The sequence below is a fragment of the Beijerinckia sp. 28-YEA-48 genome (genome assembly GCF_900104955.1).
Classification (GTDB): domain Bacteria; phylum Pseudomonadota; class Alphaproteobacteria; order Rhizobiales; family Beijerinckiaceae; genus Terripilifer.
In genome coordinates, this window is sequence record NZ_FNSI01000001.1 from 3,361,019 (window position 1) to 3,822,391 (window position 461,373).

392 protein-coding genes, 5 tRNA genes, 1 other RNA gene, 3 pseudogenes and 1 riboswitch (2 of these 402 only partly in view) are annotated in these 461,373 nt (G+C 61.1%); of the genes and pseudogenes, 187 read left to right on the plus strand and 214 right to left on the minus strand.

Features of this window, described 5'->3' with window-relative positions; all coding sequences use genetic code 11:
• From BLW50_RS15960 to BLW50_RS15990, 7 genes are all read left to right on the plus strand, one after another.
• A protein-coding gene (locus tag BLW50_RS15960; RefSeq protein WP_090704317.1) for an omega-aminotransferase AptA crosses the window boundary here: on the plus strand, window positions 1–626 show its end. Its footprint begins 697 nt before the window's first position; 626 of the gene's 1,323 nt are visible here — the last part of the coding sequence; its start codon lies beyond the left edge, outside the window; its stop codon occupies window positions 624–626.
• 209 nt (window positions 627–835) lie between these two features.
• On the plus strand, window positions 836–1,864 hold the full coding sequence (locus BLW50_RS15965; RefSeq protein WP_170850187.1) for an LLM class flavin-dependent oxidoreductase: 1,029 nt from the start codon (window positions 836–838) through the stop codon (window positions 1,862–1,864).
• A 340-nt stretch (window positions 1,865–2,204) separates the two neighbouring features.
• Window positions 2,205–3,497 (plus strand): ergothioneine biosynthesis protein EgtB, encoded by a 1,293-nt coding sequence (egtB, locus tag BLW50_RS15970; protein ID WP_090704321.1) that lies wholly within the window; start codon window positions 2,205–2,207, stop codon window positions 3,495–3,497.
• Entirely contained in the window at window positions 3,497–4,468 is a 972-nt protein-coding gene (gene egtD / locus BLW50_RS15975; protein WP_090704323.1) for an L-histidine N(alpha)-methyltransferase, read from the plus strand. The genes egtB and egtD overlap by 1 nt, the downstream gene beginning before the upstream one ends.
• A 44-nt stretch (window positions 4,469–4,512) precedes the next feature.
• Window positions 4,513–5,319 (plus strand): ATP-binding cassette domain-containing protein, encoded by an 807-nt coding sequence (locus tag BLW50_RS15980; RefSeq protein ID WP_090704325.1) that lies wholly within the window; start codon window positions 4,513–4,515, stop codon window positions 5,317–5,319.
• Window positions 5,316–6,869, plus strand: coding sequence for an ABC transporter permease/substrate-binding protein (locus BLW50_RS15985; RefSeq protein WP_090704327.1), 1,554 nt, complete (start codon window positions 5,316–5,318; stop codon window positions 6,867–6,869). Before BLW50_RS15980 ends, BLW50_RS15985 begins: the two co-directional genes overlap by 4 nt.
• 33 nt (window positions 6,870–6,902) lie before the next feature.
• The gene (locus BLW50_RS15990; RefSeq protein ID WP_244544269.1) at window positions 6,903–7,262 is read left to right on the plus strand and encodes a DUF427 domain-containing protein; all 360 of its coding nucleotides are present in this window, start codon (window positions 6,903–6,905) and stop codon (window positions 7,260–7,262) included.
• A gap of 5 nt (window positions 7,263–7,267) precedes the next feature.
• Here BLW50_RS15990 and BLW50_RS15995 read toward each other — a convergent pair whose 3' ends face one another.
• Genes BLW50_RS15995 through BLW50_RS16010 form a run of 4 tightly spaced genes read right to left on the minus strand, consistent with a single transcriptional unit; the run spans window position 7,268 to window position 10,756 of the window.
• On the minus strand, window positions 7,268–8,080 hold the full coding sequence (locus tag BLW50_RS15995; protein ID WP_090704331.1) for an ABC transporter permease: 813 nt from the start codon (window positions 8,078–8,080) through the stop codon (window positions 7,268–7,270).
• Complete coding sequence (locus BLW50_RS16000) at window positions 8,073–8,894, minus strand: ABC transporter ATP-binding protein (RefSeq protein ID WP_244544270.1); 822 nt, start codon at window positions 8,892–8,894, stop codon at window positions 8,073–8,075. Before BLW50_RS16000 ends, BLW50_RS15995 begins: the two co-directional genes overlap by 8 nt.
• A 22-nt stretch (window positions 8,895–8,916) precedes the next feature.
• Window positions 8,917–9,741, minus strand: a complete 825-nt coding sequence (locus BLW50_RS16005; RefSeq protein WP_090704333.1) for a TauD/TfdA dioxygenase family protein — start codon at window positions 9,739–9,741, stop codon at window positions 8,917–8,919.
• A 28-nt stretch (window positions 9,742–9,769) separates the two neighbouring features.
• The gene (locus BLW50_RS16010; protein ID WP_170850188.1) at window positions 9,770–10,756 is read right to left on the minus strand and encodes an ABC transporter substrate-binding protein; all 987 of its coding nucleotides are present in this window, start codon (window positions 10,754–10,756) and stop codon (window positions 9,770–9,772) included.
• A gap of 136 nt (window positions 10,757–10,892) precedes the next feature.
• Between BLW50_RS16010 and BLW50_RS30390 the strand changes: the two genes are divergently transcribed.
• A complete protein-coding gene (locus tag BLW50_RS30390; protein WP_139267638.1) occupies window positions 10,893–11,810 on the plus strand; it encodes a LysR family transcriptional regulator in 918 nt (305 codons plus the stop codon).
• 10 nt (window positions 11,811–11,820) lie between these two features.
• On the opposite strand, the gene BLW50_RS16025 is transcribed toward BLW50_RS30390, so the two are convergent.
• The 7 genes from BLW50_RS16025 to BLW50_RS16055 form a co-directional block, all read right to left on the minus strand.
• Complete coding sequence (locus BLW50_RS16025; protein WP_244544469.1) at window positions 11,821–12,438, minus strand: response regulator transcription factor; 618 nt, start codon at window positions 12,436–12,438, stop codon at window positions 11,821–11,823.
• A 7-nt stretch (window positions 12,439–12,445) separates the two neighbouring features.
• Window positions 12,446–13,504 carry a sensor histidine kinase gene (locus BLW50_RS16030; RefSeq protein ID WP_090704340.1) on the minus strand — a complete coding sequence of 353 codons (1,059 nt, stop codon included), beginning with the start codon at window positions 13,502–13,504 and terminating at the stop codon, window positions 12,446–12,448.
• Between the two features lie 77 nt (window positions 13,505–13,581).
• A complete protein-coding gene (locus tag BLW50_RS16035) occupies window positions 13,582–14,316 on the minus strand; it encodes an MgtC/SapB family protein (protein WP_090704342.1) in 735 nt (244 codons plus the stop codon).
• Entirely contained in the window at window positions 14,300–14,653 is a 354-nt protein-coding gene (locus BLW50_RS16040) for a hypothetical protein (RefSeq protein ID WP_090704344.1), read from the minus strand. The genes BLW50_RS16035 and BLW50_RS16040 overlap by 17 nt, the downstream gene beginning before the upstream one ends.
• A 45-nt stretch (window positions 14,654–14,698) precedes the next feature.
• The gene (locus BLW50_RS16045) at window positions 14,699–16,021 is read right to left on the minus strand and encodes an ABC transporter ATP-binding protein (RefSeq protein ID WP_090704346.1); all 1,323 of its coding nucleotides are present in this window, start codon (window positions 16,019–16,021) and stop codon (window positions 14,699–14,701) included.
• A 22-nt stretch (window positions 16,022–16,043) separates the two neighbouring features.
• Window positions 16,044–17,804, minus strand: coding sequence for an ABC transporter permease (locus BLW50_RS16050; RefSeq protein ID WP_090704348.1), 1,761 nt, complete (start codon window positions 17,802–17,804; stop codon window positions 16,044–16,046).
• Between the two features lie 106 nt (window positions 17,805–17,910).
• The gene (locus BLW50_RS16055; protein ID WP_090704351.1) at window positions 17,911–18,111 is read right to left on the minus strand and encodes a hypothetical protein; all 201 of its coding nucleotides are present in this window, start codon (window positions 18,109–18,111) and stop codon (window positions 17,911–17,913) included.
• A 321-nt stretch (window positions 18,112–18,432) separates the two neighbouring features.
• Here BLW50_RS16055 and BLW50_RS16060 point away from each other — a divergent pair, with 321 nt between their 5' ends.
• The 3 genes from BLW50_RS16060 to BLW50_RS16070 all read left to right on the plus strand — a co-directional run bounded on the left by BLW50_RS16060 (window position 18,433) and on the right by BLW50_RS16070 (window position 24,973).
• Entirely contained in the window at window positions 18,433–19,233 is an 801-nt protein-coding gene (locus tag BLW50_RS16060; protein WP_090704353.1) for an APH(3')-II family aminoglycoside O-phosphotransferase, read from the plus strand.
• Window positions 19,234–19,302: 69 nt separating this feature from the next.
• A riboswitch (cobalamin riboswitch) is annotated at window positions 19,303–19,510 on the plus strand.
• 99 nt (window positions 19,511–19,609) lie between these two features.
• A complete protein-coding gene (metE, locus tag BLW50_RS16065; RefSeq protein ID WP_090709208.1) occupies window positions 19,610–21,994 on the plus strand; it encodes a 5-methyltetrahydropteroyltriglutamate--homocysteine S-methyltransferase in 2,385 nt (794 codons plus the stop codon).
• 159 nt (window positions 21,995–22,153) lie between these two features.
• Window positions 22,154–24,973 carry an ATP-dependent Clp protease ATP-binding subunit gene (locus BLW50_RS16070; RefSeq protein ID WP_090704355.1) on the plus strand — a complete coding sequence of 940 codons (2,820 nt, stop codon included), beginning with the start codon at window positions 22,154–22,156 and terminating at the stop codon, window positions 24,971–24,973.
• Window positions 24,974–25,058: 85 nt separating this feature from the next.
• On the opposite strand, the gene BLW50_RS16075 is transcribed toward BLW50_RS16070, so the two are convergent.
• The 18 genes from BLW50_RS16075 to BLW50_RS16160 all read right to left on the minus strand — a co-directional run bounded on the left by BLW50_RS16075 (window position 25,059) and on the right by BLW50_RS16160 (window position 43,938).
• Window positions 25,059–25,535: a cupin domain-containing protein gene (locus tag BLW50_RS16075; protein WP_090704357.1), complete on the minus strand. Its 477-nt coding sequence runs from the start codon at window positions 25,533–25,535 to the stop codon at window positions 25,059–25,061.
• 127 nt (window positions 25,536–25,662) lie between these two features.
• Entirely contained in the window at window positions 25,663–26,442 is a 780-nt protein-coding gene (locus BLW50_RS16080) for an SDR family NAD(P)-dependent oxidoreductase (protein ID WP_090704359.1), read from the minus strand.
• Between the two features lie 2 nt (window positions 26,443–26,444).
• Window positions 26,445–27,929 (minus strand): aldehyde dehydrogenase family protein, encoded by a 1,485-nt coding sequence (locus BLW50_RS16085; RefSeq protein WP_170850189.1) that lies wholly within the window; start codon window positions 27,927–27,929, stop codon window positions 26,445–26,447.
• A gap of 10 nt (window positions 27,930–27,939) precedes the next feature.
• Window positions 27,940–29,388 carry an aldehyde dehydrogenase family protein gene (locus tag BLW50_RS16090; RefSeq protein WP_170850190.1) on the minus strand — a complete coding sequence of 483 codons (1,449 nt, stop codon included), beginning with the start codon at window positions 29,386–29,388 and terminating at the stop codon, window positions 27,940–27,942.
• A 70-nt stretch (window positions 29,389–29,458) separates the two neighbouring features.
• Window positions 29,459–30,424: an aldo/keto reductase gene (locus BLW50_RS16095; protein ID WP_090704364.1), complete on the minus strand. Its 966-nt coding sequence runs from the start codon at window positions 30,422–30,424 to the stop codon at window positions 29,459–29,461.
• A gap of 150 nt (window positions 30,425–30,574) precedes the next feature.
• Window positions 30,575–31,330 (minus strand): GntR family transcriptional regulator, encoded by a 756-nt coding sequence (locus BLW50_RS16100; protein ID WP_244544271.1) that lies wholly within the window; start codon window positions 31,328–31,330, stop codon window positions 30,575–30,577.
• A 123-nt stretch (window positions 31,331–31,453) separates the two neighbouring features.
• A complete protein-coding gene (locus BLW50_RS16105; protein WP_090704369.1) occupies window positions 31,454–32,065 on the minus strand; it encodes a carboxymuconolactone decarboxylase family protein in 612 nt (203 codons plus the stop codon).
• Complete coding sequence (locus BLW50_RS16110; RefSeq protein WP_090709210.1) at window positions 32,062–33,270, minus strand: CaiB/BaiF CoA transferase family protein; 1,209 nt, start codon at window positions 33,268–33,270, stop codon at window positions 32,062–32,064. Before BLW50_RS16110 ends, BLW50_RS16105 begins: the two co-directional genes overlap by 4 nt.
• A 2-nt stretch (window positions 33,271–33,272) precedes the next feature.
• On the minus strand, window positions 33,273–33,950 hold the full coding sequence (locus tag BLW50_RS16115) for a glutathione S-transferase family protein (RefSeq protein WP_090704371.1): 678 nt from the start codon (window positions 33,948–33,950) through the stop codon (window positions 33,273–33,275).
• 118 nt (window positions 33,951–34,068) lie between these two features.
• Window positions 34,069–34,842, minus strand: coding sequence for an alpha/beta fold hydrolase (locus BLW50_RS16120; RefSeq protein ID WP_090704374.1), 774 nt, complete (start codon window positions 34,840–34,842; stop codon window positions 34,069–34,071).
• Window positions 34,842–35,603 (minus strand): enoyl-CoA hydratase-related protein, encoded by a 762-nt coding sequence (locus BLW50_RS16125; protein WP_090704376.1) that lies wholly within the window; start codon window positions 35,601–35,603, stop codon window positions 34,842–34,844. The genes BLW50_RS16120 and BLW50_RS16125 overlap by 1 nt, the downstream gene beginning before the upstream one ends.
• A 51-nt stretch (window positions 35,604–35,654) precedes the next feature.
• A complete protein-coding gene (locus BLW50_RS16130) occupies window positions 35,655–37,691 on the minus strand; it encodes a 3-hydroxyacyl-CoA dehydrogenase NAD-binding domain-containing protein (protein ID WP_090709212.1) in 2,037 nt (678 codons plus the stop codon).
• A gap of 57 nt (window positions 37,692–37,748) precedes the next feature.
• Window positions 37,749–38,453 (minus strand): ABC transporter ATP-binding protein, encoded by a 705-nt coding sequence (locus tag BLW50_RS16135; protein ID WP_090704378.1) that lies wholly within the window; start codon window positions 38,451–38,453, stop codon window positions 37,749–37,751.
• A complete protein-coding gene (locus BLW50_RS16140; RefSeq protein WP_090704380.1) occupies window positions 38,453–39,205 on the minus strand; it encodes an ABC transporter ATP-binding protein in 753 nt (250 codons plus the stop codon). Before BLW50_RS16140 ends, BLW50_RS16135 begins: the two co-directional genes overlap by 1 nt.
• Complete coding sequence (locus BLW50_RS16145) at window positions 39,202–40,470, minus strand: branched-chain amino acid ABC transporter permease (protein ID WP_090704382.1); 1,269 nt, start codon at window positions 40,468–40,470, stop codon at window positions 39,202–39,204. The genes BLW50_RS16140 and BLW50_RS16145 overlap by 4 nt, the downstream gene beginning before the upstream one ends.
• Window positions 40,471–40,472: 2 nt before the next feature.
• Window positions 40,473–41,414, minus strand: a complete 942-nt coding sequence (locus tag BLW50_RS16150; RefSeq protein ID WP_090704384.1) for a branched-chain amino acid ABC transporter permease — start codon at window positions 41,412–41,414, stop codon at window positions 40,473–40,475.
• A 75-nt stretch (window positions 41,415–41,489) separates the two neighbouring features.
• Window positions 41,490–42,728, minus strand: coding sequence for an ABC transporter substrate-binding protein (locus BLW50_RS16155; RefSeq protein ID WP_170850191.1), 1,239 nt, complete (start codon window positions 42,726–42,728; stop codon window positions 41,490–41,492).
• Window positions 42,729–42,981: 253 nt separating this feature from the next.
• Window positions 42,982–43,938 carry a LysR family transcriptional regulator gene (locus BLW50_RS16160; RefSeq protein ID WP_090704389.1) on the minus strand — a complete coding sequence of 319 codons (957 nt, stop codon included), beginning with the start codon at window positions 43,936–43,938 and terminating at the stop codon, window positions 42,982–42,984.
• Window positions 43,939–44,060: 122 nt separating this feature from the next.
• Here BLW50_RS16160 and BLW50_RS16165 point away from each other — a divergent pair, with 122 nt between their 5' ends.
• Window positions 44,061–45,485, plus strand: a complete 1,425-nt coding sequence (locus BLW50_RS16165; RefSeq protein WP_090704391.1) for a M20 family metallopeptidase — start codon at window positions 44,061–44,063, stop codon at window positions 45,483–45,485.
• 73 nt (window positions 45,486–45,558) lie between these two features.
• Window positions 45,559–46,560: a Bug family tripartite tricarboxylate transporter substrate binding protein gene (locus tag BLW50_RS16170; RefSeq protein ID WP_090704393.1), complete on the plus strand. Its 1,002-nt coding sequence runs from the start codon at window positions 45,559–45,561 to the stop codon at window positions 46,558–46,560.
• A 57-nt stretch (window positions 46,561–46,617) separates the two neighbouring features.
• Here the strand turns inward: BLW50_RS16170 and wrbA are convergent, their stop codons facing one another.
• Together wrbA and BLW50_RS16180 are read right to left on the minus strand one after the other, a co-directional pair.
• Window positions 46,618–47,217, minus strand: coding sequence for an NAD(P)H:quinone oxidoreductase (gene wrbA, locus BLW50_RS16175; protein ID WP_090704395.1), 600 nt, complete (start codon window positions 47,215–47,217; stop codon window positions 46,618–46,620).
• 81 nt (window positions 47,218–47,298) lie between these two features.
• Window positions 47,299–47,994, minus strand: a complete 696-nt coding sequence (locus tag BLW50_RS16180; RefSeq protein ID WP_090704397.1) for a pirin family protein — start codon at window positions 47,992–47,994, stop codon at window positions 47,299–47,301.
• 112 nt (window positions 47,995–48,106) lie between these two features.
• Here BLW50_RS16180 and BLW50_RS16185 point away from each other — a divergent pair, with 112 nt between their 5' ends.
• Complete coding sequence (locus BLW50_RS16185) at window positions 48,107–49,054, plus strand: LysR family transcriptional regulator (RefSeq protein ID WP_090704399.1); 948 nt, start codon at window positions 48,107–48,109, stop codon at window positions 49,052–49,054.
• Between the two features lie 69 nt (window positions 49,055–49,123).
• Here BLW50_RS16185 and BLW50_RS16190 read toward each other — a convergent pair whose 3' ends face one another.
• The 11 genes from BLW50_RS16190 to BLW50_RS16240 form a co-directional block, all read right to left on the minus strand.
• Window positions 49,124–51,508: a beta strand repeat-containing protein gene (locus tag BLW50_RS16190; RefSeq protein ID WP_090704401.1), complete on the minus strand. Its 2,385-nt coding sequence runs from the start codon at window positions 51,506–51,508 to the stop codon at window positions 49,124–49,126.
• A 165-nt stretch (window positions 51,509–51,673) separates the two neighbouring features.
• Window positions 51,674–53,134, minus strand: a complete 1,461-nt coding sequence (locus BLW50_RS16195; RefSeq protein WP_170850192.1) for an HlyD family type I secretion periplasmic adaptor subunit — start codon at window positions 53,132–53,134, stop codon at window positions 51,674–51,676.
• 53 nt (window positions 53,135–53,187) lie between these two features.
• On the minus strand, window positions 53,188–55,380 hold the full coding sequence (locus tag BLW50_RS16200) for a type I secretion system permease/ATPase (protein WP_090704406.1): 2,193 nt from the start codon (window positions 55,378–55,380) through the stop codon (window positions 53,188–53,190).
• A gap of 68 nt (window positions 55,381–55,448) precedes the next feature.
• Window positions 55,449–56,303: a hypothetical protein gene (locus BLW50_RS16205; protein WP_139267639.1), complete on the minus strand. Its 855-nt coding sequence runs from the start codon at window positions 56,301–56,303 to the stop codon at window positions 55,449–55,451.
• A complete protein-coding gene (locus BLW50_RS16210) occupies window positions 56,300–57,106 on the minus strand; it encodes an ATP-binding protein (RefSeq protein WP_090704410.1) in 807 nt (268 codons plus the stop codon). Before BLW50_RS16210 ends, BLW50_RS16205 begins: the two co-directional genes overlap by 4 nt.
• A 17-nt stretch (window positions 57,107–57,123) precedes the next feature.
• Window positions 57,124–58,635, minus strand: a complete 1,512-nt coding sequence (locus tag BLW50_RS16215; RefSeq protein WP_139267640.1) for a nucleoside/nucleotide kinase family protein — start codon at window positions 58,633–58,635, stop codon at window positions 57,124–57,126.
• A gap of 3 nt (window positions 58,636–58,638) precedes the next feature.
• Window positions 58,639–60,324 carry a Wzz/FepE/Etk N-terminal domain-containing protein gene (locus tag BLW50_RS16220; protein ID WP_170850193.1) on the minus strand — a complete coding sequence of 562 codons (1,686 nt, stop codon included), beginning with the start codon at window positions 60,322–60,324 and terminating at the stop codon, window positions 58,639–58,641.
• Window positions 60,321–61,709, minus strand: a complete 1,389-nt coding sequence (locus BLW50_RS16225) for an O-antigen ligase family protein (protein ID WP_090704418.1) — start codon at window positions 61,707–61,709, stop codon at window positions 60,321–60,323. Before BLW50_RS16225 ends, BLW50_RS16220 begins: the two co-directional genes overlap by 4 nt.
• Window positions 61,694–62,896, minus strand: a complete 1,203-nt coding sequence (locus BLW50_RS16230) for a glycosyltransferase (RefSeq protein ID WP_090704420.1) — start codon at window positions 62,894–62,896, stop codon at window positions 61,694–61,696. Before BLW50_RS16230 ends, BLW50_RS16225 begins: the two co-directional genes overlap by 16 nt.
• Window positions 62,893–65,241 carry a sugar transferase gene (locus BLW50_RS16235; RefSeq protein WP_139267641.1) on the minus strand — a complete coding sequence of 783 codons (2,349 nt, stop codon included), beginning with the start codon at window positions 65,239–65,241 and terminating at the stop codon, window positions 62,893–62,895. The genes BLW50_RS16230 and BLW50_RS16235 overlap by 4 nt, the downstream gene beginning before the upstream one ends.
• Window positions 65,242–65,246: 5 nt before the next feature.
• On the minus strand, window positions 65,247–66,404 hold the full coding sequence (locus BLW50_RS16240; protein WP_090709214.1) for a DegT/DnrJ/EryC1/StrS family aminotransferase: 1,158 nt from the start codon (window positions 66,402–66,404) through the stop codon (window positions 65,247–65,249).
• A gap of 296 nt (window positions 66,405–66,700) precedes the next feature.
• On the opposite strand from BLW50_RS16240, the gene BLW50_RS16245 reads away from it, so the two are divergent.
• From BLW50_RS16245 to BLW50_RS16255, 3 genes are all read left to right on the plus strand, one after another.
• The gene (locus BLW50_RS16245) at window positions 66,701–67,909 is read left to right on the plus strand and encodes a polysaccharide biosynthesis protein (RefSeq protein WP_170850194.1); all 1,209 of its coding nucleotides are present in this window, start codon (window positions 66,701–66,703) and stop codon (window positions 67,907–67,909) included.
• Window positions 67,910–67,979: 70 nt separating this feature from the next.
• Complete coding sequence (locus BLW50_RS16250) at window positions 67,980–69,167, plus strand: polysaccharide biosynthesis/export family protein (protein ID WP_210186088.1); 1,188 nt, start codon at window positions 67,980–67,982, stop codon at window positions 69,165–69,167.
• 825 nt (window positions 69,168–69,992) lie between these two features.
• Entirely contained in the window at window positions 69,993–70,709 is a 717-nt protein-coding gene (locus tag BLW50_RS16255) for a LuxR C-terminal-related transcriptional regulator (protein ID WP_090704429.1), read from the plus strand.
• 320 nt (window positions 70,710–71,029) lie between these two features.
• On the opposite strand, the gene BLW50_RS16260 is transcribed toward BLW50_RS16255, so the two are convergent.
• Window positions 71,030–72,421 (minus strand): FAD-binding oxidoreductase, encoded by a 1,392-nt coding sequence (locus BLW50_RS16260; RefSeq protein ID WP_090704431.1) that lies wholly within the window; start codon window positions 72,419–72,421, stop codon window positions 71,030–71,032.
• A 112-nt stretch (window positions 72,422–72,533) separates the two neighbouring features.
• Here BLW50_RS16260 and BLW50_RS16265 point away from each other — a divergent pair, with 112 nt between their 5' ends.
• The 4 genes from BLW50_RS16265 (at window position 72,534) to BLW50_RS16280 (ending at window position 77,450) form a co-directional block, all read left to right on the plus strand.
• Window positions 72,534–73,439, plus strand: a complete 906-nt coding sequence (locus BLW50_RS16265; protein WP_090704434.1) for a LysR substrate-binding domain-containing protein — start codon at window positions 72,534–72,536, stop codon at window positions 73,437–73,439.
• A gap of 137 nt (window positions 73,440–73,576) precedes the next feature.
• Entirely contained in the window at window positions 73,577–74,902 is a 1,326-nt protein-coding gene (locus BLW50_RS16270) for a glycosyltransferase (protein WP_090704436.1), read from the plus strand.
• A gap of 26 nt (window positions 74,903–74,928) precedes the next feature.
• Window positions 74,929–76,089 carry an FkbM family methyltransferase gene (locus BLW50_RS16275; protein ID WP_090704438.1) on the plus strand — a complete coding sequence of 387 codons (1,161 nt, stop codon included), beginning with the start codon at window positions 74,929–74,931 and terminating at the stop codon, window positions 76,087–76,089.
• Between the two features lie 203 nt (window positions 76,090–76,292).
• Window positions 76,293–77,450: a class I SAM-dependent methyltransferase gene (locus BLW50_RS16280; protein ID WP_170850196.1), complete on the plus strand. Its 1,158-nt coding sequence runs from the start codon at window positions 76,293–76,295 to the stop codon at window positions 77,448–77,450.
• A gap of 602 nt (window positions 77,451–78,052) precedes the next feature.
• Here BLW50_RS16280 and BLW50_RS16285 read toward each other — a convergent pair.
• Window positions 78,053–78,129, minus strand: a tRNA-Arg gene (locus BLW50_RS16285).
• 563 nt (window positions 78,130–78,692) lie between these two features.
• On the opposite strand from BLW50_RS16285, the gene BLW50_RS16290 reads away from it, so the two are divergent.
• Window positions 78,693–79,580 (plus strand): crotonase/enoyl-CoA hydratase family protein, encoded by an 888-nt coding sequence (locus BLW50_RS16290; protein WP_244544470.1) that lies wholly within the window; start codon window positions 78,693–78,695, stop codon window positions 79,578–79,580.
• Window positions 79,581–79,651: 71 nt separating this feature from the next.
• Here BLW50_RS16290 and BLW50_RS16295 read toward each other — a convergent pair whose 3' ends face one another.
• From BLW50_RS16295 to BLW50_RS16310, 4 genes are all read right to left on the minus strand, one after another.
• A complete protein-coding gene (locus BLW50_RS16295; RefSeq protein ID WP_139267643.1) occupies window positions 79,652–82,168 on the minus strand; it encodes a response regulator in 2,517 nt (838 codons plus the stop codon).
• A 20-nt stretch (window positions 82,169–82,188) separates the two neighbouring features.
• The gene (locus BLW50_RS16300) at window positions 82,189–84,339 is read right to left on the minus strand and encodes an EAL domain-containing response regulator (RefSeq protein WP_090704446.1); all 2,151 of its coding nucleotides are present in this window, start codon (window positions 84,337–84,339) and stop codon (window positions 82,189–82,191) included.
• Window positions 84,340–84,733: 394 nt separating this feature from the next.
• Entirely contained in the window at window positions 84,734–86,113 is a 1,380-nt protein-coding gene (locus tag BLW50_RS16305) for a UDP-glucose dehydrogenase family protein (RefSeq protein ID WP_090704448.1), read from the minus strand.
• A gap of 317 nt (window positions 86,114–86,430) precedes the next feature.
• Window positions 86,431–87,264 (minus strand): FkbM family methyltransferase, encoded by an 834-nt coding sequence (locus tag BLW50_RS16310; RefSeq protein WP_090704450.1) that lies wholly within the window; start codon window positions 87,262–87,264, stop codon window positions 86,431–86,433.
• A gap of 920 nt (window positions 87,265–88,184) precedes the next feature.
• On the opposite strand from BLW50_RS16310, the gene BLW50_RS16315 reads away from it, so the two are divergent.
• A complete protein-coding gene (locus BLW50_RS16315; RefSeq protein ID WP_170850198.1) occupies window positions 88,185–89,450 on the plus strand; it encodes a glycosyltransferase family 4 protein in 1,266 nt (421 codons plus the stop codon).
• Window positions 89,451–90,000: 550 nt separating this feature from the next.
• Here the strand turns inward: BLW50_RS16315 and BLW50_RS16320 are convergent.
• Together BLW50_RS16320 and BLW50_RS16325 are read right to left on the minus strand one after the other, a co-directional pair.
• Complete coding sequence (locus tag BLW50_RS16320; protein ID WP_090704454.1) at window positions 90,001–93,528, minus strand: glycosyltransferase family 9 protein; 3,528 nt, start codon at window positions 93,526–93,528, stop codon at window positions 90,001–90,003.
• Window positions 93,491–93,625: pseudogene (locus tag BLW50_RS16325) on the minus strand (HAD hydrolase-like protein); the annotation flags it as partial. The gene BLW50_RS16320 and the pseudogene BLW50_RS16325, both read right to left, overlap by 38 nt.
• Window positions 93,626–94,346: 721 nt before the next feature.
• On the opposite strand from BLW50_RS16325, the gene BLW50_RS16330 reads away from it, so the two are divergent.
• The 5 genes and pseudogenes from BLW50_RS16330 to BLW50_RS31095 all read left to right on the plus strand — a co-directional run.
• A complete protein-coding gene (locus BLW50_RS16330; RefSeq protein ID WP_090704456.1) occupies window positions 94,347–95,804 on the plus strand; it encodes a polysaccharide pyruvyl transferase family protein in 1,458 nt (485 codons plus the stop codon).
• 1,280 nt (window positions 95,805–97,084) lie between these two features.
• A complete protein-coding gene (rfbC, locus tag BLW50_RS16335; protein WP_090704458.1) occupies window positions 97,085–97,663 on the plus strand; it encodes a dTDP-4-dehydrorhamnose 3,5-epimerase in 579 nt (192 codons plus the stop codon).
• On the plus strand, window positions 97,663–98,715 hold the full coding sequence (gene rfbB / locus BLW50_RS16340; protein ID WP_090704459.1) for a dTDP-glucose 4,6-dehydratase: 1,053 nt from the start codon (window positions 97,663–97,665) through the stop codon (window positions 98,713–98,715). Before rfbC ends, rfbB begins: the two co-directional genes overlap by 1 nt.
• Window positions 98,715–99,593, plus strand: coding sequence for a dTDP-4-dehydrorhamnose reductase (gene rfbD, locus BLW50_RS16345; RefSeq protein ID WP_090704461.1), 879 nt, complete (start codon window positions 98,715–98,717; stop codon window positions 99,591–99,593). Before rfbB ends, rfbD begins: the two co-directional genes overlap by 1 nt.
• Window positions 99,594–99,603: 10 nt before the next feature.
• A pseudogene (locus BLW50_RS31095) lies at window positions 99,604–99,729 on the plus strand (sugar phosphate nucleotidyltransferase); the annotation flags it as partial.
• Between the two features lie 74 nt (window positions 99,730–99,803).
• Here the strand turns inward: BLW50_RS31095 and wecB are convergent.
• Window positions 99,804–100,925 (minus strand): non-hydrolyzing UDP-N-acetylglucosamine 2-epimerase, encoded by a 1,122-nt coding sequence (wecB, locus tag BLW50_RS16355; protein ID WP_210186090.1) that lies wholly within the window; start codon window positions 100,923–100,925, stop codon window positions 99,804–99,806.
• A gap of 240 nt (window positions 100,926–101,165) precedes the next feature.
• Here wecB and BLW50_RS16360 point away from each other — a divergent pair, with 240 nt between their 5' ends.
• From BLW50_RS16360 to BLW50_RS16370, 3 genes are all read left to right on the plus strand, one after another.
• The gene (locus BLW50_RS16360; RefSeq protein WP_090704463.1) at window positions 101,166–101,999 is read left to right on the plus strand and encodes an ABC transporter ATP-binding protein; all 834 of its coding nucleotides are present in this window, start codon (window positions 101,166–101,168) and stop codon (window positions 101,997–101,999) included.
• Window positions 101,996–102,817 carry an ABC transporter permease gene (locus BLW50_RS16365; RefSeq protein ID WP_244544272.1) on the plus strand — a complete coding sequence of 274 codons (822 nt, stop codon included), beginning with the start codon at window positions 101,996–101,998 and terminating at the stop codon, window positions 102,815–102,817. Before BLW50_RS16360 ends, BLW50_RS16365 begins: the two co-directional genes overlap by 4 nt.
• A gap of 143 nt (window positions 102,818–102,960) precedes the next feature.
• Window positions 102,961–104,388, plus strand: a complete 1,428-nt coding sequence (locus BLW50_RS16370) for an amidohydrolase family protein (RefSeq protein WP_210186091.1) — start codon at window positions 102,961–102,963, stop codon at window positions 104,386–104,388.
• 211 nt (window positions 104,389–104,599) lie between these two features.
• Here the strand turns inward: BLW50_RS16370 and pip are convergent, their stop codons facing one another.
• From pip to BLW50_RS16385, 3 genes are all read right to left on the minus strand, one after another.
• The gene (gene pip / locus BLW50_RS16375; protein ID WP_090704467.1) at window positions 104,600–105,568 is read right to left on the minus strand and encodes a prolyl aminopeptidase; all 969 of its coding nucleotides are present in this window, start codon (window positions 105,566–105,568) and stop codon (window positions 104,600–104,602) included.
• A 64-nt stretch (window positions 105,569–105,632) separates the two neighbouring features.
• Window positions 105,633–107,195 carry an ethanolamine ammonia-lyase reactivating factor EutA gene (locus tag BLW50_RS16380; protein ID WP_090709223.1) on the minus strand — a complete coding sequence of 521 codons (1,563 nt, stop codon included), beginning with the start codon at window positions 107,193–107,195 and terminating at the stop codon, window positions 105,633–105,635.
• 128 nt (window positions 107,196–107,323) lie between these two features.
• Window positions 107,324–108,562, minus strand: a complete 1,239-nt coding sequence (locus BLW50_RS16385; RefSeq protein ID WP_090704469.1) for a cupin domain-containing protein — start codon at window positions 108,560–108,562, stop codon at window positions 107,324–107,326.
• Window positions 108,563–108,755: 193 nt separating this feature from the next.
• Between BLW50_RS16385 and BLW50_RS16390 the strand changes: the two genes are divergently transcribed.
• The 3 genes from BLW50_RS16390 (at window position 108,756) to BLW50_RS16400 (ending at window position 112,882) form a co-directional block, all read left to right on the plus strand.
• Window positions 108,756–110,534, plus strand: a complete 1,779-nt coding sequence (locus tag BLW50_RS16390; protein WP_090704471.1) for an ethanolamine ammonia-lyase reactivating factor EutA — start codon at window positions 108,756–108,758, stop codon at window positions 110,532–110,534.
• Between the two features lie 62 nt (window positions 110,535–110,596).
• The gene (locus tag BLW50_RS16395; RefSeq protein ID WP_090704473.1) at window positions 110,597–111,718 is read left to right on the plus strand and encodes an ABC transporter ATP-binding protein; all 1,122 of its coding nucleotides are present in this window, start codon (window positions 110,597–110,599) and stop codon (window positions 111,716–111,718) included.
• Window positions 111,719–111,763: 45 nt separating this feature from the next.
• Window positions 111,764–112,882: a cupin domain-containing protein gene (locus tag BLW50_RS16400; protein WP_090704475.1), complete on the plus strand. Its 1,119-nt coding sequence runs from the start codon at window positions 111,764–111,766 to the stop codon at window positions 112,880–112,882.
• 58 nt (window positions 112,883–112,940) lie between these two features.
• Here the strand turns inward: BLW50_RS16400 and BLW50_RS16405 are convergent, their stop codons facing one another.
• The 5 genes from BLW50_RS16405 to BLW50_RS16425 all read right to left on the minus strand — a co-directional run bounded on the left by BLW50_RS16405 (window position 112,941) and on the right by BLW50_RS16425 (window position 117,443).
• Window positions 112,941–113,927 (minus strand): ABC transporter substrate-binding protein, encoded by a 987-nt coding sequence (locus BLW50_RS16405; protein ID WP_090704478.1) that lies wholly within the window; start codon window positions 113,925–113,927, stop codon window positions 112,941–112,943.
• A 203-nt stretch (window positions 113,928–114,130) separates the two neighbouring features.
• The gene (locus BLW50_RS16410) at window positions 114,131–115,135 is read right to left on the minus strand and encodes an FAD-binding oxidoreductase (protein WP_090704480.1); all 1,005 of its coding nucleotides are present in this window, start codon (window positions 115,133–115,135) and stop codon (window positions 114,131–114,133) included.
• A gap of 34 nt (window positions 115,136–115,169) precedes the next feature.
• Window positions 115,170–116,015, minus strand: a complete 846-nt coding sequence (locus tag BLW50_RS16415; protein WP_090704482.1) for an IclR family transcriptional regulator — start codon at window positions 116,013–116,015, stop codon at window positions 115,170–115,172.
• Window positions 116,008–117,054: a CobW family GTP-binding protein gene (locus BLW50_RS16420; protein WP_090704484.1), complete on the minus strand. Its 1,047-nt coding sequence runs from the start codon at window positions 117,052–117,054 to the stop codon at window positions 116,008–116,010. The genes BLW50_RS16415 and BLW50_RS16420 overlap by 8 nt, the downstream gene beginning before the upstream one ends.
• 83 nt (window positions 117,055–117,137) lie before the next feature.
• Window positions 117,138–117,443: a Rieske (2Fe-2S) protein gene (locus BLW50_RS16425; RefSeq protein ID WP_090704486.1), complete on the minus strand. Its 306-nt coding sequence runs from the start codon at window positions 117,441–117,443 to the stop codon at window positions 117,138–117,140.
• A 202-nt stretch (window positions 117,444–117,645) separates the two neighbouring features.
• Between BLW50_RS16425 and BLW50_RS16430 the strand changes: the two genes are divergently transcribed.
• The 3 genes from BLW50_RS16430 (at window position 117,646) to BLW50_RS16440 (ending at window position 120,841) form a co-directional block, all read left to right on the plus strand.
• The gene (locus BLW50_RS16430; protein WP_090704488.1) at window positions 117,646–118,932 is read left to right on the plus strand and encodes an aromatic ring-hydroxylating dioxygenase subunit alpha; all 1,287 of its coding nucleotides are present in this window, start codon (window positions 117,646–117,648) and stop codon (window positions 118,930–118,932) included.
• A gap of 33 nt (window positions 118,933–118,965) precedes the next feature.
• On the plus strand, window positions 118,966–119,481 hold the full coding sequence (locus BLW50_RS16435) for a hypothetical protein (RefSeq protein ID WP_090704490.1): 516 nt from the start codon (window positions 118,966–118,968) through the stop codon (window positions 119,479–119,481).
• A gap of 358 nt (window positions 119,482–119,839) precedes the next feature.
• Window positions 119,840–120,841 carry a Bug family tripartite tricarboxylate transporter substrate binding protein gene (locus BLW50_RS16440; RefSeq protein ID WP_170850199.1) on the plus strand — a complete coding sequence of 334 codons (1,002 nt, stop codon included), beginning with the start codon at window positions 119,840–119,842 and terminating at the stop codon, window positions 120,839–120,841.
• 329 nt (window positions 120,842–121,170) lie between these two features.
• On the opposite strand, the gene BLW50_RS16445 is transcribed toward BLW50_RS16440, so the two are convergent.
• Both BLW50_RS16445 and hisS read right to left on the minus strand, forming a co-directional pair.
• The gene (locus BLW50_RS16445) at window positions 121,171–121,695 is read right to left on the minus strand and encodes a cupin domain-containing protein (RefSeq protein WP_170850200.1); all 525 of its coding nucleotides are present in this window, start codon (window positions 121,693–121,695) and stop codon (window positions 121,171–121,173) included.
• Window positions 121,696–121,895: 200 nt separating this feature from the next.
• Window positions 121,896–123,398 carry a histidine--tRNA ligase gene (gene hisS, locus BLW50_RS16450; RefSeq protein WP_090704496.1) on the minus strand — a complete coding sequence of 501 codons (1,503 nt, stop codon included), beginning with the start codon at window positions 123,396–123,398 and terminating at the stop codon, window positions 121,896–121,898.
• Window positions 123,399–123,628: 230 nt separating this feature from the next.
• On the opposite strand from hisS, the gene BLW50_RS16455 reads away from it, so the two are divergent.
• The 3 genes from BLW50_RS16455 to BLW50_RS16465 all read left to right on the plus strand — a co-directional run bounded on the left by BLW50_RS16455 (window position 123,629) and on the right by BLW50_RS16465 (window position 128,545).
• Window positions 123,629–125,425 (plus strand): tetratricopeptide repeat protein, encoded by a 1,797-nt coding sequence (locus BLW50_RS16455; protein WP_244544273.1) that lies wholly within the window; start codon window positions 123,629–123,631, stop codon window positions 125,423–125,425.
• Between the two features lie 30 nt (window positions 125,426–125,455).
• On the plus strand, window positions 125,456–126,325 hold the full coding sequence (locus BLW50_RS16460) for a 4-(cytidine 5'-diphospho)-2-C-methyl-D-erythritol kinase (RefSeq protein WP_090704498.1): 870 nt from the start codon (window positions 125,456–125,458) through the stop codon (window positions 126,323–126,325).
• 63 nt (window positions 126,326–126,388) lie between these two features.
• A complete protein-coding gene (locus BLW50_RS16465; RefSeq protein WP_090704500.1) occupies window positions 126,389–128,545 on the plus strand; it encodes a glycoside hydrolase family 3 N-terminal domain-containing protein in 2,157 nt (718 codons plus the stop codon).
• Between the two features lie 298 nt (window positions 128,546–128,843).
• Here the strand turns inward: BLW50_RS16465 and BLW50_RS16470 are convergent, their stop codons facing one another.
• A complete protein-coding gene (locus BLW50_RS16470) occupies window positions 128,844–129,854 on the minus strand; it encodes a polyprenyl synthetase family protein (protein WP_090704502.1) in 1,011 nt (336 codons plus the stop codon).
• Window positions 129,855–130,029: 175 nt separating this feature from the next.
• Here BLW50_RS16470 and BLW50_RS16475 point away from each other — a divergent pair, with 175 nt between their 5' ends.
• Complete coding sequence (locus tag BLW50_RS16475; protein ID WP_090704504.1) at window positions 130,030–130,254, plus strand: putative signal transducing protein; 225 nt, start codon at window positions 130,030–130,032, stop codon at window positions 130,252–130,254.
• Between the two features lie 19 nt (window positions 130,255–130,273).
• Window positions 130,274–131,026 (plus strand): tRNA1(Val) (adenine(37)-N6)-methyltransferase, encoded by a 753-nt coding sequence (locus tag BLW50_RS16480; protein WP_090704506.1) that lies wholly within the window; start codon window positions 130,274–130,276, stop codon window positions 131,024–131,026.
• Between the two features lie 20 nt (window positions 131,027–131,046).
• Here the strand turns inward: BLW50_RS16480 and BLW50_RS30400 are convergent, their stop codons facing one another.
• Window positions 131,047–131,409 (minus strand): sulfur globule protein precursor, encoded by a 363-nt coding sequence (locus BLW50_RS30400; protein ID WP_139267644.1) that lies wholly within the window; start codon window positions 131,407–131,409, stop codon window positions 131,047–131,049.
• A 302-nt stretch (window positions 131,410–131,711) separates the two neighbouring features.
• On the opposite strand from BLW50_RS30400, the gene BLW50_RS16490 reads away from it, so the two are divergent.
• From BLW50_RS16490 to glyS, 3 genes are all read left to right on the plus strand, one after another.
• Complete coding sequence (locus BLW50_RS16490) at window positions 131,712–132,626, plus strand: glycine--tRNA ligase subunit alpha (RefSeq protein ID WP_090704508.1); 915 nt, start codon at window positions 131,712–131,714, stop codon at window positions 132,624–132,626.
• Window positions 132,627–132,740: 114 nt separating this feature from the next.
• A complete protein-coding gene (locus BLW50_RS16495) occupies window positions 132,741–132,980 on the plus strand; it encodes a CDGSH iron-sulfur domain-containing protein (protein WP_090704510.1) in 240 nt (79 codons plus the stop codon).
• Window positions 132,981–133,727: 747 nt separating this feature from the next.
• Window positions 133,728–135,911, plus strand: coding sequence for a glycine--tRNA ligase subunit beta (gene glyS / locus BLW50_RS16505; RefSeq protein ID WP_090704514.1), 2,184 nt, complete (start codon window positions 133,728–133,730; stop codon window positions 135,909–135,911).
• A gap of 164 nt (window positions 135,912–136,075) precedes the next feature.
• On the opposite strand, the gene BLW50_RS16510 is transcribed toward glyS, so the two are convergent.
• Together BLW50_RS16510 and pcaF are read right to left on the minus strand one after the other, a co-directional pair.
• On the minus strand, window positions 136,076–136,897 hold the full coding sequence (locus BLW50_RS16510) for a carbon-nitrogen hydrolase family protein (protein ID WP_090704517.1): 822 nt from the start codon (window positions 136,895–136,897) through the stop codon (window positions 136,076–136,078).
• Window positions 136,898–136,921: 24 nt separating this feature from the next.
• On the minus strand, window positions 136,922–138,127 hold the full coding sequence (gene pcaF / locus BLW50_RS16515; protein ID WP_090704519.1) for a 3-oxoadipyl-CoA thiolase: 1,206 nt from the start codon (window positions 138,125–138,127) through the stop codon (window positions 136,922–136,924).
• 268 nt (window positions 138,128–138,395) lie between these two features.
• Between pcaF and mntR the strand changes: the two genes are divergently transcribed.
• Together mntR and BLW50_RS16525 are read left to right on the plus strand one after the other, a co-directional pair.
• Window positions 138,396–138,875, plus strand: coding sequence for a manganese-binding transcriptional regulator MntR (mntR, locus tag BLW50_RS16520; protein ID WP_280141498.1), 480 nt, complete (start codon window positions 138,396–138,398; stop codon window positions 138,873–138,875).
• A 112-nt stretch (window positions 138,876–138,987) separates the two neighbouring features.
• Window positions 138,988–139,818, plus strand: coding sequence for a universal stress protein (locus BLW50_RS16525; protein ID WP_090704521.1), 831 nt, complete (start codon window positions 138,988–138,990; stop codon window positions 139,816–139,818).
• A 61-nt stretch (window positions 139,819–139,879) separates the two neighbouring features.
• On the opposite strand, the gene BLW50_RS16530 is transcribed toward BLW50_RS16525, so the two are convergent.
• On the minus strand, window positions 139,880–140,425 hold the full coding sequence (locus tag BLW50_RS16530) for a dihydrofolate reductase family protein (RefSeq protein WP_090704523.1): 546 nt from the start codon (window positions 140,423–140,425) through the stop codon (window positions 139,880–139,882).
• A gap of 177 nt (window positions 140,426–140,602) precedes the next feature.
• A complete protein-coding gene (locus BLW50_RS16535; protein ID WP_139267645.1) occupies window positions 140,603–142,111 on the minus strand; it encodes an MFS transporter in 1,509 nt (502 codons plus the stop codon).
• 193 nt (window positions 142,112–142,304) lie between these two features.
• On the opposite strand from BLW50_RS16535, the gene modB reads away from it, so the two are divergent.
• Window positions 142,305–143,000, plus strand: a complete 696-nt coding sequence (modB, locus tag BLW50_RS16540; RefSeq protein ID WP_244544274.1) for a molybdate ABC transporter permease subunit — start codon at window positions 142,305–142,307, stop codon at window positions 142,998–143,000.
• Window positions 142,997–143,680, plus strand: a complete 684-nt coding sequence (locus BLW50_RS16545; RefSeq protein WP_090704529.1) for an ATP-binding cassette domain-containing protein — start codon at window positions 142,997–142,999, stop codon at window positions 143,678–143,680. Before modB ends, BLW50_RS16545 begins: the two co-directional genes overlap by 4 nt.
• On the opposite strand, the gene BLW50_RS16550 is transcribed toward BLW50_RS16545, so the two are convergent.
• Both BLW50_RS16550 and tsaA read right to left on the minus strand, forming a co-directional pair.
• Window positions 143,660–144,019: a winged helix-turn-helix domain-containing protein gene (locus BLW50_RS16550; RefSeq protein WP_244544275.1), complete on the minus strand. Its 360-nt coding sequence runs from the start codon at window positions 144,017–144,019 to the stop codon at window positions 143,660–143,662. The two genes, BLW50_RS16545 and BLW50_RS16550, sit on opposite strands and share 21 nt — an antisense overlap.
• Window positions 144,016–144,501 (minus strand): tRNA (N6-threonylcarbamoyladenosine(37)-N6)-methyltransferase TrmO, encoded by a 486-nt coding sequence (tsaA, locus tag BLW50_RS16555; RefSeq protein ID WP_090704531.1) that lies wholly within the window; start codon window positions 144,499–144,501, stop codon window positions 144,016–144,018. Before tsaA ends, BLW50_RS16550 begins: the two co-directional genes overlap by 4 nt.
• A gap of 163 nt (window positions 144,502–144,664) precedes the next feature.
• Between tsaA and BLW50_RS16560 the strand changes: the two genes are divergently transcribed.
• A tRNA-Arg gene (locus BLW50_RS16560) sits at window positions 144,665–144,741 on the plus strand.
• 304 nt (window positions 144,742–145,045) lie between these two features.
• Here the strand turns inward: BLW50_RS16560 and BLW50_RS16565 are convergent.
• Window positions 145,046–146,005: a PDR/VanB family oxidoreductase gene (locus BLW50_RS16565; protein ID WP_244544276.1), complete on the minus strand. Its 960-nt coding sequence runs from the start codon at window positions 146,003–146,005 to the stop codon at window positions 145,046–145,048.
• 305 nt (window positions 146,006–146,310) lie between these two features.
• Between BLW50_RS16565 and BLW50_RS16570 the strand changes: the two genes are divergently transcribed.
• On the plus strand, window positions 146,311–147,306 hold the full coding sequence (locus BLW50_RS16570) for an NAD(P)H-quinone oxidoreductase (RefSeq protein ID WP_244544277.1): 996 nt from the start codon (window positions 146,311–146,313) through the stop codon (window positions 147,304–147,306).
• Between the two features lie 252 nt (window positions 147,307–147,558).
• Here the strand turns inward: BLW50_RS16570 and BLW50_RS16575 are convergent, their stop codons facing one another.
• From BLW50_RS16575 to BLW50_RS16630, 12 genes are all read right to left on the minus strand, one after another.
• Complete coding sequence (locus BLW50_RS16575; RefSeq protein ID WP_090704535.1) at window positions 147,559–149,001, minus strand: NAD-dependent succinate-semialdehyde dehydrogenase; 1,443 nt, start codon at window positions 148,999–149,001, stop codon at window positions 147,559–147,561.
• A 158-nt stretch (window positions 149,002–149,159) separates the two neighbouring features.
• Complete coding sequence (locus BLW50_RS16580) at window positions 149,160–149,564, minus strand: GFA family protein (RefSeq protein WP_090704537.1); 405 nt, start codon at window positions 149,562–149,564, stop codon at window positions 149,160–149,162.
• A gap of 27 nt (window positions 149,565–149,591) precedes the next feature.
• Window positions 149,592–150,929, minus strand: coding sequence for an MFS transporter (locus BLW50_RS16585; RefSeq protein ID WP_090709233.1), 1,338 nt, complete (start codon window positions 150,927–150,929; stop codon window positions 149,592–149,594).
• A gap of 17 nt (window positions 150,930–150,946) precedes the next feature.
• Window positions 150,947–152,170: an NAD(P)/FAD-dependent oxidoreductase gene (locus tag BLW50_RS16590; protein ID WP_090704539.1), complete on the minus strand. Its 1,224-nt coding sequence runs from the start codon at window positions 152,168–152,170 to the stop codon at window positions 150,947–150,949.
• Window positions 152,167–152,490: a 2Fe-2S iron-sulfur cluster-binding protein gene (locus BLW50_RS16595; RefSeq protein ID WP_090704541.1), complete on the minus strand. Its 324-nt coding sequence runs from the start codon at window positions 152,488–152,490 to the stop codon at window positions 152,167–152,169. The genes BLW50_RS16590 and BLW50_RS16595 overlap by 4 nt, the downstream gene beginning before the upstream one ends.
• Before the next feature lie 15 nt (window positions 152,491–152,505).
• Window positions 152,506–152,730, minus strand: a complete 225-nt coding sequence (locus BLW50_RS16600) for a ferredoxin (protein WP_090704543.1) — start codon at window positions 152,728–152,730, stop codon at window positions 152,506–152,508.
• A gap of 24 nt (window positions 152,731–152,754) precedes the next feature.
• Window positions 152,755–153,996 carry a cytochrome P450 gene (locus BLW50_RS16605; protein WP_170850201.1) on the minus strand — a complete coding sequence of 414 codons (1,242 nt, stop codon included), beginning with the start codon at window positions 153,994–153,996 and terminating at the stop codon, window positions 152,755–152,757.
• A 530-nt stretch (window positions 153,997–154,526) separates the two neighbouring features.
• Window positions 154,527–156,161, minus strand: coding sequence for a GMC family oxidoreductase (locus BLW50_RS16610; RefSeq protein ID WP_090704548.1), 1,635 nt, complete (start codon window positions 156,159–156,161; stop codon window positions 154,527–154,529).
• Between the two features lie 144 nt (window positions 156,162–156,305).
• On the minus strand, window positions 156,306–157,289 hold the full coding sequence (locus BLW50_RS16615) for a Bug family tripartite tricarboxylate transporter substrate binding protein (protein WP_170850202.1): 984 nt from the start codon (window positions 157,287–157,289) through the stop codon (window positions 156,306–156,308).
• Window positions 157,290–157,619: 330 nt separating this feature from the next.
• Window positions 157,620–158,726: a YeiH family protein gene (locus BLW50_RS16620; protein WP_090704553.1), complete on the minus strand. Its 1,107-nt coding sequence runs from the start codon at window positions 158,724–158,726 to the stop codon at window positions 157,620–157,622.
• 227 nt (window positions 158,727–158,953) lie between these two features.
• A complete protein-coding gene (locus tag BLW50_RS16625) occupies window positions 158,954–159,829 on the minus strand; it encodes a fumarylacetoacetate hydrolase family protein (RefSeq protein WP_090704554.1) in 876 nt (291 codons plus the stop codon).
• Between the two features lie 23 nt (window positions 159,830–159,852).
• Complete coding sequence (locus BLW50_RS16630; protein WP_210186092.1) at window positions 159,853–161,028, minus strand: Rieske 2Fe-2S domain-containing protein; 1,176 nt, start codon at window positions 161,026–161,028, stop codon at window positions 159,853–159,855.
• Between the two features lie 102 nt (window positions 161,029–161,130).
• Between BLW50_RS16630 and BLW50_RS16635 the strand changes: the two genes are divergently transcribed.
• On the plus strand, window positions 161,131–162,081 hold the full coding sequence (locus BLW50_RS16635) for a LysR family transcriptional regulator (protein ID WP_090704558.1): 951 nt from the start codon (window positions 161,131–161,133) through the stop codon (window positions 162,079–162,081).
• A 135-nt stretch (window positions 162,082–162,216) separates the two neighbouring features.
• On the opposite strand, the gene BLW50_RS16640 is transcribed toward BLW50_RS16635, so the two are convergent.
• A complete protein-coding gene (locus BLW50_RS16640; RefSeq protein ID WP_170850203.1) occupies window positions 162,217–163,167 on the minus strand; it encodes a Bug family tripartite tricarboxylate transporter substrate binding protein in 951 nt (316 codons plus the stop codon).
• A 249-nt stretch (window positions 163,168–163,416) separates the two neighbouring features.
• Between BLW50_RS16640 and BLW50_RS16645 the strand changes: the two genes are divergently transcribed.
• Window positions 163,417–164,322: a LysR family transcriptional regulator gene (locus BLW50_RS16645; RefSeq protein ID WP_090704561.1), complete on the plus strand. Its 906-nt coding sequence runs from the start codon at window positions 163,417–163,419 to the stop codon at window positions 164,320–164,322.
• A gap of 138 nt (window positions 164,323–164,460) precedes the next feature.
• Here BLW50_RS16645 and BLW50_RS16650 read toward each other — a convergent pair whose 3' ends face one another.
• From BLW50_RS16650 to BLW50_RS16665, 4 genes are all read right to left on the minus strand, one after another.
• Window positions 164,461–169,134 (minus strand): beta strand repeat-containing protein, encoded by a 4,674-nt coding sequence (locus BLW50_RS16650; RefSeq protein WP_090704563.1) that lies wholly within the window; start codon window positions 169,132–169,134, stop codon window positions 164,461–164,463.
• Window positions 169,135–169,860: 726 nt separating this feature from the next.
• The gene (locus BLW50_RS16655) at window positions 169,861–170,430 is read right to left on the minus strand and encodes a GNAT family N-acetyltransferase (protein ID WP_090709235.1); all 570 of its coding nucleotides are present in this window, start codon (window positions 170,428–170,430) and stop codon (window positions 169,861–169,863) included.
• A 38-nt stretch (window positions 170,431–170,468) separates the two neighbouring features.
• Window positions 170,469–172,826: an Orn/Lys/Arg family decarboxylase gene (locus tag BLW50_RS16660; protein WP_090704565.1), complete on the minus strand. Its 2,358-nt coding sequence runs from the start codon at window positions 172,824–172,826 to the stop codon at window positions 170,469–170,471.
• 353 nt (window positions 172,827–173,179) lie between these two features.
• A complete protein-coding gene (locus BLW50_RS16665; RefSeq protein WP_348272881.1) occupies window positions 173,180–174,610 on the minus strand; it encodes an aminotransferase class V-fold PLP-dependent enzyme in 1,431 nt (476 codons plus the stop codon).
• Between the two features lie 184 nt (window positions 174,611–174,794).
• On the opposite strand from BLW50_RS16665, the gene BLW50_RS16670 reads away from it, so the two are divergent.
• Window positions 174,795–175,265, plus strand: a complete 471-nt coding sequence (locus BLW50_RS16670) for an Lrp/AsnC family transcriptional regulator (RefSeq protein ID WP_090704568.1) — start codon at window positions 174,795–174,797, stop codon at window positions 175,263–175,265.
• Window positions 175,266–175,283: 18 nt separating this feature from the next.
• Here BLW50_RS16670 and BLW50_RS16675 read toward each other — a convergent pair whose 3' ends face one another.
• The 6 genes from BLW50_RS16675 to BLW50_RS16695 form a co-directional block, all read right to left on the minus strand.
• A complete protein-coding gene (locus tag BLW50_RS16675) occupies window positions 175,284–175,970 on the minus strand; it encodes an energy transducer TonB (RefSeq protein ID WP_170850204.1) in 687 nt (228 codons plus the stop codon).
• 68 nt (window positions 175,971–176,038) lie between these two features.
• A complete protein-coding gene (exbD, locus tag BLW50_RS16680) occupies window positions 176,039–176,470 on the minus strand; it encodes a TonB system transport protein ExbD (protein ID WP_090704572.1) in 432 nt (143 codons plus the stop codon).
• A 1-nt stretch (window position 176,471) separates the two neighbouring features.
• On the minus strand, window positions 176,472–177,293 hold the full coding sequence (gene exbB, locus BLW50_RS16685) for a tonB-system energizer ExbB (RefSeq protein WP_090704574.1): 822 nt from the start codon (window positions 177,291–177,293) through the stop codon (window positions 176,472–176,474).
• 27 nt (window positions 177,294–177,320) lie between these two features.
• Window positions 177,321–179,858 (minus strand): TonB-dependent receptor domain-containing protein, encoded by a 2,538-nt coding sequence (locus BLW50_RS16690; RefSeq protein WP_244544473.1) that lies wholly within the window; start codon window positions 179,856–179,858, stop codon window positions 177,321–177,323.
• A gap of 50 nt (window positions 179,859–179,908) precedes the next feature.
• Window positions 179,909–180,379, minus strand: coding sequence for a DUF2946 domain-containing protein (locus tag BLW50_RS30405; protein WP_139267647.1), 471 nt, complete (start codon window positions 180,377–180,379; stop codon window positions 179,909–179,911).
• A gap of 133 nt (window positions 180,380–180,512) precedes the next feature.
• Complete coding sequence (locus BLW50_RS16695) at window positions 180,513–181,028, minus strand: MarR family winged helix-turn-helix transcriptional regulator (protein ID WP_090709237.1); 516 nt, start codon at window positions 181,026–181,028, stop codon at window positions 180,513–180,515.
• A gap of 174 nt (window positions 181,029–181,202) precedes the next feature.
• Here BLW50_RS16695 and BLW50_RS16700 point away from each other — a divergent pair, with 174 nt between their 5' ends.
• The 8 genes from BLW50_RS16700 to BLW50_RS16735 are packed head-to-tail and all read left to right on the plus strand — an operon-like array spanning window position 181,203 to window position 189,302.
• Window positions 181,203–182,150 (plus strand): hydroxymethylglutaryl-CoA lyase, encoded by a 948-nt coding sequence (locus BLW50_RS16700; RefSeq protein ID WP_090704577.1) that lies wholly within the window; start codon window positions 181,203–181,205, stop codon window positions 182,148–182,150.
• Window positions 182,140–182,874 (plus strand): enoyl-CoA hydratase/isomerase family protein, encoded by a 735-nt coding sequence (locus BLW50_RS16705; RefSeq protein ID WP_090704578.1) that lies wholly within the window; start codon window positions 182,140–182,142, stop codon window positions 182,872–182,874. The genes BLW50_RS16700 and BLW50_RS16705 overlap by 11 nt, the downstream gene beginning before the upstream one ends.
• Entirely contained in the window at window positions 182,871–184,058 is a 1,188-nt protein-coding gene (locus BLW50_RS16710; RefSeq protein ID WP_090704580.1) for a CaiB/BaiF CoA transferase family protein, read from the plus strand. The genes BLW50_RS16705 and BLW50_RS16710 overlap by 4 nt, the downstream gene beginning before the upstream one ends.
• On the plus strand, window positions 184,058–184,813 hold the full coding sequence (locus tag BLW50_RS16715; RefSeq protein WP_090704582.1) for an enoyl-CoA hydratase/isomerase family protein: 756 nt from the start codon (window positions 184,058–184,060) through the stop codon (window positions 184,811–184,813). The genes BLW50_RS16710 and BLW50_RS16715 overlap by 1 nt, the downstream gene beginning before the upstream one ends.
• A 1-nt stretch (window position 184,814) precedes the next feature.
• The gene (locus BLW50_RS16720; protein ID WP_244544278.1) at window positions 184,815–186,431 is read left to right on the plus strand and encodes an AMP-binding protein; all 1,617 of its coding nucleotides are present in this window, start codon (window positions 184,815–184,817) and stop codon (window positions 186,429–186,431) included.
• Window positions 186,428–187,390, plus strand: a complete 963-nt coding sequence (locus BLW50_RS16725; RefSeq protein ID WP_090704585.1) for an NAD(P)H-dependent flavin oxidoreductase — start codon at window positions 186,428–186,430, stop codon at window positions 187,388–187,390. Before BLW50_RS16720 ends, BLW50_RS16725 begins: the two co-directional genes overlap by 4 nt.
• A gap of 42 nt (window positions 187,391–187,432) precedes the next feature.
• Window positions 187,433–188,401, plus strand: coding sequence for a Bug family tripartite tricarboxylate transporter substrate binding protein (locus BLW50_RS16730; protein WP_170850205.1), 969 nt, complete (start codon window positions 187,433–187,435; stop codon window positions 188,399–188,401).
• A gap of 55 nt (window positions 188,402–188,456) precedes the next feature.
• Complete coding sequence (locus BLW50_RS16735; protein ID WP_090704589.1) at window positions 188,457–189,302, plus strand: alpha/beta fold hydrolase; 846 nt, start codon at window positions 188,457–188,459, stop codon at window positions 189,300–189,302.
• Between the two features lie 127 nt (window positions 189,303–189,429).
• Here the strand turns inward: BLW50_RS16735 and BLW50_RS16740 are convergent, their stop codons facing one another.
• Genes BLW50_RS16740 through BLW50_RS16755 form a run of 4 tightly spaced genes read right to left on the minus strand, consistent with a single transcriptional unit; the run spans window position 189,430 to window position 192,654 of the window.
• Complete coding sequence (locus tag BLW50_RS16740) at window positions 189,430–190,188, minus strand: GntR family transcriptional regulator (RefSeq protein WP_090704591.1); 759 nt, start codon at window positions 190,186–190,188, stop codon at window positions 189,430–189,432.
• Window positions 190,158–191,375 (minus strand): amidase, encoded by a 1,218-nt coding sequence (locus BLW50_RS16745; protein ID WP_090704593.1) that lies wholly within the window; start codon window positions 191,373–191,375, stop codon window positions 190,158–190,160. The genes BLW50_RS16740 and BLW50_RS16745 overlap by 31 nt, the downstream gene beginning before the upstream one ends.
• Window positions 191,372–192,337: a polysaccharide deacetylase family protein gene (locus BLW50_RS16750; protein ID WP_244544279.1), complete on the minus strand. Its 966-nt coding sequence runs from the start codon at window positions 192,335–192,337 to the stop codon at window positions 191,372–191,374. Before BLW50_RS16750 ends, BLW50_RS16745 begins: the two co-directional genes overlap by 4 nt.
• Window positions 192,304–192,654 (minus strand): nuclear transport factor 2 family protein, encoded by a 351-nt coding sequence (locus BLW50_RS16755; protein WP_244544474.1) that lies wholly within the window; start codon window positions 192,652–192,654, stop codon window positions 192,304–192,306. Before BLW50_RS16755 ends, BLW50_RS16750 begins: the two co-directional genes overlap by 34 nt.
• Window positions 192,655–192,922: 268 nt before the next feature.
• Between BLW50_RS16755 and BLW50_RS16760 the strand changes: the two genes are divergently transcribed.
• The 3 genes from BLW50_RS16760 to BLW50_RS16770 all read left to right on the plus strand — a co-directional run bounded on the left by BLW50_RS16760 (window position 192,923) and on the right by BLW50_RS16770 (window position 197,607).
• Entirely contained in the window at window positions 192,923–194,119 is a 1,197-nt protein-coding gene (locus BLW50_RS16760; protein WP_090704597.1) for an ABC transporter substrate-binding protein, read from the plus strand.
• Window positions 194,120–194,185: 66 nt separating this feature from the next.
• Window positions 194,186–195,064 carry a branched-chain amino acid ABC transporter permease gene (locus BLW50_RS16765; protein ID WP_090709241.1) on the plus strand — a complete coding sequence of 293 codons (879 nt, stop codon included), beginning with the start codon at window positions 194,186–194,188 and terminating at the stop codon, window positions 195,062–195,064.
• Window positions 195,061–197,607, plus strand: a complete 2,547-nt coding sequence (locus BLW50_RS16770) for a branched-chain amino acid ABC transporter ATP-binding protein/permease (protein ID WP_090704599.1) — start codon at window positions 195,061–195,063, stop codon at window positions 197,605–197,607. The genes BLW50_RS16765 and BLW50_RS16770 overlap by 4 nt, the downstream gene beginning before the upstream one ends.
• A 35-nt stretch (window positions 197,608–197,642) precedes the next feature.
• Here BLW50_RS16770 and BLW50_RS16775 read toward each other — a convergent pair whose 3' ends face one another.
• The 9 genes from BLW50_RS16775 to BLW50_RS16815 form a co-directional block, all read right to left on the minus strand.
• The gene (locus BLW50_RS16775; RefSeq protein ID WP_090704601.1) at window positions 197,643–198,896 is read right to left on the minus strand and encodes an NAD(P)/FAD-dependent oxidoreductase; all 1,254 of its coding nucleotides are present in this window, start codon (window positions 198,894–198,896) and stop codon (window positions 197,643–197,645) included.
• 28 nt (window positions 198,897–198,924) lie between these two features.
• Window positions 198,925–200,424 carry a tripartite tricarboxylate transporter permease gene (locus BLW50_RS16780; protein ID WP_090704603.1) on the minus strand — a complete coding sequence of 500 codons (1,500 nt, stop codon included), beginning with the start codon at window positions 200,422–200,424 and terminating at the stop codon, window positions 198,925–198,927.
• A 12-nt stretch (window positions 200,425–200,436) separates the two neighbouring features.
• A complete protein-coding gene (locus tag BLW50_RS16785) occupies window positions 200,437–200,898 on the minus strand; it encodes a tripartite tricarboxylate transporter TctB family protein (RefSeq protein WP_090704605.1) in 462 nt (153 codons plus the stop codon).
• Window positions 200,882–203,269: a molybdopterin-dependent oxidoreductase gene (locus tag BLW50_RS16790; protein ID WP_090704607.1), complete on the minus strand. Its 2,388-nt coding sequence runs from the start codon at window positions 203,267–203,269 to the stop codon at window positions 200,882–200,884. The genes BLW50_RS16785 and BLW50_RS16790 overlap by 17 nt, the downstream gene beginning before the upstream one ends.
• Before the next feature lie 2 nt (window positions 203,270–203,271).
• Window positions 203,272–204,255 (minus strand): Bug family tripartite tricarboxylate transporter substrate binding protein, encoded by a 984-nt coding sequence (locus tag BLW50_RS16795; protein ID WP_090704609.1) that lies wholly within the window; start codon window positions 204,253–204,255, stop codon window positions 203,272–203,274.
• Between the two features lie 104 nt (window positions 204,256–204,359).
• Window positions 204,360–205,139: an SDR family NAD(P)-dependent oxidoreductase gene (locus BLW50_RS16800; RefSeq protein WP_090704610.1), complete on the minus strand. Its 780-nt coding sequence runs from the start codon at window positions 205,137–205,139 to the stop codon at window positions 204,360–204,362.
• Window positions 205,140–205,151: 12 nt separating this feature from the next.
• Window positions 205,152–206,099 carry a 4-hydroxy-tetrahydrodipicolinate synthase family protein gene (locus BLW50_RS16805; protein WP_090704612.1) on the minus strand — a complete coding sequence of 316 codons (948 nt, stop codon included), beginning with the start codon at window positions 206,097–206,099 and terminating at the stop codon, window positions 205,152–205,154.
• Between the two features lie 190 nt (window positions 206,100–206,289).
• Window positions 206,290–207,009 (minus strand): TetR/AcrR family transcriptional regulator, encoded by a 720-nt coding sequence (locus tag BLW50_RS16810; RefSeq protein ID WP_090704613.1) that lies wholly within the window; start codon window positions 207,007–207,009, stop codon window positions 206,290–206,292.
• A 313-nt stretch (window positions 207,010–207,322) separates the two neighbouring features.
• Window positions 207,323–207,835: a hypothetical protein gene (locus BLW50_RS16815; RefSeq protein WP_090704614.1), complete on the minus strand. Its 513-nt coding sequence runs from the start codon at window positions 207,833–207,835 to the stop codon at window positions 207,323–207,325.
• Between the two features lie 390 nt (window positions 207,836–208,225).
• Between BLW50_RS16815 and BLW50_RS16820 the strand changes: the two genes are divergently transcribed.
• From BLW50_RS16820 to BLW50_RS16875, 12 genes and pseudogenes are all read left to right on the plus strand, one after another.
• The gene (locus tag BLW50_RS16820) at window positions 208,226–208,732 is read left to right on the plus strand and encodes an RNA polymerase sigma factor (RefSeq protein ID WP_090704616.1); all 507 of its coding nucleotides are present in this window, start codon (window positions 208,226–208,228) and stop codon (window positions 208,730–208,732) included.
• A gap of 30 nt (window positions 208,733–208,762) precedes the next feature.
• On the plus strand, window positions 208,763–209,692 hold the full coding sequence (locus BLW50_RS16825) for a FecR family protein (RefSeq protein ID WP_090704618.1): 930 nt from the start codon (window positions 208,763–208,765) through the stop codon (window positions 209,690–209,692).
• A 379-nt stretch (window positions 209,693–210,071) separates the two neighbouring features.
• Window positions 210,072–210,146: pseudogene (locus tag BLW50_RS31100) on the plus strand (hypothetical protein); the annotation flags it as partial.
• Between the two features lie 107 nt (window positions 210,147–210,253).
• Window positions 210,254–212,302 carry a TonB-dependent siderophore receptor gene (locus BLW50_RS16835; RefSeq protein WP_090704619.1) on the plus strand — a complete coding sequence of 683 codons (2,049 nt, stop codon included), beginning with the start codon at window positions 210,254–210,256 and terminating at the stop codon, window positions 212,300–212,302.
• Window positions 212,303–212,383: 81 nt separating this feature from the next.
• Window positions 212,384–213,691, plus strand: coding sequence for a PepSY-associated TM helix domain-containing protein (locus BLW50_RS16840; RefSeq protein ID WP_090709243.1), 1,308 nt, complete (start codon window positions 212,384–212,386; stop codon window positions 213,689–213,691).
• Window positions 213,692–214,083: 392 nt separating this feature from the next.
• Window positions 214,084–215,469 carry an MdtA/MuxA family multidrug efflux RND transporter periplasmic adaptor subunit gene (locus tag BLW50_RS16845; RefSeq protein ID WP_090709246.1) on the plus strand — a complete coding sequence of 462 codons (1,386 nt, stop codon included), beginning with the start codon at window positions 214,084–214,086 and terminating at the stop codon, window positions 215,467–215,469.
• Complete coding sequence (locus BLW50_RS16850; RefSeq protein WP_090704621.1) at window positions 215,466–218,570, plus strand: MdtB/MuxB family multidrug efflux RND transporter permease subunit; 3,105 nt, start codon at window positions 215,466–215,468, stop codon at window positions 218,568–218,570. The genes BLW50_RS16845 and BLW50_RS16850 overlap by 4 nt, the downstream gene beginning before the upstream one ends.
• Window positions 218,567–221,842, plus strand: a complete 3,276-nt coding sequence (locus BLW50_RS16855; RefSeq protein ID WP_090704622.1) for an efflux RND transporter permease subunit — start codon at window positions 218,567–218,569, stop codon at window positions 221,840–221,842. Before BLW50_RS16850 ends, BLW50_RS16855 begins: the two co-directional genes overlap by 4 nt.
• 94 nt (window positions 221,843–221,936) lie before the next feature.
• Window positions 221,937–223,355 (plus strand): efflux transporter outer membrane subunit, encoded by a 1,419-nt coding sequence (locus BLW50_RS16860; protein ID WP_090704623.1) that lies wholly within the window; start codon window positions 221,937–221,939, stop codon window positions 223,353–223,355.
• A 166-nt stretch (window positions 223,356–223,521) separates the two neighbouring features.
• Window positions 223,522–224,202, plus strand: coding sequence for a ubiquinol-cytochrome c reductase iron-sulfur subunit (petA, locus tag BLW50_RS16865; RefSeq protein WP_090704625.1), 681 nt, complete (start codon window positions 223,522–223,524; stop codon window positions 224,200–224,202).
• Between the two features lie 478 nt (window positions 224,203–224,680).
• Complete coding sequence (locus BLW50_RS16870) at window positions 224,681–226,120, plus strand: porin (protein WP_090704627.1); 1,440 nt, start codon at window positions 224,681–224,683, stop codon at window positions 226,118–226,120.
• Between the two features lie 516 nt (window positions 226,121–226,636).
• Window positions 226,637–228,076 (plus strand): porin, encoded by a 1,440-nt coding sequence (locus BLW50_RS16875; RefSeq protein WP_090704629.1) that lies wholly within the window; start codon window positions 226,637–226,639, stop codon window positions 228,074–228,076.
• Between the two features lie 264 nt (window positions 228,077–228,340).
• Here BLW50_RS16875 and BLW50_RS16880 read toward each other — a convergent pair whose 3' ends face one another.
• From BLW50_RS16880 to phnG, 14 genes are all read right to left on the minus strand, one after another.
• Window positions 228,341–228,724 carry a hypothetical protein gene (locus BLW50_RS16880; protein WP_090704630.1) on the minus strand — a complete coding sequence of 128 codons (384 nt, stop codon included), beginning with the start codon at window positions 228,722–228,724 and terminating at the stop codon, window positions 228,341–228,343.
• Window positions 228,725–228,810: 86 nt separating this feature from the next.
• Window positions 228,811–229,383 carry a phosphonate metabolism protein/1,5-bisphosphokinase (PRPP-forming) PhnN gene (phnN, locus tag BLW50_RS16885; protein ID WP_244544281.1) on the minus strand — a complete coding sequence of 191 codons (573 nt, stop codon included), beginning with the start codon at window positions 229,381–229,383 and terminating at the stop codon, window positions 228,811–228,813.
• Window positions 229,384–229,405: 22 nt separating this feature from the next.
• Window positions 229,406–230,545: an alpha-D-ribose 1-methylphosphonate 5-triphosphate diphosphatase gene (locus BLW50_RS16890; RefSeq protein ID WP_090704632.1), complete on the minus strand. Its 1,140-nt coding sequence runs from the start codon at window positions 230,543–230,545 to the stop codon at window positions 229,406–229,408.
• Between the two features lies 1 nt (window position 230,546).
• Window positions 230,547–231,251: a DUF1045 domain-containing protein gene (locus BLW50_RS16895; protein WP_090704635.1), complete on the minus strand. Its 705-nt coding sequence runs from the start codon at window positions 231,249–231,251 to the stop codon at window positions 230,547–230,549.
• Window positions 231,251–232,066, minus strand: coding sequence for a phosphonate ABC transporter, permease protein PhnE (gene phnE / locus BLW50_RS16900; RefSeq protein ID WP_090704637.1), 816 nt, complete (start codon window positions 232,064–232,066; stop codon window positions 231,251–231,253). The genes BLW50_RS16895 and phnE overlap by 1 nt, the downstream gene beginning before the upstream one ends.
• A gap of 91 nt (window positions 232,067–232,157) precedes the next feature.
• Window positions 232,158–233,153 carry a phosphonate ABC transporter substrate-binding protein gene (phnD, locus tag BLW50_RS16905; protein ID WP_090704639.1) on the minus strand — a complete coding sequence of 332 codons (996 nt, stop codon included), beginning with the start codon at window positions 233,151–233,153 and terminating at the stop codon, window positions 232,158–232,160.
• 30 nt (window positions 233,154–233,183) lie between these two features.
• The gene (gene phnC / locus BLW50_RS16910) at window positions 233,184–234,032 is read right to left on the minus strand and encodes a phosphonate ABC transporter ATP-binding protein (RefSeq protein WP_090704640.1); all 849 of its coding nucleotides are present in this window, start codon (window positions 234,030–234,032) and stop codon (window positions 233,184–233,186) included.
• 116 nt (window positions 234,033–234,148) lie between these two features.
• Entirely contained in the window at window positions 234,149–234,850 is a 702-nt protein-coding gene (locus BLW50_RS16915; RefSeq protein WP_090709252.1) for a DapH/DapD/GlmU-related protein, read from the minus strand.
• Complete coding sequence (gene phnL, locus BLW50_RS16920) at window positions 234,850–235,569, minus strand: phosphonate C-P lyase system protein PhnL (RefSeq protein WP_090709255.1); 720 nt, start codon at window positions 235,567–235,569, stop codon at window positions 234,850–234,852. Before phnL ends, BLW50_RS16915 begins: the two co-directional genes overlap by 1 nt.
• A gap of 10 nt (window positions 235,570–235,579) precedes the next feature.
• A complete protein-coding gene (gene phnK, locus BLW50_RS16925; RefSeq protein ID WP_090704642.1) occupies window positions 235,580–236,395 on the minus strand; it encodes a phosphonate C-P lyase system protein PhnK in 816 nt (271 codons plus the stop codon).
• The gene (locus tag BLW50_RS16930; RefSeq protein WP_090704643.1) at window positions 236,395–237,282 is read right to left on the minus strand and encodes an alpha-D-ribose 1-methylphosphonate 5-phosphate C-P-lyase PhnJ; all 888 of its coding nucleotides are present in this window, start codon (window positions 237,280–237,282) and stop codon (window positions 236,395–236,397) included. The genes phnK and BLW50_RS16930 overlap by 1 nt, the downstream gene beginning before the upstream one ends.
• Entirely contained in the window at window positions 237,279–238,385 is a 1,107-nt protein-coding gene (locus BLW50_RS16935) for a carbon-phosphorus lyase complex subunit (RefSeq protein ID WP_090704645.1), read from the minus strand. The genes BLW50_RS16930 and BLW50_RS16935 overlap by 4 nt, the downstream gene beginning before the upstream one ends.
• 3 nt (window positions 238,386–238,388) lie before the next feature.
• Window positions 238,389–239,015: a phosphonate C-P lyase system protein PhnH gene (gene phnH / locus BLW50_RS16940; protein ID WP_090704647.1), complete on the minus strand. Its 627-nt coding sequence runs from the start codon at window positions 239,013–239,015 to the stop codon at window positions 238,389–238,391.
• Window positions 239,012–239,470, minus strand: coding sequence for a phosphonate C-P lyase system protein PhnG (gene phnG, locus BLW50_RS16945; RefSeq protein WP_090704649.1), 459 nt, complete (start codon window positions 239,468–239,470; stop codon window positions 239,012–239,014). Before phnG ends, phnH begins: the two co-directional genes overlap by 4 nt.
• 106 nt (window positions 239,471–239,576) lie before the next feature.
• On the opposite strand from phnG, the gene phnF reads away from it, so the two are divergent.
• Window positions 239,577–240,326, plus strand: a complete 750-nt coding sequence (gene phnF, locus BLW50_RS16950; protein WP_090704650.1) for a phosphonate metabolism transcriptional regulator PhnF — start codon at window positions 239,577–239,579, stop codon at window positions 240,324–240,326.
• A 112-nt stretch (window positions 240,327–240,438) separates the two neighbouring features.
• On the opposite strand, the gene BLW50_RS16955 is transcribed toward phnF, so the two are convergent.
• The 5 genes from BLW50_RS16955 to ribA form a co-directional block, all read right to left on the minus strand.
• Window positions 240,439–243,612 (minus strand): multidrug efflux RND transporter permease subunit, encoded by a 3,174-nt coding sequence (locus BLW50_RS16955; RefSeq protein WP_090704652.1) that lies wholly within the window; start codon window positions 243,610–243,612, stop codon window positions 240,439–240,441.
• 12 nt (window positions 243,613–243,624) lie between these two features.
• A complete protein-coding gene (locus BLW50_RS16960; RefSeq protein WP_090704654.1) occupies window positions 243,625–244,836 on the minus strand; it encodes an efflux RND transporter periplasmic adaptor subunit in 1,212 nt (403 codons plus the stop codon).
• Between the two features lie 417 nt (window positions 244,837–245,253).
• Entirely contained in the window at window positions 245,254–246,405 is a 1,152-nt protein-coding gene (locus tag BLW50_RS16965) for a CaiB/BaiF CoA transferase family protein (protein ID WP_090704656.1), read from the minus strand.
• Between the two features lie 56 nt (window positions 246,406–246,461).
• Window positions 246,462–248,783, minus strand: a complete 2,322-nt coding sequence (locus BLW50_RS16970) for a hypothetical protein (RefSeq protein WP_090709257.1) — start codon at window positions 248,781–248,783, stop codon at window positions 246,462–246,464.
• Window positions 248,784–248,787: 4 nt separating this feature from the next.
• Window positions 248,788–249,918, minus strand: a complete 1,131-nt coding sequence (gene ribA / locus BLW50_RS16975; protein WP_244544282.1) for a GTP cyclohydrolase II RibA — start codon at window positions 249,916–249,918, stop codon at window positions 248,788–248,790.
• Window positions 249,919–250,114: 196 nt separating this feature from the next.
• Between ribA and BLW50_RS16980 the strand changes: the two genes are divergently transcribed.
• The 3 genes from BLW50_RS16980 to BLW50_RS16990 all read left to right on the plus strand — a co-directional run bounded on the left by BLW50_RS16980 (window position 250,115) and on the right by BLW50_RS16990 (window position 253,075).
• Window positions 250,115–250,810: a RibD family protein gene (locus BLW50_RS16980; protein ID WP_090704658.1), complete on the plus strand. Its 696-nt coding sequence runs from the start codon at window positions 250,115–250,117 to the stop codon at window positions 250,808–250,810.
• Between the two features lie 11 nt (window positions 250,811–250,821).
• Complete coding sequence (locus tag BLW50_RS16985; protein ID WP_090704660.1) at window positions 250,822–251,385, plus strand: cytochrome b; 564 nt, start codon at window positions 250,822–250,824, stop codon at window positions 251,383–251,385.
• A gap of 67 nt (window positions 251,386–251,452) precedes the next feature.
• Window positions 251,453–253,075 (plus strand): GMC family oxidoreductase, encoded by a 1,623-nt coding sequence (locus BLW50_RS16990; RefSeq protein WP_090704662.1) that lies wholly within the window; start codon window positions 251,453–251,455, stop codon window positions 253,073–253,075.
• A 45-nt stretch (window positions 253,076–253,120) separates the two neighbouring features.
• Here BLW50_RS16990 and BLW50_RS16995 read toward each other — a convergent pair whose 3' ends face one another.
• The gene (locus tag BLW50_RS16995) at window positions 253,121–254,059 is read right to left on the minus strand and encodes a D-2-hydroxyacid dehydrogenase (protein WP_170850208.1); all 939 of its coding nucleotides are present in this window, start codon (window positions 254,057–254,059) and stop codon (window positions 253,121–253,123) included.
• Window positions 254,060–254,267: 208 nt separating this feature from the next.
• Between BLW50_RS16995 and BLW50_RS17000 the strand changes: the two genes are divergently transcribed.
• Window positions 254,268–255,086: a universal stress protein gene (locus tag BLW50_RS17000; RefSeq protein ID WP_090704665.1), complete on the plus strand. Its 819-nt coding sequence runs from the start codon at window positions 254,268–254,270 to the stop codon at window positions 255,084–255,086.
• 44 nt (window positions 255,087–255,130) lie between these two features.
• Here BLW50_RS17000 and BLW50_RS17005 read toward each other — a convergent pair whose 3' ends face one another.
• Window positions 255,131–255,646 carry a DUF1993 domain-containing protein gene (locus BLW50_RS17005; protein ID WP_090704667.1) on the minus strand — a complete coding sequence of 172 codons (516 nt, stop codon included), beginning with the start codon at window positions 255,644–255,646 and terminating at the stop codon, window positions 255,131–255,133.
• 233 nt (window positions 255,647–255,879) lie between these two features.
• Between BLW50_RS17005 and BLW50_RS17010 the strand changes: the two genes are divergently transcribed.
• Window positions 255,880–257,211, plus strand: coding sequence for an amidase (locus tag BLW50_RS17010; RefSeq protein WP_090704668.1), 1,332 nt, complete (start codon window positions 255,880–255,882; stop codon window positions 257,209–257,211).
• A 6-nt stretch (window positions 257,212–257,217) separates the two neighbouring features.
• On the opposite strand, the gene BLW50_RS17015 is transcribed toward BLW50_RS17010, so the two are convergent.
• Window positions 257,218–258,837 carry a GMC family oxidoreductase gene (locus BLW50_RS17015; RefSeq protein WP_090704670.1) on the minus strand — a complete coding sequence of 540 codons (1,620 nt, stop codon included), beginning with the start codon at window positions 258,835–258,837 and terminating at the stop codon, window positions 257,218–257,220.
• Window positions 258,838–259,014: 177 nt separating this feature from the next.
• On the opposite strand from BLW50_RS17015, the gene BLW50_RS17020 reads away from it, so the two are divergent.
• The 3 genes from BLW50_RS17020 to BLW50_RS17030 are packed head-to-tail and all read left to right on the plus strand — an operon-like array spanning window position 259,015 to window position 261,903.
• Window positions 259,015–259,395: a DMT family transporter gene (locus BLW50_RS17020; protein WP_090704672.1), complete on the plus strand. Its 381-nt coding sequence runs from the start codon at window positions 259,015–259,017 to the stop codon at window positions 259,393–259,395.
• A gap of 47 nt (window positions 259,396–259,442) precedes the next feature.
• Entirely contained in the window at window positions 259,443–260,456 is a 1,014-nt protein-coding gene (locus BLW50_RS17025) for an NAD-dependent epimerase/dehydratase family protein (RefSeq protein WP_090704673.1), read from the plus strand.
• A 13-nt stretch (window positions 260,457–260,469) separates the two neighbouring features.
• Window positions 260,470–261,903, plus strand: coding sequence for an aspartate aminotransferase family protein (locus BLW50_RS17030; protein WP_090704675.1), 1,434 nt, complete (start codon window positions 260,470–260,472; stop codon window positions 261,901–261,903).
• 192 nt (window positions 261,904–262,095) lie between these two features.
• On the opposite strand, the gene BLW50_RS17035 is transcribed toward BLW50_RS17030, so the two are convergent.
• The gene (locus BLW50_RS17035; protein WP_090704677.1) at window positions 262,096–263,076 is read right to left on the minus strand and encodes an amidohydrolase family protein; all 981 of its coding nucleotides are present in this window, start codon (window positions 263,074–263,076) and stop codon (window positions 262,096–262,098) included.
• Window positions 263,077–263,246: 170 nt separating this feature from the next.
• On the opposite strand from BLW50_RS17035, the gene BLW50_RS17040 reads away from it, so the two are divergent.
• Both BLW50_RS17040 and BLW50_RS17045 read left to right on the plus strand, forming a co-directional pair.
• Complete coding sequence (locus tag BLW50_RS17040; RefSeq protein ID WP_090704679.1) at window positions 263,247–264,800, plus strand: ABC transporter substrate-binding protein; 1,554 nt, start codon at window positions 263,247–263,249, stop codon at window positions 264,798–264,800.
• A gap of 97 nt (window positions 264,801–264,897) precedes the next feature.
• Complete coding sequence (locus BLW50_RS17045) at window positions 264,898–265,404, plus strand: GlcG/HbpS family heme-binding protein (protein ID WP_090709260.1); 507 nt, start codon at window positions 264,898–264,900, stop codon at window positions 265,402–265,404.
• A gap of 40 nt (window positions 265,405–265,444) precedes the next feature.
• Here BLW50_RS17045 and BLW50_RS17050 read toward each other — a convergent pair whose 3' ends face one another.
• Window positions 265,445–266,671, minus strand: a complete 1,227-nt coding sequence (locus tag BLW50_RS17050) for a cell wall hydrolase (protein ID WP_090704680.1) — start codon at window positions 266,669–266,671, stop codon at window positions 265,445–265,447.
• Window positions 266,672–266,887: 216 nt separating this feature from the next.
• Here BLW50_RS17050 and BLW50_RS17055 point away from each other — a divergent pair, with 216 nt between their 5' ends.
• Window positions 266,888–267,280: an MAPEG family protein gene (locus BLW50_RS17055; RefSeq protein WP_090704682.1), complete on the plus strand. Its 393-nt coding sequence runs from the start codon at window positions 266,888–266,890 to the stop codon at window positions 267,278–267,280.
• A gap of 8 nt (window positions 267,281–267,288) precedes the next feature.
• Here BLW50_RS17055 and BLW50_RS17060 read toward each other — a convergent pair whose 3' ends face one another.
• A complete protein-coding gene (locus BLW50_RS17060) occupies window positions 267,289–267,546 on the minus strand; it encodes an HGGxSTG domain-containing protein (protein WP_090704684.1) in 258 nt (85 codons plus the stop codon).
• Window positions 267,536–268,144 carry a hypothetical protein gene (locus BLW50_RS17065; protein ID WP_139267649.1) on the minus strand — a complete coding sequence of 203 codons (609 nt, stop codon included), beginning with the start codon at window positions 268,142–268,144 and terminating at the stop codon, window positions 267,536–267,538. Before BLW50_RS17065 ends, BLW50_RS17060 begins: the two co-directional genes overlap by 11 nt.
• Before the next feature lie 203 nt (window positions 268,145–268,347).
• On the opposite strand from BLW50_RS17065, the gene BLW50_RS17070 reads away from it, so the two are divergent.
• Both BLW50_RS17070 and BLW50_RS17075 read left to right on the plus strand, forming a co-directional pair.
• A complete protein-coding gene (locus BLW50_RS17070; RefSeq protein WP_090709262.1) occupies window positions 268,348–268,638 on the plus strand; it encodes a ribbon-helix-helix domain-containing protein in 291 nt (96 codons plus the stop codon).
• Window positions 268,639–268,685: 47 nt separating this feature from the next.
• Window positions 268,686–269,153 (plus strand): toxin-antitoxin system HicB family antitoxin, encoded by a 468-nt coding sequence (locus BLW50_RS17075; protein WP_090704687.1) that lies wholly within the window; start codon window positions 268,686–268,688, stop codon window positions 269,151–269,153.
• Between the two features lie 577 nt (window positions 269,154–269,730).
• Here BLW50_RS17075 and BLW50_RS17080 read toward each other — a convergent pair.
• The 3 genes from BLW50_RS17080 to BLW50_RS17090 all read right to left on the minus strand — a co-directional run bounded on the left by BLW50_RS17080 (window position 269,731) and on the right by BLW50_RS17090 (window position 272,674).
• Window positions 269,731–270,378 (minus strand): hypothetical protein, encoded by a 648-nt coding sequence (locus BLW50_RS17080; protein ID WP_090704689.1) that lies wholly within the window; start codon window positions 270,376–270,378, stop codon window positions 269,731–269,733.
• On the minus strand, window positions 270,378–270,938 hold the full coding sequence (locus tag BLW50_RS17085) for a hypothetical protein (protein WP_139267650.1): 561 nt from the start codon (window positions 270,936–270,938) through the stop codon (window positions 270,378–270,380). Before BLW50_RS17085 ends, BLW50_RS17080 begins: the two co-directional genes overlap by 1 nt.
• A gap of 308 nt (window positions 270,939–271,246) precedes the next feature.
• The gene (locus BLW50_RS17090) at window positions 271,247–272,674 is read right to left on the minus strand and encodes an FAD-binding oxidoreductase (protein ID WP_090704693.1); all 1,428 of its coding nucleotides are present in this window, start codon (window positions 272,672–272,674) and stop codon (window positions 271,247–271,249) included.
• 136 nt (window positions 272,675–272,810) lie between these two features.
• Here BLW50_RS17090 and BLW50_RS17095 point away from each other — a divergent pair, with 136 nt between their 5' ends.
• From BLW50_RS17095 to mutL, 12 genes are all read left to right on the plus strand, one after another.
• Window positions 272,811–273,818: a bifunctional riboflavin kinase/FAD synthetase gene (locus BLW50_RS17095; RefSeq protein ID WP_348272853.1), complete on the plus strand. Its 1,008-nt coding sequence runs from the start codon at window positions 272,811–272,813 to the stop codon at window positions 273,816–273,818.
• 372 nt (window positions 273,819–274,190) lie between these two features.
• Entirely contained in the window at window positions 274,191–277,262 is a 3,072-nt protein-coding gene (gene ileS, locus BLW50_RS17100) for an isoleucine--tRNA ligase (RefSeq protein WP_090704695.1), read from the plus strand.
• The gene (lspA, locus tag BLW50_RS17105; RefSeq protein WP_090704697.1) at window positions 277,259–277,762 is read left to right on the plus strand and encodes a signal peptidase II; all 504 of its coding nucleotides are present in this window, start codon (window positions 277,259–277,261) and stop codon (window positions 277,760–277,762) included. Before ileS ends, lspA begins: the two co-directional genes overlap by 4 nt.
• 71 nt (window positions 277,763–277,833) lie before the next feature.
• Window positions 277,834–278,574 carry a hypothetical protein gene (locus BLW50_RS17110; RefSeq protein WP_139267651.1) on the plus strand — a complete coding sequence of 247 codons (741 nt, stop codon included), beginning with the start codon at window positions 277,834–277,836 and terminating at the stop codon, window positions 278,572–278,574.
• A gap of 281 nt (window positions 278,575–278,855) precedes the next feature.
• Window positions 278,856–280,229, plus strand: a complete 1,374-nt coding sequence (locus tag BLW50_RS17115) for a M16 family metallopeptidase (RefSeq protein WP_090704701.1) — start codon at window positions 278,856–278,858, stop codon at window positions 280,227–280,229.
• A gap of 81 nt (window positions 280,230–280,310) precedes the next feature.
• Window positions 280,311–281,591: a M16 family metallopeptidase gene (locus tag BLW50_RS17120; protein ID WP_090704702.1), complete on the plus strand. Its 1,281-nt coding sequence runs from the start codon at window positions 280,311–280,313 to the stop codon at window positions 281,589–281,591.
• 257 nt (window positions 281,592–281,848) lie between these two features.
• Window positions 281,849–283,039 carry an ABC transporter substrate-binding protein gene (locus BLW50_RS17125; protein WP_090704704.1) on the plus strand — a complete coding sequence of 397 codons (1,191 nt, stop codon included), beginning with the start codon at window positions 281,849–281,851 and terminating at the stop codon, window positions 283,037–283,039.
• Between the two features lie 23 nt (window positions 283,040–283,062).
• Window positions 283,063–283,926: a branched-chain amino acid ABC transporter permease gene (locus tag BLW50_RS17130; protein WP_090704706.1), complete on the plus strand. Its 864-nt coding sequence runs from the start codon at window positions 283,063–283,065 to the stop codon at window positions 283,924–283,926.
• On the plus strand, window positions 283,923–284,942 hold the full coding sequence (locus BLW50_RS17135) for a branched-chain amino acid ABC transporter permease (RefSeq protein WP_090704707.1): 1,020 nt from the start codon (window positions 283,923–283,925) through the stop codon (window positions 284,940–284,942). Before BLW50_RS17130 ends, BLW50_RS17135 begins: the two co-directional genes overlap by 4 nt.
• On the plus strand, window positions 284,935–285,696 hold the full coding sequence (locus BLW50_RS17140) for an ABC transporter ATP-binding protein (RefSeq protein ID WP_090704709.1): 762 nt from the start codon (window positions 284,935–284,937) through the stop codon (window positions 285,694–285,696). Before BLW50_RS17135 ends, BLW50_RS17140 begins: the two co-directional genes overlap by 8 nt.
• Complete coding sequence (locus tag BLW50_RS17145; RefSeq protein ID WP_244544283.1) at window positions 285,686–286,396, plus strand: ABC transporter ATP-binding protein; 711 nt, start codon at window positions 285,686–285,688, stop codon at window positions 286,394–286,396. Before BLW50_RS17140 ends, BLW50_RS17145 begins: the two co-directional genes overlap by 11 nt.
• Window positions 286,397–286,504: 108 nt before the next feature.
• Window positions 286,505–288,310, plus strand: coding sequence for a DNA mismatch repair endonuclease MutL (mutL, locus tag BLW50_RS17150; protein ID WP_090704712.1), 1,806 nt, complete (start codon window positions 286,505–286,507; stop codon window positions 288,308–288,310).
• 3 nt (window positions 288,311–288,313) lie between these two features.
• Here mutL and rsmD read toward each other — a convergent pair whose 3' ends face one another.
• Window positions 288,314–288,874, minus strand: a complete 561-nt coding sequence (rsmD, locus tag BLW50_RS17155; RefSeq protein WP_090704714.1) for a 16S rRNA (guanine(966)-N(2))-methyltransferase RsmD — start codon at window positions 288,872–288,874, stop codon at window positions 288,314–288,316.
• Between the two features lie 6 nt (window positions 288,875–288,880).
• Window positions 288,881–291,148 (minus strand): pseudouridine synthase, encoded by a 2,268-nt coding sequence (locus tag BLW50_RS17160; RefSeq protein WP_090704716.1) that lies wholly within the window; start codon window positions 291,146–291,148, stop codon window positions 288,881–288,883.
• 123 nt (window positions 291,149–291,271) lie between these two features.
• Between BLW50_RS17160 and BLW50_RS17165 the strand changes: the two genes are divergently transcribed.
• The 3 genes from BLW50_RS17165 (at window position 291,272) to BLW50_RS17175 (ending at window position 293,924) form a co-directional block, all read left to right on the plus strand.
• Window positions 291,272–291,727: a nucleoside deaminase gene (locus BLW50_RS17165; protein WP_090704718.1), complete on the plus strand. Its 456-nt coding sequence runs from the start codon at window positions 291,272–291,274 to the stop codon at window positions 291,725–291,727.
• 258 nt (window positions 291,728–291,985) lie between these two features.
• Window positions 291,986–292,798, plus strand: a complete 813-nt coding sequence (locus BLW50_RS17170) for an IclR family transcriptional regulator domain-containing protein (RefSeq protein ID WP_090704719.1) — start codon at window positions 291,986–291,988, stop codon at window positions 292,796–292,798.
• Between the two features lie 82 nt (window positions 292,799–292,880).
• On the plus strand, window positions 292,881–293,924 hold the full coding sequence (locus BLW50_RS17175) for a Bug family tripartite tricarboxylate transporter substrate binding protein (RefSeq protein ID WP_139267652.1): 1,044 nt from the start codon (window positions 292,881–292,883) through the stop codon (window positions 293,922–293,924).
• Between the two features lie 275 nt (window positions 293,925–294,199).
• Here BLW50_RS17175 and BLW50_RS17180 read toward each other — a convergent pair whose 3' ends face one another.
• The 8 genes from BLW50_RS17180 to nikR form a co-directional block, all read right to left on the minus strand.
• Entirely contained in the window at window positions 294,200–294,493 is a 294-nt protein-coding gene (locus BLW50_RS17180; RefSeq protein WP_090704723.1) for a GIY-YIG nuclease family protein, read from the minus strand.
• A 112-nt stretch (window positions 294,494–294,605) separates the two neighbouring features.
• Window positions 294,606–295,508: an alpha/beta fold hydrolase gene (locus tag BLW50_RS17185; protein ID WP_090704724.1), complete on the minus strand. Its 903-nt coding sequence runs from the start codon at window positions 295,506–295,508 to the stop codon at window positions 294,606–294,608.
• A gap of 6 nt (window positions 295,509–295,514) precedes the next feature.
• Window positions 295,515–296,615 (minus strand): 5-methyltetrahydropteroyltriglutamate--homocysteine S-methyltransferase, encoded by a 1,101-nt coding sequence (locus BLW50_RS17190; protein ID WP_090704726.1) that lies wholly within the window; start codon window positions 296,613–296,615, stop codon window positions 295,515–295,517.
• Between the two features lie 184 nt (window positions 296,616–296,799).
• On the minus strand, window positions 296,800–298,044 hold the full coding sequence (locus BLW50_RS17195) for an amidohydrolase family protein (RefSeq protein ID WP_090704727.1): 1,245 nt from the start codon (window positions 298,042–298,044) through the stop codon (window positions 296,800–296,802).
• A gap of 61 nt (window positions 298,045–298,105) precedes the next feature.
• On the minus strand, window positions 298,106–298,735 hold the full coding sequence (locus BLW50_RS17200) for a hypothetical protein (RefSeq protein WP_090704729.1): 630 nt from the start codon (window positions 298,733–298,735) through the stop codon (window positions 298,106–298,108).
• Window positions 298,722–299,087 (minus strand): Rieske (2Fe-2S) protein, encoded by a 366-nt coding sequence (locus tag BLW50_RS17205; protein WP_090704732.1) that lies wholly within the window; start codon window positions 299,085–299,087, stop codon window positions 298,722–298,724. The genes BLW50_RS17200 and BLW50_RS17205 overlap by 14 nt, the downstream gene beginning before the upstream one ends.
• A gap of 375 nt (window positions 299,088–299,462) precedes the next feature.
• A complete protein-coding gene (locus BLW50_RS17210) occupies window positions 299,463–300,386 on the minus strand; it encodes a LysR family transcriptional regulator (RefSeq protein WP_280141537.1) in 924 nt (307 codons plus the stop codon).
• Window positions 300,387–300,417: 31 nt separating this feature from the next.
• Entirely contained in the window at window positions 300,418–300,885 is a 468-nt protein-coding gene (gene nikR / locus BLW50_RS17215; RefSeq protein WP_090704736.1) for a nickel-responsive transcriptional regulator NikR, read from the minus strand.
• Window positions 300,886–301,096: 211 nt separating this feature from the next.
• Between nikR and BLW50_RS17220 the strand changes: the two genes are divergently transcribed.
• Window positions 301,097–301,170: transfer RNA gene (locus BLW50_RS17220), tRNA-Gly, on the plus strand.
• 100 nt (window positions 301,171–301,270) lie between these two features.
• Here the strand turns inward: BLW50_RS17220 and BLW50_RS17225 are convergent.
• The 3 genes from BLW50_RS17225 to BLW50_RS17235 all read right to left on the minus strand — a co-directional run bounded on the left by BLW50_RS17225 (window position 301,271) and on the right by BLW50_RS17235 (window position 303,954).
• Window positions 301,271–301,355: transfer RNA gene (locus BLW50_RS17225), tRNA-Arg, on the minus strand.
• Window positions 301,356–301,429: 74 nt separating this feature from the next.
• On the minus strand, window positions 301,430–302,686 hold the full coding sequence (locus tag BLW50_RS17230) for a hypothetical protein (protein WP_139267653.1): 1,257 nt from the start codon (window positions 302,684–302,686) through the stop codon (window positions 301,430–301,432).
• 281 nt (window positions 302,687–302,967) lie between these two features.
• A complete protein-coding gene (locus tag BLW50_RS17235; RefSeq protein ID WP_090704740.1) occupies window positions 302,968–303,954 on the minus strand; it encodes a LysR family transcriptional regulator in 987 nt (328 codons plus the stop codon).
• Between the two features lie 95 nt (window positions 303,955–304,049).
• Here BLW50_RS17235 and BLW50_RS17240 point away from each other — a divergent pair, with 95 nt between their 5' ends.
• Window positions 304,050–304,754: an alpha/beta fold hydrolase gene (locus BLW50_RS17240; RefSeq protein ID WP_090704742.1), complete on the plus strand. Its 705-nt coding sequence runs from the start codon at window positions 304,050–304,052 to the stop codon at window positions 304,752–304,754.
• Between the two features lie 111 nt (window positions 304,755–304,865).
• Here BLW50_RS17240 and BLW50_RS17245 read toward each other — a convergent pair whose 3' ends face one another.
• Window positions 304,866–306,344 (minus strand): lyase family protein, encoded by a 1,479-nt coding sequence (locus BLW50_RS17245; protein ID WP_090704743.1) that lies wholly within the window; start codon window positions 306,342–306,344, stop codon window positions 304,866–304,868.
• Window positions 306,341–307,330, minus strand: a complete 990-nt coding sequence (locus BLW50_RS17250; protein WP_170850210.1) for a Bug family tripartite tricarboxylate transporter substrate binding protein — start codon at window positions 307,328–307,330, stop codon at window positions 306,341–306,343. The genes BLW50_RS17245 and BLW50_RS17250 overlap by 4 nt, the downstream gene beginning before the upstream one ends.
• Window positions 307,331–307,430: 100 nt before the next feature.
• Between BLW50_RS17250 and BLW50_RS17255 the strand changes: the two genes are divergently transcribed.
• Entirely contained in the window at window positions 307,431–308,354 is a 924-nt protein-coding gene (locus BLW50_RS17255; RefSeq protein WP_170850211.1) for a LysR family transcriptional regulator, read from the plus strand.
• A gap of 125 nt (window positions 308,355–308,479) precedes the next feature.
• On the opposite strand, the gene BLW50_RS17260 is transcribed toward BLW50_RS17255, so the two are convergent.
• The 5 genes from BLW50_RS17260 to BLW50_RS17275 form a co-directional block, all read right to left on the minus strand.
• Window positions 308,480–309,835: a TolC family outer membrane protein gene (locus BLW50_RS17260; protein ID WP_244544284.1), complete on the minus strand. Its 1,356-nt coding sequence runs from the start codon at window positions 309,833–309,835 to the stop codon at window positions 308,480–308,482.
• A 390-nt stretch (window positions 309,836–310,225) separates the two neighbouring features.
• Entirely contained in the window at window positions 310,226–311,038 is an 813-nt protein-coding gene (locus BLW50_RS17265; protein WP_244544285.1) for a DJ-1/PfpI family protein, read from the minus strand.
• Between the two features lie 76 nt (window positions 311,039–311,114).
• Window positions 311,115–311,240: a hypothetical protein gene (locus tag BLW50_RS31260; RefSeq protein ID WP_280141499.1), complete on the minus strand. Its 126-nt coding sequence runs from the start codon at window positions 311,238–311,240 to the stop codon at window positions 311,115–311,117.
• A 6-nt stretch (window positions 311,241–311,246) separates the two neighbouring features.
• Window positions 311,247–313,460, minus strand: a complete 2,214-nt coding sequence (locus tag BLW50_RS17270; protein ID WP_090704748.1) for a TonB-dependent receptor family protein — start codon at window positions 313,458–313,460, stop codon at window positions 311,247–311,249.
• 48 nt (window positions 313,461–313,508) lie between these two features.
• A complete protein-coding gene (locus BLW50_RS17275) occupies window positions 313,509–313,880 on the minus strand; it encodes a hypothetical protein (RefSeq protein ID WP_090704750.1) in 372 nt (123 codons plus the stop codon).
• Between the two features lie 216 nt (window positions 313,881–314,096).
• Here BLW50_RS17275 and BLW50_RS17280 point away from each other — a divergent pair, with 216 nt between their 5' ends.
• Together BLW50_RS17280 and BLW50_RS17285 are read left to right on the plus strand one after the other, a co-directional pair.
• Entirely contained in the window at window positions 314,097–314,855 is a 759-nt protein-coding gene (locus BLW50_RS17280; protein ID WP_170850212.1) for an SIMPL domain-containing protein, read from the plus strand.
• Between the two features lie 263 nt (window positions 314,856–315,118).
• Window positions 315,119–315,910, plus strand: a complete 792-nt coding sequence (locus tag BLW50_RS17285; protein WP_139267655.1) for a hypothetical protein — start codon at window positions 315,119–315,121, stop codon at window positions 315,908–315,910.
• 18 nt (window positions 315,911–315,928) lie between these two features.
• Here the strand turns inward: BLW50_RS17285 and BLW50_RS17290 are convergent, their stop codons facing one another.
• The 3 genes from BLW50_RS17290 to BLW50_RS17300 are packed head-to-tail and all read right to left on the minus strand — an operon-like array spanning window position 315,929 to window position 318,524.
• On the minus strand, window positions 315,929–316,711 hold the full coding sequence (locus BLW50_RS17290) for an ABC transporter permease (protein ID WP_090704756.1): 783 nt from the start codon (window positions 316,709–316,711) through the stop codon (window positions 315,929–315,931).
• The gene (locus tag BLW50_RS17295) at window positions 316,708–317,508 is read right to left on the minus strand and encodes an ABC transporter ATP-binding protein (RefSeq protein ID WP_090704758.1); all 801 of its coding nucleotides are present in this window, start codon (window positions 317,506–317,508) and stop codon (window positions 316,708–316,710) included. Before BLW50_RS17295 ends, BLW50_RS17290 begins: the two co-directional genes overlap by 4 nt.
• 2 nt (window positions 317,509–317,510) lie before the next feature.
• Entirely contained in the window at window positions 317,511–318,524 is a 1,014-nt protein-coding gene (locus BLW50_RS17300; protein ID WP_090704759.1) for an ABC transporter substrate-binding protein, read from the minus strand.
• Window positions 318,525–318,894: 370 nt separating this feature from the next.
• Here BLW50_RS17300 and BLW50_RS17305 point away from each other — a divergent pair, with 370 nt between their 5' ends.
• From BLW50_RS17305 to BLW50_RS17325, 5 genes are all read left to right on the plus strand, one after another.
• The gene (locus BLW50_RS17305) at window positions 318,895–319,371 is read left to right on the plus strand and encodes a BA14K family protein (protein ID WP_090704761.1); all 477 of its coding nucleotides are present in this window, start codon (window positions 318,895–318,897) and stop codon (window positions 319,369–319,371) included.
• A 197-nt stretch (window positions 319,372–319,568) separates the two neighbouring features.
• Window positions 319,569–319,970, plus strand: coding sequence for a DoxX family protein (locus BLW50_RS17310; RefSeq protein ID WP_090704763.1), 402 nt, complete (start codon window positions 319,569–319,571; stop codon window positions 319,968–319,970).
• An 84-nt stretch (window positions 319,971–320,054) separates the two neighbouring features.
• A complete protein-coding gene (locus BLW50_RS17315) occupies window positions 320,055–320,381 on the plus strand; it encodes an ArsR/SmtB family transcription factor (protein ID WP_090704765.1) in 327 nt (108 codons plus the stop codon).
• A complete protein-coding gene (locus BLW50_RS17320) occupies window positions 320,374–320,835 on the plus strand; it encodes an SRPBCC family protein (protein WP_090704766.1) in 462 nt (153 codons plus the stop codon). Before BLW50_RS17315 ends, BLW50_RS17320 begins: the two co-directional genes overlap by 8 nt.
• 378 nt (window positions 320,836–321,213) lie before the next feature.
• A complete protein-coding gene (locus BLW50_RS17325) occupies window positions 321,214–322,233 on the plus strand; it encodes a Bug family tripartite tricarboxylate transporter substrate binding protein (RefSeq protein ID WP_090704768.1) in 1,020 nt (339 codons plus the stop codon).
• Window positions 322,234–322,251: 18 nt separating this feature from the next.
• On the opposite strand, the gene BLW50_RS17330 is transcribed toward BLW50_RS17325, so the two are convergent.
• The 3 genes from BLW50_RS17330 to BLW50_RS17340 are packed head-to-tail and all read right to left on the minus strand — an operon-like array spanning window position 322,252 to window position 325,997.
• Window positions 322,252–323,472: a cytochrome c gene (locus BLW50_RS17330; RefSeq protein WP_090704769.1), complete on the minus strand. Its 1,221-nt coding sequence runs from the start codon at window positions 323,470–323,472 to the stop codon at window positions 322,252–322,254.
• A gap of 2 nt (window positions 323,473–323,474) precedes the next feature.
• Window positions 323,475–325,235 (minus strand): GMC family oxidoreductase, encoded by a 1,761-nt coding sequence (locus BLW50_RS17335; protein WP_090704771.1) that lies wholly within the window; start codon window positions 325,233–325,235, stop codon window positions 323,475–323,477.
• 3 nt (window positions 325,236–325,238) lie between these two features.
• On the minus strand, window positions 325,239–325,997 hold the full coding sequence (locus BLW50_RS17340; RefSeq protein WP_244544286.1) for a gluconate 2-dehydrogenase subunit 3 family protein: 759 nt from the start codon (window positions 325,995–325,997) through the stop codon (window positions 325,239–325,241).
• A 369-nt stretch (window positions 325,998–326,366) separates the two neighbouring features.
• Between BLW50_RS17340 and BLW50_RS17345 the strand changes: the two genes are divergently transcribed.
• Together BLW50_RS17345 and BLW50_RS17350 are read left to right on the plus strand one after the other, a co-directional pair.
• A complete protein-coding gene (locus BLW50_RS17345; RefSeq protein ID WP_090704774.1) occupies window positions 326,367–326,774 on the plus strand; it encodes a thiol-disulfide oxidoreductase DCC family protein in 408 nt (135 codons plus the stop codon).
• Between the two features lie 5 nt (window positions 326,775–326,779).
• Window positions 326,780–328,408, plus strand: coding sequence for an SDR family oxidoreductase (locus tag BLW50_RS17350; protein WP_280141500.1), 1,629 nt, complete (start codon window positions 326,780–326,782; stop codon window positions 328,406–328,408).
• A gap of 90 nt (window positions 328,409–328,498) precedes the next feature.
• Here BLW50_RS17350 and BLW50_RS17355 read toward each other — a convergent pair whose 3' ends face one another.
• From BLW50_RS17355 to BLW50_RS17365, 3 genes are all read right to left on the minus strand, one after another.
• Window positions 328,499–330,181, minus strand: coding sequence for a SulP family inorganic anion transporter (locus BLW50_RS17355; protein WP_090704775.1), 1,683 nt, complete (start codon window positions 330,179–330,181; stop codon window positions 328,499–328,501).
• Window positions 330,182–330,279: 98 nt separating this feature from the next.
• Window positions 330,280–331,344 carry a quinone oxidoreductase family protein gene (locus BLW50_RS17360; protein ID WP_170850213.1) on the minus strand — a complete coding sequence of 355 codons (1,065 nt, stop codon included), beginning with the start codon at window positions 331,342–331,344 and terminating at the stop codon, window positions 330,280–330,282.
• Between the two features lie 231 nt (window positions 331,345–331,575).
• Window positions 331,576–332,034: a hypothetical protein gene (locus BLW50_RS17365; RefSeq protein WP_090704779.1), complete on the minus strand. Its 459-nt coding sequence runs from the start codon at window positions 332,032–332,034 to the stop codon at window positions 331,576–331,578.
• Between the two features lie 102 nt (window positions 332,035–332,136).
• Here BLW50_RS17365 and BLW50_RS17370 point away from each other — a divergent pair, with 102 nt between their 5' ends.
• From BLW50_RS17370 to BLW50_RS17410, 9 genes are all read left to right on the plus strand, one after another.
• On the plus strand, window positions 332,137–332,823 hold the full coding sequence (locus BLW50_RS17370; RefSeq protein ID WP_170850214.1) for an isochorismatase family protein: 687 nt from the start codon (window positions 332,137–332,139) through the stop codon (window positions 332,821–332,823).
• Between the two features lie 140 nt (window positions 332,824–332,963).
• Entirely contained in the window at window positions 332,964–333,860 is an 897-nt protein-coding gene (locus tag BLW50_RS17375; protein WP_170850215.1) for a DUF3829 domain-containing protein, read from the plus strand.
• A gap of 71 nt (window positions 333,861–333,931) precedes the next feature.
• Window positions 333,932–335,530 carry a gamma-glutamyltransferase family protein gene (locus BLW50_RS17380; RefSeq protein WP_244544288.1) on the plus strand — a complete coding sequence of 533 codons (1,599 nt, stop codon included), beginning with the start codon at window positions 333,932–333,934 and terminating at the stop codon, window positions 335,528–335,530.
• Between the two features lie 329 nt (window positions 335,531–335,859).
• Complete coding sequence (locus BLW50_RS17385) at window positions 335,860–336,597, plus strand: GntR family transcriptional regulator (RefSeq protein WP_170850216.1); 738 nt, start codon at window positions 335,860–335,862, stop codon at window positions 336,595–336,597.
• A 27-nt stretch (window positions 336,598–336,624) separates the two neighbouring features.
• A complete protein-coding gene (locus tag BLW50_RS17390) occupies window positions 336,625–337,479 on the plus strand; it encodes an alpha/beta fold hydrolase (RefSeq protein WP_090704786.1) in 855 nt (284 codons plus the stop codon).
• Window positions 337,480–337,557: 78 nt separating this feature from the next.
• A complete protein-coding gene (locus tag BLW50_RS17395; protein WP_090704788.1) occupies window positions 337,558–338,655 on the plus strand; it encodes an LLM class flavin-dependent oxidoreductase in 1,098 nt (365 codons plus the stop codon).
• A 78-nt stretch (window positions 338,656–338,733) separates the two neighbouring features.
• Window positions 338,734–339,990 carry an MFS transporter gene (locus BLW50_RS17400; RefSeq protein ID WP_090704789.1) on the plus strand — a complete coding sequence of 419 codons (1,257 nt, stop codon included), beginning with the start codon at window positions 338,734–338,736 and terminating at the stop codon, window positions 339,988–339,990.
• 11 nt (window positions 339,991–340,001) lie between these two features.
• Complete coding sequence (locus tag BLW50_RS17405) at window positions 340,002–340,859, plus strand: class I SAM-dependent methyltransferase (protein WP_090704791.1); 858 nt, start codon at window positions 340,002–340,004, stop codon at window positions 340,857–340,859.
• A gap of 15 nt (window positions 340,860–340,874) precedes the next feature.
• A complete protein-coding gene (locus BLW50_RS17410; protein ID WP_090704793.1) occupies window positions 340,875–341,690 on the plus strand; it encodes an SDR family NAD(P)-dependent oxidoreductase in 816 nt (271 codons plus the stop codon).
• Here the strand turns inward: BLW50_RS17410 and BLW50_RS17415 are convergent.
• The 3 genes from BLW50_RS17415 to BLW50_RS17425 all read right to left on the minus strand — a co-directional run bounded on the left by BLW50_RS17415 (window position 341,624) and on the right by BLW50_RS17425 (window position 344,199).
• Window positions 341,624–342,511 (minus strand): prephenate dehydrogenase/arogenate dehydrogenase family protein, encoded by an 888-nt coding sequence (locus BLW50_RS17415; protein ID WP_090709275.1) that lies wholly within the window; start codon window positions 342,509–342,511, stop codon window positions 341,624–341,626. The genes BLW50_RS17410 and BLW50_RS17415 overlap by 67 nt on opposite strands.
• 212 nt (window positions 342,512–342,723) lie before the next feature.
• Window positions 342,724–343,566, minus strand: a complete 843-nt coding sequence (locus BLW50_RS17420; RefSeq protein ID WP_090704795.1) for an amidohydrolase family protein — start codon at window positions 343,564–343,566, stop codon at window positions 342,724–342,726.
• A 15-nt stretch (window positions 343,567–343,581) separates the two neighbouring features.
• A complete protein-coding gene (locus BLW50_RS17425) occupies window positions 343,582–344,199 on the minus strand; it encodes a glutathione S-transferase family protein (protein ID WP_210186093.1) in 618 nt (205 codons plus the stop codon).
• 217 nt (window positions 344,200–344,416) lie between these two features.
• On the opposite strand from BLW50_RS17425, the gene BLW50_RS17430 reads away from it, so the two are divergent.
• Both BLW50_RS17430 and BLW50_RS17435 read left to right on the plus strand, forming a co-directional pair.
• Window positions 344,417–345,208: an alpha/beta fold hydrolase gene (locus BLW50_RS17430; RefSeq protein ID WP_090704797.1), complete on the plus strand. Its 792-nt coding sequence runs from the start codon at window positions 344,417–344,419 to the stop codon at window positions 345,206–345,208.
• 10 nt (window positions 345,209–345,218) lie between these two features.
• A complete protein-coding gene (locus BLW50_RS17435; RefSeq protein ID WP_090704798.1) occupies window positions 345,219–346,181 on the plus strand; it encodes a Bug family tripartite tricarboxylate transporter substrate binding protein in 963 nt (320 codons plus the stop codon).
• 189 nt (window positions 346,182–346,370) lie between these two features.
• Here the strand turns inward: BLW50_RS17435 and BLW50_RS17440 are convergent, their stop codons facing one another.
• The 7 genes from BLW50_RS17440 to ligA all read right to left on the minus strand — a co-directional run bounded on the left by BLW50_RS17440 (window position 346,371) and on the right by ligA (window position 352,596).
• The gene (locus BLW50_RS17440; RefSeq protein WP_090704800.1) at window positions 346,371–347,342 is read right to left on the minus strand and encodes a Bug family tripartite tricarboxylate transporter substrate binding protein; all 972 of its coding nucleotides are present in this window, start codon (window positions 347,340–347,342) and stop codon (window positions 346,371–346,373) included.
• Window positions 347,343–347,378: 36 nt separating this feature from the next.
• Complete coding sequence (locus BLW50_RS17445; protein WP_210186094.1) at window positions 347,379–348,230, minus strand: alpha/beta fold hydrolase; 852 nt, start codon at window positions 348,228–348,230, stop codon at window positions 347,379–347,381.
• A gap of 211 nt (window positions 348,231–348,441) precedes the next feature.
• Window positions 348,442–349,497, minus strand: coding sequence for an Lnb N-terminal periplasmic domain-containing protein (locus tag BLW50_RS17450; RefSeq protein ID WP_244544289.1), 1,056 nt, complete (start codon window positions 349,495–349,497; stop codon window positions 348,442–348,444).
• 66 nt (window positions 349,498–349,563) lie between these two features.
• Window positions 349,564–350,574, minus strand: a complete 1,011-nt coding sequence (locus tag BLW50_RS17455; RefSeq protein ID WP_170850217.1) for a Bug family tripartite tricarboxylate transporter substrate binding protein — start codon at window positions 350,572–350,574, stop codon at window positions 349,564–349,566.
• A gap of 74 nt (window positions 350,575–350,648) precedes the next feature.
• A complete protein-coding gene (locus BLW50_RS17460; protein ID WP_090704804.1) occupies window positions 350,649–351,311 on the minus strand; it encodes a carboxymuconolactone decarboxylase family protein in 663 nt (220 codons plus the stop codon).
• A 33-nt stretch (window positions 351,312–351,344) separates the two neighbouring features.
• Window positions 351,345–352,205, minus strand: coding sequence for a class III extradiol dioxygenase subunit beta (locus BLW50_RS17465; protein ID WP_090704806.1), 861 nt, complete (start codon window positions 352,203–352,205; stop codon window positions 351,345–351,347).
• The gene (gene ligA / locus BLW50_RS17470; protein ID WP_090704808.1) at window positions 352,198–352,596 is read right to left on the minus strand and encodes a protocatechuate 4,5-dioxygenase subunit alpha; all 399 of its coding nucleotides are present in this window, start codon (window positions 352,594–352,596) and stop codon (window positions 352,198–352,200) included. Before ligA ends, BLW50_RS17465 begins: the two co-directional genes overlap by 8 nt.
• Before the next feature lie 249 nt (window positions 352,597–352,845).
• Here ligA and BLW50_RS17475 point away from each other — a divergent pair, with 249 nt between their 5' ends.
• Entirely contained in the window at window positions 352,846–353,769 is a 924-nt protein-coding gene (locus BLW50_RS17475) for a LysR substrate-binding domain-containing protein (RefSeq protein ID WP_244544290.1), read from the plus strand.
• Between the two features lie 15 nt (window positions 353,770–353,784).
• Here the strand turns inward: BLW50_RS17475 and BLW50_RS17480 are convergent, their stop codons facing one another.
• The 3 genes from BLW50_RS17480 to BLW50_RS17490 are packed head-to-tail and all read right to left on the minus strand — an operon-like array spanning window position 353,785 to window position 356,294.
• A complete protein-coding gene (locus BLW50_RS17480) occupies window positions 353,785–354,768 on the minus strand; it encodes an NAD(P)H-quinone oxidoreductase (RefSeq protein WP_090704810.1) in 984 nt (327 codons plus the stop codon).
• Between the two features lie 36 nt (window positions 354,769–354,804).
• Window positions 354,805–355,428, minus strand: a complete 624-nt coding sequence (locus BLW50_RS17485) for a fumarate hydratase C-terminal domain-containing protein (protein ID WP_090704812.1) — start codon at window positions 355,426–355,428, stop codon at window positions 354,805–354,807.
• Window positions 355,425–356,294 (minus strand): fumarate hydratase, encoded by an 870-nt coding sequence (locus tag BLW50_RS17490; RefSeq protein ID WP_090704814.1) that lies wholly within the window; start codon window positions 356,292–356,294, stop codon window positions 355,425–355,427. Before BLW50_RS17490 ends, BLW50_RS17485 begins: the two co-directional genes overlap by 4 nt.
• A gap of 178 nt (window positions 356,295–356,472) precedes the next feature.
• On the opposite strand from BLW50_RS17490, the gene BLW50_RS17495 reads away from it, so the two are divergent.
• The 3 genes from BLW50_RS17495 to BLW50_RS17505 all read left to right on the plus strand — a co-directional run bounded on the left by BLW50_RS17495 (window position 356,473) and on the right by BLW50_RS17505 (window position 359,531).
• Window positions 356,473–357,546: an Ldh family oxidoreductase gene (locus BLW50_RS17495; protein ID WP_210186095.1), complete on the plus strand. Its 1,074-nt coding sequence runs from the start codon at window positions 356,473–356,475 to the stop codon at window positions 357,544–357,546.
• A 75-nt stretch (window positions 357,547–357,621) separates the two neighbouring features.
• A complete protein-coding gene (locus BLW50_RS17500; RefSeq protein ID WP_170850218.1) occupies window positions 357,622–358,425 on the plus strand; it encodes a DNA-binding transcriptional regulator in 804 nt (267 codons plus the stop codon).
• Between the two features lie 113 nt (window positions 358,426–358,538).
• Window positions 358,539–359,531 carry a Bug family tripartite tricarboxylate transporter substrate binding protein gene (locus tag BLW50_RS17505; RefSeq protein ID WP_090704819.1) on the plus strand — a complete coding sequence of 331 codons (993 nt, stop codon included), beginning with the start codon at window positions 358,539–358,541 and terminating at the stop codon, window positions 359,529–359,531.
• A 281-nt stretch (window positions 359,532–359,812) separates the two neighbouring features.
• Here BLW50_RS17505 and BLW50_RS17510 read toward each other — a convergent pair whose 3' ends face one another.
• The 5 genes from BLW50_RS17510 to BLW50_RS17530 form a co-directional block, all read right to left on the minus strand.
• A complete protein-coding gene (locus BLW50_RS17510; RefSeq protein ID WP_090704821.1) occupies window positions 359,813–360,748 on the minus strand; it encodes a DUF6282 family protein in 936 nt (311 codons plus the stop codon).
• Window positions 360,749–360,759: 11 nt separating this feature from the next.
• Window positions 360,760–361,677, minus strand: coding sequence for a cupin domain-containing protein (locus tag BLW50_RS17515; protein WP_210186096.1), 918 nt, complete (start codon window positions 361,675–361,677; stop codon window positions 360,760–360,762).
• A 10-nt stretch (window positions 361,678–361,687) separates the two neighbouring features.
• Entirely contained in the window at window positions 361,688–362,470 is a 783-nt protein-coding gene (locus BLW50_RS17520; protein ID WP_090709285.1) for an HpcH/HpaI aldolase family protein, read from the minus strand.
• 141 nt (window positions 362,471–362,611) lie between these two features.
• Window positions 362,612–364,777 (minus strand): amylo-alpha-1,6-glucosidase, encoded by a 2,166-nt coding sequence (locus BLW50_RS17525; protein WP_090704824.1) that lies wholly within the window; start codon window positions 364,775–364,777, stop codon window positions 362,612–362,614.
• Between the two features lie 15 nt (window positions 364,778–364,792).
• Complete coding sequence (locus tag BLW50_RS17530; RefSeq protein ID WP_090704826.1) at window positions 364,793–365,914, minus strand: glycosyltransferase family 4 protein; 1,122 nt, start codon at window positions 365,912–365,914, stop codon at window positions 364,793–364,795.
• 418 nt (window positions 365,915–366,332) lie between these two features.
• On the opposite strand from BLW50_RS17530, the gene BLW50_RS17535 reads away from it, so the two are divergent.
• Both BLW50_RS17535 and BLW50_RS17540 read left to right on the plus strand, forming a co-directional pair.
• Entirely contained in the window at window positions 366,333–367,259 is a 927-nt protein-coding gene (locus tag BLW50_RS17535; protein ID WP_090704828.1) for a slipin family protein, read from the plus strand.
• 250 nt (window positions 367,260–367,509) lie between these two features.
• The gene (locus BLW50_RS17540) at window positions 367,510–368,562 is read left to right on the plus strand and encodes a fatty acid desaturase (protein WP_090704829.1); all 1,053 of its coding nucleotides are present in this window, start codon (window positions 367,510–367,512) and stop codon (window positions 368,560–368,562) included.
• 220 nt (window positions 368,563–368,782) lie between these two features.
• On the opposite strand, the gene BLW50_RS17550 is transcribed toward BLW50_RS17540, so the two are convergent.
• The 3 genes from BLW50_RS17550 to BLW50_RS17560 form a co-directional block, all read right to left on the minus strand.
• Complete coding sequence (locus BLW50_RS17550; RefSeq protein WP_090704832.1) at window positions 368,783–369,013, minus strand: hypothetical protein; 231 nt, start codon at window positions 369,011–369,013, stop codon at window positions 368,783–368,785.
• Between the two features lie 105 nt (window positions 369,014–369,118).
• The gene (locus BLW50_RS17555) at window positions 369,119–369,298 is read right to left on the minus strand and encodes a hypothetical protein (RefSeq protein ID WP_090704834.1); all 180 of its coding nucleotides are present in this window, start codon (window positions 369,296–369,298) and stop codon (window positions 369,119–369,121) included.
• Between the two features lie 247 nt (window positions 369,299–369,545).
• Entirely contained in the window at window positions 369,546–369,800 is a 255-nt protein-coding gene (locus tag BLW50_RS17560) for a GlsB/YeaQ/YmgE family stress response membrane protein (protein WP_090704836.1), read from the minus strand.
• Between the two features lie 188 nt (window positions 369,801–369,988).
• On the opposite strand from BLW50_RS17560, the gene BLW50_RS31265 reads away from it, so the two are divergent.
• The 5 genes from BLW50_RS31265 (at window position 369,989) to BLW50_RS17580 (ending at window position 371,936) form a co-directional block, all read left to right on the plus strand.
• The gene (locus BLW50_RS31265; protein ID WP_280141502.1) at window positions 369,989–370,120 is read left to right on the plus strand and encodes a hypothetical protein; all 132 of its coding nucleotides are present in this window, start codon (window positions 369,989–369,991) and stop codon (window positions 370,118–370,120) included.
• 66 nt (window positions 370,121–370,186) lie between these two features.
• A complete protein-coding gene (locus BLW50_RS17565; RefSeq protein ID WP_090704838.1) occupies window positions 370,187–370,546 on the plus strand; it encodes a PRC-barrel domain-containing protein in 360 nt (119 codons plus the stop codon).
• Between the two features lie 144 nt (window positions 370,547–370,690).
• Complete coding sequence (locus BLW50_RS17570) at window positions 370,691–371,095, plus strand: PRC-barrel domain-containing protein (RefSeq protein WP_090704840.1); 405 nt, start codon at window positions 370,691–370,693, stop codon at window positions 371,093–371,095.
• A gap of 44 nt (window positions 371,096–371,139) precedes the next feature.
• Window positions 371,140–371,319, plus strand: a complete 180-nt coding sequence (locus BLW50_RS17575; protein WP_090704841.1) for a hypothetical protein — start codon at window positions 371,140–371,142, stop codon at window positions 371,317–371,319.
• A gap of 182 nt (window positions 371,320–371,501) precedes the next feature.
• The gene (locus BLW50_RS17580) at window positions 371,502–371,936 is read left to right on the plus strand and encodes a low affinity iron permease family protein (RefSeq protein ID WP_090704843.1); all 435 of its coding nucleotides are present in this window, start codon (window positions 371,502–371,504) and stop codon (window positions 371,934–371,936) included.
• A gap of 142 nt (window positions 371,937–372,078) precedes the next feature.
• On the opposite strand, the gene BLW50_RS17585 is transcribed toward BLW50_RS17580, so the two are convergent.
• A tRNA-Leu gene (locus BLW50_RS17585) sits at window positions 372,079–372,163 on the minus strand.
• A 232-nt stretch (window positions 372,164–372,395) separates the two neighbouring features.
• Between BLW50_RS17585 and BLW50_RS17590 the strand changes: the two genes are divergently transcribed.
• From BLW50_RS17590 to polA, 4 genes are all read left to right on the plus strand, one after another.
• The gene (locus BLW50_RS17590) at window positions 372,396–373,187 is read left to right on the plus strand and encodes an ABC transporter ATP-binding protein (RefSeq protein ID WP_090704844.1); all 792 of its coding nucleotides are present in this window, start codon (window positions 372,396–372,398) and stop codon (window positions 373,185–373,187) included.
• On the plus strand, window positions 373,184–374,686 hold the full coding sequence (locus BLW50_RS17595; RefSeq protein ID WP_139267657.1) for a hypothetical protein: 1,503 nt from the start codon (window positions 373,184–373,186) through the stop codon (window positions 374,684–374,686). The genes BLW50_RS17590 and BLW50_RS17595 overlap by 4 nt, the downstream gene beginning before the upstream one ends.
• A 163-nt stretch (window positions 374,687–374,849) precedes the next feature.
• Complete coding sequence (locus BLW50_RS17600) at window positions 374,850–376,007, plus strand: hypothetical protein (protein WP_090704847.1); 1,158 nt, start codon at window positions 374,850–374,852, stop codon at window positions 376,005–376,007.
• A gap of 118 nt (window positions 376,008–376,125) precedes the next feature.
• Complete coding sequence (gene polA / locus BLW50_RS17605) at window positions 376,126–379,179, plus strand: DNA polymerase I (protein WP_090704849.1); 3,054 nt, start codon at window positions 376,126–376,128, stop codon at window positions 379,177–379,179.
• A 181-nt stretch (window positions 379,180–379,360) separates the two neighbouring features.
• Here the strand turns inward: polA and BLW50_RS17610 are convergent, their stop codons facing one another.
• The 3 genes from BLW50_RS17610 to BLW50_RS17620 are packed head-to-tail and all read right to left on the minus strand — an operon-like array spanning window position 379,361 to window position 382,482.
• A complete protein-coding gene (locus BLW50_RS17610; protein ID WP_090704851.1) occupies window positions 379,361–379,738 on the minus strand; it encodes a hypothetical protein in 378 nt (125 codons plus the stop codon).
• An 18-nt stretch (window positions 379,739–379,756) separates the two neighbouring features.
• On the minus strand, window positions 379,757–382,015 hold the full coding sequence (locus tag BLW50_RS17615) for a xanthine dehydrogenase family protein molybdopterin-binding subunit (RefSeq protein WP_090704852.1): 2,259 nt from the start codon (window positions 382,013–382,015) through the stop codon (window positions 379,757–379,759).
• Between the two features lie 11 nt (window positions 382,016–382,026).
• Window positions 382,027–382,482 carry a (2Fe-2S)-binding protein gene (locus tag BLW50_RS17620; protein ID WP_090709287.1) on the minus strand — a complete coding sequence of 152 codons (456 nt, stop codon included), beginning with the start codon at window positions 382,480–382,482 and terminating at the stop codon, window positions 382,027–382,029.
• A gap of 263 nt (window positions 382,483–382,745) precedes the next feature.
• On the opposite strand from BLW50_RS17620, the gene BLW50_RS17625 reads away from it, so the two are divergent.
• The 3 genes from BLW50_RS17625 to BLW50_RS17635 are packed head-to-tail and all read left to right on the plus strand — an operon-like array spanning window position 382,746 to window position 387,110.
• Entirely contained in the window at window positions 382,746–384,068 is a 1,323-nt protein-coding gene (locus BLW50_RS17625; RefSeq protein ID WP_090704854.1) for a UbiA family prenyltransferase, read from the plus strand.
• A 1-nt stretch (window position 384,069) separates the two neighbouring features.
• Entirely contained in the window at window positions 384,070–385,389 is a 1,320-nt protein-coding gene (locus BLW50_RS17630; RefSeq protein ID WP_090704856.1) for an FAD-binding oxidoreductase, read from the plus strand.
• Between the two features lie 5 nt (window positions 385,390–385,394).
• The gene (locus BLW50_RS17635) at window positions 385,395–387,110 is read left to right on the plus strand and encodes a hypothetical protein (RefSeq protein WP_139267658.1); all 1,716 of its coding nucleotides are present in this window, start codon (window positions 385,395–385,397) and stop codon (window positions 387,108–387,110) included.
• Here BLW50_RS17635 and BLW50_RS17640 read toward each other — a convergent pair.
• Both BLW50_RS17640 and BLW50_RS17645 read right to left on the minus strand, forming a co-directional pair.
• Window positions 387,107–387,541 carry a DUF6636 domain-containing protein gene (locus BLW50_RS17640; protein ID WP_090704859.1) on the minus strand — a complete coding sequence of 145 codons (435 nt, stop codon included), beginning with the start codon at window positions 387,539–387,541 and terminating at the stop codon, window positions 387,107–387,109. The two genes, BLW50_RS17635 and BLW50_RS17640, sit on opposite strands and share 4 nt — an antisense overlap.
• An 8-nt stretch (window positions 387,542–387,549) precedes the next feature.
• Window positions 387,550–388,875: a dihydroorotase gene (locus tag BLW50_RS17645; RefSeq protein ID WP_090704861.1), complete on the minus strand. Its 1,326-nt coding sequence runs from the start codon at window positions 388,873–388,875 to the stop codon at window positions 387,550–387,552.
• Window positions 388,876–388,964: 89 nt separating this feature from the next.
• On the opposite strand from BLW50_RS17645, the gene BLW50_RS17650 reads away from it, so the two are divergent.
• The 8 genes from BLW50_RS17650 to BLW50_RS17685 all read left to right on the plus strand — a co-directional run bounded on the left by BLW50_RS17650 (window position 388,965) and on the right by BLW50_RS17685 (window position 396,495).
• Complete coding sequence (locus BLW50_RS17650) at window positions 388,965–389,813, plus strand: CAF17-like 4Fe-4S cluster assembly/insertion protein YgfZ (protein ID WP_090704863.1); 849 nt, start codon at window positions 388,965–388,967, stop codon at window positions 389,811–389,813.
• Window positions 389,800–390,543: a tRNA-uridine aminocarboxypropyltransferase gene (locus BLW50_RS17655; protein WP_090704865.1), complete on the plus strand. Its 744-nt coding sequence runs from the start codon at window positions 389,800–389,802 to the stop codon at window positions 390,541–390,543. The genes BLW50_RS17650 and BLW50_RS17655 overlap by 14 nt, the downstream gene beginning before the upstream one ends.
• A 228-nt stretch (window positions 390,544–390,771) precedes the next feature.
• Window positions 390,772–391,392, plus strand: a complete 621-nt coding sequence (locus tag BLW50_RS17660; RefSeq protein ID WP_244544477.1) for a DNA-3-methyladenine glycosylase I — start codon at window positions 390,772–390,774, stop codon at window positions 391,390–391,392.
• Window positions 391,389–392,018 (plus strand): HD domain-containing protein, encoded by a 630-nt coding sequence (locus tag BLW50_RS17665; RefSeq protein WP_090704869.1) that lies wholly within the window; start codon window positions 391,389–391,391, stop codon window positions 392,016–392,018. The genes BLW50_RS17660 and BLW50_RS17665 overlap by 4 nt, the downstream gene beginning before the upstream one ends.
• A gap of 24 nt (window positions 392,019–392,042) precedes the next feature.
• Window positions 392,043–392,555, plus strand: a complete 513-nt coding sequence (locus BLW50_RS17670) for a tyrosine phosphatase family protein (RefSeq protein WP_090704871.1) — start codon at window positions 392,043–392,045, stop codon at window positions 392,553–392,555.
• The gene (locus BLW50_RS17675; RefSeq protein WP_170850219.1) at window positions 392,552–393,556 is read left to right on the plus strand and encodes an NUDIX hydrolase; all 1,005 of its coding nucleotides are present in this window, start codon (window positions 392,552–392,554) and stop codon (window positions 393,554–393,556) included. Before BLW50_RS17670 ends, BLW50_RS17675 begins: the two co-directional genes overlap by 4 nt.
• Window positions 393,557–393,633: 77 nt before the next feature.
• Complete coding sequence (locus BLW50_RS17680) at window positions 393,634–394,809, plus strand: CaiB/BaiF CoA transferase family protein (protein ID WP_090704872.1); 1,176 nt, start codon at window positions 393,634–393,636, stop codon at window positions 394,807–394,809.
• Window positions 394,810–394,812: 3 nt separating this feature from the next.
• Window positions 394,813–396,495: a thiamine pyrophosphate-binding protein gene (locus BLW50_RS17685; protein ID WP_090704874.1), complete on the plus strand. Its 1,683-nt coding sequence runs from the start codon at window positions 394,813–394,815 to the stop codon at window positions 396,493–396,495.
• A gap of 196 nt (window positions 396,496–396,691) precedes the next feature.
• On the opposite strand, the gene BLW50_RS17690 is transcribed toward BLW50_RS17685, so the two are convergent.
• The 3 genes from BLW50_RS17690 to BLW50_RS17700 form a co-directional block, all read right to left on the minus strand.
• Window positions 396,692–398,539: a cation:proton antiporter domain-containing protein gene (locus BLW50_RS17690; RefSeq protein WP_090704875.1), complete on the minus strand. Its 1,848-nt coding sequence runs from the start codon at window positions 398,537–398,539 to the stop codon at window positions 396,692–396,694.
• 99 nt (window positions 398,540–398,638) lie between these two features.
• Window positions 398,639–399,238, minus strand: coding sequence for a hypothetical protein (locus tag BLW50_RS17695; RefSeq protein ID WP_090704877.1), 600 nt, complete (start codon window positions 399,236–399,238; stop codon window positions 398,639–398,641).
• A gap of 189 nt (window positions 399,239–399,427) precedes the next feature.
• Window positions 399,428–399,994 carry an NADPH-dependent FMN reductase gene (locus BLW50_RS17700; protein WP_090704879.1) on the minus strand — a complete coding sequence of 189 codons (567 nt, stop codon included), beginning with the start codon at window positions 399,992–399,994 and terminating at the stop codon, window positions 399,428–399,430.
• Window positions 399,995–400,508: 514 nt separating this feature from the next.
• Between BLW50_RS17700 and wecC the strand changes: the two genes are divergently transcribed.
• Window positions 400,509–401,816: a UDP-N-acetyl-D-mannosamine dehydrogenase gene (gene wecC, locus BLW50_RS17705; protein WP_090709291.1), complete on the plus strand. Its 1,308-nt coding sequence runs from the start codon at window positions 400,509–400,511 to the stop codon at window positions 401,814–401,816.
• A 44-nt stretch (window positions 401,817–401,860) separates the two neighbouring features.
• Here the strand turns inward: wecC and BLW50_RS17710 are convergent, their stop codons facing one another.
• On the minus strand, window positions 401,861–403,987 hold the full coding sequence (locus tag BLW50_RS17710; protein WP_090704881.1) for a heavy metal translocating P-type ATPase: 2,127 nt from the start codon (window positions 403,985–403,987) through the stop codon (window positions 401,861–401,863).
• A gap of 78 nt (window positions 403,988–404,065) precedes the next feature.
• Between BLW50_RS17710 and BLW50_RS17715 the strand changes: the two genes are divergently transcribed.
• Window positions 404,066–404,473, plus strand: coding sequence for a MerR family transcriptional regulator (locus BLW50_RS17715; protein ID WP_090709293.1), 408 nt, complete (start codon window positions 404,066–404,068; stop codon window positions 404,471–404,473).
• Here the strand turns inward: BLW50_RS17715 and hrpB are convergent.
• A complete protein-coding gene (gene hrpB / locus BLW50_RS17720; RefSeq protein WP_090704883.1) occupies window positions 404,470–406,938 on the minus strand; it encodes an ATP-dependent helicase HrpB in 2,469 nt (822 codons plus the stop codon). The two genes, BLW50_RS17715 and hrpB, sit on opposite strands and share 4 nt — an antisense overlap.
• Window positions 406,939–407,287: 349 nt before the next feature.
• Here hrpB and BLW50_RS17725 point away from each other — a divergent pair, with 349 nt between their 5' ends.
• On the plus strand, window positions 407,288–409,123 hold the full coding sequence (locus tag BLW50_RS17725; protein WP_244544291.1) for a potassium transporter Kup: 1,836 nt from the start codon (window positions 407,288–407,290) through the stop codon (window positions 409,121–409,123).
• Here BLW50_RS17725 and BLW50_RS17730 read toward each other — a convergent pair whose 3' ends face one another.
• Genes BLW50_RS17730 through BLW50_RS17740 form a run of 3 tightly spaced genes read right to left on the minus strand, consistent with a single transcriptional unit; the run spans window position 409,124 to window position 413,794 of the window.
• Complete coding sequence (locus BLW50_RS17730) at window positions 409,124–411,592, minus strand: glycoside hydrolase family 2 protein (RefSeq protein ID WP_090704887.1); 2,469 nt, start codon at window positions 411,590–411,592, stop codon at window positions 409,124–409,126.
• Entirely contained in the window at window positions 411,589–412,578 is a 990-nt protein-coding gene (locus BLW50_RS17735) for a DUF1839 family protein (protein WP_090704889.1), read from the minus strand. Before BLW50_RS17735 ends, BLW50_RS17730 begins: the two co-directional genes overlap by 4 nt.
• 10 nt (window positions 412,579–412,588) lie before the next feature.
• On the minus strand, window positions 412,589–413,794 hold the full coding sequence (locus BLW50_RS17740) for an acyl-CoA dehydrogenase family protein (protein WP_090704891.1): 1,206 nt from the start codon (window positions 413,792–413,794) through the stop codon (window positions 412,589–412,591).
• A 260-nt stretch (window positions 413,795–414,054) separates the two neighbouring features.
• Between BLW50_RS17740 and BLW50_RS17745 the strand changes: the two genes are divergently transcribed.
• The 9 genes from BLW50_RS17745 (at window position 414,055) to BLW50_RS17785 (ending at window position 424,739) form a co-directional block, all read left to right on the plus strand.
• Complete coding sequence (locus tag BLW50_RS17745; protein ID WP_139267659.1) at window positions 414,055–415,803, plus strand: hypothetical protein; 1,749 nt, start codon at window positions 414,055–414,057, stop codon at window positions 415,801–415,803.
• 117 nt (window positions 415,804–415,920) lie between these two features.
• Window positions 415,921–416,922 carry an amidohydrolase family protein gene (locus BLW50_RS17750; RefSeq protein WP_090704894.1) on the plus strand — a complete coding sequence of 334 codons (1,002 nt, stop codon included), beginning with the start codon at window positions 415,921–415,923 and terminating at the stop codon, window positions 416,920–416,922.
• A gap of 264 nt (window positions 416,923–417,186) precedes the next feature.
• Window positions 417,187–418,164 (plus strand): ketopantoate reductase family protein, encoded by a 978-nt coding sequence (locus BLW50_RS17755; protein ID WP_090704896.1) that lies wholly within the window; start codon window positions 417,187–417,189, stop codon window positions 418,162–418,164.
• Between the two features lie 81 nt (window positions 418,165–418,245).
• Window positions 418,246–419,460, plus strand: a complete 1,215-nt coding sequence (locus BLW50_RS17760) for an ABC transporter substrate-binding protein (protein ID WP_090704898.1) — start codon at window positions 418,246–418,248, stop codon at window positions 419,458–419,460.
• 63 nt (window positions 419,461–419,523) lie between these two features.
• Entirely contained in the window at window positions 419,524–420,288 is a 765-nt protein-coding gene (locus BLW50_RS17765; RefSeq protein ID WP_090704900.1) for an ABC transporter ATP-binding protein, read from the plus strand.
• Window positions 420,281–420,988, plus strand: coding sequence for an ABC transporter ATP-binding protein (locus BLW50_RS17770; protein WP_244544292.1), 708 nt, complete (start codon window positions 420,281–420,283; stop codon window positions 420,986–420,988). Before BLW50_RS17765 ends, BLW50_RS17770 begins: the two co-directional genes overlap by 8 nt.
• A gap of 18 nt (window positions 420,989–421,006) precedes the next feature.
• A complete protein-coding gene (locus tag BLW50_RS17775; RefSeq protein WP_090704904.1) occupies window positions 421,007–421,870 on the plus strand; it encodes a branched-chain amino acid ABC transporter permease in 864 nt (287 codons plus the stop codon).
• A 2-nt stretch (window positions 421,871–421,872) separates the two neighbouring features.
• The gene (locus tag BLW50_RS17780) at window positions 421,873–422,859 is read left to right on the plus strand and encodes a branched-chain amino acid ABC transporter permease (RefSeq protein WP_090704907.1); all 987 of its coding nucleotides are present in this window, start codon (window positions 421,873–421,875) and stop codon (window positions 422,857–422,859) included.
• An 11-nt stretch (window positions 422,860–422,870) separates the two neighbouring features.
• The gene (locus BLW50_RS17785) at window positions 422,871–424,739 is read left to right on the plus strand and encodes a feruloyl-CoA synthase (protein WP_090704910.1); all 1,869 of its coding nucleotides are present in this window, start codon (window positions 422,871–422,873) and stop codon (window positions 424,737–424,739) included.
• On the opposite strand, the gene BLW50_RS17790 is transcribed toward BLW50_RS17785, so the two are convergent.
• On the minus strand, window positions 424,736–425,092 hold the full coding sequence (locus BLW50_RS17790) for a hypothetical protein (protein ID WP_139267660.1): 357 nt from the start codon (window positions 425,090–425,092) through the stop codon (window positions 424,736–424,738). The genes BLW50_RS17785 and BLW50_RS17790 overlap by 4 nt on opposite strands.
• A gap of 113 nt (window positions 425,093–425,205) precedes the next feature.
• On the opposite strand from BLW50_RS17790, the gene BLW50_RS17795 reads away from it, so the two are divergent.
• Complete coding sequence (locus BLW50_RS17795; protein WP_244544293.1) at window positions 425,206–426,651, plus strand: metal-dependent hydrolase family protein; 1,446 nt, start codon at window positions 425,206–425,208, stop codon at window positions 426,649–426,651.
• Window positions 426,652–426,709: 58 nt separating this feature from the next.
• Here the strand turns inward: BLW50_RS17795 and recR are convergent, their stop codons facing one another.
• From recR to ffs, 4 genes are all read right to left on the minus strand, one after another.
• Window positions 426,710–427,315: a recombination mediator RecR gene (gene recR / locus BLW50_RS17800; protein WP_090704918.1), complete on the minus strand. Its 606-nt coding sequence runs from the start codon at window positions 427,313–427,315 to the stop codon at window positions 426,710–426,712.
• Between the two features lie 2 nt (window positions 427,316–427,317).
• Complete coding sequence (locus tag BLW50_RS17805; protein WP_090704921.1) at window positions 427,318–427,641, minus strand: YbaB/EbfC family nucleoid-associated protein; 324 nt, start codon at window positions 427,639–427,641, stop codon at window positions 427,318–427,320.
• Window positions 427,642–427,651: 10 nt separating this feature from the next.
• A complete protein-coding gene (locus BLW50_RS17810; protein WP_090704922.1) occupies window positions 427,652–429,550 on the minus strand; it encodes a DNA polymerase III subunit gamma/tau in 1,899 nt (632 codons plus the stop codon).
• Between the two features lie 194 nt (window positions 429,551–429,744).
• Window positions 429,745–429,841: signal recognition particle sRNA small type (ffs, locus tag BLW50_RS17815), an RNA gene on the minus strand.
• Window positions 429,842–430,029: 188 nt separating this feature from the next.
• Between ffs and nudC the strand changes: the two genes are divergently transcribed.
• Entirely contained in the window at window positions 430,030–431,031 is a 1,002-nt protein-coding gene (gene nudC, locus BLW50_RS17820; protein ID WP_090704924.1) for an NAD(+) diphosphatase, read from the plus strand.
• 102 nt (window positions 431,032–431,133) lie between these two features.
• Window positions 431,134–432,246, plus strand: a complete 1,113-nt coding sequence (locus BLW50_RS17825; RefSeq protein ID WP_244544294.1) for a glycosyltransferase family 4 protein — start codon at window positions 431,134–431,136, stop codon at window positions 432,244–432,246.
• Window positions 432,247–432,404: 158 nt separating this feature from the next.
• Here the strand turns inward: BLW50_RS17825 and BLW50_RS17830 are convergent, their stop codons facing one another.
• Complete coding sequence (locus BLW50_RS17830; protein WP_244544295.1) at window positions 432,405–433,202, minus strand: UDP-2,3-diacylglucosamine diphosphatase; 798 nt, start codon at window positions 433,200–433,202, stop codon at window positions 432,405–432,407.
• A 133-nt stretch (window positions 433,203–433,335) separates the two neighbouring features.
• Between BLW50_RS17830 and BLW50_RS17835 the strand changes: the two genes are divergently transcribed.
• The 3 genes from BLW50_RS17835 (at window position 433,336) to BLW50_RS17845 (ending at window position 437,134) form a co-directional block, all read left to right on the plus strand.
• The gene (locus BLW50_RS17835; RefSeq protein ID WP_170850221.1) at window positions 433,336–434,565 is read left to right on the plus strand and encodes a glycosyltransferase; all 1,230 of its coding nucleotides are present in this window, start codon (window positions 433,336–433,338) and stop codon (window positions 434,563–434,565) included.
• Window positions 434,566–434,678: 113 nt separating this feature from the next.
• Entirely contained in the window at window positions 434,679–436,175 is a 1,497-nt protein-coding gene (locus BLW50_RS17840) for a CoA-acylating methylmalonate-semialdehyde dehydrogenase (protein WP_090704931.1), read from the plus strand.
• A gap of 152 nt (window positions 436,176–436,327) precedes the next feature.
• Window positions 436,328–437,134, plus strand: coding sequence for an alpha/beta fold hydrolase (locus BLW50_RS17845; RefSeq protein WP_090704933.1), 807 nt, complete (start codon window positions 436,328–436,330; stop codon window positions 437,132–437,134).
• A 16-nt stretch (window positions 437,135–437,150) separates the two neighbouring features.
• Here BLW50_RS17845 and BLW50_RS17850 read toward each other — a convergent pair whose 3' ends face one another.
• The 3 genes from BLW50_RS17850 to BLW50_RS17860 are packed head-to-tail and all read right to left on the minus strand — an operon-like array spanning window position 437,151 to window position 442,110.
• Complete coding sequence (locus tag BLW50_RS17850; RefSeq protein ID WP_090704935.1) at window positions 437,151–438,164, minus strand: Bug family tripartite tricarboxylate transporter substrate binding protein; 1,014 nt, start codon at window positions 438,162–438,164, stop codon at window positions 437,151–437,153.
• The gene (locus BLW50_RS17855; protein WP_090704939.1) at window positions 438,161–440,023 is read right to left on the minus strand and encodes a hydantoinase B/oxoprolinase family protein; all 1,863 of its coding nucleotides are present in this window, start codon (window positions 440,021–440,023) and stop codon (window positions 438,161–438,163) included. The genes BLW50_RS17850 and BLW50_RS17855 overlap by 4 nt, the downstream gene beginning before the upstream one ends.
• Window positions 440,023–442,110 (minus strand): hydantoinase/oxoprolinase family protein, encoded by a 2,088-nt coding sequence (locus tag BLW50_RS17860; RefSeq protein ID WP_090704943.1) that lies wholly within the window; start codon window positions 442,108–442,110, stop codon window positions 440,023–440,025. Before BLW50_RS17860 ends, BLW50_RS17855 begins: the two co-directional genes overlap by 1 nt.
• A gap of 220 nt (window positions 442,111–442,330) precedes the next feature.
• On the opposite strand from BLW50_RS17860, the gene BLW50_RS17865 reads away from it, so the two are divergent.
• The 4 genes from BLW50_RS17865 to BLW50_RS17880 all read left to right on the plus strand — a co-directional run bounded on the left by BLW50_RS17865 (window position 442,331) and on the right by BLW50_RS17880 (window position 445,509).
• Window positions 442,331–442,714 (plus strand): hypothetical protein, encoded by a 384-nt coding sequence (locus BLW50_RS17865; RefSeq protein ID WP_139267661.1) that lies wholly within the window; start codon window positions 442,331–442,333, stop codon window positions 442,712–442,714.
• A gap of 136 nt (window positions 442,715–442,850) precedes the next feature.
• Entirely contained in the window at window positions 442,851–443,096 is a 246-nt protein-coding gene (locus tag BLW50_RS17870; protein WP_090704949.1) for an acyl carrier protein, read from the plus strand.
• A 31-nt stretch (window positions 443,097–443,127) separates the two neighbouring features.
• On the plus strand, window positions 443,128–444,081 hold the full coding sequence (locus BLW50_RS17875) for an amino acid--[acyl-carrier-protein] ligase (RefSeq protein ID WP_090704951.1): 954 nt from the start codon (window positions 443,128–443,130) through the stop codon (window positions 444,079–444,081).
• A gap of 432 nt (window positions 444,082–444,513) precedes the next feature.
• The gene (locus tag BLW50_RS17880) at window positions 444,514–445,509 is read left to right on the plus strand and encodes a DUF1254 domain-containing protein (RefSeq protein WP_244544478.1); all 996 of its coding nucleotides are present in this window, start codon (window positions 444,514–444,516) and stop codon (window positions 445,507–445,509) included.
• 125 nt (window positions 445,510–445,634) lie between these two features.
• On the opposite strand, the gene BLW50_RS17885 is transcribed toward BLW50_RS17880, so the two are convergent.
• Genes BLW50_RS17885 through BLW50_RS17895 form a run of 3 tightly spaced genes read right to left on the minus strand, consistent with a single transcriptional unit; the run spans window position 445,635 to window position 447,756 of the window.
• Window positions 445,635–446,099: an NUDIX hydrolase gene (locus BLW50_RS17885; protein WP_090704956.1), complete on the minus strand. Its 465-nt coding sequence runs from the start codon at window positions 446,097–446,099 to the stop codon at window positions 445,635–445,637.
• 1 nt (window position 446,100) lies between these two features.
• A complete protein-coding gene (locus tag BLW50_RS17890) occupies window positions 446,101–447,105 on the minus strand; it encodes an inorganic phosphate transporter (protein ID WP_090704959.1) in 1,005 nt (334 codons plus the stop codon).
• A gap of 6 nt (window positions 447,106–447,111) precedes the next feature.
• Entirely contained in the window at window positions 447,112–447,756 is a 645-nt protein-coding gene (locus BLW50_RS17895; protein ID WP_090704961.1) for a DUF47 domain-containing protein, read from the minus strand.
• 202 nt (window positions 447,757–447,958) lie between these two features.
• Between BLW50_RS17895 and BLW50_RS17900 the strand changes: the two genes are divergently transcribed.
• Complete coding sequence (locus BLW50_RS17900) at window positions 447,959–448,822, plus strand: alpha/beta fold hydrolase (RefSeq protein ID WP_090704964.1); 864 nt, start codon at window positions 447,959–447,961, stop codon at window positions 448,820–448,822.
• Window positions 448,823–448,828: 6 nt separating this feature from the next.
• Here the strand turns inward: BLW50_RS17900 and BLW50_RS17905 are convergent, their stop codons facing one another.
• Window positions 448,829–450,592: a sulfatase-like hydrolase/transferase gene (locus BLW50_RS17905; RefSeq protein WP_170850222.1), complete on the minus strand. Its 1,764-nt coding sequence runs from the start codon at window positions 450,590–450,592 to the stop codon at window positions 448,829–448,831.
• A gap of 375 nt (window positions 450,593–450,967) precedes the next feature.
• Between BLW50_RS17905 and BLW50_RS17910 the strand changes: the two genes are divergently transcribed.
• From BLW50_RS17910 to ptsN, 8 genes are all read left to right on the plus strand, one after another.
• Window positions 450,968–452,395 (plus strand): FMN-binding glutamate synthase family protein, encoded by a 1,428-nt coding sequence (locus tag BLW50_RS17910; RefSeq protein ID WP_090704967.1) that lies wholly within the window; start codon window positions 450,968–450,970, stop codon window positions 452,393–452,395.
• Window positions 452,396–452,559: 164 nt separating this feature from the next.
• Window positions 452,560–453,174 carry a ribonuclease D gene (locus BLW50_RS17915; protein ID WP_090704969.1) on the plus strand — a complete coding sequence of 205 codons (615 nt, stop codon included), beginning with the start codon at window positions 452,560–452,562 and terminating at the stop codon, window positions 453,172–453,174.
• Window positions 453,175–453,288: 114 nt separating this feature from the next.
• On the plus strand, window positions 453,289–453,999 hold the full coding sequence (lptC, locus tag BLW50_RS17920) for an LPS export ABC transporter periplasmic protein LptC (RefSeq protein ID WP_139267662.1): 711 nt from the start codon (window positions 453,289–453,291) through the stop codon (window positions 453,997–453,999).
• 29 nt (window positions 454,000–454,028) lie between these two features.
• Window positions 454,029–454,601 carry an LptA/OstA family protein gene (locus BLW50_RS17925; RefSeq protein WP_170850223.1) on the plus strand — a complete coding sequence of 191 codons (573 nt, stop codon included), beginning with the start codon at window positions 454,029–454,031 and terminating at the stop codon, window positions 454,599–454,601.
• An 81-nt stretch (window positions 454,602–454,682) separates the two neighbouring features.
• Entirely contained in the window at window positions 454,683–455,594 is a 912-nt protein-coding gene (lptB, locus tag BLW50_RS17930) for an LPS export ABC transporter ATP-binding protein (RefSeq protein WP_244544296.1), read from the plus strand.
• A 245-nt stretch (window positions 455,595–455,839) separates the two neighbouring features.
• A complete protein-coding gene (gene rpoN, locus BLW50_RS17935) occupies window positions 455,840–457,456 on the plus strand; it encodes an RNA polymerase factor sigma-54 (RefSeq protein WP_090704975.1) in 1,617 nt (538 codons plus the stop codon).
• Window positions 457,457–457,714: 258 nt separating this feature from the next.
• Window positions 457,715–458,305 (plus strand): ribosome hibernation-promoting factor, HPF/YfiA family, encoded by a 591-nt coding sequence (gene raiA, locus BLW50_RS17940; protein ID WP_090704977.1) that lies wholly within the window; start codon window positions 457,715–457,717, stop codon window positions 458,303–458,305.
• Window positions 458,306–458,349: 44 nt separating this feature from the next.
• Window positions 458,350–458,814 carry a PTS IIA-like nitrogen regulatory protein PtsN gene (gene ptsN / locus BLW50_RS17945; RefSeq protein ID WP_090704980.1) on the plus strand — a complete coding sequence of 155 codons (465 nt, stop codon included), beginning with the start codon at window positions 458,350–458,352 and terminating at the stop codon, window positions 458,812–458,814.
• A 93-nt stretch (window positions 458,815–458,907) separates the two neighbouring features.
• Here ptsN and BLW50_RS17950 read toward each other — a convergent pair whose 3' ends face one another.
• Complete coding sequence (locus BLW50_RS17950) at window positions 458,908–459,699, minus strand: TSUP family transporter (RefSeq protein ID WP_244544297.1); 792 nt, start codon at window positions 459,697–459,699, stop codon at window positions 458,908–458,910.
• A 128-nt stretch (window positions 459,700–459,827) separates the two neighbouring features.
• Window positions 459,828–460,772 (minus strand): glucokinase, encoded by a 945-nt coding sequence (locus BLW50_RS17955; RefSeq protein ID WP_244544298.1) that lies wholly within the window; start codon window positions 460,770–460,772, stop codon window positions 459,828–459,830.
• Between BLW50_RS17955 and BLW50_RS17960 the strand changes: the two genes are divergently transcribed.
• Window positions 460,758–461,373, plus strand: the 5' portion of a protein-coding gene (locus tag BLW50_RS17960; RefSeq protein ID WP_244544299.1) for a MarR family winged helix-turn-helix transcriptional regulator. It continues 35 nt past the right edge of the window; the window shows 616 of its 651 coding nt (coding positions 1–616); the start codon lies at window positions 460,758–460,760; its stop codon lies off the right edge, out of view. The two genes, BLW50_RS17955 and BLW50_RS17960, sit on opposite strands and share 15 nt — an antisense overlap.

The following is a 461,373-nucleotide window of genomic DNA, read 5'->3' on the forward strand; positions in this document are numbered from 1 at the left end:
TGGAGCGGCTGCGCGCCATCTGTTCCCAGCACGGCATTCTGCTGATCTTCGACGAGGTGATCACCGGCTTCGGACGGCTGGGCGGGCATGCCTTCGCGTCAAGCAAGTTCGGTATCAAACCCGATATGATCACCATGGCCAAGGGGCTGACCAACGGCACCATTCCCATGGGCGCGGTCGCCACCAGCGATGACATCTATCGCGCCTTCATGGACCAGAAGAACAATCCGGCGGCCATTGAACTGGCGCATGGCTATACCTATTCCGGCCATCCGGTCGCCTGCGCCGCGGCCATCGCCACCATCGACGCCTATCGCAACGACAAAATGTTCGAGCATGCGGAGGCGATGGCGCCGGCCTTCGAGAAGGCCGCCCATGCTCTACGCGATGCGCCGCATGTCATCGACATTCGCAATATGGGCCTCGTCACCGGGATCGAACTGGCGCCCCGGCCCGGCCAAGCCGGCGCCCGCGCTTACGAGACTTTCGTGCATTGTTTCGAGAACGGCACGCTGATCCGTGTCACCGGCGACATCATCGCGCTCTCGCCGCCCTTGATCATTTCCGAAAGCCAGATCGACGATCTGTTCGGCGCGGTGCGCACCGCGCTCAATACAGTCGCCTGAGTGAGCGGCAAACCACCATTGGTTAAGCGGCCATAACTAACGGCAAATAGGTGCGGTCGGCGGTCTCTTGTACCTTTGCCCCACCAGAGAGAAGGGTGAGGCTTCGGATGGAGTGGACGGCGCGATCTGCCACCGCAGGGCAAAGAAAACATCGGCGCCGTGATGGCACGCTGAGAATCGGCGCGTTCTGGCCCTATTCCAGGACGCTTTTGCCATCGCTGGAGATCGCGCGGCAAAATCCCGATGTTCTGGAGCTCGACAATCACATCTTGTTCGCCCAGGCGATCGAGAATGTCGGTCTCGACTTCGCCTTGATCGCCGATGGCTATGCGCCGGCCTCGGAAGCTGTGTCGCGCACAGGCTTCCAGGATCCCTCCACCAATGCCACGATCCTGTCGGTGCCGATGTTTCTCGCTACGCAGCATCTGGGCATTATTTCGACGATGCACACCACATTCCTGCATCCGGTCGTGATCGCCAGGCTCGGCGCGCATCTCGATTGGATCAGTGGGGGGCGCTGGGGCTGGAATATCGTCAACGGTTTTCGCGATCATGAAGCGCGCCTGTTCGGCATGGAGAAGAAGGTCGATGGCTATGCGCTCGCGCAGGAAGCGGTCGACATCGCCAGCGCGCTCTGGGTGAAGACACCGGAAACGGTCACCTTCGAGGGGCAGTATTTCAAGGTCGACGGCAAGATGCGCCGTCCAGTGCCGCAGATGCTTCCGCTCCTTGTCAGCGCCGCCGCGTCGGCCCAGGGCCTCGCCTTCGCCGCCACCAATTGCGACTACCTGTTCACCTCGGCCCTGACCAAAGCGGTGGTTCAGGACACGGCCGTCACACTGCGCAAGAATGCCGAGCAGTTGCGCAAAGACGATCCACCACGCATTCTGATCCTCGCCGATATTCTCATCCGCGACACGCCCGGCACCGCCCAGCAAGTGTTCGCCGATCTCCTCGGCTCGACGGATCCGGAGGCGCAGAAGACCTGGGCCTCGCATCTTTCCAAGATCGGCGATGCACGACCGAACGCGGCCGACATCATGTCTCTCGTCGGCACAGCTGATGACATCGCCGAACAGATCATCGAATTGCATCGCGATTGCGACCTGATGGGCGGCTTCGCCTTGCGCATGCTCTTGTGGGGGCCAGAAGAAGCGCGACGCCTCCCCCCGGTCCTTGCCCAATTGCAGAAGGCCGGCATTTGGGTGCCGCCCGCGACCCGCGATCATTGCTGGTAAGCCAAACGGCGCGCCCTATCATCTGCCGGAAACAGGCTGCATCGCCGACGTCGGTTCGGTGATCGATCGTGCTACGGCGCACCTGATCGGCAAATTTGGCATTTCGCCTCATTTTTTGCTAAGTCCGCTGGTGACACGCTCCTGACATTTGCTGTCAGGAGCCATGACGGACAAGCATTGTGCCGGCTCTGACCGGCCCCTATCTGATCGCGGATCGAACTGGCCCTGATATCAGGGTCCAGCGTTGTCATTTAGTGTATTTCGCAGGAAACCAATCGTCCGCGTCCTCGTTTAACGTGTTGGACCGACGATAGGGGCTGAATTCGGAGGACGAGAGCCTATGAATTTTCATCGCCCGCCCGATACCCAGAGTTCGCAATCCACCGGACTTACCACGGGACTTCAAGCCCAAATCTTCGAAACGCGGCAGCAGTCCGCCACACTCGCCGAACCGCTTTCGGCGGAGGATCAATGCGTCCAGGCGATGGATGACGCCAGCCCGACCAAGTGGCATCTGGCCCATACGACATGGTTTTTCGAAACCTTCATACTCAAGCCCCATGTCGACGGCTATCGCCTGTTCGACGAGCGCTTCCCCTATTGCTTCAACTCTTATTACGAGGCAGAGGGCGACCGTCATCCGCGCGCACGGCGCGGCATACTCACCCGGCCGACCCATGACGAGGTGATGGCGTATCGCGCGCATGTGGACCAGGGCCTCACGCAGCTGTTCGCCAGCGGCAAGGCACCGGAAGCACCGATCGCCAATCTTCTGGAGATTGGGCTCAATCATGAGCAGCAACACCAGGAATTGTTGCTGACAGATATTCTCGCCCTCTTCGCGCAAAATCCGCTGCGGCCGGCCTATCGCTCATTGCCTGAGAAGAAACACGGTGACGAGGATCCCGTCACGCAGTGGCTCGCCTTCGATGGTGGGATCGCCGACATCGGCCACGCCGACACGTCATTCGCTTTCGACAATGAATCGCCACGTCATCGCGCGCTCATTCATCCGTTCAAAATGGCGGACCGCCTGGTGACGAACGGCGAATGGCTGCAATTCATGAAAGCCGGCGGCTATCGCACAGCGGGTCTTTGGCTGTCCGACGGCTGGGCGATGGCGCAGCGCGAAGGCTGGCAGGCGCCGCTTTATTATGTCGAACAGGACGGTCAATGGCTGAAGATGGGATTGGGCGGCCTGCAGCCGATCGATCTTGAAGCCCCCGTCAGCCATGTCTCCTATTACGAAGCCGATGCCTATGCGCGTTTCGCCGGCAAGCGGCTGCCGACCGAATTCGAATGGGAAGTCGCTTCGCAAAAAGCGGCGCGCGATTGCAATGATCTCGGCAGCGATCTGTTGCGCCCCGTGCCGGCGCGCCGGCAACAGGGCCTGCGTCAGATGTTCGGCGATTGCTGGGAATGGACGCAGAGTGCTTACCTGCAATATCCCGGCTATGTGCCGCCAGCCGGCGCCATCGGCGAGTATAACGGCAAGTTCATGGTGAGCCAGATGGTGTTGCGCGGTGGCTCCTGCGCCACGCCGCGCGGCCATTCGCGCCCGACCTATCGCAATTTCTTTTATCCCTGGCAGCGCTGGCAATTCATGGGCCTGCGCCTCGTGGAAGATGCATAATGACCTATTCCCTTAAAGACCGCTCCATCACGGTAACGCCGGACAAGATGGAATTCGCCGCGGATGTCATTCATGGGCTCTCGCAGCCGAACAAAACCCTGTCCTGCCGCTGGTTCTATGACGCCAAGGGCAGCGACCTGTTCGAACAGATCACCGAACTGCCCGAGTATTATCCGACACGCACCGAGACGCGCATTCTGCAAGCCTGCGCGCCGGCGATCGCGCAGCGGACGCAACCGGGCTCGATCCTGGTGGAATATGGCTCCGGCTCCAGCCGCAAGACCGAGATTTTGCTCTCGGCCCTGCACGATCTGGCCGCCTATGTGCCAATCGACGTCTCCGAGGCGGCGCTCGATGAAGCCACCGAACGCCTGACGGCCCAGATGCCACATTTGGACATTTTCCCTGTGGTCGGCGACTTCCTGGCCGAGATCGATCTGCCGGCGCAGCTACGACAAAAGCCGCGCCTCGGCTTTTTCCCCGGCTCGACCATCGGCAATCTGACACGCGATGCTGCCCAAGGCTTACTCCACACCATGGGTGAGCGGCTCGGCCCTATGTCGCGGCTCATCGTCGGCGTCGATCTGATCAAGGATCCCGCCATTCTGGTGCCGGCTTATGATGATGCCGCCGGCGTCACCGCTGACTTCAATCTCAACGTCCTGGCCCGCATCAATCGGGAATTGTCCGGCACATTCGATCTCGATGCTTTCGCGCATCGCGCGATCTGGAACGAAAACCAAGAACGGATCGAAATGCATCTCGAGAGCCGCCGCCACCAGACGGTTCGGATTCTCGATCGGACCTTCGATTTCGCCGCTGGCGAGCACATTCACACGGAAAATTCGCACAAATATTCGCTCGATGGCTTTACCGAGCTGGCCCGCAAAGCCGGCTTTCAGACGCTCGAACGCTGGACCGACGAGAGCCACCTGTTCAGCGTGCATGACCTGCGCTTCAATCCGCAGTAATCTGTCGCGGTCAAGAGCCCGTTTCGGGCAAGAGCGAGGGGTCAATGCCGCAGACCGGAGGCACGAGCGAGCCTCTCATTGAGCTCGCCGATATTTGTGTCTCCTTTGACGGCGGCCGTTCGCTCGCGGTCGACCATGTGTCACTGTCCATTGAAGCAGGAACATTCGTTGCTCTCGTCGGCGCTTCGGGCTCCGGCAAGACCTCGCTGCTGCGCACGATCAATGGCCTGATCACGCCCGATCGCGGCTCCGTCCACATCGACAGTCACGTCCTTTCGAAGGAAAACGTCATCGGCCTGCGGCGTGGCATTGGCTATGTCATCCAGAATGTCGGCCTGTTCCCGCATATGAACGTGGCCGAGAACATCGGCGTGACGCCGCGCCTGCTGCACTGGCCGGAAGCCCGCATCTCGGCGCGCGTCGAGGAACTGATGCAGCTCGTCGATCTGCCGGAGGATTATCTCACCCGTTCGGTCCAAATGCTTTCGGGCGGTCAGAAGCAACGCGTTGGCGTGGCCAGAGCGCTGGCGGCAGCGCCTGACATCGTGCTGATGGACGAACCGTTCGGCGCGCTTGATCCGCTGACCCGCGATTCCCTGGCGCAGGGCTATCGCGCCCTGCATGACAAATTCGGCCTGACGACCGTCATGGTCACCCATGACATGCAGGAGGCCGCGCTGTTGAGCGACCGGATCGTCGTGATGCACGGTGGGCGCATCGTCTGCGATGGCACGCCAGGCGCGCTGTTGACCGACACGGCCAATCCGATGGTCTTCGATCTGCTGAATCTGCCACGACGGCAGGCGGAACGCATCCAGGCGATGATCAGCAGCACGGGCGCGGCCCGATGAACAATCGCATCGCCGAGGCCTTCGCCCTGCTGCCGCATTATCTGTCACAGCATATCCTGCTCAGCCTCGCCGCTCTGGTTCTCGGCGGGTTGATCAGCATCCCCCTTGCGGCCGCCGCCTTGCGCTTTCCCGGCCTGCGCGGAACGCTGCTCGCGGTAGCGAGTGTCATCCAGACCATTCCGGGCCTTGCCATGCTGGCCCTGTTCTATCCGCTGCTGCTGGCGATTTCGACGCTAACACAGGACACATTCGGGTTTGGTGTGCCGGCGCTCGGCTTTCTGCCATCCGTCGCGGCGCTGACGCTCTATGCCATCCTGCCGATCCTGCGCAACACCGTGACCGGCCTCACCGGCATTGATCCAACGATCGCCGAAGCGGCGCAAGGCGTCGGCATGACCCGGCGCCAACAATTGCTGCAAGTGGACCTTCCTCTGGCGGCACCGGTAATCATGGCCGGTGTGCGTCTGGCCGCCGTGTGGACCATCGGCGCGGCGACGCTTGCCACGCCCGTGGGGCAGACCAGTCTGGGCAATTATATCTTCACTGGCCTCCAGACCGAGAACTGGGTGTTCGTTCTTTTCGGCTGTGTCGCCGCGGCGGTCCTCGCCATTCTGGTTGATCTACTGCTGGCGCTTGTCGAGAAAGCCACGGCGCTGCGCGACAAGCGGCGGCTCTTCATTGGCGTTGCAGGTCTGGCGGCATTGATCTGCGCCTCGCTCGTGCCTTTGGCGCGCGCCTCAAACGGCGGCTATGTCATCGGCGCCAAGAATTTCAGCGAGCAATTCATTCTCGCCGAACTGATCGCCGGACGGCTGCGTCAGGCTGGAGCGACAGCGACGATCAAGGAAGGGCTCGGCTCGGCTGTCGCTTTCCGCGCGCTGGCCAATGATGAACTCGATGTCTATGTCGATTATACGGGCACGCTCTGGACCAATGTGATGGACCGGGGTGACGCATTGCCGCGCGATCAGATGCTCAGCGAGATGACGCGGTGGATGAAGGCTGAGCGCGGGGTCACGGTACTCGGCAGGCTCGGCTTCGAAAATGCCTATGTGCTCGTCATGCGCAAGCAACGTGCCAACGGGTTGGGGATCGCCCGTATCGACGATCTCGCCCGGCACGCTGGCAACCTAACGCTGGGCTCGGATATCGAATTCCTCGACCGGCCGGAATGGGCGGCGCTGCGGCAAAGTTATGGGCTACAGTTCCGCCAGCAATCTTCCTACAATCCAACCTTCATGTATCGCGCGCTGGCCGATGGCACAGTGGACGTGATCTCGGCCTTTTCCAGCGATGGCCGCGTCGCCGCCGACGATCTGACGGTTCTGGAAGACCCGCACCATGCGGTTCCAAATTATGATGCGGTGGTCCTGATCGCGCCGAAACGGGCCGATGACGGGCTGCTGCGCCAGGCCTTGCAACCGCTGATTGGCGCCATATCTGTCGAAGCGATGCGCGCCGCCAATTACAAGGTGGATCGGGAAAATGCTAAAATCAGCCCGTCCCAGGCGGCGGCAGAACTGGCGAAAAGCATAGGCCTTTCACGTTAAACGATCGCCCAACAGATGAACGGGAGTATCGCGATGAAGCTACCAGGACCTGATCATCCCATCACGATCACAGCCAATCCGAAGCGGGTTGTCGTGAAGCTCGGCGGCAAAGTCATCGCCGACAGCACCCATGCCCTGACCCTGGTGGAAGCCAGCATTCCGCCGGTCCAGTATATTCCGCGCGCCGACGTCGACATGGCCGCCCTCGCGCGCACCAGTCACACGACCTATTGCCCCTATAAGGGCGATTGTTCCTATTACAGCCTCGGTGCCAGCGGCGCTGCAGGCGCCAATGCGGTGTGGAGCTATGAAGCGCCCTATCCCGCTGTCGACAAGATCAAGGATCACCTCGCCTTCTATCCGAGCAAGGTCGATTCCATCGTCGAGAGCTGACGGGTTTAGTGCCGCTGCGAGGCATGCCAGGAGACCATCAGCCGTTCGATCAAGCCGACGGCTGAAAACAAGCAGCTCGCGACGATCGCCAGAATGATGACGACGGCGAACATGATCGTCGTGTCGAGCGTGCCGCTGGCTTGCACCAGAAGATAGCCCCAGCCGCTGTCAGAGGCGACGAACTCGCCAATGATCGCGCCGATGACCGCCAGGCTGGTGCCGACTTTGATGCCCGCAAAGATAGACGGCAACGCATGGGGCAATCGCATGCGCAGAAAGACCTGGGACGTATGGGCGCGCAGCACCCGCGCCAGGCGCAAGAGATCGGGCTCGATGCCGACCAGACCGCTGATGGTCGAGACCAGAATCGGAAAGAAGGCGATCGAACTGGTGATCAACACGCGCGGCATGAAGCCATAGCCGAACCAGACGACGAACAATGGCGCGAGCGCGACTTTCGGGATCGCGTTGAAGGCGACGATGATCGGATAGAACAGTTTCTCCGCCGTCGGTACCGCGACAATGGCAATGCCAAGCGGGATGGCGATGACGATGCTGATGAGAAGACCGGCGACGATCTCCGTCATTGTCACCAGGCCGTGGCTGGCAAGCAGCCCCCGGTCGGTCCAGATGCGGGCCAGGACATCCCACGGCGCTGGCAGAATGTAGGGCGCGGGCTTCGCCACCACGACGATGAGCGCCCACAGGCCCAAGGCCAGCACTGTTGACGCCAGCGGCCAGAACGCGCCCTTGAAATGATGTCCCATCCCCGAGAGGCGCTCGGGGCGGCGCGGAAGCGTGATGCCAACGTCAGCCACGGATGACCCCCAGACTGGCGAATATGCCGTGAATCTTGGTGATGTAGCGGGCGAAGGCCTCCGTTTCGCGCGTCTTCATGGTGCGCGGTCGCGGCAGCTCGATATCGATGATCTGATGGATGCGGCTCGGCCGCGCCGTCATCACCGCCACCCGATCGGCCATGAAAACGGCCTCGCTGATCTCATGGGTCACCAGAATGGTCGTGCGCGGTTTGTCGAGAGACAGGCGTTGCATGTCGAGCTGCATCTGTTCGCGCGTGAAGGCATCGAGCGCGGCGAAGGGCTCATCGAGCAGAAAGATATCGGGATCACCGATCAGAGCCCGGCAGATCGCCACCCGCTGGCGCATGCCGCCCGACAGCTCATATGGCCGCTTGTGCTCGAAGCCGGCCAGGCCGACGCGCTCCAGGAGCATGCGGGCGCGGCTCTCGTGTTGTTTGGGATTCTCGCCGATCAAAGCGAAGGGCAACAGCACATTGTCGAGGACCGTGCGCCAGTCGAGCAGCAGATCGCGCTGGAAGACGAAACCCAGTTCCGGAATGGGGCCGCTCAGCGGACGGCCGTTGACGACGATCTGGCCGCTGCTGGGCTCAAGCAAGCCGGCGACCATCATCAAAAGCGTGCTTTTGCCACAACCGCTCGGGCCAAGAAGCGCCAGGGTTTCACCGCGCGCTAGATCGAGGCTCGCAGCCTCCACCGCGACCACGGGGCCGCTGCGCGTCTCATAGGTCTTGCCTGTGTCCTGCAGCGAAATCAGCACGTCGGCATGGCTTGGCACCGGCGCATCGTCGGGAACAACCAGAGCTATCGGCACGTTTGATCTCCGCGAGTTCGCTCTAATAGACCGTCACCCGATGCATCAGGCGGGGATAGGGATGATAGTCATTCACAGCATAATGCTGGACGGCCCGATTGTCCCAGACCGCGACCGAGCCCGGCTGCCAGCGAAACCGCACCTGCCATTCCGGCACCGAGGACAGGCCGGCGAGGAAATGGGTCAATGTCGCGCTCTCGGCCCGCGTCACGCCGACGATCCGGGTGGTGTAGAGCGTGTTGACATAAACCAACCGACGCCCGGTCTCGGGATGGGTTTTCACCACCGGCTGTTCGATGGGCGGAAAGCGCTTGCGCATGTCCTCGTAACGCTGCTGCGCATCGGGCGAGGCGCGCACGCCAGCCATCAGTTCAGGCCCCTCCCAATCATGAACCGCTGTCATGTCGTCGATATAGGCGCGGAACTTTTCATCGAGCGCATCATAGGCCGCTGTCATGCTGGCCCACATGGTGTCGCCGCCGGCCGGGGGCACGTTGACAGCGTAGAGACAGGCGCCAATCGGCGGATCGCTCTGCCAGGTCAGATCGGCATGCCAGACATCGGTGCCTGTTTTCGTGCCCTTGCTCCGCAAAATTTCCAGATGCGGATTGTCGGGATGAGACGGAAAGGTCGAGGAGACCGGCTTGACCTGCCCGAAAACCCGCGAGAACGACACCTGCGCATCGGGATCGAGCTTCTGATTGCGAAAGAAGATGACCTGACGTTCGACGAAGACACGCCGCAATTCGTCGCGATAACGTTCGACTTGCGCCTGGTCGGAGAGATCAATGCCGTGAATGATCGAACCGATCGCCGGCGTCAGATGTTCGATGTCAAGATTTGCCATGGGAGCACCCAGTTCAATTATCTGCCAGCTATTTTTTCCGTGCTTCGATGAAGCGATTGGTGACGAATTTCGTCACGTCGGCGCCGGGCTCCATCAGGCCAGACGCGATGAGTACGTCCGCACCGGCTTTCGCGTCAGCCAACGAGACGGTGCCGGCTGGCTTGCCCTTGGTGTCTTCCGAGTGCAGCAATTGCAACAGCAGAAGCGTTTCTCCCGCCGCGCCCTGGCGGTCGTAGCTTGGATACATGCGACTGAAGGATTCAGCGGCGGCTTGCGGGTTTTCAGCCGTGGCTAGCAGCGACTTCTGCGCCGCGCCGACGAAGCGCTGCACCAGATCAGGCTTGCTGTTCAGCAGCGAGTTCGAGACGATCATATACATGCCCGGCGTCACCACGCCGAAGTCGGCATACATCAGCGAGTGTACTTTCAGGCCTTTGGATTCGAGCGTCGCCTTCAAGGCATAATTGGTCGCCATGCCATCGACCCGCCCGGTCAGCAGACTGACCAGTTTGGGACCAGGCTGCATGTTGATCTGCGTCACCTTGCTCGCATCAATACCGTTGCGCTTGAGCAGAACCGGCAGCAGCGCCGAGGGGCCATCGCCAGCGGTGATGGAGATGCGCGCACCGACCAGATCCGCCGGCGTCTTGAGCGGCTTGTCCGCCGCCGAGAAAACCACGAGCGGGCTTTTGCCGGCATTCGCCAGCACAGCCGTCGCCGGCAGGCCCTTGGCGGCCAGATTGAGGAATGTGCCGCCATCGACATCGACACCGAAATCATCGGTGCCGGCGGCCACGGTCTGTGCCGTAACGGCCGAGCCTTTGCCTTCACGCAATTCCAACTCAATGCCGTTGTCGCGGAAGAAGCCCTTTTCGATGCCGTAGGTCCAAGGTGCATCGATGCCGGTCGCGACAAAACCAAAGCGCAGCGAGACCTTGTCGGCAGCCTGAGCCGCGAAAGTAAGCGGCAACAGAGCGAGAAAGCCGAGGCCGACGATCGGAAGCGCGCGCTTCATGCCGGCACGATCGGCCCTGAATGGTGGCTTTCTGCGGTCTCGACCCATGGCGGCACCCTTCCCTCTGAAGATGGGCTGAGCGTCCGGCGCATGTGGCCTATTGTCAAACTGATATTTCAAATGTTTAATTATCTGAATGATGGATATTCTAAAGCGGCTCGACCTCAATCTGCTGATCGCTTTCGACATCCTACTTGATGAGCGCAGCGTGACGCGCGCCGCAGCGCGCCTGTCGCTGAGCCAACCGGCGACGAGCGCCGCGCTGGCGCGGCTACGCGCCAGCTTCAACGATCAATTGCTGATCCGCAGCCGTGGCGAGATGTTTTTGACCGAACGGGCCAGCGCGCTGCGTCAGCCGATCAAGGATGCCCTGCGCGCTGTCGCGCAGGCGCTGGAAGCGCAGGACATTTTCAAGCCGGAAGCTTTCGACGGGCGCTTTCGATTGGCTATGACCGACATCGCCAGCTTCACGCTAGGATCAGACATCGTTCAAAACCTGCGTGTGCAAGCGCCGTCCGCTTCGGCCGAATTCATCGCGCTCGATCGTTCGCGCCTTTACGACTGGTTCAGGAACGACATGATCGACGCGGCGGTCGTCGTCTATAGCGCCGACGAAGGCCTGTACGAATCCGAACATCTCTTCGACGACGAGCTGATCTTCGTTGCCTCCAATACCCATCCGCTCCGCCGTAAGCGCGCCCAGCCCTTCGCCCGCCTCACCGCTTATCCCCTGATCGAGGTGTCGATCGCCACCACCATCATGCGGCCGTTCTTCGAACAGCAGGAAGCGCTCGGGCATAAATGGTCGCCCATGGTCAGCGTGCCGCAGTTTCTGATTGTGCCGTCCATGCTTCAGGACAACGACTGCATCGGTGTGATGGGTCGTCTGGCGGCGCAGAAGTTTCAAGGCATGGGCGCGGCCGCCATCATCGAAATCGCCGAGCCGCCTCCGGTCGTTCACTATCGGTTGATCTGGCACAAGCGCCGCGCGCATGATCCAGCCCACCGCTGGATGCGCGAGATGATCGGCTCCATTGCCGCGAAAAAGCGGTGACGGGACGGACCTAAGCGCGGTTTGCCGATAAACCGAGCCGGTCGGACATTCTGATCAGGTCGGCGAGGGTCGCGGCCTGCATCTTGCGCATCACCTGGCCACGATGAACCTTGACGGTCACTTCGCTGAGCCCGAGGTCAGCCGCGATCTGTTTGTTGAGGCGGCCGCTGGCGACAAGCGTCATCACTTCCCGTTCGCGCGTCGTCAGGGTGGCGAAGCGTTCGTTCAATTCGGTATCGACGGCCTCACCCTGCCGGCGCGTGCGATCGCGCTCGATCGCCAAGTGGATCGCATCGAGCAGATCCTGTTCTCGGAATGGTTTGAGCAGAAATTCAACGGCACCGGCGCGCATGGCTCGCACCGACATCGGCACGTCGCCATGCCCGGTGATGAAAATAATGGGAATCGCGTCATGGCTATTGGCTAGCTCGACCTGGAAATCGAGCCCGCTGGCGCCAGGCATTCTGACATCCAGCACCAGACAGGCTGGCGTGTCGACGCGGCGATGCAGTTGGAATTCCCGTGGCGAGGCGAAACAATGGGTCTCGTAGCCGACCGATCGCAACAGACTGTCCAACCCCTCCCGGACGGAGGGATCGTCATCGACGATATAGACAGTCTCGTTCAGCACGCGCTCACCCTTCTGCCCTGGGCTTAAACGGCAAGGTAAAGCCGAAAACGGTCCCTTGCGGATAGTTCGGGGCAACATAAACGGCGCCGCCGTGGGCCTCAATGATCGATCGACTGATGGCGAGCCCCATGCCGATGCCTGTGGACTTTGTCGTATAGAAAGCCTCGAACACCCGATCGGCCACATCAGATGGCACGCCAATGCCGGTATCGCGCACACTCACGGTGATCTTCGTTCCGTCCGCCGCCGCGCTCACCAAAATTTCCTTGGTCTCGCTTCTCTGCGTCGCCTCCATGGCATTCACGATAAAATTCAGGATAACCTGCTGCAACTGCACCTTGTCGCCCATCACGACAGGAAAATCGTCGGCGAGATCGGTGCGCAGAACAATTGCATTGCGAAGCATTTCGCCGCGCGTCAGCGCCAATGTTTCCTCGATGACATCGATGATGTCGACCTGGGCCTTTGACGGGGGGACGCGCGCCACAAGCTGGCGCACGCGGCCGATCACCTCGCCGGCGCGGCCCGCATCCGTGACCACACGCTCGATGGCCCGGCTCGCTTCGTCTTGTCGTGGCGGCGTGGCCGCCAGCCAACGCATGGCCGCATTGGCATTGGCGACAATGGCGGTAAGAGGTTGGCTGACCTCGTGCGCGATCGATGTCGCCAGCTCGCCGATCGAGGTGATGCGGGCCATGCGGGCGAGATCAGCCCGCGTCTCGCGCGCCGCGACTTCCGCCGTTTCGGTCTTGTAGGCCAGGTAGCTCGTCGTCGCGATGGCGAGCAGGCTCAAGGCGCCGTTCATCAGGCCGGACTCCGGATTGCCGTGCCGCGTCAGGACATAGCTGAGGATCGTCAACAGTCCGGAGGCAACGCCGACGGCAAGGATCGCGCGTGGCCGGCCCGAGCGCGCCGAGAGCAGGATGACCGCGACATAGAGCACCGCGAAGGCGATCTCGAAATTGGTGATGGTGTCGGCGACAAAAATGAGGGCCAAGGACACGACAATGCCCAGCCACAGCAGGGGCATGTCGATTGCAAATTGGATCGGCCAGCGCTTCATGCCCTACTTTCACATGCCCTCAGGCATTTTGCACACGCCTTTAGGCTTTGATAAAATCGGAACGGGCACGCGTTCCATTAGGCGCTCACCATGGCTTCGGCGCTGGCCTGGTCGATATCGACCGCTTCAGCCCGCCAGCGGGCAGCGGTGACGCATGGTTCCAGGCTCAAGCGGCCGACGATATGTTCGAGAGCGACATCCTCCCGATGATCGGCGGTGATGATCGCCGTGACTTCGACCCGGTCGGAATCCTCGATATTGCTGCTGTGGAGCTGGTGCAGGTGCAGCCTGGCGGAGCTGAAGCCCTGCAGCATCAGGGCTCGGATATGGGCTTCGCCTTCACTGCGGCACACGGAGGTGATGGTGTAGCGGACGGGAAGCTCCGTCATTTCGGTCGAATGGCGGGAGATGAACCAGATCAACGGCCGCAGCGCCAGATTGACCAGGATGACGAAGCCCGTCGCCAGCAAGGCATGCAACGGATAGCCGGCGCCTGCGACCAGACCGACCGCCGCCGAACACCACAATGTCGCCGCTGTGTTGAGCCCGCGAACGTTTAGCCCTTCCTTGAAGATGACACCGGCACCCAGAAAGCCAATGCCGGAAACCACCTGTGCGGCAACCCGCGTCGGGCTTCCCTCACCGGGGATCAGAGTGGCGAACATGACGAAGGTCGCCGCCCCCAGTGACACCAATGTATTGGTCCGCAAACCCGCCAGCCGTTGGCGCCACTGACGCTCAAAGCCAATCAAGGCGCCCAGCGCGAAGGCCACGCCGAGATTGAGAACCGCTTGTTCAAGTCCCATTACCATCATCATCACGCCCGAAATGGGGATGGACATGCCGGCGACGTGGCGTGATCGCCAGGCCCGCTTCTGTGAAGCGGCCCGCGATGCGCATCAGCCGATATGCCTTCCGTCTCGATAAGACGCCGAGGAAAAACAACTTCGCCGTCACGCGAAGCAATCGATCACCGACCTGAATATATGCCCGCATAGCCAACCACGACGCACGCGTCGGCGCCGGACGCAGCTCGCTCAGCAGTCGCGTCGCATTGTGCTTCCGGCTCGGACGCAGTTTGTCGTTCTCACCACGCAAAAGCATCAACATGACAGGCTGACGACAAAAGATGTTCTTATCTTTCAACATGGCACACCTCGTTCGTGACATGTGGCGCTAGATCGAACGCCTAAATCAGCTCGGATTCTCGAGCGTGAACAGATCGCCGTTCTCGTCATAGGCGAAATATTCGGCATAGCGCGCCCAGGTGGTCACGGCTTTCAGGGTGACGTCGGCATAGTCTTCCGACATGTGGTCTTCGAGCTCGTCGCGGAACCGGCGGGCCCGCGCCTGATGGCTCGGTCGCTCGTCGAGCACCCGACGGATATGCGCGGCAAGCGGCACATAGGTGGCCAGATGCTGGGCGAACAGCCGCTTGCGTTCGTCCACATCGCCACCGGCAAAGCGCAAGCCCGGCGCCGTCAGCTTGATGTCGCCACCTTCGAGATCGGCGAAGCGGAGCAGTTGCAGCGTTTCCGCGACGGGAAAGAGGTCGTCAATCTCCAGATGCAGTTCAGCGGCGAGTGGCGGCAAATCGGCTTTACCCTGGTAGGGTTCGGCCGCCACGGTCTCGATCAAGCCCGCCAGCAGGTTGGTGGAAATATTCGGCAGCGACAAGCCAATCCCCGTGCCGGGGAAGAAGCCATCACGCGTCGGCGTGCCGGTTTTCGTGGTCATGCGCGCATAGATGTCATCGACCATGGCGCGGAAGGTCGGGTCGAGCCGGTTGCGCGGCTGCGGCATGTCAACACGAATTTCCGCGATGATGCGGCCGGGGTTGGAGCCGAAGATCAGAATGCGATCGCACATCAACACCGCCTCCTCGATGTTGTGCGTCACCATCAGAATGGACTCGATCGGCATGCGGCCTTCGCACCACAGATCGAGAAGATCGGTTCTCAGGGTTTCAGCCGTCAGCACATCGAGCGCCGAGAACGGCTCGTCCATCAGAAGCACGCGCGGATGAACGACAAGGGCGCGCGCCAGGCCGACACGCTGGCGCATGCCGCCCGACAGTTCCTTCGGATAAGCGCTTTCAAAACCATCAAGGCCGATCAGATCGATGGCGGCCAGCGCCAGCTTGCGGCGCTCGGCCGACAGAATGCCTTGGGCTTCGAGCCCCAGTTCGACATTCTGCAAGACCGTAAGCCATGGGAACAAAGCGAAACTCTGAAACACCACGGCGATGCCGGCGGTTGGACCGACAAGCGGCGTGCCGGCGAAGGCGATCGTGCCCTGGCTTGGACGCAGCAGGCCGGCGATGGCGCGCAACAGCGTCGACTTGCCCGAGCCGGACCGACCGAGCAGGCCGACGATCTCGCCGGGGCGCAGGTCGAGATTGACATTCTCCAGCACGGTCAACGCGCCGGCTGAACCTTTGTCATAGATCTGCGAAATCTTGGCGACGGAGACGAGCGGCGCGGCATCGTCTGGCTTACGGGTTACGACAGTGCTCATATTCGGTCCTCCAACAGGACAATCAATCAAGACGCAGGCGACGCTCGGCAAAGACATAGAGCGGCCGCCACAGGATGCGGTTGAATAGGGTGACGAAGAGCGACATCACGGCGATGCCGAGAACGACGCGGGGAAAGTCACCGGCTTCGGTCGCCCCGGCGATGTAAGAACCAAGACCGAAGGCCTTGAGATTGGTGTCGCCCCAGCTCGCCACCTCGGCGACGATGCTGGCGTTCCACGATCCGCCCGAAGCGGTGAGCGCGCCGGTGACGTAGTAGGGGAAAATGCCGGGCAGGATGGCGCGACGCCACCAGGTCCAAGAGCGCAGCCGATAGACAGCAGCGGCTTCACGCAGATCGGTGGGAAAGGCGCTGGCGCCAGCGATAACATTGAAGAGAATGTACCATTGCGTGCCCAGGATCATCAGCGGCGAGAGCCAGATGTTCGGGCTGGCGCCTGTCGCCACGATGGCGACGACGGCGAAGGGGAACAGCACATTGGCCGGAAAGGCGGCGAGGAATTGCGCCAGCGGCTGCACCCGTTCGGCCAATGCCGGCCGCAGGCCGATCCAGACGCCGAGCGGCACCCAGATCAGGCTCGCGATCGCGATCAGCACCACCACGCGAAGCAGAGTTGCCAGGCCGCCGGCAACGGCTTCCCCGACATCGCCCCAGGACAAGGTATGGCCGAGATAAACAACCACGCTCCACACGCCCCAGGCGCCGATGGCAATCACCAGACCGAGCCAGAGATAATCGATCGTCCTCGTGCTCATACGGGTCGAAAGCCGTTTGCTGGGCGCGAGCACCGGCCGACTCGACAGACGCACGAGCATCAAGCGGCCCCACAGGATGGCGACCGGTTTCAACAACCGCCGCAGCGCATGCGCCCGCGTCAGCAGAGAATAGACCCAGGACTGCGGCTTCTCCTGGCTCGCCGTCTGCTCGAAACGAAACTTATCCGCCCAGGCGACGACGGGCCGGAACAGCAGCTGGTCATAAAGGACAATGACGACGCCCATGGCCAGGACCGCCCAGGCGACGGCCGCGAAATCGCGCTTCTCGATGGCAAGCGACAGCCAGGACCCGAGCCCCGGCAAGCGCACGGTTGTATCGCCGACGGTGATCGCCTCGGAAGCGACGACGAAAAACCAGCCGCCAGACATGGACATCATCGTGTTCCAGATCAGCCCCGGCGTGGCGAAGGGGGCCTCCAGCCGCCAGAACCGTTGCCAGGCGGAAAGATTGAAGGAACGGCTCACCTCATCCAGATCGCGCGGCACGGTGCGCAGCGATTGATAGAAAGAGAACGCCATGTTCCAGGCCTGGCTGGTGAAGATGGCGAAGATCGCGGCGCATTCGGCGCCGAGCTGATTGCCCTGAAACAGGCCCATGAAAAACGTCACGGTGAACGTCAGAAAGCCCAGCACCGGCACCGATTGCAGGATGTCGAGCGCCGGAATGATGACCATTTCAGCGCGGCGGCTTTTAGCGGCGAGCGTGGCGACGATGAAGGTAAACAGCAGCGAGGCGATGATCGCCGCGAACATGCGCACGGTCGAACGCAAGGCATATTCCGGCAGCAGCCAGGGATCGAGGGAGACCGGCTGAACATCCAGAACGGCCAGCGGCGCGCGCATCGCCTGCATGCCATGGGCAGCCAGCACCGCCAGCGCCAGGATCAGCGAGAAGGCAATGAGATCGTAGCCGTTTGGGAGCAGGCGCGCACGCGCCAGCGCGATGATGGCGCTGGGGCGACGGCGATCATTGGACAACAAAACCATCGACCGACCTCAAGGTCCGAAAGCGGAAATACTGCAGGGGAGACGCAGGGAGGAATGTCCGACCGTTCAGATGGGGATGAACGATCGGACACTTGAGCGGATAAAGCTAGGCGGCGTGACGATGATGGCCGCCAGGCCGGACGCCTTCACCGTGAACGGGTGTCGGCTCGGCAATCCAATGGCATTCCAGCCGGCCGTTGGCGGGATTGCGATGCCAGACGGCGACAAGCACGGGCCGCGCCGCGACCTTGGACGCTGCGCCTGCCCTCGGGGCAGTTTTGTTGGGAAAGAAAATGATGTTGTTCATGGCTCGCCTCCTTGACCGCTTCTTGCGGGCCCGGATGTGAGCCGGACAGGCTAGGCCTGACCGAAGCTCAACCGGCGGGCGGCGCCAGAAGCAGTCCAGATTGAAGGAATGGATGTCCGACCATCGCTTGAAAGCGGGGCCGGGCGACTACTCGGATCGTCGTCCATGTGCCTTTCCAGTCGTTTGCTTCAATAAATCGCGGCGTTAACGCCACAATGACATAATCTTTGTGAACGCACCTACAAGGACCGTCAATCGCACCAAGGCGTAGCTGACCTATACGTTGGTATGGTCGGCTGGTTTCAAATAAGAGTGCAGGCCATGGTCCCGAACGCCCCCACGTCCGTCCCATCCGACATGCCACCGCATTGGCGAGACGATCTCGCCGGCTACGCCTGGACGACCCAGACCATCGGCCGCTCGTCAGCCACGGTCTTCCGGCTGCAGGCCGACAAGCGCCCGTCATTCTTCGTGAAGATCGAACCCGCCGATGCCTCTGGCGAACTGCTTGCCGAAGCGGCGCGGCTGCGCTGGCTGGCGGCCAGCGGCATCGCCTGTCCGCAGGTGGAGAACACCAGCAGCGATGGCCAGCGCAACTGGCTGCTGACGCGCGCGTTGCCCGGGCGGGATCTTGCCTCGTCGCCGCATCTGGCGGCAGAGCAGATCGTCACCATCGCCGCCGACGCTTTGCGCGATCTGCATCGCCTCGATCCGTCCCCCTGTCCGTTCGACCAGCGGCTCGACAGCCGCATCGCGGCGGCCGAAGCGCGGATGCGCGCCGGCCTCGTCGATGAGAGCGATTTCGACGACGAACGCTTGGGCCAGCCGGCGCACGCCGTCTTCGCGGATCTGTTGCGCCGCCGGCCCGCACAGGAAGACCTGGTTGTGACCCACGGCGACGCTTGCCTGCCCAATCTGATGGCGGACGGGGAGAGGTTCAGCGGCTTCGTCGATTGCGCCCGCCTTGGGGTGGCCGATCGGCATCAGGATCTGGCGCTGGCGAGCTGGAGCATTCGCTACAATCTCGGACAGGCGTGGATCGCGCCTTTCCTGCAGCGCTATGGCCTGAGGGCCGATCCCGAATTGCTGGATTTCTATCGGCTTCTGGACGATTTCTTTTAATCGCCGCGCGATCAATATGCAGACATAAATATTTCTTTATATCATTATTGACTTCCGATGGGAAACTGCCCATGCTTGCGGCGTCGTGGTTCTTTGGACCCATGTGGGCACCAAAGCTAAGAGGGAATCCGGTGAGCCTAGGCGAGGCCGGAGCTGTCCCCGCAACTGTGAGCGGCGAGCCGACGTCCATCACGGGTCACTGAGAGCAATCTCGGGAAGACCGGACGAAGGCAGCGACCCGCGAGCCAGGAGACCTGCCTCGACAACATATCGTCCCTGGGCGGGGTGTCCTGGTGGTGCGCTTGCATCGGGCGCACCCGCGCCCGTTTTTCGCATGCGTCCGCTCGGCCTTTGCCTCCTTATTGGAGAAAAGCCGATGTCTGTTTCCTCTCTTCCGATTGCAACTCTTCCTGTTGCAACGCTTCCTGTTGCAACTCTTGGCGTGCCGCGGATCGGTCCGCGCCGCGAACTCAAATCCGCGCTCGAAAGTTATTGGTCCGGGCGAACCGACGCCGCCGCCTTGCTGGAAACAGCCGCTGCCTTGCGCGCCGCCAATTGGGCGCGTCAGAAGGCGCATGGCATCACCTGTATCCCGTCGAACGATTTCTCCCTCTACGATCATGTGCTCGACACCAGCGTCATGGTCGGCGCGATCCCTGAATGTTACGGCTGGACGGGCGGTCCCGTGCCGCTCGATCTCTATTTCGCCATGGCGCGCGGCAGCCAAGGCAATGCCCCCCACGCCGACTGCGGCCACCAACATCACGGCGAGACCCACGGTGTGCCGGCGCAGGAAATGACCAAGTGGTTCGACACCAATTATCATTACATGGTGCCGGAATTTACACCCGGACAGCGCTTCACCCTGGCTTCGACCAAGCCCGTCGATGAATATCGCGAGGCGAAGGCGCTGGGCTATCAGACACGGCCCGTCCTGTTGGGCCCCGTCACCTTCCTGAAAATCGGCAAGAGCAAGGACCCGGCCTTCAATCCCTTGTCGTTGCTCGACAACCTGCTGCCAATCTATGTCGAAGTTCTGCGCCGCCTCGCAGCCAATGGCGCCGACTGGGTGCAGATCGACGAGCCCTGTCTGGTGCTCGATCTCGACGAGACAACGCGGCAAGCCTTGCGACAGGCTTATGGCGTCCTCGCCCATGCCCTGCCCCATCTCAAAATCATGCTGACGACCTATTTCGGCGAGCTCGGCGACAATCTGGACACCGCCCTGTCGCTGCCGGTGGCTGGCCTGCATCTCGATCTCGTTCGCGCGCCCGAACAACTCGATGCGGTTCTCTCCAAGGCACCGCGCGGGCTGGTGTTGTCGCTTGGCGTCATCAACGGTCGTAACGTCTGGCGCGCCAACCTGCGCACGATCCTGCAACGGCTTCAGTCGGCCGTCGCCAAACGTGGCGCGGACCATCTCGAAATCGCCCCGTCCTGCTCCTTGTTGCATGTGCCCATCGATCTCGAGATCGAGACCGAACTCGATCCGGACCTCAAGGAATGGCTGGCCTTTGCGATTCAGAAAATGGACGAACTCGCCGTGCTCGGCAAAGCGCTGATCGGCGGCGAACGGGCTGCGGCTACCCAGATTGCCGCATCCGTCGCCGCGGCCGAACGACGTGCCGCTTCGAAAAAGGTGCATGATGCCGTAGTCGCGGCGCGTCTGGCGCAGGTGACGCCTCAGATGACGCAGCGCCTAAGCCCCTACACCGACCGCGCGCATCTCCAGCACAAGGCGCTCGGGCTGCCGCCTTTCCCGACCACCACCATCGGCTCCTTCCCGCAAACGGAAAACGTGCGCAAGGCGCGCTCGGCCCATGCCAAGGGCACGCTGAGCAATGCGGATTACACGCATTTCCTGCGCGAAGAGACGGCGACCGCCATTCGCTGGCAGGAAGAGATCGGCCTCGACGTGCTCGTCCACGGTGAGTTCGAGCGCAACGACATGGTGCAATATTTCGGCGAGCAGCTTTGTGGCTTCGCCTTCACCAAACATGGCTGGGTGCAAAGCTATGGCTCGCGCTATGTCCGCCCGCCGATCCTGTTCGGCGACGTCTCGCGGCCCCAGGCGATGACCGTGGATTGGTGGCTCTACGCGCAGTCGCTGACAAAGAAGACCATGAAGGGCATGCTGACCGGCCCGGTCACCATTCTCAACTGGTCCTTCGTGCGCGACGACATTCCGCGCAGCCAGGCCTGCCGCCAGATCGCGCTGGCGATCCGCGACGAGGTGGTCGACCTGGAAAAGGCCGGCGCGACGATCATTCAGATCGATGAAGCGGCGCTGCGTGAAGGCCTGCCCCTGCGCAAAGCGGGCTGGGGGACCTATCTCGATTGGGCTGTCGAGAGCTTCCGGCTCTGTGCTTCCGGTGTCACGGACAAGACGCAGGTTCACACCCATATGTGCTATTCGGAGTTCAACGACATCATCGATGCCATCGGCGCCATGGATGCGGATGTTATCTCGATCGAGACCTCTCGTTCGAAGATGGAATTGCTCGACGCCTTTCGCACCTACAAATATCCAAACGAGATCGGTCCCGGGGTCTACGACATTCATTCGCCGCGCGTTCCCGACGCCGGCGAAATGGTTGCGCTGATGTCGCTCGCGCGTGAACGCCTGGCCGACGAGCAACTCTGGATCAATCCCGATTGTGGCTTGAAAACCCGGAAATGGGACGAAGTTCGTCCGGCCTTAGTTAATATGGTCGAAGCCGCGCTGGAATTGCGCGCGCAGGCTGCAAAAGCGGCGCAGTAGCGCATCGGCGTCGGGCGCTGCCAGCAGGCAGCGCCCGGCCCCTTTTTCGTCATACGGCTGTCTTACCTTGACAACCTAACTTCCCATCATGGAACATCGGGCTCGTTCTTTCGTTCTTCACGATGCCTAGCGGAAGTTGAAATCGAAAGGGAGGCAAGCATGGCGCAGCGTATGTGCGACATCTGCGGGGTTCGTCCCGCCGCCATTCGGGTCGCAGTTCTCCAAGACAATCAAGAGCGCGAACTCGACATCTGCGACTATCATTATGCGCAGCTGATGCGGCACCAGCGCATGGTGTCTCCCCTCGAGTCCTTGTTTCAGGGCGGCCTGCTCGACAATTTCATGCAAGGCGATCCGTCCGACGCGCCCAGGCTCGGCGGCCGGCGAGGACATCGAGACCAGAACGCCGACACCATCAATCTTCAGGACCATTTCAGCGAACAGGCCAAGGAGATTTTGCAACGCGCCGCCGAACGCGCCGTGCGATCCGGCCGACAGCTCGTCGATACCGAAGATCTGCTCTACGAATTGCCGGAAAGCGACGTGGTGCAGACCTTGTTGAAACAGTTCAAAATATCGGTCGACGAACTGCGTAACCAGATCGACACTCATGCGCCCAAGGGCACGGCATCGGCGCAGCCGCGCGAAGGTGGCATCGGTGTTTCGCCGCGCGTCAAAAGCGCGCTTGACCGCGCCTTCATCGCCTCCCGCGAACTCGGCCATTCCTATGTCGGGCCGGAACATATTCTGCTTGGCCTTGCCGAAGTCACGGACAGTTTTGCCGGCAATCTGCTGCTCCGTTATGGCCTGACACCGCAAGCGCTGCGACAACAGACGGTGAAGGTCGTCGGCAAGGGCGCGGAAAAAGGCCGTGTCGAAACGCCGACCAATACGCCGCAGCTCGACAAGTATAGCCGCGACCTCACCAAGATGGCGCGCGAAGGCAAGCTCGACCCGGTGATTGGTCGCTCGAAGGAGGTCGAGACCACCATCGAGATATTAGCCCGCCGCAAGAAGAACAATCCGGTGCTTATCGGCGAGCCCGGCGTCGGCAAGACGGCGATTGTTGAAGGCCTGGCGCAACGCATCATCAATGGCGACGTGCCCGAAGTGTTACGCGACAAGCGCCTTGTGGAATTGAACGTCAACTCCCTTGTCGCCGGCTCGAAATATCGCGGTGAATTCGAAGAGCGCGTCAAACAGGTGATGGACGAGATTTCCGATAAGCGCGACGAGCTTTTGCTGTTCATCGACGAAGTTCACATGATCGTTGGCGCTGGACAGGGGGGCGGCGAAGGCGGCCTCGACATCGCCAATGTGTTCAAGCCGGCAATGGCGCGCGGCGAGATCAATCTGATCGGCGCGACGACCTTGAGCGAATATCAGAAGCACATCGAGAAAGACGCCGCGTTGGAACGGCGCTTTCAACCGGTCCTGGTGTCCGAACCGACGGTGGAACAGACGATCGCCATTCTGCGCGGCCTGCGCGATCGATTGGAGGCGCACCACAAGGTCACGATCCAGGATGAGGCTTTCGTCGCGGCGGCGGAATTGTCGGATCGCTATATCACCGGGCGCTTCCTGCCGGACAAAGCGATCGATCTGATCGATCAAGCAGCAGCGCGCGTGCGCCTCTCCACCACCTCCCGCCCGGCCGAGATCCATGAACTCGAAGCCGAGATCGCCCAGCTGAAGCGCGAACATGACTCCGCCGTTTCCCGCAAACAGTTCGATCGGGTGAAGGACTTCGATAGCCAGCTCGCGACCAAGGAAAAAGCCCTCACTGAGGCCACCGACGTTTGGAAGAGAAAGGTCGGCTCCAGCACCGCCGGCGTCTCGACCGAACAGGTGGCGGAGATCGTTTCAAAACTGACCGGCATTCCCATCACCGAACTGACGGAAGAAGAGAAAGCCAAGCTGCTGCGCATGGAGGAGCGGCTGCATCAGCGTGTCATCGGCCAGGAGGAGGCGATCCGCGCCGTCAGCGACGCAGTCCGCCTGTCGCGCGCCGGCTTGCAACAAGGCCATCGACCGATCGCCACCTTCCTGTTTCTGGGGCCGACCGGCGTCGGCAAGACGGAGCTTGCCAAGGCTTTGGCCGAGATCGTCTTCGGCGACGAGGACGCGGTCGTGCGTATAGACATGAGCGAATATATGGAGCGTCATGCGGTGGCCCGGCTGATCGGTGCACCGCCCGGCTATGTCGGCTATGACGAGGGCGGCCAACTCACCGAGCGGGTGCGCCGCCGGCCCTATTGCGTCATCCTGCTCGACGAGATCGAGAAGGCCCATGCGGATGTCTACAATGTGTTGCTGCAGGTCTTCGATGATGGCCGATTGACGGATGGCAAAGGCCGCGTCGTCGATTTTTCCAACACACTGATCATCGCCACCAGCAATCTGGCGTCCGATGTCGTCATGGGCCGGCGCGGGCAACTCGGATTTCATCCGCCATCGTCATCGAGTTCTGTCCGCGACGATGTGATGAGCGTGCTGCGCTCGCATTTCCGGCCCGAATTCATCAACCGGATCGACGAGATCATCATCTTCCAATCGCTCGACCAGGTGCAGATCAAAGAGATCGTCCGATTGCAGCTGCAACGCGTGCAAAAGATCGCCCAGGGACAAGATATCGAACTGGTGTTCGACGAAACCCTGGTCGAACACTTTGCCAGCGAAGGCTACCAGCCCGAATATGGCGCGCGGGAATTGCGTCGCCAGATCCGTCAGCAGCTGGAGACCGAACTGGCCAAGTCGATGCTCAAGGGTGAGATCAAGGAAGGCAATCGCGTCGTCTGCGCCTACGATGCAAAGGCCGGCAAGGTGACATTTGCCGTTGAACAGGCTCAGCCGACCGCGACAAATGGAGATGCAAGCGCGAAACCCGCGCAGCCCGCCAAACCACAGAAGACGGCCGACGCGGCTAGAGGCGACGGCAAATCACATCAGAACGTCGTTCATCAGCGCTCTGCTGAGTAGCGGTGTATCATATGGCCCGAAACCTTCGTGTCATCCCGGACGCCGCAGCCGTCGGGGTGACACGGAGGAAACGCGGCCGCTGCCATCACCCGCCAGCGTTCAGAACCTTGCCATCGACGGTGACCGGGTTTGCCGCGATGAGGACGAAGGCAATCACGCAAGGCTCGGTGCTGCGATTGAACCAGTTGTGAATGGTGCCGCGCTGAATCAGGACATCGCCGGCGCGGAGCAGAACCTCTTCGCCATCGAGATCCATAACGATCTCACCCGAAATGACCACGGCGTAATCGAGGGAATCGGTGCGGTGATTGCGGGGATGGACGCCAGGCGCGAAGCTGATGACGCGAAATACGGTGCCGTTGGGATGCGCCGTGCTGGTCTGACGCTTGGATTCATCGGCATTGCCGTCATTGCTGATCGGGAAACCTTCCGAGGTCCAGACCACCGTCGGATTGGCGCCCGGCCGGCTCTCGGCCGTGCTCGTCACGACCTCGTCGATCATGACGGTCGCTTTGCCCTCCTTGGTGTGGCCAGTGACGACGCGGCGGACGGTGATCGACATGCGGGCTTCCTCTCTGAATGATCGATTGCCTCTTGGTATGACCGATCAAGCCAGCGCGCAATACCGCAGCCGAAAGCCGCCGCACACATGCGGCAGCCTTCAAGAGGCCCAGGAAACCCGTCTGAAATTATACCGAGCGGCCGCCGTCAACGTTGAGGATCGAGCCGGTCACCAAACGCGCCAAGTCGGACGCGAGGTAGAGCGCCGCACCTGCGATGTCATCGGGACGGATGATCTCGCCCATGGGAATCTGGCTGGCAAAGGCGCCGACCACGTCCTGCACCTGTTTGCCGCCGGTGAAGCCGCTCAGCATCGGCGTCTCGGTTGCGCCTGGATTGATGCCGTTGACGCGGATGCCGTCCTTCGCCAGTTCCAGCGCCAGGGATAGCGTGGTGGCGACCGCCGCGGCCTTGGAGGCGCCATAGGCGGCGAGACCAGGCTTCGGACGCACGGCGATGACGGAGCAGATGTTGACCACAGCGGCATTGCCGCTGCCGCGCAGAAGCGGCAGGAAATGCTTTGCCATCAGAAACAGCGAGCGCGTGTTGACGTTCATGATGCGATCCCACGCCTCCACCGTCATGGTTTCGATGGGCGTATAGGACTGCGGCACGCCGGCGCAGTTCACCAGAATGTCGAGTGCGCCCTGCCCCGCCGCAATGCGCGCCGCCAAACGCGCCACGCTCTCCTCGGAGGCGACGTCCGCATGCCAGAGCGGGCCGAACTCGCCCACGGCTGCCTGATCGCTATCCTTGGCGCCGATATCGGCGACGATCACCGTGGCGCCGCTGGCCTTGAACAGCGCCGCGATCGCACGGCCGATGCCCGATACACCGCCCGTCACCAGCGCGGTCTTGCCGCGCAACAGGCCTGGAGTTTCGCTGGTGGGAAATGCAGGAAGCGCCATCGTCACACCTTATGAAAGTTCATCGCGTGGATTTCGGTGAATTCGGCCAGGCCCAACTCTGAATTCTCGGTGCCGATGCCGCTCTGCTTGATGCCGCCAAACGGCATATGGCGACGGCCCAGGCGCGATTGCGCGTTCTTGTTGATATAGGTCATGCCAGCTTCGAGCCGGCGGGCGAAAGCGACGCCACGCTCGAAATTGCTCGTCCAGACGCTGGAGCCGAGGCCGTATTCGGTGCCATTGGCCAAAGCGACGACGTCGTCCTCGCTCTTATAGCTCATCACCGGCAGGACCGGGCCGAACTGTTCGCAGGTGACGATGTCGAAATCGGCGCCCGGCTTCTTCACCAACACCGGCAAGATATAATTGCCTTCATCCCAGCTCTCAGGCGCGACTTTGTTGCCGAGTTCGATCAGCTCGCCACCAGCCGCGCGGGTCTTCTCGATGAGGCTCTTGAGATAAGCAAGCTGCGGCGGATTGTTGATCGGGCCGAAAGTCGTGCGCGGATCCAGCGGATGACCGACACGAAACGTATCGATATGAGCCGCCAGCTTTTCGAAGAACGCTTCGTAGATGCTCTCCGACACATAGAGCCGCTTGATGGCGAAGCAGAACTGACCCGAGCGATGAAAGGCGCCGGCCACCAGGGTCGGAATCGCCTTGTCCATGTCGACATCGTCCAGGACGATGGCCGCATCATTGCCGCCGAGTTCGAACTGGACGTTCTTCAGCGTTTCGGCGGCGGTCTTCATGATCTGCTTGGCCGCAGCGCCACCTCCGGTGAAGGAGATGAGGCGGACCTTCGGATGGGCGGCCAAGGCAGCGCCGGTCTCGGCGCCGCCGTGCACGACGTTGATGACGCCGCGCGGAAATAGGCCAGCGAGCTTTTCCATCAGGATGGCGATGCCAGCGGGCGCGGTCGGCGGCGTCTTGATCACCATCGTGTCGCCGGCCACCAGCGCCGGGGCGAACTTGCGGATCAATAGCACGATCGGCGCGTTCCACGGCACGATGGCCGCCACCACGCCGATGGGCTTGTGCTCGATACGCACAATGCTCGCCTTGTCTTCGACGATCAACGGCTCAAGCGCGATCTTCGCGGCTTCGACATTGTCGCGTGCGGCGAAAGCTGCACCGCGCAGTTCCATGATGATCTCGACGGGCAGCATGCCGGTCTCGCGCACAACGACGCCAGCCAGACCTTCAATGCCCTTTTCCGCTTCTTCTTCGATCAGGTCGGCAGCGCGCAACACGGCGGCGGCGCGATCATCGACAGAGATCGCGCCCCAGGGTTTTAGTGCCCGGTGCGCCGCTTCAACGGCGAGATCGACCAAAGCCTGATCAGCCACCGCGACCCGCGCGACGACATCATTGCTCCGACCGGGATCGCGCACGTCAAAGCGCGTGTCGGCGCCTGCCCAGGCACCATCGATGAAATTGTCCACCGTCAGTGTGGCCGGCGTAACGAGATTTGCAGCAGCGGTCATCACGGATGCCTCACTTGTGAAAATTGATGGCGTGATATTCGACATATTCACGCAGGCCTATGGGTGAGCTTTCACGGCCAATGCCGCTTTGCTTCACGCCGCCGAAGGGAATGTTCTTCTGGCCAAGCCGCGACGTGCCGGAGTTGTTGATGAAGGTCATGCCGACCTCCAGCCGCTGCGCCAGCTTGAGCGCCTTGTCGAAATCGCGCGTCCAGATGCTGGAACCAAGGCCCAATTCAGACGCATTGATGCTGTCGACCACCTGATCGAGATCGTCGTAGCGCACCACCGGCAGCAACGGGCCGAACTGCTCGACCTGCACAAGTTCGGCTTCCAAATCGAGATCGGAGACCACGACCGGACGCATGTAATAGCCCTCATCCCAGGTCTCCGGCGCCACCACGCTGCCGAGTTCCTTGACTGTGTAGCCAGCCTGGCGGGTGCGCTCGAGCAGACCTTTGAGGAAGTCGAGCTGGCCCTTGTTGTTGATCGGGCCGAAGTTGACGCCGGCAGTCAGCGGATGACCGACGCGGAACTTATCGGTTTCGGCTTCGATGCGCTTGACGACCTCGGCGTAGATGGACGAGGGCACATAGACGCGCTTGACCGCGAAGCAGAACTGGCCAGAACGGCGGAAGGCACCACCGAGCAGCTTCGGCAGCGCGTCGTCGAGATTGGCATCTTCCAAAAGAATGGCCGGATCATTGCCGCCCAGTTCGAACTGCACGCCCTTAATGCCGTCGGCCGCATCCTTCATGATCATGCGCGCGACAGCGCCGCCGCCGGTGAAGGACACTTTGCCGACGAGTGGATGAACGGTCAGCGCATGGCCGACATCGCCACCGCCGTGAACGATGTTGATGACACCTGGCGGAAACAGCGCCGCCATTTTCTTCAGCAAGATCGACAGGCCGAGCGGCGCTGTTGGAGCCGGCTTGAGGACCACCGTATTGCCGCACACCAGGGCCGGCGACACTTTGCGCATGGCCAGAATGATCGGCGCATTCCACGGCACGATCGCTGCGATCACGCCGATCGGCCGCTTCTCGACGCTGACCCAGCTCTCGTCATCTTCGACCTGCTTGGGCGCAAGAAAAGCTTCACCGGCCTCGACATTGTCGCGAACGATATTGGCCGCCATGCCGATTTCGGCCTTGTTGGTGGGCACCAACATGCCGGACTCGCGCGCCATGAGTTCGACGACGGACGCGGCTTCCGCGTCGAGCAGATCGGCGGCCTTGAGCAGCAATGCCGCCCGTTCGGCAAAGGCGGTTTTCTTCCAGCTCTGGAAGGCGCGATGCGCCGATTGCACGGCCTTATCGACTTCTTCAGCGCCACCGCGCGCCACGCGGGCCACCACATCATCGAGGCGACCAGGATCGCGCAGATCATCGCGGGCGGGTGAGGCCACATCGCGGTTATCGATGAGGTGATCGAGGTCGATTGCTGTCATGGTCATTACTTTCACTGAAGCTTGCATTCAGGCGTGCGTCCGCAACGGCTGGCCGGCGGACAATGGATCCGGATGGTCAGTCGATGGTCCGTTCGATTTCGTAATCGGGTCTGGGGGCGAGCGCGGCGATGCGCTCGCGAAGTTCCGGGGTCATCTCGAAGGCAACGGCGTCGACGTAGTTGCCGATCTGCTCAACCGTTTCCGCGCCGATGATGGGCGTCGTGACCGCCGGATGCGAGGCGGCCCAGGCGACCGCGAGCATGGCCGGATCGACATCGATCTCCGCCGCGATCTTGCAGAAATCCGCGGCGATTTCGAAGTTCCGCTGATCCTCATAGCGCTTCAGATAGCGCGCTTCGGCCAGTCGACCCGTGCGCGGCCCATCCACGGCGGCATTGGCCTTGGTCAAAAGACCACTGGCCAAAGGCGAGAACACCATGACGGCCAGGCCCACGGCCTGCGCCAACGGGAAAAGTTCATCCTCCGCCTGGCGCTTCACCAGATTGTACATGGGCTGCAGCACATCGAAACGCGCCAAGCCCTCACGCTGCGAGATGCCAAGCGCTTGCGCGATCCGCCAGGCCGACCAGTTCGAAACGCCGGCGTAAATGATCTTGCCCTGGCGCCGCAGGTCGTCGAAGGCGCGCAAGGTCTCTTCAGGCTGGGTATAGGGGTCGTAATGATGGGCGAAGTAGACATCGATATAGTCGGTCTTCAACCGCCGCAGGCTGTTCTCGACCTCTTGCATGATGTGACGGCGCGACAGGCCCGAACCGTTGACGTCCTTCGACATCGGCCGACAGACTTTGGAGGTGATCACCACGTTCTGGCGATCCGCCGCCATGCAGTCGCCAAGAATGCTCTCCGCCGTACCGCCACCGGCATAGGAATTGGCGCAGTCGAAGAAATTGATGCCCTTCTCGCGACAGGCGTCATACATCGCGCGCGCTGTCTTGGGATCGCTGTAGGACCCAAACGACATGGTGCCGAAACAGATGTTGGAAACCCGGGTTCCGGTCCGGCCAAGTTGTACGAATTTCAAAACTCGACTCCTGAGAGGTCGCATCGACCAACACAGCAAGTGTCGTTTCGCCGAGCACTCGCGCCACCTACCTGTGAGGCGAGGTGATCGCACGCACCCTTATAAAAGTCAATAATATACCTTTTTGCTTAATTCTAAAATAGGCCGTTTTCAGCGCAGTTTTAGATCAACGCGGACCTTATCGCCCCGATAGATGCCATTGGCGACGATCACCAACTCACCCTCGCCATCCACCGCGCAGCGTTCGACCTTGGCGATCGGATGGCTCAGCGGAATGTTGAGAATAGTGGATGTCATCAGATCGGCCATGCCGATCGTCAGGGTCTGGGTGGCGTCGGTGATTTCGATGCCAGGAATATCGGCGACCAGCCGCATCGCCGTCTTGGTACTGTAGGCTTCTTCCGGAATCAGCGAACAGATCCGCTCGGACACATAGACGTCGGCCAAAAGAAAAGCCTCGTCATCGCGGGTGTGCCGGCGGCGCAGGTGACGATAGGAAGTGGCCAGGCGGCCGAGCTGGCGATGCCCCGGCGGCAATTGCACGTTGCGTTCGTCGAAGAGCACTTCAATGCGCGCATTGTCGCGCGCGATCAGCATGCCGCTCCAATCGGTCTGCACCTGACACCAGAGATCCTGCGCCGGCCGCTCGCGCACGAAGGTGCCCTTGGCGCGGTAGCGCTCGATCAGGCCGTCGCTTTCCAGAATGTCCAATGCCTGACGAATCGTCATGGTGGCGACGCCGCATTCTTGGGCGAGCTCTTCCACGGTCGGCATTTTCGCGCCAACGCTCCACTCGCCGGTCTCGATGCGGCGCCGAAACAGGGTGGCGAGCTGAATATAGCGGGCAACCGAGCTTTTCTTCAGCGCTTCAGCAGTCGAGCTGGGCCGGGTTGCGGTGCTGGACAAACGCTCTCTCCTGGGTGGCACGCGCACATCCGACGATCCAAACCGCGGCCATGCTAAACAGCAATTGTATAGCATATGCTCTTTTGCGTTCAAAAACACGGCCCGGCTGCTTTTTCCCAGCGCTTACTCCACCAACGGCGGCAGAGCGGTAAAGCCCTTCGGAAATTGACCCGGCGCGGGGAGCAATTCGGCGGCGACACCCTGCGGCAGGGGGATGCGATGAACATTCAGCGTCATCGCCACCATGCAGTAATAGCCAACTAGCGCGGTCAGCTCCATGACGCCACCGTCGCCCCAGCGCGCAACGACCGCCGCATAGGCCTTGTCTTCCACATAGGCCCGCGCCAGCAGCTCGCTCACGAAGCGATAGATTTCCCGATCGGCCGCATCTTGAAAGGGCGGCACGCGACCGTCGCGCAGCGCCTCGATGATCTCCGTCTCCAACCCATGGGTTTCGGCGGCGCGGCGATGCACGCCCCATTCCAAATCGCTATTCAACGCCCGCGCCGTCATCAACACGGCAAGCTCGCTCAGGCGCGGTGGAATCCGCGTTTGAAAGCGCAGGCTCTCGCCCAGCTTGCTCCAACGCTCCGCCAGTTCCGGATTGTGCAAGGCGGCGCGAAGCGGGCCAACCAATTCGCCCCTCTTGCCGTTCACAATGCCATCGAACACCCGGCGCTGCGCATCGTTCATGCCGTCGGTGTCAGGCAGAGATATTCTTGCTCCCGTTTTCATGCGCGGCCCACTTCATCCACTTTTGTCGCGAGACCAAGCTCGTTCAGAATTTCAACTGTGTGCTGCCCGAGCAGCGGCGGCGCCTTTTCAAAGGCGAGAGGTGCATTCGTAAAGCGCATCGGGCTGACGACCGAAGGCACTTTTCCGGCAAGAGGATGCGGCAGGTGGCGCAACATCTCGCGATGTTTCACCTGCGGCTCCTCGAACACCATCGGTATAGTGTTGATCGGCCCGCAGGGCACTTTCGCTGCGCCCAGGCGATCCAACCAATGCTGCAACGGCTGGGTGGCGAAACGTTCGCAGATCATCGGATGCAGGACATCGAGATGAGTGACGCGCGCCGCATTGGCGGAAAAGCGCGGATCATCGGCCCATTCCGGGCAGCCGAGGACATCGCTGAAGCGGCGGAACTGTTCATCATTGCCAACCGCCAGAACGATATGACCATCGGCGACCGGAAAGACATCCTGCGGCTGAATGTTGGGATGTTTGTTGCCGCGACGGATCGGTGTCTTGCCGGACACCTGATAGTTCATCGCCTGATTGGCGAGCATCGCCACCGAAACATCGAGCATGGCGATATCGACGAAATCGCCAACACCGGTTTGGCTGCGCCGCGCGAAGGCCGCGAGCACCGCGATGGTCGCATACATGCCGGTCATGATGTCGACGATCGGTACGCCGACCTTCTGCGGACCACCACCGGCAACACCATCGCGCTCGCCGGTAACGCTCATCAGGCCGCCCATGGCCTGGATCATGAAGTCATAAGCGACATCGGCCTGCTTCGGGCCTGTGGTGCCAAAGCCAGTGATCGAGCAATAGATGAGGCCCGGATTGACCGCCTTCAGATCGTCATAGCCAAGGCCATAGCGCGCCAGCGTGCCGGACTTGAAATTCTCAAGCAGAATGTCGGACGTCTTCGCCAGCGCGCGGATGACCTCCTGGCCTGCGGGTGTCGAAATGTCGACCTCGACCGAGCGCTTGCCGCGATTGACCGAGAGATAATAGCCGGACTCCTGCGTCGGGCTGCCATCGACGGCTTTGAGATAGGGCGGGCCCCAGCGACGGGTGTCGTCGCCCTCGCCGGTGCGCTCGACCTTGATGACATCGGCGCCCAGGTCAGCTAGAATCTGACCCGACCACGGCCCCGCCATGATGCGGCTCAGATCGAGCACTCTTACGTGTGACAGCGGTCCCGCCAAGATCAATTCTCCAGAAGATTTAGCTGTAAAAAATTCAACTGCATGTCGGGGCCTGCATCGGCCTCCTGATCGTTGACGATCGGCACGGCCTGCAGCGAAGGCCGCGCGGACGCCGTAGCTTCCCATTGCGCAAGAGCGGGATGCCCGGCGCGCCAGCCGCAATTCGTATAACGAAAATCAAGTTGGCCCAAAGCGCAGAGAATAGCGATCTGCCCGACACCGAAAGAGGCGGTGAGCTGCGGCGCCTCGGCTTCGAGCACTTTTAGCGCGGCTATCACCTTGGCCCGATAGGACAGCATGGTCTCGCCATCGCCGCCCGCCGCGCCTTGGCGCTCAATCCGCCACAGCAGGAGATTGTCGCAGAGGCCGTCGCCCAAAGCCTGCCAGCGCAATTGCGCAAACCGTGCCGGCCCGGCCGCCGGCAGCATGCGCGCGCCTTCGGGCACAAGCCCAGCGAGATATTCGGCGATGACTGCGGAATCAAACAGCGGCGGCAGACCCTCGACAAACAGCACCGGAATCTTGCCAAGCGGATTCTCGGCGAGGATGACCGGATTGGGCGTCCCACGCGGCGTCGCCACGGTTCGCACGAGCGCGACCTGGTCGACGATCCCCAGCTCATGGAGCAGGATCATGACCTTGCGCACGAAAGGCGATTTCGGAGACCAATAGAGTTTCAAAGCCGACGCATCCTTGTTGGCAAACCATATGGGCGACCCATTTGGCGAACCATGGGCACAGTAAGAACAGCACCGTCCATTAGTCAATAAGTTATGTTTATGATTTTTAAGTTAGATATCACCTAACCTCAAGAAATGACGTCAGAATTTCGTTAAACGCGGCAGGGCGCTCGTAATTGGGGAGATGGCCAGCATCGGCGATCTCCTGGATCTTCGCGCCGGGAATAGCGGCCGCCATAGCGTGCATGGTCGCCGGCATCGCGCCGTCCTCTCGACCAACGATGAGCAGGGTCGGCACCTTGATCTGAGCGAGCACCGCGACTTCATCATAATTTTGCAGGGCCGAGGCGCAGGCGGCGAAGCCTTCCAACGGCGTGGCGGCAATCATCGCGTGCAGGCGTTCACTGAGCGGCTGCTCCACGCGCTCCGGCCGGAGCCAACGGCGCACGGTCTGATCCGCCATGGCCATCATGCCATTGGCGCGCGCAAAGGTAATGCGCTCATCCCATGCGGCCTTGCTCGCCGCTGTGCTGTTCGCCTGCCCGTCGACCAGGATCAACCGCTCGAAGCGCGCGGGCGCTTTGCGATAGGCGGCCAGGCCGGTCGGAACACCCATGGAGAGACCGACATAGGTGCAGGTCGCGACCTTGCAGCGATCGAGAAGCGCGATCACGTCATCGGCCAGCACCGGGATCGTCTGCGCTTCGCCTGGCACAGGCGAGGCGCCATGGCCCCGCTGATCATAGCGCAGGATGTTGAAGCGACCACGGAGCACAGCAACCTGTTCGTCCCAAAGGCTCAGGTCCGTCATCAGCGAATTGCTGAAGATGATCCAGGGGGCTTGATCGCCGCCATGTTCGGGCGCGGCCCGTTCGATAAGATGATTCAACATTAGCGTCCCACCCAAACCGGCGCGCGCTTTTCAACCACAGCCCGCGTCGCCTCGCGCGCATCTTCCGTCGCCATCAGTTTGGTGGAGTAGCCCTGCTCCAGTTCATAGCCCTCTTCGGTCTGCATGAACTCGACCTTGTTCAAAGCCTCTTTCGCCATCCGCAGGCCTATCGGCGCCTTGGCGGCAACAATGGCGGCAAGCTCCTGCGCCGTGCGGGCAAGATCTTCGAAAGGAACGACATCCTGGACGAAGCCGATCCGCCATGCTTCGCGCGCATCGATCGGCCGGCCGGTGAAATACATTTTGCGCAGCAGGCCTTGCGGCAGATGGCGGCCCATATGGGCAGCGCCGCCGCAACGCCCGACATTGATTTCCGGCATGCCGAAGGTGGCGTTCTCAGAGGCGATGCGGACATCGCAGACGGAAGCCAGCACGCAGCCTGCGCCCAGCGCCGGCCCGTTGACGGCGGCGATCACCGGCACCGCCGCGTGACGCACAGCGCTGAAACAGCGGCGGATGATCTTCGCCCGCGCCGGATCCTCCTCGACCGTCGCGGCGAGAAATTCATTGAGATCGAGCCCAGCGCAGAAGGCTTTTTGGCCCACGGCGGTGAAGACGATGCAATTGATATCGTTCCAGCTGGCGGAGGCCTCGAAGGTTTCGGCGATCTCTTCATAGATCGCCAGAGTGATGGCATTCACCGGCGCCCGGTCGATCGTCACCGTGGCCACCTTGTCTTTTTTGTCGATGATCAGCGCCATCACGCAATCTCCTTAATTCTGTCTCGGCAATTCTGTTTCAGCTCGACCCGTTCAAGGCGTCAGCTGTTTGAGCGCGGAGGCGACATCGCCCGCACGGAATGTCGCACCTTCGGCTTTCGCCGTCTTCACCAAAGCATCAGCTAGCACGTCTTGCGGCAGATGCGCGGCCCACCACAGCGGGCCGCCCGTCCAACGCGGAAAGCCGTAGCCATGCACGAGGGTGACATCGATATCGGAAGCCCGTTGCGCCACGCCTTCGGCTAGCAGCAAGGCCGCTTCGTTGACAATGGCGCCCAGGCAGCGGGCGCGGATCTCGTCATCGTCAATGGCGCGCGGCGCGATGCCAACCTCGGCGCGTGATGCAGCGATAATCTCTGAAACCAGTGGATCGGAAGCCTGTTTGCCGTCAACATATTGGTAATAACCGGCGCCGCTCTTGCGACCAATACGCCCGGCTTCGCAGAGGCGATCGGCGATATCGACATAGCGCGCCTTCGGATCGCGCGAAGCCGCCGTGGCCTTGCGCATGCGATAGGCGATATCGAGGCCGGATAGATCGGTGACGGCGAAAGGCCCCATTGCCATGCCAAAGGCCGTCAGAGCGCGGTCGACCGCTTCCGGCGTTGCGCCATCCTGAATCAAAAATTCGGAGTGCCGGCGATAGGCGTTGTAGATGCGGTTGCCGATGAAGCCATGGGCATTGCCGGCGACGACAGCCTGTTTGCCAAGCCGCTTGGCCAATGCCAGGCCGATCGCCAAGGTTGCAGGGCTGGTGGCCTTGCCGCGCACCACTTCCAGCAATTTCATGATGTGCGCCGGGCTGAAAAAATGCAGTCCCAGGAAACGGTCCGGCCGTGGCAGGACCTCGGCCAACGCATCGACGTCGAGATAAGACGTGTTGGTCGCGATGATGGCGTCTGGCTCGACGATCGCACCGAGGCGCTCAAGCAATTGCTTCTTGACCGCCATATCCTCGAAAACCGCTTCGATCACCAGATCAGCCGATGCCACAGCCGCAATATCATCGGCAAAAGCGAGCTGGCCACGCAGTTGCTCCGCGCGCTCAGCCGTCAGACGCTTGCGCTCAAGATCAGCCGATAGCAACCCGTCGAGACGCGTTTTGCCAGCTGCCAGCGCGTCCTGCCCCTGTTCCACCACGGTCACCGCGAAACCCGCATTCAGCAAGGCATAGGCAATGCCGGCGCCCATGGTGCCGGCGCCGATAACGGCGAGACGTTCGAGAGCGAAGGTGGTCTCCGCCACAGTGTCGATCTTGCTCGCCTTGCGCTCGGCGAAGAACAGATGCCGGATCGCGAAGGCTTCCGGCGACACACGGATTTCCTGAAAGGCCGCCCGCGCGATCGCCAGCGCTTCACCGAAAGCTTTTTCCGACGACATCAGAACAAGATCGGCCGCCTGAACAGCCGCCGGACGGCCCTTAGCTTTGGCGATAGCCTTTCTGGCGACATCCTTCACTTGCGCGGTATCAAACGGCGGCACAGGCTCTTCGCCGAGGCGGCGCTTGCGACCGAGCTTGCGCAACGCGGCGATCGTATCCTGCAGCAGATCGCCGTCGCTGACCGCGTCGATCATGCCGAGCTTCAAGGCTTCGCCTGCCGGCACGCGGCGCGCCTCGCAAATCACTTCAATCGCCTTGGCGACACCTGTCAGGCGCGGCAGACGCTGGGTTCCGCCAGCGCCTGGAAACATGCCGAGACCAACTTCCGGCAGGCCGACCACGGCCTTGCGATCGGCGACGCGCAGATCGCATCCCAGCGTCAGCTCATAGCCACCGCCCAGCGCCGCGCCATGGATGGCCGCCGCGACCGGGATCGGCAAAGCCTCGATCGCAGCAATGACCGTCGGCAGCTGCGGTTCGCTCAAGGGCGCGCCGAATTCCTTGATGTCGGAGCCGGCGATAAAGGTTCTGCCAGCACCGATCAGGACCACGCCTTCTATATCCGCAGTGGCGGCGATGTCGGTGAAAGCCTGCAACAGACCTTGGCGCACGGCATGCGAGCCGGCATTGACCGGCGGATTGTCGATCGTGACGACGGCGATGCCTTCAGTCTGAACCCAGGTGATCACGGCTTGACCTTCAAACGAGTAATGAATCACGAACAGCTGAAAGAACCGGCGGCTTTTTCAGCTCACTTCCAACCACGTGCTGCGCACGACATCGTCGTCCTGGAATTCAGCAACGGAGCCGCTGAAGACAATCTCGCCGCGTCCCATGACAAAAACCTTATCGGTCAGCCGCATCACCATGGAGAGCTTCTGCTCCAGAAGCAGAATGGCGAGGCCGCGCCGCTTCATTTCCAAAATAGCTTCCGCCAGAGCATCGATCACTTTCGGCGCCAAGCCTTCCGTCGGCTCGTCGATGAGCATGACATCCGGGTTGCCGAGCAGCGAGCGGAACAGGGTGAGCATCTGCTGCTCGCCGCCAGAAAGGAAGCCGGCCTTGATGTTGCGCCGTTCGCGCAAACGCGGAAACACGTCGTAAAGTTCATCCCGCGTCCAGGCCGGGCGCGGTGACACGCCGGCTTTGGCACCGATGGTCATATTCTCATCGACCGTCAGGTTGCGAAAAATCTGCCGGTCTTCGGGCACATAGCCAACGCCGGCATGGGCGATCTGATGCGCCGGCATGCCAGCTAGATCGCGCCCTTTGAGTTTGACCGTGCCGCGAGAGGGCGGCAGAAGCCCCATCACCGCCTTGCAGGTCGACGAACGGCCGGAGCCGTTGCGTCCCAGGATGGTGGCGATCGATCCGGCCGGCACCTGGAAGGTGACGCCATTCAAGACTTTGATATGGCCATAGGCGGCGTGAAGATTTGCGATGTCGAGCATCAGTGCGCTCCCTCGCCCAGATAGGCTTCCTTGACGCGGGCGTCGGAGCGGATCTCGGCCGGTGTGCCGGTCATCAAAATGCGCCCATTCACCAGAACCGAAACGCGATCGGCGAGATTGAAGACGACGTCCATGTCATGTTCGACCATCACCAGAGTGCGGCCTTCGGTCATGCGACGGATGAAGGCGATGACATGTTCGGTTTCCTCCCGCGACATGCCGGCGGTGGGCTCATCGAGCAGAATCAGTTCCGCTCCCGTGCCGACTGTCATACAGATCTCCACGGCGCGCTGCTCCGAATAGGCCAGATCGCCGGCGCGCTTGTGCGCCCGCGCCGTGAGATAAGCGCCTTCGAGGATGGCGTCGGTCTCGCGGGCGATTTCACCCCAGACCGGGCCACGACGCAGCAAGCTCCAGCGCTTGCCGAAGCGCCCCATGACGCTCAGCATGATGTTCTCGCGCACCGTCAGCTTGTCGAACACATGGGTGATCTGAAAGGAGCGGCCAAGACCAGCCCGGTTGATCCGGTGCGGCACGAGGCCACCAATGGCCGCGCCATTCAGCTTGATCGTCCCGGACGTCGGCGCGAAGGCGCCGGAGATCAGGTTGAACAGCGTCGACTTGCCGGCGCCATTGGGACCGATCAGGGCGTGGCGCTCGCCGCGCGCGATGTCAAGATCGATCGCTTCCAGAACGCGGACGATGCCGAAGCTCTTGGCGACGGATGACAGGCTCAGGGTGATGTCGCTCATTTCGCCTCTCCCGTACCCACGACCTGAACCGCATCGGACCGCAGGAAGGCGGGCAGCTTTGCTCGCCCTTGCTTCAGCAACACCCACGCGCCGATGCCCAATGCGCCGACACCCGCAATCCATGTCAGCGGCGACAGGGGATTGAAAGCAATGCCCATGAGTTTCACCGCCGGCCACACGCCCTGCCCCGATGCGATCGAGGCACGATATTGCTCGGAACAGATCGTACCCGTCACTTCAACCAGAATGATCAGGCCGACGACAGCGAGCAGCAGAGCCGCCAGATGCACGATATCCGACAGGTTCAACGGGGCTCTATCGCCCGTCCGCACTTGGCGGACACGCTCGACAATGGCGCCGCCGATGCCTTCGGGCGCGAACAGAACGGTGACAACGAAGGCGACACCGAGATAGAACATCCAGAAATGCGAGAAGTTCGAACCGAAATAGCCAAAGCAGGTGGTGAGTACAGCACCGATCACCGGGCCGAAGAACACGTTCGCGCCGCCGATGACCGTGTTGAGAACGACGAAGGCCGAACCGGCGCCTTGAAACAGCACCATATTGGCTGATTCATCGGAGATCGCCAGCAGCGCGCCCGCCAGTCCCGACACCGCCGCCGACAAGGCGAAGACCAGCGTCTTGGCCTTGCGCGCGTCATAGCCCAGAAACTTCACGCGCAGTTCGCGCTCGCGAATGCCGCGCACGATGAGGCCGAAGGGGCTGCCCTGTATCCAATACAGAAACAGCATGACCAGGATCGCCCAGACCAGCGTCAGATAATAGACCGACGTGGTGCTCTGAAAGATGAAGGGGCCCCAGTCTGAGCGGATCGAGCGCAGCCCTGACTCGCCGCCAAACAGGCCTTCCCATTTCACAGCGATGGCGCTGACGAGTTCAGCCAGCGCCACGGTGATCATGGCGAAATAGACGCCGGTGCGGATGGTGGCGAACCAGCCGGCCACCAAGCCGAAGATGAATCCGGCGGCCGCACCGACAAGCGGCAGCAGCGGCGTCGGGAAGACGCCGCCCCGATCGATCGCCTGCATGGCATAGATCGTCGCGAAGGTGCCGATGCCGTAATAGGCGGCGTGGCCGAAGGACGGCAGGCCCGCCTGGCCCCACAGCAGATTAAAGCCGAGAGCGAAGATCGCCGCGATCATCACCTTGATCGCCAGATTCAAACTGCCGAGATCGCCGATGAAAGGCAGCGCGATCAGCAGGCCAGCCAAGAGGGCCACAACGATATACGAGATACTTTTCATGACTATGCTCTATCGTCGCCGGCAATGCCCTGCGGGCGGAACATCAGCACCAACAGCATGAGCAGGAATGGCAGAACGCCGGCCGAGCTGGACAGCGGCACAGCCAGAAGATCATTCGCGGTCTTTTGCGAAACGAGGCCCAGAGTCGCCAGGATCTGGCCGAAAGTCACATCCAGATAGACCACCGCATTGACCAGGATGCCGATCAAGAGCGAGGCGATCAGCGCGCCAGCGACAGAGCCCAGGCCGCCGACCACGACGACGACGAAAACGATGACGCCGAGTTCGGTCGCCATATTCGGGCTTGTCGTATAATAGGCGCCGCCCATGGCGCCGGCGAGCCCGGCGAGACCAGCGCCAACGGCGAACATGCCGGAGAAAATGGCGGAGACATTGTAGCCCAGCGCCCGCACCATATCGGGATTAAGGACAGCGGCGCGCACGACGAGGCCGATACGCGTGAAGCGCAGCAGGCAGAAGATGGCCGCGAACATCACCACGGCCGTCGCGCCAATCAGCACACGGAAGAAGGGATAGGAAGCGTCGCCGATTGAGAAAGCGGCGAAGCGCAGGCTTTCGGGCACCGAATAAGCGACGGCATAGGGCCCGAAGAACAGTTTCACCAGCTCTTCAAAAGCAAAGAACAGACCGAAGGTGAGCAGCAATTCCTGCACATGGCCAAACGAGCGCACATGCCGCAACAGATAGCGCTCGCAGATAAAGCCGATCAACGCCACCCCGAGCGTGCCGATCAGAATGCCGCCCCAAAAACCGGAAACCGAGACTGCCGTGAAAGCAATATAGGCACCCAGCATGTAGAACGACGCATGGGCGAAGTTCAGAATACCCATCATGCCGAAGATGAGCGTGAGCCCGGAACTGATCATGAAGAGCAAGAGCCCGTAGATCACTCCGTTCAGCAACGCGACAGCAACCGTTTCCATATTTTCAAGCTCCGGGAGCGTTCAGGCTGACGGGTATCGCAACGATACCCGTCAGCAGTTTCGCTCACGCTCCGTTTAGGGGCGTACCATTTTGCATTCGGCGCTGACGGGCGTCGATGTTTCCGCCGCGCTCAGCAGCTTCACCGGCCGGAAGCCCATGTCGGTGCCATCGAGCTTGTGCCGCGCATCCTTCGAGACGACCGAAACGACCAGCGGCAGCTGCAACTGATGATCTTCCGCGCGCATCGACAGCGTGCCCATCGGCCACTCGACCTTGTTGATTTCGAGCGCCGTGATCAGCTGCTTGACGTTGACCTTGCTGCCGGCCGGCAGCGACTTCACCGCATTGGCCAGCATGGTCATGGTGATGAGGCCATTGCTCATGAAGGCCACCGGATCGCGTCCGGTCGCCGCGTTGAACGCAGCGCGATAGGCCTCGCCCGCTTCACCACCAGCTTCCGCATTGAAAATCTGCGCGTCATGGCCACCAAGCGCAGCGGCGCCAGCACTCGCCAGATTACCTGGCTCATCCAGGAACATGCCGGCGAACTTCGTCTTCAAACCCGAAGCCGAGGCCGCCTGCAGGATCAGCAACAGATCGCTGCCGCTGCTGGCGGTGAAAACCGTGTCCGGCTTGGTGGCGCGCGCCTTTTCGATGAAGGGTGAGAAGTCACGGATCTTGAAAACGTCGTGGCGGCCCTTGCCGACCACTTCATAACCATAGGTCTTGGCGTTCTCGTCGGAGGCGGCCTCCATCTCGCGGCCCATCGTATAGTCGGGCTGCAAGGAATAGATGCGCTCGCCCAGCGTGCCCTTTTCCTTCATCACCTTCGCCAGCGCGTTCTGGCGGATGTAGGGCGTCGTGGTGAAGCGGAACGAATAGTAGTTGCAATCCTTGCCTGTGAAATTGAGGCCTTCGGCGCCAACGATCAGCAGAACGCCCGGGTCTTCGGGATTGCGCTGGTTCCAACGCTGGACGTCGGCCAGATTTTGCGCCGCCAGGGGCGAGGTGCCGGCACCGATGAAAATCCGGGCGCCATCGGCAATGGCCTGTTTGAACCGATCGGCCGCACCCTGGGTGGTGCCGGCGTCGTCATAGAGCGTCACTTGCAGCGGATTGCCGTTCCAGCCGCCGGCGGCGTTGAACGGCTTGGCGACGAAATCCACGGTCGGCTCATACATGGCGCCGATGAACGCCAGCGGGCCGGTCTTCGGGGTCAGATAGGCGACCTTCACCGGATCGGCCTTGGCCACGCCAGCCCCCAGAGCCAGGGCAGAAACGGCCGCCAATGCGAACAGGCGTATGGATTTCATCAACATCCTCCACTGGTTAGGCCGGGGGCGAGTCCAACCCCTCTTCGGACAGCTAGCCAGTGCTCCGGAATTTGAATTCCGGGCAGGCCTTGCTCGATACCCGGCAAAAGCGGCGGCAAACTAGGAAGGGAGAGCCTTTATGTCAATAATATACTTTTTACATTTTTCGGAAATCTAAACGGCCGCGGGTGGCCGCGCGCGTGCCCCAAAGCCAAGGCGATGCCGATCGCCAGATTGACATCAGCGGGCGAGCTTATCGCGCGTTCGAACGCGTAGGAGCCCGCGGACGCTCCGCCTCCAAATGTTCGAGCACATAGTTCTTCAAGATCTCGGCGGCCGGCAGCAAATTGGCCTTCGACCAGATCAGGCCGATCGGCGTGCCGACATGGAACGGCGGCAGTGGCAAGATGTGCATGGACAAACGTTCCGCCCAATGCTGAACGACGGACTGCGGTGCGATCGACACGAAGGATCCGGAACTGAGCAACTGCGATATGAGGGAAATAGACTTTGTATCGATCCTGTTGGCGGGCAGATCGAAGCCTTGACGCGACAGATAATCAGCCAACGCGTCACGTGCCGGCGTTCCCGCGAGAGGTAGAATCCAAGCGCTTTGCATCATATCCGCCCAGGTGAGCTTGCGCTTTCGGCTCAGCGGATGATTGGGGCTCGCCACCACACGCACCGGTTCATTGACAATGCCGACGCTGCCAAAGCTCCGATCCAGCGCCACTTGCCCGATACGTCCGAAGACGAGATCAACCGTGCCGTTGCGCAGATCATCGATAAGATCGGGCAGCACGCCCTCGACCACGCGAATGACGATGCCTGGATAATCGCGTTTGGCTTTTGCAAGAGTCTCGGCAATGAACAACTGGCCGGAGACGACGTGAAGGCCGATCACCACCGTCCCCTGCACGCCGCTGCGCAAATCCTGCATGACGCCGTCGAAGGCATCGAATTCCGCAGTGATGCGCCTGGCGAAGGCAATCAGCCGGACGCCTGGCTCGGTCGGCACCCAGCGGGTCCGCTCCCGCCGGAAGACCGGCACGCCCAGAATGGCGTTCACCTCAGCCAGCGATTTGGAAACGGCGGCCTCGCTGATGTGCAGCCGATCGGCGGCCAGATTCAACCGACCCAGTTCCGACACGGCCAGAACGTGCCGCAGCTGCCTGAGCTTCAGCCGGTCGCGAATGCTGACATGATCCAAAGGACTCTCCGGCCACTAACTTAACCAAATGGTTGATTTGGGCGTAGCATAATTCACTTGTCTGCAAGTTCAACAGCCCCCTCAATATCCGCCATCTGAAAAAGAATGGTGTGTCGCAGGCGATGACAAATATTCCCGAGATCTGGAACCTGGTGGACCACAAGCAGGAGCGCCTGACCGCTCTCTCCGACCAAGTTTGGGACACCCCCGAGATCTGCTTCGAGGAGGTCAAGTCGGCGGCGGCCCATGTGGCGGAGCTGGAAGCCCAGGGCTTTCGCGTCAGCCCAGGCTGCGCCGGCATACCGACAGCCCTCATGGGCGAAGCCGGCAGCGGCGGCCCTGTCATCGCTTTTCTGGGCGAGTTCGATGCTCTGCCCGATCTCAGCCAGAAGGCCGGTGTCGCCAGGCAAACCCCGCTCGCCACCGGAGAAAAAGGTCACGGCTGCGGCCACAATCTGCTTGGCGCCGGCGCCCTGCTGGCAGCAACCGCCGTGAAAGATTGGCTGGCGGCGAACGGCCTGCCCGGCACGGTACGCTACTATGGCTGCCCGGCTGAGGAAGGCGGCGCGGCGAAAGTCTTCATGGTGAAGGCCGGGCTCTTCGACGATGTCGATATCGCGCTTTCCTGGCATCCGGGCTGCTTCGCCGATGTCATGTCGCGTAGCTGGCTCGCCAATGCGCGCTTTGATTTCACCTTCACCGGCCGCGCCTCCCATGCTGGTGCGGCCCCGCATCTTGGCCGCAGCGCGCTTGATGCGGTCGAGCTGATGAATGTCGGCGTGAACTATATGCGCGAGCATATGCCGAGCGATGCGCGCATTCACTATGCGCTGATCGATGGCGGTGGTGTCGCGCCCAATGTAGTGCAGCGGCGCGCCAAGGTCCGCTATGCCATCCGCGCCAGCTCCCTCTCCGAGCTGTTGCCGTTGATCGAGCGCGTCAAAGCCGTGGCGCAAGGCGCGGCGCTGATGACGGAGACACAAGTGCAGATCGATCTCATCAGCGGCGTCGCCAATCTCATCCACACGCCCTCGCTCAACGATCTGATGCGCCGCAAGCTCGATGAACTCGGAGCCCCCGCATTCGACGCGGCGGATATGGCCTTTGCCCAGGAGATACAGGCGACCCTCGACGAGGCCGATATCGCCAATACATGCGCGCAATATGGCCTTGAACCCGACGAGAGCCGGCCGCTCGGCGATATTCTTATCCCGAAGGGCATCGCTCCTTCAACGCCAATGATGGTGTCTGGCGACATTTCGGATGTGAGCTGGGTTGTGCCCACGGCGCAGCTGTTTGGCGCGACATTTGCTGTGGGAACGCAATTCCACACCTGGCAGCTGGTCGCCCAAGGCAAGAGCCCTGCGGCGCATAAGGGCATGGTTCATGCCGCCAAAGTGATGGCGGCAACGGCAATCGAACTGTTTCGCGACAACGAGTTGGTGAAACAAGCGAAGGCCGAACATGGCAAACGGGCCGGCAAAGCGCGCTACCGCAGCCCGATGCCAGACGACATCAGGCCGCCGATCGACATGTCGGCGCAATAGAAAATATCTCAGGCGGGGACCCGAGAGACAATCACCAGCGCGGCTTCAAAGCCGCGCATAAAGGAGACATGCGATGAAGCGTATCTTGGGGGCCACGGCTTTCGTCTCAACTTTTGCTTTGGCGGCGCTGGCACAAGCTCTAAGCGCAAGCACGGCCTCCGCCAGCGAGACCTATCCTGACCGGCCGATCCGCTGGGTCGTGCCCTATCCTGCTGGCGCGCCGACCGACACGGTAGCGCGCAAACTCGCCGACGCCATATCGAAAAAGACTGGCTGGAAATTCTTCATCGAGAACAAGACCGGTGCGGCCGGAACGATTGGCGCCGCCGATGTCGCCAGGTCTCCCGGCGACGGCTATTCCTTTCTCGTCTCCACCGGCGATGCGCTGGTCGCCAATGCGGTCTCGATGAAATCGGTGACCTACAATCCGAGAAAAGATTTTGCTCTGGTCAGCCAGATCGCGTCCGCCGGCTATGTGATGCTCGTGGGACCGCAGCTCGGCGTGAACACGCTCAGCGAATTGATCGCAAAGGTCCGCTCCACACCGGCGGGCTGGAATGTCGGCGTCACCGGCCCGGCTTCACCACAAAACCTGATCACCCGAGCGTTGGCGAAGAAGACCGGCATTTTGTTGAACACCGTGCCCTATCAGGGATCAGCCCCGGCGGTGCAGGATGTTTTGAGCGGGAACGTCGAGATCACCTACACAGGCGCCATTCTCGCCGCGCCCTTTGTCGAGACCAAGAAGCTCGTCGCCATCGCCACGAACGGGCCCACTCGTTCGGCGCTGCTTCCCGATGTGCCGACCTTCGCCGAACTCGGCTTCTCCGATCCGGTTTTCATGGCGCCGACCTGGCTCGGCATAGCGGCGCCAGCGAAAACATCGCCAGATATCATCACGCGCATGGCGCGCATGGTCAAAGACGCGATGGCGGAGCCGGAACTCGATGCTTTCGTCAAAGGACAGGGATTTGACGTGATCGCCAACACGCCGGACGAATTTCGAGCGGCTTTTGAGCGCGAATTCGAAACCATTCCGGCCTTGATCAAGGACGCGCTCGGCGGCACCAACTGATCGCACGATATGAGAAGCCCGCCTCTCCTCAACGAGGAAGAGAGGCGGGCGAAACGTTTAGCCGAACAGTTTCTTCGCCACTTCGGCGACCTGACGGCCCTGATAGCGGGCGCCTTCAAGCTCGACTTCGGAGGGCTGACGAGAGCCGTCACCACCGGTGATGGTGGTTGCGCCATAGGGCGCGCCGCCGACGACTTCATCGAGTTTCATCTGGCCGGCATAGCCATAGTTGAGACCAACGATCACCAGACCGAAATGCAAGAGGTTGGTGATGATGGAGAACAGGGTCGTCTCCTGGCCGCCATGCTGGGTGGCCGTCGAGGTGAAGGCAGCGCCAACCTTGCCATGCAAAGCGCCCTTCGCCCAAAGGCCACCGGCCTGATCGAGGAAGTTCGCCATTTGCGATGCCATGCGGCCAAAGCGCGTGCCGGTACCGATGATGATCGCATCATAATTGGCGAGATCGTCGATGGTGGCGACCGGCGCCTTCTGATCAAGCTTGTAATAGGATTTCTTGGCGATTTCTTCCGGTACCAGTTCCGGGACGCGCTTGATGTCGACGGTCGCCCCCGTGGCGCGCGCGCCTTCCGCGACGGCTTCCGCCATCTTCTCGATATGACCGTAAGCCGAATAATAAAGCACCAGAACTTTCGCCATGAGAGGCTCCTTTTGGATTGTGAAGGGGGATTGCAAAAAGCGTCATGCGCGGTTCAAGACCGCGCATGACAAAGGCTTGTGTTAAGCGGCGTCGACGAGGACGAGCTCGCTGTCCTCGATGGCTGTGACGCGCACGAGGTTTTCGTTGGCGATCGCCGCACCATCACGAGTGCCGATACGCACGCCATTCACTTCGACCGCGCCGCTCGCCGGAACGAGATAGCCATAGCGGCCATTCAGGTCATATTCGGCGCTCTCGCCTTTCTTCAGCGTCGCGCCCAGGACACGGGCATCGGCCCTGATCGGCAGGGCTTCATCATCGCCCGCGATGCCGCTCGCCAGTGTGACGAAGCGGCCAGCATTGTCGCCCTTCGGGAAGCGCTTGGCGCCCCAGGAGGGTTCGCCGCCCTGGCGGGTCGGGACGATCCAGATCTGGAAGATCTTGGTCGTCACCGGCTCGAGATTATATTCGGCATGGCGGATGCCCGTGCCGGCGCTCATCACCTGGACGTCGCCAGCCTGGGTGCGGCCCTTGTTGCCCAGATTGTCCTGGTGCGTGATGGCGCCCTCGCGGACATAGGTGATGATTTCCATATTGGCGTGCGGATGCGGCGGGAAGCCCGAGTTGGGGGCGATCTCGTCGTCGTTCCAAACGCGCAAGGCGCCATGGTTGACGCGATCCGGATCATACTGATCGCCAAACGAAAAGTGATGCTTGGCCTTGAGCCAACCGTGGTCGGCGTTGAGCAGGTGGTCGAACGGGCGTGTCTCAATCATTGCTGTCGTTCCCTCGGGTCCCAAAGGGGTCCCTCGTTGCCCCAAGACTTAGGCCCAATCGCGTGGTATAAAAATAGAAACTAATGAAACTCATCGTTTCTGGATTTGACCCATGCGCCTACCCGACCTGGAAGCTTTGGCCATTTTCGCGCTCGTCGTCCGGGCGCGCTCGTTTGCCGGCGCCGCCGCCGAACTGAGGGCCTCGAAGGCGACGGTTTCGAAAGCGGTCAGCCGATTGGAGCAGAAGCTGGGCACCCGCCTGCTCAACCGTACATCGCGGCGTCTGGCGCTGACCGACGCCGGACGGCGGCTTGCCGAGCGCGCCGAGCATATCCTCGCCGCCGGCGAAGCGGCAGAAAGCGACGCGCAGGCGGAATCTTCCTCGCCGCGCGGGCTCGTGCGCCTGGCCGCGCCAATGTCCTTTGGCATGCGCGCCATCGCGCCGCTGTTGCCGACGTTCTTCGCCGCCTATCCGGAAGTGTCGGTGGATCTGCAGCTCAGCGATGCCATGATCGATCTGATCGGCGAGGGCTTTGATCTGGCGCTGCGCATCGCCGTGTTGCCGGATTCATCGCTGGTGGCGCGACGGATCGCCGACGTCCATCGCTACTTCGTCGCGGCCCCCGCCTATTTGGAGAAACATGGCCGGCCGACGCATCCGCTGCAACTGGCCGAACATCAATGCTTCGTCTACACCAACGTCGCCAATCCGCGTACGTGGCGGTTCGAAAATGCGCGTGGCGAAGAGGCGAGCGTGCGCATCAACGGCCCGCTCGTCAGCAACAGCGGCGAAGCCATGCTGGAGGCCGCGATCGCCGGCTGCGGCATCGCCGCGCTACCGGATTTTCTGTTGTACGAAGCAATCGATCAGGGGAAGCTTGAAGTCCTCCTCCCCGACTGGCCGACACCGCCGGCCGGCCTGCATCTGGTGATGCCACCAGGCGGCCCGCGCCCGGCGCGCGTCGAAGCCCTCATCACCTTTCTGGCGGATTCCGCGCCGCTCTTCCCGGTCTGCCCCAGGGAGAAACCGCGCCAGCCTCGCGCCTCGCGACCATCATGATAGGGCCCTCGCCGCAATCGCGGCTGGCTGCTATTTGAGGTCGATCGCAACGCGCAAACAGGGACTCGTTCATCGTGTCAGGAGGAGACCGGATTTGCCGTCCGACGCGATCTGGAACGAGCCGGCGCCGAGCGTCGAGTTCTGGAAGTCCAGTGACGCGGTTTGGCCGCCGCTGTTTGTGATCTGCAACAATCCCGTCGCTGAATCGTAAGCGCAGCTCGCGCCCGCGGCGGAGAAGTTACTAAGGTCAATTGAATCGCCAGCGCCGAAATCCTCCAGCTGCGGGCCTGCGTAGTTCGATGAACCGAGCAACGAACCGAAACTTTGCCAGTTATCGATCGTCAACTGATCGCCTGTCCCCAAGAAGGCGATGCTGGATTGCGATCCCAGACATGAGGCGACCTCCAGCGACGAATTGTTCATCAAGGCGAATTCGCCAGAGCTCGTTGGATCGACCGCATTGGTGATGGTCAGCGATCCCGAGATCGAGCACACGCCGTTATCGACGACATTCGCGATCGTGTTCGCGCCGGTCAGGGTCCAGGATGCGCCTTGATCGATCTGCAGGTTCGAAAAATTGCTGAAGAGGTAGGAGCCCAAACCGGAGATCGAGCCTTGGCCCGTCGCCGATAATTCGAGCGTTCCACCGCCACCATTGACCCCGCCATTGAACACGGCACCGGCATCGACGATCAATCTGTTGGCGCTGTTGGTGCTGGCGAAATCCACCGCATAGGCGCCGCCGGAGATCGTTCCTGACGATTCCACGGTCCCAGCGCCTCCGGCGATGTAAATGCCAAAAGACTGGCCGGATATCTGTCCGCCACTGTTGATGATGCTTCCTCCGCCTTCCAGGTCGATGCCGGAGGCGCCGCTGGAGGTGATCTGCCCAGAGTTGAGGATGCTGGCGCCGGCACTGGCATAGATGCCGTCGGAGCCGCCGGAGATCGTTGCATTCGCCGCATTGGTCACGTTCGTGGCGCCACCGATGCTGAAGAGGCCATATGTCGCGCCCGAGATCGTGCCGCCGGAATTATTCGTCACGATGCTCCCGGCCTCGAGGTCCAATGCCGCCGAACCGGAAGCCGTTGCACTGATGCCGCCGGCATTGACGATCGTCGCGACGGAGCCGCTTGAGAAGACGCCGGCGGTGAGGCCCGTCGCCGTGCCGCCGGCGGCGTTGTTGAACGAGCCACCCGCCAGCAGGCCGACGCCGATGGCGCCAGTGATCTGACCCGCATTCGCCACCGAAGCAGAGACCTGCGAAGCAAAGACGCCGAAGGCGACACCCGATATCTTACCGCCGGCATTATTCGTGATCGTACCGCCGGCCTGGGTGTTGACGCCCGCGCTCCCCGATCCGGTGGCTGAAACGGATCCGTAATTGGTCAGCGCAGCGGCGACCTTGGTGCCGAAATTGACGCCGTTTGTGACGCCGGTAATCGCGCCGCCGACATTGTTGGTGATCGTACCACCGGCCAGAAGCGCGACGCCCGAATAGGTCAAGCCGACAATGCTACCGGCATTGACGATCGTCCCGGATCCGCCGGTGACGAACGCGCCGTAACCCTGGCCCGAGAGCAAGCCGCCCGCATTGTTGGTGATCGAACCGCCCGCTTCGAGATCCGCGGCGGCGGTCCCGGCAGCCGTTGAGGTGATCGTCCCGGAATTGGTCAATGCGCCGCCATTGTTAAAGCTGGTGCCTGCTGTCTGGCCTGTGATCGTGCCCGTGGCGGTATTGGTTACAGTGCCATTTGCGGTAATCAGAGTTCCATATTTGTTTCCAGCGATCGCGCCGGCGTTGTTGATCGTGCCGAGGCCGCCCATGATGAACACACCAGCGGCGGCGGAGCCCTTAAGTCCGTTGATTGAAGCCCCGATGGTGTTGGTGACGCTGCCGCCGGTGGCCAAGCCGACGCCGTCATCGACGGTGGCGTTGATCTTGCCGGAATTCGTTACGGTCGTAACACCGCCAACTCCGAAGACGCCATCCTCGCCGCCGGTGATTGATCCCGTATTGATGATGGTTCCGCCATGACCAACGCCGACGCCATAGCCGTTGGCCGTGATCGTGCCGGCGTTCTTGATCGATCCAGCTGCGCCACTCACGTAAACGCCAGAAATCGTCGCTAGTGCACCGGACGAACCGGTGGCTTGTATCTTGCCCGTGGTCTCATTGATCACGGTACCGCCGTTGCTGAACGTCACCGCGCCGCTTCCGGCGATAGAACCTGAATTGTCGAGATAGCCCGGACCCGCGAGGCTGATGCCGTATCCGGGGGCGGAAACGCTTCCGGCATTGTAGATCGTCCAGTTCGTCCCCGCCTTGCCGCTGATGCCGGCGGTCCCAGGCAGAATGGCGAGAACCGTTCCAGTGGCTGTGATCGTTAAGGGCGTGTCTGTCGTGGTCAGCGTGAGCGTGCCGAGTTGAAGTAGGCTGATTGTCCGACTCATGGTGCTCTCCTGCGACCATCGCCCTGACGTAAACTTGGTTCGACATTAGAACAGCCCTTGGGCTGGGGGGATATTCCGCAGTTGAGGTAATCCCATTTCTCAAGATCCGAGGCTCCCCCGTTAGAGGTACCTCGAAGAGATAATCGTAAGGGCTCCGACATCGGCTTACCTTTCCTTCAGCGCCCCGGATCCGATCCGCGCGATTGGCGACAAGAGGTAATCAATCACGCGGCGACTGCCGGTCCTGATCTCCGCGGATACTGTCATGCCGGGTTTGAGCGCGACCGCCACGCCGTCGATATTGATCGTGGCCTTGTCGAGCGCGACCACGATCGGAAAGACGAAAGAGGCGGACTGTCCCGGTGAAGCCGCCGGTTGCCCATAGCCGCCATCGGCAAGGGCGGTGGCGTTCGATTGCTCGCGCTTGGCCGCCTGTTCGTCGAGTGCATCCGCCGCCACGCTTAGGATGCTGCCGCCGACGGCGCCATAATGCGCGAAGGGAAACGCATCGATCTTGATCTCGACATGCTGGCCGACTTTGATGAAGCCGATGTCCTCATTGTTGACGTAGGCCTGGATTTGAAGCCCTCCTTGATCCGGCACGATCGTCATCAGTTGCTGACCCGGTAGGACAACCTGGCCGATTGTCGTGACCGCGACCCGCTGTACGATGCCGTCCACCGGTGCGACGAGGGTCATATGCGAGAATTTCGTGCGCGCCTTGATGAATTGCTGGCCGAGATCCGCATTCTTCTGCGTGACGGACGAGAGCTTCGTCTCATTGTCGGCCACGAATGCCGATATCGCCTTGATCTTCTGGCTCGCGATTTCATCGATCGCCGCGTCCGTCTCGGTCAATGCTCCTCTGTCGGAGGCGAGTTGCGCTTGCGATCGCTGTAAAGACTCCTGAGCATCGAACAGAGCGATCTTCGTACCGATCGCCAGCTTGATCGCCTGCTCGCGCAATTCGAGCAGGTTCGTTGCCGTCGCGATGAGATCGGTCTCATGGCCGACCATCGCTTCAAGCCGCCGCCGGACCGCGATCTTCTGCACCGTCTGCCTATCGAGATTGCTCAGCGTGTCGCGCAATTGCGTCAGATCCGCCAGGAGCACCGCATTCTCGCGGTCCCGGATCGGAGCGGAAATATCCGGAGAGAATGGGATCGCGGGCATCTCATATGGGAGAACCGTACCATACGTGTTCCCGCCGAAAGCCGCCTGCCGGATCCAGATGGCGGTTGCGATGGCGACGCGCCGTCGCGCCGCTTCGGCGTTGTTGGCGGCGAGTGTCTCGAAGGTCGCCGCGAGATCGGCCCGGGCATCGGTGGAATCGAGTTCGACCAGTGTATCTCCTGTCTGGACCCGAGAACCGTTTCGCATGTGGAACTGCGCCACTTTCCCGCTCTCGAGCGGTTGAATGACCTTTTCGCGGCCGGCCGATTCGATCTTTCCCCAGGCGATCGCATGGATGTCGAGCCGTCCGATGAATGACCAGCCGAGGGCGACAGCGCAAAAGATGCAAAGTGTCAGCATGATCGCGACGGGAAGCGGAGATGGAGGCGTTTCCAGAATCTCCAGTGCCGCGGGCAAAAACTCACGGTCGCGGCCGATGATGGCTGGCGGCATTCCCTGTTTGAAGGGAACGGGGGGCGGTGGCCGAGATCCTGGTAAGGAGGCGTTCATCTGAGTGCGTAATCCGACTGTAGTGCCCACATGCCAGCGTAAATCCCCTGCTTCAGGGCCATTAGACTTTCATGTGTCCCTTCCTCAACGATTTCTCCATCGCGCAAGGCGATCACCCTGTCGCACCGCCGAACCGCCGCCAGACGATGCGCGACAACGATGACCGTGCGCCCGCATACGATTGCGCGCATGTTGTCTTGAATAATCCGCTCGCTCTCACAATCGAGCGCCGAGGTCGCTTCGTCGAGAATGAGGATGCGCGGGTTCGTCGCGAGAGCGCGAGCGATAGCAATGCGTTGTCTCTGGCCGCCTGAGAGATTAGCGCCGCGCTCTTCCAGGATCGTGTCGTAGCCCTGTGACATCTGCCCGATAAATTCATGCGCCCCGGCAAGACGCGCGACCTGCATCACCAGGGCGCGCGGCATCGCGGGATTGCCCAAGGCGATGTTTTCATGGATCGAGCGATTGAACAGCATATTCTCTTGGAGAACGACACCAGTCTGCCGGCGCAACCAACCAGGGTCGATCTGCGCGATGTCCATTCCGTCGAGAAAAATGGCCCCCGATTGCGGCATGTAAAGGCGCTGCACGAGCTTGGTCAGCGTCGATTTTCCGCATCCCGATGCGCCAACGAGGCCAATCACCTCACCGGGTCTGATCGACAGATTGACGTTGTGTAGAACGTCGGGAAGATCAGGCCGATACCGGAAGCTCACATTGCGGAATTCGATCCCTCCTCTTGGCGACGGCAGGGTGGCTAAATTCCGCGGCCTGGCCTCTGCCGGCGTATTGAGAATGTCGCCAAGCCGCTCCACGGAGACTTGAACTTGCTGAAAGTCCTGCCACAGCTGCGATAGCCGCAGGACCGGCTGCGCCGCCTGCGCCGCGATCATGTTGAAAGCGATCAGCTCTCCAACCGACAGTTGGCCGTCGATCACCGCCCGTGCTCCGAAAAATAGAATGAGCGCCGTGGTGGTCTTTGATACGAACTGGATCGCGTTCTGTCCGATCACGCTGAGAACCGTCGCATCAAAGCTTGTGCGAACATAAGCGGCGAGACGTTCCTCCCATTGGACCTGGATCATCGGCTCGACGGCGGCCGCCTTGATCGTTTGCGCGCCGATGATCGACTCCACGAGAAATTGCTGGGAGGCGGCGCCTCGGTTGAATTTCTCGTTGATCCTGTCGCGCAATAGCGGCCGCAGAACGATGGCGATGATGACGTAGAGGGGAATCGATACGACGACGACAAGCGCCAGTTTTGTCGAATAGAGGAAAAGAACGCCGATCAGGACGACGGTGAAAATGAGATCGAGTATCGAGGTCAAACCCTGTCCGGTGAGAAAGCTGCGAATTGTCTCAAGTTCGCGTATTCGAGCCACGGTCTGTCCTGCCGGCCGCGTCTCGAAATAAGCAAGAGGAAGACGGAACAGGTGATAGAACAGGCGGCGTCCGACTTCGACGTCTATTCTATTCGTGGTGTGATTGAGGACATAGCCGCGCAGGCATTGCAGCAGGGCATCGAATGCGCCGAGCAGGACGAGCGCAAGCACGATCACGATCAGCGTCGATAGGCCTTTGTGCATCAGCACCTTGTCAATCACCACCTGAAACAGCAGCGGCGTGATCAGCGAGAAAATCTGCAGCACGAATGAGGCGATCAGAACCTGGCTCAGTGGTTTCCGATATCGTTTGAGCGAGGGCATGAACCAGGAGAAACTGAATGTCTTCGGATCGTGGCCGGCGCCACCGATGCGACGGGCGAGCAACAAGATGCGCCCGGTCGAACGGGCGGCGATCTCCGCGACGGATTCATCTGAGGCGGTGCGCGCGACGATGTCGACCAATCGCGGGCAGCCTGGATCTGCGCCCGCCGCCAGAACCATGAAATGACCGGCTTCCATTTCGATGATCGCCGGCAACGGAAGTCGCGCCAGTCTGTCGTCGGTTGCCTGCGTGATGATCCGCGCTTTCAGGCCGATGAGATTGGCGCCGCGTATCAGGTCCTCGGCGTTCGCCAGGCGGCCGCTTATCGCAAGTTCGTGCTTCAATTGCCAAGGATCGGTGGCAATCTGATAGTAGCCGGCGACGGCTGTCAGCGCGACGAGGCCCGAGTCCACCGGCTCCGCCGCTGTGGTGGCATCGTCAGGCTCGTCCGGTTTGATCCTTTCGGAAAGGTCCGTGATCATTCATTCCTCCGCGAACTACTTTATCTCCGTCATCCTTTTATCGCCCGGTGCTTGGGCACTGATGCTCTTCAGCCTCCGTTCTTCTTCGCAACGTCGTGCCGATCCTTGAATATTTCGAGCAGATCCGGCGATTGCGAGAGCGAGGCCGCGCCAAGTTGAGTTCCCCAGCTATACGCCATGTCAAAAGCCGGATGCGGGATGAGCCGCTGCCATCGATCGAGCATCAGGCGCAACTCGTCCCCATTCGGCATTCTGTAGCGACCGCCCGTATCGGTGCGCCACGCACCGAACCCGAAAGTTTGATAGGTGGGAATGATGCGTTCGGCTGGCACGCCAGTTCGTAGCGCAACTGCGACATAGCGATCGATCATGTCGATATCGCAGGATCGCCATTCGATGCGACACGGATAGGGCGCGATCGAGAACAGATCGACATGGGAGCGATCCGGTGCGTAGACGGCGTCGAAAGCGGGAGACGTCGAAGTGCCCTGGTTCATCAGCGCGACGAATGTCACGACACCAGGCCGTTGGGCATGAACCCAGTCAGCCTCAGCGCGCAGATGCTCTGGCGCACACGGATGCGCGCCGCGACCGGTGGGATCCGGATCGTCCATCAAGTTGAAGCCGAAAAGCTTTGGATGATCGATAACCGCAGCGATCTTCGCCTTGAACAGGTCGTCAGCCCCCGCGCATGTCCCGATCCACACCAGGCCACGAACGCCGGCAGGCAAGGTATCAAGCTGGGCTCGGTTCGAAACGTCGGCGATATCGAACCCGAAGCGCGCCGGCGAGAATGTTCCTGCCAGATCGAAATTTCCGTTGGGCGCGTAATGCCATATCCGGCCGGGTGCCTGCGCGGGCGCGAAACCGACCGTGGACATGAGGCCTAAAGTGGCAAGAACCAGAACTGTCGAGATTCTCATCTTTCCTGTCCATCGTGATGCGCCAATTCGCGCCTGTGCCAGCTCGCCTTCCGTCCATCCCAGACCTCGCTGATGGCGGCGACGCATGCCTCCTGCGAAACCGCATCGTCCGATGAGGTCACGTGAATGGGTCGCCCCGCATCCGTCAGGAGACCACTTAGACGATCGATCGCCGCGACGTGGTCGGTTATGTTGGCGGCGTGGATTCCCATCGAAATTTCGAGCAACCGCCCGACCGGATCGAGACGGTTCATACGCTCTCTTAATCGCCCTTCGAGGACATCGATCGGCGCTTCGACGCGAACGAGCACATCCGCCTGCGGGAGAGACAGCAATGCGCGCACGAGATTCGTATCGGAGACCGAAGGATTCATCAGCAGCGCCGAGCAGCAGGCTTGCGTATAGCCTTGATCGAAGATCGCCACGGCATCTGGTCTCGCAGCCGTACGCCAGAGCCGGGCCAGCCTTCGGACATAGCGACGGAACCGCAACATCTGTAGCGTCGATCGCGTTTCCCCCAATCGCACAAGCAGCTCGACCTCCTCGTCTTCCTCCAGCCAGCTGTTCGAGCGGCCAGCCCGCGATGCGAACTCCACAACCGGACGCCACAAGCGATGAAACGTCGAAAATCCTGGTGCGTTGGCCTGATCGAAGATTGTCTCCTCGTACGCGCCGCCCACCTCATTGCCCCGTGAGCTTACATGTAAGGCAACGTCCAGCCCGCGTTGCCGCAAGCGCGCGGCGAGCCTCGACGCGAAGACCGTCTTTCCAGAACAGGGTGGTCCGAACAGATCAACGATCATCAATGCACCCAATCGCTTCACAGAAGCGCCCAGACGGCGTCCCTCACAGATTTGGTAACGTCGGCTAGAGGCGCCCGAGCATCAATCGATACGATCTTCGCTCCGGAAAAATTCAGGTCTTTGAGCCATGAGACGCGCGAGAGAATCAGGGCCTTGTCCATGTCCGGTTCGCGTCTGGCGACAATGTCCTGGTCGACGTGCAGCTTGATAACAAGGTCCGGGGGCGAGCGCTCCGCCATCTCGTAAATGCGCGCTTCGAACCGCTTCAGCCACTCCGGCGCGGACGGCGTACGGTGGAGAAGAGGCCCGTCATTGAATGCGACATTCTCGTTTTGCGGATACCGATCCGTCACCACGACGAGACCGCGTGCGACCGCGCGGCGGACGAGCGCCAACTTGCGGCGTTTGTCGAGCGCAACGGCCGCGGCCCAGATCGAGAAAAGCAGCGAATAGACAGGTCCCGGCGGTCGATCGGAAATTATGCCGTGCGAGGCGCCTTTCGGTTTTGTTTTGATCGCGCGTCCAATCAAGGGGGCGACCATCTTGAAGGGCGCAAGCAGAAGCGAAGGACGCCCGTCACCGGTTCCAAAATAGCAGGACATGACATCGATCTCGGCGCCGAGCCAGGTGTTGAGCTGCGCGCATTGCGTGCTCTTCCCACTGCCGTCCACGCCAACCAGTGCGATGACGACGCCGCCGCCGGGTGCGCGTCGCCGCGTCGCGCGCGGCAAGGCAAAGAATCGCCTGTTGAGATGGCCAAACAGGAAAGTTAAAGCGGCTGCGGTTGCGCGAACGCGAAGCTCCAGCAGGTTCGCGATACGGTAAGGGGCGAGCGCCCGCCGCATTCTCCAGCTTCGGCGCAGAGACGCGGTCAGCGAGACGCCGTCGGTGAAGAACCAATCGACGATGTCGGTGGCGAGGGCTTCGTCAAAAATCTCCGCCGCCCGCTGCCACAGGCTTTGGCGATCGACCACGCTCATGAGCGAATCTACCTCATGTCGACGCTTTTCCGTGTCGGCTTTCCAGCGCTTCAACGCGACGGGATCCGTCCACGACCGCTCCAGACATTCTCGCACCGAAAGCAGCAATGCCTCATCGACCAAGTCGAGCGTGCGCAGGCCTATATCCGACTGAAAGCAGCTGCGGCGCAAAAGAGCTTCCTCGATCGGAAGACGGTGGGTCTTGCAAAGCGGTGGTCCGAGCAGCAAGCGAAAGTGTGCGTGCACGTGGAAGATCGCCCCGGTCTCCCGATCGTAGGCGAGGTAGCTCTCGATCGCGGGGTTCTGTCGGAACGCTGCGTCGGGCCAGTGGCGAAAACCGCACTGCCGAAGCAGCGCAACAGCGCGAGCACGATCGGTGCGCGCGATCAGCAGGTCGAGATCGGAATGACCCGCCAGGGCTACCGGAGCCCGCAACGAACTGCGGAAGTAACAATAGGAGATGCGCTCCGCCTCGAAGCTCTCGACCAGCTGATGGAACGGATTGTCATATTCATCCACCGCTGGCATTTCAGCAATTGCAAGAGACATGCTCTACTCCTTTCCCCGGCTAGTCGCGGTCGATGTGTTCAGCCCTGCAATGGCCGAAGCTTCGGTTTGACTCGTCCCGGCAGAACAAAACACACGGTCGCGACGTGTGTGAACGGCCACATTTTCCTTGGTGGAAGACTGTCGGAGGAGAACGGGATTGGCGTCGAGCGAGGAAGCGATCCCACGGGCATGCGTTAGCGCCACAATAAAGCGCGGGAGTTCCGCATGCGGGACACCAAAATCAGCGTCGGGGGTCAACAGGTGCAACGCTTCGCGGATTTGCGCCTTCGACGTTGAGCCGGCGCGCGCCGCAAGGACGCCGAGAGACATCCAGTCCACCAGCAGCCGTACCGCAGGGGCTTGCAAAACTGGCGGGGCGCTCACGATGATCCATTCGTAGGGCAAAGATGTTTGTGCGATCAGGTCTCGAAGACGGAGATCCGGCGCGGGCATCGAATCGGTGCGGAAAGAAGCATGGCAGTTCATTCGATCAAATTGCGCGCCTGCTAAACGATAAACGATCCCTTGAGGCTCGACGGATGAAGACTCGAGGTCGACGACGAGAACGGAGGGGCGTAGACGGGCCGCGCTTCGCGCTATTTCCTCCACCAACTGGTCTTTGCCATCCCGGTCATGACTTGACGTCACGACGATCCGCTTCTGTCGGTCGCCGAAGGCCGACAAAAGAGCGATCATCAAGTTGGAGGTTGTTTTTTCCGCCGCGAAGCTCTCGCCTGCAATATCCAAACTCGGTGCGTTGAAGTACTCGACGACGTCGGAGGTTGTTTGCAGGCGCCGATCAAGGCGGGACAAAGTCAAGGCGAGCGCGATGCCGGCGATCAGAGAGACAAACGCTCCCGGCACGACAAGCAGCAGCGGATTGATGGAACTCGGCCGTTCCGGCGTCTCGGCATGCGCTGCGATACGAACGGCAGGAGAAGAAATTTCACTCCTGACTTGCTCGGCCGCCTGTCGCTGCGCCAGGTCGATGGCCACGGTGAGATCGCCGCGCGTGCTCTGCAGAGCGGCCAGCGTCGCTCTTTCCTTGAGCCGATTGGCTTCGCTCGTCGCGGGATCGGCCAAGCGAGAGACAGCCGCCTTGATTTTGGCGTCTATCGCCTCCAACTGCTGCTCGGCCGCTATGATGTTCGAGGTCCGGTTGGTTGAGGCTTCCGCCATCAATCCATCGACATAGGATGCGGCTATTGTGTTTGCGATGATCGCGGCATCGGTCGGAGACTTCGCGGTCTCATTGATCGAAATCAGCGAAGACTTGAGCTCCTGCATCACGTTCGTATGGCGCCGGAGATTGGCCAGGCTGATCGGCGTCGGTCCCAGGCGGTTCTCTTTCGCCAGTTCCGTCACCACGCGTGCAAGGAAGCCATCTGATTTCAGCATGGTAATATGCGTGTCGATAGCGGAAGCGTCATCCGCTCGGATGTCCTTGTTGGCCGGGGTCTGGACAGAGAGCAGTGCGGTTGCCGTGTAGTTCGGCATAAGTACGAAGCCAGCCCCCGCTGATAATGCCAAACCCAAGAGGAAGACGGCGATAACAACCCACAATCGCCGCAGAATGAGCTCGACGACACGACCTAAATTGATCGTCTCCTTTGTCGATGTCGCAGACGCCAGCGCAACACGGTCATTGATATGATTTCGCGAACTCTGCGAGGGGATGGGGATGTTCATGTTTGCAAACTCCATCCAGGATTTTCATCCGCATGCGGCGTGCGCGAGTTCAAGCCGTTGCGTCGAATGGTTTGACGAGGCTCCGATGGCGCTCGGTTCCGTGCGAGCATCTTTGGCGCCGACAAAGCCCCCACGATGAGGAACCAAACGATCGGATGACGGAAGATCACGTGGAAGCTTCCGAACGACACCAAGGCGATCAGCCCAATCGCCAAGCCATCCGCTTGGCTGCGCAAGGCCCGCCAGAACGCCATCAAACAAAGCGAGAGAAATGACGCCGTCGCCAAAGCCCCACCCTGCACGAACAGTTCGAGTGCCGTATTGTGCGCCTCGAAATTGGCTGCAAGACCAAGCTTCGGATGGACCAGATTGAGGGGATCCGAGGCCTCGCGCCTTTCGATGAGCAAGCTCGTGGGTATCGTCAAATGCGGCCCGGGTCCCCGGCCCAGATACCAGGACTCGACGCCCAATTGGATGGCCTGCGTCCAAAGAGCGATCCGAAGCGCTGCTTCCTGATCGGTATTTTCCTTGTCGCGCATAAAGAAAAGCGGCGATGCCCCATTGGCATTGCTGCGAAGCGCCGGCGTAAGCACGATTGCCGTCAGTAGAAGTGCCGCTGTCCCCGAGACGACCGCCCAAAAGATCGTGGACCGCAGCAACGCGGCGATGGGGGTCGCGCGGAGAATCTTGGCGAACACAAATCCCAGCACCATGATGATGGCTACGCCGTTATAAGCATTGCTTTGCGCCAGGAAACCAGCGGCGAAGGTGATACATGCGCTGACAATGGTCAGTATGCGAAACTGCCGGGATGGTTCGTTTTCGCTCGCCGCAATCGAAAGAGCCCCCAGGGCGAGGCAAAACAACGCAAACTGATTGGGATTCAAGCACCAGCCTCTAAATCGATCCCAGTACCAGAGATCCAGCGTGCCGATGATCGGCGCATACTGGCCCTGGAGAACTTGTACGAGGACAGCGGCACCGCCGACGAGCGACGTGTTGCGAAACAACCGTCGCAAACGCTGTGGCGATTCGGAGCCGATTGTCAGCGCTGCGCCGAGGACAGCCAGGAGAGAGTAAGAGATGATATCGTGAAGCGTGAGCGACCAATCGACGAATTGGGCTTGTACGATCGAGACCATGAACCCAAAGCAGAGCGAGGCCGCAAAGATTACCCAGAAGATCAGAAGGTCGAAAAACGCGCGCGGTGTTGCCGCGAGCCGATAGTTCCAGAGCACGACCAGTAGCCTGGGGATCAGCCAAAGTACGAGCAGCAGTTCGCCTGGTCCCACAGGCGCGTCCTCGGGACGAAGCTGTGTCATCAGCGAGAGGATGAGACCAAGGGGAAGCACGAGGTCCCAGAGAGCTATCAACCGCGTCGGCATTCAATAGCCTCCCCCACCTCGTCAATGTATGGGCTGTGACGCCGGGGACCGCGCGCCAATACGCGTTCATAGAGAGCCGCGTGCTGGGCAGCGATGTCAGGTAGTCCAAACCCCTGGCGGATCTTGGCAGGCCCACGAGCCCCCATGCGGCGCGCGGCTTCGCGATCGGCCAACATCGTCAATATCTTTGCAGCAAGTTCCTCCGGATTTCGTTGCGGGGCCAACAACCCGTTCCAACCGTCACGGATCACCTCCTGGCATCCGGGAAGGTCGGTTGTGACAATTGGCAATCCGGCGAGCGCGGCTTCCATGAGCGAGCGCGGGATGCCTTCGGCATATTCGCTCGGAAAGACGAACACATCCGCCATATTGAGTAGTGAGGGAACGTCATGCCGAGCACCGGTTGGAAGCACGTAACCGGCATGACGGGCGAAGTCTTCGTCGGTGATGTCAGATCCCTCACCTGCGCGCGGCCCGACGACGAGGAACCGCGCATTGGCATGCTTCCGGAAGACCAGGGCGGCCGCCTTCAAGAGGGTATGGATTCCCTTCTCACGTGTTATCCGCGTCGTCGTCACGAGCACGTCCCTGCCGATGAGGCCAAGCTCCCTGCGCAGATCGTCCGGCGCTGATCCCATTGCGCGGGCACGTTCGAAGCCTTCGATGTCGATGCCCGCGCCGGGAATGACGACCGAACGGCCGCTGCCGAGCAGACCGTTTCGCGTGAAGAAATTCATATCGCCGTGATGCTCAAACACAGTCGCTGCCGTCGAAGTGGCAGCGAAACGTTGGAGTGGACGGTAAATCGTTCGAATGGCGAGGGCGCCGGCAGAACGGCTGGAAAAAGTCCAGCCTCTCCCGTTGATGGTGCGGATGATCGCCGTCCGCTGGCCGCTCCGGGCCGCATAGGGAACGAGGAGGCTGGTCTTGGTATCGAAGGAGTGCGCGATGTCGGCGTCGACATCGTGAATGAGCCGCGACAAAGTTGTGATTGCTCGAATGTCGGCGACCGGATCGACAAAGCGGCTAAACGCGAACCTGCGATACGCGATATTCGCGTCATCGAAGGGCCTGGGATCGCCGCTCGCGGCGGCTGTCACGCGGAAGCCCAATCTCTCGATTGTCTTGAAGAACGGGATCCGCAGGAAATGATCTTCGCCGCCGATGAAGAGAACATGCGCGTTCATGGCAGATCCTTTCCTCGTTCCGTGACGGATAGATTGAGCGCCTTTGAAATCTTCAAACGCACCTGCTTCATCGATCTGTCGGCTAAAGAAGCATCACAGAAAACCGAAGACGACGGCGAACGATCACGCTTTGTACGTTCGCCAACCCATGTTGAAGACGTCTCCAACTGACGCGCTCTCGCACTGTCGTCATCGCTCTGAGCTGTGGAACTCCTGCTATTCGTTCCCACGTGGCATCCCAAATCGACAGCCATCGCGGTACGGTTACTGGCGCTCGCGGGCACCGCCCGCATATCATCGTCTGTTTCACGTCCGTCCGCAGGACGTCGTAGTACAGACGCCAGAATTACGACGACTCCGATGAGCGTTCCCACCGTGCCGCAAAGTGACATAGCCCATATGGTCGGCAGAGCCGTCCAGCCCAAGGTCGGCCCGAGCAGAAGAGAAGAAAAGACGAGGAATAAGGTCGTCAGCTCGACGATCAAACGTCGTGTCTGCTTTTTGTAAACGGACGTCAATTCGACCAATGGAATGAGCAGGGCCTGCGAGGCGGCGAAGATAGCCAGAGCGGACAATATATCCCCGGTGACGGACCAATCGGCGTCGAATAAAATCGGCGCGAGACGGGGTGCAAGTCCGGCAAGCAATAGAAGTGGCAGCGATACAAACACAAAACTGGCGGCAACCGTCAACGCAGTCAGCATCCGAATCCGTCGGAAGCTATGGTCGCGTACCGCTTCACTCGTCAAAATATGTCCGAGTGGCAGCGAGATGATCGCGAGCGGCGCCGCCGCGATCCGGTAAGCCACGCCCACATAGCCAGCGGCCGCCGAGCTGAACATGGCGCCGATCACCAATGGAGGAAGATTGGACACTGCGAGAGAGCTGACGTGCGCGGGCATGGTGAACAGAGCGAATTGGCGATTATCGAGAGCGCGGCGCAGGATGGCGCGCCATGGAAGTGGCCAGAGCTCCCGCAGCTCAGCGAGCGAGAGCGTTCGTGTCATGATGAAGCTTGTATAGAGCGCGTGACTGGCGATATGCGCCAAGATCAAGCCTTCGGCATGAAAGCCAGTCATGCCTGCCGCGATCTGCAATACGGTCATGCAGGCAGGCTGCAGGAAGCGGGCGACGGACAACGTGGGTATTGCATCGAAGCGTATCGCCCAGGCCGAGGTAAGCGACCAAAATCCCGCAAAAAATATCCCAAGAGGCACAAGGGAGAGGACAGCAGGCAGGGCTGGGAACTGGTATCCAATGAGCTTGATGATCCCCCAGGCCAGTGTCGTCATGCCGAGAATAGCGAGCGCGCAGAGGACAAAGATCTGGCGTGCGTCATCGCGCTTTTCTGCGGCGTAAAGCGCCGATTCGAACTTCAAAGCGACCAGCGGCCCGCAGATATTGACGACAGAGAGATAGATCGTGAACGTGCCAAGTTCAGACGGGCGGAACATGCGCGTGAGGAATGGCAGGGCGATCAGAAACGAAAGTTGCCCAAGCGCCGTCAAGCTCGACAAAATGAACGCATTGCGCGCGATCGGCCTTAAGATGTGTTTGAGGCCCCCATCAGATGAAGGCGCCGACAGGCCCTCCCCCAATGCGAGAACCTCAGCCTGGGTGTTCCCAGAGGTGCTGCTGGGGCGGACATGATCGCTTACAAGCGGCGATGAGAGTTCGCGGAGCCAGACGGGAGGCTTGCCAGCGAAGATGGCATAAACAGTCGCGAGCAGGATACGGATATCCAGCGAAAGGCTCATCTGTTTGCGATATTGCTCCGAGAGCGCAGCCTTCAGTGGAAGCAGACTTTCACGATAGGTTCTGGTCGGATCCGGCGAAGCCGCCAGAATGGCGCTCTCGTCGCGTAGTAAAATGGAGGCGAGATCCGTCACGCCTGGGCGCATCGATAGCAGGGACACGCGTTGTTCGGCGGGATAGAACTCCAGGAATTCCTCGACCTCGGGCCTGGGACCAACGAGCGACATGGATCCAAAAAGAACGTTGAAGAGCTGTGGCAACTCGTCGAGTTTCGTGCGCCGAATGAAGCTACCGACGCGGGTGACTCTAGGATCGCCCGCCACCGTCAGGCGCGGCAGCGCCGGGTCCTGACGACAATGCATCGATCGAAACTTGACGATGCGAAACGGACGGCCGCCGCGACCAACGCGGGTCTGTAGGAAGAACGCCGGTCCTGGGCTATCAAGTTTGATGGCAACGGCGACAAGCGCCAAGACGGGAAGCAGCATGACCAGGCCGATTCCCGCCGCCGCGATGTCAAGCAGGCGCTTGTCCGGATACCCGCCGGCGGCAGGGCCAGTTCGCATTGCCGAAGTTGCGGTCGCTTTCACGAAAATCACCGCAGCACAGCGCGCAGGACGGAACAGACGCGGTCCAGCTCATGATCCTTCATGCCCGGAAATAGCGGCAGCGTTACAGCACCGGCGAAATATCGATCTGCGACGGGAAATGGATAGATCGCCTTCTGCGCATTCTGGCGCCAGTATGTCATGAGGTGCAATGGGCAGTAATGAACCGACGAACCAATGCCGTTCTGTGTAAGTGTTGCAATCAACGCATCGCGGCCGATCGGCGCGTGCTCCCGAACGCGGATCGGAAAGATATGCCAGGCATGTTGACCGCCCTCCGGCGCAAGCGCCGGAAGATCGATGGGCAGATCCGCCAATGCCTCGGCATAGCGAAGCGCCAAATGTTCGCGTTGCCTTTGGAACTCATAGGCCCGATCGAGTTGAACGATACCGATACTCGCGGCGAGGTCCGTCAAATTGTACTTAAAGCCCGGCGCCACGATATCGTAAGCCCAATTGGCCGTGACGCTGCGGAATCTGTCGAAGGCATCTCGGTCGAGGCCATGCAGGCGCATAACGCGCGCACGCGCCGCGATGCCCTCGTCTCGCGTGACCAACATCCCGCCTTCGCCGGTCGTAATCGTCTTATTTGCATAAAAACTGAACACGCATGCATCGGAACCCGACGTACCGACTTTACGATTTTGCCGATGCGCCGGTAGCGCATGCGCGGCATCCTCGATCACGCGCAGGCCATGTTTTTGCGCAAAGGCCAGTATTTCATCCATGTCGCACGGCCATCCGCCGAAATGGACGGGGGCGATGGCCTTGCACCTTGCGGTTATCCGACGCGCCGCGTCTTCCAGATCTATTGTCAGGCTGTCCGGGTGGACATCGACAAGAATGATGTCTGCCCCGAGATGACGGAAAACCGCGGCCGTGGCCGAGAATGTCAAAGTCGGCACCAGAACGGCGTCTCCGGGGCCTATACCGCACGCCTCGGCCGCAAGATGAAGACCTGCCGTGGCCGAGTTGACGGCAATGGCTTGAATATTGGTGTCGCCGAGGAAGACGCTAAACGCCTCCTCGAAGAGCTTGCTCCGGCTGCCTGTCGTCAGCCATCCCGATCTAAGCACGGCCACGACAGCTTCGATTTCGGCTTCACCAATTGACGGTCGGAAGAACGGAATTGCTAGCGATGACATGACGCGCCTTTCCATGGTTCGGTACCAACATTGGACTCATTTCATGGAGCTGTTGAGGGCGCGTTGTGGTTAGGCGCTGTCACATTTGTAGAGGGAGTACCCATTTCGGCTAGGAGCAGATACCTCCATTGAAACGTTCAGGACATCCATTGTTGCGATAACGGCACGTGAACGCGCCCTATACAGTCTGGCGTCTTAGCCAATCACCGCCAGGCGAGAATTTCGCTCCGTCGGGAAAGGTGACGTCGTCAAGTGAGCATAGGAGTCGTTCGATGCATTCTCGTCGGAGTGTCGAATTGCGCGCCAAGAATGTAGACGCAGGGTATTGCTCTGCCGTGATCAGCGCGTCTCGGTTGCTGAGTGAGACGCACGAGCCATTTGCAATAACGCCGCGCGGGATTACCGGATCGCGCGTGCTCATCACAGGCGCAGGGGGGTCAATTGGCTCTGAGCTGGCCGTCCAGATTGCACAGATGAAGCCAGCACAGCTATGCCTCGTGGATACCTGCGAGTACAATCTCTACCGGATTTCCTGCGCGATGGAGCGCATTGGTGCCTTCAATTGGCAAGCCATCCTCGGAGACGTCCGCGATGAAGCCGCGATGCGTCATCTGTTTCTCGGCGTAAGGCCGGAAATCGTATTTCATGGCGCGGCCCTGAAACATGTGCCGCTGCTCGAGACCGATAACATCGTCGAAGCCGTGCGGACCAATGTCATCGGCTCCAAAGTCATCGTCGATCTTTGCCTCGCCCATGGGGCGGAATTCGTCATGATTTCGACCGACAAGGCGGTCAATCCATCATCTCAGATGGGGATGACTAAGCGTGCCGCGGAAATTTACGTACATGATCGCGCCCTGCGTTATCCCGAGATGCGCGTCAGTCTCGTGCGCTTTGGAAACGTAATCGGCTCGTCCGGCTCCGTTGTTCCGTTGTTCCGGGCGCAGATCGCAGCCGGAGGGCCGGTCACCGTGACCCACCCACACATGACCCGATACATGATGACGATTTCGGAAGCCGTCCGCCTTTCGATCGGCGCCTGCAGCTTGCCGCAGGACGGTTTCGCGCTCTACGTCCTGGACATGGGTAAGCCCATCAGCATCCTCGACCTGGCGATCGGGATGATCAAAGCGGAAGGCCTGCGTCCGTTCAAAGATATCGAGATAAAGTTCGTCGGTGTGCGCCCGGGCGAAAAATTGGTCGAGGAGCTGGGTTACGCGTGGGAAAAGCTGTGTCCGACTTCGGTCTCTGGGATCAGAGTGGCGCAGCCGGATTTCGACCCGCGAACGCGAATGGCCGCATTTGACGAACTTCTGGCCGCCGCGAATAGCCGAAACGGTGACTGGGTGAAGCGCAGCCTGCGGCAAATGATTCCTGAATATGTTTCCGCCGATGCTGGTGTCTCTCAATCAGATTGGGCAGCGCTGGCGACAAAGCGATGCGCGCGACGAGTATGGAGGCGCGGATATGCGGAAGAGATTTCATCGATCGCTGCGCTGTTTTGAACCGTCTCGATCAAGCTTGCTGGGCGCAGCCTGTGTAAGCGTCCTGTTAAGCGGCCCCTCTCTGGCGGACATGGCGCCAGACTTCCAGATTGGGCCAGGTGATACACTGGAGATCGCCGTCGCCGGCATCCCGGAGATGCGTCAGCGCGTCACCGTCCAGCCTGACGGGACGATCGCGATCCCGCTGGCGGATTCGCTTCGCGTGGCTGGACTGACTGCCAGCGAGCTCCGTGACCGTATCCGTGCACAGCTGAACGGCAAAATTTATCGGCAGCGAGGCGCGAGCGGTCAAGATGCGTTCGTGGTGATCAGACCTGAGGAAGTGACCGCTTCCGTCCTCGATTTTCGGCCAATCTACGTAACGGGCGCCGTGAGAAAACCCGGTGAGGTGACTTTCCGGGCGGGAATGTCGGCGCAGCAAGCGATAGCTCTCGCCGGAGGATACGGCGTGCCCGGCGGAGATACAGCGACCGCGCAATTCGATCTGCCGGTGTTGAAGGCCGAATTCACCGCAGTGTGGACTGACTATACCAAGGCACTGTTTCGGTTGGCGCGTGTCCAAAGCGAATTGAACGATTCAAGCACGCTGAGCGCGAACGACCCTTCCAATATACGACTGCCCTTGAAACAGGTAAAAGCCTTGGCCGAGCTTGAAACCAAGGTGCTCGCGGCGCGGCTGGTCGACTACCACAAGCAGAAACAATCGTACCAATCCGCGGGGCAGGTTCTGAGCGAGCAGTCGGCTATGCTGACCAAGCTGCAAAAGCAGGAAGAAGAAGGTGCGGGCGCGGACCGAGATGACCTGAAGAAGCTTATGGATCTCCTCGCGCGAGGACAGGTCACGAGCACCCGCGTGATCGACGCCCGGCGCGCCTTTCTCTTGTCGTCGACGCGCGCGCTGCAGGTCAGCGAGGAGTTGCTGAGCATCCGGAGACAATCGGAAGAGAACGCCCGTCAGTTCGACCACTACGAAAGCGATAGACAGGTTGCGCTGCTTCAGGAAAGTCAGCAGGCGACGCTGGACATGAACACGGCGCTGACCAAGCAACGGGGCATCGAAGACAAGATCCACGTTATCTACAGCGGCCGCTTTGATGCCTCAGACGGCGATCGCGAGCGTGTCGAGGTCAAGGTAACACGCAAGACTCACAACAACGTCCCCGAAACGCTCGCGGCCGATGCGAGTGTTCCTTTGCAGCCTGGCGATGTTGTAGAGGTTTCGCTTGGCCGACGTGACCCGGCGGCCATGAGCGAATAGAGCCTCGAGGCTGCGCGGGAGCGCGAGGCATGACATCGGCCGAGAAGCTAGGCCTTTGTCGGACGTCATCATGTTTCGAGCGCTGTTATTGTCGCCGGTCTCGCGCTGGAAGATAGTCCAATCACAATCTAGATATGTCGACCGTCGATCCGATTTGGATGATGGCGTGACTGCACATTCAAAAGGCACGATCGGATAAAATAAGCGGCGCTCTTGGTCCGATTGCGCCGTGCATGTTTTGACTGCACCATAGCAGTTTAGCGATCTTCGTCGTTCTCTCACAGCTTCACTGTGGCGTTCTTCTTATCTCGTTTTCCTTCGCCGTATCACTTGATCATGGCAGATGAGCGAGATGGCAAATTAGCAATGGCATGTAAGACTTGCGAGCGATGACGACGCGCGCTCGAGAACGCAGCATCCGACAAAGATCCTTTACCCGATGTTCGCTGCGCGACGTCTCTTTGCATCATGAAAGCTTGCCGGAATGCATGCGACGGCCGCATGTCCTGTCGCTGTTGCAGCGGGGCGATATATTCGTCGGGATAGCGCGCTTTGCATAAATAATAATCAGCCGATACGAGTAATCATACTACCTAAGAAGTACCTGTTTCCATGGGGTTAGACACATATTCGTCGCAAATTTGTCAAAAAATGTCTCTGCCGTTCGTTGGAACGGCGGCCTTTGCGGTGCAATTTGGAAGGGGCATCGTATTGGCTGAGTTGAAGTGACAATCTTGCGCGGGAGGCCGAGGCCGCAGCGTCAAATCCTTTATTAAGCGTGAGGTTCTCGTCGCTGATTATCTATTTTATCGGGGGGAACAAAGTATGAGTACTAGCTTTGCGACAGTCGTGACCGGTAGTCACGCCCTGGCTCGGGAAGGGCTCTGCCGAATGCTAATTTCGGCCCGCTTTGAAATAGCAGGCACAGTCACCAATGTGCTGGAGATCATTCCAAAAATTGAGCAGAAGCAGCGACCGGTGCTCGTTGTCGTCATCGGCGGCGACGAGTTTTCCACGACGCTTGAGCAGATAGAAACATGCCGACGTTTGTTTTCAAACGACCGCATCGTCGTCCTGGCCTGCGGTTGGCGGATTTCTGACGTAGGAGCGGCTTTCGCCGCGGGTGCGAATGCATGCCTTGATGAAGACACCAATGCGCGCGCGCTTATCAAATCACTCGAACTGGTTATGCTCGGCATGACTCTCTTTCCTCAGAACGTCGTAGCCGCTGTCTTCTCACGGGATGTTATCCCAGACGCACGAAGCGCTGTGCATGATGCGATGGGAAAGACGCATGCCAGTGGTGTCGATGTTCTGTCCGATCGAGAAACGCGAATCCTGGAAAGCCTTAAGACAGGCGATTCCAACAAAGTCCTCGCGCGAAAGTTGGGCATTTCCGAAGCGACCGTAAAAGTGCACGTCAAAGCCATCCTTCGAAAGATCCACGTACAAAACCGCACGCAAGCGGCTTTCTGGGCTTTAAGTAAAGGATTGGAGAGCCGGGCACCGCAGTCGATCGCACAAGCGGTTATCGCGGAGTGACCTGCGGATCTGCTGCGATGCCGCCCAGCGTATAGCCGAGGGTATGATAAAATCTTTTCTCCCGCACCATGCGCTGCATGTTGTACGGCGCGGTCGGCAATCTGCGAGAGCGGCTCAACCTCAAGACTTCGGTAAATGCCGAACGCGAGCGAGAGCGACATCCTGATGTCAGTTTCCAGCCGCGATGACGGGTCCTTTTAGAAGCGAGCCCAGAGCCCACGACTGCTTGATACGATCGTTAATCCACCGATCGCTCCTCGCACGGATGCATCTCACCAAACGCGTCTTTCCTTGAGCCACTTCAGCCGCGATGCCGTGAACTATGCCATCGGCTTGATATTCTGGTTGAGGCGGAAGAAATTGGTCGGATCGTATGTGTTCTTCAGCGCGACAAGGCGTGCGTAATTTTCGCCATAGGCGTCACGCACCCGGTCCTCGCCCTCATCACCGAGATTGTTCGCGTAGACGCCGCCGGTCGAATAGGGCCTGACGGCGCTCCACAGATCGCGCGCCCAACGCATGTTCGCGTCGTCATCGGCCGGATCGTCCCAGATCGCGATCGGAAAGCAGTCAAAGGCCGCATCGCGGTTTGCGTAGGGCGTGTCCAATACCGGAACCCGTGCAATTGCGCCGCCGACATGCTGGAAAACCAGCAAGGACGAGGTGTTTGGCGCTCTCGCATAGGCGTCGAGCAGCGCATCGATCGCATCGGTACTGATCTCGCGCAGGAACTGTGCCTTCCAGTAGTAGCGACGTCCCCGTGGAAACAGGGGATCGCCACCTGACTGAATTGCAAGATAGGGAACAGGCGCGAGGCGTGTCTCAACGGGCGAGCCGAATTTGAGGATCGGTGAAAGGGCGTGCTCACCGTCATCATGCGAACCGACATAGCTGCCGGAGATGCTGAAGAACCGGTCGCCCGACAGCAACGTTACGAAGGCTGCATCGACGTTGACCTCATCGGCAGCGGTTCGGGCGAATTCATCGTAAAACCGCATGGCGTCGCGCGCCTGATCGTAAGGATGAAGCGCCGACGCGACGAGCAGCGACGTGCCGATCGCATGCAATCGGTATTCGAACGCCGTCACGATGCCAAAATTGCCGCCGCCGCCTCTCAAGCCCCAGAACAGGTCCGCATGTTCGGTCGCACTGGCCCTTAAGGTCTTTCCCTCTGCCGTTACGACTTCGGCGGCAATCAGGTTATCGCAAGTCAGTCCGTATTTTCGCCCGAGCTTGCCGAAGCCGCCGCCAAGCGTGAGCCCGGCGATACCGGTGTCGCTGTTGACGCCCATGGTGGTCGCCAGACCGTGCGCCTGCGTGGCACGATCGAACTCGCCCAGATCGAGGCCAGCCTCCGCGCGCGCGGTCCGACGGACCGGATCGACCGCGATGCGTTTCATCCGCGACAGGTCGATGACCAGGCCACCGTCACAGACCGACAGGCCAGCGACATTGTGGCCTCCGCTGCGGACAGCCACCGAGAGCGCGCGGGATCTCGCGAACGTCACGGCCTCAACCACATCCTGGGCATCCGCGCAGTAGGCGATCATGGCCGGGCGCTTGTCGATGGCGCCATTCCAGACCTTGCGCGCCTCGTCATACCCGGCGCTCCCCTCGAGGACCACATCGCCCTTGAGCCGTAGCTGCGGGGCGGGACGAGGTTCGGCGTGCGATTTGCCCATCAGGCCATCGTATGGCTGCCGCTGCTCCATCCGATTTGCTCCTGGCTATGAATGCCCATGCCATCCTCTCATGGAGCGGCAAACCGTTTCAAAATCGAAGAACTCAGGTGCTAGATGAGAAAACCTCATCTACACTGATGGCATGAGGAAGCTTCCACCCCTTCGGGCGCTCCATGCCTTCGAGGCCGCTGCCCGCCATCACAGCTTCGCCGCTGCCGCGAAGGAACTTGGCGTAACGCCGACGGCAATCAGCCACCAGATACGACAGTTGGAAGAGACTTGCGGCATAGAGCTGTTCCGGCGCCGCCCGCGTCCTTTGCTGCTGACGAGCGCAGGCGCGCGCCTCTATCCAGCCTTGCGCAATGGCTTCGACGCGTTGGCCTCGGCTGTGGCGTTATTGACCGAAGCGGATGCGCAAACGTCGCTGCGCGTGACGAGCCCGAACGCGTTCGCCAGCAGATGGCTGGTTCCGCGACTGCCGAAATGGCGTGAAGCAAACCCCGCCGTTCCTTTGGAGATCATCGGCACGGATGCTGTCCTGGATCTGAGAGCGGATGCCGCAGACGTTGCGATCCGTTATGCACGAAAGCCGCCGCTGGACTTTGTCGCCCACGAGGTGTTTCGGGACGTGTACATGCCTGTTTGCAGCCCGCATCTGCTCGTGCGCCATGGCCCGATCACGCGAGCCGCAGATCTCCTGCGCCTGCCTTTGATCCACTATGACTGGATGAATCGCGATCCAGAAGCGCCGACCTGGCGGCAATGGCTGGCGGTCGCGCGGTCGATCGATCCTGATTTCACACCCCGCGAAAAAGCCTGGGACCTTCGTTTCCGCGAGGAGCTGCACGCGATTGACGCGGTTGTCGGCGGACAGGGGGTTGCGATCTGCAGCGACGTGGTCGTGAGCAATGAACTGAGGAGCGGACTGCTCGTGAAGGCGCATCCGCTCTCCCTGCCCGGCTATGGGTTTTATCTCGTCTCGATGGCTCATAGTCCGCGGGCGCGCGTTATCGAAGCCTTCTCGACGTGGATGAGAGCCCTCGGCTGAAGTCAGGCGAGCAACCTCAAATACCACTAAGCCATCTGAATAAAATCCTGATTTATAATAAAGAATCCTGATTTATAATAAAATGAAGATCTGATACCGAATCAGCTTGTGATTTTATTGGATAAGGTGGGATTTCGATGGGGCGTGATGCCTGTCGTTTGGTTGTCGACATAACTGACTGGAATGTTTTTCTTCCGCGTGGAGCCCCTATTTCCGGCATTCAAAGAGTTACGCTCAATCTGCTGCGGTCGCTGCGGCGGCTCGGCCTGCCCTATTTGATCATTCGCCATGATCTACTGAGCGGGTACCATCGCGAGGTTTCGCCGAGTTTTCTCGACTATGATTTTTCGACGCCGCGGCATCCCAGCGAGCGCGGCCATATGCACACGCACAACCGATACACCAATTCATACCTGCGCTCCGTCATCGCTTCGATGTGGTTTCGCGTGAAACATGGCTTGAAGCGATTCAAGGAGAACCCGCTCGATTGCTTCACCACGCGCTACGTTCCCCGCGACGGCGACATGATCTATCTCGCGGGGGCGGGCTGGGACGCTTCCCTCACGATGGAGGCCATTGCCGGATTCAAAAAACAGGCGAACATTCGCTTCGCTGCCGAGGTCTATGATTTCATACCTTTCATTTCGGAGGTCTATCATGAGCGGTTGGGCCGCCGGCAGTTCCGTCGCTGGATGAAACATACGCGCGGGATCGTCGACACTTACGTGTGCCTCTCGCAACATACCCAGAGGGACTTCGCGCGTTTTCGCCCGGTTCTCAATTTGCCGGATGATGTCCGGACCATCGTCGTGACCCCGCCGCAGGAGTTCGCGTCCGGCGAGGTGTTTGAATCCACAGAATTGCCGGAAGAGACCCACAGGCGCCGCTATGCCCTGTGCGTCGCGCAAGTGTTCAACCACAAGAACGGGCGCCGGGTCATCGAGGCCTGGCGCACGATCGGTCTGGTGGCGGATCAGCGGATGTCGCTGGTGATCGCCGGGGCGACGGCGCGCGAGGAGATCGTGCGTGCCTTCGGCACCGTGCCCAATCTTATCGTCATCGAGCGCCCCAACGACTCAACACTGGCCAATCTCTATCGCAACGCTGAATTCAGCATCTTCCCCAGTCTCTACGAAGGCTGGGGCATGCCGGTGGGCGAGAGCCTCTGGTTCGGCCGTCCGTGCCTTTCGGCCAATGGCAGTTCCATGCCCGAGGTGGGCGGCGATATGTGCGATTATTTCGATCCGCACGCGCCGGGAGAGCTGGAAAACCTGTTGGCGAAGGCGGTGTTCAATGCCGACTTCGTCGCGGCTCGGGCGACGCAGATCGATCAAAACAGGCTGAAGTCTCTCGATGATTATGCGCGTGAGATCCATGCCGCCTTGACGGACGAGGCGCCAACTCAGCCCATCCGGCAGCCGCAAACCAACGCCAACGAATCCACGCTGCAAGCGACCGCATAACGGGCCGCGCTCGGAGGACAGAACAGATGAGCCATTCTCTTTCACTCGACGCCTATTGGCGCGAAACCGCGGACTTTATAGCGGGGCTGAACGGCGCCGCGCGGTCCGTGATCGTGCCGACGGATATGCAATCCGTCTTGCCGAATTCGACCGACTACGAGAACAGCGCCGCCGCGCCGGCCGCCGACATGGTCGTACTGCACAAGGGCGAGATCGAAAGGCTCGGCGCCAACTGGATCGTCGAGGCGATCCGGGGCATGGCACCGGTATACGCCAATGCGGTCTTCGTCGTGTTTTCCAGACTGCCGATTGAACGTCTCTCGGAGGCGAACCCACATGTTAGTTCGTTCCGAACGATGCTCCAGCTCGAAAAGCAACGGGCCGGGGCGGCGTCAAAAGCACGACAGTCGATCTATCTCGGCAACAACCGGGCCATTACGACGACCATCTACGGGCATAAGTTTTTCGTCGATACCCGGGACATCAGCCTGACGCCCCATCTCTTGATCGACGGCAACTGGGAGCCGTGGGTCACGGACGCCTTTCGCCAGGTTGTGGAGCCCGGCATGAACGTCATCGACATCGGCGCCAACATGGGCCACTTCGCGCTCATCGCCGCGAGCCTGGTCGGTTCGGAAGGGCACGTCTATGCCTTCGAGGCCAATCGGGATCTGGCGGAAATCGTTCACTCGAATTTCAGCGTCAACGGCTTCAGCGGTCACGGGACGGTGGAGGCTAAAGCCGTCTTTTCATCGACGCGCACACTGCAGATCGGCTTCCAGAAGCGTTACATGGGAAGTTCCAGCATTCATGCCACCAGCAAGTCGGCGGCGCGTCAGCTGGACAGCGTCGAGATGCGCGACGTGCCGGCCGTCAGCCTCGACGACTATTTCCCAGCGGGCAAACGCATCGATCTGATCAAGATCGATGCGGAGGGTTCCGAGCCCAGCATTCTCGCCGGAGCCGAGCGACTGCTATCGGAGAACAAGGACATCCAGATCTTCATGGAATTCTCGCCCGTGCTCTTCCGGCATGCCTACAAGACGCCCGATGCCTTCGCGGCAATGATCCGCGAACGGGGCTTTTCCATCTACCGGATCCTGGCAGACAGCAGTCTGGAGCTTTGCACAGCATCCACGGTGTTCCCCGTCGAGCAGCACTGGGACGTGCTACTCAGGCGCTGGTAACGCATCGGTTGAGGCGGACGGTGAGCGGCAAGGCAGCGGAGGACCAGCGGTTGGACGAGAAAAATGAGGCGCGCCTGAACCGCCTCGCGAACACCCAGAAAATTGCCGACGCAGCGGACTTTTTCGTTCCGGAACTCGATATCGCGATCCAAAAACATTTGCGGCGCATGCCGAGGATTCATCCCCGGCAATGGGAGTTTGGCATGGCTCTCGTTGCCTTGGACCGCGCTGGCGTTTTCAACGGCACGACGACGGGCCTCTCCTTCGGGAGCGGCCAAGAGCCGATTATTTTCGCCATCGCCGAGCGGGTCGGACATCTCAGCGTGACCGACCTCTATTCCGGGGACACGATCTGGCAGGTCGCTCAAACCGACAACTGCGAGGACTTCGTGCTGTCGGTTGCGCATGAAGGTTTCGATGCGAGCAGGATCGACGTCAGGTCGATGGACATGCGCGCCATCGCCTTTCCCGACCAGAGCTTTGATTTCGCCTATTCCATTTCGACCTTCGAGCATATCGGCGCGGAAAATGATTTCGTCCAGCACCTGAAGGAGGTGAAGCGCGTCCTGCGGCCGGGCGGTGTCTATGTCCTGACCACGGAACTGCGGATCGGGGGCGAAACACACGAGATCGCTGGGAATTACAAATTCTCGCTTTCCAATCTTCTCTCGCTCTTTCGCCAGGCCGGGCTCAATCCCGAAAGCGTGTTCGATCACCGGCTCACGCCGATTGGTATGAACGAAGCCACCGAATTGGCCTCCGCGCGATCGCTGGACCAGTCGGGCATGGCCCTGGAACAGCTCATCGTCACGGACACGGGCGGGATCATGTCCCTGCCCGCTCTCTTCGTATTGAGAAGCGAACCTTACAGGGCGCCGGACGTCATCGGCATGGCGGAGACGACCGCGTGGCTCGACGACCGTCTCAGGCAGCGCACGCGCCTGCGCTTCCAGGACTGGACGTCCCTGAACCCTTATGGTGGCCTGACCGATGCCCGCTCGCCGAATGTCGATCTGTGGAAGGACGCCGGACTTGCGCCGACATCGATCGCCTTCGCCACTTCATATTGTCACTTTGGCGATGCGGAGATGGAGTTTCGGGTCAATCTCGCCAAATCCCTGGGGCTGGAAAGCCAGGGCGCGCTGGTGGTGAGCATCATGTCATGGTCGACAGAAAACCCCCAGGACATGCAGCCCCTGTCGTCGCAGACCATTCTGCTCGATGCGGCCACACCGGCCGCGAGCCAGCTTCGATTTTCGCTCAAGCCCGAGGCGCGTCGCACTTATTCGGTCTATGGCCTGATCGTCGATGGGACCGTTATGCTCGCCGACGTGAGCGTGGTTGCCCGCCATAAGCAGTGAGAGGGCTACGAGGAGGTAGAGGGCATGGAGACCGATCGCGGGCCGCCGATCACCCGCTATTGAGAACCTTCGACACCGGTTTGGCACACGACGGCGCTCCAGTGCCTGAGCTCTGCGACGCTGCTTTGCTTCCTGCAGCCCGAGCGCCTCCACGAAATGCTGAAGGACTATCGGAAGACGGCAACCGGGCGGAAGAACAGGCGAAAGAGCGCCTCAACCGTCTCCGCCACGCTAAGACCGAAGCTGGGAACAACCCATCTGCTGGAATTTGCCAAGAAGGGTATCCTAGAGCCCTTGAACGGCTCATCGATCTCCAACTTGAATGTGATGATCTGGCCTAACAAATTGCCGATCTCCAGAAGTGAATAGCTTCAGCTGAGCCTACGATTGGTAGAGACAAGATCGAACGTGTCGCTCACCTATTGCGGGACAGGCCGCACAATGGAGCCCTGACCTTCGGCAGGCTTATGCTCGCCTTCTCATGGACGAGGTTCGGGTCACAAAGAAGGAAATCCGGATCACCGGTTCAACAGCTGTCCTGGCCAGGGCCCCAGCGGAGGGGACGACCCCGCGCTAGCGGTTCTCTCTTTTGTTCAGAAAAATGGCGCGCCCGAAAGGATTCGAACCTCTGACCCCCAGATTCGTAGTCTGGTGCTCTATCCAGCTGAGCTACGGGCGCCTGCTTCGGCGCGCTCAAGCTTGAACTTGGAACGAAACGCCGTGTGCGAGGCTCGTGTAGCGAGTTCCGGGGGGTAATGCAACTTCCCAATCGCGCCTGGGCTGTGGATTTTCAACGCTTTGTTTCCCGGATTTCAGGACAGGCCGAAAAAAAGCTGTCGGGAGGGGCCCGCGGCGTCCAATGGCCCGCCATTTTAACGAATCGTTAGGATTTCGAGGCCGCGCCATCGTCTCGGCCCGCCCCTCGTACGAGACACCTGTGCGCGCCTTAAATGATTGGAAATCCGCGCCTTTCGCTTGCGCAGATCCGCCCAGAAGAGGTGGGACAAGCCCCACGGTTGGTCATTAACCAATTCTTAACAAACAAAAAACAGGCCTAAAATTTATGTTAATGTTTCATTAATCCGCTTGGTGGGCGGCAGGTGCGACAGCTGATTGTTACTGTCACAGAGGATGTGGCTCATGGCGCGGCAGGCCGGAGGCTTGGGTACAGATTTAGGAACATCACAGGGCAGCCTTCCCGACGGCGGCGGTTCGCCTGGGAGTGGCCCGGATTTGAGCAATGTGCAGTCGCTCAAGCGCCCCCTCCCCGTCAGCCTGCGATTCGCGGCCCAGACGTTCGAGGAAACGCAGGTCGAATATGATCCGCTGCTGCGCGCGCTCTGGTGCCGCATGCGGCTCAAGCGCTCGCCAAGCTTCACGCCACAATTGCTCCGGGATCTGCATGCGGTGCATGACCTGGTCAACGAGGCCAATGCGGCGGCCCCCGAGCCTTCCGCCCAGCCGATCCGCTTTTATGTCGGTGGCTCCGTCTATCCAGGAACGTTCAACGCCGGCGGCGACCTGTCGCTGTTTCTCGACGCGATCCGCCATCGTGACCGGACCATGCTGCGCGAATACGCCTATTCCTGCGTCGAAGCGATGTACAACAACGCCTGCGGCTTCAAAGCGCCCGTCATTTCGCTCGTTTGCCTGGAAGGCGACGCGCTGGGCGGCGGGCTGGAATGCGCCTTGAGCTTTGACGTCATCATCGCCGAGAAAGGCGTCAAGCTCGGACTGCCCGAGATCATGTTCGGCTCTTTCCCAGGCATGGGCGCCTTCAACTTCCTATCGCGACGCATCGGCCCGCGTCTCGCCGAGCGAATGATGTTGAGCGGCAAAATTTATCGGGCAGAAGAATGTTACGACATGGGCCTCGTCGACATTCTGGTCGACAAGGGCACGGCGATTGAAGCCGCTCGCACCTTCATGAAGGAAAATCAGCGCAAGCACGCGGCCCGCATTGCGATCTCGAGCATCAATAAAAAGATGTTTCCCCTGTCGCTGAGCGATCTAAAGGACATCACCGACCTTTGGATCCAGCACACGCTGTCGCTGGATTCGATCGATCTGCGACGCATGGAATATCTGGCCAACGCCCAGAATGCCCGGCGCCAATCCGAAGCGAGCTGAGTGACGTCGTTACAAAGCGTGCAATGACGGTCCGCTATGCGCGCGCCTGCGATGCCGGCGCGCCATCGCGCTTATGTGACTTTCATCGCCGCCAGCTCGATTACAACCCGGTCCAACTCGCTTTCAAGCTCGCGCACGTGGCGTTCGCCATCGATCGCCAGTTCTTGCGCATCGATCTCGCGCCAATCGAGACAGAGCTTGCGCATGCGCTGCGCCCCGACATTGGCCGCGCAACTGCGCAGGGCATGGGCCTGATCGCGGAAGGACGCTTCGTCTCCCTTGGCCACCGCATCGCTCAGACCGCGCAGGATCGACACCGAATCCGAGACGAACTGATCGACGATCTCGTTGACAAAATCCTGGCCGCCCAGGCTCCTGAGATCGGCAATGGCTTCCGGATCGATCGGCGATGAGAACGAGGCTGCGCTCTCTGGCTCCTCGGCCATCCGCTCATCCCTACGGGGCCGCGCCTCGGCCGGCCCCAGCTTCACCAACCGGCGAATGGTCGCCAGCATCTGCTCCACCGCGATGGGCTTGGGCAGGCAATCGTCCATTCCCGCCTCAAGGCATTCCTCACGGACTTCGTCGCGCACATCGGCCGTCAGAGCAACAATCGGGACATAGGGCTCCAGGCCGGCAAAGCGATAGAGCTTCGTCGCCTCGATGCCGTTCATCACCGGCATGTTGATATCCATGAAGGCCAGATCGAACGAGGCTTTCGAAAGCTTGTTGATCGCTTCCTCGCCATCATCGGCGAACTCGACGATCATGCCGGAACGCTCCAGCAGACGTCCCACCACCTTTTGGTTGGTGCGGTTGTCCTCGGCGACCAGAATTCTCAATCCGACGAATGCGTTGTCTTCGGCCTTCTCTTCCAAAACAAGCCGATGGCGTCCTGGTCCGGTCGAATGCGCAATCCTAGCGATCTGTTGCACATAGCCGTGTCGCAGCGGCTCGGTCAGAACGGTAATGCAAGCCTCGGCGATCAGCTCGCTTTCCATATAGCCGCGCGCGCGGCGAAGCAGAAACAGCGGGACCCGGCGCTCGGAAAAGTGCTTCGTCAACGCCGCCAGCGCGCCAGTCGTTTCGAGACCGATCATCATCGAATCGATGAGTACAGCGCCAGCCAGCGCGTCCTTCATTTCATGCGCGAGAATATTCTCTGCCGTCGTGATGCTGCCAGCTGGGTGAACCTTGAAGCCGGCGTCAATGCAGGTTCTCTTCAGATCGAGATCCGGCGACAGCAGCAACAGGTCGCATTGCGCCGCGTTGACCGGAGAAACAATCATCTCCGTTTCGAACTGGAAGCTAAACGTGCTGCCCTTTCCGGCCTCGCTTTCAACGGCTATCCGGCCCCCAAGCGCTTCGACGAGCTGTTTCGTGATCGCAAGTCCAAGCCCCGTGCCACCGAAGCGATCGATGATCGTCTCGTCCGCCTGCGTGAAGCTTTCAAAGATGCGCGCTTGCGCCTCCCTGGCAATGCCAATCCCGGTATCGGTCACGGCGAAACGGATCGTCGAACGGCTGTCGGAGCGCACGATTTCATCAACGGAAATCGTCACCGAACCAGCCGACGTGAATTTCACCGCATTGGCCATGAGATTGGTGAGGATATCGCCAATCGCGCGTTCGCTCGACACAATGAACTGAGGCACGGTGAGGCCGATCTTGAGCCGCACCGCGACGTCCTTGGTCGCCGCCTGGATCGACACCATATTGGCGACGCGCGCCATCAGCACGAACAGATCAAAGGCTTCGCGATTCATCGGCGTCTTGCCGGCTTCCAGACGCGAAAACTGCAAAATCGAATTGATCTGTTCGAGCAGGGTATTGCCCGACTCGCCGATCGAGACGGTCATGTCCATCTGCTCGGCATTGAGCTTGGTGCTGGCCAGGAGCTTGCTGAAGCCGATCACCGCGTTCAACGGCGTGCGCAATTCATGGCTGACGCTGGCCATGAACAGGCTCTTGGCCTTGTTGGCCTCTTCGGCTTGAATGCGGGCCGCCGACAGACGCCGGATCAGCACGGAAACATAGGCCGGCAAAGCGATCAGCCCCAAGAGCAGGCTGACGCCAAACGAGGTATATGCGATCCAGAACGAGGTCGTCAGAAGGACGGCGCCAAAGCCGACAACCGACGCCGCTGTCGCGGCGAACAGGTAAGACAGACCGAAGCGAAAGCCGTTGCCGAAGATGATCCAGAGATAGACCGGATAGACCAGAGCGGTCGATTGATCACCGACATGGGCCAGCAACGTCAGACTGCCGATATCGAACAGAATGGCGAAGCCACGCCGGACATGGGAAATGCCGGGGAACAACAGGATGTGCGCGAAGATCAGCGTCGTGATGATCGGATAAGCGATCAGCGCCGGACGCCAGGACACCAGAATCTCCCTGGCCTCCGGATAGCCGGCGCTGCTGCCCGCGAACAGGCTGGCAACGAGCACCAGATGAACCGCATAGCGGTTATAGCTCATCTCATGTTCGGAATCGGGCCGCTCGGCCAAACGCCTCACAATCCAGGCGCTGACCCGTTGGATCGCGCTCGGCCGTGCTTTCGAGACTGTCGACTTACGCGCACTCACACTCGACTCACATACTCGGCTTACGCACTGGAGGCTATGGTGGACTGGCCGACCAGATAGGCCAGGAATTCATGTTCCGGCATCGGCTTGGCAAAATAGAAGCCTTGAACATGATCGCAGCCTTCGGCGCGCAGACGCTGCAATTGCTCGGCGGTCTCGACGCCCTCGGCGAGAACCTGCATGTTGAGGCTCTTGCCCAGGGTCGTGATCGCCCGCACAATCGCCGCATCGTTTGGATCGGTGGCGACGGTGCGCACAAAGCTCTGATCGATTTTCAGGCGATCGAGCGGCAGCTGCTTCACATAGCCCAACGAGGAATATCCCGTGCCGAAATCGTCGATGGAGATATGCACGCCCATATCCATCAACTGACGCAGATCGTCGGCGACCGCGTCCATATTCTGCATGACGATGCTTTCCGTCAGCTCCAGCTCGAGACGGCGCGGGTCGAGCCCTGTTTCCCCCAGCGCGCGCGTGACCAGCAAGGGAATGGTGCGCTTGCGGAACTGGATCGGCGACAGGTTGATGGCGACGCGCAGATATTGATAGCCCTTCTCCTGCCAGCGCCGCGCCGCGCGGCAGGCTTCAAACAGCACCCACTCGTTGATCGGCAGGATCATGCCGTTTTCTTCGGCGCGCGGCAGGAAGACACCCGGCGAGACGATGCCCTGGCCTGGGCGATCCCAACGCAACAGAGCCTCGGCGCCGTCGACCTGGCCTGTCGCGAGGTTGATCTGCGGCTGATAGTAGAGTTGGAATTCGCCCCGTTCGAGCGCCTGCTGCAGATCATTATCGAGCTGGGCCGCCACCCGCGCCCGTGTCTGCATATCGGAAGCGAAATAGGCGAAGCTGTTGCTGCCATTGTCCGACTTGGCCCGATACATGGCCAGGCTGGCATTGATCAGCAGCTGATCCGCATCGGTCGCGTCAGAAGGATAAAGAGCCACGCCGATCGACGCCTTCATCGGCGCCAGATTGTGCCCCGGCATTTCGAAGCTGGAAATCAAATCGAGAATGCGGTTGGCGAAATCGTCCGCTTCCGTCGTCGAATGCATGTCCGACTGTAGCAGCGCGAATTCATCGCCACCGAGACGCGCCAGGACATCGCCCTCGCGAACCTGGCTGCTGAGATGATCGGCGAGCGCTTTCAGATAGCGATCACCGGCCGCATGTCCGAGAAGATCGTTGATCTTCTTGAAGCCATCGAGATCGACCACATAAAGCCCGAACATGTGATCGCCGCGCCGCGAGCGCGTGATCATCTTGCGCATGCTTTCGATGAGCGAGACGCGGTTTGGCAGATCCGTCAACGCGTCGTGATGGGCGACATGGCGCAGATAAGCTTCGGAGCGCTTACGCGCGGTGATATCGAGCGAACTGGTGAGAACGGCCGTGACTTGCCGTTCATCGTTGGTGATCGGCGACTTGGTGGTGACGAAATGCCGGACGACGCCGGCCAGATCGATCATCTCTTCTTCATAGGCGGGCACGGCTTTGCCCGTCTGCAGAACTAGACGATCGAGCGCCAAATTGCGCGCCACCTGTTCGGACCCGTAGATCGACGTCATCGGCTTGCCGACGAACTTCGCCAGATCCTTGCCCGAAAAAGCTGCCTGATAGGCATTGGCGAAGATCAATGTGCCATCCGAGCCCGTGGCATTGATCATGACCGGCAGGGTATCGATAACCTGCGCCAACCTCTCGGAGGAATCGCGCAGAGCCTGTTGGCGTGACCGCTCGCTGCGCTCCAGCTCGCGTTCGAGCGTGGTGGCGCGGTCAGCCAGCAGTTTTTGATGCTTGTGCAATTTAAGAAGATTGCGGGCACGGGTGACGAATTCGTGGTGATCGACCGGCGAATGCAAAAAGTCGGTCGCGCCGGCCTCGAGCGCCCGCAGCCGGAAGCTGCGCTCCTCGTAGATCGTCAGAACAATGATCGGGATCTCGGCCGCACCCGGAAACTGGCGATAGCGGCGGATGAATTCGGCGCCATCGATCGTCGGCATTTTGAAATCGGTGATGATCAGATCGGGCTGGCGATCGACAAGCCAATCCAAGGCCTGCAGCGGATCGCCGAAGGTCTCAACCTGCACATTGGGTTCGATTGACGCCGCCAGTTTCGCAAAAATATTGCGATTGGTGATCCGGTCGTCGACAATCACGATCAGCGACATTCAAAAATCCCGAGTCTGGATTCCTGATCAGCCGACCGCGCCCGCGTTTCCAACGTGTGCAGCCCGCCCATCAACGCGGGACTGTCCCTCATTTGGATTAAGCAATTGCTATAATGCGCCTGAAGCTTTGTTATCATCCCGGCAGATGCAGCCATCGGCCGTCTATTTGTCGGGCTCTTCCGAAGCATTCAATAGTAATAACCGAATAATTACTCAAATCTACTTTAAACTACCTATCTATACTATCAGTTACTTCCTGCTATTAAGATGACCGGTCAGTTAATTTGCGGACCCTGGTCTAGTCGGATATTTCAATCTCACGGCCACGGCTGTCCCACTGTCGGCCAAGCCACGTGTTGCATCAGCGCGCGATCAAGCGGAACGCAGATGAAACTCATGCTTCCGTGGCGCTCTTCACTTTGCTCTTGGCGCCGGGCTTGCCCTTGAGCGAAGCACCGCGGCCAACGGCGAAGTAAAGCAACCCGTGCCGGCTGACATCTGCCGGCTCGTAGAGGTTGCGGCCGTCGACGACAATCGGATAAGCGAGCGTGCGCTTCAGCCAAGCGAAATCGACAACACGAAACTGTTTCCACTCGGTGCAGATCGCGAGCGCATCCGCGCCTTCCACAGCCGACAGCGGATCGTCGAACAACTTCAAATCGTCCCTCTCGCCATAGATATGACGAACCTCGTGCATGGCCTCCGGATCGAAAGCCTGAACCCGTGCGCCTTGGACCCAGAGCGCCTCCATCAGCGGGCGCGACGGCGCTTCGCGCATGTCGTCGGTGTTGGGCTTGAAGGCGAGCCCCCACAGCGCGATGGTCCGGCCTGCCAGATTGCCATCGAACGCCGCGGAGAGCTTTTGGAAGAGCACGCGCTGCTGATTGGCATTGACGACTTCAACGGAAGCCAGCAGATGCGGCTCATGGTCGACGCTTCTGCCCATGTGAATGAGCGCGCGAACATCCTTGGGAAAGCACGACCCACCATACCCCGCGCCGGGATAAATGAAGTGATAGCCGATCCGTGGATCAGAACCGATGCCACGACGCACCTGCTCGATATCGACCTCCAAGCGTTCAGCGAGATTGGCCATCTCGTTCATGAAACTGATCTTGGTAGCGAGCATCGCATTGGCCGCATATTTGGTGAATTCGGCTTCGCGAATTCCCATGAACATGAGCTTATCGTGGTTGCGGTTGTAGGGGGCGTAACATTCGCGCATCGCATCGCGAACGCGCTCGGAATTCGTGCCGACGACAATACGGGCGGCACGGGTGAAGTCCTCGATCGCGCTGCCTTCCTTTAGAAACTCGGGATTGGAGCAGACATCGAAGTCGACCTGCACGTTGCGGGCAGCCAAACGGGAAGAGATCGTCTCGCGCACTTTGTCCGCTGTGCCAACCGGTACGGTCGACTTGTCGACGACGATTGCATAGTCCGCGATGTGATAGCCAATTGTAGCGGCAACCGCGAGCACATGCCGGAGATCGGCGGAACCGTCCTCGTCAGACGGCGTCCCCACAGCAATGAAGATGATATGGGCGCCGTCGATCGCATTGAGCGCATCAGTGGTGAAGCTGATACGGCCCTGCTCGCTATTCCTGACGATCATCTCGGAAAGGCCGGGCTCAAAAATCGGGATGACGCCCTTGCGCAGGGCTTCAACCTTCCGGTTATCAATGTCGACGCAAACAACCTTGTGCCCGACATCCGCCAGACAGGCTGCGGTCACCAAGCCAACATAGCCGGAACCGAATATTGCGATCTTCATTCCACTGCCTCTCAGCAAACTTGAAAGTATTCTGCCGCACGCCCCGCCAGGCTGCGCACGCGCCTATCTACCAGATTAATCGACGCCGCCGATGACGTAGCCCGCGTCTTCTTGATCCGGACGCGCCTGTCAGCCAACGCACTGATATCATTGTCGGGCTACTGCAACGTGGAGTTACCCCACCCATAAGCTTAGAGACAGCAGCTCGTTATAGGACCAAGCGATTGCTTATCTCAAAAAGAAGCGAGGGCGGTACCGTTTGCGCGAAGGGCTATCGCCTACGCATGCGACAAAGCTTTCAGGCCAAATAAATACAATCAATACTTTTCAAAATAAACAAGCTTATCCTGCCCATAATCCGTCTCTATAATGTCTTTTTCCGAAATTTTTATCAAATCCCCATGATAATCTATAGCTCTCGGAGATTTATACCCCTTAAATTTACTCAGAAATCCCTCAGGATCGCTATATCTGGCAGCGTTAAATTCAAGAACTATATTTGGCTTATAATATTCTATCGTTTTTTTCATTCCATCTACGATGGCAATCTCGGCGCCTTCTGCATCAATTTTGATGAAATCGACACCACCAAGCTCATCAGCGATGGCATCAACAGTGGTCGACGGCACACGAAAGACGGCGCCCTCATCGGATGGCCAGTTATCTGGAACAACGGCTGTGTTTTTCGGCTCATTTTTCGGCTGAAACATTGTGAGTATTTGCTCGTCGATGGCACCCACCGCCTTCTCGAACAGCTTAACCCAATGCAGACCATTCAAATTGATGGATCTAGCAAGTATTTCAGCAATCCTGGGATTGGGCTCGACTGCAGCTACTTTGCCCGTTGCCCCCACCGCCAGCCCCAGAAGGAGAGAATAATAGCCAAAATTAGCTCCGACATCGATGGCCTTCATCCCAGGGGTCACTTTCCTGGCCATGAACAAAGTCAGCCAAAGCTCCCAATGGCCATCGAGCATGACGTGATGAGCAAACCCATGATCAGATTTACTCAAGTACATTTTTGGGCAGCCAAGGACCCGCGTTAAAACGATATCGTCGCTGATAGAAACAGTCTGGACACGCGCCCGGATTTCGCGCTCGGCCTCCTCCCGATCCATCGCCGCGATCTCAGAAGGGAAGAGCAATTTCATCGCAATTTTCCTAATATTGATCGGATTCAGATTTGGCTGTGCAAAGATTACGAGGAGCGTCCCCTATTTCGTTATCGCGATAAGACCAAAACACGTAGAGCTGAATGCATCGATATTTATTTTCAGATGAACAATTGCCCCTCTTCATCATTTTCGGATTTCCGGGCCCAATTATAGCTGTAAATACGGATATCAACGAACAGACAGATCAGCTTACGTTGAAATCTGTCGATGATCTCCTTATTGTTGAATAGCTTAGCTCTGCCTTAAGGACAACAACGCCTCTAGATTTCTATATCTCCAGCGAAGATCATAGCCTGTAAGGCTTCGTTACGATCAAGACCAATTCACAAGGGCTGAATGCAACTTTGTCTAAAGAAAAGATATGTGTTGGGGCTATCGCTCTAGCCAAACGCCGGGCGACCGCTCCGGGGCAACGTCCGCCGCTGCCGCGATGTTTATTTTCACATAAGGCCAAGATCACGGTGCGTCCTGGGCTTCCTCGACGGATTAACTATTGGAGGCTTGCCAATCTCCTGCACGGACAAATCTCGAGCTAATTCCCTGATAAGCTCAAAGCTCAAAAACTTGATGCTGAAAAGCAGAGCCGGAGGCCTAACGCCCCCCCCCCCCACACAAGACAGACATACGACCTAGGACGAACGGAAATCCTGCTGACAAACGAAGTCTTGACGTTGAGAATTGCTGCATCAGTCAGATATGTGCTCGCCTCCAAGAACTACGTCGTAGACCCTTGATAGCCGGATGAATACGGTTTAGATTGAAATTCGTTCATCTTGTCATTACTGGCTCAATGAAAAAACAGTCGATATTTTAGGTAAATAATGCGAATATTGTATGAAGGTCGCAATTTACTTCTCAGCAATGGAACCGGTATAGCGACATATACACGCAACACGGTGAATGCTGTTCAGCAACTCGGCTATTCTACAGATATTATTACTGGCGTGGATTTTACGCCTTCCAGGACAGATTCGACCCGTAACCGCTTGATGTTCCACGACGAGTCAGAGCGGTTCGAATCTCGTTTGTCCGCGAAGAAAACCGTTCGCAGTTTCAATACCCTCTTGTCGAGCCCTTTCGGCTCTCATGCTGCCGACATGTCGACAGCGATCCCAGGAAATTTTGTTCTACCTGAGCAGCGCAATATTTCGGCTGCTCTCGATTCTTTCGACCGCCGATACGCCAGTTATAGGCTTTTCGATGCCGCCTACCATCACGCGATCACCTGGCGGCGACCTCTACAGGTTCGCCTGCCCAGAGATGCTCCGCGTCCCAACATTGTCCACCTCACCCACGCGACACCGCTTCGTATATCGGGCTCGCCGACCGTCGTAACGTTGCATGACATCATTCCTATTATTTTGCCGCATGCGACGCTGGAACATTTGCAGCATTACCGAATTGTGGTTCAGACAATAATCGATAAAGCCGATCATATTATCACCGTGTCTGAGCGATCTCGCGCTGATATTATTCGCCTCTTTAGAATGGATGAAAAGCGTATCTCCAATCTCTATCAATCAGTCACCCTGCCGGATACATTCATATCCAAACCTGAAGCAGAAATTGAGCATGAGCTCGATTTCTTGCAACTCAAGCCTAACGGCTATTTCCTCTATTTTGGTGCAATTGAGCCCAAGAAAAATATCAAGCGCCTCATCGAAGCCTACCGCTGGGCCAACCCGAAACGACCGTTGATTATTTGTGGCACGCTGGGTTGGGATTACGAGGCCGACTTAGAGGCGATCAACGATAAGCGGTACACGAAGTTTATCATCAACGATAACCGAATTGAGAAGTTAAATTCCGTTCGGCACATCCCTTATGTTCCTCTTGAGCAGTTAGTCGGGCTCATTCGCGGCGCCCGCGCTGTTCTCTTCCCATCGTTGTACGAAGGCTTTGGACTTCCCGCAGCGGAGGCGATGCTGCTGGGTAAGCCAGTCCTCGCATCAAACAGCTCATCTCTTCCTGAGATCGCGGGCGACGCTGCTATGTTAGTTGACCCGATGGATGTTGCACAGATTGCCCGCGCCATTCGCATTCTCGACAGTGATAGTGATATTTGCGCGGAGTTGTCCCGGCGGGGACCGCAACAAATGAGCAATTTTTCACCACAGATTTTTCAGCAAAAGCTCCGTGAAATTTATGCCAATTTTCAGTGATCATAAGCTTGTAGAAAAGAAAGATCGTTCCCGATGATCTATAGCTAGCTCACCTCCTCTTGCAAGTAGTAACGATTAGTCGGCAAACGTTTCATTTTTCGATCAGCATTGACATCGAACAAGTTGCGGTTCCGACAAGCCCATCGCAGCCAATAGGTGCGCGCGATGCTTTCGCAGCTCGCGGGGAGCGAGCCATCTGTAATCAACTTGCAAAGCGCAACTGCCCCTAGAACCGCTCGGCGAAGAACTTCTTCGGCTTAGCGTCCCTGTCCTTGAGCAACTTAAACCGCGTGGCCTCGGAAAGGTCCATACCGCCACACTTGGCCTTCCAGTTGAAGAGTGCCGCTTTCGATACTCCATGTTGCGCGCGTCACATCGGCGTTCTTTACAGAGCTTTCTGCCAATTCAGAACACCAACGATTTACCGTTCTGCAAGCAGTGCTCGCTTCATCGGTCGGCCCTCATGATGAGCAGAACTCTTACCCCGAGAGAATAATCAGTAGCAGATCACTGAGCCACGGCGGTGCCTGGACGGACTCCGATAGGCCCTTTACTGGTCTGCACCGACGCCCAGCTCGCTCTCAGATAACAGTCTGTTATTGCTAGCCCCCTGAGTCACTATATTCGACACTACAGCAAAAACCTCTTCTGGCTTAATGTCGATCAAGCATGGCATGGCTCGCCCACATTGCTCGGCCAGCTCCACGCCGCAGCCCACGCAAGGTACCCGCCTAGCCACCACGTATCCCGTAGAATCTTGCCCCCATTCATTCCAGTTCACGCGACCGGCATGTACGCTAACGACGGGCGTACCACGCAAGGCTGCAAGGTGCTTAGGCCCCGAATCGTTGCCCACAAAAACTGAACACAAAGATAAAAGGGTGTCGAATGTTTTGAACGTCATCTTCCCGACGTTGCGGACAACCATTGATGGATCAACATCCGCAAGGTCAATATCGTGGAGTACACTTTCGTGGTCGGTCAGCAGCACCACTTTCATTTCAAGCCGAGATATGACCAACCGCGTCAGAGCTACAAAGTTCAAGATGGGCCAACGTTGGACTTCCAGTCGCGCACCTGTATGAAATACGGCGAAACGTTCATTGGCATGTACCCCCAATGGTGCCAGCAGCGACCAGTCTAGATCTCTGCGTTCCACGATTGTCGGCTTATAGCGGAGCGTAGCAACCAGCGCCGCAACAAACGACAAAATCATCGCTGAATGCGGCATCTTCTCCTTTGAGTTTATAGGGTCATGCGTACATACATCCGCGCCGAACGTCATCCACGGAAACTCGCGAGGTTTGAAACCAGCTGTATGACGCGCACAAGTCAATCGTAGCAAGTTCTGCGTTTCAAACCCAGGCGAGAGATCAATCGCCAGATCAAACTGCTTGGGTTCAAACAACCGACGCAACCGTAGCTGCTCATTTAGAGAAGCATAGCGGCGCTTTTCAAAAATATCATAAGTCAATTCAACAGTATGAACGTGATCAAAGACGCCAATTGAGTCGAGCAACTCAACATTGCCCGGGCTAGTTAAACACTCAAACGACGCTTCCGGAAATGCATCGCGCATCTTCAGTATTGCCGGAATCGACTGTGAGGTGTCTCCTAGTTGATCCGCTCGTACGATCAGTATTCTTCCTATGGGGTCTGATGCAAGCGTACGGGCAGCCCTGAGCACCACGCTAGGCATTTTAGCAATCCGCTCACTAACAGATGCTGCACTATCTGCTCCTGTAAGAGAGACTAACGCCAATGAGCTTTCGGAGTCATGCGAAGCTAGCTCACTTGTATCGACCCAGACTAACTCTTGTACCGCGCGCCAACCGGCCTCGTGCTCCTCGAAGTAAAGCTGCATCTCATGCAGCCCTGTCGGCACTTCGGAAAGATCAAGCCAACAATTGTAGATTTTATGCTTCAAACTAGAGCTTTCGAACCCATGACTGAGTTCGAGCCCTGCTGTATCTGCAACAGTCTTTCCGTCAATTCTCACTCGCAGACGCACAACTTCGACACTCGTAGCCGACTGAGCACGGACGAAGTCGACCCGCCGCAAAACTCGATAACTCAAGCCAACCCCTCTTCGCCAACCGGATCCGGCAGCGAGTATAAGAATCTCTTCACGATCCGCAGTGCGTCGTTTCGAATGATGTCGCATTTCGATCGCAAGTTCAGGGCTAAGATCGCTCACCCGTAGATCATCGGAAACAGACGCGTCCATTTGGACTTCGCGCTCTTCTTGCAAAGCGATCCTGAAGCAAGCGCGTATTCTTGCCGACGCCATGAAAATCTCATCGGTCCGATAACGAGCAAGTATGCTTGGCAAACTTTCCACTTCTGGAAGAACCATGACGAGTTCACGTCGGAGAAATTCGTTTTGAGGATCGAGTCGGACACAGCGCTCGAGGAGCCGCACAGCTTGCGGGAAATTACCAAGGACCTTTGAAATTAGCGCTTTTTCAACGAGGGCATGAGTCGTCGCGATCTCCTCATCAATCCGCTCCATGACTTGGAGCGCAAGGTGGAACGCGCCGAGAGACTTCAATTTCTGTGCCAATGACAACAGATCAGCTTCCGTCCGCGATTTGTCAATTCCGCTAGCTTCTACCAGAAGAACAGCAGTCCGTGTCGCTTGCCCGGCCGCCACATCCAGAAAGCCATCAATATCTTGCGGACGAAACTCTGGGAGACATAGAGCGAACAAGCGCGCCATGGCCATGTCGACTTGATCGAAAGTTAGCTTCTCTGCGGCACCATAAATTGCCTCCTCAATCTCATAAAAGACAGCAGCATAGGAGCGGCCTCGTTCAATTCGTTCAATGATTGGATTATTGCCGACAGACAAGAGCTCTTCCAACAACGCTGGATTAACAAGTGGTGATGTAAATCTGGAGGCAGAGGCAACTAGCCATCGCGAGACTGCACCTGCTAATATAAAGGTCGCGCATAGAAAGAGCTGTTTATATGAGCGATCGGAAGGCATGAAGATGCAGCCGGCCATGCCCTGCGTCACCTCAGCGAGCGAACCAACTGCCTCGATCACAGCCTGTCCACGCCCTGCCCTGGTGAACCAAATGGCTTCGTATAATGACCGAATACTAACTGGTAGTTGCTTAGAAAGTAGCTTGAGTTGAGTAGCCTCCATACCTTTAGGCGGCCAACGAGCTTCGCCTGAAAGGTGCGGAGTAGCCAATTCGCGATCCAGCGTTTCGTGTTTGTCCGACACTAAGCAAGCCAGAACAATCTTTCTCAATTGCGCACGATCGCCTACACGCTGAGAGGACATCCGTGTAAACTGGCCTGAAGTTAGTTCTGATACGTCGGAATACGGCCATACTCCAGATTCGAGAACGAACTCTGCGTGGGCTTGATAATTTGCGACCCCCCCAACACCTAGGCTTGCAAACTCACAGAATGCTCGACCTAGTTCCGACATGCCATGCTTAACTAAGTAACTTCCAGCGTGTTGAAACCGTGATCTGTCCGGCGTCTCATCCAAATTGCAGGCAAAGATTGCATGAAAAGCACTCAATGGTGCATCGCCCCCCCCGTCCAAAGCCGGCAAAGGTTCACCGACAATAACAACTTCACTCCGCCAATGAGGAGCATCGGCGATTTCAGGCACGCTTCGTTCATCACCCAGTGCTCTGCTTCGGCGATAAGCCTGTAGTGCGGATCGAAAGTTTCCTGTAATTTTCAGAAGATGACCAAGCTGGAGCTCGACATCTCCGTTGTCTTCAATGGCTATAAGTTCGCTATAAGCACGAAGAGCTGCGGCATGCTTGTTCGCGTCTTTCAGGCAATTTCCAAGTTGGACGAACAACCCCAAATTCTTAGGGTCCGCGCGAAGAGCGATCTGGTAGGCTTCGGCAGCGGCCTCGAAGTCACGCTTGTCCCGTAGCTCGTCTGCGCGCGCCACCAATGCTGCAACATTATCGCCTGGATCCCTCTGCGCGGCAGTGTCAACCGACCGCTGTCGGCGCAAGCTAAGCAGCGTAAACTTGGCTGATATGGATCGATACCGTTTCATCTGGTCAAGCACTTTCCCTGAGGACTCTTGCGACAAAAGCATCGAGATTCCCCCTGTTAAAAAGATACGCCCTAACGCCTGTCGTATTTGCGGCAGCAATGTCGGTGTCGCGGTCCCCTATAAGGAACGATCTGCCGACGTCGGCCGGATACTCGCAACATCTTCTCGATCGCTGCTACAGCTGTAGCAGCGCCATCCTTGAAAATGCAGTCACTAGCGGCAGCGGTGCAACAGACACTTGGCGAGCCTACACCATTAAGCGCCGCGGAAGATTACGAAGCTTACGCCCAGACACAGGGGGCCTCTCCGCGATTGAGCGGCATCTGGATCGAAGCCGTTCCGCAGCCAAATATAGAAGAATAGTATTTTCCGTTATAGCCAAGAACGACTTGCCGCTGGGAATCATATTAATAGCACCGTAGCTTCTGCCACAATCCGGAACAATCTAGATCTTCAATGCCATCATCATAATAATAAGCATGAGCCGCCCCTCATTTGCTGCGATCTAGTATCGAACGAATATTATACCTACTCCTTGGATACGGCTGCAGAGCGCCGAGGATTATAAACCGTCCTATTGCGATTTACTTTCACTAGAAACAAAAAAGCACACCAATGATCTTATTTTATCAATTACTATCAATATTATAATAATTATTCAATATTTTAGAATAAAACTATAAATTTACAAAATACTTTCGAAATTAAACCATTTGTATTTTGCTAGATTCATCGAATAAAGTATTCAATCTAATTGTATCGTTTGTTTTTTGCCCTGAATGAACCCGTTGCATTCTTTGCGCTAGAGTTGCAGAACTTCTATTCGCTTTTTGATTTTTCTCAAATGAAACGAGTTATAGATGAGCTCTAATGCTTCTTGGCTAGCAGATCCAAAGTGGATTAATGCGGCCAAACTCGTCTATCGTCTCAGCGAGACAAACAAGTTCGTTTTCACAGTCGAGCCGCTGTGCAGGCTGCGAACAAACTGCCTGCCTCTTGCCTTCGCACACCTAGCTACTATCGACGAGGACCCCTACGCAGTGGTCGCGCCCAAAGATGACATAGATATGCTGCCATTGGCGTGGATAAGACACATTGAAAAACTTCATATCCAGTACGCTGACGATGTATTCTTCGCAGCAACAACCCGCCAGACATTAGCAACCATATCTACAGTAGACGATATCCGAAAAGAAATGGGATACTGTCTAGAAAGGTGCACCAAGGTTTTAAATGGTATTCGCGTTCGAGCAGACCGTCTACTTGACGGTGATATAGGAATCCCGAGAGATGTTCCATATTGCTTGATAGTAAACGCGGCACTTGCTGACAATGTTGGGGAAGTCCTACTCGCCAAATCGGCCATCCGCTTGCTCAACGAAGCTGCGCCTCATTTGCGCTGCATAGTAGCCGACCCAGACGTTGATCGAACCATCGTTGCTAACGCGAGCCTAGTCATAATCGGTCCGGGCGGAATGTTATACGACCTGGACGATCACGACGGACTATCAATCAATCTTTCTAACATTTCGTCTTACTTCCGGATCGGCTTCCTAGCTCGCGAATACGGCATCCCCTATGGGGTGCTTGGCGCAGGCTGCCCTGCAGCGATTACATCTCGTTTGAGTAAGATCTTTTTGCAGGAAGCTCTGCGCGATGCCAAGTTCATTCACCTGCGTGACTCACTCTCTCTAGCCTCAGTTAGCGACGCCATCAGACTACAATCACCAACAATTGTTGCGCCGGACGTGAGCATCGTTTTCCAAGACGAGATAGCGAAAATTACACAAGAGCCCTTCCAACAGAAACTTATGATCGCGTGCGGCAGCTTCAATGTTAAATCTATCGCTGAGATTTCTCACAGATGCGATATGGCTCTACGGATCGTCATACAAGCAACCGAAGATCTTGCATGGTTAAAAGAAAATCAGTCCGAATTAACAGCGCTTGTGCCTTCAGTTGAGATTGTCGACGTACATCAGGCGCCTATTTCCGCGCTATTCAAAGCAGTGGCAAGCGGCGATTGCCTCCTGTCAACGCGCTTCCACGCAATGATGATCGGTATCATGGCGGGGCTTGAAACCGTCGCTGTAGGAGTGCGGGACGATAAGCGTCATCGGGTCAAACAGGAGCTCCGTGACAAAGTTAAGCTGACCTTCATCGACAGTCGCGTTACCTCCGACAACGAATTTATAAGCCTGTGTTGCGGACAATTTATGAATGGAAAGCGGTCTCAACAGGACCCCGGGTACTCCGCAGAGGACTTAGCAGGGTTGCGCCAGCTCTTGCGGACCGCAACCATATCCGTCAAAATGTGATCTGCAACCGTTCTAGTATGCTTGAAATTCCCAAGACCTAGGACGAGGCGGATTTACGTTTATGTCTCCGGAAAAATACAAGCCCGAAGAGATATTGCCAAACTACGGTAGTCGATGCGCTCCATTCGCAAGGACGACCAAGGCGATCAAACGGCAGCGCAGTTTTTGATCGGGCTGATACAGTTCGTGTATTCCCGCCAACAGGACATCTTTGATATAAAAATGAACAGATAGCCGTTTGAGCCGACATTCTCTAGGCTTTGGATTTCGTGTCGAGCAGCCGGTACTATCAGCGAGCTATCAACTGGTGCCGCAGAACACTTTCTCATCTCACCAAGCCTGTTCGACCTTCACGCAGCAGCTAGGAAACAACTATTATGTTCGGTCAACGATTCGTATCTGGTCAAGCCACATACGGCTTTAGCTTTCGACCGGTTGGATCACGACTTCAAAAAAGCGAACGCTAGGACTAATCGCGACATACAGTGACTGATCGCTTTTTGTAATTTTTGTTGCGGCCAACCGCACACCAAACTCGTGTGCTAAAGATACTTCAAACGGCCAAAAGACTGACGCTCTCCAGCCACAGCACTGCGGCGGCGCGCGTTGAAGTGATCTTGGATCCTGGGCGTCGATCTGGAAACACTCGAGCCGCGATGGCGAAAACAACAGTCTGTATGGGCCTGACGTCGCGTCCAACAGTCGTAACAATTTGATTTTTGCCGAAGGTATTTCTGTCGGGCCATCGGATGGAGGAGCTGGTCATCGTTGCCACGCCCAATGGTGTCCTGGTCGTCCACGCGACCGCACCGAGGAAATGTGCAAGATCTTCGATGCGCTTATTCAATTTAATCTATCGGCGCTTGGACCATATTTAATACCATCGTTGCGCTATTAGACCCGGTCGACTCATGGAACTCGCGCTTCGGCATTCTGTCCATCTTGATGACTTTTGGCCGCATATTCCCGGTCCCAAGTTCTAATGCCAGAGCTAAGGGGCCAATATCCTACGGTTCGGACTATTTTTGACATGGGCTTGAAAACGCTATTTCTGGAGCGCAATCATCAACGTCATTTTGCTGCTTCTTCTTGTTCCAGATGTTGGGTATAGATCAAATAACTTCCGATTCCGCTAGATTACGCAGTCTGATCGACCAGATCGCACCTTGATTGCAGTTTGACTGTCTCCATAGAGTGGCAAATCATGATCAGATCGGCGCGGGCTCTTCTCTTGTCAAATACTACCCAGCAATTGCCTTCCTAAGCGGACGTTCGGCCATATGAGCAAGTTTCGCTTCCAAGCCCTCGGCTTAAAAGGCCCTTTACTCATCAAGACATTTCGCTTCGGCGATACTCGCGGTTACTTCATGGAAACTTACAACGCCCAGCTCTTCGCAGAAGGAGGAGTTGATGCTGTTTTCTTGCAGGATAACCAGTCTTTATCGGCCCAAAAGGGGATCATACGTGGACTGCATTTCCAGCGTCCGCCGACAGCCCAGGCAAAACTGGTACGTGTCCTGCGCGGAGCGATCTACGACGTAGCGATCGACATCCGAATAGGCTCGCCATCTTATGGTCGATGGTGTTCAGCAACGTTGAGCGCTGAAAATGGTGACCAACTCTTTATACCGCGCGGCTTCGCCCATGGCTTTTGTACTCTCGAAGCAAACACCGAGGTAGCCTATAAGGTTGATAATCCTTATTCAGCCGAAGATGATAGCGGAATCTTTTGGGCAGATCCGGCATTAGCTATTGATTGGCCTGTCACACAGACAGAAGCAATCGTGTCGTCAAAGGATGCAGGTCTTCCGCTACTAAACGAGCTTATCAATCCGTTTCATGTTGAGGAAACCTTCTGATGCGGGTTTTGGTTACTGGTGGAGCGGGCTTCATCGGCTCAGCCGTCGTGCGTGAACTTGTGCTCAATCAAGAAGCCGAAGTTCTCGTGGTGGATGCACTCACTTATGCCGGTAACCTCGGAAATCTTTCGGTTGTTGCTCACAATCCACGTTATCGCTTTCTCAAAGCAAACGTTGCGGATGAAGCAGCGATACGACAGGCATTCGCCAGCTTCCGACCTAACACGGTCATGCACCTGGCGGCAGAGAGCCATGTCGACCGTTCAATTGATGGACCGCGTACCTTTATCCAAACCAACGTCGTCGGAACGGCTGCGTTATTGCAGGCTACCCTTGAATATTGGCAGCAACTAACCGCATCGCAGCAAGCGGCCTTCCGCTTCCATCATATTTCGACAGATGAGGTATTTGGCTCGCTCGGATCCGAAGGATTCTTCTGCGAGACGACTGCCTATGATCCGCGTTCACCGTATTCAGCATCAAAGGCCGCGGCCGACCATTTTGTACGGGCCTGGTGGCATACCTACGGTCTACCGACATTGGTCACTCATTGTTCGAACAACTACGGCCCATATCATTATCCCGAAAAGCTTATCCCACTCATGATTTTAAATGCTCTGGAGGGACGCGAATTACCGATCTACGGCGATGGCGGAAACATCCGCGATTGGCTGCATGTTGAGGATCATGCGCGGGCGCTCATCGCGGTCATACAGAGAGGCCAACCAGGCGAGACCTATGCGATCGGGGGTAAGGCTGAACGTACAAACCTCGACGTCGTCAAGGCCGTTTGCTCCCTCATCGACGAGTTCGCTTTCAATTCGTCCCGGGGACCCGCTGAACATTTGATCCGTTTTGTGACTGATCGCCCCGGGCATGATCGACGCTACGCCATTGATTGTTCCAAAATCGAGGCTGAACTCGGCTGGACACCGCAAGAGAGCTTTGAGAGCGGGCTTACCAAGACTGTGTGCTGGTATCTCGACAACCAAGAATGGTGGCAGCCTATCCGTAGCGGCGTCTATCGTGGTGAACGTTTGGGCGTTGCATAATGGCTGGATCCATCCTGCTGTTGGGCGCGGAAGGCCAGCTTGGTCGAGAGCTCACAGCACTCGCGCTTATACGCCACATTCCACTCGCGCCTCTCAGCCGGACCACGTGCGACATCACTGACCGACAGGCTGTCATATCGGCGATCGCAAATCATCGTCCGAATCTGATCGTGAATGCCGCCGCTTATACAGCTGTCGATCGCGCAGAAGCGGAGCCGGAGACCGCGCATACCGTCAATGCCATTGCTCCAGGGTTGATCGCTGCGGCCGCGGCGGAGGCCGATGTACCCCTATTACATATCTCAACTGATTATGTCTTCGACGGCTTGAAGACTGAGGCTTACAACGAAGACGATTGCGTCACGCCGCTCGGCGTTTATGGTCGCACCAAAGAGGAAGGAGAACGGCGCATACGCCAAACGTATTCAAGGCATATTATTCTGCGTACAGCCTGGGTCTATGGCACCTATGGTACTAATTTCTTGAAGACCATGCTCCGGCTTGCCAATGAGCGCGGTGTGATAAAGGTCGTAGCCGATCAACGGGGTTGCCCCACAGCCACAACCGATCTCGCCGAAGCTATTCTGACTGTCTACGCAGAGCTTGCAAAAGGTAACGAAAACTGGGGCACGTACCACTTCGCAGGAAAAGGCACTGCAAGCTGGTATGAGTTCGCGCAGACGATCATGAGCGAGCGCGCGGCCATTCTGGGAACCGCACCTAGCGTGGAACCAATCACCACGAAAGACTATCCAACGCCTGCGCAACGTCCTGCTAATTCTATGCTCAATTCCAGTCGCTTCGGCGCCGCTTTCGATCTTTGGCCGAAGCCATGGCAAGACCGTGTTCGCGAAGCCGTCGCATCTTTGGTTAGGTAATGCAGAGGAGATGAAGAGTATTATCTTAGCAGGGGAAACAGGCACAAGATTGCACCCGGTCACGACGGCCGTCAGCAAACAGCTTCTGCCTGTCTACCATAAGCCGATGATCTTTTATCAAACGCCAACGCTCCTTTGCGAATTTGCCTTACTCAGATGCAGAGATAATCTAGTTAGCGTCGATTGGATTTCGATGCCGGCTTCGCGCCCTCACCCCACCAAATCCGCCAAGATCCGCCCCGCCGCCTTGCCATCGCCATAGAGCCCCTGGCCGATCAGCCGCAGCTTTGCTTGATCGCCGGCGCCAGCCATGGCGCGCTGCACGGCGGTGCAGATCTTCTCGACATCGGTGCCGACAAGCTCGGCCAATCCTGCTTCCACGCCTTCGGGGCGTTCGGTCACTTCGCGCATGATGACGACGCGTTTGCCGAGCGCTGCGGCTTCTTCCTGCACGCCGCCGGAATCGGTGAGGATGCCTTCGGCGCGATCGAGGAGGTACATGAAGGAGAGATAGTCGACCGGGGCGATCAGGTGGATGTTCTTCAGGCCGCTCAGGCGCTCGCGCACCACCGTGTCGACATTCGGATTGAGGTGGACCGGATAGACGATTTCGAGATCGCTGCCGGCGCCGAGTTTCGCCAGGGCGTCGCAGATGCGCTCGAAGCCGCCGCCGAAGCTTTCGCGGCGGTGGCCGGTGACCAGCAGCAGGCGGCGGGAACGGTCGATGAAGTCGAAGGTCTTGTCGAGCCTGGCGCGCAGGCTCGCATCGCCATGAATACGATCGATCGTCTGCAAAAGCGCGTCGATCACCGTATTGCCGGTGACGACGATGCGATCGGAGCTCAGATGTTCTTGCAACAGGTTGCGACGCGAAGATTGCGTCGGCGCATAAAGATGTTTGGCGACGAGATCGATGGCGCGGCGGTTCATCTCTTCGGGGAAAGGCCGCTGCATGTCGTAGGTGCGCAGGCCCGCCTCGACATGGCCCACAGCGATGCCTTTATGAAAGGCGGCGAGCGCTGCCGCCATGGCTGTCGTCGTATCGCCATGCACCAGCACCACGTCGGGCGCGACTTTCTCATAGAGCCCGTCGATCTTCTCGAAGATCAAAGCCGACAGCGAATTCAGCGTATGGCCGGGGCGCATCAGTTCCAGATCGTAATCCGGCTGAATGGCGAAAATCTCGAGTACTTGGTCGAGCATCTGGCGGTGCTGGCCGGTGGCGCAGACCACGGCTTCGACGGCGGGCGAGGCCGCCAGCGTTTGAATGACCGGCGCCATCTTGATGGCTTCCGGCCTGGTGCCGATGATGGAGAGAATACGAATTGTCATGGTCGCGCTCATTCCGGCTGCTTGGATGCACAGGCCGTAACCCATTGTGATGGCAAAACAGTTAAAGCAACCCGTTCAGCAAGCCATTGATCGCGTGGCGGAACAGCTAGGCAGACAAGGGCCTCCCGCCCAGCCCGGGCACAATATCCAGCTTGATTTCTGAGGCCCGACAGGTGATGGACATTGAGAAACATGCGCTGCGGGCCAACCGGAGCCGTTTTGAGGGAGGATACAGGACCCATGTCCATGGCAATGGCGACAGCCCGGCCAAACAGCGCCGATCCGGTGAAAATCCGGCTGCGCAATCTCACCAAGACTTTCGACACCAAACGCGGCCCGTTCCTGGCGCTCGACAATCTGACGCTCGATATCCCCACCGGCTGCTTTTTCATGATCGTCGGCCCGTCGGGATGCGGGAAAACCACCCTGCTGCGCATCCTCGCCGGGCTTGAAACCCATACGAGCGGGACGGTGGAGATTTCGCAGCCGGCCGACGGCCGCCCATCGAACTCGATGATCTTCCAGGGCGATTCCCTGTTTCCGTGGATGACGGTATGGGAAAACGCCGCTTATGGCCTGACGATCCGGCGGCTGCCGAAAGCTGAGATCAAGGACCGGGTCGGCCATTATCTCAACCGCACCGGCCTTGGCCGCTTCGCCGATCTCTATCCGCACCAGCTCTCCGGCGGCATGCGCCAGCGCGTCTCGATTTCGCGCGCCTTCGCCAATGACCCGGACATTCTGTTGATGGACGAGCCGTTCTCGGCGCTCGACGAGCAGAACAAGCTGCTGCTGCAGGAAGAGCTGCTGCGCATCTGGGAGGAAACCCGCAAGACCGTTTTGTTCATCACCCACTCCGTCGACGAGGCGGTGACCTTGGGCGACCGGATCATGGTGATGACCGCCCATCCGGGACGCGACAAGGCCACCCTCGACGTGCCCTTCGAGCGCCCGCGCAAGGTGCTGGAGCTACGCGCCCAACCCGCTTACGGCGAATTCGTCTATAATATCTGGAGCTACCTGCGCGATGAAGTGCATCGCGCCCGCGCGCAGGACGAAGGGAGCAGTTCATGACCGACCTCGTCCAGAAGCCCGCCGCCAAGGCCGGCAGCAGAGGTTTTTCCTTCTCGCTTGGCGCCGGCAATGTCGATCGCCTGATGAACATCGCTTCGCCGGTGTTCCTTCTGTTGCTCTGGGAAATCGCGGCCCGCCTCGGCTGGATCGACGTGCGCTTCTTCCCGGCGCCGTCGAAAATCTTCCAGACCATGTTCACGCTGATCGAGAACGGGCAGCTGTGGATCCATCTCAAGGCCAGCATGTATCGCCTGTTCTGGGGCTTCCTGCTGGGCGGCATTCCAGCCTTGGTGCTGGGCATCAGCATGGGCCTGTCGCGCACGCTGCGCGCCATTTGCGAACCGCTGGTCGCCGCCACCTATCCGATCCCCAAGAGCGCCATCCTGCCGCTGATCCTGTTGATATTCGGCCTGGGCGAAGCCTCGAAGATCGTCATGGTCGGCATCGGCCTGTTCTATCCGATCCTGATCAACACCGTGGCGGGCGTGCTCGAAATCCCTAAGATCCATTTCGACGTGTCGAAGAATTTCGGCGCCAGCAAATTGCAGGTGTTCCGCACGGTCGCTCTGCCCGGCGCTTTGCCGCTGATCATGACCGGCGTCAAACTCGGCGTTGGCATGGGCCTGATCCTGATCTCGTTGGCGGAAATGGTCGGCGCGAAATCCGGCCTCGGCTATATGATGTGGAACGCCTGGGAAATTCTCTCGGTCGAGACGATGTATGTCGGCTTGATCGTGATCGCGGCGCTCGGCGTTTTGTTCTCGCTCATCCTCAATGAGGTCGAGCGCTATCTCGTGCCGTGGAAAGCGGCGCGCTGAATACCTCACCGCGCCCGTTGACCAAACGGGCGCGGCGCTGATTGAATGCCAACGCGGATCGGAGCAGCGCCCGATCCGCGTTTCTGATTCTGGGTTTCTGATTTTCGGCACCCGATCACGGGCGCTGCGTCAAGGAGGGGCTTATGTGCCGGATTTGTAATCTCCGTCGCCGCGATTTCATGAAGGTGGCTCTGGCCGCCGGTGCCCTGGCGCCTGCTGCTGCCCGCGCACAGGGCGCACCGCCCGCCGCCACGCCGCCAGCTGCGGCCGATATACGCGAATATGTGATCCGCGGCGGCCAAGTGCTGACCATGGATGGCGCTGGCCGGGATCTGCCGACAGGCGACGTACATGTGCGCGACGGCGTCATCGTGGCCGTTGGCGAAACAATTGCCGCCCCTGGCGTGCAGGTCATCGATGCGCGCGACATGATCGTCATGCCTGGCTTCGTCGACACCCATTGGCATTTGTGGAGCACGGCGCTGCGCGGCGTCATCCGCGCCGATGATCCGAAATTCGGCTATTTCCCGACGACATTGCGGGTCGGCCCCCATTGCACCGCCAAGGACGCTTATCTCTCGGTACGCCTGGGCGTGGCTGAGGCGCTGATGTCAGGCATCACCACGGTTCACAACTGGTCACACAACACCCGCACGCCCGAACATGCCGACGCCGAGATCCAGGCGATGAAGGATACCGGTGTGCGCGGCCGCTTTTCCTATGGCTGGGGCCAGGAATTGCCGCTGACCTCGGCGATGAATGTCGCCGACCTCGGCCGTGTCCAGCGCCAATGGGGGCAGGATGGCAAATCGCTGACGATCGGCGCCGCCTTGCGTTCGCCGACGCCCGGTGCGCGTGGCTCGATCCCGCTCGATGTCCTGAAGGAAGAGATCACCGGCATCCGCAAGCTGGGCCTGCCGATGACCATGCATGGCGGCGCCAAGGGCCTGGTCGACGCCGTCGCCAGCGTCGACGGTCTCGGCCCTGACATGTTGCTCGTGCATCCGCAAAGCCTGTCGGAGCAAGAACGGCAATTGGTCGCCAGCACCAAATCGCCCTACAGCACCGCACCGGTGATCGAAATGTCCTATTCGGCGGTGCGCAGCGGCACCATTCAGTATGAGGAACTCAAGGGGCTGAACGTGCCCATGGGCCTGTCGATCGACAGCTCCGGCGCCTCGGCCAATGCCGATTATTTCAACGTCATGCGGGCGCTGATGTGGTCGGATTGGCAGCGCAGCGGTGCGCCGCTCCGTCTGGCACCGCGCCGGGCGGTTGAACTGGCGACCATCGAAGGCGCCAAGGTATTGGGCTTCGGCGATGTCACCGGTTCGTTGGAAGTCGGAAAGCGCGCCGATATTCTCCTGGTGCGCAAGACCGACATCAATATGGCGCCCGTCTTTGATCCCTATTACGCGCTGGTTTTCTCGGCGCAGCCGTCAAACATCGACATGGTGATAGCCGATGGCCGTATCGTCAGCCGTGGCAGCAAGGCGGTGACGCTCGATGTCGGCAAGATCGTGCGCGAAGCGACCGCCTCGGCGTTGGAAATTCGCGGGCGTGTGACCTGAGGCGGCTTGGCAGGACGTTGAGAAACCTCGGTGTCATCCCGGACACGCGCAGCGTGATCCGGGAACCAGGGGCAAGTGGTACAGCATTCAATCGCAGTAATGTCGCGCGCTTCGGCACAGCGCAACAAGCAACACTCGTCACGCGCCCCTGGTTCCCGGATCACCTGCTTACGCAGGTGTCCGGGATGACACCAAGGTTGTTCAAACCCTGCTAAAGGTTGCGGAACGAATCCGTAGCTTCCACGAGCGCGGCCAGGATGCCGGGCTCGCTCGTGGCGTGGCCGGCATCGGGCACGATGCGCAGGAACGACTTGGGCCACGCCTTGTGCAGTTCGAACGCCGTGCGCGCCGGCGTCACCACGTCGTAGCGGCCCTGCACGATGACGCCGGGTATATCGGCGATCACCGGCATGTTGGCGATCAGCTCGCCCTCGGCCAAAAAAGCCTTGTTGACGAAGTAATGCGCCTCGATGCGCGACAGGGCGATCTCGCCGCGTGTCGCTTGGCCGGTGCGCGGCGTGCGTGGCTTCAAGGTCAGCAATTCGCCTTCCCAGGCACACCAGGTGCGTGCGGCCTCCAAACGCGCCACCGTGTCGTCGCCCAATAGGCGGCGGTGATAGGCCGCGATGATGTCGTCGCGCTCGGCTTCGGGGATCGGCGCGATGAAACGTTCCCAGCCTTCCGGAAACAAAGACGACGCGCCCTCGCGATAGAGCCAGTCGAATTCCAGCTGGCGGGCGGTGAAGGTGCCGCGCAACACCAGCGCCCGCACGCGTTCGCGATGCGCCTGCGCATAAGCCAGCGCCAGGGCCACACCCCAGGAGCCCCCCAGGATCAGCCAGTTGTCGACATCGAGCAGCAGGCGCAGACGCTCAATATCAGCGACGAGATGTTGCGTGGTGTTGGCCTCGACCGCCGCATGCGGCGTCGAGCGGCCACAGCCGCGCTGGTCGAAGAGAACGATACGGTAGACCTGCGGATCGAACAGGCGTCGATAATCCGGGTGGCAGCCGCCGCCCGGCCCGCCGTGCAGGAACAGGGCCGGCTTGCCATCGGGATTGCCGCAGACTTCCCAGTAGAGGCTATGGCCGTCTCCGACCTCGAGCATGCCACTGTCGTAGGGCTGAATCGAAGGATAAAAACTGGCCGTGCGGTGGCCAATGTGCTCGTCAACACTCATCGGATCTTCTGGGCTACTCTTGGGCGTGTGGCGTTTCTTGGGCGTGTGGCGTTCCGTTTCGCCGTCAGACTACGGCTTTCGCCCCTAGATTGCCAAGCGACGGATCGCCCAAAGCGGTATTCGCCCGGCCCAAGGCCGCCGATGTCGGGAAAACCAGCGATTTGATGACGACAGGCACGGCGCCCGAGGTTTCCAGCATGGCGCCGATATCGACGAAATCGAATTCCTTGAGCTGAATGCCGTCGATGGATACGACCGGATTGGCGAGTTTGCACTCCTCGCGCAGGTGAATGCCGACGAGGCCGCCGATATCGCCCTCGCCGACCAGCACCAGCGGATGACCGTGGCCGATCACCGCGCCCAATCCATCGATGACGGCATGGCAATAATCATCGAGCCGCCGGAAGGTGGCCGAGCCCTGCCAGCGATAACAGAGCGCCACCGCCCGGTCGCCTTCGTGCAGATCGAGGCGGCGCAGCGCCGTTTTGATCGCGGCTGCGATCGCCGCCCGATCGAGCTCTTCGTCGTCCAGCGGCAGAACCGGCGCGATCACCGGCAGGTTGCGCAGCGGCAATGTCGTGAGCGGGGCGACGAAGATCGTCGCGCCACTGACCTGGATCGTATATTGCGACGCGCCCACGACCGTGGCGCGGATCCCCTGCTCCGGCTTTTCGACCGGGACGCCCCAGGCCGCGACGTGCCGGACGATCGCCTGCGCGAGACTGGGGCCAAGATCGCCGAAACCGCCGTTTTGCAGGCCATACACATATTCGGACACACCACCGGAAAAGGTGATGCAGGCTGGCGGCACATTGTTGCGCAGCGGCTCCAGGCGCAGCAGGGCCGCGGTTTCAGGCGACAGGTTCGGTTGCGTCATGGCTTCGAACAGGCGCTTGGCCATGATCTCGACCATGGTGGCGCGCTGCTCTTCCGACAACACGCTTCCCACGTCCACGGCGAAGCCAGCCTCCTCGGCAAAGCGGCGACCAGCTTCTTCGAGACGAACCACCTTGCCCTGCGCGTCGAAAGAGACGATGCGCGCGCCAACGTCGATGGCTGTCATCTCGACCACTTCACCAGCTGCACATACGGCGATCTTCGACGTGCCACCGCCGATATCGACATTCATCACCCGACGGTTCTCGCGGATCGACCGCGCGGCGGCGCCAGAGCCAAAAGCCGCCAAGGTCGTTTCCAACGCGTCGCCAGCACTCACCGACACAAACTTGCCGGCCTGCGCGGCAAACAAATCGCCGATGGCGCGCGCATTGGCGCGGCGCACGGCGACACCCGTCAGGATCAGAGCGCCGGTGTCGATAGCCGCCGGATCGATGGCGGCCGCCTCATATTGACGATCGATAAAGGCGCCGAGTTTGGCGGCGTCGATCGTCATGTCGTCGGCATAGGGTGTCAGCAGAACATCGGACTCATGGAACACCTCGCGCTTGGACACGAGATAGCGATTGTCGAGCCGTTCCAGCACGAGCCGCGAGAACACCAGATGCGAGGTGGAGGAGCCTATATCGACACCGACGCTGACGAGGCGGATCTCATCTTCTTCTTCCAGGGAACGGCGGACGCTGGAAAAGAAAGTCCGCCCGCCCTGGGCCTCGTCATCATCGCTCATCTGTTCTGTCCGGCCCTTGCTTTCGACCATAGCGTTTCACAGCTCGACGGAATCGTCGAGCGCCATGAAGACGCGTCCAAATAAGAGGATCTGAGCAAAATCACGTTTCTACCGAAACGTGATTTGCTCTACACAACGGTGTCGCGCTTTTCGGCATCCGTTTTTTCGGTGTTCGGCCGCACATACCATTTCGGATCCATACGGCTCGGCACGCCATTGCTGGCGAGCGTTGCCTCATATTCCGCACGCAGATGCGGGTCTTCCTGCCAATAGGGAATGGCCGTGCCGCCCTTATCGAGATCGATGGCGGTGTAATCGGTGTGCTTAGCGCCTGGGGCTCCTGGATCGCGGCCAGGATTGTGCGGGCCAAACCAGGCCGACAGTCGGAAGTCATCCTTCGAGACGCTGAAGTGCTGATGGTACCAGCGTGCGCCACCAGGCGCCGCCGTCACCATGCCGATCGGTTCGTAGTCCAGCCGCCGCACTTCGTCGGCATGACCATCCTGCCATGGCGTCGGCCCGCAACGTTCCGGCCACGAATAGGTGTAGCCCTTGCCTTTCAGGCAGATCAGGATGGCGGCCGAGGTATGGGCGTGCGCTTTCGAATAACGGCCGTTCTCATGCTGGCCGATCCAGTAATAGAACTGGTTGTTGGTCATGAACGGTTCGACGCGGCGATAGCCGACGGAGCGGCGGTTATCGAGCGGCAGGTCGCAGTTAATGACATCGGGAATGAAGTTGGTGCGGCGCATGGCCAGGCCGCGCACCGGATCCGGCTCGATATCGTCCTTGGCCTTGAAGAAGTCGTCGGCGCCGTTGAAACGATCGCGGAAGACGAAGGGATTGTTGAACACCGCCTCGACATTGTTGAGCATGTTCATGACATTCGGCGCTGTCGTGCCGCCCAGCAGCAGAGCGCCGCCCGACGTCGCGTTGACGACGCGATACCAGGCATTCATCGGGATCGAAAACATCGAGCCCTTCTGCCATTCGAAGACATGCTTCTTGGTGTCGCCTTCCTGCCAAACCTCGGTGGTGCCACGCCCTTCGACGACGAGGAAGATTTCCTCGTACATGTGTTTCTCAGGGTTCAGCGCGCCGCCCGGCGGCACTTCCACCACATAGCAGCCCCATTTGGTCTCGGTGCCGTAAAGTTGAATGAAATGGCCTTTGCCGCCGCGCCGCTTCCACGGCATCAGCGGCAGGTTCTGCACTTTCGAAATGCCGATGTCGCGGAACACCGGGATCCCTTCCGCCTCCATCCAGGCATCATAAGGGGTCGGTTGTTTCTGGAACTCGCCGAAGCCCGCCTTCTTGACGCCCGACGGCTCGTGCCAATGAACACCGTCTTTGGAATCGTGTGGCATGGGTTCCTCCTGCGTAAGAATGTCCTCGGCTCGTTACGGCGGCCGGTCTCTGTCGCGCTAGATCGACCATGGGGCGAGCCGTGTCAACAAGCAGCGACCAGTTGACGAAAACATGATACCGCGCGAGGAAGGCATTAAGATGAAACGCGCACAGCAAGCTGAATTATAATGCTTGTGCCGACCGAGGAACGACATGGGAGACAACGACAAGAAGCCTGCAGCGCATAGCCTCGCTGAGCATGCCATGGGACAAGCCTATGACCATGAGCACGACGCTGATGCCGATCACGAGCACGACGATTTCGAGCTCGATGGCCCGCTGGAAGAAAATCCGCTCTGGATTCAGGACAATGTCCATCTGACCAGCGTCGGCATCGATATCGGCTCGTCCGGCACGCAGGTAATCTTCTCGCGCATTCACCTGCGCCGCCTCGCCGAGGATCTGACCAGCCGCTATTATGTCGTCTCGCGTGAGACACTTTACCTCTCGCCCGTGGCGCTGACGCCCTATGCCAGCGAGACGCGCATTGATGACGCCAAGCTGCGCGAAATCATCACAGACGCCTACCAGCAGGCCGGCATCGCCGCTGCCGACGTGGACACCGGCGCCGTCATCCTCACGGGTGAGGCGCTGCGGCGCGAGAACGCCCAGGCGATCTCAGCGCTATTGTCACAGCAGGGCGGCGAGTTCGTCTGCGCCACCGCCGGCCACCACATGGAATCGATGCTGGCCGCCTATGGCTCGGGCGCGGCGCAGGCTTCCCTCGATCTTGGCAAGCGCGTACTCAACATCGACATCGGCGGCGGCACGACCAAGATCGGCGTGCTCGAAGGCGGCAAGGTGATCTCAACCGCTGCCGTCCATATCGGCGGCCGTCTGCAGGTGACCGAGGGCGGCCGGATCGTCCGTCTTGATCCTGCCGGGCGCACCCATGCGCGGCGCGCCGGCTTCGACTGGGCGCTTGGCGCTGCGGCCAGCGACGCCGACCTCGATCAGGTGGCCGATGGCATGGCCGAGACCCTGATCGCGGCGCTGACGGCACGGCCGCTCCCGCACGATATCGAACATCTCTACCTGACCGACCCGATCGTCGATTTCGGCGATGTGGCGGGCGTAATGTTCTCCGGCGGCGTCGGCGAATATGTCTATGATCGCGAACAACGCGATTTCCAGGACATGGGCCGCAGGCTCGGCACAGCCATCCGCCAACGTATCGCCGCTGGGCGTCTGCCCTGGCCGCTGTTGCCGGCCCATGAATGTATCCGCGCCACGGCGCTCGGCGCCTCCGAATACAGCGTCCAGCTCTCCGGCAATACGAGCTATATCTCCAGCCCTGGCGCGCTGCTGCCACGGCGCAACCTGCAGGTGGTGCAACCGCCGTTCGAACTCGGCGAGGAGGTCGATTCCGCAGCACTCGCGCGGGCGATTACCGGGCATCTGAAAGCCTTCGATCTCGAAGACATCACCCAGGACGTGGCCTTGGCGCTGCGTTGGACCGGCGCGCCGGCCTATGAACGCATCCTCGGTTTTGCCCAAGGTGTCGCGCTGGCACTGGCTGACCGGATCGCCGCTGGCCGTCCGCTCTATCTCATGCTCGATGGCGACGTCGCCCAAACACTTGGCGCCGTCTTGCGCGAGGATTGCGGCATCGCCAACGAGATATTGGTTATCGACGGCGTGATGCTGGCGGACTTCGACTATATCGATCTCGGCAAGCTCCGTATCCCCTCCTATACGGTTCCGGTGACCATCAAATCGCTGGTGTTCAGCGAGGACCCGCGCGGTCCCCGCGCCCGCGAAATCATCCATCACCGCGAACACGACGCCGGTCACCACCATCACGGCCATGCGCACGACCATCACCATGGTCACGGGCATCATGATCACGGACACACACATAGCCATGATCATGCACATGATCATACACATGGCCATGATCATCATCACCACGACCACCATCGCAAAGGCTGATCTGCCGCCGGCTTGCGCCGGCCGCGGACCGAGCGCATAAAACGGACCGGAGGGAGGACACGGTGCTCAGCGTCAGACGGCTCAATACGGAGTATAAAACCCCGAAGGGGCCACCCGTGCGCGCTGCTCAAGACGTGACCTTCGATGTGCCGAAGGGCAAATTCTTCACGCTGCTAGGGCCTTCCGGCTGCGGCAAGACCACCACCTTGCGCTCCATCGCCGGGCTCGAACGGCCGACGTCAGGCGAGATCGAGGTCAACGGCAAACTGGTCTATGCCTCCCAGGGCAATATCTTCGTGGCGCCCAACAAGCGCAACTTCGGCATGGTGTTCCAGTCCTATGCCATCTGGCCGCATATGAGCGTCTTCGCCAATGCCGCCTTTCCGCTGCAGGTGCGCCGTGACCGGCCTTCGAAACGGCAGATCCAAGACAAGGTGATGGGCGTGCTGCAGGCGGTGGCGCTCGATCATCTGGCCGAGCGGGACGCCACCAAGCTCTCCGGCGGCCAGCAGCAGCGCCTGGCCCTGGCACGCGCCCTGGTGATGGAACCGGAACTGCTGCTGCTCGACGAGCCGCTGTCCAACCTCGATGCCAAATTGCGCGATCGCATGCGCTTCGAGCTAAAGCGCATCCAGCGCGACAATGGCCTGACGACCATCTATGTCACCCACGACCAGGGCGAAGCGCTGGCGCTGTCCCATGAAATCGCCGTGATGAACGAAGGCCGCATCGTCCAGATCGGCTCGCCGCACGACATCTACAACCGTCCGCGCACGAAATTCGTCGCCGACTTCATCGGCACCACCAATTTCCTCGAAGGTCGCGTTAAGGGGCTCGATCAGGCCACACGGCGCTGGCTGATCGAAACGCCGGCCGGCGATATTCTGGTGAAGAGCGAGGCCGAATTGTCAGCCGGCGCAAAAGCCTCGATCTCGATCCGCCCCGAAGATATCGAATTGTCGGAACAGCCCTTCGGCGCGGCCGCCGCCAACAAGCTTGCCGGCACCGCCGACGCTACGGTGTTTCTCGGCGATTTCCTCGACGTTCAAGTGCGGGTGGGCGAAGCCATGCTGCAATCGCGCTCGCACCCCTCGCTGCACGCGCCCGATGGCGCACCGCTCTATATCCGCATCGACCCGGAGAAATGTATCGCTATCGCTGACACCCTCAGCACACACGCCTAGGATTTATTTTAACCCAACACTCAACCAAGAAAGACGGAGAAGGAAATGGCCAAGGACGCAATCGTATCCGACGATCTCGCCAAGAAATTCGCGACCGAGAAGGATACGCCCTATCTGCGCTGGGTGCGCGAAGAAGGGCTCGATATCATCGGCGCCCATTATGTCCGCAATCTGCGCACGGTCGAGCTGAAACCCTGGGCGCGGCGTGGCGGCAAAGGCATCTTCATCAATCACGAGGCCTCGCGCACCTCCAACGATTGCTATGTCTGTGAGATCGCGCCGGGCAAGAAGCTGGAACCGCAGCGCCAGCTGTTCGAAGAGATGATCCTGGTGCTCGACGGACGCGGCTCGACCAGCGTGTGGAACGATGCCGGCAAGAAGATCACCTTCGAGTGGAAGGCCGGCGCTCTCTTCGCCATCCCGCTGAACGCCTGGCATCAGCACTTCAACGGCTCGGGCCAGGAGCCGGCGCGCTTCGTCTCGGTCACCAATGCGCCGCCGGTGATCAATCTCTATGAAGACATCGATTTCGTCTTCAACACCAAGCATGACTTCAAGAGCCGCTTCGCCGGCGAGCCTGATTACTTCAGCGCCAAGGGCGAGCAGAAGGGTCTGTTGCTCGAAACCAATTTCGTACCCGATGCGGTGAACCTGCCGCTGATCTCGGCCAAGGAGCGCGGCGCTGGCGGTGGCCACATCCGTTTCAACATGGCCAAGGGCTCGATGAACAGCCACATCTCGCAATTCCCCATCGGCACCTACAAGAAAGGCCACTGCCACGGCCCAGGCGCGCATGTGATCATCCTGTCGGGCGAAGGCTATTCGCTGATGTGGCCCGAAGGCGAAGAACCGCGCCGCTACGATTGGGAAGTCGGCACCATGATCGTGCCGCCGAACCTGTGGTTCCACCAGCATTTCAACACCGGCACGACGCCGGCGCGCTATCTGGCCTTCAAGCACGAGGTGGTTTCGATCCGTAACGGCCAGGGCGTGCCCAAGGCTTGGATCAGCCGGCGCATCGGCGGCGATCAGATCGACTATGCCGACGAAACGCCGCTCGTGCGCGATATGTTCACGCAGGAATTGTCGAAGAACGGCCTGACGCCAAAGATGGACGAGGCCTACAAGACCGAGCTGGAAACGCTGCCGCCAAAGGCCGCTTGACGTTAGAGACGACCTGAAACGAGAGGGCCCGGTTCACAGAACCGGGCCCTTTGCTTATTCAGATCTTGAAGGCTTCCAGCGTTTCTGGTGCGAACAGTTCTTCCGGCTTCAACAGGCGCGGCGACAGTCCGCATTCATGGTGATAGCGCAGGAAGGTTTCGAGCACTTTGTAGTTGTTGTCGAAACCGTAGGGCCAATAGTCCTCGCCCATCTCCCGGCGCGCTTCCTCGATGTCATGCGACAGCCAGGGCACCATCGCCTTCAAGGCCGCGGTCTCTTGCAGATCGTGATAGGTGCGGCGCTGCGCTTCGACGAAGGCCTTGAACAACGATTGGGCGATCCAGCGATTGGCTTCGTAGACCTCGCGGCGGATGGCGACCGTGTGCATGATCGGGAAAATCCGGGTCTTGCGGAAATAATCCAGCTCCACCGGACGATAGTCCTCGAACAGGCGCTTGACGTTGACGCCATCATAAGTCGAGGGCTTGCGCGCCGTGTGGAATGCATCGATCTCGCCATCGCGCAGCATCTGCGCGAGGGTCTTGTCCTCGGCGATCGGCGTCACCTTGATATTGGGCGGCAGGTTGAGCTTGATCTTCTCGATGCGGCCCGGCTCTTCCTCGCCACCTGTGTGATAGGTGACGCTGTCCATCGGCACGCCATAGTGCTCAGCCAAAATGCCTCTGATCCACACCGGCGCCGTCATCTGGAATTCCGGCACGCCGATACGCTTGCCGATCAGGTCCTTCGGCTCGCGAATCCCCGACTTGGCGTTGATATAGATCGACGAGTGACGGAAGAAGCGCGATGGAAAGACCGGGATGGCGACGAAGGGTTTGGGATCGCGGTGGCACGAGACCGTGTAAGACGACAGCGACATTTCCGACACGTCGAATTCACGATAGCGCGCCATGCGGAAGAAGGTTTCTTCCACCGGCATATCAAGAAAATTGATGTCGATGCCATCGGGCTGCACCGAACCATCCTGCAGGCCGCGCGTGCGGTCATAGTTCCAGCAGCCGAGCGTCAGTTTCAATTTCGACATTATTGTTCTCCCCGACGATTGAAAATCCTGGGTGTCATCCCCGACAGCCGCGCAGCGGCTGAGCGGGGATCCAGAAGCAAGTGGTGGAATGCTGATAGAAATTGTGGCGCGCGGTCATGATGCAAAATTTTACCGCTCGCCCCTGGATTCCCGCTCGCGCCTTCGGCGCGTCGGGAATGACACGGAGCGTTTTTCGAATTCGATCAATAGAACTGATCGAAATGAAGCTGTCTCACAGGCACTTTCGCCTTGATGAGCATTTTCATCACCGCCTGCGACATGGCCGGCGGGCCGGCGAAATAGACCTCGAAATTGGCCAGGTCCTCGCCAAACAGCGTTTCGGCAATATCGTGCACGAAGCCGGTGTGGCCGCTCCAGCCTTCGGCGCCTTCCGGCATGGAGATCGCCGGATGGTAATGAATGCGCGAGCCATAGCCGTCGAGCACGCCGAGGATGCCCTCGCCGCAAATGTCCTTGGGGGTGCGACCGCCATAGATGAATTGCACGTTGCGGCCCTGCAAAGCAGCACTTGCCGCAGCACCTCGGGCGATCGAAATCATCGGCGACAGACCAGAACCACCAGCGAGGCAAAGAATGTCGCGCGGCGCGTCTTCGCGCAGGTAAGCCATGCCATAGGGACCGTCGATGGTGATCGTGTCGCCGATCTTCACCTTCTCGAACAGATTGGTTGTCGCCTCACCACCCGGCACGAGCTTGATCTGGAAATGCCACTCGTCACCCAGGTTGGTGACGTTGCTCATCGAATAGGCACGGGCACCTTCGACACCGGGCAAGCCGAGCAGCGCATATTGGCCAGGAAGAAACAGATTGGATTGCTTCAGGTTGAAGCGGAATTCTCTGATGTCGTGGGTCAGATCATCGATGCCCGCCAGAACCGCTTCGGTTTTGCGCGGCAAATGCTGGCTTTTGTAATGATCGCGCAGATTGACCTTGATGGTGCAATCGCCTTTCGGTTGCGCCTGGCAACCGAGAAAACGGTTCCGCGCAATGTCGCGTTCGTTGAGGCCCGGCGGATTGGCGCGCAGGTGCTCAACCTCACCCGCCAGCAGCTCAAACCGGCAATTACCACAGGAGCCGACATTACATTCGTAGGGAAAGCCTAGTCCTTCGCGCAGGGCGGCACGAGCCAAGGTGTCATTTTCGCAAACATATTCGATATTCGCATTGCTGATCGTTATCTTGGGCATGTACCCCCCATATCCTTTTTATCAGTAGGCCGCATTAATAAGCCGCTGGGGCCTTGTATCCCAGGCGCGACGAAATCGTGTGCGCCGTATCTAGCAGAAGCGGCAGAAAGCGCGCCAGCACTTCATCATCCATGCGCTGGCGCGGCCCGGCGATGCCAACAGCAGCGACGACACGGCTCTCAGCATCCCTGATGGGGGCCGCCAGCGAGCGCATTCCCGGTTCACATTGTTCGTCCTCGACCGCATAGCCGATCCGCCGGATCTCGGCCAGCGCCGCGCGCAGATGCGTTGGATCGACGTCGGTCTGTGGCGTCCGCTGCGTCAGGCCGCCAGCGACGATCGCCTCGACCTTGGGTTCCGACATAAAGGCCAGCATGGCCCGCCCTTCCGAGGCGCAGAAGGCCGGCTTGCGCTCGCCCAGATTGGCCCGCATGCGGATCGCCTGGCTGCTCTCCAGATCGTAAACATAGATAATCTCGGCCCCATCCAGCAAAGCCAGGTGGACGGTTTCGTTGGTGGCTTCGCGCAAAGCGAAAATATGCTGCCGCGCCTCGGTCGACACATTCATGCGCTGGCGCACCAGCGCGCCGAGCCCAAACAGCGCGATGCCGAGACGGTACTTCTCGTTCTCGCTGTTTTGCTCCAGCATGCCTTCCGCCACCAGCGTCGAGGCCAACCGATAGACCGTGCTCTTGGCGACACCGAGCTTGCGCGACAGGGCCGTGACGCCGATTTCGGATTCGCCTTCCGAGAAGGCCTTCAACAACCGCATCGACATGGCGACCGACGACAGCCGTTGCGGTTCGCGGCGCGCGGCTTTTGTCGACGAGGATTGCGACGCGTCGTCGATACGAACATCAGTCACACGAACGTCAGTCATGGGCGCGCACTCCGATGGCGTTTTCGGTGACGACCGCGGTAAGGCCGAGACGGGCGAGAAAGTCAGTGGCGATGGCGCTGGCCGGCGCGCCTTGCGCAATGAATGTCATGCCCACCGGGCGATCGTCGGTTCGAGCGCCCAAGGCTGAACGCGCGATGGCCTCGCCCGGCATGGTTTGAAGGATTTCGATTGCGCCCTCGGCGCCGCTGCGGGCTGTTCCCTTGACGCGCAGGATCGCGGCCTCGTGGCGGGCAAGCGTCGCCTGCAGGGCATCGGCCAGCGCTTCATAGGCGATCGGCCCGAATAGCGGCGCGAAGGCGCTCGTCACATCGTTCGAATGATGCGCGTGATCGTGGTGATCATGATCGTGATGTCCATCGTGGCAGGCCGGCGTGCAAACGTGGCCGTGCGCCAGAGCATTCCCGAGAGCGGCGACGATGGCGGCTGCCGGCGCAGAAGCGCCACCCGAAGCCAGGATCGCAGCTTGCGGCCGCACGGATCGGATTGCCGCGCGGGCGCGCTCCATCTCCTGGACGGTCGCAATATCGGTTTTGGTCAGCACAATGGCGCCGGCATGCGCCAGCTGACTCTCGCATTCGGGATGGCGCAACAGCTGCGCGGGGCCACGGCGGGCATCGAATGTGGTGACGACGCCGGCGACATCATAACGCTCGGCGATCAGAGCGTGGCTTTGCAGGGATGCAATGATCGGCTGTGGATCGGCGATGCCGGTGGTTTCGATCAACACCCACGAAAAGGGCGCAATCTCGCGATGCAGGCGCTGCCAGAACAGCCGTTCGAGCGTCGCATTGAGATCTTCACTCGCCGCGCAACAGGCGCAGCCGTTTTCCAGCAGCAGCGGCGCATCGCTCGATGTCTCGACCAGCCGATCGTCGAGCCCGACTTCACCCAGCTCGTTGACGATCACCATGGCGCCTGAAAATTCCGGCGCCCGCAGCCATTGCGCCAGCAGACTGGTTTTGCCGCTGCCGAGGAAGCCGGTGAGGATGAGGATTGGAACCTTTATGCGCTGCGCCATCGCCGCTCCAGCTCTGGTTCAGGATGAGCGCGGGATTTTTGCGAAAAACCGGTGCCCACTTTTTCGCATCCCGCTTTGGAGGTTCAAACTTCGATGTAAACCGTGTCGCCGTCGATCGCGGTCGGATAGGTCTTAACGGGGATCATGCAGGGCGGTTCGACGACTTCACCGGTCTTGATGTTGAAGACGCCGTTGTGAAAGTCGCATTCGACCGTGTCGCCGATGATCGGCCCTTCCGACAACGACCCCGGCCCATGCGTGCAGGTGTCGTCGGTCACGTAGAAAGCACCGTTCAAATTGAACACCGCCAGCAACAGATCGCCATTCTCGACCCGGAGCGCCGTGCCCTCATCGACATCGGAGGTTTTGCACACATCGACTCTCGCCATTGCTCCCGACTTTCCTCTCTCGTTATTGACCTTATGACCATAGCAGTGCTATTGATCGCCCTCATAACGGAACGCTGTTCCGTATAAGAGAACACACCTAAGTAACAGGCCCCGGCACCCCGGTCAACCGACAAATTTGCTAGAATGGGCCACGCTCAACCGCCCAAGGCGGATCAAAAGAAACAGCTTGGAGGACGCTAACGTGCTGAAAAAAGAACAAAATGACTACCTCTGCCAAACCGGGCCAGGCACGCCCATGGGCAATTTCTTCCGCTGCTATTGGCAGCCGGCCCTGTTGAGCGAGGAGCTGCCGGAGCCCGATTGCCCGCCCGTCCGCGTCAAATTGCTGGGTGAACGCCTGCTCGCTTTCCGCGACAGCGAGGGCAGGCTTGGCCTGATCGACGAGTTCTGCGCCCATCGCGGCGTCTCGCTGTGGTTTGGCCGTAACGAAGAGTGCGGCCTGCGCTGCCCCTATCACGGCTGGAAGTATGACGTGAACGGCCAGTGCACCGAGGTCCCCTCGGAGCCGGCCGAATCCGGCTATGCCAAGAAGATCAAGCTGAAGTCCTATCCCTTGATCGAACAGGGCGGCGTGTTGTGGACCTATATGGGCCCGCCGGAAGCGCAGCCGCCGCTGCCGGAATATGAATTCTCGACCGTGCCGCTGAACCAGACGTTCATGACCAAGCGTATCCAGGAGTGCAACTGGCTACAGGCGATGGAAGGCGGCATCGATTCCAGCCACGTCTCCTTCCTGCATCGCGGCGATCTGCACAACGATCCGCTGTTCAAGGGCGCCGGCGGCAACAAATACAATATGCAGGACCTGTCGCCGGTCTTTGAAGTGGTGGAGAGCGATGGCGGCCTGCTCATCGGCGCTCGCCGCAATGCCGAGGACGATCAATATTACTGGCGCATCACGCCTTGGGTGATGCCCAATTACTCCGGCGTGCCGCCGCGCGGCGACCATCCGATGCATGGGCATTTCTGGGTGCCGATCGACGACGAGACGTGCTGGGCCTGGTCTTACGACTATCATCCGACCCGCGCGCTCACCGATGCTGAAGTCGCGGCGATGAAAGACGGCAAGGGCGTGCATGTGAAATACATCCCGGGCACCTATCGCCCGCTCGCCAACAAGGACAACGACTATCTGATGGACCGCGCCGGCCAGAAGGCCGGCCGCACCTTCAGCGGCGTCGAGGGCATCGGCATCCAGGATGCGTCGTTGCAGGAAAGCATGGGGCCGATCTGCGATCGCACCAAGGAAAACCTGGTCGGCACCGACAACGGCATCATCATGGCCCGTCATCGTCTGTTGCGCGCCTCGCGCGCATTCAACGAAAAGGGCATCGCACCGCCGGGCGTCAATCCGGAGCATCACAAGGTGCGGCAGGCGGCGCTGCTGTTGAAGCGTGACGTCCAATATAAGGACGGCGCCAAGGAAGCGTTGAAAGCCAAGAAGGGCGTGCGCCAGACCTCGGTCTGACGCAACGCTAGAGGCGCAGTAGCGGAGACAGCCATGCAAAGCGAATCGGCCAAGATGACGACCGCGCACGAGGCCGGTTACCGCGTGCAATATGCCAACTCGAAACCGAGGGCGGCGAAAGTCATCGCCCTCGATCCAGCCAGCGCTGAAATCGTCGAAGAGATTTCAAAAAAGCAGTGGAATGGCGCGGCCTTCTTTACCTCTCTCGCCTTCACGGCGGAGGGGAGCCCTGGTGCCGGCGGCGGCGATCTAAAAGCCTGGCTGAAAGATCTCGCCGGCCGCACCATGGATCTGGTCGCTGAAGTCGAGCACAGCGATTTCGTCGTGGTGATCACCACGACGGGCGCCGATGCCCGCGCCGTTTCAGTGATCGCCGATGCCTGCGCCTTGTTCAACAAGTCGCTGGTCGGGCTGATCGTGCCAGGCCACGACGACAGCGATGCGGCGACGACGGAATCGATGAAATATCTGCGGCCCTATACGCGCATGCTCGTCATCGCCAGCGGCACCGACTATATCGAGGCCATGCTGACGGCGCTGCGGGCGTAGAAGGCTCCGTGTCATTCCCGACGTCCGCGAAGTGGCTACGCGGGATGACACCAGGGCTTCAGCGCGTTCTTTCAGCCGCGTTTTGATGGGCGATTGATCCCCCACCTGGGTGTCATCCCGGACGCCTGCAAAGCAGGCGATCCGGGATCCAGGGCCGCGTGACGCGTGTTGCCCGTTGCCATGCGTTGAAGCACACGACATTGCTGTGATTGAAGGCTTTACCGCTCGCCCCTGGTTCCCGGATCACGCTGCGCGTGTCCGGGATGACACGAAGGCTTCGGCGTATTCTGTCAGCCGCAATGGCCTCTGTTTCGCAAAGCCCGGATATGTATAGATGGCGCGGATCAGGATTTTGCCCATGACCCGTGCGCCTCGCCTCGCTTTTCTCGCTAGCTTCTTTTCTTCCCTCCTCGCGCCCGCCATGGCGCAGGACGGCGCCGAGGCATTTCGCGGCAAGACCGTCACCTATATCGTCGCGACGGGCCCGGGCGGCGGCTATGACGCCCACGGCCGGCTGGTCGCGCGCTTCATGCAGAAATATCTGCCGGGCGCCACAGTGGCCGTGAAGAATGTGCCGGGCGGCGGCCATCTCATTGGCGCCAACATGCTCTATGCGGCGCGGCCCGACGGATTGACCCTCGGCACGTTCAACACCGGCCTGATTTACGACCAGATCGTCTCCCGCCCCGAGGTTAAATTCGATCTGGCGCGCTTTTCTTGGATCGGCAATGCGGTGTCCGATCCGCGCGCCATCGTCCTGTCGACGCAGTCACAGGTGAGGGACTGGAAGGAGCTGACGTCCCAGCCCCAGCCAATCACCTTCGGCACGGCCAATGTCGGCAGCGCGTCCTCTGTCGAAACAAATCTGCTGGTGAGCGCCCTCAACCTGCCGATCCGCATCCGGGCCGGACTGACGGGCAGCGAAGATCAGCAGGCCATGCGGCGCGGCGAGATCGCCGGCGCGATCGCGGCACGCGCCGTCTATGAGCCGTTCGTGCGCGACGGTTTCGGCCGCATCATCGCCCAGATCGGCGGCAGCGACAAAGACGCGCCGCAACTGTCCTCCTTGATCAGCGATCCCCGCGGCCGGCACATTGTCGCGCTCATCCAGGCGCAAGCCGATCTGGCGCGCATCACCGCGGCGCCGCCCAATCTAGCCGCCCCTGTTCTCGAAACCCTGCGCACCGCCTATCGCCGCGCGTTGGAAGATACGGATTTTCGTACCGAGTCCACCAAACTCGGCCGCGTTCTGGAGCCTATTTACGGCGACGATGTACTTAAGGCCCTGCGCCCAGCGCTAGATCAAACGCCGGAGGCAGTGGCGCTGATCAAGGACGCGCTCGACGCCCGCAAGCGTTGACGCGGGGGGGACGAGCGCGCCAGCCGTCATTGCAATGACGAAAGCATCCGCGTTGTGAAGGACGATTGATCACACACCTCGGTGTCATCCCGGACACCTGCGTAAGCAGGTGATCCGGGAACCAGGGGCGCGTGACGAGTGTTGCTTGTTGTGGTGAAGCGCGCTCGGCGATTGAACGCTGTATCGCTCGCCCCTGGATCCCTGATCACGCTGCGCGTGTCCGGGATGACACCCAGGCTTCAGGTACTTCTTAATATTCTTCCACGCGCCCTGGATTGCTTCGTCGCTCTGCTCCTCGCAATGACGGACGGCAGACGTTCGTGCGAACGCTACGGCTTAGTGTCGCCGGCGACCCCGGCGCGCGGCACGGGCGTTCCAATGCCCAGCGGCTTGGCGTCCATCAAGACGAAGGCCATGCGGCAGACGTCGGACGAACGGTTGCGCCAGGCATGATAGGTGCCGCGCTGAACCATGGTGTCGCCCCGGCGCAAAGTCACCATGCGGCCTTCGTCCATCTCCATGTCGATTTCGCCATCGAGCACGACGATATAGTCCAAGGTTTCGGTGCGGTGCATGCGCGGATGATTGCCAGGCGGATATTCGGCGATCATGAAGCGCGTGCCATTGACGGGCGGATAGGTCCCGAGCTTGCGGGCGCCCATGTCTTCGGCGCTCTCGCCAACGGGCATGTCGCAGGGCATGGCATCCGTGCTCCACAGCAATGTCACGAACTGGCCAGGTGACGAGCTGTTGCGCACATTCTGCGCCGGCCCGTCGAAGAGGGCTTTCGATGCGTTATTGTCATCATGCCCCGTGACCACACGCCGGATCGGCTGCGGTTTTCTCTCGCTCATATTTCCTCCCAAATTTTTTGGCCGCATTTTGTGCGCGGCTCTTTATTGCCGTCTTGTTTTCAGTCTTGGCAAGCCATTGAGAAACGCTCTGGTGTCATTCCCAACGGTTATCGGGAATGACGCCAAAGGCTTTTCAACGCCTGCTCGAATTCGTTTCCAAGGGAATCAGAACCGAACTCTCACGTTCTGATTAAACGGTTCTAGCTATGCCGTGCCAGCGTTTCGCGCACGGCGCGAACGAGGTCAGCCTCAGCCACCGTCGTCTGCGCTCGTTCTTTCAGCGCCAGATATTCGGCGCGATCCATATCCTTGGCCGCGTTGGCGACCTGCGCGCCAAGCACGAGATCCTTGACGATGATCTCGCCTTTCTCGCGTTCGTTCGAGCCCTGGATGACGGCGCAGACGCTGCGGCGGCGATCGGCATATTTGAGCTGCGCGTTCATGCCGGCTGAACCAAGATAAAGCTCGGCGCGAATGCCTTCGGCACGCAAAGTCGAAACAAGGCCCTGATAGCGCGCCACCTGGTCCTTATCGAGAACCAGCACGACGACGGGGCCGCTCAGAGCCTCGCCGGCAACGATCGGCGAACGGATCGCCGTCAGCGCGGCCAAGAGGCGCGAGACGCCAACGGAAAAACCGGTCGCTGGCACCGGCTCGCCGCGAAAGCGGGCGACGAGGCCGTCATAGCGACCGCCACCACCGACGGAGCCAAAACGCATCGGCCGGCCGTGCTCGTCCTTCACCTCGAAGGTCAGCTCGGCCTCGTAGACGGGGCCGGTGTAATATTCGAGGCCGCGCACCACCGCCGGATCGATCACCACCCGGCCATCGCCATAGCCGGCGGCGCCGAACAGGTCCGACATGGTCTCAAGTTCAGCGACGCCTTCGAGGCCGCGTGCCGACTCGCCGACGGTCTTGCGCAGCCGTTCCAGGGTGCCGGCGTTGTCGCCAGCCCGCGCGGCGGTGAAATCGATGATGCGCTCGATCGCCGCAGGCGCGAGTTCCGCCCCCTTGGTGAAATCGCCGGACTCATCCTTACGGCCAGGGCCGAGCAACAGGCGCACGCCTTCCGGTCCCAGGCGATCGAGCTTGTCGATGGCGCGCAACACGATCAATTTTTTGGCGGTCTGATCCTCGCCAAGGCCGGCGGCTTCGAGCACGCCGTCCAACACCTTGCGATTGTTGACCTTGATCACATAGTCGCCGCGCTTGATGCCGAGCTTTTCGATCGTATCAGCGGCCATCATGCAGATTTCAGCATCGGCGGCGACGGAGGCCGAGCCGACCGTATCGGCATCGAACTGCATGAATTGACGAAAACGACCGGGGCCGGGCTTCTCGTTGCGGAAAACGAAACCAGACCGATAGCTGCGGTAGGGTTTTGGCAGCCGATCGAAATGTTCGGCGACATAACGCGCCAGCGGCGCCGTCAGGTCATAACGCAGGCTGAGCCACTGGTCGTCATCGTCCTGAAACGAAAAAACGCCCTCGTTCGGCCGGTCGAGGTCGGGCAAAAACTTCCCCAGCGCCTCGGTATATTCAATGAACGGCGTCTCGACGGCCTCGAAACCATACAGTTCGTAGACTTCGCGAATCGCCGCCATCATCCGATTGGTGGCGGCAATATCGTTCGGCGTCCGATCGGCGAGGCCGCGCGGCAGGCGCGCTTTGACGGTGGCGGATTTGGTTTCCTGGTCGTTCATTTGAAATTTTGCGCCTAAATAGGGAGATGACCGGCTTTTAGAGTGGTTTCGGAGGAAGGGAAATCGCTTTTCCTGCCTTTCGCCGCTTCTCTCCGCTTCTTGCCCCGCCCTTGCCCTGCCCTTGCCGCCCTTGCCTAAAAAGGCCATGTTCGCGGGAGATTCTCCCGGGAATTGCCTGGCTTTCCATTCTTTGCTGGCAACCATCGCCCCCGATCAAGCAAGAGACGCGCGTGCCCCTTAAAGCCCTGTCCGCTCACAGTCGCCCCCTCAGCCGCGCCGCCTTGGCCGGTCTGGCCATCCTCTGCTTCGCCACCGCCGGCTCCGCCAATGTGCGCCCATCGCGCGCCATAGCGACGCCATTCGAGGTCGGGATGAGCCCGGCGGGCAATTATCTCGCCGCCCTCTCCGCCGCCTCCCAGAGGGACACGCTGGCAGCCGCGACCTATTTCCGCGAGGTTCTGCGGTTTGATCCGCGCAATCCGGCTCTGATCGAGCGCGCTTTCATTGCTTCCGTCGCCAATGGCGATATCCCGCAATCGATGACCCTGGCCGAACGGCTGGTGCGCATCGACCCCAAGAACGGCCTCGCCAATCTGGCGCTCGGCGTGCGCGCCATCAAAACCCGGCAGTTCACCGCAGCGCGCAACTATCTGGCCAAGGGCGGCGGCTTCCGTCAGGGCGAAATCACCTCGATCCTGTTGTCGGCCTGGGCCTATGCCGGCGCTGGCGAATACGGCAAGGCGCTCGAGACCGCCGACAAGCTGGCCGACCGCCGTCTGGCTCTGTTTCGCGACTATCACGCAGGATTGATCGCTGATCTGGGCAAGCGACCGCAGGAAGCGGCGCGCCGGATGAAGGCGGCCTATGACGCGGAAAGCGGCACGCTGCGTCTGGTCGACGCCTATGCGCGGATCGAATCCAAGCAAGGCCGCAACGACGAGGCGCTGCGCGCCTATCGTGCTTTCGACGAGCAATTGCCCCGCCATCCCGTCATCGTTCAGGCGATGCAGCAGATCGCCGCCGGCAAGCCGCTCGACTCCGTCGTCGCCAATGCGACCGACGGCGCCGCCGAAGTGCTCTACGGTCTGGCCTCGGCCGGTGGCGGCCAGGGCGGCGACGAACTCGCCGCCATCATCTATCTGCGCCTGGCGCTGTGGCTGGAGCCGAACCATGCGTTGGCGATCATCAGCCTCGGCGATGCCTATGAGCGCATCAAGCAGGACGAGCGCGCCATCGACGTGTTCGAGAGCATGCCGGCCAATTCGCCGCTGCGCCCCAGCGCCGATCTGCAGGTCGCTTTCGTGCTCGACAAGCTCGACCGCAAGGATGAGGCGCTCGACCACCTCAATTCCATCGTCAAGGATCAGCCAAATGATCCCGATGCGCTGATCGCGCTCGCCAATCTGCAACGGACGCGCAAGCAGTTCAGCGAAGCGGCACAATCTTATACGCGCGCGCTCGCCTCATCGGCGGAACGTGGCAAGGCCGACTGGACGATCTATTATTATCGCGCCGTCAGCTACGAGCGTTCCAAGCAATGGCCGCTGGCGGAGGCTGACTTCCGCCGCGCGCTCGAAGTGGTGCCCGACAATCCGGTGGTGCTGAACTATCTCGGCTATTCCTGGGTCGACCAAGGCACCAATCTCGACGAAGCCTTCCGCATGCTCAAGCGCGCCGTCGAACTGCGGCCGCGCGACGGCTATATCGTCGACAGCCTGGGCTGGGCCTATTACCGCCTCGGCAAATATGACGATGCGGTGCGCGAGCTTGAACGGGCCATCGAATTGAAGCCGTCCGATCCGGTGATCAACGATCACCTCGGCGATGCCTATTGGAAAGTCGATCGCAAGCTCGAAGCGCAGTTCCAGTGGAACCACGCGCGCGATCTCAATCCCGAGCCGGAAGAACTGCCGAAGATCCTGCGCAAGATCGACAAGGGCATGGACGCGGAAACGGCCACCCCGGTGATCACACCCGCGGTTACGCCGGCGATTGGCTCCGAAAAGCCGAAGATGGATGGCGGTTAATCCGTCATCCCATAGGCGTTTGCCAGAAGCATGACCGCACTCGTCGAAAAGGCTGCGGCGAAGATCAATCTGACGCTGCATGTGCGCGGACGGCGTACTGACGGCTGGCACGATCTCGAAAGCCTTGTCGCCTTCTCCGGTACCGGAGACCGGCTGTCGCTTGAACCGGGCAACGGCCTGTCGCTGACAACAAGCGGCACCACCGCCGATGCGGCCGGACCCGACGACGACAATCTGGTGCTGCGTGCCGCGCGCCAAGCCCTGGCGGTCTTCCCCGGCCTGCGCGCTGGCGCTTTCCATCTGACGAAAACCTTGCCGGTCGCGGCTGGCCTTGGCGGCGGTTCCTCGGATGCTGCCGCCGGCCTGCGCCTGCTGGCGCGCGCCAACGACATTCCCCTTGCCGATCCACGCTGGCACGACATTGCCGCCGCCACAGGATCGGACGTGCCGGTCTGCCTCGATCAACGGGCACGGATGATGCTGGGACGTGGCGACGAGCTTGGGGCCCCGCTGCCCCTGCCCCGGTTGTTCGCGGTTCTGGTCAATCCCGGCGTTCCTGTCGCGACACCGGCCGTGTTTTCCGCGCTCAGGCTGAAGCCCGGCGAAGAGCTGGGGTACGGCGCGCATCCCACCATCGAGGGACAATCGACAGCGGCGCTGCTCGGCCAATTGCGCAAGGCCCGCAACGATCTCGAAGATCCCGCTTGCGTTGTGGCGCCGCAGATCAGCTCGGTGCTGGCGGTGCTGGCGGCGGGACGCGGCTGCCGGCTAGCGCGCATGTCGGGCTCGGGCGCCACCTGTTTCGGCCTGTTCGAAAATTGTCATGCGGCGGCGCGGGCAGCGGCGGTGATCCGCCGCGATCATCCTGGCTGGTGGGTTAAATCAACCCTGTTGCGCTGAGTACTTGCCTCGCGCGCCGATCCATCGGAAGAGACGCGCGGAAAACGAAAAAACGGGCCCATCATGACGACAGAGATCGCGCGGCGGATCGAGAACCTCATCGCGCAGATGACTCTCAGCGAGAAACTCGGTCAGCTCACCATGCTGGCCGCATCGCTGGTCGAAACCGGCCCGCCGGGGCCGCATAATCCCGCCACCATGGTGCGGGAAGGCCGCGCCGGCAGCATTCTCAACACCTGGGGCGCCAAGGAAATCCGCGAGGCGCAGCGCGTCGCCCTGGAAGAAACGCGGCTCAAGATCCCGCTGTTCTTCGCTGTCGACATCTTGCACGGCCACCGCACTATCTACCCAATCCCGCTGGCGGAGGCCTGCGCCTTCGACCGCGCGCTCTGGCTGCGCACGGCGCAAGAAGCCGCCGAGGAAGCGACGCGTGACGGCATTCAGATGACCTTCGCGCCGATGCTCGATGTCAGCCGCGATCCGCGCTGGGGCCGTATCTGCGAGTGCGCCGGCGAGGACGCTTTCATCAATGCCGAATATGCGAAAGCGAAAGTCATCGGCTTTCAGGACGCGCCGCCCCGGCCCGAACATCGCCTCGCCGCCGTCGCCAAACATTTCGTCGCCTATGGCGCGGTGACCGCCGGGCGCGACTATGCGGAGGTCGACGTTTCGCAGCGCGCGCTGCACGAAATCTACCTGCCGCCGTTTCAAGCGGCGGTCGAGGCGGGTGTCATGGGCATCATGCCCTCGTTCACCGATATCGCCGGCGTGGCGATGACCGCGCATAAGCCGCTGCTGCATGATCTTCTGCGCAAGCGCTGGGGTTTCGAGGGCGTCATCATCAGCGACTACAACGCCATCGCCGAACTGATCCCCCATGGTGTCGCCGCCGACCTCACCGATGCCGCGACCCAGGCGCTGAAGGCCGGCGTCGACATCGACATGATGGCCGGCGCCTATGAACAGGGCCTGCCGGTGGCGCTCGAACGTGGCGACGTCAGCATGGACGAGATCGATCGCGCCGTGCGCCGCGTTCTCAAACTGAAATTCGCGCTTGGCCTGTTCGACAATCCGCTGCGCGGGCTTGAAGATGTTTCGCCGACGCCTGACAGCGATCCCTCGCGCCGCGCCTCGGCGCGCGATGCGGCCCGGCGTTCGATCGTGCTGCTGCAGAACCGCGACGCTTTCCTGCCCTGGTCGCAAGCACCCCAGCGCATCGCCGTCGTCGGCCCACTCGCCGATACGCCCAGCGAATTGATGGGCGCCTGGTGCATGGCCGGCGAAATCGACGAAACCGTGGGTATCCTTGGCGGCATGCGTACCGGCTTCGCCGGCAGCACCATCACCCATGCCGCCGGCGGCGACTTTGAGGCGACCGATGCGCAAGCCATCGCTGATGCTGTCGCCGTTGCGCAAGCAGCGGATGCGGTGGTGCTATGCATTGGCGAATCCCGCCACATCTCCGGCGAAGCGGCGAGCCGCACCAGGCCAGCGCCGCCCGACAGCCAACTGGAACTCGCCCGCGCCATCTTGGCCACCGGCAAGCCGGTGTTGCTCGTGCTGGTCGGCGGCCGGCCTTTCATCCTGCCGCAATGGCTGGTCGACGGTGCTCAAGCCATCATCGCCGCCTGGTTTCCCGGCACGGAAGGCGGAAACGCCATTACCGACATTATCAAGGGCGTATGGAATCCCTCGGCGCGCCTGTCGATCTCCTGGCCGGTCGCCGTCGGGCAAATTCCCATTCACTACGGCCTGCGCACCACCGGCCGGCCGCATGATCCCAAGAACGGCTTTTCGACCGGCTTCCTCGACGCGCCGATCACGCCGCGCTGGAGCTTTGGCGAGGGCCTGAGCTACACGACCTATGAACTGGGCGAGGCCCGTGCCAGCGCCCCGATCCTCGATCGCGATGGCGCGATCGAGGTTTCGCTCGACATCACCAATGCGGGCAAGAAGGACGGCGAGACGACGCTCTTCCTGTTCATCCGCGATCCGGTGGCGCAGGTGACGCGGCCGGCGCTGGAGCTGAAGGATTTTCAGAACGTCGTGCTCGCGGCCGGCGAAAGCAAACGCGCCACGTTCACGCTGCGCGCCAGCCAGTTGTCTTATCCAGACATGGAGATGAAGCCGCGCCTCGACAGCGGCCGCATCGAAATCCATGTCGGCACGAGCGCGCGTGCTTGCGATCTCAAGCGCTTGGATATCGAGGTGCGTGCTTAAGGCGTTTCCGTCATTGGAGGCTGGGGCGTCCAGTAGAGCCCACAGTCCACGCAGCCGTCATTTGCCCCTGGTTCCCGGATCACCTGCTGCGCAGGTGTCCGGGATGACACGGAGGTTGCAGCAAAGCGGTTCACGTTGAAGCGCGGGTCTCAGCCATTGACGTTTAGCCTGAAACCTTGGTGTCATCCCGGACGCACCGCAGGTGCGATCCGGGAACCAGGGGCAAACGCTCAGGTCTCAAAAATGACTGCACCGCAGGGCCATTTATCCCGCATATGGTGCTGGGATAATAACGGTATCAATGCGCGCGGCTGACGCAGAAATCGACCACGTCGAACAAAGCTCGCTTCCACTGCGACGCCGGGAAGAGTTCCAGCGCGTCGCGCGCCATGGCGCCATAGTGGCGGGCGCGTTCGACCGTGTCTTCCAGCGCGCGATGTTTCTTCATGGTCGCCAGGGCGGTTTCGAGATCGCCTTCGGCGATTTCACCGCGCTCCAAGGTGCGACGCCAGAAATCGCGCTCGGCTTCCGTGCCGCGCCGGAACGACAGAACCACCGGCAGGGTGATCTTGCCCTCGCGGAAATCATCGCCGACGTTCTTGCCAAGTTTGGCGGCGGAGCCGCCGTAATCCAGCGCGTCATCGATCAACTGGAAGGCGATGCCGAGATTGGCGCCATAGCCACGGCAGGCCTCTATATCGGCCTTGGCGCGCCCGGCGAGAATGGGACCGACTTCGCAGGCGGCGGCGAACAGAGCGGCGGTCTTGGCGCGAATCACCTCAAGATAGGCGTCTTCCGAGGTCTGCGTGTCCTTGGCGGCGGAGAGCTGCATCACCTCGCCCTCGGCGATGACGGCGGCGGCGCTCGACAGCACGTCGAGGCATTGCAGCGAGCCGACCTCGACCATCATTTTGAACGCCTGACCAAGCAGGAAGTCGCCGACGAGCACCGAGGCCTCATTGCCCCACAGCATGCGGGCGGCGAGCTTGCCCCGGCGCATGTCGCTCTCGTCGACCACGTCGTCGTGGAGCAGCGTGGCGGTGTGCATGAATTCGACGGACGCGGCGAGCTTGATATGGCCTTCGCCGCCATAGCCGCAGAGCCCGGCCGTCGCCAGGGTCAGCATCGGGCGCAGGCGTTTGCCGCCAGACGAAATCAGATGGTTGGCGACCTCGGGGATCATGGCCACGTCGGAGCCGGTCCGCGCCAGGATGGTCTTGTTGACCCCCGCCATGGCTTCGGCCACCAGGCCATTCAGACGTTCGATACCGCCCGACGACTTTTCTTCCAGGGGAACGACGACACCCAAAGCAACCACTCCAGATCAAACGTGCGGATCAAACACGGCCCGCGGACCGCTTGCGGCGCCACAACCCACGTGCGAGGCTCGCGCACTTTTCGCACGGGCGAAGGGTCGTGCGCAACGCGCCAAATGCGCCCAAGAGGAGCGGAGCCGCCCGATTGGCGATCCGAGGGACGAAGACGTGATCGAGCTTATGCGCACCAATGACATGGTGCTGATTTCGGCCATAGAAGCCCTCCTGAATGCTGCGGATATCAATCACTTCGTCGCGGACGGCCATATGAGCGTGCTGGAAGGCTCAGCCGGCTTCCTACAGCGTCGGATTCTGGTCCCCCGCGACGATCTTGAACGGGCCCGCCGCCTCCTGACCGAGGCGGGCTATGGCGGCGAGCTCAAGCATGGCTGAATCGCAATGATTGAAACCCATGACTGAAACAGAGGATGCGCTGCTGGGCGGTCGCCTCCGGCTCCTGCAGCCGGCGACCGGCCACCGCGCCGGCACCGACGCCATCCTGTTGGCGGCCGCCTGCCAGCCGGTGGGCCGGCGCCTCGGCGATTTTGGCGCTGGAATCGGCACGGCCGGCCTTGCCGCCGCGCTGCGGCTGCGGCCCGACACGCTAACGCTGGTGGAGCGGGATGCGGACATGGCGGCGCTCGCTCGGCGCAATGCCGAGATCAATGCGGTTGCCGGAACGCAGGTCGTCGTCTGCGATCTGCTCAATGCCCGCGCCCGGCACGCGGCGGGCTTGGACGACAACAGCCTCGATGACGTGATCTGCAATCCGCCCTGGTATGACGGGCGCAGCCACCGCGTTTCGCCTGATCTGAAGAAAGCCACCGCCCATGCGGTGGAAGGCGGCAGCGACGATATCGTCGTGCCCTGGCTGCGCGCGGCGAGCGCCATGGTGCGCCCCGGCGGCACGCTGACCATGATCCATCGCGTCGAGCAGCTGGGGAATATCCTTGCCGCGTGCGCGGGACGCTTCGGCGCCGTGACGGTGATGGCGGTTCATGCGCGCCCGGACCAGGCAGCGATTCGCATTCTCGTGCGTGGCATCAAGGGCAGCCGCGCGCCCCTGCGGATCGCGCCGGCGCTGATCCTGCACGACCCCACGGGAGCGTTCACCGTGGAGGCCGAGGCCATCCATCGCGGCGAAGCCGCCATCGGATGGCCCTGACTTTTACTTTGACGCGCAGCTCAGTAACAGACGCGACGGTTCACCCAGCCCCAACCCCAAGGGGTCGGCGCCCAGACCCGGCGAATGACGCAACCGCCATAACCGCCATAATAGCCCGGATAGCCGAAGCCATAGACCGGATAGGGGCGATAAAAGCGCGGGCCGCCATAAAAGCCCGGCCGGAACCCGCCACCGCGGAATCCGCCACCACCGAAACCGCCGCCTCTGAAGCCGCCACCGCCGTGGAAACCACCACCGCCATGGAAACCACCGCCACCATGGCCGCCGTGTTGGGCCGACGCCGATTCCGAGAAAGTCACTGCGCCCAAAGCGACGACTGCGGCGATCGCGCCGGCGCGGGCAATACGTTGTATGAGGGACATGACACACCTCCGACTTGGAGTGTTCTCTGGGCAGTGTTCGTTCGGTTTCACGAAACTTGGCCCAGGAAACAAAGCTCGTCCGTCGCACCTGAACAACTCCTTATGTAGTTGTTCATATGGCGTTCATAAGGCCGCGTTTGACCCTGCACGCACCGGCGACTAGTTTGCGCGCGATTTTGCCGCCTGGACCTTTTCCGCTTTTGATGGATCAGAAGCGGAAAGGCTCATGTTTCTTGTTTTGACGCATTTTCTTCGCGCGATCTGGTATCCGCTGCGCCTGAAAATGCTCTTCTGGGGTTCCCATGTCCGCCGCACTCGATCCGTCCAAGTCCTTCCAGGGCCTCATTCTGACCTTGCAGAAATTCTGGGCGGAACAGGGCTGCGTCATCCTGCAGCCCTACGACATGGAAGTGGGCGCGGGCACGTTCCATCCGGCGACCACCTTGCGCTCGCTTGGCCCCAACCCCTGGAAAGCCGCCTATGTGCAGCCCTCGCGCCGGCCCAAGGATGGGCGCTATGGCGAGAACCCGAACCGGCTGCAGCACTATTATCAATTTCAGGTGATCCTGAAGCCGTCGCCGCCGGATTTGCAGGATCTCTACCTGCGCTCGCTCGCTGCCATCGGCGTCGACGCCAAAGTGCACGACATCCGCTTCGTCGAGGACGATTGGGAAAGCCCGACCTTGGGCGCCTGGGGCCTGGGCTGGGAATGCTGGTGCGACGGCATGGAAGTGAGCCAGTTCACCTATTTCCAGCAGGTGGCGGGCTTTGAATGCGCGCCGGTTTCCGGCGAACTGACCTATGGTCTGGAACGGCTCGCCATGTATGTGCAGGGCGTCGAGAACGTCTACGATCTCAATTTCAACGGCGGCGAAGGCAGCGACAAGGTCACCTATGGTGATGTCTTCCTGCAGGCCGAGCAGGAATATTCGCGCTACAATTTCGAATATGCCGATACGGCGCAGCTGTTCCAGCATTTCCGCGACGCGGAAACCGAGTGCAAGGCGCTCTTGGAAAAGGGTGACAAGGGCAATCGCCATGAGCTGGCGCAGCCGGCCTATGACCAGTGCATCAAGGCTTCGCACCGCTTCAACCTGCTCGACGCGCGCGGCGTGATCTCGGTGACGGAGCGGCAGAGCTATATCCTGCGGGTGCGCGAGCTGGCCAAGGCCTGCGGCGCCGCCTGGCTGAACACGGCGGGCGGCGGGGGAGCTTAGTCCTCCGCCTGATCTCCGCGGAATCCTGGCTTGCCAAACACGGCCATTGCGCCATTCTAGATTGGAATCATTCCAGACGGCTTTCCGGCTGGGCAACCAATCCGGGAGAACGCCATGGACCACCCCAACATCGCCCAGAAATCCCCCTATGCGACCGAGGTCGAGCAGGACAAAACCTATTTCTGGTGCGCCTGCGGCCTCTCGGCCAAGCAGCCGTTCTGCGACGGCAGCCACAAAGGCTCCGGCTTCGCCCCGGTGCGCTACACCGCCACCAAGGACCAGAAAGTCTATTTCTGTGGCTGCAAACACTCCCTGAATCAGCCCATGTGCGACGGCACCCACGGCAAGATCTGAGCGAAATCTGAGGTAGCCGCCAGGCTGACAGAACGCGCCGAAGCCTTGGTGTCATCCGGACACGCGCAGCGTGATCCGGGAGCCAGGGACGCGCTTCACCCATCGCAAACAGCATGCGTCACACGCCCCTGGATCCCCGCTCAGCCGCTGCGCGGCTGTCGGGGATGACACGAAGGCTTCGGCCCATCTTGCCACTGACTTCATGACCCCAAGGCTCTTCGGATAGAACAAAGCATGAACATAAATCCGCCGCCCTTCCTTCGTATTTTCGCGCCCGATTTCATCGCGGCAGACGCCGCAGGACGTGCGGAGGGGCACTTGGATCGCGGGATAACCGTCATTGCGAGCGAAGCGAAGCAATCCAGGAGTCAAAGCGCAGGATCGTGGGCGCAAATGTGCTTGCGTCAGGGACATTTGTTGACGTTCCCCCACGCGCTCCTCGCAATAACGGGTACAGCGTTCAGCGATGAGGGAGGGGGGTGCCACGCGATTCTGAGGAACAACCCCATGCACCGTCACTTTTCGCCAATCTTGCGACAGGCGACGCGCGGACTTGACCCGGCGGCGCGCGTTTGCGAACAGCAGCCAAGGCAAATAACGTTTCGACAGAAACGCCATTTGCCTGGGATCTTTAGACGCGTCTTTGTGACGTTTGACTAAGTCAAACTGCAAAACGCTTTGGTATCTGGCCGGGCATGCCCGGCCGTCATTTCGTGAAAGGGGCGGTCTCGCGGTCCGCCGCGTCCAATGCCCGATTTGCTTCTTGAACTGTTCAGCGAAGAAATTCCCGCCCGCATGCAGAAGCAGGCGTCGGACGACCTCAAGCGCCTGATCACCAACGCGCTGGTCGATCGTGGCATGACCTATGAAGGCGCTGTCGCCTTCGCCACGCCGCGGCGACTGGCCCTGCATATCGCCGGCCTGCCGGTGCGCCAGCCCGACACGCGCGAGGAAAAGAAGGGGCCGCGCGTCGGCGCCCCCGACGCCGCCGTGCAAGGCTTCCTCAAGAGCGCCGGCCTCACCTCGCTCGACCAAGCCAAAATCGAGAAGGACCCGAAGGGCAAGGGCGAATTCTATGTGGCGGTGATCGAGCGCAGCGGTGGTAACACCATTGATGTGCTCGCCGGCATCCTGCCCGGCATCATCAAGACTTTCCCCTGGCCGAAATCGATGCGCTGGGGCGCCGCCTCGACGCGCAGCGATGCGTTGCGTTGGGTGCGGCCGCTGCATTCGATCCTGGCGACGTTCGGGCTTGAGACCGAAGAGCCGGAGATCGTCCGCTTCGAAGTCGACGGCATCCACGCCGGCAATCTGACGCGCGGCCACCGTTTCCTGGCGCCGGGCGAAATCAAGGTGCGGCGTTTCGATGACTACGTGCCGGCGCTGGAAAAGGCCAAGGTCGTTCTCGATGCGGAGCGGCGCAAGCAGATCATCCTGAGCGACGCGAAGGAGCTTGCCTTCGCGCAAGGGCTTGAGCTGATCGAAGACGAAGCCTTGCTCGACGAAGTCGCCGGCCTGGTCGAATGGCCGGTGGTGCTGATGGGCACGTTCGACGAAGCCTTCCTCGATATTCCCGGAGAGGTGATCCGCGCCACCATCCGCGCCAACCAGAAATGTTTCGTGCTGCGGGGCCCCGACGGCAAGCTCGCCAATAAATTCCTGCTGACGTCGAACATCGAAGCGAGCGACGGCGGCACCAAGATCGCCGCCGGCAACGGCCGCGTGGTGCGGGCCCGTTTGTCCGATGCGTTGTATTTCTGGGAAACGGACCGCAAGGCCCTGCCCGACGTGAAGGACTATGTCACCGACGCGCAGAAGCTCGGCCTCGATCTCGACAAGCCGCTCGACCAGCGCATGGGCAAGCTCGGGCATCTCAACGTGGTGTTCCACGAGAAGCTCGGCACCCAGGGCGCGCGCGTCGCGCGCATCAGGGCGCTGGCCGAACAGCTTGCGCCGCTTGTCGGCGCAGATCCCGCTCACGCCATGCGCGCGGCAGCGCTCTGCAAAGCCGATCTGATGACCGAAGTGGTCGGCGAATTCCCCGAGACGCAAGGGCTGATGGGCCGGCGCTATGCCGAGCTGCAGGGCGAGCCGGCCGATGTCTGCGCCGCGTTGGAGGAACATTATAAGCCGCAAGGCCCGACCGACCGCGTGCCGACCAGCGCGGTCAGCATCGCCGTGGCGCTAGCCGACAAGATCGATACGCTCACTGGCTTCTGGGCCATCGACGAGAAGCCCACCGGCAGCAAGGATCCCTTCGCGCTGCGCCGCGCGGCTTTGGGTGTGATCCGGCTGGTGTTGGAAAATAATGTCCGGTTGAAACTGCTACCGGTCTTTGCCAAAGCGGCCGCGCACATCGCCGTCGGCAATAGCGGCGCTGACAAAGCGCACATCGATCTCCTCGCCTTCTTCCATGACCGCCTGAAAGTCTATCTGCGCGACAAGGGCGCGCGGCATGATCTGATCGATGCTGTGCTCGCCATGGGCGATGGCTCAGCGAACGACGACCTGTTGACGATCGTGCGCCGCGTCGAAGCGCTCGGCTCCTTCCTCGATACGGAAGACGGCAAGAACTTGCTCGCCGGCTACAAGCGCGCCGCCAACATCATCCGCGCCGAGGAGAAGAAGGAAAAGGACGCCAGCGCTTTTGAGGCCGCTTATGTCGCCGACGCTTCAGCCAGCGCGCCCGAAGCAGCACTCGCCGCCGGCATCGACGTGGCCGCCAAGGAAGCGGCGCAGGCCATCGCGCAGGAGAATTACGCCGGCGCCATGGGCGCGCTGTCGAAGCTGCGCGCGCCGGTCGACGCTTTCTTCACCGACGTGACGGTCAACGATCCCGATGCGGGCAAACGTCTCAACCGGCTGCGTTTGCTCAACGCGTTGCGCCGCGCGGTGCATGGCGTGGCGGATTTTTCGAAGATCGCTGGTTGAGCCTGCGCGGCAGCCGTTGTGTCATACCGGACGCCGAAGGCGATCCGGTATCCAGGGGCAACCGCCTCACCTGAGCGTGTCGCTGCAAAAGATTTTACCACTCGCCCCTGGTTCCCGGATCGCGCTTTCAGCGCGTCCGGGATGACACCACGGCTTCGGTTTCTTCAGGCGATTTTCCGCTTGTGCTGCGCGACCGGAATCATCGCACGCACTTTCTTCACCCGCTCCGGATCGATCCGCGTCGTCACATAGCCAATGCCATCGGAGGCTTTGGCGACCACATGACCCCAAGGATCGGCGACCAGCGAATGGCCATAGGTCATGCGCGGTTCATTGCCCTGCATATGCGTGCCGGTCTGGCCGGCGGCGCAGAAATAGGTTTCCGTCTCGATGGCGCGCGCCCGGCACAGCACCTCCCAATGGTCCTTGCCGGTCTGCAAGGTGAAGGCTGCCGGCAGCGCGATCACCTGCGCGCCCTTCTCCGCCAGAGCCTGGAAGAGATAGGGAAAGCGCAGGTCGTAGCAAATGGCGCAGCCGATGGTGACGCCTTCGCAGTCATAGGTGACAACCGCATCGCCAGGGCGGAAAGCAGCGCTCTCATTATACTGCTGGCCATCGGGCGCGGTGATGTCGAACATGTGAATTTTGCGATAGCGCGCCAGTTCGCGGCCCTCGCGATCAAACGCCACCGTGGTGTTGCCGATGCGCTCTTCGCCATCGATCGCTTCGAGAATCGAACCGCCATGGATGAAGACGCCATGCGTCTTGGCCATGGTCTGCAACATCGTATAGGCGGGACCGTCAGGCAGTTTCTCGGCTGCCTCACGCTTCTGCGCCCGCGAGCCGCCCATGAAGTCGAAGACCTCCGGCAGGCAGATCCAATCCGGCTTTTCCTCGGTGACCGCCTGCTCGATGAGCTTGCGCGCCATCGCCAGATTGGCCGCCTTGTCCGAACCGGAATTCATCTGGATGAGAGCGACCTTCATGGGAAGTTCCTTAATCGCCTAAAGTCAGTTGACGCTTTCCAGGCCCAACGAAATGCCCTGGCCGACGCCGATGCACATGGTCGCGAGCGCGCGCTTGGCCTTGCGATCATTCATCTCGATGGCCGCAGACAAAGCGATGCGCACGCCCGACATGCCGAGCGGATGACCGATGGCGATGGCGCCGCCATTGGGATTGATGTGTTCGGCATCATCCGGCAGGCCGAGATCGCGCGTCACGGCCAGCGCCTGCGCGGCGAAAGCCTCGTTCAGTTCGATCACATCGAAATCGGAAATTTTCAGGCCGAGCCGATCCATCAGCTTGCGTGTTGCCGGCGCCGGACCAATGCCCATGATGCGCGGCGGCACGCCGGCGGTCGCCAGGCCCGTGATCTTGGCCAGCGGCTGCAAGCCGTATTTCTGCACAGCCTTGCCCGACGCGATGAGCACGGCAGCCGCGCCATCGTTGACGCCGGAAGCATTGCCGGCCGTCACCGATCCGTCCTTGCGGAAGATCGCCTTCAGCGCTGAGAGCTTGTCGAGCGTCGTCGCGCGCGGATGTTCGTCGCGATCGACGACAGTCACATTGCCCTTGCGATCCTTGATCTCGACCGCAACAATTTCACGCCCCAAGCGGCCGTTCTCGATGGCCTTCGCCGCCCGGTTCTGGCTGCGCAGCGCGAAGGCATCCTGATCCGCCCGTGAGATCTGCCGGTCGGCGGCGAGATTCTCCGCCGTCTCGCCCATGGCATCGACACCATATTGGGCGCGCATCTGCGGATTGATGAAACGCCAGCCGATGGTCGTGTCTTCGACGGCGGCCTGGCGCGAGAACGCTTCCGTCGCCTTGGCCATAACGAAAGGCGCGCGCGACATGCTCTCGACACCGCTGGCGATGGCGATTTCCATTTCACCCGCGCGGATGGCGCGCGCGGCCGACCCGACCGCATCGAGCCCCGAGCCGCACAGCCGGTTCAAGGTGACGCCGGGCACCTCGAGCGGGATGCCAGCGAGCAGCAGGCCCATGCGGGCGACGTTGCGGTTATCCTCGCCCGCTTGGTTGGCGCAGCCGGCAAAGACTTCCTCGATGGCCGAGACCGGAACCTGCGGCACTTTCGCCACCAGGGTCTTGAGCACATGGGCGAGAAGATCGTCCGGACGAACCGATGAGAGCGCTCCGCCGTAGCGGCCGACAGGCGTGCGGACACCCGCGCAAAGGAAAACGTCATTCATCGATCGGCTCCATTTCTTGTCGGCCCAAGACAGGCACCAAGGCAGGTCCCCAAACAGGCGCGCTAACGGGCATTCCGGGTGCCTTTTACGGGGCGAGCCAGCCGATGGCCAGAGCCTTCGATCGAGAACCCTTCACAGCGCCGATTGAGAATACTTCCAATATCAGCCAGACTGAACGACATCCCGCCCGCGATCCGTTAAAGTTGACGCCGCCGCCGATTTGGCCATTGTTGCCCCCGACGGCGGCCGCCCCCGGCCGGAGATGGATATGGCTTTGAAGGGTATGGTATTGAAAGGAAAGCCGCAGCCTGCGGCGGCGACGGTTGCCATGCCCGCCGAGACAACCCAGGCGAGTCGATTCGGCAAAACACGGACGGCGCAGTCGACCGCGTTGATGGAAGACTATGTCGAGCTGATCGCCGACCTTCTCGCCAATCATGGTGAAGCGCGGCCGACCGACGTGGCGCGCCGGCTTGGCGTGTCGCACGCGACCGCCATCAAATCGATTGCCCGCCTGAAGCGCGAAGGCCTGGCGACGTCAAAACCCTATCGCGGTGTCTTCCTGACCGATGCGGGGCACCAGCTTGCCGACCGCGTGCGCGCGCGCCATCGCCTGGTGGTCGACGTACTCCTTGCCATCGGCGTTCCCCTCGAAGCGGCGGAAGCCGATGCCGAGGGCATGGAACATCATGTATCCGACCTGTCGCTCGCCGCATTTTCCAAATTTTTGAAAGAACACGGCAACTAATCGGGTCTTTCCGACGTTTCAAACACGCCCTTTTGCCAAACCCGCAGCGGGTGTAGTTTACACATGCTGTCACGGTGAGGGCCGACGGCGGCGGACGTTGGAAGGGGATACAATGAAAAACATTTTGGTGCCGATCGAAATGCACTCGACGGTCGACTCTGTTCTGCAGACCGCTCTCGTGCTGGCACGAAAATTCGACAGCTATATCGAAGGGACGCCATTGGGGCCTGATCTTCCCGATCTTGTGGCCTTCGATATGCCCGTGAGCTGGACGATCAACGATCAAAATTCATGGAAGGAGCTGGCTGACGAAGCGCATCGCAAGTTCGATGCGACCATGTCGGGAGCCGGAATCGCCAGCAAGGCGGCCAATGGCAGCGGCCCCTCGCAGGCCTGGTCAGGCGATCATTCGCTCGGCGACAGCCAGGTGGCGAGCTATGCCCGCGTCTTCGACGTCACCGTGCTTGGCCGGCCGGGATCAGAACGCGGCGACCCACGCATGGCGACATCGGAAGCCGCCCTCTTCGAGAGCGGTCGCCCGATCATGCTGGCGCCCCCGCGGACTCCTTCGACATTCGGCGACACCGTTGTCATCTCCTGGAACCAGAGCACGGAAACCGCACGCGCCACCGCCTTTGCCATGCCCCTGTTGAAGAAAGCGAAGAAGGTTATCGTCTTGACCATCGAGAACTTCGTTGTCGATGGCCCCACCGGCGAACAATGCGCCCAGATGCTGGCGCGCCATGGCATCGCTGTCGACGCGGTGAGCCGGCCCGGCGGCAAGAGTTCGGGCGAAGACATTCTCGACCAGACGGAAAAGCTTGGCGGCGACCTCCTCGTCAAGGGCGCCTATACGCAGAGCCGGTTGCGACAGATGATTTTCGGCGGCGCCACCGCCCATATCCTGGCGAAGGCGAAACTGCCGGTGTTCATGGCGAACTGATCTGGCCTGCGAACACTCCCTTAAATCTCAAGCCCGGTTCTGATCCTCAGAGCCGGGCTTTTCATTGCTCGCGCGCCTCTGCGGGAACGTAAGTCAGCCTGATCACGTTCTCGCCAAAGCGATCGCTGGCCACGAGGCGCAGCGGCGGCCGCGGACCGGCGAAGAACGGCTTGCCACTGCCAAGCACGACGGGATGGATATACAGTCGATATTCGTCAACCAGACCAAGGTCGGTCAGGCTTCGCGCGAGCTCCGGTCCGGCAACTTCAATTTCCCCCTCCACTTGCGCCTTCAGCCCGCGTATCGCCGCCCCGACGTCATCCACGATAAGAGTGGCATTCGGGCCGACGGACTTCAGCGAGCGCGACACGACCCATTTCGGTTGGCTCCGCCATGCCGCCGCATAGTCGCGCTTCTCCTCATCCCACTCGGAATGGTCTTCATCCCAATAGCGCATCACCTCATACATGCGACGACCGTACACGCAGCCGGCCAGGCCGCGCACGTCGTCAATGAAATGGCGAAAGAGCGCAGGTTCGGGCACAAATGCCATATGGTCCACATAGCCATCGAGGGACTGGTTCAAAGCAAACACGAGTTTCGCCATGCTGCAGGATCTCCTCCCCAAATGAGCTGAGGCTATGCAGAAAAGAAGTTGATTACAATCTGACCGCTTCGTTGGTGGAACCAAAACCGAGAGGTCCGCTTTCCGGCCTGAACCCAGAAAGCAGATCGTCCTTTAAACCATCCACTCTCGGTCATTCCCGATTCAGGGGTTCACGGCCTAAACGCGCCGCGACGGATTGAACCAAGCGAGCACCGCGCCACAGCCACTGACAACCGCCAGCAGCAGATAGGCATTGCGGAAGGCGGCGGCGATCTCGCCCATGACGATCTCGCGCCGTTCGCTCGCCAATTCCTGCAAGGCCGTTGGGCCATGATCGAGAATGCCGGCAAACATCCGCGCTGCGTCCGGATCCGTCATCGACAGAGAGGCAAACAGAACCGTGGCGAACAATGTCGTGCCAAGCGCCGCGCCAACCGTGCGCGCGAGTTGGATCGACCCGGAGGCGGCGCCGAGTTTGCGCCGGCCAGCCAGCGTTTGAATCGTCACCTGCACGACGCTCATCACCGTGCCCATGCCAATCGCGGCGATGCCGACGGCAACGGCCACTTCCATGAACGTCATATGCGCCGAGTTGAAGGCAAAATTGATCATGCTGAGCGAGGTAATGATCAGGCCGACAGACGGCGCGATCATCGTCAGACCGGTGCGGGTGATGAAGCGGCCGGTGAGCATAGACGTCGCGGCGATCGACCCCGTCGAGATGAGCAGAATCCAGCCGACCTTCTGCAGCGGCGCAATACCCATGATGTGCAGATAGAGCGGCATGAAGGCGATGAAGGCCGTCAATGTCGCGCCATGAGCGACGCCGATGAGCTGTGTCATCCAGACGCCGCGCTGGCGCATCAGGTCGATCGGCAGCAAGGGCGACGGCGTGCTTTTCTCCTGCCGCAGCAGGAAGAACAGCGCCACGGCCGCGAAGACAAGCAGGCCGACGATTAGCGGGACTGCCGAAACCTCGAATGTGCGGGCATTCTGCAAGGCCAGCAAGGTCGGAATGACAACGCAGGCAAACAGCACCAGGCCGAGAAAGTCGAAATTCCATTCACCCTTGTTGCCGGGCCGCGCCTGCAACCGCATGGTCAATACCACAGCGATGAGCGCCGCCGGGATATTCATGAAAAACACCGAGCGCCAGCCGAACGTCAAAGTCAGATAGGCGCCCAACAACGGGCCGATGGCGGTGGCGCTGACGGAAATGGCGGCGAGATAGCCCTGATATTTGCCGCGCTGGCGCGGTGGCACCACTTCGCCGATCAAGGCCTGCGACATGCTCATCAAGCCGCCACCGCCAAGGCCCTGAATGAAACGGGTCAAAGCCAGAATCATCACCGAAGGAGCGAGCGAATTGAGGACAGCGCCCAGCATATAGATGCCAAGCGCGATGAACATCAGCCGGCGCCGGCCGAAGCGATCGCCAAGATAGCCATAGAGCGGCGCGGCGATGGTCGAGGCGATCAGATAGCTGACGATGATCCAGGAAATATGCTCGACGTCGCCGAGCGAAGCGGCGATGGCCGGCAAGGCCGTGGCGACAATGGTTTGATCGGCGATCGCCAGAAAAATCGGCAGCATGATCGAGGGGAAGACACGCAGGAACATGCCGCGCGTGTCGGCGGGGAAAGCTCCCGAGGTTTCCTCTGGCGGTAGTGTTGTTGTTGAAGTCAAAATCTCGTCCCGATGCCGGACTGCGGCGCATGAACTCTTCTATACGGGCCTGATAGACTGTTACGCCGCGCCCGCCAATCGCCAGAAAGAAGCCAAGCTTGCGCGGTGCGACTATTGACACTGTCGCGCTACGTTATATCCGATGATATATAACGCATATCTCCAAGACAGAGCATCAAGGCAGAAGTATTTCGTGTTCCACCTTTCCGACGTCGAGACCACCGCCATCATCCTGAGCCTGAAGGTCGCCCTTGTGGCGACCTTGGCGAGTCTGCCGCTGGCGATCGCCGTCGCCTGGCTGCTGGCGCGTTGCCGCTTCCCCGGCAAGGGACTGGTGAACGTGCTGGTGCATCTGCCGCTGGTGATGCCGCCAGTCGTCACCGGCTATTTGCTGCTGATCACCTTCGGGCGCCGGGCGCCGGCGGGCGAATTTCTCGAAACCTGGCTCGGCCTGGTCCTGTCCTTTCGCTGGACCGGCGCGGCGCTGGCGGCAGCGGTGATGGCCTTTCCGCTGACCGTGCGCGCCATCCGCCTGTCCCTCGACGCCGTCGATACAAAGCTTGAAGACGCGGCCGCAACGCTGGGCGCGCCGCCGTTCCTCGTCTTTCTCATGGTCACCTTGCCCCTGGCCCTGCCCGGCGTGCTCGCTGGCACCGTGCTTGGCTTTGCCAAGGCGCTCGGCGAATTCGGCGCGACGATCACCTTCGTTTCCAACATTCCCGGTGAAACGCAGACCATCGCCTCCGCCATCTATACGACAACCCAGACGCCCGGCGCGGAAGACGCGACCATGCGGCTGACGATCATCGCTGTCGTCATCGCCGCCGCGGCCCTTGGCCTGTCGGAATATCTGGCGCGCCGCACCTCTGGCGACGGGAACCGGCGATGAACATCACCTTCGATATCGATCACCGGCAGGGTGAATTTTCGGTCGCGGCTAAAGGCGCGCTGCACGGCCCCGTCAGCGTGCTGTCGGGCCCGTCGGGATCGGGCAAGACCACTTTGCTCAACATCTTTTCCGGCCTGGTGCGGCCGCAGGCCGGCCGGCTGACCTTCGACGACACCGTCTGGTTCGACGCCGCCGCGAAAATTTTCGTGCCGCCGCACCGCCGCCGCATCGGCTATGTGTTCCAGGAAGGCCGCCTGTTGCCGCATCTGTCCGTGCGCCACAACCTGACCTTCAGCCACTGGTTTCGCCGGCCCACTGGCGTGGCCCCCGCGCTGACGGATGTGACCGACCTGCTCGGCATCACTCCTCTGCTCGATCGCGGGCCACGCAACCTCTCCGGCGGCGAGCGGCAGCGCGTCGCGCTGGCGCGCGCCCTGCTCGCTTCGCCCGCCCTGCTCCTGATGGATGAGCCCCTGGCTTCACTCGACGAAGCGCGGCGCGACGAAGTGCTGCCCTATATCGAAAGCGTGCGCGATCACTTCAAAGTGCCGATCGTCTATGTGACCCATTCTTCCGAAGAGGCCGAGCGGCTTGGCAATGAGATCGTCAGATTGCGCAACGGGCGGATCGAGGAGATCGAACGGCGCGATACGTCGACCTCACTCGCTCTCGACGGGTAACGGGCGCAGCTTGGCCGCCAAATCGGTGATTTCATCGGCGAAGCGCCGGCTCGTGTCGCGCTCCATCTCGCGATAGAGGCCGATCAGCTTGTGACCGAATTCGGTGACTCGCGCATGGCCGCCCCCCTTGCCGCCGAGCTGCGTTTCCAACACCGACATTTCGAACATGCTGTTGACCTCGTCCATCAACAGCCAGGCGCGCCGATACGACATGCCTAAGGCACGCGCCGCCGACGAGATCGAACCATGGGTATCGATCATTTCCAGCAGTTTGATCTTGCCGTGCCCCAGCTGCTGCTGCGAACTGAAGTCGATCCTGATCGTTACGCGCGGCGTCACGTTTCCCCCGCTTTGCCCTGAGCCGGCCCGAGCCAATGCGGACAGGTTTCCGGCTTGATATCGATCAAAGGCGTGCCATCGATGCAATCAAGACCGCGCACGCTCAGCACATTGCCCTCAACTTTTTCCAATTTGACCAGCGAGGAGGCGATGGGATTGGGGCGGTTTGGCGAGCGCAGAGCGAATGTGCCGGTCGCCTCGCCGTTCGAGCGCGGCGATTGCAGCAGGAGATCGCGGCGCGCCTCATGCATCCAGTAGAGAATCTGCAGATATTCGTGGCCAGCGATGTCGCTGAGGGCATCGCTCCAGCGCGGGTCGACCTCGATCCGGCAGGACGGTCCCTCCAGATCGCCCTTGCGCGGGCAATCGCGGCGGCTCGGCCAGGGCGTGCGGATGGCGCCGATGAAGAACAGGGCCTCGTCGCCCCGCTCCGGCAGATGCCCCAGGCGTTCGCCGGCACGTATTTCCGTCGTCGTCGGCATGAAACCGGCTTCTCCTTGCTTTCGATGGATTTAGCCTATTTCCACTGGCATGCCCACCGGCGCCACACTGCCCCACCAAAAGCCCTCGGATTACCTGGAAATTGGCTTGACGATGACCGACGAACGGTTCATTTCTGCCCCCGGTCGCGGTTCCCGCGCCCAGGCACCCGTAGCTCAGCTGGATAGAGCGCTGCCCTCCGAAGGCAGAGGCCAGGGGTTCGAATCCCTTCGGGTGCGCCAATTTCATATTTATATCAATAGCTTGTGCGGTGGAGAATTCTCTGGCCGTTCATGCCATTTTTGCCACGTAAGCATTACGCTTGGCAAAGGCCCTCTTTTCAAAAGCTCAAGAGAGCTCAGCGGCTATTCTGGCGCATGCATTTCGGCCTGCAACGCGGCAACCCAAGCGAAATCGATCGAACGGGGGCCAAGCATGCGAAGCCGCTATCGATTGATCGCGTGAAGCTCAAAAGTCATTTCCGAGAATACTCGTCAGCTATTACGAGCCCGGAATCCGCTCAGTTGCGTCGACAGCCTGTTGGGATCAGAGATCGAGAACCAGCAGGTCGCTCTTCGAGCCGGAGCAGCAGATCATCATGGTCTTGCTCGCCTTGCGCTCGGACTCGGTCAGAATGTTGTCGCGATGGTCCGGCGTGCCGGAAATGACCACAGTCTCGCAGGAGCCGCAGACGCCTTCCTCGCAGGAATAGCTGACGTCGATGCCCGCATCGCGCAGCACGTGCAGCAGGGTCTTGCCCGGCGGCACGGTGAATTCCTGCCCGGAACGCTCCAGGCGCACCTTATAGCCGCCGTCGAGGGCCGCGGCCTCCTTGGCGGTGAAATATTCGATGTGCATCTGGCCTTCGGGCAGGTCCTTGGTCGCCGCTTCATAGGCGTTGAGCATCGGCACCGGGCCGCAGCAGTAGAAATGCGAGCCCGCTGGCGCGGCCGCGACAATGCCCGGAATGTCGAGGAACTTGCCGTTCGATTCCGCATCGATGTGCAGCTTGACGTTCGGCAGCTTGGTCAATTCGTCGATGAAAGCCACTTCCGGCCGCTCGCGGCAGGAATAGTGCATTTCCCACGAAGCGCCGAGCTTCTGCAGGCGTTGCGCCATGCACCAGATCGGCGTGATGCCGATGCCGCCAGCGACCAGCACCGTATGGGGCGCCGTCTCGTTCAGCGGGAAATTGTTGCGCGGGCCGCCCAGTTGCAGAACCGTGCCGACCTTCAGCTGGTCGTGGATGAACTTCGAGCCGCCGCGGCTGGCGCGGTCCTTCTTGATGCCGACCACATAGGCGTTCGGATCGCCCTCGGCGGTCGTCAGCGAATATTGCCGCATCATGCCGTTGGGCAGATGGATGTCGATATGGGCGCCCGGCGCGATCGGCGGCATCGGCGCGCCATCGAGACGACGGAACTCATAGAGGTTGGTATCCAGCGCCGCAAAACGGATGGCGGTCAGGCGGACGTCAAAGGAGCAGACTGTTCGGTCACCGGTCACAATTCCGTAGTTTTTGTTCCCGGCGTCTCAGCACCTCGACTGAGTGGATAGTTTGAATGGCCGGGCGTTGTAGCCGCCGCGCACAAAACAAAAAAATGCCGTTTCGCCAAGAGGCAAATATATCATATTTCGTAATCATTCGATCCAGTTATATTCATTGTAATTGGCACCCACTCCCCTTCAATGCACCGAGAGGGGCGTCAGATATCCGGTGCACGCTGCTATGTACCGCTACATAGACGCGTGCTGAGAGCCCTTGTCGAATTTGTGCGCTAGTCACGCTAAAGAACGAGAAGAGGCTGGGGATGATCTCTGCAAATGACATGAACGCCGTGCGTGCGCGTGCGTTTGGTGCACCCGACGTATTGACGACGCAACGCCAACCCATTCCTGAAGTCGGCGAGAACGAGATCCTGATCAAGGTTGCGGCAGCGGGAATGAATGCTGCAGATTTGTCCCAACGCCGCGGTACCTATGGCGGTGCTTCGGCCGCAATTCCCTCCATTCTGGGACTGGAGGTATCTGGGCATGTCGTCACCAAAGGCCGCAACGTGACAATGTGGAATGAAGGAGACGCTGTATGCGCTCTACTGAACGGTGGCGGTTATGCCGAGTTCGCCGTCGCCCATGAATCTCTCTGCCTTCCTGTCCCGAAAGGAATCGGATTGTATGAGGCCGCCGGGCTACCCGAAGCCGTCGCCACAGTGTGGCTGAATGTCTTTGACCTCGGTAGGTTGATGCCTGGCGAGACCTTGCTGGTACATGGTGGCGCCGGCGGCATTGGCACCATGGCCATCCAGTTGGCGACGGCTCTTGGCTCGCGTGTTGTGGTGACGGCTGGAAGCGACACGAAATGCGCCGCTTGCATTCATCTGGGTGCAGTAAAAGCGATTAACTACAAGGAAGCCGATTTTCTTGAGGTACTGCAGCAAGAAAAAATAGGTATCAACGTAGTGCTGGAGATGATCGGAGGCGACTATCTCGGTAAGGACCTTGATTGCCTGTCCGCAGGCGGACGGATCAGCATTATCGGTCTCCGAAAGGGCGGCCAGGTCAATTTCGACTTCTCTAAATTGCAAGCCAAAGGCGTGGCCGTAACCGGGTCGCGCCTGATGCCGAAGAGCATTGCCGAGAAAACACGTCTGTTCGAGTCTATCAGGAAAGTCGTTTGGCCACTGATTGAACAGGGTCAGATGACGCCGGTGATCTCCGAAACATTTCCACTCGCCGAGGCAGCCAGAGCGCATACGGCTATGGAAGCCGGGACACACGTCGGCAAGCTGCTACTCACGGTGTCTTAAGCGATAATCGAAAAGCGAGAGCGACGCCCGGCATATGATCTCGGCCGAGGGTCGCGATCATCTGTTTGAATGGGCGCCCAACATCTCGTCCGGTTGAAGAGCGGAAAAGATTACTTCCCGCCTTCAACCTGGCTAGAGGACCGCCTGCAGGAACGATTATTTATCCTGCCGAAGCGAGGGGCGCCGATTTCAACCCGATTGACCTCACTGCGCCTATCAGCGGTGCAGATAATTTTCTCCATCCCCTCACGATCATACTCGCGCAGTCCGCTGCAGCACCGTTTTCATGATCGTGTAAGGCTCCAGGCTCTGGGCACCGCCCTCCCGCCCGATGCCGCTTTCTTTGATTCCACCGAAAGGGGTATCCGGACCACAGCTGCCGAAATGATTGATTGACAGCACCCCACACTCCAACTCACGTGCGAGGCGCTCCGCTTCCTCGAGCGAATTCGTGAAAGCATAGCCAGCGAGCCCTACCGACAGGCTATTGGCGAGCGCAATTCCTTCATTCAGGTCGGCAACCTGCACGCAGAGCGCCAAGGGGCCGAATGGCTCGGTGAACATTGCCTTTGCCTGCACCGGCACATCGGCGAGAACGGTGGGCGCATAGAAAAACCCACGATCACCGATACGCCGGCCGCCAGCAGCAATTCGCGCACCGGAAGCTTTGGCATCCTGCACTAGCTCCTCGATCGCCATGAGACGCTTATTATTAATGAGTGGCCCCATCTGAACGCCCGCTTCGAAGCCGTCGCCCACGCGGATTTCATTTGCGACCTGAACGAATGCGTCGACAAAGGCGGCATACGAATCCTTGTGAACAATGAAGCGCGTCGGCGAGGCGCAAAATTGTCCACCCAAGCGTATCTTGGCGTTGCCTGCGAGCCTGCCGATTGCTGCTGCATCAACATCTGAGCCGATCAATACCGGTGCGTGGCCTCCAAGTTCCATCAAGACAGGCTTCATGGCTGCGGCGGCGAGCTGAATGAGGTGTTTACCGACCGATACAGATCCGGTGAAAGTCACCATGCGGATGACCGACGAGGCAATTAAGGTTGAAGAGATCAACACTGGATTACCAAAAACAAGATTCAACACACCCGGTGGCAATCCGGCATCGATGAAGCACTGTACGAAGGCACAGGCCGTGCCTGGCGTTTCTTCAGCCGCTTTAATGATCACCGAACAACCTGCAGCGATCGCCCCGCCGATCTTTCGAGAGGGCGCGGCGATCGGGACGTTCCATGGCGTAAAGGCGGCTACTGGGCCGATCGGAAGCCGATGTATCATCTGCTGTATCTGCGGCCCGGCGGGAACGATACTCCCATAGATACGTTGCGCTTCTGCGGCGTCCCATTCAAGAAACGCAGCAGCGCGTGCGACTTCATTGCGCGCGTCGGTAAGCGGCTTGCCCTGCTCAAGCGTCAGAATCCGCGCGATCGCATCGGCCCGCTCGCGTACCAGAGCGCTAGCCCGCAACATAATTTGTGATCGTTGCAACGCTGGAGTATCGCGCCAAATACGAAAGCCTCGTTCCGCTGCCGAGAGAGCGTTCGAGAGATCCTCCGGCGTGGCGCCAGGCACAGTGCCGAGAGGCGCTTCATTGCTCGGGTTGACGACTTCGACGCAGGAGTGACGATCATAAATCCACTGGCCGTCGATATACAGACCGATGCGAGGATAGGTCGAATCCATGATAGCTTCTCTCGAAATTGTTGGAAATTTTCGGCGGTGAACTTACTTCTGTCTCTCGCTTTGGAGAGATTACAACCTATACCGCGACCTCTTGCGCGCATCGGCGCGTGCTCTTGCCACCAAGCTGAATGAATCCTCGCGGCTTGGTTGGGAATATCCTACGGCTTCCGTGGGGTTCTCTCGACATACTGAGGCAGGGAATCGCGGATTTCGTACCAATCTGCTTTCGAGCCGACAAAGATATGCGCCATCGGTCCCCTTGTTGCCCTATCAAGGGTGCCAAGCCGCAACCGAAGGACACCGGGAAGACTGTCACGCCTGCTCATGATTGGCGAACCACAAGCGGAGCAAAACGTACGATGAACGCCCTCTGAGGTACTAAAGGTTTTAAGCCGCTCATTCCCACTGACGATTTTGAACGAAGTATCGGCTATCGCGGAATTCGCGGCAAAGGCGGAGCCACTGGCTTTTCGACAACGCGAGCAATGACAGTATACCGCGTCACCGAGCTCGCCATTGACTGCATACTTTATTGCACCACATAAGCAGCTTCCTTCGTACATGGTCGGATCTTTCGTTGCTCTGACCGACTATCTCGCAGCCTCGTTACATGAAGCGTTCACGGGAATCGCAATCAGCAAAACAAGAGCGCCCACCAATGTGAGGCCACCGGATATCGTAAGCCCGAGATAGACGCTTCCCGTTTTGGCCGTCATCCAACCGATGAGAGTTGGACTTACGAATGCCGCCAAACCACCTAGACTGGTGATGAGAGCAATGCCGCCGGCCTTGGTATTTCCGGGCAGGAATGTCGCCGGGATTGTCCAAAATACGGAAAAGGCACCATAGATCGCGGCCGAAGCAATTGAGAGCAGCGCGATGGCAACCGGTATGCTGCGAGCTGCCAATGGCAGAAGTGCAAAACTCAAGGCAGTGAAGGCGCAGCTCACGGTGAGATGCCAACGTCGCTCCATTCTACGATCTGAACTTGAGCCAATGAGATAGGTTCCAGCCGCCCCCGCTAAGAACACTACGCTCGACAACAGCCCCACATTGAACAGATCCTTCACACCAAGATCGTGAATGACGGTCGGGATCCATAATGACACGGCGTTGAACGATAGAATTATGCAGAAATAGACGAGAATTCCGATATAAACTTTGACGTTCTTCAATGCATCAAGCAGCGCATGTCTTCTACCAGGAGATATTCCCTTTTCCTCCGCCGCGAGATCACTAAGGATAATCGCTTTCTCGTGTTCGGTTAGCCATTTGGCATCCCGTGGCTGATCACTGAGGAAGAAGAAGGCGATGATGCCCAGGATAACGGCGGGCAACCCTTCAAGCAGAAACAACCATTGCCAGCCGTGCAGACCATGCAATCCGGCTAGATGGCTCATGATCCAGGCCGAGATAGGCCCGATAATGATGCCTGCTACAGCGGCACCCATCATGAGAAAACCAGTCGCCCGCCCTCGACGCGCTGCAGGAAACCAATAAGTTAGATAAAGCAGAACCCCCGGGAAGAATCCGGCCTCTGCAACTCCGAGAAGAAAGCGCATGACGTAGAATTGAATCGGCGATGTCACGAACATCATGCCGATCGAGACCAACCCCCAAAGAACCATGATGCGCAGTAGTGTGCGGCGCACCCCGACGCGCTGCATCATGATATTGCTCGGAACTTCAAACAGCGAATAGCCGATGAAGAAAAGCCCAGCACCAAATCCGTAAGCCACCTCGGAAAAACCGAGGTCACTCATGAACTGAAGCTTCGCAAAACTAATATTCGCGCGATCAATCTGGGCGACGAAGTAGCAAAGGATCAGAAAGGGCATGAGACGAATAGTCACTTTGTAATAAGTCTGCTCGATTTTGTCGGGCAGCTCGCCAAATGCGACTGACGGGTGTGGTTGGGAAGTGTCCATTTCGAAGTCCACCAAAGTTATACCAAGGATTTGATGGCGGCCTTCAGGCCCATTTCAGCGATGGGTTGCAGTTTCGACAGCGAGAGCGCGGTATTATCGGCCAGTAGCTTTCGAATGGCCACGTGATCGCTCGGGCTATTGATGGACTCGCCGTAAACCAATTTGCTATTGCGCCACCCGAGCACACTGAAGGTGTTCGATTCGACAGAACCGGTCAGCAGCCAGTTCTCCACGCGGTCGATGCGTCCAGCCATCTGAAGTCGAACGCCTGCTTGCTGAGTCCAAAACCATGGAACATCTGGCACCGGCGCAGAAACGCCAGCGATCGTCGCCGCGACCCGTCGAGCATGGTCTGCCGCATTGCCGATGGATTCCAGCCGTATGGCGCCCCCTTCATCATCCTGGAAGCGAGCACAATCGCCGATCGCGAAAATGTTTGGATCCTGAGTACGTAGCTTCTTATCCACGATGATGCCGTTATCAAAATCCAGGCCCGCGTCGGCAACCCACCCGCCATTTGCGAGAGCGCCGACCCCCTGGACCACGAGATCGGCCTCGACATGAGATCCATCCGACAGATCGACCCGCCGAACACGACCGGATTCCCCAATGACTTCTCGAACGGCCGCATTGAAGCGGAAATTCGTTCCTGCCTCCTCGTGCCGGGAGCGCATATAGGTTGACGTGAATTCGCTTGCAGTTCGCGGCATCAAGCGTCCCGCCGTCTCCATGACCGTCACGGGAATCCCGCGCTTGGCCGCCGATGACGCCAATTCCAGCCCGATGAAACCCGCGCCGATGACTCCGATCTTGGTGGCGGACGTCAGATCGTCTCGCAACGCTATGGCCTGCTCCAGCGTATGCAGTTGATGCATACCAATCAGCGGGTTGTCCGAGAGCTTGAGCTGTCGCGGATTGGATCCGAGAGCCAGGATGAGCGTCGCATATTGGATGCTCCCTGTGTTCGTCTCTACAATCTTTTGCGCCCGATCAATCCCCAACACCTCGCAGCCGAGCATCAAATCGATATTGGCGCCCGAAAACGCATCGGCCCCACGTAACGCAAGATCTTCTGGACCACCTGTCCCATTAATCCAGGTTTTCGACATTGGCGGGCGCTCGTAAGGCAGAAAGTCGCTCTTATCGAGCACCGCGATCGGCCCGGTATAACCGCGCTCGCGCAGGCCAAACGCCAGGTCGACGCCACCGTGCCCGCCCCCGACGATAACGACGCCGCTCATCGTTGATACTTAGGAAGATGAACGACCAGATTCTCATGTTCTGGCGTGACGATGATTGCACATGACAATCTACTATTTGGAAGTCGATCAGATGCCGTGGCCTCAAGCATTTCGTCTTCGTCAACCGATACTTCCGGCATCGTGTTGCGAAACTCTTCGGCAACATAGATATGGCAGGTCGCACACATCTGTTGGCCGCCGCATTCCGCATAGATGCCCGATATACCGTTGAGCTGCGCACTTTTCATCAAACTGGTGCCGACCGCACAATCAATGGTCTTTGACTTACCGGCGGCATCTATAAAAATCACATTGGGCATTGCGTCCTCCGGATGTCATTCAACGTCGTCACGCGGCTGCAATTTCAACGCCTGTTTCGGGCACCGACGAACCGCCAGCTTCACCCGTTCGAGAACTTCCGGCGTTTCGGGCTGGGACGTAATCCGCACCACTTCATCATCCTCAGCGTACTGAAAGATCGATTTTTCGATGCGCTGACATACCGCATACCCATCACAGACCTCTGGATCGACGCTCACGTTCCATTTCTTATCGATCATTTCGGATCCTCCTCCCAATACGATTCAACGCGAAAGACGTACCTGCACGTGCTTGAAGCCGTTGGATTGAAGGGACCTCTCACGAACGGGGTCTGCAATGACCTCGGCGTTGGGAAAACGAGCGAACAATTCTTGGAACAGCATCCAGATTTCTCGGCGCGCCAGGTGCGCACCCATGCAGAAATGCGGGCCACCAGCGCCGAAACTTTGGTGCGGATTCAAATCGCGCGTGATGTCAAAGCTGAAGGGATCCGGGAAGAGGCGCGGATCGCGGTTCGCAGCAATGAACCACATCGCGATCTTCTGCCCCTTTTTCATATGGACGCCTTTGAATTCGATGTCCTGGGTCAGAACACGTCCCATATGCTTGATCGGGGTCGCCCAGCGGATAATTTCCTCCGCCATCGTTCGTTCATGCGCCACAGGATCGTTCAAAAATAGCCGGCGTTGGTCGGGAAACTGCGTGAACGCCAAAATTCCGTGCGAAATCGCAGCGCGTGTCGTGCCGCTACCCGCGGCAATCATCAGGCCGAAGTATCCAGCCAGCTCTTCTTTATTGAGAGGCTCCCCTTCGACCTGAACATGAGCCAATTCTGAAATGAGATCGTCTTTAGGATCGACCAAGCGCTTCGCTGCGAGATCGATGCCGTACTCTCTAAGCTCCAAGACAGCCTGTTGCGGAAGCTCACGATTATCCGCGTATTCTGGCTCATACTCGGAGCGGGCGATTTGCGACAGTTTAAGCAGATGTCGACGATCAGCGTGCGGAACGCCGACAAGGTCGCTTACCATCTCGAAGGGAAGGATAGCCGCTAGGTCATCAACAAAATCGATCTCCTGGCCATCGGAGAATTGCGAGACCAGCCGGCGAGCATGCTCGCGCACTTGATCTTCGAGCTTAGTCACCTGGCGCGGCGTAAGCGCCTTGCTCACACGCTTACGGTTTACTGTGTGCTCAGGAGGGTCGAGCTCAATCAGCGCACTCGTACCGGGCCTGATCTTGGTACCGGGGTCGTGATACACGCGAATCCCGTATTTGCTGCTGAATCTCTCCCAGTCTTTGTTGACCTCGGCGATATCTTCGTAGTCAGCAAAGGCCCAATGTCCCTTACCGGTTTCGGCATGTTCGTGCCACGAGATCGGCCGCTCTTCGCGCAGAATCGCAAGCGCGGCATGAAAATCATCTCTGAGCCAGAAATCAGGATCGGCAAGATTGATCTCGTCGAGACCTAAAGTCGTTTGAAGTTCCGAGCCCCGTGACAGCATTTTTGATTTCCCTAAGACGGCGTCCATCGGATTTTTGGGGCCGATCCGAAAATCATTGAAGGAGGTCCTGATGTTGATTGCAATGAATATAATTGGAATAAATGATCACGGATCGTGATATATCAGCCATTGCCGACGCAGGGTATTCGCGCGTTTGATTGAGCGAATTTATACCACTATGACAGTTGAATACCCGCTGTCCTGCAACCATTTCTGAACATCCGGATTGCTGAGGAGAACTGATGCAGATGCCGGCATCGAGAGCGATATAAGCGCTCTCTTTGATGACCCGCGTCCGCTTCGTGCTATCGTCCGGGATGGATTCAAGTGGGGAGCTGTATTGTCGACCAGCTTTTGCGACAAACGAAAGTAGCAGTGAACGAGCGTTCAGCGTCCTTACTTACAAACTTGCTTCATCGGCACGGACGAATCGAGCAGGAGTTCCGTGTGACCCGCAAGCGCCACACCACTCGACTTGATGCCGGAGCACGACGCAAACTGCAGCAATCAAACTCGCTGCTCTCTTGAAGCTAAGCGTCCTCGAGGGCAGGCAGAGGAGCACGTCGCCTGATCATATCCGCGGCTTTTTCTGCCATCATCATCACACAGGCATTGGTGTGGGCGCCGATGATGTCGGGCATCGCCGACGCATCCACAACGCGCAGTCCTTCAACGCCTCGCACTTTGAGGTCGGCATCCAGAACCGCTTCCGGCGTCACCCCCATTGGACAAGTCCCCACCGGATGATGAACGGTCATCGCAGTCTGCTTGATAAAATCGTCAATTTCGGCGTCGGTTCTGATCTTCTCACCTGGCGTCTTCTCGACACCACGATAGGGTTCAAGCGCCTTTGAATAAGCTATCTCGCGGCCAAGTTTGAAACCCTCCCTCAATTTCGGCAGGTCGCTTGGAGCGGTAAAGAAGTCATAGCAGATGCGCGGCGCCGCGAATGGATCCGAAGAGCGCAGCAGGACCTTGCCGCGACTATCGGGATGAAGAAGGGTGGGACGGATGCCGTAGCCATCCTCGTAAGGCGCTTTTACGCCGGGAAACCAAAGGTGGGTCGCGGTGGGCACGCCTCGAAATATAAACTCGATATCCGGCACCGCTAGTTCTGGATTCGTCTTGATGAAAGCGTGCAATCCGCCCGGCACAACGGTGCCAGGACCAGAGCCAAAAAGATATGCGCGGAACATAGCCAAACCGATACGGTCAAAGCGCATATTCTCACGAAACAAGCTCGTATTTTTCGGCCGCGTGAACATATTGAGGACAGCGAGATGATCCTGGAGATTGTGCCCAACCGGCAAGTCTACAATCGGGTTAATACCCTTATCCCTCAAGTGCTCGGCCGGCCCTATGCCAGATAGCATAAGAAGCTGCGGCGTATTATACGTGCCGCAGGACAGAATGACCTCTTCTCGCGCCAAAGCCTCGTAGGCCAGCCCGTCTTTCAGGTAGGCGATACCACGTGCGTGCGTGCCGTCCATCAACAAACCCGTCGCGTGCGCATTCACTTCGACAGACAGATTGCGTCGCTTCTCCGCCGGACGGAGATAGGCGACAGCCGACGATGAGCGATAGCCGCGGCCGATCGTATACTGGCTCCGGCTGAAGCCTTCGCCTTCCTTACCATTGCAATCATCAACAATGGGCAGGCCAATCTCACGCGCCGCATCCATCCATGCATCGAACAACGGATCCCTGGTACGGCCGCGCTCAACCTGCAGTGGGCCATCTCCGCCTCGCCATGTACTGGCACCGTCGGCAAATGTTTCGCCGTGTTTGAAGTACGGCAGCACCTCAGCATATGACCAACCGCGGCACCCTTTCTGCGCCCAACGATCGTAATCACCGCGATGGCCGCGTGTATAAGCCATCACATTGACCGACGAGGAGCCGCCGAGAACTTTGCCGCGCGTCGCCTCGATCGTGCGGTTGTTTAAGTTAGGCTCCGGCTCTGTCTGATAGCGCCAATCGTGCAGATAATGCTCGTAGATCTTGCCGACGCCGATCGGGATATGGATCAGAGGATCTCGATCGCGGCCACCAGCTTCGAGAAGAAGGACGCTTGCGCCTTCATCCTCGCTCAATCGATTGGCGAGAACGCAGCCTGCAGAACCTGCTCCGACGATGATGTAATCGTAACTACTTCTCATCACCATCTGATCATTCCCTCATTCTCGGTGCCAACCGATCACAGTCTGACATCTGCTTGAGCCACAATGACGGGGCGCCGCCCAAACCGTCGGTTGACAGGTATTAATGCCGTCAACCGACGGTATCCGCGATCTGGATAGATTCAGTATTTACTGGCTATTCAGAGAAAAACCTGCCCGAACAATCGCCCCACGCCACTTTTCGATCTCGGTAGCGATGAACTTTTGGAAGTCCTCCGGCGTCGAGGCAACAATGTCAGTTTCTGCGCCTAGCACGCCCAATCGCGGTCGCAGTTCATCGGCTGCATTGGCTGCGCTTAGTGCTTTCGAGATCGCAAGGCGGATATCAGCCGGAGTGCCTCGAGGAGCCAACAGGCCGAACCAAACTGTCTGCTCCATTCCCTCTAGACCCGCTTCCGCGAAGGTAGGCAGATTGGGCACAGCTGGAGACCGCTTCGGGGCCGCGAGCGCGATGGCTTTCAATTGACCGCTTTCGACGTAAGACATGACTGCGGTTGTGAACATCATATCGACGAAGCCGCTCACTAAATCCTGCAACGCTGGAGCAACTCCACGGTAAGGAACCTCTCTTACTTTGATATCTGCAACACGGTTCAGCAATTCACCTGTTAGCTGGGTGGATGTTCCGGACCCGTAGGACACATATGTGAAGCGACCCGGATCCTTCTTCGCAAGCGCGACTAACTCCTGGACCGTATTGGCCGGAAAATTTGCGCGGGCCACCATGATCTGCGGCGTCGCGGTCAACTGCGAGATGGCATCGAAGTCTGCAATTGCATCATAGGGCAATGTCTTCTTGAAGCTCGGATTGATCCCGAAGCTCCCTATGCTTCCCATGAGCAATGTGTAGCCATCCGGAGCTGCCTGCTTAACCCGTACAGCTCCAAGCGCTTCGCCGGCGCCCGGCACATTTTCGACAATAAACGTCCCATTCAATCGACGGCCCAGCGCATCCGCAGCAACCCTCGCTATAGTATCCGCCGGCCCTCCCGCAGGGAACGGCACGATGATCTTGACCGTGTTAGGCCCCGGATAAGTCGTGGTAGCATGCGCCGTTAAAGGCACACCCCAGATTGCAATGACGCTAGCGACGATAGTGGCGGCTCGAAACATAAATCCCCTCCATGCAACTTTTGTATTTTGCGTTATGCAGACCTCCCTCCGAGGCCTTGGGTACGGTCGGCTCAAGCTGTGAGGATGAAGCTGTAAATTGCCGGCAAAGCCGGAAGCATCCCGCAACGTTTCATCGGATATTGAAACCGATCCAAAACATTGAAGTGGGGGCCGGCACCGATTGCAATGAATATAATTGGAATAAATGATCATAGAACGTGATATATCGGCATTGGCGATACGGGATGCCTTCGTACCACCGCTCAACAAGTCGCAACGACCATGTGCCTCGGGTACATAGAAAAGCGCGTTGGCCGCGGGCATGCTGGGCTAGATCAGAAAGATCGAAGACAGAACAATAATTGCGATCCAGACTGTTTCCCAAAGAAGAAGCATCACAGGCATCCACCCCACTTTGGCAAGGTTCGCTAAAGACGTCTTCATTCCAAGAGCCGATATCGCAGTTACAAGACACCAATTGGATGTTGCATTAATGATTCCAAGCGCATTCGGCGGCAGCTCGAATGTGCTATTGAAAAGAACCAAGCCAATGAAGCCAACAAGAAACAGCGGAATGCTTGGAAGTCGTCGCCTGCCATCCAATTCCATTTTGGACCGCGAGAAATATAAAGTTATTCCGAACACCACCAGTATCAAGCATGCAACACGCAGCAGCTTAACATAGGTCGATACATCTCCGACCTCCGGTGAAATCATATATCCGGCACCGACAACCTGCGCGACATCGTGAATCGTTCCGCCCAGGAACAAGCCAGCATCCACCGGCTTTAAGCCGGCGGAACTGACGATGATCGGATATACAATCATTGCAATGGTTGAGAGGGTCGTCACGCCGACAACCGTCAATGACGTATCTCTCTCCTTCCCGGGATAAGAAGGTAATGCCGTCGATATAGCCAGCGCTGCAGAAGCTCCGCAGATCGATACGGCACCGCCGGACAGAAGACCAAAGTGTGTGCTCAATCCAAGTTTACGTGCGAACCAGACACCAGCCATTATTGTCAGGAGGATACCAACAACAACAGTCGCTATGGGCATAAATCCGAGACTTGAAATCTGCGAGATGCTGATACGAACACCTAGAAGCGCTACGCCACACCTCAAGATCTGTCGGGACGCGAACTCAATCCCTGTGTGACACCGTTTCTCTTCGTATAGGAAATTAAAAGCGATCCCTAGGAGAAGGGCCAGCAGCATAACAGGCGCATTGAAATGCTGGGAAAGCCATGTGCCCGCAATACCAACTGTTCCCGCTGCGACTAGACCGGGATAGCACTCTGCCAGAATCTCGGCCGAACGCCCGCGAAGCCTCCTAAAACGTTGCGTTGGAGAGATCTGTTGAAAGGAATGCTGACCAAATTGACAATCTTCGACTGGATTTGGTGGATCCAACAATCTTCTTTCCGAATCGAACATGGTTGGCTCACCGATTGAGGATACGAATGGCCGTAACCAGGCCGGACTACCGGCCTAGGCGCGCTCAGGACGCGACATCAGCTTCGCGAGAGCCCTCACTTTCGTCGGGCTCTCGCAAGGATCGCTGTTTGGCATTTGAAATTTGCGATAGGGCTATAAGGAGGGCGGCGGGTTTCAGCTTCTTCCCACCTTGCTGCTACCGTTACCCGCTTGTCTTATTCCGCTTTCTATTTTACATCGACGACGCGGTTTTGCAGCAAGCCGACGCCTTCTATTTCGATCTCCAGCCTGTCGCCACTTTTCAACCAGACGGGCTCCGGCTTTCGAGCAGCACCGACTCCCGACGGCGTACCTGTAAAGATGATATCACCCGGAAGGAGCTGAATGCCTTTCGTCAGATAGACGATCGTTTCCGCAAGAGGAAACATCATGCTTGATGTACTGTCGGACTGCATGACCGTACCATTGCGTCGTGTTTCCAGCCGCAATCCCTTCCCGCCCGGAGGGAGTTCCTTGGCATCAACAATCCATGGACCGATGCTGCCTGAGCGGTCGAAGTTTTTGCCCATTCCCCATTGAGTGGTATGGCGCTGGAAGTCTCGCACGGTGCCCTCGTTCCCGCAGGAGTACCCCGAAATGCACGACAATGCGTTTTCCATCGTCATGTATTTCGCCGGCTTCCCGACATAGGCAACCAGCTCTCCTTCGTAGTCGAATTGCTCCGATGCCTTATGCCGAACCAAATCCTCCCCCTGCGCCACAAAGGACGAGGGAATGCGCATGAATATGCTTGGATGTTGAGGAGATGTATCCCTCAAGCGTCCTTCTTTGAGATGCTCAAGATAGTTCAATCCAAGGCATATGATGCGGGAACTGGAAGAAATCGGCAGCGCATATTTGATAGAACTAAGAGGCATTCTATCCGATGACTTCGCCTTCGCGACGACTGCCTTCAATCGCGAAAGTTCACCCTCCACGGCAACCAGAAGCGCGCCGACATCATGCGACACTCGATTATCCACCGATGCGATATCAACGACATGGTCTTCATCGATGACACCAATTTTCCGAGCTCTATTGTGCTCGAAGCAAACAACCTTCATTTCGATCTCTCATGTAAAGTTGATTAGACCGAACGCTTCGGTTGCGGCAGGTCGGGTGCTTTAGCGAGGCGGCGCCAGTTCTTGGTCGGCGTTTGCTCCGAGAGAGCCGTCATTTCCCTGAAAAACAGGTTGCGCAGGAAGACGACGCCCTTGTCGGATTTCCCGAGCAGTTCTCTGGATCGGTTCGCAATGACACCTTGACCGACAAGCGCAACATAGTCTTGCGCGCTTGTCAGACGAACCAGCGGATCTTCCGGATATTCCTTACGATTGAAGAGCGCGTCATGGTCATCGGTCGCACAGTAGGATTCGACCTCGTCAAAGTACTTCGTAATCCGCTCATCGGCTTCTGGCGTGGAAGACGGAATGCGTCGCAGCGAGAAGCGAGCCGTTTTCGTGTCATCGATCGGCACCATCCAGTTCGCTGTGTCAATCCACGGATCGTCGTCAGTCAGTCCCGGAACGCGGACGTGATTACAGTTCGGAAATGTCCAGTTACTAACCCGAACATTGTCCTTGGAACGCGTCGCTGTTTGCTTGATGCCAGCATCCGTTTCTTCGTAATCCAATTCCGGAACAGTACCAGTAATGGCTCGACCAAACTCGCCCACACGCCCAACCATATGCGCGAAGCTGACATGCGCCGGATCCAGAGAGTTTTCGACATGCTGGAACCAATTGCAGGGCCAAACCTCCAAGCGCGTGAACCCTAGATCATTCGGCCGCTCGAAAGCATCGCTGCGCGGAAGGTCGAACTCCGGCGCCTCTCCGGCGCCCATATAGGCAAATATCAAGCCCGCATATTCATGCGTCGGATAGCTGGCAATACGAACTTTATCGGACAGAGGAGACGTCTCTGCGGGACGCTCAACGCAGCGCCCGCCACCATTGTATTTCCAGCCATGATACATGCAGCGAATTTCTTCGCCTTCGACCCAACCCGTATGCAAAAGGGTCAACCGGTGCAGGCAATGGCCACCGACCAGATAACATTTACCGCTCTCCCCCCGATAGAGAGTCAGATCCTCACTCATGATCCGGAGGGCCGTGGCTGATTTTGGCTTCAATGTCCTGGACAATGCGACAGGCTGCCAGAATTGCCGCAGCAGCTTCCCCATCGTCGTGTTGGGCGCAGTTTGGCTCAGGGAAAGCAATCGCTCCTGTCTAGTGGAATGGTTGCTGGTGATCGCGTCTTCCATCTCGATTGCCCCTCTGAAAATTCGCAACTGATCTCAGAGGGTATAGAAATGGCTCCGCATTTGAATTACAATGAATATGATTTGAATAATTGATCACGGAACATGATATATCCATCTCTCAACAAACTCCGCACTTTTGTCGCCGTAGCTCAACAGGGAAGCTTCAGAAAAGCTGCCGAGCAACTGCATTTGTCGCAGCCCGCGCTCAGCGCCCACATTCGGGCTTTGGAAGAATCCCTCCAAGTCTCCCTGTTTCATCGAACGACTCGCAGCGTTGTGTTGACCAACGAAGGAAGCCGTTTGCTAAGCGGCGCGCAGAGAGCCTTCGATGCGCTGGACTCGGTGCTCTTGGACCTTCAGGAACAAGTGGCCCTTTTACGCGGTCGCATCACCATCAGTTGTTTGCCTTCGATTGCCTATCATGTCTTACCGCAAGCGATTGCTGCTTTCGCGAAACTGCATCCAGATGTTGATATTCGCGTGTTCGACGAATTAAACGCCAGCCTGGTGCGGCGCATAAGCAATCGAGATGCAGATTTCGGAATTGGTCCACCGCCTGACGAAGAGGCGGATCTTCATTTCACGCCTCTTATCAAGGATCCATTTTATGCCGTGGTGGCAAGCTCTCATCCGCTGGCATTTAAAAAGGAACTAACCTTTAAATCTCTTTCGAAATTGCCCCTTCTCACCCTGAAGAAGGGGACAAATATTCGGCACCAATTGGATCAGGCATTTATCCGTGCCGGTCTTGACTTAAAGCCAACGCACGAATCATCACATCGGGCGGCATTAAGTGGGTTGGCAGAGGCTGGGTTGGGGGTTGCTCTATTGCCCAGCATGACTATTGCGATGATCGATCATCCAAAACTTGCAAAGATAAAAATTGTTTCGCCAGAACTCTATTCCGAGTTTGGCATTGTACAGCGCAAAGATCAGGCGCACGGACCGGCTGCCGCAGCTTTTTTGGAAACATTGACGAGCATCTTGAAGCAAAGCCGCGCTGCGCAGGAAACCGATCGTAAGGCGGGCGTCCGAAAGCGGTCGACAATCTAAGTTATTGCCTTGGATTGACGAAGGGTCCCTCGCCATTGAAGAGCCGAACCCACTTCGTTGCGCCAGCGTCGGATATCAATTGGGCCGTCATGAACAAATCTGCCAAAGCGATAGATTCCCATCGTCTTGCGGCACCTACTCTTTCTGTATCCCAACGAGGTCGATGATCTTCTGCCATTTGGGGATCTCGCGATCAATGAACGCACGAAATTCGGCCGGACTGGTTTCCAAAGGGTCATATTCCGATCCCGCTCCGCCCATACGTTCTTTCAATGCCCCAGATTTTACACCCGCAACAATTCCCTCGTTTAATTTGGTGATGATTTCCTTCGGCGTCCCTGCGGGTGCCAAAAATCCCATCCATATTCCCATGTCGAATGTCGGCATTCCGTAGCTCGCGATCGTGGGTATGTCGGGAGCCGCCTGAGCTGGTTCAGCACTCGTGACACCGAGTGTTTTAACCTGCCCGGCGCGAATGGAGCCAAGTACGGTTGTCGTAAATGTCAGGTCGACATGGCCAGCTATGACGTCATTCAACACCGGAGCGGCGCCGGCATAGGGTACGTGCCGCATCGATAATCCCGCCAAGACGTTTAGCAACTCGCCCGCCAAATGAGGCGTCGAGCCGATACCGACGGAAGCATAGGTGAATTTGTCGGGCGACTTCTTGGCAAGATCTATGAACTCGCGCAAAGAGTTTGCGGGAAAGCTCGGTCGCGTGATCAGATACTGAGGAGAATTGATGACGAGAGCTATGGGCTCGAAATCCTTGACCGGATCGTAAGGCAGATTCTTCTTAAGACTGGGATTGATTGCCAGGCTGGTCGTACTGCCTAGTAGGAGCGTATAGCCATCCGGGTCGGCTTTAGCGACATTTCTTGCTCCGATGATTTGAGATGCGCCGGGCTTGTTCTCGATAATGAAAATGCCATTCATCTCTTTGGAGAGAACGTCAGCGACCGCTCGAGAGAGTACGTCGCCGGGCCCGCCGGCCGCATAGGGGACCACGATAGTGACCGGCCTGCTTCGACTGGGATAGTCTGTGGCGGCGTAGGATGGCGCAGCGCTAGTGAAGAGTGTCAGCATCAAAAACGCTAATCGTGCGCGTCCAGAACTATTGCCTCGTGGCCCCATGCTTATCTCTCTCCCCCCAATTATCCGCCACTCATTGATGGCCACTGCTTCATTTCCGACTGGCTTCCTTGGCCAACCGACCCCTCGAAAGCTCAAACTTCGCGCCACGGTGGATCTGGTCCAGGAAGCGCACTTGAGACCATTGAAGTGACTTCATATTGGAATTACAATGAATAAGAACGGAATAATTGATCACAGAACATGATATATCCGCCCATCACCAAGCTGCGAACTTTTGTTGCGGTGGCCCAACAAGGAAGCTTCAGACGAGCTGCTGAGCAGTTGCATCTGTCGCAGCCAGCTTTGAGCGCGCACATCCGGGCGCTAGAAGAGACGTTGCAGGTTTCGCTGTTTCATCGAACAACCCGAAGCGTTGTCCTAACAACCGAAGGCGCTCGGCTTCTCAGTGGAGCGCAAAGAGCATTCGATGCGCTAGATGCAGTTCTTTTGGATTTAAGCGAACAAGTCGCTCTGCTTCGTGGACGGGTCACCATAAGCTGCTTGCCGTCGATCGCTTATCACGTTTTGCCACGCGCTATTGCCGCGTTTGCCAAAATGCATCCAGACGTCGACGTTCGTGTCTTTGATGAGCTGAACGTGGGACTATTACAGCGGGTGAAAGATCGGGATGCGGATTTCGGAGTTGGGCCGCAGCCAGAAGATGAGGTCGATCTGCAGTTTACGCCTCTGATCAGGGATCCATTTGTTGCGGTGGTGGCGAGATCTTATCCGCTGGCATCGAGAAAGAACCTGACCCTTCATGCTCTTTCTAAACTGCCCATTCTTGCGTTGAGACGAGGAACGAATATTCGCCATCAACTCGATCAGGCATTCGCACGCGCGAAGCTCGAGTTAAAGCCCGCCTATGAATCGTCGCACCTAGCAGCGTTGAGCGGATTGGCCGAAGCGGGGTTGGGAGTCGCCCTCCTGCCGAGCATGACAATTCCGATGGTTGGTCGCCCGACGCTGTCAACAATCAGAGTTGTTTCGCCTGAGATCTATTCGGAGTTCGGCATTGTGCAGCGAAGGGATCAGGCTCACGGGCCTGCCACAGCCGCATTTTTGGAGACCCTTACGCACATATTGAAACAGAACAATCTGGGTTGACCCAATTACAATCGTTTGGAAGCCCCAAATGGGCCAGTGGGTTCGGATAGGAACGTCGCTCCGACGATCGAAAAGTCCCCTTGAGGCCAAGCGAGCGAAGCCATGCAAATCGGGGCCATCGGCGACGGCCCCGTTCGGCTAACTGTGCGTAATCTTGATGCCGCCGCTGCCATCTGAGGCGAAGCTGAAACTCCCCGTCCCCAATGTCGAATTTTGGAAGTCCAGGGTCGCGACCTGGTTGGAGCCATTGGTGATCTGGAGCATCCCGTTCGTGGGATTGTAAAGCAACGCCGCCCCAGTCGCCGAAAAGCTATGCAGATCGATTGTGTCTCCAGCGACAAAGTTTTCAAGCAGCGGTCCCGCATACGACGATCCGCCTACGCCGGTCCCGAACAAGGCCGCATTGTCAATCGTCAGCTGGCTGGCGCCGAGAAAATCGATTTGAGAATTGGCGGCGGCGTCGGCCGCGACTTCCAGCAAGCCGCCGGCTTGAAGATCAAACTGGCCGGTGCTCGTGGAGCTGACCGCAGTCGAGACATGAAGCGACCCCGCGACGACGAGGCTGCCATTGTCGGTAACGTTGGCGACCGAATTGGAGCCGGTCAGCGTCCAGTCGCCACCCGCATCGGCGATCAGCGTCTGGAAACCGCTGAATGAGCTTGAACCGATCGACCCGATGGAACCGGTCCCTGCGGTCAGCTCCAGCACGCCACCATTGCCGTTGACCGAGCCGCTGAAAACCGCGCCCGGATCAACGATCAGCCGATTGGCGCTGCTACTGACTGCGAAATCCACGGCGGAACTCGTCCCGGAGATTGTCCCGGCATTCTCAACGGTGCCGGCCACGCCAAGATAAACGCCGTATTGTCCACTAATGGAGCCATCGTTGATGACGTGGGCTGAGCCATTCGGGATATAGATGGCGGCAGGGCCATAGCCTCCACTGGTCGGCGCTTGAATCACGGCGCCGGCATTATTTGTGACGCTCCCGCCTCCGAACAGGCCGATGGTGTCATCGAAGGACGATGTAATTCGCCCGCTGTTGATGATCGTACCGGCCGCGCCGTAGACGAAGATCGCGTCTTCCCCACCGGAGATGGAGCCGGAGTTGGATACACTCCCGCCGTCTTCTAGGTTCACGCCGTAACCGCCGGAGCCGCTGTATCCGGAAATTGAACCGGAATTGAGGATGCTGCTCCCCGCGCCTTGGAGCGAAATGCCATAGCGCTGGGATGAGGAAACAGTTCCGGCATTGTTGATGGACCAAGCGGCCGAAGAATTTCCGTCGATTCCGTCGGCTCCGCTTGCCGTCGTCTTCACACTCCCCGCGCTGGCGATGGTTAATGGGTTACTTGAAGCCGACAGTGTGAACGGCCCGGTGACCGTGCTGCTGATCGTTTGGCCGCCGCCGCTGACGTTGACGGTGAACGTGTCGGTGGCCGCGGTCGAGGATGGGCCGCCGGACGCGGCCTGCGTCGCGGTGATGGTGTGGCTGGCGTTGCTCAACGGGCTTGTCGGCGTGTAGCTCCAGCTTCCGTTCGACTGCACCGTCGTCGTCACCGCCGCGCTACCGTCGATCGACAGAGTGACCGTGTCGCTGGCGATGCCGGTCCCGGAAATCGTCGGCTTGGCCGTGGTCGTGTCGGTTGAGCCGTTCGCCGGGCTGGTGATCGTCGGCGCCGCTGGGCCAGACGCGATATTGACGGTGAACGTGTCGGTGGCTGCGGCTGAGGATGGCCCGCCGGACGCGGCCTGCGTCGCGGTGATGGTGTGGCTGGCGTTGCTCAACGGGCTTGTCGGCGTGTAGCTCCAGCTTCCGTTCGACTGCACCGTCGTCGTCACCGCCGCGCTACCGTCGATCGACAGGGTGACCGTGTCGCTGGCGATGCCGGTCCCGGAAATCGTCGGCTCGGCCGTGGTCGTGTCGGTTGAGCCGCTCGCCGGGCTGGTGATCGTCGGCGCCGCCGTGGCGGACGCGACATTGACGGTGAACGTGTCGGTGGCCGCGGTCGAGGATGGCCCGCCGGACGCGGCCTGTGTCGCGGTGATGGTGTGGCTGGCGTTACTCAACGGACTTGTCGGCGTATAGCTCCAACTTCCGTTCGACTGCACCGTCGTCGTCACCAACGCGCCGCCGTCGATCGACAGGGTGACCGTGTCGCTGGCGATGCCGGTCCCGGAAATCGTCGGCTCGGCCGTGGTCGTGTCGGTTGAGCCGCTCGCCGGGCTGGTGATCGTCGGCGCCGCCGTGGCGGACGCGACATTGACGGTGAACGTGTCGGTGGCCGCGGTCGAGGATGGCCCGCCGGACGCGGCCTGTGTCGCGGTGATGGTGTGGCTGGCGTTACTCAACGGACTTGTCGGCGTATAGCTCCAACTTCCGTTCGACTGCACCGTCGTCGTCACCAACGCGCCGCCGTCGATCGACAGGGTGACCGTGTCGCTGGCGATGCCGGCCCCGGAAATCGTCGGCTCGGCCGTGGTCGTGTCGGTTGAGCCGTTCGCCGGGCTGGTGATCGTCGGCGCCGCCGGAGCGGTGGATGAGCCAAGCGTGACGACGATCCCCGTTCCTCCGTCCGAAGCCGCCAGAAGTTGGCCGGAGCCAAGTGTCGAAGCACTAAAATCGAGCGTCGCCGTTTGCGACGCGCTGTTGGTGATGGTCGCGACGCCGGTTGCGCTGTTGTAGGAAATCGCCGCGCCGGCGGCGGAAAAATTATGGATGTCGATAGTATCGCCAGCAACGAAATTCGAGAGAACGGGGCCGGAGAAGGAGGCCGCATTGTCGATAATCAGCTTGCCGCCGCTAGCGAAGCCGATCTGCGATGACGAAGTCGTATCCGACGCGACCTCAAGCGAGCCCGCGAGCTGAACCGCGGTGATTTGCAGCGCGCCGCTCAGCGCCCAGACAGCGCCGGGATCGACGACGAGCTGACTGAAGTTCTCGAAGCTTCCCGAGGTTCCGCCTATCGTTCCGCTGAGCGTTCCCGCCGCGCCGGAGCCAGACAGCTCCAAAACGCCATTGCCGCCGGAAACAAGTCCGGTGAACGTCGCGCCGGGCGCAACCACGACGCGATTGGAGGCGCTGCTGAAAGTCAGGTCGACGGCGTAGCTCGCGCCGGAGATCGTTCCTAGATTGGTGACGGTTGCGGCGGCGCCGGAGACATAGACGCCATAGCTGCCGGTCGCCGAGATCTGGCCGGTCGCGCCATTGACGATTGCGCCGCCAGCTGTGAGGTAAAGTCCCGCGACGTTGCCGGAGATCTGGCCCGTATTATCTATGGTGATGCCTGAGGCCGGCGAATAAATGCCGGCGGCCGACGTGCCGACGACGCCGGAAATCGTGCCGGCGTTGTTGATGAGCCAGGTCGTACCGGAGGGCGCATTGATCGCGTCGCTGGTGCCTGTCGAGGTGACGCTTCCCGTGCTGGTGATGGTCAGCGGATTGCTGGCCGAGGTCAAGTATAGGTTGCCGCTTGCCGTGCTGATCGTCTGACCGCCGCCCACATTGACGGTGAACGTATCGGTGGCGGCGGCCGAGGATGGCCCTCCGGACGCGGCCTGCGTCGCGGTGATGGTGTGGCTGGCGTTGCTCAACGGGCTTGTCGGCGTGTAGCTCCAGCTTCCGTTCGACTGCACCGTCGTCGTCACCGACGCGCCGCCGTCGATCGACATTGTGACCGTGTCGCCAGCGATGCCGGTCCCGGAAATCGTCGGCTCGGCCGTGGTCGTGTCGGTTGAACCGTTCGCCGGGCTGGTGATCGTCGGCGCCGCCGTGGCGGACGCGACATTGACGGTGAACGTGTCGGTGGCGGCGGCCGAGGATGGCCCGCCGGACGCGGCCTGTGTCGCGGTGATGGTGTGGCTGGCGTTACTCAACGGGCTTGTCGGCGTGTAGCTCCAGCTTCCGTTCGACTGCACCGTCGTCGTCACCAACGCACCGCCGTCGATCGACAGGGTGACCGTGTCGCTGGCGATGCCGGTCCCGGAAATCGTCGGCTCGGCCGTGGTCGTGTCGGTTGAGCCGTTCGCCGGGCTAGTGATCGTCGGCACCGCCGGGCCGGACGCGGCTGGCGCGTTGTGCGCGGCGAAGACCTGCTGCAGGCTGGGCTCGTTGCTGATTGCGTTATCGCCATTTTGGGTACCCCAACTGTAAGCGATATCGAAGGCTGGGGTAGGCACGTACTGGCCCCAGGTAGAAAGGATCTGCTGCTCCTGGGGCGCCGTCGGCAATGTGTAGGAGGACGCAAGCGAGCCTCCGCCAAATGCTTGGTATATCGGAACGATGTCAGCGAGCGGGATTCCCCCTGCCACGGCTGCGTTCACAGCGTCCGGGATCACACTTAAATTGTAACCGTTGCTCAATTGGGGCTGGACCGGCTGTGGACTGATCCCGAAAAGATCGACGTCAGTGTTCTGCGGATTGTAGAGATTGTAGACTGGGCTGGTGGGTGTGCCCGTGTTTTGAATCCACATGAATGTTATGGCGCCGGGCACGTTGGCGTGGATGTAATCAGCTTCAGCCTTGATGTTCGCCGCAGGGACCGTCGTGGGCTGATCGGCGATATAGAACCCATACAGTTTCGGGTTGCCGATGTATTGATTGACGGCAGCCTCGAAGGCAGGCGTCACACCGTCTGTCATGCCGAGATAGACGAGGCCCTCCACGCCTGCCGGTAGCGCATTGAGCGCATCAAGGGAACTCACATCCGCTAAATTGAAACCATCGGCGCCTGGCGCATAGGTCTCAACGCCGTTTGAATCAACTAAGTTGCTGTTCGGCGCATAGTGAAGATTTGTGGAGGGCGCAGTCATCGATCTACTCCTTGCGGTGTCTCAGGATGGCTATTCAGAGTTTGAACAGCTGCGATGATCGCCCTCGCAAAACGCATCGCCCTGGCGCCGAATTGCGCCACCGTCCAAAGCTTGCGGCGCCGCCGAAGTGGAAGAATGTCGTTTCATACGCATGGAGCCGGCCCTCGTAGCAGAGCGTCCCGCGTTGCAAACACGCACGACGTTCGGCCGTCGTCTCGAACGTCCGGCTACAGGCGTCGCGACGGCGGGTCGCAGGCCAGACCGATGATTGCGCGGTTCGGCAGCTTATTCAGTCCCTATTCCGGACGCGCCGACACCATTAATGGGTACCCATAATTGGTACCGAGGGGCTATGCTCCGGTCGTTGAACGACAAATTACATTGTTACAAACCGCCAAAGCTTATCGAAAAAAATGTAATCGAAGCCGACTTCAACATAGGTGGAGAATACTACGCCGTTAGGATCAACAGACGCTCGGAGCTGGCGGTATTTGAAGTGGTACTCCGAAAGAGGTATACCCCATAAAGCAACGAACGGCAGGTCGGCGTTCACCTGGCCGACAGTGGCAAAGCCCTACAGCCGCAGGCGGCCTGTCTGATAAGCACCTTGCTGCAACGCTCGGAAATGACGGCCGAGGAACTCATCTCGCTCAACGCGCATTCAGATGCTTCGCAAAGCATTGACTGCTGCCAAGACCGATTAAGTTCGGCTCGTCGCCGATCCGCTTAGCGCGCGGGGCGGGGCGTCGGCTGAGCCGTTGAACCGGCGCCCAACGAGCGTTGCACCATAACGCTGTCGGACCAGCGGCCATATCGATAGGCGATCCCGCGCAGCAGACCGACCCTGTCGAAGCCAAACCTCTCGTGCAGACCGAGCGAGGCCAGGTTGTCGGCGTCGATATAGCCGATCAACTGGTGAAAGCCGGCAGCCGCACAGGCATCGATGATCGCCTGCATCAGAAGCCGTCCGATCCCCCGGCCGAGATGCCCGTGATGCACGTAAATCGAGTGCTTGGCCGCGTAACGATAGGCAGGGCGCTTGCGGAACGGGACGACATAGGCGTAGCCCACCACCTCGCCGTCGAGCGTCGCCACCAGATGCGGCAGGCGGTGGCTACGCAGGTTCTTACGCCGCTCCTTCAGATCGTCCGGCTCGGGCATCCCGCTATCCTCGACGCCCTCCTCGATGCCGCGGCGGATATGGCGACGATAAATCGCCATCATCGGCTCGACATCGCTATCGCGCGAGGGACGGATGACAATCGACGACACGTTTCCTGATGAATCGTTTTCCATGAGCATAGTCAGTCTAGCGTGATCGGCCTTCTACCGCTCTATTCGGAAACGACATAGGTATGCAAGCTGATACGGCCTGACGCATCGACCTCGCGGTAGACACCCTGGATTTCCACTTCGAAGCCCGGGAAGGCGTTGAAGCAGACCTCGAACATCTTGAGATAATCGATCATCGGCTGCGCCCGCTCGGTGAGCCGCTCGCCCGGCACAATCGTGGCGATGCCGGGTGGATAAACGACGAAAGGCGTCGTGGCGATACGGCCGGCGAGAGCGTTGATCGGCAGGAAGTCGACATCATTGCGCACGAGGTAGCGCGCCGCGTCGCGCGGCGACATGGCGATTTCGGGCAGGTGCTCAGAGGAGAATTGCTTCGCCTGAAGGGCGCTGACGCCAGCGTCGCGGAAGAAGCGATGCATTTCCCCACAGAGATCGCGCAAGCGCACACCGGCGTAGCGTGCCCGCCGCCGTCCGTAGAACTCAGGTATGACGTCTTCCAGCAGGGCGTTGTCGTCGTGCAGCTTTTTGAAGGCGACGAGACCACTGATCAGGGTTCCGGCCTTGCTGGCCTCGATACCAGGCGTCAGCAGGAAGAGCAGCGAGTTGAGATCGTTCTTCTCCGCAACGATACGGTTCTCGCGCAGATACTGGGCGACGATAGGGGCTGGGATGCCGTGCTCGGCGTAACCGCCGGTCGCGCGGTCGAAACCTGGCGTCAACAAAGTCAGCTTGTTCGGGTCTGTCATCGCGAAACCCGCCGTCATGCTGGCGAAGCCATGCCAGGCCTCGCCAGGCGCGAGCTGCCAATAGGCCGGATTGCTCGCTAGTTGATCGGTGCTGATCGATTCCCAGGCGACATTGTGGATGCCGCCTTCGCGTGACACATCCGGAATGGCGACGCGATCGGGCACGAAGGGTTCGAAGAACCAGCGGCGTTCCGGCCGTGCCTCCTTCTCTTCGAACTCGCGGCGCACGGCGCGGATCTTCTTGCGCAGCTCAATGCCCAGCCGGATCGTATCGTCCCAGAGCACTTCGCCAGAGCGGCCCTTCATCATCTGCGCGCCGACATCGAGCGAGGCGAAGAGCGGATAGAAAGGCGACGTCGAGGCATATTGCATGAAGCTCTCGTTGAAGCGTCGATGCTCGACACGTCGCTTCTGGCCGCGAATATGCCTGTCCTTCATGTGGATCTGCGACGCCTGCGAGAAACTCGCGAGCTGCTTATGGGTCGATTGCGTAGCGATGATCCCCGGCGCCTCGGGCCCAAGGTTCGTCAGCCCCATGGCGAAACGCCCAGCATAGAGCGGATGGAACTTCATGAAACCGGCCCAGGCCTCGTCGAACAGGATATATTCACAGAGGTGGCCGATACGCTCCAGGATCATCTGGGCATTGTGGATCGTGCCATCGTAAGTGCATTGCTCGACGACCGCGACGCGGAAGGGGCGCGGCCTGCGCCAGGCCTCGGGATCCTTGACCAGAGGGTGATTGCGGATGCGCTGGCGCAACACCTCCTCGTCGAGCGAGTCCCAACCCATGGGGCCGATCAGCCCCCAGGCGTTGCGCACCGTCGGCACATAGACCGGGATGCCACCGCTGATCATCAGCGCGCCGTGATGGGCGGCCTTGTGGTTGTTACGATCGAACAGCACGAGGTCGCCATCGGTGACCAGGGCCGCAAGCGCGACCTTGTTCGAGGTCGAGGTGCCATTGAGGACGAAATAGGTCTTTTCGGCCCCGAAGATTCGCGCCGCTTCTTTCTGGGCCTTGAGCGCTGGACCTTCGTGTGTCAGCAAGTCGCCGAGATCGAGCACGGAATTGTCGAGATCGTCACGGAAGACCGCTTCGCCAAGATGTTCCATGAAGACGCGGCCGATCGGGCTGCGGCTATAGAACACGCCGCCGTTGTGGCCCGGACAGGTCCAGAGCTGGTTGCCTTCTTCCGCATAGTCGACGAGCGTACCGAAGAACGGCGTCTTCAACGTTTCGGCATATTGCTTCAAGCGGCTGATGAGGTTCTTGGCGATGAAGGGCGGCGTCTCTTCCGAAAGGAAGACATAGCCGTCAATGAAATCGAGCACTTCGACGGGCAGATCCTCGAACCGCTTGCGGCGGATCAGCAGGATGATCGGAAAATCGAGGCCGCGACGGCGCATCAGGTTGATCAACGCCGCTGTCTTGCCCTCTAGGCCTTTCTTGCCCCAGTCGACGACCATGCAGCCGATGGCGGCATCGGTCTGCACGGCAATCTCGGCGTCCTCAAGTTTACGCGCCTTGACGACCTCGAAGCCGGAACGCTCGATTTCGGTGACGATCTGATTGAAGCGGACGCCCTCGAGATCATCCGCGTCAAAGGTCGGCGCCGAGAAGAGGAACGTGAAACGTCTGAAATAATCCATGTCTGCCCCAATCGAATTGAGCGTCGATCTGTCGTCGCGTTAGATGACAGTATGGTGACATGGACATAGCTCCGGCGACCAGAGGCGCAGGACGAAACCGGGCAGCGCGTCGTCGTAGATAACCAAATCCCGATCGCGCTTTTCAGAATGAGCCGTTTTAATAGCTCCGGAGGCGGAGGCCAGAGGCCTGCATCCCTTCGGGTGTGGGCATTTTAAGCTTTAAATCAAAAGCTTGGGTGCAGAGACGCTCTCGGCGTCGCGGCGGACCACGGTGCGCGACATCAACATGGAGGCGCATCGTGTGTGCCTCCAGCCATTGCCACAGGCCGGGCCCGCCGAAAGTCGCGTTTTATCTAGGAGGCGAGAGCGGCGAACTGCTCATTGCCCTTCGGAGAAAATATGGCGCGTTTCGTGTCGCATACATACATCGGCACATATTGCTGTGCGCATTGCGCGAGTTCGATGACGGATTGGAGGATGAACTGTACTTTCTCCTCCGGCATGAGAACGCTGAAATTCAACCGGATGAATCCCGGCTTCGCCATTTCCTGCCCAGCCAGAATATCGCGCCGCAGCTTTTCGGATTCCGCCGCATCGATCGACAACAGCCGATGGACGTAGGGTCCGGCGCAGGCACAGCCGCCGCGCGCCTGAATGCCGAAGCGATCGCTCAGCATGCGCGTCACCAGTTGCTGGTGCACGAACCCACCGTTCTCGTCCCGCATTCTGAAAGAGAAGATCGGCAATCGAGGCAATTTCGGCGATCCCAAGAGCTCGATGCGCGGTTGATCCTGCCAGGCGGCCATGGCGCGCCGGGTGAGTTCGGCATTGCGATGCTGCATCGCCTCCGGGCCAATCGCGTCTTTCACCATGAACGCCAGCGCGGCGCGAATATCGCCCACCACATTCGGCGTTCCCGCTTCTTCGCGCGCTTCGAGACTGCCGCTGTAATCATGGCTGAGCGGCGAGACAAAGCGAACGGTGCCGCCGCCCGGCCAACTCGGCCGCGTCATGACAACAGCATCGTGGCGGACGATCAACACGCCCGATGCGCCAGGGCCGCCGATGAACTTATGTGGCGATACGACAATGGCATCGATTTCGGCCTGGTTGCCTGGCGACGACTGGGCCGGCGACATGGCGATCGGCAGATAGGGACCGGCTCCCGCATAGTCCCAAACCATTTTGGCGCCAGCCGCCTTCACACGGCGCGTGACGGCCGCAACGTCGGTGACGATACCCGTCACATTGGACGCCGCGGAAAAAGAGCAAACAACAAGATCGCAGGAAGCGGATTCTTGCAACGCCGCATCGAGCGCAGCCATGTCCGGGCCGCCATCGAGGCTCTCGGCGATTTCAATCACCTCGGCCCCACTTTCGCGCCAAGGCAGAATATTGGAGTGATGTTCATAGGGGCCGATGATGATACGGGCCCGCTGGCCTGCGGCCACCGCCTGATTGACGCCGAGCAAAGAGACAAGGCGGTTGATCCCCGCCGTCGCGCCAGAGCCAGCAAAAATCACCGCGTGCTGATCCGTCGCGCCGCAAGACTGTGCGATGACAGCACGGGCTTCCCGACGCATCCGGGTCATGAGGCCGCCGCAATAGGAAGCCTCAGTATGGCTGTTGGCGTAATAGGGCAGAACGCGCTCGAGAATGAACGCCTCGATCTGCATGAGCGCGCGCCCGGAGGCGACATAATCCGCATAGACGAGTGGCTTTTTGCCGAAGGGCCCGTCGATCTCGGCCGCGTTGCCGATCAATCCCGCCTGCAACCTGCTCATCAGGCCCGGCTGCGCCAGGACATTCCTGAATTCATCCAACAACGTCGCCGCTGGAACGGTCGACCGCGTGTTCTGCATCTCAAATCCCCTAACCAGAAGGCTGGAAAAATAGACCCAGAAAGGAATTGAATTATCACATAAATTTTGCAATATTTCTCATAAATTGGGTCATTTGATTGGTAAAATGGAAAAAATAGACGCTATTGATCTAAAAATTCTCACGTGGCTGCAAAAGGACGGCGCGATCTCGCAGCGTGACCTCGCTGAACGAGTCGGCCTCTCCCAAAATGCCTGCTGGCGGCGGCTGCAACGGCTGACCGCCGACGGCATCATCGGCAACAGCCAGGTCAACATCGATCTCAAGGCGTTGGGGCTCGACCTGACGGTCTTCGTGATGATCCGTACCCGTCATCATTCAAAAGAATGGGCCGACAGCTTTCGCACGCATGTCGAACGTCTCCCCGAAGTCATCGATTTTTATCGGATCGGTGGCGACTGGGACTATCTGATCAAAGTCGTCACAAAAGGAATGGCAGGCTACGACGCCTTTTATCAGAAGCTCATCACCAATTTCGACCTGGCCACGGTGACAGGCTTCTTCTCCATGGAAGCGATCATCGACAATCGCCCCACGGATCTCACCCGCATGCGGTGATGCGCTTCGATTTTAGTTTTACATTTTGCGCCCAAAACTCACTGGCGCGATATAGATGTCCCGCTCTCCCGGCTTGACCGTGGGAAACGCGGGAAAGGGGCTCGCCCGCTTCAGGATCTCGAGCGCCTCACGATCCAACACGGCGTTGCCCGAGGATTTCGTCACCTCGCTCTCGGCGACCTCCCCTGCCCGGGTGAGAACAAACTTGACGACCGTCGTTCCGGAGGCGCCCCGTGCTTCGCGCGGGTAGCGCTTGAAACGCTGCAAATGGCCAAAGACCAGAGCGTTATAAGCGTTTGAACTCGCCTCGGTGAACTGACCGATGCGGTCCGTCTTTGGCGGCGCCAGGGTTTCGGGAACGGGCGGCTGCGGTGTCTCTTGTGGTTTCTCCACCGCCTTGGGCTCTTCCCGTGGCAGCGCGACATCGGCCTGTTCAAGCGGCGGGGCTTTCGCCACCTGCTCCACGGGCTTCTCTTGGGTTTTGGGCTGCTCCTGCGGAACCGCGTCGGTCTGCTGCATGGCCGGCCCGATAGCCACGTCCTGATCCTGCTGGCTCGGCGAAGAGGCTTCGACAGGCGCCAATGTCACCGCGATCGCAGCGATCGTGATGGGCTTGTCCGGCACGCGCGAAAAATCGGTCACCAGCAGCGCGACAGCCGCGGCGTGAACCATAACGATCACAACGGCAGCGATGATCCACCGCATCAAGGGTCGCTGTTGCGGCCAATGCAACGCAAGGGGGTTCAACACATGGGGATTCATCGCATGAAAATTCATGGCTTGATCGCTGCTTCTTCCAATCCGACAAGGGCGAGCTTGAGATAGCCCGCATCCCGCAAGCTGTTCATCACCTGCATCAGCCCGCCGTAATCCAGCGTCTTATCCGCTCGGATGAAGATCGTTTCATCCTTGTGATTGCCCGTCACCGTGTCGAGAACGCCAGCGAGCGCCTCACGCGGGACGACTGTTTCGCCAACGAGAAGCGTCAGGTCCGGTTTGATGGTCACGAAGATCGGTTTATCTGGGCGCGGTTGCTCAGGTGCCGTGCTGGCGGGAAGATTGACGCCGATATCGACGGTGGCAAGGGGGGCGGCCACCATGAAGATGATCAGGAGAACCAGAATGACGTCGATAAAAGGCGTGACGTTAATTTCGTGCTGGATTTCCAGATCGTCCCCCGAACGTGAACCTAGGCGCATGGCCATGTTAATCGCTCCGTGAGAGGGATGATGGCGGGATATCACCAAGATGGCGCCGACTGATGAGCAGGAGAAGCTGCGCGGAGGCATCCGTCAGCCGTGCGCGATAACCACCGGTCACACGCGCCAGATGATTGTAGATCACGACCGCGGGAATAGCGGCGAAAAGCCCAACAGCCGTCGTCAGCAGAGCTTCCGCAATACCAGGCGCCACTACAGCGAGATTGGTGGTGTGCGCTTCGGAAATACCGATGAAGGAATTCATGATCCCCCAGACCGTGCCGAACAGGCCAACGAAGGGCGCGGTTGCGCCGATCGTCGCCAATATGCCGGTGCCACTGGCGATTTGCCGCGCGCTGGCAGCTTCCGCCCGCTCCAGCCGCAGGGTGATCCGTTCCTTGAGGCCATCGTCTACGACGCCGCCTGACAGAGCGACCTCCTGCGCAGCCGAACGGATCAGTTGCGCCACGGCATCACGGCCATCGCCACTCGTGCGCAAGGCGTCGGCCAAACTGCCCCCTTGCTCCAACATGTTGAGCCGCCGTTGAACGAGCCGGCTAGCCGTCATCAGCTCGATGGTCTTGGTCAACCAGACAGTCCATGTCACCAGGGAAGCGAAGATCAGTCCGATCATCACCGCTTTCACGACGATGTCGGCGGCGACGAACATGCCCCAGGGCGACAGGTTCCGCGGCAAGAGACTGAGCGGCGTGTCTGCGAGCGCCGGCTGGGACAGACATATGGACCCGAACGCCAAAGCCGCCGGGGCCATCAATGCCCCCAACTGCGCGAGAGCGCCATGTCTCCGACCTGAGTTACGATGTGTCATACGGTTTCTCTGCACTGTATCATCCGATCAAAATTTTTGCGTGAGGCTGACAAAAAACCCACGGCGTGGGCCATATTGCGGAGCAAAGACACCGATGCCGGATCCGTCTCTGATCTGGTAGACCGTGTCGAACAGGTTCACGACATTGAACCGCAAGGTGGCGGGCTTCGCGTCGCTCAGCCACTTGAAGTCGTGCGAAATGCCGAGGTTCACTTGCGAATACGCGGGCAGTGACCCGGTATTGGCAAAGCCATTTCGCAGACCACTTCCGTAAATCATATCGACGGAAAATCGCGTGCCATTCCACAAATAGGAAGCACCGGCCGAACCCGTTATCCGTTGCGCATGATCGGTATAGACCTGATGGTTCGCGATATAAGCAAGCTCGTCAGCACCGAACAGAAACTGGTTGGAAACGATGTTGCTGGCGACCTGCCGCGCCACGGCGATATTGCCATAGGCACTGAAGTCGCCATTGGTGTATTTTGCCGTCAGCTCAACGCCGGCATTCTCGCCGCGCGCATAGTTGAAGGCGGTCAATATATAGGCCGCCCCAAACTGCCCATCATCCAGAAGGTCGCGCGCGATCTTATAATAGGCATCGACGCCAATCTCGAGCCCCGGCAAAAGCCGGTGGGTCACGCCGACATCAAAATAGTGCGAACGCTCGGGCAGAACCGGGCCAGCGATACCGACCTCGGGCTGTTGCGTGGTGTTCTGCACCAGACCGAGATTCGTTGGAGCCGCCAAAATCTGCTGCGGCGGTGTGAAATAGCGCGCATAGCCGGCATGGAACACCGTGCCCTCAACGGGCGTATAGGTTAAATTGACGCGTGGGCTGAGCTGGTTGGCATTTACATATTGCGACATCTGGTCGAAGCGCAGTCCGGCATTCAGGGTCAATTGATTGTTGATCTTCCATTCGTCCTGCACATAGGCGCCAAAGAGGTAGCCGGTCTTCGAACTCGAATCGAAAATATTGACCGGCGCACCCGTGGGCTGACCTTGATCGTCGAGCAACAATGCGGTCGATGCATTTTTGACCATGGTTTGCTCGACGCTGGCGGTGAAGCCCGCGCGCAAGGTATGCGCATCAGCCCACTTATAAGATAGATCGGTCTGAATCCCGTTGACGACGCTTTGGCGGGAAACATTGGACGCGACGCCATTGAAGGCAAGATCACCCAATACATCAGGCTGGAAGCGCAGAATGCTCGTCCGGTTGAAAAAAGCGGTCTGTAGATCGAGACCATCATTGGAATATTGCAACGCCACGGTATTGAACTGGTTGAACTCCCTTTGCGTCTCGTTCAACTGAGACGAATTGAAGTTCGAGAGGCCGAAGGGAGAGAATTGCGGGAGCTGACCAGGGTTGTTGGGAATTTGGTACTGACCGTTGGAGACGCCCCCCATATAGGTCAGCCGCAATGTCGGGCTGAGCACAGTCGATACATAGGCGAAGCCTTTTCCCTGATCGGTATGATCATGGATCGCGGAGTTAAACCGTGTCGGATTTTCCAGGCCGATGTTGCTACCAAAGTAACGGCCCGAGACGTAATACTGCGTGCTTCCAACGGTGCCGCCGTATTCAGCGCTTGGCGTGACGGTGCCGCGGCTGCCGCCATAGATGCCGATCGACCCTGAATTGTCGAATGCGTTTTGCTTGGTCGTGATATCAACGACACCAGCCGTGCGGAGGCCGAACTGCGCCGGCATCGCCCCGGTAATCAACGACATATTGCCGACGATATTGCTGTCGAGGATCTGGCCAAACGCGCCGACGCTGTCTGGCAGCATGATGCCGTTGATCCGATACTGCACATTGGCGTGCTCATTGCGCACATGCAGATCGCCACTCGCCGCCGAGTCCTGAGTGACACCGGGAGCCTGGAGCAGCACGCGATCCAGACTGGTATTGGCTCCCTGCGGCAGGATGTCGATGTTCTCCTGCGTGATTTGGTAAGGCCGCGTGCCCGTCGGGGCGAAAATCACCTTCCGCGCCGCATCGAACGTCTGGTTCTGCTGCGCGACAACCTGGGCTGGCGTCAGAACGGGCACAGAAGGCCGCTCGGGGTTGATGATACGGCTTGGCTCGGCGGTGACGCGCGCTGGGATCGATGAAGAAGGTTGCCGCCTCACCACGCGGACGGCCTGCGTCTTTCGCGGCTGCCGAGGCTCAACCGGGGCTGATACACGGGTCTCCGGCAAAACGTTCCCACCGCTGGCCGGCGTCTCGACGGTCGCTGGCTTCTCCTGCGGAGCCGAGTTTTGTGCAGGTTGCGGCGTTGGGCTCGCTGCTGGCGCCTCCGGCTGAGATGGGGAAGCTTGATGATCCAGATTGGGTTCGGGCTGTTGAGAAGGGCCTTCATTCTGGGCGAGAGAGGGAAGGCTCGATGCGGCCAATAGAATGAACGAAGAGGCAGATAGCAGGAGTTCGCGCCTAAGGCGCGGAGATCGGGCACGGTTCATAAGTGAATTTCCTGACCGGAATAGTCGCGGCAAGTCATCAGCAAGTTGCTGGCGCGCGGGCGCCTCACTTGCTTGTGCGGGCAGCACCTCGATCACTTGATGCAATGTATCTTGGTACGTCGCTTCAAGTCATCGAAGCAGAAATGTCAGGAAAATGGAGGTCCGCGCGATTGAAAGACGCTTCGGTGCAGCGGCCGAACATCAGGCGTGGCGGTGATCGCATAGTCGACCGATGCGACCGTGAATTCGATCGATACCGCCGGCAGCAGCGGCGCCATACCGCTCGCCATCTCCGACGCAGCCATACAGATCGCGCAGAATTGGTCGGCCTGATCGTCGTCGGGAAGGCTTGGTGTGGGATTGCTTACCGCATGTCCATCGCTGGACGATATAAATGAAACGACCCACGAATTTACGGTGTGGTGGCGTCCCTGAGCGTCGACCGCATGGACATGTCCGAAGGACAGACCCAGGTTAATCGCAAGGGCGATCAACGCTAGCCAGCCGGCGCGGCGGATATGCTCTCTAATTATGCGCATCCAAGGCCAATTCGCGGTCCAAACGCTTTCGCGACGAGACGACTCTACCCCACTGAGCAGCCCGGTCAATGCGGCCAAGCGAAGAGCCGCCCGCGCGGTCGCTATGAGACAAAGCGGAATGCAGCCGCACAACGCTTCAAATCAAGGACTTCTTGTCCTTCCTGCGTGAAAGTCGCAGGCCTATTTCACCGATACTACCCCTCGCATTCATCTATTTACTCTTCTTTGCGCCCGAACCGTCGCTCACCACGGCCTCAGCCTTGATGAGAACCTGAGCTTGATCGGCCAGCTTTTCGAGGGCGCGTTCGAGTACTTTGAGCTCGTCCGGCTCGAGGCAGCCCCGAAAGGCCCGATCGCGTTCCGCAGCGGCGGCGATGAGGCGACGATATGTGGCGCGGCCATTGCGCGTCAGACTCAATTTGGTGGCGCGCGCATTGTCGGGCGAAATTCGGCGAAGGATGAGACCGCGCGCGACGAGCGCTGTCACCACACGGCTCATCTGCGCCTTGTCGAGGCCCGCGTGGCTAGCAAGCCGGATCAACGACAACGGCGAATCCTGCGCCAGCAACGCCAAGGTGCGCCACTCGCCGAGATTCACATCGACCTCCCGCCGATAGCGCAAGGCCGCGCCCCGTGACATCAAATTGGCCGTCTTGGAAAGCCGGTAGGAGATGAGATCGCGAATCGTAATCTCTTGATCCTGCTGCTCCGCGTCGGGGCGCTGCATCGTTATCGTCATCGCGCTTTTGGCCTTTCGTCATTCGCCAATCGGAATCGTTGTCGCCATGCCGCTCCACTATAGCGGCAGCCGATGTTGACAGCATCAACAAAAAGATGTTGATATTATCAACACCTGTTGATAGATCGCCTGCCACGACGACGAGGGTTCGGTTGAGGGGCCATGTCCAATCAAATCACCATCTGTGAGTGCTTTGCCCGTGATGGGCTCCAGCACGAAACCGCCATACTGCCGACGGACGCAAAAATCGCGGTGATCGATGCCTTCACGGCCGCCGGTTTTCCGCGCATCGAGGCGACGAGCTACAGCCATCCCGATCACGTTCCAGCCTTCCGCGATGCCTCCCAAGTGCTGGCCGGCATCAAGCGCCAAGCCGGCGTAGCCTATAAGGCGACGTGTCCGAACCCGCGCGCGATCGAGCGCGCCTTGGCCGACTTAGCGCGCGGTTACGGCGCCGAAGAACTCAGTCTCCTGATCTCGGCGACCGACCGCCACAGCGAACGCAATCTGCGCAGCACCCGGCAAGCGCAGTGGGACAAGGTGGCGGAGATGGTCCGCCTTGCCGACGGACGCTTTCGCCTCGTCGGCGTCATCTCGGTGGCGCTCGGCTGTCCCTTCGAGGGGGCGGTTGATCCCGGCGTCGTCGTCGCCGATGTCGCCCGCTTCGCCGCGCTTGGTGTTTCATTGGTCGCGATCGGCGACACCACGGGCCATGGCACGCCGAAAAGCGTGCGGGCGCTGTTTCGCCGCCTCGCGGCGGAGGTCCCCGGCGTCATTCCCGTCGCGCATTTTCACAACACGCGCGGCACCGGCCTCGCCAATTGCATGGCGGCGTTGGAGGCGGGCTGCCGCTATTTTGACAGCGCCATAGGCGGTGTCGGCGGCCATCCGACTCAGATCAAATATGGCGGCGGTTTTACCGGCAATGTCGCGACGGAGGATTTGGTCAATCTTCTCGAAGCCGAAGGCTTTTCAACCGGATTGGATCGTGACGCACTCCTGGCCGCTTCGCGCCAGTGCGAGCACCTTCTGGGACGGAAACTCAACAGCATGGTAGCGCGCGCCGGTTTCGGCCTGCTGCCGGAAACAAGGCTCACACATGTCGAATGAACTTCTCGTTGAAAATCGCGGCGCAATTCGCATTCTGCGGATGAACCGTCCCGAGAAACTCAACGCCCTCAACACAGCTTTGACGGAGGCGCTGCTGCAGGCCTTTGAAGCGGCGGATGCGGACGATAGCGTGCGCGCGATGGTGTTGACCGGTGAAGGCCGCAGTTTCTGCGCTGGCGCGGATCTTTCCGAGTTTAAGAATCTGACACCGGAGCACCAACATCTCGTCGTCAAGCGCGCCGATTTAACCTGTCGAACCCAAGCCATTTTGCAGAAGCTCAGCAAACCCGTCGTCTCCGCCGTCTGCGGCGCAGCCGTTGGCGGTGGCGCCGGTCTTGCCATCGGTTGCGACATGATGGTGGCGGGCACCGATCTCAAGTTCGGCTATCCGGAACTCAAGCATGATATCGTGCCGGCCTTGGTGATGACCGGCATGCAGCGCCATCTCGGGCGCAAGATAGCGTTCGAGCTCATCAGCACGGGGCGGCTTCTGACAGCGATCGAAGCCGCAGAGCTTGGTTTGGCCAATCGCGTCGTGCCGCCCGCGCAAGCGCTCGAAACCGCTCTTGAGATCGCCAATGTCTGGGCGGCGGCGAACCCCATGGCCATGGCGGCGGTTAAGAACCTTTTCTACCGCGTCGCCGATCTGCCTTACGACGCGGCCATGGCGGCTGGTCGCGATGTCAACGCCTTGATGCGCAGCTTCCGGAGCGCGGGCGCATGAAGCCTCTCTCCGGCATTCGTATTCTCGACTTCTCACGGGTGCTCGCGGGGCCCTTCGCGACTCAGATCCTCGCCGAATTGGGGGCCGAGGTGACGAAGGTGGAACGCCCACGCACCGGCGATGAATCGCGCAGCTTCGAGCCACGGCTGCCGCATGGCGAAAGCGGCTATTTTTTTGCGCTCAACCGCGCCAAGCGCTCGATCACGCTCAATCTGAAATCCCCGAAGGGCCAGGAGATCGCTCGCCGATTGGCGGCGCGCGCCGATGTTGTCGTCGAGAATTTCCTGCCTGGCGAGATGGAACGCTTCGGCCTGGACTATGCGCGTCTGGCGGCGGCCAACGACCGCCTCATTTATCTCTCCAACACAGGCTTCGGTCAGACCGGCCCGTATCGAAACCGCAATGGCTACGACACGGTGTTTCAGGCGCTGTCTGGCGTGATGGCGCTGACTGGGCATCCCGATGGCCCGCCGGCCAAGGTGGGCATACCCGTCGCCGACCTAACGTCAGGCCTATGGATCGCCATCGCCATCCTGACGAGCTTGGTCGGCCGCGCCAACACGGGCAAGGGTTGCTATGTCGATCTGGCAATGATGGACGTGCAGACGAGCCTGTTGAGCATCGTTGCGGCGCGTTTCTTCGCTTTGGATGAAGACCCGCAGCGCATGGGGACCGAGCATCATGGCCGCGTGCCCTCCGCCGCCTTCGCCTGCCAGGACGGCAGCTGGCTGCACATCAGCTGCAGCGACCAGCATTGGTTTTCGGTGTGCCAGGTGCTCGGGCTCGACGATCTCGCCGCCGATCCAGAACTCGCGACCAATGCCGGGCGCGTCGCGCAGCGCGACCGCGTCATGGCCGCTCTGAGCCGTGCGATCGGCACCCGCGAGCGTGCACCCCTGGGCGAAGCGCTGCGCACTGCGGGCGTTCCAGCCGGCGAGGTGAACAGCGTGCGCGACATTCTCACCGATCCCCACATCAAGGCCCGTGGCATGGTTGGCACCTTTGAACATCCAAGCGAGGGGACGTTCAAGGCTTTGCGCAACCCGCTGCGCTTTGAGGGCTTCGACAATCCAGACCCTGGCACGCCGCCGCTTCTGGGGAACGATACCGACGCAGTTCTGCAAGATGAACTCGACTTCGATCCGACAGCCGTTGCGGCCTTGCGCGCCGAGGGAGTGATCTGATGGACCCCGTCCTGCTGCAACGTGAAGGCGCCATCGCGCGTGTGACACTCAATCGCGCGTCCGCGCGCAACGCCTTGAACCTGCCGATGTGCCTGGCGCTGCGTGAGGCTTTCACGGCGTTGGACGCGGATGCGCAGGTGCGCGTCGTGCTTCTCGATGCGCTTGGGCCGGTCTTTTGCGCCGGGGCCGATCTCAAGGAGCGCCAGGGCAAGGACGAAGCCTGGGTGCGCAGCCGCCGCCTCGCCTCCTTTGCCGCCTATGAGACGATCGAGCGCTGCAGCAAGCCGGTGATCGCCGTGGTCGATGGACCGGTGGTCGGTTCGGGCGGCGAGATCGCCATGGCGTGCGATTTCATCATCGCCTCTCGCTCAGCCAGCTTCCGCTTTCCGGAGCCGCAATGGGGCACGGTCGGCGCCACGCAGCGGCTGCAACGGGTGATCGGCAAACGACGCGCCAAGGAATTGCTCTTCACCGGCCGCGACATGCCCGTCGATGAAGCCTATGGCCTCGGCCTCGTGGCGCGCATCGTCGATGCGGTGGGACCCGCTGCCGACGACATCGCGCGCACCATCGCCAAGGCGCCGCCGCTGGCGATGGCCTTGACGAAACAGGCCGTGGAGCTTGGCGAGGAAGTCGCCTTGGCGACGGGCATCCGCATCGAGATGGCGCAGATAGAACGGGTGCTGGCGGACGGCGGATGGCGGGCCGGCATCGAGGCTTTCGCCCGCGATGTTAACCCGGCCAAGGGAGAGTAACGTGGATTTCGCGGCTCCCTGCCCCCAAACCACGGCCGATGCGCTCGCGCGAGCGAGCGCCCTTGCACCGGATGTCGAGGCGATCGTCGCCTCGGATGGGCGGTTGACCTATGCGCAGCTCGCCGCTGATGTCGCGCATATGCGCGGCGCGCTCACGGCCGCCGGCATCGGGCGCGGCGATCACGTCGGCCTGTGCCTCGGCAACGGCGCGCGTTGGATGACGTTGTTTCTCGCGCTCGGCGCGGTGGGTGCCGTGACGGTGCCGATGAACACCCGGTTTCGCGGTGAGGAACTGGCCTATGCGCTGCGGCAATCGCGCGTGACCACACTGTTCATCGCCGATCAGTTCTTGAAGATCGACTTCATCCCCATGCTGCGCAGCATTTGCCCTGGCATTGACACCGCCCTGCCCGATGCCGCGCTGCCCGATCTGCGCCGCGTGGTCGTTCTCGGCGAGAACGTCCCGCACGCCGCGATGTCGTTGACCGATTTCAGCGCAGTCATTGTCGCACCGCCCGAGCCCGCCTGCCGGCCCGACGACATCCTGCTGATCCAATATACCTCCGGCACCACGTCCTTTCCGAAGGGCGTGATGCTGACGCACGCCAGCATGCTGACGAATGGATATGTCTCAGGCGGCCGCATCGGCTTTCGCATCGCCGATCGCTATCACTCTGCCCGCCCCTTCTTCCATGTCGCCGGCAGCACGCTGTCCGTTCTCTCTTCCGTTCAACACATGGTGACGCTGGTCACCATGGATCGCTTCGAGGGCGGAGAGGCGTTGCTGCTGATGGAGCGCGAGCGCTGCACGCATTTCTCCGGCAATGACACCATGGCGCTCATGCTGTTGAATCATCCGTCTCGACCGCAACGGCGCTTGGCGCTGCGCGGCGCCTGGGTGGCGGCATCAGCCGTCGTCATGCGCCGCGTCATCGACGAATTGGGTGCGCGCGAATGCGTCGCGGGCTACGGACTCTCCGAAGCCTCGCCGAATATTGCGCAATCCTGCTGGTGGGAGCCGGAAGAGGTGCGCATCAACGCCCGCATGCGGCCGCAGCCCGGCGTCGACGTACGTATTCGCGCAGAGGACGGCAGCGATTGCCTGCCTGGCCAACCTGGTGAAATCATCGTGCGTGGCTGGAACGTGATGCGCGGCTATTACGACAAGCCCAAAGAGACCGCCGAAGCCCTCAGCCCCGACGGTTGGCTATCGACCGGCGACCTGGGCCGGCTCGGCGACGATGGGCGGCTCGAATTTCTCGGCCGCGTCAAGGATATCGTGCGCGTCGGCGGCGAGAACGTGTCGCCAAGCGAAGTCGAGGATGTGCTGCATCGCCACCCCGCCATTCGCCAAGCCGCCGTCATCGGCGTACCCGATCCACGCCTGATGGAAGTGGTCGCCGCCTTCGTCATTCCCAACGAGGGCGCGGCATGTGATCCCACTCACGTGATCGCCTGGTGCCGCGAGCAGATGGCTGGCTTCAAAGTGCCGCGACACGTGTGGATCGTCGAGGATTTCGAAGCGATTGGCATGACGGCCAGTTCGAAAGTGCAGAAGAAGCCGCTTGCCGCCTATGCCCGCAAGCTTTTGGACTTGCCGTTGGATCTGCCGTCATGAAGATCGAAACCGACGTCACGCGCTTGCTCGGGATCGACTTGCCGATCGCACAGGCCGGCATGTCTTGGGCATCGTCCGGCTCAGCCCTGCCCTTGGCCGTCGCCCGCGCTGGCGGCCTGGGTGTCATCGGTGCCGGGCCGATGCGCGCAGCCGATTTGGCACGCGCCATCGATGAGGTGCGGGCCGGCACGGAGCGACCATTCGCCGTGAACATGCCGCTTTATCGAGCTGGCGCCGATGAGATCCTGGACCTGTTGGTCGCACGCCGCATCCCCATCCTCATCGCCTCGCAAGGCGGCCCGAAGCGTTACCTCGAACGCTTCAAGGCGATCGGTACCATCTGCCTGCATGTAGTGGCGGGCGAGGACCATGCGCGCAAGGCCGCTGATGCGGGTGTCGACGGGCTCGTGGTCGTCGGCGGCGAAGCCGGCGGGCATCCACCAGCGGACCTGGTCTCGACGCTCGTCGTCGTCCGCGCCGTAGCCTGCGCGCTCGCTGGTCGCCTGCCGATCATTGCTTCCGGCGGCTTCGCCGATGGCGCCGGACTTGCCGCCGCGCTCGCCCTTGGGGCCGGCGCGGCGAACTTCGGCACGCGCTTCATCGCAACGCCCGAAGCCAACGTGCATGCAGCCTATAAGCAGGCGGTTCTCGATGCCGGCATCGCCGCAACCCGCACCGTCGGGCGCGATCTCGGCATGATCCGCACACTGGCGAACCCCTTTGCCGAGCGCATGCGTGCGCTGGAAACGGACGGCGCCACGCTCGAAACGCGCCGCGCCGCTTTTGCCGCCAGCACGCTGAAAATGGCCGCGCTCGAAGGCGACGTGGCCGAGGGCAAGGTGGAGGTCGGTCAGGCCGTCGGGTTGATCGATGACATGGTGCCCGCCGGCGAACTCGTGGGCCGCATCGCGCGCGAATATTTGGAAGCCGTGGCCCGTCTGCCGCGCGCCGGGGACTAAGCAGAGCCGCTCAGTCGATCTGGGATGAAAAGGGAGGGGAATATGGACAGGCGTTCTTTCATGGTAGCGCTCGGCGCCGCGACATTGATGTCGCCAGGCGCGATGGCGCAAAGCTATCCGACACGGCCGATACGTCTGGTCGTCGCCTTCGCGGCAGGTGGACCCGCCGATATCTTCGCGCGCGTCCTGGCGAACGGCATGAGTACGGCACTGGGACAACAGGTCGTCATCGAGAACCGGACAGGCACCGCTGGCCTGCTTGGCGTCGATACGGTCGCCAAGAGTGAACCCGATGGCTATTCGCTCTGCCTGGTGGGCGCCGCAGCTCTGTCCACTGTGCCGTTCATGGTTCCCAAAATGCCGTTTGATTGGGAGAAAGACCTGGCGCTACTGACACTGGTCTCGCGCGTGCCCGAGGTGATGACCGTCCGCACCACACTTGGCATCAATAGCGTCGCCGAACTCGTGGCCTATGCGAAGGCCAATCCCGGCAAGATCAATTTCGGCTCCGCAGGCGTCGGCAGCATCACCCATCTGGCAGGCGAACTCTTCAAGACCGAGGCCAAGGTCGACATCGTGCACGTGCCCTATCGCGGTGCGGCTCTGGCAGTCAACGATCTCCTCGCCGGTCATATCGACATGATGACGGCTGACATGCCTGTTCTGTTGCCACAGATCCAGGCCGGCGCCATCAAAGCCCTCGCCGTGACGACGCAAAACCGGGTGAAGGCCTTGAGCGCCGTGCCAACCACCGCCGAGGTTGGATATCCGATGGTGATTTCCGACAATTGGTACGGATTGGTCGGCCCGGCCCAGATGCCGACAGAGATCAAGAACAAGATCAGCGAAGCGGCGCTTGCGAGCCTGCGGGCGAGCGAACTCGTCAAGCAGTTCGAGAGTCAGGAGGCTATTCCGTCTCCGACGTCCGCCGCGGATTTCATCGCCTTCGTCAAATCCGAGCGGGCCAAATGGGGACCGCTGATCGCTTCCACCGGCATCAAGCTGGAATAGCAGGCAGCTATCGATCTTCGATGAAGGGTGGGACTTTTTGAGAGAGGGAGTACTGATGAGAAAAGGGCTTTTAACGTTCTCGGCTCTTGCGTTTGTCGTGCTGGGGGTGACTTGCGCCACGGCTGACACGAAGCGCACGCGCGAATTGGTGAAATCGGGGGAGGTGACCATCGACGTCATTGTCGAGGGGAACGGTCCGGTTGTCGTCATGCTCCCCTCTCGCGGGCGCGATTCCGAGGATTATGACGTGGTGGCCCAGAAGATCGCGGCCGCTGGCTTCCGTGTTCTTCGTCCGCAGCCGCGCGGCGTCGGCGCAAGCCGCGGGCCGATGCAGGACGTCACCCTGCATGATTTCGCCCGCGACATCGCGGCTGTGATCGAAGCGCAACGCAGTGGGCCAGCCGTGATCGTCGGCCATGCCTATGGCAATTGGGTCGCCCGCATGACCGCCGTCGATTTTCCCCAAGCGGTGCGCGGCATCGTGCTCGCGGCTGCCGCCGCCAAGAAATATCCTCCCGAGCTCAGTGACTACGTCAGCAAGAGCGCCGACATGTCTCTCTCCGAGGCGGAGCGGTTGAAATATCTCAAGCTGACCTTCTTCGCCCCTGGCAACGACCCTTCCGAGTGGCTGCACGGCTGGTATGAAGACGTGAGCCAAAGCCAACGCCTCGCCTCGCAAAAGACGAAGCAGGAGGAATGGTGGTCGGGCGGTAAGGTCCCATTGCTCGACCTGCAGGCGGATCAAGATCCGTTTAAGACGCCCGCCCAGCGCGACGAACTCAAAGCCGAATTTGGCGATCGCGTGTCGATTGCGGTTGTGTCGAATGCCAGTCACGCCCTGCTTCCAGAACAACCGCAGGCTGTTGCCGACGCCATCGTGGCTTGGATCAAGAAACTTTGAGACTATCCCATGTTGGCTATCGCCCACGCCCAACGCTAACAGCGTTGGGCATTCACGCTTGAAAGGATATCGAGAACCTGCGCGCTCGCGAGCGGCCGAGGACAGGCTTGCATCGTTTGCGCCATGATTATTTGAGCCCCAACCTGTCTTTCAAGCTGAGTTTGCTGTTGTCGCGGCTAAACGAGATGTTGCCCTCAAGCTGCAGCAGGTGCTGTTCCATCAGCTCGATCGCGCGGTCGACTTGTCCGGATTCCATGCAGTCGACAATGCTGGCGTGCTCGTCGTGTTCGCACGAGGCATTGCCCCAGGGCTGATAAACCGCCACGATAAGCGAGCAGCGCGACACGATCTCTTGAAGATAGGCTTCAAGGATAGGGTTGTTGGCCAGGGTGGCCACCTGCAGGTGAAAAGCGCTGGCGAGACGCGCCCAGGAGGGCTGATCGAAACGATGCATCGCTTCATGCTCTTCATGAAGCTGCTGGCGCAGTTTGGCATAGTCGGCCGCGGTGGCGTTGCGCGCCGCGAGCTTCACGAGAGCGCCTTCGAGCCCGCGCCGCGCCTCGAAGATCTGCCGCGTCTCCTCGGGTGAGGGTGTGGCGACAATCGCCCCGCGATTGGGCCGTATTTCGACGATGTGATCATGCGCCAGTCTTTGCAAGACGCGGCGCACCAGCGAGCGGCTGGCGCCGAAAACGTCGCACAGTTCATTCTCTGGCAGTTTAGTGCCCGGCATCAGGCGCTGGTTCATGATGCCGTCGAAAATGGTCTTGTAGATCGGCGTCTCATCCGCTGGCATGGCGCGCCGTAGCCCCGGCCCCACTCCGATAGCCTTTGTTTCTTCCGCCGCGGGCGCGGTTAGATCTGATTTACGATCATCGATTGGCATTCGAAAACTTCCTTCGCGATGCGGACAAGCGCAAGGTCGGAACCGGCCGGCCCCATGATGGATACACCGAGCGGTATGCCCTCGGAAGAACGGAAAGGGATGCTGATCTGCGGCAGGCGGGACAGGCCGCCAATGCAGGTGATCGCCATGGTGCGCAAGCGAACAGCGTCCACGGCGGCCGGATCGGCGTCGCGCAAGGGTGCGAAGCTGGCTGCCGAGGGCAGAACCAGAATAGCATCGTCCGCGAGCAAGCCTCGGACCTTGGCGCGAATGTCCTGCGCTTGCTGCCTGGCTGGCGTCGCCATATCGGAAGTCACCTTGCTGGCGGCCTGCCAGCGGCCAGCAATGGCTGGTGCGAATGTGGGCTTCTGTTGTGTGATCCATTCGCCATGGATCTGCCAGCCCTCGTGGGCGCCCGATGTCATATAGATGCCACGCCAATCGGCGAGCGAAGCCGCGCCTGAAACCGCCACCGTCTGCGCTGAGGTTTTCAGCATCGCTTCAAGGGTCGCGATCACAGCGCCGAGGGGCCCAGCGAAAACATCGTCGGCCAGGGCGCAGGCATCAGACGCAATCAACACGCGAGAGGGGCGGAAATCGCTTTGCGGCAGCAAGGTTTCCGCGACCTTCAAAAAGGTCGCTTGATCGTGAGCCAGGAATGTCGGGGTGTCGTAGCTTGGATGCAGCGGCACCAGTCCGTCGGCCGAGAGTATGCCATGGGTCGGGCGCAATCCATGAAGTCCGCAATAGCTCGCGGGCACGCGGGTCGAGCCGCCTGTGTCCGTGCCGAGAGCGAAGTCGACCAGTTTCGCCGCCACCACCGCGGCCGAGCCGCTGGAGGAGCCGCCGGTCACGCGATCGGGCGCGTTGGCATTCAGCGGCGTGCCGTAGTGAATGTTGTCGCCGTGGAGGCTATAGGCCAATTCGTCCGTGATGGTCTTGCCAACGCACGAGGCGCCAGCCGCGAGCAGCGTTGAAACCAGCGGGCTGCTGACGGTCGGTACCGGATGGGTTGCAGGCCAGGTGGGATTGCCGGCGCTGGTCGGAAAACCGGCGACATCGAACAAATCCTTCACGGCGAAACGCAATCCAGCGAGCGGGCCGGACGCGGCGCCGGCTATATTGAACCGTCCGCCGGGCATCCAGCCATCGACGGCATCCGCAGGGGTTTTGATCATATCGGTCATGACGGGGTTCCAAGATTCTCGACAAGGCTTTCGTAGGGCATAGTTGAGACCTGCGCGCATATGGCGCCGGGCGTGGTGATCCAAATGTCGCCAGCATCGCGCGCCTGCACGATATGTTGCAGCGCGCGGCGCAGATGCCGCAAGCGATGCGGTTGCCCGACGATATAGGGATGCAGCGCAATGCCCATGACGAGCGGCTGTCGCTGCGCCTGCTCCAGCATTTCATCGAAATTGTCGATGATCATCTGGGCGAAGGCATCGCCGCCCATCAGCCGTCCGACCACCATGGGAATGTCGTTGAGTTCTTGCGGATAGGGAATCGACCACAGAGCTTTGCCATCGCGCGTGCGCATCCGAACCGGCTGATCGTCGTGACACCAGTTGAGCGTGTAGCGATAGCCTGTCTCAGCCAGAAGATCGGACGTGACATGGCTCTCGGAAATCCAAGGCGACAGCCAGCCCGTGGGCGCGACACCGCTATGACGGGAGATTTCCCGGCGGCAATGTTCGAGCAGAGCGCGCTCATCCGCCTCGCAGAAGTCGGATTGCCGCTCGGCATTCGTGTGTCCGTGACCAACGATCTCGTCACCGCGCGCGACGCAGGCCGCGACCAGTTCGGGGCAATGCCGATACAGCGCCGTGTTGATGATGGCCGCGGTGGGGATCGCCAGATCGTCGAACAGATCGAGACAGCGCCAAGCGCCGACGCGATTGCCATATTCGCGCCAGGCGAAATTGAGGACATCGGGATGCGGCGACAAGGGACCGATATTGGCGCCCAAGCCTTCGCCAAAAGCAAAGTGCTCAATATTGAAGCCGATATAGACCGCCAGGCCGGCGCCATTGGGCCAGCGATAGTGTGGCCGGTCGGTAATCGGCCGATAGTCAAAGCGTTCGTGGCTGCGCAGATCGTCGAAACGGGGCATGGTCAGGCCATCTCTTGCCGGCGCGTGAGCAGCCATTCGGCGCTGTCGTTCCAGACGTCCATCTCAACGATGCGTCCGTCGCGCAGCACGTAACGGTCGACGTAGCGATTGCCTTCGAACAGCCTGCCGTCTGGCCACGCCCCGTACAAAGTGCCTAAACTGTAGACAATTTGCTCATCAGATTGTCCGCCAATGACAGCCTCGGTCTTTTCGATCCGCTTCTTCACCCAGGCGTAGCGCTGGGCATTAAAGGCAGTACATTCCGCAGGATCGCGCATTTCACGGCCACCGGTGAAGCGAATCCGCAAATCCGGAGATGTGTAACGACGGGCTGCAACGGGATCGGGGATCATCAGCACGCGGAGGTATTCGTCAACGATTTCAGCCGCTGATATGGCGGCACGCGCGCCTCCCGGTTGAAATTGATCGGTCATTCTCATGCCTCCAGTCCTCTTTGCATCGGTGAGAACCACCAGCAAACGGCGTGCCATGATTGTAGACAATCTATCCAATAAATTGTCGCCGTAAAATTCCAAGATTGCCAACACTGGCACGAGGATTGCCAGAGCTCTCTGCGCTGTTCATCGCAGGCCATCGCCTGTCGCTAAGCCGGAGTGTCCCATGGCAAACAAGTTGTTGTGTCTATCCCGACGGCACCTCATTGGAGGTGTTGTCAGCGCGGTTGCAATCGTCGCGGCGACAGCCGCGTTCGCAGCCGAGCCGATCAAGATCGGACTGGTCACCGCTCTCTCGGGTCAATCGGCCTTGGCTGGCGAAGCCATCAGCCGTGGCCTCACCATCGCCATCGACGAGATCAACGCCAAGGGCGGCCTGCTGGGCGGCCGCCAGGTCGAGTTGGTGCGCCGGGATGATGAAGGCAACCCGGCCAAGGGCGTCACCGCCGCGCGTGAATTGATCTTCCGCGAGAAAGTTGCCGTTCTCTTCGGCGGTCTCGATACGCCGGTGTCCATGGCGATCGTGCCGCTCATCAATCAGGAAAAGACGCCGTTCATGGGCCCTTGGGCCGCCGGCACGGGCATTACCAAGAATGGTGCCGATCCGAACTTCGCCTTCCGTGTTTCGGCGGTCGATGAGATCGTCGATGTCGGCATGCTGGACTATGCGCAGAAGACCTTTCAGGCGACAAAGCCGGGGATGATCCTGGTCAACAATCCCTGGGGTGAATCCAACGAGGCTGGCCTCAAGGCGGCGCTTGATGCCAAGGGAATGAAGGCGGTCGGCGTCGAAAAGTTTCAGGAGAATGACGTCGATCTCGTGCCGCAGCTGACGCGCCTGAAATCGGCTGGCGCCGACACGCTGTTCATGGTCGGCAATGTCGGTCCGTCCGCGCAGGTGGTGAAGTCGCTGGACCGGATGGGCTGGAAAGTGCCGATCGTCTCTCATTGGGGCCCGGCCGGCGGCCGCTTCACCGAGCTTGCCGGACCGAGCGGCAAGGATGTGCATTTCGTTCAGACCTATAGTTTCTTCGGCAAGCAATCGCCGGTCGGCGCGCGGTTGATCGCGGCCTTGCAGGCTAAATATCCGGCGATCAAATCGGTCAGCGACATCACGCCAGCGGTCGGCGTCGCCAACGCCTATGACGGCATGCATCTGGCGGCGCTCGCCATCGCGGCTGCCGGCTCGACCGACGGCGATGCCGTGCGCCAAGGCTTCTACAAGATCGGCACCTATGAAGGCTTGATCAAGACCTACCAGACGCCGTTCGCGCCCGGCCGCCATGATGCGATCCAGGCCAACGACTATGTCTGGGCCCAGTTCATCGACAACCGCATCGTGCCGGTCGGCCTCAAGGATTGAGACTGAGTGACTCTAGGATACGCGGCACCTGCGCCGCGTATCTTTTCATATGACTTGGAGAAAATGATGCTCGTCACTTCGGCACTCATCAGTGGGATCGGACTGGGGAGCATGTACGGGCTCATCGCGCTCGGCTTCTATGTCACTTATGCGGTTTCGAAGACGGTCAACTTCGCGCAGGGCAGTTCGATGATGCTCGGCGCCGTGCTCACCTTCGCGCTGGCAAAGACGTTTGGCTGGCCGATGCCTCTGGCCATCCCAACAGCCCTTGTTCTATGCGCCTGTTACGGCCTGGTGGTCGAGCGGATCGCGGTGCGTCCGTTCGCGAGCCGAGGCTCCGACGCCTGGTTGATGGCCACCGTCGCGCTTGGCATCGTCATCGACAATATCGTGATGTTCACCTTCGGCAAGGAGCCGCGCAGCCTGGCCTCGCCCCTGGCCCAGACTTCGCTCGAAATCGGCGGCGTCAATCTGGGTGTTTATCCCTTGCAAGCCGTCATTCCCATTGTCGGGCTCATTCTGGCGCTGCTGCTGCATCTGCTGGCGCAGAAAACCCGCTGGGGTTCGGCGCTTCTGGCGGTGTCGCAAAATCCCTCCGCCGCGCGCCTGATGGGCATTCCCATCAAACGGGCCACGGCTTTGGCCTATGCCGTCTCGACGGTGCTCGCTGGCATCGCCGGCATTCTGATCGCGCCGCTGTTCAACGTGCATTCCGATATGGGAACCTTGTTCGGACTGAAAGCTTTCGCCGTGGCGATCCTCGGTGGCATCACCAGTGCCTGGGGCGTCATGATCGCGGGGCTCATCTTCGGCATTGTCGAAAGCCTCGTCACCACACTGCTCGGGTCCGGCTATACGCAGATCATCACCTTCCTTCTCGTCATCGTGGCGCTGGCGGTTCGCCCCAGCGGACTGTTCGGACGCGCGGAGGTCTATAAAGTATGAGCGAGATCATGATTGCGAGACGGCCGCTTGGATCGCCGGCAACTCTGAGCCTCTTGACGATCAAACTGTCCTTTGGCGGGGCTCTCTTTGCCGCCGCTGCCTGGATGGCTTTATCGCTCAATGGCTATTACGTCTTCATCCTGGCCAATGTGGCGCTGCTGGCCATCGTCGGTTTCGGCATGAATGTGTTGATCGGGCTCAGCGGCCAGATCTCGTTCGGCCATGTCGGATTCTATGCCATCGGCGCCTATACGGTGGCGATCCTCACCAAAGCCGGCGTCAATTTCTGGCTGGCGTGGCCGGCGGGAGCGCTCGTGGCGGCTTGTCTTGGCGCGCTGCTGGCTCTGCCGACCTTGCGGGTCAAAGGCCCCTATCTCGCCATGGTGACGATCGCCTTCGGCTTCGTTGTCGAACACAGCATTGTCGAAATGCGCGGCCTCACCGGCGGCCAAAACGGCATCATGGGGATTGTCGCCCCATCCTTGGGATCTCTCGCGCGCGGCGAGCGCGCCGTTGCGCTGTTGGCGATCGCTACGGCCGCCGTGGTTCTCGTCGGCTATATTCTACTGGCGCGCGGCACCTGGGGCACCGCCATGCGCGCCGTCCGCGATAGTGAAACCGCTTCGGCGTCGGTCGGCATCAACCCACTGTTGGTCAAAACAGTCGCGTTCGCGGTGTCGGCGGCTTGCGCGGGCATTGCTGGCGGCCTGTTCGCCTCGCTGTCCAGCTTCGTCACGCCGCACACATTCGCCTTCTCGCAATCCATTCTGTTCGTTCTGGTGGTGATGATCGGCGGCGCCGGCTGGACGCTCGGGCCGCTCATCGGCGCCATCATCGTCGGTCTGCTTCCCGAACTTCTGTCCAGCCTTGAAGATTTCCGATTGCTGTTCTTCGGCGCCTTGCTGCTCGTGGTCCAGTGGGTCGCGCCAGGCGGCGTTGCCGGCTTGTGGAGCGCCCTGCTCGATCTGATCCCCCTCAACCGTCGTGATCCCGATGCCGTGCCGGTTCATGCGGGTGCGACAACCTTGCCGCTTGCCAAACGCGTCCGCGATCCTATCCAGGCCGACAACCTGGGCATCAGCTTTGGCGGCGTTCGCGCGGTCAACGCCCTCTCCTTCGAAGCCAAGGCCGGACAAGTCACCAGTCTGATCGGCCCGAACGGCGCCGGGAAGACATCGGCGATGAACTTGCTCAGCGGCTTTTATCAGCCGCAGCACGGCACCTTCAGCCTGGGCGAACGTGAGCTGGGCGGCAAAGCCGCCTATGCCGTCGCGCGCGCGGGCGTGGCGCGAACCTATCAGACCTCGCAATTGTTCGGGACGTTGAGCGTCATCGACAATATCCTGCTGGCGATGACACGCGGCCGGTTGGGCCCTCTCATGGGACGTGGGCGTTTGAACGCCGAGGATCTACAGAGCCAGGCGCTGACCCTTCTGTCGTTTTGCGGTTTCCGCGGCGACCCGCTGAAAGCGGCGGCGGACCTCCCGCATGTGGATCGCAGGATCGTCGAAATCGCGCGGGCGCTTGCGCTCAATCCCGATGTGCTTCTGCTCGACGAACCCGCAGCGGGCTTGTCTCGGGAGGATAAAGCCGATCTGTCGGTGCTTCTGCGTCGCATTGCTGATGCGGGCCTCGGCGTTCTTGTCGTTGAACATGACATGACCTTGGTGATGAATATTTCCGATGCGATCGTCGTGCTCGACACGGGCGAACTCCTCGCCACAGGTACGCCACAACAGATACAGGCCAACCCCAAAGTCAAAGAAGCCTATCTCGGCGATCAGTCGGCCATCACGCCACAGGTGCGCTCCAAAGCGCCTCGCGCGGCGGGAGAGGAACTCCTTGGCGTCAGTGCGTTGGTCGCGGGATACGGCGCTGAGCCAGTTTTGGACGGCATCGACATCCAAGTCCGTCGCGGTGAAGCTGTCGCTCTGCTGGGGGCCAACGGTGCCGGTAAATCGACGCTGATGCGGATTTTGTCCGGACTGCACCGGCCCGTGACATCGGGTGGTGCAACGCTTGAAGGACACGATATCACGCAGATGGCGGTGGAAGATATCGTCCGGCTCGGCATGGTTCTGGTGCCTGAAGGACGGCAAGTGTTTCCGGAGCTGTCTGTCTTAGACAACATCCGCCTCGGCGCTTTCTTGACGCCGCGCGACCGCGATGCCCGGGTGGAAGAAATGTTTCAGCGGTTTCCGCGCTTGCGGGAACGGGCGCAGCAACGCGCCGGCACGCTTTCCGGCGGCGAGCAGCAAATGCTGGCGATCGCGCGCGCCTTGATGTCGCGTCCGCGCGTGCTCCTCCTCGACGAACCCTCGCTCGGGCTCGCGCCGAAAGTCGTTACCGAACTTTTCGGCGTTTTGGAGGAATTGCGGCAAGAAGGCTCGACGCTTCTACTTGTCGATCAGATGGCCACATTGGCATTGGCCATGGCGGATCGCGCCTATGTGATCGAGCATGGACAGATCATCGCGCAGGGCGATGCCGCCGCTATTGCCAACGATCCGCTGCTGGCGCGCGCCTATCTCGGAGCGGCCTGAGAAACTCGTCCCCGTCAAGGGGACGTCAGTGCTTGCTAAAAGCGCGTAGCGGACAGCGGCGCGACGTCGATATGGAGAGCCTTATCGCCGATCAAATCCGCGACGATGCGCGCCGTCGCCGGGCCGCTGGCCAGGCCGATGTGCCCATGACCAAAGGCGTGGATGATATCGGCGCAACTCCGCGCCTTGCCGATGACGGGCAAGCCATCGGCCATGGAGGGACGATGGCCCATCCAGCGGTCGATCCGACTCTCGTCAAACGGCTTAGACAGCGCCCCATAAGCGCGCTTCGCATGGCCGAGCAGAATATCGGCGCGGCTCCAATCAGGTGCGGCGTCGGGGCTCGCCAGTTCGACCTGCCCGGCGATGCGCAGGCCAGCGAGCATCGGATTGTTCCCCATCTTGCCATCGGCTGGCATGACCGGCATGGCGCCGCGCGCGATGTCTGGGGGAATGACGACGTGGTAGCCGCGTTCGCTTTGCAGCGGCACGTCATCACCAACCGCCGCCGCCAGGCTTTTGGAACGAATGCCGGTGGCGATCACCGCCCTGTCGCAAGGCAGCGGGCCGTCTTCGGTGAGGACGGCGCGCAGCCGGCCGTTCACCACATCGAAGCCAGTCGCCCGGCTCGTCACACGCTCGGCGCCTTTCGCGACGGCATGGGCCGCGATCGCGCCCACATAGCCGCCGGGATCAAGGCAATGGCCGCCCTTTTCGACGAGGACCGCGAAAGTGTAGCGCGGCGATAGATCGGGTTCGAGCGCAGCAAGTTCCTGAGCGGACAATTCCCGGAAGGCAACGTCGTTCTGCGCCCTCAGCCGCCAGGCCAACGCTTCCTGGAGGAAGGCGGCGCGGTCGGCATAGGCGTAGATCAAGCCCTTTCTGACGATCAGCTCCGGCCGGCCGATCTCCTCGGCCAGGGTTGTATGACGCTCCGGGCAATCATACAGCAGGCTGGAGAGAATAGCCGCCGTACGTTCAACCTTCGAAACGCTCGAGCCGGCAGCGACGAAGCGCGCGAGCCACGGCGCAAGCCCGAGAAGATAGCGCCAACGGATGGCGAGCGGACCCGTGGGATCGGCAATGAAGCCGGGCACTTTTTTCCACAGGCCCGGCATGGACATCGGCACGACGGAGGCGGGGCTGAGCCAGCCGCTGTTGCCATAGCTTGCCGCCTGGCGGCCGCCGGGTGTGTCCGGTTCGACTATGGTGACGTCATGCCCGTCCCGCAGCAGCTCCACGGCGGTCGATGCGCCGACGATACCGGCGCCGATCACGACTACACGCATGGAGAACTCAGCGTTTTGAGAAAGCAACTCATTCCTGAAATGCCTCTTCGCGGGTGGCGCGGAAGCGCGGCATGATGATCACGGCCAGGACGAGGACAGCGACGATGAGCAAACCAGCGGAAATCGGCCGATCAATGAAGATGCTCGCCTTGCCGCGCGACAGGAACATCGCCCGACGGAAATTCTCCTCCATCATTGGTCCCAGCAACAGGCCCATGACGAGCGGCGCGGCATCGCAATTGAGCTTTGCGAAGACATAGCCGGCAACGCTGAAGGCGGCGAGAAGCCAGAGATCAAAGACAGAATTGCCGAGCGAGAGCGCACCGATGGCGCAGAAGACGAGAATGGCCGGGTAGAGATATTTGAAGGGCAGCGTCAGCAGTTTCGTCCAGATGCCAATCAGCGGCAGGTTGAGGACGAGCAGCATGAGATTGCCGACCCACATGGAGACGATGACGCCCCAGAACACCTTCGGATGATCGCTGATAAGCGTTGGCCCTGGTGCGATGCCCTGCATGATGAGCGCGCCAAACATCAGCGCCATGACAGCATTCGAGGGCAGGCCCAGTGTCAGCAGCGGCACGAAGGAGGTCTGCGCGCCAGCATTGTTGGCGCTCTCAGGTGCGGCAACGCCTTCGATGGCGCCATTGCCAAATCCTTCCTTCGGTTTGGCTACACGCTTTTCTATGGCATAGGCAGCAAAGGCCGCCAGCAAGGCGCCACCGCCAGGCAGAAGGCCCAGAACGGCGCCGATCCCGGTGCCGCGCAGAATGGGGGCCACCATGCGCCGCCAATCCTCCCGCGTCGGGAACATCGACATGAACGGGGCCGCGATGGCCGTGCGGCTTTCCGCGTTCTCGAGATCCTTCACCACTTCGCCGATGCCAAACAGCCCCATGGCGACGACAACGAAATTGATGCCGCTGGACATTTCTTCCAAGCCGAGGGTGAAGCGGGGTTCGGCCGTCTGCACATCCTGCCCGACGAGGCCGATGAGAATGCCGGTAAAGACCATGGCCAAAGCTTTGGGCAGAGAACCGCGCGCCAGAACGACGGAGGCGAGGAGACCCAACACCATCAGCGAAAAGTTTTCGGCGGGGCCGAACTTGAGACCGACTTCGGCGAGCGTCGGCGCGAACAGCGCCAACAGCAACGTGGCGACGGTGCCGGCGAAGAAGGAGCCGATCGCGGCGGTGGCGAGCGCGACGCCGGCGCGGCCCTTGCGCGCCATCTTATAACCGTCGATCGCCGTCACCACGGATGAGGTTTCGCCCGGAAGATTGAGCAGAATAGCTGTCGTGGAGCCACCATATTGCGCGCCGTAATAAATGCCGGCCAGCATGATCAACGAGGTGACCGGCGCCAGCCCCATGGTGAACGGAAGAAGGATCGCCATCGTGGCCGCCGGCCCGAGACCCGGCAGAACACCTACCAAGGTGCCGAGCAACACGCCGACGAAACACCACAGAAGATTGACCGGCATGACGGCCTGATCGAAGCCGAGAAGCAGGTCTTTGAAAATCTCCATCGCGCCTTCTCCTCAGAAACCGAACCAGGGGCCGATGATCGCGACCGGCATGCCCAGTCCCTTGACGAAGACGAGGCTGCAGGCTGCACCGAGAAACAGCCCGTAGGCCATCATCGTCAGCGGCTGGAATGGTCTGGAAGCGCCCGCCGCGACAACGCAGCAAGCGAGAACAGCGGGCAGCAGGCCGGCGCCGCGCACCGTGAGGCCGAAGATAACGATGGCTGCGATGATGACGGCCAGATTACCGAAGTGGAAAAACAGCCGCTCCGTGTCCGCCGCCTTGGCGGTCAAGGATTTGATGGCAATGAGAAGGCCCATGGCGATGAGCACGACCGACACCATGGCCGGAAAGCCGCCGGGGCCGATCTTCCGCCAGGTTCCGAAGGCCAGGCCGTAGCTGCCCATGAGAAAGGCCGCGCCGATCAGAATGAACAACAGTCCGGCGATGGTTTCGCTGTTAAGCCGCGAATTCATTTTCTTTCCCCTTTTTTGTTGGCTTGCGCGGATCGGCGACAAACTCCGGAGGGTGGTAAGCTTTGACCTTCAGCGCCTCGTCGGAAAATCGCGTGATCTCAACGAGACAGGAATTCGGGCTCGGCCCCTGCGCCAAACGTGACGTACCGTGATCGGGCGTGAGCACGTTTGGATTGCCGTTCAATTCCAACGAACCTGGCATGCCGGGCTTGGAAGGATCAAACCATGCGCCGGTCGCGATCTGTACGACGCCCGGCAGCAAGGCCTCGCTCAAAGCCACGATGGCGAGGCAGGCACCGCGCTCATTGGCAACCTTCACCAGATCGCCGTCGCTCAGCCCGCGTGCAGCGGCATCGCGCGGATGCATGCGCACCGGCTGGCGGCCGTGGCGCTTGGTCTTGCGCGAGGGGGCGGCATGGTCCCATTGGCTGTGCAGCTTGTCATGCGGCTGGCAAGACAGCAGATGGAGCGGAAAACGCTCGGCGCTTTTCGCGCCCAGCCATTCGCCTGGCTCCAGCCAGGCCGCATGGCCGGGACAATCGGCATAGTCAAAGCTCGCTATGCGCGATGAGAAGAGTTCGATGCGCCCCGATGGCGTGCGCAGAGGATGATCCTGCGGCGCCGCGCGGAAATTCGCGAACAGCGGGCGCGTCTTGGCGATATCGGTCAGATCGACCAGCCCGGCTGCCCTAAAGTCCGCGATCTCCGGCAGTTCGACGCCACGGTCGGCGGCATCGCCCCGCGCTTCGCGATAGAGCCGATCGAGCCATTCAGGCTCGCTCAGACCTTCTGTGAACGCTTCTTCCGCACCAAGGCGCGCCGCCAGCTGACGCAATATTTCATGGTCGGTCGGCAGTTGAGACGGCGGCTCCGCCGCTTTCGAGGAATAAGCGATGAAGCTGTCACGACCGCTGGCGACGATGTCGTCACGCTCAAAGAAGGTCGAAGCCGGCAACACGATATCGGCATGGCGGGCAAGCGGGTTCCACCAATGCTCGTGAACCACCACCGTCTCCGGACTTTGCCAGGCCTCCGTCAGCCGGTTGAGATCCTGATGATGGTGAAAGGGATTGCCGCCGGCCCAATAGATAAATTTGATGTCGGGATAGGTGCGCCTGGCGCCGTTGTGATCGTATTGCGTCCCCGGCGCCAGCAGCATGTCGGCGATGCGCGCCACGGGGATGACTTCGGAAACCGGATTGCGTCCCTGCGGCAAGGACGGCCAGCGCACCGGCGATGACGGCTGGCCAATGCTGCCGACCGAGGCATAGCCAAAGCCAAAGCCCTGGCCGGGCAGACCAATGCCGCCGAGCAAGGCGGCCAGCGTGATCGCCGCCCAATAGGGCTGTTCGCCGTGATCGGCCCGTTGCAGCGACCACGACATCATCAAAAAGGTCTTGCGCGACGCCATCTCAGTGGCGAGCTCGCGAATGCTGTCCGCCGCGAGCCCAGTGATGGCCGAGGCCCACGCGGCATCCTTCACGATGCCGTCTGTCTCTCCCGCCAGATAGGCCCGCACTTTGTCAAAGCCCGTGGTGTAGCGCTCGATGAACGCCTTGTCGTGCTGGTCGCGCGCGATGAGGGTGAAAGCCAGCGCCAGAAGCAAAGCTGTGTCGGTGCAGGGTCGCAAGGCCATCCATTCCGCGCCGAGATCGTCGGCAGCGTCGTCACGCACCGGCGTGACGTTGACGAAACGCGCGCCGGCATCGCGACAGGCGAGCAGCGCGGAACGCGCGGTGTGATGCACGATACCGCCGGCATTGACCTGCGCGTTACGCAAGGGCGTGCCACCAAACATAACGATCAACTCGGCATGTCCGGCGATCAAATTCCAGGGCGTATGCCCAGCGATCAGGCCTTCGGTGGTGCCGATCACATGTGGCAGCAGCACCTCACCGGCGGCATAGCTATAGGACTGAACCGAGCGGACGGAACCGCCGACCATATTGAAAAAGCGCTTGAGCTGGCTTTGCGCGTGGTGGAAGCGTCCAGCGCTCGACCAACCGTAGGAACCGGAGAAGATCGACGTGCTGCCGTGGGTATCGCGGACCCTTGCGATTTCACTGGCGACGAGGTCAAGCGCCTCATCCCAGGACACTTCGACGAAAGGCTCCGCGCCGCGCCGGCCTTGGCCAGGCCCATGTTCGAGAAAGGAGCGGCGCACGGCGGGCCGAAGAATTCGGCAAGGCGCCAGCCGATCGGCCGTCATGTCGGCGGCGAAGGCCGCCGGGTCGTCATCGCTTGCAAGAGGGCGCAGTGTTTCGGCTGTGCCCCGATGCTCGTAGAAGCCCCAATGTGATCCGATCAGTTTGGGGGGCGAAGGCTCCGGGCGTTCCTTCTGGTGGGTGAACAAGTCCGGAGACTTCGTCATCTTCAGTCGACCTTCAGATTTCCGGCTTTGACGATGTCGCTGTAGCGCTTGGATTCGCTGACAACGAAAGCCTGTAGTTCGCCGCCGTTCATGTACATCGGCTCGAACCCAAACACGGTGAGCTTTTCCTTGAACTTGTCGGACTTCACCACCTTGGCGATCGCATCGCTGAGATAGGCTGCGGCCTTCGGGTCGAGGTTCTTGGGGCCCCACACCGCGTACCAGGACAGCATTTCCAGAGCCGGCAGGCCGCTTTCGGCAACGGTCGGCACATCGGGCGCGAGCGGCGAACGCTTCGCGCTCGTCACCGCGAGCGCCTTGAGGCGGCCTGATTTCACATGCGGCAGCGACGACATCATCGGGTCCGCCATCAGCTGAACCTGGCCGCCCATCAGATCGGAGAGCGCCGGGCCGGCGCCTTTGTAAGATACGACATCCGTATCGACGCCCGTCTGCGTTTTCAGAAATTCAATCGTCAGATGCCCAGCGGAGCCATAGCCGGACGTGGCGAAATTGAAGGAGTCCGGATCGGCTTTCACCGCCGCGAAGAATTCCTTGAGCGTATTGGCTTTCGTCGACGGCGGTGTGCTGATGATCAACGGACCAGCCGCGACACCGGCGATGCTGGTGAAGTCGTTGATCACGTCATAGGGCACTTTCTTGTTGATCAGCGGCGTCACCACATGGATCGAGGCGTTGAACAACAGCGTGTAGCCATCGGGCGTCGATTTCACGACTTCGGACGCGCCAACGACGCCATTGCCACCGCCAGCGCGGTTATCGACGACGAAGATCTTGCCGCTGGTTTCCGCAAGCTCCGCCGCCAAGACACGCGCGGCACTGTCGACGGCACCGCCCGGCGGAAAGGGCACGACGATGCTGATCGGGCGGGACGGAAACTCTTGGGCAAGGGCCGCGCCTGCAAACGGTGTCGCAAGCAGCAGGGCAAGCAGCGGGGAAAGCAGCAATGATCCAGCACGCCTCATGGATGGCTCCTTCTATTCCAATTATTGTGTATGCGTTCGCCGCGCCCACACCGGGCAGCGGTTCGCGTCGGCATCAAGCCGTCGCCCAATGATGATCGGCAACGTCAGAACGTGCCGGGATACTGACCTCCGTCGACAAGCAGACTCTGTGCCGTGACAAAGCCGGCCTGGCTGGAGCATAGAAAGGCGATGTAAGCGCCGATCTCGTCGGGAGAACCGTATCGCCCCGCCGGGTTCTGGGACGCACGCTCGCGCCAGATGTCGTCGTAGGGCCGCCCCGTGGTCTGCGCCAGACTTTCAACATGCTGGCGCTGTCCGTCGGAGGCGACGATACCGGGAAGAAGATTGTTGATCGTCACATTGCGCGCAATCGTCTGCCGCGCGATGCCAGCGACGAAGCCGACGAGACCGGAGCGGGCCGCGTTCGACATGCCGAGTTCGGGCTGAGCGATCTTGACGCTGCGCGAGACAATATTGACGATACGGCCGAAACCGCGCTCCATCATGCCATCGACCGTCAAGCGGATCATATCGATCGGCGTCAGCATCATACGATCAACGCCGCGAATCCAATCCTCGCGTGACCAATTGCGGAAGTCGCCCGGCAATTCGCCGTCAGCGTTGTTCACCAGGATGTCTGGCGCCGGACAAGCGGCCAGCGCCGCCTCTCGGCCAGCCACCGTGGTGATATCTCCCGCGACGGCTGTGACCTCCACACCGGTCTCGGCGCGGATTTCGGCAGCCGCTTTCTCAAGCGTTTCCGGCGTGCGGGCCAGAATGGTCAGCGCCACCCCTTCATGCGCGAGCGCCAGAGCCGCTGCCTTGCCCATGCCCCGGCTCGCGCCGGTGACAAGGGCTTTTTTGCCAGAAATTCCGAAGTCCATGGAAGGCGCTCCTCAAGCCGCGGCAGCGACCGCTCGTTTGAGATTCCAACCATAGACCTTGTCCAATCCGAGTTCCTGCACGATGCGAACACCGCGCGCCAGCGCCTCGCCTTCAAGCCCGGTCAGCGGACGGCGCAATTCACCGGCCGGCAGACCAACGGCCTTCATAAGCGATTTGATGGCGACCGGATTGATGGCCGAATAATTGAAGTGCAGCAGCGGCAGCAGGCGCAAATAGGTGTCCTTGAAGCCTTCCGCCTCGGCATAGGATGTCCAGGGCTTCGAGATGACAGCGACTTCCGCCGGCGCGATATTGCCACCCATGTTGGCAGTGCCATGGCCACCGAGGCTCATGGTGGGAACGACGAGACCGAGGTTCGGGCTGTCGCAGCACATGACGGAAACATCCGGCCGGGCCGCTAGAATCTGCGCCACCTGACCAACACGCGTCGTCGATTCCTTGTGAATGACGTAGTTCGGATGCTTGAAGATGCGCAGCAGGTTATCCCAATGCAGATCGCTCTTCACACGCGGCGGATTGTTGTAGATGCCGAGCGGCAGATCGGTCGCGTCGGCGATCTCCATGAAGTAGCTCTCGATGTCGGCTTCCGACGCGCAGATATAGGCCGGCGCGGCAAGGATCGCGCCATCGGCGCCATTGGCGCGCGCGAAGCGGACGTTCTCGATGGTCGTATCGGTGTTGTTGCCCGTGCAGCCAAAGAACAGCGGCATCTTGGCGGACTTCATTTTCGCCGTCTCGACGATGATTTTCTTCTTCTCATCGGGCGACAGCATCGAGACTTCGCCGGTCGAGCCCATGATGAGAATGGCCGAGGTGCCGTTCGCCTCGTGGAACTGAAGCAACTCGCGGAAAGCGCCGAAATCCACACCACCCGAACGGTCGAAGGGGGTGATCAAAGCAACGAAAGAACCGGTGATTTTCGGGGTCGTGGCAGACATGAAGACGCTCCGCAGCGGATTAAAACAGTTTTTCAAACGTAGTTTAAATTTGCGTTTCGTCAACGCTTTTTCTCGGAGCAATACGCCCGCAAATCGAGCAGAAAATGCTCGGTTTGCGGGCGAATTAACCTTCTGCCGTTGCCTTGGGTGGCCGCTCGCGCTGATCAGCCGGCGCGCATTAATGCCGTGCTTACGCCCGCCGAGGCGACGAAGAAGCCGATGAATGCACGGCCGGGGCAGAGAAGCCCGCGCACACGAAGCTCACTAGCTGGGCGATGATTTGCTCATCGTCGGTCGTGTCGCACAGTCCGCCTGAAAGCTGTTTCAGACGCGAGGTTGCCGGTTCGGAATCGATCAACACCTGCATGACCGTGCCGATGGCGAAATTATAACGCCAGAAGATATCGCGCCGGCCGAGCGCCGGCAGCGCCTTGGCGAAGGCGTCGATGAAACGAAAAACCACGGGATCAACGCGGCGAATAAAGAACCGCGTGGTGACTTCGCGTGGACGCGAGCGAACCTGGAGAAGAAACCGCGTGAGAGGGCGAGCCCCCGATTGATCCCGGCTAAGCCGGACCATGGGGCGCACAAGCGCCTCCACAACCGCCGCGACGGTGGGGCCCTCCTCGCCGGCTGCCGCCTCGCAGGCTTCAAGCGCCTTCAGGCGCGCATTGGTATAAGGCTCCATCATGAGATTCAGAACTTCGCTGATAAGCTCGTCCTTGGAGCCGAAATAGTAGTTGATGGCCGCCAGATTCACGTCGGCGCGCAAGGTGATCTCGCGCACGGTCGCCAGATCGAAGCTCTGCTCGATAAACACCTCTCGCGCGGCGGCAATGATGCGCGCGCGCGGATCCTCCGCCTTTTCAGTGGAACTTGCCGTGTCTGCCAAGCGAGCCTTTTTGACCATACTTGTAAATCTATGTCCTCAGTCACAACCGGCGCACGCCGGTCGTAACACAGACACCCCATCCAGCTGACGTTGGAAAATCCGCGACGTCCTTCATGAGGTTGATTGATGATTTTGCGGCGCTTGTAAACTTGCCGTTGGATTTAAGTTTATCCTGCGCGCGCCGTTGCCCCCAAGAAAGCGGTTTGATGCACCACGCCTTGATGAGTTGCCTACAATCTGAACAGCCTTCGCTGGCATCAATAATTTTATATAAATTTCAATTAGATACAGACAGACATCTGGCGCAGAGCAACATCGCCGGGATCAGCGATCACAACTTTCCGAAGGCAACGCCGCGCCAAGTCCATCCTGCTTTGAGCACGGCATCCTGCAACGGCGTCTTGATCTCGGCGGTTGAAAATTTGTAGCGATAAACCTCGCCATAGCTGCCCTGCTCAGTGAAGGCGAAAGCCGTGCCGAACGAAATTTCCTTCTTCTGTCCGCGAAAAGCTTCCGCCGCCAGCGACAATTTTGGAATGCCAGCGCGCCACTCAAGCGACCATTCCTGATCGACCGCGCGCACTTCCCGGGTTTGCGCGTCGAGCTGCATCAAGATCTTGAAGGTCTTCTGCAGGCCAGCCTTGGCAAAGATCTCGTACCATCTTGCATCGACGATGCGCCACTCGGCGACCAGAGCGACATTCTCAGGCGCGCCATCGCGCACGATGAATGGCGCCGTCGGTCGATTGACCGTCAACAGATCGGTGCGCACGTCCGCCGCCGTCTTTGCCGTCACGCCAGCGGCGGGACGTTTTGTTCCGGTCAGCCAGTCGAACAATTTCATGATGGATCTCGCGCACTACGACACACCTGCGCGTCGCAGCTTCCCCAACTACAGCCTAAAATAATCAACTGACAAGCGCCGTGAGGTGATGAGGGATGGAGCATCGCCAATGATCGCTTTGTCGATTGAAGCAGTCGTCAGTCATGGCCAGAGGCGCGCGAATCCACTGTTGGCCATCGCAGCGCACTGCATCAGCCTCGGGCTTTTTGCACATGTCGTTTCGACACCCACGATCACGCCACGCGTGCGAGCAACCGCATTACTAAATCATCTCGCAGTTTCGAATCGTTCAAATTCTTATGTTGATGCAACAGATTGCGATGAAATTCGCGATCATGTTACGGACCTTTGTTGGTCCACGCGCCGGAGGATCCGACGTGAGTGAGTGGCATGAGTGTTCACGCGATCGATATTGCTGATCTGTACACGTCTGAGCAGGGCCGGCTGCGGCATCTGGTCCGCCGTCTCGTTGGCAACAGAGCCGCCGCTGACGACCTCGTCCACCAAGCGTTCGAAAAATTGCTCCGGGTCGCAGATGGCGGCAATATTGAGAACTGCCCGGCCTATCTGAGCAGCACCGTCAAGAATCTCGCCCTCAATCATCTGCGCGACCAAGCCCGACGCTCCGAGGTCGCTGTCACCCAGACCGAACTGAACGCCCTGGCGGACGCGAGCCCATCGCCCGAGACCACCGCGATCTATCGTTGCGAGCTGCGCAGGGTTCTCTCGGCGGTGGCCGCCCTGCCGCCACGGCGGCGAGAGGCTTTCGTTCTGAACAAGTTCGAAGGCATGAGCTATGACGAGATCGCCGCTCGCCAAGGCATATCGCGCAATACGGTGATTTCCCACATCGTCATCGCGCTCGCCGACCTCGATCGGCAACTTGGCTCAAGATAGTCTGCGTTTCAGGATATCATCAGTGGCTATATGAAAGAAGACGCGACAGACCCAATCGTCATGGAAGCGCTGGAATGGTTCGTGCGGATGCGCGATCACACAGTCGATGCCTCCGATCGGCGCGCCTTCGACGCTTGGCTTGCGGCAGATACGGCTCATGTTGCTGCCTGGCAGCGCGCGGAGACATTATGGAAGCGCTTTGATATTGCCCAACCGGAATTCGACCGGGCGCGGCGCTCCCGCACGCTTTCGCGTCGGAAGATTCTGCTTGGCACACTCGTCGCGGCCGCCGGCGGCGGCCTCTATATATTAAACAGTTCCTATCTGGCTCCAGACTATGCGACCGACATCGGAGAACGCAGGACGTTCACTTTGGCCGATGGCAGCACCGTCGAGCTGGGAAGCGATTCAGCCCTCTCGGTGCAGTACACCGATCGCATCCGACAGCTCGTGCTGCACCGTGGACAGGGCTTTTTTGATGTGACAGCGGACAGCAAGCGGCCGTTCATCGTCCGGGCCGCTGATGGCGCCGTCCAGGCGCTCGGCACTCGCTTCGATGTCAAATATATCGATGATGTCGTAACGGTGGCAGTGAGCCAGCACGCGGTTCTGGTCCAAGCAGGATCGCAGTCGGGCGTCAGGATCGATCACGGCTGGCAAGTCAGCTATGGCAGCGATGGGCTGAGCCAACCCTCACCCGCGAATTTAGACACGATCGAGGCTTGGCGGCGGGACCGGCTGGTTTTCCAGGACGTGCCACTCGCACGGGTCCTGACCGAGCTCGGACGCTACCGGCGCGGACGTATCATCTTGATAGACAAACAAGTCGGCAATATACCGGTGACAGCCATCTTTGATACGAAGCAGGCTGACAACGCCTTGCGGACGATCGCCGATACCCTGCCCATCCGTGTTTTGTACGCCACCAACTATTTGGCTTTCGTGTCCGGGGCCCGGTAGGCAAAAATTTCAGGACGCATTCATTAGCTCGGCTCTCCCAGGTGTCGAACACTATGGGGGCAATCACCAGATTGCCCCGATTGGTCGACAAGCCCGTGCAAGCACGGGTCAGCGTGCAGGCGGGGCTATGCAGGATTTTATTGAGCATGATGTTTCAAGGCTGAAGGGCAAGTGCCCCCAGCGGTTGGGACAACGATCCCTTCTTTTGGCGCTGACGATCACGACGTCGCTTGTCGCCGTTTCCATAGTGTCGCCGGCGGCTTTTGCTCAGTCATCCAACAATGCAGCGACGAGAGCGAGTTTCAACATTCGGCCGCAGCCTCTGGCCGAGGCATTGGTGCAATTTTCCAACGCGACCGGCCTGCAACTGTTCTTCAACATGGATCTCGCGCGTGGCCTCCAATCATCCGGCGCGCAAGGCGCCCTCAGCCAGACCGAAGCGTTGAATCGCATCCTGGCCGGGACCGGCCTGCAATATTCGTTCACCAACGCCAGCACCGTCACCATCCGGCGCAATGAGCAACGCAGCGACAACAGCGTTTCGCTGGCCGAGGGGGCATCATGCTGGACGAGATTCAAGTCGACGGCGGCAGTGGCGGCGTCATCACAGCGAATGGCTATGTTGGACGCAGCAGCGCAACCGGCACGAAAACCGATACGCCTTTCATCGAGACGCCGCAGTCGATATCTTCCGTCACTGAAAAACAGCTGGATGATCGCAAGCCACAATCGCTGCTTGATGCGATCTCCTATACGCCAGGCGTGCGCGTGAACGCCTATGGAACGGACCCACGTTACGATTCCTTCTTCGTGCGCGGCTTCAACGTCACCAATACGGGCGTGTTTCGCGACAACCTGCGCCAGCCCACGGCCGGCTATGCCATCTTCTCAACCGAGCCTTATGGCATTGAAGGTATCTCGATCCTGCGCGGTCCCTCCTCAGCGCTCTATGGCGCAACGGGCGCCGGCGGCCTCTACAACGTGATCACCAAGCGCCCGACCATGACCCCGCTGCGGGAAGTCGGCATCCAGTACGGCACCTATGATCGGCGGCAGGCGCAGTTCGATCTATCCGGCCCCGTGGAAGGCGTCGACACGCTCTACTATCGCCTGACCGGCGTCGGCCGCGTGGCGGGTACAGAATTCAAATCCGTACCCGATGACCGCGTCTACATCGCACCCGCGCTGACTTGGAAACCCAACGAGGATACCAAGCTGACGATCCTGGGCGAATATTCACGTGCAAAAACCGGCGGCAGCCCAGGCTACTACAATGACTATTATGGCCACGTCACCCGCATTGAATCCGGCGATCCAGCTTACGGCGGCATGACCCATGAGCAGGCACGTATCGGCTGGGAATTCGAGCATCGCATCAACGAGACCTTCACGGTTCGCCAAAACGCGCGTTATTCGACCCAAGATATCGACGCCAAATATGTCTATACCTACAATGGCGCCCAACACGCGCTCGATCCGACCCTGATCGATCGCGGCTCCGGGCGCGACGTTCAGCGCCTCGACGCCTTCGTCATCGACAACCAGCTCCAGACCAAAATTTCGACAGGCCCGCTCGACCATACGATCTTGACGGGCGTCGATATTACCTGGACGCGTTTTCGCGCCTCCTCGGGAACGGGCACGGCGCCGCCGTTGAGCATGCTGGTTCCCAACTATGGGGGCTATATCGCGCCGGTGGCGCTCACGTCGCAAGCCAATCAGCGGCAGATGCAAACCGGCGTCTACGTGCAAGACCAGATTCGTCTCGGCGGCTGGACGTTGACGGTCGGCGGACGGCACGATTGGGTGTCAACGAGAACGAACACTACAGATCTGACAACAGCCGCCATGACGTCCGCGCAACAGGACGATCGGGCGTTCTCTGGCCGCGTTGGCCTTTCCTATAAGACGCCGTTCGGCCTCGTTCCTTACGTCAGCTTCTCGACCGCCTTCTCCCCCAACATCGGCTGGAACAAAACGACCCAATCCACATTCAAGTCCACGACCAGCGTGCAGCAGGAGGTCGGCGTCAAATATCTCCTGCCCGATACCAACATCATGCTGACGGCGGCTTTGTTCAACGTCGATCAGAAGAACGGTATATTTTACGAGGTGATCAACGGCATCAATATGCAGGTGCAGCGCGGCAAACTTCGCTCTCGTGGCGTCGAATTGGAAGCCGTCGCCAGCCTCGACAATGGTCTCTCTTTCACCGCGGCCTATACCTATACCGAGCTTAAGGTCGTCGAAGGGCCATCGAACACGGTCGGCAAATACGTTTCGAGCGTTCCTTTGCATACGGGCTCGGTCTGGACGAACTACAAGCTGCCGACGGATAGCGTCTTCCATGGGCTCAGCGCTGGTGTTGGCGCCCGTCTCACCAGCTTCAGCTATGGCGACGACAAGAACAGCCTGAAGAACAGCGCCCGCGCCGTTTTCGACGCGGTTCTGCGTTTCGACTTCGAAGCCGTTACTCCGCAACTTAAGGGCGTGAGCCTGCAGGTGAATGCCACCAACCTCTTCAATCGACGCGATACGACCTGCACGTCTGGCTATTGCTATCCAGATCCAGGCCGAACCGTGATGGGGAGCCTGAAATACACTTGGTAGAAAGCCACCACCGGCCGACGGCTTTCCCGGCAGCCGGCGCCAACGTCATCGAACGCTTTGTACGAGTCTCAGGAGAAAACCGTGCGCGCCCTGTTCACGCTCATTCATCGTTGGATAGGGCTGGCGATCGCCTCGTTTATCATCGTCAGCGGCCTCACAGGGGCCGTCATCTCGTGGGATCACGAGCTGGACGACTTGATCAATCCGCATCTGATGTTCAGCTCCACGCAAGGGGAGAGATTGCCGCCGCTGGAGATCATGCGGCGAGCGCAGAAGGCGGAGCCACGGGTCTTCATTACCTATATGGCTTTGAATCCGGAGGATGGCAAAAATTACGAGCTCGTCGTCGAGCCCAAGACCGACCCGAATACGAGCAAGCTCTACGACCTGGATTTCAACCGACTCTATTACGATCCGGTCACGGGCACAGAGGTGGGTCGGCGCAATTGGGGCGCCGCATGGCCCGTTACGCGCGAAACGGTCATCTCGTTCCTCTATAAGCTCCATTATATGTATCACATCCCGGCGATGTGGGGTACCGATCGCTGGGGCTATTGGCTGCTCGGCATCGTCGCGCTGGTCTGGACCATCGATTGCTTCATCGGTTTCTATCTGACGCTGCCGTTGCGGCAAGCCAAGCGGAAGCATCGAGCGCTGAATGCCGAACGCCAGTCTGGCAAAAGCTATTGGGAGCGCTGGAAGCCGGCCTGGAAAATCAAGACAAGCGGCAGCGCCTACCGGATCAATTTCGATATTCACCGCGCGTTCGGACTTTGGTTCTGGCTGGTCCTCTTCATCGTCGCCTTCACCGGCTTTTCGCTGAACCTGTATCGCGAGGTGTTTTACCCAGTGATGTCGATGGTCTCGAAAGTGACGCCGGATATTTTTGCGACCCGGCCGCCAACCCCGTTCGATGAACCGGTGATCCCGCAACTAACATTCTCCGACATTCTGAAGAAGGGTGAAATCGAAGCCAAGCAGATGGGCATTCAGGAACCTCCGGGGGCGTTGTTCTACGCGCCGCGATGGGGCGTCTACGGCGTGAGCTTGTTCGAACGGGGCGATTCACACGGCACCGGTGGCGTCGGCCCTGAATTCCTCACCTTCGATCAGGGAGACGGTCGATTCTTAGGCAGACGGACGCCGTGGAAAGGCACGGCAGCCGACATTTTTGTTCAGGCACAGTTTCCGTTGCACTCGGGACGTATCCTCGGAATACCCGGCCGCATCCTCATTTCCCTGGTCGGGCTGGTGTGCGCCGCGCTCGCGATAACCGGCGTCGTCATTTGGTATCGCAAGCGGCGCGCGCGGATCCGTGTCCGCGTCTCGGAGCTCAATCGTGCTGAACCGTTGCTCCAGCACGCCGCCTCCGTTCGGGCCGAGCGCTAAGAACCCGCAGTCGCAGGACTGAGTCGCCCCCGAAGAACAAGTCGGAGGCGTTGGCGACGAACCACGCACCAGTGGAAACCCCATAGCGGGCAGTTGCATCACCCGTGCATGCGCGGTGTTATGATTGTGATAGCTTTGGCCTGTCTCAGCCGTGGAACGGAATTGCACGCCCGCAGTTTCAGACATATATTTCAATCACTTCAGCAGCTTAACTGTTATTCGCCCATGCGGTGCGTCCGCCGCAAAAACGGGCAATCGACGTGGTATCCTTTCGAATGCTTCAGGTTGTTACGGCGCAAAGCAGTTCGGTCTGTGAATCTTGCGAACTGTTAATTCGACGGCCTTCAGAATTTTCGACATATCGAAGCTAGAACGGGTTGGAGAGTGCGGCTTTGGAACAACGTGTCGACACTCCGAAGGAAGTCGTAAACCCCACCCAGCGCCGGCCGCGCGGTTCGGGGATCGTCTGGCTTGTGGTGCTCGCCTTGCTCGCGGCCGGCGTCTATTGGTGGTCGCATCGCCAGCAGCCGGCTGAACGGCAGACTCCCGCGGTCAACCGGCGCGCCGCGCCACCTGCATCGGTCGGCACCGCGGTGATCGGCACCGGCAGTATCGATATCGCGCTTGATGCGCTCGGCACGGTCACCTCGCTCGCGACGATCACCGTGCGCACGCAGATCAGCGGCCAGCTCGTGAAGGTGGCTTTCACCGAAGGGCAAGAAACCAAGAAGGGCGATCTGCTGGCGCAGATCGATCCGCGCCCCTATGAGGCGGCGCTGGCCCAGGCGAAAGGTCAGCTCGCGCGCGACCAAGCCACGCTGCAGGGCGCCCAGGTCGATCTCAAACGCTACCAGCAATTGGCCGCCCAAAATGCCGTGCAACGCCAGACGCTCGACACCCAGGTGGCGCTGGTGGCGCAATATCAGGGTACGGTGGAAGCCGATCAGGCCGCCGTCAAAGCGGCCGAGGTCAATCTGGCTTTCACCAGCATCGCGGCGCCGGTCGATGGCCGCGTCGGCCTGCGCCAGGTCGACCAAGGCAATTACATCACGCCGACGGACACCAATGGCATCGTGGTGATCACGCAATTGCTGCCGATCAGCGTGTTGTTCACTGTTCCAGAAGATCAACTGCCAGCGATCCGTCAGCGTATGGCTGGCGGTGTGACCCTGCCGGTGACCGCCTTCGATCGCACCGGCAACACCAAGCTCGCCGACGGCAAGCTCGAAACCTTCGACAGTTCGATCGATCCGACGACCGGCACGATCAAGCTGCGCGCCATTTTTCCCAACGACAATCACGCCCTCTATCCCAACCAGTTCGTCAATGTCGAACTGCTGGTCGACCGGCATGAGAATGTGGTGATCGCCCCCACGCCAGCCATTCAGCGCGGCTCACCCGGCACATTCGTCTATGTGGTGAACGCCGACAGCACGGTCTCGGTGCGCAAGGTCACCTTGGGGCCGACCAATGGCGAGCGTGTCGAAATCCGGGACGGTCTCAAGGCTGGCGAAACGGTCGTCGTCGACGGCATTGATCGGCTGCGCGATGGCGCCCGGATTAATGTGCATACGGATACCACCGCGCCGGCCCAGGCGGCGGCGCCCCAGACAGCACCTACCCAGACAGCACCTGCCCAGACAGCACCGACACAACCAGCCGCGCCCAATGCAACACCACGCGTGCCAGGAAGCGGGCAAGGGAACGGCCAGGGACCAGGACAAGGCGGCGGCCGGCGTAATCAGGGCGGCCAGAACCAAGGCGGTCAATCGCCATGAACCCCTCACGCCCGTTTATCCTGCGGCCCGTCGCAACAACCCTTCTGATGATTGCGATTCTGCTGTCGGGCATACTGGCGTTTCGTTTCCTGCCGATCTCCGCCCTGCCCCAGGTCGATTACCCGACCATCCAGGTGCAGACCTTCTATCCCGGCGCCAGCCCGGACGTGATGACCTCTTCAGTCACCGCGCCGCTGGAAGTGCAGCTCGGCCAGATCCCCAATCTGGACCAGATGAGCTCGATCAGCTCGGCTGGCTCTTCCGTCATCACCTTGCAGTTCAGCCTTGCGATCTCGCTCGATGTCGCCGAACAGCAAGTGCAGGCAGCAATCAACGCCGCCGGCAATCTGCTGCCAGCCGACCTGCCGGCGCCGCCAATCTATGCCAAGGTCAATCCGGCCGACGCGCCGGTTCTCACGCTGGGGCTGACGTCAAAAAGCTTGGCGCTGCGTGACGTCCAAGCCATGGCCGATACGCGGCTGGCGCAGAAGATTTCGCAATTGCCCGGCGTCGGGCTCGTCAGCCTCAGCGGCGGCCAGCGCCCCGCCGTCCGCGTTCAAGCCGATCCGCGCAAACTCGCGGCCTATGGCCTTAATATCGACGATCTGCGCACCACCCTTGGCAATGCCAATGTCAATCAGCCGAAGGGTAATTTCGACGGGCCAACACGCGCCTATACGGTCAATGCCAATGACCAACTCCAGAGCGCCGATCAATATCGACCGCTGATCGTCGCCTATAAGAATGGCGCGCCCGTGCGGCTCAGTGACGTGGCCGTCGTCGTCGATGGCACCGAGAACAACAAACTCGCCGCCTGGATGAATTCAACGCCGGCAATCATCGTCAACATTCAACGCCAGCCTGGCGCCAATGTCATTGATGTGGTCGACCGCATCAAGGCCTTGTTGCCGCAACTCGAGGCCTCCCTGCCGGGCGCCATCGACGTGACGGTTTTGACCGACCGGACCACAACCATCCGCGCTTCGGTCCGCGACGTCGAATATGAGCTGACGCTGGCGGTGCTCCTGGTCGTCCTGGTGATCTTCGTCTTCTTGCGCAGCTCGCGCGCCACGCTCATTCCCAGCCTGTCGGTGCCATTGTCGCTGGTCGGTACCCTGGGCGTCATGTATCTATTCGGCTACAGCCTCGACAATCTGTCCTTGATGGCCTTGACCGTCGCCACCGGCTTCGTCGTCGACGATGCCATCGTGGTGATCGAGAACATCTCGCGCTATATCGAAGAGGGTGACACGCCGCTTGAAGCCGCACTGAAAGGCTCCGAGCAGATCGGCTTCACCATCATCTCCCTGACCGTTTCGCTGATCGCGGTTCTGATCCCGCTGCTGTTCATGAGCGATGTGGTTGGGCGTCTGTTCCGCGAATTCGCCGTCACCCTTGCCACCACCATTCTGATTTCAGCCGTGGTGTCGCTCACGCTCGTGCCGATGGCCTGCGCCAAATTGCTCCTGCCCCAGTCGGAAATCCGCGAGAATAGATTTCAACGCGCCAGCCGCGAATTCTTCGACTGGGTGATCCGTGGCTATGGTCACATGCTGACCTGGGTGCTCGACCGGCAGACAGGCATGCTGCTGGTGGCGCTGGGCACCCTGGTGCTGACAGCCATCCTTTATATCCAGATCCCCAAGGGGTTCTTTCCTGTCCAGGACACCGGCGTCATCCAGGCCATTACCGAGGCCCCTCAATCGACCTCCTACGCGGCCATGGGCGAACGTCAGCAGAAACTGGCCGAGATCGTTCTCAAGGACAAGGATGTCGAGAGCCTGTCGTCCTTCATTGGCGTTGATGGCACCAATACCACGCTCAATGTCGGGCGGATGCTGATCAATCTCAAGCCGGGACGCAGCTCCGATATCACCACGGTGATCGACCGATTGAAGGAGAGCACACAAAGCCTGCCTGGCATGACGCTCTATATGCAGCCGGTGCAGGATCTGACCATCAGCGGCACCGTCAGCCGCACACAGTATCAATTCGCTCTGCAGGATGCCAATGCGGCTGAACTGTCGGAATTCGTACCGAAGCTGATCGATAAGCTTAACACGTTGCCGCAGCTCGCCGATGTCACCAGTGACCTGTCCGATCGCGGCCTTGCTGTCTTCGTCGATATCGACCGCAATCAGGCCGCCCGGTTTGGCGTCACGCCGGCGACGGTGGACAATGCGCTTTATGATGCTTTCGGCCAGCGCATCGTCTCGACCATTTTCACGACATCCAGCCAGTATCGGGTCATCCTCGAAGCCTCGCCCGATATGCAAAAGTCGATGCGGTCCCTGTCATCAATCTATCTGCCGACGTCAACAGGCGGCGACCCTATTCCGCTCTCGGTCGTCGCCAAGACGCGCATCGATACGTCACCGTTGCAGATCACCCATATGGGTCAATTCCCATCGACAACGATCTCGTTCAACCTGGCGCCCAATGTTTCGCTTGGCGAGGCGGTCGATGCGATCAAGCAGGCGCAGACCGAGATTGGGATGCCACCCAGCGTCATCGCTACCTTCCTGGGCACGGCGGCCGCCTTCCAAGCGGCGTTGGGCAATGAACTGTTCCTGATCCTCGCTGCCGTGGTGACGGTCTACATTGTGCTCGGGGTGCTTTACGAGAGCTTCATCCATCCGATCACCATTCTGTCGACTCTGCCATCGGCCGGCATTGGCGCATTGCTGGCGCTTATGCTGGCCGGGGAAGATCTGACCATCATCGCGCTCATCGGCATCATCCTCCTCATCGGCATCGTCAAGAAAAATGCGATCATGATGATCGACTTTGCCCTGGAGGCGCAGCGCCACGAGGGCAGGTCGCCGCGCGAAGCCATTTACCAGGCTTGCCTGCTGCGGTTCCGGCCCATTCTGATGACGACGACCGCGGCAATTCTCGGTGCCTTGCCACTGATGCTGGGCAGCGGCGTCGGCTCGGAACTGCGTCATCCGCTTGGCGTCACCATTGTCGGCGGCTTGCTGGTCAGCCAGGCGCTGACCCTGTTCACGACACCGGTCATCTATCTTTGGTTCGACCGGCTGGCGACGCGGTTTCAGGGCACCCCCGATCCCAGCGGGCAGAGGGCGGACCTGACGCCATGAATTTGTCAGTTCCCTTCATCCGCCGCCCGGTGGCGACGACTTTGCTGACGATCGGTTTGATCGCGACCGGTCTGGTGGCGTTTCCGCTGCTGCCGGTCGCGCCACTGCCACAGGTCGACTATCCTGTCATTTCCGTCCGCGCGACCATGCCGGGCGCCAGTCCTCAGGTGATGGCCAATACGGTGGCCAGCCCCCTGGAGCGCCATCTTGGCCAGATCGCCGACGTCAACGAAATGACCTCGTCGAGCAGCGTCGGCAGCACGCGCGTGACCCTGCAGTTTGGTCTCAATCGGGATATCGACGGCGCGGCGCGCGATGTTCAGGCGGCCATCAATGCGGCGCGCGCCGATTTGCCGACGAGCCTGCGATCGAACCCGACCTATCGCAAGGTCAATCCGGCCGACGCACCGATCCTCATTCTGGCGCTCACCTCCGATACGCTGACGCGCGGCCAGATTTACGATGCGGCGAGCACCGTGCTGGCGCAGAAATTGTCCCAGGTCGGCGGCATTGGCGAAGTGGATGTCAATGGCAGTTCGCTGCCAGCGGTGCGTGTTGAACTCAACCCGCAAGCGCTCTACCATTATAGTATTGGCATGGAAGACGTGCGCGCAGCGCTCGGCGCCGCCAATGCCCATGCGCCCAAGGGCGCGATTGAAATTGGTCCCCTGCGCTACCAGATCTACGCCAACGATCAGGGGATCGTCGCCGCCGACTATCGCGATCTCATCATCGCCTATCGCAACAACGCGCCAGTGCACCTGCGCGATGTGGCGCAGGTCATCGATTCAGTCGAGAATTTACGCAACGCCGGCCTCGCCAATGGCAAGCCGGCGGTTCTGCTCGTGCTGTTCCGCTCGCCGAACGCCAATATCATCGATACGGTCGATCGTGTCCGCACGCTGCTTCCCACCTTACAAGCGTCGGTTTCGCCGGCCATCGACATTTCCGTGGCGCTTGACCGTTCGACGACCATTCGGGCCTCATTGAAGGAAGTCGAGCGCACCTTGATGATTTCGATCATCCTGGTGATCCTGGTGGTGTTCGCCTTTTTGCGCGACTGGCGCGCCACCCTGGTGCCCATTGTCGCCGTGCCAGCCTCGTTGATCGGCACGCTCGGCATCATGTATCTGCTCGGTTTCAGCATCGACAATCTGTCATTGATGGCGCTGACCGTCGCCACGGGCTTCGTCGTCGACGACGCGGTGGTCGTCCTCGAGAATATTTCGCGTCATCGGTCCGCCGGGCTTTCCCCCATCGACGCGGCGATCAAGGGCTCGCAGGAGGTCGGCTTCACGGTCGTCTCGATGAGCTTGTCGCTCATCGCCGTCTTCATTCCGATTCTCTTGATGAGCGGGCTGGTCGGCCGCCTGTTTCGCGAATTTGCCATTACCTTGTCGGCCGCCATTCTGGTGTCGCTGGTGATTTCGCTGACGACGACCGCAATGATGTGTTCGGTGCTGCTGCGCGGGGAAAGCGAGCGCCACGGGCGCGTCTATCGGGCGAGCGAGCGGGCTTTCGAGGCGATGCTGGATGCCTATCGCCGGTCCTTGTCTTGGGCTTTGAATCACCCGCGGTTCATTATGCTGCTGCTGTTGGGGACGCTCTGTCTCAACGGCTATCTCTATGACACGATCCCGAAGGGCTTCTTCCCGCAGCAGGACACCGGGCAGATCATCGGTTCAATTCAAGCCGATCAGGCCATCTCTTTCCAATCCATGTCGCAAAAGCTGAGCCAGTTCTCCAACATCGTCAAAGACGATCCGGCGGTGAACACAGCCGTCTCCTTCACCGGCGGCGGCCAGACCAATTCCGGCTTTATGTTCGTATCGCTCAAGCCCCTGGCGGAACGCAAGGTGACCGCCGATCAGGTGATTGCACGGCTGCGGGGCAAGCTTGCCGTGGTGCCCGGCGCGACCCTGTTTCTGCAAGCGGCGCAAGACATCCGCATGGGCGGGCGACAGTCCAACGCGCAATATCAGTATACGCTGCAAGGCGACGATGCGGCCGAGATCGCGGAATGGACACCGAAGCTGACGGCCGCCTTGCAGCAGGCGCCAAGCCTGCGCGATGTCAACAGCGATCAACAGAACAAAGGGCTTGAGGCCAATCTCATCATCGACCGCGATACGGCGGCGCGCCTGGGCATAACCGTCAGCCAGATCGACAATACGCTCTATGATGCTTTCGGCCAGCGCCAAGTGTCGACCATCTATGTCGCGCGCAATCAGTATCACGTGGTGATGGAGGTGGCGCCGCAGTATTGGCAGAACCCCGAAACCCTGAAACAGGTCTACATCAGCACGTCGGGCGGCTCAGTCAGTGGTTCGCAAGCGACCAATGCGGTGGCCGGCACTTTCACGTCAGGACAATCAACGACCACCACGTCCGCGAGCGCCAGTGCGGCCATCAATCAGGCGAACAATTCCATCGGCGCAGTGGGTAAAACAGTCAGCTCGACAGGGTCCGCGGTCAGCACCAGCGTTGAAACCATGGTGCCGCTGGCGGCAGTGGCGCAGTTTGGCCCTGGCAGCACACCGCTTTCGGTCAACCACCAAGGTCTTCTCGTCGCGAGCACCATCTCCTTCAACCTGGCGCCTGACGTCGCCTTGAGCGATGCGGTGGCGACCATCGATGCTGCCAAAGCCCGGATCGGCATGCCAGCCACCATTCATGGCAGTTTCCAGGGAACCGCCAGCGCCTTTCAAGATTCGCTTGCCAGCCAACCAATGCTGATCCTGACGGCGCTGATCGCGGTCTATATCGTGCTCGGTGTTCTCTACGAGAGCTATGTTCATCCGCTGACCATTCTCTCGACGCTGCCGTCGGCCGGCGTCGGAGCCCTGTTGGCGCTGAGCGCTGTCGGGCTCGAATTCTCGATCATGGCGTTGATCGGCGTCATCCTGCTTATCGGCATTGTGAAGAAAAATGCGATCATGATGATCGACTTCGCGCTCGACGCAGAGCGCAACCATGGCCTATCGGCCCACGATGCGATCTATCAGGCTTGTCTGCTGCGTTTTCGCCCGATCATGATGACGACCATGGCAGCGCTGCTCGGCGCCGTGCCGCTCGCCATCGGGTTTGGCGAGGGTAGCGAACTCCGCCGGCCGTTGGGGGTGGCTATTGTGGGCGGCTTGATCCTGAGCCAAGTTCTGACACTCTATACGACCCCGGTGATCTATATATACGTCGACCGCTTCCGACTCTGGGCCAAAGGCTGGCGGCGGCGGCCGGGTCCGGTGCTGCGTGGCAGCGGATCAATGAACTAACGGACGACTGAGCTAGCGAACGACCGAACTAAAGGTGTGGCGAATGCATTCTGGAGTCAGTGTGCCCTGGATTTCTGCGTTAATTGCCACATCCATGCGTACGACGAAGCGCCGGCGGCTCATCCGGATCGCCACCATTCCGCTGATGGCTGTCGGCCTGTCAGGCTGTATTCTGAACAGCGAGCATCCTGATCCCGAGGTCGAGGTGCCGGTCGCCTATGAGACGGCGCCGCGCAAGGCCGATGCCGCCTTGCCAGCGCCTGACTGGTGGCGCGGCTTCCGCTCGTCCGAATTGACCGATCTCGTCCTCGATGCGCAGAGCGCCAATCTCGATATTGCCGTTGCCGTTGCGCAGATCATTCAGGCAGAGGCCCAGGCCGGCGCGGCCGGAGCGCCCCTCCTGCCGACCGTCGGCGGGGTCGGCAATGCCGAGCGTATACGGACGCCGGCCACCGGCGGATCAAGCGCGTCATTGAACTCTACGTTCAGCCTCGGCCTGACCGCCAGTTACATGCTGGATTTCTGGGGCAAGAACCGCGCCGCTTTCTATTCCGCATCTGAAACCTTCATCGGCAGCCGCTACAATCGCGACGTGGTTGCACTCACCACCACAGTCTCGGTCGCCAACGCCTATTTTCAAGTGTTGGCAGCACGAGACCAGCTCGGCGTGGCGCAGGAAAATCTCGCCGCCGCCAATCGCATTCTCGATCTCATCCGCAAGCAGATGGCCGGTGGCACAGCCTCGCAATTGCAGCTGTCGCAACAGGAAGCCCTGGTCGCCCAGGTAAAGGCTTCGATTCCGCCGTTGCAGGTGACGGTGAAACAGAATCTGGCAGCGCTCGCCGTGTTGTTGGCGCGCCCGACGACGGGCTTCACCATCAAAGGCGCCAGCCTGACCCGCATCGCCGTGCCGCGCGTGACGCCGGGGCTACCATCGGAGTTGCTCACCCGCCGGCCCGATCTGGCTTTGGCGGAAGCACAGCTCGCTTCGTCGAACTTCTCCGTCGAATCGGCCCGCGCCGCTTTCTTCCCGCAGGTCACGCTCACTGGCACCACCGGCTTTCAAAGTGGTGCCCTGTCGTCGCTGTTTGTCCCTGGTGCCTGGTATTACACAATGGCCGCCGGGCTGACGCAGCCGATCTTCAACGGCTTCCTGCTCGAGAACCAGCTCAAGCAGGCCCGTGGCCTGCAGCTGCAATACCTGCAGAGCTATCGCAAAGCGGTTGTCTCGGCCTTCTCCGATGTGGAAGTCGCACTCGTAACCCTGCAACAGACGACGCTGCAATTGCAGCTGCAAGGTCAGGTCGTCGCCGCTTCGCGGAAGGCCTTCCAAGTGGCCGAAACGCAATTGCGCGGCGGCACTGTCGATCTGGTTTCGGTGTTGCAGACGCAGCAGACACTGTTCACCGCCGACACCGCGCTGGCACAGGTGCGCCTGAGCAAGATGCTGGCCGTGGTTAGCCTGTTCCAAGCTCTGGGTGGAGGCTGGAGCGAACCGCCGACGGGCCGATAAGCTCGAAGTCGGTCAGAAGGAAACTGAGGAGCTGGCGTTTCTTGGTTGGCGTTTCTGCCGGCTCATGGCCATTTCGTGAAACAATCGCAATCCTGCGTGAACCGCCCCAGATTTGTCGGAGTGCAGGACCAGCATCTGTCTCGCGCAATGAAAAGAGGCGAATGCCATGCGAGACACCTCCTCCACGCCAAACCCTTCGCTTGCAAACCGCTCGACTCCAAATCCCTCCCGGTCCGTCGCTTCTCCCGAGAACCCCAATCGACGCGACTTTCTCTATATCGCCACCGCTGCCATGGCCGGTGTCGGTGCTGCCGCCGTTGTCTGGCCGCTCATCAATCAGATGCAACCGGATGCTTCAGTTCTCGCCGCTGGTATTCCGATCGATATCGATATCAGTCGGATAGAACCGGGGCAGCAAATCCGGGCCATATGGCGTGGTATGCCTATCTATATCGTCAATCGAACAGCGACGGCGTTGGGCAGCCTGCAAAACCCGCAGCTCCTCACCATGCTGCGCGATCCCGAGTCCACGCAATTGCAACAGCCTCCCTACGCGGTGAACTGGCATCGTTCGATCAAGCCCGAGTTTCTCGTGTTGGTCGGCATCTGCACGCATCTCGGCTGCCTGCCGGAGTTCAAGCCGGACGGCAGCGTCAGTGGCTATGATGGCTATTTCTGTCCCTGTCACGGTTCCAAATATGATCTGGCCGGGCGTGTTTTCTCCGGCGTTCCAGCACCCTACAATCTGCCGGTCCCGCCCCATCACTTTGTCAGCGACAAGATTCTACGCGTCGGCGAAAATCCGGACGGTCAGACTTTTGACTTTGGCTCCATTGAGCAAGTCTGAAGCGCAAGCCTAACGGCTTCGATTCCGGAACCTCATGCTGCCCCGGCCTGCGCCTGGGGGATATTGCCTCGTCGCCACAGTGCAGGTGGCCCGCCCAAGGCAGCCTGCCCAAGTGGCCTGAAAATCCACACTCTTTATCGAAAAGCAGCGTCGGTAGCCTGGTCCCCAAGGCTAGGCAAAGCTCCGACAGCTCTTCTTACGAACCAGTCGAATATCGATCAAAAACAGCCGTATAGCCACCTATTTTGTAACAATTCCGCCACATCTGCGGAGAAAAGGCGGTCTTGGAGCGGCGGAAAACCATTCGACTGTGGCGGCCTGTCACGATTTCGATACATTGCCCCTCACCCGTAGAATCACTGAGGTGAATTTACCTCAAGATTCAGGGAGGAGCGTGCTGGAGGGCTGGGTTCCGACTTCTTCTGCCGATGCGGAGGATCTGATTTCAGTCAGTTCGGCGATTTTCGGAGGCAAACGAATGACGTTTACTAAGAGTGTCCTGCTCGGCTCCGCGGCGGCTTTATTTGCCGTGGCCGGTGCGCAGGCCGCGGATCTGCCATCGCGCAAGTCCGCACCTGTCGAATATGTGAGGGTCTGCGACGCCTATGGCGCTGGCTTCTATTGGATTCCGGGTACCGACACCTGCTTGAAGGTCGGTGGCCGCGTCCGTGTCGACGGGTGGTACACCCCGGCGAAGAATGCCGTGTCCGGCCGCTCGACCGGTGGTGGCACCGGTACGTTCATCAGCTCGAACGGGATCGATCAGAACGGCTGGTACGCGCGCGGTGTCGTGAACATGGATGCCCGCACCCAGTCCGCCTGGGGCACGGTGCAGACCGTCTTCTCGCTGCGCTTGATGGCGGCCTCTGGCCTTGCCAACACGCCGCCGGGCTATTCCGCTGGTGTGTTTGCCGCTGGCAACGCCAATACCGCGACGATTGAAGCCGCCTACATCCGCTTCGCCGGTTTCACCGTCGGCCAGGCGGCCTCGAACTTCACGTTCCTGCCGCCCTACCAGTATCAATCGCTGTATAACGCGGGCTTCCCGAACGGCGTCCGCCAGCTCGCTTACACGGCCACCTTTGGCAACGGTTTCTCCGCCACCCTGGCGCTCGAAAACAAGGGTGACCTGATCGTGGCAGGGGCCGTCAACACGCTTGGCCCGAACCCGTTCACCGCCACGGCGGCGACGGCTGGACCGGTCCCGCAACGTCTGCCGTCGCTCGTCGGCAACCTGCGCGTCGACCAGCCCTGGGGTTCGGCCATGGTGTCCGCCATGGTGATGCAAAACACCGGCACCTTCGCCAATCCGTCGCTCGCGGTGGTTGGGAATGCCGGTCCGCAGGTCAACCGCACCGGCTGGGCTGTCGGTGCTGGTGGTCGCATCAACCTGCCGATGATCGCGCAGGGGGATCACGTTCAGTTCTGGGCCAACTATGGTGTCGGCGCGCTCGATTACCTCTATGGCTTGGGCGCGAACGCCAACTTCGCCACCACCACCAACTTCCTCGGTGGTTTCCTGCGCGTCGATCGCAACCTGACCTTGTTCTGTCTGAACGCGGCTTGCACGGCCGGCGGTTCGGAACAGACCAAGGCGTTCAGCGCCACGGCGATCTTCACCCACTACTGGACCCCGTCGCTGCGTTCGAACTTGGTCGGCACCTATGTGCAGATCACGCCGGGCGGCGTCAGCCAGAACACCGCATGGGCCAACGGCGGTTTGTCGAAGGCGCATCTGTGGAACGTCGCGGGCGATCTGATCTGGTCGCCGGTGCGTAACTTCGACATCGGTGTCGAGCTCTCCTACGCCAAACTGAACCAGAGCCTGCCGCTCTCGGTTCCCGCCGGCCTGGGTACGCTCGCCAATGTTAACCCGAGCAACTGGACCGGTCGCGTGCGCGTCGAGCGCACCTTCTAATCCAGAGCAAATCGCGTTTCGATAGAAACGCGATCACCAGAATTCTAGCCGGGGGGCGCAATACCTCGGCTGGAACGGCCGCACCTCGTGGCACCCGGACAATCCAGTGAGATTGAAATCGGCCTCCGTTTCAATCCCGCTCCCTCTGAGCAACAGATCTGGGAACATGTGGAATTGGGCGGTTCTAAAGCCCCGACGTCCGAGCGACGTCGGGGCTTTTTTATTGGCTTATTCTCGCCTGATCTTGCGTCCACCATTGGGCAGGAAAGGCCTCGTAAGGCCCTAGATTGCTCGGAAAACGAGCAAAACCGTTGCTGCGGCGCCACACCGGCCCAGCAAACAGGCAAGCTCAAGTGTTCGTGAACACCACTAAGTTTAACTTGCGCTATTTTCCTATCGAGCGGGATCGCGAGGACATATTTACGGCAAGTTCGTGGGAATTATGCCCGCCAATTGGCGAGATCCCGGCTTTTCCTACGACAATAAAAGTTCAGATTCGTCTGGCGGAGTTTTTCAATGAGTTTCACCAAGAGTCTTCTGCTTGGTTCAACGGCGGCTTTGCTCGCCGCGGCTGGGGCGCAGGCGGCAGATCTGCCGTCGCGCAAGGCGGCACCCGTGGAATATGTCCGCGTGTGCGACGCCTATGGTCAAGGGTTTTACTGGATTCCCGGCACCGACACCTGCCTGAAGGTTGGCGGTCGTGTTCGTGTCGATGGCTGGTACACCCCCTCGAAGAATGCGGTTTCAAGCCGCTCGACGGGTGGTGGCACCGGAACGTTCATCAGCTCGAACGCGGTTGACCAGACCGGCTGGTATGCGCGCGGCATCATCAACATGGATGCCCGCACGCAGTCCGCGTGGGGCACCGTGCAGACCGTGTTCTCGCTGCGCCTGCAGGCCGCCAGCGGCCTTGGCGTTGCCTCGCCCGGTTATACCGGCGGTGTCTTCTCCGGCGGCAATGCCAATACGGCGACGATCGAAGCAGCCTACATCCGCTTTGCCGGCTTCACCGTCGGCCAGGCGAATTCGAACTTCGTCTTCCTGCCGAACTTTGCCTACAGCTCGATGCTAAACGCGGCCTTCCCGAGCGGCATCCGCCAGCTCGCTTATACCGCGACGTTCGGTGGCGGCTTCTCGGGCACACTGGCGATCGAAAACCGCGGCGATCTGCCGATGTCGATGACCGCCAATACCCTGGGCGCCAACCCGTTCACCGCCACCGGCGCGCTTGCCGGTCCGGTGGCGCAACGCCTGCCGGCTCTCGTCGCCAACCTGCGCGTCGATCAGGGCTGGGGCTCGGCGATGGTGTCGGGCGCCGTGCTTGAGAACTCGGCGACCTTCGGCAATGCCAATCTTGCCGTGGTCGGCAATGCCGGTCCTGCGGTTCGGCGCACCGGCTGGGCGGTCAGCGGCGGCGTGAAGGTTAACCTGCCGATGCTCGCCACTGGCGACAGCGCTCAGGTCTGGGTGGCTTACGGTGTCGGCGCGCTCGACTACATCACGTCGAATGGCGCCAGCGCCAATACGCTGCTCACCAGCAACTACCTCGGCGGCTATCTGCGCGCCGATCGCAACCTGACCCTGTTCTGCGTGAACGCCGCCTGCTCGCTCGGCGGCTCTGAACAGACCAAGGCGCTGAGCGCCACGGCCATCTTCACCCACTACTGGACTCCCTCGCTGCGTTCGAACCTCATCGGTTCTTACCTGCGGATCGATCCGGGCAGCGTCACCCAGAACACCGCCTGGTCGCAGGGCGGTCTGTCGAGGGCCAATGTTTGGACGGCTGTGGGTCAGCTGATCTGGTCGCCGGTGCGTAATTTCGACATCGGCGTTGAACTGTCTTACGCGCGTCTCAATCAGAACCTGCCGCTGTCGGTCCCGGTTGGCCTTGGCACCCTCGCCAATGTCAATCCGAACAACTGGACCGGCCGCATGCGTGTCGAGCGCCAGTTCTGATCTCGAACTAAGATTTCGGCCGGGGGGCGCAATACCCCGGCCGGAACAAGCCGCACCTCGTGGCACCCGGACATTCAGTGAGATTGAAATCAACCTCCATTTCAATCCGCTCCCTCTGAGCAACAGATTCGGGAACATGAGGAATTGGGCGGTTCTCAAGCCCCGACGTCGTCAAGCAGCGTCGGGGCTTTTTCATGGGCTTTTCCGGGCTGGCGACCGATCAGGATCGTCACTGCGATGGCGCCAGAACGAAGGGCAGAAAGCCTAGCCCGCTGTTTCCCGCTTTGTTCGGCGCATCAGCAAAGCCAAGCCAGCAAGGAGCACAGCAGCTCCGCCCCCCATGAGCGCATAGCTGACGATATCAGCCCCTAGGCTCCCATTGTTTGCCGATGCGATCGCCTGTGCTGTTTCCGATGCGCCTTTTCCTTCGGTTCGCGCATCCATCATCGCAACCATGCCAGGCTCGCTGCATTTTGGTCGCAACGCCTCCTTGGCTTGCGGACTGTTGCCATACAGCCGCTCGACGATCGCGGCGCAACGTTGCTCATCCGCTTGCGAAACACCGTTGTTTCCAAATTGGATATAGAAACCAATGGCGAGAAGGATAATTCCAGCGATTGAAAGCGTGATCGAATAAAGCTTCGTCATATGAAATCTTCAAAATGAATGATGTTGAAGATTTGTTCTGCCTGAGAAGAAGCCGCTGATCAACGGCTCATGCCCCTCGCCTTTTCTCAACGCGGCTTGAAACCGCGAATGACCGACAACAGCGCTTCACCTGCGGCTGCGAGTTCGCCGCTATTATCGATCTCAAGCCACGCGCCACAGGTGGTAGGCTCCGGCAGGTTGCGGCGCAGTCGCGCCGCTATGCTGGCTGCATCCTCGCGCCCGCGCAGGGCCAGCCGGCTGGCCAACACCTCCGGCGTTGCGGTAACATGCACGATGGTGACCTGATCGAAACTGGCCAGGATCGACGGCAAGGCAGCGCGCGAGCCATTGGCGATGGCCACGCCTCCCGCTCCGACATGGGCCTTGGCGCTCGACGGAATGCCATAGTGCAAGCCATGGGCTTCCCAAGTCACCGCGAACTGACCTTGAGCGACGGCCGCAGCGAAGGCCTCAGGCGACAGCGTGTCGTGATCCTCCGACGCCGCATCCGCTGGCCGTGTGACGGCCCGGCGAACGAAGAGAAAGGCCGGGTCCGATGCGAGCTGCGCACGCGCGTAGCGAATCAGGCTGTCCTTGCCGGCACCGCTTGGCCCCACGACAACGATTAGCGCACCCAGCGTGTCGGCAGCTGCCGACACGTCATGAATGCTTCTTGGCGTATCAAGCAACGCGTTGACCCTCGCGCCAAACCGAACGCACCACCGGCACGCCGGAGACGCGCTTCACGCGCACAAGATCGGCGCGCAGGTTCACCGCGATACGGCCGCGATCGTCGAGACCGACGGCGCGCGCCGGCGTCGCCGTCACCATGCGGATGGTCTGCGTCAGCGGCAGCGCATTCTCGCCGTCGGACAGAACGAACGGCGCATGGATCAGGCTGAACGGCACATAGTCCGACGACAGCACATCGAGCACACCGGCGGTGGCCAGCTCGCGGGCCGAGATATTGCCGGAATGGGATTTGCCACGCACGATATTCGGCGCACCCATGAGAACCGACATGCCTGCAGCGTGTGACGCTTGCGCGGCTTCGATGCTGGTGGGGAATTCAGCGACCTGCACCCCGAAGGCTTTCGATTCCGCCACATGTTCCAAGGTCGCATCGTCATGACTGGCGGTGGCGATGCCGCTGTCATTGCAATATTCGGCGATCGTGCGGCGGTGCCGCGCCGAATAGCGATCCGAGGCTGCCTTTCGCCGATCGGCGAAGACCGCAAAGGCTTCATCGCTCAAGCCGCGCTTCTTCTTGTAGTAGAGCGCATATTGTTCAAACGTCTGGAATTGCCGTTGGCCGGGCGCATGATCCATCAGCGAAGCCAGACGCACATTGCGATCGGTCTTGAAGTCTTCGAACTGGTCCAGAACGTCTTCGGACGAGACTTCACAGCGCAGGTGGATCAGGTGATCGGCACGCAGCCGCTCTTCCTCACGGGCGGTTTCCAGGGCGTTGGCCACCTCACGCATTTCACCGCGCAGAAAGCCGCCCTCTTCGTCTGACCCGAGCCGCAGACAGTCGAGAACGGTGGTGATCCCGGAAGCCGCCACTTGCGCGTCATGGGCCTGAATGGCGGCGAGACTGTCCCAGCGCACGCCGGGGCGCGGCGAATAATGCGATTCCAGATGGTCCGTATGCAGTTCGACGAGACCGGGCATGACATAGTCGCCCTCCATGTCCTCGCCGATATTCGACGTGCCTTGATCGATGGCGGCAATCATGCCGTCGCGCAGCAGGATCGTGCCGGTGACGATCTCGTCCTCGAGGACGATGCACGCATTCTTGATGACAGTTTCACGAGACATTTCAGGCATACCTTCTGGCTTCGGTCCTGCCGAAGCGATGCACACTGTGGACGTTGAAGGGGGCGCCGCGTTCGGGCTCGACGAACAGGGTGATGCTGTCGACGGAAACCGGCGCGGCAATAATCGGAGAAAAATAGCTTGCGAGCGCCGTCTCAAGACCGTCGGTGGCGTCGGCGACCGAGCCGGTCAGGGTCATGTGGAAGCGAAACTCGTCGCGCACATAGGGATAGCCATAGCGCACCAGATAATTGAATTGGCGCGGTGACAGCCCGACCAGGCTGCGGCGCTCGATTTCGCCCTCGCTCAGCGGCGCCCGCAGCGTGTTGAAATGATCGACCGCCGACCAGGCCAGATCATCGAGCTGCTCGCAGGGAACCGCCGGGGTCAAAGCATAGAAATTGCCGAGGCGGGCAACCTCAAGCCGGGGAATCTGGAACGGCTCGCATGTGCCGGTAAAACCGGCGATCGAAGCGAGCAGATCTTGCTCGCTCACACCAGCTGCCAGATGAAACGGTGCAACCAGTGTCGCGTGGAAACCATAGCGTCGCGGCGCGGCGGTGTGATGCCAGAGATCCCTGGCCGTCAGCCCCTCATGATCGGTCGCCGGAATGGCTTCACCGCTGAAAACATCGCGACCGAGCCAAGCCTGCGCGGCGATCGTCAAGGGATCGGATTTTTCCGGCGTGAAATACACCGCGTAACGCATCAGATGAACACCTTTCGCAATTGCTGCGACAGCATGTCGATGATCGACACAGTCAACAGCATGATGATCAGCATGGCTGAGGCTTCCGGGTAGTAGAAGCCGCGAATGTTCTCGAACAGCACCTGGCCAATACCGCCAGCGCCGATGACACCGAGTACGGTGGCGGCACGGACATTGGATTCGAAGCGATAGAGCGCGTAGGACATCCACAGTGGGATGACCTGTGGAATGATACCGAAGATCACCTCCTGCAGGCGCGATGCGCCCGTGGCGCGGATCGCCTCGACAGGACGGGGATCGGTCGCCTCGACCGCCTCGGAGAACAGTTTCGCTAGAATACCGGTGGTATGAACGAACAGCGCCATGACGCCGGCGAACGGACCAAGACCGACCGCAACGACGAATAGAACGGCGAACACCAGTTCATGGATCGCCCGGCAGGCATCCATCAAGCGACGCACCGGCTGAACGATGTACCAGGGCGCGACGTTGCGTGCTGACAGAATGCCGAAAGGAATGGCGAGCACCGTCGCGAGGAACGTGCCCCACAAGGCGATCTGAATGGTCACGCCCATCTCGTGAATATAATAGCGCCATTCAGCGAAATTGGGATGGCTGAAGCCGCGCGCATATTGCGCCATGTTGCCGGCATCGGTGAACAGAAAAGTCCAGCGCGACATCTCGGCTGGCCCCCAGCTCCAGACGAGCAGAATCGCCAGAACCGCCCATACCAGGGCATTCCAGATGGTGCGCGTCCAGTCCCGCGCAATTTCGGCACGGGGCTGATCGGCGGTGAGATTAGCGAGCTGGCTCATTGGGGCGTTCTCATGAAGCTCTTTCGGGGCTTTCTGCCGGGTCGGATGCCGGCCTCCCACGATTGGGGCGGCCGGCATCGCGGACGCGGGCCTAGCTCTGCGAGCTCTTGATGCGCGCTTCGTAACCAGCCTTCTCGGCTTCGAGCTTATCGAGCTGCGCCTTCTTCTCCTCGGCCGAGAGCTTGGTATCGCCTTGGATCTTGGCGATCGTCTTGGTCAATTCCATCACGCGGATCGGCAGCAGCTGATCATTTGTCGAAGCCACGAACGGCGCCCATTGCAGGGCCGCCAGGATTTCACGTTCCTTGGCGACATTGCCCTTCGATTTGTCGGTGCCATAGCTGAGGAAGAAGGCGCTGAGCTTGTCCTTGGTCGCCTGCGGCAAGCTCTTGCGCCAGACGATCGGATCGGACGGGATCAACGGCGACTTCCAGAGGACACGGATCTTGGCGAAAGCGGCGGGGTTGTTCTTCTCGATCAGAGCCATGTTTTCGGTGTTATTGGCTGCGGCATTGAGCTGGCCGTTGGCCACCGCCATGGCATTGGTCTCGTGGTTGGAATTGGTGACATTCTTGAAGCATTGCTTCGGATCGATGCCCTTGGCCGCGAAGATGAAGGTTGTCGGCACCAGATAGCCGGAGGTCGAATTCACATCGCCCAGACCGAAATTCAGGCTCTTGTCGCATTTCAGCAGATCGTCGAGCGAGGTCAGCTTGCTGTCTTTCGGCACCAGGATCAGCGACCAGTAACCGGGGCTACCATCGGAGCTGACGCTCTGCACGAAGATCTCGCCATCGGCGCGATCGACCGCTTCCATCGCCGACTTGTTGCCGTACCAAGCCATCTGCACCTTGCCAAAGCGCATGCCTTCGATCACGCCGGCATAGTCGGAAGCAAAGAAGGGTTTTACGTCGAGGCCGGTTTCACGCTTCATGTCAGCGAGAAAGGGCTCCCATTTCGGCTTGAGGTTCTGCTGCGATTCCGTCGAGATGATACCGAAGTTGATCTCCTGGGCCTGAACAGAACCGGCAGTCGACAGCGTGAAGGCGACGGAGAGCGCCGCGAGAGTTTTGAAGACAGATTTCATGGTTTGGCTTCCCTGATTGACGTGAACGGACTAGGCGGTGACGAGCGCGCCGGTGGGGACCAGCGGCTTGCCGAACGGGCTGGACGGGACGGACGGCGCCGGCATGTCGGTGAGGATCAGCTCCTCGGAATCGGTGCCGTAGAGTTCCACCAAGGATTGATTGGTCAGCTCGCAGGACGGACCATCAAATACGATCTGGCCGTCGCGCAGGGCGATGATGCGCGGGCAATAGCGGCGCGCATATTCAACCTGATGCAGGGAGACGATGCAGGTGATCTGCTCATCGCGATTGATCGCAGCCAGAACTTCCATGACACGTCGAGCTGAAGATGGATCCAGCGAGGCAATCGGCTCATCGGCGATCAGGATATTGGAGCGCTGTACCAAGGTGCGCGCGATGGCGGCACGCTGCTGCTGACCGCCAGAAAGGGTCGAGGCGCGTTGCCAGGCGACTTCCGAAATGCCGACGCGGGCGAGTGCTTCACGAGCGAGGCGTTTTTCCTCGGCGGTGAAAATACCTAGCGTGCCGCGCCATAGCGGAATACGACCGAGGTTACCGAGCAGCACATTGGAAAGAACCGACAGACGGCCGACCAGATTGAACTGCTGAAAAACGACACCGATATTTCGTCGGATTTCCCGGGCCCGAGACACCAAGCGTCCGCCGCGTTGCATCGGATTGCCGAGAATCTCGATCGAGCTTTGACCCGTCTGGGCGATTTCAAGGCCGCAGATATGGCGGATCAACGTGCTCTTGCCGGAGCCCGAGGCACCGATCAGCGCAACCATCTCGCCCTTTCGGATATCCAGGCTGATGTTATTCAATGCGCGTTTCTTGCCGAACGTTTTAGACAGATTGCGAATGCTGATGGCGTCCATGAAGTCGCTCCTTGGTTTAGGTCCGAAGACTCCGGAGGTTCTGGGCGATAAGGGTTTGTTGACTGCAGTCGTCCCCATTTGGGAGACCCGGATTTCAGCCGATCAAGGTACAGCCTCTACTCGGCTAATCTTGCTACATGACAGGCAGTTGTCGCTGTTATGACAGCTCCATGATCGTTCACAGCGGGTTGATTTGATGCACTGTTTTCATGCCGTTCGAGGAATTCTTCGGCGCTGAGATCGCGGAAATCATCAAGAGCGCCGCGCAAACGATCATGCGGCCAATCCCACCAGGCCAAGGCCTGCAGCCGCTCGACAATCCGAGCCGAAAAGCGGTGGCGGATCAGCGCGGCGGGCACGCCGCCAACAATGGTGTAGGGCGCCACATCCTTCGTGACGACGGCGCCCGCACCGACCACGGCGCCATCGCCGATGCTCACACCAGGCAGGATCGTCACGCCATGGCCGATCCAGGTATCATGGCCGATCCGAACGCGCTTGGCGCGCCGGGCGGCGAAGAAATCCTCTTCGTAGTGTGCGTCGTCGAAATAGTCCGAAGCGCGGTAGGTGAAGTGATGCAGTGTCGCGCGCGACATCGGATGATGGGTCGCGTTGAGACGCACTGAGGCGGCGATATTGGCAAACTTGCCGATGGTCGCGCACCAGCTCTGGCAATTTTCCATGACATAGGAATAGTCGCCAAGCTCCGTCTCAATGAGACGTCCGCCTTCCGCCACCTCGGTGTAGCGGCCGAGTTGGCAATTTTCGACGCGGGCCGACGCATGAATGGTCGGCGTTTCGGAGAGGCGCGGCATGATCAGGCAGCCCTTCTGTCGGGAGCAAATCCGGTGACGTCGATCACGGTATCGGCAACGGCGGTGCGCACGTCGGCATCGTGAAAGATGCCCAATAGCGCGATGCCATCGGCCTTCTTTTCCGCGATCATCTGCACCACAACGGTGCGGTTGATCGCATCCAGAGAGGCCGTCGGCTCGTCGAGCAGCAGGATCGGATGATCGGTGATGAAGCCGCGCGCGATATTGATGCGCTGCTGCTCGCCACCCGAGAATGTCGCCGGCGGCAGGTGCCACAGCCGTTCCGGCAGGTTAAGGCGTTGGAGCAGATCGGCCGCGCGGCGCGTCGCCTTGTCACGGTCGAGGCCACGTTGCACCAAAGGCTCGCTGACAATGTCGAGCGCGCTGACGCGCGGCATGGCGCGCAGAAACTGGCTGACATAGCCAATCGTGTCGCGTCGGATTTCAAGAATCATGCGCGGATCAGCGGTGGCTAGATCGACGTCCTTGCCGCGATGGCGCACGAGGATGCTGCCGGCGTTCACGGCATAGTTGCCATAAAGCATTTTGAGGATCGAACTCTTACCGGCGCCCGACGGACCACCGAGCACGGCGCATTGACCGGCTGACAAAACGAAGCCCGCGTTGGCGATCACGGGCAGTTCAAGGCCACCGCGCAAATGCATGGTGAAGGTTTTGGCGAGGCCGGAAGCGATCAAAGCGTGGGACAAAGCGTTAGACATGGCCATGCCTTCAAACCTGTAAGATCGAGGAGACGAGAAGCTGCGTGTAAGGCGCTTGCGGATCGTCTAGCAGCCGATCCGTCAGGCCCTGCTCGACGACGCGGCCGTCTTTCATCACGATCATGCGATGCGACAGGAGGCGCGCGACCGCGAGGTCATGGGTGACGATGATGACGGCGAGGTTCAGGTCGTTGACCAGTCCGCGCAGCAGATCGAGCAGGCGCGCCTGCACCGAGACATCGAGCCCGCCTGTCGGCTCATCCATGAAGACAAGCCGTGGCGCGGTAACGAGATTACGGGCAATCTGCAGACGCTGGCGCATGCCGCCGGAGAACGAGCGCGGCTGATCGTCGATGCGGTCGGCGCTGATTTCGACACGGTCGAGCCAGTTGATCGCCGTTTCGCGGATATGGCCGTAATGACGGCCGCCCACGGCCATCAGCCGCTCGCCGACATTGGCGCCAGCTGATGTGGTCATGCGCAGACCGTCCGCCGGGTTCTGGTGCACGAAGCCCCAATCGGTGCGCAGCAGATAGCGGCGCTCGGCTTCGCTGAGCTTGTAGAGATCGGGCATCGCACCATCGCGCATACGATAGGAGACGATGCCGGACGTCGGCTCCAGGCGGGTGGAAATGCAATTGAGCAAAGTCGTCTTGCCGGAGCCGGATTCGCCGACGATCGCCAACACTTCGCCCGGCCAGACGTCGAAAGACACATCGGCGCAGCCCATGCGCGCGCCGTAATATTTGCTGAGCGAACGCACCGACAGCAAGGACTGTTCGATGCTGCGTTCCTGCAGGCTGGTTTGGGAAACAGCGATGTTCATCACACGGTCTCCCCGGCCTGGGCCGTCTGTTCGCCCGTGTGGCCTTCGGCCCGACCGCTTTCGCAATGGTCGGTGTCGGAGCAGACGAACATGCGGCCGCCGCGATCGTCGAGGATCACCTCATCCAGGAACACCTGTTCGGCGCCGCAGAGCGCGCAGGGCTTGTCGAACGTCTGGATCTCGAAGGGATGATCCTCGAAATCGAGGCTGACGACTTCGGTGTGCGGTGGCAGCGCGTAGATGCGTTTTTCGCGGCCGGCCCCGAACAATTGCAAAGCCTCCGAGAGATGCATTTTGGGATTGTCGAACTTCGGGGTCGGCGAAGGATCCATCACATAGCGGCCCTCGACCTTCACCGGATAGGCATAGGTGGTGGCGATATGGCCGTTGCGCGCGATGTCCTCGTAGAGCTTCACATGCATGAGCCCATATTCTTCCAGCGCGTGCATCTTGCGCGTTTCGGTTTCGCGCGGTTCCAGAAAGCGCAGCGGCTCAGGGATCGGCACCTGATAGACCAGTACCTGGCCGGCCTGCAGTGGCACTTCGGGAATGCGGTGGCGGGTTTGGATGATGGTGGCGTCGGATGTCTTCGTCGTCGTCTCGACGCCAGCCACACGCTCGAAGAATTTGCGGATGGACACGGCATTGGTGGTGTCGTCGGCACCCTGATCGATGACCTTCAGCACATCGTCTGGACCAAGGATCGCGGCCGTCACCTGCACGCCGCCCGTGCCCCAGCCATAGGGCATCGGCATTTCGCGGCTGGCGAAGGGAACCTGATAGCCGGGGATCGCCATCGCTTTCAGAATGGCGCGACGGATCATGCGCTTGGTCTGTTCGTCGAGATAAGCGAAATTATAAGTGGCCGTCCGATGATGCTGGTTCATTCCGCCGCCTCCCTGGTTTCGAAAGCGGCGTCAGCCACGGTTTGCTCGTGCTCGGCACGCATGGTTCGCACCAGTCCAAGCTCCGATTGGAAATCGACATAGTGCGGCAGTTTCAGATGTTCGACGAAGCCGGTCGCCTGAACGTTGTCGCAGTGCGACAGCACGAACTCTTGGTCCTGCGCTGGCGCGACAATGTCTTCGCCCAGTTCTTGCGCGCGCAACGCCCGGTCGCATAGCGCCATGGCCATCACCTTGCGTTCCGATTGACCGAAGACGAGGCCATAGCCGCGGGTGAACTGCGGCGGCGCCTTGGACGAGCCCTTGAACTGATTGACCATCTGGCATTCGGTCAGCTGGACGCGACCGATCGGAACAGCGAATCCCAGTTCCGGCATGAAGACTTCGACATCCACTTCGCCGATGCGGATTTCGCCAGCGAAGGGATGCGAACGGGCATAACCACGCTGGGTGGAATAGCCGAGCGCCAACAGAAAGCCTTCATCGCCACGCGACAAAGATTGCAGGCGCATGGCACGCGACAGCGGATATTCGACCGGCGTTTGGGTGATATCGCCAGGCTCGTCGGTCACGGCGACATCGTCTGCTTCAATGAGCCCTTCGGCATTGAGGATATCGGCGATGCGTGTCACCGGCTCCTGCGGCTCGGTCCGCCGCTCGCCGGCTTCCACCGCAGGATCGCCATCGAGCTCTTCGTCGAGCAGGCGATGGGTATAATCGAATGTGGGTCCAAGCAACTGACCGCCCGGGACATCCTTGTAGCAAGCCGAGATCCGACGCTCGATCCGCATGGCGCCGGTATCGACCGGCTCGCTATGGCCAAAGCGCGGCAAGGTCGTGCGATAGGCGCGCAGCAGAAAGATGGCTTCGATCAGATCGCCACGGGCCTGTTTGATGGCAAGAGCGGCAAGCCGCCGATCATAGAGCGAGCCTTCGCTCATCACCCGGTCGACGCCGATCGCCAGTTGTTCCGTGATTTGATCGAGTGTGAGCGCCGGGACCGCACGATCGCCACGTCGGCGATCGGCGAGAAGTTGATGGGCATTGTCGATCGCGGCTTCGCCGCCTTTGACTGCAACATACATCGCTCAACTCTCCGTTTGAACGAGACGGGCCGTGCGCGGCAGGCAGGCCACCGCGTCGGCTGTCGTCAAGATGAGGTCGACACCACGCGGAAAACGCTTTGTGTTGTCGCGCCACTGGTGGGCGAAATCCGCCGGAAGCCCCCGTAGCGCAAGGGTATTTCGCCCCTTGATGCCAGGTCCTTCGAAGGCCAGTGGCGTGCCCTTGTGAAGGCTTTCCACCTGCAGGATCAGGGTGGTCGACTGGTCCGGATAGTCCTGCGAGCCCTGCGCGAACTGATCGAGCGATAGCATCGACTTGGGATCGCCTATCAAAGCGAAATGCGCATCGCCAGCGGCCGTCGTGGCCCGCGCCCCGGTGTGGAAGCCCAACCAGGTGCGGAGCGCTTCATGCGCACCCAACACCGGATCAAGCCAGAACGGCGTATCCGCGTCGATCAGCGTGCAGGCGATCGTACCGGCCAGGGACGTCAGCGGCGCGGGCGGTGTGACGAGCGGCTGCATCGCCAGCACGGTTGCTGGCCGTGCCATCGCATCCATGACGATCCGGAAGGCCGCTTGGGCGTTGAGAACGGGGTCAGTGAATCCGCCTTCCAACGCAGCGACGTGTTGCGCAGCGATCTGCCCCGTCATTGGTCTTCTCCGCGAACCATGGTGAAAAAGTCGACGCGCGTGGCGGCCGTTTCCTGGCGACGCTTTTCATCGACATCGTCAAGCTCGCCTTTGATGGGAATGATCAGCTCGGCGTCGATGCGGGCAGCCGTTCCCGCGTCCTGGCACAGCGCATCGATGATGGCGGCAAGCCGTGCCTTCTCGGTGTCGCGCCCCAGCGCCATGGCGTGACCCACCGAGCCGTCGTCCAGCTTGACGCTGGCGCGGGTGACGGTCGCTTCGCCGACATTGAAGGCTTCACCGCTGGCGCCGATTTGGCCGCGCAGCATGACAAGCCCGGATTCGGGGCCGCGCAGCGGCTTATAACCGGGGTTCAGGCCAAGCGAAGACCACAGATCGCGCAGCCTGCCGCCGTTGCTGCGGGCGAGGACCGCCATGCGGTCCCTTCGCGTCATCGGAATGGTGTCCAAGCTCATGGGCTCTCCAAAATTTGTCTATTGATCTATACAAATAGACAATATATTGGTCTTACCGATTCAAAATGACGGCGACGTGACAGCCCCTCGAAACGGAGTTGAAAAAGTGCAGAGAGCCGGTTTGCAACGCGGTGTCGGCGTGGCGCTGTGGCGACAGATCGCCGATGGCATCCGCTCGGGTCTGGCCACAGGCCTTGTCGACGACAGCGGCCGCCTGCCACCGGAAAGCGAGCTGGCGGAACGCTTTGGCGTCAATCGCCACACGGTTCGGGCGGCGATTTCCGCGCTTGCTCATGAGGGGGTGCTGCACTCGGTGCAAGGCAGCGGCACGTTCGTGCGCCGCCGCAAGCGACTGGTCTTTCCGATCAGCAACCGCACACGCTTCTCGTCCGGGCTCGCCGGACAGGCGCGCGACCGGCAGACCGAACTGCTCGATCACGCCCGTGAAGCGGCCTCCGCCCAGGTGGCGGAAGCCCTTGGTCTTACCATCGGCGACGATGTGCAGCGGCTGGAAACGCTCGGCATGGCGGACGGCATGCCGGTTTCCCGCGCCACATCATGGTTCAGCGCAGAGCGCTTTCCGACGATCGCCGAGACCTATCGCGAAACTAAATCGATCACGGCGGCACTCGCCCTTCTCGGCGTCGGCGACTATCTGCGCGCCTCCACCGGCGTCGAGGCGCGCCATGCCGATGAAGCCGATACGAATGAACTGCAGCTTTCGCCAGGCGCCATCGTCATCGTCACCCGCGCGCTGAACGTCGATCCAGACGGCGTGCCCATCCAGTTTTCGTTCACCCGTTTTCCCGCCGATCGGGTGGAGCTGATGATCGAGACCTCGCGCCCGACGCATTGATGGCGCGGCCTGCGACCACGCTATGGCCACGCTGCTTCGATGATGGCTGGCAGTTCGCGCGCGCCGCTTCCCTTGCCCGGCAGGGCAAAGGAAAGCGACCCTGCCTGACTTATTAGGCCGTCGCTGGCGGCGGTTCTTTCGTGGCCAGCTCCTTCGCCGCTAGCTCTTGGCGCTTGAACTCCGCCATTTCGGCGCGGCCGCTTCGCGTCATCCAGGACTGGATAAAGACGAACAGGATCGGCACGAAGAGCAGCGCCAGGATGACGACGGAAATCATGCCGCCGATCACGCCGGTGCCAAGCGCCTGCTGGCTCTTCGAGCTGGCGCCAGAGGCGATCACCATCGGCGCGACGCCGAAGATGAAGGCGAAGCCGGTCATCAGGATTGGGCGGAAGCGCAGGAAACAGGCTTCCACCGTCGCATCGATCAGCGACTTGCCCTGATGGCGCAGGTCCTTGGCGAATTCGATGATCAGAATCGCGTCCTTCGCCGCCAGCCCGATGATCGTAATCAGGCCGATGGTGAAATAGACGTCGTTGGGCATGCCCCGCGTCGTCACCGCCAGCACCGCGCCGAGCATGCCAAGTGGTACGACAAGCAGCACCGAGATCGGAATCGTCCAGCTTTCATAGAGCGCGGCAAGGAGGAGGAAGACCACCAGAGCCGAAAGCGCCAGCAACAGCGGCGCCTGCGCGCCCGCCAGCTTTTCCTGCAACGACTGGCCGGTCCATTCGAAGCCGAAGCCACGCGGCAAGGTGCCAGCGATACGCTCCATCTCGCGGATGGCGTCACCACTGGTGAAGCCAGCCTGGGCCGTGCCGCTCATGCGCACTGAAGGATAGTAGTTGAAGCCAATGAGCTGCGTCGGGCCGCTCAGCCATTTCACCGAAGCGAAAGAGGAGAACGGCACGAGTTTGCCCTGGGCGTTGCGCACGTTGAAGCCGAGAATATCAGCCGCCTGCATGCGGCCCGGCGCGTCAGCCTGGACGATGACGCGCTGCATGCGGCCACGATTGGGGAAGTCGTTGATATAAGCGGAGCCCAGATTGGTCGAAATCGCTTCGTTGATATCCTGGAAGGTAATACCGAGCGCGCCCGCATTCTCGCGATCGATCACCAGTTCGAGCTGCGGCGCCGGCGGCAGACCTTCGACGAAGACATCGCGGACGATACGGCTCTTCTTCGATTCTTCCAGCACCTGATCTCGCGCCTGCATCAGAGCCGTGTAGCCGCGTTGGCTACGGTCCTGCAGACGGAAGCTGAAGCCGCTGGAGTTGCCGAGGTTGTCGATCGGCGGCGGCTGCTGCGCATTGATCTTCGCGTCCTTGATTGATCCCAGGTCGCGATTGATGCGGCTGACCAGAGCTTCGGCCGACTGATCCTTGTCACGCTGCGACCAGTCCTTGAGCGTGATGAAGGCTTGCGCCGTATTCATGCCCTGGCCGAGGAAGCTGAAGCCGGTGAGGAAGGTGACATTGTCGATGGCGGGCTGCTTCTTCAAATAATCTTCGACCGATTTCACCACCTCAAGCGTGCGGCCGAAGGAGGCATCGGACGGTGTCTGAATATCGGTTGTGATGAAGCCCTGATCGTCGATCGGCAGAAAGCCCGCGGGCAACCGCATGAATCCCCAGGCCATGCCAACAGCCAGCGCCAGATAGATCACCATCAGACGACCGGTGCGCGTCACGCCCCAGCGCACAAAGCCCGAATAGCGCGTTTTGGCGCTTTCGACAGAGCGATTGAAGATGCCGAAGAAGCCGCCGCGATGATGATGGCCAGCGGCCACAGGCTTCAACAGCGCGCCGCAGAGCGCCGGTGTCAGCGACAGGGCCATCAAGGCCGAGAAGCCGATGGCGGCCACCATGGTTATCGAGAACTGTCGGTAGATAATGCCGACCGAGCCAGGGAAGAAGGCCATCGGAATGAACACGCCGATCAGCACCAAGGTGATGCCGACGATAGCGCCGGTGATCTGCCCCATCGCCTTGCGTGTCGCTTCCTTCGGCGGCAAGCCCTCTTCCGACATGATGCGTTCGACGTTCTCGACGACGACGATGGCGTCATCGACCAGAATACCGATCGCCAACACCATGGCGAACAGCGTCAACACGTTGATCGAGAAGCCGGCGAGCAACAGTACCATACAGGTACCAAGCAAAGCGACCGGCACGACGAGCGTCGGAATGATGGTGTAGCGGATGTTCTGCAGGAAGATGAACATCACGACGAAGACCAGCGCCATGGCTTCGATCAGGGTCATCAAGACCTTGGTGATCGAGGCGTCGATAACGGGCGTGATATTATAAGGAATGTCGTATTTGATGTTTTCGGGGAAGAAGCGAGACAGATCTTCCATCTTCGCCTTCACCGCATTGGCGGTGGCGAGCGCATTGCCGGTGGGCGACATCAGCACCGACAGGCCGGCGCTTTGCTCGCCGTTCAACCGGGTGGTGAATTGATAGCCCATGCCACCCACTTCAATGCGGGCGACATCGCGCAGGCGGACGGTGGAACCGTCGGCATTGGCGCGCAGAACAATGGCGCCGAATTCCTGCGGCGAGGACAATTGGCCTTTGACGACGACCAGGGCTGAAATCTGCTGCGAATCGCGGCTCGGCTCGGCGCCGACGCTGCCGGAGGCGACCTGCGCGTTCTGCGCCTCGATGGCCCTTGTGACATCGGCCGAGGTCAGATTGTAGCCGATCAGCTTTTCCGTATCGATCCAGACACGCAGCGAACGTTCGGTGGAGAACAGCGTGGCGCGGCCAACGCCCGGAATGCGGCGAACTTCGCCGATGATGTTACGCACCATGAAATCGCCGAGGCCGACTTCATCGAGGCTGCCATCGGTGGAACGCAACGTGATAATTTGCAGAACGGCGCTGGAGGCTTCCTCGACGAGGATGCCTTGCTGGATCACGGCGCGCGGCAGACGCGCCTCGACGCGCTTGATGCGGTTCTGCACCTCGACCGCCGCCATGCTGGAATCCGTGCCCGGCACGAAGTTGGCGATGATCTCGACCTGTCCCAGGGAATCGCTGGTCGATTCAAAGTTCAGAATGCCATTGGCGCCGTTCAGCTCTTCTTCGATCAGACGGGTGACGCTGTTGTAGAGATTCTCCGGCGTCGCGCCTGGATAACTGGTGCTGATGGCAATCGACGGCGGCGCAATGATTGGATATTGCGCCACCCCCAGAAATGGCAGGGAGAGAAGACCGCCAAGGCAGATGAACAGCGCGACGACTGCCGCGAAGATCGGCCGATCAATGAAAAAACGTGCCATGATGCGCTCGGCTTACCGGACTGCGCCAGTTGCGGACACAGTCTCGGGCTGCTGAGCCCTGGTGGCAGCCCGCGCCAGCCGCGATTGCCACGGACTGGCATCGACCACATCGCCGACAATGAATTTCTGGAAGCCTTCGGCCACCACTTTATCGCCCGGCTTCAGCCCGTCCATGATCAGCCATTGATCCTCGAAAGCCGAACCGATGCTGACCGGCTGACTGCGAACGCGCTTCTCGGCATTGACGACGAAGACATAGCTGTTGCCGACATCGTCGCGCTGCACCGCCTGTTGCGGTACGGCCAGAGAATCGTGATCGACGCCCTGCTCGATCTGCACGCGCACATACATGCCCGGCAACAACTCGCGCTTGGGATTGGGAAACTCGCCACGCAAGGTCACCTGGCCGGTGGTGGGATCGACCGTCACGCCCGAGAACAGCAATTTGCCATCATGTTGATAAGAGGTGCCATCGCTGAATTCGAGGCGCACCTTGGCGCTGTCGTCCGAAGCCTTCTCCAGCGTGCCGTCGGCGAGATCGCGCCGCAGTTGCTGCAATTCGCTCACCGACTGGGTGAAGTCGGCGTAGATCGGATCGAGTTGTTGAATGGTCGCCAAGCGGGTGGCTTCACCCTGTCCAACCAATGCGCCTTCCGTCACCAGGGCGGCATCGACGCGGCCCTTAATCGGGGCGCGCACGGTCGTATATTCGAGATTGAGCTTGGCGCGCGCCACATCGGCGCGTCGGGCGGCGACATCGGCTTCCGCCTGTTTCCAGGTGGCGACGGCGGTTTCCTGCTGCACTTTCGAAGCGGCGTTGGTCATCACCAGGGTGTTGACGCGGCCCACCTGCGCCTCGGCTTGCTGCCGTGCCGCTTCCGCTTTTGCCAAAGCGGCGTTGGCAGCTTGCAGCTCCACCTCGAACGGCGCCGGGTCGATGCGAAAGAGAACCTGGCCCGCCTCGACGTCGGCGCCTTGGGTAAAGGTGCGCGCGACAACGATGCCGGCAACACGCGCCCTGACATCCGCGATACGGGCCGGAGTGACCCGGCCCGGCAGTTCACGCACGAAGGATCGCGCCGATGGCTCCACCGTGACAACAGCGACCTGCGGCACAGTCTTGACCTCCGCCGTTTGAGCCTGACGGGGCTCGTTGCACCCGGCAAGAGCGAGCGCTGACACGGAAACGGCCACAAGAAAGAATGCACGACAGCGGGCTGTCATCAAAAGCTCCTAAAAGTCCCTAATTGCATCGCAACACGACACGCCTACTGGCGGGATGCGGCAACAGTTTGGCGCGCCAAAGATTTCTCGGCGAGATCGGCTCCAGCGGACGCTGGCTGATCGATGCTGCGATGCACATAAAAAATATCGCATCGCACAATTCGTAACATAAGCCGGGTGACTACTCAAAATCACAAATATGTAATCGCAACCAGATAAGCACTATAGACCAGCACTTTCCGTATATTTATCACCGTAAATATACGGAATCCACTGTCTTTTGAAAGAGTAGATCGCTCTTTCATATAAGCCAATTGGGAGAAGTACCTCCGCATTACAAGCTTGTCTTTCTTAGAATTCTTTTATTATTTTACTCTACTGCGCTCTATTGTCGCGACGCTGCCCTCGATCCACGGCTTATTTGATCAGCGATGCTTCCGCGAATTCATCGCGCAGAATCTGATCATCCTGGCCGAGCGCCGGCGTCTCGCCCGCATAAAGCGGTTTGCCATCATGCAGGGCGCCCGGCGCGATCATGCGGACGGGTCCGGCCGGTGTCGCCACTTCGATCAGCCGGTTCTGCGGATGTGCCGCCAGATCTTCCATCGTACTGACGCGGCCATAGGCGATCTTGGCATTTTGCAGCCGCGCGACCACCGCCTCACGCGGATGCGCCTGAAAAACCGCCGCGATGATCGCGTCAAGCGCGGCCCGATGCGCCACCCGCGCCGGATTGGAATTGAAACGCGCGTCGGTCGCCACCTCCCGCTGGCCCAGCGCCGTCTCGCAGAACGACAGCCATTCGCGTTCGTTCTGAATGGAGAACAGCACGGCCTTGCCATCGCCGCAGACATAGGCGCCATAGGGCGCGATGGTCGGATGGTTGAGGCCGGAGCGCTCCGGCGTATAGCCGCCATAGGTGAACTGCAGAAACGGCACGTTCATCCAATCGGCCAGCGCGTGGAACAGAGACACGGCGATGTGGCGGCCTTTGCCAGTGCGTTCGCGCCCGTAAAGCGCGGTGAGGATCGCCTGTACCGCCGTCATGCCGGCGCTGATGTCGCAGACCGAAACGCCGACGCGCGCCTGCCCTGCAGCATTGCCGGTGATATCGGACAGGCCACTCTCCGCCTGCACCAGCAGATCATAGGCCTTCATGTCGCGGAACGGGCCCTCCTCGCCATAGCCCGAGATCGAACAGGTGATGAGGCGCGGATAGGCTTCGCGCAAATCCTCCGGCGCGAACCCGAGGCGGCCAATGGCGCCGGGCGCCAGATTTTGGATGAAGACATCGGCCTTGGCGATCATGCGGCGCAGGATCGCCTTGTCGCGCTCCTGCGACAGATCGAGACGGATCGACTGCTTGCCGCGATTGAGCCAGACGAAATAAGCGCTCTCGCCGTTGACGTAATGATCGTAGCCGCGGGCAAAATCGCCCTCCGGCCGCTCGACCTTGATCACCCGCGCACCGGCATCCGCCAGTTTTTCCGAGGCATAGGGCGCCGCCACCGCTTGTTCGATGGAGACCACCAGAATGCCGTCAAGATCCCCTATCGCTTCCTTCGCCATGACCGCTCCTTGCTCCCGTCCTCCTCTATATCCGGAAAGACGACGCCAGGCAGGTCTTAGAGGCTACGTCCTCGCAATTGCGCCCAAAGGCCAGCGAACGGACGGAAGACAAAGCGCACCTGGTGCTGGCCCGGCGGCAGCGCGACGGCGCGGAAAATCACGTTGGCCCGCAACAGCTTTGCCGGCACGCCATCGACCTCGACCTGCCACCAGGGATGCCAGACATCGTTGAGCACCAGCCAACCGCCTTCAGGCGAGGCAGCTTCAACGACCACCTCCGTATTGCGATAGCTGACAATGCGGGCGGAACCTGGCGCATTGGCCATCACCGCCTCGGGCGGGTTCTCGAGCAGCACGGTGCTGCGATAATCGACATCGGGCCATTGGCCGTTAGCGGTCATCGCGGCGAAATCAGCTTTGCGCGCCGTGGTCGCAAACAACACGCGCGGCAAAGCACGCGGGTTTTCGTAGATATAGGCGTCCTTGGTGCGCGTCAGTGGCACGAGATCGCCGGGCTTCAGGTTCTTGTCGAGCTGTTCGGCCGGCACGCCGGTCGCGATGTAGCGAAGGCCAAGCAGATCGGCCATCGGCGAACGATAGCTGGGAAACAGCGGAGCGAACTGGCGCTGGTCGGGAATGGCGACATGGTCAATGGCGCCGGTGGCGTCGGCGAACCATTTCAGCCGCACCGGATTGTAGCCGAGCCAATGGTCGATGTTCTGCGACAACGAGGCATTGGGCCAATGGAAGTCGATGGCGGCGAGTTCGACGCGATCGCGCCGATCAGGCGCCTGGTCCTGCGCCAGCCTTTGGCGCAGAAATTCGATGGTCGGATTTGTGGTGCCGGGAACAAGGACATCGAAATTCTGCGATGGCAGCGCGGTTGATTCATTCGGCCCGTTGTTGAGCCGCAGATCGGCGGTCATGAACAGCGCCACGAGCAAGATACAGGCGAAGGTATTGCGCGCCAGCGATCGCATGAATGCGGCCAGCACAACAGCGCCGACCAGACAGAGCGCCGTCAACGTCAAAGGCTGCGTCGCCTGCGCCAGCCGGCCCTTGTCGAACGCGATGCCGAAGCAGGCGAGAAAAGCCAAAGCGACGAGCCCGGCACCGATCAGAAGTTGCCGCTGCGACAGGCCCCGCTCCACTGTGGCGAGACGATGCACCAGATAGCCACCGACGATCGCCAGCATGGCGCCTATGGGAAAGGTCGCGTCGGCGGGACGACGGAACAGGTCCGATCCGGGGATCTTGAACAGCAGCTCGAACACCGGCGTATAGCCGCCCAGCGCATAGAGCACCATCAGCACCGCCGCCACTGTGAACATGCGGACATCGCGCGCGAACAGGCCGCCGCGCACAAGGCCGAAAGTCAGAATCGCGACAATGGGCAGAGCGCCGAGATAAATGTCGGCCATGTTGCGCGCCAGCGCCAGGTCGTTCGCGCCCCAAACCTCGGCGACCGGCGGACCCCAATAGGCGGCGAGCGGCCCGTCAGTACCAAACAGATTGGCGCTGATCAGGGTGAAGAAAGCCGACGGATGCAGAGAGCCCCGCACGGCGCTGGCAAAATCAATCACCGCCCGGTTCGACTGTTCGGCCAGCGCCAGCGTGAAGGCGATCGGCACGGCGATGACGATCACGCCGGTGATCGCGCCCGCGAGCAACACCGGCACAGCCCCCAGCAAACGCCGGCCCAGGCTTTGGCCGTCATGTTCAAACAACCGCCAGGCGGCGAACAGCCCCAGCAGCAGCGCGCAGAGCAGAGCCACCTGATCGCGGTCGATGATCATCAGGCCGGCGACAAGCCCCGCCAGCGCCCCATAAAGCGGCGAGCGGCGGCGCAGCGCGCGCAACAGCAGCCACAATGCGATGGCGAACCAGGCCATGGAAAGGACTTGGCCAACATGCTGGATACGCCAAGCATTGGACGCACCAAAAGCAAAAGCAAAAGCGGCCACCGTGGCGCCAGCCGGATGCCAGCTCTCATCCTTGAACAGAAGGATGATGGCGACGCCACCGGCAAACAGCATGAAGAACAGCACGCCATCGAAGGCGGCGAAGCTCGGCACCGGCGACAGCAGCGCCAGCAGCAGATAGGGCGGCGAGAAGATCAGCGACTGCGGATCGGCGATCTGCGGATGGCCGCCAAAGATATTCGGCGTCCAGAACGGCCATTGGCCTTCATGGATCGAGCGGGCGAGAAAGGTGAGCTGCGGATAGAAATGCGCCTTGGCATCCCAGGGGATGGTCCAGCCGCCAAAGAGCCACGGCCAGGCGAAGACCAGCGAGCCCACGGCAAAAGCCAGGATCGCCAGCCCGTAGTGCCAGGCCGGATAGGTGAGTTGCGGTGGGCCGTCGGGTCTGTCGCGCAAGCGGTCAGTCTTTACTGACACCATGAGCCGCAAGCTGGTCCGCATCGATCAAATGGCCGGCGCGCTCGCGCTTGGACGTGAGATAGCGGACGTTATGATCGTTCATTCGGCCGGTGATGCGCTCGTCGGCGGCAACGTCGAGGCCCGCTTCTTCCAGCGCGATGATCTTGACCGGATTGTTGGTCATGATGCGTACCGACTTCACGCCGAGCTGCTTCAGCATGTCGGCGGCGAAATCGAAACGGCGTTGATCGTGACCGAAGCCCAGCGCCTCGTCGGCGTCATAGGTGTCGAAGCCGTGCGCCTGCAGATGATAGGCGCGCATCTTGTTGGAGAAGCCGTTGCCGCGCCCTTCCTGATCGAGATAGAGCAGGATGCCGCCACCATTCTCAGCCATCAGCCGCGCCGTATTGCGCAGCTGATCGCCGCAATCGCATTTCAGGCTGCCGAACAGATCGCCGGTCAGGCAGGCCGAATGCAGCCGCACCGCCACGGGCTGCGACAGATCGGGCTTGCCGATGATCACGGCCACCTGATCGCGCAGGCCTTCGCCACCGCGGAAGACGACGAATTCGGTTTCCGGCGCGCCCTCGAGCGGCACCGGCGCGCGGCTGACGATCGACAGGTCCGTCACTTGATGGGCGCGATAGGTCTCGATCGCACTGGCATCGACGGTGGCGAGCATGCTGCCAGAGACCGACTTCGCCGCCACTGGCACGACGACCACGGCAGGCGCTACGAGCGACAGGCGGACGAGTTCCATCGCCGCCTTGTCTAGCTTGGACAGATGGGCGGCCGGCGCGTCATAGCGGGCACCGACTTCCATGGAGAGGGTTTGAATGCGTTTGACGTCGATCAGCGGCAAGGCGATCACGCCAGGCCCTGAGCGATCGAAACCGAGCTTTTTCAGCCGGGGCGCCGTCAGCGCCAGCCGCGCGCGGCCGCGCGCCAGGCTTTCGAGCAGATGCGCCGCGCCGTCATCCAGGGCCTCGACGCTCACCGCAATCGCCAGAGAACGCCCGGCGCGGATAAGCACCGGCCGACCGGAACGAATTTCGGAAATAGCCCGTTCGACGGAGATGGAAGCAAAGTCCCGGTCCGGACGGAGAAGGCTCTTCATGTCAGACACGCGCATCCTCGTTACGTATAACTTGTGGCACTCTCAAACGCGCTTGCCATGAACTAGTTGCGCAGGGTGACATTTCAATAGCTTATATAGGGAGGATTCTCCAGAAAATCCCTGAACCGCGCATGAATACGATCACGATCCGGTTAAGGGGCCGGCAAGAAACCGGCAAAGGGACCGGAAGAAAGGGACTGGTTCTCGCAGAATGACCGACCGTCACTACGAAGACATTCTGGCAGCTGTCGGACGGGCCGACCGGATCGTTTTAGGCCAGATCGGCCAATCGCTTGACGGCCGGATCGCCACGGCGAGCGGTGAATCCAAATATATCAATGGTCAAGCTGCCCTGGCTCATCTGCACCAGCTGCGCGCCAACGTCGATGCTGTCCTCATCGGGGCCGGCACCCTGGTCGCCGACGACCCGCAGCTCAATGTCCGGTTCTGCAATGGAAAAAGCCCGGCGCGGATTGTCATCGACCCCTCCGGCCGGGGCATTCCCGGCGGCCGCTGGCTCGCACCGGACGGGGCGTTGCGGCTGGCGCTGAGCCCGAGCGGTAAGGCGCCGGTCGAATGCGACGAGGTGCTGCCGATCGCGCCGCACGGGAACGCCGCTTTCGATCCCCAGCAAATCGTCCGCATCCTCGGTGAGCGGGGCTTTCACCGCGTCCTCGTGGAAGGCGGGTCACGCATTCTGTCGGCTTTTCTCGACGCGGATGCACTCGACCGCTTGCATGTGATGGTCGCGCCGCTGATCATCGGCTCGGGCCGGATCGGGCTCGACCTCGCGCCCCTCTCGCGGTTGGCCGATGCCCGCCGGCCGCAGGTCCGCACGTTCGTCTTCAGCGATGGCGACGTTCTGTTCGATTGTGATTTACGATCAAGCGTTCCGCCGACCGACTAAGGAGCGAGAGCATGAGCGACAGTGTGAGCACCAGCGGGCCCACGCGTTATGCGCCGACAGCGAAATGGCTGCATTGGCTCATCGCCGCCTGCCTCTTCTTCGTCATCCCTGCGGGGATCACCATGGTGAGACTGCCGGACGGCGCCTTGCAGAACCAGCTTTTCGATTTGCACCGCTCGTTCGGCGTGCTGATCTTCGTATTGGCGGTCTGGCGGGTTTATGTCCGTCGCACCAGGGGGGCGCCGCCGTCCTATCCCGAACTTTCCCGGCTGGAACGGATCGCCTCCACCGCCGTGCATCACACCCTTTATGTTTTGATCATCGCCATGCCGCTGCTCGGCTGGCTGATGACGTCGGCCTATCGGGTCGATGTCTCGGTGTTCGGGTTGTTCACCCTGCCGCATCTGATGCCGCAGAACGATAAGGTCTACACCGTTCTATCTACCATCCATAAGATGGGCGGCATTCTCATGACGGTGCTCGTCCTGGCCCACATCGCGGGCGCGCTGAAACATACGATCATCGATCGCAACGACCTCATCTGGCGCATGCTGCCGCAGCGGCGCGCAAAATAAGGAGGGACTTCCGCCGCGCGGCAAAGACGCGTACATCTGCGGTCAGTCAACAGGGAGGCTGACATCGATGCCGGCAATCGTGCCCGATGGAACGCAGTTCGATTATATTATCTGCGGCGGTGGTTCCGCCGGATGCGTTCTGGCGAACCGGCTCTCAGCGAACCCGAAAAATCGCGTGCTGTTGCTGGAAGCTGGCGGCAACGACAATTGGATCTGGTTTCATATTCCCGTCGGCTATCTCTTCGCCATCGGCAATCCGCGCGCCGACTGGATGTTCCGCACCGAGAAGGAACCGGGCCTCAACGGTCGCGACCTCGCCTATCCGCGCGGCAAGGTGATCGGCGGCTGCTCGGCCATCAACGGCATGATCTACATGCGCGGACAGGCGGCCGATTACGACGGCTGGCGCCAGATGGGCCTCACCGGCTGGGGCTGGGACGACGTGCTGCCCCTGTTCCGCAAACAGGAAGACCATTATGCTGGCGAGACGCCGCTGCATGGTGCTGGCGGCGAATGGCGCATCGAAGAACCGCGCATACGCTGGCAAGTGCTCGATGCGGTGCGTGACGCGGCGGCCGAGGTCGGCATTCCGGCGGTGGAAGATTTCAACACCGGCGACAATTTCGGCTCCTCCTACTTCCAGGTGAACCACAAACGCGGCCGGCGCTGGAGCGCGGCCCGCGGCTTTCTGAAACCCGTTCTCAACCGGCCGAACCTGACCCTGCTCAGCCATGTGCATGTGTCGGAGATCATCTTCGAAGGGCAGCGCGCGGTTGGCGTGCGCTACCAGCTCGGCAACGAGACGCGCACCGCGCGCGCCGCCGGCGAAGTGGTGCTCAGCGCCGGCGCGATCGGCACGCCACAAATTCTCGAACTGTCCGGCATTGGTGCTGGCGAACGGCTGCAACAGCTTGGCGTCAGCACCGTGCAGCATCTGCCGGGCGTCGGTGAAAATCTGCAAGACCATCTGCAATTGCGGCTGATCTACAAGGTGGCGCACGGGCGCACGCTCAATGTCGATTATCAATCGCTGGTCAAACGCGGCTGGATGGGTGTTGAATATGCTCTATTCCGCCGTGGACCGATGACCATGGCGCCCTCGCAGCTCGGCATTTTCGCCCGCTCGGCGCCGCAGTATGCGACACCCAATGTACAATTCCACGTGCAGCCGCTGTCCCTCGATAAATTCGGCGACCCGCTGCACAGCTTCCCCGCCGTCACCATGAGCGTGTGTAACCTGCGGCCGACAAGCCGCGGCAGCGTGCACGCGGTGTCACGCGAGGCGCAGACCCATCCGGCGATCAAGCCAAACTATCTTTCGACCGACGCCGACCGGCAGGTGGCGATTGAATCGATCAAACTCGCCCGCCAGATCGCCGCCGCGCCGGCGCTGCGCAGCTATCAACCCCAGGAATATCTGCCGGGGCCCAGCATTCAATCAGACGCGGACATGGCCAAGGCGGCTGGCGCGATCGGCACGACGATCTTCCATCCAGTCAGCACGGCCAAGATGGGCACCGATAGCGATCCGCTGGCCGTGGTTGACGAGCGCCTGCGCGTGCGCGGCGTCAGCGGACTGCGCATCGCCGACGCCTCGGTGATGCCGACGATCACCTCGGGCAACACCAATTCGCCGACCATGATGATCGCCGAAAAGGCGGCGATGATGATGCTGCAGGACGCGCGTTAAGCCACCCGTTGAACAAATGGCCTTTCTGACGAAACGCAATTGGCTCTACATCACCACATACTGCAGCGGCTCGCCGCGCAGGAAACGTTCGGCATTGGCGCAGGCCTTGTCGGCGATGCGCCGATAGAGCAACGGACCGCAGGCCGCCGCCACATGCGGCGAAATCAGCAGATTGGGCGCGCCCCAAAGCCTGTGTCCCTCAGGCAAAGGCTCCGGATCGGTGACGTCGAGCCCGGCGCCACCGATGACGCCATTTTCGAGCGCATCGGCGAGCGCTTCCGTATCGATGATGCCGCCACGGGCGATGTTGACGATCAGCGCCGTCTTTTTGCAGAGGGCCAGTTGCGCCCGGCCGATCAAATGGCGGGTGCTCGCATCGAGCGGTGCGGCCACCATGATCGTATCGGCCTGCGGCAGGAACTGATCGAGCTGATCAATGGTTGCTGTCTCGGCAATGGCACTGGGACGGGCCGTGCGCGACAGGCCGACGATGCGCGCGCCAAAGGCGTGCATCAGCCGACCGATCTCTTGGCCGATACTGCCAAAACCGACGATCAGGCATGTGGATTCCGCAGGGGTCACAAGGTGCGCACCAGCCCCCTTGCGCCACTCACCTTGCGCCTGCGCCTGCACCATGCCCGGCAGATCACGCTGCAAAGCCAGCGCCAGGGACACCGCATGCGTGGCAACGGAAGGGGTCAGCGCATCACCCGCATTGGTGACCTGCACGCCTGCGCGCACGCCATGCCGCAACACCCGATCGAAGCCGGCGGACAGAAGCTGCACCCAGCGTAAGGTCGGCGATTGCGTTGCGGCACGGCCAATGGCCTCGGAATAATCGAAAACCGACATGATCAGCGCATCGGCATCAGCCAGTTCAGCGCAGACCGCGGCATCATCGGAGGCCACGACCGCCACGGTGCCCAGCATATCGACAAGACGCTGCCGGATGATGGCGTTCGGCGTGAAAACAACGATTTTCATAAAACCTCCCCAAACCTTTTGCGCGAGCAATGCCAGCCTGACGATTAATTGTCCATGCAATTGTCCATGGCGGCCACGCCTTTCAGCCCCTGGAACCCGATGCCGCATGGCAACGTTACGAATATGATTTCTTTCTCCAATCCGGTCTGCGACACTGCCCTGCTGGCGCGGACGTTCGCGTAAAGTCTACACAAATCTGGAGGCAAAAATGTCGATCAAGGATGTGCTGCTTGTTCTGGAAACAGGTACGCCCCAGGCAGCGAAAGATTATGCGCTGTCCTTCGCCTCACAGTTGGGTGCGCATCTGTCGATCGCCGCCGTACCGGCGCAATTGATCACACCAGTCAGCGCCGGCGGCGACTATCCCTATGAGCTGATCGCGATGATCGCCGAGGAAGCCAAGACCGATGCGAAGCAGGCTTTCGACAAGATCGCCGCCGAAGCTCCCGCCAATGTGCAAACGCAGATGGTCAATGTCGACGGCATCAGCGGCCTGGCGCAATCGGAGATCGGTGAACTGGCCCGCCATTTCGATCTGGCCATCACGGCGCAGGCAGGCCCCGACACCAGCGACGACAGCCTGATCAATGTCACCCTGTTCGATTCCGGCCGACCGGTCATCGTCGTGCCCTTCATCCAGAAGCAACCGGCCAAATTCGGCCATATCCTCGTTGCCTGGGACCGGAGCGCCGTGGCGGCGCGGGCCTTGAACGATGCGCTGCCGCTGCTGCGCCGCGCCGGCAAGGTCGAACTGGTGCGCATCACGCCAGAAGGCATGCCCGCCGAGGAGCTTCCCGGCTACAACATCAGCCGACATCTGGCCCGGCACGGCGTCAATGCCGAACTGCGCATGCTGCCGCCCTCAAGCGACGTGGCGGCAGCCCTGCTGTCCTATGCAGCCGATTCAGCCGCTGACATGCTGGTGATGGGTGGCTACGGCCATTCGCGCCTGCGCCAGTTCTTCTTCGGCGGCACGACGCGGGAAATCCTCAAGTCGATGACCTTGCCGATTTTCTTGGCGCGTTGATGAGAACAGATGTTGCGCCGGACTGTCCGGCGCAACATTGGCGATCAGAGTTGCGGCGGTGCGCCCATGAAATCGCGCTTGCCGATGTCGACACCGTTCTTGCGCAAAAGATCGTAAGCGGTCGTCGCATGGAAATAGAAATTCGGCAGGCTGAAGTTCAGCAACAATGACTGACCGGTGAACTTGCGCTCGCCGCTGGGGAAGGTCATCGTGATCTCCTTGTCCTCGGAGCCATCGATCTGCTCGGGCTTGATCGCCTTGATGAAATCGATGGTCTTGCTCACGCGGGCTTTCAAATCAGCGATCGAGCTTTCGTTGCCTTCGAACTTCAACGGCTCGATCCCCGCCAGACGGCTGCAGGCCGTGATCGCGTGATCGGTCACCGCGCGCACCTGCCGGACAAAGGGGAACATGTCCGGATACATGCGCATATTCAAGAAATAGACCGGATCGAGCTTCTTGGCATCGATATGCGCGTCGGCCTTGTCGAGCACGTTCGAGAGCGCGGTCAGGAACTGCACGAAAATCGGCACTGACACTTTGTACATGGAAATCGCCATGAAGTTGTTTCCTCCTAGGAACTGGCGAGACCAATCTACTGGACCGGCACGACGGGCGCCAGCAATCCTGAGCAAATCGTGTTTCGATAGAACGCGATTTGCTCGGGATCTTTGTTTTGACGCGTCTTCGTGGCGTTTGATGATCCCATCAAACTTCGAAACCCTATCGCTCTAGACAGCGCCCGCTTTGCCGCTAGATTTTACCAAACGTCTTTCCTGCCATCGGGATTTTCATGACCGACCTGTTCCAGCTTTCCGCCGTCGAGGCCGCGCAGAAAATCCGCGCTGGCAAACTCAGCGCCTACGCGCTCACGCGCGCCTGCCTTGATCGGATCGAGGCGCTGGAAAACGCCATTGGCGCTTGGGTGCATCTCGATGCCGAGCGGGCGCTGGCGCAAGCGCATGACGCCGACCGGCAGCAGGCCGCCGGCGCAGTCAGCGGCCCGCTGCATGGCGTGCCCGTCGGCATCAAGGACGTGATCGACACGGCCGATCAGCCAACCCAGTTCGGCTCGCCGATTTTCGCCGGACGCCAGCCGGAGAACGATGCGACCTGCGTCGCGGCGCTGCGTGGCGCCGGCGCCATCATCCTGGGCAAGACGGTGACGACGGAACTGGCCTCGCTGACGCCAGCCGGCACGCGCAATCCGCTGGATCGTACCCGCACGCCGGGCGGCTCGTCATCGGGCTCGGCGGCGGCGGTGGCGTGCGGCATGGTGCCCTTGGCGCTCGGCACGCAGACGGCCGGTTCGGTAATCCGCCCGGCCTCGTTCTGCGGCCTGTTCGGCTTCAAGCCGACACCGGGTTTCATCTCGCGTTCGGGCGTGCTGCTGCAATCCCATACGCTCGACACCATCGGCGTCTTCGCCCGCTCGCTGCCCGATGTTGCCTTGATCGCCGATTGCCTGGGCGCGCAGGATCGCAGCGACGAGATCAGCTATCCGCGCGCCCTCTCGCGCCTGCTGGCCTTTCTCACCGAAGCGCCAGCCGAGAGTGGCCAGTTCGCCTTCTGGCGCACGCCGGCCTGGGGCCATACGGAAGCCCGCACGCGCGAGGCGTTCGACGAACTGGTGCGCGAACTGGGCACCGCCTGCCAGACCATCGAAATGCCGAAAGACTGCGATCATCTCATCGCTTATCAACACACGATCCAGAGCGCCGAGAACGCGGCCTGGTACGGCTCGATCCTCGATCATCACGCCGAGCAATTGAGCCCGGCGATGCGGACACGGCTCGAAGCCGGCCATCAGGTGACGGCGCGCGCCTATATCGAAGCCGAGACGGCGCGCGATGTGCTTTATGCCGCCATGGCGCCGATCCTGCATCGCTACGACGCGATCATCTGCCCGGCGGCGCCCGGCCCCGCCCCGCTCGGACTGCAAGCGACGGGCAATCCGATTTTCAACGCCCTGTGGACTTATCTCGGCGTGCCGGCGGTAACGCTGCCGCTGCTCGAAGTCGATGGCCTGCCCGTCGGCGTGCAGCTGATCGGGCCGCGACGCGGCGAAGCGCGGCTGCTGCGCGCCGCGCGCACGCTGATGGAACGGCTCAACGCCGAGATCTAGGGTCGATCAAACATTCTGCGCCGCCGGCAACAGAGGCTTGCCGAGGATCATGTCGGCGGCTCGTTCCGCCATCATGATGACGCAGGCATTGATATGGGCGCCGACGATGCTCGGCATGGCCGAGGCATCGACCACGCGCAGACCCTCGGCGCCGTGCACGCGCAACTGCGGATCGAGCACCGTGCCAATCGGCGCCGAACAGCAGGGGTGATGGACGGTGATCGCCGTCTTGCGGAACCATTCCTCGATATCGGCATCGCTATTGACCGGCGGCGGGCCGACAGGTCGCCCCCGGAACGCATCCATCATCTTCTGGTGGGTGACATCCAGCGCCAGCCGCGTGCCCTTGATGATGGTCTTGAGATCATCCGGATGGCTGAGGAAATTATAATTGATGCGCGGATGATCGTCCGGATTGGTCGAGCGCAGCGACACCTGGCCCCGGCTCTTTTGATGCAGAAGGGTTGGCCGGATGGCGAAGGAATCCTCGAACGCCGCCTTCAAGCCGGGAAACCACAGATCGGCCGCGCCGGACGTGCCACGGAAGATGAATTCGATATCGGGATAGGCGAGGCTGCTTTCGCTCTTGATGAAGGCGAAGAGATTACTCGGCACGGTGGTCGCCGGCCCTGTGCCAAAGAGATAGGCCTGGATCATGGCGAGGCTGATGCGATCGGCCCGCATCAAGTCATGGAACGGCCCCGGCCCGTTGCGCGCCCAGGAAAACCAGGCGGCCAGGTGATCCTGCAAATTGCTGCCGACCGGCAGATCGATCAGGGGATCGACGCCGACCTCACGCAGATGCGCGGCAGGGCCGATGCCCGACAGCATCAACAGTTGCGGCGTGTTGAACGTGCCGGAACTGAGGATGAGTTCCTTGTTGATCACGACCTTATGAGTCTGGCCGGCGCGCCGATATTCGAGGCCTGAGGCGCGCGTGCCGTCAAACAGGATCTTGGTCGCGAGAGCCTTGGTTTCGATCGTCAGATTTTTGCGGCTACGGACCGGATGCAGATAGGCGCGTGCGGTTGAATGGCGCTTGCCGTCCTTGATGGTGAACTGGACCTTGCCGAAGCCTTCGCTGGTGGCGCCGTTGAAATCGACATTCTCCGGGAAGCCACAGACCTTGCCGGCCGCGATCCAGGCATCGGACAGAGGATCCTTCGCCCGCGACCATTGGGTGCGCAGCGGGCCGGAGCCGCCGCGCCAGGTGTTCTCGCCTTCTTCCCAGGTCTCACTGCGTTTGAAATAGGGCAGCACCTCCCGATAAGACCAGCCGATCGCCCCTTCCTTTTGAGCCCAGCGGTCGTAATCGCCGCGGTCGCCGCGCGTATAGGCCATGACATTGATGGAGTGCGAGCCGCCGACAACCTTGCCGCGCATGGCCTCGATCGGCCGGTTCTGCAGGTTCGGCTCGGGATCGGTATCGTAACCCCAGTCATGCAGCCGGTGCTGGTGCAGTTTGCCGAGGCCGAGGGGAATGCGGATTAGCGGATCGGTGTCCCAGCCACCGGCCTCGAGGATCAGAACGCTGTGCTGGCCATTTTCGCTGAGGCGGTTGGCGAGGATCGATCCGGCAGAACCCGCCCCGACAATTACGTAGTCATACCCTCGGCTCCCAGCCATCCGTTGCCTCCGCTTAACGACGTTGCGAGATTTGCCACGACCGTAAGGGAGGTTTCGCGGTTAAGCCAATGGTTTCAGGGCGACCCAGCCGTTTCCCATTAACTTTTGCCGCCTAGCCTCGCGCCGCCTAGCGACGACTTTTAAGCGCAACCGACTTAGATTTGGACCTGTTTCATCATGGCACAGCCGACCGGCCTGTCGATCCTGCTGATCCTCTTCACCGTCACCACCAATGCGGCCGCCCAGATCATGCTCAAACATGGCATGACGCGGCACGGGCCCCTGACGATCTCGTCCGATGGGCTCATCTGGACGGTGCTGTCGGTGGTGTTCAACCCCTGGGTGTTCCTGGGGCTCTGTACCTTTGTCATCAGCATGGCTTCGCATCTGGTGGTGCTGTCGCGGGTGCAGCTCTCCTTCGCCTATCCGTTCCTCAGCCTGGCCTATGTTATTGTCACGGCCTGGGCCTATTTCGCCTTCGGCGAGAACGTCGGCACCCTGCGGATCGCCGGCATCGCCCTGATCTGTTTCGGCACAGTGCTTATCTCCATGAGTTGAGCACGCTTTTTGCCACCACGCCGTAGAGAAGCGGGACACGACACAACATGAAACACATCATCATCGGCGGGAACGGATTTGTCGGCCAGCAACTGGCGGCCAATCTGGTCAAGGACGGCCACCAGGTCGTCGTCGCCGATATCGAGGACAAGCAGACCGACCACGCGGCTCAGGTCGAATTTTTGCGCATCGACGTCACCAACCGGTCGAGCCTCGACCGGATCGCCGTGACGGCCGACGACGTTATCTACAATCTGTCGGCGAAAATGCTGAGCCCGATCATGCCCCGGGCCAAGCGCCGCGATTTCTTCTGGCCGGTGAACTATCACGGCGTCGCCAACATCCTCGACTGGATGGGCAAGCACAATGCCCACCGGCTGGTGCATTTCACCACCGACATGATCTACGGCCACACCCATGAAGTGCCGACCGGGGAAGACGCGCCGGCCAAACCTTTGGGCGAATATGGCCAATCGAAGCTCGAAACCGAATGGATGTGCGCCGACTGGCGCACGCGCGGCTTCGACATTTCGATCTTCCGTCCGCGTCTCATCATCGGGCCGGGCCGGCTTGGCATTCTCGAAAAGCTGTTCAAGCTGATCGATTATAATCTCCCCGTTCCGATGATCGGCTCGGGTCATAATCCCTATCAGTTCATCTCGGTGTTCGACTGCGCTTCCGCTGCCGAAGCGGCCTGGCGTGCCGGCTTCCCGAACAAGTCCTACAATCTGGGATCCGACGATCCGCCGCCCGTGCGCAAACTGCTGCGCGAGCTCATTACTGAGGCCGGCAGCAAGTCGATCCTTTTGCCGACGCCCGCGCCGTTGGTGAAACTGACCTTGAACACCCTCGATTTCATCAACATGCCGTTGATGGACCCGGAGCAATATCTGATCGCCGACGAGGTGTGCATTCTCGACACCACGGCGGCCAAGACCGATCTGAACTGGAAACCGCTCTATCGCGACGAGGACATGCTGAAAGCGGCCTATCGCGAATATCGGGCAAGCCGCACCAAATCCGGTGCCTCGCCCTCTCCCGTCGCCTTCCATCGCCAATAACAGGGCCTAATCGATGACGATGACCCAGACGACCGACACGACGTCCGCACGCCCCAACCTGCTCTCCGTCGAACAGGCAAAGACACTCGACCTGGAAACAGTGCGCAAGCTGACCATGGCGCATCTCAACCCCGGCCAGCTGCATTTCATGCGCCTGCTTGGCTTCGATCGCGTGCTGATCGAGCGGGCCGAAGGCATGCATTACATCGATACGAACGGCCGCAAGATCCTCGACTTCTTCGGCGGCTTCGGTTCGGTCGGCTTTGGCCACAACCATCCGCGCATCATCGAGGCACGCAAGAAATTCCAAGACGAGCAACGCCAGGAAATCTGCATGGCGTTCATGTCGCAATATGCGAGCGCGCTGGCCAAGAATCTGGCGGCCATCGCGCCTGGCGATCTCGACATGGTGTTTCTGGGCTCGTCCGGCTCGGAAGCCATGGAAGCGGCGCTGAAGATCGCCGAACAGGCGCAGGGGCCGGAACGATCAACCGTCGTCTACGCGGAGAATTCCTTCCACGGCAAAACCAAGGGCACCTTGGCGGTCACCGACGGCGCGCTCTATCGCTCGCAATTCAAGCTCGCCGACAATACCCGGCGGGTGCCGTTCGGCGATATCGAAGCGCTGCGCAAGCTTTTCAGTGAAGATCGCAGCATCGGCGCCGTCGTGCTCGAAACCATTCAAGGTGGCGCCGGCATCGTCGAAGCGCCGACCGCCTATTGGAAGGGCGTGCGCAAGCTCTGTGACGAATTCGGCGTGTTGTGGATCGCCGACGAAGTGCAATGCGGCATGGGCCGCTCCGGTCGCTTCTTCGCCTTCGAACATCATGGCGTCATCCCCGACGTCACCGCGCTGGCGAAGGCGCTTGGCGGTTCGAAATGCGCCATGGCGGCGATGATCGCGCGCCGCGACGTGTTCATGAAAGCCTACGGCCAGCCCAAGAAAGCCCTGGTGCATGCGCCGGCAACCTTCGGTGGCATCGGCGAAGCCTGCATCACCGCCATCGAAGGCCTCAACATCATCTATGACGAAGGCCTGATGGAGAATGCCGCCGCGCAAGGCAATTACCTGATCGCGCGGCTTAACGATCTGAAGGCGAAATATCCGACCATCATCAAGGACGTGCGCGGGCGCGGCCTGATGATCGGCGTCGAATTCGCCGACATCAGCAATACGATGCCGTTTGGCCTGCGCCATATGGTGGCGCTGCTCGACGACAAGTTGAAAGGCTCGATCTGCGGTTTCGTCGGCGCGCTGCTGCTCATGCAGCACGATGTGCTCGTCGCCTTCACCGAGTATAACCGCAATGTCATCCGGCTGGAGCCGCCGCTCATCCTCGAGCAGGCGCATGTCGATCAGTTCATCACGGCGCTCGACGACATCCTGTCGCGGGGCATCACCGGCATCGTGAAGGATTATATCGCGCAGGTGGCACTGTCGAAGTAACGCGTCACTCTAACGCCTTGGTGTCATCCCGGACGCACCGCAGGTGCGATCCGGGAACCAGGGGCGTGTGACGCATATTGCTTGTCGTGATGCGTTGAAGAACGTGCGGCGTTGCTGCGATTGAAGGCTGTACCGCTTGCCCTGGCTCCCGGATCACGCTGCGCGTGTCCGGGATGACACCAGGGTGTCGGCTCAATCCAAACCAAGCTTGAACAGTTTCGACGCATTGGTGCGGCCGATCTTACGCCGATCCTCTTCGCCGATCGTCGCGCCGTCGAACCAATCGCAGGCGTGATCGATGTTTTCGAACGGCCAATCGGTCGAGAACAGAATCCGGTCGGAACCGACTTCCAGCATGGTGTTGATCAACGCCTGGGTACGGAAATTGCCCGAGGTCGTGATCCAGAAATTGTTCTGGAAGTAGTGGCCGATCGACTTCTCGCCCTTGTGCTTCTTGGAATTGACCCAGAGGTTGCGATTGTCGACCCGCCACATGGAGAACGGCAGGCCCTCGCCCATATGGCCGATGACGATCTTCAACTTCGGATGTTTGTCGAACAGGCCCGAGCCCATCAGGCGCAGGGAGTGAACCGCCGTTTCCTGGCCAAAGGCCCAAGTCGGGCCCAGCAGCCATTCGGCACCTTTATAGATCTGCGACCAGCTCTCGATCGGATTACGCGGATGCAGATAGAACGGCACGTCGAGTTTTTCGCACTCGGCCCAGAACGGCAGATATTGCGGCAGATCGTAATAGAGGCAGGTTTCCATGTCGCCGGCATTGGAGAAGCCGTTGACGAGCGAGCCCTTGAAGCCAAGATCCTTGATGCAGCGCTGCAATTCGCGGATGGCGAGATCGGGGTCCTGCAGCGGCAGAGCGGCGAGGCCCTGGAAGCGATCGGGTCGCTTGGCCACTTCCTCGGCCAGGAAATCGTTGGCGCGGCGCGCCATCTCATCGGCTTTCTTCACATCGGCGATGGCTTGCACAGCCGGCGCGTTGAAAGACAGCAGCATCATCTCCATGCCGTGCTTGTCCATCAGCCGCAGGCGCATGTCCTGAATGTCGAGAAGGCGGGCTTCCAATTCGTCGGCGAATTGCGGCGGCACGAACGGCAGTGAATCGCCCAGTGTCTCGCGAAGCGCGAAATGTTCCTCAAGCCCGATCTTACCTTGCATCTCGATCCTCCCAAATCAGTCGTTCAAGCCGCCCAAGCCACTTGCGTGCACTTGCACTCATTTGAGCCGACGTTGCTTTTTTGTCAATCGGCCCATTGGCGGCCCGTTGGCCATGGACATGCCTGTCGGGTCTCTTACCTTGCCCCCACAAACACAACGGGGGAGGGAAAATGTACATCCGTGGGTTGCAGGTGCGTGGGTTGCAGGCGTTGATTTTGGCTGGCGCATTCATATGCACCGGCCCGGCCAGCGCCCAAAAGGCCAAGGACACGGTTCGGATCGGTTTTTACGAGCCGATCGGCAGCGTCCTGATCTATGACGACCCCCAACCGCAAAACGCCTTCGTCACCCGCGCCGCCTTCGACACGCTGATCTGCTATGCGCCGGAGAGCAAAAGCTTCGTGCCGAGCCTTGCCAAAGCCTGGCGACAGCCCGACGACAAGACCCTGGAATTCGACCTGCGCGACGACGTGAAATTCCACGATGGCGCGCCGCTCACTGCCGAGGACGTCGCTTACACCCTGAACTGGCTGATCGATCCGGCCTCGCCCTATCGCTTCAAGGAGAATTTCTCCTGGGTGAAAGAGGCGACCGTGGTCAGCCCGCTGACGGTGCGCATCGCCTTCCGCGAGATCAATCCGACAGCACTGTCGCGGCTCGCCACCAGCCTGTTCATCCTGCCCAAACATGTGCATGAGGCGCTGGCCGACAAGGCGACGTTCGGTCGCCGCACGCCCATCGGCACCGGCCCCTATCGTGTCGCGGGCGTCGATCTCGCCAAGGGTATCGTGCTGACACGCGCCACAGCCTATCCGCAGGCGAGCCCGTGCAAGCCGGCAGCGACCGTCAACCGGATCGAAGGACTGCCGATGCCCGATGTGCAGACGCAAGCCGCGCAGATGATCACCGGCGGTCTCGACGTGATGCGCATCTCGACGCGCGAAGCCGGCGAGACCTTCGAGCACGACAAGCGCTTCGTCATGACCTCCATCGACGGCATGATGGTGCAGTACATCTCGTTCGACGCGGCCAACCGCTCGGGCAATCCGATCCTGTCGGACGTGCGTGTGCGCCGCGCCTTGGTCCAGGCCATCGATCGGCAGGCGATCGCCACCAGTGTGACGCCGGGCCAAAAACCGCCGCTGAAGACCGACGCCCTGTGTTTCCCCGTGCAGATCGCCTGCGCCTGGAACACGGTGCCGCCAGCCTTCGATCGGGCCGCCGCCAAGAAGCTATTGGTGGAAGCCGGCTATCCCAACGGCTTCGAACTGGAACTCACCGCCTTCGCCTCCGCCGCCCAATTGGCGGAAGCCATCGCTGGCGAGTTTCACAAGATTGGCGTGCGCGCCAAGGTGAGCCCGGTGACCTTGGCCGCCTATCGGCAGAAACAACGCGACGGCAAACTGCAGGCGGTGGTGGCTTTGTGGACCTCGGGCGGCCTGCCCGATTCCTCCTCGACCGTCGATTTCCTCTTCGCCAAGGGGCCACGCGACTTCTCCCGCGATGGCCTCATCCACCAATTGGCGGATGAAGCGATGCACACCAATGACGAAGCGGCGCGCAAATCGCTCTATGCGCGGATTTACGACCGCGTCAACGAACAGGCTTATGTGCTGCCCATCTCCGGCCGGCCTGACGTCTTCGTCCATTTGAACGAACTGAATATCGGACCAGGATCGCTCAGCCCTTACAGCATCGAGGCCAACGAGTTCCGCTGGAAATAAGCGGTCGCAGCAACTGTTGCGCGGCGAAACGCAGTCTTGCAATCTCCTGCGTTCGCCGCGAAGTTGCTTGGATATCGATGAGGGGATGATGAAAGCAATGGCTTCGAGACACGTGAACCGCCTCCTGCAAAGCCTTGGCTTGCTCGTGCTTTGCGCCGGCTCCGCCGCCGCGCAGGACGCAACATTCACGGTGAAGCAGTTGACGCTTGAAAGCGCGCTCAAGATTGCGCAGGGCGCGCTCGAGACCTGCCGCAAGCAGGGCTTTCAGGTGGCGGTGGCGGTTGTCGACCGCGCCGGCGTGACGCAAGTGCTGCTGCGCGACCGCCTTGCCGGGCCGCATACGATCGAGGTCGCCGCCAACAAGGCCTGGACGGCCGTCAGCTTCCGCCTCGATACACTGCAATTGACGGAAGCGACCGCCGCCGGTGGGCTGTCGGGCTTGCGTTCGATCAGGCGCTTCGTCGCGGTCGGCGGTGGCGTGCCGGTGGAAGCGGGCGGCAGCGTGCTCGGCGCAGTGGGTGTTTCGGGTGGTCCTGGTGGCCAAGCGGACGATGCCTGCGCCCGCGCCGGTTTTGAGGCCGTGCGCGCCGATCTCGAGTTCTGAGATTGCGCAAAATCGCGTTTCGAAAGAAACGCGATTGGCTCTAAGTCTGGCCCGGCTTCAGCTTGTAGAAGATATGCGCACCGATGCGATCCATGCGCAGGAGCCGCTTCGACCAGCCGGGGCGGACGTAGTTGGCATGATAATGGGTGGCGCCACCGACGTCGGCGAGCCAGGTCTTGCCGTCGAGCACTTCCTCGGCAATGCGCTGGGCGGTCGCCCAGGATTCCGGCTCCGTGACGTGCAGCGACTTGCCTTCGCAGGCGAAGGAGAACTGGCACGCCTTGTAGCGATGACGGTTCTGGAAGACGACGCCGCAGACCGAAGCGGGATAGAGGCCGCTGACGGCGCGGTTCAGCACCACCTGCGCCACGGCGGCCTGGCCCTCTTCGGGTTCACTGCGGGCTTCGAAATAGACCGCTTCGGCCAGGCAGCGCTGTTCCTTCTCGGAACGCGCCTGTTCGATGATGGCGGCGTAATCGGGACGCTCGTTACGGGCGATCACACTCACGCCGCCCTTTTCCGCGACGGCAACCGGCCCGCCGATCGGCACATAAACCACCTCGACCTGCGCGCCTGTCGGCACCGGCGTGGTCGAACTCAAGGCCACGGCGCGGCGCACCGCCGGCGTCGAACCATCGAGGTGCAGCGGCGTGGCGTCCGGTTGCAGCAAGGTGCGCATCACGGAATGGGTCGGTGACGTGCCATCGGGACCATGGTCGCGATTCTGCGGGCTGTTGCTGCCAAGCGGCGCGGCCAGCACGGTGCCGACGCCAAGACCGTCTTCCGGTTGTTCGAGGCCATCAAAGGCCAGATAGCTGTCGCCGGTGATCTGCGTGCGCGCCGCGAAATTCGCCGCATCGCCCGGCTTGCGCAGTTTCGCATCGAACGAGGGCCGCAGGCCAACAACCGGATCGCCCTTGTGGCTGCGATTGGGCGTGGGGAATTGCGTCACATTGGTCTTGAGCGCCTTGCGCGGTTCGATCTCATCGGTGGCGATCAGATCTTCCTTCTCGCCAACCGTCAGGCTCGCTTCGCGCACCAGCGATGCGGCGTAGATCCGTGGCAAGGCAATCGACGTGCGCAGGCTGGAGCCGCTCGGCAGAATAAGATCGCCGGCATTGGCGCGCTGGAACGGGGTCATCGGCGCCAGTGACGAGCCGATGGAGGCATCCTGCCCGGCGTCAGCCGCCACCGTCACCGCGAGCACAAGCCCGAGACACCACGGCGCAAACGCACCCAACGCCCAACCGAAACGCGAACGGCCCATACGCACCCTGCGTAACCCGAGACACCGAAAGAACGGTGCAAAAAGAGGTCATTCTGCCGCGAAAGCGATGTGAACCCGCGATCCTGCGGCGGCTTCAAAAAGTTATCACTCATTAGGCTTGCCGGCTTATTACTGGTCGGCATCGCGTCCTGTTTCAAATCGAAGCAAAATGATTAAGCTCGCGGTAACCAAATCCGATCGGCAGGGGGAATCATCATGAGCATGCTTATCACCGGCTTCTATGCCGGCATTCTCGGCCTCATCATGCTGGCCCTCATCGCCAATGTCGGCCGGCTGCGCGGCAAGACAGGCGTGGCGCTGGGCAATGCTGGTGGCGACCGCGATCTCCTCGTCGCCGACCGCCGCCATATGAACTTCATCGAGAACGTGCCGCTGGCTTTGCTGCTGCTGGCGATCATCGAAGCCAATGGCGCACCGCACCTGTGGGTGCATATTCTCGGCGTGGTGCTGGTCCTGTCACGGCTGATCCATCCCTTCGGGCTCAATCCGGATTCGATGCGCAGCCTCTGCCGCGCCATCGGCGCCGGCGGCACGATGCTTGTCACATTGGTCGCTGCGCTGATCGCGATCTGGTTGTTTGTCAGGTAGCAACGGCTTCACTTCATCGCCGCGATCGTTGCGCGCATCTGCCTGACAAGCGCACGCGCCCGCCGCCGCGTGGCGATCGCCTCGGCGCTGTATTGGCCATGCTTCAAGGCGTTCTGATTGCCGGGGGGCGGCCCGCTCGACAGGCCGCCGTGCATCCGGCAACGGCCATTGCTCATCGCTGGCGCGCGGCAGGCGGTTCCACTGCGGGTGCGCGCGCCGCAGGCGGCGAAATGCGCCGGAAAATGACTGGGAAAATTACCTTGCATGGGGTTGTTCCTCAGAATCTCGTGACACCCCCTCCCCCGACGCGATCATGCGGGCGGCTTGTATGCGGGCAGCTTGCGACCGGGTTCCGCCGCCTAAGGGCACGGTCGAGAGCGCGTCCGGTTGTCGATGGACATGTTCCACGGTGATCTTCTGCTGGCTCTTGCCCCGGTAGCGATGGAGCGCGTCGAGCAGGGTCGAAAAGGTGCGCGATAGGCTGTTGGCCTGCGTGATCGCCTCGCGCCAGCGGTCGAAGGGATGGTTCACGTCCATGGCGCGGCGATAGGCGGCCAGGCTTGCGTTGTGCGCGGCGATCAACTGCACAGCCATCATGCCTTCCAGTTCGTCCTTGGGCGCGATGCCGATCAACCCGGCGACAACCGCCTTCTCGTGCTTCTCCGCCTCGTCGGGACTTAAACCTTCCTGCCAGAGCACCTCCATCACCTGATCGGCCAGCACTTCGGTCCACGCGTTCGAAGGCCTGTCTTCCAACGGCTTGCCGCCAGCCTGCTGCAAGAGCGCGCACACCGCCGCGCCATCGGAAAGGGGTGAGGTTGCGGCCTGACCGCGTGGTTTCGACGTTCTTGTCACTCGATCCAAGAGCCATTCTCCCCGATACGTGCCGCGGCCCCGCCACGGTCAATCGAGTTCAAAATACGGAACAAGGTTGGCGGAATTTTGTTCTTGTTTTGTTCTATTTCTCCGTTTATCTTTGGTCGTTCCGGAGCTCTTCGGCGCATTGAGCATTGCTGATGGTACTAAGAAGTAGTAATAATTACTACCATCCGATCCCAGAGATGCCCGTGTCCAACATTGAAAAACTCAGCATCGCCCTGACGAGCGAACAGGCCGCAGCCGTCCGAGCCGCCGTCGAAACCGGTGAATATGCCACCACCAGTGAAGCGATCCGCGAAGCGGTGCGTGACTGGCAGATGAAGCGCGAGCTGCGCCAGGAAGATATCAAGCGCCTCCGGCAGTTGTGGGATGAAGGTCGAGCCAGCGGCTCGGCCGGACCGGTCGATATGGACGGGCTGCGCAAGGAAGCGCGCCAGCGCCTCGCGCAGATGAGGAAAGCCGGCGAGCATGCCGGTTAAGGTCACCTGGACCAACTCACACTTGACACCAACTGACCGTGCGAGTGATGGCTAAAAGAATCCTGAACGGAAAAACCTACAACACCGAGACAGCGACCTTGGTCGCTCTCGAAGAAGTACCTCGTCACGTTTATGCCGAGACCTATGAGTTCAACGAGCTCTATCAAAACCGCTTTGGCGCTTACTTCACCTATTCGGGAAACCACAGAGATATCGATGAAGCGGTGATCACACCGCTCACGCCGCTTGAGGCGGAACACTGGATGGAAAAATACGCCTGGGCCGAACTTATCGAAAAACATTTCGGCGAAAAGCCAGAAGCTGGAGATTCTGAAACACGCTTCACCCTGCGCATGCCAGACTCCTTGAAGCGCAGGATAGATGAAGCCGCAAAGGCCAGTAATCAATCGGTCAATGCATGGATCATCCGCTGCATAGAGAATTGTGCAGGGCCCGCTAAGGCAGACCTCGCCATAGGCAGCATCTATGGTTTGTCCCCGAGGTCGCCGAAATGACGGAGCCTCCAGATTTCGAATTCCATCTGGGTAAAACGCGCTGTCTCAAAGGACGAGGCTGGCGCGGGCTCATCGCTCTCGGCCTCCTGCTGGTGGGCCTCGTAGCCTGTGTGCAAGGCGCCGCACCAATTGCTCGGCCAATCGGACGTCTAGTCGGTTTCTGAGCACCGCGATGAGCCCCAGGCCTTGCAGCCATTTCGAGTTTACGCACCCGAAGCAGTGCAACTTGTGACAAGGCGACTCCCAGCGATTTAAACTCGCGAGCTATGTTCTTCGTCTTGTAGGAGTTATATCTCAGGATAAATTTGCACGCATGACTCGGACCGAACGAATTTTGTTTGTTCCTCTTCGTGACATGTCATCACGATTAAATCGATGGGCCATGGTAGGTCCGACACATACGCGCGGACTTGTCGAGCTTCCGCAAGAGTGTTGCACACTACAAGAATGTCGATATCTCCGGCGATCACAGGATCGGCTAAATAAGAACCGAAAAGATACCATCTAGCGCCAGGAAATGTTTCCGATGTTTTCGCAGCGCACGCAACGATATCATCTAATGCGAGATCCTGGTGTTTCATTTATTTAGGCGAGCCAGAAACTCACCGGTTTTGAAGAATTCGATTCCGTTAACTTGCGCAATACCCCAGGCTTCGTCTGTTGGACGATCTAACGGGCCGGTCAGCACAACGTCAAAGTCTCCATAACGCTCTATAGTGGCAAGAAGCTTTTCTGCAGTGAGTTCGTATGACTCAATCACAGTAACTTTTAATGATGGCAAGCCTCGCCTGGCTACTTGATAAACTCTTTCGTTTATTGGATCAAAATCCGTGACTCTTTTGTGTGATCTCAGCAGCTTCTCTAGATATAAAATATCGCGAGGTACATACATTCCTAAAATTTCAGAGCTACCTATCTCAGCGTAGAAAGAAGACATGTCACCATAAGGGATATTTGCGACTTTTAAAAAGCCCGCCGCAGTTGGATGCCACTCACCGAGTCGAGGTATATTAACGACATAGTCTATTAGAAGATCGTTGCGCACAAACTGTTCAACATGTGACAACTCAACCAGCTTGCGCGAAACCACACCAGCGTTAAAGGGTTCAAACTGCCGGCGGACGGCATGAATGACTTGCTCGCTGATCACATCTACCGCTTCGATATTAGCGTGTCCGCGTAATTTTCCGGCCAACCATTCTGTAGATTGTTGCGGCGTAGGCACTACCTTTCTCCAACTAAAATTGTTGCCATATCGTCTGGAAAGCGGCGTTGACCGCCAGTAATTGTATCAGTTAAGTGGCGTGCTTCTAGGTCCTCCGTATGCAGACGAAATTGTTCTAGGATTTGGCACTCATCCTCCGACAACAAGTCGCGGTTAGCATCAAGAATTGCTAGTGCTTTGCGATTGTTCGGGATGATATTCGTCCTCATTCGAACCAACCATTTAGACGCCAACTCAAGATCAGCAAGCCCTCCAATAGCTTTGTGCGGGCCACAATCTTCGAATATCGCGTGGTTTTCGGCGAGCAATGGCGTTATGAAAGCTCGCGCTTCTTGTCTAGACGCGCATCTGACCACACCAAAAATAGCTTTCAGCTTTTCGGTGTGCTCATATTTCCATTGTACAATTAATGCATCGGGAAAGTCGGCGGGCGCCTGATCGATCATCGTATGACACGCGGTACAAAGCATGACTAGATTCTCAAAAGCGCCTTTCTCCGCCGCCGACTTTGACGCATCTGCGCGCGGCCCTCGATTTGCCGCTGCGATGATATGAGCCATTTCGGCAATATGGACGGTTTTTGAGCCCGTATCTCTGAATAACTCAGTGGTGCACCCAGGATTTTGGCAATAGCCACCTGACGCTGCCCAAAGCCGTTTTTTGGTGATGTCGTTTGGCGACGCCTGCCCCCTAGAACATCGCATCTACTAGACCGCCTTTTAGACAAAGTTATTTTATGAAGAAGTTATTGCAACTCGATGCCCTTGGAAAGGCGGCCCTAGTATTTGTGATCACAAGCGCGATCACAGCAGCAAATCATCCAATGATGACCAGCTATATAATGATGTTATTCGGTCAGCAGTCCCCGTTAAAGCACTTTCCCTGGATTCAAAATCCCCTTCGGGTCCAGCGCCTTCTTCAATGTGCGCATCACTTCCAGCGCCACCGGGTCCTTCACCGTCGGCAAGAGATCCCGCTTCAGGGTGCCGATGCCGTGTTCAGCCGAGATCGAGCCATTCAGCCGCGTGACGATGCCGTGCACCACGGCGTTCATCTCATACCAGCGATCGAGATAGGCTTGTTTGTCCATGCCGACCGGCTGCGTCACATTGTAATGAATGTTGCCGTCGCCGAGATGGCCGAAGGGCACCGGGCGGGCGCCGGGTAGGAAGGCTTCGACGGCGGGGCCGGCCTCGTCGAGGAATTGCGGCACTTTCGCCACCGGCACGGAGACATCGTGCTTGATCGAGCCGCCTTCAAACTTCTGCAGTTCCGAGAGCAGCTCGCGCAGTTTCCAGAAATCGGCGCGTTGATCGAGCGACGTGGCGACCACCGCGTCTTCGATGAGCTCTTGCTCCATGCCCTGTTCGAGCACGTTCATCAGCGCGCCTTCGCCGCCCTCGATCTGGGAGCCGAGTTCGATCAGCACATACCAATTGTGTTTGCCGGCCAGCGGATCGCGCGTGCCTTCGCCGTGATTGACGACGATGTCGAGGCAGAAGCGCGACATCAACTCGAACGTCTTGACGTCGGCACCGGCGAGCGACTGGGCGAGATTGAGCAATTTAAGCGCCTCGTGCGGTGAGTTCAGCCCGACGAAGGCCGTGTGCATCTCGCGCGGACGCGGATAAAGTTTGACGACGGCGGCGGTGATGATGCCGAGCGTGCCTTCCGATCCCATGAACAGATGTTTGAGGTCGTAGCCGGTGTTGTCCTTCTTCAGCTTCGACAGGTTCGACAACACACGACCATCGGCGAGCACGACTTCAAGACCGGTGACGAGATCGCGCGCATTGCCATAGGCCAGCACCGCCGTGCCGCCGGCGTTGGTGGAAAGATTGCCGCCGATGGTGCAGGAGCCTTCCGCCGCCAGGGACAGGGGAAACAATGCGCCGGCCTTCTCGGCCGCCTCCTGCACGGCGAGCAGGGTGAGCCCGGCCTCGACCGTCATGGTCATCGAGGCCGGATCGGTCTCGCGCACCTTGTCCATGCGCTTCAACGACAGGACGATTTCGTCGCTGCGGCCATCCTGGCCTGGAATCTGGCCACCGACGAGGCCGGTATTACCGCCCTGGGGCACCACCGGCGTGTTGGTCTCGGTGCAGAGTTTCATGATCGCCGCCACCTCGGCGGTCGAGCCCGGCCGCACGACGCAGCGCGCTTTGCCATGAAACAGCTCGCGTGGTTCGGCCAGATAGGCCGCCATGTCGCCCGCCTCGCGCAGGACGTTGCGCTCACCGACAATGGCAGCCAGGCGGGAGAAGAGCGTGTCGGCGGCAACGTCGAGGGCGGTCATGGGATTCGATCCTTAAGCCGGGCGGTCTGCCGGCGAGCCCGCCTTTTCTCACTCCGCCGTCCTTGCCGCAATATGGCGACAGTGACAGACCCTGCGCATTCGCCCGCGCTTTGCGTATTGACGCGGGGGCCCCCGCGTGGTGTTTCGCGCGCTCATCTGGCCCAACAGCCACATTTTCCCGGATTTCATGACCGTCGCCGCCAAAACGTTCCAGATTGCCCATGACCCGCAGGTGCCGCCCGCCGGGCTGCAGGGGGCGGTCTATGCCCTGGGCAATTTCGATGGCGTCCATCGCGGCCATAAAGCGGTGATCGGCGAGGCCATGGCGCTCGCCCGGCAGCTCGGCAAACCCTGCGCGGTTTTGACGTTTGAGCCGCATCCGGCCGATTTCCTCGCCGGCAAACGGGTGGTGGAGCGGATCACCCCGCCGCAAGCCCAGGCCCGCGCCCTGGAACGGCTCGGCATCGATGGCGTCGTCGTCCTCAATTTCAACGCCGACATCGCCAAACTCGATGCGGAAACCTTTGTCGCCGACATCCTGATCAAGCGGCTCGGCGCCACCGGCATTGTTGCCGGCTATGACTATCATTTCGGCAAGGGCCGCCAGGGCACGCCCGAGGCGCTGAAGACCATTGGCGAAAACCATGGCCTCTCCGTTCATATCGTCGCGAAAGTGGCGGCGGATGCCAATGGTTCGCTCGACGCGGTGCATTCCAGCGCCGTGCGCAAGGCGCTGGCTGAGGGCGAGATGACGCTCGCCGGCCGGCTGCTCGGCCATGATTTCTTCGTCGTCGGCGAGGTCATCCATGGCCAGGCGCTCGGCCGGACGCTAGGTTTTCCGACCGCCAATCTCGAACTCGATCCCTCGATGCATGTGGCGCAGGGCATTTACGCGGTGCGTTTCACGGTGGATGGGCGCACCTATAATGGTGTCGCCAGCTATGGCCGGCGGCCGACGCTCGACAATGGCGCGCCGCTGCTGGAAGTCTTCGTGTTCGATTTCTCCGGCGATCTCTATGGCAAGACGGTCGAGGTCACCTTCGTCGCCTGGCTGCGGCCGGAGCTGAAATTCGACGGGCTCGACCCGTTGATGGTGCAGATGCGGGACGACGAGGCCAAGGCGCGGGCGATTCTGCAGCGCTAAGCAACTGAATTCTAGGCATCATCTCCGACAGCCGCGCAGCGGCTGAGCGAGGAAGCCAGGGGCAAGTGGTCGAGAACTGGTCGAGACTGGCGACGCGCGGTCATCCTGCAATGTTTGACCGCTGGCCCTGGTACCCGGATCACGCTTCGCGTGTCGGCGATGACACGGAGTTCCTTGCGTCGCCGGGAAGCGATGCTAAAACGCCTGCCATGTGTTTCCATAAGCGTTTCCACTGCTTCATATCGCGAATTACCGGCCCGGCACGCCGCTGAGCGGGCCGGGCATGAGCGCCGGATATCCGGCCGCTTTCCTCTCATTTGCCTTCGATTTCACGCGCCCCAGGGCGCCGCCGCCTGAATTGGCTCTGAAACCATGAACGATACGTCCGAAAAAGGCCCCGACTACTCTAAAACCCTGTTCCTGCCGCAGACGGATTTTCCGATGCGCGCCGGCCTGCCGCAGAAGGAACCGGAACTCCTCGCCCGCTGGGCGAAGATCGACCTCTACCGCAAGCTGCGCGAGGCCGGCCGCGGGCGGCCGAAATTCGTGCTGCACGACGGCCCTCCCTACGCCAACGGCAACATCCATATCGGCCACGCGCTCAACAAAATCCTCAAGGACATGGTGACGCGCAGCCAGCAGATGCTCGGCAAGGACTCCAATTACGTGCCGGGCTGGGACTGCCACGGCCTGCCGATCGAATGGAAGATCGAGGAAGACAACTATCGCGCCAAGGGCAAGCAGAAGCCTGATTGGTCGGATCCGGCGGCGATGATCGCCTTCCGCAAGGAATGCCGCGCCTATGCCGAGCGTTGGCTGTCGATCCAGCGCGATGAATTCAAGCGCCTCGGCGTCGAGGGCGACTGGGACCATCCCTATTCGACCATGAGCTTCCCGGCCGAAGCGCAGATCGCCCGCGAGATCATGAAATTCGCCGCCAACGGCCTGCTCTATCGCGGCTCCAAACCGGTGATGTGGAGCGTCGTCGAACAGACGGCGCTGGCGGAAGCGGAAATCGAATACGAGGACTATACGTCCGACACGGTCTATGTGGCGTTTCCGGTCAAGCATCTCGCCAAGGGTGTCGGCGAAGCGGCCAAGCGGGCGATGCGCGATTCCGGCGAGAGCGATGAAGACATCGCCGGCGTCGATGCGATCACCGAGGAATTGCAGGCCGCCAAGGTCGTCATCTGGACGACGACGCCCTGGACCTTGCCGGGCAACCGCGCCATCGCCTTCTCGCGCAAGATCGAATACGGCCTCTACCGCGTGGTCGAAGCGCCAGACGACAATTGGGCCAAGACCGGCGACAGCTATGTGCTTGCCGATCGACTGGCTTCGGCCGTCTTCCAATCGGCGCGCGTGGAGAAATTCGAACGCGTGCGCGACGTCGATCCGGCCGACATCGCGTCTTGCAGCCATGCGCTGGCCAATCTTCCCGGCTACGGCTTCGATGTGCCGCTGCTGGAAGGCGATCACGTCACCGACGACACCGGCACGGGCTTCGTTCACACGGCCCCTGGCCATGGCCGCGAGGACTTTGATCTGTGGACCTCGAGCGGGCGCCAGCTCGCCGAGCGCGGCATCGACACGCGCATCCCCTACACGGTCGGCCCCGACGGCTTCTACACCAAGGAAGCGCCGGGCTTCGCCGGCAAGCGCGTCATCGACGACAAGGGCAAGAAGGGCGACGCCAATGACGCGGTGATCGCGGCGCTCCTGGCCGCCGGCCATCTTGTGGCGCGTGGCAAGCTGAAGCATCAATATCCGCATTCCTGGCGCTCGAAGAAGCCGGTGATCTTCCGCAATACGCCGCAATGGTTCATCGCCATGGACAAGCCCTTTGCGAGCACAGAGCCGAGCAATGGCGCGACTTTGCGCGACATCGCTCTGCAAGCGATCCAAGAGACGCGCTGGGTGCCGGCGGCGGGCGAGAACCGCATCAATGGCATGATCGCCAACCGGCCCGATTGGGTGGTGTCGCGACAGCGCGCCTGGGGCGTGCCGATCGCCGTCTTCGTCAAGAAGGGCACGCACGAGCCGCTCGTCGACGAGAAGGTGAACAAACGCATCGCCGATGCTTTCGAGAAAGAAGGCGCCGATGCGTGGTTCGCCGTCGACGCCAAGGCGCGCTTCCTCGGCAGCGATTATGACGCCAACGACTACGACAAGATCGACGACGTGCTCGATGTCTGGTTCGATTCCGGTTCGACCCATGCCTTCACTTTGGAAGACCCGGTGCATTTCCCCGGCCTCGCCGGCATCAAGCGCGTGCGCGACGGCGGCCCCGACGAGGTGATGTATCTGGAAGGCTCGGACCAGCATCGCGGCTGGTTCCACTCGTCGCTGCTCGAGAGCTGCGGCACGCGTGGACATGCGCCCTATGACGTGGTGCTGACGCACGGCTTCGTGCTCGACGAGAACGGCCGCAAGATGTCGAAGTCGCTCGGCAATGTGGTGGCGCCGCAGACGGTGATCAAGGATTCGGGCGCCGACATCCTGCGCCTGTGGGTGGCGGCTTCCGACTATTCGGACGATCTGCGCATCGGCAAGAATATCCTGACCACCTTCGTCGAGACCTATCGCAAGCTGCGCAACACCATCCGCTGGATGCTGGGCTCGCTGGCGCCGTTCAGCGAGGCGGACCGGATCAAGCCGGCGGATATGCCCGAGCTTGAACGGCTGATGCTGCATCGCCTCGCCGAACTCGATGGCGAAGTGCGCGACGCTTACGAGAAGTTCGACTACAAGAAGGTGATCGCGGCGCTGTCAGCCTTCATGACCAGCGATCTCTCGGCCTTCTATTTCGACATTCGCAAGGACGCGCTCTATTGCGATCCGCTGTCGAGCCGCACCCGCAAGGCGGCGCTGACGGCGATCGATGAGATCTTCAAGCGGGTCACCATCTGGCTGGCGCCGATCCTGGCCTTCACCTGCGAGGAAACCTGGCTGGCGCGCTATCCCTCCGAGGACGGCTCGGTGCATCTGCAGACCTTCCCGGAAACCCCGGCGGCCTGGCGCGACGAGGCCCTGGCACAGAAATGGCGCACCATCCGCGCCGTGCGCCGGGTCGTCACCGGCGCACTCGAAATCGAGCGGGCGCAGAAGCGAATCGGTTCGTCGCTGGAAGCCTGTCCGGTGGTCTACATCGCCGATCAGGCGGTCTATGACGCGGTGATGAGCGTCGATTTCGCCGAAGTCTGCATCACCTCCGGCATTGTGGTGAAGCAGGGCGAAGGACCGGACGAGGCCTTCCGCGCCGACGACGCGGGCATCGCCGTGACCTCAGGCCCGGCCTCCGGCATCAAATGCGCCCGCTCGTGGAAATATTTCGACCCGGCGACCGCTGCGGCCGATTATCCCGGCGTGACGCCGCGCGACGCCCAGGCGCTGCGCGAATTGAAGGCCGCCGGGCGCTTGCCGGGGCCGGGGAACGCGGCGTGACGCCGCGTTTCATCGGACTGATCGCCATCTTCGTGGCTCTGGTCATCGACCAGGGCCACAAGCACTGGATGATCTATTCCTACGATATCAATGCCTTGCAGCCGGTGCCCGTGGGCCCTTGGCTGGATCTCGTGCTGGTCTGGAACAAGGGCATTTCCTATTCCTGGCTGCAGGTGCATCCGCTGATTCTCTTGGCGCTGATGGCCACCGCGGTTTTGTTTCTCGCCATCTGGATGTGGCGGGCGGGAAGCTGGATGACCTGCCTCGGCCTCGGCCTGATCATCGGCGGGGCGCTGGGCAATGCCTATGACCGCTGGCAATATGGCGCAGTCGCGGACTTCTTTTATTTCCATATAGATACAGAGCGTTATGGACGCCTGTCGTGGTATGTTTTCAACCTTGCGGACGTCGCCATCGTTGCCGGTGTGGCGCTTTTGCTGTATGAAACCCTCTTTGCAGGAGAGAGCCGGCAAGACCGCGCGGATGGCGCGACCGGCTGATCGGAGCTGGTGCGCCACCAAATCGCCCTCAATGGCGGGCAGGTACGTTGGCTCCATTTGCGCGAGTGAGGATGAGTATGACCCTTCGCATGCCGGCCATTGGCCGCACGATCACGCTGGCGGCTGCCGCCGCCTTGACCGGAGGCTTTCTGGCGGTGACGCCAGCGAGCGCACTCGACGACGGCGACCAGGGTTTTTTTGAGACATTGAAAGGCCTCGCCGGTTCTGCGATCGGTTTCGGCCTCGGCTCGAGCGACGAGGACGAGAAGCCGCGCATTCAATATCGCGAGCGCCCGCCCTTGGTCCTGCCGCGCGATAAGGCCGCTTTGCCCGCGCCCGCAGCCAGCGCTGCCGCGCGCAATCCCAACTGGCCGCAGGATTTTGACGAAACCCGCCGCCAGAGGGCCAATGCCGCCAAAAATCGCAATCGGGAAACCGATTCGATGGGCACCAACCGCATGAGCAACGAGGAGCTGTCGCGTGGCCGCACCGCCGGCACATCGGCCCGTGACGTGCGTGACGAGCAATGCGGCGCTGGCGGCACCAATAGCTACGGCGAAATCTGCAACCAGGCCCGCTACTGGTCGGTGATGAAGAACACGCGCAAGGTCGACGATTCGAAAATCGAATTGCAGGCTGGCGCCGAGCCGAACCGCAAGGCCCTGACCGATCCGCCGACGGGCCTGCGCCGCGCCACCAACACGGTCAAGGCCACAACCGAAGCACCGCGCGAGGAAGTGCCGCTTCTGGATGCCGCCGGCCAGGCCCGCGAGGAAGCCCGCATTCGCCGCGAGCGCGCCGAGAACAATTAATTCTTTTCGATTTTCAGGATCCCCGGCAAATGGCGTTTCGCAAGAAGCGCCATTTGCTTTTTGACTTGATCAAACGCCGCAAAGACGCGTCAAATCCAAGCTGCTGTCAAAATGGCGTTTCCGTCGAAACGCCATTTGCTCCAGGTAACCCTACAAACAAGCTAGGCAGTTCCGCGTCGCGCGGGGCATGACGAAGTGCATCCGAGCACCTATATTGGGTCTTTCCGAACCGCCGCTCCCCACACGGGCAAGCGGCGGAGCGACATGCGGAAGGAACGCAATTGACAGCTCAAGCCAAGGGACTAACGGCAGGCCACAGCACGACCGCCGCCCTCACGCCTCATGCGCCGGCCCCCGACGCAAAAAGCGCCGGCCCCAATATCGGTCACTTCCACCTCGCCAATGGCTTGGAAGTGGTGGTCATTCCCGATCATCGGGCGCCTGTCGTCACCCATATGGTGTGGTATCGCAATGGCTCGGCCGATGATCCGGTTGGCAAGTCGGGCATAGCGCACTTTCTTGAACATCTAATGTTCAAAGGCACGACCCGGCATCCGAAGGGCGAATTTTCCGAAATCGTCGCCGAACTCGGCGGCCAGGAAAACGCCTTCACCTCCATCGACTACACCGCCTATTATCAGCGCGTGCCGAAAGAGCATCTGCCCGTGGTCATGGACTTCGAGGCGGACCGGATGACCAATCTGGTGCTCACCGACGATGTCGTGTCGCCGGAGCGCGACGTGGTGTTGGAAGAGCGCCGCATGCGCACCGACAGCGACCCCTCGGCACAGCTCGGCGAAGCGGTGCAGGCCGCCCTCTACACCCATCATCCCTATGGCAAGCCGATCATCGGCTGGGAGCATGAGATCGAAGGGCTCGATCGCACCGATGCGCTGACCTATTACAAGCGCTTCTACACGCCGGAAAACGCCGTGCTCGTCGTCGCCGGCGACGTCACCAGCGACGAAGTGCGCACGCTCGCCGAAAGCACCTATGGCAAGATCCAGGCGCATGGCGAAGCGCCGCGCCGCACGCGCACGAAGGAGCCGCCGCCGCGCGCCCATCGTCTCGTCCAGCTCTCCGATGAAAAGGTCGAGCAGCCGAGCGAGCAGCGCGTCTATCTGGTGCCGTCCTACACCACCGCCGCACCCGGCGAAGCCGAAGCGCTTGAGCTCGCCTCGCATCTGCTGGGTGGCGGGCCGACGAGCCTGCTCTACCACACGCTCGTCGTCGACAAGAAGATCGCGGTTGCCGCCGGCACCTATTACATGGGTACCTCGCTCGACGACACGCGCTTCTATGCCTATGCGGTGCCGGCCCCTGATGTCTCGCTCGAAGAGCTCGACGCGGAAGTGGGCGCTGTCATCAACGCCATGGCCAAGACAGCGGTGCCGGAAGCCGATCTCGCCCGTGCCAAGACGCGGCTGATCGCCGATGCCGTCTATGCGCAGGACAGCCAGACGTCGCTGGCGCGCTGGTATGGCGCGGCGCTGACGACAGGCCATACGGTCAAGGACGTGAAGGAGTGGCCGAATCGCATCGACACCGTCAGCGCCGAACAGGTGCGCGCAGCGGTGGCGAAGTGGCTGACGCCCAATCGCGCCGTCACCGGCTTCCTGCGGATGAAGGAAGAGAGCGAGGCGCAGGCGGCTTAGCCGCCCGCAGCTTCCCCGTGTGAGCGCTGCCGCCTGCTGCATTCAGCGCGGGCGGCCTATCTGTTTCGAGTTGGATTGATCATGAACGCAGCAGCAGAGATCCGCAGCAAGAGCCGCGCCGAAACCGTCCAGAAGATCGTCACGCCCCGTGGCATCGAAGTCTGGCTGGTGGAGGACTATGCGGTGCCCCTCGTAGCCGTCGACTTCGCCTTCAAGGGCGGATCGACGCAGGATCCCGCCGGCCTGTCCGGCACGGCCACGGTGCTCGCCGGCTTGCTCGACGAAGGCGCCGGAGCGCTGGATGCCGACGCTTTCCACCGGGCGCTGGACGACAAGGCGATCGAACTGTCGTTTCACACGGGCCAGGATAATTTCCACGGCGAGTTGAAAACCCTATCGCGCAACATCGACGCGGCGTTCGAGATGCTACGCCTGGCCATCAACGAGCCGCGCTTCGACGATGACGCGATCGAGCGGATCCGCAGCCAGCTCATCGCCGGCCTGCGCCACGAGATGAACGATCCGAACGCGGTTTCCAGCAAGGCCTGGCGGGAAGCCGCCTTCCCCAACCACCCCTATGGCCTGCCAAGCGGCGGTAGCATGGAGACCGTGCCGCTGATCGGCCGCAACGAGATCGCCACGCTGCGCCAGCGGATTTTCGCCACCAGCACGCTCAAGATCGCCGTCGTCGGCGCCATTTCCGCCGACCATCTGGCGAAGCTCATCGACCGTGTTTTCGGCGACCTGCCCGCGACGCCCTCACTCACCACCATTGCCGACATCACGCCGCAAGGTTCGGGCACGCGCAAGGTGATCGAGATCGACGTGCCGCAATCGACGCTGCGCTTCAGCCTGCCGGGCATCGCCCGTCATGACGACGATTTCATTCCCGGCGCCGTGGTCAATCACATCCTGGGCGGCGGCGTTTTCTCCGCCCGCCTGTTCAAGGAAGTGCGCGAAAAGCGCGGCCTTGCTTACTCCGTGTGGACGCAATTGCACGCCAGCGATCATACGGCGCTGTTTTCGGGCGGCACCTCGACCAAGAACGAGCGCGCCGCCGAATCCCTGACGGTGATCGAAGAAGAGATCAACAAGCTCGCCGAGACCGGGCCGACCGCCGAGGAACTGGAGAAAGCGCAGAAGTATATGATCGGCTCCTATGCGCTGCGCTTCGACACATCGACGAAGATCGCCGCCAATCTGGTGTCGCTGCAGACCGACGGCTATCCGGTCGATTATCTCGATCGCCGCAACGGCCTGATCGCCGCCGTCACGCTGGAAGACACCCGCCGGGTGGCCAAGCGCCTGTTCGATCACAAGCGGTTGCTGGTGGCCGTGGCGGGCAAGCCCGAGGGGCTCTGACGCGTTTTGCCGTAACCTCCGTGTTATCCCGGACACGCGAAGCGTGATCCGGGAACCAGAGGCAAACGATAGAACGTTGCATCTAACCGCGCCTTACCGATCCTGACTGGCATCCGACCACGCGCCCCTGGTTCCCGGATCGCCTGCGCGCCCGGGATAACACGGGGAACTGCCAGACTGGACAGCACGGGCTTTCCGGGTGAACCTGTCGATACAGAGCGCGCCGGAACGCGTTCGCTCGACAGGGAGGGACGCCCATGAGGCTCGCTATTTCGAGGCTCGCATTTTCTGCGCTCGCAGCAGGAGTCGCGCTGACAGGACTGGCGCTGGCAAGCTTACCCGTACAAGCGCAGGAAACGGTGAAGATCGGCATCCTGCAAAGCTTTTCCGGCATCACCTCGCTTGGCGGGCAACAGGCCGATGGCGCCGTCAAACTGTTCATGAAGAAATATGGCGAGACCGCCGGCGGCAAGAAGATCGAACTGATCCGCCGCGACACCACCGGGCCCAATCCGGAGGTCGCCAAACGCCTTGTGCAGGAAGTGGTCACGCGCGAGCGGGTCAATCTGTTGATCGGCCCGGACTATACGCCCAACACATTGGCCGCGGCGCCGATCCTGATGGAAGCCAAGGTGCCGTCGTTTGTCACCGGCGCTGCGACCACCGGCATTGTCGGCGAGAAATCGAAATATTCGACGCGCACCTTCTTCGCCGTGCCGCAATTGTGCCGGCCGCTGGCGGCCTATGCGGTGAAGAACGGTTGGAAGCGCGTCTTCGTCGCGGTGGCCGATTTCGCGCCGGGGCATGATTGCGAGAAATATTTCCTGGAAGCGCTGAAAGACGCCAATGGCGAATTGGCCGGCAATCTGCGCATCCCCGTCTCGAACCCGGAATTCTCCGGCTATATGCAGCGCATCCGCGACGCCAAGGCCGATGCCGTATTCATCTTCATGCCGATCGGCGAATTGAGCATCGGCATCCTGCGCGCCATCAATGATTCCGGCCTCAAAAGCACCGGCATCAAGATCATGGGCACCGGCGACATCACCGACGAGACCTATATCGACGCGGTGGGTGACGCGGCCATCGGCACCATCACGACAGGCATCTATTCGACCCAGCACGACTCGCCGCTGAACAAGGAATTCGTCAAGGAATGGGCGGAGCTGAACGGCAAGCAGCGCATCGGCTGGGGCGCGCTCGCCACCTATGATTCCATGCGCCTGATCTATGACGGCTTGAACGCCCAAGCCGGCGGCAAGTTCGATCCCGATAAATTCATCGGCTTCGTCCATGGCCGCAGTTTCGAAAGCCCACGCGGCCCCGTCACCATCGACAAGGGCAACGGCGACATCATCCAGAACGTCTATATCCGCCGCGTCGACAAGGTGGACGGCGTGCTGCAGAACGTCGAAATCGAGAGCTTCAGCAACGTTGGCTTCAAATAGGCGCAGTCGCTGGGGAACCGCTTATGTCGGCTGTTCTGACGGTGCTCTTCAACGGCATCGCCTATGGCTTCCTGTTGTTCATCATGTCGGTCGGGCTTTCCGTCACGCTCGGCATGATGAACTTCGTCAATCTGGCGCAGGCGAGCTTCTCGATGTTCGGCGGCTATGTGATGGTCATGGCCATGCAGAGCTTCGGCATCCCGTTTCTGCTGACCCTGCCGCTGGTCTTCGTCGTCATCGGCGTCTTTTCGGTGGTGATCGAACGGCTGGTCTTCCGGCATTTCTACAACACCGACGATCTGACTCAGGTGCTGTTGACCATCGGCCTGGTGTTCATGTCGATCGCCACCGCCACCTATTTATGGGGTGGCAGCTATCAACGCATCGACATGCCGCCGTGGCTCCTCGGCCAGCGCGAGATTTTCGGCCTGACGCTTGAAACCTATCGCATCTTCCTGATCGTCATCGGCCTCGCCATGGCGCTGGTGCTGATCCTGGGGCTCGAGCGCACGCGGCTTGGCGCCATGGTGCGGGCTTGCGTCGACAATCGGCGGGTCGCCGGCGCCTGCGGCCTCAACACCGACCTCATCTTCGCGCTCACCTTCGCCATCGGCGGCGGTCTGGCCGGGCTTGGGGGCGCGCTTTCGGCCAATCTGCTCGGCCTCGATCCGAATTTTCCGCTGCGCTATCTCGTCTATCTCCTGATCATCGTCTCGGTCGGCGGCATGGGCACGATCAGCGGCACGCTCCTGGCCGGCATCGCGCTTGGCGTCGCCGACGTGATGGGCAAATATTATTTCCCGCAGTTCGGCGGCTTCGTCATCTATGTGCTGACCGTGCTGTGCATGCTGTGGCGTCCGCAAGGCCTGATGGGGCGCAAGACATGAGCGCCCTCGACGGTCCTGATAACCGCCGTGCCTCCGGCATTGGCTATTTCGCCGGCCTGTCGCGCTGGAACATCTATGAGATCGTCTTCTGGCTGGCGCTCGCAGGGATGTATTTTCTGCCCCATGTCGATCTGGTGCTGATGAGCCAGATTTTCATCTGGGGCCTGTTCGCCATGTCGCTCGACGTGCTGCTCGGCTATCGCGGCATCCCCTCCCTTGGCCACGCCGCCTTCTTTGGCATCGGCGCTTATGTCGCCGGCTATTGCGGCAAGTTCGGCTGGACCGAACCGATCAGCGCACTGGCGCTCGCCATGGTGGTGGCGGCTGGCGTCGGCTGGCTCACCGGCAAGCTGGTGCAGAAAGTCGCCGGCGTGGCGCTGCTGATGGTGACGCTCGGCCTCAATCTCATCCTCTACGATCTGGTGCAGCGTTCAACCGACATCACCGGCGGCGACGACGGCTTGCAAGGCATCGTCATCGCGCCGGTGCTGGGCTTGTTCCGCTTCGATATTTTCGGACGCACCGCCTTCTGGTACGCACTGATCGCCTCCTTCGTGCTCTTCGTCGCGACACGCGCCATCATCAAATCGCCGTTCGGACTGGCCTTGACCGGCGCGCGGGAAAATCCGCGGCGCATGATCATGCTCGGCGCGCCGGTCGAGGGCGATGTTTCGCGCGCCTTCGCGCTCGCGGCCGCCTTGGCTGGCGCTGCCGGCGCGCTGCTCACCCAGACAACGCAATTCGTCGCGCCCTCGGCGCTGTCGTTCCAGCGTTCCGCCGACGTGCTCGTCATTCTCGTCATCGGCGGGGCCGGACGGCTCTATGGCGGTTTCATCGGCGCCTTGATCTTCCTGTTCCTGCGCGATTGGCTGGCGGCGATCAGCCCGGTCTATTGGTATTTCTGGATCGGCCTGCTGCTCGTCACCGTCGTCTCCTTCTTCCGCAAAGGCATCTTGCCGACGATCGCCGATCATTATTCGCGCTGGCGCACTCGCCGGGGCACGCCGCATGAGTGACAGCCCGACACAGAACGATGTCGTGTTGGAAACCCGCGACATGCATATGGCCTTCGGTGGCCTCGTTATTTTCGAGCGCATGAATTTCGCTTTGCGGCGCGGCGAGCGCCACGCCATCATCGGCCCCAACGGCGCCGGCAAGACCACCTTCGTCAGCCTCGTCACCGGCCTCTTGCAGCCAAAGTCGGGCGCGGTGATGTTCGAGGGCCGCGACATCACCAGGCTGTCGCCGCAGCAGCGGGTGAAAGCCGGCATGGTGCGCACCTTCCAGATCAATTCGCTGTTTCGCGCCCTCAACCCACTTGAATCCGTGGTGCTGGCGCTGCTTGAACGCGAAGGCAAGGCGCAGCTGTCGCTGCGCCACGTCGCCGCCGAGAAGCCGCTCATCGGCGAGGCGATGGAGCTGTTGCATCAGTTCGGCCTTGATCGCGACGCCTATGCGCCGACGGACGCCCTGCCCTATGGCAAGCAGCGCCTGCTGGAAATCGTGCTCGCCTTGGCGCTGCGGCCAAAGCTGCTCTTGCTGGATGAACCGGCGGCCGGGCTTTCCACGCACCAGGGCCATGAGGTGTTCTCGCGCCTCGCCCAGCTGCCGAAGGACACGACGATCCTATTCATCGAACACGATATGAATCTCGTGTTCAGCTATGCCGATGTGGTGTCGGTGTTTGCCGCCGGCGCGCTGGTCTTGAGCGACACGCCGGAGAATGTGCGCAAGAGCCCGCGCGTGCGGGAGGTCTATCTTGGCAACTAGCTCCGTGCTCAGCGTCCGCCACCTTGCCGCCGGCTATGGCCCGGCGCAGGTGCTGCACGACATCAGTTTCGACCTCATGGCCGGCGAAATGCTGGTCGTCATCGGTCGCAATGGTGTCGGTAAGACCACCTTGATCGAAACGCTGTGCGGGCTGACGACCCTGCAAGGGGGCGAGATCACTTTCGCCGGCACGCGCATCGAGAAGCTATCGCCCTTCCGGCGCAACCGCCTCGGCATCGGCTGGGTGCCGCAGGAGCGCGAGGTATTTCCGACGCTAACGGTCGAAGAAAATCTCGACGTCGTCTATCGCGACGGCCCGTGGACACGACAGGCGCTCTACGGCCTCTTTCCGCGCCTGGCCGAGCGGCGCAGCCATTATGCCCGGCAGCTTTCTGGCGGCGAGCAGCAGATGCTGGTGATCGCCCGGGCGCTGGCCACCCACCCCTCGCTGCTCTTGCTCGACGAGCCGGTGGAGGGCCTGGCGCCGCTTATCGTCCAGGAGATGATCGCGGCGATCCACAAAATGCGCCGCGAAAGCGCCATGACCATCATCATGGTCGAGCAGAAGCACGACATCGCGCTGGCCCATTCCGACCGCTGCCTGGTCATCGACCATGGCGCCATCGTGCATCAATCGGCCAGCGCCGACCTCTTGGCCGACCATGCCCTGCTGGAACGGCTGATCGGCGTGGCTGAATAGGCGCCGGCCATTTTGCTCTAGTGGATGGCCGCAATTTCAGCCGTATTCGGGTTCAGATGGCGGGGCTGCCGAGCTAGGATAGGCCCCGAATCCTCCCGGAAACCACCCATGACCGTCCGCCGCCTCGATCCCATTCTCGTTGACCGCATCGCCGCCGGCGAGGTGGTCGAACGACCGGCCTCGGCGGTGAAGGAACTCGTCGAAAACGCCCTTGATGCCGGCGCGGAGCGGATCGAGGTGACGATCGAGGCGGGTGGGCGCAAGCTGATCCGCGTCACCGACGACGGCCAGGGCATGAGCGCGGAGGATCTGGGGCTTGCCGTCGAGCGCCACGCCACCTCGAAACTGCCCGACGGCGATCTCTCCAACATCGCCACCTTAGGGTTTCGCGGCGAGGCGCTGCCCTCGATCGGTTCGGTCGCTCTGTTGGACATCGCCACCCGCGCCGCCCGCAGCGATCAGGGTCACGCCATTCGCGTCGATCAGGGACGCAAGAACGCGGTGATGCCGTCAGCCCATCCGCTGGGCACCAAGGTCGAGGTGCGCGACCTGTTCGCGGCGACGCCGGCGCGGCTGAAATTCCTGAAGAGCGAACGGGCCGAAGCGCAGGCCGTCGCCGATGTGATGCGCCGGCTCGCCATGGCGCATCCGCAGGTGCGCTTCGCGCTGAACGGCGACAATCTCACCGGCTTCGATCACGTCGCCTGCGCCGAGGGCGCCGAAGGCCTGTTGGCGCGCCTGGCGCAGGTGCTGGGCAAAGAGTTTCGCGACAATGCGCTTGCCGTCGATGCCGAGCGCGAAGGCGTGCATCTCACCGGCTATGCCGGCCTGCCGACCTTCCATCGCGCCAATGCGCAAAGCCAATATCTCTACGTCAACGGCCGCCCGGTACGCGACAAGCTGCTGCATGGCGCGGTGCGCGCCGCCTATATGGATTATCTGCCGTCGGACAGGCACCCGGCGCTCGTGCTTTATCTCGAGTGCAACCCGCGCGATGTCGACGTCAACGTCCATCCGGCGAAAGCCGAAGTGCGCTTCCGCGATCCAGGCCTGGTGCGCGGACTGATCGTCGGCGCTCTAAAACAGACGCTAGCGGCAGCCATGCAGCGGGCGACGACCACCGGCGGCGAACGCACGATCACCGCTTTCGCGCGGCGCAGTTTCAACCCGCCGCCCGTCTACGCGCGGCCGATGCCGCAACAGGCCTGGGACTGGCGCAACTCGCCGGCTGCGCCGGCGTTCAATGAGCCGGCCCAGGCTGCTTTCGTACACGATCAAGCGCCGGCCGCCGATATGCGGGCCCATGAAGCGCCGATGCCGCAAGCCGCCGTCGACGCACCGCTTGGCGCGGCACGGGCGCAGGTGCACGACACTTATATCGTCGCGCAGACCCGCGACGGCATCGTCATCGTTGACCAGCATGCGGCGCACGAGCGCCTCGTCTATGAAAAGCTGAAGCGCCAGCGCGAAGCCAACGGGATCGGTCGACAGATGCTGCTGATCCCAGCGGTGGTCGAGATGGAACCGGCCGAAGTGCAACGCCTTCTCGATCATGCCGACACCTTGGCGAGCCTCGGTCTGGTCATCGAATCCTTCGGCCCCGGCGCCGTCGCTGTCAGCGAAACGCCGTCGCTGTTGAAGGATGGCGACATGGTGCGGCTGGTGCGCGACATCGCTGACACCCTGGCCGAGGATGGCGCCGCGACTTCGCTGGAGCGCAAGCTCGATCACGTGCTGGCGACCATGGCCTGCCACCATTCGGTGCGCGCCGGCCGCAGGCTCAATGGCGAAGAGATGAACGCGCTGCTGCGCGAGATGGAAGCGACGCCCGGCTCCGGCCAGTGCAACCACGGCCGGCCGACCTATGTGGAACTGAAGCTCTCGGATGTCGAACGGCTGTTTGGACGGAAGTAGAATTTACGCCGCGCCATAACGTATGAAAGCCACCTGCGTATCGCCGTAGTCGCGACGATCGAGCAGGGTGAAGCCTTCGAGCACCTGCACGTTGGCCTTGGCGTTTTCCTCGACCACCAGCAAAGCGCCCGGCGCCAGCCAGCCGCCGTCGCGCAGGGACTGAAGCGCCAGCGGCGCGAGATCGCGGCCATAGGGCGGATCGAGAAAAGCCAGGGTGAAGGGATCTTGCGGCGGCATGGCGCCAAGGCGTGTGGCGTCGCGCCGGAAGATCTTGCTCACGCCGGTCTGCGCCAGGCTCTCGACATTGGCGCGCACCAGGGCCCGGCCCTCGATGCTGTCATCGACGAACAGGGCAAAGCGCGCCCCGCGCGACAGGGCTTCGAGCCCCAGCGCGCCGGTGCCGGCGAACAGATCGATGACGCGCGCGCCATCGGCGGGATCGCCATAGGCGTGCGCGAGCACATTGAACACCGCTTCGCGCAGCCGATCGGACGTCGGCCGCACGGTCTGCGACGACGGCGCTTTCAGCGCGCGACCGCGCAGACTGCCACCGACGATCCGCATCGCTGGCTAGTGCTTGTCGCGCGGCGGACGCCCGCCCGACGGCCTGCCACCGGGCTTGCCGCCACCTGAGCGACCGCCGCCGGGGCGATCACCACGGGGACGATCACCACCTGGGCGATCACCACGGGGACGGTCGCCACCAGGCCGACCGCCACTGGGTCTACCACCAGGCTTGCCACCACCCGGCTTGCCGCCGAACTTGCCGGCCGGACGCGGCCGATCGCCATCGCGGGAAAACCGCGACGGGCCTTCGCCACGCGGTGCACGCTCACTACGCTGCGCGCGTTCGGGACGCGGACCATCGCGCTTCTCGAAACGCGGGCGCTCACCCGACGCAGCAGAGCGGAACGGACGGTCGCCACCGGCACGCGGCGCATCACCATCACGCGAGAAACGAGGCGGACGACCTTCACCGCGCGGCGCGCGCTCAGGACGCGGGCCATCACGCTTCTCGAAACGCGGACGCTCGCCCGACGCAGCAGAGCGGAACGGACGGTCACCACCGGCTCGCGGTGCATCGCCATCACGGGAGAAACGGGGCGGACGACCTTCGCCGCGCGGCGCGCGTTCGGGGCGCGGACCATCGCGCTTCTCAAAACGCGGACGCTCATCTGACGCAGCACTGCGGTACGGACGGGGTGCTTCACCATCGTGGAAGACACGCGGGCCTTCCCCACGCGGCGCGCGTTCACCACGCGGACCATCACGCTTTTCAAAACGCGGACGCTCGCCTGAAGCAGCAGAGCGGAACGGACGGTCACCACCGGCTCGCGGTGCATCGCCATCACGGGAGAAACGAGGCGGACGACCTTCTCCGCGCGGCGCGCGCTCAGGGCGCGGACCATCACGCTTTTCAAAGCGCGGGCGCTCGCCCGAGGCAGGGCGCGCATCATCGCGCCGGGCGCCAAAGCTACGCGCCGGGCGTGCGTCGGAACGCTCGGGACGGTCGAAGCTACGCGCCGGACGCTCGGAACGCTCCTCGTTCCGGTCGCCGCGCGCCATATCGCTACGGCCATGTCCCCGACCCGCCACATAGGGCGCGGCATCCGCCTCGCCTGGCCGCGTGTCGCGCTTGCGCATCGGCTTGTCGCCACCCGCGGCGGCCGCAAAACGGCGCGCATTGCGCGACGCTGCCGGGGCGTCCTTGCCACGTCTCGGCCGTTCAACCGCCACGACACGCTCAACCGTCACGGCGCGGCCCTGACGATCCTGCGTGCTGTCACGCGTCGTGCGCTTGCGCGCGCCTTTGGCGCTCTGTGTCGCGCGTTCATCACGCAGCTTCGAAACATGTTTGCGCTTGCGATCGGGCGAATGCGGCTCAGCCGGCCCGGCGGGCTCTTCATCGGCGAAGCGGCCTTTCGCACCCTCATAATGATGAGAACGATCGGCATCCGGCGAAAAGATCGGCGCTTCGAAATCAGCACCGGCTTCTTGCGCGAGATTCTCGCCGAGCTGATCCTTCAGAATGCGGGTGCGGATTTCCTCAACCGCGCCCTCACCCAATTCGCCGAGCTGGAACGGACCATAGGAAATGCGGATGAGCCGGTTGACCTGCAGGCCGATGTGTTCGAGCACCCGCTTGATCTCGCGGTTCTTGCCCTCGCGCAGGCCCATGGTGATCCAGACGTTGTCACCTTGCATGCGATCGATCTTCGCGTCGATGCCGCGATAATCGACACCATCGATGGTGACGCCTTCGCTCAAGCGATCGAGCACGGACTGGTCGGTCTCGCCATAGGCGCGCACGCGATAGCGGCGCAGCCAGCCGGTCGCCGGCAGTTCGAGCACGCGAGCCAGGCCACCGTCATTGGTGAGCAGCAACAGACCTTCGGTGTTGATGTCGAGGCGGCCGATGCTGACAACGCGCGGCATATCCGCCGACAGCGCTTCGAAAATGGTCGGCCGTCCTTCCGGATCCTTGTCGGTGGTGACGAGGCCGCGCGGCTTATTAAACAAGAACAGGCGCGTGCGTTCGCGCTGGGCCAGCGGCTTGCCATCGACCGTGATGTGATCCTTTTCGGTCACATTGCGGGCCGGGCTGTCGAGCACGGTGCCGTTCACGGCGACGCGCCCTTCAGCGACCCACAGTTCGGCATCGCGGCGCGAGCACAGGCCGGCGCGGGCCATAACCTTGGCGATACGCTCGCCAGCATGGGCGGATTCAGACGGCGTGGATGCGCCTCTGCTGCGGGGCGGCCGTTTCGGGCCGGAATTGGAATTATAGGCGCCGGGCTTACGGCGCCCGCGCGCATCGTGGTCGGTTTCTCTTGTCATGAATGTCTCGCGTTTGGTGGACCTGTAGCAGAGCGCTATAGGGTTTCAAAGTTTGGCGGACCGCCGAACGCCATGAAGACGCGTTAAAACAGGAATTCTTGGCCGGATCGGCAAAGGAACGAAATGTCAGCGGGCGAACGGATCGATCCGATGGGGATGGCGCTGGAAGCGGCTCAGGCCGCAGCCGTGCGGGGTGAAGTGCCGGTTGGCGCCGTTATTATGCGCAACGGCGCCGTGCTGGCGGTGGCCGGCAACCGCACCCTGGCCGATCGCGACCCGACCGCCCATGCGGAAATGCTGGCCATCCGGGCCGCAGCCGCGGCGATTGGCTCGGAACGGCTGATCGACTGCGATCTTTATGTCACGCTCGAACCCTGCGCCATGTGCGCCGGGGCGATCTCTTTTGCCCGGATTCGGCGGCTTTACTTCGCTGCTGCGGACGAAAAGGGAGGCGCGGTCGAAAACGGCCCCCGTTTCTTCGCCCAGGCCACCTGCCACCACGCACCCGAGGTCTATGGCGGCATCCGCGCCAGCGAGGCGGCGGCCCAACTGACGGGTTTCTTCAGACAGCGGCGGTGAGAGGCAGCGGTTGTGGGTGGAGGCATAGCATTTTCGAGCGAAGTGGATGCCGGTTCGCGTGAAGAAAATGCGTCAAAACAAAAACTTGGCCCGTCCCGCACAGGGTGCTGCCCGCCAAAGCGCCTGGACCGTTTCCGGCCTGGGACACCTTAGCGCGCGAGCACGCCTGGGCGTTCTTGGAAGTCTCCCTAGACTTGTGGCCTGTTGTGCGCTATGCGCACTTAGTTTTTGTTTTGCGCACACAGGTTACCGCCAGTTTTGAAGAAGTCAAGAGAAGACGATGGTCAGGACCGGGCGCGGTCCTTCGTGACGAGCATGGATCGCGGGCTGCGGGTTATCCGCGCCTTTGGCGAGCAACATGCGTTTTTGAGCGTCACCGAAGTGGCGGAGCGCACCGCGATTTCGCGCGCCGCGGCGCGACGTTTTCTGAAGACGCTGGAAGCGCTCGACTATGTCGGCAGCGTCGACGGACAAAAGTATTTTCTCAAGCCATCCGTGTTGACGCTCGGCTTCGCCTATCTGTCGTCGCTGGGCCTCAATGAAGTGGTGCAGCCAATCCTGACATCGATGCTGGAACGCAACGGCGAGCCCTGCAGCCTCGCCGTGTTGAGCGATACGGACGTGCTCTATGTGGCCCGCGCCCATAACCACCAGCCGCTGCGGGCCGCGATCCGCGTCGGCGACCGCCTGCCGGCCTTTTCAACGGCGCTCGGCCGCGTGCTGTTGTCGGGCAAGAGCGACGAGGAATTGCGCACGCTGCTGACGACGACCCCATTGAAGAAACATACGCCCGACACGATCACCGATCCGACAGCCTTGCTGGAGGAGATCATCAAGGTGCGCCAGCAGGGCTATGCCTTTTCCGCCAGCGAGCAGATCGTTGGCCTCATCGCTGTGGCGGTGCCGATCAAGAACGCCGCTGGCGAGGTCATCGCCGGGCTCGGCGTCAGCACGCAATTCCCCGAGATCGCCGCGACGCTGGAAGCCGAGACCGTGCCACGGCTCAAGGAAGCGGCGGCGACGATTGAGCTAACGTTGCGCGCCAGGCCCTCGCCGTTGTCGGTGCGATAAAGCGGCGTTTTCCTGCACATTTCCTTCCCAGAAAAATCGTTTAGCATAGCGCAAAACGACCAAATCAATCTGGGAGGAAACTTTGCAACGACACCACGCTCGTATTCCATTCGTATTGCGCTGCGGCCTTGCCGGCGCCGCCCTGGCGCTTTCCGTGGCCACTGCCAGCGCACAGAATTTCTACGCCGGTAAGACCATCGATTTCATCATCGGTGCTGATGTCGGCGGCGGCTATGATATCTACAGCCGCACCATCGGCCGGCATCTAACTCGTTTCATTCCCGGCAACCCGAACGTCCTGCCAAAAAACATGCCCGGCGCCGGCAGTGCCGTGGCGGCGGCGACGCTCTACAATATCTCGGCCAAGGACGGCACGGCGATCGGCGCCTTGATGCCTGGCGCGGTTCTCGATCGTGTGTTCGACAGCAAGGCGGCCGGCAATTTCGTGCCGTCGAAATTCGTCTATCTCGCTAGCGCCGACAGCGGCACCCGCGTCTGCATCACCTACAACACGTCGAAGGTGAAGAACATGACCGATGCGCGCGCGCACGAAGCGATCTTCGGCTCCAGCGCTGGCGGCGGCTCGACCCGCGACTATGCCGCCATGATCGCCAAGACAGCCGGCACGAAATTCCGCATCATCAGCGGCTACAAAGGCACGACCGATATCATGCTCGCCATGGAGCGCGCCGAAGTCGACGGCCTCTGCGGTTTCGACTGGAACAGCCTGAAGTCGCAGAAGCCCGACTGGCTGCGCGAGAAGAAGATCAACATCCTGGCGCAGATCGCGCTGGAGCCCAATGCGGAACTCAACCAGCTCAACGTGCCGATGCTGTGGACCTTCGTCAGCAATGACGCCGACCGCAAGGCACTGGAACTGATCGTCAGCCAGCAGGTGTTCCTGCGCTCCTATATCGCGCCACCGGGCACGCCGGAGGCGCAGGTGAAGACGCTGCGCGACGCCTTCAATCGCACGCTCGCCGATCCGGAATTTTTAGCCGAGGCCGCGAAAGCGAAAATCGACATCAATCCTTCATCGGGAGAGAAAGTGCAGAAGGTGGTGGAAACGCTGTATGCGACCCCGGCTGATGTAGTGGCCCGGGCGCGCGAGCTGATGACACCGTAGCGGGGGGCTGCAAAACCTTGGTGTCATCCCGAACGCCGCAGGCGATCCAGGGCGCGTGACGCGTGTTGCTTGTTACACTGTGCTGAAGCGCGCACTACGATTGAACCCTGTACCGCTCGCCCCTGGGTCCCGGATCACGCTGCGCGTGTCCGGGATGACACCGAGGCTGTTGCCCAGGCCTCAACGTGAGCCGCCTTTGCCGCGACCCCTGTGTCATCCCGGACGCCGAAGGCGATCCGGGAACCAGGGGCAAACGGTAGAACCTTTGATCGGTCCTAGCCGTTCAACGTCTCATACAAATCATTCCACTGCGGATTGACCGCTTCGATCAGTTGTAGCTTCCAATCACGGCGCCAGCGTTTGAGCTTCTTCTCGCGTGCGATCGCATCATCGATTTCGCTGTGTTCCTCGTACCAAACGAGCTTCGCAACGTCGTGGCGCGCGGTGAAGCCAGCGATGGCTTTTGTCTTATGTTCATGGACGCGCCGGGCGAGATCGTTGCTGACGCCGGTGTAAAGCGTGCCGTTGCGACCGCTCGCCAGAATGTAGACCCAATAGCAATGTTGCATGGGACAGGTTCTTTGATTGCTTCAGCGACACCTGACTTTACCACACGCCCCTGGTTCCCGGATCGCCTGCTATGCAGGCGTCCGGGATGACACCGAGGTTCTTCAACACTTGCTAACCCGAGAAGAACCCCAACAACGCCTGCGCCGTCGCCTGTGGATTCTCTTCGGCCAAGAAGTGGCCGCTGTCGACGGCCTCGCCTGTGGCCTTCGGCGCGAAGGTCGCGCGCCAGACTTCGAGCGGCGACTGCTTGCCAGCGGTGAGATAGAAATCGCCCCACAGCACCTGCACCGGACAGGCGAGGGTGCGGCCAGCGCTCTGATCCGCCTCGTCGCAGGCGAGATCTTGAACGGCGCCGGCGCGGTAATCCTCGCAAAAGGCATGAATGCGGGACGTGTCGCCCCAGGCGTTGCGATAAGCTTGCAGCGCATCCGCGCTGAAAGGATGCAACGAGCCGCTCTTCGACCATTTCGTCAGCAGGCTCTCGAAATAAACATCGGGCCCCTGCGCACGGATCGCCTCTTCCGGCTGCGGCTCGGGCTGCGACAGAAAGGCCCAATGGGCCGCGGGCGTGACCCCGGCTTTGATATTCTTCCACACTTCCACGGTCGGCAGGATGTCGAGCAGCGCCAGTTTCTCGATACGGCCCGGCTGATCGAGCGCCAGACGATAGCCGACACGCGCGCCGCGATCATGACCAGCAAGGGCGAAGCGGACATGCCCGAGCTTTTCCATCACCTCGACCACATCGATCCCCATGGCGCGCTTGGTATAGGCCTCACCGCCCCGGCTCACCGGGGCTGACGACCAGCCATAGCCGCGCAGGTCCATCACCACCACGTGGAACGACTTGGCCAGCAACGGCGCCACGTCCCGCCACATCGCCATGGATTGCGGAAAGCCGTGCAGCAACACCAAAGGCTGCCCCGCGCCGCCGCTGCGCGCGAAAATGCGGCCAGCCCGCGTATCGATCCAATGCGCGGCAAAGCCGGGGAAGAAATCGGGGTCGCGGTCCATCGGTCTCTACCCCCAGACCTCTTTCGAGACATCGACGATCATGCGCAGCTTGGCCCATTGTTCGTCCTCGCTCAGCACATTGCCGTCCTCGGTCGAGGCGAAGCCGCATTGCGAGGACAGGCAGAGCTGATCGAGCGGGATATATTTTGTCGCCTCGTCGATGCGGCGCTTGATCTCGTCTTTCGGTTCGAGCTTGCCGGTTTTGGAGGTGACGAGGCCGAGCACGACCGAGCGATCCTTCGGCACGATCTTCAGCGGTTCGAAACCGCCGGCACGGTCGCTGTCATATTCCATGAAATAGCCGTGCACCTTGATGCGATTGAACAGAATGTCGGCCACCGGCTCGTAGCCGCCCTCGCCCATGAAGGTCGAGCGATAGTTGCCACGACACAGATGCATGGTGACGGTCATGTCGTCGGGAATATCCGACATGGCGGCATTGATCAGATCGCCATAGGCGCGGCCGATGCGCTCGGGGTCGTCGCCACGATCCCTGAGCGCCTGGCGATATTTCTCGTCGCAGAGCATGGCGATATAGACCTCGTCGAGCTGTAGATAGCGACAACCGGCCTCGGCGAAATCGCGCACCGATTTGGCGTAGGCGGCGCCGAGATCGGCGAAGAAATTGTCGAGCGACGGATAGACCGCCTCGGGCACCGCCGTGCGGCCAGTGCGGCCATAGATGGCTGACGGCGAGGGAATGCACATTTTCGCCGTGCGCTTGGTGTGGTCATGGACGAAGCGAAAATGATCGAGCATGGGATGGCGCGTATAGCTGACCCTGCCGGTGACGCGAATGCCCTTGGGCCTCGTGTTCATGCCAGAGAAGGCGACGCCCTGCGTCATCTCATAGCCTTCGACGCCATTCAGCCCTTCGAGATAATCGAGATGCCACCAGCTGCGGCGGAATTCACCGTCGGTGATCGACTGCAGGCCGACCTCTTCCTGCTTGGCGATGATCTTGAGAATCTCCGCATCCTCGACCTTGCGCAGGTCCTCAGTGCTGATGCTGCCCGCCGCGCGCTTCTCGCGCGCCTGCCGCAGAACCGTAGGGCGCAACAGGCTGCCGACATGATCGGCGCGGAACGGTGGCTTTGAGCGTTGCATGGCATCCTCCCAGTGCGTTGCGGGACAGGAGGATAGTCTTGCTGAAGCAAGGCTAAGGGTCAAAGCAGAAATTTCGATCTCGAATTGGAGGCATTCAACAAAAAGGCCCGCTCCGAAAAGCGGGCCAGTCAGTACAGCTGATCTCCGACAAACCGCATTTCATTCGAAACGCGATTTGCTGGGATCAGGCCGCTTTCAGATTACCATACTTGATCAGGTTCTGCTTCTGGCCTTCGTTGCGCGGCGGCAGATTGAACAGCCGCGCGGCGGTGCCGCCCAGAATGTTGTGCTTGGCCTTCTCGCTGACGAAGGGCAGATCCCAGATCGTCGATGGCAGATCGAAATCCCAATGCGGATAGTCGGAGGCGTAGAGCAATTGCGTTTCCGCATTGATCATGCGGAACGTCGTCTCCAGCGCGCCCATGTCCTGGATTTCCATCGGTTGCGACGAGTAAAACATGTCGCGCATATAGTCCGACGGCTTTTTCTTCAGGATCGGGCATTCGGACGGGCGCAGCAGATATTCGTGATCGAGCTTCTGCATCAGGAAGGGGATCCAGGCGAGGCCCGCTTCGATCCAGAGCACCGGCAGTTTCGGGAAGCGCTCGCCCATGCCGTTCACCACCCAATTGGTGCAGTGAAGGATGTTGTACCAGCTGAAGCCCAGCGCATGGGCGGCGATGAAGCGGTTGCAGCTCTGGAACGTCTGGCTGCCCCAGTTCGGGCCGGAGTGGAAGGCCAGCGCCAGGCCCCGCTCCTCGATGGCGCGATAGACCTTCATATAGGCATTGTCATAGACCGGCATGCGCTCGCGCACGGTGGTGACCATGAAGCCACCGACACCCTTGCGGCCGCCGAAGGTTTCGACCATGCGCAGGCAGCCATCCGGATCGCTGAACGGCAGGCAGAGCATGGTGTACATGCGCCCGCCCGTGTCCGGGATCACCTTCTCGGTCACCCAGCGCGCATAGGCCCAGCACAGTTCGAATTCCATTTCCTTCTGCGGATGCATGCCAATGTTGAGCATGCCCGTCGGGAACAGGCAGGAGTAATCGACGCCCATGGCGTCCATCCAGCGCTCGCCGATCTGCACGTCGCGGACGCGGTGGTTCTCGGTCTTCTCCGAGGCGCGCAGCGGATAGCGCGTCACGCGACCGCCCATGTCCTGATAGCCGAAGGTGCCGGGCATGACGGAGCCGCGGCTGCCCTTGGCGCCGGCGGCCATGGCGAGCTGCTTGAAAACCTCATTCTCCATGAAGGGGAGAATTTCCGAGAGATGTTCATTCTCATAATGATGGGCGTCGCAATCGACGATCAGCACATCCTCGAACTTGCGGTCGCGGGCCTGTTTGGCCGCATGCGCCAGCAGTTTGCTGGTGTTCAGTTCCTCAACCGATACGCGACGGCCGCGATCAGAAATCAAATCCATGGCGTAGTCCTTCCCAGAATCTTTTTGCCCAAATCTTATCGCTCAATCCATCCGCTCGAACTTATCGCGAGCTCCAGCTCTGCCAGAGCCCCAGTTCGAAAACCTGCAGATCGACCGCTTTCAACAGCGCCCCGCACAGCACCATCACATCGGTGGCATTCACCGCGGAGGGCTGGCCGATGGCGCCAAAGCGATGGCCCAAATCGTTATTGGCGCTGTAGAGCCGGCACACGGCTGATATCAGCGCCTGCTGCGCATGCGGCTGGAATTTCTCGAAGTCACCGTCGCGCAAGGATTTCTCGATTTCCTGGGCGAGAGCCACGGCGCGTGCCGAGATTTCGTTCTCGACGATCTCGACGGGCGCTGGAATCTTGCGCAGCACTTCGACTTGCGGCGCGTCGCCGCCGTTCTTCTTGCGCGCGACGGAGCGCGCCGCCTCGGTGCCAGGCTGAATGCCCTGGTACATGGCTTTGGCGAAGGCGGTCTTATCGGCCGCCGATGGCTCAGCCATCGCCTTCTTCGCCGCAACCTTCTTCACGATGGCCTTGCTCGACGAGGCTTTCTTCCCAGCCTTTGCCGCAGTTGGCTTGGCCACAGGCGGCTTGGCCGCAGTTGCCTTGGCCCGAGTTGCCTTGGCTGAAATTGACTTGGCCACCGAGCGGGCCGGCGGCGGCGCTTTACGCGACGACATAGACATCGCCGCTCTTCTCGATGACCTGATACTTGCGCAGGCGGATGCGCTTGTCGGCGACGTGGCAGCCGGTGCGCATGTCATATTCATAACCATGCCAGGGGCAGACGAAGTTCATGTCTTTCTCCGAGAAGGACAGACCCATCGAGCTTTTGTCGGGGCGCAGATGCTCTTCGACCTTGGCGATGGTCAGGCCTTCGCAGGCTGGACCGCCCTGGTGCAGGCAATAATTGGAATAGGCGAAATACTCGCCCTCATGCTTGAACACGCCGACTTCGTCCTCGCCGAGGCGGATGATCTGGCGCTCGCCGTTCTTGAACTCCGACGATTTGCAGACGAACTGCTCAGCCATTGTTAATCTCTCCCTAGACTTTCCCCTGGGGGGCTTTCGATTGGGGAGCAGTATCGCCCTGGTGCGACGGATGTCCAAAACAATCCATGTCCAGGAGGCCAAAGTTTTTCTTTGGTCTAAATTCAGTCCATGCCTTTTTGCGGTGCAGCATCAAGCAAAAGCGCGGTGTCATCCCGGACGCGAAGCGATCCGGGAACCAGGGGCGCGTGACGAGTGCCTGTCGCGACACGCTGAAGCGCGCGACATAACCGCGATTGAAGGCTGAACCACTCGCCCCTGGTTCCCGGATCACGCTGCGCGTGTCCGGGATGACACCGAGGTTTCGACGCATTCTGTCAGCGCTTGATGACACCGAGGCTGCGAACCCCATTCCGGCTAAGTCAGGCGGCGGGCCCAGGGCTTCGTGCGCTCCAACATGGCTTCCACCAGGCGCTCGATATGGGCGTCGACCTGGGCATCATCGAGCGCCGAGCGGGCATTGCGGCGGCGGGCGACATAGAGCGTCCAGGTGAGCGCCGGCCGGTCGATCCGCCGAGCGGCCAGGCTGCCGCTGCGCAGCTCCTTGGACACCAGGCTGTAAGGCAGGATCGTCGCCGCCGTGCCCCGCGCCACCATGGTTTTCATGGTCAACATCGAATGCACTTCGTAGGCGACGTTGACGTTGAGCGACAGGCGCCGCGCCTCGGTTTCGACGATGTGGCGTAAAATGCCGCGTTCGCCGCCGATGGCCAGATCATAGCGCAGCGCCTCGGCGAAACTGACGGTTTCGCTCGCCGGCTGCTTGTCGGGCGCCGTCACCAGCAGCAGATCCTCTTCGAGCAAGGCGCGCCGGACGAGGTCGGGCCGGTCGTCGATATTGTAGAGGAAGGTGATGTCGACCTGATCGTGCGCCAGCGCATCGAGCAGCACGGGCGTGCGCTCTTCGACCAGGCTGATGGCGAGATCGGGCAGGCGCTTTTCCGCATCCATCAGAATGTCGGGGCCAAGCATGATCACCATGCTCGAATTGACGCCGAGGCGCAGATGCTCCTGCTTTTGCGCATTGAGCGCCCGCACATCGCGCGCCGCCTGCTCCACTTCGCCGAGAATGCGCTGCGCCCGTTCATAGAGCAGTTTGCCGGCCGGCGTCGCGGTGACGCCGCGCGAATGGCGCAGGATGAGCGCGACGCCCAGCTCCTCTTCGAGCTGGCGGATCTGCGCGCCCAGCGCCGGCTGCGCCAGATGCAAAGCCTCCGCCGCCGCCGTCATCGTGCCGGCGTCGATCACTTTGATAAAATAGCCGAGTTGACGGAGATTGATGGTGTCCTCCCGGGTCTGTCTCCGCCTTTATTTAAAGCGCCGGGGTTGAATGGCTGTGGCTGTGGCCATGGTCGCCGTGGCTGTGGCGATGGCCGCCCGCCACCATCGGCACGATGTTGATCTGGCCGAAGCGCACGCCGCGCTCGGCGATGGTGTTTTCGGCCAGCTTGCGCACCTCGGCCGTTGGCCCCTTGAGCAGGGTCACCTCCATGCAATTGCGGTGATCGAGCCTCGTGCGCATGGAGGAAATGGTGAGGTCGTGGTGGTCGTGCTGGGCCTTGTCGAGGCGCAGCGCCAGATCGCGGCCGTCATAATCATAGACATAGCTGACGGCGGCGACGCATTCCGGCGTCTCGACCCCGGCGCCCTCGGCACGCACCAGGGCATCGCGCACCAGGTCGCGGATCGCCTCGGAGCGGTTGGAATAGCCGTTCTTGCCCATGAAGGTATCGATCGCGGCGGCGATGGCATCGTCGAGGCTGATGGTGAGGCGCTGCATATTCGTCTCCGGGCGGCATTTTCGGCGTTCAGGCCGGTGTTTTGGACCGGGATTCTTCTAGCAGAACGGCGCGCCAAAGGGCACCAGCCCCCGGCCCGGCCGAGGAAGCCCGTTTCGGGATATTTTCCGGACCATTTCTTGACTGAATTTCCGCCGAACACCCCGCCGCCATCTTGCGCAAATCAGCCGGCTATGGCTATCGTCGCCGCGCGCGGGCGTAGTTCAATGGTAGAACGGAAGCTTCCCAAGCTTCATACGAGGGTTCGATTCCCTTCGCCCGCTCCATTCCGCCCTCATCCTGCAAGCGAGGACACAGCTGCGCTATCGTGCTGCCGATAGAGCGCAATGTATGATCGACGCATGTAAATAAAGTGCATTTGCGCCGACGCAACGGCAGGATTCGAACCTGCACCTCCTCGGCCAGAGAGTATGTAGAAACCGAGGGCTCTATCCAGTTGAGCTACGCTGCGGGCGCGCTCAATGATGTATGCGGATGGAAGCGCTCGAAGTTGACGGCAACTTTTTCGGTTCCTGGAAATTGACGTTAATTTTCTTCTTTTTCGGATTTAATGTCGATTCCGTTGGCGCGAGCGGCCCGCACCGTCTGTCCATGCTCGATATCGAGAGTAGCCGTCGATTTGCCGTTCCTAATCATGTCGAACAGGCTGTCGATTTGCTCGGGCTTCCATCGGCTGATCGCCTCCATGAGCATACCATTCCATTGCTCTTCGGTCATTTGGTCGATGTGTACTTGCCGAGGCCCATATTTGGCTTGCGCCTCTTCGTAGCTTTTTTCTTCGTGTTTGATGCGCGCGTTCAGCAGCTGAAGTGCGATGTCTGAGAGGCTAGGTTTCTGAAGGATGCCCTTGCACAGAGCAATCGTGTTCACGCTCAATTGCATTTGCTCCTTCACGTCTTGAAAGTTATCGTCAGGGTCATAATTCTCCTCAAAGTGGTCCTTCTGCTTCCGACTCTCACTACGGGCATATCGATTGATGGCACCGGCCAACCCTTCGTCAGAACGCCCGCTGACAGCTTCAAACATCAGACTGCATAGCGCAGAAAAGTCTGAGCCCGGAGTCGTGACTAGCTTCGGGCCGTCCCACGCCCAGCACATACGGTAAACGTTCTCTACGAGGTCCCTCCGTTGGTCGTTTCCGAACAGAAGAAGCTTCTCCGGCTCAATGTCAGCGACCTCGTGCTGAATATCGAGAACGCCCACGCACACCCGCAATTCGTCGATTAGGTCGCTCAAAAATTGCAAAGGGCCAGGTTCGAGCTTGTAGTAAGCCGAACGATAGCGATCATAGTCGTTTTTAAAGTACTCCTCAGCCTCGTCGAGCGCTGACGCTGCTTCGCGTACAAGGCTCGCTGCGCGTCTCAGTTTTTCTTTTGCTTCACGAAGCTGGCGGTCGCGTCTCGCGGAGGTAGCTCTGAACTTGAAGTCATTGCGGCAACTGTCGATGGCGCCGACGAGCCCGCGCGCATTTCTAAGGCGAGCTTCCTTGCTAAAGAAGCTGGCTATCGACGGCAGCAAATTTGCAAGCTGGTGAAAGAATACCTTGTTTTCCTCAAGATGTAGGGCCGCTTCCATTTCCGTAATGTCGGCGCGTACCAGTGCGTGCAATGTATGAGGCTGGAGATAGTCCGAAGCCTCGGGCAAAAGCGTATCTGCGTACTCAAACACCTTACTATGGTCGTCGGGGTAGTAGCGGCAGCCCTGCATGAGAGTTTTGATATCTTCAAATGTCAGGGTTTCGGATACAAGAAGCCGCGTAATGTCACGATCTACTGGTTGCACCAAAGTCGGTCACCTCCCGACATTAATTTAGCGCCAATGCAGGACATGACGTTAGTCTGCCTTCGGAGGAAGAATAGAGGCCAAGCTCTCCTCTTTTGCGCGCTTTGTTAAGCTCATGCTGACGACCTTTCGACGAGAACATCATTGTGCCCAATAATTCTACGTAACGCATCACTATCCTTAGCAAAGCGGGTCAAAAAGCCTCAAGATTTCTCCCAAGCTTCATACGAGGGTTCGGTTCGATTCCCTTCGCCCGCTCCACTACTTCGAATCGAGATTGCTTAGCGCCCGACCACGCTCTTCACCGCCTTCGCGCCCGCAATCTTGCGCGCGCATTCCAAAAACCGCTCTGCAAGCGGTGTGAGCGTGCGATCTTTCACAGTGACGATGCCGACAGGTGCAGGCGGTGATGCAAGCGCCACCGGCAGCGCTTTGATCGGCATGTTGGGCCTTCCGTACCGCATCACCGAGGACGGGACGAGACCGACCCAACGGCCGGTGGCGATGAGCCGCATATAGAGGTGGAGGGACACCGTCGTCGCCGTTGCGATGGGCGGTTCGACGCCGCTCATTCGAAACGTCTCGTCTTGCAGCGAGCGCGCCAGGCTGCCTGGTTCCGCCAGCACCCAGGGCACCTGCATCATATCGGCGAGCGCGATATTGCGGCGTCGCGCCCACGGACTGTCCGTGCTGGCGACAACCACATTGGGTTCATCGAAAAGCGTTTCGGCGACGAGATCGGGCTCGTTCAGATCAACGCTTTGACGGCCGAGGACCAGCTCAACTTTTCGATCGCGCAGCTTGTCATATTGCTGGGTGGCGATGTCTTCGTGAAAGATGTGGAGGATGGCGCGTGGATAGTCGCGCGCGAATTGCTCGAGGATCACCGGCAAGATGCCCGAATCGATGACGATGGATGTGCTGATGCGCAGGTCGCCGGCATCGGGCTGGCGAATGGCGTCGATCACTTGCAGGCCCTTGCGCATCTCATCGAACACGGCGACGCCGGACTTGAGAAGCGCCTGCCCATAATGCGTCGGCTCGACACCTGAGATGCTGCGGTCGAACAGTTTGACCCCGAGATTGCGCTCCAGCTCCGAAATCGTTTTCGAGACGACGGGATAGGACACGGCCAGCTGCTCGGCGGCCCGGGTCATGCTGCCCGCTTCGGCCACGGCCAGGACGATATGCAGGTCGCGCAGCTTCACCCGGCGACCGACCCGGTCCATCCACTTCTGGCCTAGCTGTTTGCCTAGGGGTATCTCCATATAACAGAACTAAACAACTATCCCTCTCTCTGGCAAGAAGAATGCGTCAGGTCGATGCGGATTGTCCGCGAGGACCTCAGCCAAGGGAGATTAAGATGTCTAAGACTGCAGCTTCAAAGCCCACAGTGGTTCTCGTTCATGGTGGTTTCGTCGATGGCGCCGGTTGGGAAGGCGTCTACAAGATCCTGAAGAAGGACGGCTACGAGGTCAGCATCGTGCAAAACCCGACGACCTCGCTCGCCGATGACGTCGCCGCGACCAAGCTCGCGATCAGCCAGGTGGACGGCCCCGTGGTCCTCGTCGGCCACTCGTATGGTGGCGTCGTGATCACCGAGACCGGCACGGACCCGAAGGTCGCCGGCCTCGTCTACATCACCGCCTTCGCGCCCGACCAAGGCGAGTCCGTTCAGACCCTGATCGCCAACCCGCCGCCCGGCGCGCCCGTGCCGCCGATCCTGCCGCCAGTCAACGGCTTCCTCTTCCTCGATCGCACGAAATTCCGTGACGCCTTCGCCGGCGATGTCAGCGAAGCTCAGGCGAGCTTCATGGCGGACTCGCAAGTGCCGTGGGGCGTGGAAGCGCTCGCCGGGGCCGTGACCGAACCGGCGTGGAAGTCGAAGCCGAGCTTCTATCTCGTGGCAACCGACGACAAGATGATCCCGCCTCCGGCCCAGCGCCAGATGGCAGCACGCGCCGGTGCGACCGTGAGCGAAGCCGCCGGTAGCCATGCGATCTACGTCTCGAAGCCGCAGGCCGTCGCCGATCTGATCGAACAGGCCGCGCAGCGCATCGCCGCTTAATGCTTCCGATTTCTGCAACCGAAAATGCCACCAGCACGTAAAGGCTGGTGGCATTTTCATGCTTTCAACACGTCGCTCTATACGACGCTTATCTAAGATTGTGACTTGTATCTAAGACCTGGCAAGACGTTCAAAGTAATCTTCGAGACCTTTTTTCGCGCCGACCAAATTCTCGACGCGCGCTTTTTGCCATTGCCGATCCGTATCGATCCCTGACCGCGCCGCGCCGAGCATCCGCTCCACCTCAGAAGCCTGCGGGCCGCCGATGCCTTTGCTCGCTTGCACCATATGGTCGGCATCGAGCGCGCGGCGGAAGCTGACTTCCGACAGCGGTAACGCCCGGATTTCGAAATTCAGCTCGTCCGCGACGTCCCGCCAGATGCGCTGCGCCTCAGCAAAAGCGATCTCGCTCGAACGTTGCGCGCTCGCGCGCAGATGATCGACCAAGCGGGCCGCAAAATGGTGGCCGATGCGGAACGGCACGTTGCCGTCGCGCTGCAGCACATCGGCCAATTCGGTCATCGTCGCATATTCGTTGTCGACTTCCTGCCGGGCGCGGGCGGGATCAAACTGCAGCGTGCCGACAATCTCCGTCAGGCTGTCGAGCACCAGCGCCATCAGTTCAACCGTGGCATGGGGCTGGTTGCCCTGTTCTGGATCGATGAAGGGTTTGTAGTCACCCATGCCGGTCGCGACATTGTGGGCGGCAAGCGTGAAGGCTTGGGCCGAGGCGATCAGGCGGCTGGCGCGGCCGCGCAGAAAGGTCAGGCCGAAGGGATTGCGCTTTTGCGGCATGATGCTGCTGCCGCCGGTCTGCGCGCCAGGCATCAGCAACAGCCAGGGGCGCGTCTGCGCATATTGCGTGGTGAGATCGGCGACGAAGGCGCCGATCGTCAGGCCGCAGGAGCTGGCGAGCCCCGCGAGTTCCGCGCCAAGATCGATGGGCGCGATCTGCCCGGCATCGAAGGAGTTTTCGACCAGGCCATCGAAGCCGAGCAGTTCCGCCAGCTGTAAACGATCGACATCGAAACTCGACGTGCCCATGGCGGCGGTGCCGAAGGGCGAGCGATTGATGCGCGGATAAGCTTCGCGCATGCGTTCGGCCAAGCGGCCAAACGCGCCAAGGAAGCCGAGCAGATAATGGCCGAGCGTCAATGGCTGCGCCTGCACGCCCCAGGTGTAAGCGGGGATGACGGCGTGCGGATACTGTGCCGCCAGATCGAGCAGCGCGGCGCGCGCCGCGTTCAAACGCGCGAAGACGTGCAGGAACTCGTGCCGTAGCGCCAGCCGCTGCAAAGTCGCGCCGAGATCCTGCCGGCTGCGCCCGGTATGGAGGCGCGAGACGTCAGGTCCGGCGATAGCGACCAGCCGTTTTTCGAACTCGAGATAATCACCCGGACGCGCGCCGCCGGGCTGCGCACCCTGCGCTGCGACCTCAGCGATCGCTTGGGCAATAGTGCGACCCAGCGCCGGTGCGATCACCGCGCGTTCGACCAGCATCACGGCCGAGGCCTTGTTCATCTCCACCAACCAATGGAAGGTGTCGGGCTCTGGCGGCTGATCGGCTGGCGGCATGCGGAGCAGGTTCAACGCGGCGTCTCCGTTGTCGCAGCATGAGCGGCCGCTACCACGGCAGTCAGCGTGTCCGTCTCTTGCTTGAGGAATTGACCGAACGCTTGCGGGCTCGAGGCGGCTGCCGGCGTTTCCATCGATGTTTTGCGCAATTCCAGCGTCGCCGGATCGACATTCATCGCCATCACCGCTGCGTTCAGCTTGTCGACGATCGCCTTCGGCGTGCCTTTTGGCGCGAACAGCGCCGTCCAGAACGACGCATCGATGCCTTTCAGATATTTGCCCTCGTTCACCGTCGGCGTCTGCGGACGCAGCGGATCGCGCTCGGCCCGCAGCACGCCAAAGGCTTTCATCTGGCCGGTGTTCAATTGCTGATCGACGGAAGCCAGAACCGCCACCGCCAGATCGACATGGCCGGCGCCAATGTCCTGAAGCAGCGGCGCAGCACCGCGATAAGCAACGTAACGTACTTTCAATCCGGCCTTCTGCATGGCCAGAACAGCCGCCAGATATTGGAAGGTGCCGGCGCCGGGATGGGCAAGCGACAGACCATCGGGATTGGCGCGGCCATATTCGATCAGTTCATCGAGCGAATTGGCCGGCAATCCGGTGCGGCCAAAAAGAATGGCCGTCGATCGGGCGATGAGCGCCACCGGCTCGAAATCGGCGACGCGATATTTCGTCGCCGGATTGACCAGAGGCGTGACGATCATTTCATTGGTCGTCCCAAACAGCAGCGTGTAGCCGTCGGGCGTGGCGGTGGCGACTTTCATGGCGCCGATCGCGCCGCTGGCGCCGCCAATGTTTTCGACGACAATGGACTGTCCGAGATATTTCTCAAGAAACGGCGTGCCAACCCGCGCCGTGATATCGGCGCCGCCGCCAGCCGGATAGGCCACGACCAACGTGATCGGGCGCGCGGGATAGACGTCCTGTGCCAAAGCCGATCCGCTCCAGCCACAGATGGCCATCGCCAAAAACGCTGATTTCGCCCCAAACGACATGTGGCCCTCCCGCCCCTTTTCGATGGCGGCCACAGATAGGGCTTGTCTATCCATACAGAAAATACGTAATTTTCATGGATACATATCATTGGCGATATACATGAGCACAACCAGTCATCTTCGCGCCTTCCGGGCGGTCATGGAAACCGGCGCCATCACCAGCGCCGCCGCGGCCTTGCGCCGGGCGCAGCCACAGATCAGCCGCTCGATCGCTGAACTGGAAGCCGAGATCGGCTTTCCGCTGTTCATTCGCGCGGGCCGCCGCGTCGCGCCGACGGAGCGGGCGATCAAGCTCTATGACGAAGTGTGCCGGGCGCTCGATGGGCTCGACCGTGTCGATCATGTGGTTGACGATCTGAGGCGGCAGGCCTCGGACGAATTGCGCATTCTGGCGCCCTCGCACGCCGCCTATTCCATCGTGCCCATCGCAATGGCGCACATGCGCCGGGAGCAGCCCGATCTGCGCTTTGCGCTGGAGATCGTTTCGCGCAACGCGCTGGGCGCCATCGTCACCTATCGCAATTTCGACATCGGCATCGCCGTTCTGCCCTTCGATGTGCTGGGCGTGCGCGTTGAGGAAATCGGCCAGGTGCCGATGACGATCTTCATGCCGCGCAGCGATCCTCTGGCGCGCAAGAAATCCCTCACAGCGGCCGACATTTGCGAGCGTCCGTTCATTGCGCTGGCGCGCAACACGCCGCTGCGGACCACGCTTGACGCTTATTTCGCGCGGCAGGGGCTGCGCCTGAACACCATTGTCGAGACGCAAACCGTGCGCGCCGCCTGCGAGCTCGTTAATCGCAGCATCGGCATTACGATCGCCGACGTGATGACGGCCACCGCGTCACACTCAGCGCAAACGCTGATCCGCCCCTGGCCCGAGATGCCGCCCTCGCCGCTGGGCCTGATCTATCCGGTGGGCGCGCCACAAACCCCAGCGGCGCAGCGCTTCGCCGACCTTCTGGCACAAATGGTGCGCGCCGGGCCAGAGGCGTTTGGACCGCAGTGGAAGCCTAAAGACTGAGGACCGTCTCGGCCTTCAGGCCTCTCAGCAGTCTACGACATGGGAACCCGGCGGCGGCTCGTCCGAGAGACACCGAGGCTTCAGGCAATTCTTGATATTCCGCCACGCGTCCCTGGGATCAGCGCTCAGCGCCCATCAGGCGTGCGGGTGCCGAACCACTTGCCCTTCACCTGATCGTAGTGAATGCCCGGATCGTAGGGCGTGACGCGCAGGCCAAGCGACTGGGCCGAGAGCTGGCCGGTGGACGACAACAGGACGTAGGAATTGACCACACGGTCGCGTTGCGCCGAGATCAGATTGACGCGCGACTGCAGCAGCGCCTGCTGCTGGTTCAACACCTCGATCGTCGTGCGCTGGCCGACCTTGGCTTCCTCGCGCACACCGTTCAGGGCGATCTCAGCGGCGCGAACGGCCGCCTGGGTCGATTGGATGACGCGGGCCGAGGCTTCCCACTGGCCCCAGGCGGAGACGACCTGGGCACGCACCTGATCACGCTGCAGATCGGCCTGCAGACGAGCCTGGCTGAGCAACTCTTTCGACTGACGGATCGAGGCATAGGTCACGCCGCCATCATAGAACGGCACGGTCAACGTGCCGGTGAGGGACGCCGTCGTTGAATGCATGCCGGGAATGCCCAGCTGCTCATAAGCGCGACTGACGGAAGCGGCGGCATCAACCGAAGGCATCAATGCGCCTTCGTTGATCTTCACCGACAGCGCCACGGCATCGACATTGTGCAAAGCCGCCTGGATCAACGGATGTTCCGACTGCGCGCGGTTCAAGGCATCGTTGACCGAACGCGGGACGATGCGATTGAGCGGGCGCGCCGGATCGAGGTTCTTGGCCTCGACCCCGATATATTGCCGGTAAGCCGCCAGCGAGGCTTGCAAGGTCGCCTGCGCGACAATGGCACTGGCGCGTCCCCCCTCCAGCGCGGCTTGCGCCTGCGCGACGTCGGTGCGCGTCAACTCGCCAATCTTGAAACGGCCTTCCGTCAACCGGAGCTGCTCGGCGAGCACCTCGACATTGTTGTTGTTCAGATCGAGCGTCGCGGTGTCGCGCAGCACGTTCATATAGGCGGCGGCGGCATTGGCGAGCAGCGCCTGCTCGTTCAAGCGCAATTGTTCGCGCGCGTTCAAAACCAGGGAATCGGCCTGCCGCACGCTATTGATGGTGCGATTGCCATTCCAAATATTCTGCGTCACGCCCAAGCTCAACGTGCCTGGCGTCGTATGCGTCTGGATGGTGGGGCCGACGCCGTATGTGCCGGTCCCATTGGTGCCGAGATACTGAATACCACCCTGCACCTGCCCGGTGATGACCGGACGATAGCCGGACGTGGCCTTCGGCACGTTCTCGTCCGTGGCGCGCGTTGCTGCACGCTGCTGATTGATATCAGGACTGTTGACATAGGCGCGCGCCAAAGCGCTGGAAATCGTTTCCGCATTCGCTGGAGCGATACAGGCCAGGGCAGAAATCACTGATCCTAAGAGTAAGCCAATAGGCGCAACTCTCAGTTCGTTTGCGTGGACGGGGGGACGATCCGACCGACCAATGCGCCAGCTTCTGACGTGCATATGATTGTGTCCAGAGCGATTCAATTCAATGTGCTCCCAGCCTAGCAGGTGTATCCATCGATGAGTAGCGCGCCGGCCGAAGCCGGCGCAGATGACGCCCCCGCCCAGGAAGCTTAGCAGCAACAACATATAGTCAGACAACCGAATAACAGCCACTTGAATGTGACATTTTTGGAGTTGCAATCCATCGCCGGACGTAAACTCGTCACGGCGCGGCATACGCCATCGCTATTTCAGCCCGGCATCAATCGCATGGCTGGTGCCCGGTTCGAACAGCGGCGCAGCAGCCGGACCTCAAATGCCCAATCTTTTGGCAGCCGCCTCCGCAGCCTCACGGGCGCGGCCGTCCATCGCGCTCCTGGCTTTGCGCAGACCAGCGACAAGCTCCGGTCCCGCCTCACGCGGCGTGCCGCTGTTGAAGGGCGGCGCCGGCGCATATTCGATCAGGAGTTGAACGCGTCGCGCCGCCTCCTCGCCTTTCATCAGCCCAGCCAAGGTGAGCCCGAAATCAATCCCGGCCGTGACGCCACCGCCGGTGAGGCGATTGCGATCCTGAATGACGCGACCTTCGACAAAGTCAGCGCCCATGAGCGGCAATAGATCGGTGACCGCCCAATGGGAGGTGGCTTTGTAACCGCGCAACAGACCTGCCGCCGCCAGCACGAGTGTTCCCGTGCAAACGCCGGTCACCCAACGCGCCCGGGCGCCGCGATCAGCCAGAAAAGCGCACACATCCTCATCGTTCATGCAATCGACCGTGCCCAAAATCCCTCCGGGCACGAAGAGGATGTCGAGGTCCTTCGGGCATTCAGCAAACGACTGCGTCGGCGCAATGGGAATGCCGACGTCGGTGGCGACAGGCGTCTTGTCCTTCCAGACCAGTTGCACATTGAAGCGCAGAATATTGAAAACAGTCATCGGCCCGATGAGATCGAGCGCCACCATCTTGGGATAAACGAGCATGGCAACCTTGGGGGCATCCGGCGGGACCTCCGGCATAGACCTCGCCGGCGCGGACTGGCTCTGCGCCAGCGCCTCCGATCCAGTTGCTGCCGCCGCCAGCATGGCTCCCAAGGTTAAAACGGCACGACGTTCCATCGGTTGCATGTGCAGATCTCCTGTCAATGTGTTGATGCATTTTTGGATCATGCGGCGCGGAAATGTTCGCGCGGCAAACGCCCGTTCATTTTTCGATCAAGGCGCGGCCCGCGGCCTGCATGTGCTGCAGGCCGCGCAAACCGCAGACACAGACGCCGAGCACGATCGAGCCGATCATCACGATGACGATAGCCCGGCGTCTCGCGTCCACGTCAGCTCACCATCGATATTTCAGCCCCGCGTATATCGCGCGGCCGGTGCCCGGCTCGAACAGCGGCGAAGCGGCCGTTGCCTTGTCGAGGATGCTGGCGCTGGCGATATATTTGGTATTGGCGAGATTGCGCCCCTCGATATAGGCCGACCAATTGCCGCCATTGTCGTAGCCGGCTTTCAGGCCGATCAGCGCATAGGCCTGTGTCTTCAGCGTATTGGCGCTGTCGACGAAATAGGCCTGCGGCACCCATTCGAGATTGGGGCCGACGTAGAGCCCGCTCGGATGCTTATAAAGCAATTCGGCGCGCAGATAGTGACGCGGCGCGCCCGGCAATTGATTGTTGCCGTAGAGCGGATCGTTGCGGAAGCGGAAGTCGCTGAACGTATAGGCGAGGTTCAGCCAGAGCCGGTCAGGCTTGTCCGACTGCGTCAGGATGTTCTTCAGCAAGGTCGCGCCCAGCGCTGCTTCGACGCCCTGGTGATACGTCGCATTGGCATTGGTGACGTTGCAATTGCCGAAGGCGCTGTACAGGCAAAGCAGTTCGTTGCGGATGTCGGCGCGATAGACAGCAAGATCCCAGGTGAGATCGGGCGTGCGGCCGCGCGTGCCGATCTCATAGGTGGTGGCGCGCTGCGGCCGGATGCTCGTCCAGGGAATGACGGGCGCGGGAAAGCTAGAGCTTTCGCCGAAGCTCGGTACTTCGGCGCTGCGTGAGACATTGGCGAAGACCTGCCAGGCCGATGTCACGTTCCAGAGAAGTCCTGCTTTTGGGCTCCACAAATTGAAATCGGTCGAGCCTGATTGGCTGGCAAACCTGTTCTCGCGACTGCGCGTCGCGCGCACGAATTGCGTACCGGCGACAAGGGCGACGTTCGGCAGGATATAGAAACTATTCTCCGCATAGAGCGTGGTGTTCTGCGCCCGGTCCAGCGACGACGACAGCAGCGCGCCCTTGTTGCCAGCCAAATTGGCGAACTGCTGGTTGTCGATCGTGCCGTTGTGCAGATTGACGCCGGCGATGAAGCGGTTGCGGAAACCACCGATCTCACGATCGTCGGTGGCGCGCACGAAGCCGCCGTAATCATTGTAGCGATAGTCGAGATATTGGAAGATCGGGTGCATCAGGTGGCGGTTCACATAGAACACGCCGAAATCGACCACCGTCTTGTCAAAACGTAGCGTCGTTTTATTGGCGAGGCGCAGGGTGTCGATGTTGCGCTGCTGATCGCCGGTGATATTGCCCAGCGCCGCCACCGTGGGGAACGTCAGCGCGGCGTTGCGCGTCACCGAGCCTGGGATCTGCTGGCGCACGCTGTTGGCGTTGAAATAGAAGCGGGTTTCGACATCGTCGGAGACGCGGTAGCCGATGTTGCCGCTGCCGCGAAACGACGAGCCCTCGCTATGGTTGCGGAAGCCATCGGCGCCTTGCGCCGAGCCGGTGAAATAGCCGTCCCAATTGCCCTGCGTGCCACCGAGATTGAATTGGAGGCGGCGGAAGCCAAAGCTGCCACCGTCGACGCTGATGCCATTGGGCTGCGCATCGCGGCCGGTGGCGGTAACGAAATTGATGGCGCCGCCGAGCGAATTGGCGCCAAAGCGCAGAGCATTGGCGCCCTTGAACACTTCCACATGACGATAGGCTGTGGGATCGATTTCCTGGAAATCGCCATAGCCATCGGCGGTGTTGATGGGAATGCCGTCCATATAGAGCTGTACGCCGCGCAGATGGAAATTGCGCGACAGGCTGGAGCCACGGATCGACAGCCGGGTGTCGTCGCCCCATTTCGGCTGAGCGAAGACGCCCGGCACGTAATCGAGAATGTCCTTGATCGTGTTGGACGGTGTCGAGGTGCGATAGCTTTCCGCCGGAATGACAACGACGCTGCCAGGCACTTGCGCCGCTTCGCGCTGCGCCTCAGCGGTACCGGGCGCGGTGAGAGAAGGCGTCTGCGCCACCGACCCAGCAACGGAGCGGCCCGCGGGAACAGCGGCGGCTGCGACAGGGGCTGAGCGCTGACGCTGTCCAGTTGCAGCACGCGGTGCGTGCGCAGCTGTGGTTGGACGAGCGGCACGCTGGGCTGGCCGGGCGCGTTGCGGCGCATCGACGGTGACGGACGGCAGAGATTCAGAGCCCGACTGGGCGAGCGCCGCAAAAGGCATGAAAAGAGCTGCGGACGCGAGCCAAAGGCTGCGTGGCCGCTGTGACACGGACGACATGGAAAACTCCAGAGCTGAAAGAAGGACAGGCGCGATGAGCGCGCGGATTCAGCTCAGAGTTGGCGGGCCGCGCGGCTGCGCGGCGAGGAGAAGCTTTGTCCCTGGCGCGACGCGCGCGACAGGGACGCCCATCGCATGGCGGATGCCGACGCGCGCACCGAGCGCCACGACCACCGGCGGCAGGCCGATGGCGGTGCCACGGGCGATACAGATCGGACAATGAACAGCGCCGGATTTGCCATCCGGCGCATGGCCCTGCCCGTCAGGCGAGGTGAGACAGAGAACATAGGCGTCGGCAAAGCCATCCTGAGCGCGCGGCGCCGAGATGATGCCGAAGAGGAACAGATTGAGGACAAGCGCATAGGCACCGGCGGCGCTTGCCAGCGCTCCCAACCATTTGCCTATGGACTTCTGCTTCACGTCATTGCCCCTTGCCGCTAATCTAGCACGGTCAATTAAGGATGTCGGCGCAGGCGAATTGCCGCATCTTGCCGTGCAGAGAACCTGAAAAGAGGCGATGCAGGAGGCCTGACGACGCCGCTCATGTGTCGTTCATCCGCTTCCTGCCATTTACCTGCCATGTGCCTGCCACTTCTCCACGTCATATGAGCCGGCGTTTTGATGAAAGGAATTTCCATGAACTTGAAGCCGATTTCCATAAGCGCCCTGGCTCTCGCCGGCTGGGCCGTCATCGCAACAGGAGCCTTCGCGCAACAGATGACCCTGACTAAGGACAGCCTCCCGCAAATCACCACCACTGGCACGGCGCGCGCTTCCGACAAGCCGGACCAGGCGACCATCTATTTAGGCATCCGCGTCGAGAAGCCGACGGCCAAGGACGCGGCTGACGAAGCCTCGAAAGCCTCGAAGACGTTTCTCAGCGACCTGCGCAGCCAGGGCGTCACCGATGCCGACATCAGGACCCAGCAATCGCAAGTGGCGCCGATCTTCGATCAGGAGCGGGCGCCCAACGGCAACATGACGCGCAAGCAGCGCGGCTTCATGGCCGTGCAGACCTTCTCGGTGCGCGTGCGCGATGTCGCCAAGGCCGGTGAAGTCGCCCGGCGCGCGTTGCAGAACGGCGCCAATATCTTCAACGGCGTGCACTTTGAGCTGGCCGATCCGAGGGCGCGGCGCATCGCGCTTGGCGGCGAGGCGGCGAAAGCGGCCCGGAACGAGGCGGAGGCCTATGCTGCGGCCATGGGCCTGAAGCTCGGGCGCGTCATGGTGATTCAGCGGCCAGATGCCGAAGTCCATTTCGGCGCCGCGCCCGCCGCCATGCGCATGCAGGCGGCCGATGCCGGCGGCTCCGGCGAAACACCGATCCCGCTTGAACCGGGCATGGTCGATTCGGAAGCCACCATGTCGGTGACTTGGGAACTGGTGCAGAACTGACGCGCCGGGCGCCGCAAAAAACAAAAACCCCACGTTTGGTGGCCGTGGGGTTTGAAGGGCTACGCCAGGAGGCACTTAGGGGCCCCGGGACGGTCAACCAAGCCGTACCGTAAGATACGGCCGGCAGCGCGGTTAATTAACCGCGATGCCGGTGTTTCGTCAAATGGTTAAGTCGCGGGCCAAGCAAAACCTTTTCAGCCGGCAGGCATATTGAGAGCCAGCCGATTCCACGCTAGCGTTGCTGCGGCTGGGAGTGGAAGGAAATGGCGAGATATTTTGTTCGCGGGCTCGTGCTTGCCTTGGGCGCGGGCTGGGCTTCTTGCGGAGCATTAGCTCAAGGCGCGAGCGCGACATGCGACTCCGCCATCGACAAGTCAGGCGTCGGTGTCATGCGCATATGCAAATCACCTGATGGCGTCGCTAGAGGCCTTCAGGCTCAGATGACCTTTGGCGACAACGAAGACAACAATGCTCTTGCAGAAGCTTCCGCTACGGACCAAGGCCGCGCAATGGTCTGTGCGGCACTGAGTAATGTTGTCAAAAATAATCTGCCGCTTTCCAGCTCCTTTTACTCTGCCAACAATCGGAATTTGACCTGTAATTTCGGTGCAACAAACCTTCCTGGCTTCGCGCAAGCGGGAACGCCCACATCATCCCCCGAACTCAGCGCCAAGGCAGCGCCCATCACGCCCGATTTGACAGGGCCCACCAAGAAGCTCCTTGCCCGCGACCTTGCCGCGCAAACCAGCAAATGGGATGGACAGCGGATCGAGACGACGATGTCCTGCTTCTATGCAGACAAGAACGACTATCGTTGTAGCGGCGGTGGCGCACGAATCGATATTAGCCGTGTGTCAAATGCCCAAGGACGAGAGATCGTCGAGGACCGGTGCGATACCCTAACAAAAAGTGCTTCGCGGGCCTGCAATTTCCGCATCGTCTTCGTCTACGGCCGCTACACCACGCATCGGGTGTCCAATCGCAGCGAGATCACCCTCATCATCCCCACCGGCGAAGTGGCGGAACTCTATTCAGTGGCAAGCGGGCGGCGCTAAAAGCGCCGCCCCTTTTCGTCACATCTGTGTCGCGGCCGACTGATGCCAGGGCACGAGGATGCGGCGCAGAACGGCGACCGCGCCGTAAAGCAACAGGCCAATCAGCGCCAGGATCAGGATCACGCCGAAGAGCTGATCGACCTGCAATTCCTGCAAGCGCACCACGGCGAGATAGCCGAGGCCGGCATTGCCGCCGATGAATTCGCCGACGATGGCGCCGATGATGGCGAGCACGATGGCGACTTCCGCGCCGGTGAGGATCACCGGCAGGGCCGAGGGCAGTTCAAGCAGTAGGAAGGATTGCAGCGGCGTGGCGCGCATCGAGGCGAAGACCTCGCGATCCCCCGCATCGGTCGATTTGATGGCAACGAGCGTGTTGGCGAAGATCGGGAAGAAAGCGAGAACGCCGGAGATGACGATCTTCGATTCCAGACCGAAGCCGAACCACAGGATGAACAACGGCGCCAGCGCCACTTTCGGGATCAGCTGCAAAGCGATGATGAACGGCTTGAACGCCCATTCGACCGGCGGCAGTTTCGCCATCAGCGCGCCAAGCGTCACGCCGGCGATGAGCGCCGAGAAGAAGCCGCCCAGGGTCTCCGTCAATGTCACCTGGATATGACGCCAGACACCGGGATCAGCGAGCTGAACGAGGAAGGCGCGGCCGATCTTTTCCGGCGGCGGCAGGATGAAGGGCGAGATCGTCGCGCCATGCACGTAATAGGACCAGCCGCCGAAGAACAGCGCCAGGGTGGCGAGCGGCAGAACGATGCGCAGGATGGTTTCGCTCTTGCGTGTCATGCCGGATACCCCGCGATGTCGGAGCGAATGGCGCGCACCAGGTTTTGAAACTCCGGCGTCTCTTGCATGGCGATCGTGCGCGGACGCGGCAGATTGACCTCATGCACCGAATGAACGTGGCTCGGGCGCGGCGACAGGACGACAACTCTATCACCCAGAAAGACCGCTTCGGCAATGGAATGGGTGATCAAGAGAACGGTGGCTCCAGTCGCCTTGCAGATACGTTGCAGTTCGAGGTTCATCTGATCGCGTGTCATGGCGTCGAGCGCGCCGAACGGCTCGTCGAGCAGAACCAGGCGCGGATCGATGGCGAGCGCGCGCGCCAGCGACACACGCTGGCGCATGCCGCCGGACAATTGCCGTGGCCGGGCTTTTTCAAAACCTTGCAGGCCGACAAGCGCGCACAGTTCGCGCGCGCGCGCCAGGCGCTTCTGCTTGGGCTCGCCACGCAGGCGCAGCGGCAGAGCGATATTGTCCTCGATGCTGAACCAGGGAAACAGGCGCGAATCCTGGAAGGCGAAGGCGAGCGAACGCACCGCTTCGCCGCCTCGGGATTTCCACACCGAATGGCCGCCGATCGAGACATCGCCCTGGGTCGGCCGCTCGAGCCCACCGATCATGCGCAGCAAAGTGGTTTTGCCGCAGCCCGACGGGCCAAGCACGCTGATGAACTCACCGGCCTTGGCTTTGATGTCGATCCGGTCGATCGCCTGCACCGGGCCGGAGGCGCTGGCGAAGGTCTTGCCGATATTGTCGACGACGAGTTCAGGTTGCAGTTCAGATTGGGCCGTCACCATGCTCAGGCAACCGCCTTGTCGCGCGCGCCATTGTCATAGAGCGCCGTCGGCTCGACACTGCCCTTGAGCATGCCGGCGCCGTTCATCACCTTTTCCGCCTCGGCCCATTGCTCGGGCACATTGCGCAGAATGTTCTGCGGCCCCTTGGCCGTCCATGTCTCGGCATTCTGCTTGAGATCGGAGATCGACGTCTTGATATCGTCGATGCCAGGCACCTCGAACGCCTTGCCGATGCCGCGCACGATCGGCTCAAGATCGGTGGCCTTGAGGATGGCGTTGATCGCTTTGTACTCGGCGCGCAGGAAGCGCACGTAGAGGTCCTGATTGGCGGCATAGGCCTGGGGCGTCGCGACATAGACCTGGCCGGGGATGCCATCGTCGATCGGGAACGTCATGACTTCAGGGATGGCCGCCTTGATCTTCACCAGCGAGGAGATGCTGGCCATGAAGCCGGCGATGCGCTTGGCCTGGATCAGGCCGTAGCTCGCGGCGACATCGGGCACGCGCACGCGCTCGACCTTGCTGGCGTCAACACCGCCGCCGCGCAGCAGCAGATTGAGCGTGCCTTCCATCGAGCCGCCGAGGCTGGCGACGCCGATGGTCTTGCCTGTGAGATCCTTGGCGTCCTTCAGCGGGCTGTCGGGCGAGGACACCATGTAGAAGGGCGAGATCTGCGCGATGGTGGCGACCGAGACCAAAGGCGCGCCGGCATCGACCCGGCTGGTGATGTAATTGGCGCCGCCGGTACGGGCGAGGTCGGCCTGGCCGGCGATGACCAATTGCGCCGCCGTCGTCGCGCCCTTGCCGTTGATGACCTCGACGTCGAGACCTTCCTGCTCGAAGAAGCCGGCGACCTTGGCGTGGAACACCGAGGCGTAGGACAGAGAGAAGTTGAACGGCGTCACGAAGCGCACCTTGCGCAGCGGCTGCGCCACGGCGCGGCCCGCGCCCGCCAACAGAGCCAGCGAAGCGCCGGCAGAGGCGCCGAACTGGCGCCGATCCATCTTATGCGACATCTTGAATTCCTTTCTTCAACAGCCCGCGTGAATGCCGCAGGCGCCCATAGCGCCCGCGCGTTTCACCAGCTAAACATCTCATTTCAGCCAAGAATCTGGCAATAAACTTGCCATGTCCCACTGGCAGCGTCGAGACTTCGTGTCGTCCTTGGAGCCATTTGGGGGCCCTTTGCGGTGAGGCAAATTTTCGCATTGCGGCAGACTTGGCGGCAAACTTGGCAGCTAATCTGTAAGCTCTTGCCCAGCGCCGACATCGCGGCGTCGATTGCGCTTTTGCCCTGAAACTGCTGCGATTACCTGCTTATATTCCTGCTGGAACGTCGGCTGGCGAGCCGGCGCTGCGTGTGCGGGTGTCAGAAGGGATAAGACGATGAAGAAATTCCTGATAGCTGGGGCTGCGGCCGCAGGCCTCCTGTGTCTCGCGGCGACGCCGGGCTCCGCGCAAGTGGCGCGCCCCGACACAGCCCTCAAGACCCAGATGGGCGACAACATCGTCCAGGCGCAATGGCGCGGTGGTGGCTTCCGCGGCGGCGGTTTTCACGGCGGCTGGGGCGGTGGCTGGCGGGGCGGCTACTATCGTGGTGGCGGCTGGGGCCCGGCCATTGGCGGTCTCGCGGCCGGCGCGATCATCGGCGGCGCGCTCGCAGCGCCCTATTACTACGGCGGCTCCCCTTATTACGGTGCGCCCTATTACGGCTCATCCTATTACGACGACGGTTATGCTGCGGGCGCGCCGGTCTATTCGGGAGGCGGCGATGTCGCCTATTGCATGCAGCGCTATCGCTCCTACGATCCGAGAAGCGGTACGTTTCTCGGCTATGACGGTCTGCGCCACCCCTGCCCGTAAAGACGCGGGCCATTCATTCCAGAAGCAAGCCGTTCATTCCGGAAGATGGTGCCAGAAGGGCGCGGGCAACCGCGCCCTTTTGCTTTGAGCCCTGACAATCTGTTGAAACTGACGGATTCCGCCGCAACGCCCCTGGCTATCAAGCTGGGGCGATGCGATGCAGGCTGCGGCAGCAATAGTTTTGGGGAGCTAGCTTCATGCCGTCTATCATTCAGTCACTTCTGTCCGCGACGTGGTTCGGGTATCTCGCCCGCATCATCTTGACCTTCATGTTCTGGGGCAGCGGCCTCGCCAAGCTGATCGACTTCAACGGCGGCATGGGCGAGATGACCCATTTCGGCCTGCAGCCGGCAGCATTTTTCAACGCCGCGACAGCAGCGACGCAATTGATCGGCTCGCTGTTGATCATCTTCAACAAGTGGACCTGGCTCGGGGCCGGCGCGCTCGCCGTGTTCACCGCCCTGACCATTCCGCTCGCGCATCCGTTCTGGGCGATGCAGGAGCCTATGCGAACGATGGAGTTCCATCTGGTCACCGAACATATCAGCGTCATCGGCGCTCTAATGGTGGTCGCCTACGCGTCGCTGCGGAAGTCCTGATCGCAACAACGCGCCTCGTCTTTCCAGGCCGGCGCGTTTTTGCGGCCTTGACATGCAACTAAATGGTTGCCTATTATAGCCGCCATGGATGCTCTCGATGCGGTCTTCCGAGCATTGGCCGATGGGAGCCGGCGACAATTGCTGGACCGGCTGTTTGCCCGCAATGGCCAGACGCTCGGTGAACTCTGTACCGGACTGAGCATGACCCGGCAGGCTGTAACCAAACATTTGGCGATCCTTGAGGCCGCCAATCTCATCGCCACGCGCAAGCGCGGCCGCGAGAAACTGCACTTCCTCAACCCCGTGCCGATCCACGCCATCGCCGATCGCTGGATTGGCAAATACGAACACGGCCGCCTGCGCCTGCTCGCCGATCTGAAACAGCGCCTCGAAGGAGAAAGTGATGCCTAACTCCCGCTTCGTTTATGTCACCTTCATCCGCACCACGCCGGCGAAACTCTGGCAGGCGCTGATCGATCCGCAGTTCACCCGCCGCTACTGGGCGGAAACCTGGCAAGACAGCACGTGGCAGCCCGGCGCCTCGTGGAAGCTGATGATCCCCGACGGGCGCGTCGGCGATGCTGGCGAGATTGTCGAGATCGAACCGGAGAAGCGGCTGGTCATTTCCTGGCGCAACGAGTTTCAACCCGAGCTGAAAGAAGAAGGCTTCTCGCTGCTGACCATCGAGCTCGAACAACAGGGCGAGATGATGAAACTTTCTCTCGTGCATGAAATGCAACGCGACGGCTCGAAACTGATCGAAGGCGTTGCCAGCGGCTGGCCGCTGATCCTCGCCAGCCTCAAGAGCCTGCTGGAAACCGGCGAGTCGCTGGAGGCGACACGCAAATGGCCGGAAGGCATGTGACGCGCGTAGAATTACGCTTGGTGGGTGAATAACGATCAGTTGCGAGGATGGACAGAAGCCTTGGTGTCATCCCGGACACGCGCAGCGTGATCCGGGATCCGGGGCGAGCGGTAACACATACAAGATAAATGGCTGCGGCGCAGTGGCTTTCGAGATTCGAGCGTTTGCCCTGGATCCCGGATCGCGCTTTCAGCGCGTCCGGGATGACACCAAGGTTGCGGGAGATACGACAACCGGCCCCAACATTTGGTTGTGTCCTCTGAAACTTCTTTTCCTTAGGCCGCTCCCGCACGCGATGTTTAGATGGTGCGACTTTTGCTTGCGCAGCCTCGCCGTGAGAGTGCGCGCTTGAACTCCTGAACATTGGAGACCGCACCGATGACGATGCCGATCGCGCGCCACGCCTTTACCCTCAGCAAGCGTATCGCCGCGTCCTTCTTGCTCGTCAGCGCCCTCTGCGCCAGCCAACAGGCGCAGGCGCAGGAGTGGCCGAACCGATCGATCTCGCTGGTGGTGCCGCTCGGCGCTGGCGGTGGCGCCGATGTGGTGGCGCGCATCCTGGCCAATTACCTGACACCCGTGCTGGGCCAATCGGTCATCGTCGAGAATGTCACCGGCGCTGGCGGCATGGTCGGCTCATCGCGCGTCGCGAAAGCCGCGCCCGATGGCTATCAGGCGCTGCTGGGCACCGTCGGCACCCATGCGCAGAACCAGACGCTCTACAAATCACCGCTCTATGACTCGCGCACGGATTTCGAACCGGTGGCGCTGGTGGTCGACGTGCCGATCGTCCTGCTCGCCACCAACAGCATGCCGGTGAAGAATTTGGCTGAGTTCATCGCCTATACCAAGGCCAACCAGGCGAAGATGCAATATGCATCGCCGGGCGCAGGCTCCTCCAATCATCTCGCCTGCGTCTTCCTCAACGCCGCCATCGGCGTCGACGTCACCCACGTGCCCTATCGCGGCGCCTCCGATCTCTATCAGGATCTGATTTCTGGCCGCGTCGACTATTTCTGCCCGACGAGCACGGCGGCGCTGCCGCTGGCCCAGGAATCGAAACAGACGCGCGCCCTGGCGATCCTCGGCCACGACCGGTTGAAAGTCATGCCGGACGTACCTTCGGCGGCCGAACAAGGCTTGCCCGATTTCGAGGCCGGCACCTGGTTCGCCCTGTTCCTGCCCAAGGGCACGCCTGCGCCGATCGTCAAAAAACTCAACGAAGCGACAGCGCAAGTGCTGGCGGCGGACGAACCGCGCCAGCGGCTGGAAGCCATCGGCGCGGTGATCGTTTCACCCGATCGGATGTCGCCCGACTATCTCAAGCGTTTCGTCGCCACGGAAGTCGACAAGTGGAAGGGGCCGATCGAGAAAACCGGCGTCAGCATCAGCCAGTGATGCCGACGGTGTACGCGCTCAAGGCGCGCCGCGGCTGTCCTTGGCGCTGGTGCTGGAAACCGGCGCCGCCGCATTGCCCCAGGCGTTGCGCACATAGGTGAGCACATCGGCCACCTGTTGGTCGTTGAGCCGCCAGGCGAAGGAGGGCATGGCCGGCGTCGTCGGCGCGCCCTTGGTATAGGCGCCCTGCCCGCCCGCCATGACGACGCGCAGCAAGGTGGCTGGATCGTCCGACTGCACGATGGCGCTACCGGCCAGGCGCGGGAACATGTTGGGTTGGCCCGTGCCGTCGTCCTTGTGGCAAGCGGCGCAGGTATCCTTGTAGATGGCGCCGCCAGCCACCATCGCCGGATCGGTGGCGGCAACAGGCGTCACCGACGGCGACGACGTGGTCGTCTGCTTGAGATAAACCGCCATGGCGCGCAGATCGGCGTCGGGCATCTTGGAGGTGGACTTCTGGATCACCTCGATCATCGGCCCCGACGCGACAGTGTGGCCATTGGCGCCGGTCTTTAGATAGCGGACGATGTCGTCATTGTCCCAACCGCCAAGGCCTTTACGATTATCGCCGGTGATGTCGGGCGCGTACCAACCCTGCAACAGGCCGCCACGCAGCGGCTTGCTGCTGTCATCAGCGCCGAGCGTCGTCTTTGCCGTGTGGCAGGTGCCGCAATGGCCCGGTCCGTCGACCAGATAGGCGCCGCGATTCCATTCGGCCGAGCGCGCCGGATCGGGCTTAAAGCGGCCGGGTGAGAAGTTCAGCATGTTCCAACCCAGCATCGACAGGCGAATGCTGAAGGGGAACGGCAGTTGATTGGATTCGACCGGATTGCGGACCGGGCTGACGCTGCGCATGTAGGTCCACAAGGCGGCGACATCGCTGTCGGTCATCTTGGTGAAGGCTGTATAAGGCATGGCCGGATAAAGCCTTTTGCCATCCTTGCCGAGGCCCGCATGCAGCGAATTCTTGAAATCGCTCAGGCTCCACGCACCGATGCCGGTTTCCGGATCGGGCGTAATGTTGGAGCCAACAAGCGCGCCGAACGGCGTTTGCAACACGACGCCGCCGGCAAACGGCTTCGATGGATCGAGCGTGTGACAGCCGGCGCAATCGCCCTCGATCGCAATTCTGCGACCGGCCTCGATCTGCGGAAAATTCTGCTCGTCGGCCGCCTGCGCGCTGCCGGCTATCGCCGACGTCAAAGCGCTTGCGATCAGAAGTGCGATCGTTCTGGTCATGCCTACACCAACGGGCCAGGGTTGCGCATATATTTCTGGATGATGGCATCAGCCGCCCAATAGGCGAGCGCGCCCACCGTACCAGTTGGATTCTTGCCGGCATTCTGCGGAAAGGCCGAGGCGCCAATGGCGAAGACGTTATGCACGTCCCAGCTTTGCAGATAGCGATTAAGCGCGCTGGTTTTCGGATCGGCCCCCATGATCGCGCCGCCCGTATTGTGCGTGCTTTGGTAAGGCACGATGCTATAGGGTTTGCTGCGGCGCGCGGGGACCGCCTGGCGTGGCTGTAGCGCCTTGGCGATCTCCTCCATGCGATCGGTCACCCAGTTCGACATGGCAATGTCGTTATCTGAGAAGTCGAACGTCATGCGCATCAGCGGATTGCCAAACCGATCCTTGTAGGTCGGATCAAGATCAAGGTAATTGCCGCGGATCGGATAGCTCGATCCCTGGCTCGTGTAAGTGAACGAGCTGAGATAATTGTCCTTCGTCGCCTTCTTCCAGTCCGAGCCCCAACGCGGCGTCCCCGGCGGCACGGGTCGATTGGAAATCGGTCGGCCGTTGGTCGGGTTGCAGTTGATGCCGGCGCCACCAACGAAATTGAGCCCCGTGTGATCGAAGGCGTCGCCATTGAAGTCATCGACCGTTTGCCCAAACGCGCCGGTGGCAGCAAAAGGATTGAAATTCTTATTGTCGAAGAAGAGCTGAAGGGCTGAATTGGTCTGATAGCAATAGTTGCGCCCGACCCCACCCTCGCCCGTGCTCGGATCATAGGCCTGACCGATCTTCGATAAGAGCATCAATCTGACATTGTGCAATCCAAAGGCGCACAGCAGAACAAGATCGGCTGGTTGTTCGAATTCCTCGCCATTCACATCGACATAGGTGACGCCCGTGGCATGCTTGCCGGTGGGATGCAGATTGATGCGTGTCGCTTCGCATAAAGTGCGCGCTTCAAAATTGGATTTGCGCATCAGCAGCGGCAGAATCGTCGTCTGGGCGCTGGCCTTTGAATAATTGCCGCAGCCAAAGCGCTCGCAAAAGCCGCAATAGGTACACTGCCCCATCGAGATGCCGAGCGGATTGACATAGGCTTCCGATGCATTGGCGGATGGTGTCGGGAAAGGGTGTAGACCCATGCCCTTGCATGCTTGCGCGAACAGCGTTGGCGCATAGCTCATCTTCAACGGCGGCAGAGGATATTCACGTTGGCGCGAGCCTTCAAACGGATTGCCGCCTGGCTGGACCTGCCCCTTCAACACACCGGCTTTTCCGGCAATGCCGGCTAGATATTCGAAACGATCGAATGAGTTCTCGAGATCGTCATAGGTCACGCCCCAATTCTGCACCTGCAGATCTTTATGGACGAAACCAGCGCCATACCGTTGATCGAGATGGCTCTTGAGTTCGAAATCGGAGGGAAAGAAACGCCAGGTCTGGCCGTTCCAATGCACGCCAGCGCCACCGACGCCATTGCCCGGCAGGAACGAGCCGAACTCGCGGATCGGCAAGGCCGTCTGCGTCGTGTTGTTGCGGAAGGTGAAGGTTTCCTGCGCCGGTTTGAGGAACAGATCCTGGCGGATCGCATAGCGCAATTCGTCGGGCATATAGCCAACGTTGAAATCGGTGGCCGTGTCGCGCCAGGGACCGCGTTCGATGGCAACGACGTCATAACCGGCATCGGTCAGTTCATGGGCTAATATCGCGCCGGTCCAGCCGAGGCCGACAATCACCACATCGCGGCGGGGGAGTTTACGGGCCATGTGTTACCGCCTTGACCAGGTTGAATTGCCCATGATCGAGACGGGCGGGTGCGGATAGGGCTGGTTGTGCTTGTCGATATGGTCGCGATAGTCGTAGCGCGCCCCGGGGAAGCCGATCATGCGCCAACTCACCATGTCCTTGTTGCCGCCATAGATCGGATCGGCGAAGAAACCTTCCATGGTGTTCTGCAGGATCAGTTCGAACAGGCTCTTGGCGTCGCCGCTGTCAAACTTGACGCTGTTGGCTTCCATCTTCTTCAAAAGGTCGTCCTGCTCGGCCGGGCTCAGCCCATCGAAACTCTTGCCGGCGAAATTCGCCTTGCAATAGGCATCAAGCCCCGCGAGCCCTTGCCTATAGCGACCTGTGGGCGACAGCGGCGATTGGAAGCCTTGCGATGGCGTGCCATTGGCGAAGGGCGGCTGCATGTAGAGATTTTGCGCGCTGCCATAGGCGCCCGAAAGCTGCTGGTCGATGAAGACAGCACAGCCGGCGTCCTTGCCGCCGACACTCAGCTGATCGGCCGGGATGAGCCGATCGACAATCGCCTCGACGACACGCACCTCGGCCGGGGTGAAGAAGGTCCACGCGCCTGGCACGACGGGCGTTGGCGGCGCCGCGCTATAGGCCTGCCAGGGCAAGGCGCCCGATATGCTTGCCGCGGAGGTGTGGGTACCGGCCGAGGCCAGAAAGGCGATGGACGCCGTTGACGCCAAAAAATGCCGGCGCGTGACAGACGCCGATGGCGCTGCTTCGTGGGACACGTGATCCTCACTGACAATATTTGAATCAGACCAATGAAAAGCACTCCCGTTCGATCTCATGGTCAAGCGATTTCATTTTTCGAATTGAATGAAATGCGCGGGATCGCCCCTGCTGCGACGCACGAGGAACGTCGCAGCGCTCGGCATTCAAGCCGGCGCAGAGTTGCCTCGCCTCACGCTGCATCGTGCACTTAGACGCGGTTCCACGCATTTTGGCGATGATCGCACGAAGACAGAACCGTTCCTTGAAATCGTCAGCGTGACGACGTCAAATGAAAGTTCCATGATTTTTGCGCATGGCCGCCTTCTCCTGTGCGCACAACACGAAGCGCCCTTGATCTACCTACGCTCGCGCTTCATCATACCCATATGGCTGGATCGACTCACGAGCCGATCATCGTTTTTGACGCGCACTGCGTGTTGTGCTCGACCAATGCGCAGTTCGTGCTTCGTCATGATCGTCGCCGCCACTTCAAACTCGCCACCCTGCAGGGCGCGACCGGCGCCGGCCTTTATCGACGCTTCGGCCTGAACCCCGACAATCCAGACAGCCTCATTCTCGTCGAGGGAGAACAGCTGCGCCGCGACAGCGACGCCATTCTCGCCATTTGCGAAGGGCTCGGCTGGCCCTGGCGGGGCTTCGCCACTCTGCGTCTCGTGCCCAGGGCCGTGCGCGACCCGCTCTATCGCCTGATCGCCCGCCATCGCTATCGACTGTTTGGCCGGCGCGACACCTGCTGGGTGCCGACGGCCGCCGATGCGGAGCGCGTCCTCTGAGCGCCGTGCTCATCATCGGTGGATATGGCGGCTTTGGCGCACGCTTGACGCGCCGTCTTCTGGCACAGGGCCATCAGGTGCTTGTCGCCGGCCGCTCCGCCGATAAAGCCGAGGCCTTCTGCGCGCCTCTGCCGATGGCCACCGCCGTGGTCGCCGATCGCAACGGCGATCTCGGGCCTTTGCTATCAGCCCACCATCCCAAACTGGTGATCGATGCGGCCGGCCCTTTTCAAAACAGCGACAACCGGCTGGCGTGCGCCTGTATCGCCGCCTCGATTCCCTATCTCGACCTTGCCGACGCCCGCGCCTTTGTGACCCAAATGCAAGAGCTCGATGTGCCGGCCCGCGATGCCGGCGTCGCCATCATCTCGGGTGCCTCCAGCGTGCCGGCTTTGTCGGGCGCGGTCGCCCGCCAACTGGCCCAAGGCCTGTCGCGGGTGCGCCGGGTGGAGATCGCCATCAGCGCCTCGAACCGGGCCACCGCAGGCTCTTCGGTCGCGGCCGCCATTCTCAGTTATGTCGGTAAGCCGCTGCAGCTGTGGCGCGGCCAGAACTGGGATCGGGCCTGGGGCTGGCAGGAGCTGCGCCGGCAGACCTTCCGCCTCGCCAATGGCGCAGCGCTGCGCAACCGCTGGCTCGCCTTGGCCGACGTGCCCGATCATGACCTGTTGCCCGCGGCCCTCCCCGGTCGCCCCGCCGTGACCTTTCGCGCCGGCACGGAATTCGCCGGCCAGACGCTCGCGCTCTGGCTGGCGAGTTGGCCAATACGCTGGATCGGACATGGATCGCTCGCGCCGCTGGCGCCCCTGCTGGGGCCGCTACGGCGCCTCACCGCGCGGTTCAGCGATGAGCGTTCGGCCATGGCCGTCACCATGACCGGCGAGATGGACGGACGTTTTATCGAGCGGCAATGGACCCTGATCGCCGCCAATGGCGACGGGCCGGAAATCCCGACGCTGGCCGCCGCCCTCCTCGCCGAAAAGATTCTGGCGGGCGAGATCGAGCCTGGCGCACGCGATGCCGGCGAGCTGCTGACCCTGGCCGATTTCGAGCCTCTGTTCGCAACCCTGTCGATCCGCCATGAGCAGAGCCAGACCCTACTGCCGCCGCCACTCTATGCGCGCGTCGCCGGCGCCGATTTCGCCCGCCTGCCGGAGAAGGTGCGCACCCTGCACGATATGCGCGGCGACGGCGGCGCTTCGGGCGAGGCGCAGGTCGAGCGTGGCGACCATCCGGTGGCGAAATTTGCCGCCTGGATGATGGGTTTTCCGCCCGCCGGTCTGCACAAGTTGCATGTCGCCTTCAGCGAAGAGAATGGTGTCGAATACTGGACCCGCCGCTTCGGTGACAGCCGTTTCAGAAGTCATCTCAGCGCCAAAGGCAACACGCTGACGGAGCGCTTCGGGCCGCTGCGCTTTCGCTTCGATCTGCCTTGCGACGAGAAGGGGCTCGCCATGCAAATCAAGGGCTGGAGCTTCTGCGGCCTGCCTCTGCCCTTGTCGGCAGCGCCACAGGGCGTCGCACGCGAATGGCAGGAAGACGGCCGCTTCCATTTCGATGTGCCGATCGCTTTGCCGAAGATCGGCCTGGTGGTGCATTACAAAGGCTGGCTCGATCCGGATTTGAAGACGTGACGCCCGTCATTGCGAGGAGCGTAGCAACGCGGCAATCCAGGAGCGCGTGGTAGACCATTAAGAAATGCCTGCGGTGCGGGTCTATTATGTCTAAGTCTCCGGGCTTGGCTCGACCGGCGTTTTGACGCCGACGACGACAAGCGCCTCATGCAGGGTGGCGAAAATGCGGGTCTCGCCGAGCAGAGCGACGATGCCGTGCCGCTCCAAATCGGCGCGCAAATATTGGCTAACGCGGGCAAAGATGACTTCGACACCGCTCTGCAACAGCGTTGTGCAGACATCGGCGACGGAGCGGGAAGCGGAATAATCCATATCGGTGATGGCGCTGGCATCGATCACCAGCCAATGCACCTTATGGGGCGCGCAATCGACGAGCGCGTTGACTTCCTCGACGAAGAAATGGTCGTTGGCATAAAAGAGATCGGCGCCGAAGCGAAAGACGATCAGGCCCGGCGCGGTCTCGGCGCCTGGCGTCGCCCGCGCGGGCATCCATCGGGCGTCTCTGCCTTGCACCAGCATGGTCGTGTGCGGACGGTAGCTGTGACGGACATGGCGCAGCAACGACAGCACGATCGCCAACAGAATGCCTTGCTCGACGCCGATGAGCACCACCGCAGCGGCGGTGGTGAAGGCGAGCCCGAACTCGCCAGGGCTTTCACGCAAAATCGCGCGCAGGCTTTTGACGTTCACAAGGCCGATGGCAATGGTGAAGACCAGAGCGGCCAGAATGCCATGGGGCAGATATTGCAGCCAGTCACTGAGAAACAGCAGCACGAAAACGACGATCGCGGCGAAAGCGAGCTGCGCCAATTGGCTGCGCGCACCGGCGCTATCGGCGGCGGCGGTCTGGGTGGGGCTGCCATTGACGACGAAGGTGCCGCTGGCAGCCGCCGCCGCATTGGCGGCGGCCAGGCCCAGGATATCGGAATCGGCATCAACCCGTTCGCGATAACGATCGGCGAAGGCGCGCCCGGCGGCGGCGCTTTGCGCGATGATCATCACGAAACAGGCCCCGGCCACCGGCAGCAGCGCCAAAGTTTCCTGCCAGCTCACCAATGGCACATGCAAGCCGGGCAAACCGCCCTGCACCTGGCCAAGAACAGAAATGCCTCGGCCAGCGAAATCGAACAGATAGCTGGCGGCAATGCCGAGCACCACGGCGAGAAGCGGCCCCGGCACACGCGGTATCCAATATTTTAAAGCCAGAATGCCCACCGCCACCACGGTGGAGATGATCAAGGTGGGGAGGTGGATCTTGCCCAGGGATTGAACGATCAGCCACACCTGCTGGATGGTGTTATGGGGCTGATCGCGCAGGCCGAGCATGTCGCCCAGCATGGCGATGGCCACCTGCACGCCGACACCGGCGAGAAAACCGACCAGCACCGTGCGCGATAGAAAGTCGGCGAGAAAGCCGAGTTTGAAAATGCGCGCCAGCAACAGCAAGCCGGCGGTGAGCAACGCCACCATGCCAGCCAGCGCAACATATTGGGCGCTGCCGATCGGCGCCATGGCGGTCAAGCGGCTGGCAAGGATGGTGGCGGTTGCGGAATCCGCCGCGACGACAAGATGGCGCGAGGCGCCGAGAATGGCGAAAGCCACCGTCGGCCACAGCACCGTGTAAAGACCGTTGACGGCCGGCATGCCGGCGATACGGGCATAGCCGAGAACCTGCGGTATGCTCATGGCCGCAAGCGTCGCGCCGGCGACGATGTCGCGTAGCGCCTGCGCCCGGTCGAGCGGCAGAATCCCTTTCAACAGCGGAAAACGCATCTCTTGCCCAGACCTCTTGCCCAAGCCTTCTCAAACGTCCGACTCGGATGGAACGGCAGCATAAGCGATTTGCCCGCCATCTTCACAGGATGCCGACGTCAGCTTCTTTCGCCCCAAGGATCGAGCAGAATCCGTCCCGATACGGTGCCAGACTCGAGCAGAGTATGGGCTTCTCCGATGGCCGATAGCGGTAAGACCGTGTGAATCGCGGGTTCGATCTTGCCCTGCCCCAGCAGGTCGATCACGCAGCGTTGATCGTTAAGGGTCGAGGCGCGCGCGCCACGCAGATTGATCTCGAGGCGCAGGCAGTCGCGGGTGGTGAGCGGCACGGGGCCGCCACCGCCTTCGACGGCAGCGACAACCAGCGTGCCGCCAGGACGCAGCACATCGATCGCCAGTTTCAGCATTGTGGGATCGCCGCTGTAATCGATGGCACCGTCGACACCCAGTTGATCCGCATATGCTCTGACCGCCGCAGCATCATCCTTGCCGGAGAGAACGACGACGGCGGCCGCACCACGGGCTTCGAGAAAGGCTTTCTTCTGGGCGGAGCGCGTCACCGCGATCACCCGCAGACCCATCAACTCAGCCAGATCAAGCGTCGCCGAGCCCATGCCGCCCGATGCGCCGATCAGCAGCACACTATCGCCGAGGTGCGCGCCGAGACGATCGGCGAGGATGCGATGGGCGGTGGAATAGGACCATAACGCTGCCGCAGCCGCGCTTTCACTCGCTCCTGATGGCAACTTCATCCAATAGCTTTCCGGGCGGGCGACGAATTGCGCGTTGCCGCCAAAGAGAGTGTGCCCGGGATATTCGATCTCGGTGGAAAGATTGCCGAAGCCACGAACAGTGAGCGCCGAGGCGGGATTGGCTGGATGGACCAGGCCAACCACACGGTCGCCAACAGCGAAGGCCGTCACGTCGCGGCCCACCGCCTCGACACGGCCCGCCGCATCACGACCAAGTTGCATCGGCATGGGAAAAGCAGGTCGGCCCGGCAGCACCGGCAACTCGCCCCGACGATATTTGATGTCCCACAAGGACACGCCTGTTGCCGTGACTTGCACCCGCACGTCGCGCGGGCCGATCTCGGGCATGGGAAAATCGCCATAGACCAGTTTGTCGACACCGCCATGGTCAAAAATACGAACCGCTTTCATGCCAACTCCTCGTTTCGCCCACATACCCGACCATTATATTGACAGCTATATGTCGTAAAGACAGAATTCTGTCATATTGATGGTTCATGCCGGTATGGGAAATGGGAGGACTGACGCTATCGGCGACAACAGGTGAGCATCGCGGAGCCATTACGCGCTGTTGCCGCCGAGCCCAGACAATGAGCGCGAGCGCAGCTTCGCTCTACACGGGATCTCGAACGGTTCTGAAACTCAACGGCCTTGCGCGAGGTTTGCCGCAAGCCGGTCATAGCCGCCACGGATCATTGCGCCATAACCGTTCTCGGGAAAGCCGGCGAGATAGTCGAGGCCCATCGTGAGATAGCATTGCGCATTATCACGATCACCGAGTCTGAAATAGGCATCGGCGACATTGAGATACAGCGAGGGATAGAAATCCTTCAACGACAGCGTGGCGTCGAAGGCCAACACCCGCTCCTGCGTCACCTTACCCGCCGCTTCAAGCGCGCGAAGGTCCCAACGGAGTTCATCGGCGACATGGTCCTGCGCGTCGGCGAGGAAATGCGCCAGACTGCATTGGTGCAGCGGATCGGGATCGGCTTCTCCCTCGGCCCACAGCGCCTCAAGCCGTCGTTTTGCGCCTTGTACATCTCCGCTCTGAAGTTGCTGAACGGCATCCATCAAGCGCGCCATTTTCGGATCGACCGTCATCTCATGGGTTCCAATATCGCTGGCTGTTCCTTGAATTGACATCGGATGAAAGGGGAGGCTTCCTCCACGATCCCATTCTTCGATTATGCACAAGGGACCGCAATGCCAAAAGTGTCGATCAAAGCCAAACCCGCGGCGCTGGAGGTGGACCTGTCCCGCGCGGCCGTCCTCGTCAACGATATGCAGAACGCCTTCTGCGCGCCCTCGGGCTATCTCGATCGTATCGGCTTTGATATCGGCCCGGCCGCCGCGACGGCCACCAAGGTGGAGCAATTCTGCAATGCCGCCCGCGCCGCGGGTCTGCCGGTCGTTCTCATGCAGAATGGCTTCTCGCCCGATTATCACGAAGCGTCTGGCCCCGGCTCGCCGCTCTGGCATAAATCCAACGCCCTGCGTTACATGCGCGCCCATCCGCAAGAACAAGGTCGCATTCTCACACGCGGCACATGGGACTATGAGCTGATCGAAAGCTTGCAGCCTCAGCCAGACGACGTGCTGATCCAGAAATCGGCTGACAATGGTTTCGCCGGCACCGATCTCGATCGCCTCTTACGGGCCAGAAACATCAACACCGTTTTTGTCTGCGGCATTTCCAGCAATGTCGGCGTCGAGTCAGCCCTGCGCGCCGCCTATCATTTGGGCTATTTCGGCATCATGGTGGCGGATGCCTGCATGGCCGTTGGCCCTGCGTTCATGCAGGAAGCGACCGAGTTCAATATCGCCAGCTTTTTCGGTTGGGTGTCTTCCGTTGATGACATTTCTGATTCATTCAAGCACGCTACAGCCTAGGCCAAATCGCGTTTCGATAGGAATATCAATTGCACAAGCGATAAGGCGCGCATCCCAGCAAGCATCGGCATAGCCTCACCTTGACTTGCCGCGCCGATGCTCCCTAGATCGGCGCATTCTTTTTAATTCATGGGATGAAGATGCGCGTATTTCGCAATGCTTTGATCGCGAGCCTGGTCTTTTCCGCTAGCTTCGCCGCTCTGCCGGTTTTGGCGCAGCCCAAACCTTCCGCTACGGACGATCGGGCCGTTTCGCAATTCTGGAACGTCTATCGCACGCTGACGAGTGAATGCGGCGGCGCCGCCTGGACGCTCTGGCAATCGAATTCCTATGAGCGCTGGCGCAGCGGCAAGTCGCCGGTCCTCTCGATGCATTATTCGGCGCGTTTCTATCAGACCTTGCCACCCGCGCCCCAGGCGCTGCCGGAACCGACGCGCGCTCAGGCGGCCGAGGCGATGAAGAAGGCCAATGACATCCTGAAGACGTCCGCCCCCGAGTTCAGCACGCTTGCCGACTATATCAACGCCAAGGATTTCAAGGACGACAAGTACAAGAAGGGCGACGAAATCAACACGCGCCTGGTCGCCGCCGGCAAGGCCTGTTTCGACGTTAGCCAGGAGATGGAAAACATCTTCACCGCCTATGCCGAGAAGCGCGCACCCGATCTTGTGTCTGCTTCATCAAACAAGCCCGCCGCGCAGCAGCGCTTGAGCGACTGGCAGATGGCCCGCGACCTGTCCAACGAACTGGCCAAGGGCACCAAGGCAGATCTCGCCGCGCTCGATACGAAAACCAAGGCCCTCTCAGAAATGGTGGAGAAGCGGCTCGCCGACCCGGCGCTGGCTGCCTCGAGCTTTTATCGCGACCTCAACAAAGACGTCGCGGTGGAAATGCGCAAGACCGTGCGTGAGATCAAGGAAAAGCCAAAGCTGCTGCAGGAATATGGCGAGCAACGGCCACGCAACCGCTTCGTCTATCTGCGCAGCCAGATCAATGCCGGCGGCGGACGTAACCTGCTTGATGAAATCAGTAAGTAAGCTCAAACCCTGTCCCGGTGGTTGATCGCCACCGGGCTCTTCCCTTTCTCTCTCGCCTTCGAGGGTGTGTCATGCCTCGCAATCTTACCACCAACCGCTCCAACAAAGGCATGGTCACCGCGCCACATGCGCTCGCAAGCCAGGCCGGCCTGCGTGTCTTGCAGGAAGGCGGCAATGCCATCGAGGCGATGGTCGCAGCCGCCGCCACCATCGCGGTGGTCTATCCGCACATGAATTCGATCGGCGGCGACGGCTTCTGGCTGATCTCGCGCGCTGGCGCGGCGCCCCTCGCCATCGACGCCAGCGGCACGGCCGCGCGCAAGGCGACACCGGCTTTCTATGCCGAGAAAAAGCTCAACGCGGTGCCGCCGCGTGGTCCGCTTGCGGCCAATACGGTCGCCGGCACGATCGCCGGCTGGGGCACGGCGCTCGCCATGGCGCGTGAGATCGGCGGACGCCTGCCGCTGTCGCGGCTCGTGGAAGATGCCATCGCCCATGCGGAGGCCGGCATCACGGTGAGCGAGACCCAGGCGGCGCTGACGACGTCGAAGCTCGCCGAGCTGGCCTTGCAGCCGGGCTTTGCCCAGACCTATCTCGTCGGCGGTCGCCCGCCGGCCTGCGGCGAGACGATGCGCTTTCCCGTGCTGGCACGCACCCTGCGGCAACTCGCGGCGAAAGGCACGGAGGATTTCTATCGTGGCGATCTCGCCCGCTCGATCACCGCTGATCTTGCCCGCTGCGGCTCACCGCTGACGCTCGACGACTTCACAGGCTACCAAGCCACACAGGTTGAAGCGCTCACCGTGAAGACCGGCGTCGGCCAGCTCTACAACATGCCGCCGCCGACGCAGGGCCTCGCCTCGCTGCTCATCCTGGCGCAATTCGATCGCCTGAAAGTGGCGCACGGCGAAAGCTTCGATCACATTCATGGATTGATCGAGGCAACCAAGCAAGCTTTCCTGGTGCGCGATAAGTATATCGGCGATCCCGGCACGATGACCCAGGACGTCAGGGCTTTTCTCGCCGACGATCAGGTGCAAGCCATGGTCAATCGCATCGATCGCCGCACGGCCCTGCCCTGGCCGCAACCCGCAACACCTGGCGACACGATCTGGATGGGCGCGATGGACGACGCCGGCAATGCGGTGAGCTTCATCCAATCGACCTTCTTTGAATTCGGTTGCGGCGTGGTGCTGCCTGAGACTGGCATCTGCTGGCAGAATCGCGGCGCCAGTTTCAGCTTGCAGCCGGGTTCTCCGCGCACGATCGGGCCGGGCCGCAAACCTTATCACACGCTCAACCCGGCGATGGCGCGCCTCAACGATGGGCGCTGGATGACCTATGGCACGATGGGCGGCGAAGGCCAGCCGCAAACCCAATCGGCGCTGTTCACACGCCACGTGCATTTCGGCCAAGACCTGCAAGCGGCGATCTCGGCGCCGCGCTGGCTGCTCGGCGCGACCTGGGGCGAAGACAAGGTGAACCTGCGCCTGGAAAACCGGTTCGATCCAACTCTCGTCGCGGCCCTGCGCCAGGCTGGCCACGACGTCGAACTGCTCGAACCGTTCAGCAGCACCATGGGCCATGCCGGCGCGATTACGCGGACGGCGGACGGCCGGATCGAAGGCGCGACGGACCCGCGCAGCGATGGCGCGGCGCTGGGCATCTAGAGCAAACGTTTCAGTAGAAACGTGATTTTGCTTAGATCCTCTTACTTGGACGCGTCCTCATGGCGCTCGACGATTCCGTCGAGCTGTGAAACGCTATAGCCCAGCTTTGAAAATTTTTGCCGCCTGCAGCTGCCTTCGGCGGACGGGCACGAATTGAAGCTAACACCCTCATAAATCAGTGGCTTTTATGGCATCCTGCCGTCACCAAGAGGCGCGCGCGGGTGCAGCGCCACATGGATTTTGTCCGACAATATGCCGACAGGCCCTTGCATTACAATCGGCCTATTGGTACGGTCAACCGGACAATCAAGCCAATCAGCGGGGCGAGTATGACGCAGCTTTCTCTCGATCAAGGGGACCTCAGCCTCTATCGGCAGCTTGAGACGATCGTCCGCGGACAGATCATCGACGGCGAATTGAGCCCCGGCGATCGCCTGCCCTCCGAAGCGGACCTGTCAGCGCAATACAGCGTCAGCCGCGCCACCGTGCGGCAGGCGCTGGAAGCGCTGGAACGGGAAGGCCTGATCAACCGCCATGTCGGGCGCGGCACCTTCGTGCGGGCGTTGACGACCCAGGCCGATACGACGGTCGGCCGCGTGCAGCATGATTGGCGCGAGGCCATCGCGCTTGCTGACCAGGCCGAACGGCTGACCCGACACGCCGGCATGCCGGCCCCGCCTCATGTGGCGAATATTCTCAAAGTCGCCATCGACGATCCGGTGCCCTTCTTCATCCGCATGTCGGAAAGCGAGCCGTCCTGGGGCGTGCGGCGCTATCTGCATCCCCGCTTCAACAGCGTCATCGCCGAAATCGCCGCCGCCAAGCATTTTCTGCCAAAGCTCAGCGCCGTCACCGGCACGCCCGTGACCACGACAAAAATGTGGGCCGAAGCGATCCTCGCCTCGCCGCGCTTCGCCATGATGTTCAAGGTGCCAACGGCTTCGCCAATGCTGTCGATCTGGTGGATCGACGAAGCTGACGGCGCCGCTGTCGCCGTTTCCCACATGCTGCAGCCCGGTCCGTTGTTCTCCCTTGGCCTCAATGCCGATGAGTTCGACGCCGAATAAGCGTGTTTTCCGTTGTGGAGTTCAGTCTTGCGTCCTGTCCACGGTGCCGACACCAAAACAATCGTGATCGATGGCGTCACCACGCGCTATCTCGAGGCTGGCAGCACGATGCAGCCGCATCTGATCCTGCTACACAGCTGCGAATTCGGCGCCTGCGCCGAGATCAGTTTCGAATATAACATCGCCGCGCTGGCGCAGCACTTTCACGTTATCGCGCCAGACTGGATCGGCTACGGCGGCAGCGACAAAACCTACGACTTCGGCCGCAATCCTTTGTTCCCGCGCCTACGCCAACTGCAGCGGCTGCTTGCGGCTTTCGCCATCGAGGAAGCCGATTTCATCGGCAACAGCTGCGCCGCCTCCTTCCTGTTGCAATGGATGTCGGAGCCCGGCAGCGACGACCGCCGCGTGCTGCCGGTGCGCAAAATGGTTCTGGTCAGCCCGTCGTCGATCGGGACGCCGGGACCGGGGCGACAAGCGCACAACGCCTATGATGGCCAGCGCGAAGCGATGCGCGCCATTGTCGCCGCCAGCTTTCACAGCCCTGTCTGGCCAGCGGACGAAGACTATGTCGAGCGTCGTCAACAGAGCGCGCTGACACCCGGTCATTGGGAAGCCATCGAAGCAGCGCGCTTTCGCATGCCCGGCCGCGTCTCGGCCGGACCGCCAAAGCCCGACTACAGCGCCTGCACCGTGCCGCTGCTGCTCATCACCGGACAGAACGACAAGCTGATCGCCGAGCCCGAAGGGGCGATGGCAAACGGCCGCCGCATGTTGCGCAACGGCCGCTTCGAGGTGTTCGCCCAATCGGGCCACTGCTCGCACATCGAACATGCCGACAGGTTCAACGCCATGGCGCTCGATTACCTCAGGACCGCCTGAGACATCGCTTCGCCAGCGTTTGAAAAAAATTGCATCGCGCGGCCCCGTGAACGGGCGCGCCATTGAGGGAGCACGACCATGCGTTTCGCCCATTTCGCCCATGTCTGGGGCAAGCCCGGCATGACGCCGCATCAGCGCTATGAACAATTGTGGCGCGAGATCCAGCTCTGCGACGAACTCGGCTTCGACTATGCCTTCAGCGTCGAACATCATTTCACGCCGCAGGAAAGCTGGATGTCGTCGCCCAACATGTATGTGGCGGCGGCCGGCGCGCGCACCAAGCGCATCAAGCTCGGCGCCATGGGCCATGTGGTGCCGCTGCATCATCCGGTGCGCCTCGTCGAAGAGATCGCGCTGGCCGACCAGATCACCAATGGCCGTGTCGAACTCGGCCTCGTGCCCGGCATTCAGGACAGCTACTTCAAGAATTTCGGCGCCAATTTCGCCGATCGCCGCGCCATCACCCAGGAATTCGCGCGCTTCATGCAGCATGCCTATCGCGAAGGTGCCGCTGGCCGCACGGTTGATTGGGACGGCGCGCTGATCAAGGTCAAGGACATGGACCTGTCGGTCTGGCCGGTGCAAAAGCCGTGGCCGCCGATGTGGATGGAAACGCGCGATCCGCCGACATTGGAGCTGTGCGCCGAACTTGGCCTGCACACCGGCTACTTCCTGTTGTTTCCGCGCCAGGAAGCCGCGACCCGCTACGCGCCCTATCTCGCTGGCTGGAAGACAAACGGCCATGCGGGCACGCCCAACATCGCCTATTCCACCGTCGTCTATGTGGACGAGACCGACGAAAAGGCCATCGCCAAAGCCAAGGCCGACGCGGGCAATGCCTATAAAGGTTTCTTCTCCACCGGCGACGACTGGGACGAGATCCGCAAGAAGCAGAAGGAGACCGCCGCTTACTTCGAAGTGCGCGGCGACAAGGGCGCCGGCGAGATCATCCTCAATCTGCTCGATCCCGATTATTTGATCGAGAACGACCTGGTGCTGATCGGCTCGCCCGAGACGGTGGCCAACAAGCTGCGCCGCTGGTCGAGCGAAGGCATGTTCAACACATTCTTCGGCGAGTTCAATTTCGGCAACATTCCGGAGGAGGCCTTGATGCGCTCGATCCGGCTGTTCGGCGAACAGGTGATCCCACGGCTGCGCGATCACGAACCATTCTGACGTTTGCGAAGCGGCGGGGCATCAACCCCGCCGCTTTCGCATTTAACAGAACGATCTTCATAAGAGGGGGAGAGAGCAATGCAGAATGATCTCAACAGGCAGAACTGGATGCTGATCGCCGCCGCCGTGCTGGGCGTCGGTGTTTCCTTGCTGGCGGTGGCTTTGATTCCGCTAGCGGTGTTTCTCAAGCCGCTGAACGCGGCCTTCGGCTGGGGCCGCGCCGAAATTTCGCTCGCCATCACCGTGATGGGACTGGCCATGGCCATCGCCATGCCAATCGCCGGTTGGATCATCGATCGCTATGGCATTGTTCGTCCGGCCATCATTTCGATCCTCGGAATTGCGGCGGGTCTGTTGTTCATGCCGACAGCCATCACGCAATTCGGCCTCATGGGTCTTTACGTAACCGCCGGCTGGATCGGTGCCGTGGGTACGGCTTCAAGTGCCGTCATCTACGTCAAAGTGCTGTCGGCGGTCTTCGATAAATCGCGCGGCCTGGCGCTCGGCTTCGCCATGGCGGGCATGCCGCTTGGCATGGCGGTGGCGCCACTCATCGCCGTCACCCTGTTGCAGGCCTATGGCTGGCAGGCCGGCTTCTATGGTCTGGCCGCACTCCCGATCGTCATCGGCATTCCGACCGTGCTTTATGTCGGCGCGCATGCGCCTGCCATGACCGCTGCTGGCGGCAAGCCTTCGTCCCGCGACACGAGCGGAGAGTGCCGCATGAGCGATGCGATGAAGACGCGCAGTTTTGCCACCATGTTTCTGGTCTTCCTGGTGGCGGCATTAGCTCTGCACGGCATTCAGATCCATCTGCCGGCACTGCTGTCTGACCGTGGCGTGCCGCAGCATCTGAGCGTCGCGGCTCTCAGCGTGATGTTCGTCGTCGCCCTGATCGCCCGTGTCGTCTGCGGCTTTCTGTTCGACCGCTTCTTCGCCCCCTGGATCGGCGCGCTGTGCTTTCTGGTTTCGGCCATTGGCGTGGCGATACTGATCTTGCCTGGCGCGCCGGCAGCGCAAGTCATCCTGGCCATCGTGCTGTTTGCCGTCGGCACTGGTGCTGAAACCGATCTGCTCGCCTTTCTGGTCAGCCGTTATTATGGCAATCGCGCCTTCGCGCAGATCTATGGCTGGCTGTTCGCCGCCTTCATGGTCGGGAGCGCCATCGGACCCTATCTGGTCGGCCTCGCTTTTGACCAGGCACGCGATTATACGACGGCGCTCGCCTGGTCATCGGCCGGCCTCTTGCTGTCGACCCTACTCCTTGCCAGTCTGCCGCGCTTCGCCAAGCGAGAGGCGAGCGCCACCGCGCCCGCCACAGCACCGGCGGAATAAAGGAGAAGAGCATGTCGGACCAGCGCACCGAACCAGACAACACGGCGGTGCGGGTCGCCCTGTGGCGAGCCTTGCATGTGGAGGTCGACGCGCCGCCGCCTGTGCTGGTCGACGACATCGGCCTCAAGCTGGTGGCGCCGGACGCTGGTTGGCGGCAGCGGCCCGACATGGACCCGCAGTTCACGCGGCTGTTTCGCGCCTCGATCGTCGCCCGCGCCCGCTTCATCGAGGATCTCGCCATCGAACAGGCGGCCAAGGGCGTCAGCCAATATGTCATCCTTGGCGCTGGCCTCGACACTTTCGCACAACGCCGGCCGGAGATAGCCTCCGGCCTGCATGTTTTCGAAATCGATCAGCCGGGCACGCAGGCCTGGAAGCGGCAACGGCTCATCGACTGTGGCTATGGCATTCCCAATTGGCTGCACCTCGTGCCGGTCGATTTCGAGGCTGGCGATCAATGGCAACAGCGATTGGTGGAGAACGGCTTCGATATCAAACGGCCCGCCGTCGTCGCCTCGACCGGCGTCAGCATGTATCTGACGAAAGAGGCGGTGGCGGCGACCTTGCGCCAGATCGCGGCGCAGGCGCCGGGCTCGTCGCTGGCCATGACATTCCTGCTGCCGCTTGAACTGATGGATGCGGATGTGCGGCCAGGATTTGAAATGGCCGCCAAAGGCGCGCGCGCCAGCGGCACGCCCTTCCTCAGTTTCTTCGCACCGGACGAGCTTCTCGCCCTGGCGCGCGAAGCCGGCTTCAAAGACGCCCAGCACATCTCGGGCGCAACACTGGCCGAGCGCTATTTCACCGGCCGGAGCGATGGCCTGCGGCCACCAAGCCATGGCGAGGATCTGCTCGTCGCGACCACCTAGAAAGGACGGCACATTATGGACCCGAGACCAGATGAACTGACCGGGAAAGTGGCGTTGGTGATCGGCGCCGGCTCCATCAAGCCTGACGAGATGAGCAATGGACGGGCGACCGCCATCACTTACGCCCGCGCCGGCGCCAAAGTCGTCGCCGTCGATGTCTCAGCTCAGGCCCTGGCGGGAACCACCGATGCGATCACGGCCGAGGGATATGAATGTCTCGGCTTGGTCGGCGATGCCTCCGACGAAACCGTGGTGAACGAGATCGTCGCCGCGGCCATACAGCGCTTCGGCAGCGTCGACATTCTGCACAACAATATCGGTATTCTCACCTTCGGCTCGGTGCTCAAGACCGATGTGGAGACCTGGGACCGCATCATGATGCTGAATGTGCGCAGCATGTTTCTCGCCACCCGCACCGTGCTGCCGCATATGATCGAACGGAAAGGCGGATCGATCGTCAATATTTCAGCCCTGGCCTCCGCGCGGTTTCTCGGCGCGGCGGTCACCTATATGACATCCAAGGCTGCGGTAAACGGCTTTACCCAGGCGGTGGCTTTGGAAAACGCCCGCCACGGCATCCGCTGCAACGCCATCCTGCCGGGCTTCATCGATACTCCCGTCGGTCTCAGCGTCTACGAAGGCGGCGATCCAGTGGAAGCGGCGACGCGCAAAGCCAAGCGCAATGCGGCGCTGCCCAGCGGCAAGGCCGGCACGCCTTGGGACATCGCGCGCGCCGCTTTGTTCCTCGCATCCGATGCGGCCGCCTACATCAACGGCGTGCTTTTGCCTGTTGAGTCAGGCGTGATGTTGCTCTCGCCAACCGCCGCATGAGCGACGCGGGCCGACGATGAGTGCTCGCCGCCTTGCGCTTTGCCTCCGTTCTCCAACTCCTCGGCAAGCTCAGCGGCCAAGCCGAAGAACTTGCGCCGCATTTCCGCAGCGAACGGATTCAAGCGCTCGATCGCGTCGAACACTTCCGGCGCGTCGTCGCGCACCATGTTGATGCCTTCCATCAGCAGGTCGAAGCTGCGCGTCGTCATGGTGGAGGGCAAGGGCTCCATCTGCACCAGAACTTTGGCGATGAGATGGGTGAGGCCCTGCACGGCAGCCGCTTCGCGATCATGCGCCTCCGGCGTCGTCACGATGACATCGAGCGCGAAATGGCGGCGCAGGAAAGCCGCGATCCTTGGCGTCTGCTGACCGCGGATCGGGCAAAGCGCGATCTTCAAACCAGCAAGGCCATTGCGTGCGCTTTGCGGGCCAAACAGCGGATGGGTGCCAACGACATCGACATGAGCGGGCAGCCCAGCCGCCATGATCTGCGCCGGCAACGTCTTGACCGAGCCGACATCGAGCACCAGCACGCCTGGCAACAAATGCGGCGCGATGGCCGCGACCGCCTGCGCCATGGCCGCCACCGGCATGGCCAGAACGACGATCGGGCAGCGCGCCGCGTCGGATAAACTCACGAGGGTGACGCCTTGGGTAACACCTTGCGGCGTTTGCGCATCGCCGGCTGCGTATTTGGGATCGTGGCAGCGCAGATCGAAAAACGGATGTAGATGCTCGGCCATCAGGCGGCCGAAGGCGCCGAAGCCGATAAGGCCAAGACGCGGACGTTGGCGGGGATTTGCAGAAGATTGACCAGACAACACAATGGACCTCTTGGGACAAACGCCAGAGGTCACGTTCCAACCGCTGGCTCGACAGCGGTTGAAAAAGACAAAGCCCTTCCTGCCGCTAGATGCGCGGCGGGTAATACGACGTCTGGAAGGGGGCGTTGCTCATGGCGCCTCCCTTAGCCGTAAAGGCGCGGCGAGGTCAATGCGGCAAAACTGGCCCGCACCCCTCAGGCATTCACCCTTCAGACTTGCGCGAAGCCGAACAGCCGGGTCGGATTGGTGGCCAGAATGCGGCGCGCCAGGTCTTCATCACCGATCCAGTCGAGCAACAGGCCGATCAGTTGGCCGACATCGGGCGTCATGTCGCCCATGCGCAGATGCGGCCAGTCCGATCCCCACAGCAGGCGATCCGGGTTGGCTTTGACCAGCGCGTCGTGGAACGGCCGCAGATCGGGATAGTCGGGCAGCACACGGGAATTGCGGCAGAGCGCCAGCTTCACCCAGAGGCGCCCTTCAGACAGCAGCGCGCAGAGACGTTGGAAGGCAGGATCATCGACGCCGCGTTCGACATTCGGCTTGCCCATATGATCGAGCACGATGTCGATGCCCAGCGAAAGCAGGCGCGTCTCCTGGCCGACGATGGTTTCGCAATCGGCCCAGATATGCGCGTGCATTCCGAAAGCGCGCAGGCGCGGCGCGAGCCGCGCTAGATCGTCGAAGCCGACGCTGCCGGGAAGACGGCCGCCCGTGGCGGTTTTGATTTCGACGAAACGCAAAGCGCGCACGCCGAGCGCGCGCCAGGCTTCCAGTTGCGCGTCGCTCACCGTTGCATCGGCGATAGCGACACCGCGATAGGCCTCGGGTCTTGCCCGCAGAGCGTCAAGGAAGGCCGCATCATCGAAGCCATAGACAGACGATGGCTGCACGATCACCGCGCGCGACAGGCCCATCGTCTTGAGTGCCGCGGCATGGCGATCGAGCCAAGCCTCTGGAATATCGCCGGAGAAGGCCGCCTGAGCGAAGCGCTGGGTTGGCCCGATGACATGGCAGTGGCAATCGCAGGCGCCGGCGGGAACAGACAGCATCTTTAACCGTACCTTTTAGCCGTCTTGCAATTGCGTTGCCTGCGCCGCAGGGCGGGCCTCGAAGGTCTCGTGCCAGCGCGCAAGATGCGGATGCGTAACGCGCCAGGGCTCAGTCGCGAAGCGGAAATCGCTATAGGCCAGTGCGCAGCCAATGGCGATTTCGCCAATGCCAATGCTGTCGGAGGCGAATGTATCCACCTCCGCTTCAAGATGGCGCAAGACCGCCGCGCGCTTGAAGGCGAAGGCTTCGATATGCTTCTGCGATTTCTCCCCCGCGGGCCGATCACGCTCGTTGCGGGCCAGGATCAGAATATCGAGCAGGCCGTTGCCAAGCGCGTGCAGGCGCAGCGCCGCGATGCGCGCATCGCCTCCGGCCGGAATCAGCGGACGGCGACCGGAGATCTGATCGAAATATTCGATGATGACGTAGGAATCGAACAGAACGCGCCCGTCTTCGAGAACCAGGGTTGGAATCTTGTTCAACGGATTTTCAGGCATCAGGTCGGCATTGGCCGACGACATGGCAACGACCGTGCGCAGGCGCTCGATGCGCTCGGCCAGGCCCAGCTCATGGGCGGCCAGCATGACCTTGCGCACATAGGGCGAGCGCGGCGACCAATGCAGCTTCATCATGGGCGGCCGGACCTTGGGCTAAAATGGCGAGAGGGCGAGGTCATAAGGGACATCCGATTGATATTGAACCCGGAGAGGAACAGCCAGACGTCGTCGATAAAACGTCGTCGACGAACGCCACAAATATCCTCTTACAAAAATCATAAACCTATATTATTAGGTCTGATATACCGCCTAATCGGCCAATGCAATGTGAGCACACCAACGGGGAGACGCCGTGTCCGGGGTCCGTGAGGAATATCTGCATCGCGCTGGCGAGGTAACCATCCGTGTGCGCGCCGAAGGCCAGGGGCCGCTGATCGCTCTCCTCCCCTCGCAAGCCCGCGATTCCGACGATTACGACACTGTCGCCGAGGGGCTGGCGCAAGCCGGCTATCGCGTGTTGCGGCCGCAGCCGCGCGGCATTGGCGACAGCCAGGGACCGCTCGAAGGCATCACCTTGCGCGACCTGGCGCAGGATGTGGCCGAAGTGATCGCCGCTGAGAACGCCGGCCCCGCCGTCGTCCTTGGCCATGCCTTCGGACATTACGTGGCGCGCCAACTCGCGGTCGCCTTTCCAGCGACGGTGCGTGGCATTGTCGTCGCGGCCTCGGCGGCAAAGACCTATCCGGCGGAACTGTCGCGCGCCGTGACGGAAGCTGGCGATCCGTCCCTGCCCGATGACGTGCGTCTCGCCGCCTTGCGCAAGGCGTTCTTCGCGCCGGGCAATGATCCGACACCCTGGCTCTCGGGCTGGCACCCGCATATGCAGGCGCCGCAGCGCGCCGCGCGCGCCGCCATAGCGCAAGACACTTACTGGTCAGGCGGCACCGGCCCGCTGCTTGATCTGCAAGCCGAGTTCGATCCGTTCAAGCCGGCCGAACGGCGCACTGAAATGCGCGAGGAGTTCGGCGAGCGCGTCAGCGTCGCGCTGGTGCGCAACGCCAGCCATGCCCTCATTCCCGAACAGCCGGAAGCTGTGACGCGCGCCGTCATCGCCTGGATGCACGACATCAATCATAAATCGTAAGGAGGAAAGAATGCCCATGTGGAGAGGCGCCATTTTCGTGGCGGCGCTAACGGCTGTCGTCGTGCCGGCTGCGGCGCAGGACTATCCGAGTCGTCCCATCACCTTAGTCGTGCCCTATGCGGCGGGTGGCCCCGTCGACATCGCTGGCCGCTCGACGGCGGAGGCTTTGTCGAAACAGCTCGGCCAAGGGGTCGTGGTGGAGAACAAGCCTGGCGCCGGCGGCCTCGTCGGCACGCGCTATGTCGGCACCGCCCGACCCGATGGCTACACGCTGCTGCTCGGCTCGCCAGGACCGCTGGTGATCGCGCCGAGCGCCGATCCGGCCACCGTCAATGTGGAGAGAGATTTTACGCTGATCGGCGTGATCGCGGAATCGCCACAGGTGCTGGTCATCTCGTCGAAACTGCCAGCGAAGACTTTCAAAGAGTTCGTCGCCTATGCCAAGACGAAACCGGGCGCACTGAACTATGGCTCGGCCGGCATTGGCACGACGCCGCATCTGGCCGCTGAACTGCTCAACCGCGCCACTGGCATCAGGACCGTGCATGTACCCTATCGCGGTACGAGTGCCGCCGTGCCTGACGTGATCTCCGGCGAATTGCAGATGATCTTCGGCGATATCGCCACCTTGCGGCCCTTCGTCGACTCAAAGGCGGTGACGGCGCTGGTCATCGGCGGCACGCGCCGCTCGAACCTTCTGCCCGATGTGCCGAATGCGGTCGAAGAAGGCTATCCAGGCCTGATCTCGCGCAACTTCTCTGTTCTGCTGGCGCCAGCCCGCATGCCGGCGGATATCGTCGCGCGGCTGAACGCGGCTTTGACAGCCGCCAAGACCGATAAAGGCTTTATCGAGCGGATGGACCAGCAGGGCATGAGCCCGGTCGACAGTTCACCCGATCAAGCGCGCCAATATCTGCAAGGCGAGCGGCAGACCTGGGAGCCGATCGTGCGCGAGATGGGACTGAAATTTTGAAGCTGTCATAACGCATCGTGGTGTCATCCCGGACACTTGCGCAGCAAGTGATCCGGGAACCAGGAGCAAACGTCAAAATCTCGAAAGTCGCTGCACCGCAGCTATTTTTCTACACATGATACCACACGCCCCTGGTTCCCGGATCACGCTGCGCGTGTCCGGGATGACACAAAGGCTTCGGCGGGCGCGTCAGTTGATCTTGACGTTGGCGACCTCAACCACCTTGCCCCAGCGCTCGATTTCGCTGCGGACATAGGCTGAAAATTCAGCCGAGGTGCTCCCGACCACGCCGAGGCCCTGCTTCTCCAGGCGATCCTTCACGTCGGGTGAGCGCAGCGTGGCGATGCTCAGATCATAAAGCTTTTGCGCCAAAGCCGGAGGCAGACCGGCCGGCGCGACGACGCCGTACCAATTGTCCGCCAAGACGTCCGGCTCGCCGACCTCGGCGGTCGTTGGCACGTCGGCGAGCAGTGGCACGCGGTTCTTGCTGCCGACGGCGATCGCGCGCAGCTGGCCACCCTGCACGGCGCCGAGCAATACCGGCACGTCAGCGAACATCAGCTGTACGTGACCGCCCAGCAGATCGTTCACCGCCGGCGCCGCGCCCACATAAGGCACATGCACCATGTCGGTCTTGGTGGCGATCTTCAGAAGTTCGGCGGCCAGATGCGGCATGCCGCCGTTGCCCGACGAGGCGAAATTGAGCTTGCCCGGGTTGGCCCGCGCCAGAGCGACAAATTCCTTGAAGTCCTTGGCCGGAACAGCAGGGCCAACCACCAGCAGCTCCGGCGCCGACACCGCCTGCGTTACGAGATAGAGATCCTTCAGCGGATCGTAGGGCATCGGCTGTTTGAGGGCGGCATTGAGGGCTAATGTGCCGGAGCTTGCGATGCCGATCGTATAGCCATCACGATCCGCCTTCGCCACCTGGGCGATGCCGGTCATACCGCCGGCGCCGCCGCGATTTTCGATGACCACCGACTGGCCGGCGACATGGGACAGTCTTTCACCGAACACACGCGCCACCGTGTCGGCCGGGCCGCCGGCCGCGAATGGCACGATCAGTTTGATCGGTTTGGATGGATAGTCTTGCGCTTGAACCGTAGGAACGACACAGGCGACCAGCATCGCGGCGAATAGGCTTGAAACAATCGGCTTCATATTTCCCCTCCTGCTATTCTTCGCGCTCGCGCGCCCTCACAAATCTTTCACCCAACTGGCGATCGCTTCCACCACCGCCGCAGGCTGTTCTGGAATCAGCGCATGGCTGGCGTTGGGGATGATTTTCACGGTGACGCGGTCGCCGAACTCATCGCGGCTCTCGTTCCATTTCTCTTTCGGCTTGAACGGATCGCTGTCGGGCACGAGATCGAGCATCTTCACGCCGCCGCCATTCCAATATTCGGCCTGTTTCGTGGCTGTGGACGCCGCGCCCTGAATCCTGTTCGCCGCCGGCGCCCAGCCCTTCAGCCAGACGGAGGCATCATGGTTGGCCAGAAAGAAGCCGCGCTTGAGCGCGACGAGCCGCGTTTCATCCGGCAGTTTCACATCGCCCGCCTGCTGCACCACCGCGCGCAATTCATCGGGAAAGGTTTTGGCGGCGGCGGCGATCAGCACGATGCCGCGCACCAGTTGCGGATGATCGGTCGCCACCATGCGCGCCACCCAATTGCCATAGGCATGGCCGGCGATCACAGCGGGACCGGCTTTCTCTTGCGCGATGACGGCGGCGACATCGGCAGCAAGGTCCTGCATGCGGACGTTCTCCGTGGGGCCCGTGCTCGCGCCCGCACCACGCGGCTGCGGCCGCACGACCCTAAAGCCGGCCTTGGCCAGGCCCGCCGCAACAGCGTCGAAATCATCGGAATCGCGCCCGCGCGACGGCAGCATGACGATCAGCGGTCCGCGTCCCTCGGCGATCACGTCGATCTTGGCTGCACCGGCCTCGACCATGGTGCGCGTGCGCGGCGCGTCCTGCGCGGCAACGGCTGTCGCGGCGCATATCCACGCGGCCAGCATGGCACCTGCCCGGCGTCGAAACATTGGCATTCCTCCCTCTCCCGCCCGGCGATCCAACAGACAGGCTGGTCCACTCTCAGGCTCCCTAATAGGCTATAACCTATATAATTGATCTTTGTAAATGGAGGGAGCCGCGAGGGAAATTCAGAACCGCGCGCAGGATAACCAGCAGGAGACGGCCAGCCTGACCGGCACGTGCAAGCCAGTCAAGCCTGTCAGTCAACCCTGCCGGTCCAGCCTGTCAGTCAACCATGCCGGCGCGGATCGCCTGCGAGAAATGCGGATCGCGATCAGCGGCAATCGCACGATCGGCAATACGCCCGCTGCGGCGCAGCTCATCCAGGCTGTGGCCAGGCACGAGGCCACCAACGTCATAAACATATTCGGGCAGATAGCCTGAGAACAGCAGGCGATAATCGAGCGGCAGGCCGGGGACGATGCGCTTCACCATTTCATAGACGATGGTGGTGCAATTGGCCGTCACCGTATTGTACCAGCGCGGCGTTTCGGCAAGGCTGTTCGCTTGGTCGACATAAGAGAGGAAGAGCGAGCGCATGGCCGGACGCGTCAGGCCGATGCGATAGAGATACACGTCTTCCTTGCGAACATTGCTGCGCAGGCGAATGATATCGCGCTCGTCGGCGGCGATGAGGCTCAATGCGAACTCTTTGAAGAAGCCGCCGATCTCCGAGAACTCCTGGCCCTTCTGCTTGCGGATTTCCACCGAGAAGGTGACGTGGTCGCCGCCTTCAAAGCCGAAGGAGACGAGCGTGTGGGCGATTGCGGGGCTGGACCAGTAAGACAGAACGAGATCGACCGTGGCCAGGCGCGACAGATCATAAGTCCGCGCTTCCCACCGCGGCGTGTAATCGGTCTCGCTGCGCCAATCGAAATTGCGCACCTGGGTCAGCCGCACGATGTCGGGATTACCGGGGTCGACCTCGGCCCGTGTCGCCCTGGCGACATCATCGGCCCAGAGCCGATCATTGCGCGGCGTGATGTTGACCCACCAAAGCAATAGCGCCGCAAGGGCGGCAAGATAAAGCAGCGGCAGTTTGCGCTGGCCCAGCACCAAGGTGACGATAGCGACAAGGGCCAGCAACGCCCAAACGGCCACCGCCGTCCATTTGGCCACCGGCGCCCCTGGGAACTGATACCAAAGCGCCAACGCGCCCCAGCCAGCCGTCAGCACAATAGCAAAACTGCCGAGACCACGAAGAATGCCGCGCCAAACGCGGCCGGTGGATGAATGCCCCAATTTGCCCAACATCATTCCATGAGGAGGAAGCAGCGCCATTCCTGCGCTACTCTCGAAGGGCAACGTATATCCACCGGCGGCCTTGAGCGATAGTCGCAGCGCTACTCAATCGAGCTTGATGCCCGCCTGTTTGACGAGATTGTCCCATTTGACAACTTCGGCAGCGACGAAATCGGTGTATTCCTCTGGCGTCGTTGGGCTCGGCGTCGAGCCCATCTTGATGAGTGCGGCGCGCACATTCGGCGCATTCAATCCCTCAACGACGACCTTGTTGATCCGGTTGACGATCGCTGCCGGCGTGCCCGCAGGCACCGAAAGGCCCGTCCAAAAGCCGGTGGTGAAATCGGGCACGCCCGCTTCTATCGCGGTCGGCAGATCAGGAAGAAGCGGCGTGCGTTGCTCGGAGGCGACAGCGAGCGCCTTGACCCGCTTGTCTTCCACCAGGGGCAGGATGACGGAGATATCGGAAAATGTCAGTTGGACATCGTTCGCGAGCAGTGCGGTCACCATTTCCGCACCGCTCTTGTAGGGAACATGGGTGAGACCGATTCCCGTCTTGGCCTTGAACAGCTCGACATTCAAATGCGTCTGGTTGCCATAGCCGGCCGACGCGAAGTTGAGCTTGCCGGGGTTGGCCTTCGCATAGGCGACGAAATCGGCGACCGTGTTCACCGGCAGGGAAACGGGGACAATCAGCAGCGTTGAACTCGTCGTCAGCCGCACGACATGGGCGAAACTTTTATTGGGATCGAAACCCGCGTTCTTTTGGACGGCGGGCACCGAGGCCAGCGTGGCGACACTGCCCATCAGAATCGTATAGCCATCAGGCTCCGCTTGCGCGACCGAACGGACGCCCGTGGCGCCGCCAGCGCCAGGCCGATTTTCAACGATGGCCGCCTGCCCCAATCCCTCCTGGAGGATTTGCGCCGTCATGCGGGCCACCACATCCGTCGGCCCACCCGGCGCGAAGGGAAGCACGAGCCGTATGGGCCTGGTTGGCCAAGTCGGCGTCTGGCTCTGGGCCATGCCAGCGGTCAGTGCCAATCCTACGATGCCGGCGAACATTGAAAGTGCGGCAGACGCAAAATCCCGTCGTAGAAAGCCAGATGTTGTCATTGTAGTCCTCCCAAATCGTTTTAAACTCTTGCAGCGCAGCGCCATTGTTAATTATTGCGCTTCACCCCTGGCCGTTACGGATGATCCGCAACCGGCAGAAGCGGCGTCATATTCGGGCGCAATTGCTGATCGAAAGCGTGCAGGATGATCGCCGTCTGCGAATAATTCGCCATCAGCAGAACCATCATGACGAGATTGTTCTGGCCGAACTGCCTCAGCGCCTCAGCATAGGTTTCCGAGGTGAGGTGATTATCGCCGAGAAGTTCGCGCGCAAACTGAATAATGGCGGCTTCCTTCGGCGCGACATCCTTGATGGGCCGCCGGTATTTGACAATATCGACGACGTTCTGGTCCAGACCGGCCTTGAGCGCCGCAGGCTCGTGCGCCGCCCATTCGATTTGGGCGTCGGATTCTCGTGCCGTCGTCAGAATGATCAGTTCGGTCAACTTCGCATCGAGCGGAAATTTGTTGCGTAGGAACCAATTGATCTCGCGGATGTGCGGCGACAATTCCGGCACGTTCAGCCAGATGCCCGCAGGGCCTATGAGTTGAGCCTTGAGGCGGCTGTTGGGATCGACGATCGCGTCATAGGCTTTCTGGCCGCTTTCATCTAAATTTTCACGCTTCACCAACGGCAACCGTGATCGCGACTCGGGATAAACGTCCGGAGGCAGCGATGTCTTTTTCTCCGGCACTTTCATGACGGCTTCCGGCCCAGCTGATTGCACATCTGACATCGAATTCCTCACCCATTTAAGCTGCTATTATTCTTACGCCGCGGCGTTCTGTGCATTCGCGTTCCGCAGGACCAGGTTGCCGACCGCCGTGTTCATGGCTGGGACATGATAGAAGCGATGCACAACGTCGACAGCGTCATCGAGCGCCCCGCGCATCGTCAGCCACATAATGATTTCCATACCTTCGGCGCCGACTTCCCGCACGTATTCGGCGAGCGAAATTTCGGCCAGTTCCGCTGGCGACGTCGTCAGCTTATCGAGAAAATAATTGTCGAATTCCTGATTGATCAGGCCCGACCGCGGGCCATGAATCTGATGCGACATACCGCCGGTGCCGGCGATCACGACGTTCAGATTCTCGTCGAAGGATTCAACCGCCGTGCGCAGCGCCTTGCCAAGCGCATAGCAGCGTGCCGCCGTCGGCTGCGGATATTGAATGACGTTGACGCAGATCGGAATAACCTTGAAGGGCCAGGCGTCAGGCTGCCCGCAGACGAGCGACAGCGGCACCGTGAGACCGTGATCGACATCCATCTCATTCATGATCGTCATGTCGAACTGGTCATGGACGAGAGACTCGGTCATGTGCCAAGCGAGCTTAGAGTGCCCCTGCACAACGGGAACAGGGCGAGGCCCGTTGCCCTCGTCCGCCGGGTTGAACGCATCGGCGCAGCCGATCGCGAATGTCGGCGTATATTTGAACGTAAAGCCGTTCGCATGGTCGTTGTAGATCACGATCATGACATCGGGCTTGATCTCCTCCAGCCATTTCTTGGTCGGTTCGTAGCCTTTGAAAATGGGTTGCCAGTAAGGCTCGTCGGTTCTGCCGCCATCGATGACGCGGCCGAGAAGCGGCACATGGGAGGTGCAGAGTCCTCCGACAATCTTAGCCAATCTTGCTGTCCTTTTTCGATCGAATGTCACCCATGGGACGACCGCCGGCATTCATCATGTCCACGTATTCCTTGTCGGACATGCCCGACATGATGGCGTTCACGCGCTGGAAAGGCGTTCCATCGACGACAGCAAGCTTGGTCATGCAAAAAATATTGCCGCCGAGATCCAGCATGCGCGACCAGTCGCGCGCCAGCACGGCTTCGCGCTGTTGTTGCGTCATCGGAAATGTCGCCAGATATCCGGCTTGATCGGCCTTGAAGGCCTTCCGGTTCTCGGCCTCCAGCAGGGACGACAGAAACTTATTGAGTTGATAGCCTCGCCGTAACTGTTCGCCGTCGAACAGCGTGGTTCCAGGGATGTCCTTGAAGGCGTCGGCAGAGGTTGTCATACGACATCTCCCATTTTTCTTCGTTCATTTCGGCCACCCACGCCTCGTCTCCCGTCTTCGCAGAACCGCTCCGCAGCGCTCAAATAGTGCGGAACACGCATGATCTCGTTGGCGCGAAAGGCGGCCGAATGCACCATCACGCACATTCGGGAAAGCGATTCTCTCCCAAAATTTGCGTCTCTTCCCGATTTGTCTCAGACTATGGGAAGATAGAGGCAGGCCGACAAGCGCCGTTTTCTCATGAAGTTGATGCAAAAATCGCAACATATGGCTTTCCAGCGGCGGTCGCTTCCCTCACTGCGCGGTATCGTCGCCTTTGAAGCGGCGGCGCGCACGCAAAGCTTCGTGCGCGCGGCGGAAGAGCTTTCGCTCAGTCAAAGCGCCGTCAGCCGGCAGATCGCGCAGCTGGAAGCGGCTTTAGGCGTCGCGCTGTTTCAGAGGGTGCGGCAACGGGTTGTGCTGACGCCGGCCGGCGAATTCTTCGCCGAACGCATGCGCGATGTGACACGCCGGCTGCGGCTGGCCGCCAATGAGACCATGACGTTCCAGCATGGTGGCGGTTATCTGCGCCTCAGCGTCCTGCCAACCTTCGGCGCGCGCTGGCTCATTCCGCGCATGTCGAGCTTCATCGCCGCCCATCCGGGCATCACCGTTCTGTTCAATTCGCGCCTGCCCGGCACGTTCGATTTCGAATCGAAGGAGCTGGATGCCGCGATCCACTTCGGCGATCCGGTCTGGCCTGGCGCCAAGCTGCATCTGCTGCGCAAGGATGAGATCGCCGTCGTCGCCGCGCCGCGCTTGCTCCAGGCGTTTCAGCCGAAGGAAGCGAAAGACCTTCTCGGCGCCACCTTGATCAGCCACCGCTCGCGCCCCCAGGCCTGGCCCGAATGGTTCAATGCCCATGGCCTGGCGAAATCGCCGGCGCATCCCGAACTCGAATTCGAACAGTTCACCATGGTCATCCAGGCGGCTGCGTCGGGCCTTGGCTTTGCCATCGTGCCAACCTTCATGGCGCGGCCTGAACTGCAATCAGGCGCGCTCGTGCAATTGTTCGATGTGATCGTCTCGGAGACGCGCGGCGACTATCTGGCCTATCCGATCGGCCATGAGAACTATCCGCCGCTCGTGGCCTTTCGGGAATGGATTCTCCAAACGATGGCCACCGACCCGTAGCCCCCTCATCAGGCGTTACGCGTCCACCCGCAGCACCACTTTGCCGACCTGCTCGCCCGCATCCATCAAGGCATGGGCGTCGCGCACATCACGCCAATCATAAGTGGCGCAGATGTGGTTTTGGATACGGCCGCTTTCGAGCAGCGGCCAGACCTGTTCGACAAGCTCAGCGGCGATACGACCCTTGTAGGCGGCGGGACGTGGCCGCAGGGTTGAGCCCGTCAAGGTGAGGCGACGGCGGACGATGTTGCGCACATTGACCTCCGCCATCTCGCCCAGATGGCTGGCGATCAGCACCACCCGCCCATCGGGCGCCAGCAGTTGCAATTGCTTTTCCGTATAGGGGCCGGCCTGGCCGTCGAGCGCCACATCGACCTTTTCCTTGCCGATGGCGGCGACGATGTCGGCAACCCAATCGCCGCGATAGCTGACCGTGATGTCGGCGCCGATCTCGCGGCACTTCTGCTGTTTCTCGGTCGTGCCGGCGGTGGCGATGACGCGCGCGCCGCGCAAGTGTTTGGCCAATTGAATGGCGGCCATGCCGACACCGCTGGTGCCGCCCTGCACCAGCAGGGTTTCGCCTTCACTCAATCGACCAAGCCAGATCACATTGTTCCAGGCGGTGAAGAAGGCTTCCGGCAAGGCCGCCGCTTCGACGAAGCCAGCGCCGTGCGGCAACCGCATGCATTGCGCCGCCGGAACGGCACAGAATTCCGCATAGCCGCCGCCATTGACCAGCGCGCAAACCGCATCGCCAACCTGTGGCTGCTTCACATTGGCGCCAACCTGTTCGACGACGCCGGCGACATCAAGCCCCGGCAGATCGGTGACGCCGGGCGGCGGCGGATAAAGACCGCGACGTTGCTGCACGTCAGGCCTATTCACCGCCGCGGCCTTAACCCGGATCAACACGTCATCAGGACCGACCACGGGCATCGGCCGCTCGCAGAAGGCCAGCACTTCGGGCCCGCCGGGGCGCGTGATTTCAATCGCTTTCATCGACAGGTCTCGTTTTAAGAAGAGGCAGAACTTGTTTTAGGAAGAGGAAGGACCAAGAGACGCCAGGATCTCCGGCAAGCGCGCCTGCGCTGAAACCAACAAGCGCTCGTAGATCGATTCGCCATGGGCATCGATGGCGACCGTCACCGGGCCGAAGCCCGAGAGCTGGATCTGGTTGAGACGGAACTGCATGATCAGATCGGTCCAGGCGACGTCCGTGACCTTCTCGACACCTTGGCTCAGCAAGGCCGAAGCGCCGCCGACGAAGGAGAAATAAATGCAGCCGACCTCGCGCATGGCCTCGACGCTGTCGCGCGACAGGCCGCCTTTGCCGCCCAGCGCCGTGAGGCCGAGGCCACGGATCATGGTCGGCATCAAAGCATTGAAGCGGCTCGACGTGGTCGGATTGACATAATGCATGCGCGTCGGGCGACCGTTCTCTTCGTCATAGCACACGCCCATATGGAAGAAGGCGCCGCCGCGCATGGGCAGCGGCATCTCGCGCCCGGCTTCGATTTCAGCCACCATGCGCTTTTGCGTTGGCATGCCGACGGTGGCGACCGCTTCGCCATCGAGCAGAACGAGATCGCCGGCTTTCAAGGTGCGGGCTTCGGCAGGTGAAAGCGGCAGACGCAGGCGGCGCAGAGATGACGTGTTCATTCGATCCGCTCCACGACGCCGGAATTATAGATTTTTGCCCGGGTGCGCCGATTGATCCAGCAATTGAACGAGACGGCGATGGGCGTATAGCCATGGCCCGCGGCATAATTGATATGAACGCCGAAGGTGGTCGTGGCGCCGCCGCAGCCCATCGGGCCAAAGCCCGTTTGATTGACCGCGCGGGTCAGGCGCTCTTCCATGCCGGCGACCATCGGATCGGGATGCGGCTCGCCAAAAGGCCGTAAGGTAGCGTCCTTCGACAGTTTCGCCGCGTGATCGAAGGTCCCGCCGATGCCGACGCCGATGACCACGGGCGGGCAATGTTGACCGCCAGCGCGCATCACCATTTCCAGGATACAACGCTCGATCTCTTCGAGGCTTGGGCTCACCAGGGTTTCGATCGCCGCCCAGCGGCCACCACCCAGCGCCTTGGGGGCGCAGGTGATATCCATATAGTCGACATCGCCGATGAGCTCGTAAGAGACCAGCGGCATGTCCTTGCCTTTAAAACTGCGCTCATTGGTCAGCGGGTTGGTGACGAAGCGCATGATCGGCGGTTGGATGGTTTCGACCAGATGTTCGAAGCCATCGACGATCGCCTGGCGAATGTCGCCTTCCATGCGCACGCCAGCGCCGATCTTGATCGTATAGCTCGGCACGCCGGCATCCGAACACAGGAAGCGACCGGTGCTTTCGGCCGTTTCGGCGCTGGCCAGCATCAGGGCCAAAGTTTCGCGCGCGTGCGGCACCGTCTCGGTGGTGATCGCTTCGCGCAGCTTCGCTTTCGAGGTTTCCGGAATGCGACGCAGCGACCAATTGTAGAGATTGGCCGTCACGTCCTTGACCAGATCATAGGTGATCGCCATCCGGCCCGCTCCCCGGCAGTTCGTTCCCTTGCAAGTGCCGCCACCTGTAGCGGGGCGCGGTTGCGCCGCCGCCAAAAGCCGTTATCGTTTCGACAGGTGAAATAACACCGGAGTCACCCATGGCGGCGCGCCGCCGGCCTATCTTCCGCGCGGGCCAATTGCCATGGAGGGAGCGATTTTGTCGTCACAATTGAATACCGCGCCGTTGTCGGTCGCCGAACTGACCGCCGAGGTCGCAGCCTTGTTTGCCAGTGCGGGCCTTTCCGCCGCGGGCGCCAGCCGCATCGCCCAGGCGCTGGTCGAAACCGAGCAGCAGGGGCTCAAGTCGCATGGCTTGCTGCACGTGCCCGTCTATATCGAGCGGATGCGCAAGGGCTCGGTCTCGCTCCATGATCAGGCCGAAGCGGTCAGCGATCACGGCGCTGTCGCGGTGCTCGATGCGCGCCATATGCTCGGCCATCTCGCCGCCGAACAGGCGATGACGCTCGCCGTCGAGAAAGCAAGCAAGTTTGGCATCGGCGCGGTGGCGGTGCGGCGCGGCTTTCATTTCGGCGCGGCCGGACGCTATGTCGCCCAGGCGGCGCGCGCCGGCATGATCGGGATCGCCATGGCCAACACCCGGCCGCTGATGCCGGCGCCCGGCGGCGCCGAAGCGGTGGTCGGCAACAATCCCCTCGCCATTGGCATTCCCACCGCCGATGAGCCGATGATTGTCGTTGACGTGGCGATGAGCGAAGGCGCCCTCGGACGCATCCGCCATCATCACCAGCGCGGCGAACCGATCCCGGCAAGCTGGGCGGTGACGGCCGATGGCCTGCCGACGACAAGTGCTGCCGAAGCGATCAAAGGCCTGCTGCTGCCGACCGGCGGCCCGAAAGGCTTCGCCTTGGCCCTGGCGATCGACATGGCCTGCGGCCTGCTCTCCGGCGGCGCCGTCGGCGGCGAAATCAATGCACTTTATGGCGATACCACACGGCCGAATGACTGCGCTTTCCTGTTCATCGCCTTGAACCCGGCGGCCTTTGGCGCCGACGACCTGCTCGAGCGCGCCCAGGCGGAACGCGAGCGCATCCGCAACGGCCGTCGCGCGCCGGGCAACGCCGCCATCCGCGCCCCTGGCGAAATGAAATGGCGAACCGCCGCAACGCAGCAAACGGCGGTTCACATCGACGCAGGAACGTTGGCGGCCCTGCGGGCCTGCGCGGCGCAAAGCAAAACAACTGCCGTTTCTAACAGCGGCGAAACATCTTAGGATCGATCGCTTGGGTCTTTCCTCGGGATCGATCACATTTTCGATGCGTTCCGCTCGATCAATCCTGGTGCACATGTGCTGTCGTTTCATCCCGTTCATTCCGTCGTCAAAACGCTGGAGCTGTTGGCCGAGGTCAATCGCACCAGCCTGGCGACGGTTGGCGAATTGCATAAGCGCACCGGCATCCCCAAGCCGACCATCGTTCGCCTGCTCGAAACATTGATGGCGACGGGCTATGTGGTGCGCGATGAACGGATGCGGGGATATCAAGTCACTTCAGCTGTTCAGCGTTTGAGCGCCGGCTTTCACGGCGCGCCTTTGGTGATCGAGGCGGCACGGCCTTGGGCGACAGCGCTGACCTCGCAGATCAAATGGCCTTGCGCGGTTTGTCTGCTGGATCGCGACGCGGTGGTCGTTCGCTACAGCACCATTCCCGATAGTCCGATCTCGCCCTTCCACGCCACCCTTGGCAGTCGATTGACATTGGCTGGGCGGGCGCTCGGCCGGGCTTATCTTCTCTTCTGTCCGGAAGAGGAGCGCTCGATTCTGCGCGCCGCCATGCGGGCATCGTCCGACCCTGAAAATCATGCGCTGGGCGATGAGGAATTGGAGCGCCTGATCGGCCAGGCCCGGTTTCGCGGCTATACGGATCGCGATGCCCTGGTCGAGCCGCGCAATTCCGACACCATCGCCGTGCCGCTGATGCAAGGCGAGCGCGTGGTCGCCACCTTCGGCGTCACCTATTTCCGCTCGGTCGTCAGCACGCCGGATGACCGCGCCCGAATCATCCACCCGCTGAAGAAAGCGGCCGCCAATATCGAGGCGCAGCTCGAACAATTGCTCGCGCCGCTGCCCGGTGCGTTTCAGGATGAGAAATGACCGCTGGTTTCTGCCCCTGAAACGACGCGAGCGGCCATCGTCGCGCCGGTAACGCGCCCAAGAGCAAATTGAGTTTCGATGGAAACGCTCAGGGCGTCCTGAGGAGGGGTCTTATGCCGCTTATGTCTCGCCGCGCTTTCGCGGCTTCGCTTGTTGGCGCCGGTGCCTTGGCACCGAGCCTGCTGGCACAAAACGCCTTCGCGCAAAGCTGGCCGGCGCGCTCGGTAACGATGTTCGTGCCGTTCCCAGCCGGCGCTTCGACCGACGTCGTCGCGCGTTTCCTCGCCGAGAAGCTGCGCGCCGAATTCGGACAAGGCTTCGTCATCGACAATCGCCCCGGTGCGGGCGGCAACCTTGCCGCCAGCATGGTGACGCGCGCGGCACCCGACGGCTACACCCTGTTCGTTTCAAGCTCAGGGCCGCTGGCCACCAACAAGCTGCTCTACAAGTCGATGAATTTCGATCCGACCAAGGATTTCGAACCGATCGCCTTGATCGGCGACGTCAATGTGATCGTCGCGGTGCATCCGTCCGTGCCGGCGAAGACGCTGGCCGAACTGATCGCTTATGGCAAAGCCAATCCCGGCAAGCTGACATTTGGCAGCCCCGGCTACGGCCTGATGGGCCATATGGTCGGCGAATTGCTGCAACGCTCGGCTGGCTTCACCATGACGCATGTGCCCTATCGCGGCTCGGCGCCGCTGGCCGCCGACGTCACGGCTGGTGTCGTCAATGTGGCGATCGACTTCTTGCAGCCCTATATTGAACTGGCGAAAGCCGGCAACGTGCGCGCCCTGGCCGTGACCGCCGATGCACGCGCGCCGCAACTGCCTGACGTGCCGACCCTGAGCGAATCCGGCCTGCCCGGATTCAACGCGGCGTCCTGGTTCGCGCTTGTCGGCCCCAAGGGTCTGCCGCAGCCGGTCGTCGAACAGCTCAGCAAGACCGCCATCGCCTGGGTGCGCAGCGACGAGGGCAAGGCGCAGCTCGAAAAGGTCGGCATGCGTGCCATCGGTGGCGGGCCGGAGGACATCCGCAAGGCGCAGGCCAGTGAATTCGCCAAATGGGCCGAAGTGGTGAAAGCGGCTTCGATCTCCCTCGATTGACGGCGAACGGTCTCAAGACAAAGCGCGCTGGTGGGAGCCAGCGCGCTTTTTTGTTTGTGCTTAGTGCGTACCGAAGGGCGCGCGGTGGGACATAGAGAATGCCCGAAGCCTGGGTGTCATCCCGGACACGCACAGCGTGATCCGGGATCCAGGGGCGAGCGGTACAGCGTTCAATACCGCGCGCGCTTCAGCACATCACAACAAGCAATACTCGTCACGCGCCCCTGGATCCCGGATCGCCTGCGGCGTCCGGGATGACACCCAGGATTTTCAGTATCCTGTTAGTGCTTCGTTTCGGCATCCAGGTTGAGCAGCGCGGCGGCGTTGTCGCCGGTCATCGCCTTGATCTCCGCATCGGTGAACTGCAGATCGAGCAGATGGCCGACGATTTCCCGATAGCCGTCGACCGGGCGCGGCGCATTGAGCAGGCCGAGGTCGGAGGACAGAACCGTCTTGTTGGTGCCGACCAGGTCGATGACGCGCTTCAGTTCCGCCGGCTCGAACTTCTTTGAACCGCCTTCGACGAACATGCAGATCGAATGTTCCATCACGGCGCCGAGCGCCGCAAGACCACGGATGTCGGCATCGTTGATGCTGTTCACCTTATAGGTCGGGTGGTTGACCAGCATTTTCTTGACGCCGCGCGCCTTGGCTTCCTCGAACACGGCGAAGATTTCAGCGGTGCCAAGATGGCCGCCGGCGAGGATGATATCGCCCTCGGCGATGAGATCGAGAATCTGTTTCACCTCGTCGATGAGCTTGCCGTCGGCGCCAAACACCGTCAGCGGAATCGGCTCGAGCATTTTCTTGGCGGTCGTCGGGAAGGTCTTCACGGTACCCGCCGCCAATACATCGATATGGTTCTTGGCCGACAGGGTCGGCATCCACACCTGCTTGGCGCCGATCTTGATGGCGTGATCGACCGCATGCGGATTGAACCCGCCCGACGCATTGTTGAGCACGATACCCGAGAACAGCTTGACGCCGGTATTGGGCACCAGTTTCTCGAGAATGATAGCGTGCGGCGTGCCGAGATAGAAATGATCTTTGTAGAGCAACGCCCGGAATTTCGCCTCGGCGCAATCCATCATCGCATCGTGATGATCGAGAATGCGCGGCATGGCGGCGGGGCCGCTGTGGCAATGCAGATCGATGGCGCCGACCAGGAGCTTTTCGATTTCAGCGGCGCGCGGATGGGGTTGTTTCGTGGTCGTCATGGGATCCTCCGTTAAACAGTTTCGTTGGGCATCGGATAATCATCGGCATTGATCACCCAGCCGGCCTTCTTCGAAAAATCGAGACGTGGTGGGGAGAAAATGTCGATCATCTGGTTCAAGCCGGGCACGACCGATCGCGAGGTGTGAACCGATGGCGGCGGGATTACCGTCAAGGACGGGGCGGCCATAAACTCATGCTCGTCGTCGCGCCAGATGCGCATATCCGGCGTCCACGGCCAGCGGATGTCATGGATATAGGCGCCGTCGATCACCAACGAGCCTTGTTCGAAATCGTCATGATGATGCGGCGAGAGCTTGGCGATGTCGCGCACGCCGTCTCTGGGATCAAGCATGTTCACCATCAAGGTGGTGCAGCGGAAGATGCGGCCAAAGCGGCCCTCGCCACCGGCAATCTCCAGACTGTAGCGGCGGATCTTCCAGCCACCGCGCGGGTGCGGCCAGGCCTGCAACGGCGTCACATTGGGATGCGGCTCAGCATAAGACGCCGCGTTGGCGCAGCGGGCGGCGAGGTCTTCCGCCGCTGTCGAGAAAATCCGGATGATGCGGCCGTCATCGGCGGCGACGACTTCGGAATCGCCCGGCGGGATGAAGGCAATGGAATAGCCTGGCGTCTGAACGGTCTCAGCGCCGGCCGCGAGGCTGGCGCCTGTCCGCGCATCGGGCAGCAGCACGCAATATTCGTCGGGCTGGCCCTGGCGCGTCAGCTTGGCGCCGGCCTTGACGTCGGAGAAAGCGACGAGAAAATTCTGGCCACGCGCATACCAGGTGCGAACCAGCGGCTCGTTGTCCTGCGGTGGCTCTGAATAAAAGCGGGCATAGTCAGCGCCAGCGAAAGCTGTCACGGGCGCCGCCTTGGCTGCGGGCGCAGGCGCTAGCTTGGCGCGCGGATCCTCGGCATGGAAGGCCATCATTCTCTCCCTAGCTGGCGACTTTCAAGGCGGACATCTCGGCCAGGGCCTGGGCCGCCGCCTTCCGGAGAAATCCCTGATCGGACGAAACGATGAAGGCGCTGGCGCCACGGGCGGCGAAATCGGCCGCCTCCTCGGCGCCATCGACCATGACGCAGACCGGTTTGCCGACTTTCTTGGCGGCGGCGATAATCGCATCGACCGCATCGCGCACGACCGGCGCATCGCGGGTCGGCGCGCCAAAGGCGACGGTGAGATCACCCCGGCCGATGAACACCGCGTCGAGCCCTTCAACGGCAACAATCGCATCGATGACATCCAGCGCCGCTGGATCCTCGATCATGGCGATGGTGGCGACGCTCGCATCGGCGCCATCGACCAGGCTCCACATCTTGCCGGCGCCATAGCCACCAGCGCGGGTGACGCCTGAGAAACCACGGGCACCGCGGCGATACCGACAGGCGGCGACCAGCGCCTCGGCCTGGGCGACGCTCGCCACATGGGGCGCCAGCACGCCAACGGCGCCGCAATCGAGCACCGAGAGAATGGCATCGGCCGACAGCACCGGCACGCGCACGATGCCCGCCACCTGCGCCGCCCATGCGGCCAGCAGCGACACATCGGTCGCGTTCCGGTCGAACGGCGCATGCTCCTGGTCGATGACGACAAAATCGAAGCCGGCGCCGCCGATGATCTCGATCGCATGGCTGGTCGGCGTCTTGATGAAACTGCCGACCAGGCATTCGCGGTTCAACAGGCGGCGACGAAAGGAAGACTGGGCGGGACTGGTCATCGGCACCATCAATGAAAAAGGATGCCGCTATTTTTCACGTCTGCCGGCCGGACGGACGGCCGACGCGACTATGTTTCACCAGATGGAATGCAGCCGGAGTTGGGCTCGGATGACGAGGTTCCCTCGGTATCCCGCCGCCGCTTACGAATACACCGCGGCCACCCTGATCTGCCCTTCATTGCGCAAGACCTGCAACGAGACGTCGTCGTTATGGCGGCGCAGCATCAGATCGACCGTCGAGTGGCCCAGCCGCAAGTTGCGCAGCGTCACCTCACCCAGGAACGATGGCAGTCGCGGGTTGCGCAGAAGAATCTCATGGCGGTCCGGATCGAACTCCAGACCGCAGGACGATTGGAGCAGCAGAAGCGGCGTCCCGGCGGCCCAGGCTTGCGGTGAACAGGCGACGGGATAAAGCGTCGGGCCGCGCTCGCGCCCGCGCTGGAAGCCACAATAAAGCTCGGGCAGACGCCTGAGATCCGTATAGCTCGCGGCATCGAAGAGCCCTTTGAAAACACGGTCGACCGCGTCCTTATAACCATAGCGGGCAAATCCGGCAGCGATCAGCGAATTGTCGTGCGGCCAGACCGAGCCGTTGTGATAGGACATCGGATTGTAGCGACGCTCCTCGCGCGCCAAAGTGCGAATGCCCCAGCCGGAAAAGAAGGACGGCCGCATCAGGTCGCGCATGACGGCTTCCGCGCGCTCAGGTGAGACGATCCCGCTGAACAACAGATGCCCGGCATTCGAGCTGCGAACCCGGCACGGCCTTTTGTGCCCGTCGAGCGCGATGGCATAAGTGCCGATATCCTCGCACCAGAACGCCGCTTCGAACTGTTGGGCAAGTTTCGAAGCCTGGGCGTCGAGCGCCTCTCCCAGCGCATATTTGCCCAGGCGTCGGGCGCCGCGCGCGGTCAAACGCTTGGCCGCATAGACATAGCCCTGGACCTCGCAAAGCGCGATCGGCCCATGCGCCAGCGCGCCATCCGCATGAAAAATCGCGTCTTGCGAATCTTTCCAGCCCTGGTTCGCCAGGCCAGTTTCGTCGGCGCGTTGATATTCGACAAACCCGTCGCGGTCAGGATCGCCCAAGCCATCGATCCAGCCCAAGGCGGCTTCGATATGGGGCCAAAGCTCGCGTAGGGTTTCGAGATCGCCGGTGTGCTCGGTGTAAAGCCCGGCCAGCATGACGAAAAGGGGCGTCGCGTCGACGCTGCCGTAATAGAGCCCGAAGGGAACTTCGCGCAGGGCCGCCATCTCCCCGCCCCGCATCTCGTGCAGGATTTTTCCCGGTTCAGCGTCGGCCAGCGGGTCGAAGTCCTTGGCCTGATGAACCGCAAGCCGCCGCAGGACACCCTTGGCGACACGAGAATCGCACCACAGCATTTGCAAAGCGGTGATGATGCCGTCGCGGCCGAACGTGGTCGAATACCAGGGAATGCCAGCATAGGGATAAGGTCCCTGCGGCGTCTGCGTCGTCAGCATCGCGAGGTCGGCCATCGATCGGCATAGCACCTCGTTGAAAATGGGATTGGAACTGGTGACCGTGGCCATCCCACGGCTCGCGACCTTATGCTCCTGGAACGCGGCACGCAGGCCCTTGCGAAACGGCAACGGCGCCTGTCTCTCCCCTCCACCATCGCACGTCACCATCACATAAATGGAGCGGCTCTCGTAGGGCTGCAGTTCAAAATTGTAGGTGGCCAGGCTGCTGGAAAGCTGCCTGGGTACGGGCTCAAACAGCAGCGTCGTCGCGCGACAGCCGTCATCAAGACCTCGATACTTCAATGTGACTTCGGCATTCCCACAAACCTCCGACGTTGTTCCGCCACGGCGCATGCGGCGCGCGCCGCGCACCTCGAACAGATCGGCGAAGTCGCTGGAAAAATTGAAGGTCAGTTGAATTTGCAGAGAGCGGTCATCGTGGCTTTGGACCCGCACCCGTTGATAGACGGAGCCGCGCCACAGGAACAATGTCCGCACAAAATGCAGCATGTTCTTTGGCAGGACGAGCTTGCCGCCGACATAGATGTCGGGATTCGTCAGGTCCACGGTCAACATGGAATTATCGTCGCGGACGTTTGAACTCAACAGCAACAACTGTTGGCCATTGAGCAGCATCTCAAGCCGCGAAAGATAACGCGTATCAAAGAAGAAGACGCCGTCAGGCCCTCCGGCCGTCGCACCGATGTCGGCATGACTGTCGAGCACCGCGAAGGAGTCGCCATATTTAAGCGTGCGGAGAGGGCGCGCCGCGAGATCTGTCCCTGGTATATAAAACGGCGTTACCGGGACTTCCTGCATCAGCATGGTGATAAGCTCTTTCTATGCCGAAGCAGGGCGAGATATCAGGACATTCGCATCCATTCTCTCTTTCAGATGCGGTGCGATATCCGATCCTTCGCCGCCATGCCCCTGCGATGAGGCAACCAGTGCGCGATAGACTTTGACATAGTCGTTCGCCATGCGCGTGGCAGAAAAACGTTCCTCGAAACGTCGCCGCACTTTGCCACGGTCGAGAGCCATGACCTGGGGCAGAGCCATGACCGCCTCTTCGACAGTATCCACCATGAACCCCGTCAGCCCGTCCTCAATGACCTCCGGCACCGACCCACAGCGAAAGGCCAGGACCGGCGTGCCGCAGGCCATTGCTTCGATCATGGACAGACCAAACGGTTCCGGCCAGTCAACGGGAAATAAAAGCGCCCGCGCCTCGCCCAGAAATTGTGTCTTCTGATGCTCGTTGATTTCCCCAATGAACTCCACCCCTGGCCCGTCAAGCAGGGGCTCGATTTGCGTGCGAAAGTAAACCTCGTCGACTCGGTCCACTTTGGCTGCGATCTTGAGCGGTATGCCAAGCGCGCGCGCAATCGCGATGGCCCGATCCGGGCGTTTCTCTGGCGAGATCCGACCGAGAAAAGCAACATAGCTTCTGTCGGCCATCGCGACAGGACGATGCATATCGATCGGAAGCCCATGATAAATCGTCGCGTGATAGTTCGCATTGGGTATGGGGTAACGCTGATGATTGGAGATCGAGACCAGCGGCATATCGCTGAAGCCCAGATATAAGGGAACGAGATCAGGCAAATCTTGCCGACCGTGCAGTGTGGTGACCGTGCGCCCGGCGATCGGTCGAAACAGCGGAAAATGAAAATTGTCGATATGGAAATGCAAGACATCGAAATCGTCAGCCATGCGACGAACGCGATCGAGCATCAGCATATAATAGGGAATGAACTCTCGGATATTAGGGTCAAGCCGAATGGCCTGCGGGACGCATGGCACAAGCTCCGCCGCCGTCATTGAATCGCCGCTTGCGAACAAAGTGACATCATGGCCAAGCGCCACCAGTTCATCACTCAAATAGGAAACGATCCGCTCCGTCCCCCCGTAAAGCCTTGGAGGCACGCTCTCCATCAAAGGCGCGATCTGGGCGATCTTCATGGCTGTCTTTCTGCACGGCCCAACCGACGGAACATGTCCAGGCGGCGCTTCGAGCCAAGCTTATGACGCTTGCCCAGGACCATAGTACGAACTGAGCAGAATTGCTCACTCAGCCGAACGCGCCAGGACGGAGCACGTTCCACTATAATGAAGATTATGACTTTATTTCAGGCTGATCGTGCAGCACGGCGCTAAACGACGGACCTTGATGCCCCTGCCGGCGCGCGCCTGTTACGACGCTGAGATTCCCTCAGGATACCAATTACTTTCCCGTAACTCGGTCTTTTGAGCCTCCCCAAAAGCCGAGCCTGAGCCCGTCGGCCAGCCCCTGCCCACGCCAGATCAATATTGCTCTGACATTGGTCGGGAGAAGGTATAATATGTCTCTGGGGCTGAACGAACTTTTAGGAGTTCACCCATGAATCCCATCACCCTCTTTCTCACGGTCGTCTGCGCCGCCATTGGTGCCGCCTTGGGCACGAGAGGCGATGTCTATTGGGGTGGCGCCTTTATCGTTGCGGCGATCATCATCGCGCTCGCCCTCAAGATGGCCAACACCTGGCAAAAGTTCGTCATTCTGCGCGCCGGCAAATTGCACGGCGTCAAGGGACCCGGACTTTTCCTTATCATTCCAATCATCGACAACGTCGTGGCGGTGATTGACGAACGCATTCAGACCACGGCGTTTAGCGCCGAAGCCGCACTCACCAAGGATACGGTGCCCGTGAATGTGGACGCCATTATCTTCTGGTTTGTTCACAACGCGCAGCATGCGGCCCTCAACATCACGAATTATCGCGAAGCCATCGATCGGGTGGCCCAAACGTCACTGCGTGAAATGATAGGGTCGTCGATGCTATCCGCGCTGCTTTCCGACCGGACGGCCGCCGACGACCTGCTGCGCAACGAAATCGGTCGTAAGACAGCCGATTGGGGGATTTCAGTAAAGTCTGTCGAAATCCGCGACGTCGCCATTCCGGTCGCGTTGCAGGATGCGATGTCGCGGCAAGCCCAGGCGGAACGCGAGAAGCAGGCGCGCGTCATTCTCGCTTCGGCGGAAGCGGAAATAGCTGACAAATTTGTCGCCGCTGCCACGACCTATGGAAATCAGACGGCAGCGCTGCACCTGCGCGCCATGAATATTATCTACGAGACCACCAAGGAGCGTGGCGCCACGATCCTCATGCCGTCCGCGATGGTCGACAGCATGAACCCGGTGGTCGCTCTGGCGCTGACGGGACAAGGCACTGCGCAGCTGGTCAAGACAAATGGACCGACCCAATCCCAGGAACAGACCTCCACCATAGAGGCTCCCCCAGCTGCCCCAGGCAGCCTGCCGCATTAAGTAGCTTGCCACATTAAGCGGCATCGGCAGGGCGCGACAGTACGCCATATACCGCCCCCTGCCGCATCAGGCGACACCTCGCCCTGGAGCAAATTGCAAACGCAATTTTGCCTGAGATTTTTGTTTTGACGCGTCTCTATGGCGTTTGACGTTCCATCAAACGGCAAACCGCTATAGCTGCACACCATCCGCTTCTCGCAAAACATCGTGTTGAGAGGCGAAGCCCGGTTTCGATGGGTAACGAGGATAAATGGTTCATAGTCCAGTAGAAATACGCGCATTGGCACGTCACTTTGCCCGTTACCGCGACCCCAGCAGCACACGCAGCATACTTGAACTAGGCATTACGATCGTGCCTTTCGCTGTACTTTGGACCCTCATGTGGGCCGCTTTCAACAATGGCTATTGGATCGGCCTTTTGCTCGCGATCCCCGCGGCCGGCTTCCTCGTCCGCCTGTTCATGATCCAACACGACTGCAGCCACAGGGCCTTCTTCGGGAATCGCTCGGCAAACGATTGGATCGGCCGCGCCATCGGCGTCATGACCATGACCCCTTACGATTTTTGGCGATCCACCCATTCGATCCATCACGCGAATGCCGGAAACCTCGATTATCGCGGCATCGGCGATATCGACACGCTGACCGTGCGCGAGTTCAATGACCTGCCGAGATGGCGACAGGCCCTCTATCGCCTGTATCGGCATCCGCTGGTGATGTTTGGCCTTGGTCCGAGCTATCTGTTCATTCTGCAGCATCGCTTGCCGAAGGGCATGATGCGCGGCGGCTGGCGGCCCTGGCTCAGCACAATGGGTACGAATTTTTTCATCGCCGTTCTCGCCGGGATCCTGATTTGGCTGATGGGCATTGGAACCTTTCTGCTCGTGCACCTGCCGATCATGATTCTGGCGGCGTCCATTGGCGTCTGGCTGTTTTATGTCCAGCATCAGTTCGAAGACACTTTCTGGGCGCGCGACGAGACCTGGGGCTTTCACGAAGCGGCCCTGCACGGCAGTTCCCACTATGACTTGCCGGGCGTGCTGCGCTGGTTCACAGCCAATATCGGTGTCCACCACGTTCATCACCTCAGCAGCAAAATTCCCTTCTACCGCTTGCCTGACGTCCTGCGGGATCATCCGCAGCTCGCTACCGTCCGCCGGATTACCTTGCTCGAGAGCTTGCGCTGTGTGCGCATGACTTTGTGGGACGAGCAAAAGCGCCGGCTCGTTTCGTTTGGCGAGGCGAAGCGGACTTCATTGATCGAAACTGTATCAACCGACCGCGAAAGCAGCTACGCTCTCTGAATGGTAGAGAGCATCAATTACAAGGGTTATTCGCTGAAGGTGAGGCGCTTCGCTTCGGGCTGGATGGTCGAAATTTATCGGCCTGGCAGCGTTTTTGTGGAGCGCCACACGCCCATGACGAGACACGACTCTGGCAAGACAGATCTTATTGAAGAGGCCAGAACATACGTCGACATTCAAATTGATCGAAATGAGCCGCCTGTCGCTTAAGTCAGCTTGATCAGATCTCGTAGGTGAAACGTTCAAGCCGTGGCTTCAGCCAGAGCGCGCCATCGATGAGATCACGCGGTTCCGCATAGCGCCAATCATGAGGTGCCGTGACAGAGGCATTTTGCATTCTGTCGATTTTCTCTTGGGTGGCGTAACCGGCGATTTCATACTTCCCCGTGAAAGGTTGTAGGACGCCGAATTCACGCACCATGAGATAGGTTGGATAGTTTTGGGCGATCATGGCCGACCTCCAAGCCGGGCATCATTCTCGACGCTTTTCATCGACAGTGTGACAGATCACGACGAATGAGGCTGATCAAAACCGCACACTGTTTGCTCGAGAAACTCATTTACGTTCCAATTTTGAAGCGGGAGCCGTCACGACAGGCCCATCGTTCGAAAGAGCCTTTAATTCCCGCTGCAAATTCGCAATCGACTCCGCAGCCATCATCATCCGCAGTTCGTGAATGATCTGCCGGGTTGAGGGAAGAGGGATGCGTTTGCCGAAGCGAAATTCGCTTTTCATTGTGCTGCCTCGTTATGGAATGCATCGCGGTGCATATGCCGAGGCTCATCGCCATAGGATCGGCCAAAGCTGAAACCAGCCGGCCTTTTCAGGCGATTACTCCCCCCTATAGATGGGGAGTGGCGGATGAAATAACAAGTACATAGATATCGGCGATAAAGCCGCCAGGAGGCCGCTTGGCTCTCCGCAACAACGCCGCCAGATCGATGTTCTGGCGGCGCTGGTTCGATGAATGTGAGAGCCGTTATCAGGCGCGGCGCAGCATGCGGGCCGCCGCGATGAGGATGCAGGCTCCGATAAATCCGGCGATCAGATAGCCGATCCAACCGGTGAGAACGACGCCCAGCACGCCCAAGAGCGCGTTGGCAATCGCCGCTCCGACAATGCCCAGGATGATGTTCATCAAGACACCCTGGTTGCTCTTCATAAACATTTCCGCAAACCACCCGGCGAGACCACCGATAATGATGGCGGCAATCCATCCAACTTGCACGTCGTTCATAGCTTAGCCCTCTTGATGAACCCCACGTTCAACCCCGGCCGTGCCATTAGGTTCCATCTTGGGTTCCATCTAGTGCTTGGCCTGCGCCGCCTGATCCATGTGCCCCACGCCGACTGGTATGGCTGCGCTATCGACATCGAACGCCAATCGGCTTCTAGATTGGGGGTGAAGCGTATGCGGGACATTCGATGAAGTATCGCCTGCTCATTCGTTCTGCGGAGGGATTCGCAATTCATCCCTGCATCGTCTTGATGCTGACAATCGGCTCGACAGCATTATTCATTCTCGCGTCCGCGCTGTTCATCATCGGCGGCGGTTGATTTCGTGGAACACTTCGACATCGAGGCTGTTGTAGAAACGTCCCAACTAAAGTTAGGAGTTTCACTATGCCCACTTCCACAGGCCATACTCGCGCCATCGCCGCTTCACGTGTGACTGGCACAAACGTCTATAATGCGCAGAGCGACAAGATCGGTCAGGTCCAAGACATCGTCTTGGATAAGCAATCCGATAAGATTCTCTTCGCTGTCCTGAGCTTTGGCGGCTTCCTGGGTATCGGCGAAAAGTACCACGCCATGCCGTGGTCCAAACTCAACTTCGATCCGGATAAAGGTGGCTACGTCACGAACCTGACGAAGGAACAGCTCGAGAAAGCGCCGAGCTACGATATCAACGATCTGGTCAAGAACGACGGCACCGGATCAACACCGGCGCTTGATTACTATTCGCAGTTCGGACCGCACTAATTCAATCGCCGCGGCCTTGCGGATATGACGAGGCCGCGGCGATGACGTTCAGACTCACGATCAAGCGAGAGGGAACTTAGAGACGACGGAAGCATTGAATATCTGCAACGCGCATCGACAAAAGCGCGTATCAGGAGAACAACAATGCCCTTCCGTAAAGCTGCTCTTTCCACTGCCTTTGCCATCGCCTTTGCCGCCACGACATTCGGCGCAACGGCGCAGACGTTGGTCACCAAATCAGAATTCTTCGCAGCGCAGCCGACGGATGTCCTGAGCTACAATCTGATCGGTCTCAACATCACGAACCCCGCGAAGGAAACGATCGGCGAGATCAAAGATCTGATCATCTCCGACAATCAATTGAAGGGTTACATTCTTTCCGTCGGCGGCTTCCTTGGTATCGGCGAACGCTACGTCGCCTTCACGCCCAAGTCCGTCCAGGTCACCTATTCGGAAAGCGACAACAAGTGGCACGCCATCATGAACGCCACCAAGGACGAGTTGAAGGCGGCGCCCGAATTTAAATATCAGGGTCGCTGGAAGCGCTAGACCGACCATCTCCTCCATCCGCATCAAGAGAGAGGAATAGGATCATGAGCAACGACAAGACATCGCCTCAGAAGCGCAAAGACGATCGCGATCTGACGGAAGAGTTGAAGCAGTCCTTTCCGGCAAGCGATCCACCGACCGTCACCCGTCAACCCACGGATCAACGGCATGTGAAGAGCGAAGAGGCGGAAGCGGACGAGAAGAACGAGAAGAAGAAGCAATAGGCCAGGCTGGCCTTCGAAAATGAAAGGCCCCGTCGCCGGCGAACCGGTGGCGGGGCATATTATTGCGGAGGAGCCATGGCCCCGGAACGGAACCGACCGCGTAGATATACGTTGATTGAAAGGCGTCGACCCAATGGGATGCACCGGCATTTAAGTCTGGGTGCGACCAAAGGAAAAAGATTATGCGGTCTTCTATGCCGGTCAATTCTACGGGTGGCGCGCGCAGAACTAGCTCCAAAGACGATTGGTTTCGGATCCTCGCCGTTAAAACCTCTCAGTGGTCAGGCAAGCCAGCGGCATTCACACTCGCTGTCGCGACGGTCATCGTCTGGGCGCTGACCGGCCCCATCTTCCACTACAGCGATACCTGGCAGCTCGTTATCAACACCGGCACCACGATCATCACGTTCTTGATGGTCTTCCTCATCCAGGCAACGCAGAACCGGGATGCAGCGGCAATACAGCTCAAGCTCGATGAACTGATCCGAGCTCTTTCATCCGCACATAACGAAGTCATCGCAGCGGAGGAGCTGCAGGACAAAGAAATTGAAAGCCTGAAGGCGGATATAAAAGATAGCTGCTTGGAATTGCCGAACCGCACGAATGTGCGCCCCTGACCGACCTCCGCCCCGCCGCCGGCGCACCGGCCACGGTCAAGACCATCCGGCAGCTGGTCGCAGCGCGCCAGGCCAGGAGCCAATTATTTTTCGGGATTTTAGACCGGATCACCCCGCCAGTGGCGGCAAGGGGTAATCTCAATGGTGCCCAGAAAAGGACTCGAACCTTCACGCCTTGCAGCACAGGTACCTGAAACCTGCGTGTCTACCAATTCCACCACCTGGGCAACGGGGGGTCTCTTACGAGGCGGGACCGCGCCTTGTCAATTGCTGGAAAGGGCGCGCGAGCGCCGTTTCCCCATATTCCTGCCCGGCCGGATCGAAATGTCGCCGCCTCCCCCCATAACCTGGGCTTAACGAGCCATTTGGGGGCCGTTTTCGGCGATCATATTAACCGCCGGGCAAGCGGCCGGGCGCGATAATTCGTCCCTGCCGGCCTTTTGCCGCGACAGGTCGGTCATGACAGGTCCAGACAGCTCTCCCCCTCCCGCCGTCCAACTGCACGGCCTGACGAAGCGCTTCGGCGACAAGGCCGCCGTGGCCGGCTTCGATCTCACCGTGCGCGCCGGCGAGCTTTATGCCCTGCTCGGCCCCAATGGCGCCGGTAAAACCACGACCCTGCGCATGGTCGCCGGCCTGCTGCCAGCCGACAGCGGCACGATCGAGGTGTTTGGCATCGATGCCCGGCGCGATCCCGTCTCTGCTAAGCGAATCACTGCCTGGCTGCCGGACGAGCCGATGCTCTACGATAAGCTCGATCCGCTCGAATATCTGGAGTTCGTCGCCGGGCTGTGGGGCGTCGCGCCGCGCCTGGCCGAGGCGCGCGCCACGGCGCTGCTTCACACGCTCGGCCTGTGGGAGCATCGCTTCGAGCGCTGCGAGGGCTTTTCACGCGGCATGAAGCAGAAGGTGGCGCTGGCGGGCGCGCTGATCCACGAGCCGCGTCTGCTGATGCTCGACGAACCTCTGACCGGGCTCGACGCCGCCATCGTCCGGCAGGTGAAAGACCTCTTGACGGAACGCGTGCGCGCCGGGGCCGCCATCGTGCTGACGACCCATATTCTCGATGTCGCCGAACGGCTCGCCGACCGCATCGGCATCATCCACGACGGCCGGCTGATCGCCGAAGGCACGCTGGCCGAGCTGCGCGTGCTGGCCGGGCGTCACCAATCGACGCTCGAAGACGTGTTTCTCGAGTTGACGGGACAAGTCCAGAGCGCCGCGCAGCCCATAGATCCTGTCGACGCATGATGAACTTCTTCAAGCCTGGGTCATTTGGCTGGCTGATCGCCCATGATCTGCGCCTGTCGCTGCGTCGCTTCCAGGGCATGTTCGGCCAATTGCAGCCGCGCACGACGGCGCTGATCGTTGTCGCGGCGTTGCTTGTCTTTCACGCCCTCGCCTGGCCGGTGGCGCATTGGCTGGCCGATGACAAAGGCTTGCTCTATCCGGCTTTGGCGGCGGGCGTGCTGTTCGTTCTGCCCTGGCTGATTTCACAAGCGCTGACCGGCGCGACGCGGGCGCTGTATACGCGCGGCGATCTCGATCTTCTGCTCGCCTCGCCCTTGCCCGCGACCCATATTCTGGGCGCGCGCGCCATCGCCATCGCGGCGGAAGCCATGGGCGCGGTGGCGATCCTGGTGTTGCCGATCGCCAATATGAACGCGCTGGTCAATGGCTGGCAGTGGCTCGCGGTCTATCCCACCCTGCTGGCCGGCGGACTGTTTGCAACGTCACTCGGCATCGCCTTGGCGCTTGGGCTCATCCGCCTCATCGGGCCGCGCCGCACGCGTGTCGTTTCGCAGGTGGTGGCCACCTGCATCGGCGCCGCCTTCGTGCTCGGCCTGCAAGTGCTCAACATGTTTCCGCAAGGGACACGCGAAGGCATCGTTGCGGCCATTGATCGATCGGATCCCGGCCTCTTCGATCGCCATGGAATATTATGGCTGCCAGTGCGGGCCGCGGCCGGCGATCTCCCAGCCCTCCTCACATGGAGCCTAGTGGCGCTTGGCCTGTTCACCGTCACCTGCCTGATCATGGGCCGCGCCTTCACCACGAGCGCCCTGCAATCAGCCGGCGTTGCTGGCGGGCGCACGAAACAGCGCCCCATGCGCTTTAACGGCAATCGAGGCCGCGCTCTGCGCCGCAAGGAATGGCGGCTGATCGCGCGCGATCCCTGGCTGATCAGCCAGCTCATGTTGCAAGTGATCTATACCCTGCCGGTTGCCCTCGTCGTCTGGCGCAGCCTTGGCACGCAAGACGCCATCGCCATTTCGGTGGCGCCGGCCATTGTCGTCATCGCCTCGCAAGTGTCCGCCTCGCTCGCCTGGCTCACGCTCTCAAGCGAAGACGCGCCGGAATTCCTCGCCAGCGCGCCGGTGACGCGCCGCGAGATCGAGCGACGCAAGCTGGAAGCTGTCGCCTTGCCGCTTGGCCTGTTCCTGGCGCTGCCGCTTCTCGGGCTGGCGCTGGTCTCGCCCATCGCGGCGCTATGGACGCTCGTCTTCGCCACCTGCGCCGCATTGTCCACGGCCTTGCTCAATCTCTGGCATCCGATGCCGGGGCGACGCGTGATGGTGATGCGCCGACATTCGCAATCGAAACTCATCGCCATGATGGAACATCTGTTGTCCCTGCTCTGGGCCGTGGCGATGGTGATGGCTGTGCTTGGCAGCCTATTCGCCTTCGTGCCGATCAGCCTTGTCCTTGCCGTGCTGTGGTTCAACCGGCCGGCACGCGCCGCTGCCTAATCCTCGGCCTAATCCCCGGCCTGATTAACCTTACCCGACAGTCCTTTCCTCAACGCTGCGGCTGCGGACCAGTGCTTGCAGCCATGTGGGTCCGTCGCGGAACACAGGGGCAATATCGCTCTATCTGTCCCGCATCGAGACAAAACGCACGGAAACAGGACAGATGGCACTCGCCGACAACCCACAGATTGGCAAGGCCCAACTCGCCCCCGGGCCAGGATTGGTTCCGGAGCCCGCGGCTTTTAGCTACGGCGGCGTTCTTTCATCGCCGATGCAAAGCTTTGCTCTGAACGGCCATTTCGTCGCGCTGCTCGCTTGCCTGATCGCCGCTCTGCTGGCCCATGCGGGCGCGATGCCGACAGGCTTTCAATGGCTTGGACGGCTGAGCGCCTTCCTCGAACCTTTCGCCTGGCCTGCCTATCTCGCCTTCTCCGGCATCGCCTGCCACGGTTTTCTGCAGACCAAATGGCAGGTCACATCGCGCGACTATATCGAGCCCGCGGTCATCTACGGCGCGCTCTGGGTGACGCTCAACGCGGCGACAAGCTATGTCTCCGGCTTTGCCCCGCTGGCGCCGATCGCCGCCTCGCTCCACGCCACGATCGGCATTTGGGAAATCCCAGCCTTGCTGGCCCTGCCCGCTTTCATGCTCATCGCCCAGCGGTTCTTCGGCGGACGGCGACTCCTCTTGCTCATCGCGGCCATGGCGCTGCACGTGCTGGCACCGCGGACAGGCTTTGCCTTCATCGACCTCGGCCTCAGCGGCTTCATCTATTTCGTCATCGGCACGCTCTATGCGCGCCAGGGACGCGCGCTCGCCACTTGGGCGTCGCGCCATCCTGCGCTCGCCATCGTCATCCTGTGCGTCTGGAGCATCTACAACGCGCTGGCAACCTTCTATCCCGCCGCCACACTGACAGCGACGCTCGCCAATCTGCCGTTCGCCAGCCTGCCCTTGGCGAAATTCGGCTTGGCTCTCGTTGGCATCGGCGCGGTCGCCATGGTGTCGGGGCTGCTCGGGCTGTTACAATCGGTGCTTAGCACCATCGCTGCGGAACCGCGCATCGCCCATTTGTGGCGGCCTGTCGTGTTGCTGGTACCGTTTGCCATCGGCACGCTCTGCGGCGTTCTGGTCGCCACGCGGCTGGCGCCGAGCCATGCGGGCGCCCTGGCGGTGCTGTCGGTAATGAGTTTGACCGCCATCGTGACGGTCGCCCTCGTGCGGGTCTTCGGCCTGGCCCAGACGACCCCCCACCAGGAAGCCGCCGCAACAGCGAAATTGCGCCCTATTCGGCAGCTGAATGACGGCAACGCGCCATAATCCTGGATTTTTGGGCGCCTGAGGCGGGGATAGCCGCCTCGCGCGCATAGCTTCGCTGTCCCGCAGGGGCTAAACTGCTGCCGGCATTTGCCGCAACACTCCTGCAGACAGCGAGACCATGGCTCCGACGCATAAGCCCCTGTCCAAGGGCGACCATATTTTCCTCGTCGATGGATCGTCCTTCGTCTTCCGCGCCTATTTCCAGTCGATGCGCCAGGACCCGAAATACAATTATCGCTCCGACCGGCTGCCCAATGGCGCGGTGCGGCTGTTTTGCACAAAACTGTTCCAATTCATCGAGAAGGGCGCGATGGGCATCAAGCCCACCCATCTCGCCATCATCCTCGACAAGTCGGAGAACTCCTTCCGCAAGGAAATGTATCCGCCCTATAAGGCCAACCGCTCAGAACCGCCGGAAGATCTCATCCCGCAATTTCCGCTGATGCGCGAAGCGGTGCGCGCCTTTGGCATGATCCCGGTCGAACAGGATGTCTACGAGGCCGACGACCTGATCGCCACCTATGCGCGACAGGCGCGCGAGCGCGGCGCCGATGTGCTGATCGTCTCGGCCGACAAAGACCTGATGCAGCTCATCCAGCCCGGCGTCTCCATGTATGATCCGGCTTCCGGCGTCGCCGGCAACGCGGGCGCCCGCGAGGAGCGGCGCATCGGCGAAGCGGAAGTGCAGGATTATTTCGGCGTGCCTGCCGACAAAGTGATCGACGTGCAGGCGCTCGCCGGCGATTCCACCGACAATGTGCCAGGCGCGCCCGGCATCGGTATCAAGACGGCGGCGCAGCTCATCACCGAATATGGCGACCTCGATACGTTGCTCGCCCGCGCTGGCGAAATCAAACAGCCGAAGCGACGCGAGACCCTGACCAATCCAGAGAACATCGAGAAAATCCGCATCTCGAAAAAGCTGGTGACCCTGGTCGACGACGTGAAGGTGGAAACGCCGATCGACGATCTCATCTTGAACCCGCCCGATGGCAAGGCCCTGGTGGCCTTTCTCAAGGCGATGGAATTTTCCGCCATCACCAAGCGCGCCGCCGAAATCTTTTCGGTCGACGCCAACGAGATCGAGCCCGATCCGCGCCTGGTCGGCCCCGGCGCCTGGCGCGGTCGCAACGGTGAAGCGACAGCCGCCGCTGAGCCGGCAACGGCGGAAGCGGAAGCCGCGCCGAATGGCAACGGCGCCGACTCCAGCGTGCCGCGCAAGAATGCCCGCTATGGCGAACAGGCGCCAAGCGCCGTCATCGCCACCGGCCCTGGTGCGCTCGCCGCCGCCCGCGCGGAAGCTTTCCGCACGATGGCGTTCGATCTGAAGAAATACCAGACCGTCACCTCGCTCGACACGATCGATACGATCATCGCCGCTGCCTTTGCTGCCGGCCGTGTCGCCATCGATACGGAAACCTCGTCGCTCGATCCGCAACAGACGCAGCTCGTCGGCCTGTCCTTCTGCGTCACACCGGGCGAGGCTTTTTATATTCCGCTTGGCCACCGCAGCGAAGGCGGCGGCGATCTGTTCGGCGGCAACGAATTGGTGCCGGGGCAATTGCCGCTCGACGCCGTGCTCGCGAAGGTCAAACCGCTGCTCGAAGACCCGAGCGTCTTGAAGATCGCCCATAACGCCAAATTCGATTGGATCGTGCTGCGCCAGCATGGCGTCGCCATGGAACCCGTCGAAGACACCTTGCTGATGTCTTATGTGCTCGACGCCGGGCGCAGCGATCACGGCATGGACGTGCTGTCGGAAAAGATCCTGGGCCACAAGCCCATCCCCTTCAGCGAGGTGGCGGGCACCGGCCGCACCTTCATCGGCTTCGCCCGCGTGAGCATCGAGAAGGCGACCGAATATTCAGCCGAGGATACTGACGTCACCCTGCGGCTGTGGAACGTACTGAAGCCGCGCCTCGTCGCCGAGCGGATGAACACCATCTATGAGACGCTCGAACGGCCGATGATCGAAACCCTGGCGCGCATGGAGCGGCGCGGCATTTCGATCGACCGGCAGATCCTCTCACGGCTCTCGGGCGAATTCGCGCAAGGCATGGCGCGGCTCGAGGCGGAGATTCAGGAATTGGCCGGCGAGAGCTTCAATCTCGGCTCGCCGAAACAGCTGGGCGACATTCTGTTTGGCAAGATGGGCCTGCCTGGCGGCAAGAAGACCGCGACGGGCGCCTGGTCGACCGCCGCCGGCGTGCTGGAAGACCTGGCCGACCAAGGCCACGACCTGCCGGCGCGCATTCTCGACTGGCGACAGTTGCAGAAGCTGAAATCGACTTACACCGACGCGCTGCCCGAATATGTGAACCCGCAGACCAAGCGCGTCCACACCTCCTATGCGCTGGCCGCGACCACCACCGGACGCCTGTCGTCGTCGGAACCGAACCTGCAGAATATTCCGGTGCGCAACGAGGCCGGGCGCAAGATCCGCACGGCCTTCGTCGCCGCCTCGGGCAATAAGCTCATCTCCGCCGACTATTCGCAGATCGAGCTGCGCCTGCTCGCCCATATCGCCGACATTCCGCAGCTAAAGACGGCTTTTGACAACGGCCTCGACATTCACGCGATGACCGCATCGGAAATGTTCAACGTGCCGATCGAGGGCATGCCGAGCGAAGTGCGCCGCCGCGCCAAGGCGATCAACTTCGGCATCATCTACGGCATGTCGGCCTTCGGCCTCGCCAATCAGCTCGGCATTCCGCGCGAGGAAGCGGGCGCCTATATCCGCAAATATTTCGAGCGCTTCCCCGGTATCCGCGACTATATGGAAGCGACGAAGAAGGTCTGCCGCGAGCAGGGTTATGTGACGACGATCTTCGGCCGCCGCTGCCATTATCCGCGCATCACCGCCTCAAACCCCTCGGAGCGCGCCTTCAACGAACGCGCCGCGATCAACGCGCCAATCCAAGGCTCGGCCGCCGACATCATCCGCCGCGCCATGGTGCGCATGGACGATGCCCTGGTGGCGGCGAAGCTGAACGCGCAGATGCTGCTGCAGGTGCATGACGAACTGGTGTTCGAAGTACCCGAGGCCGAGGTCGATGCGACGATCAAGGTCGTGCGCAAGATCATGGTCGACGCGCCGCATCCGGCGGTGGCGCTGTCCGTGCCGCTACAGGTCGATGCCAAGGCGGCGCATAATTGGGACGAGGCGCATTAATCTCGCGCCTGGGTATCATCCCGGACGCGCCAGCGGCGCGATCCGGGAACCAGGAGCGCGTGGTAGAATGCATGCTCCTGAATGGCACGCCAAAGGTTAAAGCGGCTGCCCCCCGGATACCGGATCACGCTACGCGTGTCCGGTATGACACCAAGACTTCGGGATGACTTGCAACGCATTCTTACATCGCCCCGGCAAGCCCGCTTTCAAAAACGTAAAATTTGCCCGCCTCATTGCAGTCCAACGTCAGTCGTAGGCGATTGGCCAAATCTGGCTCGACAAAAATAGCAAAGACGCGATCCTCGCCATCTTCCACCAGCAGCGGCGCATTGGATGCGGGATTTTCGGGATAACACTTCGATCGCGACCCGATCCCTGGGTAGTAACCTGGGCCATGCCTGATTTCTTGACCGCTGCCGATCCGACCTTCCACAAAATCCAAAAAATACCACAGCGTCGCCACCTGAGAACTTCCAGGCTTTACCCGATCGATGAGAGCATCGATCGCAGCACGGGCCGCGTCCGTGAGAATGATACGAGGCCGGCCAGATGCTTCCATGGCCGGCCTCGCAATTGCTTACGCCAATCCCGACCGCACCCGATCCGGCGTGAACGGCGCTTGCCGCAGGCGCAGGCCCGTTGCGTCATAGATGGCGTTGGCGACGGCGGCGGCGAGGGGGCGCATCGAGCTTTCACCGGCGCCTGACGGCGCGAGCTCCGGCCGGTTGATCAACACCACGTCAATCGTCTCCGGTGCCTCCGTCATGTCGAGGATCGGATAGGTCTGCCAATCGATGCTGGTGACGTTCTTGTCGTCGAACTTCACCTCTTCCCAGATCGCCCGCGACATGCCTTGCACGACATTGCCTTCGATGGTCGCTGTAAGCTGGCGCGGATTGATGATGACGCCGCAATCGTGCGCCACGGTGAATTTGCGGCCCCAGACCTTGCCGGTCTTGAGGTTCACCTCGACCTCGGCGATGACGGCGGAGCGGGTGCCGCTGCGCTGCGCATAGGCAATGCCCTGGCCACGCGCGATATCGCCGGTCACCTGTTTGCGCGCCGCCGTGCGCGGTTGCCAGCCGGCTTTCTCGGCCGCCGCTTTCACCACGGCGACATCGCGTGGCTCGCCCAGATGTTTCAGGCGGAAGGCCACCGGATCCTGATTGGTGGCGAAGGCGACTTCGTCGATGAAGCTTTCGCTGGCGAAATGCAGCTGCGGCCCCAGAGGATCGCGCAAATGCGCGCCGCGCAGGGGTGAACCACGGTCGAGCAACGGCGGCACCGTTTCCCAGCTCTTGCGCTTGGCGGTGAAGCGATAGCTCTCCTCGGGCGTGTTGAACACATTGGTCGGCTTCAGCGGCACACCGATCGCCTGACCGGCCAAGGTGTCGGCAGCGGCGCTTTCATTGCTGCTGACATCAAGACGCGAAAAGCCTTTCGATGAAAAATCCCAGCCGATGATATTGCCGTCCTTGTCGACGGCGGCGCGCGCCCTGTGCACGGAGGCCGGGCCTTTCGGGTCCCAGCCGGTGCCGTCCTGACGCGTGCCGATCACCCGCACCGGCTTGCCGATGAGGCGCGCAATCAAAGCCGCATCCGCCACCGCATCACCGGCATCGTTACGACCATAGGAGCCCGGCCCCGGCACCCAGATGCCACGCACCTTGTCTTTTGGCATGTTGAGCATGGCGGCGGCGCCTTCGCCGGCGAAATGCGGCTTCTGCGAGCCGGTCCACAAGGTCGCCTGACCGTCCTTCACCTCGACGACGGCACAGGCCGGGCCCATGCTGGCATGAGACTGGAAGGGCCATTCATAGGTCGCCTCGATGACGCGTGCGGCGCCCGCGAAGGTCGCATCGACATCGCCGACATCCTTGTCGGCGCCCTTGGCGACCACCGGCGCGTTGCGAATATGATAGTAGAGTTTGCTTTGTTCAGGGAAAGGCGGCTTGACGTCCGACCATGTCACCTTGAGATCGCGCGCCGCCTTCACCGCATCATATTCGCGCGGCGCCACCACGGCGAGGAAAGCCTTCTCGCGCACGATCTGCACGCCGGGAATGCCCTTCACCGACGCTTCGTCGACGCTCACCGGCTCGGCGCCGGCCACCGGCGGGCGCAGCACGCGGCCATGCACCATGCCCGGCACTTTGATGTCGACGACATAGTCACCGGTGCCTAGCACTTTCGGCGCCACGTCGCGGCGCGCCGGCGAGGTGCCGATCACCTTATAGTCAGCGGGTTTCTTGCGTTGGCCCTGGCCTTTGACGAACAGGGCATTGCCAATCTGCTTGTTCCATTCGAGCTGGGTGTCGAAGAAACGGCCGCCGATCAGTTCGCCATAGGAGACCTTCTTGTTCGCGTCGCTGACCGCGTGGACGACACCATCGGTCACCGTGAGATCGGCGGCGGGAAGGCCGAGATGCTGCGCGGCCATGGCGACGAGCTGATAACGCGCTTCGGCGGCAGCGCTCGCCAACGCGACACCGCCCATCTGGATGCCGGTCGAGCCGGAAGCCCCGCCCTGATTGATGCTGGTGCCGGAATCGCCCTGGACGATCGACACTTTCGCGACCGGCAGATCAAGCTCCTCGGCGACCATCTGGGCGCAACCCAGATCAGTGCCCTGGCCCATGTCCATCTTGCCCCAATAGGCGACGACGGAACCATCGGCATTGACGGTGATGTAAGTGGAGAGATTGGCGGGATTGAGCGGCGGACGTTTGTCGGCGCCAAAGACGGCGGCCCGGGCTGCGGCACCCGGCAGAACGACGGCAACGGTGAGCGCACCGGTCGAAACGAGAAGCGTGCGGCGATTGAGTTGAATGGTCATGGTGGCCTCCCTCAAACCTGCGCCGCGCGCTTGATGGCGCGCAGGATGGCAACGTGGGTGCCGCAGCGACACTTGAGGCCGCTCATGGCGTCGCGGATCTGGGCGTCCGTCGGCTTCGGCGTCTTTTCAAGAAAGGCGGCCGCTGTCATCAGCCAGCCGTTGAGACAGTAGCCGCATTGCGGCACCTCTTCGGCGATGAAAGCTTCCTGGATCTTATGCGGCTTGCCGCCGCCAAGTCCGGCGAGCGTCGTCACTTTGGACGTGCCCAGCGAGTCGACCGGGGTAATGCAGGAGCGCACCGGCTCGCCATCGACCAGCACCGTGCAGGCGCCACACTGGGCGAGGCCGCAGCCGAACTTTGGATTCTTCAGCCCCAAATCGTCGCGCAGCGCATAGAGCAGCGGCATGTCGCCATCTGCATCGATCGCATGGACGCGGCCGTCCACGTTGAGTGAAATTCTGGCCACCGGCACCTCCCTAGGTTGTTTCCAAATTAATGCGCGTTTTTCGCGCGGCCGTCCATGGCGTGCCGAGATTGTTACCTCCGCACACCCACGGCTTTGGTCCAACCGCCGCGTGCCCGCTTAACGAATTGTTAACCTTAACAAAACGTTACTCTGCCGCAATCCGACCAAATCCCGCTTTTGTTCACCATCAGGAGGGGATTCGATTTTTCTTCCGGCCAGAATGATGTTCTCTGGACGCACGCAAATTCGCGAGCGGACGCAATATGCTACAGGGACTTCAGGGCACGAGGACGGTGGCGGTCAATCTCGACCGGGATCTTCTGCGTTCCAACGCTCATCTTGAAACCTGGGCTATTTCGTTCAAGGCCAAGCCCATGGCCCTCTTGCGAGCGCTGGGCCGCGCTTTCCAGCGCCGGCAAAGCCTCGGCGATGCTTTGGCCGACGAATTGCCCGTCGACGCTTCTGCTTTCGTCTATGATGCCCAAGAGATTCAGCGCCTGAACGAAGCCCAGGCCAATGGCGCCAAGGTTGTTCTCGAAAGCACACTGCCCGCGGCCTGGTCCGGCCCGATCGCCCATCACCTCGGTCTCGACACGAATATTGGCGTGAATCTTGACATGAATCCTGACATGGACACGACACCTTCTTCGGCGCCGCCCCCAGTTCAGGTCACCAGCGGGCCCGCCCGATCACTACGGGGGAAGTTGCGCGCCTATGCCAAAGCGATGCGGCTCGAACAGTGGTCGAAGAACATCCTCGTCTTCGCCCCGGCGGTGCTGGCGCACCGGCTCGTCGAAGCCCCCGTCCTCATCGCGACAATCTCGGCCTTCTTCTGCCTCGGCCTGGTGGCGTCCTCGATCTATCTGCTCAACGACATCATGGATCTGAAGCAGGATCGCCGCCATCCGACGAAACGGAACCGGCCCTTCGCCAGTGGCGCCCTACCTGTCTCCCATGGTCTTGTGCTGATTCCACTGCTGCTGGCCGGTGCGACGCTGATCGCCTCGCAATTGCCGCCGCTGTTCGCGGCCACCATCGGCGCCTATGTGGTGTTGAACTTCGCCTATACGTTTTATTTCAAGCGCCGGCTGATGGTCGACGTCTTGTCGCTGGCCAGCTCCTATACGCTGCGCATTCTGGCGGGCAATGCGGCCACCGGCATCGAACTGTCGTTCTGGTTGCTGGCGCTGTCGATGTTCCTGTTTCTCAGCCTGGCGCTGGTGAAGCGCTATGTCGAGCTCGACACGGTCACCGTCGATGCGATCAACGAAAAGCGGGTGATGGGCCGGGGCTATCGCTATGGCGACATCGACATGGTGTCGCAGCTTGGCGTCGCCAGCGCCTTCTCGGCGGTGCTGGTGCTGGCGCTTTATGTCGACCGCGCCGGCCACAACGGGCTCTATAAGACCCCGGAGCTGATCTGGCTGATCTGCCCGATGATGCTCTATCTGATCGTGCGCATGTGGTTTCTGGCCAAGCGGCGCGAACTGGTCGACGATCCCGTGCACTTCCTCATTCGCGACTGGCGCAGCCATCTGGTCGGCGCGCTGGCGATCGCGGTGATGCTGGCGGCGAAGTGGGGCTGACATGAGCGTCAAGCTGCACGGGTGGGGACGGATCGCCATGGCTGAAGCCGTGGCCCTGCAACCACGCGACAGCACCTCGGCAACGCTCCCCGCCAGCGCCTATCTGCCCGTCGGCAACAGCCGCAGCTATGGCGACAGCGCCATGCCGGCCGGCACCGCCATCCTCACACGCGGCATGAACCGCATTCTCGATTTCAACGCCGACACCGGTATCCTGCGCGCCGAGGCAGGCGTTCTGCTGAGCGAGATCATCGCATATGTGGTGCCGCACGGCTGGTTTCTGCCGGTGACGCCCGGCACGCAGTTCGTCACGCTCGGCGGCGCCTTGGCCAATGACGTGCATGGCAAAAATCATCACCGCGCCGGCAGCTTTGGCTGTCACGTCACAGCTTTTGAACTGATCCGCTCCGACGGCACCCGCCTTCTTTGTTCGCCGCAGAGCCATGCGGACTTCTACGCCGCCACCATCGGCGGCATGGGCCTGACCGGCCTCGTCACCTGGGTCGAGATGGCGCTGAAGCGCACGCCAACGCCCGACGTGATCGAGGAGACCCTCCGCTTCCCCTCCCTCGGCCGCTTCTTCACGCTCAGCACGCAGAGCGACGCGACCCACGAATATTCCGTCGCCTGGATCGACAGTTCGGCGCGCGGCACGACGCTGGGGCGCGGCCTGTTCATGCGCGCCAATCATGCCAACGCTCCAATGGCCCGGCGCCAAGGGCTGCATCTGACCTTGCCGTTTACGCCGCCCGTCTCGCTGATGAACGGCGCCAGTATCGGTCTCTTCAATGCCGCCCAATTCGCGCTGGCGAAAGCCGGCGAACGACGCCGCGACTATGCGCAGTTCTTCTATCCGCTCGATGGCATCGGCGGTTGGAACCGCGCCTATGGGCCGCGCGGCTTTCACCAGCACCAAAGCGTTCTGCCGCTCCACAGCGCCGAACAGGCCGTGGCCGACATGCTGGCGGCGCTGCACGCAGCGCGCATCCATTCCTTCATCAGCGTGCTGAAAATCTTCGGTCCACGGGCGTCACCCGGGCTGCTGTCCTTTGCCCGCGAAGGCGCCACCCTGGCGCTGGACCTCCCCAACCATGGCGAAGCGACGCTGCACCTTCTCAGCCAGCTTGATCAGATCGCGCTGCGCGCTGGCGGCGCCGTGAATCCCTATAAAGACAGCCGCATGCCGCGCGAGGTGTTCGAAGCTTCGTTTCCGGCCCTGGCGCAGATGCAGCCCTGGTTCGACCCGCTGGCGGCCTCGCAATTCAGCCGCCGCATCGGTCTTCCCCAACGTCTCAATCCCACCACTCTGGCCGCGGAGTGAAACCCGTGCTAACCGCCAGCCACATGACCCTCTCGGACGCCAGGCCCAACGCGATCCTGAAAGTCTCACCGCTGACCCTTCTGGCGGTGTGCTGCCTCGTGGCCATGGCGCTGCTCGCCCTGCCGATCCGCCTGCCGGTCGGCGGCAATTACTGGGACATCATCGTTTATTACGACGCGGCGCATCGGCTCAACAACGGCCAGACCCCGCATACGGATTTTTTCACGCCGGTCGGCGGCCTCGGCTACTACCTGTTCGTCGCGGTGAAGAAACTCATGCCGCAGGCCAATCCGATCCTGGCGGTGCAGTGGAGCATCCTCATCATCGCTGCGCCGCTGATGGCTTTGATCGTTGCCCAGGTCGACCGCGTGTCGCGGGCACGGGCGCTCGGCCTGGTGCTGCCCTTCCTGCTGTTTGGCTTCCTGCCGATCAACGGCATCGAAGCCTATCCGTCTTCCACCTTCGACGCCTTCGGCAATTACAACCGGCAATCGGTTCTGTTGCTTTACGTGCTGGTCTCGACGCTGATGTTCGTGCAATCGCGCGTGTTGCAGAACGTCATCATCGCCATCCTGCTGTCGGCCCTGCTGTTCATCAAGGTCACCGGCTTCGTCGTTGGCTTCGCGCTCGTTTCCTACGCGCTCGTCTGCGGCCGCATCAATTGGCGTGATTACATCCTGGCGATCTTCGGCTTCTTGGCGATCAATTCCGCCATCGAGCTGATCAACGGCATGTACACCGAATATCTCTCCGACATCCTGCAACTGGTCACGATGAATCGCGGCACCTTCCTGCCGCGCCTCGCCGGTGTCGTGACGCTGAAGTTCGACATGATCGTCTGTATCCTGGCATTGCTGGCCATGGTCACCTGGGAGGCTTTGCCGCGCCATGCGGCGGCGGTGCCGAGCGGCAGTTTTCCGACGCTGATCACGGCTGCCCGTAAATTGCTCAACTCCGGCGCCGCGTGGCTTGCCGTGACCTCCGCCGGCGCCATCATCTTCGAAACCCAGAATACCGGCAGCCAGGAGTTCATATTCATCTGGCCGGTGCTGCTCGTCATTCTGTGCAAATGGAAATCGAGCACGGACAGAAAGCGGCCGGTGGTGCTGATGCTGATCGCGGCCATCACGCTGCCGGTGGCCCTGCACACGCTCTACCGCGCGGCGCGCGCGACGGCCGCCGCCATCGTCTATCAGCCGCTGCCGGCGCAATATCTCGACCGCATCGGTCGCGCCAGCGCCAAGAAAGAGCTGATTACAAGGGCGCAGATCCTCAACGATCACTATGCCCGCTTTCAGGACAGCTACCGATCGCTGGCGAACCAGAATCAATTGCCGTCACTGGCGCTGCATGCCGAGCCCGATTTCCAGATCGCCTGGCTGTTGAGTATCGACGAAGCAGCGAAGGCACTGGTCGATTATGAAGCGCGCAATGGCGTGCGTTTCGACAGCGTCTTCTCGATCGACTTCGTCGATCCCTTCTCCTACCTGCTCGACCGCAAGCCGATCCGCAATGTCTCGATCGGCATCGATCCGACGCGCACCTTCCCGGCGCTGACGCCGGAGACGGTCGAGGAGATCGCCAATATGGGGGCCATTCTGATCCCCAAATGCCCGATTACCAGTTTCCGCGACCACATTCTCGAGGGTTTCGAACCGGCGTTACGCAATCGCCTCACGGTGGAACTGACGCCGTGCTGGGATCTGTCGCTGAAGAATTAAAACACCCGCTGCTGCGCCCGCGACAGCTCAAAACCTGCCCCTCGCGCATTGCGGCACAGGATGCCGGTCTCGGCCGAATGGCAGGTGAAGCCGCCGCGTGACCAGACCGCACCATAAGACAGCACCGGCAGATTTGGATCGGCGACCGTATCGCCATGGCAGATGCGGGCGCCGCGCGTCGATTTCGCCAGAACTTCGAAGGCATTGCCCCAGTCGAGATCGCATTCGCGCGGGCGCGGCGGCGGCTTATTGGAGGTCTGCCTGATGTCACAGCGCAGCGACGCCCCATCCGTGTCGGCGAAATAGGCGCAATGGATATTACTGGAGGGCGAGCGAAAGCTGTCGCCTTCCAGCGCCTGAGCGGCCGATATCGATGCCAGGCCGAGAAGGACCGCCGCCAAAACTTTCGCCAAAGCCAGGGTCCCTCTCATCCGATGCCTCACAAAGCTTGAATGAAGCGCACCGTCTCGCCGCGCGCCGGGCTCGTCAATTCGCCCTGCCACATCACCTTGGCGCCACGGATAATGGTGCCGACCGGCCAACCGGTGACCGTCTTGCCGTGATACGGCGTCCACTGACTGCGCGAGGCGATCCAATCGTCGGTGATCGTTTCCTTGCGCTTCATGTCGACGACAGTGAAGTCGGCGTCGTAGCCGAGCGCGATGCGCCCCTTGCGGGCGATCTGGAAAATCCGCTGCGGGCCGGCGCTGCTCATATCGACGAAACGGGCCAGCGACAGGCGGCCGGCGTTGACGTGATCGAGCATGATCGGCACCAGCGTCTGCACGCCGGTCATCCCCGAGGGCGTGTTGGGATAGCTCTTGGCCTTTTCTTCCAGCGTATGGGGCGCATGGTCGGAGCCGAGCACATCGGCGATGCCTTGCGACACGGCCCACCAGATATGATCGCGATGACGGGCCTCGCGCACTGGCGGGTTCATCTGCAGCTTGGTGCCGAGCGTCGCATAGAGGCTGGCGTCGAGGGTGAGATGATGCGGCGTCACTTCGGCGGTGGCGACGTCCTTATGGTCCTTGAGGAAGTCCATCTCCTCGGCAGTGGAAATATGCAGCACGTGAATGGCCGCGCCCTGCTCACGGGCGATGTGCACGAGACGCTGCGTGCAATGCAGCGCCGTCTCCACATCGCGCCACACCGGATGGGAGGACGGATCGCCTGGCACGCGCAGGTGCTTGCGCTCTTCGAGCAAATATTCGTCTTCCGAATGGAAGGCGGCGCGGCGGCGCGTGTGCGAGAGAATATGGCCGACGCCGCCATCATCGGCGACCAGTAGATTGCCGGTGGACGAGCCCATGAACACTTTGATGCCGGCGGCGCCAGGCAGACGCTCAAGCTCGGGGATATCCTTGGCGTTCTCATGGGTGCCACCGACCCAGAAGGCGAAATCGCAATGCATGCGATGGCGGCCGCGCTTCACCTTGTCGGCGAGTTCCTCTGGCCCGGTGGTCAGCGGATTGGTGTTGGGCATTTCGAAGACGGAAGTGACACCGCCCATGACGGCGGCGAGGGAGCCGGTTTCCAGGTCCTCTTTATGGGTGAGGCCGGGCTCGCGGAAATGCACCTGGCTGTCGATCACGCCCGGCAGAATGGTCAGGCCCCGGCAATCGACGGTTTCGGCGGCGGAGGCGCGCGACAGGTCGCCGATGGCCGCAATCGTATCGCCGATCACGCCGATATCGCGTTCCCCGGCCCCGTCCTGATTGACGACCGTGCCCCCGGACAGAATGAGATCAAAGGTTTGCGCCATATTCCGGGTTCCTGTGTCTTTTCCACCTGATGTGACGACTGCGCAGTTTGCTGCTTGCAGTTCTCGCCATCGGGCTTAACTAGAGCCTCATGACGATGCAAGCTGGGACTGACACCACTCAGGCAACTGCGACCCTGTTGACCGGGCGGGCGGTTTTGCGCCTGAACGGCCGCGATAGCAGAGATTTCCTCAATAATCTCGTCACCAGCGACATCGAGAAGCTGCAGCCGGGCGAGGGCGGTTTCGCCGCCTTGCTTAGCCCCCAGGGCAAAATCCTGTTCGATTTCTTCGTCACCCCCGATGGCGACGGCCTGTTGATCGATTGCAATGCCGCCCAGGCGGCGGACCTGGCCAAACGGCTCGGATTCTACAAATTGCGCGCCGACGTGCGCATCAGCGACGAAAGCGCCAACCTGGCCGTGGCCGTCACAGTGGAAGAGCCACCGCCGGCCCAGGCGCTGGCCTTTCGCGACCCGCGCCATCCGGGCCTGGGCTGGCGCGTCATCGGCCCGCCCGACGAACTGGACCAGATCGGCGCTGAGGCTGGCGGCGAGGATATTTATGCCGCCCGACGCATTGCGCTCGGCGTGCCGGAAAGCGGCGTCGATTTCGCCTATGGCGACACCTTTCCCCACGAAGCCAATATGGATTGGCTGCATGGGGTCGATTTCACCAAAGGCTGCTATATCGGCCAGGAGGTGGTGTCGCGGGTGGAACATCGCGGCACGGCGCGCAAGCGCTTCGTCCGGGTCGGTTTTACCGGCCCGGCGCCAGCATCTGGCGCCGAGGTGAAGATCGGCGATGTGGTCATCGGCCAGATGGGATCGTCGGCCGGCAATACCGGGCTCGCGCTGCTGCGGCTCGATCGACTCGAGGGCGCCACCGCGCCCGTTACCGTGAATGAAACAACTTTAAGTGTGCACCATGACCGCGCCTGAGACACGCCGCCCGCGTACCCCCCGGCGCAAGCCAACCGCCCGCCCCACCCTGCCGGCCACGCTGCTGGAAGAGCCGGTCTGCGCCCATTGCGGCAAGCCGGAAGCCTTGTGCGTCTGCGACGCGATCGAGCCGATCAACAACAAGATCGAACTCCTGGTGCTGCAGCATCCGCAGGAGCAGGACAAAACGCTAGGCACAGCCCGCGTCGCCGTCACCCATCTGGCCAAAGCGACATTCCGCATCGGCCTGTCGTGGCCGAGCCTGTCGGCGGCGCTTGAGCGCGACGTCGACCCGAAGCGCTGGGCCGTGCTGCATCTGGGTGCTTCCGCCTCCGAAGACGCGCCGGCCGATCGCGACATCGCCTTGCTCGATCGCCACGGCGAACTCGCCGAAAATCAGGCGTCGGCGCTGCGCGGCCTTGAAGGCATCATCCTGTTCGATGGCTCGTGGAGCCAGGCCAAGACCTTGTGGTGGCGCAATGCCTGGGTGCTGAAATGCCCCCGGCTGGTGCTGCGCCCGACACAGGCGTCGCTCTACGGCAAGCTGCGCAAGGAGCCGCGCCGCGAAGGGCTCTCGACCTTGGAAGCGGCCGCCTTCACCCTGAGCCGGCTGGAGCGCAAGCCCGATATTGAAAAGGCCATGCTGTCGACTTTCCGGCGCATGCTGCAGCGCTATCGCTCGGCGCTGGAACCGCAGGGCGGCAAACAAGACAGCAAACCCGCCGCCTAAGCCTTTACCTACTTGTGGGTTTGACACATTTTCTTCGCGCGAAGCGGCATCCCCTTCGCGCGAAAGTGCTATAAACTTGGCACCATGCCGCCGACCAAAAAGCTCCCTGCTAAAAAGCCCGCTGCGAAGACCGCATCAAAAACCACCGTGAAGGTTGAGCCAAAAGCCAAACCAGCGGCGAAAGCCGCTGCCAAGGTTGCGGCAAAGCCTGCCGCCGGCCCAAAACCGCTGCGGCCGCCGGTGCTGCACGGCGATGGCCTCGCCCGTTGCCCGTGGCCGGGCGAAGATCCGCTCTATGTCGCCTATCACGACGAGGAATGGGGCGTGCCCGAGTGGGACAGCCGGGCGCTGTTCGAAAAGCTGATCCTTGATGGCTTTCAGGCCGGCCTGTCGTGGATCACCATCCTGCGCAAGCGCGATGCCTTCCGCAAAGGCTTCGACGGTTTCGAGCCGGCGAAGATCGCGCGCTATACACCCGCCAAAGTCGAGCGCCTGATGCAGGACGCTGGCATCGTCCGCAACCGCTCCAAGATCGAGAGCACGGTGAAGTCGGCCCGAGTTTGGCTCGACATCGAAAGCCAGCAAGGCTTCTCGAACTATTTGTGGGATTTCTTCGACGGCAAACCAATTCAAGCCGGACGCCGCCACATGGGTGACATCCCGACCGAATCGCCGCTCTCGCAGAAAATCTCGAAGGATCTGAAGACGCGCGGCTTCAATTTCTGCGGTCCGACGATCATCTATGCCTTCGCCCAGGCGGTCGGCATGATCAACGACCATCTCGTCGGCTGCCATTGCTACGAGCGCTGCGCCAAACTCGCCTATAGGCCGACACGCGGGACAACATGATGGCGCGCCGCCCTGCTGCCGCGCCGCGCGCCTTCCAACGTATGTTGTCAGGCCGGCGGCTCGATCTGCTTGACCCCTCACCGCTCGATATCGAAATCGAAGACATCGCCCACGGCCTGGCGCGGGTGGCGCGCTGGAATGGCCAGACGACGGGTCCGCATATCTTTTCCGTCGCCCAGCATTCGGTCCTGGTCGAGCGCATCGCCGCTGACCTCGATCCTGGCCTGCCGGCGCGCTGGCGCATGATGGCGCTGCTGCATGACGCGCCGGAATATGTGATCGGCGATATGATCTCGCCGTTCAAAGCGGTGATCGGCGAAGATTATAAGAGCGTCGAAGCGCGCATTCTGGCGGCCATTCATTTGCGCTTCGCCCTGCCCGCCACACCGCCGGCGGCGCTCGTCAAACTGACTAAACAAGCGGACCACGCCGCGGCCTTCATCGAGGCGACGCGGCTCGCTGGCTTTTCGATCGACGAGGCCGAGCAATTTTTTGGACGACCGAGAATCAGCGCCCGCAATATCGACGCACTCGTGTCATCAATGGACGCGACCAGTGCCAAACTCTTGTTCCTCGAACGATTCGCGGAACTCGAAACCGAAATGCACGCCACGGCGAAAGGCTGAAAAGCTAAACTGAAGGCTGAATCCATGCCCCGTATCCATGTCTGCTCGCTGGCGAAGATCGAGGACACAGTGCGCGAGACCGGCGCGCGCAGTCTCGTCACCCTGATCAACGCCGACACGCCGGTGACGCGCCCCGCCGACATTGCTTCCGAACGGCACTTGTTCCTCTCGATGTCGGACATCGTCGAACCGCTCGAAGGGCATTTCGCGCCGCAATCAACTCACGTCCAGGATCTTCTCGATTTCATCCAGCAGTGGGACCGGCGCCAGCCGTTGCTCATCCATTGCTTCGCTGGCGTCAGCCGATCGACGGCCGCCGCCTTCATCACCGCCTGCGCCTTGCTGCCGGAGCGCGACGAAAGCGAACTGGCGCAATTGATCCGCGCGCGCTCGCCGACCGCCACCCCCAATGCCCGGCTGGTGGCGCTGGCCGACCAAGCGCTTGGCCGCGACGGCCGGATGAGCCAAGCTGTCTCCGCCATTGGCATGGGCGAAATGTGCTACGAAGGCGTGCCCTTCATGCTCGAGATCGATTGACCATTGTGACGAAAGCCCCTTCACCCCGCAGCCTGCCGGTCGAGATCAATCTGACAGCGGCGATCGCGACGGTCGTCGGGGATGATCCGGCCATTCTGGTTGCCAATATCGGGCGCAATCGCGGCGAGGCGGCGCTGCCGTCCGGTCCGTTCGATCCGCTGGCGCATCGCACGCTCGACATCGGCCTGCGCACCTGGGTCGGCGAACAGACCGGCGTGCCGCTCGGCTATGTCGAACAGCTCTATACCTTCGGCGACCGCGGCCGCCATGCACAGCTCGGCGATCGCAAACCGCATGTGGTTTCCGTCGGCTATCTGGCGCTGACACGCACGGCGCAATCGAAGGACAGCGCGGCGCAGCTGGCCTCGGGCGCCAGTTTCCAACCCTGGTACGGCTTCTTTCCCTGGGAGGATTGGCGCAGCCGCAAGCCGACCATCATCGACACCAGCATCGTCCCGGCGCTGCGCAAATGGGCGGTACGCGATCCGAACCGACCGAATGCCTATGGCCTGACCCGGACGGAACGGGTGCGCATGCTGTTCGAGGACGACGGCGGCCGTTTCAACGACGAGAACGTGCTCGACCGCTACCAGCTTCTCTATGAAGCGGGCCTGGTGGAAGAAGCGCGGCGCGATGGCCGCGCCAGCCCGCTGATCGAGGAAACCGGCCCGCTCGGCGAAGCCATGCGCGACGACCACCGCCGCATCCTCGCCACCGCCATGGGCCGCTTACGCGCCAAGATGAAGTACCGGCCGGTGATTTTCGAGCTGATGCCGGAGAGTTTCACCCTCACCGCCCTGCAACGCACCGCCGAGGCGCTTGAGGGGCGGCGGCTGCATAAGCAGAATTTCCGCCGTTTCGTCGAAAACGCCGCCGTGGTGGAACCGACCGGTGGCACCTCGATCCGCACAGGCGGACGGCCGGCGGCGCTGTTCCGCTTCCGCCGCGAAGTGATCCAGGAGCGGCCGGCGGCCGGCCTGCGGGTGGGCGTGCGCGGCTAGGCTGGCCTGGGTGGCGCCCGCCGAGCGGCTCGTTTAGACAGGGAAACATCATTACTGGCTTTCCCGTCTGGAGACCCATGACCGCTCCGCTCGCCTCTGTCCGTGTGCTTGAACTCGCCCGCATTCTCGCTGGCCCCTGGTGTGGCCAATTGCTCGCCGATCTTGGCGCCGACGTCGTGAAAGTGGAGCGCAGCGGCGCTGGCGACGACACCCGCCAATGGGGTCCGCCCTTCGTCGAGGACATCAACGGCGACCCGCTCGCCGCCGCCTATTTCTATGGCTGCAATCGCGGCAAGCGCTCCATCCAGGCTGACTTCGAGACGCCGGACGGCCAGGCCCTGGTGCGCCGGCTCGCGGAACATGCCGATGTGGTCATCGAGAATTTCAAATTCGGCGGTCTGAAAAAATATGGCCTCGACTACGACAGCCTGAAGGCGATCAATCCGCGGCTGATCTATTGCTCGATCACCGGCTTTGGCCAGACCGGCCCCTATGCGCCGCGCGCCGGCTATGACTTTCTCGTCCAAGGCATGGGCGGCGTCATGCATATGACCGGCGAGCCGGACGGCCCGCCGCTGAAATCCGGCGTCGCCATCGCCGACATTTTCACCGGGCTTTACGCCGCCAATGCGGTGCAGGCAGCCCTGATCCGCCGCGCTGAAACCGGCGCAGGCGCCTATATCGATTGCGCGCTGCTCGACTCGCAGGTGGCGGTGCTCGGCTATCAGGCGTTGAACTATTTCGTCTCGGGCAAGGTCGGCCACCGTATGGGCAATGGCCATCCCAATCTCGTGCCTTACGATGTCTATCCGGTCGCCGACGGCAATATCATCATCGCCACGGGCAACGACGGCCAATATCGCAAATTGTGCGACATCCTCGGCGCGCCGGAACTCGCCACCGATCCGCGCTTTCTCGTCAACAAGGATCGCGTCGCACAGCGCATTGAATTGACGGCTCTCCTCAACGACCTGACGCGGACATTCCAGCGCAGCGATCTGCTGGCGAAGCTCGAAGCCGCCTCGGTGCCGGCGGGGCCGATCAACACGATCGTCGACGTGTTCGACGATCCGCAGGTGATCGCGCGCGGCATGCGCATCGACCAGCCCAATCCGCGCGCCAAGGGCGGCACGACGCCGGGCGTGCGCTCGGCCATCGTCATCGACGGCCAGCCCGCTGCGGCCGAACGGCCGGTGCCGGCCTTGGGCGAACACACACAGGATGTTCTCACCGACAAGGCCTGGGGAGGCTAAGCGATGGCCACGACGCCGAGCAACACCCGCACGGGCGCCCAGATCCTCGTCGATCAACTGACCATTCAAGGCGTCGACCACGTGTTCTGCGTGCCGGGCGAATCCTATCTCGCCGTGCTCGACGCCTTTCATGACGCCAAGATCAATATCACCGTCTGCCGCCAAGAAGCGGGCGCCGGCATGATGGCCGATGCGACCGCGCGCCTGACCGGGCGGCCGGGCATTGTCTTTGTCACGCGCGGCCCCGGCGCCACCAATGGCGCCCATGCGATCCATATCGCCGAGCACGATTCCGTGCCGCTGATCATGTTCATCGGCCAGGTGGCCCGCGACATGCGCGGGCGCGGCGCGTTCCAGGAGATGGATTACGAACGCACTTTCGCCTCGACAGCGAAATGGGTGACGGAGATCAACGATCCCCAGCGTATTCCCGAAGTGGTGGCCCGCGCCTTTCATGTCGCCCTGCAGGGCCGGCCCGGCCCCGTGGTGATCTCACTGCCGGAAGACATGTTGGTTGAAACGGCCAGCGTTGTTGATGCCTTGCGTGTGGAAGCGGCGCAGGCAGCGCCCGGCGCCCGCGAGCTGACACGCTTCAGCGAACTGCTGGCGCAGGCCAAGCGACCGATCGCCATTCTCGGCGGCAGCGGCTGGTCGGCGCTAAGCTGCGCGCAGTTTCGCGCCTTCGCCGAGGCTTTCGATCTGCCTGTCGTCGCCTCGTTTCGCCGCACCATGCTGTTTGATGGCGACCACGCCAATTACGCCGGCGAGTTGAGCCTGGGCGCCAATCCGGCTTTGGTGAAACGCATTCAGACCGCCGATCTTATTCTATTGATCGGTGGTCGCCTCGCGGAAGTGCCGTCGCAAGGCTACACCTTGCTCGACATACCGGTGCCGCGCCAACGTCTTGTGCATGTGCATGCGGACCCCGGCGAACTCGGCCGCGTCTATCAACCGACGCTTGCCATCAATGCCACGCCGCAAGGCTTTTGCGACGCGCTGCAGACCCTCGTGCCGCCAAAGACGATCGCCTGGAGCGCTGAGACGAAAACGGCGCGCGCCGATTATCTCGCCTTCTCCGGGCTTGATGCACCGATCCCCGGCGACGTGCAGCTCAACGAAATCATGCTGTGGCTGCGCCAACGTCTGCCGGCCGATGCCATCGTCACCAATGGCGCCGGCAATTACACCACCTGGGTCGGCCGCTATCTGCGCATCCGCCGATTTGGTGGCCTGTTGGCGCCGGTGTCGGGATCGATGGGCTATGGCCTACCGGCCGCCGTCGGCGCCAAGCGGCTGCATCCCGACAGACTGGTGGTGAGCTTTGCCGGCGACGGCTGCTTCCTGATGAACGGCCAGGAATTCGCCACCGCCGTGCAATACGACCTGCCGATTGTCGTCGTGGTGATCGACAATGGCATGTACGGCACGATCCGCATGCATCAGGAGCGGGAGTATCCGGGCCGCGTCTCGGCCACTCTGCTCAACTCGCCCGACTTCGCTGCGCTCGCGCGCGCTTACGGTGGCCATGGCGAAACGGTGGTGAAAACGGACGAGTTCGCGCCGGCTTTTGAACGCGCGATCGCTACTGGCAAGCCGGCCATCGTCCATGTCAAGATCGACCGCGATGCGAGCACGCCGGCAATGACGCTGACCAAGATCCGGGAAGCGGCTTTGAAGCGCGGCTAACGGGTTGTCGAAAACCTTGGTGTCATCCCGGACGCTTGCGCCGCAAGTGATCCGGGAACCAGGGGCCACAAGCGAATGCTGCGCGTCTTGATGCACTGAAGAAGATGCGGGCGTGATCGAACACTCTACCGCTCGCCCCTGGATCCCGGATCACGCTCCGCGTGTCCGGGATGACACCAAGGTTTTCAACAATCTGTCATTCGCTCTTCTGGGTCTTTTCCTTATCGACCTTTTCGGTCTTCGGGCGGCCCATGGCCTTCACCCGGGTCGACATGCGGATGGCGCGCCGTTCGCGCGCCCCTTCCGTCTTCGGCTGCAACAGGGCGCGATATTCATCGCGCTTGTCGTGGATCGAGGCGATGACATAGCCCATCGGCACGCCCATATCGACGAGCACCGCTTCGGCCAGCTGCAAGCTCGCCTCGATGGTCTCGGGCACAGCGTCGGTGGCTCCGATCTCGTAGAGATGGGTGGCGTGATTGGCGTCGCGGGCACGGGCGACGATCGTCAGTTCGGACTGTTCGCGATGCGCCGCCTCGACGACGAGTTCGACAGCTTTGGGCGAATCCATCGTCACGACGATGCCACGGGCGCTGCCGACGCCGCATTTCTTTAAAAATTCGGCGCGGGTCGCATCGCCCCAATAGATCTGCACCGCGGGATTGCGCTCGCGCACGTGCTGCACGAGGCGGATATCGTCGTCGATGGCGATGAAGGGAATCTTGTGGCGCACCAGCAGCTCGCCGACGAGCGTGCCGACACGGCCATAACCGACGATGATGACCTGTCCGGCGACCACATCGACAGGGGTTGAAAACTGGTCGGGCATTCTGGCTTCCGACCGGGGTGGGGCCAATTTGAACGTCAGCGCCGCGATCATCGGAATGGCGATCATCGATAAGGTGACTGCCACCATCACCTGCGCGCCCGTCACCGCTGCCACGGCGCCTTCGGCCACGGCAGCGGTCAACATGACGAAGGCGAATTCGCCTCCCGGCCCGATCAGCAACGCGGTTTCACGCGCCACCGGGCTCGCCAGCCCGATGGCACGGCCGATGCCGTAGAGCAGCAGCGCCTTGCCAGCGAACAAGGCAACGGCGAGCCCCAAGGTGGCGGCCGGCTGGCGCACCACTTGCGACAGGTCGAGCCCAGCGCCGATCGACACGAAGAACAGGCCGAGCAGCAGGCCTTTGAACGGCTCGATCGTCACTTCGATCTCGCGGCGGAATTCCGTCTCCGCCAGCAGCAGGCCGGCGATGAAAGCGCCCAGCGACATGGACAGACCGCCCATGGCGGTGGCGACGCCCGTACCGAGCACAACGAGCAGACAGGCCGCCATGAAGAATTCTGTCGAACGCGCCGCCGCCACATGATGGAAGAGCGGGCGCAGGATCATGCGGCCGACACCGACGATGACCACGAGCGCCACCATGGCTGGCAACAGCGCCGTCAGCAGGCCCATGCCGAAGCCCATATTGGTGCGCGGATCGAGCATGGCGACCATGAACAACAGCGGCGCGACCATCAGATCCTGAAACAGCAGGATCGCGAATGTGGCGCGACCGCCCGCCGTGTTCAGCCGTTTACGCTCGGCGATAACAGGCACGATGATGGCGGTCGAAGACAGAGCGAGGGCGCCGCCGATGATGAGCGCTGCTGGCGCTGGCTGGCCGAACCAGAGCGCGACAAGCGTGATCCCCAGACCCGAGAGGAAAACCTGCAGCGCGCCTAGGCCAAACACCAGTTTGCGCATGCGGTTGAGGCGCTCGAACGACAGTTCGAGGCCGATCATGAACAGGAGGAACGTGACGCCAAGCTCGGAGACCTTGGCCAGCCCCTCGATATCGGACAGGCTGATCGCGGCGATCCACGGATGCAGGTGGGCAAACCGACCGAGACCATAGGGACCAAGCAACAGACCGGCGCAGATGAAGCCCAGCACCGGTGAGATGCGCAACCGCCGGAACAACGGGACGACAACGCCCGCTGTCACGAGAAAAAGCAAAATCTCGCGATAGTCCCCGATCTCGTTGTGGGTCGCCAAAGGTCCATCCGTTTATTTGATCAGATCATACCTACATGATTCTGATGCGAATGGAATCGCAACGGACGTCTTGAAACGGCAATAAATGCGCGGGCTTTATTAAATGCGCGGAATATATCTGGAGACTTGGTCGCCCAGGGTGCCGCTCAGCGTCCGCACGCCATCGAACATCTGACGCGGCGAAGGCACATATTCGGCGACGCGCGCGACGACGCCGCGTTCATGCACCGCCACCACCGTAGCAGGGGGCGGTGCGATAGCGGCGACGCGAGACGCAGCAACTTGGGACGAGGTGATCACGGCCGGGCGCGCCGGCGGCAGAACACTCGCCACCTTCGTCGGCTGTTTTTCCCCCTTGTTGCGCAGCTTCAATTCAGCGCGGGGGACCGGCGCCACATTGGCCAGGCGCAGCGGCGGCAGCGTCGGGCCATTGAAGGCCTCGCGCGTCGCTTCGCTGACCAGCCGCTCGGGCGCGACCTTGGCTAGCGCGAACGCCGACATATCGGCGGCCAGCTTTTCTTCCTGGCGCTTCGACATGGTGCTGGGGACCTGCGCCGTCTCAACCGCAGGAGCGGGATGGAGACGACCATAGAGATTGGCGCCCCAGCCAAGAGAAGCAATTGCCGCCGCCGTGAAGAGGAGTGGCAGCGCCGCCTCGAAGGCAGACAAAGAATGTACGCCGTGCCGCATCGCACTCATGAGCAGAACCCCGATCACCGAAAGAACAGGTGCAGATTCATCGGGTTTCCGGGCGAAAATGCGGCGCGGCGCGGACGGCTTGGCGGCTTCGTAGCGGTTTTTTCCGCTGCTATGGCCGCCTCATTGGCGTTTAATGCGTCAAAATAAGAGCTTTCAGCAAATCGCCTTTCTACCGAAAGGCGATTTGCTCTAGGCCATCATCTTCCCGGCCTGCGCCACCACCTGGCTGGCCATGATCTCGATCTGCCCGGCGATCGCCGGTTCGGAACACTGGCCGTCCTTGAACTTAACCACGGCCGAATTGATCGAGACGCCGAGCGGCACATTCCAGCCGCGCAGGGCATGGCCGATCTGGCGCAGCTGCGACAGCACCGCCACCGGACCCTGATAGCCGAAGCCGACACCAATCGAACCAATGGCGCGACCGTCGAAGTAGACGCGCGCGTCCTTGTTCATTTCCTCGGTATAATCAATGGCATTCTTGACCAGGCCAGAGACGCCGCCGTGGTAGCAGGGCGAGCACAGGATGATACCGTCGGCCTTGCGCAGATCGTCGATCAGGCGGCGGCCTGCATCGGTCATCGTGCCCGGATCTGGGTCATACATCGGCAGGAGCAGGTCGTTACCGCCGTACATTTTGGTCTCGGCACCCTTGTCGCGGGCATAAGAAAGCGCCAGCGCCAGCGCCTGCTCGGACGACGAGCCGGTGCGGGTCGTTCCGCCGATACCGACAATGTAAGGCTTACGTTGTGTCATTTCCCATCCTTTTGGATATGCACTCGTTGGATATGCACTTGCCGCATATGTGCGTTCGCGCGGATTTGTCCCGTTATGCTCACATATTACGGCGGCAGCCCATTAGGAAGCCTTCGGATTCGGTCGGTCAACCATGATCCACCGCTCCCGACAGGCAGGAGCCAGATCGCGGCCAGCGCCGGGCCTAGCTGCCAAGGTTAAGAACATCTGAACCGGGGCATGGAAATTGCTGCCTGATCTCCCGCCCCGCTCCACCCGCGCGAAATCCGAACGAAAACGTCAGCGGCTGGAACAGATGCCCCTCGCCCGGCTGCCGAAGGCTGAGACGGGCGTTGCGCGCCTGTCCCGAAGCGGCACAAATCGTCCTAAAAATTACGGACAATTTGACCGAATTCGCCTACGCCCGCGTAAGATTGCTTCAAATTAAGAAAAATCAGCCGATTTTTCCTGGAACGGCCTGTGCAACGGTGCTCGCAAGATCCGTCGCCGAAGACGGATGAGCACCGAGGCCGTCATGAATTTTCCGAAACAGGCAATTCGCGATTTCGTCCCATTTACTTACGCAACAAATTCTTGGTTTCAGGACGTTTGCATTATCGGACTCGGCTATATCGGCCTGCCGACGGCAACCCTTGTCGCCTCGCGCGGCTTCAACGTGCGCGGTGTCGACATCAACCGCGGCACGGTGGCGACCATCAACGACGGGCGCTGCCATTTCCACGAGCTCGGCCTCGACGCCCTGGTGAACACCGCCGTCGAGAACGGCCATCTCTCCGCCTCGATCGATGTCGCCCCGGCCGACATTTTCATGATCTGCGTGCCGACCCCGTCCGTTCCCGATGGCCAGGGCAATAAGGTGTGCGATCTCTCCTTCGTGCTGGAAGCCGCCGAGAGCATCGCCCCGCATCTCAAATCAGGCGATCTCGTCATCGTCGAATCGACCTCGCCGATCGGCACCTGCGATCGCGTTTCCGAGACCCTGGCGCGACTGCGCACCGACCTGAGCTTCCCGCATCAGGCCGGCGACGCCTCCGATGTCGCCATCGCCTACTGCCCGGAGCGCGTCATTCCCGGCCGCATGATCACCGAACTGGTCGAAAACGACCGGGTGATCGGTGGCATGACGCCGCGCTGCGCCGACAAGGCCGCCGCGCTCTATCGCTCCTTCGTCAACGGCAAGGTGCATCTCACCTCGGCCAAGGTGGCCGAAGCGGTGAAGCTCACGGAGAACTCGTTCCGCGACGTCAATATCGCCTTCGCCAACGAACTCTCGATGTTGTTCGCCGGCCTGGGCGTCGACACCAAGGAAGTGATCGAGCTGGCCAACTGCCATCCGCGCGTCAACATTCTCAACCCCGGCCCCGGCGTCGGTGGTCATTGCATCCCCGTCGATCCGTGGTTCCTGTGGGAGAGCATGCCCGAACGGGCGCCGCTGATCCGCACGGCGCGCCAGGTCAACGACAACAAAGCCCATTACGTGCTGAACCAGATCCTCGAAGCCCATGCGGCGCACGGCGGCACGGTTGCCTGCCTCGGCCTGAGCTACAAGGCGGACGTGGATGACTTCCGCGAAAGCCCGGCTTTCGAGATCACCGAAGCGCTACACGCCAAACTCGGCGACAAGGTGATCGCCATCGATCCGTTCGCCTCGGCGCTGCTCGCCGGCAAGAAGCGGCCGGCCTTCAAAGTGACCAACGATCTCGCTGAGGCGGCCAAGGCCGATCTCGTCGTGGCGCTGGTCTCGCACAAGGCGTTCCGCGTCTACCGTCCGCGCGACGGCCAGACAGTGGTCGACACCTGCGGGCTGTTCGCCACGGCGTGATGTAGAAATTACCCAATCGCGTTTCGATCGAAACGCGATTGGGCCTATGGTTTGAAACGCAGAAGCCGCAAGGCATTCGCCGTCACCAGCACGGTCGCGCCAGTGTCGGCAAGGATGGCCATCCAGAGCGGTGTCGTCCCGGTCAGGCTGCTGACCAGAAAAATGCCCTTCAATCCCAGCGCCACCGCGACGTTCTGCCAGATATTGGTAACAGTCGCGCGCGACAGGACGATCAATTCGGCCACGCCCGTCACCCGGTTCTTGAGCAGCGCCGCGTCGGCCGTCTCAAGCGCGACATCGGTTCCGCCGCCCATCGCGATACCGACCGAGGCCGCAGCCAGCGCCGGCGCATCGTTGATGCCGTCACCCACCATGGCAACGGGCGCATCGGCTTTATAAATCGAGATCGCTTCGAGCTTGGCATCCGGTAGAAGCTCGGCGCGAACTTCAAGGCCGAGGGCTGCCGCGATGGTTCCGGCGGCGCGGGCGTTGTCGCCACTCAGCATCACGGGGCGAATCCCCAAAGCCCGCAGGCGCTCGAGTCCTTCGGCAGCGTCCGCGCGCGGCTCGTCGAGAAGCGCGATCAGCCCCATCAGGCGCTTGCCTTCGCTGACCGTCACGACCGTTTTGCCTTCGCTCTCGAGCGCGCCGATCCGTGCCCGCACTTCGTCGCTCATCGCCACGTGTTCAGCCGCATAACGCGGCGAACTGACCGAGACGAAGCCTGACTTGAGCCGCCCCATGACCGACTTGCCGGGTGAGGCAACACTGCCGCCGAACACTTTGGGAATATCGAGACCGCGCTTCTGCGCTTCAGCGACGATCGCCACACCAAGCGGATGGCTGGACCCGGCCTCGACAGCCGCGGCCTTGGCGAGGAGGTCTGTTTCCGCGCCTTCGATCGCCATCACGTCGGTCACATGCGGACGCCCCAAAGTGAGCGTGCCAGTCTTGTCGAAGGCGACGGTCTTGATCTTGCCCAACGTTTCCAATGCCGCGCCGCCCTTGATGAGCAGCCCATGGCGCGCGCCGCTGGCCAAGCCCGAGGCGATCGCCGCGGGTGTCGAGATCACCAGCGCGCAGGGGCAGGCGATCAAGAGCAGCGCCAACCCGCGATAGATCCAAGTGAACCAGTCACCATCGAGAAGCAGCGGAGGGCCGAGGACGACCAGAGCCGACACGACGATCGCGGCCGGCGTGTACCAGCGACTGAAGCGATCGATGAAACGCGCCATCGGCGCCTTTGACGTCTGCGCGTCCTCGACCATGTGAATGATGCGGGCGATCGTGTTGTCGGCTGCCGTCCGCGTGATCTCCACATGCAGCTCGCCATGCGCGTTGATGCTGCCGGCATAGACGGCAGAGCCGACCTCTTTGGTCACGGGTGCGGATTCGCCCGTCACCACGGCCTCGCTCACCTCTGATGCACCCTCCACAACGGTACCATCCGATGGGATGCGGTCGCCGGGCCTGACCACGACAATATCGCCGACGGCCAATGCTTCGGCGGAGACCGTCTCAACCTGCGAACCCCGGAGGCGACGGGCGGTGCGTGGCATCAGGTCGACCAGCGCCTTCACTCCGGCCCGGGCCCGGCTTGCAGCGACACCTTGGAGCAGCTCACCGACAGCGAACAGGAAGACGACAATGGCCGCCTCGCGCGCCTCGCCGATGGCAAGCGCGCCAGTCGCCGCGATCGACATCAGCGTCTCGATGCTGAACGGCGAGCCGGCCCGCGCCGCAGCCAGGGCGCGCCGTGCAATCGGCAACAGCCCCACCACTGTCGCGGCCATATAAGCCCAGAACGACCAGGCCGGCGCGATCTGCGATACGATGTAGGCGAGCGCCAGCAAAACACCGGTGCCGAGGACCAGCCGCCCCTTGCGCGTCGCAGGCCAGGCGCTCTTGGCATCGGGCTGAACGAAATCGTTCGCCGGAGCGGTCATTGCCGCTGGGCCAACGGGCGTGAAGCCTAACGCCTTGATCTGCGCCTCGATCGCGGCACGGGACGTGCGGTCTTCGTCCAATAAGAGCGACAACGATTCTTGGCTGTAACTGACCGAGAGTCCTGAAACACCAGGCAGGCGCTGGATGGCAGTCTCGATTTTCGCGGCACAGGAGCCGCAATCCATCCCTTCGATCCGAAGCTTAAACGCGCTCGCAGCAGCCATGGTGTCACCTCGACAAATTCAACGTGACCGCCCATATAGACCCTATAGTAACTACAGGGTCAAGCCATGAAGCATGCCATGAGGGAAGAGCATCTCGCCATCGGAGAGCTGGGGCGGCTGACGAGCACCAAGGTCGAAACCATCCGCTATTACGAGCGTATTGGCTTACTGGCCGCACCGGCGCGCACGGCAGGGAATTACCGGGCCTATGGCCCAGTTCATCTGAATAGGCTGAGTTTCATCCGCAGATCGCGCGACCTCGGCTTCTCCCTCGAACAAGTCAGAACGTTGCTGGACTTGTCCGATGATCGCGATCGCTCCTGCCAAGCCGTCGACGCCATCGCCCAGGAGCATCTGGCCGAGGTCGACCGTAAAATCGCCGATCTCAGCGCCCTGCGTCACGAGCTCAGTAGAATGATAGAGCAATGCCGCTGCGGCACCGTCGCCGACTGCCGGATCATCGAAGCGCTGTCGCCCCACATCTAAGTGCCGCGTGGTTTGGCCCGTGTCGTCGCCGTTGCCTTGGCCGGATCGTCCGGCCAGACGTGACGGGGATAACGGCCCTTCATCTCAGACTTCACCGCCGACCATGAGCCTTTCCAGAACCCCGGTAGATCGCGGGTGATCTGAATTGGCCGATGCGCCGGCGACAGCAGATGCAATGTCAACGGCACGCGCCCACCAGCCAGCGAAGGATGCTGCGACAGACCGAACAATTCCTGCACGCGCACGGCGAGCGCCGGGCCGCCTTCGGCTTCGTAGTCGACGGCGATCTGCGATCCGGTCGGCGCTTCGAAATGGGTCGGCGCTTCAATATCGAGGCGGCGACGCATGTCCCACGGCAACAATGCCTGCAGAGCCGCATCGAGATCATCGGCGGTGATGGCTGAGAGCGAGGCGCGGCCTTCGATGAAGGGCGCCAGCCAGGTTTCGGCCGATGCCGCCAAAGCCGTATCGGACAGATCCGGCCAGACGTCACCCTCGGCGCGGCGCAAAAACATCACCCGATCACGCAATTGCTTCTGCGCCTTGTTCCACGACAAGCGATCAATACCAAGCGTGGCGATGCCATTGGCCAGCACCACGGCGCTCTCAGACCCCTCGATGCTGCGCGGCTGCTCGCTCAACGCCACGGCACCGAGCCGGCGCGTGCGGCGGGCGCGGACGCTAACAGAAGCGCGATCGAAACTGATCTCGTCACGCGTCTCGATACGCGCGCCCATCAAGGCTTCGATCTCCTCGATGGTGATGACTGCCGCGGCGAGAATGCGCGAGGCGCCGGCGCGGCCAGCGATCTCGGCAATCGCCAGATAGGGCGCGCGCGCCAGCGCATCATGGGCTTCGCAGGCCGCGGCGCGACCGTTCACCATGACGAATTCGCCGAGCTTGCCACGGGCGCGAGCCACACGATCGGGAAAGGCGACGGCGATCCAGCGGCCGACATGGGCAACGTCATCGCTTGTTTCCATCGCGCCAAAGAAAGCCTGCGCCTGATCGGCCCAGCCGCGCGCCAATCGCCGCGCATCCTGCGCCCGCCCCGCCCGATCACGCCGCAGCCGCTCCACCCGCTCGGCAATATCAACACCATCGCCACCGACACCGCGTTCGACGATGACGGCGGCGATCTCCGCCGCAAGACGCGCTGCGCCGGCCCGTGCCGCCTCCAGCACCATGCGCGCCAGACGCGGCGGCAAGGGCAAGGCCCGAATACGGCGGCCTTCCGGCGTGATCGCGCCATCGTCATCGAGCGCGCCCAGCGCGCGCAACAGCGTGCGCGCCTCGGCCAGCGCCGCAGCCGGCGGCGGATCGAGCCAGCGCAATTGCATCGGATCGCGCGCACCCCATTGCGCTAGATCGAGAACCAGCGATGACAGATCGGCGCTGAGAATTTCCGGCGGTGCGAAAGGCTGCAAAGCGCCGTTCGCCGCCTCTTCCCACAAGCGATAACAAACGCCCGGTTCCGTGCGGCCGGCGCGGCCCCGGCGCTGATCGGCGGCGGCGCGCGAGACGCGCACCGTTTCCAAACGCGTCAGACCCAGATCCGGCTCGAAGCGCGGCACGCGCGCCAAACCGCTATCGATGACAACGCGCACACCGTCGATGGTCAGTGACGTCTCGGCGATGGAGGTGGCGAGCACGATCTTGCGACGACCGGGAACCGACGGCGACACCGCCAGATCCTGCGCCTTGCGATCCATGGCGCCGAACAAGGGCGCGAGATCGATCGTCGCATCGGTGATGCGTTCCTTCAAGCGTTCGGCGGTGCGTGTGATTTCGCCCTGGCCTGGTAGAAACACCAGGAGCGAACCACTGTCGGCGCGCAACGCCCGCTCGATCACCTTCACCACTTCATCCTCGATACGCGCGCGTGCATCGCGACCGACATATCGGGTTGCGACGGGAAACGCGCGGCCTTCGCTGGTGATCAGCGGCGCATCATCGAGCAATGCGCCGACACGCGCGCCATCGAGCGTCGCCGACATCACGAGAATACGGAGGTCTTCGCGTAAGCCAGCTTGCGCATCGAGCGCCAAGGCCAATCCGAGATCAGCATCGAGCGAACGCTCATGAAACTCATCGAAAATGACGGCCGCGATCCCTTCCAGCGATGGATCGTCGAGAATCATGCGAGCGAACACGCCTTCCGTCACGATCTCGATCCGCGTCGCGGCGCTGACGCGCGATTCCATGCGCACGCGCAGGCCAACCGTGGCGCCGACCGCTTCACCCAGGGTTTGCGCCATGCGCGCGGCAGCCGCGCGCGCCGCCAGCCGTCGCGGCTCGAGCACGACAATGCGACCGCCGGCTGCCCAGGGCTGTTGTGCGAGCAAGAGAGGTACGCGCGTGGTTTTACCAGCGCCCGGGGGCGCGACGAGCACCGCGCGCACGTGCGAGACCAACGCGTCGCAGAGCGCGCCGGCAACCTCGTCGATCGGGAGCGCAAAATCCATTGCCGCCAATTCAGCCAACCTCGCCCGTCAAACCTGTGCGGCTGTGTGCCAGTCCGCCCCACGTCGGGCAAGATTAATCCCAAAGCCACAAGCGAGATCAAAACCTGAGATAAATCCTAAGCGGATTGTTCTCATGGCGGTTTTCGGGCATTCCCAGGCGGGATTTGTTTCCGCCTGCGGAAAAGAGTATATCGCGGCTCTGCGAGAACTGGGCCAGACGAAACGGCGCCAGGGCTGCGTGTTTATTGTTGAATAAGGCTACCGAATGACGCCGGGCCAAGATGCGTTACCTACCGCCCCCGGCGGCCATCAGGATGCACAATCACCAAGTTCCACCGGACTGTTGGCGATGGCGTTCGGCTCCGTGGGTGTCGTTTATGGCGACATCGGCACCAGCCCGCTTTATGCGCTGCGCGAATCGCTCTTCCACGCCAGCGCTCATGGCACCGTCGGCGAACGCGATGTCATCGGCGTCGTCTCGCTGCTGATCTGGGCCCTGTTCCTGATCGTCACGGTTAAATACGTCATTTTCGTCATGCGCGCCGACAACAAGGGCGAAGGCGGCACGCTGGCGCTGATGGCGTTGGCGCAAAAAGTCATCGGCCGACGCTCCGGATATATTTTCGTGCTCGGCATTGTCGGCGCGGCGCTGTTCACCGGCGATGCGATCATCACGCCAGCGATCTCGGTGCTGTCGGCGGTCGAAGGCCTCAAGCTGGTGACGCCACATCTCGATCATTACGTTACGCTCATTGCACTCGTTATTTTGATCACCCTGTTCCTCGTGCAGAGCAAGGGAACCGCAGGCATCGCCCGTTGGTTCAGCCCGATCATGACGGTCTGGTTCGTCTGCATCGCGGTTCTCGGCCTCATGCATATCGGCGATGCGCCGCGTGTTCTGCAGGCTTTCAATCCCATCAATGCTCTCTCCTTCCTCTTCAGCCACGGCGTCATCAGCTTCGTGGTGATGGGCAGCGTGTTTCTCGCCGTCACGGGCGCGGAAGCACTCTACGCCGACATGGGCCATTTCGGCCGTAAGCCGATCCAGGCGGCATGGATTAGCTTCGTATTCCCGGCGCTGATCTTGAACTACCTCGGCCAAGGCGCTTTGATCCTCGACAATCCCAAGGCGATCGAGAATCCGTTCTTTCTGCTGGCGCCGGAATGGGCGTTGCTGCCTCTGGTGGTGCTGGCGACAGCGGCGACCGTCATCGCCAGCCAGGCCACCATCACCGGCGCTTTCTCGCTCGCTCGGCAAGCGATCCAGCTCGGCCTGCTGCCGCGCCTGGAAATCCAGCACACATCCGACACGCAGGAAGGACAGATCTACATTCCGCGCGTCAATCGCATCCTGCTCATCGGCGTCGTGCTGCTGGTGCTGATCTTCCGCACATCGAGCGCCCTGGCCTCGGCCTATGGCATCGCCGTGACCGCCTCGATGGTGGTCGATTCCTGCCTGGTCTTCTTCGTCGCCTGGCATTTGTGGCGCTGGCCGCTGGCGGGCGCGCTCCTGTTCGCGTCCCTGTTTCTGACAGTGGAACTGGCCTTCTTCGCCTCCAACATCCTGAAGCTGATGGACGGCGGCTATGTGCCCGTGTTGATCGGCGGCCTGATGATCCTGATCATGTGGACCTGGCTGCGCGGCACGCATTTTCTTGAAAGTAAAACGCGACGCGACGCCATTCCGACCCGCGACCTGATCCGGATGCTGGAAAACTCCAAGCCGATCCGCGTGCCGGGCACGGCGATCTTCCTGACCCAAGATGCCGACAGCGCGCCGTCGGCGCTCATGCACAATCTCAAACACAATAAGGTTCTGCACGAACGCGTCTTCCTGGTTTCGGTGCAGACCGAGAATGTGCCGCGCGTACCGCGCGAATATCGCTATGAGATCGAGAAACTCTCCGACGATTTCACCAAGATCCGCCTGCGCTATGGTTTTATGGAAAGCCCGCGCGTGCCGGCCGCCATGGCGTTGATGCGCAAGAGCGGATTGAAGTTCGACATCATGACGACATCGTTCTTCCTCGGCCGACGGACGCTGAAGGAATCGCCGACATCGGGCATGCCGGTCTGGCAGGATCGCTTGTTCATCGCGCTGTCGAAACATTCGGCCAATGCGACCGACTTCTTCTCGATCCCGTCCGACCGCGTCGTCGAACTGGGCGCCCAGGTCAAGATCTGATTAGAAACTGACTTTCCCTGTCCCATTCAAGGCGGACACGGACCCTGTCGGCGCGCGCAAGCTGGCGCGGGCCGATTGCAAGGCGACCAGGCATTCCCGCCCCGGCGCCAGATGAAAATAGTTATCCTGCGGCAGGAAGCCATCGGCCGCGATCACAACCGTCTGCGCCAGACGATCGGTTGTCAGCTTGAGATGGAAGCCGTCGGCCTCACGATGAAGCTCCGCCCGCAAGCCCAGATCATGGCGTGTATCGCCACGCCCCATGGGGAAATGAGTGGCTTCCTGCAACACGACGCCGCTCTCTTTATCGATCAGTCTGACCACATTGGCGTCATGCGCGGGCGGGCCGAAGCGATAGGTATAAGTCGTATCGAAGAACGCGCCGAGCAGCGTAGTCGCCGCGACGGAATAATGACCGCGCGCCGCAACCGTCACCGACTGCTCGCCGGAAGCGGCGCGGCGATGGCCCTCGGTGAGGCAGTCCAGCGTCAGCAGAACGTCAATCGGGCGGTCTGTTTCATTGACGACATGCAAGCGCAGACCATTGACGCCCTCGTCGCTGACGATCAGTTGCACGGGCGCGAAAGCGCGCTTCAAGGCGTAATAGCCTGACTTCGGTTCGCCGGAGTGATCGACCACGCCCCAGCCCAAGGCCGGCGCTAGGTCTTTCCACATCAGCACCAGGCCGCCTGCCGTGCGCGATCCGGGCCGACGCCATTCGGTGAACACCGCCTGCATCACCTCGGCGGCGGCCGCCTGTCCGATGGCGACATAGCGATCGAAATCCTGCCCCTTGAGGTGCTGTGGATCGACGTCATAGAGCAGCGTCATATAATGATGACGGATGTCCTCGAAATCCCAATCGGCACCGCGATCACGCGGCACCAGAGCTTTCCAACGTTCCAACGGCGTTGTGCCATCAAGACGTCGCTTGGCCAGCCGGGCGCGCGACGGCAGATTGGCGAAGGCGAGGCACTCGGCGGCAAAGGCGACGTCGGCGCGGCGCGCGTCGTCCAAAGGTCGGCGATAGGCGCCGACACCATAGTAATGGCCAACGCCCTGATCGACGACGAAAGGCAGCTCGCCGCCAGACGGCGAATTGACGACATAGGCAACGTCCGGCCGCCACGCGGCGACGATATCAGCCAGTTCGCCGTCGATGAAATCATTGCTCCAGCGCTCGCGCGGCAAGCCGAGCATGGCCGCCTGCTGCAGGATCTCGCTGCCGCCGCCATAGACGACGAGCGACGGCGATCCCTGACGCTGTGCGAGAAAAGCTTCCGTTTCGTGGCGCAGCTCGGCGCGAAAAGCCGCATCGCCGACCGGATAGTCGAAATTGGCGAGCATCGCGTCCTGCCAGATCATGATGCCAAGTTCGTCGGCCAGATCGTGGAAGATGCGCGGTTCATAAACCGTTGTACCGCAGACGCGAATGAGATTGATGCCGGCATCGCGCGCCAAGGTCAGTTCGCGCGCATAGACCTCGCGCGTCGCGGGAAAATCGACCAGATCAGGTGGCGACCAGCAGACGCCACGGGCGAAGACCGGTGTGCCGTTGATGCGAAAACAGAAATCACGGCCATCGGCGCCACGATCGATCGCGACACTGCGAAAGCCGATCTGCGTAACAGAGTGACGGCTGCCATCGATCTCAATCTCGAGCGGATAGAGCTGCGGCGTGCCGTGGCTGTGCGGCCACCAGGGCGCGACACCCTCGACGCGCGTGTCGAGCGACCAGCGCCCATCGCGCAATTCCGCATTCATCGTCTGGCCGGCGCAGATCCAGGCAACGGTAGCGGCCTTCATCTCGGCTGGATCGAAACTGACGCGCAGCTGTGCGCTGCCATCAGCCCATGAGGTTTGTACCTTGAGGTCGCGCAGGCGTGGGATGCGCGCTGGCAGGATATGCACCGGCCGCCATGGCCCGACGATGGCGACAGGCGGGCACCAGCCCGGCATATGGCCGAGCAGGCTGGTACGCACGAAGCGTAGTTTCTGCTCCGGGATCATCGCCACGCGCCAGCGCGCCCGCTTGCCTTCGACCTGCGACAGGCGACGGGACAGGCTGCGACAGACAAAGCTCAGGCGATGATGCCCGGTGAGCGTGACGGTGAGTTCCAGCGGCCGGAACATATTGGCTGACGAGGCCAGCTTCACATCGTCAAGCCAGATTTCTGCGAAGGTCGCGAGCCCTTCGAAGACAAGCCGCACCTCTCCCGGACCAGCCAGCGTCGCCTGATACCAAGCGTCGCAATCATGCAGAGAGGCCGCCTCGCCTGGCAAAGACAGGCCGAGATTTTTCATCACCGCCTCAGCCGGCGCCAGGGCCGCCAGATGCGCCCAGCTGGTGAGCCGCTGCGCCGCCGCCGCATCCTGACAGGCATCGGGCAAAGTCAGCGCGAACGACCAGGCGGGCGCGATGGAGGCCGCATCGCCCGTCCCTATACCAATCCCGAAAGCCGGATTCACGCGGCCGCCGATCGACGGATCATCGCCCGATCGATCATTTCCATCAGCCGATCGTAATGTTCCGCGAGCGCGGCGACAGACTGCGCCAAGCCACCGGGCCGGCGACGGGCGACCGCGCGCGCCACCTGGAATTGCAGCGCCTTCATGCCGCTCGAAATGGCGCGGGCGTGAGGCACGGCATCCGTGAAATCGACATCAGCGTGAGCCCCGAGCCAGTCGAGATGACCCGCTAAAAGTTCGAAATTGGAACCGCACTGGCGCAAGGTGTTGAAGGCATAGATGTGGAAATAGTCCGGAGGCCGGTCGAACATATCGACGACCTGCGCTTCAAAACGCGCCTCAAACTGCCGCAGCGGATTGCCTGCTGGCCGGCGCGCCAGATAGCGCCGCAGCCAATCGAACACCACGACCATATCGAGCGACTGATGCGCCGCCGGCAGTTTCACGAATTCGGTATAGGGCATCAGCATCGCCGTGCCGTCGAGCGTGCGGCCGCCCGATTGCATGATGCCGTCATAGTCCTCGCCCGAGAGAGCGGCATAGGTGGCGTTGTGAAAATAGGCGAGGCGGCGGGCGACCGGATCGATCTCGTTGATGCCGATCGTCGTCTTGCTGTGGCCGGAGCGATAGGTGACGCCACGCGTATCGGGCAGGAAATAGCCGTCGACTTCCATCATCACCAGCCGGCCACGGCCGTTCTGTTCGACGATATGCTTCTCGCATGTATCGAACATGGCGAGCTCGAAGGTCGAGAGACCATAGAGCGCTTCGATGGCTTCCAGCGGCGGCTTGAAGAAGGTGAATTGATCGCCTTCGAAATCCTGCGTCAGGGTGAAACCCATCAAGGCTTCGGGCGCACGGCCCAGCGCCGCCAGAACCTCGATCCACAGATCGGCATAGCAATTGGTTTCCGGCCAGTCGCGCTCGCCACGATGCAATGCATGGGGCGCGTAACTGTCGGCATTGAGACCAGAAATGACGGCCATCAAGACACCTCTAGCCGAGAAGGCCGTTTTCGTTGCGGCTGATCGGCATCAGTTTCTCGACATTGCCGAGGATGCGATCGTTATTGACCATGAGCGCCGCCGACAGAGAATCGCGCATGTGGCGGCCGACGCTATGGGCCCCGTCGTTGCGATAGCCGCCAATGCCGATGACGAGCATGGCCTGGCGCACGATGTCGGCCACCGCCGTCGATGTGGTCACCTTCAGATTGTTCATGGCGACCGCGAAGGCCACCGACGATAGCTCCGCTTCATCGCCCTTGACCGCCTCGAAGCGACGCAGGCCATCGAGCACATCGGCCTTCATCTGCTGCAAGGCGCCGACCGTCTGCGTCAGCCGACGGGCGGCGGCAGGCGTCGCGCCCGGCTGGCGTCGTGCTTCGGCGCGCACGCAAGCCCGGGCCCGCGCCACCGCATCGGCGGCGATGCCATACCAGACGCTGCTCCACAGAATATGCGCCATGGCCAGCATGGATTGCGCGGCGATCTCAGCGAAGGGCTTGTCGAGGATCTGCTCGCGCGGCGCGCGCGCGGCAAAACGAAAGCCTTCCGAACAGGTGCCGCGCATGCCCAGCGTGTCCCAGGCGATGGTCGGCTCAAGCACATATTGATGCTTCTGGATGACGGCCATCAGCTGATCGGAGCTTGGCGCCTCGGCATTGCGACGCGCCGTGATCAAGATTGCGTCGGCCTTCATGCCATAGGAGATGACATTGGCCTCTTTGCGCAGCTGGAAGAAGCTAGCGTCCTCTTCCGGTTCGATGGCGCAGATGCTTGAGCGCATGTCGCCGCCGACGCCACCTTCGGTGGTGGCGGACGCCAGCAGCAATTGCTTTTCGGCGATCTGCTGCATGAAGCCGCGATGCCAGGCGGAGCCCTGCCCATGGGTGACGAGGCTCGAGGTTTTGATCTGATGCATGGCGAAGATCATCGCGGTCGAGGCGCAAGCCTGGCCCAGGATGCTGCAAACATCGGCGACCTCCGCGGCAGAGGCACCCTCTCCCCCCAATTCGACGGGGATCATCAGGCCCAGCAGCCGCCCTTCCTTCAGCACCTCGAGGGCCTCGGCCGGAAAGCGGCTGTTGCGGTCAACATCGTCAGCAAATTCGCGCGCGACCGTGGCGGCGGCTTCCGCACGTTGCCGCACCAGGCTCCGGGGGAACCGCTCTTCAACCTTTGGTTTGACCGCCACACTCATTTCGCCCGCCCCAAAAATCCAAACTGTCAAAATCTAATTTGTATTGAGATGTTAAGGTGGGGCACTGTAGAATCCCTTAAGTCGACCTGCGAGGGATCCCGCCTAAACCGCGACATCGTTAGCAAGTTGCTTCGCCAAAACTCTCGAGGCCGCCCGCGACCGGGAGCGTTAACAGTCTATTAAGTCTCCGCTGCGGCCCGAACGGTATTTACCCCCAATCACGGGTAGATGCATCACTTCTAGCATCGCAGCGCATCTGAGTGGAGTTTCCCCGTCCCGTGCATGCCGTCGCCTTTGATACCAGTTTCGGCATGTTTCACGACGCCAGCGGCGATACCGCTGTCGTTCTGATGGCGCCGTTCGGCGTCGAGGGACTGGCGGCGCACAAAAGCCTGCGGCTGCTGGCCGAGGATTGCGCGCGGCGCGGCTTTCCCACCCTGCGGTTCGACTTCCCCGGCACGGCCAATGCACTTGGCGACGAGGCTGAATTCGACCTGATCGCCAGCCGCTGTGCGGCGGCAAAACAAGCCGTTGCGTGGATCCGCAAACAGACCGGCCTCACCAAGGTCATTCTCATCGGCTTACGACTGGGTGCCTCCATCGCCGCCATGATCGGCCCTGCGGTGCAGGCCGAGCGCGTCGTGCTGATGGCGCCGGTTGTTTCGGGCAAACGCTATCTGCGGGAATTGAAATCGCTGGTCCAACTGACCAAGGGCGCCGAAGCCCTTGCCAAGGAAGCCCTTGCCAGTGACGGGTCAGACCAGGAATTCGATGGCTTTCGCTTCAGCGTGGCTTCGCTAGCCGCGCTGCAGGCGATGAATCTGGCCGCCCTGCCGGCGCCGGCGCCTGACGTTTTGATCCTGGCGCCCGACGGCCAGCCGGCGATGGCCAAACTGGGCGACACATGGCGCGGCAGCCCGAGCGCCAGCGGCGCGCGCGTCACCCTGCTCGCTTTCGAGGGTTTCGCTGGCCTTATTGCCGACCCGACCGTGGCGGAACCGCCGCGCACCGACCTGACGCAGGTCGCCGCCTGGCTCGGCGTCGCCGCCCCCCTGCCCCGGCCGGCAGCCCCGATCACGCCGGCAAGCCTCGAAACCGAGACCTTCATCGAAACAGCAGCGGCTTTCGGCTCGGACGACCAGGTCTTCGGTTTGTTCTGCCGGGCACGGCAGCCCAATCCCGACGTGCCGGTCGTCATCTTGCTCAACACCGGCGCCAACCCGCACTATGGCTGGGCCCGACAGACGGTGGAGGTGGCGCGCCAGCTCGCCGCCAGCGGCATTTCCAGCCTGCGGATCGATACCAGCGGCATCGGCGAGACGCCGGATCTGCCGGGACGGCCGAGCCGCGTCGTCTATGTGCCGACATCGAGCGCCGATGTAGTGGCCGCTGTCGATTGGCTTGAAGCCCAAGGCTACCATCGCCCGATCGTCGCTGGCACCTGTAGCGGCGCTTATCTCGCCTTCCAGACCGCATTGATCGAGCCGCGCCTGTCGGCGATCGCGATGATCAATCTGCAAAAATTCTTCTGGGACGACAGCCAGCGCCTGACCATCTATTCGTCGACCGGCCATTATCTCTCGCAGCTCTGGCAGCCGGCACTGTGGTCACGCCTGATGCGCGGCGAGATCGACACCGCCGGCATTCTCAGCACGGTCGGCCAGCGCCTGTCGCGCACCATCCGTTTCCGTCTGCAGCGTGTCGTCGGCTCGGTGGATGAAGACAGCGAGCATGCCAAGATCCTGCGCAGCTTTGCCAGTTTCCGTGCCCGTGGCGTGAGGATTCTCATCGGCTATACAATTGGCGATGGCGGCATCGATGAAATGATTTTGCATCTGGGCCGCAACGCCAGCCATGTCGCCGGCCCCAACCTGCGCTTTACAGAGATCAAAGCCTTCGATCACAATTTCACCTCGCCGCGTGACCGCGCGCAACTGATCCCGGCGCTGCGCGATTTCGCGTTGGAAAGCACGCGCCCTGCTTCGCGCGCCGCGACCGCCGCCGAATAGGGCGGCAACCCGTCATACGGGCCGCGTGACCTACGCGCTGACAGCGTGCTAGCGTTCCTCCAGAGCAAAACGCTATAGACATTGCCGAAGACAATTCGGCATGCTGGGAGGACAGTCGTGCAGGCCATCGATATCTATACCCATATCTTTCCCGACACCTTCTTTGCTGAGCTGAGCAAGGCCTCGCCGAAATTGGGGAACATCGGCCAACGTCTGCGCAGCATTCCGCCCCTGTTCGATCTCGACGTGCGCTTCAAGGCGATGGACAAGGCCGGCACCGACTATCAGCAGGTGATCTCGCTGCCCAATCCGCCGCTGGAAGACATCGCCACGCCTGATCTGGCGCGACATCTGGCGCGTGTCGCCAATGATGCGATGGCCGAGCTGGTCGCCAAGCACAGAGATCGATTTCCGGCCTTCGTGGCAGCCATTTCCATGCTCGACATCGACAGCGCGCTCATCGAGATCGACCGCGCGGTGACGCAGCTGGGCGCCAAGGGCATTCAGATTTTCACCAATGTCGCGGGCAAGCCCCTCGACCTGCCCGAATATGATCCGGTGTTCGCCGCCATGGCGCGACACGATCTGCCGATATGGCTGCATCCGGCGCGCACATCCGAGATGACCGACTATGCCAGCGAAAAGAAGTCACGCTACGAAATGTGGTGGTGTTTCGGCTGGCCTTACGAAACCTCGGTGGCGATGGCGCGGCTGGTCTTCTGCGGCGTCTACGATCGCTATCCCAACCTCAACATCATCACCCATCACTGCGGTGGCATGATCCCCACCTACGATGGCCGCATTGGCCCAGGACTCGATGTGCTCGGCAGCCGCACGGCGGATGAGGATTATTCAAACGTGCTGCCGTCGCTGAAGCGGCCGCATCTCGACTATTTCCATAATTTCTATGGCGACACGGCGATGTTCGGCGCGCAGACCGGCCTGCACAGCGGGCTCAAATTCTTCGGCGCCGATCATGTGGTGTTTTCAACCGATGCACCGCTCGGCCCGATCGGCGAGACGATCAAGGCCGTTGAAGGTCTGGATCTCTCCAAGGACGATCTCGCGAAAGTCATGTCCGGCAATGCCAAGCGCTTGCTGAAATTGCAAACCGTTTAAGTAGCCATGGCATCGACGCGCGGCTAGAAGAAACCCTAGCAGGATATAGAAAATCCTTGGTGTCATTCCCGACGCGCCGAAGGCGCGAGCGGGAATCCAGGGGCGAGTGGTAAAACGTTGCGTGATGGCTGCGCGTCACGGTTTCAACAGGCATTTACCGTTTGCCCCTGGATCCCCGCTCAGCCGCTGCGCGGCTGTCGGGGATGACACCGAGGCTTTCAACAGTCCTCTAGGGAGCTAAGGAAACCTCATTAGGACATCGATATGAAAATCTGCATTTATGGCGCCGGTGTCATCGGCGGCGTGTTGGCGGGTTCGCTTCTCAAGGCTGGGCACGAGGTCTGCGCCATCGCACGCGGCGCGCAGCTCGAAGCGCTGCGCGACAAGGGCCTGACCATCATCACCCCGGCGGCAACCGCGACCTATCAGCTGCCGGTCTCCGCCTCGCCGGCGGATTTTGGCCCGCAGGATCTCGTTATCATCACCACCAAGACCCCGGCGCTCGATGACGTGGCAAAAAGCATCGCGCCGCTGCTCGGTCCGCAGACCATGGTTGGCTTCTCCGTCAACGGCGTGTTCTGGTTTTATGGTGATGGCTTCGCGCCCGGCGGCACCAAGATCGACGTCAGTCGTCTCGATCCCAACGGCACGCTGCATCGGGAAATCGGCGCCGAGCGGGCGCTTGGCATCGTCGTCTGGTCGGGTGGAGAAATCCGCGAGCCTGGCGTGATCCGCGCCAGCCGCGCTGGCGGGCGCATCGCCATCGGCCCGGCCCTGCCGCAGAACGCGGCGCGCTCCCGCGCGCTCATCGAAGCCATGAACATCACCGACCTGACGGTCGACATCGCCGATGATGTGCGCGTGCCGATGTGGGAGAAATTCATCACTGTCAGCGGGGTTTTCGGACTCTGCGCTTTGACCGGCGCGACGATCGGGCAGATCCATGCCGATCCGGAAACCCAGGCCGTCATGCTGGCGGTGCAAGGGGAAGCCGATCGGATCGCCCGCGCCCATGGCATCACCGACACGAAATTCAATGCCGAACAGCTGCGGGCCAATCCAGTCGCTTCACCGCACAAGCCCTCCATGCTACAGGACCTTGAACGTGGCAGGCGCATGGAAATCGAGAGCACTTATCTCGTCCTCCAGGATCTGGCGCGCCAGGCCGGCATTGCCACGCCCGCGCTAGACGTGGTCGCGCCGCTCCTGGCTATGCGGGCCCGGGTCGCCGGCTGTTACTAGACAATATCAGGGTTATTGACATCTGAGGCATGAGCTTCCTATCTTGCGCCATCGCAGAGGGTGATGCGAGGGGAGGTTTACATGCGTATTCTGGGAGGAGCCGTTTCCGTAGCGGCGTTGATGCTGGCGACCGTTTGCGCACAAGCGCAGATCGCCAACGGCACGGTGAAGATCGGCGTCCTGACCGATCTGTCCGGCGGGTATGAGCAGAATTCCGGCCACGGCTCGGTGGAAGCGGCCCGCATGGCCGCCGAGGAGTTCGGCGGCAAGATCAATGGCGCGACGATTTCGATTCTCGCCGGCGACCACCAGAACAAGCCCGACGTCGGTGTGTCCGTGGCCAATCGCTGGTTCGATGTCGACAAAGTCGACATGGTGACCGATCTGGTCAATTCCGCCGTCGGCTTCGCCGTTCTCGACGCCGCCAAGGCGAAGAACAAAATGGTCATGCTGACCAGCGCCGGTTCGGCCGATTTCACCGGCAAGGCCTGCGCCCCCGACAATTCCGTGCATTGGGTCTATGACACCTATCAGATCGGCAGGACGATCGGCCAAGCGGTGCCGCAGCTCGGCAACAAATGGTTCTTCATCACCGCCGATTATGCCTTCGGCATCGCGCTGGAACAGGGTGTCACCGCTGCCATCAAGCCGGCCGGCGCCAGCGTCGTCGGTTCGGTGCGCGCGCCGCTCGGCACCACTGATTTCTCGTCTTTCGTGCTGCAAGCGCAAGCCTCGAAGGCCGACGTGGTGGCCCTCAACAACGGCGGCGACGACGGCATCAACTCGATGAAGGCGGTGCGCGAATTCGGCCTTCTTACGGGCGGCATGAAGGTTGCTGCGCTGGGTCTCGATTCGCTGCCGGCGCTCAAGAGCGCGAGCCTGGAAGTGGCGCAGGGCAGCATGTTCGCCACCACCTGGTACCCTGATTTGAACCCAGAAGCGCAGGCGTTCATGAAGAAATTCATCGAACGTCGCAAGACCGCGCCAGGCCCGTTCCAGGTCGGCACCTATTCGGCGGTTCTCAACTATCTGAAGGCCGTGCAGGCGACCAATTCGACCGACCCGAAGACCGTCATCGCCAAGATGCGGGCCACGCCGGTCAAGGACGCTTTCACCAACAACGGCGTCCTGCGAGCTGATGGCCGCATGGTCCACGACGTCTATCTCGTGCAGGTGAAGTCGCCGCAGGAGTCGAAGAGCGAGTGGGACATGCTGAAGGTCGTCAAGGAGATGAAGGGTGAGGACGTGTTCCGCCCGCTCTCCGACAACGCCTGCCCCGCGCTCGCCAAGAATTAAGCCTGTCTCGCGGCCCGCAGCGTCATGCGCTCCGGGCCGCTTGGCCGTCTATAGATTGCATCCATGTCAGCACCCCATGACGAACCGATTCTGCGGCTCGAGAACGTGTCGAAATCGTTCTTTGGCTTCTATGCCGTGCGTGATTTCTCGCTCGACGTTCATCGCGGCTCCATCCATGCGCTGATCGGCCCGAATGGCGCCGGTAAGACGACGATTTTCAATCTGGTGACGAAGACGCTGCCGCCGACCAGCGGGCGCATCTCGTTCAAGGGCATCGACATCACCAAGCGCAGTCCCAGCGAAGTGGCGCGGCTCGGCATGGTGCGCTCGTTCCAGATTTCGGCGGTTTTCGCCAGCCTGACGGCGCTGGAGAATGTCAGCATCGCCCTGCAGCGCTTCCGCTCCGATGGCTTCGCCTTCTGGAAGTCGGCGAGCGTGCTGCGCGACCTTGATGAGCGAGCCCTGTCCCTGCTCAGCGACGTGGGCATTGAAAGCTATGCCAATATTCGTGCCTCGGAACTGCCCTATGGCCGGCGCCGCGCGCTGGAGATCGCCACCACTTTGGCGCTGGAGCCGGAACTGTTGATGCTCGATGAGCCGACAGCCGGCATGGGCCACGAGGATGTCGATCGCATCGCCGCGCTGATCAAGAACGTGGCGCGCAAGCGCACCGTGCTGATGGTCGAGCATAATCTTTCCATCGTCTCCGATCTGTCGGACCGCATCACGGTGCTGGCGCGAGGCGAACGATTGGCGGAAGGCCCCTACGATGTCGTGTCGAAGGATCCCGCCGTCATCGAAGCCTATGTGGGCAGCGAGCATGACTGACACCCGCGTTCTCTCGGTCGACAATGTCACCGGCCACTATGGCGATTCCCACATCCTGCATGGCGTCTCCATGCATGTGAACGAGGGCGAAGTCGTCACCATCATCGGCCGCAACGGCGCCGGCAAGACCACCCTGCTGCGCGCCATCATGGGCATTCTGACAAAGCGCGGCGGCTCGATCACCGTGCGCGGCCAGGAAACCATCACTCTGCCGCCGGAGCGTATCGCCCGTCTCGGCATCGGCTATGTGCCGGAAGAGCGCGGCATCTATGCGACGCTCGACGTCACCGAAAACCTGATGCTGCCGCCGAAAATCGCGGCCGGCGGCATGAGCGTCGAGGATATCTACAAGCTCTTCCCCAATCTGTATGAGCGCCGACGCAGCCCCGGCACGCGCCTGTCGGGCGGCGAGCAGCAGATGCTGGCCATCGCCCGCGTGCTGCGCACAGGTGCCAAGTTCCTGCTGCTCGACGAGCCGACGGAAGGCCTGGCGCCCGTCATCGTGCAACAGATCGGCGCGACGATCGAATTGATGAAACGGCAGGGCATGACACTGATCCTGGTGGAGCAGAACTTCCGCTTCGCCTCGCGCCTCGCCGATCGCCATTATGTGATGGAACACGGCTGCATCGTCGATGCGATCGATCGCTCGCAGGTCGAAGCGCGCATGGATTCCATCAAATCCTATCTCGGCATCTAGGAGCAGACGCCCTTGTCGATGCAGGCACTCTTCGGACAACTACTGGTCGGGCTCATCAACGGCTCGTTCTATGCGATGCTCAGTCTCGGGTTGGCGATCATTTTCGGCCTCCTTGGCATCGTCAACATCGCCCAGGGCGCGTTCTACATGCTCGGCGGCTTCATCACCTGGATGCTCCTGAACTATGCCGGCATCGGCTATTTCTGGTCGCTACTCCTGGTGCCGCTGATCGTCGGCCTGATTGGCGCGGCGATCGAGCGAACGCTGCTCAATCGGATCTATAATCTCGACCATATGTACGGTTTGCTGCTGACCTTCGGCATCATGATGTTCATCCAGGGCATGTTCGTGCATTTCTTCGCCACCGCCGGCAAGCCCTATGCGGTGCCGGCGGCGCTTACCGGCGGCTATAATCTCGGCTTCATGTTCCTGCCGAAATATCGCGGCTGGGTGGTGCTGGCCTCGCTCGTTCTGTGCCTGACGACCTGGTATGCGATCGAGAAGACCTCGCTCGGCCGCACCTTGCGGGCCGCGACCGAGAATCCGACGCTGACGCGCGCCTTCGGCATCAATGTGCCGGCGCTGATGACCATCGGCTTTGGCATCGGCGTGGCACTGGCGGGTGCTGCCGGCGTGCTTGCGGCGCCGATCTATCCGGTGAGCCCGCTGATGGGCGCCGAACTGATCATCACCGTTTTTGCCGTGGTCGTCGTTGGCGGTCTGGGTTCGATCATGGGGTCGATCGTCACCAGCCTGATGCTGGGTCTGCTCGAAGGGCTGACCAAAGTGTTTTATCCGCAAGGCTCCAATATGGTCATTTTCGTCATCATGCTGATCGTGCTGCTGGTGCGGCCGGCTGGCCTCTTCGGCCGGGAGCGCTGAGCATGTCGCAACTCACTGACACCGCTTCCGCCACAGCGCCCAGCCGCACCCTCATCTGGTATGGCCTCGGCATCCTCGCGCTGCTGGCCGCGCCGTTCCTGTTCTATCCGGTGTTTCTGGTGAAGCTGCTGTGCTTCGCCCTGTTCGCCTGCGCCTTCAATCTGCTGCTCGGCTCCTGCGGCCTGCTGTCCTTCGGCCATGCCGCCTTCTTCGGCACAGCCGGCTATGTCGCCGGACACGCGGCGAAGGAATGGGGCTTTCCGTTCGAACTGGCGATCCTATGCGGCACCGGCGCTGCCGGCGTGCTCGGCTTCTTCTTCGGCTATGTGTCGGTGCGCCGCTCCGGCCTGCAGTTCGCCATGGTCACTTTGGCCCTGGCGCAGCTGGTCTATTTCCTGGCGTGGCAATTGCCGTTCACCCATGCGGAAGATGGGCTCAGCGCCATTCCGCGCGGCAAGGTGCTGGGTCTGTTCGATCTCGATAATATCTTCGTGCTTTATTACACGACGGCCGTGATCTTCCTTATCGGCTTCATCGCCATGCATCGCATGACCCACTCGACCTTCGGGCAATTGCTGCGCGCCATCCGCGATAATGAACCGCGCGCCATTTCGCTGGGCTATGAGGTCAACCGCTACAAGCTGATGGCCTTCGTTCTCTCGGCGACCTTGGCTGGCCTGGCCGGTTCGACCAAGGCGATCGCGCTGAAGATCGCGGCGCTCACCGACGTGCATTGGGCGACTTCGGGCAGCGTCATTCTGATGACCCTGCTCGGTGGCCTCGGCACCCTGCTCGGCCCCGTGGTCGGCGCCGGCGTGGTGCAGACGATCGAAGATTATCTCTCCGCTTTGCCAGCTGATTTCGCCGTCTTCGGCCTGTTCCGGCTGCCGCCGATCACCGCCATCGTCGGCGCTATTTTTATCATTTGCATTCTCTTGTTCCGGCGCGGCATCGTTGGAGAAATCCAGCATTGGCTTGGCCGGCGCTGAGGAGATTGGCCATGGAAACGACCTTGCAGAAGACCGCGCCAGTGCGTGACCCGCATCTGGGCGCCGTCGACAGCGTGATGGAAAAGCGCGCCGACGGCAGCATCATCGTCCGCAACATCCATCCGCTCGGCCCCTATCCGCGCAAGCTGACGGAACGGCTCGAACATTGGGCGCGTGTCGCCCCCGACCGCATCTATCTGGCCGAGCGCGATCCCGCCGCCGGCGATTGGCGCAGCGTCACCTATGGCGAGACGCTTGCCAAAGTGCGGGCGCTGGCGAGCGCGCTGCTGCAGCGCCCGGTTTCGCCGGAACGGCCCCTGCTCATTCTCTCCGGCAACGAGATCGAACATGCGCTGTTCGGCCTGGCCGCGCTCTATGCCGGCATTCCCTATGCGCCGATCTCGCCGGCCTATTCGCTGGTGTCGCGCGACTATAAGAAGCTGCGCCATATCTACAATCTGCTGACGCCGGGCCTGGTCTACGCCAGCGATGGCCAGGCCTTCACCGACGCCATCGCCGCTGTCGTCGCCCCCGATATCGAAGTGATCGTGCGCACCGGCAAGATCGAGGGCCGTCCCTGCTCGCTGTTCGATGACGCGGTGGCAACGCCCGTGTCGCCGGCGGTGGACGCGGCCCATGCGGCCGTCGAGCCGCAGACCATCGCCAAGATCCTGTTCACCTCCGGCTCCACCGGCGTGCCGAAAGGCGTCATCAACACGCAGCTGATGCTGTGCTCGAATATCGAGATGGCGACCTGGCACTATGCCTTCATGCGCGACGAACCACCGATCGTTCTCGATTGGTCGCCGTGGAACCACACCGCCGGCGGCAACAACAATTTCAACGTCATCCTCCACAATGGCGGCACGCTCTATATCGACGATGGCCGGCCGACCCCAGGCGGCATCGCCGCCACCGTGCGCAATCTCAAGGAGATCGCGCCGACTTGGTATTTCAACGTGCCGAAGGGGTTTGACGCGCTGGTGCCCTTCTTCAAGGCCGACGAGCAGCTGCGCAAGAATTTCTACAGCCGCCTGCGCATGCTCTGGTACGCCGGCGCCGGCATGGCGCATCATCTGTGGGAAACGCTCGACGCGCTCGCGGTTGAGACCTGCGGCGAACGCATCGCCATTCTCTCCGGCCTCGGCTCGACCGAAACCGCGCCTTTCGCCATGGCGGCCGATCTGACCATGGCGGGCGCCGGCAAAGTCGGCCTGCCGGCGCGCGGCGTCGAAATGAAGCTCGCGCCTTCGGGCGGCAAATGGGAAGCCTGCTTTCGCGGCCCTTCGATGACGCCTGGCTATTGGCGCCAGCCCGAGCTCACCGCCAAGGCTTATGACGAAGAAGGTTTCTACAAGATCGGCGACGCCCTGAAATTCGTTAGCGAAGGCGACGTGACGAAGGGCTTCCTCTTCGACGGCCGCATCGCCGAAGACTTCAAACTGTCGACCGGCACCTGGGTCAGCGCCGGCAATATGCGCGCCGCTGTCATCGACACATTCGCGCCCTATGTGCAGGACGCTGTGATCGCCGGTCTCGACCAGGATTATGTCGGCGTGCTCGTCTTCCCCGACATCGCCGCCCTCAGGACCCTGTGTGCGCCCGATTGCGCTGACGCGCCTGTTGCCGAGGTGGTGAAACACCCGGCGGTGCGCGCCAGGATACAGGACATTCTCGATGTTCTGCGCCAGCGCGGCACCGGCAGTTCCAATCGCGTCGAGCGGCTGATCCTGATGGACACGCCGCCGTCGCTGGACAAGGGCGAGATGACCGACAAGGGCTCGATCAACCAGCGCGCCGTGCTCGAGCTGCGCCGCGCGCTCGTTGACGATCTCTACAGCGCCACGCCTTCGGACACTGTGCTGATCGCCAAACGCTAAGGATAGTCCTGATAGGGACAATCAACCTGCGGCCGCCAGACCAGTCCCTGGCCCGGCACATAGACCTGCACGCGGCTGCCATAGCAGCCGCTATAGCCAAATGGCGCGCCATTGACGGGCGCGCCTTGCGGCACGGGCACATAACCTCCGGGCGCTGCCTGATAAGGCGGAGCCGCCCATCGTTGGCGCGGTGCATGATGACGGCCCGCTGACAGCTTATGTGGCGCGGCGTGACGCTGCACCCGCTGATGTTTCTGAACTTGCGCTTCGGCCGGGACCGTGCCGACCGGCACAGTGAGCGTGGCCAGCACAAAGGCACTCAGGACGCTCAGAACTATTCGATCCGCACGCATCGGCGCCTCCCATACGCACTCAAGTGCGTATGCTGGAACATTAGCATAAATCTCTTTAGTGTTCGCCTCGTTCCAACAGTGATTTGGGGGACACGATGTTTGAATGTTCCAGCGTGAGTTCGACAGAGAACGATCCGTTCGGCCGCTGTATCTGCCACAGCCCGGCCTTCGCGCGACTGAATGCCCAGCTCGACGCAAAGTTCTCCCGCCGTGCCTTCCTCGGCGGGGCCGCCGCGATTGGCGCTGCCGCTTTCTGGCCGAAAGCTGCCTCCGCGGCCATCCCCGATGCCCCGGCCACGCCGATCGCGATCACCAACGTTCGGATCTTCGACGGCAAGTCTAACAAGCTCATCTCCGGTTCGCGCATTCTCATCGAAGGCAACAAGGTCAAAGCGATCGAACCCGGTAACGCGCCATTAGCTCAGGGCGTTCAGTCCATCGATGGCGGCGGCCGCACATTGATGCCGGGGCTGATCGATGCCCATTGGCATTCGATGATGGCCCCTGTTCCGATGATGGATTTATTGACCGCCGATGTCGGTTACATCACCTTGGTCGCATCGGAAGAAGCGCGTAAAACCTTGTTGCGTGGCTTCACCAGCATCCGTGATTTGGCAGGCCCATCTTTCAGCCTCAAACGTGCCATCGATAGCGGCTTAACATTTGGCCCTCGTATATGGCCGTCTGGCGCGATGATTTCGCAGACAAGCGGCCACGGCGATTTCCGCTTTCCTTACGAAGTACCGGCGCAGCCTAACGGTCCACTCAGCCGGGGCGAAGCGGTCGGCGGCGGCATGATCGCCGATGGCGTCGATGCCGTCTTGAAGCGGGTGCGCGAACAATTGATGCTCGGGGCCAGCCAGATCAAGCTCGCCGCCGGCGGCGGTGTTGCCTCAAATTTCGATCCGATCGACGTCAGCCAATACACGGAAGCCGAGTTCCGCGCAGCGGTCGACGCGGCCGAGAACTGGGGCACTTATGTCACGGTGCATGCCTATACGCCGCGCGCCATTCAGACTGCCATTCGCGGCGGCGTGCGCTGCATCGATCATGGCCAGCTCATGGACGAAGAGACGGCGAAGATCATGGCCGACAAGGGCATCTGGTTCTCTTCCCAGGCGTTCATCGAAAATGAATACGCCAATCCCTATCCGGAAGGCTCGGCCAATCGCGCCAAGCAGATGACCATGTTCGCGGGCACCGACACCGCTTATGGCCTCGCTAAGAAATATAAGCTCAAGACCGCCTGGGGTACCGATATTCTCTTCGAGCCGTCGATGACGAAGAATCAGGGCGCAATCCTGACGACGATGTCGCGCTGGTACTCCAACGACGAAGTCTTGCAGATGGCGACGAGCGGTAACGCCAATCTTCTGGCCATGTCGGGACCGCGTAACCCCTACCCCGGCAAGATCGGTGTCATCGAAGCCGGTGCTTATGCGGACATCCTGCTCGTCGATGGCGATCCGATCGCCGATATCAAGCTCCTCGCCGATCCCGAAAAGAACCTGAAGCTTATCATGAAAGATGGTCGGATCTACAAGAATACTCTGACCTAAACGCCGGCCTTATGAGGCCCCGCTTGCTATCCTGGCAGCGGGACCTTGAATCGCGCACTCAGAAACTCGTGCGCTGGCGGATGGCGGCCGAGAGCGTGCCTTCGTCGAGATAGTCGAGCTCGCCGCCGACGGGCACGCCATGGGCGAGGCGGGTCAGCTTGACGTTGGTGTGGGAGAGGACGTCAGTGATGTAATGAGCGGTCGTCTGGCCATCGACCGTGGCATTGACCGCCAGGATCACCTCGGTGACGCCGCCACCGGCGACGCGTTCGACCAGCATGCCGATGTTGAGATCTTCAGGCCCGATGCCATCGAGCGGCGACAGGGTGCCGCCGAGCACATGATAGCGTGAACGCACCGCGCCCGAGCGCTCCAACGCCCACAGATCGGAGACGGTCTCGACGACGACGATGGTTGTGGGGTCGCGACGCGGATCGGCGCAGATGGTGCACGGATCGATCGTGTCGACATTGCCGCAGGACGAACAGGTGCGCACGCGCTGATGGGCGACCTGCATGGCGTCCGCCAGCGGCCCAAGCAATTCCTCGCGCTTGCGGATCAGATGCAGCGCGGCGCGACGGGCCGAGCGCGGACCCAGGCCCGGCAGACGCGCCAGAAGCTGAATCAGACGTTCGATCTCCGGCCCGGCGACCCGCTCGGCCATGACTAGAACGGCAGTTTCATGCCGGGCGGCAGCGGCAGTCCGGCCGTCACCGATTTCATCTTCTCTTCCATGGTGCGCTCGGCTTTCTTGCGCGCATCCTCATGGGCGGCGAGGATCAGATCCTCGACGATTTCCTTCTCGTCGGCCTTGAGCAGGGACGCATCGACGGAAATGCCCTTCATGGCGCCCTTGGCGGTGAGGGTGACTTTCACCAACCCGCCGCCCGACTGTCCTTCAACCTCGATGCGCTCGAGCTCGGCCTGCATGTCTTGCATGCGGCTCTGCATCTCTTGCGCCTGTTTCATCAGTCCCATGATGTCTTTCATGGCTTATCCTTTAAAGATCATCTTCGGTGTAGCTGTCGTCAGTATAGCCGATTTCATCGTCGCTCGGCCCGGCAAGCAGCATCGGCTCGGGCGGCGGCAAGGCGTCCTCGGCCGATTTCACCCCGACGATTTCGGCGCCGGGAAAACGTTCGAGCACGCTGCGCACCAGGGGATCGGCGCGCACGCCAACCAGAAGATCCTGTTTGCGCGCGTCGCGCTGCTCAAGAATAGTTGGCGCGCCTTCGGCCGAAACCACCACCGCCATCCAGCGCTGGCCGGTCCAATCCTGCAGTTTGCGCGACAGGGTGGCGGCAAGCTGCGCCGAAGCGCCCGGCGCCAAAGCGAATTCGATCGAGCCTTGCTCGAAACGCACCAGGCGCACGTCGCGCTCGAGCGCCATTTTGAGCTGGATGTCGCGGTTGATCTGGGCCAGCGCCACCACGTCCTCGAAACGGGCGAGCTGCACGCGCGGTGCGGTGCTCGCCTGAACCTGAACGCGCGGCGCCGGCGACGATGTGGCCAACATCGGTCGTGCGCCGCCAGCGACGGCCACGGCGCCACCGCCGCCACCACCACCGTTACTGACCATGGCGCGAGATGGGGCCGGACCTTCATTGGGGCTGTCGGCCAGCCGGCGCAGCACATCCTCGGGGCTCGGCAGATCGGTCGCGTAAGCTAGGCGAACCAGAACCATGTCGGCGGCGGCCAGGGGGCGCGGCGACGACTTGAGATCCATGATCCCCTTGGAAATGATCTGCCAGGCGCGGGTGAGCACGCCGATGCTGAGCGTGTCGGCGAACTCGCGGCCACGGGTGCGCTCGTCCTGGCCGATCGAGGCGTCGAGCCGCGACTCCGGCGCCAGCTTCAGCCGGGTGACGAAATGGATGAATTCGGCCAGGTCGGTCAGCACCAGCGCCGGATCGGCGCCCTGGTCGTAGAGTTCCTTCAGGCCGTCGAGAGCGACGGCGATGTCGCCTTTCATCACCGCCTGGAACAGGTCGATGATGCGGCCGCGATCGCCGGTGCCGAGCATGGTGCGGATGCTCTGGGCGCTGATCGGCTCGCCGGCGGCGGCGTGCGCAATGGCCTGGTCGAGCAGCGACAGGGAATCGCGCACCGAGCCTTCGGCGGCGCGGGCGATGAGAGACAGCGCCCGTTCGTCGATATCGACCTTCTCGCTCGTGCAGAGCTTGCCGAGATGGCCGATCAGTACATCCGATTCGACGCGGCGCAGATCGAAGCGCTGACAACGCGAGCGCACTGTCACCGGCACTTTCTCGCTTTCCGTCGTCGCGAACAGAAACTTCACATGCTCCGGCGGCTCTTCGAGCGTCTTCAACAGCGCGTTGAAAGCCGACTTCGACAGCATGTGCACTTCGTCGATGATATAGACTTTGTAGCGCGCCATCACCGGGCGATAGCGGGCGCCCTCGATGATTTCGCGCACGTCGTCGACGCCAGTGTGCGAGGCGGCGTCCATCTCGATGACGTCGACATGGCGCGATTCGATGATCGCCTGGCAGTGGGCGCCGAGCTCCGGCATGTCGATTGACGGGCGGTCGATGGCCGGATGACCGTCCTTGGCGGGCAGTTCGTAGTTGAAGGCCCGCGCCAGGATACGCGCCGTCGTCGTCTTGCCGACACCGCGCACGCCGGTCAGCAGATAGGCCTGATGAATGCGGTTGAGTTTGAAGGCATTGGTCAGGGTGCGAACCATCGCCTCCTGGCCGATCAGATCGTCGAAGCTCGACGGCCGGTATTTGCGAGCCAGCACCCGATAGGCCCCCGTGGGGCCTGCGGCCGGCGCTGCACCAAGATCAAGGCCAAGCCCTGGGCCAAGATCAAGCCCGAGGCCCGGTTCGTCCGCCGTGGACGCTCCCGATGTCTGTTCGTCGCGCCCGTCGCTCATGAGCCTCGCTACCCGATCCCGCCGCCAGGCGGGCGGAACAGGCCTGTTTCGGAGCCCTGCTCCGCCGAAACGGCCGGATTATCCGGAATGTAATGTCATAGCGCTTTGCGGTTTGACATCATCAAACGCCACAAAGACGCGTCAAAACAATAACTAAAAGCAAAAATGCGCTTCTTCGAAACGCATTTTGCTTGAGTAGGAGGCTGGACAGAGACCCGCCCGATCTCGTTAGGGCTGCTTCCTTCCGGACCTGACCCGGTTGGCGAGTGGAACGTCCACCGCCAACCTCCCGGCCCTTATTTGGCAGGGCGAGCCCGGTTTCGCAAGCCGCCAGAACAAGGAATCCCAGGTTCCGTCTCGGCACCGCGCGCTTGGGTCACATCTGGCCAGTTTCTGGTCAAGCTTTGAGGCAAGTTTCGATTGCCGCCACCGGGGTGGCGGGTGAAACTGCCACGATAGAATCGCGAGCGCTTTTTCGTATGCAAAATCATATCTCCGCCGGGGAATTGTCCGCCGCCACCGGCTATGCCTTCAACCCCATCGACCGCCTGTCCGAACGCCGCGATGAACCGGGCCTTTTCGACAGCTTTTTCGACGATCCCACCAGCCGTTTTGTCGTCATCGGCCGTGACCGGCCGGTGCTGAAAAGCCAGGACGGCACGCTTGACCCGCTGCACACCCGGGCCGAGGCCCTGGCGATCGGCCCGGCGCGAGAAACCGTGCTGCTTGGTAAGGAAGGCGAGCGCGCCCTTTTCGCCCTAATGATCGACGACAGCGCCATCACGATCGAGGAAACGGTGAGCGCCAGCGGGCTCATCGACACCCGCCGGCAGATCATTCCCGGCCGGCCCGACCTGGTGGTGCGCGACCTGCGCTCCGTCGCCACCGAGGGCCTGCTGCCCACAGCCCAAGTCGGCTATCTCGGCCAGGCCAAGAGCGTCATGTATTGGCATGCCCACCATCGCTTCTGCAGCAATTGCGGCGCGCCCTCCCATGTGGTCGGCGCCGGCTGGCGGCGTGAATGCCCCACCTGCGGCGCGCAGCATTTTCCGCGCACCGATCCGGTGGTGATCATGCTGGCGGTGAGCGGTGACGACTGCCTGCTCGGCCGTTCCGGCCGCTTCGGCAAGGGCATGTATTCGGCGCTCGCCGGCTTTCTCGAGCCCGGCGAGACGATCGAGGATGCGGTGCGCCGGGAAATCCTGGAGGAATCGGGCATCCGAATCGGCCGCGTCGCCTATATCGCCTCGCAGCCCTGGCCCTTCCCCTCCTCGCTGATGATCGGCTGCGTGGCGCAGGCGCTCAATCGCGACATCGTCGTCGACCAGACCGAGCTGGAGGATTGCCGCTGGTTCACCCGACAGGATGTCGATTTGATGCTCCGGCGCAGCCACCCCGACGGCTTTGAAGCGCCCCACCCGATCGCCATCGCCCATCACCTGCTGCGCGCCTGGCACGAAGGCAAAACGCCGGCCGTCTAAGCAAAGCCGCGCAACGCCAGTCGCCCACTGTCACATAACCGCAGTGCGAATATGTTCTTGGGGCCGTAGTGATCCTCGGAAAGTCCGGGTGGAGAACTGCGGATGGCGCTCTCTTTCGTCGATGCCGGGCATCCGGCGGCGCGCAAACGTCGGCCTCGGCCGCAAATTCAGGCAGCCGATCGCACCGATCCGCTGCGCCTGCTCTTGGTGACCGACGCCTGGTCGCCACAGATCAATGGCGTTTCGCGCACTTATGAATGGCTATCACGGACGCTACCGGAGCTGGGCGTCGATCTGCATCTACTGACGCCGCAGGGCTATCGGTCGGTCCCGATGCCGTCCTACCCCGCCATCCGCCTGGCCCTGCCGCCGCCGCGCAGCGTGCCGCACCGCATCGCCGCCGTCGCACCGCATATTGTCCATATCGCCACAGAAGGGCCGATCGGCCTTTTGGCGCGGCTCTATTGCCACCGCCGGCGCATTCCCTTCACCACCTGCTTCCACACGCGCTATCCCGAATATATCGCGGCGCGTTGGCCGATTCCCGAGCGCTGGAGCTATGCGGCTCTGCGCTGGTTCCACAATGGCGCGGCAGCGACGATGGCCGCGACGCAGGCGCTTGCCAGCGAACTGCGCGGCCATGGCTACGCCCGCATGGTGCATTGGCGGCGCGGCATAGACACCAAGCTCTTCGCCGAAGGCCCTGTGGCGCAGTTCGATCTGCCACGGCCCTGGTTCCTGTTCGCTGGCCGGCTGGCGGTGGAAAAGAACATCGAGGCCTTTCTCCAGCTCGATCTGCCCGGTACCAAACTGGTGGCCGGCGACGGCCCGGCGCGGGCAATGCTGCAGCAGAAATATCCCCACGCCCGCTTTCTCGGCGCGCTCTCGAGCGCCGAACTGGGCACGGTCTATCGCGCCGCCGATGTGTTTGTCTTTCCGAGCCGCACCGACACGTTCGGCCTCGTCATGGCGGAAGCCTTGGCCGCCGGCCTGCCGGTCGCTTGCTATCCCTCAGATGGCGCCCGCGCTATTTTCGATGGCGAAGCCTGCGGCGTGATCGGCACGGATCTGCGCCAGGCGGCGCTGTCAGCGCTACGCATCGACAAGGCGCTGTGCCGTAAGGTCGGTGCGTCGCACAGCCTGGAACGCAGCGCCCGCAGCTTTCTGTCGATCGTGGAGAATGCCAAGGCGGCGACCAGCCTGCCGTGGCGATAGGGTTAGCTCCGCTTCACCGTCATTGCGAGCACAGCGAAGCAGTCCAGGAGCCAAGAATAGAGCCCTGGATATAATGCCGGTGCCACAGGCATTTTTGATATTTCACCACATGCCTCTGGATTGCTTCGTCACTGCGCTTCTCGCAATGACGAATGCAATCAGGCGATCAGTTCGCTGCTCAGCTCTTTCACTGACACGGGCGCGAAAGCCTCAGCCACTTGGTGCCAATGGATCAGTTCCAGGCGACCGTCTTGGTTCTCGACCACGGCCGAGCAGGATTCAACCCAGTCGCCGGTGTTGATATAGAGCACGCCATCGACGGTGCGCATGGTCGGCTTATGGATGTGGCCGCACAGCACGACCTCGACACCATGGCGGTGCGCATCGGTCACCACTGCATTCTCGAAGGCGCTGATGAAGCTCACCGCGCGTTTGACCTTGTCCTTGCTCCACTGCGAGAAGGACCAATAGGGCAAGCCAAAGTAGCGGCGCACGCGAGCGATATGACCGTTGAGCCAGATGGCGAAGTCATAGGCCCAGTCGCCGAGCAGAGCCAGCCAGCGCACGTTGCGCACGACCGTATCGAACTTGTCGCCGTGCAGGATCAGCATCGAGCGACCGTCGGCGCAGCGATGAATGGATTCTTCCTCGATTTCGATGCCGCCGAAATTCGAGCCGACATAGTCGCGGAAGAATTCATCGTGATTGCCCGGCACATAGATGACGCGCGTGCCCTTACGCACCTTGCGCAGCATCTTCTGCACCACGTCGTTATGTTCCTGCGGCCAATACCAGCTCTGGCGCAGGCGCCAACCGTCAACGATATCGCCGACCAGATAGATGGTATCGGCATCGTAGACCCTGAGAAAATCGAGCAGCGCCGTGGCCTGGCAGCCTCGCGTGCCCAGATGGACATCCGAGAGGAAGAGGGTTCGGACATGTCTGGATTCGGACATCGTTTCAGTCTCGCCCATGAGTAGCCAGACGATTCAGCCCAGCTAACAGGAGCGGGATGCGCGATTTGTGTCTCACTTTCGTGACAGGATGCGTCATACTTCCGTCAACGGGACCGGGTACCCGGAGATGGCAATGTCGATTCTCGCGCAGTCCGCCGCAGCACTCGCCGCCACGCTTCTCTCCATCCAGGTCGCCAGCGCCGCGATCGCGATGGTTCGATGCCGCAAGGGTGCGCCTGTTGGCCCGGTGAGCAAGCCGAAAGGCATTTCGATCGTCCGCCCGCTGTGTGGCCTCGAACCCTATTCACGTGAAACGATCGAAGCCTCCTTCCATATCGACTGGCCCGACTACGAGCTGATTTTCTGCGTCGCCGATGCGCAAGATCCCATTGTGCCGCTGGCGCAAGCGGCGATCGATCGGCATCCGCATATTGCCGCCCGCCTGCTCATCGGCATGGAGCATCTCGGCCCCAACCCGAAGCTCAATAACATGGCCAAGGGCTTTCGCGGCGCCCGCTTCGACGTCATCGTTTTCGTCGACAGCAATCTGCTCGTCGCACCCGACTATCTGCGTCGGCTCACCGGCGCCTGGCGCGAAGACGCCGGCATGGTGACAGCACCAGCCTTCGGCGACCGGCCGGACGGGTTTTGGTCGATGCTCGAATGCGCCATGCTGAACAGCTATCAGGCGCGCATCCAATATGCGGTCGACACGCTCGGCTCCGGCTTCGCCCAGGGCAAATCGCTGATGTTCCGCCGCGCCGATCTCGAACGCGGCGGCCTCGAATCGCTCGCCAGCGAACCGGCCGAGGACGCCGCGGCGACCAAGATGATGCGCGGCAAGAAGCGCGACATCGCCGTCGCCGGGCCGCCCTATCCGCAATTGTTGGGACGCCGCACCCTGGCGCAGGTCTGGGGCCGGCATCTGCGCTGGGCGCGGTTGCGCCGCGCCAGCTTCCCCGTCCTCTTCGCGCCCGAAATCTTCAGTGGCGTCCTGCCGCCGCTGGCGGCGACCCTGGTCGCCGCCCATGGGGCAGGGATCAATCTCCTGGCCGCCACGGTTGTGTTTCTGGCGGTGTGGTACATTCCGGAATGGCTGCTGACGCGCATCGCCGGCTGGCCCCGATCGGCAGCTTTGCTGCCGGCTATGGTGCTGCGCGATATCTTGTTGCCAGCGCTGTATTTCTGCGCCTTCTTCGGCCGTTCCGTCACCTGGAACGGCACCAAGGTGGATCTCGCCGCCGCGCCCAAACGGCGCGTTCTGCTGCGCCCGAAACTCATCGCCAACGCCATTTCGGCTGGCAGCGCCCGTCTCGCCCGCGTCTCCCTGGTGCGCTCCCTGAAGACCCTGCGCCGTTCCTGACCGCCTTATTCATAGGGCCAGGTGCTTATTCATAAGACTAAGCGCACTGATTTATCCCTTCCCCTTAACAATTCCTCCGGGCTAGAACGACGGCCAGCGGAAGGAAAATCATCATGCGCGAACTGACACATTTCATCGGCGGCCAGCACGTTAAGGGCACGTCCGGACGCTTTACCGAAGCCTATGAGCCGATGACCGGCGAAACCATTTCCAAAGTACCCCTGGCCTCGAAGGCCGAAGTCCGCGCCGCCATCGAGAACGCCATTGCCGCCCAGCCGAAGTGGGCCGCCACCAATCCGCAGCGCCGCGCCCGCGTGATGATGAAATTCGTCGATCTGCTCAACCGCGACATGGACGCGCTCGCCGAACTGCTGGCGCGCGAACACGGCAAGACCATTCCCGATGCCAAGGGCGACATCATGCGCGGCCTCGAAGTTGCGGAATTCGCCATCGGCGTGCCGCATCTGATGAAGGGTGAATTCACCGAAGGCGCTGGCCCGAACATCGACATCTATTCGATCCGCCAGCCGCTCGGCGTCGTCGCCGGCATCACGCCGTTCAACTTCCCGGCGATGATCCCGATGTGGAAATTCGCCCCGGCCATCGCCTGCGGCAATGCCTTCATCCTCAAGCCGTCGGAACGCGATATCGGCGTGCCGCTGCGCCTCGCCGAACTGATGATCGAGGCCGGCCTGCCGCCGGGCATCCTCAATGTGGTCAACGGCGATAAGGAAGCTGTCGATTGCCTGCTCGACGATCCCGATATCAAGGCCGTCGGCTTTGTCGGCTCGACCGCCATCGCCGAATATGTCTATGCGCGCGCCGCAGCCTCAGGCAAGCGCGTGCAATGCTTCGGCGGCGCCAAGAACCACATGGTGATCATGCCGGATGCCGACATGGACCAGGCGGTCGATGCGCTGATCGGCGCTGGCTACGGCTCGGCCGGCGAGCGCTGCATGGCGGTCTCCGTTGCCGTGCCGGTTGGCAAGGGCACCGCCGACGAATTGGTGAAGCGCCTCATCCCGCGCGTCGAATCCCTGAAGGTTGGCCCCTCGACTGATGTTGCCGCCGATTACGGCCCGCTCGTCAGCCGCGCTCATCTCGACAAGGTGAAGTCCTATGTCGATATCGGCGTCAAGGAAGGCGCCAAGCTGCTCGTCGATGGTCGCGGCTTCAAGATGCAGGGCTATGAAAATGGCTTCTACCTCGGCGGCTGCCTGTTCGACGATGTGACGCCCGACATGCGCATCTACAAGGAAGAGATTTTCGGGCCGGTGCTGTCGGTGGTTCGCGCCAATGCCTATGAAGACGCGCTGCGCCTGTGCAACGATCACGAATATGGCAATGGTGTCGCCATCTTCACCCGCGACGGCGACGCGGCGCGCGATTTCGCCTCGCGCGTGCAGGTCGGCATGATCGGCGTCAACGTGCCGATCCCGGTGCCGATCGCCTATTACACCTTCGGCGGCTGGAAGCGTTCGGGCTTCGGCGACCTCAATCAACACGGCCCGGATTCGATCCGCTTCTACACCAAGACGAAGACGGTGACGTCGCGCTGGCCGAGCGGCATCAAGGACGGCGCCAGCTTCGTCATCCCGACGATGGGCTGATTATCTTACGTTTTCACGGAAAGAGCCGGCGGTTCCCCCGCCGGCTCTTTTGTTTTGAGCAACGGAGTCTCGCGGCCTTCCTCAAGACCTGCTAACGTTCCGGGAATTTCGCTTTGCCAAGGAACTTTGCAAGGTAACCGTCGGCGAATGTCATGCCCTACTCGACCCGAAATGGCCTGAAAATCCACTACGAGATTCATGGCGAGGGGCATCCCCTGGTCCTGATCCACGCCAATCCCTTCGATCGACGTCTGTGGCTCTATCAAATCGCGCGCTTCTCGCCGTTCTATCGCGTCATCGCGGTTGATCTGCGCGGATACGGGCTCTCCGACAAGCCCGAAATCCCGTTCACCTTGCGCGACATGATGGATGACGTGCTCGGCGTCTGCCACGACCAGGGCGTCGGCGAGGCGATTTTCGCCGGCGTCAGCGTCGGCTCCGGCATCGCCCTTTTAACGGCGCTTGATCATCCAGAGCGCACCAAAGCGATCGTGCTCGTCGGCGGATCGAGCAGCGGGCCGAGGAACCCCGAAACGATCGTTGCCGGCTTCGATCCGGATGATCCGGGCGCGTATATGATGACGTTGATGCGCGGCTATGTGGCGCCGGGCTTCGCCGACACGCCGCAGGGCAAATGGCTGCTCGATCTTTTCGTCGAGAACTCCGCCCATCTGTCGTCGAAATGCATTGCGCAGATTTTCCGCACGCGCGGCAACTTCGACATGACAGCGCGTCTTGGCGAAGTGAAAACGCCGACCCTAGTCATCAATGGCGAATATGACGAATCCCTGGAAGCCGGTCGTCTCACAGCCTCACGCATTGCCAACGCCCGGCATGTGGTTCTGCCCAATACGGGCCATGCCTGCTGCATCGAAGATGCGCCGGCCTTCGACCAGGCGATGATCAGCTTTCTCGCCGATCATCACCTGATCCCAGAGGGCGCTCTGAAGCACCGTTAGACGAAGTCTCTGTCGCCTAATTCGGCGGCAGGGTCATTTCCTTCAACAGATCGACAATGTCCTGTGGCTGGGTCGCGACATCGGCAACCAGGCTTTGCAGCGCCTTGCCGTCGAGCGGATCGACGCCGAGGCGACGCTTCTCCGCATCGGCCAGGAAGGTCGGATCCTTCATCATCGCCGCATAGGCGTCGCGCAGCGCCGCCGTGCGCGTCGGCTCGTTCTGCGGCGGCGCGACGATGGCGCGGCCGACCGATGAGGTCGAGGCGATCAGCTTCAGCGCATTCTTGTTGCGCGGATCGTTGGTCAGCTCCAACACCGTCGGCACGTCGGGCAATTTGGAGAAACGCTCCAGGGCGATGACGTAAAGAATCTTCATCTTCTTTTCGTCGAACCAGTCCTGCTTGGTCAAAAGGTAATCCCAGCTGGTGCTGCCATTGCCGAAGGCCTCGCCACGCTCGACCGCCAGCCCCATGGCGGCGCTGGAATTATAGCCCAGGATGACCTTGAACTTGGTGCCGATCATTCGATTAAGGGCCCAGGGAATGGTCGCAGACGTGCCAGCCGCCGCATTGGCCGAGAGTATGACCTCGGTCTTCTTCGCCTCCTCGATCGTCTGCGCCGGCGAGTTGTGCCAGACGAGACCGACGAGCGTGGCTGAATCCATGCGGCCGATATAGGTGAGATCCTGCGACACATATTTGCGGTTCGGATCGTTCAGCTTTTCGAGAATAAACGTCGGCTGGAACATCGCCAGCGTCGTGCCGTCCTTCGGTGCAACGGAATAGACATATTCGGCCGCCGCGATGCTGCCAGCACCTGGCATGTTGCGCGGGATGATCGTCGGATTGCCCGGCAGGAACTTGCCGAGATATTGCGCGGCGAGGCGCGACGAGAAATCGTAACCTCCGCCTTCGCCCGTGCCGATGATGAAGGAGATCGGCTTGCTGCGGTAAAAGTCGCCAACGCTCTGCTGCGCCGAGGCGGCTTGGGCCGCCAGAGCGGCGGTGAATGCCAATGCCAGAGTTCTCATGCTTGCTTTCCCCCCAGGGTTGCGCGGAGCTTCTGTGTCTCCGCCAGATCGGCAGCGCCATCGGCGTCGAGCACGACGCCATAGACCGTGCGCGCTTCTTCGGCGCTCACATATTCTTCGGCGACGTCATGCGCGACGCGTATCGGATCACGTTCCAGCGGTGAGCCGAAGCCGCCACCGCCGCCGGAACGAGAATAGAAACCCTCGCCTGGCTGCAAGCGACGCAAGAACACCTTGGCATTCGCTACATCGCGTTTCTCGCCATTGGCGTCATAGACCGTCACTTCATTGCCGAAGCCGTCATGGCCGCCTTCCAGCCCCCAGGGCGCGCAATGCATGCGTTCCACTTGGGCATTGAGGGTCAGCGGCACGCGCGCCGAGACCTTGCGGGCGATGCCGAGGCCGCCACGGAACTTGCCGGCGCCGCCCGAGCCGCTGCGCAGCGACAATTCCTCGATCAGGAAGGGGAATTTCGCCTCGACGGATTCGACCGGGCTGTTGTGCGTGTCACCATCGTTGAGACAGACCGTGGCGCTCATGCCATCCTCGGTCATCTTGGCGCCCCAGCCGCCGCCAAGAGGACCGAAGCCGCCCATGAAGAAGCCGCCCGTGCGCGGATGGATGCCGTGCAGATTGGTGCTGAGGAGATCGGCATGATGGCCGGCGATGACGCGATCGGGGATGGCCGGCGCCAGAGCCTTGAAGATCGTATCGACGATGGTCATCGGGAAGGTCATCCACCAGCGCATCGGCGCCGGCTTCACCGCGCTGATGATCGTGCCCTTGGCGAGCGCGACGTTGAGCGTGCGGAAACTGCCCTCGTTGATCGGATAGTCGGTCGGCGAGGTCAGGCATTTATAGGCGACCTGAGCGCAGGCGATGCCGGTCGTCTCACCGGAATTATAGAAGCCGCGCACCTGCGCGCTCACCTCCGTCAGGTCGATGCTCATTTCATCGCCCTTGACAGTGACCTTGACCTTGATCGGCACGCGCTTGCCGATATCGACGCCGTCGTCGTCCATATAGGAGGTCGCTTCATAGACGCCGTCTGGAATCTCGCGCGTGCGCGCCCGGGCCGAGCGTTCCGACTGGGCCATGATGTTGCCGATGGCGGCGAGCGTTTCCGCGCGGCCATAGCGGGCGAGCAACTCCTTGAAGCGGCGTTCGCCGGTCTTAACCGCAGTGATTTGCGCTCTGAGATCCCCCATCGCGCGATCTGGCAGGCGCACGTTCATGCGGATGATGTCGACCAGGTCCTGATTGACCACACCGGCGCGCTGATATTTGACGATCGGGATCTGGATGCCTTCGGAATAGATATCCGTGGTGACGCCGCCCAGCGTGCCGCCGACATCGGGCCAATGGGCCATGCAGCAGGCAAAGCCGCACAACTCACCTTCAAAGAAGATCGGCAGGCTGAAGGTGAAATGGTTGAGATGGCTGCCGGTCAGATAGGCGTCGTTGGTGACAAGGATATCGCCTTCCTGCAGCCCGTCTTTGCCGAAGTGGCGCAATTTGGCGCGCACGGTTTCGGCCATGCCGCGAATGAACATCGGCAGGCCGAGGCCGATCGAGATCGTGTCGCCTTCGGGCGTATAGAGGCCAACGGTGAAATCCAGCGCTTCGTAGATGATCATATTGTAGGCGGTGCGCATGAGATTGGACTTCATCTCTTCGGTCACCGCCAGCACGCCATTGCGAATGATCTCGGTCAGAATCGGATCACTCTTGGCGAAGCGCCGCTTCGGCTGGCTCTTGACCTGCGTGGTTTTGCCCCCCGCGACTTTCCGCGCCACACGCTTTTTCGCAGCCGCCTTCTTGACCGGCCGGCGTTGGGCCTTTTTCACTTGCTTGGCCATCACGCTCTCCCGATCTCGATCACTAGATTGCCGAACTGATCGACTTCCACCTTGTCGGAGGGGAAGACGACCGTGGTCGAGGCATGTTCCTCGATCAGCGCCGGGCCAGAGATGCGATTGCCGGCCTTCAGCGCGTCGCGCGCATAGACATTGGTTTTCTTCGCTGCTCCAGAGCCGAAGGTGACGGAGCGCGTGCCACGCAAAGCGGTGGCCGGCGGCTTGGCCGTGCCACGGGCAATGCGTTCCATCTTCGGCTTGCGCATGACGCCGCTGATCGTCGCGCGCAGGCTGACCAGCTCCGCCGCCTCAGTCGGCGCATTGGTGCCGTAGCGCAGGAGATGTTCTGCATCGAACAGCTGCTTGATGGCGGCGCGGTCCTGCTTACGCAGCACCTTTTCCGGCAGTTCGATGGTCACCGCATGTTCCTGGCCGACATAGCGCATGTCGACGGCGCGCACGACTTTCATCTTCGCATTGCTGGCGCCGCTGCGGGCCAAGGCTTCCTCGCCCTCGGCGATCAGTTCGCCATAGATGCGTTCGAGATCGGCGAAGGACATTTGCGCCAGCCGCGCCGGCCATGTCCGCACGTAATCGTAGCGCAGGTCGGAATGCAGCATGCCGAAGGCACAGAAATGCCCCGGCGCGCGCGGCACGATCACCCGTTCCATGCCGATCTCGCGCGCGATCGCCACCGCATGCAGGGGCCCAGCGCCACCGTAAGCGACGAGCGGGAAAGAGGCCGCGTCGAGGCCGCGCTCGGTTGTCACCGTCTTCACGGCGAGCGACATGGTGGTCGCGGCGATGCGCAGAATGCCAGCGGCGGCTTCGATCACGGTGAGCCCGAGGGGGCCGGCGATCTTATCCTGAATGGCCTGGCGAGCGGCGGCGACATCGAGCTTCATCTCGCCGCCGAGGAAACGATCGGCGCCGAGACGGCCAAGGATCAGGTTGGCGTCGGTGACGGTCGGCTGTTGCCCGCCACGGCCATAACAAGCCGGCCCAGGCTCAGCGCCAGAGCTGCGCGGGCCGACATGCAAGGCGCCACCCTCGTCAAGCCAGGCGATGCTGCCACCGCCGGTGCCAACCTCGAAAATATCGATCATCGCCATCTGCACCGGCAGGGCGCGCTCATAACCGCCAACCAGCGCGAGGCTCGTCGTCAAAGCCTTGCCTTCATAGATGACGCCGGCCTTGGCCGTGGTGCCGCCCATGTCGAAGGCGATGGCCTCGCCGAGGCCCATGGCGTGACAGAGCGCCTGGGTGCCGACGACGCCAGCGGCGGGGCCTGATTCCAGCATGCGGATACATTGCTGCTTGGCCTGCGCCGATTCATAGAGACCACCCGTCGACTGTACGAGCAGGAACGAGCCGTCGAAATCGGCCTGTTTCAGATGGCTGTCGATCTCGGCGATATAGTCGCGCACGCGCGGGCCGACATAGGCGTTGGCGAGCACGGTCGAACAGCGTTCGAACTCGCGATATTCCTGCGACAATTCATGGGAGGCTGAGACAAAGGCCTGCGGCAGACGCTCGCGCACGATGTCGCGCACACGGATCTCATGCGCCGGATTGCGGTAGGAATGCAGAAGCATGATGCCGACCGCGTCGACGCCGATCTCGATCAGGCGATCGCAGACCGCGTGCACACTGGCTTCATCGAGCGGCTGATGCACATCGCCCTCGGCGGTGAGGCGTTCGCTCACCTCGAAGCGGCGCGAGCGCGGCACCAGCGGGTCATGTTTGCGAAAGTAAAGATTATAGGCGTCGGGCCGGTTGATGCGGCCGATCTCATAGACGTCGCGGAAGCCCGCCGTGGTGATCAGCGCTGCCTTGGCGCCGTTGCGCTCGAGCATGGTGTTGATGGCGATGGTCGAGCCGTGCAGGAAGATCGCCGCATCGGCGAAGCGGGCGCCAGACTTGCCGGCGCCTTCCGATATGCCCTCGACCAGATGGCGCGGCGTCGACAAGGTCTTGCCGAGCAGCAGGCGGGACGTGCGTTCATCGAAAGCGGCCACATCGGTGAAGGTGCCGCCAATGTCGGCGGCAAGCCGCAGGCGGCGGTCTGATTGTTTCTGAGGTGTTTTCATTGCAACGCCGGCAGCAGCAGGCTGTGCCGTTTCCTCCATTTTTGCTCCTGCCGCAGCGACAGCAGTGGTTTTTATGGGTCACGACTGCCCGGCGACGCGTCGAAATGCAAGCCTAGAGTGGAGCAGGACCACAGCGGGATCTCAAATAGACTTGCGGCCCACGCCAAAAGACCCGATTTCAATCTATAATCTTGCTATAATCTTCGATCGGGAGACAGAGGTGCAACCGCAAGCCGTCGGCCAGGAATTAGCGAGACTGTGGGCTGGCGCGATGATTTTCGCCCCGCACATGGCCGGCTGTGCCTGCGCCGGGGGCTTCCACGTGCCGCTTGAGCCGGGCGCGGTGGAACAGGACATTCTGGAATTTTTGCACTACCGCTACCGCCAGGACGGCCGCACGGCCCTGGCTCAGTTCGTCGCCGTCCGGCTGGCGCAGATCGGCCAACAAGGCGGGCAAGCCGATTTCGGCACGTGGCTAACGCATCTCGATGAGGCCCCGGTCGGCGCGGCCGACCTGCAGCAGCTCGCCGCCGACATCCGTACCCCCCTTGAATCCATGGGCAATGCGGCGCCAGCCACGGGCGGCGGCTTTGTCTGCTATTGACCGATCGAATTCCCGGAAGCTGCTTAACCGCCTGTAAACTGCGATGTAGAAATGCCGCAAAGGCACGAAATCATTCACCCTTTCGCAGTGGGCGCGGCTTTAAACCGTGCCCTAACAATATCCGGGGACTGCAATCATGAACGATAAGATTCGGGACATTCTCGACCAAACAGCCAAATTGCCGGTCAAGGCTGCAACGCTATCCGACGACGCCGACTTGCATGAGGCGGGCCTGACCTCCTTTGCTTCCGTGCAATTGATGCTGGCGTTGGAAGACGCCTTCGAGATCGAGTTTCCCGAACAGATGCTCAACCGTCGTACATTCGCGAGCATCAAGGCGATCCAGAACGCCATCGCCGAATTGACCCAGACCGCCGCCTGAACAGCTACCGCCCTCGACTGGAGTTGCCTCTATGAGCGTTGCCGCGCCTAGCACCGGGTCCACTTCCTCTTCGCCGGTTTCGGCGCAGGAAGCCTATCTCGACGAACTGTTCGACAAGGGCATCCTCTTTGATACTGGCGTCGAGGGCCTCTACGGCCGCTCCGGCGTGTTCGAGGATGTGATTCAGGCTTTCGACCGGCTGATCACGCAATATGGCGCCGCCGATCGCGCCACATCGATCCATTTCCCACCGGGCATCGCCAGGCCGCTGTTCGAGAAGAGCGGCTATATGAAGAGCTTCCCGCAGCTCGCTGGCACCGTGCACAGTTTCATGGGCGGCGAGGCCGACCACTGCACCTTGCTCGCCGAACTCGAAGCCGGCCAGGATTGGACCGGCCATCAGGCCGCCACCGACATCATCCTGACGCCGGCCGCCTGCTATCCGCTCTACCCGACCGTCGCCAAGCGCGGGCCGCTGCCCGTCGACGGCCGCCTCTATGACCTGCAATCCTATTGCTTCCGCCACGAACCCTCGAAGGATCCGGCGCGGATGCAGATGTTCCGCATGCGCGAATACGTCCGCATCGGCACGCCCGAACAGGTCCAGGCCTTCCGCGAAACCTGGCTCGAACGCGGCCAGGCGATGATGGGCTCGCTCGGCGTGCCGCTGAAGGTCGATCTGGCCAATGACCCGTTCTTTGGTCGCGCCGGCCGCATGCTCGCCAACAACCAGCGCGACACCGGCCTCAAATTCGAACTGCTGATCCCGGTAACGAGCGAAGAGAAGCCGACGGCCTGTCTGTCCTTCAACTACCACCAGGATCACTTCGGTTCGCTGTGGAACATCCCCACCAGCGACGGCGAAGTCGCGCATACGGCCTGTGTCGGCTTTGGCATGGAGCGCGTGGCGCTGGCGCTGTTCAAGCACCACGGCACCGACACGGCGCAGTGGCCGCAGGCGGTGCGGCAGGTGCTGTGGCCGTGAGCGCCACGGCATCTCCCTCATGCCCGGCCCACAGGGTCGAGCAATGGCGGGCTAAGGGGGCGGTGATTAAGGACCCCAATCTCCTGCATTAACCAGTCGCCCAATAGGGCTTGCGTCCGATCGAGCTTTCCGCCTAGCCTCACTTAGCTGGGGGGACGGCGATGCGGTTTCGCGGACCGACTGGATGTTTGCCGAGGCGCCTCTTCGTCAGTGTTGCATCCCACGGCTTCAGGCTGGATTTGCTCTATGGCCCTTGCCGCAAGGGGCCGCGCACAGCATGCAAGCCATTTTCCATGACCTTCCAAACCTACGTACCGAAAGACGTCGTGAACCGTGTCGGCTGGCAACCGGCGCCCATCGCTAAGGTCGCCAACTAGGTTCGCCTGCAAGAGAAGGAGTCTCGTTATGAAACTTCGATTCAAGCTCGCTACGATGGCGCTGGCCACAGTCTGCGGCTCCGCTGTATTGGCTCAACAAACGCCGATCCCAGTCACGCCGGACAATTTTGTTCGCGCCGAATCCGATCTCTACTTCAGCAACTTCGTCAAGGATGGTGGTTTCGGAAAGTTCCTCCATCGGCGCGAACCAGCCTCTATCGAGAATCAGACGGTCATCCGGCTCAACCGGGACACACTCTATTCCGCTGCGATCTTCGATCTCGATGCCGGGCCCGTCACGATCACGTTGCCAAACCCTGGCAAGCGCTTCATGTCGATGCAGGTGATCGACGAGGATCAATATACCTCGCAGGTGATCTACACGCCGGGCAAGCACACCTTCACCAGGAAGCAGATCGGGACGCGCTACGTCGTGTTGGGCGTGCGAACGCTCGTCGATCCCGCCAACCCGAAAGATGTCCAAGAGGTGCACGCCCTACAGGACGCGATCAAGGTCGATCAGAAGAGCACGGGCAAATTCGAGATTCCAAACTGGGATCAAGTCAGCCAGAAGAAAGTGCGCGATGCGCTGCTCGTGCTCGCCTCGACATTGCCTGACGCCCGCCGGATGTTCGGCACCAAGGCGCAAGTTGATCCCGTGCGCCGGCTCATCGGCGCGGCCTCCGCCTGGGGCGGCAATCCGGACAAGGAAGCTATCTATCTCAACGTGACCCCGCCAAAGAACGATGGCTCTACGGTCTACAAACTCGATGTCGGGGCTGTGCCAGTCGATGGCTTCTGGTCGATCAGCCTCTACAATGAGAAGGGCTATTACCAGCCGAACCCGCTCAACGCCTATTCGATCAACAACCTCACAGCCACCAAGAGCCCGAGCGGCGGCGTCACGGTCCAGTTTGGTGGCTGCGATGGCAAGATTCCGAATTGCCTGCCGATCATGAACGGCTGGAATTACATGGTTCGGCTCTACCGCCCGCGTGCCGAAATTCTGAACGGCAAGTGGCAATTCCCGGAAGCAAAGCAGGTGCCGTGACATGTGCGGCCGTGGGGCTGGCGTCCCCGGCGGCACCGCAAGCGGCCCAGAGTTCAGGCGCGTGAAGATCGTTGGAAATAGGGAACGCCCGGCCCGAGCCTCTTCGGTTCAGCCGGGTTTTCGTTTCAGCCTTGCGGCACGCGCTGCAGGGCAGCGAACTGATGCATGACCGCGGCCAGCTCTTCCTCACGCACCAGTTCAGCCGCCTGTTCGAGGCTGAACCATTTGGTGACGCGGTCGTGCTTCTCCGGCCATTTCTTGCGCTGCTGCGTGACTTCCATGGGGAAGACTTCGACGCGGCAGAGCCAGACGGCGCCGTTCTTGCGGCGCTTCTGATAATGAAACTGACCGATCGACTGGGGGGCGATGGTGCCGATCAGACCGGCCTCCTCAAAGGCCTCACGGGCGGCCGTCTCATAGCCCGTCAGGCCATCCATCGGCCAGCCCTTGGGAATGATCCAGCGGCCGGAGTCGAGCGAGGAGACGAGCATCACTTCAAGGCCGTTGTCACGACGATACGGCAGGGCTGCGAACTGCAGGTGCGGTTCGCTGCTCTTCTGAGGATCCCTGACTGCCGTGCTCGTTGTCATTTCAGCCTAAAACTCCTGACACCCAATAGAAAACCGCACCGATCAAAGCCGCGGCCGGCATTGTCACAACCCAAGCCACCAAAATGCTGCGGGCAACGTTCCACCTGACGGCAGACACTCGCTTAGCAGCACCGACACCCACGATGGAGCCCGTTATCGTATGTGTCGTCGACACCGGAACGCCTAAGCCTGTTGCCATGAAGAGCGTAATCGCGCCGCCCGTTTCGGCGCAAAATCCCTGCATTGGTGACAGGCGTGTAATTTTAGACCCCATGGTATGCACGATTCGCCAGCCGCCAAAAAGGGTCCCAAGCGCCATAGCCGCTTGGCAAGCTAGGACAACCCAGAACGGAACGTGGAAGCCGCCTTCAAGTTGGCCATGCGAATAGAGCAGAACGGCAATAATTCCCATTGTTTTTTGTGCATCGTTGCCGCCGTGGCCCAGGGAATAGAGCGAAGCAGACACAAACTGCAAGCCCCGAAATGCGCCATCGACCGCCAATGGGCTCAAACGATAACAAATCCATGACACTAAGAGCATGAGCAAAAGGGCAAGAATGAAGCCAACCATGGGCGATAAGACGATCGCCAGCGTTGTCTTGGTGACGCCGCTGATCACCACCGCGCTAAATCCGGCCTTGGCGACGCCTGCCCCCAAGAGCCCGCCAATCAGCGCATGCGAGCTGCTTGAGGGAATGCCACCGATCCAGGTGACAATATTCCAGATGATGGCGCCCATCAGCGCGCCGAAGATCACCCGGTCATCAACGATCTCGGGCGTGATGATGCCTGTTCCGACGGTCGTGGCGACATGCAGGCCGAAGAAAATAAAGGCGATGAAATTGAAGAACGCCGCCCAGAACACGGCATATTGCGGCCGTAACACGCGCGTGGAGACAATGGTGGCGATCGAATTCGCCGCGTCGTGCAGGCCGTTCAGGAAGTCGAACAGCAACGCCACACCGATGAGCGCCACGAGCAGATAGAGAGTGAAGCTAGCGTCCACGGGGGCTCACAAATGTTCGATGACAATGCCATTGATGCGATCGGCGACATCCTCGAACCGATCGACCACCTTCTCCAGATGTCCGTAGATCTCGCTGCCGACGATATAGGCCATGGGGCTGACATTGCCGTGCACCCTGAACAGGCCCTTGAGACCGATGTCATGCAATTCGTCGGACTGTTCTTCGAGCTGGGTTATGCGCGAAGCGATGACGGCGAGTTTGGCCGCATCCTGGCGCATGGTTCGCAGCCGATTGACCGCCTCGATCGTCAGTTTCGCCGAATCAACGATCAGGTCACCCAACTGCCGCATTTCCGGCTCGAACGTGGTCACCTCGAACAGTGAGATCGCCTTGACCGTCTGGCGCATCTGATCGACGGCGTCATCCATCGAGGTGATCAGCTCGCGGATGTCGCTGCGATCAAACGGCGTGATGAAGGACCGGCGCACAGCGAGCAGCACGTCGCGCGAGACGCCGTCGGCCTGGTCCTCAAGTTCGTTAACCCGGGCGCTGTTGGCAGCGATCGCCGCGCCGCCCTCCAGCAAAGCGCGCAAAGCCTCCGCGGCCTTGGCGCTAATCTGCGCGTGTTGATCGAAATAATCGAAAAAACGTTCCTCTTTTGGCATCAGAGCCTGAAACCAGCCGAGCATGCGCGCCCCCAAAACAACGTTGAACCAATGCCGAATCGATATTTGTGACGGTTTTGTATCAACCGCAGGAGCGGGCTTTTACCAAGGGCCGGGCCGCCGGGAAACCAGCGTGGGGCGCCGAAGCTGCGGTGGCGGTGGACATCTCTGTCGCCCTACGCCAAGAGAACGGCGAAAAAGCACGAGATGGAGGATTACGGCGCTCATGCAAGCTCAGACTCGCCAAGCCCAGACTGGTAAAGCCCAGACTGGTAAAGCCCAGACTGGTAAAGCCCAGACCCGCGACAACCACGCCATTGCCTACGACCTCGTTGGCGCCCCCTCGGCACCGCATCGTTTCGCGCTCACCCATTCCCTGGCGCTCGATCGCAACTTCTGGACCCCGGTGGTCGAGCAACTGAGCCAGGCGCTGGGCCAAGACGCCGCGATCCTGACCTGGGATTGTCGCGGCCACGGCCAGTCGGACAAGCCCCGCCAGGCCTATTCGGTGGAGCAATTCGCCGATGACCTCGCCGACCTGTTCGACCATGTGGGCTGGTCCGATGCCATCGTCGCCGGAGCCTCCATGGGCGGCTGCATCAGCCTCGCCTTCGCCGGCCAATATCCGGCACGCACGAGGGGGTTGGGCCTGTTCGACACCACCGCCTGGTATGGCCCCGATGCCCCGGCGCAATGGGCGGATCGGGCCGGAAAAGCCCTGTCGGAAGGCCTTACCGGGCTTGTCGCGTTCCAGAAAATCCGTTGGTTCGGCGATGCCTTCCGTGATGACCATGCCGATGTCGTCGACGCCTGCCTCGACGTGTTCCTGCGCAACGATCTCGAAGCCTATGCGGCGAGCTGCCGGATGCTCGGCGCGGCCGACCTGCGCGCCCATCTGCCGGCGATCCGCGTGCCGACGCGGGTGCTTGTCGGCGCGGAAGATTTGGCAACCCCCATCGCCATGGCGGAGGTCCTGCACAACGGCATCGTCGGCTCGACGCTGACGATCGTGCCGGACGCACGCCACCTCAGCCCGCTGGAAGTGCCCGATCTGATTGCCCGTGAATTGCAGGCGCTGGCCAAAGCCTGATTTAGTTTAGGGCTGAACGATCCAGCCCGAGTCGATCAGGAAGCGCTGATAGGCGAGGACGGCGCCGCGATCGGCGCAACTGACGTAAAGGCCGTTGCAGCGGTCGATCAGCCACAGGCGCCGCTGCAACACAGAATCGAGCGGCAGGCCGGCAGCGGCCACCGTCAAAGCCGCCAGGTGCGGAATCTCGAGGATCGGCACATTGGGCAGTGCCGTCTTCGGCGTGAAATTCAGCCCGTCCACCGCGTAATAAGTGTCGAAAGCGCGGGATGCGGGATCGAGCTGCCAGGCAATGCCTTTGTCGGCGATCTCGATGGCATTGGAGAGCGGCAGACGCGCCAGCGCCGGCTGGTGGTCGCCGTAGTTCACGAACAGGAAGGGCTGGCCGGGAAAACGCGCGGCGAGCTTGGTGCGGAAGGCGTCGCGATCGCGCTTGGCGAGCACCAGCCGCCACAAATATTCGTCGAACTCGGGATCGCCGGTCCAGCGCGTCGTCTCGCCGGGTTTCAACATTTCCGGCGCAAAGCGGAAATTCCATGGGGAATGCGCCGCCATGCTGGAGGCGACAATAAATTGTGGGCGGCGCGCTTTGCCACTGGAGGCGCTGTCGCGCGCGCCCTGCAACACCTTGATCACCTGGTCGAGATAGAATTCATCGCGCTGGCGGTCGCTGGGCGCATGATGCACCTGCCGGTCGATGACCTGATCGAAACCGATCGCCTTGTAGAACCGGCCCGAGCCGGCAAAGCCCGCGAGCGAAGGATAAATGATCGAGGTGTCGTAACCACAGGCCTTCAGATATTGCGGCAGTGCATGGCGCAGCCGCCCCGTCATCAATTGGGTGGCGAAGTTGCGCAGGTTGCCGAAGGTGTTGGTCGGCAAGCCGGTGAGCACCGAGAAATCCGACAGCCAGGTGCCGCCGCCGAAGGTCTCGACGCGCAGCCGATGGGTCTGGCCATCGCTTGAGCGGAAGAACGGCGCCAGTTCGGCTGGATAGTGCAATTGCGGATAGACGCCTTCGGGCATCGCCGATTCATTGAGGAAGAGCACGATGTCGGGCGCGTTGGCGGCTGCCTCGCAGGTGATCGCCGAGGACTTTGTCGGCGACAAAGTGGCGTGGGCGCTGATTTCAAAAAAGCCCTTGGCCTGCACCAGCGCCGGCATATCGGCGAGCGAGCCGATGAAAGCCGAAAAGATATAGCGGCCTTCGTCGAAGAAGGTCGGCTTGCGCGCCGCAAGGCTCCACGTGCTGGCCAGGAGAACCGCGCAGGCAGTAAGGCCCGCGAGCGGGCGCACCAGAACGGGGAAGCGGCGCGGCGTTTCCAGACGATAGCTGGCATAGAGCAAGGCCAGAGCAATCGCCAAGGCGCCGCCACACAGCAGAACCGTCAACGGATAGGTTTGAATGAAGAAGCCGATCTGCGCGGTGTTGAACAGGTAGAACACCACGTCATAGACGTGCAGGTTCATCGCCGTGATGTCGAACTTGAAGAGCGACGCCGCGTAGACCGGGACGAAGAGAAAGATGGCGACGATCAAAGCGAAACCCGGCCGACGCGTCATCACCGTGAACAAGGCCGCGAGGGCGATGAAGAATCCGGCGACAAGCGCAAAGATCGTTCGGTCCGGTTCCGTAAAGTCGATGAAGGCGCACCAAGCCAGCGCCAAGGCCGCGACGAATGTCCAACCAAGCGGCTCCGACGTCCCGTGATTCCGCGCGGCCCCACGAGCGGAACCGGATAGGCGCGCGGCACTGGGGACTGGCACCATGAGGACAGACGCGTGTTTTTGTTCGTTTATCCGCCACATGACGGATTTGTGAAAATCTATCTAGGATGTGTGCATAAATACGTAAAGCGCCATGTGAGTCAGATCGTCGGAATGCTGCTTTGCAATATCTCCCGCTGTTCACCAGATTGACGCATTGTAGCGTCAGAAACCGCGCGGCTGGCTTTGCGAACCACGAAGGCAGCTATATCTGTGCCTGCGGCGCAGTCATCGTGCTTCCCCAAAGCAAATTGCGTTTCGATAGAAACGCAATTTTGCCTTGGATCTTTGTTTCGACGCGTCTTTGTGGCGCTTGACTAAGTCAAACTGCAAAACGCTATCCCACGCATAAACCGCAGGAAACGTCCGGAGCTTTCCATGATCATTCTGCTGATTGTCGTCGCCGCCCTGATCCTGGGCATTTTCATTCATGACATCCGGCAGACCAACCACGCCATCCTGCGCAATTTCCCCGTCCTTGGCCATTTCCGCTATTTCGCCGAGACCTGGGGCGAATATATGCGGCAGTATCAATATCTGCCCGATTGGAGCGAGCGCCCGTTCAACCGGCTCGAGCGCTCTTGGATCTACCGCTCCGCCAAAGGCGTTCCCAATCTGATCAGCTTTGGCAGTTCGGCAACACCGAGCTTCGCCTTCCGCAACGCCGCCTTCCCGGTGCTGGAAGAAGATCGCCACGGCTTTCCCGGCAAGATGATCGGCATCGCCGAAGGCCCCGGCTCCAGCGCCCAGCCTTATTTCGCCAAGAGCTTTTTCAACTTGAGCGGCATGAGTTTCGGCGCCCTCAGTCCCGCAGCGGTGACCGCCTTGTCAAAAGGCACACAGATGGCCGGCATCTGGATGGCAACCGGCGAAGGCGGCTTGTCGCCTTATCATCTGGTCGGCGGCGGCGATGTGGTGATGCAGATCGGCACCGCCAAATATGGCGTGCGCGACGCCGGCGGCAATCTGTCCGACGACCGGCTGCGCGCCATCGCGGCCCATGAAAACGTCCGCATGTTCGAGGTGAAGTTGGCGCAAGGCGCCAAGCCCGGCAAAGGCGGCATCCTGCCCGGCATCAAGGTGACCAAAGAAATCGCTGAAATCCGCGGCATCCCGATGGGCGAGGATTCGATCAGCCCCAACCGTCACCGCGACATCGCCAACGTGCGCGAGCTTGGCCTTTTCGTCCAGCGCGTGCGCGAGGTTACGGGCCGGCCGGTTGGCGTGAAATTCGTTGTCGGCGACACGATGGCGCTCGACGAATGGTTCGAGGATTGCCTGCGTCATCCTGAAGGCTGCCCCGACTATATTCATGTCGACGGCGGCGAAGGCGGCACCGGCGCGGCGCCAGCGGCGCTGATCGAACATGTCGGCATGCCGATCACGCTAGCGCTGCCAGCCGTGATCGAATCGCGCGACCGGCATGGGCTGCGCGACCGCATTCGCGTCATCGCCGCCGGCAAGTTGGTGACGCCCGACAAGGTCGCCTGGGCCTTGTGCATCGGCGCCGACTTCGTCGTCAGCGCCCGCGGTTTCATGTTTTCGATCGGCTGCATTCAGGCGATGAAATGCGGTTCGGGCCACTGCCCGACCGGCGTGACTTCGTCCGTCCCGCGCCTGACCGCCGGCCTCGACCCGGCCGACAAGGCGGTGCGGGCCTCCAATTACGCCAAGCGCATGATCGAGGAAGTCGAAATCATCGCCCACAGCTGCGGCCTTGCCGGCCCGCAGGATTTCGCGCCCCACCACGTTACCGAGGTCGAGCGCGGCGTCGCCGGCTTCCGCAATACCGGCGCCGCCGAATAGGGAACCAGGCATCACGTCAAGATATCGCGTCACGGCACTGCCCCGAGGAGGGCGGGCGCCTGGCGGGTGCCCAAAGTTGACGCCGGGCGCGTCCGGACGCCATAAGCAGCGATCCGGCCGGCAATCCACGATCCCTGGTGCTGGCGTTACAAGAGCCCGATTCCATGACCATTCGCCTGCACAAGGGCGACCTGCCCGCCAACACCACGTTTGGCGATGCCGTCGCGATCGATACCGAAACGCTGGGCCTGCGCCCCCACCGCGACCGGCTGTGCGTGGTGCAATTGTCGCGCGGCGATGGCACCGCCGATGTGGTGCAGATCGAGAAGGGCCAGACCCGGGCCCCCAATCTGGAAAAGCTGTTCGCCGACCCGAAGGTAACGAAGATCTTCCACTTCGCCCGTTTCGATATTGCGGCGCTTTACAATGCCTTCGGCGTGATGCCGGCGCCTGTTTACTGCACCAAGATCGGCTCCAAACTGGCACGGACCTATACCGACCGGCACGGCCTGAAAGACCTGGTGCGGGAGCTCGTCGCCGTCGATCTGTCGAAACAGCAGCAATCCTCGGACTGGGGCGCCGACAAGCTGACCGAAGCGCAGCTCGCCTATGCCGCGTCCGACGTGCTGCACCTGCACGAATTGCGCCGCAAGCTCGATGCCATGCTGGCGCGCGAGGGCCGCGCCGAGATCGCCGCCGAATGCTTCAGCTTCCTGCCCGCCCGCGCCCGTCTCGACCTGATGGGCTGGCCGGACAGCGACATCTTTTCGCACGAATAGGGCCAGCTCAAATGGCGGACGCGCGAAAGCAGCCGCCATTTAGCCTCAACTTTGCCATTGGCAGCCGCCAAGAGTAATGTCGGGCTGATAGCCGAACGGGGCGCGCACACCAGTATGACCGGTACAATGACCCAAGTGAACGACAGCACGCTGCTTCGTCCGCAGGTCGACCGCGCGCGGGCTTTCGCCAAAGCCGATCGCCACTCGCGGCAGGTGCGGCGGCTGCGGCGCCTGATCATTATCGGCTCCAGCATCGCCATCACCGGCTTTCTCGCCGCCTTGATCTTCAATCCGTTCCGCGATCTGCCCGGCAATGTTTCGATCGGCCAGGCGACCCTCAACGGCACCAAAGTGACCATGGAGCTGCCGAAGCTCAGCGGCTTCCGCCCCGATGGCCGGCCCTATGAGGTGCGGGCCAAATCCGGCGTCCAAGACGTGCGCACGCCGAAGGTCATCGAACTCAACGAGATCGAGGCGCGCATCCGCACCGCCGACGATACCAATGTCAACATCAGCGCGCCGCGCGGCGTCTATGACAGCGCCGCCGACACGATGGCGCTCGCCTCGGACGCCACCGAGGGCCGCATCCGCATCACGAGCTCTTCGGGATATGATATCGTTCTGCGCAGCGCCGACGTGCGCTTCAAGGACAGCACGATGACGTCCGACGAGCCCGTGACAGTGCGCATGAAGAACAATACGGTTTCAGCCGACAAACTCGAAATCGCCGATAAAGGCTCGGTGGTGATATTTTCCGGCAATGTGAAGTCAACGATCGTGCCCGACCTCAGTCTGGAAGCCGATCAAGTGAAAGGCGAACAATGAAGGGCGTTGCAATTGGATTCGGGTTGGCCGTGCTGATCGCGAACGCGGCTCTCGCGCAGCGCGCGGGCGCTGTCTTGCCCGGCGGTAATGCCCGCTCGCCAGTGAATGTCGATGCCGCCAAGCTCGAATATTTCGACAAGGAGCAGAAGGCGGTCTATTCGGGCGGTGTCGTCGCGCGCCAGGGCGATGCGATCATGCGCTCCACCACCCTCACCGTCATCTTCGACCGCGATGCAGCGGGCGACGGTACCGCGAGCAGTAGCGGAACCGCCACCAGTGGCGGCAGCGGCAGCACTGGCGCTGGCCCGACCAGCAATCAGGTCAAGCGCATTGAAGCCACCGGCCCGGTCACCGTGATCGAAAAGGAACGGGTTGGAACCGGCGATCGCGGCGTCTACGAGCGCGCCGAGAACAAGGTCTATCTCATCGGCAATCCGACCTTGAGCGAGTGCGGCAATGTGGTGAAGGGCGATAAGGATTCGCGGCTGATCTACGATCTGACCAACAGTCGGGCGCAGATCACCGGCCGGGTTTCCAGCACCTTCGTGCCCGGCGGCAGTAATTGCGGCGAAAAGCCGACTGCTAAACCTGCCCGTCCCTAACCTGACGGATACTTGTCCCGGATTCGCTTTTTTCGCGGAATCATTTAAAGCCCTGCGGCCTCCTCTCTCAACGCGTTGCCCATGTCGCTGTTCTCCCAACTTTCCCGGCCGGGCCTCGCGGTCGTCCGTTTTGGACGCGGGCTGAACGACCGCGTGCGCGAGCGGGCGGAACAAGCCGGCCTGATCGAAAAGGTCGAAGACGAGCCAGCGCCGGCGCTCGACGCCCTTGCCAGCCGTGAACTGCCGCCGCCCGAGGTCGCCCATCTCGGCGACGGCTCGCTCGGCGCCTATAATCTGGGCAAAAGCTACAAGGGCCGCCAAGTGGTCGCCAATGTCAGCTTGAACGTGCGGCGCGGCGAATCAGTCGGCCTGCTCGGTCCCAACGGCGCCGGCAAGACCACGGTCTTCTATATGATCACCGGCCTGGTGAAGGCCGACAAAGGCTCGATAGAGCTCGACGGCCGCGATGTCACCGGCCTGCCGATGTATCAGCGGGCGCGGCTCGGGATCGGCTATCTGCCGCAAGAAGCATCGATTTTCCGGGGTCTCTCGGTCGAGGACAATATCCGGGCCGTGCTCGAAGTGACGATCAAGGATCGCGACGAGCGCGAAGCGGAACTCGATGCCCTGCTCGACGAATTCGATATCAAGAGACTGCGCAAGTCGCCCTCCATCGCCCTTTCGGGCGGCGAGCGGCGGCGTTGCGAAATCGCCCGGGCCCTGGCCGGGCAGCCAACATTCATGCTGCTCGACGAGCCTTTCGCCGGCATCGACCCGATCGCCGTGGGCGATATTCAGGCCCTGGTCCGCCATCTGACCCAGCGCGGCATTGGCGTTCTGATCACCGACCACAATGTCCGCGAAACCCTGGGTCTGATCGACCGTGCCTATATTATCCACAGTGGCCATGTGCTGACCGAGGGCCTGCCGGAGGAGATCGTCGCCAATCCGGACGTGCGCCGCTACTATCTCGGCCAGGACTTCCGTATGTAAGGCATTGCCGGCGCTTCGCGGTGCCTTTGAAATAATAAAATAAAATCAGAATATTAGATATCTTTCTGGGATATCCTGCCACGCCAGTTTCCGCGCCTCGCGAGACCCCTTCATGGGCTCTTAACCGCCAGCCCGCTTCGCCCGATAAAATCCGCAGCAAGTCTCCCTGACAGGATTCCTTATGCTATAAGGAAGCAAGAAACGGGCCGAACTTGTGTACGGCCAAGGTCAGCGTGGGTCGAGTAATGGCGCTTTCAACTCGCCTCGTCATGCGTCAGGGGCAATCCCTGGTGATGACGCCGCAGCTTCTGCAGGCGATCAAGCTGCTGCAATTGTCGAGTTTTGAACTGTCGGCCTTTGTCGAACAGGAACTTGAGCGCAATCCGCTGCTTGAACGGGCCGAGGAGGCCCCCGAGGCGCCAGGTGCGCTCGAATCCTCCGGCAACGACAGCACTTCGAACGACGATTTCGATGGCGGATCAGACGACGGCGACTATGCCGGTGACAGGGATTATTCCGGTGGCGACGACGACCATGCGCCGGAATGGGCGAGCGACACCCTCGTCACCTCAGCCAATAACCTCGAAAACGACCTCGGCACCGAAATCTCCAACACTTACGACGCCGATATGGTGGCGCCGAAAACACCCACCAGCAACGAGGACCCCTCGCTCTCGGCCACATCCTGGACGGGGACGCAGGGTTCCGCCTCCTCCGATGGCGGTGGCGAAAGCCCCAATCTGGAGGCCTATGTCGCCAGCCAATTGTCCCTGCCCGAACATCTCGAACAACAGTTGGCGCTCGCCCTGACCGACCCGATGGACCGGCTCATCGGCCATACCTTGATCGATGCGATCGACGAAGCCGGTTATCTCCGAGAGCCTGTCGCGGAAGTCGCCGAACGGCTCGGCACCACGCTCGAGCGCGTTGAACAGGTGCTGCGGGTCATTCACACATTCGAGCCAAGCGGCATCGGCGCGCGTGATCTGGCTGAATGCCTGGCCATCCAGCTGCGTGAGCAAGACCGTTTCGATCCCGCCATGCAGATCTTCGTCGCCCACCTGCCACTGTTGGCGCGGCGCGATTTTGCGCAGTTGCGTAAATTGTGCGGGGTCGATGATGAAGACCTGACCGATATGCTCAATGAAATCCGCAGGCTCGATCCCAAACCGGGCCGCGCCTTCGGCGGCACGCCCATGCAGCCGGTGATTCCAGATGTCACTGTGCGAGCGGCGTCGGATGGCAGCTGGCTGGTGGAGCTGAATGCGGAAGGATTACCGCGCGTCCTGGTCAATCAGACCTATGCGGCACGCGTCGGCGGCAACAGCCCGACCAAGGCGGCCGACAAATCCTATATTGCCGAATGCCTGCAGAGCGCCAACTGGCTGACGCGCAGCCTGGAACAACGCGCCCGCACCATTTTGAAAGTCGCCAGCGAAATCGTGCGCCAGCAGGATGCCTTCTTCGCCAAAGGCGTCGAACATCTGCGTCCGCTGAATCTGAAAATGGTCGCTGATGTCATAGGCATGCATGAATCGACCGTGTCGCGGGTGACATCCAACAAATATATGTCAACACCGCGCGGTTTATTCGAATTCAAATATTTCTTCACCGCCGCTATTGCATCGCACTCGGGTGGCGAAGCCCATTCGGCCGAAGCTGTGCGGCACCGCATCAAACAGATGATCGATCAGGAAGATGCCAACTCGGTTCTATCTGATGACGCCATTGTTCTGCGTTTAAAACAGCAAAATGTAGAGATCGCGCGACGCACGGTAGCCAAATACAGGGAAAGCCTGCGGATCGCCTCATCCGTCGAAAGACGTAGGGAAAAGCTCGCCGCCGTCCGAAAAAATTCTTAAGGGCCCAGGCAGCCATTCAGTTGAATTTCATGCTATAATCACGCCGCTGCGAAGGTTCTCCCGAACCTTCGCAGCAAGAGGGTCTCGCCCGCCAACTGGCGGCACTTGCATCTGCGCTCCCGGTCGCCTATGCAGCGCCGCTTTGGAAGGGTGTTCGGACGCAACAGGGTGTTGCGCAATTGGCTAAGTATTTTAGCCAAGCTGATGCAGCAACCAATGCATCGACGTTACGTTGATGCAATCAGGAGTGGGCGACGAATGGATCTACGTGTTTCCGGCAAGAACTTCGACATTGGCGAAGCCCTGCGTCAGCGCGTGCTTGAACGCGTCAGCGCAGCCGTGGATAAGTATTTCAATGGTTCCGTCGCAGGCCACGTGATCCTCGATCACGAAGGCACTGGATTTAAAGCAGACTGTACGCTGCACCTTTCGTCTGGCACGACATTGCATTCGGAAGGCCGCGCGCATGAAGCTAATGCTTCATTCGATCAAGCCGCTGAACGACTTGAGAAGCGGCTGCGACGCTACAATCGACGATTGAAGGATCGCCATGCTGGCCCCAACGGGGTCAATGGTGACAGCGACTTCGAAACGATGGCACGCTACATCCTCGAAGCGCCCACTGACGATCACGATGACGGAACGGAGTTCCACCCCATCATCGTTGCGGAGAAGACCGAAGCCTTGCAGACAGTCTCCGTCTCCGAGGCAGTCATGGATCTCGATATCACCGGCGCGCCGGTGATGGTGTTCCGCAACGCTGGCAGTGACCGTGTCAATATCGTGTATCGCCGTCGTGACGGGAACATCGGTTGGATTGATCCAGCCGGTGCGGCCAAGAGCAACTGAAGCCCAACAACACCGCACGTCGAGCAGTTTTCGGATATCCCATCATGCGCATGAGCGATTTGATCAGCTCGGCCTCGATTTTGCCCGCGCTGAAAGCGTCGAGCAAAAAACAGGTCCTGCAAGAAATGTGTGCGACGGCAGCCCTCAGTTGCGGGCTGCCGGAGCGCGAAATCTTCTACACGATCACGCAGCGTGAACGCGTCGGCTCGACCGGCGCCGGCAACGGCGTCGCCATCCCGCATGGCAAGTTCGCGAAGCTTAATCGCATCGTCGGTGTGTTCGCACGGCTCGAGAAGCCGGTGGATTATGATTCACCGGATGGCGTGCCGGTCGACCTCCTCTTCATGCTGCTCGCGCCCGAAGGTGCGGGCGCAGATCATCTGAAGGCGCTGTCGCGCGTGGCCCGCCTGCTGCGCGATCCCGAAGTCACCGCGAAATTGCGCGCGACGAAGGATTCCGATGGCCTCTTGTTGTTGATGACGCAGGACGCCAAGCCGTTCGCGGCCTGACGTTCGAGACTTCCACAAGTTCCCGCCCGGTTCTGTTACGATCAGAACCGGGCCATTTTTCTTTTGGCTTTTCTTCTGGCCTGTGGCCGTCCCTCAAAACATTTGCGACATAAAAATCCGCATCGGGCTATCGACCGCGGAGAATAATTTTGCGGCCATGACCAGCGCGATGATCACGACGAGCGGCTTGATAATCTTTTTGCCGAGCGTGATGGCGAGCGCCGAACCGATCTGAGCGCCGACCAGCGCGCCCACAGCCATGCACAGTCCAATCGGCAGGTTGACGACGCCCATCGCCAGAAAGACGATGAGACCACCAACATTGCTCGATCCATTGGCGACCTTGGTCAGCCCCGTGGCGCGCACCGCGCCGTAGCCCAGAAGACTGACGATGGCGGCCATGTAAAGCGAACCGGCACCCGGCCCAAAGACGCCGTCATAGAAACCGATGAGCGGCACAGCCGTCAGATTGAACGCGACCGGAGACAGTCGGCTGTGCGCGTTATGATCGGTGAGCTGCGGCGACAGAATGAAATAAACAGCAACCGCCACCAGCACGAACGGAATGATCGCCGACAACAGGTGCTTGGGGACGAAATTGACCGATTGGGCCCCGATGAGAGAGGCGCACAAAGCCACCGCGCCGATCGGAAGGGCGCGTCGCCATTCGATCAAGCCGCGTTTGGCAAAGGCGGCGACCGCCGACAACGTGCCAACCGAGCCCTGAAGCTTGTTCGTGGCGAGCGCCGTGACAGGATCGAGCCCCGCCAGAAGCAGCGCCGGCAAAGTGATCAGCCCACCACCGCCGGCAATGGCATCCAGACAGGCGGCGACCATGGCCGTCAAAGTCAAAACGGCAAGTGTGGACAGGTCGACGTCAAACACGAGAGATCGTTGAAGGCTTACGGGGATCTATGGCGCGCTGCGGCATGTGTCGGTTTGACTTACAGACAGAGTGAAGGCCGGCACCGGTAGCATTCCGGCATTGGCCAGCCAAGCCATCCGCTTTCGCTCTAGATCCAGCAGCGCGCGCCGTAGTCGATCACATAATTCTGCGGCGAGGCGGCGATCCGCGCCATGCCGCGCTCCACCACCGTGTCGTCGGTCAGCAGACGCACCGGCATGTCGCGCAAAAGACGCTGCAGTGGCGCCTTGGCTTCGAAAGCCGCTCGGAAGGCTGCCTCGTCGAGGAAGTCGGCCATTTTCGGTAGGACGCCGCCGGCGAGCGTCACGCCGCCGCGCGCCATGAGCACCAGCGCCATGTCGCCGGCATAGCGTGCCACCAATTGCCAGAACTGCCGCAGGGTCGCTGCTTCCGGCCCGTCGGGGGCGGCGCGCGCCGCGGCCCCAATGGCAGCGGCATCGAGCCCTGACGGCGCCAGACCGGCCACCGCGCGGCGGGCGGCGTGCAGACGTTCCAAGCCAGGCCCCGACAGCAGCCACTCGGCCGACACCCGGCCAAGCGTCTTGTCGAGATAGGACCAGATCCGCACCTCCTCATCGGAGGCTGGACCAAAATCGATATGACCGGCTTCGCTGGGCAGAACCAGCAGGCCAGCGGGGGTCTCCGCCAGGGCCGCCAGCCCCATGCCCGTGCCCGGGCCAAGCACGATCCGTGTTCCAACCGTGCCCTGCGGGCTGCCGATGCGCCGCGCGTCGGTCTCGCCGACCACCGGCAGAGAAAGCGCCAGCGCTTCGAAATCATTGAGCAGCAGCCCCTGTTCGAGGCCCAGATGTGCCGCGATCGCCGGGCCATCGATCGCCCAGGCGGCATTGGTGAGCTGCAGCCGGCGCCCGGCCATCGGCCCGGCGGCACAGACAATCAGACTGCTGGCGCCACGCCCAAAGCCACTGAGCATATGGGCGGCCGCCGCGCCAAGATCGCTCCATTCGCCAGTCTGCAATGTGCCCAGGCGCCAGACCGGCCCGCCGGGGGCTTCGGCATGCGAGAAACGCATGTTTGTACCGCCGACATCGCAGAGCAGCAGCGGAAAGGGGAAAATCTTCATGGAATCAATCTAGTCTCATCGCACGACCAAACGCTACCCCCGAAACAGCTTCGTGGTGCTGCAGCACTTTACCCGCTATACGATAACGCGAGTTATTATCTCGCCTGTTACGAACTGGTGCCCATGCAAGCCGAAAAGAAGCCGGAAAACGAGCCGCTTTTTCTTCTCTACGACGTCGGTCGACTGATGCGCACGCGCGCCGACCAGGCGGCGCGATCGATGGGTATGACCCGGGCACAATGGGTTATTCTTTTGTGGGTGGAGATGCGGCCGGGCCTGTCGCAGAACGAACTCGCCAGCCTGGTCGAAGTCGAACCGATCACCGTTGGGCGGTTGGTCGACCGGCTGGAGACCCGCGGCATGATCGAGCGGCGCGATGACCCCAAGGACCGGCGCATTCATAGATTGCACCTGGCCGAAGACGCGCGGCCGGTTCTCGACAAGATTCAGGCCTATCGGGCCAGCCTCAACACGCAATTCACCAGTATCCTGGGGGCCGATGCGCTGGCGCAGCTGACCCAATCCCTTGCCAAACTCAAAGCACAGATCG

Bases quoted from the DNA above. Each gene is read 5' to 3' on its own strand.
- egtB (WP_090704321.1), top strand. From the start codon at position 2,205: ATGAATTTTCATCGCCCGCCCGATACCCAGAGTTCGCAATCCACCGGA.
- egtD (WP_090704323.1), top strand. From the start codon at position 3,497: ATGACCTATTCCCTTAAAGACCGCTCCATCACGGTAACGCCGGACAAG.
- BLW50_RS15980 (WP_090704325.1), top strand. From the start codon at position 4,513: ATGCCGCAGACCGGAGGCACGAGCGAGCCTCTCATTGAGCTCGCCGAT.
- BLW50_RS15985 (WP_090704327.1), top strand. From the start codon at position 5,316: ATGAACAATCGCATCGCCGAGGCCTTCGCCCTGCTGCCGCATTATCTG.
- BLW50_RS15990 (WP_244544269.1), top strand. From the start codon at position 6,903: ATGAAGCTACCAGGACCTGATCATCCCATCACGATCACAGCCAATCCG.
- BLW50_RS16005 (WP_090704333.1), bottom strand. From the start codon at position 9,741: ATGGCAAATCTTGACATCGAACATCTGACGCCGGCGATCGGTTCGATC.
- BLW50_RS16010 (WP_170850188.1), bottom strand. From the start codon at position 10,756: ATGAAGCGCGCGCTTCCGATCGTCGGCCTCGGCTTTCTCGCTCTGTTG.
- BLW50_RS30390 (WP_139267638.1), top strand. From the start codon at position 10,893: ATGATGGATATTCTAAAGCGGCTCGACCTCAATCTGCTGATCGCTTTC.
- BLW50_RS16030 (WP_090704340.1), bottom strand. From the start codon at position 13,504: ATGAAGCGCTGGCCGATCCAATTTGCAATCGACATGCCCCTGCTGTGG.
- BLW50_RS16035 (WP_090704342.1), bottom strand. From the start codon at position 14,316: ATGGTAATGGGACTTGAACAAGCGGTTCTCAATCTCGGCGTGGCCTTC.
- BLW50_RS16040 (WP_090704344.1), bottom strand. From the start codon at position 14,653: ATGTTGAAAGATAAGAACATCTTTTGTCGTCAGCCTGTCATGTTGATG.
- BLW50_RS16045 (WP_090704346.1), bottom strand. From the start codon at position 16,021: ATGAGCACTGTCGTAACCCGTAAGCCAGACGATGCCGCGCCGCTCGTC.
- BLW50_RS16050 (WP_090704348.1), bottom strand. From the start codon at position 17,804: ATGGTTTTGTTGTCCAATGATCGCCGTCGCCCCAGCGCCATCATCGCG.
- BLW50_RS16055 (WP_090704351.1), bottom strand. From the start codon at position 18,111: ATGAACAACATCATTTTCTTTCCCAACAAAACTGCCCCGAGGGCAGGC.
- BLW50_RS16060 (WP_090704353.1), top strand. From the start codon at position 18,433: ATGGTCCCGAACGCCCCCACGTCCGTCCCATCCGACATGCCACCGCAT.
- metE (WP_090709208.1), top strand. From the start codon at position 19,610: ATGTCTGTTTCCTCTCTTCCGATTGCAACTCTTCCTGTTGCAACGCTT.
- BLW50_RS16070 (WP_090704355.1), top strand. From the start codon at position 22,154: ATGGCGCAGCGTATGTGCGACATCTGCGGGGTTCGTCCCGCCGCCATT.
- BLW50_RS16075 (WP_090704357.1), bottom strand. From the start codon at position 25,535: ATGTCGATCACCGTCCGCCGCGTCGTCACTGGCCACACCAAGGAGGGC.
- BLW50_RS16080 (WP_090704359.1), bottom strand. From the start codon at position 26,442: ATGGCGCTTCCTGCATTTCCCACCAGCGAAACTCCAGGCCTGTTGCGC.
- BLW50_RS16085 (WP_170850189.1), bottom strand. From the start codon at position 27,929: ATGACCGCTGCTGCAAATCTCGTTACGCCGGCCACACTGACGGTGGAC.
- BLW50_RS16090 (WP_170850190.1), bottom strand. From the start codon at position 29,388: ATGACCATGACAGCAATCGACCTCGATCACCTCATCGATAACCGCGAT.
- BLW50_RS16105 (WP_090704369.1), bottom strand. From the start codon at position 32,065: ATGAAAACGGGAGCAAGAATATCTCTGCCTGACACCGACGGCATGAAC.
- BLW50_RS16120 (WP_090704374.1), bottom strand. From the start codon at position 34,842: ATGTTGAATCATCTTATCGAACGGGCCGCGCCCGAACATGGCGGCGAT.
- BLW50_RS16125 (WP_090704376.1), bottom strand. From the start codon at position 35,603: ATGGCGCTGATCATCGACAAAAAAGACAAGGTGGCCACGGTGACGATC.
- BLW50_RS16135 (WP_090704378.1), bottom strand. From the start codon at position 38,453: ATGCTCGACATCGCAAATCTTCACGCCGCCTATGGCCATATCAAAGTC.
- BLW50_RS16140 (WP_090704380.1), bottom strand. From the start codon at position 39,205: ATGAGCGACATCACCCTGAGCCTGTCATCCGTCGCCAAGAGCTTCGGC.
- BLW50_RS16145 (WP_090704382.1), bottom strand. From the start codon at position 40,470: ATGAAAAGTATCTCGTATATCGTTGTGGCCCTCTTGGCTGGCCTGCTG.
- BLW50_RS16150 (WP_090704384.1), bottom strand. From the start codon at position 41,414: ATGGAAACGGTTGCTGTCGCGTTGCTGAACGGAGTGATCTACGGGCTC.
- BLW50_RS16155 (WP_170850191.1), bottom strand. From the start codon at position 42,728: ATGAAATCCATACGCCTGTTCGCATTGGCGGCCGTTTCTGCCCTGGCT.
- BLW50_RS16165 (WP_090704391.1), top strand. From the start codon at position 44,061: ATGACAAATATTCCCGAGATCTGGAACCTGGTGGACCACAAGCAGGAG.
- BLW50_RS16170 (WP_090704393.1), top strand. From the start codon at position 45,559: ATGAAGCGTATCTTGGGGGCCACGGCTTTCGTCTCAACTTTTGCTTTG.
- wrbA (WP_090704395.1), bottom strand. From the start codon at position 47,217: ATGGCGAAAGTTCTGGTGCTTTATTATTCGGCTTACGGTCATATCGAG.
- BLW50_RS16180 (WP_090704397.1), bottom strand. From the start codon at position 47,994: ATGATTGAGACACGCCCGTTCGACCACCTGCTCAACGCCGACCACGGT.
- BLW50_RS16185 (WP_090704399.1), top strand. From the start codon at position 48,107: ATGCGCCTACCCGACCTGGAAGCTTTGGCCATTTTCGCGCTCGTCGTC.
- BLW50_RS16190 (WP_090704401.1), bottom strand. From the start codon at position 51,508: ATGAGTCGGACAATCAGCCTACTTCAACTCGGCACGCTCACGCTGACC.
- BLW50_RS16195 (WP_170850192.1), bottom strand. From the start codon at position 53,134: ATGCCGCCAGCCATCATCGGCCGCGACCGTGAGTTTTTGCCCGCGGCA.
- BLW50_RS16200 (WP_090704406.1), bottom strand. From the start codon at position 55,380: ATGATCACGGACCTTTCCGAAAGGATCAAACCGGACGAGCCTGACGAT.
- BLW50_RS16205 (WP_139267639.1), bottom strand. From the start codon at position 56,303: ATGAGAATCTCGACAGTTCTGGTTCTTGCCACTTTAGGCCTCATGTCC.
- BLW50_RS16210 (WP_090704410.1), bottom strand. From the start codon at position 57,106: ATGATCGTTGATCTGTTCGGACCACCCTGTTCTGGAAAGACGGTCTTC.
- BLW50_RS16215 (WP_139267640.1), bottom strand. From the start codon at position 58,635: ATGTCTCTTGCAATTGCTGAAATGCCAGCGGTGGATGAATATGACAAT.
- BLW50_RS16220 (WP_170850193.1), bottom strand. From the start codon at position 60,324: ATGAACATCCCCATCCCCTCGCAGAGTTCGCGAAATCATATCAATGAC.
- BLW50_RS16225 (WP_090704418.1), bottom strand. From the start codon at position 61,709: ATGCCGACGCGGTTGATAGCTCTCTGGGACCTCGTGCTTCCCCTTGGT.
- BLW50_RS16230 (WP_090704420.1), bottom strand. From the start codon at position 62,896: ATGAACGCGCATGTTCTCTTCATCGGCGGCGAAGATCATTTCCTGCGG.
- BLW50_RS16240 (WP_090709214.1), bottom strand. From the start codon at position 66,404: ATGTCATCGCTAGCAATTCCGTTCTTCCGACCGTCAATTGGTGAAGCC.
- BLW50_RS16250 (WP_210186088.1), top strand. From the start codon at position 67,980: ATGGCGCCAGACTTCCAGATTGGGCCAGGTGATACACTGGAGATCGCC.
- BLW50_RS16255 (WP_090704429.1), top strand. From the start codon at position 69,993: ATGAGTACTAGCTTTGCGACAGTCGTGACCGGTAGTCACGCCCTGGCT.
- BLW50_RS16260 (WP_090704431.1), bottom strand. From the start codon at position 72,421: ATGGAGCAGCGGCAGCCATACGATGGCCTGATGGGCAAATCGCACGCC.
- BLW50_RS16265 (WP_090704434.1), top strand. From the start codon at position 72,534: ATGAGGAAGCTTCCACCCCTTCGGGCGCTCCATGCCTTCGAGGCCGCT.
- BLW50_RS16270 (WP_090704436.1), top strand. From the start codon at position 73,577: ATGGGGCGTGATGCCTGTCGTTTGGTTGTCGACATAACTGACTGGAAT.
- BLW50_RS16275 (WP_090704438.1), top strand. From the start codon at position 74,929: ATGAGCCATTCTCTTTCACTCGACGCCTATTGGCGCGAAACCGCGGAC.
- BLW50_RS16280 (WP_170850196.1), top strand. From the start codon at position 76,293: ATGGCTCTCGTTGCCTTGGACCGCGCTGGCGTTTTCAACGGCACGACG.
- BLW50_RS16300 (WP_090704446.1), bottom strand. From the start codon at position 84,339: ATGTCGCTGATCGTGATTGTCGACGACCGGATCACCAATCGCAATATT.
- BLW50_RS16305 (WP_090704448.1), bottom strand. From the start codon at position 86,113: ATGAAGATCGCAATATTCGGTTCCGGCTATGTTGGCTTGGTGACCGCA.
- BLW50_RS16310 (WP_090704450.1), bottom strand. From the start codon at position 87,264: ATGAAATTGCTCTTCCCTTCTGAGATCGCGGCGATGGATCGGGAGGAG.
- BLW50_RS16320 (WP_090704454.1), bottom strand. From the start codon at position 93,528: ATGCTTTTGTCGCAAGAGTCCTCAGGGAAAGTGCTTGACCAGATGAAA.
- BLW50_RS16330 (WP_090704456.1), top strand. From the start codon at position 94,347: ATGAGCTCTAATGCTTCTTGGCTAGCAGATCCAAAGTGGATTAATGCG.
- rfbC (WP_090704458.1), top strand. From the start codon at position 97,085: ATGAGCAAGTTTCGCTTCCAAGCCCTCGGCTTAAAAGGCCCTTTACTC.
- rfbB (WP_090704459.1), top strand. From the start codon at position 97,663: ATGCGGGTTTTGGTTACTGGTGGAGCGGGCTTCATCGGCTCAGCCGTC.
- rfbD (WP_090704461.1), top strand. From the start codon at position 98,715: ATGGCTGGATCCATCCTGCTGTTGGGCGCGGAAGGCCAGCTTGGTCGA.
- wecB (WP_210186090.1), bottom strand. From the start codon at position 100,925: ATGACAATTCGTATTCTCTCCATCATCGGCACCAGGCCGGAAGCCATC.
- BLW50_RS16360 (WP_090704463.1), top strand. From the start codon at position 101,166: ATGTCCATGGCAATGGCGACAGCCCGGCCAAACAGCGCCGATCCGGTG.
- BLW50_RS16365 (WP_244544272.1), top strand. From the start codon at position 101,996: ATGACCGACCTCGTCCAGAAGCCCGCCGCCAAGGCCGGCAGCAGAGGT.
- BLW50_RS16370 (WP_210186091.1), top strand. From the start codon at position 102,961: ATGTGCCGGATTTGTAATCTCCGTCGCCGCGATTTCATGAAGGTGGCT.
- pip (WP_090704467.1), bottom strand. From the start codon at position 105,568: ATGAGTGTTGACGAGCACATTGGCCACCGCACGGCCAGTTTTTATCCT.
- BLW50_RS16380 (WP_090709223.1), bottom strand. From the start codon at position 107,195: ATGAGCGATGATGACGAGGCCCAGGGCGGGCGGACTTTCTTTTCCAGC.
- BLW50_RS16385 (WP_090704469.1), bottom strand. From the start codon at position 108,562: ATGCCACACGATTCCAAAGACGGTGTTCATTGGCACGAGCCGTCGGGC.
- BLW50_RS16390 (WP_090704471.1), top strand. From the start codon at position 108,756: ATGGGAGACAACGACAAGAAGCCTGCAGCGCATAGCCTCGCTGAGCAT.
- BLW50_RS16400 (WP_090704475.1), top strand. From the start codon at position 111,764: ATGGCCAAGGACGCAATCGTATCCGACGATCTCGCCAAGAAATTCGCG.
- BLW50_RS16405 (WP_090704478.1), bottom strand. From the start codon at position 113,927: ATGTCGAAATTGAAACTGACGCTCGGCTGCTGGAACTATGACCGCACG.
- BLW50_RS16410 (WP_090704480.1), bottom strand. From the start codon at position 115,135: ATGCCCAAGATAACGATCAGCAATGCGAATATCGAATATGTTTGCGAA.
- BLW50_RS16415 (WP_090704482.1), bottom strand. From the start codon at position 116,015: ATGACTGACGTTCGTGTGACTGATGTTCGTATCGACGACGCGTCGCAA.
- BLW50_RS16420 (WP_090704484.1), bottom strand. From the start codon at position 117,054: ATGGCGCAGCGCATAAAGGTTCCAATCCTCATCCTCACCGGCTTCCTC.
- BLW50_RS16425 (WP_090704486.1), bottom strand. From the start codon at position 117,443: ATGGCGAGAGTCGATGTGTGCAAAACCTCCGATGTCGATGAGGGCACG.
- BLW50_RS16435 (WP_090704490.1), top strand. From the start codon at position 118,966: ATGCAAAGCGAATCGGCCAAGATGACGACCGCGCACGAGGCCGGTTAC.
- BLW50_RS16440 (WP_170850199.1), top strand. From the start codon at position 119,840: ATGACCCGTGCGCCTCGCCTCGCTTTTCTCGCTAGCTTCTTTTCTTCC.
- BLW50_RS16445 (WP_170850200.1), bottom strand. From the start codon at position 121,695: ATGAGCGAGAGAAAACCGCAGCCGATCCGGCGTGTGGTCACGGGGCAT.
- hisS (WP_090704496.1), bottom strand. From the start codon at position 123,398: ATGAACGACCAGGAAACCAAATCCGCCACCGTCAAAGCGCGCCTGCCG.
- BLW50_RS16460 (WP_090704498.1), top strand. From the start codon at position 125,456: ATGACCGCACTCGTCGAAAAGGCTGCGGCGAAGATCAATCTGACGCTG.
- BLW50_RS16465 (WP_090704500.1), top strand. From the start codon at position 126,389: ATGACGACAGAGATCGCGCGGCGGATCGAGAACCTCATCGCGCAGATG.
- BLW50_RS16480 (WP_090704506.1), top strand. From the start codon at position 130,274: ATGACTGAAACAGAGGATGCGCTGCTGGGCGGTCGCCTCCGGCTCCTG.
- BLW50_RS30400 (WP_139267644.1), bottom strand. From the start codon at position 131,409: ATGTCCCTCATACAACGTATTGCCCGCGCCGGCGCGATCGCCGCAGTC.
- BLW50_RS16490 (WP_090704508.1), top strand. From the start codon at position 131,712: ATGTCCGCCGCACTCGATCCGTCCAAGTCCTTCCAGGGCCTCATTCTG.
- BLW50_RS16495 (WP_090704510.1), top strand. From the start codon at position 132,741: ATGGACCACCCCAACATCGCCCAGAAATCCCCCTATGCGACCGAGGTC.
- glyS (WP_090704514.1), top strand. From the start codon at position 133,728: ATGCCCGATTTGCTTCTTGAACTGTTCAGCGAAGAAATTCCCGCCCGC.
- BLW50_RS16510 (WP_090704517.1), bottom strand. From the start codon at position 136,897: ATGAAGGTCGCTCTCATCCAGATGAATTCCGGTTCGGACAAGGCGGCC.
- pcaF (WP_090704519.1), bottom strand. From the start codon at position 138,127: ATGAATGACGTTTTCCTTTGCGCGGGTGTCCGCACGCCTGTCGGCCGC.
- mntR (WP_280141498.1), top strand. From the start codon at position 138,396: ATGGCTTTGAAGGGTATGGTATTGAAAGGAAAGCCGCAGCCTGCGGCG.
- BLW50_RS16525 (WP_090704521.1), top strand. From the start codon at position 138,988: ATGAAAAACATTTTGGTGCCGATCGAAATGCACTCGACGGTCGACTCT.
- BLW50_RS16530 (WP_090704523.1), bottom strand. From the start codon at position 140,425: ATGGCGAAACTCGTGTTTGCTTTGAACCAGTCCCTCGATGGCTATGTG.
- BLW50_RS16545 (WP_090704529.1), top strand. From the start codon at position 142,997: ATGAACATCACCTTCGATATCGATCACCGGCAGGGTGAATTTTCGGTC.
- tsaA (WP_090704531.1), bottom strand. From the start codon at position 144,501: ATGCCGACGACGACGGAAATACGTGCCGGCGAACGCCTGGGGCATCTG.
- BLW50_RS16570 (WP_244544277.1), top strand. From the start codon at position 146,311: ATGATCTCTGCAAATGACATGAACGCCGTGCGTGCGCGTGCGTTTGGT.
- BLW50_RS16575 (WP_090704535.1), bottom strand. From the start codon at position 149,001: ATGGATTCGACCTATCCTCGCATCGGTCTGTATATCGACGGCCAGTGG.
- BLW50_RS16580 (WP_090704537.1), bottom strand. From the start codon at position 149,564: ATGTACGAAGGAAGCTGCTTATGTGGTGCAATAAAGTATGCAGTCAAT.
- BLW50_RS16585 (WP_090709233.1), bottom strand. From the start codon at position 150,929: ATGGACACTTCCCAACCACACCCGTCAGTCGCATTTGGCGAGCTGCCC.
- BLW50_RS16590 (WP_090704539.1), bottom strand. From the start codon at position 152,170: ATGAGCGGCGTCGTTATCGTCGGGGGCGGGCACGGTGGCGTCGACCTG.
- BLW50_RS16595 (WP_090704541.1), bottom strand. From the start codon at position 152,490: ATGCCCAATGTGATTTTTATAGATGCCGCCGGTAAGTCAAAGACCATT.
- BLW50_RS16600 (WP_090704543.1), bottom strand. From the start codon at position 152,730: ATGATCGATAAGAAATGGAACGTGAGCGTCGATCCAGAGGTCTGTGAT.
- BLW50_RS16605 (WP_170850201.1), bottom strand. From the start codon at position 153,996: ATGCTGTCACGGGGCTCGGAACTTCAAACGACTTTAGGTCTCGACGAG.
- BLW50_RS16610 (WP_090704548.1), bottom strand. From the start codon at position 156,161: ATGGTGATGAGAAGTAGTTACGATTACATCATCGTCGGAGCAGGTTCT.
- BLW50_RS16615 (WP_170850202.1), bottom strand. From the start codon at position 157,289: ATGTTTCGAGCCGCCACTATCGTCGCTAGCGTCATTGCAATCTGGGGT.
- BLW50_RS16620 (WP_090704553.1), bottom strand. From the start codon at position 158,726: ATGTTCGATTCGGAAAGAAGATTGTTGGATCCACCAAATCCAGTCGAA.
- BLW50_RS16625 (WP_090704554.1), bottom strand. From the start codon at position 159,829: ATGAAGGTTGTTTGCTTCGAGCACAATAGAGCTCGGAAAATTGGTGTC.
- BLW50_RS16630 (WP_210186092.1), bottom strand. From the start codon at position 161,028: ATGGAAGACGCGATCACCAGCAACCATTCCACTAGACAGGAGCGATTG.
- BLW50_RS16635 (WP_090704558.1), top strand. From the start codon at position 161,131: ATGATATATCCATCTCTCAACAAACTCCGCACTTTTGTCGCCGTAGCT.
- BLW50_RS16640 (WP_170850203.1), bottom strand. From the start codon at position 163,167: ATGCTGACACTCTTCACTAGCGCTGCGCCATCCTACGCCGCCACAGAC.
- BLW50_RS16645 (WP_090704561.1), top strand. From the start codon at position 163,417: ATGATATATCCGCCCATCACCAAGCTGCGAACTTTTGTTGCGGTGGCC.
- BLW50_RS16650 (WP_090704563.1), bottom strand. From the start codon at position 169,134: ATGACTGCGCCCTCCACAAATCTTCACTATGCGCCGAACAGCAACTTA.
- BLW50_RS16655 (WP_090709235.1), bottom strand. From the start codon at position 170,430: ATGGAAAACGATTCATCAGGAAACGTGTCGTCGATTGTCATCCGTCCC.
- BLW50_RS16660 (WP_090704565.1), bottom strand. From the start codon at position 172,826: ATGGATTATTTCAGACGTTTCACGTTCCTCTTCTCGGCGCCGACCTTT.
- BLW50_RS16665 (WP_348272881.1), bottom strand. From the start codon at position 174,610: ATGAGCAGGTTGCAGGCGGGATTGATCGGCAACGCGGCCGAGATCGAC.
- BLW50_RS16670 (WP_090704568.1), top strand. From the start codon at position 174,795: ATGGAAAAAATAGACGCTATTGATCTAAAAATTCTCACGTGGCTGCAA.
- BLW50_RS16675 (WP_170850204.1), bottom strand. From the start codon at position 175,970: ATGCGGTGGATCATCGCTGCCGTTGTGATCGTTATGGTTCACGCCGCG.
- exbD (WP_090704572.1), bottom strand. From the start codon at position 176,470: ATGGCCATGCGCCTAGGTTCACGTTCGGGGGACGATCTGGAAATCCAG.
- exbB (WP_090704574.1), bottom strand. From the start codon at position 177,293: ATGACACATCGTAACTCAGGTCGGAGACATGGCGCTCTCGCGCAGTTG.
- BLW50_RS16695 (WP_090709237.1), bottom strand. From the start codon at position 181,028: ATGCAGCGCCCCGACGCGGAGCAGCAGGATCAAGAGATTACGATTCGC.
- BLW50_RS16700 (WP_090704577.1), top strand. From the start codon at position 181,203: ATGTCCAATCAAATCACCATCTGTGAGTGCTTTGCCCGTGATGGGCTC.
- BLW50_RS16705 (WP_090704578.1), top strand. From the start codon at position 182,140: ATGTCGAATGAACTTCTCGTTGAAAATCGCGGCGCAATTCGCATTCTG.
- BLW50_RS16710 (WP_090704580.1), top strand. From the start codon at position 182,871: ATGAAGCCTCTCTCCGGCATTCGTATTCTCGACTTCTCACGGGTGCTC.
- BLW50_RS16715 (WP_090704582.1), top strand. From the start codon at position 184,058: ATGGACCCCGTCCTGCTGCAACGTGAAGGCGCCATCGCGCGTGTGACA.
- BLW50_RS16725 (WP_090704585.1), top strand. From the start codon at position 186,428: ATGAAGATCGAAACCGACGTCACGCGCTTGCTCGGGATCGACTTGCCG.
- BLW50_RS16730 (WP_170850205.1), top strand. From the start codon at position 187,433: ATGGACAGGCGTTCTTTCATGGTAGCGCTCGGCGCCGCGACATTGATG.
- BLW50_RS16735 (WP_090704589.1), top strand. From the start codon at position 188,457: ATGAGAAAAGGGCTTTTAACGTTCTCGGCTCTTGCGTTTGTCGTGCTG.
- BLW50_RS16740 (WP_090704591.1), bottom strand. From the start codon at position 190,188: ATGCCAATCGATGATCGTAAATCAGATCTAACCGCGCCCGCGGCGGAA.
- BLW50_RS16745 (WP_090704593.1), bottom strand. From the start codon at position 191,375: ATGACCGATATGATCAAAACCCCTGCGGATGCCGTCGATGGCTGGATG.
- BLW50_RS16750 (WP_244544279.1), bottom strand. From the start codon at position 192,337: ATGGCTGCTCACGCGCCGGCAAGAGATGGCCTGACCATGCCCCGTTTC.
- BLW50_RS16755 (WP_244544474.1), bottom strand. From the start codon at position 192,654: ATGATCCCCGATCCCGTTGCAGCCCGTCGTTACACATCTCCGGATTTG.
- BLW50_RS16760 (WP_090704597.1), top strand. From the start codon at position 192,923: ATGGCAAACAAGTTGTTGTGTCTATCCCGACGGCACCTCATTGGAGGT.
- BLW50_RS16765 (WP_090709241.1), top strand. From the start codon at position 194,186: ATGCTCGTCACTTCGGCACTCATCAGTGGGATCGGACTGGGGAGCATG.
- BLW50_RS16770 (WP_090704599.1), top strand. From the start codon at position 195,061: ATGAGCGAGATCATGATTGCGAGACGGCCGCTTGGATCGCCGGCAACT.
- BLW50_RS16775 (WP_090704601.1), bottom strand. From the start codon at position 198,896: ATGCGTGTAGTCGTGATCGGCGCCGGTATCGTCGGCGCATCGACCGCC.
- BLW50_RS16780 (WP_090704603.1), bottom strand. From the start codon at position 200,424: ATGGAGATTTTCAAAGACCTGCTTCTCGGCTTCGATCAGGCCGTCATG.
- BLW50_RS16785 (WP_090704605.1), bottom strand. From the start codon at position 200,898: ATGAATTCGCGGCTTAACAGCGAAACCATCGCCGGACTGTTGTTCATT.
- BLW50_RS16790 (WP_090704607.1), bottom strand. From the start codon at position 203,269: ATGACGAAGTCTCCGGACTTGTTCACCCACCAGAAGGAACGCCCGGAG.
- BLW50_RS16795 (WP_090704609.1), bottom strand. From the start codon at position 204,255: ATGAGGCGTGCTGGATCATTGCTGCTTTCCCCGCTGCTTGCCCTGCTG.
- BLW50_RS16800 (WP_090704610.1), bottom strand. From the start codon at position 205,139: ATGGACTTCGGAATTTCTGGCAAAAAAGCCCTTGTCACCGGCGCGAGC.
- BLW50_RS16805 (WP_090704612.1), bottom strand. From the start codon at position 206,099: ATGTCTGCCACGACCCCGAAAATCACCGGTTCTTTCGTTGCTTTGATC.
- BLW50_RS16810 (WP_090704613.1), bottom strand. From the start codon at position 207,009: ATGGTCAAAAAGGCTCGCTTGGCAGACACGGCAAGTTCCACTGAAAAG.
- BLW50_RS16815 (WP_090704614.1), bottom strand. From the start codon at position 207,835: ATGAAATTGTTCGACTGGCTGACCGGAACAAAACGTCCCGCCGCTGGC.
- BLW50_RS16820 (WP_090704616.1), top strand. From the start codon at position 208,226: ATGAGTGTTCACGCGATCGATATTGCTGATCTGTACACGTCTGAGCAG.
- BLW50_RS16825 (WP_090704618.1), top strand. From the start codon at position 208,763: ATGAAAGAAGACGCGACAGACCCAATCGTCATGGAAGCGCTGGAATGG.
- BLW50_RS16835 (WP_090704619.1), top strand. From the start codon at position 210,254: ATGCTGGACGAGATTCAAGTCGACGGCGGCAGTGGCGGCGTCATCACA.
- BLW50_RS16850 (WP_090704621.1), top strand. From the start codon at position 215,466: ATGAACCCCTCACGCCCGTTTATCCTGCGGCCCGTCGCAACAACCCTT.
- BLW50_RS16855 (WP_090704622.1), top strand. From the start codon at position 218,567: ATGAATTTGTCAGTTCCCTTCATCCGCCGCCCGGTGGCGACGACTTTG.
- BLW50_RS16860 (WP_090704623.1), top strand. From the start codon at position 221,937: ATGCGTACGACGAAGCGCCGGCGGCTCATCCGGATCGCCACCATTCCG.
- petA (WP_090704625.1), top strand. From the start codon at position 223,522: ATGCGAGACACCTCCTCCACGCCAAACCCTTCGCTTGCAAACCGCTCG.
- BLW50_RS16870 (WP_090704627.1), top strand. From the start codon at position 224,681: ATGACGTTTACTAAGAGTGTCCTGCTCGGCTCCGCGGCGGCTTTATTT.
- BLW50_RS16875 (WP_090704629.1), top strand. From the start codon at position 226,637: ATGAGTTTCACCAAGAGTCTTCTGCTTGGTTCAACGGCGGCTTTGCTC.
- BLW50_RS16880 (WP_090704630.1), bottom strand. From the start codon at position 228,724: ATGACGAAGCTTTATTCGATCACGCTTTCAATCGCTGGAATTATCCTT.
- BLW50_RS16890 (WP_090704632.1), bottom strand. From the start codon at position 230,545: ATGTCTCGTGAAACTGTCATCAAGAATGCGTGCATCGTCCTCGAGGAC.
- BLW50_RS16895 (WP_090704635.1), bottom strand. From the start codon at position 231,251: ATGCGTTACGCGGTGTATTTCACGCCGGAAAAATCCGATCCCTTGACG.
- phnE (WP_090704637.1), bottom strand. From the start codon at position 232,066: ATGAGCCAGCTCGCTAATCTCACCGCCGATCAGCCCCGTGCCGAAATT.
- phnD (WP_090704639.1), bottom strand. From the start codon at position 233,153: ATGAAATCTGTCTTCAAAACTCTCGCGGCGCTCTCCGTCGCCTTCACG.
- phnC (WP_090704640.1), bottom strand. From the start codon at position 234,032: ATGGACGCCATCAGCATTCGCAATCTGTCTAAAACGTTCGGCAAGAAA.
- phnL (WP_090709255.1), bottom strand. From the start codon at position 235,569: ATGTCTAACGCTTTGTCCCACGCTTTGATCGCTTCCGGCCTCGCCAAA.
- phnK (WP_090704642.1), bottom strand. From the start codon at position 236,395: ATGAACATCGCTGTTTCCCAAACCAGCCTGCAGGAACGCAGCATCGAA.
- BLW50_RS16930 (WP_090704643.1), bottom strand. From the start codon at position 237,282: ATGAACCAGCATCATCGGACGGCCACTTATAATTTCGCTTATCTCGAC.
- BLW50_RS16935 (WP_090704645.1), bottom strand. From the start codon at position 238,385: ATGTATGTTGCAGTCAAAGGCGGCGAAGCCGCGATCGACAATGCCCAT.
- phnH (WP_090704647.1), bottom strand. From the start codon at position 239,015: ATGACGGGGCAGATCGCTGCGCAACACGTCGCTGCGTTGGAAGGCGGA.
- phnG (WP_090704649.1), bottom strand. From the start codon at position 239,470: ATGAGCTTGGACACCATTCCGATGACGCGAAGGGACCGCATGGCGGTC.
- BLW50_RS16955 (WP_090704652.1), bottom strand. From the start codon at position 243,612: ATGGCACGTTTTTTCATTGATCGGCCGATCTTCGCGGCAGTCGTCGCG.
- BLW50_RS16960 (WP_090704654.1), bottom strand. From the start codon at position 244,836: ATGACAGCCCGCTGTCGTGCATTCTTTCTTGTGGCCGTTTCCGTGTCA.
- BLW50_RS16965 (WP_090704656.1), bottom strand. From the start codon at position 246,405: ATGGCGAAGGAAGCGATAGGGGATCTTGACGGCATTCTGGTGGTCTCC.
- ribA (WP_244544282.1), bottom strand. From the start codon at position 249,918: ATGCGCGTGTCTGACATGAAGAGCCTTCTCCGTCCGGACCGGGACTTT.
- BLW50_RS16980 (WP_090704658.1), top strand. From the start codon at position 250,115: ATGACCGACCGTCACTACGAAGACATTCTGGCAGCTGTCGGACGGGCC.
- BLW50_RS16985 (WP_090704660.1), top strand. From the start codon at position 250,822: ATGAGCGACAGTGTGAGCACCAGCGGGCCCACGCGTTATGCGCCGACA.
- BLW50_RS16990 (WP_090704662.1), top strand. From the start codon at position 251,453: ATGCCGGCAATCGTGCCCGATGGAACGCAGTTCGATTATATTATCTGC.
- BLW50_RS16995 (WP_170850208.1), bottom strand. From the start codon at position 254,059: ATGAAAATCGTTGTTTTCACGCCGAACGCCATCATCCGGCAGCGTCTT.
- BLW50_RS17000 (WP_090704665.1), top strand. From the start codon at position 254,268: ATGTCGATCAAGGATGTGCTGCTTGTTCTGGAAACAGGTACGCCCCAG.
- BLW50_RS17005 (WP_090704667.1), bottom strand. From the start codon at position 255,646: ATGGCGATTTCCATGTACAAAGTGTCAGTGCCGATTTTCGTGCAGTTC.
- BLW50_RS17010 (WP_090704668.1), top strand. From the start codon at position 255,880: ATGACCGACCTGTTCCAGCTTTCCGCCGTCGAGGCCGCGCAGAAAATC.
- BLW50_RS17015 (WP_090704670.1), bottom strand. From the start codon at position 258,837: ATGGCTGGGAGCCGAGGGTATGACTACGTAATTGTCGGGGCGGGTTCT.
- BLW50_RS17020 (WP_090704672.1), top strand. From the start codon at position 259,015: ATGGCACAGCCGACCGGCCTGTCGATCCTGCTGATCCTCTTCACCGTC.
- BLW50_RS17025 (WP_090704673.1), top strand. From the start codon at position 259,443: ATGAAACACATCATCATCGGCGGGAACGGATTTGTCGGCCAGCAACTG.
- BLW50_RS17030 (WP_090704675.1), top strand. From the start codon at position 260,470: ATGACGATGACCCAGACGACCGACACGACGTCCGCACGCCCCAACCTG.
- BLW50_RS17035 (WP_090704677.1), bottom strand. From the start codon at position 263,076: ATGCAAGGTAAGATCGGGCTTGAGGAACATTTCGCGCTTCGCGAGACA.
- BLW50_RS17040 (WP_090704679.1), top strand. From the start codon at position 263,247: ATGTACATCCGTGGGTTGCAGGTGCGTGGGTTGCAGGCGTTGATTTTG.
- BLW50_RS17045 (WP_090709260.1), top strand. From the start codon at position 264,898: ATGGCTTCGAGACACGTGAACCGCCTCCTGCAAAGCCTTGGCTTGCTC.
- BLW50_RS17050 (WP_090704680.1), bottom strand. From the start codon at position 266,671: ATGGGCCGTTCGCGTTTCGGTTGGGCGTTGGGTGCGTTTGCGCCGTGG.
- BLW50_RS17055 (WP_090704682.1), top strand. From the start codon at position 266,888: ATGAGCATGCTTATCACCGGCTTCTATGCCGGCATTCTCGGCCTCATC.
- BLW50_RS17060 (WP_090704684.1), bottom strand. From the start codon at position 267,546: ATGCAAGGTAATTTTCCCAGTCATTTTCCGGCGCATTTCGCCGCCTGC.
- BLW50_RS17075 (WP_090704687.1), top strand. From the start codon at position 268,686: ATGGCTAAAAGAATCCTGAACGGAAAAACCTACAACACCGAGACAGCG.
- BLW50_RS17085 (WP_139267650.1), bottom strand. From the start codon at position 270,938: ATGGCTCATATCATCGCAGCGGCAAATCGAGGGCCGCGCGCAGATGCG.
- BLW50_RS17090 (WP_090704693.1), bottom strand. From the start codon at position 272,674: ATGACCGCCCTCGACGTTGCCGCCGACACGCTCTTCTCCCGCCTGGCT.
- ileS (WP_090704695.1), top strand. From the start codon at position 274,191: ATGAACGATACGTCCGAAAAAGGCCCCGACTACTCTAAAACCCTGTTC.
- BLW50_RS17110 (WP_139267651.1), top strand. From the start codon at position 277,834: ATGAGTATGACCCTTCGCATGCCGGCCATTGGCCGCACGATCACGCTG.
- BLW50_RS17120 (WP_090704702.1), top strand. From the start codon at position 280,311: ATGAACGCAGCAGCAGAGATCCGCAGCAAGAGCCGCGCCGAAACCGTC.
- BLW50_RS17125 (WP_090704704.1), top strand. From the start codon at position 281,849: ATGAGGCTCGCTATTTCGAGGCTCGCATTTTCTGCGCTCGCAGCAGGA.
- BLW50_RS17130 (WP_090704706.1), top strand. From the start codon at position 283,063: ATGTCGGCTGTTCTGACGGTGCTCTTCAACGGCATCGCCTATGGCTTC.
- BLW50_RS17135 (WP_090704707.1), top strand. From the start codon at position 283,923: ATGAGCGCCCTCGACGGTCCTGATAACCGCCGTGCCTCCGGCATTGGC.
- BLW50_RS17140 (WP_090704709.1), top strand. From the start codon at position 284,935: ATGAGTGACAGCCCGACACAGAACGATGTCGTGTTGGAAACCCGCGAC.
- mutL (WP_090704712.1), top strand. From the start codon at position 286,505: ATGACCGTCCGCCGCCTCGATCCCATTCTCGTTGACCGCATCGCCGCC.
- rsmD (WP_090704714.1), bottom strand. From the start codon at position 288,874: ATGCGGATCGTCGGTGGCAGTCTGCGCGGTCGCGCGCTGAAAGCGCCG.
- BLW50_RS17160 (WP_090704716.1), bottom strand. From the start codon at position 291,148: ATGACAAGAGAAACCGACCACGATGCGCGCGGGCGCCGTAAGCCCGGC.
- BLW50_RS17165 (WP_090704718.1), top strand. From the start codon at position 291,272: ATGTCAGCGGGCGAACGGATCGATCCGATGGGGATGGCGCTGGAAGCG.
- BLW50_RS17180 (WP_090704723.1), bottom strand. From the start codon at position 294,493: ATGCAACATTGCTATTGGGTCTACATTCTGGCGAGCGGTCGCAACGGC.
- BLW50_RS17185 (WP_090704724.1), bottom strand. From the start codon at position 295,508: ATGGACCGCGACCCCGATTTCTTCCCCGGCTTTGCCGCGCATTGGATC.
- BLW50_RS17190 (WP_090704726.1), bottom strand. From the start codon at position 296,615: ATGCAACGCTCAAAGCCACCGTTCCGCGCCGATCATGTCGGCAGCCTG.
- BLW50_RS17195 (WP_090704727.1), bottom strand. From the start codon at position 298,044: ATGGATTTGATTTCTGATCGCGGCCGTCGCGTATCGGTTGAGGAACTG.
- BLW50_RS17200 (WP_090704729.1), bottom strand. From the start codon at position 298,735: ATGTCGTCGCGTAAAGCGCCGCCGCCGGCCCGCTCGGTGGCCAAGTCA.
- BLW50_RS17205 (WP_090704732.1), bottom strand. From the start codon at position 299,087: ATGGCTGAGCAGTTCGTCTGCAAATCGTCGGAGTTCAAGAACGGCGAG.
- nikR (WP_090704736.1), bottom strand. From the start codon at position 300,885: ATGCAGCGCCTCACCATCAGCCTCGACGATGCCATCGCCGCCGCGATC.
- BLW50_RS17235 (WP_090704740.1), bottom strand. From the start codon at position 303,954: ATGGAGATACCCCTAGGCAAACAGCTAGGCCAGAAGTGGATGGACCGG.
- BLW50_RS17240 (WP_090704742.1), top strand. From the start codon at position 304,050: ATGTCTAAGACTGCAGCTTCAAAGCCCACAGTGGTTCTCGTTCATGGT.
- BLW50_RS17250 (WP_170850210.1), bottom strand. From the start codon at position 307,330: ATGTCGTTTGGGGCGAAATCAGCGTTTTTGGCGATGGCCATCTGTGGC.
- BLW50_RS17255 (WP_170850211.1), top strand. From the start codon at position 307,431: ATGAGCACAACCAGTCATCTTCGCGCCTTCCGGGCGGTCATGGAAACC.
- BLW50_RS17265 (WP_244544285.1), bottom strand. From the start codon at position 311,038: ATGCAACCGATGGAACGTCGTGCCGTTTTAACCTTGGGAGCCATGCTG.
- BLW50_RS17270 (WP_090704748.1), bottom strand. From the start codon at position 313,460: ATGTCGTCCGTGTCACAGCGGCCACGCAGCCTTTGGCTCGCGTCCGCA.
- BLW50_RS17280 (WP_170850212.1), top strand. From the start codon at position 314,097: ATGAACTTGAAGCCGATTTCCATAAGCGCCCTGGCTCTCGCCGGCTGG.
- BLW50_RS17285 (WP_139267655.1), top strand. From the start codon at position 315,119: ATGGCGAGATATTTTGTTCGCGGGCTCGTGCTTGCCTTGGGCGCGGGC.
- BLW50_RS17290 (WP_090704756.1), bottom strand. From the start codon at position 316,711: ATGACACGCAAGAGCGAAACCATCCTGCGCATCGTTCTGCCGCTCGCC.
- BLW50_RS17295 (WP_090704758.1), bottom strand. From the start codon at position 317,508: ATGGTGACGGCCCAATCTGAACTGCAACCTGAACTCGTCGTCGACAAT.
- BLW50_RS17300 (WP_090704759.1), bottom strand. From the start codon at position 318,524: ATGTCGCATAAGATGGATCGGCGCCAGTTCGGCGCCTCTGCCGGCGCT.
- BLW50_RS17305 (WP_090704761.1), top strand. From the start codon at position 318,895: ATGAAGAAATTCCTGATAGCTGGGGCTGCGGCCGCAGGCCTCCTGTGT.
- BLW50_RS17310 (WP_090704763.1), top strand. From the start codon at position 319,569: ATGCCGTCTATCATTCAGTCACTTCTGTCCGCGACGTGGTTCGGGTAT.
- BLW50_RS17315 (WP_090704765.1), top strand. From the start codon at position 320,055: ATGGATGCTCTCGATGCGGTCTTCCGAGCATTGGCCGATGGGAGCCGG.
- BLW50_RS17320 (WP_090704766.1), top strand. From the start codon at position 320,374: ATGCCTAACTCCCGCTTCGTTTATGTCACCTTCATCCGCACCACGCCG.
- BLW50_RS17325 (WP_090704768.1), top strand. From the start codon at position 321,214: ATGACGATGCCGATCGCGCGCCACGCCTTTACCCTCAGCAAGCGTATC.
- BLW50_RS17330 (WP_090704769.1), bottom strand. From the start codon at position 323,472: ATGACCAGAACGATCGCACTTCTGATCGCAAGCGCTTTGACGTCGGCG.
- BLW50_RS17335 (WP_090704771.1), bottom strand. From the start codon at position 325,235: ATGGCCCGTAAACTCCCCCGCCGCGATGTGGTGATTGTCGGCCTCGGC.
- BLW50_RS17345 (WP_090704774.1), top strand. From the start codon at position 326,367: ATGGCTGGATCGACTCACGAGCCGATCATCGTTTTTGACGCGCACTGC.
- BLW50_RS17355 (WP_090704775.1), bottom strand. From the start codon at position 330,181: ATGCGTTTTCCGCTGTTGAAAGGGATTCTGCCGCTCGACCGGGCGCAG.
- BLW50_RS17360 (WP_170850213.1), bottom strand. From the start codon at position 331,344: ATGAAAGCGGTTCGTATTTTTGACCATGGCGGTGTCGACAAACTGGTC.
- BLW50_RS17365 (WP_090704779.1), bottom strand. From the start codon at position 332,034: ATGACGGTCGATCCGAAAATGGCGCGCTTGATGGATGCCGTTCAGCAA.
- BLW50_RS17370 (WP_170850214.1), top strand. From the start codon at position 332,137: ATGCCAAAAGTGTCGATCAAAGCCAAACCCGCGGCGCTGGAGGTGGAC.
- BLW50_RS17375 (WP_170850215.1), top strand. From the start codon at position 332,964: ATGCGCGTATTTCGCAATGCTTTGATCGCGAGCCTGGTCTTTTCCGCT.
- BLW50_RS17380 (WP_244544288.1), top strand. From the start codon at position 333,932: ATGCCTCGCAATCTTACCACCAACCGCTCCAACAAAGGCATGGTCACC.
- BLW50_RS17385 (WP_170850216.1), top strand. From the start codon at position 335,860: ATGACGCAGCTTTCTCTCGATCAAGGGGACCTCAGCCTCTATCGGCAG.
- BLW50_RS17395 (WP_090704788.1), top strand. From the start codon at position 337,558: ATGCGTTTCGCCCATTTCGCCCATGTCTGGGGCAAGCCCGGCATGACG.
- BLW50_RS17400 (WP_090704789.1), top strand. From the start codon at position 338,734: ATGCAGAATGATCTCAACAGGCAGAACTGGATGCTGATCGCCGCCGCC.
- BLW50_RS17405 (WP_090704791.1), top strand. From the start codon at position 340,002: ATGTCGGACCAGCGCACCGAACCAGACAACACGGCGGTGCGGGTCGCC.
- BLW50_RS17410 (WP_090704793.1), top strand. From the start codon at position 340,875: ATGGACCCGAGACCAGATGAACTGACCGGGAAAGTGGCGTTGGTGATC.
- BLW50_RS17420 (WP_090704795.1), bottom strand. From the start codon at position 343,566: ATGCTGTCTGTTCCCGCCGGCGCCTGCGATTGCCACTGCCATGTCATC.
- BLW50_RS17425 (WP_210186093.1), bottom strand. From the start codon at position 344,199: ATGATGAAGCTGCATTGGTCGCCGCGCTCGCCCTATGTGCGCAAGGTC.
- BLW50_RS17435 (WP_090704798.1), top strand. From the start codon at position 345,219: ATGCCCATGTGGAGAGGCGCCATTTTCGTGGCGGCGCTAACGGCTGTC.
- BLW50_RS17440 (WP_090704800.1), bottom strand. From the start codon at position 347,342: ATGAAGCCGATTGTTTCAAGCCTATTCGCCGCGATGCTGGTCGCCTGT.
- BLW50_RS17445 (WP_210186094.1), bottom strand. From the start codon at position 348,230: ATGCCAATGTTTCGACGCCGGGCAGGTGCCATGCTGGCCGCGTGGATA.
- BLW50_RS17450 (WP_244544289.1), bottom strand. From the start codon at position 349,497: ATGGCGCTGCTTCCTCCTCATGGAATGATGTTGGGCAAATTGGGGCAT.
- BLW50_RS17455 (WP_170850217.1), bottom strand. From the start codon at position 350,574: ATGACAACATCTGGCTTTCTACGACGGGATTTTGCGTCTGCCGCACTT.
- BLW50_RS17460 (WP_090704804.1), bottom strand. From the start codon at position 351,311: ATGTCAGATGTGCAATCAGCTGGGCCGGAAGCCGTCATGAAAGTGCCG.
- ligA (WP_090704808.1), bottom strand. From the start codon at position 352,596: ATGACAACCTCTGCCGACGCCTTCAAGGACATCCCTGGAACCACGCTG.
- BLW50_RS17475 (WP_244544290.1), top strand. From the start codon at position 352,846: ATGCAAAAATCGCAACATATGGCTTTCCAGCGGCGGTCGCTTCCCTCA.
- BLW50_RS17480 (WP_090704810.1), bottom strand. From the start codon at position 354,768: ATGAAAGCGATTGAAATCACGCGCCCCGGCGGGCCCGAAGTGCTGGCC.
- BLW50_RS17485 (WP_090704812.1), bottom strand. From the start codon at position 355,428: ATGAACACGTCATCTCTGCGCCGCCTGCGTCTGCCGCTTTCACCTGCC.
- BLW50_RS17490 (WP_090704814.1), bottom strand. From the start codon at position 356,294: ATGGCGATCACCTATGATCTGGTCAAGGACGTGACGGCCAATCTCTAC.
- BLW50_RS17505 (WP_090704819.1), top strand. From the start codon at position 358,539: ATGCCGCTTATGTCTCGCCGCGCTTTCGCGGCTTCGCTTGTTGGCGCC.
- BLW50_RS17510 (WP_090704821.1), bottom strand. From the start codon at position 360,748: ATGACGACCACGAAACAACCCCATCCGCGCGCCGCTGAAATCGAAAAG.
- BLW50_RS17515 (WP_210186096.1), bottom strand. From the start codon at position 361,677: ATGGCCTTCCATGCCGAGGATCCGCGCGCCAAGCTAGCGCCTGCGCCC.
- BLW50_RS17520 (WP_090709285.1), bottom strand. From the start codon at position 362,470: ATGACCAGTCCCGCCCAGTCTTCCTTTCGTCGCCGCCTGTTGAACCGC.
- BLW50_RS17525 (WP_090704824.1), bottom strand. From the start codon at position 364,777: ATGCTGATGCAGGAAGTCCCGGTAACGCCGTTTTATATACCAGGGACA.
- BLW50_RS17530 (WP_090704826.1), bottom strand. From the start codon at position 365,914: ATGAAGATCGCCCAGATCGCGCCTTTGATGGAGAGCGTGCCTCCAAGG.
- BLW50_RS17535 (WP_090704828.1), top strand. From the start codon at position 366,333: ATGAATCCCATCACCCTCTTTCTCACGGTCGTCTGCGCCGCCATTGGT.
- BLW50_RS17540 (WP_090704829.1), top strand. From the start codon at position 367,510: ATGGTTCATAGTCCAGTAGAAATACGCGCATTGGCACGTCACTTTGCC.
- BLW50_RS17550 (WP_090704832.1), bottom strand. From the start codon at position 369,013: ATGATCGCCCAAAACTATCCAACCTATCTCATGGTGCGTGAATTCGGC.
- BLW50_RS17555 (WP_090704834.1), bottom strand. From the start codon at position 369,298: ATGAAAAGCGAATTTCGCTTCGGCAAACGCATCCCTCTTCCCTCAACC.
- BLW50_RS17560 (WP_090704836.1), bottom strand. From the start codon at position 369,800: ATGAACGACGTGCAAGTTGGATGGATTGCCGCCATCATTATCGGTGGT.
- BLW50_RS31265 (WP_280141502.1), top strand. From the start codon at position 369,989: ATGAAGTATCGCCTGCTCATTCGTTCTGCGGAGGGATTCGCAATTCAT.
- BLW50_RS17565 (WP_090704838.1), top strand. From the start codon at position 370,187: ATGCCCACTTCCACAGGCCATACTCGCGCCATCGCCGCTTCACGTGTG.
- BLW50_RS17570 (WP_090704840.1), top strand. From the start codon at position 370,691: ATGCCCTTCCGTAAAGCTGCTCTTTCCACTGCCTTTGCCATCGCCTTT.
- BLW50_RS17575 (WP_090704841.1), top strand. From the start codon at position 371,140: ATGAGCAACGACAAGACATCGCCTCAGAAGCGCAAAGACGATCGCGAT.
- BLW50_RS17580 (WP_090704843.1), top strand. From the start codon at position 371,502: ATGCGGTCTTCTATGCCGGTCAATTCTACGGGTGGCGCGCGCAGAACT.
- BLW50_RS17590 (WP_090704844.1), top strand. From the start codon at position 372,396: ATGACAGGTCCAGACAGCTCTCCCCCTCCCGCCGTCCAACTGCACGGC.
- BLW50_RS17595 (WP_139267657.1), top strand. From the start codon at position 373,184: ATGATGAACTTCTTCAAGCCTGGGTCATTTGGCTGGCTGATCGCCCAT.
- BLW50_RS17600 (WP_090704847.1), top strand. From the start codon at position 374,850: ATGGCACTCGCCGACAACCCACAGATTGGCAAGGCCCAACTCGCCCCC.
- polA (WP_090704849.1), top strand. From the start codon at position 376,126: ATGGCTCCGACGCATAAGCCCCTGTCCAAGGGCGACCATATTTTCCTC.
- BLW50_RS17610 (WP_090704851.1), bottom strand. From the start codon at position 379,738: ATGGAAGCATCTGGCCGGCCTCGTATCATTCTCACGGACGCGGCCCGT.
- BLW50_RS17615 (WP_090704852.1), bottom strand. From the start codon at position 382,015: ATGACCATTCAACTCAATCGCCGCACGCTTCTCGTTTCGACCGGTGCG.
- BLW50_RS17625 (WP_090704854.1), top strand. From the start codon at position 382,746: ATGCTACAGGGACTTCAGGGCACGAGGACGGTGGCGGTCAATCTCGAC.
- BLW50_RS17630 (WP_090704856.1), top strand. From the start codon at position 384,070: ATGAGCGTCAAGCTGCACGGGTGGGGACGGATCGCCATGGCTGAAGCC.
- BLW50_RS17640 (WP_090704859.1), bottom strand. From the start codon at position 387,541: ATGAGAGGGACCCTGGCTTTGGCGAAAGTTTTGGCGGCGGTCCTTCTC.
- BLW50_RS17645 (WP_090704861.1), bottom strand. From the start codon at position 388,875: ATGGCGCAAACCTTTGATCTCATTCTGTCCGGGGGCACGGTCGTCAAT.
- BLW50_RS17650 (WP_090704863.1), top strand. From the start codon at position 388,965: ATGACGATGCAAGCTGGGACTGACACCACTCAGGCAACTGCGACCCTG.
- BLW50_RS17655 (WP_090704865.1), top strand. From the start codon at position 389,800: ATGACCGCGCCTGAGACACGCCGCCCGCGTACCCCCCGGCGCAAGCCA.
- BLW50_RS17665 (WP_090704869.1), top strand. From the start codon at position 391,389: ATGATGGCGCGCCGCCCTGCTGCCGCGCCGCGCGCCTTCCAACGTATG.
- BLW50_RS17670 (WP_090704871.1), top strand. From the start codon at position 392,043: ATGCCCCGTATCCATGTCTGCTCGCTGGCGAAGATCGAGGACACAGTG.
- BLW50_RS17680 (WP_090704872.1), top strand. From the start codon at position 393,634: ATGACCGCTCCGCTCGCCTCTGTCCGTGTGCTTGAACTCGCCCGCATT.
- BLW50_RS17685 (WP_090704874.1), top strand. From the start codon at position 394,813: ATGGCCACGACGCCGAGCAACACCCGCACGGGCGCCCAGATCCTCGTC.
- BLW50_RS17695 (WP_090704877.1), bottom strand. From the start codon at position 399,238: ATGAGTGCGATGCGGCACGGCGTACATTCTTTGTCTGCCTTCGAGGCG.
- BLW50_RS17700 (WP_090704879.1), bottom strand. From the start codon at position 399,994: ATGACACAACGTAAGCCTTACATTGTCGGTATCGGCGGAACGACCCGC.
- wecC (WP_090709291.1), top strand. From the start codon at position 400,509: ATGAATTTTCCGAAACAGGCAATTCGCGATTTCGTCCCATTTACTTAC.
- BLW50_RS17710 (WP_090704881.1), bottom strand. From the start codon at position 403,987: ATGGCTGCTGCGAGCGCGTTTAAGCTTCGGATCGAAGGGATGGATTGC.
- BLW50_RS17715 (WP_090709293.1), top strand. From the start codon at position 404,066: ATGAGGGAAGAGCATCTCGCCATCGGAGAGCTGGGGCGGCTGACGAGC.
- hrpB (WP_090704883.1), bottom strand. From the start codon at position 406,938: ATGGATTTTGCGCTCCCGATCGACGAGGTTGCCGGCGCGCTCTGCGAC.
- BLW50_RS17725 (WP_244544291.1), top strand. From the start codon at position 407,288: ATGGCGTTCGGCTCCGTGGGTGTCGTTTATGGCGACATCGGCACCAGC.
- BLW50_RS17735 (WP_090704889.1), bottom strand. From the start codon at position 412,578: ATGGCCGTCATTTCTGGTCTCAATGCCGACAGTTACGCGCCCCATGCA.
- BLW50_RS17740 (WP_090704891.1), bottom strand. From the start codon at position 413,794: ATGAGTGTGGCGGTCAAACCAAAGGTTGAAGAGCGGTTCCCCCGGAGC.
- BLW50_RS17755 (WP_090704896.1), top strand. From the start codon at position 417,187: ATGAAAATCTGCATTTATGGCGCCGGTGTCATCGGCGGCGTGTTGGCG.
- BLW50_RS17760 (WP_090704898.1), top strand. From the start codon at position 418,246: ATGCGTATTCTGGGAGGAGCCGTTTCCGTAGCGGCGTTGATGCTGGCG.
- BLW50_RS17765 (WP_090704900.1), top strand. From the start codon at position 419,524: ATGTCAGCACCCCATGACGAACCGATTCTGCGGCTCGAGAACGTGTCG.
- BLW50_RS17770 (WP_244544292.1), top strand. From the start codon at position 420,281: ATGACTGACACCCGCGTTCTCTCGGTCGACAATGTCACCGGCCACTAT.
- BLW50_RS17775 (WP_090704904.1), top strand. From the start codon at position 421,007: ATGCAGGCACTCTTCGGACAACTACTGGTCGGGCTCATCAACGGCTCG.
- BLW50_RS17780 (WP_090704907.1), top strand. From the start codon at position 421,873: ATGTCGCAACTCACTGACACCGCTTCCGCCACAGCGCCCAGCCGCACC.
- BLW50_RS17785 (WP_090704910.1), top strand. From the start codon at position 422,871: ATGGAAACGACCTTGCAGAAGACCGCGCCAGTGCGTGACCCGCATCTG.
- BLW50_RS17790 (WP_139267660.1), bottom strand. From the start codon at position 425,092: ATGCGTGCGGATCGAATAGTTCTGAGCGTCCTGAGTGCCTTTGTGCTG.
- recR (WP_090704918.1), bottom strand. From the start codon at position 427,315: ATGGCCGAGCGGGTCGCCGGGCCGGAGATCGAACGTCTGATTCAGCTT.
- BLW50_RS17805 (WP_090704921.1), bottom strand. From the start codon at position 427,641: ATGAAAGACATCATGGGACTGATGAAACAGGCGCAAGAGATGCAGAGC.
- BLW50_RS17810 (WP_090704922.1), bottom strand. From the start codon at position 429,550: ATGAGCGACGGGCGCGACGAACAGACATCGGGAGCGTCCACGGCGGAC.
- nudC (WP_090704924.1), top strand. From the start codon at position 430,030: ATGCAAAATCATATCTCCGCCGGGGAATTGTCCGCCGCCACCGGCTAT.
- BLW50_RS17825 (WP_244544294.1), top strand. From the start codon at position 431,134: ATGGCGCTCTCTTTCGTCGATGCCGGGCATCCGGCGGCGCGCAAACGT.
- BLW50_RS17830 (WP_244544295.1), bottom strand. From the start codon at position 433,202: ATGTCCGAATCCAGACATGTCCGAACCCTCTTCCTCTCGGATGTCCAT.
- BLW50_RS17835 (WP_170850221.1), top strand. From the start codon at position 433,336: ATGTCGATTCTCGCGCAGTCCGCCGCAGCACTCGCCGCCACGCTTCTC.
- BLW50_RS17840 (WP_090704931.1), top strand. From the start codon at position 434,679: ATGCGCGAACTGACACATTTCATCGGCGGCCAGCACGTTAAGGGCACG.
- BLW50_RS17845 (WP_090704933.1), top strand. From the start codon at position 436,328: ATGCCCTACTCGACCCGAAATGGCCTGAAAATCCACTACGAGATTCAT.
- BLW50_RS17850 (WP_090704935.1), bottom strand. From the start codon at position 438,164: ATGAGAACTCTGGCATTGGCATTCACCGCCGCTCTGGCGGCCCAAGCC.
- BLW50_RS17855 (WP_090704939.1), bottom strand. From the start codon at position 440,023: ATGGCCAAGCAAGTGAAAAAGGCCCAACGCCGGCCGGTCAAGAAGGCG.
- BLW50_RS17860 (WP_090704943.1), bottom strand. From the start codon at position 442,110: ATGAAAACACCTCAGAAACAATCAGACCGCCGCCTGCGGCTTGCCGCC.
- BLW50_RS17870 (WP_090704949.1), top strand. From the start codon at position 442,851: ATGAACGATAAGATTCGGGACATTCTCGACCAAACAGCCAAATTGCCG.
- BLW50_RS17875 (WP_090704951.1), top strand. From the start codon at position 443,128: ATGAGCGTTGCCGCGCCTAGCACCGGGTCCACTTCCTCTTCGCCGGTT.
- BLW50_RS17880 (WP_244544478.1), top strand. From the start codon at position 444,514: ATGGCGCTGGCCACAGTCTGCGGCTCCGCTGTATTGGCTCAACAAACG.
- BLW50_RS17885 (WP_090704956.1), bottom strand. From the start codon at position 446,099: ATGACAACGAGCACGGCAGTCAGGGATCCTCAGAAGAGCAGCGAACCG.
- BLW50_RS17895 (WP_090704961.1), bottom strand. From the start codon at position 447,756: ATGCTCGGCTGGTTTCAGGCTCTGATGCCAAAAGAGGAACGTTTTTTC.
- BLW50_RS17900 (WP_090704964.1), top strand. From the start codon at position 447,959: ATGCAAGCTCAGACTCGCCAAGCCCAGACTGGTAAAGCCCAGACTGGT.
- BLW50_RS17905 (WP_170850222.1), bottom strand. From the start codon at position 450,592: ATGGTGCCAGTCCCCAGTGCCGCGCGCCTATCCGGTTCCGCTCGTGGG.
- BLW50_RS17910 (WP_090704967.1), top strand. From the start codon at position 450,968: ATGATCATTCTGCTGATTGTCGTCGCCGCCCTGATCCTGGGCATTTTC.
- BLW50_RS17915 (WP_090704969.1), top strand. From the start codon at position 452,560: ATGACCATTCGCCTGCACAAGGGCGACCTGCCCGCCAACACCACGTTT.
- lptC (WP_139267662.1), top strand. From the start codon at position 453,289: ATGACCGGTACAATGACCCAAGTGAACGACAGCACGCTGCTTCGTCCG.
- lptB (WP_244544296.1), top strand. From the start codon at position 454,683: ATGTCGCTGTTCTCCCAACTTTCCCGGCCGGGCCTCGCGGTCGTCCGT.
- rpoN (WP_090704975.1), top strand. From the start codon at position 455,840: ATGGCGCTTTCAACTCGCCTCGTCATGCGTCAGGGGCAATCCCTGGTG.
- raiA (WP_090704977.1), top strand. From the start codon at position 457,715: ATGGATCTACGTGTTTCCGGCAAGAACTTCGACATTGGCGAAGCCCTG.
- ptsN (WP_090704980.1), top strand. From the start codon at position 458,350: ATGCGCATGAGCGATTTGATCAGCTCGGCCTCGATTTTGCCCGCGCTG.
- BLW50_RS17955 (WP_244544298.1), bottom strand. From the start codon at position 460,772: ATGCGTTTCTCGCATGCCGAAGCCCCCGGCGGGCCGGTCTGGCGCCTG.